Annotated in this window: 417 protein-coding genes, 4 tRNA genes, 6 pseudogenes and 3 riboswitches (1 of these 430 only partly in view); of the genes and pseudogenes, 202 read left to right on the forward strand and 225 right to left on the reverse strand. The window is 60.0% G+C overall.

The features are described from left to right. Positions 1-54: 54 nt before the first annotated feature. Positions 55-1,959, forward strand: coding sequence for a molecular chaperone HtpG (gene htpG / locus HU727_RS01645; RefSeq protein ID WP_186534259.1), 1,905 nt, complete (start codon positions 55-57; stop codon positions 1,957-1,959). A 69-nt stretch (positions 1,960-2,028) separates the two neighbouring features. Then, positions 2,029-2,757 carry a dienelactone hydrolase family protein gene (locus HU727_RS01650; RefSeq protein ID WP_186534260.1) on the forward strand — a complete coding sequence of 243 codons (729 nt, stop codon included), beginning with the start codon at positions 2,029-2,031 and terminating at the stop codon, positions 2,755-2,757. A gap of 137 nt (positions 2,758-2,894) precedes the next feature. Here HU727_RS01650 and HU727_RS01655 read toward each other — a convergent pair whose 3' ends face one another. Beyond that, positions 2,895-3,758 (reverse strand): pirin family protein, encoded by an 864-nt coding sequence (locus tag HU727_RS01655; RefSeq protein WP_186534261.1) that lies wholly within the window; start codon positions 3,756-3,758, stop codon positions 2,895-2,897. 61 nt (positions 3,759-3,819) lie between these two features. Continuing rightward, positions 3,820-4,236, reverse strand: a complete 417-nt coding sequence (locus tag HU727_RS01660) for an OsmC family protein (RefSeq protein ID WP_186534262.1) — start codon at positions 4,234-4,236, stop codon at positions 3,820-3,822. Between the two features lie 128 nt (positions 4,237-4,364). On the opposite strand from HU727_RS01660, the gene HU727_RS01665 reads away from it, so the two are divergent. After that, on the forward strand, positions 4,365-5,411 hold the full coding sequence (locus HU727_RS01665; protein ID WP_189673923.1) for an amidohydrolase family protein: 1,047 nt from the start codon (positions 4,365-4,367) through the stop codon (positions 5,409-5,411). Positions 5,412-5,473: 62 nt separating this feature from the next. On the opposite strand, the gene HU727_RS01670 is transcribed toward HU727_RS01665, so the two are convergent. Genes HU727_RS01670 through purM form a run of 3 tightly spaced genes read right to left on the reverse strand, consistent with a single transcriptional unit; the run spans position 5,474 to position 7,904 of the window. Next, on the reverse strand, positions 5,474-6,187 hold the full coding sequence (locus HU727_RS01670) for a DUF3108 domain-containing protein (RefSeq protein ID WP_186534264.1): 714 nt from the start codon (positions 6,185-6,187) through the stop codon (positions 5,474-5,476). Between the two features lie 8 nt (positions 6,188-6,195). Then, entirely contained in the window at positions 6,196-6,846 is a 651-nt protein-coding gene (purN, locus tag HU727_RS01675) for a phosphoribosylglycinamide formyltransferase (protein WP_186534265.1), read from the reverse strand. Then, positions 6,846-7,904, reverse strand: coding sequence for a phosphoribosylformylglycinamidine cyclo-ligase (gene purM, locus HU727_RS01680; RefSeq protein WP_186534266.1), 1,059 nt, complete (start codon positions 7,902-7,904; stop codon positions 6,846-6,848). Before purM ends, purN begins: the two co-directional genes overlap by 1 nt. Before the next feature lie 373 nt (positions 7,905-8,277). Between purM and HU727_RS01685 the strand changes: the two genes are divergently transcribed. The 5 genes from HU727_RS01685 (at position 8,278) to HU727_RS01705 (ending at position 12,930) form a co-directional block, all read left to right on the forward strand. Then, complete coding sequence (locus HU727_RS01685) at positions 8,278-9,336, forward strand: DUF2066 domain-containing protein (RefSeq protein WP_186534267.1); 1,059 nt, start codon at positions 8,278-8,280, stop codon at positions 9,334-9,336. Between the two features lie 34 nt (positions 9,337-9,370). After that, entirely contained in the window at positions 9,371-10,444 is a 1,074-nt protein-coding gene (locus tag HU727_RS01690; protein ID WP_041479548.1) for an AI-2E family transporter, read from the forward strand. A gap of 206 nt (positions 10,445-10,650) precedes the next feature. After that, positions 10,651-11,355: a DnaA regulatory inactivator Hda gene (hda, locus tag HU727_RS01695; RefSeq protein ID WP_186534268.1), complete on the forward strand. Its 705-nt coding sequence runs from the start codon at positions 10,651-10,653 to the stop codon at positions 11,353-11,355. A 203-nt stretch (positions 11,356-11,558) separates the two neighbouring features. Continuing rightward, positions 11,559-12,176 carry a C40 family peptidase gene (locus HU727_RS01700; RefSeq protein ID WP_186534269.1) on the forward strand — a complete coding sequence of 206 codons (618 nt, stop codon included), beginning with the start codon at positions 11,559-11,561 and terminating at the stop codon, positions 12,174-12,176. Positions 12,177-12,393: 217 nt separating this feature from the next. Beyond that, positions 12,394-12,930, forward strand: a complete 537-nt coding sequence (locus HU727_RS01705) for a C40 family peptidase (RefSeq protein ID WP_186534270.1) — start codon at positions 12,394-12,396, stop codon at positions 12,928-12,930. 129 nt (positions 12,931-13,059) lie between these two features. Here HU727_RS01705 and HU727_RS01710 read toward each other — a convergent pair whose 3' ends face one another. After that, on the reverse strand, positions 13,060-14,373 hold the full coding sequence (locus HU727_RS01710; protein ID WP_186534271.1) for a PQQ-dependent sugar dehydrogenase: 1,314 nt from the start codon (positions 14,371-14,373) through the stop codon (positions 13,060-13,062). Positions 14,374-14,439: 66 nt separating this feature from the next. Continuing rightward, on the reverse strand, positions 14,440-15,024 hold the full coding sequence (locus HU727_RS01715; protein WP_186534272.1) for a hypothetical protein: 585 nt from the start codon (positions 15,022-15,024) through the stop codon (positions 14,440-14,442). Between the two features lie 153 nt (positions 15,025-15,177). Further along, a riboswitch (cobalamin riboswitch) is annotated at positions 15,178-15,401 on the forward strand. An 81-nt stretch (positions 15,402-15,482) separates the two neighbouring features. On the opposite strand from HU727_RS01715, the gene cobO reads away from it, so the two are divergent. The 14 genes from cobO to HU727_RS01780 all read left to right on the forward strand — a co-directional run bounded on the left by cobO (position 15,483) and on the right by HU727_RS01780 (position 27,051). Next, a complete protein-coding gene (gene cobO, locus HU727_RS01720) occupies positions 15,483-16,094 on the forward strand; it encodes a cob(I)yrinic acid a,c-diamide adenosyltransferase (RefSeq protein WP_186534273.1) in 612 nt (203 codons plus the stop codon). Next, positions 16,091-17,491 carry a cobyrinic acid a,c-diamide synthase CobB gene (locus HU727_RS01725; protein ID WP_186534274.1) on the forward strand — a complete coding sequence of 467 codons (1,401 nt, stop codon included), beginning with the start codon at positions 16,091-16,093 and terminating at the stop codon, positions 17,489-17,491. The genes cobO and HU727_RS01725 overlap by 4 nt, the downstream gene beginning before the upstream one ends. Beyond that, positions 17,488-18,138 (forward strand): 5,6-dimethylbenzimidazole synthase, encoded by a 651-nt coding sequence (gene bluB / locus HU727_RS01730; RefSeq protein ID WP_186534275.1) that lies wholly within the window; start codon positions 17,488-17,490, stop codon positions 18,136-18,138. Before HU727_RS01725 ends, bluB begins: the two co-directional genes overlap by 4 nt. After that, complete coding sequence (cbiB, locus tag HU727_RS01735; RefSeq protein ID WP_186534276.1) at positions 18,135-19,043, forward strand: adenosylcobinamide-phosphate synthase CbiB; 909 nt, start codon at positions 18,135-18,137, stop codon at positions 19,041-19,043. The genes bluB and cbiB overlap by 4 nt, the downstream gene beginning before the upstream one ends. Beyond that, positions 19,036-20,028, forward strand: a complete 993-nt coding sequence (cobD, locus tag HU727_RS01740) for a threonine-phosphate decarboxylase CobD (protein ID WP_186534277.1) — start codon at positions 19,036-19,038, stop codon at positions 20,026-20,028. The genes cbiB and cobD overlap by 8 nt, the downstream gene beginning before the upstream one ends. Continuing rightward, on the forward strand, positions 20,025-21,476 hold the full coding sequence (locus tag HU727_RS01745) for a cobyric acid synthase (RefSeq protein ID WP_186534278.1): 1,452 nt from the start codon (positions 20,025-20,027) through the stop codon (positions 21,474-21,476). Before cobD ends, HU727_RS01745 begins: the two co-directional genes overlap by 4 nt. 121 nt (positions 21,477-21,597) lie before the next feature. Then, a complete protein-coding gene (cobU, locus tag HU727_RS01750) occupies positions 21,598-22,119 on the forward strand; it encodes a bifunctional adenosylcobinamide kinase/adenosylcobinamide-phosphate guanylyltransferase (RefSeq protein ID WP_186534279.1) in 522 nt (173 codons plus the stop codon). Beyond that, positions 22,116-23,171: a nicotinate-nucleotide--dimethylbenzimidazole phosphoribosyltransferase gene (cobT, locus tag HU727_RS01755; protein ID WP_186534280.1), complete on the forward strand. Its 1,056-nt coding sequence runs from the start codon at positions 22,116-22,118 to the stop codon at positions 23,169-23,171. The genes cobU and cobT overlap by 4 nt, the downstream gene beginning before the upstream one ends. Beyond that, on the forward strand, positions 23,168-23,743 hold the full coding sequence (cobC, locus tag HU727_RS01760) for an alpha-ribazole phosphatase family protein (RefSeq protein WP_186534281.1): 576 nt from the start codon (positions 23,168-23,170) through the stop codon (positions 23,741-23,743). Before cobT ends, cobC begins: the two co-directional genes overlap by 4 nt. A 1-nt stretch (position 23,744) precedes the next feature. Beyond that, positions 23,745-24,476: an adenosylcobinamide-GDP ribazoletransferase gene (locus HU727_RS01765; protein ID WP_186534282.1), complete on the forward strand. Its 732-nt coding sequence runs from the start codon at positions 23,745-23,747 to the stop codon at positions 24,474-24,476. Between the two features lie 175 nt (positions 24,477-24,651). After that, positions 24,652-25,056: a MarR family winged helix-turn-helix transcriptional regulator gene (locus tag HU727_RS01770; protein WP_186534283.1), complete on the forward strand. Its 405-nt coding sequence runs from the start codon at positions 24,652-24,654 to the stop codon at positions 25,054-25,056. A gap of 52 nt (positions 25,057-25,108) precedes the next feature. After that, on the forward strand, positions 25,109-26,317 hold the full coding sequence (locus HU727_RS01775) for an MFS transporter (protein ID WP_186534284.1): 1,209 nt from the start codon (positions 25,109-25,111) through the stop codon (positions 26,315-26,317). Continuing rightward, complete coding sequence (locus HU727_RS25840; protein WP_264081966.1) at positions 26,314-26,436, forward strand: hypothetical protein; 123 nt, start codon at positions 26,314-26,316, stop codon at positions 26,434-26,436. The genes HU727_RS01775 and HU727_RS25840 overlap by 4 nt, the downstream gene beginning before the upstream one ends. A 54-nt stretch (positions 26,437-26,490) precedes the next feature. Next, positions 26,491-27,051: a glutathione peroxidase gene (locus tag HU727_RS01780; protein WP_186534285.1), complete on the forward strand. Its 561-nt coding sequence runs from the start codon at positions 26,491-26,493 to the stop codon at positions 27,049-27,051. A 209-nt stretch (positions 27,052-27,260) separates the two neighbouring features. Here the strand turns inward: HU727_RS01780 and HU727_RS01785 are convergent, their stop codons facing one another. The 3 genes from HU727_RS01785 to HU727_RS01795 all read right to left on the reverse strand — a co-directional run bounded on the left by HU727_RS01785 (position 27,261) and on the right by HU727_RS01795 (position 29,656). Next, positions 27,261-28,532 carry an OmpP1/FadL family transporter gene (locus HU727_RS01785; RefSeq protein ID WP_186534286.1) on the reverse strand — a complete coding sequence of 424 codons (1,272 nt, stop codon included), beginning with the start codon at positions 28,530-28,532 and terminating at the stop codon, positions 27,261-27,263. Positions 28,533-28,677: 145 nt separating this feature from the next. Then, positions 28,678-29,160, reverse strand: a complete 483-nt coding sequence (locus HU727_RS01790; protein WP_186534287.1) for a hypothetical protein — start codon at positions 29,158-29,160, stop codon at positions 28,678-28,680. A gap of 271 nt (positions 29,161-29,431) precedes the next feature. Beyond that, the gene (locus HU727_RS01795; protein WP_016773719.1) at positions 29,432-29,656 is read right to left on the reverse strand and encodes a hypothetical protein; all 225 of its coding nucleotides are present in this window, start codon (positions 29,654-29,656) and stop codon (positions 29,432-29,434) included. Positions 29,657-30,563: 907 nt separating this feature from the next. On the opposite strand from HU727_RS01795, the gene HU727_RS01800 reads away from it, so the two are divergent. After that, positions 30,564-30,887 carry an SEL1-like repeat protein gene (locus HU727_RS01800; protein WP_186534288.1) on the forward strand — a complete coding sequence of 108 codons (324 nt, stop codon included), beginning with the start codon at positions 30,564-30,566 and terminating at the stop codon, positions 30,885-30,887. Between the two features lie 175 nt (positions 30,888-31,062). Continuing rightward, complete coding sequence (locus HU727_RS01805; RefSeq protein WP_186534290.1) at positions 31,063-32,427, forward strand: DNA recombination protein RmuC; 1,365 nt, start codon at positions 31,063-31,065, stop codon at positions 32,425-32,427. Between the two features lie 93 nt (positions 32,428-32,520). On the opposite strand, the gene HU727_RS01810 is transcribed toward HU727_RS01805, so the two are convergent. Then, positions 32,521-35,991: a hybrid sensor histidine kinase/response regulator gene (locus HU727_RS01810; RefSeq protein WP_217847123.1), complete on the reverse strand. Its 3,471-nt coding sequence runs from the start codon at positions 35,989-35,991 to the stop codon at positions 32,521-32,523. A gap of 220 nt (positions 35,992-36,211) precedes the next feature. Next, on the reverse strand, positions 36,212-36,754 hold the full coding sequence (locus tag HU727_RS01815; RefSeq protein WP_186534412.1) for a TetR/AcrR family transcriptional regulator: 543 nt from the start codon (positions 36,752-36,754) through the stop codon (positions 36,212-36,214). A gap of 91 nt (positions 36,755-36,845) precedes the next feature. On the opposite strand from HU727_RS01815, the gene HU727_RS01820 reads away from it, so the two are divergent. From HU727_RS01820 to HU727_RS01835, 4 genes are all read left to right on the forward strand, one after another. Beyond that, the gene (locus tag HU727_RS01820; protein ID WP_186534413.1) at positions 36,846-38,033 is read left to right on the forward strand and encodes an MFS transporter; all 1,188 of its coding nucleotides are present in this window, start codon (positions 36,846-36,848) and stop codon (positions 38,031-38,033) included. 49 nt (positions 38,034-38,082) lie between these two features. After that, complete coding sequence (locus HU727_RS01825; protein WP_186534414.1) at positions 38,083-38,394, forward strand: cupin domain-containing protein; 312 nt, start codon at positions 38,083-38,085, stop codon at positions 38,392-38,394. 103 nt (positions 38,395-38,497) lie between these two features. Beyond that, the gene (locus HU727_RS01830) at positions 38,498-39,649 is read left to right on the forward strand and encodes a TDT family transporter (protein WP_186534415.1); all 1,152 of its coding nucleotides are present in this window, start codon (positions 38,498-38,500) and stop codon (positions 39,647-39,649) included. Between the two features lie 96 nt (positions 39,650-39,745). Continuing rightward, a complete protein-coding gene (locus tag HU727_RS01835; RefSeq protein WP_186534416.1) occupies positions 39,746-41,617 on the forward strand; it encodes an MFS transporter in 1,872 nt (623 codons plus the stop codon). A 122-nt stretch (positions 41,618-41,739) separates the two neighbouring features. On the opposite strand, the gene sugE is transcribed toward HU727_RS01835, so the two are convergent. From sugE to rdgC, 3 genes are all read right to left on the reverse strand, one after another. Continuing rightward, on the reverse strand, positions 41,740-42,054 hold the full coding sequence (gene sugE / locus HU727_RS01840) for a quaternary ammonium compound efflux SMR transporter SugE (protein WP_186534417.1): 315 nt from the start codon (positions 42,052-42,054) through the stop codon (positions 41,740-41,742). A 119-nt stretch (positions 42,055-42,173) separates the two neighbouring features. Beyond that, positions 42,174-43,139: a bile acid:sodium symporter family protein gene (locus tag HU727_RS01845; protein WP_186534418.1), complete on the reverse strand. Its 966-nt coding sequence runs from the start codon at positions 43,137-43,139 to the stop codon at positions 42,174-42,176. 152 nt (positions 43,140-43,291) lie between these two features. After that, the gene (gene rdgC / locus HU727_RS01850; protein ID WP_007919763.1) at positions 43,292-44,212 is read right to left on the reverse strand and encodes a recombination-associated protein RdgC; all 921 of its coding nucleotides are present in this window, start codon (positions 44,210-44,212) and stop codon (positions 43,292-43,294) included. A gap of 159 nt (positions 44,213-44,371) precedes the next feature. Here rdgC and HU727_RS01855 point away from each other — a divergent pair. The 4 genes from HU727_RS01855 (at position 44,372) to HU727_RS01870 (ending at position 44,905) form a co-directional block, all read left to right on the forward strand. After that, positions 44,372-44,447: transfer RNA gene (locus tag HU727_RS01855), tRNA-Val, on the forward strand. A gap of 19 nt (positions 44,448-44,466) precedes the next feature. Continuing rightward, positions 44,467-44,543 (forward strand) — tRNA-Asp (locus tag HU727_RS01860). A gap of 190 nt (positions 44,544-44,733) precedes the next feature. Then, positions 44,734-44,809 (forward strand) — tRNA-Val (locus HU727_RS01865). Positions 44,810-44,828: 19 nt separating this feature from the next. Beyond that, positions 44,829-44,905: transfer RNA gene (locus HU727_RS01870), tRNA-Asp, on the forward strand. Between the two features lie 94 nt (positions 44,906-44,999). Here the strand turns inward: HU727_RS01870 and HU727_RS01875 are convergent. Then, positions 45,000-46,169 (reverse strand): catalase family protein, encoded by a 1,170-nt coding sequence (locus HU727_RS01875; protein WP_186534427.1) that lies wholly within the window; start codon positions 46,167-46,169, stop codon positions 45,000-45,002. Then, positions 46,166-47,974, reverse strand: a complete 1,809-nt coding sequence (locus tag HU727_RS01880) for a di-heme-cytochrome C peroxidase (protein ID WP_186534428.1) — start codon at positions 47,972-47,974, stop codon at positions 46,166-46,168. Before HU727_RS01880 ends, HU727_RS01875 begins: the two co-directional genes overlap by 4 nt. Positions 47,975-48,243: 269 nt before the next feature. Between HU727_RS01880 and bamJ the strand changes: the two genes are divergently transcribed. From bamJ to HU727_RS01915, 7 genes are all read left to right on the forward strand, one after another. Next, positions 48,244-48,960, forward strand: a complete 717-nt coding sequence (gene bamJ / locus HU727_RS01885; protein ID WP_186534429.1) for a BamJ family beta-barrel-assembly machinery protein — start codon at positions 48,244-48,246, stop codon at positions 48,958-48,960. Between the two features lie 293 nt (positions 48,961-49,253). Then, a complete protein-coding gene (locus HU727_RS01890) occupies positions 49,254-49,709 on the forward strand; it encodes a YkvA family protein (RefSeq protein ID WP_016773733.1) in 456 nt (151 codons plus the stop codon). Positions 49,710-49,833: 124 nt separating this feature from the next. Further along, positions 49,834-50,172: a helix-turn-helix domain-containing protein gene (locus HU727_RS01895; protein ID WP_186534430.1), complete on the forward strand. Its 339-nt coding sequence runs from the start codon at positions 49,834-49,836 to the stop codon at positions 50,170-50,172. Next, positions 50,169-50,540, forward strand: a complete 372-nt coding sequence (locus HU727_RS01900) for a hypothetical protein (RefSeq protein ID WP_003223109.1) — start codon at positions 50,169-50,171, stop codon at positions 50,538-50,540. Before HU727_RS01895 ends, HU727_RS01900 begins: the two co-directional genes overlap by 4 nt. Continuing rightward, positions 50,541-50,948 (forward strand): SEL1-like repeat protein, encoded by a 408-nt coding sequence (locus tag HU727_RS01905; RefSeq protein ID WP_186534431.1) that lies wholly within the window; start codon positions 50,541-50,543, stop codon positions 50,946-50,948. It abuts the gene before it with no gap. 240 nt (positions 50,949-51,188) lie between these two features. Beyond that, on the forward strand, positions 51,189-55,961 hold the full coding sequence (locus tag HU727_RS01910) for an RHS repeat-associated core domain-containing protein (RefSeq protein ID WP_217847124.1): 4,773 nt from the start codon (positions 51,189-51,191) through the stop codon (positions 55,959-55,961). Further along, positions 55,958-56,326 (forward strand): hypothetical protein, encoded by a 369-nt coding sequence (locus tag HU727_RS01915; RefSeq protein WP_186534207.1) that lies wholly within the window; start codon positions 55,958-55,960, stop codon positions 56,324-56,326. Before HU727_RS01910 ends, HU727_RS01915 begins: the two co-directional genes overlap by 4 nt. Positions 56,327-56,895: 569 nt before the next feature. On the opposite strand, the gene HU727_RS01920 is transcribed toward HU727_RS01915, so the two are convergent. Together HU727_RS01920 and HU727_RS01925 are read right to left on the reverse strand one after the other, a co-directional pair. Then, positions 56,896-58,689 (reverse strand): bifunctional diguanylate cyclase/phosphodiesterase, encoded by a 1,794-nt coding sequence (locus tag HU727_RS01920; RefSeq protein WP_186534206.1) that lies wholly within the window; start codon positions 58,687-58,689, stop codon positions 56,896-56,898. Positions 58,690-58,808: 119 nt separating this feature from the next. Next, positions 58,809-60,893 carry a carboxy terminal-processing peptidase gene (locus HU727_RS01925; RefSeq protein WP_186534205.1) on the reverse strand — a complete coding sequence of 695 codons (2,085 nt, stop codon included), beginning with the start codon at positions 60,891-60,893 and terminating at the stop codon, positions 58,809-58,811. 138 nt (positions 60,894-61,031) lie between these two features. Here HU727_RS01925 and HU727_RS01930 point away from each other — a divergent pair, with 138 nt between their 5' ends. Further along, entirely contained in the window at positions 61,032-61,994 is a 963-nt protein-coding gene (locus HU727_RS01930) for a zinc-binding dehydrogenase (protein WP_186534204.1), read from the forward strand. A 139-nt stretch (positions 61,995-62,133) separates the two neighbouring features. Here HU727_RS01930 and HU727_RS01935 read toward each other — a convergent pair whose 3' ends face one another. The 6 genes from HU727_RS01935 to HU727_RS01960 form a co-directional block, all read right to left on the reverse strand. Further along, positions 62,134-62,787: an HAD family hydrolase gene (locus HU727_RS01935; RefSeq protein ID WP_186534203.1), complete on the reverse strand. Its 654-nt coding sequence runs from the start codon at positions 62,785-62,787 to the stop codon at positions 62,134-62,136. 111 nt (positions 62,788-62,898) lie between these two features. After that, complete coding sequence (locus HU727_RS01940; RefSeq protein WP_186534202.1) at positions 62,899-63,888, reverse strand: ABC transporter ATP-binding protein; 990 nt, start codon at positions 63,886-63,888, stop codon at positions 62,899-62,901. Beyond that, positions 63,885-64,685, reverse strand: coding sequence for an ABC transporter permease (locus tag HU727_RS01945; RefSeq protein WP_186534201.1), 801 nt, complete (start codon positions 64,683-64,685; stop codon positions 63,885-63,887). Before HU727_RS01945 ends, HU727_RS01940 begins: the two co-directional genes overlap by 4 nt. Further along, positions 64,672-65,508, reverse strand: coding sequence for an ABC transporter permease (locus HU727_RS01950; protein ID WP_186534209.1), 837 nt, complete (start codon positions 65,506-65,508; stop codon positions 64,672-64,674). Before HU727_RS01950 ends, HU727_RS01945 begins: the two co-directional genes overlap by 14 nt. Before the next feature lie 5 nt (positions 65,509-65,513). Then, a complete protein-coding gene (locus HU727_RS01955; RefSeq protein WP_186534200.1) occupies positions 65,514-66,320 on the reverse strand; it encodes an alkaline phosphatase family protein in 807 nt (268 codons plus the stop codon). An 89-nt stretch (positions 66,321-66,409) separates the two neighbouring features. Next, positions 66,410-67,477, reverse strand: coding sequence for an ABC transporter substrate-binding protein (locus HU727_RS01960; protein ID WP_186534199.1), 1,068 nt, complete (start codon positions 67,475-67,477; stop codon positions 66,410-66,412). A gap of 350 nt (positions 67,478-67,827) precedes the next feature. On the opposite strand from HU727_RS01960, the gene HU727_RS01965 reads away from it, so the two are divergent. Then, a complete protein-coding gene (locus tag HU727_RS01965; RefSeq protein WP_186534198.1) occupies positions 67,828-68,541 on the forward strand; it encodes a UTRA domain-containing protein in 714 nt (237 codons plus the stop codon). Positions 68,542-69,034: 493 nt separating this feature from the next. On the opposite strand, the gene HU727_RS01970 is transcribed toward HU727_RS01965, so the two are convergent. From HU727_RS01970 to minC, 8 genes are all read right to left on the reverse strand, one after another. Beyond that, positions 69,035-70,360 (reverse strand): amidohydrolase, encoded by a 1,326-nt coding sequence (locus tag HU727_RS01970; RefSeq protein WP_186534197.1) that lies wholly within the window; start codon positions 70,358-70,360, stop codon positions 69,035-69,037. Between the two features lie 63 nt (positions 70,361-70,423). Continuing rightward, complete coding sequence (locus HU727_RS01975; protein ID WP_186534196.1) at positions 70,424-72,577, reverse strand: mechanosensitive ion channel family protein; 2,154 nt, start codon at positions 72,575-72,577, stop codon at positions 70,424-70,426. Between the two features lie 74 nt (positions 72,578-72,651). Continuing rightward, positions 72,652-72,828, reverse strand: a complete 177-nt coding sequence (locus HU727_RS01980) for a hypothetical protein (RefSeq protein WP_186534195.1) — start codon at positions 72,826-72,828, stop codon at positions 72,652-72,654. Between the two features lie 233 nt (positions 72,829-73,061). Next, positions 73,062-74,351: a M18 family aminopeptidase gene (locus HU727_RS01985; protein ID WP_186534194.1), complete on the reverse strand. Its 1,290-nt coding sequence runs from the start codon at positions 74,349-74,351 to the stop codon at positions 73,062-73,064. Between the two features lie 179 nt (positions 74,352-74,530). Next, positions 74,531-75,166, reverse strand: a complete 636-nt coding sequence (locus HU727_RS01990) for an RluA family pseudouridine synthase (RefSeq protein ID WP_007960625.1) — start codon at positions 75,164-75,166, stop codon at positions 74,531-74,533. Positions 75,167-75,257: 91 nt separating this feature from the next. Next, positions 75,258-75,512, reverse strand: a complete 255-nt coding sequence (minE, locus tag HU727_RS01995; protein ID WP_003223146.1) for a cell division topological specificity factor MinE — start codon at positions 75,510-75,512, stop codon at positions 75,258-75,260. After that, positions 75,512-76,324, reverse strand: coding sequence for a septum site-determining protein MinD (gene minD / locus HU727_RS02000; protein WP_042558418.1), 813 nt, complete (start codon positions 76,322-76,324; stop codon positions 75,512-75,514). The genes minE and minD overlap by 1 nt, the downstream gene beginning before the upstream one ends. Before the next feature lie 169 nt (positions 76,325-76,493). After that, the gene (gene minC / locus HU727_RS02005) at positions 76,494-77,231 is read right to left on the reverse strand and encodes a septum site-determining protein MinC (protein WP_186534193.1); all 738 of its coding nucleotides are present in this window, start codon (positions 77,229-77,231) and stop codon (positions 76,494-76,496) included. A gap of 117 nt (positions 77,232-77,348) precedes the next feature. On the opposite strand from minC, the gene HU727_RS02010 reads away from it, so the two are divergent. After that, positions 77,349-78,281, forward strand: coding sequence for a lipid A biosynthesis lauroyl acyltransferase (locus HU727_RS02010; RefSeq protein ID WP_186534192.1), 933 nt, complete (start codon positions 77,349-77,351; stop codon positions 78,279-78,281). Between the two features lie 36 nt (positions 78,282-78,317). Beyond that, complete coding sequence (locus HU727_RS02015) at positions 78,318-79,490, forward strand: patatin-like phospholipase family protein (RefSeq protein ID WP_186534191.1); 1,173 nt, start codon at positions 78,318-78,320, stop codon at positions 79,488-79,490. A gap of 90 nt (positions 79,491-79,580) precedes the next feature. Here HU727_RS02015 and HU727_RS02020 read toward each other — a convergent pair whose 3' ends face one another. From HU727_RS02020 to puuE, 8 genes are all read right to left on the reverse strand, one after another. Continuing rightward, the gene (locus HU727_RS02020; protein WP_186534190.1) at positions 79,581-80,366 is read right to left on the reverse strand and encodes an outer membrane protein OmpK; all 786 of its coding nucleotides are present in this window, start codon (positions 80,364-80,366) and stop codon (positions 79,581-79,583) included. A gap of 372 nt (positions 80,367-80,738) precedes the next feature. Further along, positions 80,739-81,524 (reverse strand): outer membrane protein OmpK, encoded by a 786-nt coding sequence (locus HU727_RS02025; protein WP_186534189.1) that lies wholly within the window; start codon positions 81,522-81,524, stop codon positions 80,739-80,741. 162 nt (positions 81,525-81,686) lie between these two features. Beyond that, complete coding sequence (locus HU727_RS02030) at positions 81,687-83,039, reverse strand: nucleobase:cation symporter-2 family protein (protein ID WP_186534188.1); 1,353 nt, start codon at positions 83,037-83,039, stop codon at positions 81,687-81,689. Between the two features lie 168 nt (positions 83,040-83,207). Then, on the reverse strand, positions 83,208-84,512 hold the full coding sequence (locus HU727_RS02035) for a urate hydroxylase PuuD (RefSeq protein ID WP_186534187.1): 1,305 nt from the start codon (positions 84,510-84,512) through the stop codon (positions 83,208-83,210). 51 nt (positions 84,513-84,563) lie between these two features. Then, positions 84,564-85,067: an ureidoglycolate lyase gene (locus tag HU727_RS02040; protein ID WP_016982872.1), complete on the reverse strand. Its 504-nt coding sequence runs from the start codon at positions 85,065-85,067 to the stop codon at positions 84,564-84,566. Between the two features lie 126 nt (positions 85,068-85,193). Continuing rightward, positions 85,194-86,189 (reverse strand): allantoicase, encoded by a 996-nt coding sequence (gene alc, locus HU727_RS02045; RefSeq protein ID WP_186534186.1) that lies wholly within the window; start codon positions 86,187-86,189, stop codon positions 85,194-85,196. An 88-nt stretch (positions 86,190-86,277) separates the two neighbouring features. Further along, positions 86,278-86,793 (reverse strand): 2-oxo-4-hydroxy-4-carboxy-5-ureidoimidazoline decarboxylase, encoded by a 516-nt coding sequence (uraD, locus tag HU727_RS02050; protein WP_016773760.1) that lies wholly within the window; start codon positions 86,791-86,793, stop codon positions 86,278-86,280. Continuing rightward, positions 86,790-87,716 carry an allantoinase PuuE gene (gene puuE / locus HU727_RS02055; protein ID WP_186534185.1) on the reverse strand — a complete coding sequence of 309 codons (927 nt, stop codon included), beginning with the start codon at positions 87,714-87,716 and terminating at the stop codon, positions 86,790-86,792. Before puuE ends, uraD begins: the two co-directional genes overlap by 4 nt. Positions 87,717-88,136: 420 nt before the next feature. Between puuE and uraH the strand changes: the two genes are divergently transcribed. Next, a complete protein-coding gene (uraH, locus tag HU727_RS02060; protein ID WP_007913983.1) occupies positions 88,137-88,490 on the forward strand; it encodes a hydroxyisourate hydrolase in 354 nt (117 codons plus the stop codon). A 191-nt stretch (positions 88,491-88,681) separates the two neighbouring features. Here the strand turns inward: uraH and HU727_RS02065 are convergent, their stop codons facing one another. The 3 genes from HU727_RS02065 to HU727_RS02075 all read right to left on the reverse strand — a co-directional run bounded on the left by HU727_RS02065 (position 88,682) and on the right by HU727_RS02075 (position 91,479). Then, positions 88,682-89,308: a LysE family translocator gene (locus HU727_RS02065; protein ID WP_186534184.1), complete on the reverse strand. Its 627-nt coding sequence runs from the start codon at positions 89,306-89,308 to the stop codon at positions 88,682-88,684. A gap of 85 nt (positions 89,309-89,393) precedes the next feature. Next, the gene (locus HU727_RS02070) at positions 89,394-90,743 is read right to left on the reverse strand and encodes an NCS2 family permease (protein ID WP_186534183.1); all 1,350 of its coding nucleotides are present in this window, start codon (positions 90,741-90,743) and stop codon (positions 89,394-89,396) included. Between the two features lie 289 nt (positions 90,744-91,032). Then, the gene (locus HU727_RS02075; RefSeq protein WP_186534182.1) at positions 91,033-91,479 is read right to left on the reverse strand and encodes a MarR family winged helix-turn-helix transcriptional regulator; all 447 of its coding nucleotides are present in this window, start codon (positions 91,477-91,479) and stop codon (positions 91,033-91,035) included. An 81-nt stretch (positions 91,480-91,560) separates the two neighbouring features. Here HU727_RS02075 and HU727_RS02080 point away from each other — a divergent pair, with 81 nt between their 5' ends. Continuing rightward, positions 91,561-92,727, forward strand: a complete 1,167-nt coding sequence (locus tag HU727_RS02080; protein WP_186534181.1) for an aminotransferase-like domain-containing protein — start codon at positions 91,561-91,563, stop codon at positions 92,725-92,727. 90 nt (positions 92,728-92,817) lie between these two features. On the opposite strand, the gene HU727_RS02085 is transcribed toward HU727_RS02080, so the two are convergent. From HU727_RS02085 to HU727_RS02125, 10 genes are all read right to left on the reverse strand, one after another. Beyond that, complete coding sequence (locus tag HU727_RS02085; protein WP_186534180.1) at positions 92,818-93,189, reverse strand: glutathione S-transferase N-terminal domain-containing protein; 372 nt, start codon at positions 93,187-93,189, stop codon at positions 92,818-92,820. Between the two features lie 102 nt (positions 93,190-93,291). Then, positions 93,292-93,837, reverse strand: coding sequence for a GTP cyclohydrolase I FolE (gene folE, locus HU727_RS02090; protein ID WP_205970537.1), 546 nt, complete (start codon positions 93,835-93,837; stop codon positions 93,292-93,294). A 22-nt stretch (positions 93,838-93,859) separates the two neighbouring features. Then, positions 93,860-95,008: a tyrosine-type recombinase/integrase gene (locus tag HU727_RS02095; protein ID WP_367616975.1), complete on the reverse strand. Its 1,149-nt coding sequence runs from the start codon at positions 95,006-95,008 to the stop codon at positions 93,860-93,862. Then, positions 94,909-95,550, reverse strand: a complete 642-nt coding sequence (locus HU727_RS25930; protein WP_367616963.1) for a hypothetical protein — start codon at positions 95,548-95,550, stop codon at positions 94,909-94,911. Before HU727_RS25930 ends, HU727_RS02095 begins: the two co-directional genes overlap by 100 nt. After that, positions 95,547-95,969, reverse strand: a complete 423-nt coding sequence (locus tag HU727_RS02100; protein WP_186534178.1) for a hypothetical protein — start codon at positions 95,967-95,969, stop codon at positions 95,547-95,549. Before HU727_RS02100 ends, HU727_RS25930 begins: the two co-directional genes overlap by 4 nt. 19 nt (positions 95,970-95,988) lie before the next feature. Beyond that, on the reverse strand, positions 95,989-96,345 hold the full coding sequence (locus HU727_RS02105; RefSeq protein ID WP_075948748.1) for a pyocin activator PrtN family protein: 357 nt from the start codon (positions 96,343-96,345) through the stop codon (positions 95,989-95,991). Continuing rightward, positions 96,338-96,517 (reverse strand): hypothetical protein, encoded by a 180-nt coding sequence (locus tag HU727_RS02110; RefSeq protein ID WP_139315800.1) that lies wholly within the window; start codon positions 96,515-96,517, stop codon positions 96,338-96,340. The genes HU727_RS02105 and HU727_RS02110 overlap by 8 nt, the downstream gene beginning before the upstream one ends. Further along, positions 96,504-96,785 (reverse strand): phage antirepressor KilAC domain-containing protein, encoded by a 282-nt coding sequence (locus HU727_RS02115; RefSeq protein WP_186534177.1) that lies wholly within the window; start codon positions 96,783-96,785, stop codon positions 96,504-96,506. The genes HU727_RS02110 and HU727_RS02115 overlap by 14 nt, the downstream gene beginning before the upstream one ends. A 9-nt stretch (positions 96,786-96,794) precedes the next feature. Next, a complete protein-coding gene (locus HU727_RS02120; RefSeq protein ID WP_186534176.1) occupies positions 96,795-97,385 on the reverse strand; it encodes a hypothetical protein in 591 nt (196 codons plus the stop codon). Between the two features lie 253 nt (positions 97,386-97,638). After that, positions 97,639-98,388: an XRE family transcriptional regulator gene (locus HU727_RS02125; protein ID WP_186534175.1), complete on the reverse strand. Its 750-nt coding sequence runs from the start codon at positions 98,386-98,388 to the stop codon at positions 97,639-97,641. A 100-nt stretch (positions 98,389-98,488) separates the two neighbouring features. Between HU727_RS02125 and HU727_RS02130 the strand changes: the two genes are divergently transcribed. From HU727_RS02130 to HU727_RS02165, 8 genes are all read left to right on the forward strand, one after another. Beyond that, positions 98,489-98,713, forward strand: a complete 225-nt coding sequence (locus HU727_RS02130; RefSeq protein ID WP_045123078.1) for a helix-turn-helix transcriptional regulator — start codon at positions 98,489-98,491, stop codon at positions 98,711-98,713. A gap of 319 nt (positions 98,714-99,032) precedes the next feature. After that, positions 99,033-99,551, forward strand: a complete 519-nt coding sequence (locus tag HU727_RS02135; protein WP_019649393.1) for a phage regulatory CII family protein — start codon at positions 99,033-99,035, stop codon at positions 99,549-99,551. Continuing rightward, complete coding sequence (locus tag HU727_RS02140) at positions 99,544-99,768, forward strand: TraR/DksA family transcriptional regulator (protein WP_008080171.1); 225 nt, start codon at positions 99,544-99,546, stop codon at positions 99,766-99,768. Before HU727_RS02135 ends, HU727_RS02140 begins: the two co-directional genes overlap by 8 nt. Beyond that, positions 99,758-101,977, forward strand: coding sequence for a VapE domain-containing protein (locus HU727_RS02145; protein ID WP_186534174.1), 2,220 nt, complete (start codon positions 99,758-99,760; stop codon positions 101,975-101,977). Before HU727_RS02140 ends, HU727_RS02145 begins: the two co-directional genes overlap by 11 nt. Then, positions 101,970-102,329: a PA0613 family protein gene (locus HU727_RS02150; RefSeq protein ID WP_186534173.1), complete on the forward strand. Its 360-nt coding sequence runs from the start codon at positions 101,970-101,972 to the stop codon at positions 102,327-102,329. Before HU727_RS02145 ends, HU727_RS02150 begins: the two co-directional genes overlap by 8 nt. 528 nt (positions 102,330-102,857) lie before the next feature. Then, positions 102,858-103,190 (forward strand): phage holin family protein, encoded by a 333-nt coding sequence (locus HU727_RS02155; RefSeq protein WP_098963871.1) that lies wholly within the window; start codon positions 102,858-102,860, stop codon positions 103,188-103,190. 328 nt (positions 103,191-103,518) lie between these two features. Beyond that, positions 103,519-104,121: a terminase small subunit gene (locus HU727_RS02160; RefSeq protein WP_186534172.1), complete on the forward strand. Its 603-nt coding sequence runs from the start codon at positions 103,519-103,521 to the stop codon at positions 104,119-104,121. Between the two features lie 288 nt (positions 104,122-104,409). Continuing rightward, positions 104,410-105,618 carry a hypothetical protein gene (locus HU727_RS02165; protein WP_186534171.1) on the forward strand — a complete coding sequence of 403 codons (1,209 nt, stop codon included), beginning with the start codon at positions 104,410-104,412 and terminating at the stop codon, positions 105,616-105,618. Between the two features lie 227 nt (positions 105,619-105,845). Here HU727_RS02165 and HU727_RS02170 read toward each other — a convergent pair whose 3' ends face one another. The 11 genes from HU727_RS02170 to HU727_RS02220 form a co-directional block, all read right to left on the reverse strand. Then, complete coding sequence (locus HU727_RS02170) at positions 105,846-106,067, reverse strand: hypothetical protein (RefSeq protein WP_186534170.1); 222 nt, start codon at positions 106,065-106,067, stop codon at positions 105,846-105,848. A 2-nt stretch (positions 106,068-106,069) separates the two neighbouring features. Next, positions 106,070-110,944 carry an RHS repeat-associated core domain-containing protein gene (locus tag HU727_RS02175; RefSeq protein ID WP_225919759.1) on the reverse strand — a complete coding sequence of 1,625 codons (4,875 nt, stop codon included), beginning with the start codon at positions 110,942-110,944 and terminating at the stop codon, positions 106,070-106,072. After that, complete coding sequence (locus HU727_RS02180; RefSeq protein WP_186534169.1) at positions 110,944-111,681, reverse strand: DUF4123 domain-containing protein; 738 nt, start codon at positions 111,679-111,681, stop codon at positions 110,944-110,946. The genes HU727_RS02175 and HU727_RS02180 overlap by 1 nt, the downstream gene beginning before the upstream one ends. Then, positions 111,671-113,713 carry a type VI secretion system Vgr family protein gene (locus tag HU727_RS02185; RefSeq protein WP_217847125.1) on the reverse strand — a complete coding sequence of 681 codons (2,043 nt, stop codon included), beginning with the start codon at positions 113,711-113,713 and terminating at the stop codon, positions 111,671-111,673. The genes HU727_RS02180 and HU727_RS02185 overlap by 11 nt, the downstream gene beginning before the upstream one ends. Before the next feature lie 132 nt (positions 113,714-113,845). After that, entirely contained in the window at positions 113,846-114,361 is a 516-nt protein-coding gene (locus tag HU727_RS02190; protein WP_100848256.1) for an Hcp family type VI secretion system effector, read from the reverse strand. A 424-nt stretch (positions 114,362-114,785) separates the two neighbouring features. Beyond that, positions 114,786-116,174 carry a 2-oxoadipate dioxygenase/decarboxylase HglS gene (gene hglS / locus HU727_RS02195; protein ID WP_186528062.1) on the reverse strand — a complete coding sequence of 463 codons (1,389 nt, stop codon included), beginning with the start codon at positions 116,172-116,174 and terminating at the stop codon, positions 114,786-114,788. 88 nt (positions 116,175-116,262) lie between these two features. Beyond that, complete coding sequence (gene glcF / locus HU727_RS02200) at positions 116,263-117,483, reverse strand: glycolate oxidase subunit GlcF (RefSeq protein ID WP_186528063.1); 1,221 nt, start codon at positions 117,481-117,483, stop codon at positions 116,263-116,265. A gap of 2 nt (positions 117,484-117,485) precedes the next feature. Further along, positions 117,486-118,535 carry a glycolate oxidase subunit GlcE gene (glcE, locus tag HU727_RS02205; RefSeq protein ID WP_186528064.1) on the reverse strand — a complete coding sequence of 350 codons (1,050 nt, stop codon included), beginning with the start codon at positions 118,533-118,535 and terminating at the stop codon, positions 117,486-117,488. Beyond that, positions 118,535-120,034 carry a glycolate oxidase subunit GlcD gene (gene glcD, locus HU727_RS02210; protein WP_186528065.1) on the reverse strand — a complete coding sequence of 500 codons (1,500 nt, stop codon included), beginning with the start codon at positions 120,032-120,034 and terminating at the stop codon, positions 118,535-118,537. Before glcD ends, glcE begins: the two co-directional genes overlap by 1 nt. 160 nt (positions 120,035-120,194) lie before the next feature. Continuing rightward, a complete protein-coding gene (locus HU727_RS02215) occupies positions 120,195-121,121 on the reverse strand; it encodes an alpha/beta fold hydrolase (protein ID WP_186528066.1) in 927 nt (308 codons plus the stop codon). A 21-nt stretch (positions 121,122-121,142) separates the two neighbouring features. After that, positions 121,143-122,597, reverse strand: coding sequence for a flavin-containing monooxygenase (locus HU727_RS02220; RefSeq protein WP_186528067.1), 1,455 nt, complete (start codon positions 122,595-122,597; stop codon positions 121,143-121,145). A 189-nt stretch (positions 122,598-122,786) separates the two neighbouring features. On the opposite strand from HU727_RS02220, the gene HU727_RS02225 reads away from it, so the two are divergent. The 7 genes from HU727_RS02225 (at position 122,787) to HU727_RS02255 (ending at position 129,702) form a co-directional block, all read left to right on the forward strand. After that, positions 122,787-123,860, forward strand: coding sequence for a diguanylate cyclase (locus tag HU727_RS02225; RefSeq protein WP_186528068.1), 1,074 nt, complete (start codon positions 122,787-122,789; stop codon positions 123,858-123,860). A gap of 234 nt (positions 123,861-124,094) precedes the next feature. Further along, positions 124,095-125,333 (forward strand): M20/M25/M40 family metallo-hydrolase, encoded by a 1,239-nt coding sequence (locus HU727_RS02230; protein ID WP_186528069.1) that lies wholly within the window; start codon positions 124,095-124,097, stop codon positions 125,331-125,333. A gap of 301 nt (positions 125,334-125,634) precedes the next feature. Beyond that, entirely contained in the window at positions 125,635-126,810 is a 1,176-nt protein-coding gene (locus tag HU727_RS02235; protein WP_186528070.1) for a hypothetical protein, read from the forward strand. Continuing rightward, complete coding sequence (locus HU727_RS02240) at positions 126,807-127,532, forward strand: DUF892 family protein (RefSeq protein WP_186528071.1); 726 nt, start codon at positions 126,807-126,809, stop codon at positions 127,530-127,532. Before HU727_RS02235 ends, HU727_RS02240 begins: the two co-directional genes overlap by 4 nt. Positions 127,533-127,600: 68 nt before the next feature. Beyond that, on the forward strand, positions 127,601-128,053 hold the full coding sequence (locus tag HU727_RS02245) for a hypothetical protein (RefSeq protein WP_186529313.1): 453 nt from the start codon (positions 127,601-127,603) through the stop codon (positions 128,051-128,053). Positions 128,054-128,089: 36 nt separating this feature from the next. Then, entirely contained in the window at positions 128,090-128,515 is a 426-nt protein-coding gene (locus tag HU727_RS02250; RefSeq protein WP_186528072.1) for an HPF/RaiA family ribosome-associated protein, read from the forward strand. A gap of 11 nt (positions 128,516-128,526) precedes the next feature. Next, complete coding sequence (locus HU727_RS02255; RefSeq protein WP_186528073.1) at positions 128,527-129,702, forward strand: baeRF3 domain-containing protein; 1,176 nt, start codon at positions 128,527-128,529, stop codon at positions 129,700-129,702. Positions 129,703-129,877: 175 nt separating this feature from the next. Here HU727_RS02255 and HU727_RS02260 read toward each other — a convergent pair whose 3' ends face one another. The 8 genes from HU727_RS02260 to HU727_RS02295 form a co-directional block, all read right to left on the reverse strand. Then, positions 129,878-130,747 carry an isocitrate lyase/PEP mutase family protein gene (locus HU727_RS02260; protein ID WP_186528074.1) on the reverse strand — a complete coding sequence of 290 codons (870 nt, stop codon included), beginning with the start codon at positions 130,745-130,747 and terminating at the stop codon, positions 129,878-129,880. A gap of 153 nt (positions 130,748-130,900) precedes the next feature. After that, the gene (astA, locus tag HU727_RS02265) at positions 130,901-131,935 is read right to left on the reverse strand and encodes an arginine N-succinyltransferase (protein WP_186528075.1); all 1,035 of its coding nucleotides are present in this window, start codon (positions 131,933-131,935) and stop codon (positions 130,901-130,903) included. 49 nt (positions 131,936-131,984) lie between these two features. Beyond that, on the reverse strand, positions 131,985-133,001 hold the full coding sequence (locus HU727_RS02270) for an arginine N-succinyltransferase (protein WP_186528076.1): 1,017 nt from the start codon (positions 132,999-133,001) through the stop codon (positions 131,985-131,987). A gap of 118 nt (positions 133,002-133,119) precedes the next feature. Further along, on the reverse strand, positions 133,120-134,469 hold the full coding sequence (locus HU727_RS02275; RefSeq protein ID WP_186528077.1) for an APC family permease: 1,350 nt from the start codon (positions 134,467-134,469) through the stop codon (positions 133,120-133,122). A gap of 68 nt (positions 134,470-134,537) precedes the next feature. Beyond that, positions 134,538-135,290, reverse strand: a complete 753-nt coding sequence (locus HU727_RS02280) for an N-formylglutamate amidohydrolase (protein WP_186528078.1) — start codon at positions 135,288-135,290, stop codon at positions 134,538-134,540. Continuing rightward, on the reverse strand, positions 135,274-136,605 hold the full coding sequence (locus HU727_RS02285) for a type I glutamate--ammonia ligase (protein ID WP_186528079.1): 1,332 nt from the start codon (positions 136,603-136,605) through the stop codon (positions 135,274-135,276). Before HU727_RS02285 ends, HU727_RS02280 begins: the two co-directional genes overlap by 17 nt. Beyond that, entirely contained in the window at positions 136,602-137,246 is a 645-nt protein-coding gene (locus HU727_RS02290) for a cysteine hydrolase family protein (protein ID WP_186528080.1), read from the reverse strand. The genes HU727_RS02285 and HU727_RS02290 overlap by 4 nt, the downstream gene beginning before the upstream one ends. 2 nt (positions 137,247-137,248) lie before the next feature. Continuing rightward, positions 137,249-138,103, reverse strand: coding sequence for a MurR/RpiR family transcriptional regulator (locus tag HU727_RS02295; protein ID WP_186528081.1), 855 nt, complete (start codon positions 138,101-138,103; stop codon positions 137,249-137,251). 318 nt (positions 138,104-138,421) lie between these two features. On the opposite strand from HU727_RS02295, the gene HU727_RS02300 reads away from it, so the two are divergent. Then, positions 138,422-138,991: a histidine phosphatase family protein gene (locus HU727_RS02300; RefSeq protein ID WP_186528082.1), complete on the forward strand. Its 570-nt coding sequence runs from the start codon at positions 138,422-138,424 to the stop codon at positions 138,989-138,991. Continuing rightward, the gene (cobF, locus tag HU727_RS02305) at positions 138,991-139,746 is read left to right on the forward strand and encodes a precorrin-6A synthase (deacetylating) (RefSeq protein ID WP_186528083.1); all 756 of its coding nucleotides are present in this window, start codon (positions 138,991-138,993) and stop codon (positions 139,744-139,746) included. Before HU727_RS02300 ends, cobF begins: the two co-directional genes overlap by 1 nt. Before the next feature lie 216 nt (positions 139,747-139,962). Here cobF and HU727_RS02310 read toward each other — a convergent pair whose 3' ends face one another. The 3 genes from HU727_RS02310 to HU727_RS02320 are packed head-to-tail and all read right to left on the reverse strand — an operon-like array spanning position 139,963 to position 142,544. Then, on the reverse strand, positions 139,963-141,144 hold the full coding sequence (locus HU727_RS02310) for an acetyl-CoA C-acetyltransferase (protein WP_186528084.1): 1,182 nt from the start codon (positions 141,142-141,144) through the stop codon (positions 139,963-139,965). A gap of 11 nt (positions 141,145-141,155) precedes the next feature. Further along, positions 141,156-141,821 carry a CoA transferase subunit B gene (locus HU727_RS02315; RefSeq protein ID WP_186528085.1) on the reverse strand — a complete coding sequence of 222 codons (666 nt, stop codon included), beginning with the start codon at positions 141,819-141,821 and terminating at the stop codon, positions 141,156-141,158. Between the two features lie 24 nt (positions 141,822-141,845). After that, positions 141,846-142,544, reverse strand: coding sequence for a CoA transferase subunit A (locus tag HU727_RS02320; RefSeq protein WP_186528086.1), 699 nt, complete (start codon positions 142,542-142,544; stop codon positions 141,846-141,848). A 301-nt stretch (positions 142,545-142,845) separates the two neighbouring features. Here HU727_RS02320 and HU727_RS02325 point away from each other — a divergent pair, with 301 nt between their 5' ends. Beyond that, complete coding sequence (locus tag HU727_RS02325; protein WP_186528087.1) at positions 142,846-143,781, forward strand: LysR family transcriptional regulator; 936 nt, start codon at positions 142,846-142,848, stop codon at positions 143,779-143,781. 44 nt (positions 143,782-143,825) lie between these two features. Here HU727_RS02325 and HU727_RS02330 read toward each other — a convergent pair whose 3' ends face one another. After that, positions 143,826-144,443, reverse strand: coding sequence for a DNA-3-methyladenine glycosylase family protein (locus HU727_RS02330; protein WP_186528088.1), 618 nt, complete (start codon positions 144,441-144,443; stop codon positions 143,826-143,828). A gap of 75 nt (positions 144,444-144,518) precedes the next feature. Beyond that, positions 144,519-145,601: a bifunctional transcriptional activator/DNA repair enzyme AdaA gene (locus HU727_RS02335; RefSeq protein ID WP_186528089.1), complete on the reverse strand. Its 1,083-nt coding sequence runs from the start codon at positions 145,599-145,601 to the stop codon at positions 144,519-144,521. A 108-nt stretch (positions 145,602-145,709) separates the two neighbouring features. Between HU727_RS02335 and HU727_RS02340 the strand changes: the two genes are divergently transcribed. Continuing rightward, positions 145,710-146,144 (forward strand): VOC family protein, encoded by a 435-nt coding sequence (locus HU727_RS02340; protein WP_186528090.1) that lies wholly within the window; start codon positions 145,710-145,712, stop codon positions 146,142-146,144. Here the strand turns inward: HU727_RS02340 and HU727_RS02345 are convergent. Next, a complete protein-coding gene (locus tag HU727_RS02345; RefSeq protein WP_186528091.1) occupies positions 146,123-147,244 on the reverse strand; it encodes a carboxylate-amine ligase in 1,122 nt (373 codons plus the stop codon). The genes HU727_RS02340 and HU727_RS02345 overlap by 22 nt on opposite strands. Before the next feature lie 159 nt (positions 147,245-147,403). Between HU727_RS02345 and HU727_RS02350 the strand changes: the two genes are divergently transcribed. The 5 genes from HU727_RS02350 (at position 147,404) to HU727_RS02370 (ending at position 153,164) form a co-directional block, all read left to right on the forward strand. After that, positions 147,404-147,679 carry a hypothetical protein gene (locus HU727_RS02350; RefSeq protein ID WP_186529315.1) on the forward strand — a complete coding sequence of 92 codons (276 nt, stop codon included), beginning with the start codon at positions 147,404-147,406 and terminating at the stop codon, positions 147,677-147,679. Positions 147,680-147,724: 45 nt separating this feature from the next. Continuing rightward, on the forward strand, positions 147,725-149,362 hold the full coding sequence (gene mqo / locus HU727_RS02355; protein WP_437180371.1) for a malate dehydrogenase (quinone): 1,638 nt from the start codon (positions 147,725-147,727) through the stop codon (positions 149,360-149,362). Positions 149,363-149,543: 181 nt separating this feature from the next. Further along, positions 149,544-150,149 (forward strand): biliverdin-producing heme oxygenase, encoded by a 606-nt coding sequence (locus HU727_RS02360; RefSeq protein WP_186528093.1) that lies wholly within the window; start codon positions 149,544-149,546, stop codon positions 150,147-150,149. Then, positions 150,146-152,383, forward strand: a complete 2,238-nt coding sequence (locus HU727_RS02365; RefSeq protein ID WP_186528094.1) for an ATP-binding protein — start codon at positions 150,146-150,148, stop codon at positions 152,381-152,383. Before HU727_RS02360 ends, HU727_RS02365 begins: the two co-directional genes overlap by 4 nt. Before the next feature lie 193 nt (positions 152,384-152,576). Further along, a complete protein-coding gene (locus HU727_RS02370) occupies positions 152,577-153,164 on the forward strand; it encodes a LysE family translocator (protein ID WP_186528095.1) in 588 nt (195 codons plus the stop codon). Positions 153,165-153,235: 71 nt separating this feature from the next. Here the strand turns inward: HU727_RS02370 and HU727_RS02375 are convergent, their stop codons facing one another. Together HU727_RS02375 and HU727_RS02380 are read right to left on the reverse strand one after the other, a co-directional pair. Next, the gene (locus HU727_RS02375; RefSeq protein WP_186528096.1) at positions 153,236-154,069 is read right to left on the reverse strand and encodes an AraC family transcriptional regulator; all 834 of its coding nucleotides are present in this window, start codon (positions 154,067-154,069) and stop codon (positions 153,236-153,238) included. Positions 154,070-154,176: 107 nt separating this feature from the next. Beyond that, positions 154,177-154,530 carry a DUF6124 family protein gene (locus HU727_RS02380; RefSeq protein WP_186528097.1) on the reverse strand — a complete coding sequence of 118 codons (354 nt, stop codon included), beginning with the start codon at positions 154,528-154,530 and terminating at the stop codon, positions 154,177-154,179. 390 nt (positions 154,531-154,920) lie between these two features. Here HU727_RS02380 and HU727_RS02385 point away from each other — a divergent pair, with 390 nt between their 5' ends. After that, positions 154,921-155,313 (forward strand): GFA family protein, encoded by a 393-nt coding sequence (locus HU727_RS02385; RefSeq protein ID WP_186528098.1) that lies wholly within the window; start codon positions 154,921-154,923, stop codon positions 155,311-155,313. A gap of 94 nt (positions 155,314-155,407) precedes the next feature. Further along, positions 155,408-156,373 (forward strand): sensor domain-containing diguanylate cyclase, encoded by a 966-nt coding sequence (locus HU727_RS02390; RefSeq protein ID WP_186528099.1) that lies wholly within the window; start codon positions 155,408-155,410, stop codon positions 156,371-156,373. 106 nt (positions 156,374-156,479) lie between these two features. Here HU727_RS02390 and fabI read toward each other — a convergent pair whose 3' ends face one another. From fabI to gloB, 8 genes are all read right to left on the reverse strand, one after another. Continuing rightward, a complete protein-coding gene (gene fabI / locus HU727_RS02395; protein WP_007906751.1) occupies positions 156,480-157,274 on the reverse strand; it encodes an enoyl-ACP reductase FabI in 795 nt (264 codons plus the stop codon). A gap of 19 nt (positions 157,275-157,293) precedes the next feature. Next, positions 157,294-158,904, reverse strand: coding sequence for an ABC transporter ATP-binding protein (locus HU727_RS02400; protein ID WP_186528100.1), 1,611 nt, complete (start codon positions 158,902-158,904; stop codon positions 157,294-157,296). Between the two features lies 1 nt (position 158,905). Further along, a complete protein-coding gene (locus HU727_RS02405) occupies positions 158,906-159,925 on the reverse strand; it encodes an ABC transporter permease (protein ID WP_186528101.1) in 1,020 nt (339 codons plus the stop codon). Position 159,926: 1 nt separating this feature from the next. Then, entirely contained in the window at positions 159,927-161,000 is a 1,074-nt protein-coding gene (locus HU727_RS02410; protein WP_186528102.1) for a microcin C ABC transporter permease YejB, read from the reverse strand. A 4-nt stretch (positions 161,001-161,004) separates the two neighbouring features. Beyond that, positions 161,005-162,846 carry an extracellular solute-binding protein gene (locus HU727_RS02415; RefSeq protein WP_186528103.1) on the reverse strand — a complete coding sequence of 614 codons (1,842 nt, stop codon included), beginning with the start codon at positions 162,844-162,846 and terminating at the stop codon, positions 161,005-161,007. Beyond that, positions 162,843-164,675 (reverse strand): extracellular solute-binding protein, encoded by a 1,833-nt coding sequence (locus HU727_RS02420; RefSeq protein ID WP_186528104.1) that lies wholly within the window; start codon positions 164,673-164,675, stop codon positions 162,843-162,845. Before HU727_RS02420 ends, HU727_RS02415 begins: the two co-directional genes overlap by 4 nt. A 310-nt stretch (positions 164,676-164,985) precedes the next feature. Continuing rightward, a complete protein-coding gene (locus HU727_RS02425) occupies positions 164,986-166,449 on the reverse strand; it encodes a transglycosylase SLT domain-containing protein (protein WP_186528105.1) in 1,464 nt (487 codons plus the stop codon). A 99-nt stretch (positions 166,450-166,548) separates the two neighbouring features. Continuing rightward, complete coding sequence (gloB, locus tag HU727_RS02430; protein ID WP_186528106.1) at positions 166,549-167,316, reverse strand: hydroxyacylglutathione hydrolase; 768 nt, start codon at positions 167,314-167,316, stop codon at positions 166,549-166,551. 66 nt (positions 167,317-167,382) lie between these two features. On the opposite strand from gloB, the gene HU727_RS02435 reads away from it, so the two are divergent. The 5 genes from HU727_RS02435 (at position 167,383) to HU727_RS02455 (ending at position 172,582) form a co-directional block, all read left to right on the forward strand. Further along, the gene (locus tag HU727_RS02435) at positions 167,383-168,141 is read left to right on the forward strand and encodes a class I SAM-dependent methyltransferase (protein WP_186528107.1); all 759 of its coding nucleotides are present in this window, start codon (positions 167,383-167,385) and stop codon (positions 168,139-168,141) included. A gap of 90 nt (positions 168,142-168,231) precedes the next feature. Continuing rightward, entirely contained in the window at positions 168,232-168,693 is a 462-nt protein-coding gene (gene rnhA, locus HU727_RS02440; protein ID WP_186528108.1) for a ribonuclease HI, read from the forward strand. A 108-nt stretch (positions 168,694-168,801) separates the two neighbouring features. Then, positions 168,802-169,560: a DNA polymerase III subunit epsilon gene (dnaQ, locus tag HU727_RS02445; protein WP_186528109.1), complete on the forward strand. Its 759-nt coding sequence runs from the start codon at positions 168,802-168,804 to the stop codon at positions 169,558-169,560. Between the two features lie 137 nt (positions 169,561-169,697). Continuing rightward, positions 169,698-171,953 (forward strand): Orn/Lys/Arg family decarboxylase, encoded by a 2,256-nt coding sequence (locus tag HU727_RS02450; protein WP_186528110.1) that lies wholly within the window; start codon positions 169,698-169,700, stop codon positions 171,951-171,953. Between the two features lie 14 nt (positions 171,954-171,967). Beyond that, the gene (locus tag HU727_RS02455; RefSeq protein WP_186529205.1) at positions 171,968-172,582 is read left to right on the forward strand and encodes a GNAT family N-acetyltransferase; all 615 of its coding nucleotides are present in this window, start codon (positions 171,968-171,970) and stop codon (positions 172,580-172,582) included. Here the strand turns inward: HU727_RS02455 and HU727_RS02460 are convergent. Together HU727_RS02460 and HU727_RS02465 are read right to left on the reverse strand one after the other, a co-directional pair. Beyond that, positions 172,548-173,441, reverse strand: coding sequence for a LysR family transcriptional regulator (locus HU727_RS02460; protein ID WP_186528111.1), 894 nt, complete (start codon positions 173,439-173,441; stop codon positions 172,548-172,550). The genes HU727_RS02455 and HU727_RS02460 overlap by 35 nt on opposite strands. 84 nt (positions 173,442-173,525) lie before the next feature. Continuing rightward, positions 173,526-173,762 carry a hypothetical protein gene (locus tag HU727_RS02465; protein ID WP_186528112.1) on the reverse strand — a complete coding sequence of 79 codons (237 nt, stop codon included), beginning with the start codon at positions 173,760-173,762 and terminating at the stop codon, positions 173,526-173,528. 183 nt (positions 173,763-173,945) lie between these two features. Here HU727_RS02465 and HU727_RS02470 point away from each other — a divergent pair, with 183 nt between their 5' ends. Next, on the forward strand, positions 173,946-174,503 hold the full coding sequence (locus HU727_RS02470) for an NADPH-dependent FMN reductase (RefSeq protein WP_186528113.1): 558 nt from the start codon (positions 173,946-173,948) through the stop codon (positions 174,501-174,503). 184 nt (positions 174,504-174,687) lie between these two features. Further along, positions 174,688-175,971 (forward strand): arsenic transporter, encoded by a 1,284-nt coding sequence (locus tag HU727_RS02475; RefSeq protein WP_186528114.1) that lies wholly within the window; start codon positions 174,688-174,690, stop codon positions 175,969-175,971. A gap of 115 nt (positions 175,972-176,086) precedes the next feature. Here the strand turns inward: HU727_RS02475 and HU727_RS02480 are convergent, their stop codons facing one another. Then, entirely contained in the window at positions 176,087-177,037 is a 951-nt protein-coding gene (locus tag HU727_RS02480) for a DUF1853 family protein (RefSeq protein WP_186528115.1), read from the reverse strand. Positions 177,038-177,152: 115 nt separating this feature from the next. On the opposite strand from HU727_RS02480, the gene HU727_RS02485 reads away from it, so the two are divergent. Genes HU727_RS02485 through pepN form a run of 6 tightly spaced genes read left to right on the forward strand, consistent with a single transcriptional unit; the run spans position 177,153 to position 183,671 of the window. After that, positions 177,153-178,043, forward strand: a complete 891-nt coding sequence (locus HU727_RS02485) for an NAD(+) kinase (RefSeq protein WP_008079605.1) — start codon at positions 177,153-177,155, stop codon at positions 178,041-178,043. Next, on the forward strand, positions 178,043-179,014 hold the full coding sequence (locus tag HU727_RS02490; RefSeq protein ID WP_186528116.1) for a metallophosphoesterase: 972 nt from the start codon (positions 178,043-178,045) through the stop codon (positions 179,012-179,014). Before HU727_RS02485 ends, HU727_RS02490 begins: the two co-directional genes overlap by 1 nt. Further along, entirely contained in the window at positions 179,011-179,880 is an 870-nt protein-coding gene (locus HU727_RS02495) for a rhomboid family intramembrane serine protease (RefSeq protein WP_186528117.1), read from the forward strand. The genes HU727_RS02490 and HU727_RS02495 overlap by 4 nt, the downstream gene beginning before the upstream one ends. Before the next feature lie 35 nt (positions 179,881-179,915). Beyond that, positions 179,916-180,176: a YeaC family protein gene (locus HU727_RS02500; RefSeq protein ID WP_042609561.1), complete on the forward strand. Its 261-nt coding sequence runs from the start codon at positions 179,916-179,918 to the stop codon at positions 180,174-180,176. Beyond that, complete coding sequence (locus HU727_RS02505; protein ID WP_186528118.1) at positions 180,173-181,003, forward strand: DUF2797 domain-containing protein; 831 nt, start codon at positions 180,173-180,175, stop codon at positions 181,001-181,003. Before HU727_RS02500 ends, HU727_RS02505 begins: the two co-directional genes overlap by 4 nt. 10 nt (positions 181,004-181,013) lie before the next feature. Then, positions 181,014-183,671 (forward strand): aminopeptidase N, encoded by a 2,658-nt coding sequence (pepN, locus tag HU727_RS02510; protein WP_186528119.1) that lies wholly within the window; start codon positions 181,014-181,016, stop codon positions 183,669-183,671. 277 nt (positions 183,672-183,948) lie between these two features. Here pepN and katG read toward each other — a convergent pair whose 3' ends face one another. Together katG and HU727_RS02520 are read right to left on the reverse strand one after the other, a co-directional pair. Continuing rightward, positions 183,949-186,225: a catalase/peroxidase HPI gene (gene katG, locus HU727_RS02515; RefSeq protein ID WP_186528120.1), complete on the reverse strand. Its 2,277-nt coding sequence runs from the start codon at positions 186,223-186,225 to the stop codon at positions 183,949-183,951. Between the two features lie 169 nt (positions 186,226-186,394). Continuing rightward, entirely contained in the window at positions 186,395-188,605 is a 2,211-nt protein-coding gene (locus HU727_RS02520; RefSeq protein ID WP_186528121.1) for an LTA synthase family protein, read from the reverse strand. Positions 188,606-188,931: 326 nt separating this feature from the next. Between HU727_RS02520 and HU727_RS02525 the strand changes: the two genes are divergently transcribed. After that, positions 188,932-189,948 carry an ABC transporter substrate-binding protein gene (locus HU727_RS02525; RefSeq protein ID WP_186528122.1) on the forward strand — a complete coding sequence of 339 codons (1,017 nt, stop codon included), beginning with the start codon at positions 188,932-188,934 and terminating at the stop codon, positions 189,946-189,948. 234 nt (positions 189,949-190,182) lie between these two features. Here the strand turns inward: HU727_RS02525 and HU727_RS02530 are convergent, their stop codons facing one another. Then, positions 190,183-190,662, reverse strand: coding sequence for a copper chaperone PCu(A)C (locus HU727_RS02530; protein WP_186528123.1), 480 nt, complete (start codon positions 190,660-190,662; stop codon positions 190,183-190,185). After that, the gene (locus tag HU727_RS02535) at positions 190,662-191,267 is read right to left on the reverse strand and encodes an SCO family protein (protein ID WP_016774221.1); all 606 of its coding nucleotides are present in this window, start codon (positions 191,265-191,267) and stop codon (positions 190,662-190,664) included. Before HU727_RS02535 ends, HU727_RS02530 begins: the two co-directional genes overlap by 1 nt. Positions 191,268-191,541: 274 nt before the next feature. Here HU727_RS02535 and HU727_RS02540 point away from each other — a divergent pair, with 274 nt between their 5' ends. Then, on the forward strand, positions 191,542-192,468 hold the full coding sequence (locus tag HU727_RS02540) for a Gfo/Idh/MocA family protein (RefSeq protein ID WP_186528124.1): 927 nt from the start codon (positions 191,542-191,544) through the stop codon (positions 192,466-192,468). A gap of 130 nt (positions 192,469-192,598) precedes the next feature. Next, positions 192,599-193,228: an isochorismate family cysteine hydrolase YcaC gene (gene ycaC, locus HU727_RS02545; protein WP_186528125.1), complete on the forward strand. Its 630-nt coding sequence runs from the start codon at positions 192,599-192,601 to the stop codon at positions 193,226-193,228. Positions 193,229-193,294: 66 nt separating this feature from the next. Here the strand turns inward: ycaC and HU727_RS02550 are convergent, their stop codons facing one another. Continuing rightward, on the reverse strand, positions 193,295-194,596 hold the full coding sequence (locus tag HU727_RS02550; RefSeq protein ID WP_186528126.1) for an erythromycin esterase family protein: 1,302 nt from the start codon (positions 194,594-194,596) through the stop codon (positions 193,295-193,297). Positions 194,597-194,762: 166 nt separating this feature from the next. On the opposite strand from HU727_RS02550, the gene HU727_RS02555 reads away from it, so the two are divergent. After that, positions 194,763-194,963, forward strand: a complete 201-nt coding sequence (locus tag HU727_RS02555; protein ID WP_186528127.1) for a hypothetical protein — start codon at positions 194,763-194,765, stop codon at positions 194,961-194,963. A 65-nt stretch (positions 194,964-195,028) separates the two neighbouring features. Here the strand turns inward: HU727_RS02555 and HU727_RS02560 are convergent, their stop codons facing one another. Then, the gene (locus HU727_RS02560; RefSeq protein ID WP_186528128.1) at positions 195,029-195,664 is read right to left on the reverse strand and encodes a helix-turn-helix domain-containing protein; all 636 of its coding nucleotides are present in this window, start codon (positions 195,662-195,664) and stop codon (positions 195,029-195,031) included. Positions 195,665-195,710: 46 nt separating this feature from the next. On the opposite strand from HU727_RS02560, the gene HU727_RS02565 reads away from it, so the two are divergent. Then, a complete protein-coding gene (locus tag HU727_RS02565) occupies positions 195,711-196,406 on the forward strand; it encodes a B3/B4 domain-containing protein (protein ID WP_186528129.1) in 696 nt (231 codons plus the stop codon). 152 nt (positions 196,407-196,558) lie between these two features. Here the strand turns inward: HU727_RS02565 and HU727_RS02570 are convergent, their stop codons facing one another. Continuing rightward, a complete protein-coding gene (locus HU727_RS02570; RefSeq protein WP_186529207.1) occupies positions 196,559-197,296 on the reverse strand; it encodes an SDR family oxidoreductase in 738 nt (245 codons plus the stop codon). A gap of 305 nt (positions 197,297-197,601) precedes the next feature. Between HU727_RS02570 and HU727_RS02575 the strand changes: the two genes are divergently transcribed. Beyond that, positions 197,602-198,519 carry an AraC family transcriptional regulator gene (locus HU727_RS02575; RefSeq protein ID WP_186528130.1) on the forward strand — a complete coding sequence of 306 codons (918 nt, stop codon included), beginning with the start codon at positions 197,602-197,604 and terminating at the stop codon, positions 198,517-198,519. Between the two features lie 46 nt (positions 198,520-198,565). Here HU727_RS02575 and HU727_RS02580 read toward each other — a convergent pair whose 3' ends face one another. The 4 genes from HU727_RS02580 to HU727_RS02595 all read right to left on the reverse strand — a co-directional run bounded on the left by HU727_RS02580 (position 198,566) and on the right by HU727_RS02595 (position 201,439). Next, positions 198,566-199,495, reverse strand: a complete 930-nt coding sequence (locus HU727_RS02580; RefSeq protein WP_186528131.1) for a LysR family transcriptional regulator — start codon at positions 199,493-199,495, stop codon at positions 198,566-198,568. Between the two features lie 94 nt (positions 199,496-199,589). Next, the gene (locus HU727_RS02585) at positions 199,590-200,300 is read right to left on the reverse strand and encodes an SDR family NAD(P)-dependent oxidoreductase (RefSeq protein ID WP_186528132.1); all 711 of its coding nucleotides are present in this window, start codon (positions 200,298-200,300) and stop codon (positions 199,590-199,592) included. Positions 200,301-200,324: 24 nt separating this feature from the next. Continuing rightward, a complete protein-coding gene (locus HU727_RS02590; protein WP_186528133.1) occupies positions 200,325-200,534 on the reverse strand; it encodes a tautomerase family protein in 210 nt (69 codons plus the stop codon). Between the two features lie 206 nt (positions 200,535-200,740). Then, positions 200,741-201,439: a tRNA (adenine(22)-N(1))-methyltransferase gene (locus HU727_RS02595; protein ID WP_302471920.1), complete on the reverse strand. Its 699-nt coding sequence runs from the start codon at positions 201,437-201,439 to the stop codon at positions 200,741-200,743. A 194-nt stretch (positions 201,440-201,633) separates the two neighbouring features. On the opposite strand from HU727_RS02595, the gene HU727_RS02600 reads away from it, so the two are divergent. Then, positions 201,634-201,843 carry a hypervirulence associated TUDOR domain-containing protein gene (locus HU727_RS02600; protein ID WP_186528134.1) on the forward strand — a complete coding sequence of 70 codons (210 nt, stop codon included), beginning with the start codon at positions 201,634-201,636 and terminating at the stop codon, positions 201,841-201,843. Here the strand turns inward: HU727_RS02600 and HU727_RS02605 are convergent. The 4 genes from HU727_RS02605 to HU727_RS02620 all read right to left on the reverse strand — a co-directional run bounded on the left by HU727_RS02605 (position 201,840) and on the right by HU727_RS02620 (position 206,898). Beyond that, complete coding sequence (locus HU727_RS02605; RefSeq protein ID WP_186529217.1) at positions 201,840-203,093, reverse strand: NAD(P)/FAD-dependent oxidoreductase; 1,254 nt, start codon at positions 203,091-203,093, stop codon at positions 201,840-201,842. The genes HU727_RS02600 and HU727_RS02605 overlap by 4 nt on opposite strands. Before the next feature lie 228 nt (positions 203,094-203,321). Further along, the gene (locus tag HU727_RS02610; RefSeq protein WP_186528135.1) at positions 203,322-204,269 is read right to left on the reverse strand and encodes a dihydrodipicolinate synthase family protein; all 948 of its coding nucleotides are present in this window, start codon (positions 204,267-204,269) and stop codon (positions 203,322-203,324) included. A 55-nt stretch (positions 204,270-204,324) separates the two neighbouring features. Continuing rightward, the gene (locus HU727_RS02615) at positions 204,325-205,251 is read right to left on the reverse strand and encodes a 4-hydroxyproline epimerase (RefSeq protein ID WP_186528136.1); all 927 of its coding nucleotides are present in this window, start codon (positions 205,249-205,251) and stop codon (positions 204,325-204,327) included. A 21-nt stretch (positions 205,252-205,272) separates the two neighbouring features. After that, entirely contained in the window at positions 205,273-206,898 is a 1,626-nt protein-coding gene (locus HU727_RS02620) for an APC family permease (protein ID WP_186528137.1), read from the reverse strand. Between the two features lie 220 nt (positions 206,899-207,118). On the opposite strand from HU727_RS02620, the gene HU727_RS02625 reads away from it, so the two are divergent. Beyond that, entirely contained in the window at positions 207,119-207,889 is a 771-nt protein-coding gene (locus HU727_RS02625; protein WP_186528138.1) for an AraC family transcriptional regulator, read from the forward strand. On the opposite strand, the gene HU727_RS02630 is transcribed toward HU727_RS02625, so the two are convergent. Next, positions 207,886-208,482, reverse strand: coding sequence for a LysE family translocator (locus tag HU727_RS02630; RefSeq protein WP_186528139.1), 597 nt, complete (start codon positions 208,480-208,482; stop codon positions 207,886-207,888). The two genes, HU727_RS02625 and HU727_RS02630, sit on opposite strands and share 4 nt — an antisense overlap. A 55-nt stretch (positions 208,483-208,537) precedes the next feature. Beyond that, entirely contained in the window at positions 208,538-209,374 is an 837-nt protein-coding gene (locus HU727_RS02635; protein WP_186528140.1) for an AraC family transcriptional regulator, read from the reverse strand. A gap of 1,042 nt (positions 209,375-210,416) precedes the next feature. Here HU727_RS02635 and HU727_RS02640 point away from each other — a divergent pair. Further along, positions 210,417-210,752, forward strand: a complete 336-nt coding sequence (locus HU727_RS02640; protein WP_186528141.1) for a hypothetical protein — start codon at positions 210,417-210,419, stop codon at positions 210,750-210,752. Positions 210,753-210,831: 79 nt separating this feature from the next. Here the strand turns inward: HU727_RS02640 and HU727_RS02645 are convergent, their stop codons facing one another. The 3 genes from HU727_RS02645 to HU727_RS02655 are packed head-to-tail and all read right to left on the reverse strand — an operon-like array spanning position 210,832 to position 214,375. Continuing rightward, positions 210,832-212,070 carry a nucleoside permease gene (locus HU727_RS02645; RefSeq protein ID WP_186528142.1) on the reverse strand — a complete coding sequence of 413 codons (1,239 nt, stop codon included), beginning with the start codon at positions 212,068-212,070 and terminating at the stop codon, positions 210,832-210,834. A 42-nt stretch (positions 212,071-212,112) separates the two neighbouring features. Beyond that, positions 212,113-213,195: a sugar phosphate isomerase/epimerase family protein gene (locus tag HU727_RS02650; RefSeq protein WP_186528143.1), complete on the reverse strand. Its 1,083-nt coding sequence runs from the start codon at positions 213,193-213,195 to the stop codon at positions 212,113-212,115. Continuing rightward, on the reverse strand, positions 213,185-214,375 hold the full coding sequence (locus tag HU727_RS02655; RefSeq protein ID WP_186528144.1) for a Gfo/Idh/MocA family protein: 1,191 nt from the start codon (positions 214,373-214,375) through the stop codon (positions 213,185-213,187). Before HU727_RS02655 ends, HU727_RS02650 begins: the two co-directional genes overlap by 11 nt. Positions 214,376-214,552: 177 nt before the next feature. Here HU727_RS02655 and HU727_RS02660 point away from each other — a divergent pair, with 177 nt between their 5' ends. Further along, positions 214,553-215,566, forward strand: coding sequence for a LacI family DNA-binding transcriptional regulator (locus HU727_RS02660; RefSeq protein ID WP_186528145.1), 1,014 nt, complete (start codon positions 214,553-214,555; stop codon positions 215,564-215,566). A 5-nt stretch (positions 215,567-215,571) separates the two neighbouring features. Here the strand turns inward: HU727_RS02660 and HU727_RS02665 are convergent, their stop codons facing one another. Then, positions 215,572-217,953 carry a DUF3772 domain-containing protein gene (locus HU727_RS02665; RefSeq protein ID WP_186528146.1) on the reverse strand — a complete coding sequence of 794 codons (2,382 nt, stop codon included), beginning with the start codon at positions 217,951-217,953 and terminating at the stop codon, positions 215,572-215,574. Positions 217,954-218,127: 174 nt separating this feature from the next. Here HU727_RS02665 and HU727_RS02670 point away from each other — a divergent pair, with 174 nt between their 5' ends. The 5 genes from HU727_RS02670 to HU727_RS02690 all read left to right on the forward strand — a co-directional run bounded on the left by HU727_RS02670 (position 218,128) and on the right by HU727_RS02690 (position 220,174). After that, entirely contained in the window at positions 218,128-218,637 is a 510-nt protein-coding gene (locus HU727_RS02670) for a CinA family protein (RefSeq protein WP_186528147.1), read from the forward strand. After that, complete coding sequence (locus HU727_RS02675; protein WP_186528148.1) at positions 218,634-219,152, forward strand: hypothetical protein; 519 nt, start codon at positions 218,634-218,636, stop codon at positions 219,150-219,152. Before HU727_RS02670 ends, HU727_RS02675 begins: the two co-directional genes overlap by 4 nt. Positions 219,153-219,159: 7 nt before the next feature. Next, the gene (locus tag HU727_RS02680; RefSeq protein ID WP_186528149.1) at positions 219,160-219,615 is read left to right on the forward strand and encodes a DUF421 domain-containing protein; all 456 of its coding nucleotides are present in this window, start codon (positions 219,160-219,162) and stop codon (positions 219,613-219,615) included. An 88-nt stretch (positions 219,616-219,703) separates the two neighbouring features. Beyond that, positions 219,704-219,931, forward strand: a complete 228-nt coding sequence (locus HU727_RS02685; protein WP_024012535.1) for a PLD nuclease N-terminal domain-containing protein — start codon at positions 219,704-219,706, stop codon at positions 219,929-219,931. 96 nt (positions 219,932-220,027) lie between these two features. After that, the gene (locus tag HU727_RS02690) at positions 220,028-220,174 is read left to right on the forward strand and encodes a hypothetical protein (protein ID WP_186528150.1); all 147 of its coding nucleotides are present in this window, start codon (positions 220,028-220,030) and stop codon (positions 220,172-220,174) included. Positions 220,175-220,295: 121 nt separating this feature from the next. Here the strand turns inward: HU727_RS02690 and HU727_RS02695 are convergent, their stop codons facing one another. Continuing rightward, on the reverse strand, positions 220,296-221,465 hold the full coding sequence (locus HU727_RS02695) for an MFS transporter (RefSeq protein WP_225919786.1): 1,170 nt from the start codon (positions 221,463-221,465) through the stop codon (positions 220,296-220,298). A 166-nt stretch (positions 221,466-221,631) separates the two neighbouring features. Here HU727_RS02695 and HU727_RS02700 point away from each other — a divergent pair, with 166 nt between their 5' ends. Then, complete coding sequence (locus HU727_RS02700) at positions 221,632-222,096, forward strand: winged helix-turn-helix transcriptional regulator (RefSeq protein WP_186528152.1); 465 nt, start codon at positions 221,632-221,634, stop codon at positions 222,094-222,096. On the opposite strand, the gene HU727_RS02705 is transcribed toward HU727_RS02700, so the two are convergent. Next, positions 222,071-222,943 carry a LysR family transcriptional regulator gene (locus tag HU727_RS02705; protein WP_186528153.1) on the reverse strand — a complete coding sequence of 291 codons (873 nt, stop codon included), beginning with the start codon at positions 222,941-222,943 and terminating at the stop codon, positions 222,071-222,073. The genes HU727_RS02700 and HU727_RS02705 overlap by 26 nt on opposite strands. A gap of 138 nt (positions 222,944-223,081) precedes the next feature. Between HU727_RS02705 and HU727_RS02710 the strand changes: the two genes are divergently transcribed. Beyond that, positions 223,082-223,507 carry a VOC family protein gene (locus HU727_RS02710; protein WP_186528154.1) on the forward strand — a complete coding sequence of 142 codons (426 nt, stop codon included), beginning with the start codon at positions 223,082-223,084 and terminating at the stop codon, positions 223,505-223,507. Here HU727_RS02710 and HU727_RS02715 read toward each other — a convergent pair whose 3' ends face one another. Further along, positions 223,508-224,422 (reverse strand): LysR family transcriptional regulator, encoded by a 915-nt coding sequence (locus HU727_RS02715; RefSeq protein WP_186528155.1) that lies wholly within the window; start codon positions 224,420-224,422, stop codon positions 223,508-223,510. A 221-nt stretch (positions 224,423-224,643) separates the two neighbouring features. Here HU727_RS02715 and HU727_RS02720 point away from each other — a divergent pair, with 221 nt between their 5' ends. The 3 genes from HU727_RS02720 (at position 224,644) to HU727_RS02730 (ending at position 227,416) form a co-directional block, all read left to right on the forward strand. Next, a complete protein-coding gene (locus tag HU727_RS02720; RefSeq protein WP_186528156.1) occupies positions 224,644-225,984 on the forward strand; it encodes a nucleobase:cation symporter-2 family protein in 1,341 nt (446 codons plus the stop codon). A 33-nt stretch (positions 225,985-226,017) separates the two neighbouring features. After that, on the forward strand, positions 226,018-226,527 hold the full coding sequence (locus tag HU727_RS02725; RefSeq protein WP_186528157.1) for a nucleoside deaminase: 510 nt from the start codon (positions 226,018-226,020) through the stop codon (positions 226,525-226,527). 154 nt (positions 226,528-226,681) lie between these two features. After that, a complete protein-coding gene (locus HU727_RS02730) occupies positions 226,682-227,416 on the forward strand; it encodes a class I SAM-dependent methyltransferase (protein ID WP_186528158.1) in 735 nt (244 codons plus the stop codon). Here the strand turns inward: HU727_RS02730 and HU727_RS02735 are convergent. The 4 genes from HU727_RS02735 to HU727_RS02750 form a co-directional block, all read right to left on the reverse strand. Beyond that, a complete protein-coding gene (locus tag HU727_RS02735) occupies positions 227,413-227,661 on the reverse strand; it encodes a DUF6555 family protein (protein WP_186528159.1) in 249 nt (82 codons plus the stop codon). The genes HU727_RS02730 and HU727_RS02735 overlap by 4 nt on opposite strands. 83 nt (positions 227,662-227,744) lie before the next feature. Then, positions 227,745-227,984 (reverse strand): hypothetical protein, encoded by a 240-nt coding sequence (locus HU727_RS02740; protein WP_186528160.1) that lies wholly within the window; start codon positions 227,982-227,984, stop codon positions 227,745-227,747. 144 nt (positions 227,985-228,128) lie between these two features. Continuing rightward, positions 228,129-229,061, reverse strand: coding sequence for an MBL fold metallo-hydrolase (locus HU727_RS02745; protein ID WP_186528161.1), 933 nt, complete (start codon positions 229,059-229,061; stop codon positions 228,129-228,131). 41 nt (positions 229,062-229,102) lie between these two features. Then, the gene (locus HU727_RS02750) at positions 229,103-230,305 is read right to left on the reverse strand and encodes an NAD(P)/FAD-dependent oxidoreductase (RefSeq protein WP_186528162.1); all 1,203 of its coding nucleotides are present in this window, start codon (positions 230,303-230,305) and stop codon (positions 229,103-229,105) included. A 476-nt stretch (positions 230,306-230,781) separates the two neighbouring features. Between HU727_RS02750 and HU727_RS02755 the strand changes: the two genes are divergently transcribed. Next, positions 230,782-231,318: a UDP-N-acetylglucosamine acyltransferase gene (locus tag HU727_RS02755; RefSeq protein WP_186528163.1), complete on the forward strand. Its 537-nt coding sequence runs from the start codon at positions 230,782-230,784 to the stop codon at positions 231,316-231,318. Between the two features lie 49 nt (positions 231,319-231,367). On the opposite strand, the gene HU727_RS02760 is transcribed toward HU727_RS02755, so the two are convergent. From HU727_RS02760 to HU727_RS02790, 7 genes are all read right to left on the reverse strand, one after another. Continuing rightward, positions 231,368-231,724, reverse strand: coding sequence for a DUF6124 family protein (locus HU727_RS02760; RefSeq protein ID WP_186528164.1), 357 nt, complete (start codon positions 231,722-231,724; stop codon positions 231,368-231,370). 112 nt (positions 231,725-231,836) lie between these two features. Next, complete coding sequence (locus HU727_RS02765) at positions 231,837-232,202, reverse strand: DUF6124 family protein (protein ID WP_186528165.1); 366 nt, start codon at positions 232,200-232,202, stop codon at positions 231,837-231,839. A gap of 647 nt (positions 232,203-232,849) precedes the next feature. Continuing rightward, positions 232,850-233,203, reverse strand: a complete 354-nt coding sequence (locus tag HU727_RS02770) for a DUF6572 domain-containing protein (protein ID WP_186528166.1) — start codon at positions 233,201-233,203, stop codon at positions 232,850-232,852. Positions 233,204-233,279: 76 nt separating this feature from the next. Beyond that, complete coding sequence (locus HU727_RS02775; RefSeq protein ID WP_186528167.1) at positions 233,280-233,618, reverse strand: DUF6572 domain-containing protein; 339 nt, start codon at positions 233,616-233,618, stop codon at positions 233,280-233,282. 18 nt (positions 233,619-233,636) lie between these two features. Beyond that, a complete protein-coding gene (locus HU727_RS02780) occupies positions 233,637-234,833 on the reverse strand; it encodes an S-type pyocin domain-containing protein (RefSeq protein ID WP_186528168.1) in 1,197 nt (398 codons plus the stop codon). A 173-nt stretch (positions 234,834-235,006) separates the two neighbouring features. Continuing rightward, a complete protein-coding gene (locus HU727_RS02785) occupies positions 235,007-235,387 on the reverse strand; it encodes a response regulator transcription factor (protein ID WP_186528169.1) in 381 nt (126 codons plus the stop codon). Positions 235,388-235,499: 112 nt separating this feature from the next. After that, the gene (locus tag HU727_RS02790; protein WP_437180369.1) at positions 235,500-236,504 is read right to left on the reverse strand and encodes a GlxA family transcriptional regulator; all 1,005 of its coding nucleotides are present in this window, start codon (positions 236,502-236,504) and stop codon (positions 235,500-235,502) included. 199 nt (positions 236,505-236,703) lie between these two features. On the opposite strand from HU727_RS02790, the gene HU727_RS02795 reads away from it, so the two are divergent. Both HU727_RS02795 and HU727_RS02800 read left to right on the forward strand, forming a co-directional pair. Then, positions 236,704-237,372: a response regulator transcription factor gene (locus HU727_RS02795; RefSeq protein WP_186528171.1), complete on the forward strand. Its 669-nt coding sequence runs from the start codon at positions 236,704-236,706 to the stop codon at positions 237,370-237,372. 76 nt (positions 237,373-237,448) lie between these two features. Next, entirely contained in the window at positions 237,449-242,911 is a 5,463-nt protein-coding gene (locus HU727_RS02800; protein WP_186528172.1) for a trifunctional serine/threonine-protein kinase/ATP-binding protein/sensor histidine kinase, read from the forward strand. A 34-nt stretch (positions 242,912-242,945) separates the two neighbouring features. On the opposite strand, the gene HU727_RS02805 is transcribed toward HU727_RS02800, so the two are convergent. After that, positions 242,946-243,713, reverse strand: a complete 768-nt coding sequence (locus tag HU727_RS02805) for a sulfite exporter TauE/SafE family protein (protein WP_186528173.1) — start codon at positions 243,711-243,713, stop codon at positions 242,946-242,948. Positions 243,714-243,868: 155 nt separating this feature from the next. On the opposite strand from HU727_RS02805, the gene HU727_RS02810 reads away from it, so the two are divergent. Then, positions 243,869-244,735, forward strand: coding sequence for a LysR family transcriptional regulator (locus tag HU727_RS02810; RefSeq protein ID WP_186528174.1), 867 nt, complete (start codon positions 243,869-243,871; stop codon positions 244,733-244,735). 45 nt (positions 244,736-244,780) lie between these two features. Here HU727_RS02810 and HU727_RS02815 read toward each other — a convergent pair whose 3' ends face one another. Further along, positions 244,781-245,665, reverse strand: a complete 885-nt coding sequence (locus HU727_RS02815; protein ID WP_186528175.1) for a LysR family transcriptional regulator — start codon at positions 245,663-245,665, stop codon at positions 244,781-244,783. 120 nt (positions 245,666-245,785) lie between these two features. Between HU727_RS02815 and HU727_RS02820 the strand changes: the two genes are divergently transcribed. Beyond that, positions 245,786-246,655, forward strand: a complete 870-nt coding sequence (locus tag HU727_RS02820; RefSeq protein ID WP_186528176.1) for an NmrA/HSCARG family protein — start codon at positions 245,786-245,788, stop codon at positions 246,653-246,655. 73 nt (positions 246,656-246,728) lie between these two features. On the opposite strand, the gene HU727_RS02825 is transcribed toward HU727_RS02820, so the two are convergent. Then, on the reverse strand, positions 246,729-247,688 hold the full coding sequence (locus HU727_RS02825; protein WP_186528177.1) for an EamA family transporter: 960 nt from the start codon (positions 247,686-247,688) through the stop codon (positions 246,729-246,731). 234 nt (positions 247,689-247,922) lie between these two features. Here HU727_RS02825 and HU727_RS02830 point away from each other — a divergent pair, with 234 nt between their 5' ends. From HU727_RS02830 to HU727_RS02845, 4 genes are all read left to right on the forward strand, one after another. Then, the gene (locus HU727_RS02830) at positions 247,923-248,225 is read left to right on the forward strand and encodes an ArsR/SmtB family transcription factor (RefSeq protein WP_186528178.1); all 303 of its coding nucleotides are present in this window, start codon (positions 247,923-247,925) and stop codon (positions 248,223-248,225) included. Positions 248,226-248,289: 64 nt separating this feature from the next. Further along, on the forward strand, positions 248,290-249,264 hold the full coding sequence (locus HU727_RS02835; RefSeq protein ID WP_186528179.1) for a zinc-dependent alcohol dehydrogenase family protein: 975 nt from the start codon (positions 248,290-248,292) through the stop codon (positions 249,262-249,264). Positions 249,265-249,293: 29 nt separating this feature from the next. Then, the gene (locus HU727_RS02840; RefSeq protein ID WP_186528180.1) at positions 249,294-249,635 is read left to right on the forward strand and encodes an antibiotic biosynthesis monooxygenase family protein; all 342 of its coding nucleotides are present in this window, start codon (positions 249,294-249,296) and stop codon (positions 249,633-249,635) included. Positions 249,636-249,834: 199 nt separating this feature from the next. Continuing rightward, positions 249,835-250,971 (forward strand): sensor histidine kinase, encoded by a 1,137-nt coding sequence (locus HU727_RS02845; RefSeq protein WP_186528181.1) that lies wholly within the window; start codon positions 249,835-249,837, stop codon positions 250,969-250,971. 48 nt (positions 250,972-251,019) lie between these two features. Here the strand turns inward: HU727_RS02845 and HU727_RS02850 are convergent, their stop codons facing one another. Further along, complete coding sequence (locus tag HU727_RS02850) at positions 251,020-252,876, reverse strand: ABC transporter ATP-binding protein (protein WP_186528182.1); 1,857 nt, start codon at positions 252,874-252,876, stop codon at positions 251,020-251,022. A gap of 329 nt (positions 252,877-253,205) precedes the next feature. Between HU727_RS02850 and HU727_RS02855 the strand changes: the two genes are divergently transcribed. The 3 genes from HU727_RS02855 to HU727_RS02865 are packed head-to-tail and all read left to right on the forward strand — an operon-like array spanning position 253,206 to position 255,090. Next, a complete protein-coding gene (locus HU727_RS02855) occupies positions 253,206-253,853 on the forward strand; it encodes a hypothetical protein (RefSeq protein WP_186528183.1) in 648 nt (215 codons plus the stop codon). Next, on the forward strand, positions 253,853-254,281 hold the full coding sequence (locus tag HU727_RS02860; RefSeq protein WP_186528184.1) for a phage holin family protein: 429 nt from the start codon (positions 253,853-253,855) through the stop codon (positions 254,279-254,281). The genes HU727_RS02855 and HU727_RS02860 overlap by 1 nt, the downstream gene beginning before the upstream one ends. Then, positions 254,278-255,090: a DUF3618 domain-containing protein gene (locus HU727_RS02865; RefSeq protein WP_186528185.1), complete on the forward strand. Its 813-nt coding sequence runs from the start codon at positions 254,278-254,280 to the stop codon at positions 255,088-255,090. The genes HU727_RS02860 and HU727_RS02865 overlap by 4 nt, the downstream gene beginning before the upstream one ends. A 52-nt stretch (positions 255,091-255,142) precedes the next feature. On the opposite strand, the gene HU727_RS02870 is transcribed toward HU727_RS02865, so the two are convergent. Continuing rightward, positions 255,143-256,249, reverse strand: a complete 1,107-nt coding sequence (locus HU727_RS02870; RefSeq protein WP_186528186.1) for a M20/M25/M40 family metallo-hydrolase — start codon at positions 256,247-256,249, stop codon at positions 255,143-255,145. A 94-nt stretch (positions 256,250-256,343) separates the two neighbouring features. Continuing rightward, positions 256,344-257,237 (reverse strand): LysR family transcriptional regulator, encoded by an 894-nt coding sequence (locus HU727_RS02875; RefSeq protein WP_186528187.1) that lies wholly within the window; start codon positions 257,235-257,237, stop codon positions 256,344-256,346. Positions 257,238-257,368: 131 nt separating this feature from the next. On the opposite strand from HU727_RS02875, the gene HU727_RS02880 reads away from it, so the two are divergent. Then, a complete protein-coding gene (locus tag HU727_RS02880) occupies positions 257,369-258,580 on the forward strand; it encodes an MFS transporter (RefSeq protein WP_186528188.1) in 1,212 nt (403 codons plus the stop codon). 1 nt (position 258,581) lies between these two features. On the opposite strand, the gene HU727_RS02885 is transcribed toward HU727_RS02880, so the two are convergent. After that, positions 258,582-258,740: a DUF2986 domain-containing protein gene (locus HU727_RS02885; protein ID WP_186528189.1), complete on the reverse strand. Its 159-nt coding sequence runs from the start codon at positions 258,738-258,740 to the stop codon at positions 258,582-258,584. A 128-nt stretch (positions 258,741-258,868) separates the two neighbouring features. On the opposite strand from HU727_RS02885, the gene HU727_RS02890 reads away from it, so the two are divergent. The 3 genes from HU727_RS02890 to HU727_RS02900 all read left to right on the forward strand — a co-directional run bounded on the left by HU727_RS02890 (position 258,869) and on the right by HU727_RS02900 (position 261,417). After that, positions 258,869-259,369 (forward strand): anti-virulence regulator CigR family protein, encoded by a 501-nt coding sequence (locus tag HU727_RS02890; RefSeq protein ID WP_186528190.1) that lies wholly within the window; start codon positions 258,869-258,871, stop codon positions 259,367-259,369. A gap of 150 nt (positions 259,370-259,519) precedes the next feature. Continuing rightward, the gene (locus HU727_RS02895) at positions 259,520-260,494 is read left to right on the forward strand and encodes a quinone oxidoreductase family protein (RefSeq protein ID WP_186528191.1); all 975 of its coding nucleotides are present in this window, start codon (positions 259,520-259,522) and stop codon (positions 260,492-260,494) included. Beyond that, complete coding sequence (locus HU727_RS02900) at positions 260,491-261,417, forward strand: LysR family transcriptional regulator (RefSeq protein ID WP_186528192.1); 927 nt, start codon at positions 260,491-260,493, stop codon at positions 261,415-261,417. Before HU727_RS02895 ends, HU727_RS02900 begins: the two co-directional genes overlap by 4 nt. An 88-nt stretch (positions 261,418-261,505) precedes the next feature. On the opposite strand, the gene HU727_RS02905 is transcribed toward HU727_RS02900, so the two are convergent. From HU727_RS02905 to HU727_RS02925, 5 genes are all read right to left on the reverse strand, one after another. After that, positions 261,506-261,982, reverse strand: coding sequence for a PA2171 family ribosome-binding persister protein (locus HU727_RS02905; RefSeq protein ID WP_186528193.1), 477 nt, complete (start codon positions 261,980-261,982; stop codon positions 261,506-261,508). 256 nt (positions 261,983-262,238) lie between these two features. Continuing rightward, positions 262,239-262,454, reverse strand: a complete 216-nt coding sequence (locus HU727_RS02910) for a PLD nuclease N-terminal domain-containing protein (RefSeq protein WP_186528194.1) — start codon at positions 262,452-262,454, stop codon at positions 262,239-262,241. 135 nt (positions 262,455-262,589) lie between these two features. Then, a complete protein-coding gene (locus HU727_RS02915) occupies positions 262,590-263,042 on the reverse strand; it encodes a thiol-disulfide oxidoreductase DCC family protein (RefSeq protein ID WP_186528195.1) in 453 nt (150 codons plus the stop codon). A gap of 56 nt (positions 263,043-263,098) precedes the next feature. Beyond that, the gene (locus tag HU727_RS02920) at positions 263,099-263,263 is read right to left on the reverse strand and encodes a helix-turn-helix domain-containing protein (protein ID WP_367616965.1); all 165 of its coding nucleotides are present in this window, start codon (positions 263,261-263,263) and stop codon (positions 263,099-263,101) included. Next, positions 263,260-264,243 carry a GlxA family transcriptional regulator gene (locus HU727_RS02925; RefSeq protein WP_186528196.1) on the reverse strand — a complete coding sequence of 328 codons (984 nt, stop codon included), beginning with the start codon at positions 264,241-264,243 and terminating at the stop codon, positions 263,260-263,262. The genes HU727_RS02920 and HU727_RS02925 overlap by 4 nt, the downstream gene beginning before the upstream one ends. 128 nt (positions 264,244-264,371) lie before the next feature. On the opposite strand from HU727_RS02925, the gene HU727_RS02930 reads away from it, so the two are divergent. Next, positions 264,372-265,262, forward strand: coding sequence for an MBL fold metallo-hydrolase (locus HU727_RS02930; protein ID WP_186528197.1), 891 nt, complete (start codon positions 264,372-264,374; stop codon positions 265,260-265,262). An 82-nt stretch (positions 265,263-265,344) separates the two neighbouring features. On the opposite strand, the gene HU727_RS02935 is transcribed toward HU727_RS02930, so the two are convergent. Further along, on the reverse strand, positions 265,345-266,295 hold the full coding sequence (locus HU727_RS02935) for a LysR family transcriptional regulator (RefSeq protein ID WP_186528198.1): 951 nt from the start codon (positions 266,293-266,295) through the stop codon (positions 265,345-265,347). A gap of 101 nt (positions 266,296-266,396) precedes the next feature. Between HU727_RS02935 and HU727_RS02940 the strand changes: the two genes are divergently transcribed. Next, on the forward strand, positions 266,397-267,137 hold the full coding sequence (locus HU727_RS02940; protein WP_186528199.1) for an SDR family oxidoreductase: 741 nt from the start codon (positions 266,397-266,399) through the stop codon (positions 267,135-267,137). A 28-nt stretch (positions 267,138-267,165) separates the two neighbouring features. Then, positions 267,166-268,248 carry an alkene reductase gene (locus tag HU727_RS02945; RefSeq protein ID WP_186529219.1) on the forward strand — a complete coding sequence of 361 codons (1,083 nt, stop codon included), beginning with the start codon at positions 267,166-267,168 and terminating at the stop codon, positions 268,246-268,248. A gap of 35 nt (positions 268,249-268,283) precedes the next feature. Here HU727_RS02945 and HU727_RS02950 read toward each other — a convergent pair whose 3' ends face one another. The 6 genes from HU727_RS02950 to xylA form a co-directional block, all read right to left on the reverse strand. Then, positions 268,284-268,955: an SOS response-associated peptidase family protein gene (locus HU727_RS02950; protein ID WP_186528200.1), complete on the reverse strand. Its 672-nt coding sequence runs from the start codon at positions 268,953-268,955 to the stop codon at positions 268,284-268,286. Positions 268,956-269,054: 99 nt separating this feature from the next. After that, complete coding sequence (locus tag HU727_RS02955; protein ID WP_186528201.1) at positions 269,055-269,312, reverse strand: DUF6555 family protein; 258 nt, start codon at positions 269,310-269,312, stop codon at positions 269,055-269,057. An 812-nt stretch (positions 269,313-270,124) separates the two neighbouring features. Next, positions 270,125-271,261 (reverse strand): sugar ABC transporter permease, encoded by a 1,137-nt coding sequence (locus tag HU727_RS02960; protein ID WP_186528202.1) that lies wholly within the window; start codon positions 271,259-271,261, stop codon positions 270,125-270,127. Beyond that, positions 271,262-272,818, reverse strand: a complete 1,557-nt coding sequence (gene xylG, locus HU727_RS02965) for a D-xylose ABC transporter ATP-binding protein (protein ID WP_186528203.1) — start codon at positions 272,816-272,818, stop codon at positions 271,262-271,264. Positions 272,819-272,983: 165 nt separating this feature from the next. Further along, positions 272,984-273,985: a D-xylose ABC transporter substrate-binding protein gene (gene xylF, locus HU727_RS02970; protein ID WP_186528204.1), complete on the reverse strand. Its 1,002-nt coding sequence runs from the start codon at positions 273,983-273,985 to the stop codon at positions 272,984-272,986. Between the two features lie 149 nt (positions 273,986-274,134). Then, positions 274,135-275,451: a xylose isomerase gene (gene xylA / locus HU727_RS02975; protein ID WP_186528205.1), complete on the reverse strand. Its 1,317-nt coding sequence runs from the start codon at positions 275,449-275,451 to the stop codon at positions 274,135-274,137. Between the two features lie 176 nt (positions 275,452-275,627). Here xylA and HU727_RS02980 point away from each other — a divergent pair, with 176 nt between their 5' ends. Continuing rightward, positions 275,628-276,803, forward strand: a complete 1,176-nt coding sequence (locus tag HU727_RS02980) for a XylR family transcriptional regulator (protein WP_186528206.1) — start codon at positions 275,628-275,630, stop codon at positions 276,801-276,803. A 13-nt stretch (positions 276,804-276,816) separates the two neighbouring features. On the opposite strand, the gene HU727_RS02985 is transcribed toward HU727_RS02980, so the two are convergent. After that, complete coding sequence (locus HU727_RS02985; RefSeq protein WP_186528207.1) at positions 276,817-277,983, reverse strand: MFS transporter; 1,167 nt, start codon at positions 277,981-277,983, stop codon at positions 276,817-276,819. Between the two features lie 94 nt (positions 277,984-278,077). On the opposite strand from HU727_RS02985, the gene HU727_RS02990 reads away from it, so the two are divergent. From HU727_RS02990 to HU727_RS03000, 3 genes are all read left to right on the forward strand, one after another. Further along, positions 278,078-278,971, forward strand: coding sequence for a LysR family transcriptional regulator (locus tag HU727_RS02990; RefSeq protein ID WP_186528208.1), 894 nt, complete (start codon positions 278,078-278,080; stop codon positions 278,969-278,971). A 222-nt stretch (positions 278,972-279,193) separates the two neighbouring features. Beyond that, entirely contained in the window at positions 279,194-280,228 is a 1,035-nt protein-coding gene (locus tag HU727_RS02995; RefSeq protein ID WP_186528209.1) for an aldo/keto reductase, read from the forward strand. Positions 280,229-280,437: 209 nt separating this feature from the next. Next, positions 280,438-280,893, forward strand: a complete 456-nt coding sequence (locus HU727_RS03000) for a GNAT family N-acetyltransferase (protein WP_186528210.1) — start codon at positions 280,438-280,440, stop codon at positions 280,891-280,893. Positions 280,894-281,116: 223 nt separating this feature from the next. On the opposite strand, the gene HU727_RS03005 is transcribed toward HU727_RS03000, so the two are convergent. Beyond that, on the reverse strand, positions 281,117-282,031 hold the full coding sequence (locus tag HU727_RS03005; RefSeq protein ID WP_186528211.1) for a LysR family transcriptional regulator: 915 nt from the start codon (positions 282,029-282,031) through the stop codon (positions 281,117-281,119). A 160-nt stretch (positions 282,032-282,191) separates the two neighbouring features. Here HU727_RS03005 and HU727_RS03010 point away from each other — a divergent pair, with 160 nt between their 5' ends. Both HU727_RS03010 and HU727_RS25650 read left to right on the forward strand, forming a co-directional pair. Then, a complete protein-coding gene (locus HU727_RS03010) occupies positions 282,192-283,202 on the forward strand; it encodes a zinc-dependent alcohol dehydrogenase family protein (RefSeq protein ID WP_186528212.1) in 1,011 nt (336 codons plus the stop codon). Positions 283,203-283,316: 114 nt separating this feature from the next. Further along, positions 283,317-283,451: pseudogene (locus tag HU727_RS25650) on the forward strand (TetR/AcrR family transcriptional regulator); the annotation flags it as partial. Here HU727_RS25650 and HU727_RS03015 read toward each other — a convergent pair. Both HU727_RS03015 and tspO read right to left on the reverse strand, forming a co-directional pair. Next, positions 283,409-284,392, reverse strand: a complete 984-nt coding sequence (locus HU727_RS03015) for an alpha/beta hydrolase fold domain-containing protein (RefSeq protein WP_186528213.1) — start codon at positions 284,390-284,392, stop codon at positions 283,409-283,411. The pseudogene HU727_RS25650 and the gene HU727_RS03015 overlap by 43 nt on opposite strands. Continuing rightward, complete coding sequence (tspO, locus tag HU727_RS03020) at positions 284,389-284,832, reverse strand: tryptophan-rich sensory protein TspO (RefSeq protein WP_186528214.1); 444 nt, start codon at positions 284,830-284,832, stop codon at positions 284,389-284,391. Before tspO ends, HU727_RS03015 begins: the two co-directional genes overlap by 4 nt. 270 nt (positions 284,833-285,102) lie before the next feature. Here tspO and HU727_RS03025 point away from each other — a divergent pair, with 270 nt between their 5' ends. Next, complete coding sequence (locus HU727_RS03025) at positions 285,103-286,113, forward strand: chemotaxis protein CheB (protein ID WP_186528215.1); 1,011 nt, start codon at positions 285,103-285,105, stop codon at positions 286,111-286,113. Between the two features lie 195 nt (positions 286,114-286,308). On the opposite strand, the gene HU727_RS03030 is transcribed toward HU727_RS03025, so the two are convergent. The 13 genes from HU727_RS03030 to HU727_RS03090 all read right to left on the reverse strand — a co-directional run bounded on the left by HU727_RS03030 (position 286,309) and on the right by HU727_RS03090 (position 298,263). Continuing rightward, positions 286,309-286,617, reverse strand: coding sequence for a hypothetical protein (locus HU727_RS03030; RefSeq protein ID WP_186528216.1), 309 nt, complete (start codon positions 286,615-286,617; stop codon positions 286,309-286,311). Positions 286,618-286,895: 278 nt separating this feature from the next. After that, positions 286,896-287,714 (reverse strand): HpcH/HpaI aldolase/citrate lyase family protein, encoded by an 819-nt coding sequence (locus tag HU727_RS03035; protein WP_186528217.1) that lies wholly within the window; start codon positions 287,712-287,714, stop codon positions 286,896-286,898. Further along, a complete protein-coding gene (locus HU727_RS03040; RefSeq protein ID WP_186528218.1) occupies positions 287,704-288,552 on the reverse strand; it encodes an HTD2 family dehydratase in 849 nt (282 codons plus the stop codon). Before HU727_RS03040 ends, HU727_RS03035 begins: the two co-directional genes overlap by 11 nt. 72 nt (positions 288,553-288,624) lie before the next feature. Continuing rightward, positions 288,625-289,827 carry a CaiB/BaiF CoA transferase family protein gene (locus tag HU727_RS03045; protein WP_186528219.1) on the reverse strand — a complete coding sequence of 401 codons (1,203 nt, stop codon included), beginning with the start codon at positions 289,825-289,827 and terminating at the stop codon, positions 288,625-288,627. A gap of 72 nt (positions 289,828-289,899) precedes the next feature. Then, positions 289,900-291,063, reverse strand: a complete 1,164-nt coding sequence (locus HU727_RS03050) for an acyl-CoA dehydrogenase family protein (RefSeq protein ID WP_186528220.1) — start codon at positions 291,061-291,063, stop codon at positions 289,900-289,902. 64 nt (positions 291,064-291,127) lie between these two features. Next, entirely contained in the window at positions 291,128-291,724 is a 597-nt protein-coding gene (locus HU727_RS03055) for a thiamine pyrophosphate-dependent enzyme (protein WP_186528221.1), read from the reverse strand. Further along, positions 291,712-292,251, reverse strand: coding sequence for a thiamine pyrophosphate-binding protein (locus tag HU727_RS03060; RefSeq protein ID WP_186528222.1), 540 nt, complete (start codon positions 292,249-292,251; stop codon positions 291,712-291,714). The genes HU727_RS03055 and HU727_RS03060 overlap by 13 nt, the downstream gene beginning before the upstream one ends. Positions 292,252-292,463: 212 nt before the next feature. After that, the gene (locus tag HU727_RS03065; RefSeq protein ID WP_186528223.1) at positions 292,464-293,126 is read right to left on the reverse strand and encodes an RraA family protein; all 663 of its coding nucleotides are present in this window, start codon (positions 293,124-293,126) and stop codon (positions 292,464-292,466) included. 80 nt (positions 293,127-293,206) lie between these two features. Then, positions 293,207-294,553 carry an MFS transporter gene (locus HU727_RS03070; RefSeq protein WP_225919762.1) on the reverse strand — a complete coding sequence of 449 codons (1,347 nt, stop codon included), beginning with the start codon at positions 294,551-294,553 and terminating at the stop codon, positions 293,207-293,209. A gap of 38 nt (positions 294,554-294,591) precedes the next feature. Next, positions 294,592-295,257, reverse strand: coding sequence for an RraA family protein (locus tag HU727_RS03075; protein ID WP_186528224.1), 666 nt, complete (start codon positions 295,255-295,257; stop codon positions 294,592-294,594). 124 nt (positions 295,258-295,381) lie between these two features. Next, positions 295,382-296,278, reverse strand: coding sequence for a LysR family transcriptional regulator (locus HU727_RS03080; protein ID WP_186528225.1), 897 nt, complete (start codon positions 296,276-296,278; stop codon positions 295,382-295,384). Between the two features lie 108 nt (positions 296,279-296,386). Next, positions 296,387-297,601: a pyridoxal phosphate-dependent aminotransferase gene (locus HU727_RS03085; RefSeq protein ID WP_186528226.1), complete on the reverse strand. Its 1,215-nt coding sequence runs from the start codon at positions 297,599-297,601 to the stop codon at positions 296,387-296,389. Beyond that, positions 297,598-298,263: an RraA family protein gene (locus HU727_RS03090; RefSeq protein ID WP_186528227.1), complete on the reverse strand. Its 666-nt coding sequence runs from the start codon at positions 298,261-298,263 to the stop codon at positions 297,598-297,600. Before HU727_RS03090 ends, HU727_RS03085 begins: the two co-directional genes overlap by 4 nt. Before the next feature lie 105 nt (positions 298,264-298,368). On the opposite strand from HU727_RS03090, the gene HU727_RS03095 reads away from it, so the two are divergent. Next, a complete protein-coding gene (locus HU727_RS03095; protein WP_186528228.1) occupies positions 298,369-299,262 on the forward strand; it encodes a LysR family transcriptional regulator in 894 nt (297 codons plus the stop codon). 166 nt (positions 299,263-299,428) lie between these two features. Continuing rightward, positions 299,429-300,205, forward strand: a complete 777-nt coding sequence (locus HU727_RS03100) for an alpha/beta fold hydrolase (protein ID WP_186529223.1) — start codon at positions 299,429-299,431, stop codon at positions 300,203-300,205. 73 nt (positions 300,206-300,278) lie between these two features. On the opposite strand, the gene HU727_RS03105 is transcribed toward HU727_RS03100, so the two are convergent. Next, positions 300,279-301,655 carry an MFS family transporter gene (locus HU727_RS03105; protein WP_186528229.1) on the reverse strand — a complete coding sequence of 459 codons (1,377 nt, stop codon included), beginning with the start codon at positions 301,653-301,655 and terminating at the stop codon, positions 300,279-300,281. Positions 301,656-302,127: 472 nt separating this feature from the next. On the opposite strand from HU727_RS03105, the gene HU727_RS03110 reads away from it, so the two are divergent. Together HU727_RS03110 and HU727_RS03115 are read left to right on the forward strand one after the other, a co-directional pair. Next, positions 302,128-303,051 (forward strand): LysR family transcriptional regulator, encoded by a 924-nt coding sequence (locus tag HU727_RS03110; RefSeq protein WP_186528230.1) that lies wholly within the window; start codon positions 302,128-302,130, stop codon positions 303,049-303,051. A gap of 74 nt (positions 303,052-303,125) precedes the next feature. Next, entirely contained in the window at positions 303,126-304,301 is a 1,176-nt protein-coding gene (locus HU727_RS03115) for an MFS transporter (protein WP_186528231.1), read from the forward strand. 69 nt (positions 304,302-304,370) lie between these two features. Here HU727_RS03115 and HU727_RS03120 read toward each other — a convergent pair whose 3' ends face one another. Then, entirely contained in the window at positions 304,371-305,912 is a 1,542-nt protein-coding gene (locus HU727_RS03120) for a class I SAM-dependent methyltransferase (protein WP_186528232.1), read from the reverse strand. Between the two features lie 345 nt (positions 305,913-306,257). On the opposite strand from HU727_RS03120, the gene HU727_RS03125 reads away from it, so the two are divergent. Then, a complete protein-coding gene (locus tag HU727_RS03125; protein WP_186528233.1) occupies positions 306,258-308,177 on the forward strand; it encodes a tyrosine-protein phosphatase in 1,920 nt (639 codons plus the stop codon). Between the two features lie 36 nt (positions 308,178-308,213). Here HU727_RS03125 and HU727_RS03130 read toward each other — a convergent pair whose 3' ends face one another. The 4 genes from HU727_RS03130 to HU727_RS03145 form a co-directional block, all read right to left on the reverse strand. Beyond that, positions 308,214-309,341 (reverse strand): mechanosensitive ion channel family protein, encoded by a 1,128-nt coding sequence (locus HU727_RS03130; protein ID WP_186528234.1) that lies wholly within the window; start codon positions 309,339-309,341, stop codon positions 308,214-308,216. Between the two features lie 168 nt (positions 309,342-309,509). Then, positions 309,510-310,493: a helix-turn-helix transcriptional regulator gene (locus tag HU727_RS03135; protein ID WP_186528235.1), complete on the reverse strand. Its 984-nt coding sequence runs from the start codon at positions 310,491-310,493 to the stop codon at positions 309,510-309,512. A 183-nt stretch (positions 310,494-310,676) separates the two neighbouring features. Next, positions 310,677-311,657 carry a prolyl aminopeptidase gene (pip, locus tag HU727_RS03140; protein WP_186528236.1) on the reverse strand — a complete coding sequence of 327 codons (981 nt, stop codon included), beginning with the start codon at positions 311,655-311,657 and terminating at the stop codon, positions 310,677-310,679. 128 nt (positions 311,658-311,785) lie between these two features. Then, complete coding sequence (locus HU727_RS03145; protein ID WP_186528237.1) at positions 311,786-312,625, reverse strand: SOS response-associated peptidase family protein; 840 nt, start codon at positions 312,623-312,625, stop codon at positions 311,786-311,788. Between the two features lie 106 nt (positions 312,626-312,731). Between HU727_RS03145 and HU727_RS03150 the strand changes: the two genes are divergently transcribed. Together HU727_RS03150 and HU727_RS25935 are read left to right on the forward strand one after the other, a co-directional pair. Next, positions 312,732-313,736, forward strand: coding sequence for an NAD(P)/FAD-dependent oxidoreductase (locus tag HU727_RS03150; protein WP_186528238.1), 1,005 nt, complete (start codon positions 312,732-312,734; stop codon positions 313,734-313,736). Between the two features lie 78 nt (positions 313,737-313,814). Continuing rightward, positions 313,815-313,964, forward strand: a pseudogene (locus HU727_RS25935) (short-chain dehydrogenase); the annotation flags it as partial. A gap of 148 nt (positions 313,965-314,112) precedes the next feature. Here the strand turns inward: HU727_RS25935 and HU727_RS03155 are convergent. From HU727_RS03155 to HU727_RS03175, 5 genes are all read right to left on the reverse strand, one after another. Continuing rightward, positions 314,113-314,688, reverse strand: a complete 576-nt coding sequence (locus tag HU727_RS03155; protein WP_186528239.1) for an HD domain-containing protein — start codon at positions 314,686-314,688, stop codon at positions 314,113-314,115. A gap of 107 nt (positions 314,689-314,795) precedes the next feature. Further along, positions 314,796-315,353 carry a helix-turn-helix domain-containing protein gene (locus tag HU727_RS03160; RefSeq protein WP_186528240.1) on the reverse strand — a complete coding sequence of 186 codons (558 nt, stop codon included), beginning with the start codon at positions 315,351-315,353 and terminating at the stop codon, positions 314,796-314,798. Between the two features lie 167 nt (positions 315,354-315,520). After that, complete coding sequence (locus HU727_RS03165; protein ID WP_186528241.1) at positions 315,521-316,132, reverse strand: LbetaH domain-containing protein; 612 nt, start codon at positions 316,130-316,132, stop codon at positions 315,521-315,523. Between the two features lie 69 nt (positions 316,133-316,201). Then, positions 316,202-317,104 (reverse strand): bestrophin family protein, encoded by a 903-nt coding sequence (locus HU727_RS03170; protein WP_186528242.1) that lies wholly within the window; start codon positions 317,102-317,104, stop codon positions 316,202-316,204. Between the two features lie 35 nt (positions 317,105-317,139). Then, positions 317,140-317,958 carry a class I SAM-dependent methyltransferase gene (locus HU727_RS03175; protein WP_186529225.1) on the reverse strand — a complete coding sequence of 273 codons (819 nt, stop codon included), beginning with the start codon at positions 317,956-317,958 and terminating at the stop codon, positions 317,140-317,142. Between the two features lie 83 nt (positions 317,959-318,041). On the opposite strand from HU727_RS03175, the gene HU727_RS03180 reads away from it, so the two are divergent. From HU727_RS03180 to HU727_RS03190, 3 genes and pseudogenes are all read left to right on the forward strand, one after another. Next, positions 318,042-318,488 (forward strand): Rrf2 family transcriptional regulator, encoded by a 447-nt coding sequence (locus HU727_RS03180; protein ID WP_186528243.1) that lies wholly within the window; start codon positions 318,042-318,044, stop codon positions 318,486-318,488. A 500-nt stretch (positions 318,489-318,988) separates the two neighbouring features. Beyond that, complete coding sequence (locus HU727_RS03185; RefSeq protein ID WP_080943288.1) at positions 318,989-319,549, forward strand: ATP phosphoribosyltransferase regulatory subunit; 561 nt, start codon at positions 318,989-318,991, stop codon at positions 319,547-319,549. A gap of 101 nt (positions 319,550-319,650) precedes the next feature. Beyond that, a pseudogene (locus HU727_RS03190) lies at positions 319,651-321,072 on the forward strand (IS1182 family transposase); the annotation flags it as partial. A gap of 296 nt (positions 321,073-321,368) precedes the next feature. Here HU727_RS03190 and HU727_RS03195 read toward each other — a convergent pair. Further along, complete coding sequence (locus tag HU727_RS03195) at positions 321,369-322,199, reverse strand: alpha/beta fold hydrolase (RefSeq protein ID WP_109756468.1); 831 nt, start codon at positions 322,197-322,199, stop codon at positions 321,369-321,371. Between the two features lie 226 nt (positions 322,200-322,425). On the opposite strand from HU727_RS03195, the gene HU727_RS03200 reads away from it, so the two are divergent. Continuing rightward, positions 322,426-322,905 carry a MerR family transcriptional regulator gene (locus tag HU727_RS03200; protein ID WP_186528244.1) on the forward strand — a complete coding sequence of 160 codons (480 nt, stop codon included), beginning with the start codon at positions 322,426-322,428 and terminating at the stop codon, positions 322,903-322,905. A 15-nt stretch (positions 322,906-322,920) separates the two neighbouring features. Here the strand turns inward: HU727_RS03200 and HU727_RS03205 are convergent, their stop codons facing one another. Together HU727_RS03205 and HU727_RS03210 are read right to left on the reverse strand one after the other, a co-directional pair. Next, complete coding sequence (locus tag HU727_RS03205; protein WP_186529227.1) at positions 322,921-323,847, reverse strand: acetoacetate decarboxylase (ADC); 927 nt, start codon at positions 323,845-323,847, stop codon at positions 322,921-322,923. Between the two features lie 115 nt (positions 323,848-323,962). After that, positions 323,963-324,766: a type 1 glutamine amidotransferase domain-containing protein gene (locus HU727_RS03210; protein WP_186528245.1), complete on the reverse strand. Its 804-nt coding sequence runs from the start codon at positions 324,764-324,766 to the stop codon at positions 323,963-323,965. Positions 324,767-325,105: 339 nt separating this feature from the next. Here HU727_RS03210 and HU727_RS03215 point away from each other — a divergent pair, with 339 nt between their 5' ends. From HU727_RS03215 to HU727_RS03225, 3 genes are all read left to right on the forward strand, one after another. Beyond that, on the forward strand, positions 325,106-325,729 hold the full coding sequence (locus HU727_RS03215; protein WP_264081967.1) for a saccharopine dehydrogenase family protein: 624 nt from the start codon (positions 325,106-325,108) through the stop codon (positions 325,727-325,729). 74 nt (positions 325,730-325,803) lie between these two features. Then, positions 325,804-327,030, forward strand: a complete 1,227-nt coding sequence (locus HU727_RS03220; protein ID WP_186528246.1) for an NADH:flavin oxidoreductase/NADH oxidase family protein — start codon at positions 325,804-325,806, stop codon at positions 327,028-327,030. A 276-nt stretch (positions 327,031-327,306) separates the two neighbouring features. Continuing rightward, positions 327,307-327,780 (forward strand): hypothetical protein, encoded by a 474-nt coding sequence (locus tag HU727_RS03225; protein WP_186528247.1) that lies wholly within the window; start codon positions 327,307-327,309, stop codon positions 327,778-327,780. 83 nt (positions 327,781-327,863) lie between these two features. On the opposite strand, the gene HU727_RS03230 is transcribed toward HU727_RS03225, so the two are convergent. Beyond that, a complete protein-coding gene (locus HU727_RS03230; protein ID WP_225919763.1) occupies positions 327,864-328,301 on the reverse strand; it encodes a hypothetical protein in 438 nt (145 codons plus the stop codon). Between the two features lie 245 nt (positions 328,302-328,546). On the opposite strand from HU727_RS03230, the gene HU727_RS03235 reads away from it, so the two are divergent. Both HU727_RS03235 and HU727_RS03245 read left to right on the forward strand, forming a co-directional pair. Further along, positions 328,547-328,957 (forward strand): hypothetical protein, encoded by a 411-nt coding sequence (locus HU727_RS03235; protein WP_058542473.1) that lies wholly within the window; start codon positions 328,547-328,549, stop codon positions 328,955-328,957. Between the two features lie 255 nt (positions 328,958-329,212). Continuing rightward, a pseudogene (locus HU727_RS03245) lies at positions 329,213-329,521 on the forward strand (integrase core domain-containing protein); the annotation flags it as partial. Here HU727_RS03245 and HU727_RS03250 read toward each other — a convergent pair. Both HU727_RS03250 and HU727_RS25655 read right to left on the reverse strand, forming a co-directional pair. Then, positions 329,514-329,909 carry an endonuclease NucS domain-containing protein gene (locus HU727_RS03250; RefSeq protein ID WP_367616976.1) on the reverse strand — a complete coding sequence of 132 codons (396 nt, stop codon included), beginning with the start codon at positions 329,907-329,909 and terminating at the stop codon, positions 329,514-329,516. The pseudogene HU727_RS03245 and the gene HU727_RS03250 sit on opposite strands and share 8 nt — an antisense overlap. A gap of 288 nt (positions 329,910-330,197) precedes the next feature. Beyond that, positions 330,198-330,413, reverse strand: a pseudogene (locus tag HU727_RS25655) (serine hydrolase); the annotation flags it as partial. A gap of 44 nt (positions 330,414-330,457) precedes the next feature. Between HU727_RS25655 and HU727_RS03255 the strand changes: the two are divergent. Next, entirely contained in the window at positions 330,458-330,943 is a 486-nt protein-coding gene (locus HU727_RS03255) for a DUF6130 family protein (RefSeq protein WP_186528249.1), read from the forward strand. Between the two features lie 132 nt (positions 330,944-331,075). Here the strand turns inward: HU727_RS03255 and HU727_RS03260 are convergent. Continuing rightward, positions 331,076-331,243 (reverse strand): annotated as a pseudogene (locus tag HU727_RS03260) (DUF6124 family protein); the annotation flags it as partial. A gap of 223 nt (positions 331,244-331,466) precedes the next feature. Between HU727_RS03260 and HU727_RS03265 the strand changes: the two are divergent. The 4 genes from HU727_RS03265 to HU727_RS03280 all read left to right on the forward strand — a co-directional run bounded on the left by HU727_RS03265 (position 331,467) and on the right by HU727_RS03280 (position 338,055). After that, the gene (locus HU727_RS03265; protein ID WP_186528250.1) at positions 331,467-332,789 is read left to right on the forward strand and encodes an APC family permease; all 1,323 of its coding nucleotides are present in this window, start codon (positions 331,467-331,469) and stop codon (positions 332,787-332,789) included. A 161-nt stretch (positions 332,790-332,950) separates the two neighbouring features. Further along, positions 332,951-333,577, forward strand: a complete 627-nt coding sequence (locus HU727_RS03270; protein ID WP_186528251.1) for a TetR/AcrR family transcriptional regulator — start codon at positions 332,951-332,953, stop codon at positions 333,575-333,577. Positions 333,578-333,859: 282 nt separating this feature from the next. Continuing rightward, the gene (locus HU727_RS03275; RefSeq protein WP_186528252.1) at positions 333,860-334,969 is read left to right on the forward strand and encodes an efflux RND transporter periplasmic adaptor subunit; all 1,110 of its coding nucleotides are present in this window, start codon (positions 333,860-333,862) and stop codon (positions 334,967-334,969) included. After that, positions 334,966-338,055 (forward strand): efflux RND transporter permease subunit, encoded by a 3,090-nt coding sequence (locus HU727_RS03280; protein ID WP_186528253.1) that lies wholly within the window; start codon positions 334,966-334,968, stop codon positions 338,053-338,055. The genes HU727_RS03275 and HU727_RS03280 overlap by 4 nt, the downstream gene beginning before the upstream one ends. 146 nt (positions 338,056-338,201) lie before the next feature. On the opposite strand, the gene HU727_RS03285 is transcribed toward HU727_RS03280, so the two are convergent. Then, complete coding sequence (locus HU727_RS03285; protein ID WP_186528254.1) at positions 338,202-339,206, reverse strand: NAD(P)-dependent oxidoreductase; 1,005 nt, start codon at positions 339,204-339,206, stop codon at positions 338,202-338,204. A 351-nt stretch (positions 339,207-339,557) separates the two neighbouring features. Between HU727_RS03285 and HU727_RS03290 the strand changes: the two genes are divergently transcribed. Beyond that, on the forward strand, positions 339,558-340,154 hold the full coding sequence (locus tag HU727_RS03290; protein WP_186528255.1) for a trypsin-like peptidase domain-containing protein: 597 nt from the start codon (positions 339,558-339,560) through the stop codon (positions 340,152-340,154). Here the strand turns inward: HU727_RS03290 and HU727_RS03295 are convergent, their stop codons facing one another. The 9 genes from HU727_RS03295 to HU727_RS03335 all read right to left on the reverse strand — a co-directional run bounded on the left by HU727_RS03295 (position 340,155) and on the right by HU727_RS03335 (position 362,174). After that, entirely contained in the window at positions 340,155-341,351 is a 1,197-nt protein-coding gene (locus HU727_RS03295; protein ID WP_437180370.1) for an HlyD family type I secretion periplasmic adaptor subunit, read from the reverse strand. Next, on the reverse strand, positions 341,348-343,510 hold the full coding sequence (locus HU727_RS03300) for a type I secretion system permease/ATPase (protein WP_186528256.1): 2,163 nt from the start codon (positions 343,508-343,510) through the stop codon (positions 341,348-341,350). The genes HU727_RS03295 and HU727_RS03300 overlap by 4 nt, the downstream gene beginning before the upstream one ends. Continuing rightward, on the reverse strand, positions 343,507-344,943 hold the full coding sequence (locus tag HU727_RS03305; RefSeq protein WP_186528257.1) for a TolC family outer membrane protein: 1,437 nt from the start codon (positions 344,941-344,943) through the stop codon (positions 343,507-343,509). Before HU727_RS03305 ends, HU727_RS03300 begins: the two co-directional genes overlap by 4 nt. A 45-nt stretch (positions 344,944-344,988) precedes the next feature. Next, the gene (locus tag HU727_RS03310) at positions 344,989-356,703 is read right to left on the reverse strand and encodes a BapA/Bap/LapF family large adhesin (protein ID WP_186528258.1); all 11,715 of its coding nucleotides are present in this window, start codon (positions 356,701-356,703) and stop codon (positions 344,989-344,991) included. Between the two features lie 341 nt (positions 356,704-357,044). Continuing rightward, positions 357,045-358,079 (reverse strand): alpha/beta hydrolase, encoded by a 1,035-nt coding sequence (locus tag HU727_RS03315; RefSeq protein WP_186528259.1) that lies wholly within the window; start codon positions 358,077-358,079, stop codon positions 357,045-357,047. Between the two features lie 62 nt (positions 358,080-358,141). Then, positions 358,142-359,164 (reverse strand): transketolase family protein, encoded by a 1,023-nt coding sequence (locus HU727_RS03320; RefSeq protein WP_186528260.1) that lies wholly within the window; start codon positions 359,162-359,164, stop codon positions 358,142-358,144. Continuing rightward, positions 359,161-360,009, reverse strand: a complete 849-nt coding sequence (locus tag HU727_RS03325; RefSeq protein WP_186528261.1) for a transketolase — start codon at positions 360,007-360,009, stop codon at positions 359,161-359,163. Before HU727_RS03325 ends, HU727_RS03320 begins: the two co-directional genes overlap by 4 nt. 17 nt (positions 360,010-360,026) lie before the next feature. Further along, positions 360,027-361,325 (reverse strand): MFS transporter, encoded by a 1,299-nt coding sequence (locus tag HU727_RS03330; RefSeq protein WP_186528262.1) that lies wholly within the window; start codon positions 361,323-361,325, stop codon positions 360,027-360,029. Positions 361,326-361,424: 99 nt separating this feature from the next. Then, a complete protein-coding gene (locus HU727_RS03335) occupies positions 361,425-362,174 on the reverse strand; it encodes an SDR family NAD(P)-dependent oxidoreductase (RefSeq protein ID WP_186528263.1) in 750 nt (249 codons plus the stop codon). A gap of 193 nt (positions 362,175-362,367) precedes the next feature. Between HU727_RS03335 and HU727_RS03340 the strand changes: the two genes are divergently transcribed. The 4 genes from HU727_RS03340 to HU727_RS03355 all read left to right on the forward strand — a co-directional run bounded on the left by HU727_RS03340 (position 362,368) and on the right by HU727_RS03355 (position 364,418). Beyond that, positions 362,368-363,285, forward strand: coding sequence for a LysR substrate-binding domain-containing protein (locus HU727_RS03340; protein ID WP_186529232.1), 918 nt, complete (start codon positions 362,368-362,370; stop codon positions 363,283-363,285). Positions 363,286-363,404: 119 nt separating this feature from the next. Beyond that, positions 363,405-363,629 (forward strand): DUF2188 domain-containing protein, encoded by a 225-nt coding sequence (locus HU727_RS03345; RefSeq protein ID WP_186528264.1) that lies wholly within the window; start codon positions 363,405-363,407, stop codon positions 363,627-363,629. Positions 363,630-363,792: 163 nt separating this feature from the next. Continuing rightward, a complete protein-coding gene (locus HU727_RS03350; RefSeq protein WP_225919764.1) occupies positions 363,793-364,176 on the forward strand; it encodes a hypothetical protein in 384 nt (127 codons plus the stop codon). Next, positions 364,173-364,418 (forward strand): hypothetical protein, encoded by a 246-nt coding sequence (locus tag HU727_RS03355; protein WP_217847126.1) that lies wholly within the window; start codon positions 364,173-364,175, stop codon positions 364,416-364,418. Before HU727_RS03350 ends, HU727_RS03355 begins: the two co-directional genes overlap by 4 nt. Positions 364,419-364,575: 157 nt before the next feature. Here HU727_RS03355 and HU727_RS03360 read toward each other — a convergent pair whose 3' ends face one another. Beyond that, positions 364,576-365,493: a LysR family transcriptional regulator gene (locus HU727_RS03360; protein WP_186528267.1), complete on the reverse strand. Its 918-nt coding sequence runs from the start codon at positions 365,491-365,493 to the stop codon at positions 364,576-364,578. 152 nt (positions 365,494-365,645) lie between these two features. Here HU727_RS03360 and HU727_RS03365 point away from each other — a divergent pair, with 152 nt between their 5' ends. Beyond that, on the forward strand, positions 365,646-366,674 hold the full coding sequence (locus HU727_RS03365; RefSeq protein WP_186528268.1) for an alpha/beta hydrolase: 1,029 nt from the start codon (positions 365,646-365,648) through the stop codon (positions 366,672-366,674). A gap of 59 nt (positions 366,675-366,733) precedes the next feature. Then, positions 366,734-367,495, forward strand: a complete 762-nt coding sequence (locus tag HU727_RS03370; protein ID WP_186528269.1) for a carboxymuconolactone decarboxylase family protein — start codon at positions 366,734-366,736, stop codon at positions 367,493-367,495. Between the two features lie 42 nt (positions 367,496-367,537). On the opposite strand, the gene HU727_RS03375 is transcribed toward HU727_RS03370, so the two are convergent. After that, the gene (locus HU727_RS03375; protein ID WP_225919765.1) at positions 367,538-368,497 is read right to left on the reverse strand and encodes an AraC family transcriptional regulator; all 960 of its coding nucleotides are present in this window, start codon (positions 368,495-368,497) and stop codon (positions 367,538-367,540) included. Positions 368,498-368,596: 99 nt separating this feature from the next. Here HU727_RS03375 and HU727_RS03380 point away from each other — a divergent pair, with 99 nt between their 5' ends. Continuing rightward, on the forward strand, positions 368,597-369,841 hold the full coding sequence (locus tag HU727_RS03380; RefSeq protein ID WP_186528271.1) for an MFS transporter: 1,245 nt from the start codon (positions 368,597-368,599) through the stop codon (positions 369,839-369,841). Positions 369,842-369,903: 62 nt separating this feature from the next. Here the strand turns inward: HU727_RS03380 and msrA are convergent, their stop codons facing one another. Both msrA and HU727_RS03390 read right to left on the reverse strand, forming a co-directional pair. After that, positions 369,904-370,410 carry a peptide-methionine (S)-S-oxide reductase MsrA gene (gene msrA, locus HU727_RS03385; protein ID WP_186528272.1) on the reverse strand — a complete coding sequence of 169 codons (507 nt, stop codon included), beginning with the start codon at positions 370,408-370,410 and terminating at the stop codon, positions 369,904-369,906. A 296-nt stretch (positions 370,411-370,706) separates the two neighbouring features. Next, entirely contained in the window at positions 370,707-372,833 is a 2,127-nt protein-coding gene (locus tag HU727_RS03390) for a TonB-dependent receptor family protein (protein WP_186528273.1), read from the reverse strand. Positions 372,834-373,162: 329 nt separating this feature from the next. Here HU727_RS03390 and HU727_RS03395 point away from each other — a divergent pair, with 329 nt between their 5' ends. After that, entirely contained in the window at positions 373,163-373,378 is a 216-nt protein-coding gene (locus HU727_RS03395) for a hypothetical protein (RefSeq protein WP_186528274.1), read from the forward strand. Between the two features lie 23 nt (positions 373,379-373,401). Then, positions 373,402-373,791, forward strand: coding sequence for a VOC family protein (locus HU727_RS03400; protein WP_186528275.1), 390 nt, complete (start codon positions 373,402-373,404; stop codon positions 373,789-373,791). Between the two features lie 29 nt (positions 373,792-373,820). Here HU727_RS03400 and HU727_RS03405 read toward each other — a convergent pair whose 3' ends face one another. Next, positions 373,821-376,430, reverse strand: a complete 2,610-nt coding sequence (locus HU727_RS03405; protein ID WP_186528276.1) for a bifunctional diguanylate cyclase/phosphodiesterase — start codon at positions 376,428-376,430, stop codon at positions 373,821-373,823. 223 nt (positions 376,431-376,653) lie between these two features. Here HU727_RS03405 and HU727_RS03410 point away from each other — a divergent pair, with 223 nt between their 5' ends. Then, on the forward strand, positions 376,654-378,858 hold the full coding sequence (locus tag HU727_RS03410) for an OsmC domain/YcaO domain-containing protein (protein ID WP_186528277.1): 2,205 nt from the start codon (positions 376,654-376,656) through the stop codon (positions 378,856-378,858). 207 nt (positions 378,859-379,065) lie between these two features. On the opposite strand, the gene HU727_RS03415 is transcribed toward HU727_RS03410, so the two are convergent. Together HU727_RS03415 and HU727_RS03420 are read right to left on the reverse strand one after the other, a co-directional pair. Further along, on the reverse strand, positions 379,066-379,581 hold the full coding sequence (locus HU727_RS03415; protein ID WP_186528278.1) for a PaaI family thioesterase: 516 nt from the start codon (positions 379,579-379,581) through the stop codon (positions 379,066-379,068). Beyond that, positions 379,574-379,861, reverse strand: coding sequence for a hypothetical protein (locus HU727_RS03420; RefSeq protein WP_186528279.1), 288 nt, complete (start codon positions 379,859-379,861; stop codon positions 379,574-379,576). The genes HU727_RS03415 and HU727_RS03420 overlap by 8 nt, the downstream gene beginning before the upstream one ends. Before the next feature lie 166 nt (positions 379,862-380,027). On the opposite strand from HU727_RS03420, the gene HU727_RS03425 reads away from it, so the two are divergent. After that, positions 380,028-380,672, forward strand: coding sequence for a class II glutamine amidotransferase domain-containing protein (locus tag HU727_RS03425; protein WP_186528280.1), 645 nt, complete (start codon positions 380,028-380,030; stop codon positions 380,670-380,672). Positions 380,673-380,757: 85 nt separating this feature from the next. Continuing rightward, on the forward strand, positions 380,758-381,099 hold the full coding sequence (locus HU727_RS03430) for a YajG family lipoprotein (RefSeq protein ID WP_186528281.1): 342 nt from the start codon (positions 380,758-380,760) through the stop codon (positions 381,097-381,099). Positions 381,100-381,226: 127 nt separating this feature from the next. Here the strand turns inward: HU727_RS03430 and HU727_RS03435 are convergent, their stop codons facing one another. The 3 genes from HU727_RS03435 to yghU all read right to left on the reverse strand — a co-directional run bounded on the left by HU727_RS03435 (position 381,227) and on the right by yghU (position 385,870). Further along, positions 381,227-382,420 carry a GAF domain-containing sensor histidine kinase gene (locus tag HU727_RS03435; protein WP_225919766.1) on the reverse strand — a complete coding sequence of 398 codons (1,194 nt, stop codon included), beginning with the start codon at positions 382,418-382,420 and terminating at the stop codon, positions 381,227-381,229. Positions 382,421-382,563: 143 nt separating this feature from the next. Next, positions 382,564-384,732, reverse strand: coding sequence for a TonB-dependent siderophore receptor (locus HU727_RS03440; protein WP_186528282.1), 2,169 nt, complete (start codon positions 384,730-384,732; stop codon positions 382,564-382,566). A gap of 298 nt (positions 384,733-385,030) precedes the next feature. Then, complete coding sequence (yghU, locus tag HU727_RS03445; RefSeq protein ID WP_186528283.1) at positions 385,031-385,870, reverse strand: glutathione-dependent disulfide-bond oxidoreductase; 840 nt, start codon at positions 385,868-385,870, stop codon at positions 385,031-385,033. 200 nt (positions 385,871-386,070) lie between these two features. Here yghU and HU727_RS03450 point away from each other — a divergent pair, with 200 nt between their 5' ends. From HU727_RS03450 to HU727_RS03525, 16 genes are all read left to right on the forward strand, one after another. Beyond that, entirely contained in the window at positions 386,071-387,858 is a 1,788-nt protein-coding gene (locus tag HU727_RS03450) for a thiamine pyrophosphate-requiring protein (RefSeq protein WP_186528284.1), read from the forward strand. Between the two features lie 10 nt (positions 387,859-387,868). After that, the gene (locus tag HU727_RS03455; RefSeq protein ID WP_186528285.1) at positions 387,869-388,606 is read left to right on the forward strand and encodes a DUF72 domain-containing protein; all 738 of its coding nucleotides are present in this window, start codon (positions 387,869-387,871) and stop codon (positions 388,604-388,606) included. Between the two features lie 83 nt (positions 388,607-388,689). Next, positions 388,690-389,577 carry a Dyp-type peroxidase gene (locus HU727_RS03460; RefSeq protein ID WP_186528286.1) on the forward strand — a complete coding sequence of 296 codons (888 nt, stop codon included), beginning with the start codon at positions 388,690-388,692 and terminating at the stop codon, positions 389,575-389,577. Positions 389,578-389,586: 9 nt separating this feature from the next. Further along, positions 389,587-390,552: a Gfo/Idh/MocA family protein gene (locus tag HU727_RS03465; protein ID WP_186528287.1), complete on the forward strand. Its 966-nt coding sequence runs from the start codon at positions 389,587-389,589 to the stop codon at positions 390,550-390,552. Positions 390,553-390,756: 204 nt separating this feature from the next. Continuing rightward, on the forward strand, positions 390,757-391,509 hold the full coding sequence (locus HU727_RS03470) for a GntR family transcriptional regulator (protein WP_186528288.1): 753 nt from the start codon (positions 390,757-390,759) through the stop codon (positions 391,507-391,509). Next, entirely contained in the window at positions 391,506-393,236 is a 1,731-nt protein-coding gene (locus tag HU727_RS03475) for a fumarate reductase/succinate dehydrogenase flavoprotein subunit (RefSeq protein ID WP_186528289.1), read from the forward strand. The genes HU727_RS03470 and HU727_RS03475 overlap by 4 nt, the downstream gene beginning before the upstream one ends. Before the next feature lie 25 nt (positions 393,237-393,261). Continuing rightward, complete coding sequence (locus HU727_RS03480; RefSeq protein ID WP_007959413.1) at positions 393,262-393,507, forward strand: 4Fe-4S dicluster domain-containing protein; 246 nt, start codon at positions 393,262-393,264, stop codon at positions 393,505-393,507. 230 nt (positions 393,508-393,737) lie between these two features. After that, complete coding sequence (locus HU727_RS03485; RefSeq protein ID WP_186528290.1) at positions 393,738-395,141, forward strand: ABC transporter substrate-binding protein; 1,404 nt, start codon at positions 393,738-393,740, stop codon at positions 395,139-395,141. Positions 395,142-395,356: 215 nt separating this feature from the next. Beyond that, positions 395,357-396,133 carry an ABC transporter permease gene (locus HU727_RS03490; protein WP_186528291.1) on the forward strand — a complete coding sequence of 259 codons (777 nt, stop codon included), beginning with the start codon at positions 395,357-395,359 and terminating at the stop codon, positions 396,131-396,133. Next, positions 396,133-396,981 carry an ABC transporter ATP-binding protein gene (locus HU727_RS03495; RefSeq protein WP_186528292.1) on the forward strand — a complete coding sequence of 283 codons (849 nt, stop codon included), beginning with the start codon at positions 396,133-396,135 and terminating at the stop codon, positions 396,979-396,981. The genes HU727_RS03490 and HU727_RS03495 overlap by 1 nt, the downstream gene beginning before the upstream one ends. After that, positions 396,978-397,940, forward strand: a complete 963-nt coding sequence (locus HU727_RS03500) for a HEAT repeat domain-containing protein (RefSeq protein WP_186528293.1) — start codon at positions 396,978-396,980, stop codon at positions 397,938-397,940. Before HU727_RS03495 ends, HU727_RS03500 begins: the two co-directional genes overlap by 4 nt. Then, positions 397,937-398,242 carry a DUF971 domain-containing protein gene (locus HU727_RS03505; protein ID WP_186528294.1) on the forward strand — a complete coding sequence of 102 codons (306 nt, stop codon included), beginning with the start codon at positions 397,937-397,939 and terminating at the stop codon, positions 398,240-398,242. Before HU727_RS03500 ends, HU727_RS03505 begins: the two co-directional genes overlap by 4 nt. Positions 398,243-398,399: 157 nt before the next feature. Further along, positions 398,400-399,017, forward strand: a complete 618-nt coding sequence (gene lexA / locus HU727_RS03510; RefSeq protein WP_186528295.1) for a transcriptional repressor LexA — start codon at positions 398,400-398,402, stop codon at positions 399,015-399,017. Further along, positions 399,017-399,634 carry a translesion DNA synthesis-associated protein ImuA gene (gene imuA / locus HU727_RS03515; protein WP_186528296.1) on the forward strand — a complete coding sequence of 206 codons (618 nt, stop codon included), beginning with the start codon at positions 399,017-399,019 and terminating at the stop codon, positions 399,632-399,634. Before lexA ends, imuA begins: the two co-directional genes overlap by 1 nt. A gap of 7 nt (positions 399,635-399,641) precedes the next feature. Next, complete coding sequence (locus HU727_RS03520; RefSeq protein ID WP_186528297.1) at positions 399,642-401,057, forward strand: Y-family DNA polymerase; 1,416 nt, start codon at positions 399,642-399,644, stop codon at positions 401,055-401,057. Further along, complete coding sequence (locus HU727_RS03525) at positions 401,054-404,131, forward strand: error-prone DNA polymerase (protein ID WP_186528298.1); 3,078 nt, start codon at positions 401,054-401,056, stop codon at positions 404,129-404,131. Before HU727_RS03520 ends, HU727_RS03525 begins: the two co-directional genes overlap by 4 nt. Positions 404,132-404,261: 130 nt before the next feature. Here the strand turns inward: HU727_RS03525 and HU727_RS03530 are convergent, their stop codons facing one another. The 7 genes from HU727_RS03530 to HU727_RS03560 form a co-directional block, all read right to left on the reverse strand. Next, positions 404,262-404,921 carry a flavin reductase family protein gene (locus HU727_RS03530; RefSeq protein WP_186528299.1) on the reverse strand — a complete coding sequence of 220 codons (660 nt, stop codon included), beginning with the start codon at positions 404,919-404,921 and terminating at the stop codon, positions 404,262-404,264. A gap of 34 nt (positions 404,922-404,955) precedes the next feature. Then, a complete protein-coding gene (locus HU727_RS03535) occupies positions 404,956-406,440 on the reverse strand; it encodes an amidohydrolase family protein (RefSeq protein ID WP_186528300.1) in 1,485 nt (494 codons plus the stop codon). Continuing rightward, complete coding sequence (locus HU727_RS03540; RefSeq protein WP_186528301.1) at positions 406,437-407,633, reverse strand: amidohydrolase family protein; 1,197 nt, start codon at positions 407,631-407,633, stop codon at positions 406,437-406,439. Before HU727_RS03540 ends, HU727_RS03535 begins: the two co-directional genes overlap by 4 nt. Positions 407,634-407,694: 61 nt before the next feature. Then, the gene (locus HU727_RS03545; protein WP_186528302.1) at positions 407,695-408,747 is read right to left on the reverse strand and encodes an extracellular solute-binding protein; all 1,053 of its coding nucleotides are present in this window, start codon (positions 408,745-408,747) and stop codon (positions 407,695-407,697) included. An 18-nt stretch (positions 408,748-408,765) separates the two neighbouring features. Beyond that, positions 408,766-409,554, reverse strand: coding sequence for an ABC transporter permease (locus HU727_RS03550; RefSeq protein WP_186528303.1), 789 nt, complete (start codon positions 409,552-409,554; stop codon positions 408,766-408,768). Beyond that, positions 409,551-410,468 (reverse strand): ABC transporter permease, encoded by a 918-nt coding sequence (locus HU727_RS03555; protein WP_186528304.1) that lies wholly within the window; start codon positions 410,466-410,468, stop codon positions 409,551-409,553. The genes HU727_RS03550 and HU727_RS03555 overlap by 4 nt, the downstream gene beginning before the upstream one ends. A 2-nt stretch (positions 410,469-410,470) precedes the next feature. Next, positions 410,471-411,556, reverse strand: a complete 1,086-nt coding sequence (locus HU727_RS03560; protein ID WP_186528305.1) for an ABC transporter ATP-binding protein — start codon at positions 411,554-411,556, stop codon at positions 410,471-410,473. Between the two features lie 140 nt (positions 411,557-411,696). Here HU727_RS03560 and HU727_RS03565 point away from each other — a divergent pair, with 140 nt between their 5' ends. From HU727_RS03565 to HU727_RS03580, 4 genes are all read left to right on the forward strand, one after another. After that, entirely contained in the window at positions 411,697-412,386 is a 690-nt protein-coding gene (locus tag HU727_RS03565) for a GntR family transcriptional regulator (protein WP_186528306.1), read from the forward strand. Positions 412,387-412,518: 132 nt separating this feature from the next. Next, on the forward strand, positions 412,519-414,630 hold the full coding sequence (locus HU727_RS03570; protein ID WP_186528307.1) for a hybrid sensor histidine kinase/response regulator: 2,112 nt from the start codon (positions 412,519-412,521) through the stop codon (positions 414,628-414,630). A gap of 43 nt (positions 414,631-414,673) precedes the next feature. Beyond that, positions 414,674-417,307 carry an excinuclease ABC subunit UvrA gene (locus tag HU727_RS03575; RefSeq protein WP_186528308.1) on the forward strand — a complete coding sequence of 878 codons (2,634 nt, stop codon included), beginning with the start codon at positions 414,674-414,676 and terminating at the stop codon, positions 417,305-417,307. A gap of 180 nt (positions 417,308-417,487) precedes the next feature. Continuing rightward, on the forward strand, positions 417,488-417,751 hold the full coding sequence (locus HU727_RS03580) for a hypothetical protein (protein ID WP_186529236.1): 264 nt from the start codon (positions 417,488-417,490) through the stop codon (positions 417,749-417,751). Positions 417,752-417,807: 56 nt separating this feature from the next. On the opposite strand, the gene HU727_RS03585 is transcribed toward HU727_RS03580, so the two are convergent. After that, the gene (locus HU727_RS03585) at positions 417,808-418,329 is read right to left on the reverse strand and encodes a DUF4142 domain-containing protein (protein WP_186528309.1); all 522 of its coding nucleotides are present in this window, start codon (positions 418,327-418,329) and stop codon (positions 417,808-417,810) included. A gap of 200 nt (positions 418,330-418,529) precedes the next feature. Between HU727_RS03585 and HU727_RS03590 the strand changes: the two genes are divergently transcribed. Further along, entirely contained in the window at positions 418,530-418,763 is a 234-nt protein-coding gene (locus HU727_RS03590) for a DUF465 domain-containing protein (RefSeq protein ID WP_186528310.1), read from the forward strand. Between the two features lie 95 nt (positions 418,764-418,858). Here the strand turns inward: HU727_RS03590 and HU727_RS03595 are convergent, their stop codons facing one another. The 5 genes from HU727_RS03595 to HU727_RS03615 form a co-directional block, all read right to left on the reverse strand. Continuing rightward, a complete protein-coding gene (locus HU727_RS03595) occupies positions 418,859-419,878 on the reverse strand; it encodes an SMP-30/gluconolactonase/LRE family protein (protein ID WP_189673643.1) in 1,020 nt (339 codons plus the stop codon). A gap of 53 nt (positions 419,879-419,931) precedes the next feature. After that, complete coding sequence (locus HU727_RS03600) at positions 419,932-421,077, reverse strand: sterol desaturase/SRPBCC family protein (protein WP_186528312.1); 1,146 nt, start codon at positions 421,075-421,077, stop codon at positions 419,932-419,934. A gap of 110 nt (positions 421,078-421,187) precedes the next feature. After that, positions 421,188-422,051 (reverse strand): LysR family transcriptional regulator, encoded by an 864-nt coding sequence (locus HU727_RS03605; protein ID WP_186528313.1) that lies wholly within the window; start codon positions 422,049-422,051, stop codon positions 421,188-421,190. 189 nt (positions 422,052-422,240) lie between these two features. Then, a complete protein-coding gene (locus tag HU727_RS03610; RefSeq protein WP_186528314.1) occupies positions 422,241-422,558 on the reverse strand; it encodes an SCP2 sterol-binding domain-containing protein in 318 nt (105 codons plus the stop codon). A 62-nt stretch (positions 422,559-422,620) separates the two neighbouring features. After that, positions 422,621-423,331, reverse strand: coding sequence for a histidine phosphatase family protein (locus HU727_RS03615; protein WP_186528315.1), 711 nt, complete (start codon positions 423,329-423,331; stop codon positions 422,621-422,623). A 204-nt stretch (positions 423,332-423,535) separates the two neighbouring features. On the opposite strand from HU727_RS03615, the gene sohB reads away from it, so the two are divergent. Then, positions 423,536-424,567 (forward strand): protease SohB, encoded by a 1,032-nt coding sequence (sohB, locus tag HU727_RS03620; RefSeq protein ID WP_186528316.1) that lies wholly within the window; start codon positions 423,536-423,538, stop codon positions 424,565-424,567. 61 nt (positions 424,568-424,628) lie between these two features. Here sohB and HU727_RS03625 read toward each other — a convergent pair whose 3' ends face one another. From HU727_RS03625 to metH, 4 genes are all read right to left on the reverse strand, one after another. Continuing rightward, the gene (locus HU727_RS03625; RefSeq protein ID WP_186528317.1) at positions 424,629-425,123 is read right to left on the reverse strand and encodes a DUF934 domain-containing protein; all 495 of its coding nucleotides are present in this window, start codon (positions 425,121-425,123) and stop codon (positions 424,629-424,631) included. Further along, positions 425,107-426,765, reverse strand: a complete 1,659-nt coding sequence (locus HU727_RS03630) for a nitrite/sulfite reductase (protein ID WP_186528318.1) — start codon at positions 426,763-426,765, stop codon at positions 425,107-425,109. The genes HU727_RS03625 and HU727_RS03630 overlap by 17 nt, the downstream gene beginning before the upstream one ends. A 448-nt stretch (positions 426,766-427,213) precedes the next feature. After that, on the reverse strand, positions 427,214-427,432 hold the full coding sequence (locus tag HU727_RS03635) for a DUF2970 domain-containing protein (RefSeq protein ID WP_186528319.1): 219 nt from the start codon (positions 427,430-427,432) through the stop codon (positions 427,214-427,216). A 125-nt stretch (positions 427,433-427,557) separates the two neighbouring features. After that, on the reverse strand, positions 427,558-431,268 hold the full coding sequence (gene metH, locus HU727_RS03640) for a methionine synthase (protein WP_186528320.1): 3,711 nt from the start codon (positions 431,266-431,268) through the stop codon (positions 427,558-427,560). 155 nt (positions 431,269-431,423) lie between these two features. Here metH and HU727_RS03645 point away from each other — a divergent pair, with 155 nt between their 5' ends. Then, positions 431,424-433,718, forward strand: a complete 2,295-nt coding sequence (locus HU727_RS03645) for a fatty acid cis/trans isomerase (RefSeq protein ID WP_186528321.1) — start codon at positions 431,424-431,426, stop codon at positions 433,716-433,718. A 133-nt stretch (positions 433,719-433,851) separates the two neighbouring features. Next, a complete protein-coding gene (gene nfuA, locus HU727_RS03650) occupies positions 433,852-434,436 on the forward strand; it encodes a Fe-S biogenesis protein NfuA (protein WP_003225494.1) in 585 nt (194 codons plus the stop codon). Positions 434,437-434,579: 143 nt separating this feature from the next. On the opposite strand, the gene cobM is transcribed toward nfuA, so the two are convergent. From cobM to HU727_RS03670, 4 genes are all read right to left on the reverse strand, one after another. Further along, complete coding sequence (gene cobM, locus HU727_RS03655) at positions 434,580-435,326, reverse strand: precorrin-4 C(11)-methyltransferase (protein WP_186528322.1); 747 nt, start codon at positions 435,324-435,326, stop codon at positions 434,580-434,582. Positions 435,327-435,404: 78 nt separating this feature from the next. Further along, the gene (locus tag HU727_RS03660) at positions 435,405-435,818 is read right to left on the reverse strand and encodes a cobalamin biosynthesis protein (RefSeq protein WP_186528323.1); all 414 of its coding nucleotides are present in this window, start codon (positions 435,816-435,818) and stop codon (positions 435,405-435,407) included. Continuing rightward, positions 435,815-436,516, reverse strand: coding sequence for a CbtA family protein (locus HU727_RS03665; protein WP_186528324.1), 702 nt, complete (start codon positions 436,514-436,516; stop codon positions 435,815-435,817). Before HU727_RS03665 ends, HU727_RS03660 begins: the two co-directional genes overlap by 4 nt. 10 nt (positions 436,517-436,526) lie before the next feature. Next, a complete protein-coding gene (locus HU727_RS03670) occupies positions 436,527-436,724 on the reverse strand; it encodes a CbtB domain-containing protein (protein ID WP_186528325.1) in 198 nt (65 codons plus the stop codon). A gap of 121 nt (positions 436,725-436,845) precedes the next feature. Beyond that, a riboswitch (cobalamin riboswitch) is annotated at positions 436,846-437,064 on the reverse strand. Positions 437,065-437,978: 914 nt separating this feature from the next. Continuing rightward, positions 437,979-438,189: riboswitch (cobalamin riboswitch) on the forward strand. 99 nt (positions 438,190-438,288) lie between these two features. Here HU727_RS03670 and cobW point away from each other — a divergent pair. From cobW to HU727_RS03695, 5 genes are all read left to right on the forward strand, one after another. Further along, positions 438,289-439,368 (forward strand): cobalamin biosynthesis protein CobW, encoded by a 1,080-nt coding sequence (gene cobW / locus HU727_RS03675; protein ID WP_225919767.1) that lies wholly within the window; start codon positions 438,289-438,291, stop codon positions 439,366-439,368. Positions 439,369-439,371: 3 nt separating this feature from the next. Beyond that, entirely contained in the window at positions 439,372-443,220 is a 3,849-nt protein-coding gene (gene cobN, locus HU727_RS03680; protein ID WP_186528326.1) for a cobaltochelatase subunit CobN, read from the forward strand. Between the two features lie 67 nt (positions 443,221-443,287). Next, positions 443,288-444,289, forward strand: a complete 1,002-nt coding sequence (locus HU727_RS03685) for a magnesium chelatase ATPase subunit I (RefSeq protein ID WP_186529247.1) — start codon at positions 443,288-443,290, stop codon at positions 444,287-444,289. Beyond that, positions 444,271-444,954, forward strand: coding sequence for a vWA domain-containing protein (locus HU727_RS03690; protein ID WP_186529250.1), 684 nt, complete (start codon positions 444,271-444,273; stop codon positions 444,952-444,954). The genes HU727_RS03685 and HU727_RS03690 overlap by 19 nt, the downstream gene beginning before the upstream one ends. 389 nt (positions 444,955-445,343) lie before the next feature. Beyond that, positions 445,344-446,903 (forward strand): TerC family protein, encoded by a 1,560-nt coding sequence (locus tag HU727_RS03695; RefSeq protein ID WP_186528327.1) that lies wholly within the window; start codon positions 445,344-445,346, stop codon positions 446,901-446,903. Between the two features lie 148 nt (positions 446,904-447,051). On the opposite strand, the gene HU727_RS03700 is transcribed toward HU727_RS03695, so the two are convergent. Continuing rightward, positions 447,052-447,483, reverse strand: coding sequence for a thioredoxin family protein (locus HU727_RS03700; RefSeq protein ID WP_186528328.1), 432 nt, complete (start codon positions 447,481-447,483; stop codon positions 447,052-447,054). Between the two features lie 346 nt (positions 447,484-447,829). Here HU727_RS03700 and HU727_RS03705 point away from each other — a divergent pair, with 346 nt between their 5' ends. From HU727_RS03705 to kdgK, 8 genes are all read left to right on the forward strand, one after another. After that, the gene (locus HU727_RS03705) at positions 447,830-448,678 is read left to right on the forward strand and encodes a transporter substrate-binding protein (protein ID WP_186528329.1); all 849 of its coding nucleotides are present in this window, start codon (positions 447,830-447,832) and stop codon (positions 448,676-448,678) included. A 49-nt stretch (positions 448,679-448,727) separates the two neighbouring features. Further along, positions 448,728-449,390 carry an amino acid ABC transporter permease gene (locus HU727_RS03710; RefSeq protein WP_024012746.1) on the forward strand — a complete coding sequence of 221 codons (663 nt, stop codon included), beginning with the start codon at positions 448,728-448,730 and terminating at the stop codon, positions 449,388-449,390. A 9-nt stretch (positions 449,391-449,399) separates the two neighbouring features. Continuing rightward, positions 449,400-450,062 (forward strand): amino acid ABC transporter permease, encoded by a 663-nt coding sequence (locus tag HU727_RS03715; protein ID WP_186528330.1) that lies wholly within the window; start codon positions 449,400-449,402, stop codon positions 450,060-450,062. Beyond that, positions 450,059-450,856 (forward strand): amino acid ABC transporter ATP-binding protein, encoded by a 798-nt coding sequence (locus HU727_RS03720; RefSeq protein ID WP_186528331.1) that lies wholly within the window; start codon positions 450,059-450,061, stop codon positions 450,854-450,856. Before HU727_RS03715 ends, HU727_RS03720 begins: the two co-directional genes overlap by 4 nt. Before the next feature lie 31 nt (positions 450,857-450,887). After that, positions 450,888-451,277, forward strand: a complete 390-nt coding sequence (locus HU727_RS03725; protein ID WP_186528332.1) for a RidA family protein — start codon at positions 450,888-450,890, stop codon at positions 451,275-451,277. Between the two features lie 126 nt (positions 451,278-451,403). After that, positions 451,404-452,168, forward strand: a complete 765-nt coding sequence (locus tag HU727_RS03730; RefSeq protein WP_186528333.1) for an IclR family transcriptional regulator — start codon at positions 451,404-451,406, stop codon at positions 452,166-452,168. Between the two features lie 40 nt (positions 452,169-452,208). Further along, positions 452,209-453,423, forward strand: a complete 1,215-nt coding sequence (locus HU727_RS03735; protein WP_186528334.1) for an amino acid deaminase — start codon at positions 452,209-452,211, stop codon at positions 453,421-453,423. Between the two features lie 86 nt (positions 453,424-453,509). After that, positions 453,510-454,445, forward strand: a complete 936-nt coding sequence (kdgK, locus tag HU727_RS03740) for a 2-dehydro-3-deoxygluconokinase (protein WP_186528335.1) — start codon at positions 453,510-453,512, stop codon at positions 454,443-454,445. 149 nt (positions 454,446-454,594) lie between these two features. Here the strand turns inward: kdgK and HU727_RS03745 are convergent, their stop codons facing one another. Both HU727_RS03745 and HU727_RS03750 read right to left on the reverse strand, forming a co-directional pair. After that, positions 454,595-454,870, reverse strand: a complete 276-nt coding sequence (locus tag HU727_RS03745) for a peptidylprolyl isomerase (RefSeq protein WP_007912322.1) — start codon at positions 454,868-454,870, stop codon at positions 454,595-454,597. Positions 454,871-454,916: 46 nt separating this feature from the next. Next, positions 454,917-457,457: a PAS domain-containing hybrid sensor histidine kinase/response regulator gene (locus HU727_RS03750; protein ID WP_186528336.1), complete on the reverse strand. Its 2,541-nt coding sequence runs from the start codon at positions 457,455-457,457 to the stop codon at positions 454,917-454,919. A 109-nt stretch (positions 457,458-457,566) separates the two neighbouring features. Between HU727_RS03750 and HU727_RS03755 the strand changes: the two genes are divergently transcribed. Continuing rightward, on the forward strand, positions 457,567-458,046 hold the start of the coding sequence (locus HU727_RS03755) for a PilT/PilU family type 4a pilus ATPase (protein WP_186528337.1). Its footprint extends 630 nt past the window's final position; 480 of the gene's 1,110 nt are visible here — the first part of the coding sequence; the start codon lies at positions 457,567-457,569; the stop codon falls past the right edge of the window.

The following is a 458,046-nucleotide window of genomic DNA, read 5'->3' on the forward strand; positions in this document are numbered from 1 at the left end:
CGCCGCAGACCATTCGGGTCGCGGCTTATGCCATCTGATTGGAGTTTGATGACCATGAGTGTGGAAACTCAAAAGGAAACCCTGGGCTTCCAGACCGAGGTAAAGCAGCTGCTGCACCTCATGATCCATTCGCTGTATTCCAACAAGGAAATCTTCCTTCGCGAATTGATCTCGAACGCCTCTGACGCTGTCGACAAGCTGCGCTTCGAAGCCCTGGCCAAGCCTGAGTTGCTCGAAGGTGGCGCTGACCTGAAAATCCGGGTGAGCTTCGACAAGGACGCCAAGACCGTCACCCTCGAAGACAACGGCATCGGCATGAACCGTGACGATGTGATCACCCACTTGGGGACCATCGCCAAATCCGGCACTGCCGACTTCATGAAGAATCTCTCCGGCGATCAGAAGAAGGATTCGCACCTGATCGGCCAGTTCGGTGTGGGCTTCTACTCGGCCTTCATCGTTGCCGACAAGGTTGATGTTTACAGCCGTCGTGCCGGCACCGCCGCGAGCGAAGGCGTGCACTGGTCGTCGAAAGGCGAGGGCGAGTTCGAAGTCGCCAACATCGACAAGCCAGAACGCGGCACCCGCATCGTTCTGCACCTGAAATCCGGTGAAGACGAATTCGCTGATGGCTGGCGTCTGCGCAATATCATCAAAAAGTATTCCGACCACATTGCTTTGCCAATCGAACTGCCGAAGGAAGTCACTCCGGCCGAAGGCGAAGAGGCTCAGGCCGTTGAATGGGAAACCGTCAACCGCGCCAGCGCCCTGTGGACCCGTCCGCGCACTGAAGTGAAGGACGAGGAATACCAGGAGTTCTACAAGCACATCGCTCACGACTTCGAGAATCCGCTGTCGTGGAGCCACAACAAGGTTGAAGGCAAGCTCGAGTACAGCTCGCTGCTGTACGTGCCGGCCCGCGCACCGTTCGACCTGTACCAGCGTGAAGCGCCGAAAGGCCTGAAGCTGTACGTGCAACGCGTGTTCGTCATGGATCAGGCCGAGTCGTTCCTGCCGCTGTACCTGCGCTTCATCAAAGGCGTGGTCGACTCCAACGACCTGTCGCTGAACGTATCGCGCGAAATCCTGCAGAAAGATCCGATCATCGACTCGATGAAAACCGCGCTGACCAAGCGTGTGCTGGACATGCTGGAAAAATTGGCGAAGAACGAGCCTGAGCAATACAAAGGCTTCTGGAAAAACTTCGGTCAGGTCATGAAAGAAGGCCCGGCAGAAGACTTCGCCAACAAAGAAAAAATTGCCGGCCTGCTGCGTTTCGCCTCGACTCAGGGCGACGATGGCGAGCAGGTTGTCGGTCTGGCTGACTACCTTGCCCGCGCCAAGGAAGGTCAGGACAAGATCTACTACCTCACCGGCGAAACCTACGCGCAGGTCAAGAACAGCCCGCACCTGGAAGTCTTCCGCAAGAAAGGCATCGAAGTGCTGCTGTTGACCGACCGCATCGATGAGTGGTTGATGAGCTACCTCAGCGAGTTCGACGGCAAGACCTTTGTTGACGTGGCGCGTGGTGATTTGGATCTGGGCAACCTGGACTCGGAAGAGGACAAGAAAGCTGCGGAAGAAGTCGCCAAGTCCAAAGAGGGTCTGGTTGAGCGTCTGAAAACCGCGTTGGGCGATTCCGTGGCTGAAGTTCGGGTTTCCCATCGTCTGACCGATTCGCCGGCCATTCTGGCCATCGGCGAACAGGATCTGGGCCTGCAAATGCGGCAGATCCTCGAGGCCAGCGGTCAGAAGGTGCCGGATTCGAAGCCGATCTTCGAATTCAACCCAAGCCATCCGCTGATCGAGAAGCTCGATAACGAGACCAGCGAAGAGCGTTTCGGCGACCTGTCGCACATCCTCTTCGATCAGGCAGCGTTGGCTGCCGGGGAAAGCTTGAAAGACCCGGCCGCGTATGTGACCCGTCTGAACAAGCTGCTGGTTGAACTGTCGGTTTGATCACGTTGTAGGAAAAACCCGCTTCGGCGGGTTTTTTCATTCTGGTGTTTAACCAATCAGGAGTCAGAAATGAGCCAAATCACTGTTCGTTCCGTGGTCTATCAGATTGACGGCCAGCCTTATGAAGGTCGACTGGCCTTCGACGCCGAGCATAAAGACGCGCGCCCGGGTTTGCTGCTGGCACCGAACTGGATGGGCGTCAGCGCCGGCGCCGAAGACATCGCCAGGTCGGTGGCAGCCAGGGGCTACGTGGTGTTGATCGCGGATGTCTATGGTCAGGCCGTACGCCCGCAAGATGCCGATCAGGCGCTTGCGGCGATGATGCCGCTCAAGGATGACCGCGCGCTGCTGCGCAAGCGCCTGCAGGTAGCGTTCGAGCAGCTGCAGAAGCAGGGCGAAGCGGCGGTGGACACGTCGAAACTGGCGGTATTCGGTTTCTGCTTCGGCGGTTGCTGCGCACTCGATCTGGCGCGGACGGGCGCGCCGGTGAAGGCCGCTGTGTCGTTCCACGGGACACTCGATTCGCCAAATCCTGCGGACGCGAAAAACATCAAGGGTTCGGTGCTGGTGTTGCACGGTGCGTCCGATCCGCTGGTGCCAAAAGAACAGCTGCCCGCGTTTGAAGATGAAATGAATGCGGCGGGCGTTGATTGGCAGTTGCTCAGCTACGGCGGTGCGGTGCACTCGTTTACCGATCCGCATGCCAATGTGCCAGGCAAGATGATGTATGACGAGAAGACTGCCACGCGGGCGTTCAAGTCCATGCACGACTTGCTGGATGAAGTGTTCAAGGACTGAGTCAGTTTTCAGGCACTGACTTGATCGACGTCTGATCTGGCCTCTTCGCGAGCAGGCTCGCTCCCACATGGAATGCATTACTAATCCCTGTGGGAGCGAGCCTGCTCGCGAAGACTGACTGAGGCCCTCTACAAATCTTAGGGTAGTTCTATCCGCTCGAGTTCCCCCGGCACCGTCGGCCAATCCCCGGCCGCCCACTTGCGCCGTGCCTCATCAATCGCCGCCGGATCACTGGCAACAAAATTCCAGTTGATCCGCCTCGGACCGTCCAGCGCCGCGCCGCCGAACACCACCGCGTGCACATCGCTTTCGGCAAACAGGCTCATCTCTTCGCCGGCTGGCAACACCACCAGCGCATGCGGCTCGATCGCCTCGCCATTCAACTGCGTATCGCCGCTCAACACATACACTGCCCGCTCTTCATGCTCGTTGGGTATCAGCAAAGTAGTCGCGGTCTGCATCTTCACTTCGGCATACAACGTAGGAGAAAGCACCGGCACCGGCGATTCTAGGCAAAAGCCCGACCCGGCAATCATGCGGATCTGCACGCCAAGGTTATCGCTGACCGGCAGGGTCGTTGCCGGATGATGGCTGTAATGGCCGGGGCCCTGTTCGTGCTCTTTGGGCGAGGCCAGCCAGACTTGCATGCCGTGCAGCGAAAAGGTCTCGGCGAGCAGCGGTTCGGGTGTGCGCTCGACATGGGCAATGGCGCTGCCAGCGGTCATCCAGCTGACGTCCCCCGCGCTGACCACCTGATCGGAACCCAGGCTGTCCTTGTGCTGGAGCTGGCCTTCAAACAGGTAGGTAAGGGTCGACAGACCAATGTGCGGGTGCTGTCGGATGTCCATACCTTTGCCCGTCGGATAAACCGTTTCGAGCATGTGGTCGAAAAACACGAAAGGCCCGACGTTGCGGCATTTGGCTGACGGCAGCGGGCGCAGGATCGGCTGGCCTTCGACGTCTTCGGCGCGTGGGCGGATGATCAGGAGTGGCGTGTCCATGGTGCATTCCAGGCTGAGCGGGTGATGCCAGAAGCATAACCCGCCGCTGCCATCAGGAGGATTATTGGCTGTCGAAGCCTTGTGGCGCGTGGGTCTCGATGGTCACTTCGCTGGTGGTCATCAGCTTGTGGATCGGGCAGCGGTCGGCGACGCGCAGCAGCTCCTCGCGCTGGGCATCGGTGAGCACGCCTTTGAGCGTGAGGGTCACGTGCAGGGCATATTTGCCTTTCTGCTCTTCACTGTTGTCGCGTTTGACTTCAACGCCGACGCCGGTCAGTGGAATGTCTTTCTTCTTCGCGTACATCTTCAGGGTCAGGGCCTTGCAGGCACCTAGCGCAGCGTCGAAATAGTCGTGTGGCTCGGGTGCCGAGCCTTCGCCACCGGCCGAGGCGGGTACGTCGGTAAACAATTCGTGGTCGTCGATCTGTACGGTATGACGATAACCTTCGGCGGAGACAGTATTGACGGTAACAGTCATGGGAACCTCACTGGCAGTAGGAAAAGTCGTTCAATCGAAAATGACTGTGCAGTTATAGAACATTCCCAAGGGTGTGCACTGCGTTTTCCTGTGCGATGAACCCTTGTGGACAGCGTGCGGTCTAGGCTATGCCTGTTATCCGGAGATTACTTGTGCCCCTGTATCGTCTGAGTCTCGCCTGCCTGCTGGCGTTTGCCGGCAGCGCCAGCGCCCGTGAATACACCTACAGCGATGCGCACCTGCATTACGTGGATTTCTTCCAGGAAACCGCCGGCATGGAGAAATTGCTGAAGGCCATGAAGGACAATTCCATTGAGCACGTGATGATCTCCGGTATTCCCGTGGCGAAGAAATGGCACGAAGACGAGCCCAAGCGTCCGCGCTACTACGCGGGCGATGACGCCGACGCCTATTGGTACAGCGCCACCGATGTGATCGTTGCCGATGCGGTGCAAAAACTCTCGCCCGAGCAGCGTCAGTACTTTCATCCGTTTCTGTCGGGCTTTAATCCCAACGACAAGAATTCAGCTGCGCACATTCAGCGCATGCTCGATTTGTATCCAGGGCTGTGGCAGGGCATTGGCGAGGTGTTTACCCGGCACGACGATTTGACGGCGCTGACCTCCGGCGATACGCCTCGGGCGAACAACGAGGCGATGACCAGGATCTATCACCTGGCCGCTGAAAACGATCTGCCGGTGATGCTGCATTCCAATATCACTTCCAAGCGTGAGAAAAATCCGCTGTACCTGAAGGAAGTCGAGGAACCGCTGCGCAATCATCCGCACACGCGGTTCATCTGGGCGCACGCAGGCACCAGCGCCGAGATCCATCGTCATCAGACTCAGTTGCCGTTCCTGTTGCCAACCCTGACGCGCATGCTTGAAGCCTATCCCAATCTGTTCATCGACTTGTCGTGGAGCATGCTGACACCGTATTTGCTGGATGAGCATGGCAAGCCGCGCGCGGAATGGCTGGCGCTGGTAGAGAAATACCCTGACCGCTTCATGCTCGGCTCTGACGTAGTGGGACGGTTCAACAAGCTCGGTCAGGAAATGCACAGCTACAAGCCGTTTCTGGATGCGCTGCCGGAAGCCGTGGCGCGCAACGTCGCGCGGGATAATTTCCTGGCGATATTGCCGCGTAATCCAGGAAAAGCCGCTGATCAGCGCTGAGGCGCGGTGGAGCAGGCGACGAAAAAAAGCCCCGCATTGCGGGGCTTTTCACTTCAGTCAAATTAGCTGCCTTTGACAGCCTTGCCGTTGACCTTGCCTTCCTGGAGCATGATGTTGTACTCCTTTCCGTCGGTCTCGACCTGTTGCAGGCGCACCAGCAAGTAATCCCAATCCTTGGCGAACCAGAGGACGGTGATGCGCTTGCTTTGTGTCGGGTCGCGGACGCGCTCGACCTTGATGGCGTCGATCTGACCGGCCTTGGTGTCGACCTTTTCCGAGCCCAGCACGCGGAAGTCGTAAGTGTCGACTTCGCCATCATCAACGACCTGATAGCTCATGCTTTTCTTGCCGGCGGCGACGTCATGCTGCAGCGCCAGTTGATAGGTCGACTTGTCGACCATGCCACGGTTAAGCGGGATTTTTACCGCGTCGCCACGGTCGGTGCCGGTGACCAGCTTGTTGGCCCAGTCGAAGTCCAGATCAGCTTTTTTCGCTTTGCCCAGACCACCACGTTCGAAGTGGTAGGACTGCGGCAACAAGGTGTCCTTGTCCAGGGTCAGGGTGCTTTCTTCGGTCAGGCTGGCGATCATCATCGACGCCTTGAAGCTGAGTTTCCAGACGCCGTTGGCTTCCTTGGTCAGGCTGCGTTCGGCGGTGCCGCTCATGGGCAGCTGCTTCCAGTCGGCGGTGTAGCTGGCGGAGAACGGTTGAAGGTCCGCTGCCTGCGCAAAGGGCAGGGCGAGCAGAGCGCAAGCGAAGAGCAGGGCGCGACGCATAATATCTCCTAGTTTCGAATCAAGTGGCCGCTGGCGGCGAGTAGCTGGCCGTCGAGTAAAGCACCGTGTTCCCCGAGTGTCAGCCTGCCTTCGGCAAACCAGCGTACCGCCATCGGGTAGATCAAGTGTTCCTGAACGTGGACTCGCTGCGCCAGACTCTGCGGCGTGTCGTGCAACTCTACCGGTAATACTGCTTGTACGACCAGTGGTCCGCCGTCGAGTTCCTCGGTGACGAAGTGCACGGAGCAGCCGTGTTCCGTGTCGCCGGCCTCCAAGGCGCGCTGGTGAGTGTGTAACCCTTTGTATTTGGGCAACAGCGACGGATGGATGTTGAGCAGGCGGCCGTGATAGTGCCGAACGAAATCAGCGCTGAGGATGCGCATGAATCCGGCCAGTACCACAAGTTTGGGGTTGAATTCGTCGATCAGTCTGACCAAGGCTGCATCGAAGGCCTCGCGACCTTCGAATGCCTTGTGATCCAGCGAGCGGGTGGCGATACCCGCGTCACGGGCGCGTTGCAGGCCGTAGGCGTCGGCGCGGTTGGAAATCACCGCAGCGACGCGAACCGGGCTGTCGCCGGTCCGTGTGCTGTCGATCAAAGCCTGCAAGTTACTGCCGGTGCCGGACAACAGCACCACGACATCACAGGGGTTTGGCATCAGTGAGCCTTGAGGTTCTTCAGTTCGACCTGCGCAGCGCCTTCGGCGGCAACGGCGATCTGACCGATGACCCACGGTTGCTCACCGGCTTCACGCAGGGTGTTCAGCGCAGTTTCCACGTGCTCCTGAGCCACGCAGATGACCATGCCCACGCCGCAGTTCAGCACGCGGTGCATCTCGTTTTCATCAACGTTGCCTTTCTCTTGCAGCCAGTCGAAAACGGCCGGGCGAGTCCAGCTGGCCACGTCAACCACTGCCTGAGCGCCTTTTGGCAGCACGCGTGGAATATTGTCGAGCAGGCCGCCACCGGTGATGTGGGCCATGGCTTTGACCGCGCCGGTGTCTTTGATCAGCTTGAGCAGCGGCTTGACGTAGATGCGGGTCGGCGCCATCAAAAGGTCGGTCAACGGCTTGCCGTCGAGTTGGGTGTTTTCGATGTCGGCGCCGGAGACTTCGATGATCTTGCGGATCAGCGAGTAGCCGTTGGAGTGCGGGCCGGACGATGGCAGAGCGATCAGTGCATCACCGGTGGCGACTTTCGAGCCGTCGATGATTTCCGATTTTTCCACGACGCCGACGCAGAAGCCGGCCAGGTCGTAGTCTTCGCCTTCGTACATGCCTGGCATTTCAGCGGTTTCGCCGCCGACCAGCGAGCAACCCGACAACTCGCAGCCAGCGCCGATGCCGGTCACGACCTGGGTCGCGGTTTCGACGTTGAGCTTGCCGGTAGCGTAGTAATCGAGGAAGAACAGCGGCTCGGCGCCGCACACCACCAGGTCGTTGACGCACATGGCGACCAGGTCGATGCCGATGCTGTCGTGCTTGTTCAGGTTCAGCGCCAGACGCAGCTTGGTGCCGACGCCGTCGGTGCCGGACACCAGCACAGGCTGCTTGTAGCCGGCCGGGATTTCGCAGAGGGCGCCGAAACCGCCCAGGCCGCCCATGACTTCCGGGCGCGCAGTGCGCTTGGCGACGCTCTTGATGCGTTCGACCAATGCTTCACCGGCGTCGATGTCTACACCGGCGTCCTTGTAGCTCAGGGAGGGTTGCTTGCTCATGATCCAGGCCTTTAGGGGAGGGGATTCAGGGGGTAACGACCGAGTTCAGCGGGAACGTCGAAATCGATGGGCGATGGCCTCACGCACGTTTCGAGGTGCCCGGTTGTTGCCGGTCTGCGAAGGCGCGCGATTTTATCAGGCTTGAAGGGCAGCGGCCATCCTCGCACCGACGGGCAGGGGCATATCGGCGCAAATTTTTTGCAATCGCGGCATGTGACTGCCTGTATAAGGTGTGGCCATTAACCGTCTATCGTTACCACTGTGCAAAAACTTACCGCCGCCGTGTGAATGTTTTGCAACGGGTGAGGGTCACAGCCTTGCTCAAACGGTTCACGCGGCGTGTTCCAGCCGCACCTGTCGACGGGAATTTTCCATGCGTTTTTGTAAATCATTGTTTGTAGGCTGCCTGGCACTGGTCAGTCTGGCGAGCCATGCCGAAAACCTGAAAGGTCTGTACCAGGTCCGTCAGCCGGTCAACGGACAGGCACCTGAAGAGCGCGACCGCGCCACGCAGGGGGCGCTCGATACGCTGGTGCTGCGTCTGACCGGTGACCCGAAAGCCGTGCAGAACCCCGGGCTGGCGCCAATCCGCAAGGACCCGCAGCAGATCATCAGCCAATTCGGTTTTGATGGCGGGCCACCGGAAGTACTTAAAGTCGATTTCGACCCGGCGACCACCGAGCAGGCCTTGCGCCGGGCCGGATTGCCAGTGTGGGGCGCCAGTCGGCCGTCGGTCCTGAGCTGGTGGCTGAACGACTCAACCGAAGGTTCGAGTCTGGTCGGTGATGGTCAGGCGGCGGCCTCGCCGTTGCGCACCGCCGCTCAACATCGCGGCTTGCCAGTGCGCTTGCCACTGGCCGATCTGAGTGAGCAACTGGTGGCGACGGCTCCGGTGCTGGAAAGCGCCGACCCCGCACCTCTGCGCAGTGCTTCCGAACGCTACAACGCCGACGCCTTGCTGGCGGTGCATGCCCGTGAAGAAGGTGGGCAATGGCAGGCGAAATGGCGGTTGTGGCTCGGTGATCAAAAAGAGGCCGGTAGCGTGCAGGGCGCCGATCAGGCAGCAGTGGCCGATGCGGTCATGCTGGCGGTGGCCGAGCGCCTGGCGCCGCGATTTGTCGCCAAGCCTGGTGCGTCGGGTCAGCAGACTCTGGAAGTGCAAGGCATGAATCTGGAACATTACGCGGCGTTGTTGCGGTTACTCGAGCCGTTTGGCGTGCGTCTGCAAAGCGTGCAGGGAGATCGCATCGTCTACCGGGTCAACGGCAGTGCGGATCAATTGCGCGCGCAATTGTCGCTGGCGAAGTTGCAGGAGCTGCCGGCTGACGCGCCGGCCCCGGTGGCGCCAGCACAGCCTGCCGTTGCGGGCGCCCCGGCGGTGGCGGCGCCAACCCCGACACCGGTGGCGCCGTCCTTGCGGTTTCGCTGGTAAGTCTTTCCTTATATAGAAGCATCAGGAGTGGTAAATGGCCGATACACGGCGTTGGTTCTGGCTCGGTGGGGTAGTCCTGCTTTGCGCGTTTGTATGGTTGCTGCACCCGATCCTCACACCGTTTCTGGTCGCGCTGTTGCTGGCTTATCTGTTCGATCCGCTGGTGGATCGCCTGGAGCGGCTCGGCCTGTCGCGGACCTGGGGCGTGATCGCCGTGTTTGCCTTGTTCACCTTGATCGTCACCGCATTGATGCTGGTGTTGGTGCCGATGCTCGCCAAGCAGTTGCTGCGCCTTTATGAGCTGGCACCGCAGATGCTCGACTGGTTGCAGCACACCGCTGTGCCATGGGCGCAGGCGAAGCTGGGGTTGTCGGACGGTTTCTGGAAGTTCGACAAGGTCAAGGCCGCGATCAGCGAGCACATGGGGCAGACCACGGACATTGTCGGGGTGGTGCTGAGTCAGGCGACCGCGTCCAGCCTGGCGCTGATCGGCTGGCTGGCGAATCTGGTGCTGATCCCGGTCGTCAGTTTCTATCTCCTGCGCGACTGGGACGTGATGATGGGCAAGATCCGCAGCCTGCTGCCGCGTGATCGTGAAGAGCGCGTGGTCTCGCTTGCCGGGGAGTGCCACGAAGTGCTTGGCGCGTTCGTACGCGGGCAGTTGCTGGTGATGGTTGCGCTGGGGGTGATTTACGCCGCCGGCCTGATGATTGTCGGCCTGGAACTGGGGCTGTTGATTGGCCTTATTGCCGGTCTGGCGGCGATCGTGCCCTACATGGGTTTCGTGATCGGTATTGGCGCGGCGTTGATTGCCGGACTGTTCCAGTTTGGTGGCGATCTGTATCCGATGGTCGGGATTGTCGCGGTGTTCATGGTCGGTCAGGCGCTGGAAGGCATGGTGCTGACGCCGTTGCTGGTCGGTGATCGCATCGGTCTGCACCCGGTGGCTGTGATTTTCGCGATCCTGGCCGGCGGCGAGTTGTTTGGCTTTACGGGGGTGCTGCTGGCGCTGCCAGTGGCTGCGGTGATCATGGTGCTGGTGCGGCATGTCCACGATCTCTACAAGGATTCCGGCATCTATAGCGGAGTCGACGAACCCGAGCTGTAACGCAGCGGCCAGCCCGGCGGTTGGCCGGGCTGGTCGGGGCCGTGCAGCTGCGGGCGCCAGAGAATCTGTCACTAAACCAGTACCTTGTCGCAAACCTTTGATTTTGCTTGGAGTCTGCCGCATTGTGCGCTCAGCCTCACGGGTATAAACTTCGCAAACTTTACACAGAGGCCACTAACGGTTCCTTTGAGAACTGTTCAGTCAGCATGAAACCGATTCAGCTGCCCCTAGGTGTGCGTCTGCGTGACGACGCCACCTTCGTCAATTACTACCCAGGCGCCAATGCCGCTGCACTCGGCTATGTCGAGCGTCTCTGCGAAGCCGACGCCGGGTGGACGGAAAGCCTGATCTATCTCTGGGGCAAGCACGGCGTGGGGCGTACGCATCTGTTGCAGGCGGCTTGCCTGCGTTTCGAGCAGATGGGCGAACCGGCGGTTTATCTACCGCTGGCCGAGTTGATGGACCGTGGCATCGAGATCCTCGACAACCTTGAACAGTACGAGCTGGTGTGCCTGGACGACTTGCAGGTCATCGCCGGCAAGGCTGACTGGGAAGAGGCAATGTTTCATCTGTTCAACCGCCTGCGTGACAGCGGTCGGCGCCTGCTGATCGCCGCGTCCACATCTCCACGAGAACTGCCGGTCAAACTGGCTGACCTGAAATCGCGCCTGACCCTGGCGCTGATTTTCCAGATGCGACCGCTTTCTGACGAAGACAAATTGCGCGCGCTGCAATTGCGCGCTTCGCGTCGGGGTCTGCACCTGACCGATGAAGTCGGGCATTTCATCCTCACTCGCGGCACCCGCAGCATGAGCGCGCTGTTTGATCTGCTTGAGCAGCTCGATCAGGCCTCTCTGCAGGCCCAACGCAAGCTGACCATTCCCTTCCTGAAAGAGACGCTGGGCTGGTAGCAGCAGGGCTTTCGGCAGCTTTCAGGCGTCAGAAAATCCGCTTTCCGGCACATCTGCAGGGATTTTCAATGGCGAAACGGGATTACGCGCTTAGATGTAAACACGAAACCGGGAAGTCACATAAAGTTCGATTGAATTTGCAAATGAGGACGATAGCGGGCATAGTCTCGGCTTCTTTACAACTACCAGCCACGGTCGTGCCCATGCTAAAGCGCTTCGCACCCCTCGTGCCTCTCGCACTCGTTACCCTGTTATTCGGTTGTGCTGCTCATTCTCCAGTTCAAGAGCCGCCGCAACAGGTCAAGAATTCCGCTACTGCCCAGTCTTCCGTTATCTACCAGGAAGAGCTGGACACCGAAAAAGAACTCAACCAGTTCAACGGCAGCAAGCCTTATCAGCTTCCTGTGCTGGCTGACAGCATCCTCGAACGCGGCATGTCCCTGATCGGTACCCGTTACCGTTTCGGCGGCACCTCGGAAGCCGGCTTCGATTGCAGTGGTTTCATCGGTTACCTGTTCCGCGAAGAGGCTGGCATGAACCTGCCACGCTCCACTCGCGAAATGATCAACGTCGATGCGCCGCTGGTTTCGCGCAGCAACCTTGAGCCGGGCGATCTGCTGTTCTTCGCCACCAATGGTCGTCGCGGTCGTGTGAGTCATGCCGGGATCTACCTGGGCGACAATCAGTTCATTCACTCCAGCAGTCGTCGTAGCGGCGGTGTCCGCATCGACAACCTGGGTGACAGCTACTGGAGCAAGACCTTCATCGAAGCCAAGCGTGCACTCGCCATGGCGCCGACCGTGGTCACGGCTCGCAAGTAATCTCCCGATGTCGCTGCGTTCGCGGCGACAAAGCGGTGCGGCAACGGAGTAGACGCAAACTTTACAAGGTGAAGTTAAAGTCTTACTTGAAGTTTGCCGCGTAGCCGCTAGAATTCTGAATCTATATTGATGGCAAACCGCCTGCGTGATGACGCAGGCGGTTTTGTTTCTGTCCAATCGGCAGAAAAAGCCGCAGCCAGATCAGGATGTTCTGCTTATGACGATGTCGGCCCGCCTCACCTTGATCCTTTGCGCCGCGCTGCTCAGCGCCTGCGCCAGCCGCACGCCGCCGCCCGCCCCGGTGGTTCGCACGCCGATTGTGTTCGGCCCTTCCCAAGCTTTTTCGCCTGTTGCTGAAGACGTGCTGTTCCGCGCGCTCGGCCTCGTCGGCACGCCTTATCGTTGGGGCGGCAATACACCGGATTCAGGCTTTGATTGCAGTGGCCTGATCGGCTTCGTCTACCGCGATGCCGCGGGGATTTCACTGCCACGCTCCACGCGGGAAATGATCGTCATGCAGGCACCGAACGTGGGTAAGGAAGGGTTGCAGACCGGCGACCTGATTTTCTTCGCCACCAATGGCGGTTCGCAGGTCAGTCACGCGGGAATCTACGTCGGGGAAGGGCGCTTCGTGCATGCGCCGGCGACGGGCGGCACGGTCAAGCTCGACAGCCTGTCCAAGGCGTATTGGCAGAAGGCTTATCTGAGCGCCAAGCGGGTATTGCAGCCGGGACAGTTGGCGCATAACCCCTAGCTTGAACGCACAAGACAATGTGGGAGCGAGCCTGCTCGCGAAGGCGGAGTTTCAGTCGACAATGATGTGACTGATGTACCGCTTTCGCGAGCAGGCTCGCTCCCACATTTTTTTTGCGTCGGGTTTACATTATCTTGCCGCCGAAACGCGCCACACCTTGTTCCCCACATCATCCGCGACCAGCAAGCCACCCTGCGGATCGACCACGACACCTACCGGGCGACCCAGCGCGTTTTCATCCTTGTCGAGGAACCCGGTCAGGACATCGACCGGTTGGCCGGTCGGTTTGCCGCCGCTGAATGGCACGAAAATCACTTTATAACCACTGTGCGGTTTACGGTTCCAGGAGCCGTGCTGGCCGATGAAGGCGCCTTCTTTGAATTGCGCCGGCAAAGTGTTGCCCTCAGCGAAAGTCAGGCCGAGCGATGCGGTATGTGGCCCGACGGCATAGTCCGGCACGATGGCTTTTGCCACCAGCTCAAGGTTCTGTGGCTCGACGCGTACATCGACGTGCTGCCCGTAATAGCTGAACGGCCAACCGTAGAAACCCCCGTCCTTGACCGACGTAATGTAATCCGGCACCAGATCGCTGCCGATTTCGTCACGCTCGTTGACCGCGGTCCACAGAGCGCCGCTGGTGGGCTCCCAGGCCAGGCCGTTGGGATTACGGATGCCCGAGGCGAAGATTCGATGGTTGCCGGTCGCCCGGTCAACTTCCCAGATCGCCGCGCGGCCTTCTTCCTGATCCAGACCGTTTTCACCCACGTTGCTGTTGGAACCGACCGTGACGTACAGCTTGCTGCCGTCCTTGCTGGCGATGACGTTCTTGGTCCAGTGATGGTTCAGTGTTCCGCCCGGCAGGTCGACCACCTTGATCGGCTGTGTCTTGATTTCGGTCGCGCCGGGCTCGTAGTTGAAGCGCAGCAGGCGATCGGTGTCGGCCACGTACAGATCGTTGCCGACCAGGGTCATGCCGAATGGCGAATTAAGGTTTTGCAGAAATACCGTGCGGGTTTCGGCGACGCCATCGTGGTCAGCGTCACGCAGCAGGGTGATGCGATTCGGGCTTGGCACACCAGCGCCGGCTTTGCCCATGACCTTTTTCATTACCCAGCCGCGAATGCCTTTGCTGTCATCGGGTTTTGGCGGAGCGTTGGTTTCCGCCACCAGCACATCGCCATTGGGCAGCACATACAGCCAGCGCGGGTGATCCAGACCTTCGGCAAATGCCGCCACTTGCGTGCCGGCAGCCGCCGTCGGTTTCGCGCCGTCCGGCCAGCCAACCGCTGGAGCGATATTCACTGTCGGGATCAGCGTTTTGTTGGGTTCGGGCAGTTTCGGTGAGGGGCCGGTGCCGTCGGAGACTTGCAGGCTGGAGGTTTCGCCGCAGGCGGCGAGGCCTCCGGCGAGGGCGATGACGAAAACGAGCTGGGGGTTGCGCATTGCTGATCTTCCCTATGAATGCATTCCTAGACATAGAGAACCGCGCAAGCCCGATGGTTCAACTGCTCAGCCGCGAGCTTCCTTGAACAGCACCGCGATGCCGGGGTGATAGTTGCCCGCTTCGCTGTGTAACTTGCGGTAGGCGTAAGGGAAATACCAGGCCACCGCGCAGGTGTGTTCCTTTTGCAGGTCGTCAATCATGTCCTGCAGTTCTTCGGGGCTTGCGCTGTGCTGAGCCTTCTGCGGCGCGACAAACAGGCAGCCAAGCTTGAGGTCGCTGGCGTAACTGATGCGTTTGGCATCAAAGGTGATATCCAGCAGCGCTTGGGTGAGGTTGAGGTTGTTGACCTTGGGCCAGCGTTGCGTGGCCTGAATAAACGCGCGGTCTTCAGCGCCTGCGAGGAACAGATCGGCATGGGCATTGCGCTCGCCTTCCTCGTTTTGCTTGCGGGTGGGCGTCTGCTGCAGCGTCACCATTTCGGCCATCCAGGCGGCTGCCGAGAGCACGCCGAGATTGGCTTTCTCGTCGTGCCAGTAGGGCGTGTCGCTGTCACCGCGCACCGCGTTATAGCGATCGATACAGTCAAACCAGCGTTCAAGCACCGGGCGCAGGAATTCCAGCCGCGGGTTGCTGATGATCATGCCTTGCATGTGGCTCACCTTATTCTTGTGTGATGTGAGATTGTGGCTCTTTGATATCACTGTTACGAGTGTGGCACAAGATTGGCGCCCGTTAATTGATTGGCGGCGGTAATTCGCTCGTATCGTCCCTCTTCAATTGACGCTCCACCCCCAACCCTCTAACCTTCGCCGCTTGTTTCAGGTGCTCTGTGACGTGCGTCGACAGAGTGAAACAGGGAAGCCGGTGAGGGTTGTCTTCTAGCGAAGCACCACGATCCCGGCGCTGCCCCCGCAACGGTAAATGAGTGAAAACTGCGCCTTGTGCCACTGCTGAAAAAGCGGGAAGGCGCGCAGTCCGGCAAACGCCGCTCATGAGCCCGGAGACCGGCCTGATCCATCCAGCGGCATCACGGTGGGCGATGCCAGGCTTTTTGCCGTCTATTCTTGTGCCTGCCCGCCGTTATCCAGCCTCAACGGAGAGCTTCCCCATGACCGATTCCCCCGAGCGCGACGAGCGCCATCTGGCGCGTATGCTGCGCAAAAAAGCCGTGATCGACGAACGCATCGCCAACTCCCCCGACGAATGCGGCCTGGTGTTGGTGCTGACCGGCAACGGCAAAGGTAAAAGCAGCTCGGCCTTCGGCATGCTGGCCCGTGCGATGGGCCATGGCATGCAGTGCGGCGTGGTGCAGTTCATCAAGGGCCGCAACAGCACCGGCGAAGAATTGTTTTTCCGCCGCTTCCCCGAGCAGGTGCGTTTCCATGTCATGGGCGAGGGCTTCACTTGGGAAACCCAGGATCGGCAGCGTGATATCGCCGCCGCCACAGCCGCCTGGGAAGTCTCCCGCGAGCTGCTGCGCGACCCGTCGATCGGCCTGGTGGTGCTGGATGAATTGAACATCGCCCTCAAGCACGGTTATCTCGACCTCGATCAGGTACTCAGCGATTTGCAGGCGCGCCCGCCCATGCAGCATGTGGTCGTCACCGGTCGCGGGGCGCAGCCTGCAATGATCGAAATGGGCGACACGGTCACCGAAATGGGCATGCTCAAACACGCCTTCCAGGCCGGCATCAAAGCGCAGAAAGGCGTCGAACTTTGAATCATCCACGTCACTGCCCGGCGGTCTTGATTGCTGCGCCGGCTTCCGGTCAGGGCAAGACCACCGTCACCGCCGCACTGGCCCGTTTGCATCGCAATCAGGGGCGCAAGGTGCGGGTGTTCAAATGCGGCCCGGACTTTCTCGACCCGATGATCCTCGAGCGCGCCAGCGGTGCGCCGGTGTATCAATTGGACATGTGGATGGTCGGCGAGCAGGAAAGCCGTCGCCTGTTGTGGGAAGCCGCTGCCGAGGCGGATCTGATTTTGATCGAAGGCGTGATGGGCCTGTTCGACGGCACGCCGTCCAGCGCCGATCTGGCGCGGCATTTTGGCGTACCGGTGCTCGGCGTGATCGATGGCACCGCCATGGCGCAGACCTTTGGTGCGTTGGCATTGGGCCTGGCGAAGTACCAGCCGGATCTGCCGTTCGCTGGCGTGCTGGCCAATCGCGTTGGCACCTTGCGCCACGCGCAATTACTCGAAGGCAGCCTCACCGAAGGCCTGCGCTGGTACGGCGCGTTGTCCCGCGAGACGGGCATCGAACTGCCGAGTCGTCATCTGGGGCTGGTGCAGGCCAGTGAGTTGAATGATCTGGATCTGCGTCTCGATGCGGCCGCCGACGCGCTCGCCAGCAGTTGCGAAGTCGCGCTGCCACCCGCCGTTGAGTTCGCCGCGCCTGACTTAATTGTTGCCGAGCCGTTGCTGAACGGAGTGCGCATCGCTGTCGCCCGCGATGAAGCGTTCGCCTTCACCTATGGCGCCAGCCTGGATTTGTTACGAGCGATGGGCGCCGAATTGAGTTTCTTCTCGCCGATCCGCGATACGCAGTTGCCCGAGGCGGATAGCCTTTATCTACCCGGCGGCTACCCGGAACTGCATCACGTTGCGCTCTCGCAAAACACGGCGATGCTCACGGCGATCCGCGCGCACCATGCAGCGGGCAAACCGTTGCTCGCCGAGTGTGGCGGCATGTTGTACCTGCTCGACTCCCTGACTGACGTTGACGGCACGCGCGCTGAGTTGGTCGGGCTGCTGAAGGGCGATGCGGTGATGCAGAAACGTCTGGCGGCGCTGGCGCTGCAAGCGGTCGAGTTACCGGAAGGCGCGTTGCGCGGGCACACCTATCACCACTCCCTGACCACAACTGAGCTGACGCCGATTGCCCGGGGCTTGAGCCCCAATGGCGGGCGTGGCGCCGAGGCGGTTTATCGGGAAGGGCGGATGACGGCTTCGTATGTGCATTTTTATTTTCCGTCGAATCCTGTCGCGGTGGCCGCGCTATTTGCACCGAACCCTGCGGCCGCCATCGCTGGCAGGCCAGCTCTCAAAGTAAACGGTGCAATGGCCGAACAAACGCAATCCCCTGTGGGAGCTGGCTTGCCAGCGATGGGGCCATGACCGACAACGCATTCACCGAAGCCGAGCGCCAGGCGGTCTACAAAGCCATCGCCGAACGCCGCGATATGCGCCACTTCACTGGCGGCAGCGTCGAGCCCGAGCTGTTGCGTCGTTTATTGGAGGCTGCACATCAGGCGCCAAGTGTCGGCCTGATGCAGCCCTGGCGTTTCATCCGCATCAGCGACCGAGGCCTGCGCGGGCAGATCCGCGACCTCGTTGAAGAGGAACGTGTGCGCACCGCCGAAGCCCTCGGCGAGCGCAGCGATGAGTTCATGAAACTCAAGGTTGAAGGCATCAACGACTGCGCCGAAGTGCTGGTCGCCGCGCTGATGGATGATCGCGAAAAACACATTTTTGGCCGCCGCACGCTGCCGGAAATGGACATGGCCTCGTTGTCCTGCGCGATCCAGAATCTCTGGCTGGCCGCCCGTGCCGAAGGATTGGGCATGGGTTGGGTTTCGTTGTTCGAACCGCAAGCACTGGCCGATTTGCTGAAGTTGCCGGCAGGTGCCAAGCCGCTGGCGGTTTTATGCCTGGGGCCGGTCAAGGCATTCTATCCGGCGCCGATGCTGGTACTCGAAGGGTGGGCGCAGGCGCGTCCGCTCACTGAGTTGCTGTATGAAAATTATTGGGGAGTGAGTCAATGAGTGTGGCGTTGCTGAGTGTCGCCGCGGTTGCGCTGGACGCGCTGCTGGGTGAACCGAAACGCTGGCATCCGCTGGTGGCGTTCGGCAACTTTGCCGGGCGCATCGAGCAACGTTTCAATGCAGGTGGCCGTGGCTGGCGCAGTCATGGCGTCACCGCGTGGGTGATTGCAGTATTGCCGCTGACCTTGCTCGCCACCGCATTCTCCTGGGCGCCGTATGTGGGCTGGATCGTCGAGATTCTCGCGTTGTACTGCGCGCTTGGCATGCGCAGCCTGGGTGAACATGTCGCCCCGGTCGCTGCTGCGTTGCGCGCCGATGATCTGGACGAAGCGCGCAAGCGTGTCGGCTATCTGGTCAGCCGCCAGACCGATGAGCTCGACAGCAACGCGGTCGCCCGCGCTGCCACCGAATCGGTGCTGGAGAACGGCAGCGATGCGGTGTTCGCCGCGCTGTTCTGGTTTGTCGTGGCCGGCGCGCCCGGCGTGATGCTCTACCGTTTGAGCAACACGCTGGACGCGATGTGGGGCTATCGCAACGAACGCTTCGAACGATTCGGTTGGGCGGCGGCAAAAATCGACGACGCGCTGAACTACATTCCCGCAAGACTGGTGGCGCTGACCTACGCGCTGCTCGGCAAAACCCGACTCGCCCTGCGTTGCTGGCGTACCCAGGCGCCGAAATGGGACAGCCCCAACGCCGGCCCGGTGATGGCGGCTGGCGCCGGTGCGCTGGGCGTTGAGTTGGGCGGGCCGGCGATCTATCACGGCGAACTGCACGAGCGCCCGCAGCTTGGTGAGGGTGCGCCGGCCGACGCCGATTCCATCGACCGCGGCTGGCAATTGGTCCAGCGCGGCGTATGGTTATGGCTGCTGATTCTCTGCGCGGGGGCGCAATTTTATGCTTGAGCACGGTGGCCGGCTGCGCAAGGCGGCACTCGATTACGGGATTGCCGAGGCCGACTGGCTCGACTTGTCCAGCGGGCTTGCGCCCTGGCCCTTTGCGATTCCGCAGATTCCATTGCGCGCCTGGGCTCGGCTGCCCGAGACCGACGACGGTCTGGAGCAGGCGGCGTGCGATTACTACGGCGCCTCGCAAGTGCTGCCGGTAGCCGGTTCGCAAATGGCGATTCAATTGCTGCCGCGATTGCGTCGGGCCGGCAAGGTGGGCGTGTTGTCACCCTGTTATGCCGAACATGCAGAAGCCTGGCGCCGCAGCGGTTACATCGTGCGCGAAGTGCTGGAGCAGGAAGTCGAATTCTTTCTCGACAGCCTCGATGTACTGGTGGTGGTCAATCCGAACAACCCGACGGGCCTGAGCCTGACCCCGGAGCGACTGCTCGACTGGCATGCGCGGCTGGCGCAACGCGGCGGCTGGCTGGTGGTTGATGAAGCCTTCATGGACAACACGCCCCAGCTGAGCCTGGCGCCCCACACGCATCAGGTCGGATTGATCGTGTTGCGCTCGTTCGGCAAGTTTTTCGGCCTGGCCGGGGTGCGCCTTGGATTTGTCCTGGCCGAGCGAAGATTACTGAAATTGCTCGCCGAGCAAGTCGGGCCGTGGGCGGTCAGCGGGCCGACACGGGTGCTCGGCACGGCGTGCCTGCAAGACATCGCCGGCCACGCGCAACAACGGGTTCGCAGCGATGAGGCAAGCGAGCGCCTGGCGCTGCTGCTTGAGCGATACGGTCTGAAACCGCAAGGCGGTTGCGCGCTGTTTCAGTGGCTGATCACCGAACAAGCCGAGGCGCTGCACGAATTCATGGCCCGACGCGGCATCCTTCTGCGTCTCTTCACCCACAACAGCAGCGTGCGCTTTGGTCTGCCTGCCAATGCCGCTGAAGAAGCGCGTCTCGAACAGGCCCTTCAAGCCTTTTCCAAGGAATCGAAATGACCACCCTGATGGTGCAGGGCACCACCTCCGATGCCGGTAAAAGCACGCTGGTGACGGCGCTGTGCCGCTGGGCGACGCGCCAGGGCGTGGCGGTTGTACCGTTCAAACCGCAAAACATGGCGCTCAACAGCGCGGTGACCGCCGACGGTGGCGAGATCGGCCGCGCCCAAGCGGTACAGGCGCAGGCGGCGAACCTCGAGCCGCACACCGACATGAACCCGGTGCTGCTCAAACCCAATAGCGACACCGGCGCGCAAGTGATTATTCATGGTCGCGCCGTCACCACGATGAATGCCGTCGCCTATCACGACTACAAAGCTATCGCGATGCAAGCGGTGCTGGCTTCGCATGAGCGCCTCAGCGCTGCTTATCCGCTGGTGATGGTCGAGGGCGCAGGCTCGCCGGCCGAGATCAATCTACGTGCCGGCGATATCGCCAACATGGGGTTCGCCGAAGCGGTGGATTGCCCGGTGCTGCTGATCGCCGACATCAATCGCGGCGGGGTTTTCGCCCACCTGGTCGGCACGCTGGAGCTGCTGTCGGCAAGCGAACAGGCACGCGTGAAGGGCTTCATCATCAATCGCTTTCGCGGCGACATCGCCTTGCTGCAACCGGGCCTCGACTGGCTCGAGCAGCGCACCGGCAAACCGGTGGTCGGCGTGTTGCCCTACGTGATGGATCTGCATCTGGAAGCCGAAGACGGCATCGATCAACGCCAGACCGACAAGGCTGATCAGGTGTTGAAAGTCGTGGTGCCGGTGCTGCCACGCATCAGCAACCACACCGATTTCGATCCGTTGCGGTTGCACCCGCAAGTGGACCTGCAATTCGTCGGCCCGGGGCAGGCGATTCCGCCGGCCGATCTGATCATCCTGCCCGGCTCGAAAAGCGTGCGCAGCGATCTTGCGTACTTGCGCGCCAATGGCTGGGACGCAGCGATCAATCGCCACTTGCGTTACGGCGGCAAGGTGCTGGGAATCTGCGGGGGCCTGCAAATGCTCGGCGAGCATGTGCATGATCCGCTGGGCCTGGAAGGCGCGCCGGGTTCCAGCGCCGGCCTGGGTTTGCTGGCGTTTGAGACGCAGCTCGAAGCCGATAAGCAATTGCGCAATGTGCGCGGGCGCCTGGCGCTGGAAAATGCCCAGGTCAGCGGTTATGAAATTCATGCCGGCGTGACCACCGGCCCAGCGCTGGAGAACGCGGCGGTGTATCTGGATGATGGTCGTTGCGACGGTGCGCATAGCGCGGACGGCCAGGTGTTCGGCACCTATTTGCATGGCTTGTTTGAATCGCCCCAGGCGAGTGCGGCGTTGTTGCGCTGGGCCGGGTTGAGCGATGTGCAAGAGGTCGATTACCACGGCTTGCGCGAGCGCGATATCGAGCGGCTGGCGGATCTCGTGGAAAAGCATCTGGATACTGATCTGTTGCGTCGGCTGTGTGGGATTTGAGTTGTCTGGACTGGCCTCTTCGCGAGCAGGCTCGCTCCCACAGGGAACTGCGATCAACGGTGGGAGCGAGCCTGCTCGCGAAGGGGCCGGTAGTCTCACCACACATTTTTTGGGAAAGCTCATGCTCCAACTGATCCTCGGCGGCGCCCGCTCCGGCAAAAGCCGCCTGGCTGAAAAACTGGCCAGCGAGAGCAATCTCGCCGTGACCTACATCGCCACCAGCCAACCGCTGGACGGCGAAATGAGCGAACGTGTCGCCCATCACCGCGCGCGTCGTCCCGTCGAATGGGCGTTGATCGAAGAACCGCTGGAGCTGGCCCGCGTGCTGCGTGAGTCAGCGAGCGCCGAACGCTGCCTGCTGGTCGATTGCCTGACCCTTTGGCTGACCAATCTGCTAATGCTGAATAACCCCGAACACCTCGCCGCCGAGCGCGATGCCCTGCTTGAATGCCTGGCGTCGCTGCCGGGTGAAATCATTTTTGTCAGCAACGAAACCGGTATGGGTGTCGTGCCGCTGGGCGAATTGACTCGCCGCTACGTCGATGAAGCCGGCTGGCTGCATCAAGCGCTGGCCGAGCGCTGTCAGCGTGTTGTCCTGACCGTCGCCGGCCTGCCCCTGACTTTGAAAGGACCTGCGTTATGAGCCCGACCTGGTGGCTTGACCCGTGCAAAACCGTGAATGCCGATATCGTTGCGCAAGCGACCGAGCGTCAGCAGCAATTGACCAAACCGGCTGGCTCGCTGGGGCGCCTTGAGACGGTGGCGGTGCAACTGGCCGGTCTGCAAGGCCAGGTCAAACCGACGCTGAGGCAGATCTGGATCGCGATTTTCGCGGGCGATCATGGTGTGGTGGCGGAGGGCGTTTCGGCTTATCCGCAGGAAGTCACCGGGCAGATGCTGCTCAATTTCGTCAGTGGCGGCGCGGCGATCAGCGTGCTGGCGCGTCAGCTCGGTGCGCAACTGGAAGTGGTCGATCTGGGCACCGTGAATCCGGCGCTGAGCCTGGCGGGCGTGCGCCATTTGAACCTTGGCGCGGGCACGGCGAATTTTGTGCACGGTGCGGCCATGACACAGGCTCAGGGCGAACTCGCCTTGCAGGCCGGTCGCGACAGCGTGTTTCGCGCGAAAGCCGCCGGCATGCAATTGTTCATCGGCGGTGAGATGGGTATCGGCAACACCACGGCGGCCAGCGCGCTGGCGTGTGCGTTGCTCGATTGTCCGGTGGCGCACCTGACCGGCCCCGGCACTGGTCTGAATGCTGCTGGCGTCAGCCACAAAGCGCAGGTGATCGAGCGCGCGCTGGCGCGGCATGCCGCGCAGCGTGGCGATGCCTTGCAGACGCTGTTCAACCTTGGCGGTTTCGAGATTGCTGCGTTGGTCGGCGCTTATCTGGCCTGCGCGCAGGAAGGCGTCGCGGTGCTGGTCGACGGTTTTATCTGTACCGTCGCTGCGCTGGTCGCGGTGCGTTTGAATCCCGCCTGTCGCGCGTGGCTGCTGTTCGGCCACCGTGGCGCCGAGCCGGGTCATCGCCATGTGCTGGAGACCTTGAATGCCGAGCCGCTGCTGGAACTCGACCTGCGTTTGGGCGAGGGCAGTGGGGCGGCATTGGCGGTGCCACTGTTGCGTCTGGCCTGTGACCTGCACGGGCAGATGGCGACGTTTGCCGAAGCGGCCGTGGCGGATCGTCAGGCATGACCTTGCAGGTGGATCTGCTGCGCCACGGTGAGACCGAATTCGGTGGTGGTTTACGCGGAAGCATTGACGACGCACTGACCGAAAAGGGTTGGGCGCAGATGCGCGCAGCCGTGATTGAGGGCGGGCCCTGGGACCGTATCGTCAGCTCGCCACTGCAGCGTTGCGCGCGGTTTGCCGCTGAACTGGGTGAGGGGCTGAACCTCTCTGTGCATCTGGACAAGGATCTGCAGGAACTGCATTTCGGCGCATGGGAGGGGCAGAGCGCGGCGGCATTGATGGAGACGGATGCTGAAGCGCTGGGGCTGTTCTGGGCTGATCCGTATTCGTATACGCCTGCGCAGGGTGAGCCGGTCAGCGAGTTTTCCGCGCGTGTGTTGGCGGCGGTGGCGCGGCTGCACGCAGCGTATGCCGGCGAGCGGATTCTGTTGGTGAGCCATGGCGGCGTGATGCGCTTGTTGCTGGCGCGAGCGCGTGGCTTGCCCCGTGAACAACTGCTCAATGTCGAAGTCGGCCACGGCGCGCTGTTTGCGCTGACCGTCGAGGCTGACGGCGCGCTCAAGGAAGGTCACTGATATGTTGCCGCTGTGGATCGCCTTGCAGTTTCTCAGCAGCCTGCCGATTCGCCTGCCGGGCATGCCCGAGCCGGAACAGCTTGGCCGTTCGCTGCTGTTCTATCCCTTGGTGGGGCTGCTGTTCGGACTGATCCTCTGGGCGTTGAACATCCTGTTGGCCGGCGCGCCGTTGTTGCTGCATGCAGCGCTGTTGCTGAGCGTGTGGGTGTTGCTCAGCGGCGCGCTGCACCTGGATGGCCTGGCCGACAGCGCCGATGCCTGGCTCGGCGGTTTCGGTGATCGCGAGCGTACGCTGACGATCATGAAGGATCCGCGCAGCGGGCCGATCGCAGTGGTTACATTAGTGCTGGTGCTGCTGCTGAAATTCGCCGCGCTGCTGGCGCTGATCGAGCAAGGGCAGGGGCTGGTGTTGATCATCGTTCCGCTGCTCGGGCGAGCGGCGCTGTTGGGGTTGTTTCTGACCACGCCGTATGTGCGAGCAGGTGGGTTGGGGCAGGCGCTGGCCGATCATCTGCCGCGCAAGGCTGGGTGGTGGGTCCTTGCAGCGAGTGCGCTGGCCTGCTGGCTGATAGCCGGTTCGAACGCCGTTATTGCGACGGCGATTTCGCTTGCGGTGTTTGTCTGGCTGCGGCGGGTGATAATGCGGCGGTTGGGTGGTAGTACCGGGGATACGGCGGGGGCGTTGCTGGAATTGCTGGAGATGGGAGTGTTGGTTGGCCTCGCTTTGGTCTGAAAGATTTGCGTTGATGCTGCTGGCCCCTTCGCGAGCAGGCTCGCTCCCACGGTTGAAATGCGATCCCCCGTGGGAGCGAGCCTGCTCGCGAAGGCGGCGTCACCGGCGCTACAAATGTTATGGGTAAATTCATCTGTAACTTGATTTAACACAGTCGCGGGTATATACACGCATCATGCTTCCTTCTCAGTGTTTGTGCACTAACCTGCGTCGCGCCGCGCGTGGCGTCAGCAGGCATTACGACGGCGCCCTCGACGGCTTCGGGATCAACGTTGCCCAGTATTCTCTACTGTGCAATCTGCAGCGGCTTGTGCAACCGAGCATTTCCGAACTGGCCGAGGCCATGGGCCTGGATCGCAGTACCCTGGGGCGCAATCTGCGCGTGCTGGAAGGCGAAGGCCTGGTGGCGTTGGCCGAGGGCGAAGACATGCGCAATCGTATTGTTCGGCTCACTGAGACCGGCGTACAGCGCCTGGCAGCGGCGCTGCCCGCATGGGAGGCGGCGCAGCAGCGGCTGATCGACCGTCTCGGTGCCGAGAAGCGCGAAACCTTGCTCAAATTGCTGGACGAACTGGCCTGACGCCGGTTTTTCCGGGCTCAAGCGGGTATATACCCGCGACTGGAGAATAATAATGACATCGATGTGGCGTACGTGCGGTTGGGTGTTGCTCGGGAGTGCGCTGATCCTGGCGTTGTCACTGGGCGTGCGCCATGGTTTCGGTTTGTTCCTGTCGCCGATGAGCGCGCAGTTCGGCTGGGGCCGTGAGGTGTTTGCCTTCGCGATCGCCTTGCAGAACCTGATCTGGGGCTTGGCGCAACCCTTTACCGGCGCGCTGGCGGACCGTTTTGGTGCGGCGAAAGTGGTGCTGGTCGGAGGCGTGCTCTACGCGTTGGGCCTGGTGTTCATGGGCTTGTCCGATTCGGCGGTGACCCTGTCGCTGAGTGCTGGCCTGCTGATCGGCATCGGGCTGTCCGGCACCTCGTTCTCGGTGATCCTCGGCGTAGTCGGCCGCGCCGTGCCGGCAGAGAAACGCAGCATGGGCATGGGTATCGCCAGCGCCGCCGGTTCGTTCGGCCAGTTCGCCATGCTGCCGGGCACGCTGGGTTTGATCGGCTGGCTCGGCTGGTCGGCAGCGCTGTTGGTGCTTGGCCTGCTGGTGGCGATGATCGTGCCGCTGGTGGGCATGCTCAAGGACAAGCCGCTGCCGGTGCTCGGCCATGATCAAACCCTTGCCGAAGCGCTGCGCGAGGCCTGTTCGCATTCCGGATTCTGGCTGCTGGCGTTCGGTTTTTTCGTCTGCGGTTTTCAGGTGGTGTTTATCGGCGTGCACCTGCCGGCCTATCTCGTGGATCAGCATTTGCCCGCGACCGTCGGCACCACGGTGCTGGCGTTGATCGGGCTGTTCAACATTTTCGGCACTTACACCGCCGGTTGGCTCGGCGGGCGGATGTCCAAACCGCGCTTGCTGACGGGGTTATATCTGCTGCGCGCGGTGGTGATTGCGCTGTTCCTGTGGCTGCCGGTGACGACCACCACGGCGTATCTGTTCGGCATGGCCATGGGTTTCCTGTGGCTGTCGACGGTGCCGTTGACCAACGGTACGGTGGCGACCTTGTTCGGTGTGCGAAATCTGTCCATGCTCGGTGGCATCGTCTTTCTGTTCCATCAGCTTGGCTCGTTCCTCGGCGGCTGGCTGGGCGGGGTGGTGTATGACCGAACCGGGAGTTATGACTTGATCTGGCAAGTGGCGATTCTCTTGAGCCTGCTGGCGGCGGCGCTGAACTGGCCAGTGCGCGAGCGTCCGGTGGCGCGCCTGCAAGCCAGTGCGAGCGCGGCATGAGCCGGCATTGGGCGCGACTCGCCATCACCGCACTGGCCGCCGCGCTGCTGGCGCTGGTGTGGTGGGGCTGGCAGCAGGGCGGCCTCGCATTGATGCAATTGGGCATGAGTATTTGCTAGAGCGCAGCGTGACGAGTAACGTCGAAAGCTGACCACTGCCCAAGGATGTTCAACATGTTGATGCGCTGGTGTGCTGTTCCCGCTTTGCTGATGGCGTTGACTGGCCTGGCCCAGGCCGCCGACTGTCCGGACCTGCTGCAAGGCTCGCTGCCGAAGTTGCGTGCCAAGGAATCCATCGATCTGTGCAAGCAATACGCCGACAAGCCGCTGGTGGTGGTCAATACCGCCAGTTTCTGCGGTTTCGCCCCGCAGTTCGAAGGTCTTGAGGCGCTGAACAAGCGCTACAAGGTCCAAGGCCTGGAAATGCTCGGTGTACCGTCGGACGACTTCAAGCAGGAGTCCAAGGACAGCGCCGAGACCGCCAAAGTCTGCTACGCCAATTACGGCGTGACGTTCGCCATGACTGAGCCGCAAAAGGTTCGCGGCGATGACGCTACGCATCTGTTCAAGGTTCTGGCCGAACAGAGCAATGCGCCCAAGTGGAACTTCTACAAGTACGTGGTGGACCGTCAGGGCAAGGTTGTTGCCAGTTTTTCCAGTCTGACCAAGCCGGATGATCCTGAGTTTATTGCGGCGATCGAGAAGGCCATCGCCTCCAAACCCCTGACTCACTGACCCATGTTTTTCCCTGTGGGAGCGAGCCTGCTCGCGAAGCGGTGCGTCAGTCAGCACATCATCATCTGACATACCGCCTTCGCGAGCAGGCTCGCTCCCACAATGGTAATTTTGTCGTTCCAGTGAAAAGTTGCAGGCATTAAAAAGCCCCGCCTCAGCAAAGAGAGCGGGGTTTTTTGTGGGCGAGGGATCAGCCTCGCCGCCGATCATCAGAAGCGGTAAGTCGCGCCGACACCGAAACCGTTTGCCGAGTTTTCATACTTGGACTCGTAGCTTTGGCCACGATTGTTTTCGTTGCGGATGTTGACCGACTCTTCCTTCAGGTACGAATAAGCGACGTCGATGGTCAGGTCTTCGGTCGGGCTCCAGCCGGCACCGATACTGAAGATCGTGCGGTCGCCAGTCGGGATTCGTGGCGAGCGGTCTTCGTTATTGGTTGGCGACTGGTCGAAGGTCAGACCAGTACGCAGGACCCATTCCTTGTTCAACTGATACGACGTACCCACGGCGTAGGCCCAGGTGTCATGCCAGTTCTGGTCTTCGTTGATCGAGCCAAACTGACCGGCCAATGCAGGCTGCACGCCGGAGTTCTTGACGGTGATCTTTTCCAGCTGGCTCCAACGAGTCCAGGTGGTACCGGCGTAGACGTTCCAGCGATCGTTGATGGCCTGGGTGACCGACAGGTCAACGGATTCAGGCGTGGTGATCTTCAACGACGCATCGTACTTCTGGCTGGCGCCCAAGCCTGCCAGCGCCAAGGCGCCGTACTTGACCTTGGTGTCGCCTTCCAGTTTGTAGTCAACCTTGGAGTGGTAGGTCAGGCCGACACGGGTGGTGTCGGTGGCTTGCACCAGAACGCCGATGTTGTAACCCAGCGCGGTGTCGTCACCCTTGATCTTGACCTTGCCGTCCGGCAGCGCCTGAGTGATCGACAGGTTCGACTCCAGCGAGCCGTCGATACGGTTGATCGTCGGACCGAAACCGATCGACACCTTGTCGTTGAAGGCGTAGCTGACGGTTGGCTGGAAAGTGATGACTTGTACTTCAGACTTGCTGCCGAAATAACGGCCGGCAAAGCCGCTTTCGTAATCGGTGATCAGGCCGAATGGCACGTAGACGCCGAGGCCAAACGCCCAGTGATCGTCGATCGGCTTGACGTAGAAGCCCATCGGTACGGCAGTCAGAGGCACCATGTCGCCTTTGTTGCTGCCGCCGTTCGGGCTGGAGCTGCCGTTGCTGATGTCGGTATGCGCATCGACAAAGGCTACGCCACCGGTGACTTGTTCACGCTTGATGCGAGCCATGCCGGCAGGGTTGCCATAAACGGTGCTTGCGTCGTCGGCAGAAGAAGATCGCCCGGCAAAACCAGTCCCCATCCCACTGATGCTTTGTTCGTTGAGGGCAAAACCTGCCGCGAAAATTTGGCTAGATGCGAGGGTAACGGCGAGGCTAAGGGTGGTTTTGAGCATGACTTTTTTCATTATTAGAACTCCTGGTGATCACCGGGGCGAAAATTACCAACATTTTCGCCCCAGCGCTATAGCCTGTATGCCTTGAGTTAGAGCGGTTTTGTAGGACAATCCGACCAAATGGCGACTAGATACGAGAACTTCCGAAACCATGTGGTCAGCAAGCGACCTGATTCAGCGGTGAAACACACGTTTGCCAAGCGTAAGTGAAGTCACGCAAGCGACCTTGAGGCTGAAAGGTCTGACGCCAGATGCGCGCCATGCCCAGCAGGTCGGTCGGGGCGGGCAGGGTGGGGTTCTGTTCTTCGACCAGCAGCCAGGCGATGGCGGTGGCGTAACGCAGGTTGACGGTCAGCTCCAGGTGCGGACCGCTGAGAAATGCATGCTGGCTGGCGAGGCCGCGCACCAGGCTCGCACGCTCCGGATCAAGCGCCAGGTATTCGTCCCAGAGTGCCTGATGCCGATGCTCGGCAATCCGGTAGAGGCCATGGCCACGGCGGTCATGCAGGGCAGACCCGAGGGCGGACTGGCTGGCGGCGATGCCCAACAGCAGGGATTCGGCGGTGGCGCAATGACGTCCCAGATAGATCAAGGTCGGACGGATCACATAGCGGCACAGTTCGCTGGCGGCGATACCCATAACACCCTCGGTTTCTTGTTATAGAGGGCGAGTCCTGAAGAGGCTTTGGCAGCAGTGGATCGACTCAGGCTCGCCGCAAGCGGGTCACGCCGCTTGAGTTGAAGTGTAGTGTGATATTCAGCGTGTAAAGGCCTGTTTTTAAAATATTTCCCGCATCGGATCCCAAGCGTTAGATCCGAATATGCTTAAAAGCGAAGCGCTAAAAGTGAAATATCAGGCAATAAAAAGCCCCGCTTGTTAGCAGGGCTTTGCTTTTGCAGCCTGTTCGGCTTCAGGCAACCAGTGCCTGGCGCGTACGCTCGATCACGGCCTGCAGCGGTTCTGCGCTGGAGTATTGATCGGGGTACAAGCGCTCGCTGTGGCGAGCGATTCCGTGTTCATTGACCACGGTGAAGCTGAAGCAGCCTTTGCGAGCGGCCATGATCAGGCAGTTCATTGGGGCAAAAGCGTTGGTTAGGGTGCGAATGGCATCCTGAGTCTGGATTTGAGTAGACATAGTTATTGGGTGTTCCTACAAATGACACGGATAAGAACCGTGCAACGTTAAAACGTTCCAGTAACGTCGATCACCATTGATCGAACGAAGAACCCGACTGGAACAAAGCAGCCAGTTTGAAGCGCTGATAAGTGAGCGCGCTTGGGCTGGCAGGTAGGTACTTAGGAGGACAGGCAGCACATCAAGGGCAAAGGTTCTGGGCCCGGGGTGAAGATCCTGATCAATTTGCAGGTTGGTTCGGTCAGAGTAAGTGGCCTTCGCAACGCCCTTTGCTTTCGTTCAAAGGCAGCGTCGTCGCAAGATTTACCTGGAAACCATCGAGGGGTCGTTCCCGCTTTTTTCGGCAAGGGCTTCTTGAGAGAAGGTTCACCGTGGGGGATGTTCGACCGGAATTGACTTTCAGCTTGGTACTAACGCCGCGGATAGTAACGGATCCTCTCGGGCAAAGCAAACCTGTCTGCAGATAAAAATGATGTCGTCTGCGGCACCTGACCATTCGTCGCCGTAGGTCCTTTGCATCAGCCCGGTTGATCGTGGTTTGTGACCAAAAATGACCCGAAAAAGCGCACGCATATAACGGAGTCACAGGTACTTGTGCACATTAGTTGCACAGAGCGTAACCGAACTGTCACATTGATCCTGACTCCGGTCGCTGCCTGTATCAAAAGTTTAAGTCAATGAAAAATATCGCCTTTTTTTGCTGGTGAAAAAATCGTCAGTTTGACTGCGAGCCCCATTCCATAAGGCTTTGCGGCGATCGCAAGGCGGTTGTCCACTGACTTATCCACAGCTTCTGTGGATTGTCCCTAGCGCTTGCTCTAGGACGGGCGTGCCGGGTTCTTTTCGACTTTACCTGTAAGAAAAAGAGAGTAAAGTGTCGCGCCTTCGATCTGTCCCGCAGTGCTTTATGAAGTTTCGCTCAGTATCAGACTCTGTTACCTCCAACCCGACCTCTGTTACCGCTCCCAAGCGCTTTTCCGTGCGCGTGGCTGAATGGTTGCTCGATGCTCCGCGCTTGAGCGAAAGCCACAGTGTCAAACACCTCGCCGGCCGCCTGCTCAAGCAACCGGCACGCGAAGGCGTTGTTGTCGCACAGAGCCGCCTTGGCCAGCTGATGTGCCGTGAGTGCGGCAACGCGCGTGACCGTCGCATCGGGCAGGAGCTTCTACGTCAGGCCGCCCGTGCCGGCGACCGCCGCGCGCAGCAGGAACTCGGTCTGATCGAAGACTGAGCTGTCCAAGCCCTGACACCTTGGTTAACCTTCAGGCTTTATCGGATCGGCAGGAGTCGCTATGGCTATGGACTTGACCAGCATGTTGCTCGGTCTTGCGGCAGCAGGGGTGCCACTGCTGGCGCTGGCCTGGCAACTGCAACGTCGGGCCAGCAGCGCCGATGCTGATCTGGCTTTGCTTGAAGAGCGCCTGACCATGGCACAACTGGCTCAGGACGGGCTCAATGCGCAGCTTGAAGCCAGCCGCGATGAAGTCGCCGATCTCGGTCAGGCCAACGCCGCCAAGCAGGCCGACCTTGCCGCCCTGCGCCGCGAAGTCGAGTTGCTGCAGATCGAGCGCGATGACGCCCGCGACGCTTCCCACGCCTGGAACCTTGAGCGCGCGAACAAGGACGCCGAGTTGCGCCGCCTCGACGCCCACGCCGCCTCGCTGAGCGCCGAGCTGCGCGAACAACAGGAAAGCCATCAACAGCGCCTCAATGATCTGCAAGGCTCGCGCGATGAGTTGCGCGCCCAATTCGCCGAACTGGCGGGCAAGATCTTCGACGAGCGCGAGCAGCGTTTTGCCGAAACCAGCCAGCAACGGCTCGGGCAGTTGCTGGATCCGTTGAAAGAACGCATCCAGTCTTTCGAAAAACGCGTGGAAGAAAGTTACCAGGCCGAAGCCCGCGAGCGCTTCTCGCTGGCCAAGGAACTGGAGCGTTTGCAGGCGCTGAATTTGCGCTTGAGCGACGAAGCGACCAATCTGACCCGCGCCCTCAAGGGCCAGAAAACCCAAGGCAACTGGGGCGAGCTGATCCTTGAGCGGGTTCTGGAACACGCAGGGTTGGAGAAAGGCCGCGAGTACCAGACCCAGGTCAATTTGAAGGGCCCGGATGGCGAGCGCTTCCAGCCCGATGTGATCATTTACCTGCCCGGCGACAAGCAGGTGGTGGTCGATTCCAAGGTCAGTCTTACGGCCTATCAACAATATGTCGCGGCCGAAGACGACACGCTGGGGCAAATCGCGATCAAGCAGCACGTGCTGTCGCTGCGCAATCACGTCAAAGGCCTGGCCGGCAAGGATTACAAACGCCTTGAAGGCTTGCACAGCCTCGATTTCGTTTTGCTCTTCGTACCGATCGAAGCCGCGTTTTCCGCCGCCTTGCAGGCTGAGCCGGCACTCTTTCAGGAAGCCTTCGACCGCAATATCGTCATCGTCAGTCCGACCACACTATTGGCTACTTTGCGCGTGATCGACAGTCTGTGGAAACAGGAACGCCAGAGCCAGAACGCTCGGGAAATCGCTGAGCGCGCCGGTTGGCTTTACGACAAGTTCGTGTTGTTTATCCAGGATCTGGACGAGGTCGGCAATCGCCTGCAGCAACTGGACAAGGCCTACAGCTCAGCGCGCAACAAGCTGACAGAAGGGCGCGGCAATCTGGTCAGCCGCAGTGAGCAATTGAAATTGCTGGGTGCACGGGCGAGCAAGAGCTTGCCGGCGGACCTGCTGGAGCGCGCAATGACGGATGTTGATGGACTGGTCGAACTGCCGGAATAAATCAGAAGCTTCGCGAGCAGGCTCGCTCCCACAGGAAACGCATTCCAATGTGGGAGCGAGCCTGCTCGCGATGGCGCCAGTAAAATCGCCCACCTACAGCGGCAAATACCGACTCAACAGCGCCCGCAACGCCGCCGGTTTCACCGGTTTGGCCAGATAATCCAGCCCCGCCGCATGCACCTGCGCGACCATCTCAGGGCGGCCATCGGCACTGATCACCACTCCCGGCACCGGCTCGCCCAGGCGCGTGCGTAACCACGCCATGAGTTCTGTGCCGGTGTCGCCGTGATCCAGGTGATAATCCACCAACGCCAGTTGCGGCCGCACGCCTTGACTCAACAGCGCCTCGCACTCGTCGCGATTACGCGCTGTCCACACCTGGCAGCCCCAGCGGCTCAACAGACTGTTCATGCCGATCAGAATGCTGTCTTCATTGTCGATACACAGCACTTGCGCGCCGCTCAACAGCTTGCCGTTCGATTCCACCGTGGCGTTCGCGGGAGGTATTTGAGTGCGAGCCAATGGCACGGTCACGCTGAACACGCTGCCACGCCCCGGCCATGAGCGAACGCGCAGGGTGTGCCCCAGCACGCGACATAAGCCATCAGCAATCGCCAAGCCTAAACCCAAGCCCTTTTCGGCTCGGGTCTGATGGCTGTCCAGGCGTTTGAACTCTTCGAAAATCACCTGCTGCTTGTCTTCCGCAATACCCGGCCCGCGATCCCAGACTTCCAGGCACAGTTCGCCGGCGCGCCGACGTACGCCCAGCAGCACCGGTCCCTTGGCGTAGCGGAAAGCGTTGGTGAGGAAATTCTGCAAAATCCGCCGCAGCAATTTGATGTCGCTGTCGATGCGCAACTGACTGCCGCGCACACGGAATTTCAACCCTTGCTCCTGCGCCAGCGCCTTGAATTCCGCGCCGAGGATGTCGAACAGTTCGTTGAGGGCGAACGCTTTGCGATCGGGGTTGATCTTGCCGTTTTCCAGGCGCGAGATGTCCAGCAGGTCGCTTATCAGGTCCTCGGCTGAGCGCAACGAGCTGTCGAGATGCCGGACCAGTTGCTGCGCCTCGCTGCCCAAGCCTTCGTTCTGATGGGAGAGGGCGGCGGAGAACAGTCGCGCGGCGTTCAGCGGCTGCATCAAGTCATGGCTGACGGCGGCGAGAAAGCGGGTCTTGGACTGGTTAGCCAACTCGGCGTTGCCCTTGGCTTCAGTGAGCGCGACGTTGAGTTGCGACAGCTCTTGCGTGCGTTCGCCGACCCGTCGCTCCAGGCCTTCGTTGGCCTCGGTCAGCGCCTGTTCGGCTTCGCGGAACGCGGTAATGTCGGTGAAGCTCATGACAAAACCGCCGCCGGGCATCGGATTGCCGATCAGTTCGATTACCCGGCCATTGGGAAACAGGCGCTCGGAGGTGTGGGCGCGGCCCTGGCGCATCCAGTGCAGGCGCCGGGCAACATGCACTTCCGCTTCGCCTGGGCCGCACAGACCGCGTTCAGCGTTGTAGCGGATGATGTCAGCAATCGGGCGGCCCACGCTGATCAGCCCGTCGGGATAGTTGAACAGCTCCAGGTAACGACGGTTCCAGGCCACCAGTTTCAGCGACTGGTCGACCACGCTGATGCCTTGCGTGATGTTTTCGATCGCGCCTTGCAGCAGGGCGCGGTTGAACTGCAGCACTTCCGAGGCTTCGTCGGCGATTCGGACGACGTCCTCCAACTGCATTTCCCGACCTTCAATGGCCGCTTTGACGACGGCGCGGGTCGACGAGGCGCCGAGCACACCGGCCAGCAGGCGTTCGGTGTGAGCAATCCATTCGCTGTCAGCGTTCTGATTCGGGTTGAAGCCCTTGCCCTGACGGTAGGCAAAACGGATGAAGCTCTGGCGCGCGCGTTCTTCGCCGACAAAGCGTGCCGCCAGTTGCAGCAGATCATCAATCTGCACCGCCAGCATCGAGCGCCCGTTCGGCCGCGCGCTGATTTCCTGACCGATGAAGCGCCCAGCCTGCCAGTGCTCGGAAACCCGCGTACGCGACAGTACCGACACCCAGGCGAACAGCGTGAAGTTACCGGCCAGCGATAACACTACGCCTTGGGTCAACGGCGTGATCGGCAGGTTCAGGGGGTTGCTGTGCAGCCATGCCAACCCCGGGAAACTGGCCAGCGACCAGCCGAGGCTGTGCGCTGCAATCGGCAGAACCAGTGTGTAGAACCAGAGAAAAGTCCCGGTGGCGAGCCCCGCGAATACGCCACGGCGGTTCGCCTGTTTCCAGTACAGCGCGCCGAGCATCGCGGGTGCGAGTTGCGTCACTGCAGCGAACGCGATCTGGCCGATGGTGGCCAGGCTTGCGGTCGAGCCGAGCAAGCGATAGCTGACGTAGGCCAGCAGAAGAATCACCACGATGCTGACGCGGCGTACCGACAGCATCCACTGACGAAACACTTCGAACGGCCGCTCGGCGTTGTTGCGTCGCAGCAGCCACGGCAACAGCATGTCGTTGGACACCATGGTCGACAGCGCGACACTGGCGACGATCACCATGCCTGTCGCCGCCGAGGCACCGCCGATAAACGCCAGCATCGCCAACGCCGGATGACCCTGGGCCAGCGGCAGGCTGATCACGAACGAGTCGGGCAGAACATGGCTGGGCAGCATCATCTGACCGGCCAGCGCGATCGGGACTACAAACAACGCGGCCAGGGCGAGATAAGCCGGGAATACCCATTTGGCCAGACGCAGATCCTGCGGGTCGATGTTTTCCACCACGGTCACGTGAAATTGCCGAGGCAGGCAAATAATCGCCATCATCGCTACGCCGGTCTGCACCACCATCGAGGGCCAATTGATGGTTTCTTTCCAGTACGCTTCGAGGCGCGGGGCGAGCATCGCCTGATCAAAGAGGTCATCGAAACCGTCATAGAGACCGTAGGTGACGAAAGCGCCGACGGCGAGAAAGGCGAACAGCTTGACCAGCGATTCGAAGGCAATTGCCAGCACCATGCCGCGGTGGTGTTCAGTCGCGTCGAGGTTGCGTGTGCCAAACACGATGGTGAAGAGAGCCAGTACCAGCGACACGATCAGCGCGGTGTCTTGAGCGCGCGTGCCCATCGCATCGGCGCCCGCACCGATCAACAGGTTCACGCCCAGAACGATGCCTTTGAGCTGCAGGGCAATATAGGGCAGCACGCCGACCAGACAAATCAGCGCAACAACCACCGCCAGCGATTGCGACTTGCCGTAGCGTGCGGCGATAAAGTCGGCAATGGAGGTGATGTTCTCCTGTTTGCTGATCATCACCATTTTTTGCAGGACCCACGGCGCGCCCAGCAGCAACAGAATCGGCCCGAGGTAGATCGGCAGGAATGACCACAGCTGTTCCGCCGCTTGGCCGACCGCGCCGAAAAACGTCCAGCTGGTGCAGTAAACCGCCAGCGACAGGCTATACACCCAGGCACGCACACGCGGCGGCAACGGCGTGCGGCGGCGGTCGCCGTAAAAGGCGATAGCGAACATGATGGCCATATAGGCCAGGGCAACGACGGCGATCAGGCCGGTGGACAACGGCATGCAACACTCCCGACAAAAGACTCCCCGGCACTCCAACCCGGGCGGACAGTCTCGCATGCGCGCGACGGTTCGTCAGTGTCGACCAAGGTCGTGGCGCGGCGGGGTGTCGCAGGGTGGAGTCGAGTGGTTTTTTGATGATCGGCAGGGCCTCTTCGCGAGCAGGCTCGCTCCCACAATTGAAATGCGTTCTCCTGTGGGAGCGAGCCTGCTCGCGAAGGCGTCAGCCTTGCTGCAATGCGATATCGATCAGGCGATGCAACTCATCCATCTCCAATGCTGCCGCCGAAAAAAGAAGCCGATACACCACCGGCGCCACGACCAGATTTATCAGTCGGTCAACACTCGGCGCCGTTTCATCAGGATAGCGGTCAACAATCGTCTGCAACTGCGCACCAACGATCGCCACGCAATACCCCGGCGTAGCGCTCGCTTGCACATCGCGCATCATGTTGCGCCCCGGTTCCGAGCTCATTTCGTCGAGATACTGCTCGGCCCAGGCGCGGATGTCGCCGCGCAGGCTGCCGGTATCCGCCGGCTCGCTGTCAGGGCGCATACGGGCGAGGGCGACATCAGCCAGCAGCGCCGTCAGATCGCCCCAGCGCCGATAAATGGTCGACGGCGTAACGCCTGCGCGCGCTGCGATTTGCGGGACCGTCACCGTGGAACGCTCCTGTTCTTGCAGAAGCGCGCGGACAGCCGAATGAATCGACTCCTGCACCCGGGCGCTTCGGCCTCCGGGGCGTAAACCTTCTTTAATAGCCATGCGGCAGACCTTAACACAAAGAATTTGCTTTTAGCGTGAGGCGGTAGCACACTCCGCAAAAGCAAAAAATTAGCTTTTGCGGAGTGTGCCCATGACCAGCCTTGCTTCCCATCGATCCAGCCTGTGGTTTCTGGCGATTACCCTACTGAGTTTCCTCGCCGCTTCAACTGCGCCGACGCCGTTGTACCACTTGTATCAGGAACAGTTGCACTTCTCGCCAGCGGTATTGACGCTGATCTTCGGGGTTTATGCCCTCAGCCTTTTGGCGGCGCTGTTAACCGTTGGTTCGCTCTCCGATCACTTGGGGCGTAAACCGGTGATCTTTGCTGCCGTGTTGCTCAATGCGCTGGCGATGTTGCTGTTCATCTACGCCGACAGCGTGGCATGGCTGATCGGCGCGCGCGTTTTGCAAGGTTTCGCCACTGGCATGGCCACGGCTGTCTTGAGTGCGACGCTGCTCGATACCGATCGCCAGAACGGCCCGCTGGTCAACAGTGTCGCGCCGTTGCTCGGCATGGCGTTGGGCGGCATGGGTTGCGGCTTGCTGGCAGAATTCGCCCCCGCACCGTTGCAACTGACCTATTGGTTGCTGCTGGCGCTGTTTGTGTTGCAGGGCTTGTATGTCTGGCGCCTGCCGGAAAGTGTCTCGCGACAAGCCGGGGCATGGGCGTCGTTGCGGCCTACCTTGCATGTGCCGCTGCAAGCGCGTTCGACATTGTGGCGAGTATTGCCGCTGAACACAGCGACCTGGGCGTTAGGTGGTTTTTACGCGTCACTGGCGCCGTCATTGGTGCGCACGGCCACCGGCTCGACATCCAATCTGATCGGCGGCGCGACGGTCGCGGCATTGACCGTGACCGGGGCGCTGATGATCGTCACGATGCGCAATCGTCCGGCCACCCAGGCCCTGCGTCTGGGTGCAAGCCTGCTGCCCCTCGGTCTGATCCTGATTCTGCTTGGCGTACATGGCGCCAGTCTGTCGGTGTTCTTCCTCGGCACGCTGGTCGCCGGGTGCGGGTTCGGTTCGGGCTTCCTTGGCACCGTTCGCAGTCTAGTACCGCTGGCCTTGCCACATGAGCGGGCCGGGTTGATGTCGGCGTATTACGTGCTCAGTTACCTGGCGTTCTGTTTGCCTGCTTTGCTGGCCGGGCACCTGGCTCGCAGTTTCGGCTTACTGGCGACCACTGATGGTTACGGTGCGGTTCTGATTGTGCTGGCGGTCGCTGCGCTGCTGCTCAGTCTGCGTCCACAAGCGGCCAAAGTTTGCAGCGCTCCTTGAACGCCGCTGTTTCAGTTAGCCTTGGCCTACTTCTTTCACGGATCGACTCATGAAGATTATCCGCAGCAAATCGTTCACCGCCGAGCGCGCCTGGGGTGCACTGGACATCGCCAACATGAACGGCATCACCACGCGCCTGCACTGGACCGATCAGCCTTATAAGTGGCACGTCAATGATGGCGAAGAAGTGTTCGTGGTGCTCGATGGTCAGGTGCAGATGCGCTATCGCGAAAACGGTGAGGAGAAACAAGCGCTGCTGGAAGTCGGCGATATTTTCTACGCCTCGGTCGGCACCGAGCATGTAGCGCATCCCCAGGGCGCGGCGCGGATTCTGGTAGTCGAATCCGAAGGCAGCGTCTGAGCTTATCTGCAAAACAGATAACAGTTAGAGATATTACCCGTTATATCGATATTCGATTCGGATCTACCATGATCTCAACCTCACGAGAGGACAGGAGTTCATGATGATTTGCCCTAACAGTGTCACCCCCGGCTACAAGCCTTTCAGCCAGCTGCAGCACCCACGCGAAGTGATCCGCCAGTTCACGCCGAACTGGTTCGCCGCAACCATGGGCACCGGCGTACTGGCGTTGGCGCTGGCGCAGTTGCCAGTTGCGATCCCCGGGTTGCATGCCGTGGCGGAAGGACTGTGGCTGTTCAATATCCTGTTGTTCGCTTTGTTTACTGCAGCCTACGCCGCGCGCTGGATTCTGTTTTTCGACGAGGCACGGCGGATTTTCGGTCATTCCACTGTGTCGATGTTCTTCGGCACCATTCCCATGGGCCTTGCAACGATCATTAACGGTTTTCTGCTGTTTGGGCTGCCGCGCTGGGGCGAGGGCGTTATTCAGCTTGTCGAAGTCCTGTGGTGGCTGGACGTGGCGATGTCGCTGGCCTGCGGTGTGTTGATTCCGTACATGATGTTTACCCGTCAGGAGCACAGCATCGATCAGATGACCGCTGTCTGGCTGTTGCCGGTCGTGGCGGCCGAAGTCGCGGCGGCCAGCGGCGGTTTAGTGGCCCCGCACTTGACCGACGCCCACGCGCAACTGGTGGTGCTGACGACTAGCTATGTGCTCTGGGCTTTTTCCCTGCCGGTGGCATTCAGCATCCTGACGATTCTGTTGTTACGCATGGCCTTGCACAAGCTGCCCCACGAAAACATGGCCGCGTCGAGCTGGCTGGCGCTCGGCCCGATCGGTACCGGTGCCTTGGGCATGTTGCTGCTGGGCGGTGAGGCGCCGGCGATTTTTGCCGCGAACGGCTTGCCCGGTGTCGGTGAAATCGCTTCGGGCCTGGGGCTGGTGGCGGGGATCACGCTGTGGGGGTTTGGTCTGTGGTGGATGCTGATGGCGCTGCTGATCACCGTGCGCTATCTGCGCGACGGCATCCCGTTCAACCTCGGCTGGTGGGGGTTCACGTTCCCGTTGGGCGTGTATTCGCTGGCGACGTTGAAACTGGCGAGCATTCTCAACCTGCCGTTTTTCAGTGTGTTCGGCACGGCGCTGGTGATGCTGTTGACGGCGATGTGGCTGATCGTTGGCAAACGCACCCTGCAAGGCGCGTGGCGGGGCGAGCTGTTTGTCTCGCCGTGCATTGCAGGTTTGAAGAAATAATCCGGAAAGATTAGGTAAGGTGTGGCCTGGATCGTGGTTCGAGATTCCAATAACAAGCACCCAGGCCTCTCTACCTAACATCAGGAAACACGGAAGATGAGTCACCCCTCACAGTTCAACCTGTTGCGCACCCGGCGTTTTTTGCCCTTCTTTATTACTCAGTCTCTCGGCGCGTTTAACGACAACGTGTTTAAACAGTCGCTGATCCTCGCCATTCTCTATCGGCTGGCCATCGAGGGTGACCGCTCGATCTGGGTCAACCTTTGTGCCTTGCTGTTTATCCTGCCTTTTTTCCTGTTCTCGGCGCTGGCCGGGCAGTTTGGGGAAAAGTTCGCCAAGGACGCGCTGATACGTCTGATCAAACTCGCGGAAATTGCCATCATGGCGGTGGGGGCGATCGGCTTTCTCTTCGACCATCTTTCGCTGATGCTGGTGGCGCTGTTCGCCATGGGCACGCATTCGGCACTGTTCGGTCCGGTGAAGTACTCGATCCTGCCGCAGGCCTTGCGTGACGACGAACTGGTCGGGGGCAACGGGCTGGTGGAGATGGGCACCTTTCTGGCGATTCTCGCCGGGACCATCGGCGCCGGGATCATGATGTCGTCGGAGCACTACGCGCCGGTAGTTTCCGCAGCGATCATCGGCATTGCCGTTCTCGGTTATCTGGCCAGCCGCAGTATTCCCCGCGCGGCGGCGTCGTCGCCTGAAATGCGCCTGGACTGGAATATTTTCAGTCAATCGTGGGCGACGCTGAAACTCGGTTTGGGCCAGACGCCCGCAGTATCACGCTCGATTGTCGGTAACTCGTGGTTCTGGTTTGTCGGGGCGATTTACCTGACGCAAATTCCGGCCTACGCCAAGGAGTGGATGCACGGCGACGAAACCGTTGTCACCCTGATTCTCACCGTGTTCTCGGTGGGAATCGCGCTGGGCTCGATGCTCTGCGAGAAACTGTCCGGGCGCAAAGTCGAAATCGGGCTGGTGCCGTTCGGTTCGTTCGGCCTGACGGTGTTTGGCCTGTTGCTGTGGTGGCATTCAGGTGGGATTCCGGACAGCGTCACCGGCCATAGCTGGATTGCCGTGTTGGGCTTCGTTCATACCTGGGCGGTGTTGATCGACATCCTCGGTCTCGGCATTTTCGGCGGCTTCTACATTGTGCCGTTGTACGCGTTGATTCAGTCGCGCACGGCTGAAAAAGAACGGGCGCGAGTGATTGCCGCCAACAACATTCTCAACGCGCTGTTTATGGTGGTTTCGGCCATCGTTTCGATCGTTTTGTTGAGTGTCGCCAAGCTGTCGATACCGCAACTGTTCCTTGTCGTCTCGCTGTTGAACATCGGCGTCAACGCTTACATCTTCAAGATCGTTCCCGAATTCAGCATGCGCTTCATGATTTGGCTGCTCAGCCATTCCATGTACCGCGTCGAACATCGCAATCTGGAAGCGATTCCCGATGAAGGCGCCGCGCTGCTGGTGTGCAATCACGTGTCATTCGTCGATGCCCTGCTGATCGGTGGCGCGGTGCGTCGGCCGATTCGCTTTGTCATGTACTACAAAATCTACAACCTGCCGGTGCTGAACTTTATCTTCCGCACGGCGGGCGCGATTCCTATCGCGGGGCGTCAGGAAGATATCCAGATCTATGAGAAAGCCTTCACCCGCATCGCCCATTATCTGAAGGACGGTGAGCTGGTGTGCATCTTCCCCGAAGGAAAATTGACCGCCGACGGCGAGATCAACGAGTTTCGGGGCGGCGTGACGCGGATTCTGGAAGAGACGCCGGTGCCGGTGATTCCGCTGGCGTTGCAGGGGTTGTGGGGGAGTTTCTTCAGCCGCGATCCAAACAAAGGCTTGTTCCATCGGTTGTGGTCGCGGGTGACGCTGGTGGCGGGGCCGGCGGTGACCGAAGGGGCGGAGCCGGCGAAGTTGCAGGCGTTGGTGGGGGAGTTGCGGGGCACCGTTAGATAGAGGGTGTCTGGACTGACCTCATCGCTGGCAAGCCAGCTCCCACAGGTTCGGTGATGTCCATCAATCGGGCGTACACCGGAAGTCCTTGTGGGAGCTGGCTTGCCAGCGATAGGGTCGGTGGGTTAAGCGCTAACCTTGAGCCCGATCAGGCCGGTCACGATCAACGCCACACTGGCCATGCGAATCAATGCCATCGACTCGCCAAACAAGATGATCCCGGCAATCACCGTGCCCACGGCTCCGACGCCCGTCCAGATGGCATAAGCCGTACCCAGCGGTAATTCCTTCATCGCCAACCCGAGCAGACCGAGGCTGATGGCCATGGCCGCGACGGTCAGGGCGGTGGGGAGCGGGCGGGTGAAACCGTCGGTGTATTTCAGGCCAACGGCCCAGCCGACTTCGAACAGGCCGGCGCAAAACAGAATGATCCAGGACATGCAAGACCTCCATCGATTGACGGGGTCGTCCCCAGAGTAATGACTCGATCGAGCCGCAGGGTCGTCCCCGCGTTGCGCAATATAGTGACGAGCATTCACCCGGGGATCAAGTTCCCGGCTCAGTCGGCAGCCTGTTGCGCGAGATTGTCGCGGTCTTCCTTTTCGCTCATGCGGCGGAAATAAGTCGACAGCAGTGCCCCCGAGATATTGTGCCAGACGCTGAACAGCGCGCTCGGCACCGCCGCCAGCGGCGAAAAATGCGCACTGGCCAGCGCAGCGCCCAGCCCCGAGTTCTGCATGCCGACCTCTAGCGCCAAGGACTTGCGCTGAGCCAAGGGCAAACCGAACAGCCGCCCGGTGAAATAACCGAGCAGATAGCCGAAGCTGTTGTGCAGCATCACCACCGCCATGATCAACAGACCGGACTCGGCGATTTTCCCCTGACTCGCCGCAACAACGGCGGTCACGATAATCACGATGCTGACCACCGACACCAGCGGCAACACATCCACCGCATGCCTAACCTTGTCGCCGAGCAGACGCTGCGCAACCACGCCGAGGATAATCGGCAGCAGCACCACTTGCAGGATCGACCAGAACAACTCCATGAACGACACCGGCAACCAGGCCGAGGCCAGCAGCCAGATCAAGGCCGGGGTCAGCAGCGGGGCGAGGAGGGTGGTGACCGCGGCAATCGCCACCGACAACGCCAGATCGCCGCGAGCCAGCCAGGTCATCACATTGGACGAGGTACCGCTCGGGCAGCAGCCGACCAGAATCACCCCGACGGCGATTTCCGGCGGCAGGTGAAAGACCTGGCAGAGCAACCACGCCACGCCGGGCATGATCACGAAATGTGCAACCACGCCCAGTGCCACTCGCCATGGATGGCGAGCGACGGCAGCGAAGTCGTCAAGTTTGAGGGTCAGGCCCATGCCGAACATCACCAGCCCGAGCAAGGGCACGATGGCGCTTTTCAGACCGATGAACCACGACGGTTGCAGGAATGCTACGACGGCAAAAATCAGAACCCAGTAAGCGAAGGTATTGCCGACAAAGCGGCTGAGTGCAGCCAGTGCGCGCATGGCTTGATCCTTGTTATATGAAAGCGTTAGGAAGCTAAGCATACGTCGCCAGCAAAAAGATCGCAGCCTTCGTCAGCTCTTACAGGAAAACTCGTTTTCATGCAGGGGCTGCCGAAGGCTGCGATCTTTTAATCTTTCATATAAAAAACGGATCAGATGCCCTGCGGCGTCTCTTCCCCACCCAACGCTTCAACCAGCGCCGGCAGGAAGTCACCGAAGGTCAGCATCATCAGCGTGAAGCTTGCGTCCAGTTGGCCCAGCGCTTCATCGCCACCGTCCTGTTCCGCTTGATCCTGCAACAGGTCTTCGAATTTCAGTCGCTTGACGGTCATTTTGTCGTCGAGCATGAACGACAGCTTGTCCTGCCAGGCCAGCGACAGCTGAGTCACCACTTTGCCGGTGCTCAGATGCAGCTGGATTTCTTCGCTGGTCAGGTCCTGACGCTTGCAGCGCACGATGCCGCCATCTTCATGGGTGTCGCGCAGTTCGCACTCGTCCAGCACGTAGAAATCGTCGGCGGCTTTTTGCGTGGTGACCCATTCGGTCATGGTCGCGGTTGGCGACATTTTCACCGTCAGCGGGCGGACGGGCAGGGTGCCGATCACTTCGCGCAGGGTCGACAGCAGGTCTTCAGCGCGTTTCGGGCTGGCCGAGTTGACCAGGATCAGACCTTGTTTCGGGGCGATCGCAGCAAAGGTCGACGAACGACGGATGAACGCGCGCGGCAGGAATGCCTGGATGATTTCATCCTTGATCTGATCGCGCTCTTTCTTATAGACCTTGCGCATCTGCTCGGCTTCGATCTCTTCGACCTTTTCCTTGACCGCGTCACGTACGACGCTGCCCGGCAAAATGCGTTCTTCCTTGCGCGCGGAGATCAGCAGGAAATCACCGCTGACGTGCACCAGCGGCGCGTCTTCGCCCTTGCCGAACGGCGCGACGAAACCGTAAGTGGTCAACTCCTGGCTTGCACATGGACGCGCCAGTTTGGTGGCCAGTGCAGTTTCCAGCGCCTCGGCATCGACAGGCAGGTCTTGGGTCAGGCGATAGATCAGCAGGTTCTTGAACCACATGGGGTGAGTCACTCCTTTATACAAAGGGGGGCATTATTGTCTTCGCCGGGGCATAGGCCAACCCTTCTCTAAGCCTTTGGAAGGCCTGAGAAAATTATTTAAAAAAGTGCTTGCCAGAGGTGGGGGTGCTCCGTAGAATGCGCGCCACACCGAAGCGAAGGGTGATTAGCTCAGCTGGGAGAGCGTCTGCCTTACAAGCAGAATGTCGGCGGTTCGATCCCGTCATCACCCACCATTCGTTTCATGTGTTACGCGCAGCGGTAGTTCAGTCGGTTAGAATACCGGCCTGTCACGCCGGGGGTCGCGGGTTCGAGTCCCGTCCGCTGCGCCATATTCGGTAACCTGGAACACTGAACGCCAGGTCACCACGGAAAAACCCGCTGAGGCGGGTTTTTTTCTGCCTCAAGGTTGTACCTGCGGGTTGTGTCGTTTCACCGGTTTTCTGATTTTTTTGAAAAATATTCAATTAAATCAACACTTTAAGAAAACTTGTGACATAATGCGCCCCGTAACGAAGCGAAGGGTGATTAGCTCAGCTGGGAGAGCGTCTGCCTTACAAGCAGAATGTCGGCGGTTCGATCCCGTCATCACCCACCATTCGTTTCAAGCGTTTCGCGCAGCGGTAGTTCAGTCGGTTAGAATACCGGCCTGTCACGCCGGGGGTCGCGGGTTCGAGTCCCGTCCGCTGCGCCATATTCGGTATCTGGAACTGAACGCCAGATACCACGGAAAGCCCGCCTTGTGCGGGCTTTTTGTTGTCCGGGATTCAGCAATCTCAGGGACGCCGCTACTGCGTGGCATTTCGGCTGTGCCGATAATCACTCACCGCTTCATACACCGCCTTGCGCAAGCGATTGATGCCGCCAATCGGCCGATGTGCCTCGATCCCGAACCACGGATTGAACGACAGGTTGTCGCATTGCAGATTCAGGGCGGGTGTATCGAAATCCTGTGGTGGCAAAGTTATCCGCGCCACGGTTTCGAACGGTGCATCCTGCTCACGCCATTCCACGCTGGTGTCTTCGATCGGCATGTACTTGTTTGCATCCTGGCGCTGGATCTGCAAAGCGAAACAGGCCGGCACCCGATCCGTCGACAGCTGCTGAGTCAGAGCGCTGCGCAAAAAGTTTGGCAGGTCGTGATTCTGCCTGGGCAATGCATAAGCCGGACAACTGTCCGGATCCGGCATGACACGGAATTTGGCATTGGCCTCTCCAAACTTGTACGGCGATACCGAAAAGTACGTCGTCCCGGTCAGGCTGTCTGGCGGCGGTGACAGAGTGGCCAGCGCAATAAACAGATGGCGGACCTGCCAGGTGCGCGGATCCCATGCCGGAAAAAACGCCATGATCTTCTTCCCGTCAGCCTGCGCCGCCACATTCTGACGGTATTCGGCGACATCGCTGACAAAGAAATTCGGGTGGCTGAACATGACAAAGTCCTGTTCATGCTGGTCCTGGCGGTTGCCGAGCAATTGTTTTCCGGGAACGTCGAGCAGTTTGATCGCCATGCCCCGGGCATCGCGGATGCTATCGAATTGCGGATAGGCGTTGCCATTGGACAGCCGGATCATCGCGTCCCACGTTTTGCCCGGCTCGCTGAACACACCTTGTCGCAGCGACTGTGCCAGGTCAGGCAATACTTGCACCTGAGCCCTCACACAACCATGCGCCTTGGCATGGGCGTCACGCAGATAACGGGTGCCCTCACGGTGTTGATCGACGATGCGGACCGCCGTCTGAATTATTCCCTGAGTCATCGCCGCCTCGCCCGGCGGAATCTGCTCCAGTGCCGACACCGGCCCGCGATGCTGCCAGGCAAACCACGCGCTAGCGATTGCCCAGCAAAGGACGCCGATGACGAGCAGGATCAGCAGCGTTTTGCCGAGCAAACGTCCCAGCCACCACCAGCAACGGGCGAGCAGTGGCGGTTCCTTTTTGAACGTCGGCATGATCATGGCAGTTGCGCCTCCAGAGGGCCGCCCAGCACTTTCAGGTATTCGAGCAGCGCCCAGCGCTCCTCGGGCTGGAGGAGTCGGCCGATCACCCCGTTACCGCGTTCGCCGGCGCGGAATTCGTGGCCGCTGTTGTGATTGCCGCTGATGCGCGTGTCGAACAGGAAGCCATTGGTGAAAGCCTCCGTTCGGTACCCGAGGTGACGCGGATCGTATTCGACCGTGCCCTTATAGAAGGTTATCGCCCGTTCATCTTGCGGTGAGAGCAACTGATAAAGGCTGGGCACCGAACCGTTGTGCAGAAACGGCGCGGTCGCCCACACGCCCGCCAGCGGTCTGGCCTTGTAAGCAACCTTCTCGCGCACCCCGATTGGCAGGCCGAAACCGTCCAGTCCAGGTTTTTCCGCCGGCGTGACGCTGGCTTCGCGATAAGCGCGGTTTCCCACGAACGCGGTGACGTAAGCCAAGCCCTTGGCCGCCGACAATTGGCTCAGATCGAGCGGTTCTTTTGGGGCGGGGTCCAGCCTCACATCCATCTTTTCCAACTCTTTTACATCCCATTGCAGCGCTGTCAGGTCGAACCGGTGGCTGGCGATGTTGTTGGCCGCGTTCGGGTCAGTGCCGATGACGTCCACGGGCAGCATGCTCAAATGCTGAACCCAGCGATCGCCCTCTCGGGATTGGCGCGGAACGTGGCAGCCTGCGCAGTTTTCGGCAAATAGCGTGCGGCCGGTGGCGGCGAGCGGTTTGTCGATAGCGCCGAAAAGATCCTCGGGCCACGCTGGCGGCTTCAGTTGCTGCAAGGTTTCCTCGATGGTGTGCAAATCGCGAACCCGCACGCTGGAAGGGTAGCGATCGTCGCCTTGCAGCAGTTGGCGGTTGGCGTCGAAGAAATTCAGGGTGGCGCCAACGCCCAGCGCTTCGCCGATATTGCGCGCCATCGGCTGCTGGGCCGAGCCGTTCCATTGCACCCAATCGAAAGTCCACATGTCCCACAGCTGTGGGTAATCCACCGGGGCATCGGCCACACGGTAGTTGTCAGGGGAAATGGCATCGCCAAACGTCGCGTTGGCAATCCGTCCGAATGCATCGGTGCGCCCCGGGCCTTCCTCGGTCGGGTAGAGCCCGCGATGGGTGTCGTTCCAGGCCACTTGGAGGAAGGTGTTCAGCGAAGTTCTGAAATCTTTGCGCAATTGCGCGTGGCGAGCGTCGTAATCGTTGCCGAGCACCTGGCGGGCAAAGCGCTCGAATTTCCACGGGTTGTAGTAAGTCGAGGCGAGACTGGCGACCAAGGCCTGTCCGAAACTGCCGCCGCGCAACGTAGGAACGCTTGAAGGCAATACATGTTGCGCGGTACCGCCATCAATCCGCACGGCTTGACCTTTGAAGCGCAGTTCGCCGGTGTGGCAAGCGGCGCAGGTGATGTCCAGATAGTGCTCTGAACTGCCAGGGTTCTGATGTCGGGCAAAGCCAACAGGCAGATTACCGGGGTTGGTTGCCGTCGCTTTTTGCTGCGGGTCGACCAGAAAACCGAAACGGGCGAGATACTCCGGTGAGGCGAATCGTTGCTCGGAGAAGGGCAGTTCCAGCGCCTGGAACCACTCGTAACGCAGGCCTTTGACTTGCGTGCCCTGTGGCGTGAAATAGTAGGTCTGCCGTTGCTCCTCGCTCCATTGATCCAGGTAACGTACCTGTTGGGGCGGGGTGTAGAAAGGGAGTTTCGGGTTGGCGACGTAGTACAGAATCACCGCAACGGCGAGTCCCAGTAGTACGGCCATCAAAACGAGAACGCGGAAAAAGAGGCGCAAGATAAACATCCTTGTCGAATTGTTGCGCTGTTATGCCTGAGCTACGACTGCTGGGCAAGTGGCCATTACGCCAGATGCAGAGCCGGGAGCCAGCGATCCATGTCGGCTACGGATGACAGAAGCTTCATCAAGCCTTTGCCAAAATGCGTTTTAATCCCTGAACTTATCAGAAGATTCCTGCTCTCATGCCGGTAGCCATTGGTCGTGGCGGCCTGATAAGCTCGCGGCTTTACTCGATTGCCCATTCGGCGCATGAACAAGGAAATAGCATGAAACAGCATCGGTTGGCGGCGGCGGTAGCCCTGGTTAGCCTGGTACTTGCGGGTTGTGATTCGCAGACCAGCGTAGAGCTGAAAACCCCGGCGCAGAAAGCTTCCTACGGCATCGGCCTGAACATGGGCAAAAGCCTTGCTCAGGAAGGCATGGATGATCTGGACTCCAAAGCGGTAGCCCAGGGCATCGAAGATGCCGTTGGCAAGAAAGAACAGAAGCTGAAAGATGACGAACTGGTCGAAGCTTTCGCCGCGCTGCAAAAGCGTGCCGAAGAGCGTATGGCCAAAATGAGCGAAGAGTCGGCAGCCGCCGGCAAGAAGTTCCTCGAAGAAAACGGCAAGAAAGCAGGTGTAACCACTACCGCTTCCGGCCTGCAGTACGAAGTAGTGAAGAAAGCCGATGGCGCGCAGCCTAAGCCGACCGACGTCGTGACTGTTCATTACACCGGCAAGCTCACCAACGGCACCGTATTCGACAGCTCGGTCGAGCGCGGCAGCCCGATTGACCTGCCGGTCAGCGGCGTGATCCCGGGCTGGGTTGAAGGTCTGCAACTGATGCACGTTGGCGAGAAGTACAAACTGTACATCCCTAGCGATCTGGCTTATGGCGCTCAGTCGCCAAGCCCGGCAATCCCGGCCAACTCGGTTCTGGTTTTCGACCTGGAACTGCTGGCCATCAAGGATCCAGCCAAAGAAGACGCCGCTGCCAAGTAACACGCAACGGCTTCGACAACAGCGCCTCGCTTATGCGGGGCGTTGTTGCGTCTGGATGGCGGTGAAGGTAAACAGAGCGAACTGACGTTGATCAGCACAGTCATAGCATTGAGGCTGCCCGCGCTAGACGCCCTGAGCCGCCAAGTCAATGAAATGTTGGGCTTTTTTATGTGAGTAAAAAACGCCCGATCTGAGCGCAGCCCTTATGAAACGGGGCTCTCAGCGCTGAAATGCAGCTCTGTTCACAAGGTTATCCACAATTTGTGTGGATAACATTTCAACGGGAAGAATAGATGAAAGCTCCGTGGAATTTCGCTCGATTCCTGCCCTTGGCCGGTCGCCTGCTGGCGCGTGGACGTCTGCCGACCCTGCTGTTTGCCGTTGCCAGCAAAGGTGCCGCGCAAGGCAATCGTCTTGGCAAGCTGAAAGATGACCTGCGCTTGCTGCAATCGCTCTGCTTGGCCTACTGGCGCGGGGAGTACCGCGCGATCAGTGCCAAGTCGCTGATCTCGGTCGTGGCGGGTCTGATGTATTTCCTCAGCCCCGTTGATGCCATTCCGGACTTCATCCCCATGTTCGGCATGCTCGATGACATTGCCGTCCTCGCCTGGCTGATGAAAACGCTTGATGACGAACTCAATGCCTTCCGCCTGTGGCGCAAGCGCCAGCAACCGGAGAAGCTGGCGGTCGTCGAGCGCCTGCCTGACACGCCCGAACAATTGCAGCTCCAAGGCCCGAAAAAGCCCTGACTGACAAAGACTGCCTGTAGATAGCTTTGTAGATAGATACCCCCCGCGACCTTGGCCGCTGTTAGGATTACACTTCTAGGGAAAAGTGCCGACTCGCTAAGTGTTGTTGTCCTACGGGGTAGTCATGGATATTCAGATAATTGCACGCGATGGCGAACCCGAATACGCGGTTCTGCCGTGGGCTCAATATCAGGCTCTACTGAAAGCAGCAGGTATCAACGAAACACCGGCGCAGCGGCCAGCAGCGCCGCTCACCGCCTCAACAGAACCTCTTCCGGGTCTGGATCAATTACGCAGTTTGCGCGAAGGTAAGGGCATCGCCATCGAGGCGCTGGCCCGCACGGTAGGCATCAGCCCGTCTTATCTGGCCATGATCGAAAGTGGTGAGCGTCAACCCGACGCTGCGATTCGCCGCAGCCTGGCCTGGGAACTGACGGTGCCAGGGTGGAGGGATGAATCGTGAGCGTACGCATCAGTCGTCAACATTGGGACGGATTGCTGGGGGAACTGGACCAGGCGCGCCGTCAGCGCCATCTTCTGACGTATCGAGCGCTGCTGGAGCGTTTGCAGCTGCCGACACCGGCAATGCAAACCCTGACGGCGGCGCTTGAGCATCTGGCCGCACTGGATGCAAAAGCCGAGCAGCCGTTGCGCAGTTCTCTGGTGATCAGCCAAGGCGCCAGTCGTTTGCCACGTACCGGTTTTTTTGAATGTGTCGAGCGTCTGGGCCGGTTTTCCGGGCCTTCGGACGGCGTGGCTGCGGCGTCCTGGCACGCGTCTGAAGTCGTCCGCGTCTTCGAATACGAGTACCCGGAATCGGCGGAGGCCTGAGTGTTCCTGCGCCTGAAGGCGCGAGCCGGTTACTGGTTGGCTCGCAGGCTGTTTCATTGGTCGTGGTTTGTTCGCCAGCCGCGCGGCTGGCGCTGGCTTGAGGGACAGTTTGCGCGCATGGCCAATCTTGGCGATGTCGGTGCACAAAGCTTCTATGGGCATATCCTGACCTTTCGCGGCGTCGGTCTGGGCGCGCGCGAAGAAGGCGTGCGTTTGCTGCGTCTGGCGGCGCTGGCCGGGGATGGCAAAGCGGCTTATCAATTGGGTGTCATCAGCCTTGCTGGCACGCCGAGCAAAGCGCCGGATCCCGTTGAAGCCGCCCGTTGGTGGCGGATGGCCGCCAAGGCCGGCCATCCTTTGGCGGAGCTGAAACTGCAACAGCTGAAGGCTGGAGATTCAACGCAGTAAATCCAGTTATGTCTGTCCCGATAAACGCGGCGTGAGGTTTTCCTCACGCCGCGTTTGCGTTTTAGCCTGGGCGTTAATCGCTTGATCTTCGATTGCAGATTTGTCCTACGCCCTTTGCCTACTCGCCTGACTTCTTTCCTTTTTGATCCCCCGCACAGTTCCCGCGACTAATTTTCTGCGCGAGGGACCGCTCATGCTCCAGCCCGTTATCCGACCCCACCTGTCTTTGCGCGTGTGTTGATGGAAGTCATCGCTCGCATCGAGCAGGAACTCGACAGCTTTCCCGACACCCTCAGCCTCTACCGCAAACAGCTCGATCACTGGATCAGTCGCGGGGCAGACCGGTTCAGCGAAGCGGCGGACCTGCCGTCGCTGGTGGGCATGGAACGCATCATTCGCTTCGGCGAACACAGCACGGCGGTCAGCAGCAGCGATAACGAATTCTCCTCCAGCGTCGTCCAGTGCCCGCAAGGCGGGTTGATGCAGATAGAGAGCAAGTTTGAATCGGTCTATGACATCCCGCTGGGCAACATCGTCGTCGATGTGGTGGCGGTGGACGGGGGCGAGACCACCAAAGTCACCCTTGATCAGCACGGCAAGGGCGAATTCGAAGGAAAGCCCGGCAAGTTTTACCGCGTGCAGGTGCATGGCGCTGTCACGTCCGATCAGGTTGCCGAGCTGTTCGACTCTTACGACGGTTTGACCGGCGAACTGGACGGCTGGCTGCGCAGGGAGTGGCAGGGCTTCAAGCCCCAGTGGTCGCAGTCGGTGGCGACAGCGGCCAGCAACGGCATGCTCGCCGGCAGTTGGGCGGCAATCGAAGGGGTTTGGGACAGCATCGGTCTGCTGTCGGACATTCTCCAGGACCCCGGCAAGTTTGCCGGGCGACTGGGCAGTGGTGCGGATGACCTGATCGAGCTGGCGAAAACCGCGCCTGATCTCATGGAAAAACTGCAGTTGCTGGTCAGTGACGAAGCGGCGCTGTGTTTGCTGCTACGGTCGGCGAGCCTGTGGCTGGACATGCTTCCGCCCGGCGAGATTGCCGGCAAGACCGCCGAAGTGGCGTCGATGATGATCGTGCAACTGATCATCGATGTGCTGATAGGCGTGGTTCTGACGTTTGTCGGGGCGGGCGCGGGGATCGCTTATCTGACGCTGCGTCTGGCTGATCGTGCAGCCCAGCTGTTCAAAGTGGCCAAGCGTCTGGTCAAGGCGATGTTCACCATCGTCAGCGTGTTCATTGAATACGTCGACCGCTACAAAGCTGTTGCAGCGCGGGGCATTGCCGCCGGGGTGAAAAAAGGCCGGATGCAATTGCGCTGGGATGCCAAGCGTAACGCCTCGTTGAAGAAAGACGAGCCCCACGACGACGCCCCCGACCAGGCGAAAAACCCCAACGGCGATGCCGCCGACTGCGTCCCCAATACCTGTAAAAACGGCTGCCCGGTGTCGATGGTCACCGGCGAAGAGCTGCTGACCCTGACCGACGCGGTGCTCGACGGCGTGCTGCCGTTCGAATTCACCCGTTTGTACCGCAGCAGCGCGGTCGAAATCGACAGTGGCCTCGGGTTCGGCTGGAGCCATACGCTGGCCCATCGCCTGGCTTTCGACGGCGATGGCGTGATCTGGATCGACCACGAAAACCGCCGCACCCGTTTCCCTTTACCCGACGCAGCGCGCCCGGCCATCCACAACAGCCTGTCGCGGGCGGCGATTTTTCTTGGCGACGAACCCGAAGAACTGATCCTCGCCCTGGCCGGCGACAGCGCGCGGTTTTATCACTTTCGCGCGGGACGGCTGACGGCGATCAGCGACGCCCATGGCAATCGTCTGACGCTGCAACGCGATCGGTCCGACCGTGTTCAGCGCCTGCACAACGGCGCCGGGCGCGCGTTGTTGCTGCGCTATGACCGCGCGCAACTGGTGGCGATCGATTACCAGGTCTTTGCACAGGGTGAATGGGCGACCGAGCAAAACCTCGCCACTTATCACTACGACGCGCGGCAGCGCCTGCTGGCTGCAACCAACGCCGTCGGCGACAGCGAGCATTACGACTACGACGACCACCACGTCATCCTGCAGCGGCAGTTGACCGGCGGGGCGAGCTTCTTCTGGGAATGGGAACGCGCGGGCAAAGCGGCGCGCTGCGTGCGGCACTGGGCCTCGTTCTCGCAGATGAACACCCGCTACGTCTGGAATGACGACGACGCCAGCGTGACGGTGCATTACGTCGACGGCACCGAAGAAGTCTACGTCCACGACGAGCGGGCGCGGCTGGTGCGCCAGGTCGCGGCCGATGGTGGCGAACAGCTCAAGGCCTATGACGAGCAGGGCCGGTTGATCGCCGAACAGGATGCGCTCGGCGCCGTCACCGAATACCACTACGACGACGTCGGACGGCTGATCGCGCTGATTCCACCGGACGATGCACCGACGTCCTACGAGTACCGCAACGGTTTTCTCTACAAGCGTTGCCGTGGCGACGCGGTGTGGATCTATCGGCGCAACGCCGAAGGCGCCGTCACTGAAGCGGTCGATCCCGACGGCCAGGTCACCCATTACTACTACAGCCTTCGCGGTCAGTTGCTGTCGCTGCGCTACCCGGACAGCAGCCGGCACCGCTGGGTGTGGAACGAACTCGGTCAGCTCGTCGAGGAAACCTTGCCCGACGGCGGCGTGCGGCGGTTTTCCTACGACGCGCTCGGGCGGCGGACCACAACCGAGGACGAGTTTGGCGCCATCACCCGTCAGCAATGGGATGGGGCGGGCCGACTGATCCTGACGACTTCTCCTACGGGAAGCACCCGCGCCTACAGCTACGGCGCCTACGGCCAGATCACCGCCGAACGCGACGAGCTCGGTCGCATCACCCGCTATGAATATGACGATGACCTGCACCTCGTCTCGCGGCGAATCAACCCCGACGGCACCCGCGTGCAGTACCGCTACGACCACGCGCGGCTGCTGCTCACCGAGATCGAAAACGAGTCAGGCGAAAAATACCGCCTGGACTACACGCCCACCGGCCTGATCCGACAGGAAACCGGCTTCGATGGCCGGCGCACTGCCTACGTTTACGACCTCAACGGTCATCTGCTGGAAAAGACCGAGTTCGGCGAACATGGCCTCAGTCTGGTCACCCAGTACAAGCGCGATGCCGCCGGAAGACTGCAGGTCAAAACCCTGCCCGACGGGGTCAAGGTCAGTTATCACTACGACCGCCTCGGCCGCCTGACTGGCGTTGATGACGGCCACAACCACCCGCTGGCTTTCGAGTACGACCGCCAGGATCGGCTGATCACCGAGCATCAGGGCTGGGGCACGTTGCGCTATGCCTACGATGCTTGCGGCCAACTCAAACGCCTGCGCCTGCCGGACAACAGCAAGCTCGACTATCACTACGCCAAGGGCGGTGCGCTGACGGCCATCGACCTCAACGGCACGCCGCTGACCCGCCATGTGTATCAGTCCGGCCGCGAGCAGCAACGCCAGCAAGGCCTGCTGCTCAGCGAATATGCCTACGACGATCAGGGCCGTTTACTCGCCCATGCCGTAGGCCATCGCCACGCCGCGCTGTACCGCCGCGATTATGCCTACAGCGCCAACGGCAATCTGGAACACATCGCCGACAGCCGCCACGGCCAGCGCACCTACGGCTACGACGCCCTCGACCGCTTGATCCGCGTGCGCCATTCGCGCGATGAACTTCCCGAGTCCTTCGCCCACGACCCGGCCGGCAACCTGCTGATGCAGGACCGCCCCGCCCCTGCGCAGATCAAGGGTAACCGCCTGCTGATGCAGGGCGATCGCCATTACGACTACGACGCCTTCGGCAACCTGATCCGCGAACGCCGTGGCCACGGCCAGACCCTCGTCACCGAATACCGCTACGACTGCCAGCACCGCCTGATCGGCCTGACCCGCCCGGACGGCCAGACCGCCAGCTACCAATACGACGCCTTCGGCCGGCGCATCCGCAAAGCCGTCGATGGCGCCACCACCGAGTTCTTCTGGCAAGGCGACCACCTCGTCGCCGAAAGCAGCGACAGTCAATATCGCAGCTTCGTCTACGAACCCGGCACCTTCCGCCCGCTGGCCCTGCTCGACGGCAAAGGCCCGAAAAAAGCCTGCCCGTTCTACTACCAACTCGACCACCTCGGCACCCCGCAGGAACTGACCGACTACAGCGGCGAAATCGTCTGGTCGGCGCAATACGACGCCTACGGCAAAGTCGCCGCCGTGACCCTGGCCGGCAACGACTACCTGGACCAACCGCTGCGCTTTCAAGGGCAGTACTTCGACGTTGAAAGCGGCCTGCACTACAACCGGCATCGGTATTACGACCCGAGGCTGGGGCGGTATTTGACCCCAGACCCGGTGAAGCTGGCGGGTGGGTTGAACCAGTACCAGTACGTGCCGAACCCGACGGGGTGGGTGGATCCGTTGGGGTTGACGTCCAATTGCCCGCCGCCGAATAGGCCTGGGTGTGCGGTGCCGGGGGCGAGTGATGGGGCTAAGGTTGATGAGGGTGAACCTGCGCTGCCGAAGATGACGGCGCAGGAGCGTCGGGCGAGGATTGATGAGCTAGCGGAGGAAAACGCTTATAGGCGTTTGGATGAAATGGAGAAGTCCACACGAGGCGCGCACTTTGTAGAGAAGCATGGCAAGCAGACGACACTAGCTTCTCAGCAGGAGCGTTCATTAACGGGACGAAACCCAACCACTGGAGTCATTGAGGTTTATACCAACGGAAGGCGAGCGGGCCAGCCCAAAATACCTAGTGCAGCGACTCATTTTTTTAGCTATCGAGATCAACTGAACGCCATACATCGCGCTCAGCTAATTTTTAGTCGAAATGGGCAAATCGCGTCGACTGAACCGATGAACATGGGGAAGATCGTGGGGGAGGGTTACAGAAGAGGCGGAGTAGTTTATGGGCAGCAGACTCATGCAATAGTGATTCTCAACAGCGTGGGAAAACCAATAACGTCTTACACGGAATTTATGGAATGAAACGTAAACCCGAATATTTTGTTCTACGTGGTCTGTTGTTTTTATTTGATATAGAAAACACGCACGACGATGAACGCGAAAAAATCATTGTATCGAAAAATGTTAATGATAAAGAGGAGCTTGCTTCGCTTTTTGATGTTCTTATGAGGCCTGAGTTTCTTTCGTATAGTAAGCCTGAACGTCAGTGGTGTATTGATACGTTGAAATATTATTTGGGTGTTGGTGATAGTTTTGATGCGGTTTTTGCAAAGATTACAACATACTTCGATGAGGATGTAGAAGATCAACGCCAGTTCATGCAGGTTTTGCTTGAGTGCTTAGTAAGATATCAGCAGGAGAATTTTAAAGATGACAGTGCCAAATGATCGACGTGTTGATGGGAGGTGGTCGTTTGAGGATTTTAAAAGTTGGACTTACGGAGATTCAAATGCTGAGTTGTTTGATGACCAATACTTTGAGGATCCCGATGCACTGGATCTAAACGTCCTAAGCGAATGTGGGGACGCTGGCATACTGGTGTTGATCTCCAATCAAAACTGCAGGGAGCGGCTGTATTTTGCTGATCTACTGGTACTCAGCCTCTGTAGCGTTTTTCGATCGGACAGTGGCCTTCCGTTCCACTTTTCGAGGTTCCTCGGTATTGAAAGTCGTGAGGCATATTTCGATAGCGTTCTGAGTGTGGCGGAGCGAGTGTATAAGAAGTGTGAGGTGATTAACTCAATGAGTGGCTCGACCGATCCAGCAAGTCGTTATATAAACAGATTATGGACTTTCGTCATGACAAAGTAAGTTTTATTAGTGACTTTTATGATAACTGTAAGGTGCGAATCGATTTGAGTTTATTTGAGGGTCCTCAACAGCGGATGGGGATGGTAAAACAATGATTTTCCGCCTGTTCGACTTTCTCTTCGAAAGCAGGTTTGTCCCACGGAACCTAAGAAGTTGACGACGCGCGATCAGCGGCGCATATAGGTCGGGGGGATGCAGCATCGAGCAAATGCACGCTACACCCCACAACATCCTTCGCATGATGCTTAGCCTGCGACGCCATTTCCGCAAGCTGGCTGGCATCAAGCGCTGCGCAAGCTTCAGGTCGCAAATGCACCACGCCAATCGATAGCGACAAAAGAGGAAACTCCTGCCTCACGCCCTGGCGATTCGGTGCAACGAAGCAGCCGGCTTCAAGATGCTCGGGGCGGTAGAAGCGGCGGCATTGGCTTTGGAAGTCGTCGAGCAATTGGTTGAGGCGTCTGCGCCAGTCTTCGGGGCCGAGGACGAGGAGGAAGTCGTCGCCGCCGATGTGGCCGACGAAGTCGCGGGTGGGGTCGACGCGGTCGTTGAGGCATTGGGCGAGGCACAGCAGGACTTCGTCGCCGCGGCCGTAGCCGTAGATGTCGTTGAAGGGTTTGAAACTGTCGATGTCGACGTAGCAGATGAACGATTCGCGGCCTTGCTGCAGCAACCGCGTGAGGCATTGCTGGATCGGTACGTTGCCCGGCAACAACGTGAGTGGGTTGGCGTAGCGGGCCTGCTGGATTTTCAGTTCGGTGATCAGTTTGAGTACGTCGATGACCCGGCCGAGGCCGAGGTAGCTGCCGTTGAAGGTGATGATGAAGTCTTCTTCGATGCGTTGGCGGGCGCGGCTGGTGATCAGGCGGCTGACTTGTTGCAGCGACTGGCTCATTTCCACGGCAAGAAAATCATCGTTCATGAGGCGGCTGATCGGTTTGCGGGCGAACAGATCGGTGGCGAACGGTTTGAGCAGGGCGTCCGACAGTGAGTGTCGATGGACGATGCCGCAAGGCTGGCCTAGTTCGTCGAGTACCGCGAGTGAGTTGAGGTTGGCCTGGCGGCGGAAGGCCTCCAGCACGGTGGCGGTTGGCGTATCGCGCTGGACGGCCGGCTGGTCGTTGAGCAGGGCGCTGAGGTCGCTGCCTTCGTCGTTCAGCGCGACCGCGCTGCTGTCGTGTTTGGGCATCAAGGCGCGGGCGTCGCGAGGCGGATGTTCCTGAGGGCGGCCAAGCAGGTAACCCTGCACCAGATCGACGCCCATTTCAGTCAGCACCGCGAGTTCTTCCGGCAGTTCGATACCTTCGGCAATCACTCGCGCGCGGGACGCCTTGGCGATTTGCAGGATGGAACCGACGAACTCACGCTTCAATGCATCCTGATGAATGCCATCGATAAAGTGTCGATCGATCTTCACGTAATCCGGACGCAGCTCCGACCACAAACGCAGGCTTGAATAGCCCGCGCCCAGATCGTCCAGCGCAATGGAAAATCCCATCGCGCGGTAGTGATGGAGGGCGGTCTGCAACAGCTGAAAGTCATCGATCGGCGTTTGCTCGGTGAGCTCAATCACCACCTGGCTCGGCGGGATACCGAAGTCCTGCAGCAGTTGCAATGTGCGCCCTGGTTGATGCGCGGCTTCGAGTAAGGATTCCGGCGAGACATTGAGGAACAGTTTTCCCGGCAACTGCTGCTCATTGAAGCGGCGGCAGGCGCTTTGGCGACAGGCGATTTCCAGCTCGCTTAATCGGCCGGCCTGACGGGCGACGGCGAACAGCGCGATAGGCGAGTGCAGTGGGCTGTTGGACGGGCCGCGAGTGAGGGCTTCGTAGCCGAGAATGCGTCGTTCGGAAAGACAGATGATCGGCTGAAACAGGCTGTGTAAACCGCTTTGAGTCAGGATCGAGCTCAAGGCGCTCAGCTGTTCGGTCGTGGTCATGGCAATCTCTGGCGATAAAAAAAGGACCGGGAGCGCTCGCTCCCAGTCCCTTTATTGCACGACAGAATGATGACTGTTTGATGACGATCCGGGGATCGTCACCACTAAATTGCCATCACTTACTTCTTGGCCACCTGATTGCTCAGCTTCAGGTAATCGAGCAGCACACGCCCGGTTTCGCTCAGATAAGCATCGTCTTCCGGTTTGACCTTGTCCGGCTCGGCAGCGGCCAGCGCGTCTTCGTCTTCTTTCTTCAGCTCTTTGAGCGGTTCTTCGCCTTTGGCCTTGCGACGGATGTTCTCCATCGCCAGTTGCTTGGCGTCGATATCGGCGTGCTGGGCACGGCGATCGGCTTCATTGAGGCTGACGGTTTTTTCTTCCATCAGTTTCTGCGCCAGGGCCAGCTTGTCACGGATGAACACGAACTCGGCATCCTTGTTGGTGCGTGAGTCATGTTCGGACTTCAACTGGGCCAGGAACGGCTTGAACGGATCGGCCGCCGGTTTGATTGCCGCGCGGATGGTGTCCCACGGCATCGCTTCCGGCAGGGCACTCTCGCCAATTTCCTTGGTGTCGATCAGCGACGGGTAGTCGATGTCCGGCAACACGCCCTGATGCTGGGTGCTCTGCCCGGAAACCCGGTAGAACTTGGCCAGGGTCAGTTTCAGTTCGCCGTGGTTCAGCGGCTGAATGGTCTGCACGGTGCCTTTGCCGAAGGTCTGGCCGCCGATGATCAACGCGCGGTGGTAGTCCTGCATGGCGCCGGCGAAGATCTCCGAAGCCGAGGCGGACAGGCGGTTGACCAGCAACGCCATCGGGCCTTTGTAGAAGGCGCCCGGGTTTTCGTCTTCGAGCACGTCAACGCGGCCATCGGCATTACGCACCAGCACGGTCGGGCCCTTGTCGATGAACAGGCTGGTCAGCTCGGTGGCTTCCTGCAGGGAACCGCCGCCGTTGTTGCGCAGATCGATGACCACGCCGTCGACTTTTTCTTTCTGCAACTCGGTCAGCAGTTTCTTGACGTCGCGAGTGGTGCTCTTGTAATCGGGATCGCCGGCGCGGAACGCCTTGAAGTCAAGATAGAAGGCCGGGATCTCGATCACGCCGAGCTTGTAATCCTTGCCGTCCTGTTTCAGGTTCAGCACGGATTTTTTCACGGCCTGATCTTCAAGCTTCACCGCTTCACGGGTGATCGGCACGATCTTGGTGGTCTGGTCATTCGGCGCATTGCTCGCCGGAATCACTTCAAGGCGCACCACGGTGCCTTTCGGGCCACGAATCAGCTTGACCACTTCATCCAGACGCCAGCCGACCACGTCGACCATCTCTTTGTTGCCTTGGGCAACGCCGATGATCTTGTCGGCCGGAGCGACTTGTTTGGTCTTGTCAGCCGGGCCTGCCGGTACGAGACGCACGACTTTTACTTGATCGTTGTCGCTCTGCAACACAGCACCGATGCCCTCAAGGGACAGGCTCATGTTGATGTCGAAGTTTTCCGCGTTATCCGGCGACAGATAATTGGTGTGCGGGTCGTAGGACATGGCGAACGTGTTGATGTAGGCCTGGAAGATGTCTTCGGCACGGGTCTGGTCCAGGCGCGCCAGCTGGTTCTTGTAACGCTTGGTCAGGGTTTCCTGGATCTGCTTCGGCTCTTTGCCGGCGATCTTCTGGCGCAGGACCTCGTCCTTGACGCGTTTGCGCCAGAGGTCGTCGAGGTCTGCGGTGGATTTCAACCACGGCGCGTCCTTGCGATCGATCAGCAAGGTCTCCCTGGTGGTGAAATCCATTTTGTCGACACCTTTGTTCAGCTCGGCAAGGGCGAAGTCCAGACGCGCCTTGACGCGGTCCAGATAGCGCTTGTAGATGGTGAACCCGGCGTTGAGGTCGCCGCTTTTGAGGAAGTCGTCGAACTGGGTCTTCCACTTGTCGAATTCAGCGATGTCGCTGGCCATGAAGTAGCTGCGCGACGGGTCGAGCAGCTTGATGTAGCTGTCGTAGATAATCACGGAGCGCGCATCGTCGAGCGGCGGCTTGCTGTAGTGGTGACGCTTGAGCAACTCGACGACGTTGAGACTGGCGATCACTTCGTCGCGATCAGGCTGCAACTTGTCCCAGCTGTTGGCTGCGAATGTAGTGCCCGACACCGGCAACAGACCGATACCGATGAAAAGAGCGAGGGCGGTGCTGGGGAGCAGATGCTTCATGCTGATTCGACGCGGGGACAATTGATAACGCATATTAGGCCGTCTTTGAAGTCGCCGGTTCTTTGAGATCCGGTCGCATAATGCAAAAAGCCCGGCGCTACAGCTTCGGGCTCAGTCCAGACTCACTATGGAGGCACTGTGAAGGCATTGCAAGGCGTTGAAGGTCAAGTGGCATGGGTTGAAGAGCCGAGTCCTACATGTGATGTAGGACAAGTTCGCATTCGTGTGGCAGCAGCCGGCCTCAATCGCGCCGATTTATTACAGAAGGCAGGACTTTATCCACCACCGCCGGGCGCCAGCCAGGTGCTCGGTCTTGAGTGTTCCGGGGTCATCAGCGAGGTCGGCGCGGGCTCGTCGTGGCAAGTTGGTGATCGGGTTTGCGCCTTGCTGGCCGGGGGCGGCATGGCTGAAGAAGTGGTCGTCGACGGACGGCATGTGCTGCCGGTCCCCGAAGGCGTTTCGCTGATCGAGGCGGCAGCATTGCCCGAGGTGTACGCCACCGTCTGGCTGAATGTGTTTCAACTTGCAGCACTGAAACCGGGTGAGAAAATTCTCCTGCACGCGGGCGCGAGTGGAATCGGTTCAGCTGCCATTCAGCTGTGCAAGGCGTTTGGCAATCCGTGCTGGGTCAGCGTCGGTTCCGCCGAACGCCTGGCTTACTGCGAAGCGCTGGGCGCGCAGGGCGGCGTGGTGCGCACAGATGGCATTGAGAGCCTGAGCGACTTCGGACCGTTCGATGTCATTCTCGATCCGGTGGGCGGCAATTATTCTGCGCTCAACCTCAAGCTGATGGCGCTCGACGGGCGTTGGGTGTTGATCGGTTTGATGGGCGGGCGAGAGGCGAAGCTGGACCTGGCGCAGGTGTTGGGCAAGCGCGTGCAGTTGCTCGGTTCGACATTGCGCAGCCGTGACGATCAGTTCAAGGCGGATCTGCTGAGCGATCTGGGTCAGCATGTGTGGCCACTGTTTGCCGAGGGTCGCTTGCGTCCGCAGTTGGCCAGGGCGTTCCCGGTGAAGGATGCCGAGGCGGCATTTGCCGAACTGGCGAGTAATACGGTGGCGGGCAAGTTGGTGTTGGTGATTGACGATAGCTTGAGCTGAGAACCACGGCATAAATCAAGCGCCCCTCACCCAAACCCTCTCCCAAAGGGAGAGGGGACCGACCGTGTTGTTTTATCGAGTTACGCCGACCTGAAGCATGGAGTTGAATTCAGGTGATGCCCACCGGATTAAATCTTCGTCATTTCCAGTGATGGATCGGCCACCCGGCTTTCTCGGCGTGCTCAAGCAGCACCGGATCCGGGTTGACCACATGGGGGAAATCCACTTTCAGCAACAACGGCAGATCATTGCGTGAGTCGGAATAGAAACTCGCGCCTTCCAGATTTTCCTCTTCGGCGTCCAGCCATTCCAGCAAACGGTTGATCTTGCCTTCGCGGTAGGTCAGGGTGCCAACGGTGTTGCCGCTGTACACGCCGTGGGCGACCTCCAATTCAATCCCCAGAATCTCGTCAATGCCCAGTCGATCGGCAATCGGTCTGACCAGGTGCGTGCCCGAGGCCGATATCACCAGAATCCGGTCGCCCGCCTTGCGATGGGCGGCGATGGTTTTGGTCGCGTCACTGAAGATGATCGGTTCGATGAAGTCCTCGACCCATGGACCGACCAGGTGATCGATTTCTTCCGGCGTCCGGCCAATCAGCGGCTCGAGGCTGAAGTCCATGTACTCTTCCATGCGCAATTCGCCACGGCTGTAGGCGTCCATCAGTTCATTGTTCCGGCGCATGAACGACTCGGGATCAACCCAGCCCAGGCGCCCCATCTGCTCGCTCCAGAGGGTGGCGCAGTCGCCGTGGATCAGGGTTTCGTCCAGATCAAAAATTGCCAGGGCCATCGGTTCTCTCCGAGAACAGCTTCAAGCCATGAGCTTCAAGCTGCAAGAATTGGAATCAAGTACGCCGCAGTCTACAACTTGAAGCTTGTAGCTCGAAGCTTGCAGCTGCTTTTAAGCTACCTCACACAGGGCCGTCGGATCGATGGACAGTGCCAGGCGTTGTCCATCGGGATGCAGGTCAGCGGCCGAGCGATTGAGCACATCGACCACCAGCTCGACTCCGCGCGCTTCGACCCGATAGCGAATCACGTTACCGAGCAGGCTGTGGCTGCGGATCTGCGCATCAAGTTCGCCGTTGAGGCTCAGTTCGATGGCCTCCGGACGGATAGCAATGCGGTGATTGATCGGCCGCTGCAACAGCTTTGAGGCAGCTTCGGCGTCGAGCAGGTTGTAGTTGCCAATGAAACCGGCGGCGAACACATCGACCGGCGCGGTGTAGAGGGTTTCGGCGTCGCCGCTTTGTACGATTTTTCCCTGATTCATCAGGAAAATCCGGTCTGACATCGTCAGTGCTTCTTCCTGATCGTGGGTGACAAAGATCGTGGTCAGGCCGAGTTCGCGCTGGATCTGGCGGATCTGCTCACGCAGGTGTTTACGGATTCGTGCATCGAGCGCCGACAGCGGTTCATCAAGCAGCAACAGGCGTGGGCGGGTCACCAGTGAACGGGCGAGGGCGACGCGCTGGCATTGACCGCCAGACAATTGATGCGGATAGCGGCCGGCGAAGTCGTTGAGTTCCACCAGCTTCAACACTTCGGACACGCGTTTCTGGGTGTCATCGGCGTTGACCTTTTGCATGCGCAGGCCGAAGGCGACGTTCTTTTCGACCGTCATGTTGGGAAACAGCGCATAGCTCTGAAACACCATGCCGATGCCGCGCTTCTGCGGGCTCAACGGCACGATATCGACACCGTCGAGAAGGATCTGGCCACCATCCACTGGCGTCAGCCCGGCGATGCAACGCAACAGAGTCGACTTGCCGCACCCGGATGGACCGAGCAGCGTGACGAATTCGCCCTTGTTGATTTCGCAATCGATGTCACTGAACACCGGGGTGCCCGCATAACTTTTTTGAAGATGCCGGACGCTGACGTAGCTCATTCGCTCTTGTCCTTGTTCAAGATGTTGGCGATCCAGGTCAGGACCAGCACGAAAAAGAAGTACGAAATGACCAGTGCACTGGTGAAGTGGCCGCTGGTGTTGCGCATGTTGTTCAGATAAACCTGCAAGGTTTCATAGCGGGTGCCGACGAGGATGTTGGCGAACACGAATTCACCGAACAGGAACGAGAACGACAGCAGCAGCGCCACCATCAGGCCTTTGCGCAGGTTCGGCAGCACCACCAGAAACGCCGCTTGAAAAGTACTGGCGCCGAGCAGTTGCGCGGCGTCCATCAGGTCACGCAGATTGATCGCTTGCAGGTTATTGGTGATCGCCCGGTACATGAAGGGCAGGGCCACGGTGAAGTAGCAGCCGATCAGAATCCACGGCGTGCCGACCATCGCCATCGGCCCTGAACCGTAGAGCTGCAACAGCCCCACCGAGGACACCACCGGCGGCACTGCGAAGGGCAGCAGGATGAGGATGTTCATCAGCGCATCGAGTTTGGGGAAGTAGTAATGGACGACAAACAGCAACGGCAGGATCAGCACCACTGACAGCACCAGGGCACCGACACAGACGATCAGCGACTGGCCGAATGCATGCAAAAAGCGCGGGTCGCTCCACAGCTGGATGTACCACTTGAAGGTAAAGCCGCTGGGCAGAATGGTCGCCGACCAACTACTGGCGATCGAATAAACCAGCGTGCCCACGAGTGGCAACAGGAGGATCGCGAACAGCAGATAAACCACGACGCGGTGGTAGACGCCGGCCGGGCCGGATTCAGCGCGAGACATGGTAGCTCCTCTTCAACAGCAGTTGATGCACGACGGTGACGATGGTCATCAGCGCCACGAGCACCACGGCCAGTGCGCTGGCGAGGTTCGGATCAAGCGAAATATCGCCCGATACCATCGCCGCGATGCGAATTGGCAGCACGTTGAAATTGCCGGTGGTCAGCGCATAAACCGTGGCGTAGGCGCCAAGAGCGTTGGCCAGCAGGATGACGAAGGTGCCGAGCAAAGCCGGAGTCAGCACGGGCAGACCGATGTGCCGCCAGAACTGCCAGCCGTTGGCGCCGAGCAGCGCGGCGGACTCGCGCCAGTCTTCACGCAAGGCGTCAAAGGCCGGGTAAAGCAGCAGCACACCGAGGGGAATCTGGAAGTAGGTGTAGAGGATGATCAATCCGGTTTTGGAGTACAGGTTGAAGTCCTGAATGATCCCCGTCTGCTTCAGCATGATGGTGATGCTGCCGTTGAAACCGAGCAGGATGATGAATGCGAACGCCAGTGGCACGCCGGCGAAGTTGCTGGTCATGTTGGCGAAGGCATTCACAAAATTGCGCAGTTTCGAATCGACCCGACGCAGCGAGTAAGCCCCGAGCACCGCGATGATGATGCCGAATACGCTCGACCAGAAACTGATCTCCAGGCTGTACTGGATTGCCTGCCGATAGAACTTCGAACTAAACACCTTGCTGAAGTTGGCGAAGCCCCAGCCGGACTCTTCCGATTGCAGGCTGTTGATCATCACCCAGACCAGCGGGGCGATTTCGAACACGATAAAGAAAAGTGCGAAGGGCACGAGGCACAGGGCGGCGAGCCACTTGGCGCGAGTCATGGCATTCACTTGAGCAGCTCCCGGCACACAGGTTTGTCGTGGGGCACGCCGAGCAATTCGCAAATCGTGCCGCAGAGCTCGGTCTGCTTCGGTGTGGCGTCAGGGTTCAGACTGAAGGCATCGCCAAGGACGAACAGCGGAACCTGGCGTTCTTCCGGCAGCAGGCCGTTGTGTGAGCGGTCGTTGTTCATGCCGTGATCGGCGGTCACCAGTACCTGATATCCAGCGTCGAGCCACGTATGCAGATAATCGGCGAGGATGATGTCTGCCGAGCGCGCGCTGTTGCGGTATTGCGACGAGTCGAGGCCGTGTTTGTGGCCGGCGTCGTCGATGTTCATCGGATGGATCAGTAGAAAATCCGGCGCGTGGCGAAGACGCAGGTTTTCTGCGTCGGCGAACAGGTGCGAATCGGGGTAATGATCGTGCCAGTAGAAATGGCCGTGCTGGATCGGCAGCGAGGGATCGTCGGTGTGTCGGTCGCGGGCGGCCACGAACGGCGAACGGTTGTAGAGCTCGCTGACCCAGTGATAGGCCGCGGCGGCAGTCGTCAGGCCGGCGTCGCGGGCGTAGTGATAGATGCTGCGCTGACTGGACAAGCGCGAGACGCTGTTGTGGACAATGCCGCTGTCGATGGGCGGCACGCCGGTGAGGATGCATTCGTAAAGCGGTCGGGACAGGGCGGGCAGTTCGCATTCCAGCTGATAGAGCGCTGCGCGTCCCGCGCCGACGTAAGCCTGCAGATGCCCCATGGCGTGACGCGCGACCTCGTAATTGAGGCCGTCGAGCACGACAAGGATGACGTTGTGCTTCATAGGGGCAAGAACTCCGAAAACAAATCTGGAACCAACCTGTGTAGGAGCCGCCGCGGCCCGAGCCTTCGGCAGCTCCTACAGATGAATAATTACTTCATCTCGACGATGACTTCTTCGTTCCACTGCTGTGGCAGAGCTTTGGAGGTCTTTTCCCACGCATCAGCATCCTTGATCGGGGTGACCTTCTTGTATTGCTCGTTTGGCAGCAACTTGGCTTTCACGTCTTCGGGCAGTTGCAGGTGTTCGGCGCGGATCGGCCGGGCGTTGCCACGGGCGAGGTTGGTCTGGCCGGCGTCGCTGAAGATGTATTCGCGGGTCAGCTTGGCGGCGTTCGGGTTTTTTGCATACTTGTTGATGATGGTGGTGTAGCCGGAAATCACCGAGCCGTCGGACGGGATCAGCACGACATAATCATCCGGATTGGCCATCTTCGCCTTGTAGCTCAGGCCGTTGAAGTCCCAGACCACACCGACTTCGATCTCGCCTTTTTCCATGGTGGCGATGGTCGGGTTGGCCATCGACAAGCGACCCTGTTTGGCGATGTCGGCGAACAACAGCAGGGCAGGTTTGATGTTCTTCTCGTCACCACCGTTGGCCAGTGCAGCGGCGAGGACGCCATTGGCGGCCTGGGCGGCGGTGCTCACGTCACCGATGGAGACCTTGTATTTACCGCTTTTCAGGTCAGCCCACTTGGTCGGTACTTCCGAACCATGCAGCAGCTTCTTGTTGACGATGAAAGCGATAGTGCCGGTGTAGGCCAGCGCCCAGTTGCCGTCCTTGTCCTTGGCCCAGTCCGGGACCTGGTCCCAGGTGCTTGGCTTGTAGGGTTGCACCACGCCTTGCTTGACCGCGATCGGGCCGAAGGCGGCACCGACATCGCCGATGTCGGCCGTGGCGTTGTCTTTTTCGGCGGCAAACTTGGCGATTTCCTGGGCCGAACTCATGTCGGTGTCGATGTGCTTCAGGCCGTATTTTTTGGCCAGGTCTTCCCAGGTGCCTTTCCAGTTGGCCCAGTCATCGGGCATGCCGACGCTGTTCACAGCGCCTTCCGCCTTCGCAGCGGCTTCGAGGGTTTTCAGATCGGTGTCTGCCGCCATGGCGGTGGTGCACATGGCAATGGTCGAGCCTAACAGTGTTGCCAGGAAAAGCTGTTTCATTCTTAAGCTCCTTGGTCGTGTTCAACGCTGCGATTGCGGATTGTGTTGGTCTAGGTCAGCAATACCTGAGCCAATTTAGGCGGGTTGGATGACACTTTGATGTCGATGGCCTCGTCTTGGGTCTTCTCCATGCCCGGGATCGGCGATTGCCAGCTAAGCGTAGACCATGGCGGAGCCCCGGCAGGCAGGGGACTTGGCCGATGTATTGCAAGCCGTGAGAGCGACCGTTCGGTAGTTTTGTCATCTGTCGGTCATCTGCACTGCCTAGGCTTGCAACACAAGGCGTCGGTAGATATCTCGGTCGGTTTTGCCCCGAAACAGTGCTGGTCTAGTCCAGATAGGTAACGTTGATGCGTGATGAGGCAACCAAAGCGGTGACAGCGATTGGCCAGGTACTGCAGGAGCAGCTCGATCACGGGTTGCTGGCGGCGGGCAGCAAATTGCCGGCTGAACGCAAGCTTAGTGAGTTGTTTGGAACAACGCGGATCACGGTGCGTGAGGCATTGTTGCAGTTGGAGGCGCAGGGGCAGATTTATCGCGAGGAGCGGCGCGGCTGGTTCGTGTCGCCGCCGCGTCTGGCTTATAACCTGATGCAGCGCAGTCACTTTCACGCGATGGTCAGTGCACAAGGGCGCGAACCTTCGACCGAGGTGATTTCGGCGCGGTTGCAGCCGGCTTCGGCGGCCGTGTGTGCGTGGTTGCAGTTGCCGGCGTTGTCGAGCGTGATTCAGATTTGCCGGTCGCGGCGCATTGACGGGCGCCTGGTGCTGTATGTGGAGCACTATTTGAATCCGCAATTTTTTCCCGGGATTCTGGAGTTTGATTTGAATCAGTCGATTACCGAGCTGTATGCGCGGCATTACGATTTGCACTATGGGCGGGTGCGTTTCGAGATTGTGCCGACGGCGTTGTCGGTGGATGCGGCGGCCGCCTTGAGGGTGTCAGTGGGGAGTCCGGGGTTGCGGATTGCTCGGGTCAATTATGATCAGCATGAGCGGTTGATTGATTGTGATCTGGAGTTTTGGCGGCATGATGCGATTCACGTAGGCGTTGATGTGGTTTGAGCTTGTTTGACCTTGGCGGCCTATGGGCCGACCAGGTTCTTTGGGTTTTGGGTGAATATCCGTTTCTGCGGGTGTTGCGGCTGGCGGTTCCGCTCTTACAGCGGGTCACTTTTTCAAACGCCGGAATGCCGGCCCAGCAAAAAGTAACCAAAAGGCTGTGCCCTGACGTTCGGCCCGCTCGCTGGGGCTCGGGGTTCCTTCGCTGCGGGATCGATCCTGGCGCAGCGGCTCCGGTTTGCTTCGCTGCACCTACACTCGCTGTGTACGACTGCGTCGTACGGTCGCTTCGCTCCCACGCCCGGATCAATCCCTCCACTCAGCCTGCCGACGGGCTTTAAGATCAAGAGCGGTACTCGAGCTTGCGCTCATTGTGTTGAGTGGGGCGGCTTTGCCGCTGGGGTGCTTTGCTTTTCTGTGGGAGCGAGCTTGCTCGCGATGCATGGCGACGCAGTTTCCCTGGAGCAGCCTCGTTGCACTCGACAGCTCCTACAGGTTATTTGGTATTGGTATAGAGGTAGTCGGTCGCCAACGACGCCAGTGTCCTCACCCCAACCACCAGCGCCGACTCATCCACGAAGAATCCCGGATTGTGATTCGGCGCGGCCTTGCTCATGTCCTGATCCCTCGGCGTCACGCCCAGGAATACAAACAGTCCCGGCGCTTCTTTGGCAAAGAAGGAAAAATCTTCTGCACCCCCCACCAGTGGCCCTTGCACCACATCGTCCTTGGCGGCCCATTTCAGCGTCGGCAGCATTTTCTCCGTCAGCGTCGGGTTGTTGATGGTCGGGTCGTATTTTTCGATGATGGTGACGTCGGCTTTCGCGCCGCCGCTTTCGGCGATTTTCTCGATGGTCTGGCGGACGTCGGTGTGCAGTTTCTGGCGGATGCCGTAGTCGTAGGAGCGGATGGTGCCGGTCATGTCGACTGACTCGGGAATGATGTTGTAGCGGGTGCCGCCGTTGATGGTGCCGATGCTGACCACCGACGGGTATGAGGAGATATCGGTGCGGCGGCTGACCACGGTTTGCAGGCCGACGATGGTTTGGGCGCCGACGGTGATCGGGTCGATGCCGTCCCAGGGGCGGCCGGCGTGGGTTTGTTTGCCGTGGATTTTGATGCGCAGGTCGTCGGAGCTGGCAAGTGTCGGGCCGGGGCGGTAGGCGATCTGGCCGGCGGGAACGCCCGCCCAGACGTGCAGGCCGAAGACTGCGTCGGGTTTCGGCGATTTCATCACGCCTTCTTCGACCATCATCTTCGCGCCCCAGGTGTTTTTGCCATCGGGGATGAAGTCGCTCGGGCCTTCTTCGGCGGGCTGGAAGTAGAACACCACGGTGCCGGGAAGGGTGTCGCGCATGCCGCTCAGAATTTTCGCGGCGCTGAGCAGGATCGCCGTGTGTGCGTCGTGGCCGCAGGCGTGCATGACGTCGACTTCTTTATTGAGGTAGGTGCCTTTGGCTTTCGAAGCGAACGGCAGGTCGGAGACTTCCTTGACCGGCAGCGCATCCATGTCGGCGCGCAGGGCCACGGTCGGGCCGGGCAGGGCGCCTTTGAGAATCGCGACCACGCCGGTGCGGGCGACACCGGTTTTCACCTCAAGGCCCATGGCGTTCAGCTGCTTGGCAACCAGATCGGCGGTGCGTTTTTCCGTGTTGCCCAGTTCCGGGTGGGCGTGGAGGTCGCGGCGGGTTTCCAGCAGTTCGGGCTCAAGCTTTTGCGCCTGCTCGGCGATCTGTGTGCGGGCGCTGTCCAGGGTTGCGGCGCCGGCATGGCTGGCGGCCAGGGTGAGTAAAACAGTCTGGGCGATACGTGTCAGTCGCATGGGCTTGTCCTTGATTATTGTTGTCGGCTTCCTTGCCTGTGACTGCAACTGCGCGCTCGAGTGCTATTCCTTCGGCTGACCGCCACCGGCTGTGATCACCTGCACACTCATGCGCGGCGTCGCCAGGTCCAGCCCGGCTTCGTCCAGATGTCGCTTCAGCGACAGGTTGAACGCCCGGGAAACTTCCCACTGTTTGATCGGCGCGGTCTTGAACCTTGCGCGCAGAATGGCGCTGCCGGACTCGAAACTCTCGACACCCTGAATTTCCAGCGGCGACCAGATGTTGCGGCGTTGCAGCGGATCGGTGCGCATCTTCTGGCCGACGTCGCGCATCAGTTTGATGGCGTCGTCGATTTCCATGTTGTACGGCACCGCGACGCGGAAGATCGCGTAGCCGAATTCACGCGAGTAGTTCTTGATGCTTTTGATTTCGCTGAACGGAATGGTGTGGACGATGCCGTCGATGTCGCGCAGGCGCACGGTGCGGATAGTCAGGCCTTCGACGGTGCCGAGGTGACCGCCGACATCGACGTAGTCGTCGATGGCCAGCGAGTCTTCGATGATGATGAACAGACCGGTGATCAAGTCGGCGACCAGTGACTGAGCACCGAAACCGATGGCCAGCCCGATCACACCGGCACCTGCCAGCAATGGCGTGACGTTCATGCCCATATTCGCCAGGGCAACGATCAGGGCGATGATGAAGATTGTCACGAACAGCACGTTGCGGATCAGCGGCATCATCGTTTGCGCGCGCGCGTTGGCCAGGCCTTTGCGCGAGCGGGTGAGGGCGTGGTGCACGGCGGTGTCGGCGAGGATCCACACCAGCCAGGAAAATATCAGCGTGCCGATCAGGCTGAACAGTTTGACGCTGACGTCGTGGCCTTCGCCATCGGCAAAGGCAATCAGCGACTGGCCCCAGACGCGCAGCCCGAGCTCGATGAAGATCAGCCACACCAGCAAATGCGCGAGGGTATAGAAGAAGCTTTTCAGGCGCTCGGAGTAGAGTGCGTGGCGCTTGGCGCCGCGTTGCGGTCTGAGCGAATGACGGCGCACGAGGCCATTGATGACCATGCACAGCACGAGCAGTACGGTGCAGATCAATGACTGGCGCAGTGCGGTGCTGGTGTCGCCGGCGGAGACGAACGTGGCGAACAGCGAGATGCCGACCAGCACCAGTGCCGGCACGTACCAGAACGTGCCGAGGATTTCGATCGTGTCACTGAGTGCGCGGCGGGTCAGGCGTCGCGACAGCGGCTGATTGCGGATCAAGTGCGCGATCGGCCGACGGAATCGCAGAATGAACAGGCCGGTCGACAGCGCGGCGAGCACATTGGCGGTGGTTGCGGCGGTGTGCGCCAGATGCACGCCCAGGCTTTCTACCAGACGCGGATCGCTCAGCGCTTCACCGAACGCGGCGAAGCTGCCGATCAGCCACAGCGGCCGAAATGCCTGATGGCGCAGGATGTACAACGCGCGATGGCGGTGCGGGCCATCAAGCAGGGAGAAGGCAATCACGCAGATGGCCGAGAAGCAGGTGCCCACCACCAAGGCATAGGCCAGCACCATCGCCAGGCTTTTGCCCAGCGAAGACGGCAGCACGTAGCTCATGTAAACGGTCATCACCAGCGCGATCAGCCATGGCCCGAGCTTGCGCAACGCGAAACGGAGCATGTCAAGGGCCTTGGGGTGCTGCGGCAATTCTTCGGTGAGGCCGAAACGCAAGCGCACGCGGTGGCCAAGCCAGATCAGCGCGGCGGCAAGCAGGCTCCAGACCATCAGGATGACGGCGAAACCGAAAATGATCGGCAGCCATTCGTTGGCTGGCAACAGCATGCTGGTGAGTTCGTCCTTGGCCAGATCGAACTCGTTGGACCAGCGTCTGATCGGGCTATCGGCGCCGGAAAACTGTTTTTCGAAGTTGGCGAGGGTGCCGCCGATCAGGCCCAGCACGCCTTCTTCCGGTGTGGCTTGGGCTTGCTTTGTGGCGTCGCGCAGCTTCTTTAAATCGGTCAGCAATTGCGCGCGTTGCTTGTCGTTCTCCAGCGACTTGATGACTTCATCCAGTGACTGGCCGAGCGGTTCCTGGGCTTCAGGTTGCGGCTTGGAGGTATTGAGCATGCCGGGCAAGCCGACCGCTTGTGCGGGCGCCAGCGGCAGCAGCGTCATCAGGCAGACAAGGAACAGACCGGGCAAAGCAGAAAGACGAGCGAACACCAGAGGACAACCTCGCGAGGGGCGGATGCGCTGGAGTGTACGAGGCCCAATGGCTCAATGCGAGCCGGGCCCGGTTATTCGTTCAGTTTGGCGAGGATCTTGTAGATCACGGTGGCGAGGATCGTCAGCATGCCGACCCACATGGCGAACACACCGACGTTCTTGTCGCGGAAGTTGAAACCGACGGCCAGCAGGATCATCCCGGTCAGGATCGGGACAAGCATGGCGTGGAAGGAAGACATCGAGATCATGGTGACTGCCTTGTCGAGAGATATGGTCTGAGTCTAGGCGGCTTTTGGAATCCGGGGCGTGAGGTGGCTCCGGGACCCGATCAAGCCAGTGGCAACTTTGCTGTCTGAACTGGCGCTTTTCGCGAGCAGGCTCGCTCCCACAGTTTGAATTGCATTTCAAATGTGGGAGCAAAGCCTCCCCTGCAACTCATCTCAACGGTGGGAGCGAGCCTGCTCGCGAAGCTTTTCAGCTTTTAAGGCAGTTCGCGACTGGCATAGAACGCGCTGAGCACTTTGACCAGATGCGCCAGGTCATGACTGCCGCACAGTTCGCGGATCGAGTGCATGGCGAACGTCGGCAGGCCGATGTCCACCGTGCGCACACCCAGATGGCTGGCGGTGATCGGGCCGATGGTCGAGCCGCAGCCCATGTCGCTGCGCACCACGAAGCTTTGCACCGGCACTTCTTCGGCCATGCACAGATGGCGGAAAAAGCCTGCAGTTTCGCTGTTGGTGGCGTAGCGCTGGTTGCTGTTGACCTTGATCACCGGGCCCGCATTGAGTTTCGGGCCGTGGTTGGCGTCGTGCTTGTCTGCGTAGTTGGGATGCACGCCGTGTGCGTTGTCGGCCGATACCAGCAGGGATTTCTGGATGGTGCGGACGAATTCGTCACCTTCCGGCAGCAGACGGCGCAAGGTCTGTTCGAGCATCGGGCCGTCGGCACCGCAGGCCGAGCAGGAACCGACTTCTTCGTGGTCGTTGCACACCAGCACGCAGGTTTCGTCGGTTTCGGCGGTGAGCAAGGCTTGCAGGCCGGCGTAGCAGGACAGCAGGTTGTCGAGGCGCGCCCCGGCAATGAAATCACCGTTCAACCCGATGACCGCAGCGCTTTGGGTGTCGTAGAAACTCAGTTCGTAATCCAGCACCACATCGGCATTCAAACCGTGTTCGCGGGCGAGTTGATCGGTGAGCACGGCGCGAAAATCGACCCGCTCATCGCCGGCAAACTGCGCGAGGATCGGCGGCAGCTCCGTCTGTGCATTGATCGCCCAGCCTTGATTGGCCTCGCGATTGAGGTGAATGGCCAGGTTGGGAATGATCGCGATCGGTGCCTTGAAGTCGATCAACTGGCTCTCGACCTTGCCGTCACGGCGGAAGGTCACGCGGCCGGCCAGCGACAGATCGCGGTCGAACCACGGCGCCAGCAATGCGCCGCCGTACACTTCCACGCCCAGTTGCCAGAAGCCCTGGCGCTGCAGTTCCGGCTGCGGCTTGACCCGCAGGCAGGGGCTGTCGGTGTGGGCGCCAACCAGACGGATACCGCCGTGCAGCGGTGAGTTGCGGCCCATTTTGATTGCGACGATGGAAGAGTCGTTACGGGTGACGTAGTAGCGGCCGTTGGCCTCGGTGGCCCATGGCTCGCGCTCGTCGAGGCGCACGTAACCGGCGGCCTCCAGGCGTTGAACGAGACTGGCGGTGGCATGAAACGGGGTAGGGGAGGCCTTGAGAAAGTCGATCAGGCCCTGGTTCAACTCTGCGCGCATAAGAAACTCCAGACAGCAATGGGCGGGAGTTTAACGTATTGGCCGGACAATTGAATCTGCGCTGGATCCCCTGTGGGAGCGAGCCTGCTCGCGAAAGCGATTGATCAGTCAGCATCAATGTTGAATGTAATACCGCTTTCGCGAGCAGGCTCGCTCCCACATGGGCTTGGTGATGCCTGTCAAAACGGTGCCGGGCACTCGAAGCGCAGGCGTTCGCCGGTCTGCGGATGAGTGAAGCTGAGCATGCTCGCGTGCAGGCACAAACGCGGCCAGGCGGCCAGCGCCTGCTCGTGGGCGTAGAGCCCGTCGCCGAGCAACGGATGACCGATGGACAACATGTGCACGCGCAGTTGGTGCGAGCGGCCGGTGATCGGCGTCAGCTCGACGCGGCACCAATCGCCGCAGCGCTCCAGCACACGCCAGAAGGTCAGCGCATGCTTGCCGAATTCGTGATCGACGACGTGGCGTGGCTTGGTCGGCGGATCGTATCGCAGGGGCAGATCGATGCTGCCGCTGTCCAGCTCCGGCTGACCCCAGGCCAGCGCGGTGTAGGCTTTTTCGGTTTCGCGGTCATGAAACTGGCGCGACAGTTCGCGGTGAGTGTCAGCATCACGGGCCAGCAGGATGATGCCGGAGGTTTCCCAATCCAGCCGATGGACGATGCGCGCTTCCGGGTAGCCGTTTTCCTGCAGGCGGGTAATCAGGCAATCCTTGTTGTCATCGGCGCGACCGGGCACCGAGAGCAGCAACGTCGGTTTGTCGACCACCAGCACGGCGGCGTCCTGATGAATGATGCGGATGTTGGACAGCGGCATTAAAACAGCCTCGTAACAAATGCGAACGGCGGCTCAAGGCCATTCCGCGAGGGGAATGACCTTGAGCCACCGCCGTTCCTGCCAGATCGACTCAGCGATCGGGCAGGGTGATGTTGAGTTCCAGAATCGAGCAACTGCCCTGGCTTTCCAGTGCAACGTGTACGTCATCGTTGCCGATGTTGACGTACTTGCGGATCACGTCGACCAGTTCCTTTTGCAAGGCTGGCAAGTAATCCGGTGTGCTGCGCTGGCCACGCTCATGCGCCACGATGATCTGCAGACGCTCTTTCGCTACCGAGGCGGTACTTGGCTTTTTGTTGGCACGAAAGAAGTCAAAAAGGTTCATTACCTACCTCCAAACAGGCGCTCGAAGAATCCCTTCTTCGTAACATCGAGGAAACGATGTTCTTTTTCTTTGCCCAGCAGACGATCAACGGCATCGCTGTAGGCCTGACCGGCGTCGCTCTGGTCGTCGAGAATGACCGGGACACCCGAGTTGGAAGCCTTCAGGACAGCCTGGGATTCCGGGATGACACCCAGCAGGGTCACTGCCAGAATTTCCTTCACGTCTTCGACGCCCAGCATTTCGCCATCGCTGACGCGCTGCGGGTTGTATCGGGTCAGCAGCAGGTGTTCCTTGATCGGCTCTTCGCCTTGTTCGGCACGACGCGACTTGCTGGCCAGGAGGCCGAGCATGCGGTCGGAGTCTCGTACCGAGGACACTTCCGGGTTGGTCACGATGATCGCTTCGTCGGCGAAATACATGGCCAGGTGCGCACCTTTCTCGATGCCCGCAGGGGAGTCGCATACCACGAAGTCAAAGTCTGCCTTGAGTTGCATCAGGACTTTTTCCACGCCTTCGACGGTCAGCGCGTCTTTGTCGCGGGTCTGGCTGGCCGCCAGTACGTAGAGGTTTTCCAGGCGCTTGTCTTTGATCAGTGCCTGTTGCAGGTTGGCTTCGCCGTTGACGACGTTGACGAAGTCATACACCACGCGGCGCTCGCAACCCATGATCAGGTCAAGGTTACGCAAGCCCACGTCGAAGTCGACGATTACTGTTTTGTGGCCGCGCAGAGCGAGACCGGTACCGATAGCGGCGCTGGTGGTGGTCTTACCCACACCACCCTTGCCGGATGTAACCACGAGAATCTTGGCCAAGGTGTTTCACCCCTAAGGAAGAAGGACTTTCTAGCCCCTGAAAAACATCTCTTGAAAACTACTGCAGTCGGACAGCCTTGGCTGGAATTTGGCTTTTGGCCTTTTTCCTACTTCGTTTGAGCCGTTTTCGCTACGTTTTAGAGATGCTTGGAAAATGCGGCAGTATCCGTTAAAGCCGAATGATGTTCAACACGTCGCCCGATAGGCTGATCTGAACGCCCGAGCCCCACATTGGATCGCGGCGCAAGTCTTCGGAGACCTTGTAATGACCGGCGATGGAGATCAGTTCAGCGCTCAATTGCTGACAGAAAATCCGTGCCTTGGTGTCACCTTTGACGCCGGCCAGCGCGCGGCCGCGCATCGGGCCGTATACATGGATGTTGCCATCGGCAAGAAGTTCCGCCCCCGGACTGACCGAAGACACCACCACCAGATCGCCACCCTGGGCATAAATTTGCTGGCCACCACGTACTGGCGTGGTGATTACGCGGGTCGGTTTGACCGTGGGCTCGGGCGGTTTTTCCGGTTTCTTTTTGACTTCGGCTTCCGGGGTTTCCAGCGGCCGCTCACGCGCACCGGACGGCGGTAGCACGGGGATGTCGATGGCGATGGCGGCGGCGATGTCTTCGATGCGACTGGCACGAATGGCCAGCGTGCGCAGGCCGTGCTGACGGCAGACGCGCATCAGCCCCGGCAAATCGATCGCGCCCTGGCTCGGCGGCAGTTTGTCGAGCGCCAGAACCAGCGGTGCATTGCTGAAAAAATTCGGCGCCTGGGCGACTTTGGCGGCCAACTGCCGATCGAGGCTTTCGAGGTCGTTACGGGCCAGTTCCAGCACAGTAATGGCCAGCATGCTGCCCTTGAGCTGGAATACGGGATCTTGGTCTAACGGGTCGGTTTGGCTCATGTCGGCATACAACGGCTTGTCACTAAAAGTGCCGAGACTTATAACGAGAACGCCCGCGAGCCGCAAGCCGGGTCGAACGATGTAGAATGCGCGGCCACTGTATTTACGGAAGCTTTAATGGATCGCCCGCGTTTTCGAAAAGCATATCTTGCTCCGCGCTTCTGGCCGCTCTGGTGCGGTCTGGGGCTTTTGTGGCTGATCGTGCAGTTGCCGTATCCGGCGCTGTTGACCATCGGTCGAGTTTTAGGCGCGTTGATGTATCGCGTGGCCGGCGACCGGCGGGCCATCGCCCGGCGCAATCTGGAATTGTGCTTCCCGGAAAAAACCGCCGCCGAGCGCAAACGCTTGCTCAAGGAAAACTTTGCGTCCACCGGCATCGCCTTTTTCGAGATGGCGATGAGTTGGTGGTGGTCGCGCGAACGTCTGGCGAAGCTGGCCCATGTCGAAGGCCTCGAGCATCTGCAGAACGCTCAGCGAGAAGGCAAAGGCGTGATCCTGATGGCGGTGCATTTCACCACGCTGGAAATCGGCGCGGCCTTGCTCGGCCAGCAGCACACCATCGACGGCATGTACCGCGAGCACAAAAATCCGTTGTTCGATTTTGTGCAGCGCCGTGGCCGCGAGCGTCACAACCTCGATTCGCTGGCAGTGGAACGTGACGACGTGCGCGGGATGCTCAAGCTGCTGCGCTCGGGTCGGGCGATCTGGTACGCGCCGGATCAGGACTATGGCGCCAAGCAAAGCATCTTCGTCCCGCTGTTCGGTATTCAGGCCGCGACAGTGACGGCGACCACCAAGTTTGCCCGCTTGGGCAAAGCGCTCGTGGTGCCGTTCACTCAGGAGCGCCTTGCCGACGGCAGCGGGTATCGCCTGATGATTCATCCGCCGCTGGAGGATTTCCCGGGCGAGAGCGAAGAGGCCGATTGCATCCGCATCAACCAGTGGGTCGAGAGCGCCTTGCGCGCTTGCCCCGAGCAGTACCTTTGGGCACATCGCCGCTTCAAGAGCCGCCCGCCGGGCGAGCCGAAGCTTTACCCCAAGCGCCGCTGATTCACCCCGTCCTGATAAGCACTCTGGAGTGTTGCGATGAGCCCTGCTGAACCGGTCACAGGTTTGATTCTTTCCGGCGGCGGGGCTAGGGCGGCGTATCAGGTCGGGGTGCTGGCGGCGATTGCCGAATTGCTGCCGCCGGGTGCCGACAATCCTTTTCCAGTGATTGTTGGCACCTCGGCCGGGGCGATCAATGCGGTCAGCCTCGCCAGCGGCGCCACGGACTTTCGCGCCGCCATCGAACGGCTGACGCTGTTCTGGCAGGGCCTTCGCAGCCCTCGCGTTTTGCGCAGCGACTGGCCCGGTGTGATTCATCAGGCCAGCCGTTTTGTCAGCCACAGCCTGCTCGGCATCGGCCGGCAAATGCCGGTAGCGCTGCTCAACAGTTCGCCGCTGCGCGAGCTGCTCAATGAAAAACTGCACCTGCCCGGCATTGCCGAATCCATCGCGCGCAAGCAATTGCACGCGGTGGCGGTGACCGCGTTCGGCTACGAGTCGGGGCAGGCGGTGACGTTCTATCAGGGTGGCGGAACCATCGACGCCTGGCTGCGGCATCGACGCATCGGCGTGCCGACGCAACTCTCGGTTGATCACCTGTTGGCCAGTTCAGCGATTCCGCTGTTGTTCGAACCCGTGAAAATCGGCGAGGAATATTTCGGCGATGGTGCGGTGCGGCAATCAGCGCCGATCAGTCCGGCGCTGCATTTGGGCGCCAGCCGCGTGCTGGTGGTGGGCGTCAGCGGTAATCCGCGCGGACTCGATCCGCAGCAGCCGCTGGAGCGCGCCTACAGTGGCCAACAACCGACGCTGGCGCAAATTGGCGGGCACATGCTCAACAGCACGTTCATCGACAGCCTCGAGAGCGACATCGAGTTGTTGCAGCGTCTGAATCAGTTCAGCCATTTACTGCCCGCCGGTACGCCGACGCGAGCGCTGGGCGTAGCCCCGGTGGAGGTGCTGGTGATTGCACCGAGTCAGCCGATCGATGAAATCGCGGCGCGGCATCGTCAGGAACTGCCGGCGGCGTTGCGCTTGTTTTTGCGCGGGCCGGGAGCGACGAAGACGAGCGGGGCGGGGGTGCTGAGTTATCTGCTGTTCGAGGCGGGGTATTGCAGCGAACTGATCGATCTTGGGCGGCGTGATGCGCTGGCGAAGCGCGAGGAGTTGTGCCGGTTTTTGCGGATATCCGAAGCAGTAGCTCCCGCCTGAAATCTGCGCTGAGGCCTTCGCGAGCAGGCTCGCTCCCACATTGGAACCCGGTCTAAATGTGGGAGCGAGCCTGCTCGCGAAGCTTTAGGGTCAGAAGTGGTACTTCACCAGGAAGTTGGTCACGCTCTGATTGGTCTTGAACGCACCAGTGTCGTCGATGCCGTATTTGTCTTTCCAGTAATCGTATTCCACACCGACATACAACTGCTTGTCGCCGAAATGCAGCGCCTTGCCCAGGTCGTATTTGACCTGCGGGTTGAAGTGCAGGTTGGCGTGATAATCGCCCTTGGCGTTGGAGTCGTTGTCGGTGACCCAGTCCATGTAGCCGTCGATCAGGATGTCCGAGTCGCCGACCGGGATGGTGTAGGACCAGACCGGGGTGATCTGCCAGACGTTGTCACCGGCGCGCGAGCCTTCGGTGTGGCGCTGATAGAAGTTCAACTGGAAGTAATCGAAACCCGGGATGGCGAGGTCGAAACCCGGACCGATCAGGTAGGACTCGGTGTCACCTTCGCCGAACTCGTAGGTCATCGCCAGCAGGACGTCTTTGATCGGGCCGAACTCGATCTTCTGGTCGAGCACCTTGCCCAGTGAAATGCGTGGCTGGAACTCGCCGTAATAAGTATTCGGGCCGTTGTTGAAGTCCTTGTTGCCGTTGTAGAAGATCTTGTCGAGGAAGAAGAAGTTATCCCCATACTTCCAGGCATCGGCATGCTCGAAGGTCACGGTCTGCTGAATGCGCGGGTTGACCTGGAAATCCTTGCCATAGAGGTAAGTCAGGCTGTTGTTTTGCCACTGCAGCAGGCCTTCGGCCATGGCCTGGCTGCCGGCGAACATCGATCCGGCCAGCATCAGGCTGGTGCACATACGTTTCATTCGGTCGCTCCCAAAGTAGGTGTTCCACATTATTTTTTTAAGATCGGCGCTCTGATGTGGCGCCTTTTTTCGTGCTGCAAAATTCATCCGATCGGTCAGCTTTGAATGCGGGTAGCAAAAGCTGCGCCAAGGCTTTCGAAAAGCACAAAAACGCCCGTTCGGCTGCTGAAAAACAGTCGATCGAGCGTGTTTTCGGGATGCCTCAGTACTGACCGGGGCCGGGATAAGTTGGCTTTCAGGTCAGGAAATGAATCCGGGCTTTTTTTTAGACCGAATTCGGAAGGCCGCGGAGAATACTGACTCCTTGGCCAGCGCTCAAGTGCCCCGCAACAGAGCACCGACGACAGGTATGGAGCACGGTTGCGGGCCATCTTAGAAGTGCACCTTCAGCAGCAGGCTGGCGGTGTTCTGGTTGGTGTCGAACGAGTGGGTGTTTTCGATACCGTATTTGTTTTTCCAGTAGCTGTACTCGGTGCCGACGTACAGCTGTTTCTGGCTCCAGCCCAGCGCTTTGCCCAGGTCGTATTTGATCTGCGGGTTGATGTGCAGGTTGGCGTGGTACGTGCCGCGCGAGTTTTCATCGTTATCGACGACCCAGTCGAGGTAGCCGTCGATGAGCACGTCGGAATTGCCCAGCGGGAAGCTGTAGGACCAGGCGGGGGTGATTTGCCAGACGCCATCGCCGGGGCGTGGGCCTTCGGTCTGGCGGCGCAAGATGTTCAGGGTGACGTAGTTGAAGCCGGGCACTTTCAGGTCGAAGCCGGGGCCGATCAGGTAGGCCTCGCTTTCGCCTTCGCCGTACTCGTAGGTCATGGCCAGCAGCACGTCCTTGATCGGGCCGAACTCGAGCTTGCGGTCGAAGATATTGCCGAAAGAAAAGCGCGGGGTGAATTCGCCGTAGAAGGTGTGCGGGCCTTTGTTCTGATCTTCCTTGCCGTTGTAGAAGATCTTGTCGACGAACAGGAAGTTGTCGCCGTACTTCCACCGGTCAGCGTGCTCGAACGTGACCGTCTGCTGATAGGACGGGTTGATCGCGAAATTCTTGCCGTACAGGTAGCTCAGGCTGTTGGTCTGCCAGAGCAGCAGGTCGCCGGCCATGGCTTGACTGGCGGCCAGCAGGCCACCAGCCAACAGAACGTTGGTTTGCGTGCGAATCATCTGTTGCTCCCTCTTGTTTTTATTGTTTGAGGCACAAGCAGTTGCGTGGTCCCTGTGGGAGCGAGCCTGCTCGCGAAGAAGGTGTGTCAGTTGCCATCCAGGTTGAATGACACACCGCTTTCGCGAGCAGGCTCGCTCCCACAGGTTCTCAGGGGTTTTTAATCAATGAGCATGGCAATCGTTGATCGCCGCACGCTCCTTGCCGCCGAGGATGTTGAACAGTAGGTTCAGCGTCAGCGCGCTGAGCGTGGCCATGGCGATGCCGCTGTGAGTGATCGGGCTCATCCACATCGGCAAGTGCGCGAAGAATTCCGGGCGCACCACCGGGATCAAGCCCATGCCGATGCTGACCGCCACGAGTAACTGATTGCGGCGGTCACCGATGTCGGCCTCTTGCAGAATCTTGATGCCGGTGGCGGCGACCATGCCGAACATCGCAATCGCCGCGCCACCGAGCACGGCCGGTGGGATCGATGCCACCAGAAAGGCAGCTTTCGGCAACAGGCTCAGGACGATGAGCAAGCCGCCGGCAACGATGGTCACCGAGCGGCAGCGCACGCCGGTCATCTGCACCAGGCCGATGTTCTGCGCGAAGGAGGAGTGGGTGAAGGTGTTGAAGAAACCGGCGAAAAACGATGCGCCCGCATCACACAACAAGCCGCGCCGCAGCATGCGCGGGCAGACTTCCTGGCCGGTGATCTTGCCCAGCGCCAGGAACATCCCGGTGGACTCGACGAAGATGATCACCACCACCAGACACATCGACAGAATCGGCGCCAGTTCAAACTTCGGCATGCCGAAATGCAGCGGGGTGACGAACTGAATCCAGGGCGCGGCGGCCATGCCGCTCAGATCGACCATGCCGGTCACGCCGCACAGAACGTAGCCAAGACACATGCCGATCAGCACGGAAATGTTCACCCAGAAACCGCGCATGAAGCGGTGAACCAGCAAGATGGTGGCCAGCACCAGCGCGGCGATGGCCAGATAAATCGGTGAGCCGAACTGCGCTGCGTCGGCACCGCCGCCGGCCCAGTTCACGGCCACGGGGAACAGCGATAAACCGATCGAGGTGATGACCGTACCGGTCACCAGAGGCGGGAAGAAGCGCACGACTTTGGACATGAACGGGGCGATGATCATGCCGAAGAAACCGGCGGCGATCGTTGCACCGAAGATGCCTTGCAGGCCGATGCCAGGCATGCCGGCCATGGCGACCATACTGCCGACCGCAGCGAAACTGGCCCCCATCATCACCGGCATGCGAATGCCCATCGGGCCGATGCCAAGCGACTGCACGATGGTAGCGATGCCGGCAACCAACAGGTCGGCGTTGATCAGGAAGGCGATTTCTTCACGACTCAGGCCAGCGGCCTGTCCGATGATCAACGGCACCGCGATGGCACCGCCGTACATCAGCAGAACATGTTGCAAACCGACCAGGATCAGTTGCAAAAGGGGCAAACGCTGAATGGCGGGTGCGTCGGGGATGCGCGCTTTGGATAGCTCGGACATGCAACACCTCGGATCTTTTTTATTCTTGTGATTGAACAGCTGCCGGGTTGCTCACAGCTGTTGCTTTGCATCGGTTGACCGCGTCGCGGCCAATCGCTGGCAAGCCAGCTCCCACACAGGCACTGCAAAACCCTGTGGGAGCTGGCTTGCCAGCGATGCTTTCAACAATTAATTGGTCTGCGCTCCCTGGGCAATCCATGCACCGATCAGGTCACGTTCCTGCTGGGTCATCTGTGTGATGTTGCCCAGTGGCATGATCTGCGTGGTGATGGCTTGTGCCTGGATCCGCGCCGCGTTCTGACGGATCTGCTCAGGTGTATCGAGCATCACTCCGCCAGGTGCCGCGCTGAACAACGGGCTGGTCGGCTTGGCCGAGTGGCAGACCGTGCACCGCTCCTGAATCACGTTGTGCACCTTGTCAAAACCGGGACCGGCATTGGAGGCTTGCGCCGGTGCTTGTGCGGGGGCTGCCGGTTGCGCCGCTTCAGCCGGTTTCGCGCCACCGCCCAGTGCCGTTTCCGGCAGCGGCTGGTACTCGATTTTCGCAGGCGCCTTGGCCACGTCAGGTGCCGTCGACATTGGCGCCGGGCCAGTGACGTACGCCAGACTGATCATGCCCACTGCCGCTACCGGCAGGGTCCAGGCGAACTTGTGGCTGTCGTGACGGGTGTTGAAGTAGTGACGCACCAACACCGCCAACACCGCGATCCCGGCCAGGATCAACCAGTTGTACTGGCTGCCATAAGTGCTCGGGAAGTGGTTGCTGATCATGATGAACAGCACTGGCAGAGTGAAGTAGTTGTTGTGACGCGAACGCAGCAGGCCTTTGGCGGGCAGTGCCGGATCGGGCGTGCGGTTCTCGGCAATCGCCGCGACCAGTGCGCGCTGCGCCGGCATGATGATGCGGAACACGTTGCCGACCATGATGGTGCCGATGATCGCGCCCACATGCAGGTACGCGCCACGACCGCTGAACACTTTGCTGAAGCCATACGCGGCGGCAATGATCAGCACGAACAGGATGAAGCCGAGCAGAGCAGGGCGTTTGCCCAGCGCCGAGTCGCACAGAAAGGAGTAGACGAACCAGCCGACGAACAGCGAGCCGATACCGATGGCCACGCCTTCCGGCCCGGTCAGGCCGCTTCCCGGCGCCAGCAGGTAAAGCGTCGGGTTGGAGTAGAACACCACGCACAGCAGCGCGATCCCCGACAACCAGGTGAAATAGGCTTCCCACTTGAACCAGTGCAGGTTGTCCGGCATGGAGGGTGGAGCCAGTTTGTATTTTTCCAGGTGGTAGATACCGCCGCCGTGGATCGCCCACAGATCACCGGCCAGACCGGTTTTGGGGTTGACGCGGTTGAGGTTGTTCTCCAGCCAGACGAAGTAGAACGACGCGCCGATCCAGGCCACGCCAGTGATCATGTGAACCCAGCGCACGCTCAGGTTCAGCCATTCCAACAGATGTGCTTCCACAGTCTTTACCTCTCGCCTGTCACCCTTGTTGTCGGGTGCTCAGACCTTCTCTTATTGGTGGGGGGCGAGGATCAAACGCTCATCCTCTTTGAAAAAATGCTCATCGCAGTTATTGCCTGTGCCACTGCGATCAACCACCAGGAAGTCATCCCGCTTTTCGATCGTCAGCACCGGGTGGTGCCAGACGCCGCGATGGTAATTAATGCCCTGCCTGCCGTTGGTGACGAAGGCGCGGACCAAGCCTGATACAGGTTCATCGCCAAGTGGCGCGACCACGATCAGAAAGGGGTTGCCGAGCAGCGGGATGAAAGCCTGGCTGCCCAGCGGATGGCGTTCCAGCATGCAAACGGTCAGCGGCATGTCCTGCGCGTCGGCGCGGAAAATACTGATGATCGCGTTGTCCTCAGGCTGCGCGGTTTCGACCGTCGCCAGTTTGTGGAAGCGCATGGTCGAACCGTTGTTGATCATGAAGTGATCGCTGCCGTCGGTTTCGATCACGTCACCGAAAGGGGCGAAGGCTTCTTTGGTCAGCGGTTCAATCGTCAGTGTGCGCATGCTGTTCTTCTTATCCGGATTCAGTGTTGTCTGTTCTATTGTCATCGCTGGCAAGCCAGCTCCCACAGGTCTTGTGTACACCTCAGATCCCTGTGGGAGCGGGCTTGCCCGCGATTGGGACCAACCTTATTTAGCAACCTTGCCGAGAACGCGCAGGCGACTCACACCACCGTCCGGGAACACGTTCAGGCGGATGTGGGTGATCGGGCCCAGCGCCTTGATCTGCTCGACGAAGGTGTGTTCGGCGTGCATTTCCAGCTTCTGGCTTGGCAGCAATTCGCGCCAGAACAGCGACTGGGTTTCGATCTGGCTGTCAGTGCCACCCTTGACGAATGCGCCCTGGATCGAGCAGGTGTCCGGGTAGTTGCCTTTGAAGTGCAGGGTGTCGACGACGATTTTCTCGATCTCGCCCGGGTGGCCCAGCGCAACGATGACCCAGTCATTGCCCGGGGTACGACGACGTGCGGTTTCCCAGCCGTCGCCCATGTTGATGCCACGGCCCGGGTTGAGGATGTTGCTCATGCGACCGAAATGTTCGTCGGAGCAGGCGAGGGCGCGGCCACCGTTCAGGGCGGCGGCCAGGTCTACTTGCTCGTTGTCGCCGACAGCGGACCAGTCACGGAATGGAATACCGTAAACGCGCAGACGGGCAACACCGCCGTCCGGGTAGATGTTGAAGCGCAGGTGGCTGAACGCCTGGTCGTTGCTGATTTCGTGGTAGTGGTGGCTGTTGCCCTGCAGCTCGACGGCCGACAGCACTTCAGTCCACTGGGTGTTTTCATCCGGCTCGCCGGAGGCCAGGGAGCACGCTTCCAGCGACGCCGATGGCGGGTAGTTGCCGGTGAAGAATGAAGTGTCGATGTCCACGCCTTTGATCGAGCCCGGTACGCCCAGACGGATCACCGCGCTGTCGAAACCTTCGAAGCGCTTGCGGCGCGATTCCCAGCCGTCCATCCACTTGCCGTTGTCATCGAACACGCCCTCCTTCCACACGGCCGGGGTCGGTTGGAACAGACGATTGGCGTCTGCGAACCAGTCATCGGTGACCGAGATGATTTTGGTGCCCAGACGGGCATCGGCCAGGTTGACGAATTTTTCGAAAGGTACGGCGTAAGCTTTCATTCTTCTTGTCTGCCTTTGATAAGTTGGCTGGGGATGCTTGCCGGGCGCTGGGCGACGTTTGCGTTCAGTATCGCCCCGTCCAGGCTCGCTATAGGGTCAGTAAACGGAACAGGGCAATCTTGTTGATCTCCGCCAGCGCGCACTTGAATTCGGCTTCTACCGAATTGTTGATGCGCGTTTCGAACGCCGCGAGGATCTGATGCCGGTTGCTGCCTTTTACCGCCATGATGAAGGGAAACTTGAACTTGGCCTTGTAGGCGTCGTTCAGCTCGGTGAAGCGCTGGAACTCTTCGGCCGTGCATTGGTGAATACCGGCGCCAGCCTGTTCGTTGGTGCTGGCTTCGGTGAGTTGCCCCTGGACGGCGGCTTTGCCGGCCAGGTCCGGGTGAGCGTTGATCAGTGCCAGCTGACTGGCGTGATCGGCGCTCAACAAGATGTCGCTCATGCGCTGGTGCAGAGTTTCGATCTCGTCGATCGAGGCGTCTGCGCCCAGGTCGTAGGCCTTCTCAGCCACCCATGGCGAATGTTCATAGATGTCAGCGAAGGCTTTGACGAAAGCGTCGCGGCTCAGGGTCGACGGTTGCAGGGTTTGAAAGCGGCTCATTTTGCGGCCTCTTGGTACGGGTGGGTTTCATGCCAGTGGCGTGCGATGTCGACGCGACGGCTGAACCAGACCTGTTCATGACTTTTGGCGTATTCGATGAAGCGTTTGAGCGAAGCGAGGCGACCCGGACGGCCGATCAGGCGGCAGTGCAGACCGATCGACAGCATTTTCGGCGCTTCGGCGCCTTCGGCGTAGAGCACGTCGAACGCGTCTTTGAGGTATTCGAAGAAGTCGTCACCCTTGTTGAAACCCTGCACTTGCGTGAAGCGCATGTCGTTGGTGTCGAGGGTGTACGGGATCACCAGGTGCGGCTTGCCGGTCGGGTTGTTGGGTTCCCAGTAGGGCAGGTCGTCGTCGTAAGTGTCGCAGTCGTAGAGGAAACCGCCTTCCTCCATCACCAGGCGGCGGGTATTTGGACCGGTGCGGCCGGTGTACCAGCCCAGCGGGCGTTCGCCGGTGAGTTCGGTGAGGATGCGGATCGCTTCGAGCATGTGCTCGCGTTCCTGTGCTTCGTCCATGTACTGGTAGTCGATCCAGCGGTAGCCGTGGCTGCAGATTTCATGGCCGGCCTCGACCATCGCGCGGATCACATCCGGGTGGCGCTGAGCGGCCATGGCGACGGCGAAGATGGTCAACGGAATGTCGAATTCCTTGAACAGTTTGAGGATCCGCCAGACGCCGGCACGGCTGCCATACTCGTAAAGCGATTCCATGCTCATGTTGCGCGCGCCTTGCAAAGGCTGAGCGGCCACCATCTCGGACAGGAAGGCTTCGGATTCCTTGTCGCCGTGCAGAATGTTGCGCTCGCCGCCTTCTTCGTAATTGAGCACGAACGACAGGGCGATGCGGGCATTACCCGGCCAGTGTGGGTGAGGAGGGTTACTGCCGTAACCGATCAGGTCGCGTGGGTAGTCAGCGCTCACTGCAGTCTTCCTTCTTGTTCGTTGACAGATGTATGTGGCGGCCTGGCAGGCTGGCGTCACAGCGATGGGCTGATTGTATACAACTTTATTCGTATTTTGTAAGCCTGAATTTTCGCATTTTTCACCGGCTGTCATCTTTTACTGTTAAGGAGCGAAGCCTGCAAGAAACCTGCCTGACCAGTCAGCTAATGAACAGAAGGTTCAATGTTCAGGCGCCTTGCCCGTCAATCGACGGTGAAAGCCCGGATGGCGGGGGTGAGGTGAAAAATGTCGTTTTTATTGTGTACAATTTTTTTGAAAAGTGTCTTAATCAGTCGCTCGCCGCAGCTTTTTCGTGCATCGAAACAGTGCGGTCTCCTTTCAACTGACTTCGGGAGGCGCGAAGTCTGACTGCTCCACGCAGGCAGGCGCGCAGAATCAATGGGACGTTTGACTACACACGTTTTGGACGCTGCACACGGTTGCCCGGGCAGTTCGATCAAGGTCGAGCTGTACCGCGTTGAAGGTTCGCATCTGGAATTGGTCGCCAGTGCGGTCACCAACAGCGACGGCCGGGTCGATGCGCCGCTGCTGCAAGGCGATGACTACCGTACCGGGGTCTATCAGGTTCAGTTTCACGCCGGCGATTACTACCGCGCCCGTGGTGTTCAGTTACCGGAGCCGGCTTTTCTGGACGTGGTTGTGTTGCGCTTCGGCATTTCTGCCGAACAGGACCATTACCACGTACCGCTGTTGATTTCGCCGTACAGCTATTCCACGTACCGGGGCAGCTGACCCCAAGCAGCTGCCCCCACCGGGAAGCGACTGCGCATATAGCTTCTTTGGTCTTTCGCCCGCTCACACTGCGGGCTTTTTTTCGTCCATGAAAAAGTCGATTCCAGGATAAAGCCATCGCGAGCAGGCTCACCCCTGCGTCTGGAAAATCAGCCTGTAGGGCGTGAGCCTGCTCGCGATGCTTTTTGCTGTTAGCGGCTCAACAGGGACGCAGCACCCGCGCCGCTGAACAACCCGGCACTGATCCGGTTAAACCAGCTCTGGCCCTTGCCACTGCGCAGGTAGCGCGCTGCGCCATGTGCGCCTAGCCCGTAGGCCAGTTTGCAGCCAAGATCGAGCACCACCCACGTTGCAATCATGATCAGCAACTGCGGCAGGAACGGCTGTTGCGCGCTGAGAAACTGCGGCAGAAACGCGGCGAAGAACAGAATGTCTTTCGGGTTGCTCGCGCCCAGCACAAAGGCTCGCCCGAACAGCGTGCGAAAGCGTGGCACCGGCGCAGCCTGAGGCACTTCGGCGCCCACCGAGGGCTGACGCGATTGCTGCCAGCTCTGCCAGGCGAGATAGAACAGGTACAACGCGCCGACGACTTTCAGCGCGCCGAACAACTGTTCCGACGCCAGCAGCAAAGCGCCCAGCCCCAGGGCCGAAGCGCTGAGCAGACAGATCGAGGCAATCACGCCACCCAGAAACGCCGGATAGGACCGGCGCAATCCATAATTCAGACTGTTGCTGATCATCAGCAACGACAGCGGCCCTGGAATCAGGATCACCACCAATGCAGCGCCACTGAACAGCAGCCAGGTTTCCAGACTCATCGCTTTGCTCCTTTGTTGTTATCAAGATGTACAAAAGCCCCACCCGCAAGGGTGAGGCTGGTTTGAAGCTTGATCCGCGCAGCGCTTACAGGAAGATGAACTTGGCGATGAAGATCGCGCAAAGCACCCAAAGGCTGACGGAGATTTCCTTGAACTTGCCCGTGCCGGCCTTCAGCGCGACGTAGGTGATGAAGCCCAGTGCAATGCCGTCCGCCACCGAAAAGGTCAGCGGCATCATGATCGCCGTGACAATCGCCGGAATGGCGTCAGTCGCTTCGTCCCATTCAATGTGGGCCATGCCGCCCATCATCAGCATCGCCACGTAAATCAGCGCACCGGCTGTAGCGTAAGCAGGGATCATGCCGGCCAGCGGGGCGAAAAACATCGCCGCTATAAATAGCACACCCACGGTGACTGCGGTAAGACCAGTCCGACCACCAGCGGCCACGCCGGCAGCACTTTCCACGTAGCTTGTCACCGGAGGTACGCCGACCACAGCGCCGAATACGCTGGAAGCGCTGTCGGCTTTCAGGGCGCGAGAAAGGTTTTCGATACGACCGTCAGCACCGACCAGATTGGCGCGCTGGGCAACGCCCATCAACGTGCCGGCGGTGTCGAACATATGCACGAAGAGGAAAGCCAGCACGACGCTGATCATGCTGATGTTGAACACACCGGCGACGTCCATTGCCATCCACGTCGGCGCCAGGCTCGGCGGGGCGGACATGATGCCTTGATACTGCACCAAGCCCAGGCCCCAACCGGCGAGGGTGACGGTGATGATGCTGATCAGGATCGCGCCAAACACTTTGTGATAACTGAGGATGGCGATCATCAGAAAGCAGATGGCCGCAAGCAGCGGGCCTGGTTCACGCAACGAGCCGAGTTTGATCAGCGTCGCCGGGCTGTCGACGACGATGCCAGCCGTCTTCAGTCCGATCAGGCCTAGAAACAAGCCGACACCGGCGCCCATCGCAAAGCGCAGGCTGACCGGAATGCTGTTGAGCAGCCATTCCCGAATCCGCGAAAAAGTCAGGAACATGAACAGCACACCCGAGATAAACACCGCGCCGAGGGCGGTTTCCCAGTTGTAGCCCATGGTGCCGACCACGGTGTAGGTGAAGAACGCGTTAAGGCCCATGCCCGGCGCCAGGCCGACCGGCCAGTTGGCGTACAGGCCCATCAACAGGCAGCCCAGCGCGGCGGCGATACAGGTGGCGACGAAGGCTGCACCGTGATCGATCCCGGCATCGGCCATGATGTTCGGGTTGACGAAGATGATGTAAGCCATGGTGATGAAGGTTGTCAGACCGGCAATCAGCTCGGTCTTCACCGTGGTGCCATGCAAGCTGAGTTTGAACAGGCGCTCCAGCAGGCCATTACGTAATGGCGGCGTGAGCTCGAGCGGCGGTGCTTCGGATTTGCGGCTTTCCACAGCGAGTACTCCTCAAGAGTTTTATTGTTATTTCCAGGGCCGGACCCATGAGGGGCGGCAGCGGCCCTTTGAGGCATACGCGAATTTGTTGACCGTGTAGTCAGGAACTCGCACGCAGTGGATTATGCTTTTGTGTACAAATAAAGCAAATATTGTTTTTTGTTTTGTCTGCAGTTTTTTTGCTGATAGGGATATATGGCTATCAAGTTCGATTCGCGGGCGGGCTCGCTCCCACAGGAGAATGCGGTTCCAATGTGGGAGCGAGCCTACTCGCGAGGCGCCGGTTGATTCATTCAAACGCGCTATGCCCGCCCCCCAGCGCCAGATTCACCGCCAACCATCCATTCACCGCCGCTTCTCCAGCCTCGGCAAACACCCGCTCAAGCAACTTCACCTGCTCGCGTCGCAACGCCTGCTCAAACTTCGCACCTTCCGCCGTCAGCGCCAGCAGCCGCTTACGCTTGTCCGTGTCGCTGGCCACGCTGTCGACCAGATGCATCTCCTGCAGCTGGCGCAGGGGTATGTTCAACGCCTGTTTACTCACGCCGAGCAAGGCCAGCAACTCCTTGACGCTCAAGTTCGGATAGCGCGCGATGAAAAAAACAATGCGCTGATGCACGCGCGAGAGGCCGCGCCGCTCCAGCATTTCGTCAGCCTTGGCGGTGAATGCCTGGTAGCCGAAGAAAAACGCTTCCATGGCCTGTTGCTGACTGGACGGATTTTTAAGGTCAATCATATTGACGCACTCGCTCAAGCTGTCGTAGTTTCAGTCAACCAGTTTGACTCATTTTTGTTACGCCTCGCTACGGTGACTCCCATGGCTTTTTCCGAACGTGTCTCGCGCCTGAAAAGTTCTTTGATCCGAGAAATCCTCGCCGCCGCCCAGCGTCCCGAGGTGATGTCATTCGCCGGTGGCTTGCCGGCCGAAGCGATGTTGCCGAAGGTCGAATGGGCTGACATGCCACTGTCGCTCGGCCAATACGGCATGAGCGAAGGCGAGCCGGCGTTGCGCGAAGCGCTGGCGCAAGAGGCTAGAGCGCTGGGGCTGGACTGCAAGGCGAGTCAGGTGTTGGTGGTCAGCGGCTCCCAGCAAACCCTTGATCTGGCGGCCAAGCTGTACATCGACAGGGGCACTGAAATCTTGCTGGAAGCACCGACTTATCTGGCTGCGCTGCAAATTTTCCAGTTGTTCGGCGCTGAGTGCCTGACCGTGCCCCAGGAAGCCGACGGTCCGAACCTGGCGCAATTGCGCCGTCGTCTGGAACAGCATCAGCCTGCGTTTATCTACCTGATCCCGACCTTTCAGAATCCGTCTGCGGTGCGTTACAGCGAGGCCAGGCGCGCAGCGGTCGCCGCCCTGCTTGATGAATTCGGCGTCACCCTGATCGAGGATGAGCCTTACCGCGAATTGACGTTTGACGGTGGCAGCGCCAAACCGATTGCTGCGCGACTGGAAAAAGCCAGCTGGGTCTACACCGGTACCGTGTCGAAAACCCTGTTGCCAGGTTTGCGCGTCGGTTACCTGATCGCCAGTCCGGACTTGTTTCCCCACCTGCTCAAGCTCAAACAATCGGCCGATCTGCACACCAATCGGATCGGCCAATGGCAGGCGTTGCAATGGATAGGCACGCAGAAGTATCAGCAGCACTTAAGCGAGCTGCGCGATTTCTATCGACAGCGGCGCGATACTTTTCAGACTGCTCTGCAAACGCATTTCTCAGATCTGGCTGACTGGAACATGCCGCAGGGCGGGCTGTTTTTCTGGCTGACGCTCAAGCAGCCGCTGGATACGCGAACGTTGCTCAACGAGGCATTGGCCAATGATGTGGCGTTTATGCCGGGTGAGCCGTTTTTTCCCGACCCGGATAACCATCATGGGCACTTGCGCCTGAATTTCAGCCACATCGATCCAGCGCGACTGGATGAAGGGCTCAAGCGGTTGGCGGCGGTGGTGCGGCAGGCACAGTTGGAGAGGGCGGCCTGAAACAAATAAACCGGCTTGAGGGCCGGTTTATTTGTCTGAAAGGTGCGGTGTCGGTGGGGGCTCATCGCGAGCAGGCATCGCTCACAACCATCAGACTGCAGCAAAGCGCTTGTCCAGATAATCAATGATCGCCTTGGATTCGTACATCCAGGTGGTCTGTCCATTCTCTTCAATGCGCAGGCAAGGCACTTTGATCCTTCCGCCCTGTTCCAGCAGTGTCTGCCGATCCTGCTCATTGTTCTTCGCGTCCTTGAGCGCCACCGGTACGTTCAGACGATGCAAGGCGCGGCGGGTTTTCACGCAGAACGGGCAGGCGTGGAACTGATACAGCGTCAGGTCTTTTGCCGCGGCATCCACTTGAGCCTGAGCAGCGGCCGGGCGTTTTTTCTTGCCGGGACGGGTGATGAAATCGATGAAGATAACCAGTTGGCCGAGGCCGACACGAAGGGCTTTGACGAACACGGGACAAGCCTCACAAGGGACATGAAAGAAGGCGCGCAGCTTACCCGATTTTTCACGGGCGAAAAAAAACCGGCGATCAACGCCGGCTCTTTTTGTCGCGAATTACTTGATGAGGCTGAGGAATTCGCTGCGGGTTGCCGCGTTTTCGCGGAACTCACCGAGCATCACCGAAGTGATCATCGACGAATTCTGCTTCTCGACACCGCGCATCATCATGCACATGTGCTTGGCTTCGATCACGACGGCCACGCCCAGCGCGCCGGTGACTTGCTGCACCGCATCGGCGATCTGGCGGCTGAGGTTTTCCTGAATCTGCAGGCGGCGCGCATACATGTCGACGATCCGCGCGACCTTCGAGAGGCCCAGCACTTTGCCGCTCGGGATGTAGGCAACGTGCGCTTTACCGATGAACGGCAGCAGGTGGTGTTCGCACAACGAATACAGCTCGATGTCCTTGACCAGCACCATTTCGCTGTTGTCGGAGCTGAACAGGGCACCATTGGTGACCTCTTCGAGCGTCTGTGCATAACCGCGGCAGAGGTACTGCATGGCTTTGGCGGCACGCTTCGGCGTGTCGAGCAGGCCCTCGCGGGACACGTCCTCGCCCAATTGGCCGAGAATCGCGGTGTAGTTCTGTTCCAGTGTCACAGGGGCTGATTCCATAAGGGTTTCAGAGGGGTACTGTTTCTGCCTGTACCAATTTTGTACCAATCAAGCTGTTTTCGAGCTTACCGATTTCACCCCAGTCAGTGCTGGAATTGATCCATCGGGCGTAAGTCGATAGCAACATCTGAACGCTATGACCGAGCTGAGTGGCAATAAACGCAGGGTTCATACCCGCCATGAGGCACATGGTAGCGTATGTGTGTCGGCAGTTGTATTGCCGGCGGGCGCGAATCCCCAATTCAGTCAGTGCAGCCTGGAAGTGTTTGTCGGTCACGCTCGATTGCTGGATGAACTCGAAGTTCTTGGTGGGCGGGAACACATAGATCGATTCGGTGCGTTTGCGCCGGCTTGGCAAAGCACGTTGCTTCGCCAACAGTTCGGCCTGCTCGATGGCATGCAGTGCTCGGCTGTTGAGCATGACCTGGCGTCCGTTGCGGGTTTTGGTTCGCTCCTCGATCTTGTAATCCGCGACAATCCGACACACGTTGACCAGTCGCTTCTCCTTGTCGACCTCCTCCCAGCGCAGCGCCGCGATCTCACTGGGGCGCATGCCAGTGTAGAAGGCGAACTCGAAGTAGGCCGCATAGATCCGCATTGAGTGGGTCAGCGTCTTATATAGGTGATCGATGATCTGGTTGGCCTCTGCCACCGTGAACGGATCAATGGGTTTCTTGGCCTTCACCGGCAGCTCGATGGATTCCACCGGGTTACGGTTGATCAGGCCGTCTTTCACCGCGGTACCGAACACCGTGGTTAGACGCTGGATCGCCGCGCGCTTCACGCCCGGCGTCGGCCATTCAGTGCTCGCTACCACTTTGCGCAGCATCACCGACGTGATGCTGTCCATGGGTAACGTCGCCAGATAGGGCATCCAGTACAGATTGAGCGAGCCTAGGTAGTTCTTTCGAGTCCCGGCCACGATCTCGCGACTGTTGAGCCACTCCTGGGCGTACTCCCCGAAACGTGGAGTCGCTGAGTAGCTGGCATATGTAGAATTGGGGAACAGCTCGGCGTAGCGCTGATCATCCAGCACGCCATGCTTAATTAGGCTGGTTACGTTAGCGCGTAAGTCGGCGGCAGCCTTAATCCCCTTCGGCGTTTGGGGATAGGGGAGGGTTTCGCAACGGCGTTGCCCGTTCCAGGTGAAGCGAATGCGGACGGACTGTCCAGCAAATTCAACTCCGGTGGGCAATCCCATTGGCTCTCGAGCCATGCTTCGTATCTCCTTAGACTGTAATAAATGCGGCTATCGATGCTGTTCCAAACCCCCTTGGGAATGACGCCTCGGGCGCGCTTGCCTTGCAATGCCCGGCGCGTGGTACCGACCAGTTCGGCCATCTTGTCTTCTGGAATCTTGTCGAGGTGATAGGTCGGCAGCGATGGTGCTGCCGCCTCATCACACTGCGTATACCCCTCGGCAAGCTGTGCGGGCGAGCGTTTCTGAGCGTTCAGCGTTGCATTGGGAGGCGCTGCCCGGCGCAGCTTTTGGTGTGGGGTAGATGCCTCGGTAGCGGCTTGAGGAAAAGCATTAATGCCTGCTGCTGCGCAGCAGAGGCTTTTAATTTCGTGGGTATCGACTCGCGTGTCGTCGAAGAGCAAAGCGGTCGACATTCGTGCTCGCAGGCGAGATTGTTCGCCGCATTGCTCTGAGATCCGATAATGAGTTGGTCCGAAGTAGGAGAGCGTGCCGTTCATGCTGCTTCTCCTTCACTTGCTGCGTGCAGAGAGCAGGCCATGGCGAGAGCTAGCTGGCGCAAGGCTCTGGTTTCGCGTTCCAGTTTTTTTTTCCTGGTACGGAGTGCGGCGAATGTCTCGGCTGCGATCCTGAGCTTCTCGGCGATATCCAGCAGTGTTGGACGCTCTAATTCGCCGAGGCGCGGATCCTTATCCTGTTGCTTGCATCGCTGTACCAGGCGCTGATGGTCTGGCTGGAAGAAGTCGAGCTTTGCTTGTAGTTCACGAATGGGCTTGACGCTTTCGGCGCGCTGAATTTCGTCTCTTTCTTTTAGTCCCGCAGATTTTCCGTCGATGTGGCCCATCTTGTAACCAGCCCAAATGAGTAGTCCGGCGAAAGCGATCAGGGTGATGAGTGCGCAAATTTGAATTGCTGTCATGTTATGTGCTCCTCGTAAGTCATTGGCTGGTGGTGACAACCGTCAATGGTGTGGGTGCCGTTTGGCGTTGGCCGTCCTGCTGCCGCTGCATATCTTCATCAGCCTTGTAGGCGCGGATGTCGATCAGCGAGGCAACGTGGCGGATGTGCGCGTACTTCAGCGCCTTGCGGCTGGTGTCCAGCGTGGTGATCGGGAGCTGGATCCGGCCGCTGTTGATTTCTGTCACGAACGACTGCTCGTTGAGATTGCGAAAGTACTGCTCGCGGATTTTTTCCAGCGGGATCAGGACGTCACCGAAGATTCGATACAGCAGTTCGACGGTGGCCGATTCGGGCGCCGGATGCAGGCGAAGCGGATTCTGTGCGGCGTTACTCATGGGCTTGTCGAGCCTCCTTGCGTTGTTGTCGTGCCGGGTGGTTCCAGGCGTTCAGGCAGTGGCGTCTGGTCAGCTCGCGCAGATGTTCGGGCACTTCGAGGAGCGCGGCGTTGCGCTCCTCGCGTGTGCGCATGGCAACGATCTGGCGGGCGTACTCCCTAGGCCACGTCACGGCGATCTGCCGGGATGGCAGGAAGATCGATGTCCAACTGCTCGGCCAACCAGCGGATACCGGCCTGCTTCACCCGAGTCGACTGGCTGTACTGCATTCCGTGTTTCTCGTCATACCAGGGACTGTCCTTGACCCGCAGGTACGCTTTGTCGCGCTTCGGGTCCGCCGGCAAGTTTCCCTTGAGCAAACCTTTTTCCCGCATGAGAGTGATCAGTTTGGGGCGAGTGAGGCCGAGTTGAGCGGCTGCTTGGGCGAGGGTGCGTTCCATGGCGTCCTCCTATGCAGCGTGCGCAGCTGGAGTGGCTGCTGCAGCAAGATGGTTGATGGACTCAGTGAGCTTTGCGTAGATCTCGGCATCGGAGTCGTACAAGGTGAAGCAGCGCGTATGCGGGCTCTTGTTGCCGATGCTCAAGATGGCGGTGACGCCGCGGCGCGAATGGGTGCGATGCAGCGCCACATGCAGGGGAAGTTCAAAACCCATGTCGAGGCTCAGCACGCCCCCGGTGTGCACCAGTTCGAACACACGCTGCTTGTCCTGGACATCAAAATGGCCGTATTGACGATCGGCATGCGGGAGATGCACCAGGTCGCTGGAGTTGCTCGCGTCGAGCGGACCGTTGGCAATCTCTTCAATAAAGCCGGCCAGTTTGAGGTGCATCGTCTTGTCGTTCTGCAGGGTCAGCGTGTGGCGTTCGCTGCCCAGCTCCACGACAAAAGTGCTTTCCACTACGCCGCGCTCAACCTTGAGACGGAATGCCAGGCATTCACGCTTCTGTGCTGTGCGCAGGACGTGGTTGAAGGTCTCGGTCAGGTTGACCTGGGCGTTTAGCAACTGCAGGGTGCGGTTGTCGATTTTGTACTTGGTCATGCCGCGTGCCCTCCACCGTTTGGATCGATAGGAGAGGGCTGACAGGACTTGGCAACAAGCTTGGGTTTGCTGTTATGAATGACGACCATACAGCCCGTGGCGAGCTGCAGCTGTTCGATCAGTTTGCGATTGCTGACGCATGCCGGATGGACATGCAAGGTTGCGGTGGTAAGCATTGGTATTGCCTCGCTCTGTGGTAAAGAGTGAGGCAAATATCACGTAATGTGCTTGCTTGTGTCAACACATAATGTGATTAAATTGGTGCGGCACTGTGTAGAAATCGTGATGACTTCAATATTCCGCCTACGAGATGGATTTCCTCCACCTCTTGTTCTGCAATGTGAAGAGTTTCGTAATCGGTATTGACGCTATCCAACCGGTACATTCCGTCTCGGAGATAAATAAACTCTTTGATCATCGCTTTGCCGGAGGACGTTCGGACTATGACCTCGTCACCGCTACTGAAGCGTTTGTTCGGCTCTATAAGAACGAACTCGCCATTTTTTATGCGGGGCATCAGGCTATCGCCCATGACTCTTATGCCATAGGCATCTGGGTCATCGCTATGAATGTTTAGGTAACCTTCACCTTGCCCTGGTGGCGGTTCTACCGTGTCGAAGAAGCCCTGACTCCCAAGCTGCGCGTTTGATAGCACAGGCACCTTTCCATCCTTAGCCCAGCCTACAAGGCTGCTAACAGGTTGGTCTTTGTCTTTCGATCTTCCGTAGTCCCTCACAAGACGGTCTTCAGACCGAATCCGACCTTGAATGGCGTCTGAGTACGACTCAACGTCGGAACGATTTTTTCCTGCTACCAAGTCTGGAAAAGATACTCCCAGTGCTGTCGCTATCTTTTGCAAGTCGTGGAGATTGGGCTGACGAGCCCCTTTCTCGTAATTGCCTATCCGAGACTGTGATTCCCAACCGCAAGCGAAAGCAAGGGCTTGTTGGCTCATGCCCTTGGCTTTGCGGTATTGCTTAATACGTTCGCCGAGTGTGTTCATGTGCTTTTTTTACCACGCTTTGAAATTATTTATCATCACTTTGCGTGTTGAAATATCTGCGATTCGTGATTAAGATGGCTCCGGCTAATTGGAGGGCATCATGAATCTGATCGCTGAACACCGAGAGAAAGCTGGAATCAAGCAAAAGGAACTCGTTGTAGCTCTTGGATGGACTCAGGCACGTATAAGCAATTACGAAGCAGGACGTCGAATCGCAGGGCTTACGGAGTGCAGAGCTATAGTCAGAGCGCTCAATAAGCTAGGAGCGCCGTGCAGTCTTGATGACGTATTTCCTCCAGAAATGGAAGAGTCCCAAGCCGCATAGAAAAAAGGCGACCCAAGGGTCGCCCAGTTTCTCCCGATAGCATCACCACAATGCGGTCGGGTTGCGATGTCGGAAGGCGAGCACACCACATGCCGCCGACCTTCACCGCGTTTCCAAGGCTCGGAAGCCTTGGTGTTGCTGCCGTTCTTACCACAGAGCTGGCAGCTGTTGCGCCAGGGGTGAACAACGGATTGTTCGCCCCGGCACGGTGCCGGTGTTGGTCTTACGAGCCTAGCCGGCTTTGGGCCTCTCCAGACCACGCGGCAAATGTATCACCAACTTCTGTCGCGCGGCACTGGCAACTTTTAGGATTAATGCCATGAGCCGAATTGCTCTGAGTTCTCTGGAACGGGCGCAGCGGGAAATCCTGCCGCTCGATTTAGCGCTATACCACGCCGCTCGCGATTACCCGGGCGGCGCTGCTGCCATCGCTGCCACGACCGGTCGTAACCCGACCACGCTGCAGCACAAACTGTCGCCGACCCACCCGAGCCACTCCATTAACATTCAGGAGTTCGGCGAGATCCTCGAACTGACCAAGGACCGCCGCATTCTCGATGCGGTGCATGCGCTGGTCGGCGACACGATTTGGCAGGAACTGGCCGACACCTATACCCACGACATGCCCGAAACGCTCACGACGGGCATCGCCGAATACTTCCGCCAGGTTGCTGATCTGGCCGAGACCTGGGCCAAGAGCATCGGCGACGGTGTGGTCACCGATCAGGAACTCGCGGCGATTCGCCTGCAGGTGTTCCGGGGCATTCAAGGGCTGCTCGGGTTGTTCAACCGCGCCACCTACGTCAACCAGACGACGCGAGGTGCTGACCGTGGCTGACATCGCCGATTTCGCCAACGATCTGGTGCAGGAACGTATCGATCAAGCCATGGCCGCGCGCAGCGCTGCCAAAGCAGAGAGCGCTGCTCATTCTTTGCTGTTCTGTGAAGCCTGTGACGACCCGATTCCAGAAGCCCGGCGCTTGGCCCAACCGGGCTGCTCGCAGTGCATCAGCTGCCAATCCCTCTCTGAGCGGGGGATTCAGCATGCTCGATGAGGTATTGGGCCAATTCGCCGATTACGGTCTGGAGCCGGCGCAGCCGCTGGTGTTCGGCAAACTGACCCGCTGCAAGACTTCGCAGGACAAGGGCAAGGAAAAGAACGGCTGGTACGTGGTTCACGAGCAGCGCACGGAGAAGGGCGATACGCTGATCTTTGGCGCTTTCGGTGACTGGCGTTCGGGCGAGACGCAGAAGATCAAGGTCAAGGCCGGTCGCATGTCCCCCGAAGAGCGTGAAGTGATGCGCGCTCGCCAAGAAGAAGCCAAGCGCCGCGCCGCCGAAATCGCGAGTAACGCTGCGCGGCGGGCCGCGAAAAGGGCGCAGGGTTTATTCGAGCGCATGCCGACCACAGGCCGCAGCGACTACCTGGACCGCAAGCAGATCGTTGGCATCAATGTGCGATACGCGCCACGAACTGGTGCGGTACTGGTCCCAATGAAGAATGCCCGTGATCAGATTATGGGCCTGCAGGTGATCTTCCCGAACAAGCAGGAAGACACCGGCCGCGACAAATCCTACTGGCCTTACGGCATGGCGAAGGAGGGCACCTTTCACTTGCTCGGTCCGCACCCAGAGCCGGGTGAGCCGGTGCTGGTTTGTGAGGGTTACGCCACCGGCGCCAGCCTGCACATGGCGACCTCGCTCGCTGTGGCCGTGGCATTCGATGCGGGCAACCTGCTCGCCGTGTGTAAGGCCATGCGCGAGCGTTTTGCCGGCTGCCCGCTGATCATCTGCCGCGATGACGACTGGAAGACTGCCAAGCCTAATGGCGATGCCTGGAATCCTGGTGAGGAGAAAGCGAGTAATGCGGCCTTGATCGTCGGCGCCCAGGTGGTCGCGCCGATCTTCTCTGTCGAGCGTCACGACAAATGGACCGACTTCAACGACCTGCACGTCGCCGAAGGCCTCGACGCGGTGCGTCGACAAGTCCTCGCGGTGGTCCGTCCGCCCGCTGCCGGTGGATGGAAAGATCAACTCGCCCGCAGTGAAAGCGGCGCCTTGATCGCGCACATGCAGAACGTGGAACTGATCCTCGCTCACGACGAGCGCTGGGCCGGCGTGATCAGCTACTGCGCCTTCAGTTCGAAGATCGTCAAGCTGCGGGCTGCTCCTTATGGCGGTTGTACCGGCGAGTGGGCTGACATCGACGACGTGCGCGTGATGAAGTGGCTCGCTCAGCAGTACAACCTGCGCGTGAAGTCCTCGCACGTGATCGAGGCCGTCAGCGTCGTGGCCCACGACCATGCCTTTCACCCGGTGCGTGAGTACTTGAAGAAACTCGAATGGGATCGTGTGCCGCGCCTGGAGCGGTGGCTGACCGATGTCATGGGCGTGAAGACAACGGACTACACGTCCAAGGTCGGCAAGCGCTGGATGATCTCGGCCGTGGCGCGGGTGATGAAGCCCGGCTGCAAGGCGGACTCGGTGATGATCCTCGAAGGCGTACAAGGCGCCGGTAAATCGACCGCCATGAGCGTGCTCGGCGGTGAGTGGTTCATGGATACGCCGTTTGCCCTCGGTGACAAGGACGGCTTCCAAGCGATCCGCGGTAAGTGGATCGTCGAGCTGGGCGAACTGGACAGTTTCAACAAGGCCGAGAGCACCAAGGCCAAGCAGTTCTTCTCGGCCTCGACCGACACCTATCGCGAAAGCTATGGCCGCAGAACGTTGGACGTGCCACGCCAGTGTGTTTTCGTCGGTACCACCAACCAGGACGAGTACCTCAAGGACGCCACCGGCAACCGCCGTTATTGGCCGGTGGCTTGTACCAAGGTCGACGTGGCACTGCTGCGCGAGATCCGCGACCAGCTCTGGGCCGAAGCGATGTTCTGCTTTGAGGCCGGCGACCTCTGGTGGGTAACGCGAGAGGAAGCGCCGATGTTCAGCGAGGAGCAGGACGAACGCTTTGTGGTGGACGAATGGGAAACGCCCATCCTGACCTGGCTTGAAGAGTCGCAGATCGGCGAGACCACTACCGGCAGTGAGGTGATGAGTCAGGCGCTCAAGCTCGATCCCGGTCATTGGGGTAAACCGGAGCAGATGCGTGTGGGAGCGATCCTGCATCGATTGGGGTGGCGACGGTTCCGTTTGGGTGCCTTGAGCAAGAGCGGCCAGCGGCCTTGGGCGTACAAGAAACCTGAGGGTTGGGGCAGGGCGCCGGCGCTGGAACAACCTGCGTTTGAGGAGCCTTGCTTCGATGATTAAAACGATCGATATGGCCCTTAAGCAATGGGCGCAGGAGCTGCACAGCGATGAGGTCGCCGCCGGTTACTCGGGCGGCAACATGGTCGCGATGATGATGGAAAGCGGTGGCCAGCTTGTGCGCGGAAGGCGCGGGAGCAGGGTGCCGCTGGAAGCCTCACTGGACATCGAGCGGATCGTCAAGAAACGCCTTGATCCCGAGCTGATGACGGTGGTCAAGGTGCACTACTTCCAGCCTGATGCGCCCTTGACTGCGCGTCTGGCTCAGAGTGGCTGCACACGCAACCTCTACTACCAACGCCTGCATGACGCTCACATCGTGGTCGAGCACTTCCTGCTGGGGGAAGCGGCTTGATCGTGGGCATTACTCTGGCTCACGCCGTCCCACTGGCCTGCCTCCGTCCCACTGCTTTTTGCGGTGGTGGGACGGGCGCAGGCCCCGTCGTTGTTGGGCTGTCCCACCGTCCCACCTTTTTCATGCCTCCCGCCCGTGTATGCGTAGCGGGCATCAATGCGCGTGTTCACGCGCACGCGTGTTTTTAAATATTCTTTCTATACACGAGAAAAGAGAGATAAAAGTAGGACGGTGGGGCAAAGCCCCGATCTACGGGGCTTTCAGACGTCCCACCTAGTTTTAGAGAGGTGGGACGCATGGGACGCCGTAAAAGCAAAAGACAGCCGGGATAGATATTCACCGACATTCGCCAGCCGTTCACCGGGCGTAACCCACACATTCACCGGATGGCATTAAAACGGTCTTGCTGCCACCAGAATCGACCTGTAAAAAGGGGCCATCTTCGATGGGTGCGACCGCAAAGCGCGGCAGGCCATCCACCACCTGACCCGGCCATTGCGCCGGTTTTTTTGTTTAAGGGGCAGGGCAATGACGAACGAGCAACAGGCACTGGCAGAGATGCCGATCTGGTTGGTGATTGTCCTGTCATTGGTGGGCGGTGTGTCCGGCGAGATGTGGCGCGCCGACAAAGACGGGGCGAGAGGCTGGGCATTATTGCGCCGCCTCGCACTTCGGTCCGGTGCCTGCATCGTGTGCGGCGTGTCAGCGATGATGTTGCTGTTCGGTGCAGGCCTGTCGATCTGGACAGCCGGCGCCCTCGGTTGCCTGACTGCGATGGCCGGCGCCGATGTCGCCATCGGCTTGTACGAGCGCTGGGTGGCCAAGCGGCTGGACCTGAGCGAGGCCGAGCCGAAGGCATGAGCCGGGCAGGCCCGGGAGGGCGCCGATTTTTACGGGTCCTCCCTGAGGGCCGCCCCCTACACGGGTTATCGAACTCGCGGATTCTCTCTAGCTGAAACCTTCGCAGGGATGTCCGTCTTTCCAAACGGATGGGGCAGGGCATGGCACTCGGATGCAGGCTCGACCGACCGGACCGGCAGAAAACTGCCGGGGACCCTGGGGACTTTCAAAGGACACGGGGTCGGAAACCCGCGGGATCGTGTTAGTGGGAGGCCCGCCAGCTTACTGAAATTTCAATCCATTGAAATCTTGAAAGGATTCATTGAAAAGCCGCTGAAAAGGAGGGCTTATGAGCACAGCTACGTACCTGTCAAAGAGCGCCTTTGCTGCGCACATCGGACGGTCGCCGAGTTACATCACCTGGCTGAAGGAAAACGGTCGACTGGTCCTGTCCCCCAATGGAAAGCAAGTCGATGTTCAGGCCACTGAAGCGTTGATCCGTGATACCGCGGACCCGAGCAAGGCTGCCGTCGCTGCTCGCCACCAACAGGATCGGCTTCAGCGTGATGTGTACGGTCACGTCGCAGCCCAATCCGAGCCGACCAACATGGCTGCGCCGCCGCCCGTTGATCCTGCGCAGGGGCAGACTCCAGACTTCCAGAAAGCACGAGCGCATCGCGAGCATTACTTGGCGCGGATGGCGGAGATGGAGTTTCGTAAGGCACAGGGCGAATTGGTGGAAATCAGCTTCGTACAGAAGGCTGCGTATGAGACGGCACGCTTGCTCAATCAATCATTGATGAGCATGTCGCCTCAATTAGCACCGCAGCTCGCTGCGATGTCCGATCCGTGGGAGGTGGAGAGGCAGCTAATGGCTGCGCTGCGCCAGCGGCTTAACGAAGCGGCTCAGGTGTCTAGTGACGATTTTGGCTTCACATTGGGTGAGTGTTGAAAGCACCTGCTGGCAAGCATTACTCGGCTCGCAGCGAGAACGAGTGAGACCCTGCTCTTAATCAAGCGCGGTTACCAAAAGCTGTCGAAATCCGGGGGGACTCTCAAGCATGGCTTCATCTTGCAAATTGAGAAAGTTTTGAGCTACCGTCTCTACTGCGCTGGTGCGGCGCATTGAAACCTGAGAAGGACGCACTGTTGTACTGATGGCCCTGAATGAAATTCCCATTTCTATGCGGGCCGATTTTTCTGACCGTAGGGTGCCCAAGTAGGCATCAAAGGCTAAAAAATGGCGTTTTCTCTAATTCGCAGTCTTACTGCGTCCGTTGTTCGTAACGTCTCGGCGTTGAAGCGTGATGCCAAACGTCTCCAAAAAAACTCCCAGCTTGTTTTTGGTACCGAGTATCCACTAAAGGTATGTCAGCACGCCGTGGCCGTGTCTCGCGGCTTCCGCTCTCTAGCCGATGTTGAAAATATATCTCGTCGGTTGGGACTGGATAAGAACACCCCGTTCTGGACGATTCTTGGGCGGAGCGATAACCATCAAGCAGCATTGACTGCCCTGTACCAGCTTAATCTTGAGTTCTCAGAGAACGGCCCTGTGGTGTTCACTGGCAATCAACGCCACTCTATTGTCCCTGCTCTTACACTGCTGTTTGAGGAAATGAGTACAAGAAAGTTACCCGGCCTGATCCTATTAGAAACCCAGGCAGAATCAATCCAAGAAACTTTGGTTTACGACGGGATAAGGGCGCTAGGGCTTGACGAGATTTTTGAAGGTTTCCGTTCACTGGATTTGCGAGAAAAAAATCTCCCGGTATCGCTGTGCACAGGGCCCAGATGCTGGGTTTCGGCAATTCTCAATACTTTTGACCTAGAGATTCAATCAAAGCTGCAACGAACTGACTGGGCAATAGCTCTAGAAACGAGCGCCTTTGAAAATGCCAAGTCTAGAAGACAGGTATCCCAATCAAGGAACTTTGATGCCATTCCTTTCTACTCGGTAAAAGAGGCGGCATGTCAAATGGTCCATGGTTACGGGTGGCCTTCATGGATCGACGACAATGCCAGAGTTGGTTCCTACCCAGACAAGCTGGATGAGGACGCAGCCAAAGCCGTACTCGATCTGATTGGCGAGCTAGCGGAGCGTAACTTCTCACTTGGTGTGTCTTGTGAGCATGAGAGCAGTTGGCGTCCGTACGTCGTCGTCTTCTCGAGAAGCGACCCAGCTAGTGAGGTACTAGCTGGCGTTGTGCACTCCTATTACTCTTGGTGCCAACCTCGCGAAAATCCAACTTCTACACTTTACGTATCAGACGGGACATCTCCGTATGCCCCCCGATTCTTGTCGTTCGGTGGCAACACGGCTGTAATAAATGGTCTTGACGCGATTCCTGATGGAAAGCAGCCAGGCCAGTTCTATGGCTACAAAAATGCACTCAAAGTTGTTGGCTCGCCAGAAGGTCTGACGTACATGGGGAAGCGCGTTTCTTTGTAGGGTTTCTGAGAACCAAGTGGGTCCGTTTGGGGACAGTAGCGGACGCTCGTGAGCGTCCGCTACTACTCGACAGCTGCGCGTCGTCCGTTGATGCTATCGAGTAATACCAGATATCAAAAATGATGTGCAGAATGAGCCAAACGACTTGCGCTGCTTCTGCCGAGCTTTAAGAACGCTCATCAAAGGCGCCCATATTCCAATCATCCGCCCGTACCGAGTGATTTGTCTCACCCATACATGTACAAAAGGTCGTCGATCAGCTCAAGCTCCTGCTTCGTGTACTGGACCTTGTTGTATCGTCGAATGTCCTCAAGTACACCCCTGATCGGAACTTGACGCGAAGGGTCCTGAACGATTTCGATCAGGCGGTCGAAATCCGGATCTCTTCCCTTAAGATATTTTTCAATCAGTTCTTTGAGCGCTACGCGCGCTTCTAGATCGGTTAGCACTATTACTTCTCCGGCAAAATCGTGACTTCATCTGCTTTGATGATAGTGGTAGTACCTGGTTTGGGGATGAGTTGCTGCGCGCCGCCGGTACCGTACTCAGGGTACGCCTTGGTGAACGGTTCCAGGTTAGGACCTTTCCCACCGAGCTCGTACGGCACTGTAGCGTTGGGTATCCCATCTTTATAGAGTTGCAGCGTGTCAAATTTCAAGCGGAGACGCCCATCACTCCACGCCGGATCCGGGTCAGCCGCCGTAACGTGCTTTGGCGCTCGCACCTGAAAAGCTTCCGTTGCAGCGTCTCCCGTCTCAAATCTTTCGAATCCGAAATACGATAGTCGAGCGTCCCCCGTATTGATCGTATTTTGTGCGTGAGTGTTCACCGTTCCGTCAGCATTTTTGTAGCCCATATACCGGTAACCTGTCGCAGGCAAAGTCGAGTCCGGCCCGGATGGACCCACATAGAAGTCTGGTTTCGACTCGATGACGGCCGGTGGAGTGACGTCTCCCGTCTTTACGCTGGAGTCTGCAAGGGTAGGGGTGTTGCTCGGAGATGAGGCTCCTCCGGGCTTGGGGCAGTTTGCAGCGGGCTTAAGTGGTGCCTTTTTAGCGACACCGGTCGCCGCCCTGGTAATCGCCCTAAACATCAGACCAAGCGGATCTACCCAGCCGGTAGGATTCGGTGCGTACTGGTAATTGTTGAGTCCACCTGCAAGCTTAACCGGGTCCGGAGTCAGAAACCGTCCTGAGCTCGGGTTGTAGTACCGGTGGCGGTTGTAATGAAGTCCACTCTCTGCGTCGAAATATTGGCCTTGAAACCGCAGCGGGTTGTCGATCTCCGAGACATCCAGTGCAGCCAGGTTGCCGTAGGCTCGATACTTGGCTGACCACATAATCGCACCGCTGTAATCGGTAAGCTCCTGCGGCGTGCCCAGGTGATCGAGCTGGTAATAGAAAGGCGCGGCCTTGAGCGGGCCCTCACCGTCGAGCATCGCCAAGGGGCGGAAACTGTCCGGCTCATAGACATAGGTGCGATATCGATTTTCACCACTCTCTACAATAAGCCGTTCGCCTTGCCAGAGGAATTCGGTGGCGTGGCCATCGACTGTTTTCTCGATACGTCGACCGAAGGCGTCGTACTTGTAGGTCGCGATACTGCCGCTAGGTAGGCTGACACCGATCAAGCGATGCTGGCAGTCATAGCGGTATTCAGTGACGAGCTTATGTCCGGTACCTCGGCGCTCGCGAGTCAGATTTCCGTAGGCGTCGTAGTCGTAGTGACGGTCACCCTGCATCAGCAGGCGGTTGCTTTTGACGTTGGCAAGGTTGGCGGTGCCTTCGTTGTTCTGGCCCAGCAGATTGCCGGCTGGATCGTGCGCGAAGCTCTCCGGTGTTGCACCGCGAACACTGATAAGGCGATCAAGCGGATCGTAGTGAAAGTTACGGGTACCTTTAAGGCTGTCATTGATGCCTGCAAGGTTACCTGCCGCGTCGTAGTCATATCGGCGCTGCAGCACGATGCTGTCGCGTTGGCTGACGCTGTGAGCCTGCAAGCGCCCCTGATCGTCGTATTGATACTGACTCAACAACAAGCCTTGTTGACGTTGCTGTTCACGACCAGTCTTGAACTGGTGAGATGTGAGGCGAGAACCGTTCAGATCAATGCTGCTGAGATTACCCCCGGACAATCGGCGATAGTCGAGCTTGCTACCGTCCGGTAGACGGCAATGTTTGAGTTGGCCGACGCTGTCGTACTCGTAGCGCAGGGTCCCCCAACCCTGATGCTCGGTGATCAGCCGATCTTGGGAGTCGTATTCATAAGCCAGTGGCCAGTGACCGTCATCGACATTGACCAGGCGACCGAGCGCGTCATAGCTGTAGTGAATTTCCTCACCATCAGCCAGTGTTTTCACGAGCAGGCGGCCTGCGGAGTCACGCTGATATTCGGTGACCAGTTCGCTACCGTCGTCGCCGTACTCAGTTTTCTTCAGCAGGTTGCCATTCAGATCGTATTCGTAGGCAGTACGGCGACCATCAAATCCAGTTTCCTGCTGTATGAGCCCGTTTGAGTAATAGTCGAGCTGATAATGTTCGCCGCGCTCGTTTTCGATCTCAGTCAGCAGCAGGCGTGAGTTGTCGTAGCGATAGCGCAGCTCACTGCCGTCCGGGTTGATGCGGCGGCTGACAAGTTGCAGATTGTCGGCGTATTCGTAGCGTGTGATACGACCTAGTTCATCGCGCTCGGCTGTGACCTTGCCGTAGGCGTTATAGGTATAAGTGCGGGTCGCACCGCCAGGCTGTGTGGTCTGCGTCAAGCGGCCAGCCGCATCCCATTGGTAATGGGTGATCGAGCCGTGTTCGTCCTGGCGGGTGATTTGTCGACCCAGTGCGTCGTAGCGGTATTTACGACGACCACCATCGGGCAATGCTTCTTCGAGCAATTGACCCAGACCATTCCAGGCAAGCTGATGCCGTCCGCCGTCTGAATGAACGATCTCTAGCACACGACCTTGGGCATCGTAGCTGTAGTGTGTTTCGTTGCCGTCAGGATCTGTCTGGCGGGTGATATCGCCTTGGCTATTTCGCTGGTATTTCCAGCTCGCTTTACCTCGGTGAATCTCACTCACAAAGCCATGTCGATATTCGTAGAACGTCGGCGCATCTTCAGGAGGAATAACAACGGCAAGCAGGCCTGCGTCGTTGTAACGGTATTCGGTAATTGCGCCGAGAGGATCCTTCTCTGCAATCAGCCGACCTTTGTCGTCATAAGCCTTCTGAGTCTCAGCGCCGTCCGCAGCGATCTCGCTGATGAGTCGAGCATTTTCGTCATGCACATAAACCTGCTCGCTCCCATCCGCGTTTGTAACGGTAACCTTGCCGGCATCGTCCCAAGCGTACAGCGAGTCCATCTGCGAAAAACTGGCCCAGTGACGGATGCTGCGTGACGATTTGCCTTCGTTTTCCCACTCCCAGAAAAAGCTCGCACCACCGGCCAGTTGTCGTTCCAAAATGACGTGTTGGTCGTTGTAACTGTAGTGTTCAGTTTCACCAGCAGCATTGGTGGCGCTGATGAGCTGGCCTTGCGCGTTGTACCTATAGGTCACCAGCGTTTGAACGGTGATCCAGGGCTCCTGTCGTTGTCCCTGATCCGTGTACTCAGCACGGCGCTGCTGATAATCCACGGCAACGATATGACGGTCTTCGTGGCGGACTAACAGGGAGCGTCCGGCGTTGTTGTCGATGCGTTGGATTCGGTCAGCGAAGTCGTAACTCAGCTGTAACTGGTTGTTGTACGCGTCACTGATGGTGATCAAGCGGCCCGCACGGAAATGATAAAAGCGCGGATTCTGCCCGGCCTGCGTCAGAATGAGTTCGCCTGGAGTCGATCCCAGGTAGATGGCCGCTTTCGACAGGCTGTTGATGATGGCGGGGCGTTGCTGCGTCGGCATGGGAAAACGAGTGGTTCGGTTTTCGTTATCCGTCCACAGGACACCCTCATCATCCAGATCCAGTCGGTGAGAAAGAGCGTGACTCCAACCAAACCCAAGGCGACTGTCGATCTCGACCGCACTGGTGCGATAGAGGCGCGTCCACTCAAACGGAAGCAGACCATCGAGTTGACCATCGGTAAGAGTCAGTAATTCTTCGCCCGTGACCATCGAGACCGGGCAGCCGTTGGTGCATGTGTCTTGCGCCGGCGCCGCACTTTTGTCGTCAGGATTCTTCGATTGTTTCGAGGCGTCATCAGGGCGCTTGCCGTGTTCAACGGTCGCATTACGTTTGCCATCAAAACGTAGCTGCGCGACTCCTTTTTCTACTTGCGTCGCCACTCCACGAGCGGCGACCGCGACGTATTTACCGACGTAACCCATGAAGCCTTTGATGATGCTGAATAACGACTTCACGAATCCTGTAACAGCCTTGATGATGATCTGGCTGTACTTAGCGAGGCGCGCGGCGAGGTAAAACAACCCGGCACCTTCGGCCGCAACGGTCAGCACGACTGAAATTACAATGTCGATGAGGATCCCGATAACGGCAGCGGATGTCATCTTCGCCGTTTGCCCGGCCATCTGTGTCGGCGGTAATCCCGCGACCCAGATAGACGCGCAATGAACCATCAGAAACAGTGCAGCTTCGTCACTTGCAAGCAGCATTGCTTGCTTCATGACGTCCGGCGCGTCTTCGGCAAGCTTTATTAGCTCCTCTGCTCCTGCACCCAGATCAGCTGCGAAGTCTTTTGGGTTCTGAAGAATGTCGAGGGCCTTCGAGATGCCATCCCAAACTCCCTTGATGGCCTCCCATCCGCCCTCAAGAATGCCACTCCCAATTGCCATCGCTTTGGCTGATGCACTCTGGTTCGACCACTGCGGTTTGAAGCCTGCCCATTCTTTGCGCAGGAATCCTTCTAGATCGGCAGCTAAGCCATCGTAGGATTTGAACAGCGTATCGATCTGCGCGGGTGTCACCTGATCGTGGACGTGGATCTTGTAGGATTTTCCAGGCTGTCCCTGAAAACTGCCTTTACCCTGTTTATCCAAGGTAATCGTCGACTTGGCGCCTCCATCCACGGCAATGATATCAACTTTGATATCGCCGATAGGAATGTCGAAAACCGATTCGAATTTGCTCTCAATCAGCAGTGGCCCTACAAGCGGGCACTTCGCGACGTATGAAAAATCACCATCAGTCATGCTGACAGACTTGCTGGAGTCGCCGGCCTTTATCACACGCTCCATACCAAGTAGGGAGGGCATGTCTGCGGCTCGGCTGGCTTTGTCAGCAAGCTGTGCGTACCAGCTCTTGGTTTCCTCGCGGTACAGCTTCAGGCTGTTTTTGAAGGAGTCCAATTGTGTTTCGATAGTGGCAACGCGATCCATCAGCCTTGCTCCAGAATCAGGTGGTTTAACAGTGCTTCTTTAAGGTTTTTTGGTGCGTCCGGACGGCGCACGAAACGGCTGATTTTCAGCTTCAGGTTGCTTTCGGGCCAAGCGGTGTAAATGTCCGGACGGTCTTCTTCCAGCCACTGCATCAGGTTGCTGATCAGCGTCGTCGGATTTTCCTTGGCCAAGCCATCCAGTAACGGCTTCGGCACCTCCCACCACGGCCAATCCTTCACCTTCGGCAAAACCCGCGTCCCAACCTCCAGCGACTGCCCGTTAATCAGATACCGCTCGAACACTGGTAGCACCTCTCCAGCCTTCTCCCCAAGCCCATGCAAAATCGGATAAATATGCCGCCCATCCCAAAATCGGAAAAACACCTCGGTGCCATCCGGCATTTTCACCTGCGTCAGGCTGCGCAGATGCTCGAACACTTCGTTCGGCTCTGAACGCGACACCGCCAGCCAGCCCCAGTCGAGGGCGTCTGTCTCGGCGATCCATTGCAGGAAGGCGGAGTTGGCTTTGAGCTCGGTGACGTAGGGCATTACCGGTTGCCAGGTGGAGTAGGGCGTGCCGCCCCAGATCGGCAGGAGCTGGGCGGTGGGTTCGGTGAGGTACAGGGTTTTCAGGGCGTCGGCATCGCTCGCCGCACTGATCACCAAATACAAACGCTCGCCACTCTGCAACGGCTGTTGCGCCAGCCAGTCCTTGGGGGTAATTCGATCAGATGGCACAGGCACCTGCCTTGCATTTCTCGCATTCTTCGCAGAACGGCGCGTTGCGTTTGAGGGTGTTGATCTGCGCTGGGGTCAGAACCTGGCCGGCCTTGTCGGCATCCGCCTGTTTCAATACGCCGGGCATCAACGGCGCGGCGCCCGTACCAACGCCGGGGCTGCCGCCGGAGTTCATGTTGATCACCGGGCCGCTCATGGTCACGCCGCCGGCGTCGATCTTGATGAAGCTGCCGCCGCCGACCAGGGTCAGTTCGGCGCCGGCTTCCATGACCACTTTCATGCCACTGCTGAGGTGGATTTCCTGGCCGGCGTCGATGAACTGGCCAGTGCCGATCTTGATGTGCTGATTCACACCGACGGTGAGGTGGTCGTTGGCGCGGGTTTCGACTTTGCGGTCGGCGTAGACGGTGTGGTGTTCTTCGGCCTTGAATTCCGTGTAGCTGTTTTTTTCGACGGTGTCGTGGCGTTCGTTGCCGACGCGGATTTTCTGGTCGTGCTCGATGTTCTCGTCCCAGTCGCGCTGGGCGTGCAGATAAATCTGTTCCTGACCTTTCTTGTCTTCGATACGCAGTTCGTTGTAACCGCCGCCACCCATGGAGCTGAGGGTCTTGAAGGTGCTGCGGGTCTTGTTCGCCGGCAGTGCGTAGGGGACGGTGTTTTCCTTGTGGTACAGGCAGCCGCTGATCAGCGGTTGATCGGGGTCGCCTTCAAGGAAGGTGACCAGCACTTCCATACCAATGCGCGGTATGGCGATGCCGCCGTACTGGGCGCCGGCCCAGGCGCTCGAGACGCGCAGCCAGCAGCTGGTCTTGTCGTCGGCCTGGCCTTCGCGGTCCCAGTGAAACTGGACTTTGACGCGGCCGTATTCGTCGCAGTGGATTTCTTCGCCTTTGGGGCCGGTGACCACGGCGCTCTGGCTGCCGAGGATGCGCGGTTTCGGGTGCTTGAGGGGCGGGCGATTCGGTACATCCCACGGCGTGGCCTGAAAGCGGTTGCGGTAGCCCTGATGGAAATCGTCTTTCAGCGCGGTGGTGTCGCTGGTCACCGACTCTTCGAGCACTTGCGGCTGCTTGCCTTCGTGCAGGACTTCGGTGAGCAGCCAGAGGTCATTCCACTTGGCTTTGGGGTGTTCGGTCAGGGCGAGAAAATGGCCGCTGACCAGCAATGGCTGATCGCTCTTGCCTTCGGCCAGTTGAAAGTCGCTGCGATGGCGTTCGAGGGCGCGTTTGGCCAGATGTTTGCCGCGCTCGCGGTCGATGAAGCGGCCCGGGTAGTCGTAGTCTTCGAGGTCGGGCAGGGCGTCGCCACGGTTTTCGCTTTCCAGGGTCAGGCGTGGTTTTTCGAAGTCGTAGTCGCGGCGCGTCGTGCGGCTGGTGCGGGTTTCCAGACGCAGGTCGAAACGCTTGATCACCGGGTTGTTGGCGACCATGCCGGAGTCTTGCTGATAGGCCACGGGTGCGAGTTTCGGGAACACCGTCTGGTCATCGCCGAAGACGAGTTTGTGCGCCGTCACCGTGTGCTGGAAGTGGTAATGAATGCCTTCTTCTTCGCACAGGCGCTGGATGAAATGCAGGTCCGACTCGTCGTATTGCACGCAGTAGAGGCGCTCGGGGTAGATCGAGCCGGTCTTGAATTCGTAGGCGTTGCTTTGAATGCCGTGCTCTTCGAGGACCATGCCGATGATTTTCGGCACCGTGAGGTTCTGGAAGATGCGCTGGTTGATGCGGTGTGCAAGATAAGACAGTTGCGGGCGCAACGTCACCGAATAACGGGTCAGGCGCTTGCCCGAATCGCCTTGCGCGGCGCGGTAGATCTGGCCGTGAATGCCGCTGCCGTCGGGCGACAGTTGCAGAAAGGCCGGTTTGTGCAGCAGGGTTTCGAGGTCCAGCGACGGCTGCTCACTGACCAGCTCCACCTCGAAGACAAAAGGCTGGCTGATGGCTTCCCGGCCTTGCAGGGTGAATACCTGAAAGTCGACGGAGAGCCCTTCGATGGTCAGGGCAAAATGGGTTTCATTGGCCGGCGCGAACATCCCTTGTTCCTCGTGCTGTACAGCGGCGCTCGTCGACGGCCGCAAAAGCGGCTCAACGTACGCGAAATTCTGGAGGGGCGTAAACAACATCGACCAGCAGAGCTGGCCGATGCTTGTAACGATCAGCCGTAATTAAACGACTGGAGCACGCCAGTCATCGGAACCCGAAGTACCGGATACTTCGTGGGTCCAGGTGATTTTGCGGTAGGTGAACTGCACTTCTTCCAGGTGGGTGAAGTGCGCGTTGCCTGGATCCTGGCAGTTGTGCATTTTGTTGTTGATGGCGACGATGATCGCGTCTTCCAGTTTGGTGGTGTAGTAGTGCTCTTGAGTACCTTGAGCCGAAGTACGGAACCACTGGATAACGATTTCGCTCATGCGCTCGCCGGAGGTCAGAGCGGCTTGCAGCAGAGGCGAAGCCTTGTCGTAGACCTTGGTGATCACAACTGGCTTGTGAACGCGCTGACCGGTTGGCTGACCGGATTGCGGGTCACGCGGGATGATCACGTCGTGGCTGAAAGCCTGAACCATGACCTGGTCTTCGTGGCCTTCCTGGTAGGTGTTGCCAACGGAGTCGGCGGTGAAGGCGCCGGCAGTGATCAGGCCTTGTTTTTCGCCGGTAACCGACATGTACGCTGGTGTTGCCATGGGATGCTCTCCTTGCGGATAAATTGAGGGTGCCCGGGAGGCGAAATCGCCCGGTGGGTGACCCAGTGTTATCAAGGAGCGTGCCAGGTTTTGTGAGGTGCCCGGATGGCGGGGGTGCAGCGGCAGTCGATCATCATTCGGCGCGATTTTCAGGGTGGAAAACGGGAGAAAGTGCGCAAGAAGTTGCGCAGTACTGCGCAACTTCTTGCGCACTTGGCTACAGGCCTTTATCGGCGTGGGCTGTAGAGCATTTACCCCCTGAAATATTACGACCTACTGCGCAACTTCTTGCGCAGTTGGGCATTTGCCGGGACCGGGGTGTTTGCTTCGCGAGCAGGCTCGCTCCCACAGGGATTTGTGGTTTGCCTTGAATCCGAATTCACCCGCGAAACCTGTGGGAGCAGTGGTGTTTGTTGGCAAAGACTCAGGTCAGATTAATACCTAGCGCTTCAGCACATTCCTTGATCGAACGCTGCTGCGTTTCGGCATACAAGGCCAGTTCATCGATGGTGGCGCGTCCCAGTGCTTGTTCGAATGCCTGGCGGTTGGAGTGTTCGCCGTAATGCGTCTGCGCGGCATCGCCGAGGTTTGACTGAAAAATCCCCGCCGCACTCACCGGCAGGAAATCTTCGTACACCAGTGGCTCCGCTTTCAGGTAACCAACTCGCAGCAAGTCCTCCAGTGACGATTCGCCACGCCCACGCGCAGCCAAGCCCTTTTCCGTAGCGAAATAGCGAAAGTACGCCAGCCCTTGCTCACGCATGCCGTCAATGTTGTCAGGAAATTCGGCAAAGTGCTGAGTCATCAGCGCGTTGTAGCGTGCGGCGTTGGCTTCATTGGGGAAGTCTCCCAGTTCATCGCGAGCGGCGTTCAGCAAACGGTCATATAGCGCGCGACCCTTGCGTGTCAGCGCAGCGCCGCGCTGTTCGATTTCGCCGAAACGCGCGCTATGACTGCCGCGCGATTCGTACTGATCGGTGAAGGTGATTGGCTCGTCCAGCGCCTTGAAACTGGTTTGGCGCAGCAGGATCGGGCAGTTGCGGCGCGGCGGGCCTTCGATCACCGCTTTGGGCGTGATGCCGTGGGCGGGCATCTGTTCCTGCACCGCGTCGATGTCCAGCGTGCGTGGTGTCAGGTGGTTGATGTGCGGGCCCTTGAACGCCACCACGTCAGCGATCAAACGGTGCTGAGCGCTCAGTCGCTGGTACTGCGCGGCGGTGACGGTGGCGCTGTGGTGCCAACGAAAAGTTTCCAGCGCCTGTAAGACAAACTCTGCGGCATCAGCTTCATTCAGACCACCTGCCGTTTCAGCCTGGGCTATCAACCGCAATGCAGCGTCGGTAAAAATCGAACGCTGGGCCAGCACTGATTCGGCGAATTCACGCAGTTCAGAATCTTCAATCAACTCCAGACGCAGCAACGAGGTGAAGACCCGGAACGGGCTGATCTGTAACGCCTCTTCGTGCACTGCGCGAAATGCTGTGGAGTGCACCGGAACGCCCGCCGGGGTCAGGTCGTAATAACCCACGGGTTGCATGCCCATCACCGCAAACAGGCGGGCGAGGGTAGCCAGTTCGGCTGCGGTGCCGACGCGGATGGCGCCGTGGCGCTCCATGTCCAGCCGTTCGGTTTCGCCTGTGCGCTTGAGTTGCTCCGCGACGTCTGGCTGATGTGTCAACACGTTGCGGTTGGTTTTTTCCACCAGATCCATCAGCGCACCATACAGCGGCACTTCTTCGCGGTACATGTCGGACATCGCTTTGGAAAAGCGTTGGCGGATCAGGTCGGGGCTGACAAACGGCTGCACGGTCATGAAAAAATTTCCTGCCAGGGTCACGAAATGAATGTTCGAAAAGATCGCAGCCTTCGCCCACGCGGGCAAACGAAGAATCCTACGAACTTCATTCTGCCAACGACTGATCCACCAGCTCGATCCAGTGTCTGACCGGTGTGCGGCCGGCGCTGGCGAGATGGCTCTGACAGCCAACGTTGGAGGTGACGATTACCTCAGGTTGCCCGCTTTCCAGGGCGTTGAGTCGCTGGTCGCGCAGTTGCCGCGCCAGCACCGGTTGCGTCAGCGAATAAGTGCCGGCCGAACCGCAGCACAAATGGCCGTCCGGCACCGGAGTGAGGTTGAAACCGAGCCGGGCCAACACCGCTTCTACCGCGCCGCCAAGGTTCAGTGCGTGCTGCAGGGTGCACGGGCAATGCACGGCGATGCGCCGCTCGCTGGCGGCGCACACCTGCTCCAGCGGTTCCTCAGCGAGGATCTGCACCAGGTCCCGGGTCATTTCGCTGACTCGGCGTGCCTTCGATGCGTACGCCGGATCGCCTGCAAGCAGATGCCCGTAATCCTTGATGAACGCGCCGCAGCCACTGGCCGTCTGCACGATGGCTTCAGCGCCGTTTTGCAGGTGCGGCCACCAGGCGTCGATGTTCTGTCTGGCGCGGTCGAGCCCTTTGGGCTGGGCGTCGAGGTGATAATCGAGCGCGCCGCAGCAACCGGCCTCGGCCACCGGCGTGACGCTGATGCCCAGGCGATCAAGCACCCGTGCGGTCGCGTCATTGGTGTTCGGCGACAAGCCCGGTTGCACGCAGCCTTCGAGCAATAACACCCGGCGCGGATGCCGTGGAGCGGGGCGCCATCGCGCAGCGGCCGCGTGCTGCGGGAGTTTGCTTTCCAGCAGGCGCGGCAGCAGCGGCCGGAACGTCGCGCCCATTCGCAGCAAGCCCCTGAACAAACCCGGATTCGGCGCCACCGCGCGCAAACCCTCGCGCAGCAAACGTTGCGCAGCCGGGCGCGGTACCGCCTGATCGACCACCGCACGGCCAATGTCGAGCAGGTTGTGGTAGTCGACGCCGGACGGGCAGGTGGTTTCGCAGTTGCGACACGACAGGCAGCGATCCAGATGCAGTTGCGTTTTTGCCGTGGCTGGCGCGCCTTCCAGCACTTGTTTGATCAGGTAGATACGCCCGCGCGGGCCGTCGAGTTCATCGCCGAGTAATTGATAGGTCGGGCACGTCGCGTTGCAGAACCCGCAATGCACGCAGGTGCGCAGGATCTTTTCCGCTTCGGCGGCGCGGGGCAATTGACGGGATTGCTCGCTCAGAATGGTTTGCATGGCTAAACCTGCGCGTACATTCGTCCGGGGTTGAACAGCCCTTGCGGGTCGAGTTGGGTCTTGAGTTGGCGGTGGTAGCGCAGCAAGGTCGGCGCCAGTGGCTGGAACGGCGAGTCGGTGGCGCCATGGGTGAAGCAGGTGGCATGCCCGCCGAAGGACTCGGCGAGGGCATGGATGTCGTTGCTGTCGGATTTCAGCCAGCGCAGCGCACCGGCCCAGTCGATCAATTGCTCGCCGGGCAGGTCGAGCGGGCCAAGATTGTTCGGCAATGACAGGCGCCAGAGCGGCAAACCTTCGTCGAAAAAGCTTAAGCGCTGCTCGTTCAAATCCCGCCAGAATGTCAAGTCCAGTGGCTCGCCACCGAGGCGTTGATGCGCGGCGGTCACTGACCCTTCTCCGCCCTCCAGACGCAGATAAAGACTCTGCCCGTCGTGACACGCGGCGCTGATCGGCAGCGGTTGCTGGCCCCATTCGGCAAGTCTGCTCAAGGCGCGGGTGCAATCGATATCGAGGCGGATGCTCAAGCATTGGCGCGGTTTTGGCAGAACCTTGAGCGACACTTCGGTCAACACGCCGAGGCAACCATAACTGCCGGCCATCAGCCGCGACAGGTCATAACCGGCGACGTTTTTCATCACTTCTCCACCGAAGCGCAAATGCCGGCCGAGGCCGGTGATCACCCGCGTACCGAGGACGAAATCGCGCACAGAGCCCGCCCACGGCCGCCGTGGCCCGGACAATCCCGTGGCGATCATGCCACCTACCGTGGCGCTTTCAGCGAAGGATGGCGGTTCGCAGGGCAGCATTTGACCCGCGTCATCCAGCGCTGCAAGCAGCTCGGACAATGGCGTGCCGGCGCGCGCTGTAATCACCAGTTCAGTCGGCTCATAGCGCACGATGCCGCGATGGGTGCGGGTGTCGAGCACTTCGCCGGCCACCTCGCGGCCGAGAAAAGCCTTGCTGTTGCCGCCCTGAATTTTCAGCGGCGTGGTATTGGCTCGCGCGGCGTTGACCTGATCGAGCAGAACCTCGGCGGCATCGACGTCGGCCATCAGAAACGCTCCAGCTCGGGGAAGGGCAGTTGCCCGGCGTGAATGTGCATCGCGCCGAATTCGGCACACCGATGCAGGGTCGGAATGTTCTTGCCGGGGTTGAGCAGGCCTTGCGGATCGAATGCGGCTTTGACCGCGTGAAACAGCAGCAACTCGTCGCTGTTGAATTGCGCGCACATCTGATTGATTTTCTCTCGGCCGACGCCGTGCTCGCCGGTGATGCTGCCGCCGACTTTCACGCACAGTTCAAGGATTTTGCCGCCCAACGCCTCGGCGCGATGCAGTTCGCCCGGCTGGTTGGCGTCGAACAGGATCAGGGGGTGCATGTTGCCGTCGCCGGCATGGAACACGTTGGCGACGCGCAAGCCATATTCCTCGCCAAGACGGGCGATGCCCTGCAGGACAGCGGGCAATTCGCGGCGAGGGATGGTGCCGTCCATGCAGTAATAATCCGGCGACAAGCGGCCGATGGCCGGAAAAGCATTCTTGCGCCCGGCCCAGAAGCGCACGCGCTCGGCCTCGTCCTGCGCCTGTCGCACTTCGGTGGCGCCGGCCCGGTTCATGACTTCGCGCACCCGATGGCAATCGTCATGCACGTCGGCTTCGACGCCATCAAGTTCGCACAGCAGAATCGCCTCGGCATCGACCGGGTAGCCGGCGTGGATAAAGTCTTCGGCGGCGCGAATGGCGAGGTTGTCCATCATTTCAAGGCCGCCCGGAATGATCCCGGCGGCGATGATTTCGGCAACGGCGTGGCCGGCCTTTTCCACCGAATCGAAACTGCCGAGCAAGACTTTGGCCACCTGGGGTTTGGGCAGCAGTTTGACCGTGACTTCGGTGATGATGCCCAGCAGGCCTTCTGACCCGGTGAACAGTGCGAGCAGGTCGAAACCGGCTGAATCCAGTGCGTCGGAGCCGAGCGTCAAGCGCTCGCCCTCGATAGTCAGTACTTCGATCTTGAGCACGTTGTGCACGGTCAGGCCGTATTTGAGGCAATGCACGCCGCCTGCGTTTTCTGCGACGTTGCCCCCAATCGAACAGGCAATTTGTGATGACGGATCGGGCGCGTAATACAACCCGAACGGGGCCGCCGCTTGAGAGATGGCAAGATTGCGCACGCCGGGCTGAACCCGTGCGGTGCGAGCGGCGGGGTCGATGTGCAGGATGTTGTTGAACCGCGCCATGACCAGCAGCAAGCCTTTTTCCAGGGGCAGGGCGCCGCCGGACAAACCGGTGCCGGCACCACGGGCGACCACGGGCACATTGTTCCGGTGGCAGAGTTTGAGCAGGGTTTGCACTTGCTCCAGGCGCCGGGGCAGGGCGACCAGCATCGGCGTGGTGCGATAGGCCGAGAGCCCGTCGCATTCGTAGGGTTTCAGTTCCTCCTCGCGCCAGAGGATGTCCAGCTCCGGCAGCGCTTGTTGCAACGCCTTGAGCAAGTCGGCCTTGTTAACGTCGGGCAACGCACCGTCGAGACGTTCATCGTAAAGAATGTTCATGGCGGCTCACCCATTTCCAGAGCGCTGATCGTACCTACGCTCTGCGTGGGAATGCAGCCCGTGACGCTCCGCGTCACTGGACGCGGAGCGTCCCTTGAGGCGTTCCCATGCGGAGCATGGGAACGATCAGTCGCGCAGTCAGTGGCAGCGGCTTCGATGTTCATCGCAGCTGTTCCAGAAATTCCTGGTACAGCCGCGCCGTATTCCCCGGTTGTTCAACCATCGGCATGTGCCCGACGTGATCCCAGACGTCCACGCGCAGATTGGCGATGCCCTTGCTCCACACCGGTACGCTGCTGACATCGATCAGGCGATCCTTGCGCCCCCACAGCAGCAGCGCCGGGCATTTGATGTCGGCCAGTTTCGGCTCCATTGGCGGGCTGGCGCGGAAGTCGCGGAAGATTTCTTCGAGTTCATCACGCTGTCGCTCGTAACGCTGAGCGACAGCATCCAGGACAAGCTTCGGCACCCACGGTGGCGATTCCATGGTCATGGCGTAAAAGCGCTGGAATTCCTCCCGGGAATTGATCAGGAACGGATTGTGGCCTCGCGCCAAATGGCGCTCCATGTCGCTGGGCTCTGGCGCGGTGACGCCGGCCGGATCGATCAATGCAACCGAAGCGATACGCTCCGGATAGGTCGCCGCCAGCCACGCGGCGATGTAGCCACCCATCGAGTTGCCGATGACATGGACCTTTTCCACGCCGCAGACGTCGAGTAACTGGATCATTCGCTTGGCCTGCAGGGCGATGTCGTAGCCGCCTCCGGCCTTGAAGCCGGTTTCACCGTGGCCGGCGAGGTCGGGAATGATCACCCGGTATTGCCGGACAAAATGCCGGGCGCAGCGCAGCCACAGGTTTTTATCAGCGCTGAAGCCGTGCAGCATCAGGATCGCGCTGGACGCCTCATACGGCCCGCCTTGCCAGGTCGATACGCTCATCTCGGCGATCGGCACTTCGATCTTGTGCAATTTGTACAACTTGGCCTCGATGGCCATGTTCAGGTTGTACAGCCAATGGCCGACCGCCGGGTAACTCAACCAGCTCCAGGCTGCAAAAACTGCGAGTGCGACAAACAGCAAAAGCATCGACGTCTTCCTTTTACGTGTTCAGGACAAAATGTGGTCGGCCGGTTTCAGCGCCCGGGTGAGCAGGTGATAGCTGAAACTGAAGCCGGGAAACATTGCGATCACATGACCGCTCTTGCTCTGGTACCAACTGTGGCAGCCACCGGATTTCCACACCGTGCGCTGCATTTCCCGGTGGATCATTGCAGTGTAGGTACGTTCCGCGTCATGGCGCACTTCGATGCTGCGCAAGCCTTTGGCCTGCACGGTGCGGATGCAGTCGAGGATGTAGTTCATCTGCGATTCGATGATGAACAGCGCCGAGGTGTGGCCAATGCCGGTGTTCGGGCCGGTGACGATAAACAGGTTGGGGAAGTCCGGCAGGCTGGTGCCAAGGTAGGCGCGAGGGTATTCGGCCCAGACATCTCTGAGTTGCACCGCGTTTTTGCCGCTGACCGGGTAGGAAATGACCCCGTCAGTGGCGTCGTAACCCGTCGACCAGACGATCAGATCAACATCGATGTGCTCGCCATCCGCAGTATTGATCCCGGTTTCGTCAATCGAGGCGATGCCGTGCTCGCGACTGTGCAACGTCACGTTGGCGCGGGTCAGCGCCGGGTAATAGGTGCTGGAAACCAGCACCCGTTTGCAGCCGATGGTGAACTCCGGGGTGAGTTTCTGTCGCAGCACCGGGTCCGGGACCTGACGCTTGAGAAAACGCAGCGCCTGTTGCTGCACCAGATGGATCGCCGGTTTCGAATATTTGAAGGCTATGACGCGGGTTTCGAATTGCCAGTAGATCAGCCAGCGCAGCAGTTTATAGGCCGGTTTCAAACCGAGCAGCCAGCGCTGAAACCGACCGAATTTTCGATCGGCACGGGGCAGAACCCAGTGCGGCGTACGCTGGAATACATGCAGCCTTTCGACCTGCGGCGCAATGGCTGGAACCACCTGCGCCGCGCTGGCTCCACTGCCGACAATCGCCACGCGTTTACCGCGATAGTCGTAGCTGTGATCCCAATGGTTCGTATGAAAAGTCTTTCCTTGAAAGCGATCCTGTCCAGGAAAGTGTGGGATGACCGGCTGACTCAACGGCCCGGAGGCATTGATCAGGAACCGCGTATGAAAAGTGCCCTTGGCGCGGGTATGCACCGCCCATTGTCTCTGCGCCTCGTCCCATTCGACGCGTTCCACATCTGCTTGCAGATCGACTCGTTCGCGCAGGCCAAATTGCTCGATCACCTGTTCGGTGTAACGCTGCAGTTCCGCCTGTTCGGCGAACATCTGCGACCAGCGGTAGGGCGCGAATGACAGCGAGTACAGCGGCGACGGCACGTCCACCGCGGCGCCAGGGTAGGTGTTCTGGCACCAGGTGCCGCCGAAGAAGTCCCGTCGTTCCAGGATTCGAAAGTCATCGATCCCGGCCTTGAGCAGGTTGACCGCCGCGCACTGGCCGCCGAAACCGCTGCCGATGATCAATACGAGGTAGGTATGCATTGGCCCCCTTCTTATAGTTGTTTTTCCATTTCCCCTCTTTCATTTATAGCCAACTCTGGGCCGGGCGTGGGGCGCTGATAGCGCTCTATTCAGGCCGCTGGCCGGTGATGGCTATTTAACGGCGCCCTGATAGACTCCGATCACACCTGTGTCGGGGTGTAACCATTGCATCGCGCGGTCGAGGCCCTTATGGGAAATACGCGAGGAAAGGGACTTTCACTGGCCAGGAGGCTGTATAAATCGCGGGTGTTCGGGCTGGTGCTTGGGCTCATGTGTGTCAGCGTGGCGATGTACCCGCTCGATCCGCCGCTGTGGGTGTGGGGCCTGATGCTGTTCAACGGCCTGGTGTGGCCACATCTGGCTTTTCAGTGGGCGCGCCGCTCAAGCATTCCGTACCGTGCCGAACACCGTAATTTGCTGATAGATGCGTTCATGGGCGGCTTCTGGGTCGTCGCCATGCAGTTCAATCCACTGCCCAGCGCCACCACCGTGTCGATGATGGCGATGAACAATGTCGCGATTGGCGGATTGCGGTTTCTGCTGGCGGGGACGGCGGCACAACTTCTCGGTCTGGCCGTGGGGCTGGTAGTGTTTGCGCCGACTTTCATCCCGCAAACTTCGCCGTTGCAGCTTTACGCCTGTTTGCCCTTGTTGTTGCTGTATCCCCTGGCGCTGGGCTGGATTTGCTTCCGTCAGGCCTCGACCCTCGGTCGGCACAAGCGCGAGCTGTTGGCCCTGAGTCGCACCGACAGCCTGACCGGTCTGCTCAACCACGGTGCGTGGAAGGATCAACTGAACCTCGCGTTTCAGCGCTGTAAACGACAGCAGCAGGGTGCGGCAATTGCCTTGATCGACATCGACCATTTCAAAGCGATCAACGATACCTACGGGCATGTCGCTGGCGACATCGTGCTGCGCCAGTTGAGCAAGCTGCTCAAGCAAAACCTGCGAGCCACCGATGTGGCGGGGCGTTACGGCGGGGATGAGTTCTGCGTGATCCTGCCGGAGCTGCCGTTATTCAACGCGGCTCAGGCCATGGAAGCCTTGCGCGAGCGTTTCGCGATTCTGGGTTATGAGCAGAACCCGGCGTTGAAAGTCAGCTTGAGCATTGGCCTGGCCGCGTACGACCCGACCCATGCCGACGCCACGCGTTGGCTGGATGAGGCCGATCAGGCGTTGTACGAAGCCAAGGCGAGCGGGCGCAACCGGGTGATCTGCAACAGCGAAGACAAGCCGAGGCAGGCGGTGCTGGATTCACTCTGAAAGGTGTTTGATGATCCCGTGCAGAAGCTGCCGAAGGCTGCGATCTTTTGATTTTGGACGCAGAGCGTCCCTGGCTGCATTCCCACGCAGAGCGTGGGAACGATCAAGATCGTAGCCTTCGGCAGCTCCTACCGTTTTGTTCGGTGTTGGTCTGGAGAGTGTCGTATCCGTTATAGAGCCGAGCGCCAATGTCGGGTACGGTTAAATCCCCCGACACGAAACAAGGACTGCTTCATGACGTTCTCATTTCCCCGTTCTCTGCTGGCCGCCGGCCTCGGCCTGTCCCTCGCTTTCTCGGCTGCCAACGCCATCGCCGAACCGCACAAACAAGTGCTTGCCGATGCCGAGCAATACCAGCCAGAAGCCCTGAAACTGCTGGAACGGCTGGTCAATATCGACTCCGGTTCCGGCTATGAGCCGGGCCTCAAGCAGGTCAGCGACATCGCTATCGATGAGCTGAAAAAGCTCGGCGCTACCATCGAGCTGGTGCCCAACACTCCGGAAAAATCCAACCACGTGCTGGCCACGCTCAAAGGCACCGGCAAGGCGAAGATCCTGCTGATGGCGCACATGGATACGGTCTTCAAGGAAGGCTCTGCCGCCGAGCGTCCCTTCCACATCAAGGACGGTCGCGCCTACGGCCCGGGTGTGATGGATGACAAGGGCGGCATCGTTGCCGGCATCTACGCGCTGAAAGTGCTGAAGAACCTCGATTTCAAAGACTACGCGCAGATCACCTTCCTGCTCGACGCCAGCGAAGAAACCGGCTCGGACGTCGCCACCGACCTGATCAAGAAAACCGCCAAACAGCACGACGTGACCCTCAACCTTGAACCCGGTCGCCCGGCCGATGGCCTGGTGGTGTGGCGCAAGGGCAGTGCGACGGCACTGGTCGAGGTCAAGGGCAAAGCCGCGCACGCCGGTGTCGCACCCGAGCTGGGGCGCAATGATGCGATGGAAGCGGCGCACCAGATTCTACAACTGGGCAAGCTCGGTGATGAGGCGAAGAAAACCACCATCAACTTCACGGTGCTCAAGGCTGGCGATCGCACCAACGTGATTCCCGATCAAGCCACCGCCAAGGCTGACGTGCGCGCGGCGGTGCCGGAGGAGTTTGACCGGATCGAGAGAGATCTGGCGCGGGTGTCGCAGGACAAACTGATTGCCGAGACTGAAGTGAAAACCTCTTTGCAGCGCGGTCTGCCGCCAATGCCCCAGACCGCTGATTCGGATCGTCTGATGGCCATGGCCCAAGGCATTTATGGCGAGATTGGCCGCAAGTTGACGGAAGAGGGCAGCGGTGGTGCGGCGGATGCCAGTTTATCCGCCGGGGTGGGGACGCCGACGCTGGATGGCTTCGGGATTGTCGGCGGCAACATCCACACGCCGGAGGAATATGCCGAGGTGGCGAGTGTGGCGCCGCGGATTTATCTGTTGTCGCGGATGATCATGGAGTTGTCCAAGCCGCGCTGAGGCAGCTTGCAAGCACATCGATCCCACGCACCGCGTGGGATTTCAGCCCGGGGCGCTCTGCGCCCTTTCTTTATCTGCACGCGTAGCGGCCGAACCGCTCATCGGTTTTCAGCACAATAAAACCGATGTTTTCTCCTCGTTTCTTTGTCATCTCCATGAGACCGCAGCCCTTTCAATACGGCCGTTTCGCTGTGAAACACCATCCGTCGACACAGAGGAATGGGCGGATGACTGGCGCAGTCGACTTTGAACAGTGGGCCTCCACAGGCGTTGCGTGTTGACTGATGAAGGAGAGCGACAGATGACGAAAATTGACAATCTGCTGGATAACAAAGGCACTCCGCTGGACAAGCAGAGTTTTACCTGGCGCGAGCTGGCCGGCAAACCGATCAGCAAGCTCGATGATGATGCGTTCACCCGTGTGCGGGTGATCCTGATGAATGGCGTGGAATCCGACGCCCTGCGACTCAAGCATTTCGGATCACGGTTTCACAAGGAACTGCAATTGCCGCTCGCGCAGATTCGCCGCGTCGAGCAGCATCAGATGACCTCCATCAACTGGCTGCTCTCGGCAGACCATTCGCCGCTGGAAACCACGGTTGCCTATGAGCAAGTGGCGATCGAGGTCACGGCTGCCGTTGCGCAAAACGAGCCCGACCCGTATCAGGCGCAAACCTACCGGTTTGGCCTGCTGGAAGACTTCGATCATCTTTATCGCTATGCGGCCATGCTCGATCGGCTCGAAGGCAAGGACGCCAACAACATCTTGCAGGGCTACACCGATCTGGTGCCCGGCCGGCCGACCAGCGAGCACCACCGCGCACCCGGCGACGACCTGCGCGACAACTATGAAAAAGACAACGCCGCGCTGATCACCAAGATCCATGCGGCGTTGATTACCGGCGCCGAATACCAGACCCACGATTACTACATGAACATCGGCCCGCTGTTTGCCGATCCGGTAGCCCGCGCGCTCTACGCCGAGATCGCCTCTGTCGAAGAGCAACACGTCACCCAGTACGGGTCGTTGCAAGACCCCGCCGAGACGTTCATGGAGAAGTGGCTCGTCCACGAAGCGATGGAGGTCTACACCTACGCCAGCTGCGCCGAGCAAGAAGAAAACCCTCGGCTGAAAGCAATGTGGGAACGCTTTGTCGACTACGAACTGGGCCATCTCAATCTGGCGTGTGAGCTGTTCAAAAAATACGAACGGCGCGATCCCGCCGAAGTGCTCGCCGGGCCGTTGCCGCGCATGATCGAATTCAAGAGCCAGCGTGATTTCGTGCGCGAAACCTTGTCGCGCGAGGTTGACCTGCGTGCGCATGGCATCGACTACGTCCCCAAGGAAAAAGAAGCGCGACCTTCCCTCGATTACCGCGCTCAGCTCAACAGTGAAGGCGTGCCCGCCAACGTCGTGTCGGCCGGTTACACCTTCAAGCCCGGTACGGAACTCAACGAAGTGGGAGAACAGCAATGAGCGAACCTCAAGTAATCCTCGGCACCAATCGCACCGGCGTACAAACCTCGCCAGAAGGCACGGCTCGTCAACTGGAGGCGACCCGGATGTTTCCGGCCGACGTGCCGGGCGACATGAGCGTCTACACCGCTGAACGCGAGCGCGCGATTCGCGAGGCTGACCTGATCGGTTCGGTGCCGCCGCCGGCGACCACCAAAGGCATGGTCAAGACTGCGCTGGACAAAACCATCGGTAAGGCCCCGGAGGTGCTGATCGACAAACTGGGCGAGCGTCTGGCCTTCGAACGCACCGGCGTGCGGCTGTATGAAGCGATGGTGGCCAAGGCGACTTCGGCACCGGGTGCCGATCCGGCGCTGGTTGAAACGTTGCGCAGTATTCAAGCCGATGAGTTGGAGCACATGAACATCGTGCGCGAAGCCATCGAAACCCTCGGCGGCGATCCAACGGCCATGACGCCTTGCGCGGATGTGGCCGGCGTCAAGGCGATGGGCGTCCTGCAAGTGTTGACCGACCCACGCACGACGGTGTCGCAGTCGATGAGTGCGATTCTGACTATCGAGCTGGAAGACAACGCGGCCTGGGAATTGCTGATCGAGCTGGCACAGAAGGGCGGTCATCCGTTGATCGCCAAACGCTTCAAGCACGCGCTTGAGCAAGAAGAAACACACCTGGCCACGGTTCGGCAGTTCATCCGTACCGACCTGCTTGAGCAAGTGAGCTGAGCCGTGAGCAACGCGTGGTTTCAGGTCGAATATCGGCCTGGAACCACCGACTCGAGAAGGACACCGCCGTGAGTGAAACCGATCTTGAAATGGAACTGAAAGCGTGGCGTCTGTTGCTGGAGGACGACGTCTATCGGCTGGATTTTCCCGACGATTATCACCACACACTGATCCAGCGTGCCGACGAATTGCTCCTGCACGAATGGATCACACAGAACGACTGGCAACTGCTCAAAAACGCTGCGGACGACGCGTATGAATTCACCCTCGAAAGTCTCGCGCGCGAGCAGCGCGACTGCCTGAAAACTTCGTCGCTGGAACTGCCGACAGGTCATGAAGACGGCAATCGAGAGCAATCGCCAAGCGCCGCATCCACCAAGGGGAGCGTCATGATGACTGATGAAAAGAAAGACCAACCCAACGACCCATCGCAAGACACCGTGCCTGCGCATTCCACCGAGCAGGAGCGCGAGCGCTTGAAAGACTTCAACAAGGACGGCATCCCGCCGGGAAATTGCTGATCGCACCCAAGCCCAGAGCACGCGGAGTATTTCAACATGCAAGTACAAGTAGACAGCAACCATATCGAAGGCAGCGCCGAACTGCAGGAGTGGGTGGGCAGCACCGTGGTCGATGAGCTGGAACGTTTTTCATCTTTTTTGACCCGGGTCGAAATTCACGTCGGCGACGTCAATGCGCAGAAAGCCGGAGCGCAAGACAAGCGCTGCCAGATCGAAGCCCATCCCAAGGGTCACACCTCGCTTTCGGCCACCCACTACGCGGAGAGTCTGGAGCTGGCTGTCGCCGGTGCGGCGAAGAAAATTGCCCATGGCCTTGAACATCTGGTGGGGCGCTTGTCGCCGCGCGTCGAATCGACCGGACGCCTGACGGCACCGCCGGTTCGGGAAGATTCACCAGCGGAAATCGACGCCATGCTCGAAGACGAGTTTCTGGCCAAACAAGCTGACCTGGAGAAAGAGTAAGGAGTGTCGACATGGCCCGAATTCAGCCGTTTACCCACGAGACGCTGAGCACCCTGCTGGCGCTGAGTGATCGTCTCAACCTCAGCCTGTATATGCCAGCTCATCGAACCTTCCCGGAACGTTCGCAAGACCCGATCCGGTTCAAGAATCTGGTCAGGCAACTGGAGGGTTTGCTCGAACAACACGCGCCAGAGGCGCCCAGGGAAACCGTGCTCGCGCCGTTTCATGAACTGCTGGACGATCAGTCGTTCTGGAACATCTGCCCGGAGTCCATTGCAGTCTTCGCCGGCGCCGAACATTTCATCGTTCTGGGGCTGCATCAACCGGTCCGAGAGCTCGTGTTCGTCAACAGCCACCCGTACCTCAAACCGTTGCTGCGCCTGGCGCCGGTGGCTGATCGTTGCCAGGTGCTCTGTCTGTCGCGCGACAGCGTGCGAATGTACGAAGGGACGGCGCAGCAAATGCAGGAAGTCGAGCTGCCTGCTGCGGTGCCCACCCGTCTGACAGACGCGCTGGGTGAGGAACTCACGCCGCGCAATCAGCAGGGCCACCCCGATGGATTCAGCGGTGGCGGCGAGCGCGGTGATCCGATGATGCACGAGTCGGGCGGCGGCGGTAAGCAGGACGAAATCAACCTCGACCGCGAACGGTTTTTCCGCGCGGTCGACAAAGCCATTACCGAACACTGCTCGCGCCAAAGCAACCTGCCGTTGGTGCTCGTCGCGCTTGCGGAAAATCAGGCGGTTTTCCGGGCGCTGAGCCATAACCCTTTCCTGTTGCCTGACGGGATCGAGCAGGACCCGGCGACGTTGCAGCCAGCGCAACTCGGGGCGGCCTGCGCGAGTGTGTTGCGCAAGCGTCATGACGTTGCGCTGGACAAAGCGTTTGACCGTTTTGGCGTGGCGCTCGGTCAGGGTACGGTGGGGCGGCAGTTGCCGGAGATTGCCGAAGCAGCTGCAGAGGGCAGGGTGGCGTTGCTGCTTGTCGAGGCCGAACGGGAAATTGCCGGCACCATTGCATCCAGTGCGTTGAGTCGCGAGGCTGAAGATACCGGCAAAATTCATTCGGACGACGTACTCGACGAGCTGATTCTGGCGGTGATTCGTCAGGGCGGCGAGGTGGTGGTTGTACCGCCGGAACGCTCGATGCCGACCGAGACCGGGGCGGCAGCGGTCTATCGTTATTGATCGATTAACCCGAGCGCTGGGCAGCTGCTTATGTCGGCCCATTGATATGACGGCAGCCGGTATCGCGAGCGGGCTCGCTCCCACAGTGGGTTTTTGCTGAACACAACATTAGTGTTCAACACGGATCAAATGTGGGAGCGAGCCTGCTCGCGAAGAGGCCTGTGCAACTTTCGCATCACTCCTTCACGCTCATATATTCCTTGGCCCAGAGAATGTATTCCTCCGGCTGGGTATAGGTGTGCGTCAACTCGGTGGCGTTCAGGTCGGCCGCCTGGGTAAAGATTTGTCGCTGTTCGCGAAGGCTGTCGTAGGTTGCCTTGATCGCGGCGAAGTAGGCGCCATGACCATCGATGGTTACGCGCACGCCGAGTTCGGCCAGGCGCTTGTCGTCGCGCAATGCCGGGTTGCCGTAGGTGACCAGCATCAACGGCACGCTCAGGTGCTCGGCGATTTGCTCCAGTTGATCGAAGTCCTGCACGCCGACCATGCAGATACCGTCAGCGCCCGCCGCCTGATATTGGCGGGTACGGCTGATGATTTCCTGGATTGGCAGGATGCCGGCGTTGGTGCGGGCGACGATCGCCATTTCCGTGTCGACCCGGGCTTCCAGTGCCGCGCGGATCTTGCCGACGCCTTCGGCCACGGTGATCAGGTCGGTGGATTTACGGCCGAATTGCGCGGGCAACAAAGTGTCTTCGATGGTCAGTGCCGCGACGCCTGCGCGTTCCAGTTCGACAATGGTGCGCATCACGTTAAGGGCGTTGCCATAGCCGTGATCGGCGTCGGCGATCACTGGCAATTGGGCGACGCGGCCAATGCGCGTGGCCTGTTCAGCGAATTCGCTGAGCGTGATCAGGGCGAAGTCCGGCGCGCCAAGCACCTGCAACGAGGCCACGGAACCGCCGAGAATACCGACTTCAAAACCCAGGTCAGCGGCGATGCGGGCGGACATCGGATCGAACACCGAGGCCGTGTGGTAGCAGGTCTCGGAGGCCAGCAGCTCACGGAAACTACGGCGCAAATCTTGATGGGAAAGCCTGGTCATACGAGTTCCACCAATACAAGGGAATGGAAAGGCTTGAGCAAAGGTGTCAACGCCGAAGAATGAAAAGGCTATCACGCGGATGGGTCAGGAATCATGACGAATTTGCGCGGCAAGACTGGCGGCTGAAAGGGTTAACCTGTGGCGGGCCGAATATCAGGCCGCCACGGCGTGTCGCTGTTGATGGGGAAGCATGACCGCGCGCACCGAATTGCCCGGTTGCAACTGCAAGCGTTTGGCCGTGAGGCGGTCGATCAACAGGCTATTGCCCACCAGGCGGCCGGGCGCCACGGTGATGCGGCAGTTCTCGAGACGGCGATTGTGGATCAGCCACAGCGGCGCTTGCTCATCTGGCGGGCCGAGGCTCAGGATCAGTTCGAGGCTGTCACGCACCGTGCGGATGCTTCGGATCGGCGCTTCGATGACCGGACCACCGTCAAAAATGTCGATGTAGCCCTGATGGGTAAAGCCTTCGGCCTGGAGGATTTTCAATGCCGGTTCGGTGTTCGGGTGCGTCTGGCCGATGGCTGCCTGTGCCTGTTCAGTCAGCAGGCAGGTGTACAAGGGCTGACGCGGCATCAGTTCGGCGATAAAGGCTTTGCTGCCCAGGCCCGACAGGTGGTCGGCATGGGTGAAGTCCATCTGGAAAAAGTGCCGGCCGAGGCTGTCCCAGAAGGGCGAACAGCCGTTTTCGTCGGCGCTGCCGCGCAGTTCGGCAATCATCCGCTCGCCAAACAGGTGGGGGAATTCGGCAACAAACAGCAAGCGCCCCAGCGACAACAATCGGCCGTTGCTGCCGATGCGCTGATCGTGACGCAGGAACAGCGAGCACAGCTCCGATTGACCGGTCAATTCGTTGTTGAGAAACAGCGTCGGGATCTGCCGCTCAATGCCCAGGTCGGGCGCCGAGCTGACGGTCACGCCAAGCCGATAGTTGTAGCAAGGCTCGCGCAGACCCACGGCACCGGCCATCGCGCTGACACCGACCACACGCAGGTCATCGTCTTCGAGCACGAACAGGTAATCGGCGTCGGCACGTTCGACCTGTTCGGCGAACGCCCGTTGCGCCCAGCGCACCCGGTGAGCCAGACGTTCCTCGTTGGCCGGAAGGGTGGTGAACCCGGGTCCTGCCTGCTCAACGAGTGTCATCAGGGCCGGCAGGTCGCTGACTTTTACCGGACGGACAATCATGCTCTTACTCCTTCTGCGTACCGATTCAGGCCCGAACGGCAAACGCGGCTCACAGGGCAACCAGCCTTATCGGATTGCCGTCGCTCACCTTCAGCGCCGCACACATGGCCGGGGTAAGGGGCAGCGGTTGACCCGCCTGATAATCAAGTTCAGTGAACATGGCACGGTAGTCATGCAGGGCGTCGTTGCTCAGCAAATAGCGGCCACTCGCGCCCGTCGAAGCCTGTTGCCGGACAATGGCGGTCTGGCTCTCTGCGATCGAGCGAATGCTGGCGGTGCGTGCATAAAGCGTCGGACCCGCATCGAACAGATCGATGTAGCTGTTGGTTTCGAAGCCTTCGCGCTCAAGGATGTCGAAGGCTTCCTGGCCGTCCGGGTGGACGCGGCCGATGCAGTCCTGGGCCGCTTGCGGCAGCATCGGAACGTAGATCGGGTATTGCGGCATCAGCTCGGCCAGAAAGCGGCGGCTTTGCAGCCCGCACAGGCGCTCGGCTTCAGCGTAGGGCAGGTCAAAAAAATGCTTGCCCAGCGCGTCCCAGAATGGTGAATGGCCGTGCTCGTCGCTGTAGCCGACGATTTCGGTGATCACCGCGTCAGAAAATCGCTCGGCATGCGCGGCGATAAACAGCAGGCGCGCCCTCGATAGCAACTCGGAGAACGGCGTGCGCACCAGCGCCGCATCGATGTGAAAACCGCGCAGCAAGGTGTGATCGTTCAGGTCGTGGCATAGCGACAACGCCGGCACGCCGTGCTCGATGTTGAGTTCGCGCGACATGCTGGTGAACTGGCGGTTGCGCAGGCTGTAGAACGGTTCGTCGAAGCCGGCGGTGGCAAGGATCTCCGAGCAACCGACCAGCCGCCGATCATCGAGGTCTTCCAGCACGAAGAAATAGTTCTCCGGCCCCTGCGCTGTGGCGGCGCTGTCGAACGACGCGCACGATGCGGCGATTTTTTCGCGCAGGCGCTCGCTATCATCGGGCAGCGATGTCACGCCAATCAGGCTCTCGTGGGCCAGGCGCTGTAGTTGGGGCAGGTCATTCTGCTCGACTGGACGTAAGACCAGCATGGATGTACTCCTGTATCAAAAGGTTCGGCTCGTTCGCCGAACCTGACTATCACTGTCGGTTTCCACGCGTTAAATCGGCGGTCGCCTGATTTGTTGTCAGACGCCGCTCTTTTTCTTGTCAGCCTTTGCTCGGATCGGGCAGCACCGTGCTGGCGCCAAGTTTGTTGAGGAAGAACAGGTAAACCAGGCCCAGGGCAATCCAGATCAGGCCGAGCTTCTGCGCATCGACGCCCATGTTGTACATGATGGCTGCGACGATGATGAAGCCGATCACCGGGCAGATCAGATGGCGTACAACCTGACCCGACTTCTGCCGACGCCAGTAGTGGTTGATCACGGTCAGGTGCAGCAGCATGAAACCGCTGAGGGCGCCGAAGTTGATCAGTGAGGTGAGGATGTCCACCGCATTGATGAACAGGTAGCAGATGAGCAGCGACAATACCGCCACCAGATAGATGCTCAAGTACGGCGTGTTGTGTTTCGGGTGAACCCTGGCGAGCACCTTCGGCAACTTGCCGTCGCGCGCCATGCCGAACAGCAGGCGAGACACAGCGGCCTGCGAGGTAATCGCCACGGCCACGCCCCAGGCCAGCGCCGTCGCCACGGCCGTCAGGGTTGCCAGCCAGCTACCGGCAGCGATTTCAGCAATTTCATAGAACGCAGTGTCGGCGGATTTGAAGCCCATGCCCGCCGCCAGGTCGGTGGCGATCCACGTCTGTACGACGAAAATCGTGCCCATGACGGCCAGAGTGATCAGGGCCGCCTTGCCAACGCTGCGGCCCGGGTCTTCCTTGATTTCTTCGGCGAGTGTCGAGATCGCGTCGAAGCCGAGGAACGACAGCACGGCGATCGACACCGCTTGCATCAGCAGGGCGAAGTTGAAGGTTTGCGGGTGATACAGCGGCGCCAGCGTCAACTCGCCGTTACCGCCTCCGTTGTGCAGCGCATTCCAGGCGTAGAACAGGAAAATCCCCAGCACCACCAGTTGCGCCAGCAGGAAGACGATGTTCATCCGCGCCGTGAAAGTGATGCCACGCAGGTTGACGAAAGTCGCGCTGACCAGGAAGGCCAGAATGAAACCGACCTTGGGGATGTCCGGGTACAAGTGGTTGAGGGCCATCGCCGCGTACAGATACAGCAGCGGCGGAATCAGCAGATAGTCGAGCAACATCAGCCAGCCGGCAATGAAACCGACGTGTTGATTAAGGCCGCGCTGGGCGTAGGAATAGACCGAGCCGGCGATCGGAAACGCCTTGGCCATACTGCCGTAGCTGAGGGCGGTAAACAGCATTGCCACCATGCCGATGATGTACGCCAGCGGCACCATTCCTGGCGCCTCGGCGTTCACGTAGCCATACACACCGAACGGGGCGATGGGGATCATGAAGACCATCCCGTATACCACCAGATCGGTCAGCGTCAGGCTACGTTTCAACTCTTGCTTGTAGCCGAAATCTTCAATTTCCATGAAGCGCAACTCCTTGTCAGCCTTCGGTCGTTTTAGTTGTTCTTTCGGTCCATCGTTTACCGCGGTTCTTACAGCAAAGGTGCGAGGTAGCCGGCCCAGCGCGAGACCGCTTCGGGGCTGTGCAGCAGATCATTGCGCACTTCGATCAACACCGCGTCCAGACCTCGGGCATCGCCGTGCACCGGCACGGTCATGTCGCCCAGCGGATCGATTTTGTACGGCTGGTTGCCGGCGACTTTCAGCGGATGCGCCGCCAGTCCGTCAAGCAAACGCTGCGCATAGGCTTCGGCCTGGCCAAACAATACGCCGATTTCCAGTGGTCGCGGCTGGCCGTAATACACCGGCGTGAAGCTGTGAATGCCCACCACGCGCACCGCCTGGCCTCGTGCAACGCGCGCGTCGATCAAGGTTTGCAAGCGCGCATGGAACGGTTTGAACAGGGTCTGGCGGCGGTACTCGCGGGTGGCTTCGTCCAGCTCGCGGTTGCCGGGAATCGGATAGATCTCGCTTTGCAGCGGGATGCTGTCGTGTGCATGGCGCGGGCGATTGAGATCAATCAGCAGTCGAGAATAATTGGCGCTCAACAGCGTGGCGCCCAGTTGCTCAGACAACTGTTCGGCCAGTTGCAGCGCGCCGATGTCCCAGGCGATGTGTTCGCGCGCAGCCGCTTCGTCCAGGCCCAGACTGTTCAGGGCATCGGGGATGTAACGGCTGGCGTGTTCGCACACGAGGATCAACGGGTTCGTCGAGTCCTCGCGGTTCAGGTTGTAGACCGGCCGGGTGTACAAGCCCAGCTCGGCGGATTCAGTACAGGCGTGCATAGTGCTCACACAGGTCAGCGGGCGAGAGCTGTTCCGTCAGCGCCAGTTCCTCGGTTTTAAGGGCGTGGTAGGTATCGAGCAACGGCTTGGGCAACCACTCGTTGAAGGCTGCACTGTCACGCAGGCAATCCAGCGCCTGGGCCAGCGAGGCGGGCAGGGCAACGATGCCCCGGGCCTTGCGTTGCTCGTCGTTGAGTGAATCGGGAGTTTCATCGGTGATTGCGTTCAGCGCCAGACGCTGTTCGATGCCCAGCCGCCCGGCGATCAGCAGCGCGGCCATGGCCAGGTGCGGCGAGGCGGTGGCGTCCATGGCGCGGAACTCAAGGTTGAACTGGTCAGCGGCAGATTTGCCGCCCAGGGTTACGGTCGGGCAGATGCGCAGCGCCGCTTCACGGTTCTGTTGCCCCAGGCAGGCGTAGGACGCGCTCCAGTGGTGCGGCTGCAAGCGCTCGTACGACACCGGCGTCGGCGCCGTGAACGCACACAAGGCTGGCAGATAGTGCAGAACCCCGGCGGCCCAGTGCTGCCCGAGGCTCGACAGGCCGTTGCTGGTGCCGGCGTCGTAGAACATCGGTTGGCCGGCAAGATCAAGCAGGCTGACGTGCAGATGCACGCCGTTGCACACCGCCTCGGCGGACGTCTTCGGTGCGAAGCTCAGCCCCAGGCCCATCTGCCGGGCGATTTCCCGAGTGATCTCGCGCACATTGACCGCGCGGTCCGCTGCCGCCACGCCAAGGGCCGGGCGACAGGTGATTTCGTATTGATGCTTGCCGTATTCGGGCAGGAACATTTCCGGCTCGACCCCGCCGGCGCGCAAGGCGCTGAGCAGCCAGCCACCGAATTCGGCGCCCTGACGCTGGGCTTCGAGGGAAAACGCCGCGTGTTCGGCGGATCCGGCATGCAGGTTGAATTCGTGCTCGAACGCGGCGTTCACCTGCAAGCCCAAGCCATCGCGATAACGCTCGATTTCATCGCGCAGCAGTGTGCGCGGGCAGGCACCCCAATGGCGCCCGTCGGTTTCGCGGATGTCGGCATGGATGAAGTCCAGCGCCGGCGCCTCGGCATTCGGGCCACCGACGACAGTGACGCGGCTGCTCAGGTCAGGGATCAGACGCAAGTCGCCATACGCGCCCCATGGATTGCTCGAGGCGATGATGTCTTGCGGCGTCAATGCGCTGTTTGCCGGGACCCAGCCACAACCGGCCGCTTGGTAATGCTCAAGCTCATCGGTGGGAAACGAGCGACCACGGGTGATGCCGATCAGGTCAGTGGTGACCAGAGTCGTCATCGGCAGCGGCGTCAGGCGGGCGCTCATCGCTGCATCTCCTGCAAACGACCGAGGACGGTGGCGGTGTCGGTGATCCAGCAATAACCCTTGATCGCATTCAGGCAGGCGTCATGGCGTTCGGCGCTATAGGTGGCGCAGGCGTCTTCGACCAGTGTCACCAGATAGCCACGGTCGGCGGCATCGCGCACGGCCATGTCGACGCACTGATCGGTGACGATGCCGGCGATAACCAGATGACGGGTTTGCAGGTTGCGCAGCACGTAGTCGATGTTGGTCGAGTTGAACACCCCGGACGAGGTCTTCGGTAGCACGATCTCATTCTCGGCCGGCGTCAATTCATCAATGATCCGGGCTTGCACGCTGCCTTTGGGCAGGTGCATGTCTGACAGCTTGTGATCCAGCGAGCGGTCGCGGCCGTCGGCGGTCAGGCTTTCGATAATCGTGTGCAGGACGTTCTGTCGCGCCCGGCGAAAGGCGTTGAGCAGACGTTGTTGATTGGGCACCACCTGCGCGTGCGCACGCTGGAGGAAATACTCGGCGTCCGGCCCACTCAGGTGCGGGTCGAATTGCTGTTCGAGCCAGGCACGCTGCATGTCCACCAGCAATAAAGCGGTGTGATCCAGTGCAAACGGCAGGTCCCGTGGCGAGCGGTGGGGAAGACTGAACATCCTTATTTTTCCTCCAGCAGGTGAGTCCCGAAATCATTGCGCAGGGCGTCGATGCCTTCCAGGCGATCGGCCGGGTCCGGGCCGCGCAGGGTCAGGCAGGCAATCAGCGCCTCGACCTGAGCCAGTGCCGGCACCATGGTGTCGAACGGGGACGCCGATTCCACCGGCGCACTGATGATCAGGTCGGCCATTTCGCGCAACGGCGAGGCGTAGACATCGGTGAACAGGACCACGCGCGCATTGTTGTTCTTCGCCGCCCGGGCGACGCGCAGGGCTTGCGTCTGATAACGACGGTAGTCGAACACCAGCACCACGTCCTGGCGTTGCAGGTCGAACAAGCGGTCAGGCAGCAGCGTGTTGTCTTCCAGGGCGAAGCAGCCGGGGCGCAGCAGGCGCAGGTGATTGAGCAGATACGAGGCCATCAGAATGCTGAAGCGGCCGCCGAAGCAGTAGACCTGATGGCGGGTGTCGAGCAGCCACTCCACCAATATGCGCACGTCTTCGGGTTGGGTCAGGGCCTGGGTGTCGATCAGCAAACGGTGGCTGTCGGCCAGATAATGACCCCAGGCGTCGTCCTTGTTCTGGTGCGAGCGCGGCTGTAAAAGAGTACGTGGCGAACGCAATCGGTGGTCCATGTCGCTGAGCAGCGCTTCCTGGAACTCGGCATAACTGCCAAAACCCAGCTTTTTCACCAGCCGCACGATGGTCGGGTCACTGACACCAGCGTGCTCAGCCAGACGCGCCATGGGCCCGAGGCCGTTGCGCGGATACTGATCAAGCAAGGCACGGACGACTTTGCGCTCTGAGGGCGTAAGGTCCAGACCGGGGTCGGTGATCAGGTCTCTGAGAGGGGGCATCCGGGCTCCTGCTGGATGGGGTGTCGAATTCGTTTCACAATTCGGTAAAAGAGTATTTATGTAATGGGCGTTACATGTCTAGCGAATTTTTTGTTGCGTTTAAACAGCACCAAAATCGTGCGAGAACCCCGTGTTACAAGGGCTACGCCGAGGTCACCGCGGGTTGTAGTCCTTTGCCTAAAGTGGTGTCAGACATTGCCTGCTCGCTGTGGGGCTGCTTTGGATCAGGCGACGCTGAACGCCCGGGTTTTACGGCACAATGACCACGATTCGGCTTCGAGCCGCTGATTTTCATGATCTTCGATCGAGTAACTGCTTGTGCTGAGTAGCCGTTTGACACTGATCTGCCATGCGCGAACCGTCGCACAAAAACTGGCGCGTTTTCCTACGAATGAACCTGTTGAAGATTCGGCTGCAGCGTCTGACGCGTTCAGGGCGCGATTCGCCGGAACTCGGCGCCTGATCTGCGGGCCGGAGCTGCGAACCCGGCAAACGGCGGCGTGGTTCGGTGTCGATGTGCAGGTTGATGAAGCTCTGCGTGATTGCGACTGGGGGCGCTGGCACGGACAGTCGATCAAGGACTTGCAAGCCAATGAAGCGGCTGCCTTGCACGCCTGGCTGACCGATCCTGAAGCGACACCCCATGGAGGCGAATCCCTCAGGCAGTTGGCAGAGCGTGTCGCGACATGGCTGGAAACGGTCGCGGCGACGCCCGGGCATGTGGTGGCCGTCACCCATCCGCATTTTGTGCGAACGGCGTTAATGCAGGTGCTTGAGGGCGCGGCGCTCACTGCGATTGATGTCGAGCCGTTGTCGATCATCGAGTTGCGCTTCAACGGAACCTGGCGGCTACGCTTGCCGGGTATGGACCAACAAGGGGCAACCTGATGAAACATCTGCTGGTCATCGGCATCGGCGCAGGCAATCCCGACTACATCACGATGCAGGCGGTGAAAGCGCTGAATCGGGTCGATGTGTTCTTCCTGATGGATAAAGGCAAGAGCAAGCAGGCGCTGATCGATCTGCGCCGCGAGATTTGCGAGCGCTACATCACGGATCACACCTACCGTTTCGTCGAAGCCGTCAGTCCGGAACGCGAAAGGGGCGAGGGCGACTACACGGCGAGCGTCGATGCGTTGAATCGCGCCAGGCAACAGACCTTCGAGCGGCTGATCAATGAGCAATTATATGACGGCCAGTGCGGCGGTTTCCTGGTGTGGGGCGACCCGGCGTTGTACGACAGCACGCTGCGGATCCTTCAGGCAATCCAGGCGGCGGGTCGCTGTGAGTTCGATTACGAAGTGATTCCCGGCATCTCCAGTGTCCAGGCGTTGGCGGCCCAGCACAAAATACCCTTGAACACGATCGGCCGTTCTGTGGAAATCACCACGGGCCGGCGGCTGGCAGCGGGGCAGTCGGGTGAGGCGGACAGCATCGTGGTGATGCTCGACGCCGAGGATTCATATCAGCAGGTGGCGGATCGGGACACGGAGATTTATTGGGGCGCGTACCTGGGCACGCCGGACGAAATTCTCATCAGCGGCAGGCTGGCGGATGTGGCGGAGGAGATTGAGCACGTGCGCAAAGCTGCGCGGGCGGAGCATGGGTGGATCATGGATATCTATCTGTTGCGCAAGCCCTAAGTGTTCGCCGCCCGGTCTGTCCTCTTCGCGAGCAGGCTCGCTCCCACAGGGGAAATGTGCTTCAAATGTGGGAGCGAGCCCGCTCGCGAAGGGGGCAGCCCCTTCACCTCGGATTCTGGACTTACAACAAAAACCCGGTGCAACACAAGTCGCACCGGGTTTTTGTTGTCAGCCAATGGCGGATGTCGTGGATTCGCCGTTGGCCTTTACTCTTTTTTAAACGCGTTCCAGCGCCAGCGCCACACCCTGGCCACCGCCGATGCACAAGGTCGCCAGACCTTTTTTCGCATCGCGCTTGATCATTTCATGCAGCAGCGTCACCAGCACGCGGCAGCCCGACGCACCGATCGGGTGACCGAGAGCGATGGCGCCGCCGTTGACGTTGACCTTGTCCAGATCCCATTGCAGATCCTTGGCGACGGCCAGCGATTGCGCGGCGAACGCTTCGTTGGCTTCGATCAGGTCGAGCTGGCCGATGTTCCAACCCGCCTTGTCCAGGCAACGGCGGGTGGCCGATACCGGGCCGATGCCCATGATCGCCGGGTCGACCCCGGCGTTGGCGTAGGCGGCGATTCTGGCCAGTACCGGCAGCCCGAGCGCTTTGGCTTTTTCGGCGCTCATCAGAATGACGGCAGCAGCACCGTCGTTCAGCGAAGAAGCGTTGCCCGCGGTGACGCTGCCGTCCTTTTTGAAGGCCGGACGCAGTTTGGCCAGCGACTCGGCGGTGGTGTCGCCGCGTGGCTGCTCATCCGTCCTGAACGCGACCGGGTCGCCCTTGCGCTGCGGAATCAGGATCGGGGTGATCTCATCGACGAAGCGACCGGCCTCAATCGCGGCGGCAGCTTTTTGCTGCGACGAGGCGGCAAAGGCGTCTTGTTGCTCGCGGCTGATCTCGTATTTTTCGACCAGATTCTCGGCGGTGATGCCCATGTGGTAATCGTTGAACGCATCCCACAGGCCATCGCTGATCATGGTGTCGACGATTTGCGCATGACCCATGCGCAAGCCAGTGCGTGCACCCGGCATCACGTAATTGGCCAGGCTCATGTTTTCCTGACCGCCAGCGATGATCACCTCGGCGTCACCGCAACGGATCGCTTGAGCGCCCAGGTGCAGCGCCTTGAGGCCCGAACCGCAGACCTTGTTCAACGTCATGGCCGGCACGGCATGGGGCAGGCCTGCCTTGATTGCCGCCTGACGCGCCGGGTTCTGGCCGGCACCGGCCGTCAGGACCTGGCCCATGATTACTTCATCAACCTGCGCACCGTCCAGCCCGGTCTGTGCGAGCAATTGGCGAATCACCGCCGCGCCCAGGTCAACGGCGGATACAGTGGCCAGAGAGCCCTGAAAACCGCCGATCGCGGTACGCGTGGCGGCAACAATGACGACGTCTTGCATGTGCGAATTCCTCACTGAGCAGCGAACTGCATTTCCGGGACATGATCAGGCACGATCAGTTTACCGGCGGTTTTGGCGACGATCTCTTCGACGCTGACGCCCGGCGCGCGCTCTTTGAGAATGAACGCGCCGTTCTCGATTTCCAGATAGGCGAGGTCCGTCAGCACGCGCTTGATGCAGCCGGCGCCCGTCAGCGGCAGGCTGCATCTTGATAGCAGCTTGGACTCACCGTCCTTGGACGCGTGGGTCATGATGACAATGATGTTGTCGGCACCGGCCACCAGATCCATGGCGCCACCCATGCCCTTGACCAGTTTGCCGGGAATCATCCATGAGGCGATGTTGCCTTCGACGTCTACTTCGAACGCGCCCAGCACGGTCAGATCGACATGGCCGCCACGGATCATCGCAAAGGACTCGGCCGAATTGAAGATCGACGCGCCGATGCGCGCGGTCACCGTTTGTTTGCCGGCGTTGATCATGTCGGCATCGATGGTCTCTTCAGTCGGAAAAGGCCCCATGCCGAGCAGGCCGTTTTCCGATTGCAGCATCACTTCCATGCCTTCGGGGATGTAGTTGGCGACCAGGGTCGGAATGCCGATGCCGAGGTTCACGTAGTAGCCGTCCTGCATTTCGCGGGCGACGCGCTGAGCCATTTGTTCGCGGGAAAGTGCCATGTTGTTATTCTCCGTAGCCCAGAATTATTTGCGGACGGTGCGCTGTTCGATGCGTTTTTCGAACGTGCTGCAAATGACCCGATCGACATAGATGCCCGGCGTATGAATCTGGCTGGGGTCCAGTTCGCCAGGCTCGACGATTTCTTCGACTTCGACCACGGTGATCTTGCCGGCGGTAGCAGCCAGCGGATTGAAATTCTGCGCGGTGTGACGGTAAACAACGTTGCCGAAGTGGTCGGCTTTCCAGCCTTTGACGATGGCGAAGTCGCCAGTGATGGATTCTTCCATCAGGTATTTGCGACCCTTGAATTCACGCACCTCTTTGCCTTCGGCGACTGGAGTGCCGACGCCGGTGGCGGTGAAGAAGGCCGGAATGCCGGCGCCGCCTGCGCGCATTTTTTCGGCGAGAGTGCCTTGCGGGGTCAGAATGACTTCGATGTCGCCTTTGAGCAGTTGCTCTTCGAAGAGCTTGTTTTCGCCCACGTAAGAGGCGATGACTTTGCTGATCTGACGGTCGGTGAGCAGCACGCCCAGGCCGAAACCGTCGACGCCGCAGTTGTTGGAGACGACGGTGAGGTCGCGGGTGCCTTTGCGCTTGATCTCGGCGATCAGGTTTTCCGGAATGCCACACAGGCCAAAGCCGCCGGCGATGACGGTCATGCCGTCCTCGAGCCCGGCGAGGGCTTCCTCGTAGGAACTCACGCGCTTGTCGAAACCTGCCATATGCACCTCTTTTCTTATTTGCGGGCGGCTGGCTAGCCGAATGACTGGAGTGTCTCTCTGTGGAATATATTTGTTAAGTTGATTTTTACGGTGGATTGATTGATAAAACTCACTATTGGGGGCCTGATCGTCCCCTCCGCGTGGGAACGCCTCTAGGGACGCTCTGCGTCCAGTGACGCGGAGCGTCACGGCTGCATTCCCACGCGGGAGCGTGGGAACGACCATCGCTGTAACGATCACCGTGTTGCGGCCTGCGGCTTGCAGCTCATAACTTGCAGCTTACAACTGAAGCGAAGCGCCCATGACCATAAAACAGATTCGCGCCTTTCTCGCCGTGGCCCACAGCTTGAGTTTTGCCGTGGCCTGCGAGCGTCTGCACCTGTCGCAGTCAGCGTTGAGCCTGACGATCAAAGCGCTGGAGGAGGGGCTGGGCGGGCGGCTGTTCAGCCGAAATACGCGCAACGTCGCCCTGACGCCGGAAGGCGAATCCCTGCTGCCGCTGGCCCGCCGGTTGATTGCCGACTGGGACAACGCCGAAGACGAGATGCGCCAGCGTTTCAGTCTGCAACGCGGGCGCGTGACGCTGGCGGCGATGCCGTCGTTTGCCGGCAATCTGCTTCCACCGATCCTCAAGAGTTTTCGCGCGCGTTATCCGAACGTCAATGTCACGGTCAACGACGTGATCAATGAGCAGGTGCTGGAAATGGTTCGCGATCGCCAGGTTGAACTCGGTGTGGCGTTCGCGCCGATGCAAAGCACTTCGATGACGTTCACGCCTTTGTATGTGGATCGCTTTGTCGCGGTGGTGCCAGCGGATTCAGCGTTGGCCGATCGCGCCGACATCGATTGGCAGACCTTGCTGCAGGAGCCGTTCATCACGCTGCAGCGGCCATCGACGGTGCGCGTCATGCTCGAAGAACATCTGCAGGCGCGAAATATGAAGCTGCCGGTGGAGTTCGAGAGCCATCAATTGGCGACAGTCGGCCGGATGGTTGCCAGCGGGCTTGGGGTCAGCGCGGTGCCGGCGTTGTGCGCGGGCCAGATGCAGGAGCTTGGCGCGCACTGCCTGACGCTGAACGATTCGGTCGAGCGGGCGATTGGTGTGTTGACCGAGCCGGGCAATGAATTGTCGGCGGCGGCGCAAGCGCTGTTCGACATCCTCAAGGCTGAAGACCTGCAGCGCCAGTTTGATTTTCCCATCAACTCAGCCCGAGAACGCAAGGCAGTCGACCGTTGATTCAGTGTGGGAGCGAGCCTGCTCGCGAAAAACGATAACGCGGTCTAGACCTTGGCCACGCGCCATAGATACCAGGCCGCGACTGTCCGGTAAGGGCTCCATGCCTGGCCAATCTCGATCATCTGCCGGCGCGTCGGTTGTACGTCCAGTCCTTTCAGGCGCCGATAACCTTCGCGCACGCCGAAGTCATCGGCGGGCAGGATGTCCATGCGTTCGAGGCTGTAGATCAGCAGCATTTCCACCGTCCAGCGACCGACGCCACGCAGGCTGGTGAGGCGTTCGATCAGGGTTTCATCGTCCAACGCCCGCGCAGTCGGGTAGTCCGGGACAACGCCATCCAGCGTCGCTTGCGCGATGCCCTGAATCGTCGCGATCTTGCTCGCTGAAAATCCGCAACGGCGCAGTTGCTCGACCTCGGTAGCCAGCACCTGTTCTGGACGAGGAAATGCCTGACCCGGAAACAACCCCACCAACCGCCCGAGAATCGCATCGCCGGCCTTGGCATGCAGCTGCTGATAGGCAATCGCCCGCACCAGCGATTCATACGGATCGCGTGCCGGATGCGGCTGATGCAGGCAAGGGCCGACAGCTTCGATGTGGCGTTGCCAGTCGGCATCCACCGCAGCCAGAAAAGTGCTGGCCGCGTCATAAACGTCAGCCATGCTGTTTCAGGTGCAACGGGTGAAACCGCGCGTCGAACGTACTCATCGACATTCCTTCTCGTTGGATTGAATGCTTCAAAAAGCCAGTTGTTGGGTCATTTGCAGCGCGGCGTTTTCCAGTCTGAGCAGAAACGCCTTGCGCGGCTGTCCTCCACCATAGCCGGTCAGCGCGCCGTCCGCGCCGATGACCCGGTGACATGGGACCACAATCGACAGCCGATTGTGCCCGTTGGCCAGACCCACGGCACGGCTGGCGCCGGGTTTGCCGAGTCCCGCCGCGATGGCGCCGTAGGTGCTGGTGTGGCCGTAGGGAATTTGCAGCAAAGCTGCCCAGACCTCACGGGCGAACGCGCTCCCGGGCAAATGCAGCTGTACGCTGAACTGAGTGAGCTTGCCGGCGAAATAATCTGCCAACTGCCCTTCGATCTGCTGCAAATGCGCGTTGTGCCCCGGCGCGACCGCGTAGCCATAACGGTTCTGCAAAACTTCGACTTCGCGGGTCAGCGCCGGCCGGTCGAGAAATTCCAGCAGCACCAGTCCACGGCGTTCGGCCATGGCAATCATTGGCCCCAACGGGGTGGTCAGGCGGGTGAACAGCAACGGCTCACTATTGGCCGCGCGGCCCGGAGTGATGTGGAAAGACTTTTGAAACGCGTCGCGAAAACCGCTGAGTGATTCATAGCCGGAATCGAACGCGGCGTGATCGATTGACGTGCCCTGCTTGATGCCGCCCAGCGCCATGCCCAGCCGACGGGTGCGCAGCCACGCATGGAAGGTCATGCCGAAGTGCTGTTTGAACCAGCGCCGCAGCTTCAGCGGCTCGATGCCTTCGGCGAGCAATTGCGCATCGCTCCAGCGTCGTTCGGGATCGGCGTCCACGGCGTTGAGCAGACGCTGCACCCAATCCGGGGCGATGGCGGCAGCGTCCAGCGGTTTGCAACGCAGGCAGGCGCGATAACCGGCGCACAGGCACTCATCGGCATGGGCGAAGAATTCGACGTTTTCCGGTTTCGGTTTGCGCGCCGTGCAACTGGGGCGGCAGAAGATCCCGGTGGTTTTCACGGCCGTGAAGAACACGCCTTCGTAGGCAGTGTCGCGTTCAAGCATGGCGCGAACCATTTCGGCGTGGGGCGGCAGGACAGCGCTGGGTATGTTCATAACGTGAGGTTAAAACCGCTTTGTCGATGACTCCACCGAAAAATCGACAGTGAATTTTTTCGATTGTGCACCACAATGACCGGGTCGCCGCTTTTGAGGAAGCAAACCATGCATCCCTTTTCCATTGAACGCATCGATCACATTGTGCTGCGCGTCGCCGATCTGCAACGCAGCATCGAATTCTACGGCAAGGTGTTTGGTGCCGAAGTGGTCCGGCATAACGAACCGCTGGGGCTGGTACACCTGCGTGCCGGCACCTCGATGATCGATCTTGTTGATCTGCTGGGCGAACTGGGGCGCAAGGGCGGGGGCGCGGCGCAAGCGCAGAAGCGCAACGTCGACCACTTCTGCCTGCGCATCGAGCCGTTTGACGAAGCCGCGTTGGCTGCTCACTTGCAGTCCTGCGGTCTGACCGTGGAAAAAGCAGCCAGGCGCTTCGGCGCCGAGGGCTACGGTCTGTCTCTGTATTGCTTTGATCCGGACGGCAACCAGGTCGAACTCAAGGGCCGGTCTGAGAGCGATCAGCCGGCGACCGTTTCCTGAAGCAACAGATCGGTCACTTGCGCCAGAACCGAAAGGCCAACGTGTGGTTGCGCCATGGCCTGATCAAACAGCGCCAATTGCCGATCAGCACTGGTGCCGCCATCAATGATTGCGCGAGCACGCTCAAATAGCTGCGGCGTGCCCAGTCCCTGCGCGGTGTCTGCGAAGCGCTGCTCGGCCAGTGCGAGCCATTGCCCAATCGAACAGTCTCCGTCGATGCCCTCGACAATGAAGCGGCCATGGATGCCGAAGCGCTTGGCGCGCCAGCGATTCTCGCCCAGCATCGAACGGGCTGTTTGGTCGTACAACAAGCCGGGCCGTCGTTGTGCGCTGGCGTGAGCAACCAGAACGCGGAAAAACGCCGCGAGGGTCAGCGCATCGTCCACCCGAGGGCACGCGTCGGTCATGCGCAATTCGAGGGTCGGATAGCGCACCGCCGGGCGAATTCCCCACCAGCATTCGCCGGGCTGGCTGATGGCGCCGACGCGCGACAGAAACGCGAGGTGTTCGTCGTAATGGCGCTGATCGACAAACAGCGGCGGGATGCCCATGCGGGGCCACTCATCACACGCGGTCTGGCGATAACTCATGAAACCGCTGCTGGCGCCGTCCCACAATGGCGACGAACAGCTCAGCGCGAGCAGTAGCGGCGTCCACGGCAACACTTCGTTCATCACCGCGATGCGATCAAGGGGCTGCGCCACTTCGACATGCACATGCAGCCCCGACAAGACGCTGCGCCGCGCCACATGGCCGTAACGTTCGAACAGCTGATGGAAGTGCTCCTCGTCGGTGGCGACCTGCTCGCGCCAGTCGGCCAGCGGATGACTGCCAGCGCAGACCACGCCCAGACCAAAAGGCTCAAGGGCTTCGCGCAAGGCCTGGCGGCTGCCGCGCAAAAAATCACTGGCCTGAGCGAATTCGCTGAATATCGGCGAGGCGACTTCAATCTGCCCTTGAAACATTTCCGTGGCAAACCATGCGCCCATGACCTCACGACAGGCCTCAATCGCCTGAAACGGTGGGCTGCCGACCATTTTCAGGGTCTTGAGGTCTGTGACGAAATACTCTTCCTCAATGCCAAAGCGCGGATCGGTCATGGGCGTGCTCAAGCGGCTATTTCCCATGGGAACCGCGCGCGGCAGCGGTGGTTCAAGCCAGACGACCATTGAAGTGCGCGAACCGTTGGTCTTTTCCATCGCACTTGAAAGTCCGGTGCCGTTCCAAACAAGTCCGAACCACGTTTTCTGGAGGCAGACATGAACAACCCATCCAGCAACGACAAAGCGCTCAATGAAACCATCAATCCCAACGACGACGGCTTCGTGATCAGTACGGCCGGGCGCGACGAAGATCCCAACGCCACGACAGACTGGGACCATGCCCCCGATTCCGGAGAGGCCATGACGCCGGAAGATACCCGGGGCCTGCCCGGTTATCCCGGTGCCGAAAAAGCCGACGCTTCCAAACCCTTGCCTGACGCCGGCGTACCGGCCAATGGTGATCCATCCGTGCAAAACGACATCGCCGACTAAACTGGTCTTGCCGACAGAGCCCAAGGAGGCCCCATGAATAACCCGATGCGCAAATGTGCACTGGTCGCCTTGACCCTCTCGGTCAGCATTGGCCAGGCGTATGCCGAACAAACCAAACGCGTTGACGTGATGCTGGTGGGTGGCGGCATCATGAGTTCGACGCTGGCGGTCTGGCTCAGTGAACTGGAGCCGGGCTGGTCGATGGAAATGGTCGAGCGCCTGGACAAGGTCGCGGAGGAAAGCTCCAACGGCTGGAACAATGCGGGCACCGGCCACTCGGCGCTTGCGGAGCTGAACTACACGCCGGAAAAGGACGGCAAGGTGGATATCACCAAGGCTGTCGAAATCAACGAGGCGTTCCAGATCACCCGGCAGTTTCTCGCATGGCAGGTCAAAAACGGCGTGTTGAAAAATCCGCGTTCGTTCATCAATTCCACTCCGCACATGAGTTTTGTCTGGGGCGATGACAACATCCGATTCCTGAAGAAACGCTACGAGGCTTTACAGGCCAGCCCGCTGTTCCGCCCCATGCAGTACTCCGAAGACCCGGCGCAGATCAAGCAATGGGTGCCGTTGATGATGGAAGGGCGCGACCCGTCACAGAAGATCGCCGCCACCTGGACGCCGATCGGCACCGACGTCAATTTCGGCGAGATCACCCGCCAGTTCGTCAGCCATCTGCAAAGCCGCGACAACTTCGACCTCAAACTGTCCACCGAAGTACGCGACATCACCCGCAACGACGACGGCTCATGGCACGTTGAATACAAGAACCTCAAGGACGGCACCACAGCCGCAACCGACGCCAAATTTCTCTTCATCGGCGCGGGCGGCGCAGCGTTGCCGCTGTTGCAGAAGGCCGGTATTGATGAAGCGAAAGAATACGCCGGGTTCCCGGTGGGCGGCTCGTTTCTGGTCACGGACAACCCCGAGGTCGCCAAGCGGCACATGGCCAAGGCCTATGGCATCGCCTCGACCGGCGCGCCGCCGATGTCGGTGCCGCACCTCGACACGCGGGTGCTCGATGGCAAACGGGTGATTCTGTTTGGCCCGTTTGCGACGTTCTCCACCAAGTTCCTCAAGGAGGGTTCGTATTTCGATCTGCCGGCAAGCACGACCCTGCATAACCTCTGGCCGATGGTGCGGGTCGGCGTGCGTGAGTTCGATCTGGTGCAGTATCTGGCCGGTCAGTTGATGCAGTCGGACGATGACCGTTTCGAAGCCTTGAGAACTTATTTCCCCCACGCGAAAAAAGAGGAATGGCGGTTGTGGCAAGCCGGCCAGCGCGTGCAGATCATCAAGAGGGACGAGCAGCAGGGCGGGGTGCTCAAGCTGGGTACCGAAGTGGTGGCGTCGAAGGATGGCAGCATCGCCGCGCTTCTCGGCGCCTCGCCCGGGGCCTCGACCGCGGCGCCAATCATGCTCGATCTGATGGGCAAGGTATTCAAAGACAAACTGGCCTCCGCGCCCTGGCAGCAAAAGGTGCGTGAGATCGTGCCCAGCTATGGCACGCACCTGAACGAGCATCCGGACAAGGTCATGGAGGAGTGGCGCTACACCAGCGAAGTACTGCAACTCACGCCGCCACCGGGGATCGATCAGGCGCCACCGCAGAACCCGCCGGGCAACGTCGACGCGATCCAGCAGAAGAGTCTCGACAGCGATCCCGAGCTCAAGCCCTGAGAACGGCAAGCGTGGCGGCGGCCGAACTTTTCGGCACCGTCGCCACTCAGAAGCAGTCACAGGGCCGTGGTCCGGCAGAAAAAACTGGTTTGGCAGTCAGGATTACTGCCTGGCGTGATAAATTCCCTCGTCGTGCCTACCCCAGAATGGCCCCCGCCGGGTCCCACCAAGAGCGATCTACATGCAAGCAAAGGCCCGTGAGGTTTATGTGCCACCGGTGCTGCAAGATCTGCGGGCCGGCACCGCCGAACTGCACATCGCACTGGAAAAACGCCTTCCTTTTTTTTCCGACACCCTTGATACCCAGGCTTTTGTGCAGTTGATGCAGGCCTATTACGGTTTTTATCAGCCACTGGAACAGGCGTTGCTCGACAGCGGCGCGATCCCCGACGATTTCGATCTGATGCCTCGTTTGAAGGCTGCAACCCTGCGCGCCGATCTGCAGGCACTGGGCGCAAGCGCAACCACGCCGCCGCTGTGCCAGGAACTGCCACTGATCGATTCCAGCGCCGCCAGCCTCGGCGTGTTGTACGTGCTCGAAGGCGCCACCCTGGGCGGGCAGATCCTGCGCCGCGAAATCGCCGCTCGCTTGAACCTGGATGCCGACAACGGCGCCGCGTTCCTCGATATTTACGGCGCGGCCACCGGGCGGCGCTGGCGCGATTTCATCGAATACCTGGGCAGCCGGCCTTTCGATGCCACCGAACGCGCGGCCGTCGTGAGCGCAGCACAAACTACATTCGCCTGTTTCGAGCAGTGGCTCGAGCGCCAGGAGGTACTGGCATGAACCCGCAAGACCCTCAAGCCTTTGAAGAATTGCTCGCCAACTGTGCCGACGAGCCGATCCGTTTTCCCGGCGCGATCCAGCCCCACGGTTTGCTGCTGACCCTGAGCGAGCCTGCGCTGCAGATCATTCAGGTCAGCGCCAACGTCGAAACAATGCTGGATCGCTCGCCGCAGCCGTTGATCGGTCAACCGCTGGCCAGCCTGATCGGCGTCGAGCACACCGCGCAAGTGGTTGAGGCCTTGCAGCAATCGGCGTTTTCCGCGGCGCAGCCGCTGCATTTCGAACTCAACGGCACGGCATTCGAGGGCCTGTTGCATCGGCACCAGGGCGTGCTGATTCTTGAGCTGGAAGTCCACGAGAACAATTTCCAGCCACGCAACGTCGCCGGGGTCAAAACCCACCTGGGCCGCCTGCTTCAGCGCCTGCAAGCGGCGACCACGCTGCAGGCCTTGTACGACATCAGCGTCAAGGAAATCCAGGCCATGACCGGTTACGACCGGGTGCTGATCTACCGTTTCGAGGAGGAGGGCCACGGTCAGGTCATCGCCGAAGCGTCCGATCCTTCGATGGAAGTGTTCAATGGCCTGTTCTTCCCGGCCTCGGACATTCCCGAGCAGGCGCGCGAGCTGTATCGCACCAACTGGCTGCGCATCATCCCCAACGCCGATTACCAGCCGGTGCCGCTGGTGCCGAAGCTGCGCCCCGACACCGGGAAGCCGCTGGACCTGAGTTTTGCCACCCTGCGCAGCGTGTCGCCGATTCACTGTCAGTACATGAAGAACATGGGCGTGTTGTCGTCGATGAGCATTTCTTTGCTCAAGGGTGACAAGCTCTGGGGCCTGATCAGCTGCGGCAATCGCCAGCCGCTGCACGTGCCGCATGAATTGCGCATGGCCTGCCAGACCATCGGCCAGGTCTTGTCGCTGCAGATCAGCGCGATGGAAACCCTTGAGCTCACTCGCCAGCGCGAAGAAAAGGTCGAGGCGCTGGCGCGGCTTAATCAGGCCATGATCGATTCGCCGCAAAATGTCTTCGACGGCCTCGCTCGGCAGCCCGCGACGCTGATGGCGCTGGCCAGTGCCGGCGGCATCGCGATTATCGAAGACAAGCAGTTGCACCGTTACGGCAACTGTCCAGAGCCGGAAGAAATTCGCGCGTTGCACAAATGGCTGCAAGAGCGCGGTGAACCGGTGTTTGCCAGCCATCACCTGTCCAGCGTTTATCCGCCAGCGGCGCAGTATCAGCAGGTTGCCAGCGGGGTGCTCGCCATGAGTCTGCCCAAACCGGTGGACAACGGCGTGCTGTGGTTCCGTCCCGAGGTGAAGGAAAACATCAACTGGAGTGGCGATCCGCGCAAACCGCTGGACCTGGAAAACTCCGACGCCGGTTTGCGCCTGCGTCCGCGCACTTCGTTCGAAATCTGGAAAGTCGAAATGGCGGGGATCTCCGTCAAGTGGAGCCACGGTGACTTGTTTGCGGCCAATGATCTGCGTCGCTCGGCACTGGAAAACGATCTGGCCCGGCAGGTGCGCCGCGAGCAGGAAGCGGTGCGCGCCCGTGATGAGCTGGTGGCCGTTGTTTCTCATGATCTGCGCAACCCGATGACGGTCATCTCGATGCTCTGCGGCATGATGCAAAAAGCCTTCAGCTCGGATGGCGCGCACACCTCGCGGCGCATCTCCACGGCCATCGACACCATGCAGCAGGCCACGGCGCGGATGAACACGTTGCTGGAAGATCTGCTCGACACGTCAAAAATCGACGCCGGGCGCTACACAATCACCCCGCAGCTGCTGGACGTCGGACACATCTTCGAAGAAGCCCAGGCGTTGCTCTTGCCGCTGGCGCAGGTCAAGGACATCAGCATTTCCTTTCAGGCCGATCCTGATCTGCGCATCCACGCCGACCCCGAGCGGTTGTTCCAGGTGCTGTCGAACCTGGTCGGCAATGCGATCAAATTCACCCCGCGCCGAGGTACGGTGGGTGTGCATGCCAAATCGGTCGGCGATGAAATCGTCTTCACCGTGCGTGACAGCGGCGAAGGCATTCCCAAGGAGCACTTGCCTCACGTATTCGATCGTTACTGGACGATAAAGGAAGGCAACCCGACCGGCACCGGCCTCGGCTTGTACATTACCCAAGGCATCGTCGAAGCCCACGGCGGCCAGATATCCGCCGAGAGTGAGCCGGGGCAGGGCAGCGAATTCCGCTTCACCGTGCCGCGCCTGGCCTGATCTGCGCACATATGCCTCAGCAGGAGCTGCGGTAGTTCGGGACGCGGAGCGTCCCGGGCTGCATTCCCACGCAGAGCGTGGGAACGATCGGATGGCCCACCGCTTTGATGAGTCAGGGGCATTTTCTTCAATACCGGGAAGACGCCACTGGCTACCGTAGCCACCTCGTTCCTCGTTTTGAAGCAGGTGTGCGATGAGTCTTGTTGTTTCTATGGCCGCTTTTGCGCTGGCCGCCTCCATTACCCCCGGGCCGGTCAATATCGTGGCGCTGAGTTCCGGTGCGAAGTTCGGCTTTCGCGCCAGTCAGCGGCATGTGGCCGGGGCGACGCTGGGGTTTGTGCTGTTGCTGGTGCTGATGGGCCTGGGCCTGCACGAAGTCCTCGAGCTTTGGCCATTCATGACCCGCGTGGTGCAACTGGCCGGCGTGGCGTTTTTGCTGTTCATGGCCTGGAAGCTCGCCACCGACGACGGCCAGTTGAACACCCGCGACTCCGGTCGGGCACCGTCGATGCTTTACGGCGCGGTCATGCAATGGCTCAACCCCAAGGCCTGGCTGGCGTGCGTGGCGGGTATGGGCGCGTTTGTCGCCGATGGCGAGACCCGGCTGGTCTGGCAGTTTGCGGCGATCTATCTGGTGATCTGCTATGTCTCGGTGGGTTGCTGGGCGTATGCCGGGACGTTCCTGCGCGGGTATCTGGGCAACGCGGCAGGCATGCGCTGGTTCAATCGGTTGATGGCTTTGTTGCTGGCGGTTAGCGCGATGTATCTGCTGCTCACCTGATTCCCTGACCATGCACTCCCTTGTACTCGTCAGCTCCTACAGGGGGATCGATGTTTGTCCGTAGATCGGGTTCAGCCGCGATACTGCCCCGGTGTCGCCGCCAGATGCTGCTTGAACGCTCGCTGAAAATGCGCCTGATCGGCAAATCCCGCCTCCAGCGCCACATCGGCAATCAACCGTCCGCTGCGCAACTGTTCACGGGCGAACTGGATGCGTTGGTTGACCAAAAAAGCATGGGGCGTCATCCCGTAACGCTGTTTGAACGCACGAATCAGGTAGGACGGCGACAGCTGTGCCGCCGCGCAAATAGCGTCAAGGCTCAACACTTCGGTGCAATGTTCGCGGATGAAGTCCGCAGCGCGTTCCAGTTTGAAGTTGGGCTCACGCGTGGGCTGATCGGCCGGATTAAGGCGTGATTGCAGATCACTGAAAAATTCCACGGCCGCGCTCTGTTTGGCCAGCGCCTCCGGCTGGTCGTCGACCAACACGTCATACAAAGCCATCAACTTGCCAAACAACTCTGCATCCGCCAAATGCGTCTCTGCAAACCGGCGAAACTCAAGATCGACCGCAAACCCCAACTGATGCTGCAAATCCGTCAGCCACGGCGTCTCGACATACAACATCACATACGACCATGGCTCATCATCAATCGGGTTGCACGCATGCACATCGCCAGGATTCATCAGCACCACGGTGCCGGCCACCACTTCAGTCTGCGCTTGCTCATGCACATAGGTGCTGCGCCCGGCGGTGATTGCGCCGATGGAAAAGTGCGCATGGGAATGCCGGGCATAGCAGACTTCACGTCCATCGGCGATAGCGCGCGCCTCGATGAAGGGCAGAGCGTCGTCACGCCAGAAGCGCGGGGCTTTTTCAGGGTTTTTCGCGGCGGCGTGTCTCATCGTGATCCTTCCCGGCAGGTCTGCGCTCGAGTGTATTAGCTCTGGCCGTCGAACGCGCGTTGCAGTTCAGGCTTGAAACGCGTGCACGGGGTCGGGATGTCTGATGCCTAATGCGGCAAGCGCAGATTGTCGAGCAATCGATTGACCAGCAGTTCGTTCATCATGATCAGCTGTTGCAGCGCCAGGATCGGCCTGCGCTCCGGGCCGCCGATAGAGTTGGCGATGTTGCCGGCCATGGCATTGGCTGACGACAGCGATTCGCAGGCTTCGACGAGCAGGGTTTCGTCATCCAGCGTGGGGTCGACTATATAAACGGGGCTGGCCTTGGGCGGAGGCGGCGGGACGGCGAGGTGTTCTGGCTTGAGGTAGTAGTCGAGGGCGCGGTCGGCGGCTTCTTTGACTTTCTGCGGATCGAGCGCGGGGTCGTGGGGGATTGGCGGGTTGGGGGTTACTTTGAACATGAATGAAGCTCCAATTTGATAAATGGGAGCGATCACCCTCGCTACCAAACGGCGGGTGGCGGCCATGCGCAGGTTGGTAGACCGGTCAAATCGGGAAACCCGGCGCTCACAGAGGAGCCCCACGCATGCCCACCATACAAAGCCATACCTCAAAAAAGAGGCAGCATTGAGGTGTCGCAACAACGACAATTTGAAGCGGGCTACCAAACCCGATCACTGTTTTAGTGACGGACAAACGATATAGCCAGCCTCATAGCCGCGTAAGCCGGCGGATTCTGGCGTACGCGTAGGTAACGACGCAAGGTGTTGTAGGTCGGATGGTGTAACGCATAGGTTCTTTTAAACACCATCTAACAATTGTGTTTATCAAGGACGCAAAGGAGAGAAACCATGAATCCCTTCACCGGCGGATGCCTGTGCGGCGAGGTCCGTTTTCAAGCGACTGGCCAGCCTTACCGGGTCGGGCTCTGCCATTGCCTCGATTGTCGCAAAGTCCACGGCGCACTGTTCCATGCTTCGGCGATTTTTCCTGAAGAGGCGGTGACCACCAGTGGCGAAACCCATGAGTACAAAGGGCGGCATTTCTGCCCGCGCTGTGGCTCGTCGGTGTTCAACCGCAGTGGCGATGAAATAGAGCTGAATCTCGGTGCACTCGATGCGCCCGATCAACTGAAACCGACCTACGAGAGCTGGACCGTGCGCCGCGAGTCATGGCTGCCTGCATTTCCACTGGCCAGACATTACAGCGGTGATCGTGAAGGCAAGGGGCGGGCAGAGGGGTAATGCATTCAGTGAGATCGTGAGCGCACCGACGATCGATGTAATCTTCGGCGATTTCGCGCTACGCTCACAGCATGACTGTTTACGGAGTGTGCAGATGCAGGTGCCCGGAAAACCCGACAATGAAACCGTAAGAATCCAGACGCTGGAAAATCTCAACCTGCTCGACTCTGCCCCTGAAGAGCGTTTCGATCGGCTGACGCGCCTGGCCAAGCGCTTGTTCAACGTGCCGATCGCACTGGTCACGCTGGTGGACAAGGATCGCCAGTGGTTCAAGTCCTGCGTGGGTCTGGACGCCACCGAAACGTCGCGCGATGTGTCGTTCTGCGGCCATGCGATCTTGCGCGATGAAATGTTGCTGGTGCCCGATGCGCTGGAGGATGTGCGTTTTCATGACAATCCATTGGTGACGGGCGCGCCGAATATCCGCTTTTACGCCGGCTATCCGCTGACGGTGCCTCAGGGCAACAAGTTGGGCACTTTGTGTCTGATCGACACCAAACCCCGCGACCTCGATGAAGAAGAGCGCGCCTTGTTGCGTGACCTGGCAGAGATGGCCGAGCAAGAGCTGACCGCGGTGCAGATGGCGAGCATGGATGAGCTGACGCTGCTGTCCAATCGCCGTGGTTTCAAGCAATTGGCCCAGCATGCGCTGGATGCCTGCGCGCGGTTGAACCGGCCGGCGACGCTATTGTTTTTCGACCTGAACGACTTCAAGCAGATCAACGACCTGTACGGCCATGCCGAGGGCGACGGTGCGTTGAAGACCTTCGCCGATGTGTTGCGCATTGCCTTTCGCGAGAGCGATGTGGTCGGGCGCCTGGGGGGTGATGAGTTTGTCGCGCTGCTGACCGGTTCCAGCCACGTCGAAACCACGCAGATCATGACGCGGCTCAAGGAAATCCTCGAAGAACGCAACGCCACGCTGCACCGCGGGTACGCGATTCGCTTCAGCGTCGGCCAGATCGAATACGACCCCAAACGCCACGAAACGGTGGATCGGCTGCTGGCGGACGCGGACGGCGCGATGTATGCGCACAAGCAGGCGTTGAAGCGCTGCTGATTCAGGCCTCGTCGCTGGCAAACCAGCTGCGCAGGGATCGGGCTTGAAATCAGGGGCATAAAAAAACCCGCCACAAGAGGCGGGTTTTTTATCGGCTACAGGAAGATCACTCTTCGATGTTGCCCATCGCGGTGGTGTTGAAGCCGCCGTCGACGTACATGATTTCACCGCTGATGCCCGACGCCAGGTCGGAGCACAGGAAGGCGCCGGCGTTGCCGACTTCGTCGATGGTGACGTTGCGACGCAGCGGGGTTTGCGCTTCGTTGGCGGCCAGCATCTTGCGGAAGTTCTTGATGCCGGAAGCGGCCAGAGTGCGGATTGGGCCGGCCGATACGCAGTTGACGCGGGTACCGTCCGGGCCCAGGGAGCCGGCCAGGTAACGCACGCCGGCTTCCAGCGAAGCCTTGGCCATGCCCATCACGTTGTAGTTCGGCATGGTGCGCTCGGCCCCCAGGTACGACAGGGTCAGCAGGCTGCCGTTGCGGCCTTTCATCATTTCGCGGCCGGCTTTGGCCAGCGCCACGAAGCTGTAGGCACTGATGTCGTGAGCGATGCGGAAACCTTCGCGGGTGGTGGCTTCGGTGAAGTCGCCGTCCAGCTGGTCGCCCGGAGCGAAGCCAACGGAGTGAACGATGCAGTCCAGGCCGTCCCACTTCTTGCTCAGTGCTTCGAAGACCTTGGCGATTTCTTCATCGCTGGCCACGTCGCACGGAAAGCACAGCTCAGGGCTCGAACCCCAGCCCTGTGCGAACTCTTCGACGCGACCCTTGAGTTTGTCGTTCTGATAAGTGAAGGCAAGCTCAGCGCCCTCGCGATGCATGGCGGCAGCGATGCCGGATGCGATGGACAGCTTGCTGGCGACACCGACGATCAGTACGCGCTTACCGGCGAGAAAACCCATGTGTTGCTCCTCTTTCAGGTTATTGCGCAGTGGCTGGTGCCAGAAAAGCGGCTTCCAGCAACTGCTGTGTATACGGATGTTGGGGGGCGGCAAAAATACTTTGCGCGTCTCCCTGTTCGACCACTTGGCCATGCTTGACCACCATCAACTGGTGGCTCAGCGCTTTGACGACAGCCAGGTCATGGCTGATGAACAAATACGTCAGGTTGTACTTGGCTTGCAGTGAACGCAACAGCTCCACCACTTGCCGCTGCACCGTCCGGTCGAGGGCCGAAGTCGGCTCGTCCAGCAGGATCAGCGCCGGTTTGAGCACCAGGGCCCGGGCAATGGCGATGCGCTGCCGTTGCCCACCGGAAAATTCGTGGGGGTAGCGGTGCCGGGTTTCCGGATCCAGACCTACCTCCTTCAATGCCGCAATAACCGCCGCTTCCTGCTCGGCGGCGGTACCCATCTTGTGTATCCGCAGGCCTTCGCCAACGATGTCGTTGACGCACATGCGCGGGCTCAGGCTGCCAAACGGGTCCTGAAACACCACCTGCATCTCCCGACGCAACGGGCGAACCTCGTTCTGCGTCAGGCAGTCTAGCTGCTTGCCTTCAAAGCGGATGGCGCCTTTGCTGCCGATCAGCCGCAAAATCGCCAGACCCAGCGTGGATTTGCCGGAACCGCTTTCCCCCACGATCCCCAGGGTCTGACCCTGAGGCAGGCTGAAATTGATGCCGTCCACTGCCTTGACGTAATCCACCGTGCGCTTGAGCAGGCCTTTCTTGATCGGGAACCAGACTTTCAGGTCCTCGACTTCGAGCAGCGGCGCCCCGATTTCATTGCTCGCCGGACCGCCGCTGGGCTCTGCGCCAAGCAGTTCCCGAGTGTACGGATGCTGCGGCGAACGGAACAGCTCTGCGCACGATGCCTGTTCGACGATGCAACCGCGCTGCATGACACATACGCGATGCGCAATTCTTCGCACCAGGTTCAAATCGTGACTGATCAGTAGCAACGACATGCCCAATCGGGCCTGAAGTTCCTTGAGCAAATCGAGGATTTTCAGCTGAACGGTCACGTCCAGCGCGGTGGTCGGTTCGTCGGCAATCAGCAGTTCCGGCTCGTTCGCCAGGGCCATGGCGATCATCACCCGCTGGCGTTGACCACCGGAGAGTTCGTGGGGCAGGGCCTTGAGGCGCTTGTGCGGCTCGGGAATGCCGACCATTTCCAGCAGTTCCAGCGTGCGTCTGGTCGCGACTTTGCCGCTCAAACCCTTGTGGATGCCGAGGATTTCGTTGATTTGCTTTTCGATCGAGTGCAGTGGATTGAGCGAGGTCATCGGCTCCTGAAAGATCATCGCGATGCGGTTGCCACGAATGTGGCGCAGGGTCTTTTCGCTCAAGCCCAGCAGATTCTGCCCGGCGTAATTGATGCTGCCGGCCGGATGGCGCGCCATGGGGTAGGGCAGCAGGCGCAGGATCGAGTGCGCCGTCACCGATTTGCCCGAGCCGGATTCGCCAACCAGCGCCAGGGTTTCGCCACGCTTGATGTCGAAACTCACGCCCTCGACCACACGGTGTATGCGCTCGCCGAAACCGAACTCGACGGCGAGGTCACGCACTTCAATCAGATTGTCCTGATTCATTTCACTTCCTCGGGTCGAAGGCATCGCGAGCGGACTCGCCGATGAACACCAGCAAACTCAGCATCAGCGCCAGCACGGCAAACGCACTCATGCCCAGCCACGGCGCCTGCAGGTTGGATTTGCCCTGCGCGACCAATTCACCCAGCGACGGGCTGCCGGCCGGCAAGCCGAAGCCGAGGAAGTCCAGCGCGGTGAGCGTGCCGATGGCGCCGGTGAGGATGAACGGCATGAATGTCATGGTCGACACCATGGCATTGGGCAGAATGTGGCGGAACATGATCGCGCCGTTTTGCATGCCCAAGGCCCGCGCCGCGCGCACGTATTCCAGATTGCGCCCGCGCAGGAACTCGGCACGCACCACATCGACCAGGCTCATCCAGGAAAACAGCAACATGATCCCCAGCAGCCACCAGAAATTCGGCTGGACGAAACTGGCGAGGATGATCAGCAGGTACAGCACCGGCAACCCTGACCAGATCTCCAGAAAACGCTGCCCGGCCAGATCGACCCAGCCGCCGTAAAAACCCTGCAGCGCACCGGCAATTACGCCGATGATCGAGCTCAGTACTGTCAACGTCAGGGCAAACAGCACCGAAATCCGGAAACCATAAATCACCCGCGCCAGCACGTCGCGGCCCTGGTCGTCGGTGCCCAGCAAATTATCCGCCGAGGGCGGCGCTGGCGCGGGGACTTTCAGGTCGTAGTTGATGCTCTGGTAGCTGTAGGGAATCGGCGCCCACAGCACCCAGGCATCCTTGGCCTTGAGCAGTTCGCGGATGTACGGGCTCTTGTAATTGGCTTCCAGCGGGAACTCGCCGCCGAAGGCGGTTTCCGGGTAGCGCTTGATCGCCGGGAAGTACCAGTTGTTGTCGTAATGCACCACCAGCGGTTTGTCGTTGGCGATCAGCTCGGCGCCCAGGCTCAGCCCCATCAGAATCAGAAACAGCCACAGCGACCACCAGCCACGCTTGTTGGCCTTGAACAGTTCGAAGCGGCGGCGGTTGAGAGGGGACAGATTCATCTCAATGCTCCCGGCTTTCGAAGTCGATTCGCGGATCGACAAAGGTGTAGGTGAGGTCACCGATCAGTTTCACCACCAGCCCGAGCAGGGTGAAGATGAACAGCGTGCCGAACACCACCGGGTAATCACGGTTGATCGCCGCTTCGAAACTCATCAGGCCCAGGCCGTCGAGGGAGAAAATGACTTCCACCAGCAACGACCCGGTGAAGAAGATGCCGATGAATGCCGACGGGAAACCGGCGATCACCAACAGCATGGCGTTGCGGAACACGTGACCGTAGAGCACGCGATGGCGCGTCAGGCCCTTGGCCTTGGCGGTGACCACGTACTGTTTGTTGATTTCATCGAGGAAGCTGTTTTTGGTCAGCAAGGTCATGGTCGCAAAGTTGCCGATCACCAGCGCCGTGACGGGCAACGCCAGGTGCCAGAAGTAATCGAGGATCTTGCCGCCCATGCTCAATTCGTCAAAGTTGTTCGAGGTCAGGCCTCGCAGCGGAAACCAGTCCAGATAGCTGCCGCCGGCAAACACCACGATCAGCAGGATTGCGAACAGAAACGCCGGGATCGCATAGCCGACGATGATCGCCGAACTGGTCCAGACGTCGAAATGGCTGCCGTGTCGCGTGGCCTTGGCGATCCCCAGCGGGATCGACACCAGGTACATGATCAGCGTGCTCCACAGGCCCAGCGAAATCGATACCGGCATCTTTTCCTTGATCAGGTCGATGACCTTGGCGTCGCGGAAGAAGCTGTCGCCAAAGTCCAGCTGCGCGTAGTTCTTGACCATGATCCACAGGCGTTCCGGGGCCGATTTGTCGAACCCGTACATGTGCTCGATTTCCTTGATCAGCGCCGGATCCAGTCCCTGCGCGCCGCGATAGGACGAGCCGGCCACCGCCACCTCGGCGCCGCCGCCGGCGATGCGGCTGGTGGCGCCTTCGAAACCTTCGAGCTTGGCGATCATCTGCTCGACCGGCCCGCCGGGCGCGGCCTGGATGATCACGAAATTGATCAGCAAAATGCCGAACAGGGTGGGGATGATCAGCAGCAGTCGCCGAAAAATATACGCCAGCATCTGATTACTCCGTGCCCGCAGGGTCGGCTTGCAGTTGGGTTTCGACTTCTACGGCAGGTTTGGCGTCAGGCTTGACCCACCAGGTATTGATGCCGATGTCGTACTTGGGCGAGATTTTCGGGTGGCCGATGTGGTTCCAATAAGCCACGCGCCAGCTTTTGATGTGCCAGTTGGGCACGACGTAATAACCCCATTGCAATACGCGGTCCAATGCGCGGGCATGGGCCACCAGACTTTTGCGCGAATCGGCGTTGATCAGGTTTTCCACCAGTTGATCGACGATCGGATCTTTCAAACCCATGCTGTTGCGACTGCTCGGTTTATCGGCGGCGGCGCTCATCCAGTATTCGCGCTGCTCGTTACCCGGCGAGTTGGACTGCGGAAAGCTGCCGACCATCATGTCGAAGTCCCGCGAACGCACGCGGTTGATGTATTGCGAGACGTCGACGCGACGGATCACCAGCTCGATACCCAGGTCGCTGAGGTTGCGCTTGAACGGCAGCAGTACGCGTTCGAATTCGGTCTGGGCGAGGAGGAACTCAATCACCACCGGTTTGCCCGTGGCGTCGACCATTTTGTCGTCGACAATCTTCCAGCCGGCCTCCTGCAGCAGTTGGTAAGCCTCGCGTTGCTGGGTGCGAATCATGCCGCTGGCATCGGTTTTCGGGTTCTCAAAGGCTTCGCTGAACACTTGGGCCGGCAGTTTGCTGCGGTACGGCTCGAGGATCGCCCGTTGCTCGGCGTCTGGCAGGCCGGTGGCGGCCATTTCCGAGTTCTCGAAATAGCTGCGTGTGCGCACGTAGGCACCGTTGAACAATTGTTTGTTGGTCCATTCGAAATCGAACAGCAGACCAAGCGCCTGGCGCACGCGCACGTCCTGAAACACCGGGCGCCGCAGATTGAAGACGAAACCCTGCATGCCGGTCGGGTTGCTGTTGGGGATCAGTTCCTTGATCAAACGGCCCTCGGTGACAGCGGGAACGTTGTAAGCGCTGGCCCAGTTCTTCGCCGTCATCTCCAGCCAGTAATCAAACTGCCCGGCCTTCAGCGCTTCGAGGGCGACGGTGTTGTCGCGGTAGTAATCGGTGGTCATCGTGTCGAAGTTGTAGAACCCACGGTTGACCGGCAGGTCCTTGCCCCAGTAATCCTTGACCCGCTGGTAACGCACCGAGCGACCGGCCTTCACCTCGGTGACCTGGTAGGGGCCGCTGCCCAACGGAATTTCCAGGTTGCCTTTGTTGAAGTCGCGACTGGCCCACCAGTGTTTCGGCAGGACCGGCAACTGGCCGAGGATCAGCGGTAATTCACGGTTGTTGCTGTGCTTGAACTTGAACAGCACTTTGAGCGGGTCTTCGGCAATGGCTTCGGCGACGTCGTTGTAGTAGCCGCGAAACATCGGCGAGCCTTCTTTGGTCAGCGTTTGGAAACTGAATACCACGTCCTCGGCGCGTACCGGGTGGCCGTCGTGGAAGCGTGCTTCGGGGCGCAGGTAAAAACGCACCCAGCTGTCGTCGTCGGCTTTCTCTATCTTGCTGGCGATCAGGCCGTATTCGGTAAACGGTTCATCGAGACTGTGGCGGGTCAGGGTGTCGTAGATCAGGCCAATGTCATCGGCGGGCACGCCTTTGTTGATGAACGGGTTGAGGCTGTCAAAGCCGCCGAAACCGGCCTGACGGAACACGCCGCCCTTGGGCGCATCGGGGTTCACGTAATCGAAATGCTTGAAGTCGGCCGGGTATTTCGGTGGCTCGTTGTACAGGGTCACGGCGTGTTGCGGGGCGGCGCAGGCCAGCCCGGCGAACAGCAGGCCGCCGGCCTGCACGAGCAGGGCGCGAACAGGATTCATCGATCTTTCTCCGAAGACTTCAGCCACCATGCACTCAGGCCCAGGGTATAGGGCGGCGTGGTGACAAAGGCCAACCGGTTGCGGTAGGCCAGACGGTGATAATTGAGGTACCAGTTGGGAATCATGTAGTGCTGCCAGAGCAGCACGCGGTCGAGCGCCTTGCCGGCGGCGACCTGCTCATCGCGGGTGCGCGCGGCGAGCAATTGTTCGAGCAGGTGATCGACCACCGGGCTGTCGATGCCCGCATAGTTCTTGCTGCCCTTGACCCCGACCTGGCTGGAGTGGAAGTACTGCCATTGTTCCAGGCCCGGGCTGAGCGTCTGGCCGAGGGTCATCGAGACCATATCGAAATCGAATTGATCGAGGCGCTGTTTGTACTGCGCCCGATCAACCGTGCGCAGACGCGCCTCAATGCCGATGCTCTTCAGGTTCTCGATGTACGGCTGGTAGAGGCGCTCCAGGTTCGGATTGACCAACAGCAGCTCAAAGCGCAGCGTTTGCCCGTCAGCATTTTGCAGGCGCTGACCGTTGAGCTTCCAGCCAGCTTCTGCGAGCAGGGCGAGGGCTTTGCGCATGGTTTCGCGCGGGATGCCGCGACCGTCGGTGTGCGGCAGTGTGAACGGCTCGGTAAACAGTTTCGCCGGAAGTTGATCCTTGTACGGCTTGAGCATCAGCCATTCATGCCCGACCGGCAGGCCGGTAGCGCTGAATTCACTGTTGGGGTAGTAGCTGGTCGTGCGTTTGTAGGCATTACTGAACAACGCGTGGTTGGTCCATTCGAAGTCAAACATCAGGCCCAGCGCTTCTCGGGTCTTGACGTCGGCGAAGGTCGCGCGGCGGGTGTTCATGAACAGGCCCTGACTCTGGGTCGGGATCTGATGCGCGACCTGTGCCTTGATCACGTCGCCACGACGTATCGCCGGGAAGTTGTAGCCATTGGCCCAATTCTTCGCCTGATGCTCGATGTAGATGTCGAACTCACCGGCCTTGAACGCCTCGAACGCTACGTCGCTGTCGCGGTAGAACTCGACGGCCATGCGATCGAAGTTGTATTTGCCACGGTTGACCGGCAGGTCCTTGCCCCAGTAGTCCTTGACCCGTTCGAAAATCAACTGGCGCCCCGGCGTCACCGACGTGATGCGATACGGCCCGCTGCCCAGCGGGGGGTCGAAGGTGGTGGCCTTGAAATCGCGGTCTTTCCAATAATGCTGCGGCAGCACCGGCAACTCACCCAGGCGCAGAATCAGCAGCGGATTGCCCGAGCGCTTTAGCACAAAACGGATGCGCTGCTTGTTGAGAATGTCGACCCGCAGCACTTCCTGCAGGGCGGTGCGGTACAGCGGATGGCCATCCTTGAGCAGCAGGCGATAGGAAAATGCCACGTCATAGGTGGTGATCGGCGTGCCGTCATGGAAACGCGCCTCGGGACGCAGATTGAACACCACCCAGCTGCGATCTTCGCTGTACTCCACCGATTGTGCGATCAAGCCGTAACTGGACGCAGGCTCGTCGCCGGACGGGGAATATTGCCCAGTGCCGACCATCAGCGGCTCGTTCAGCTCGTTGATACCGTACTGGAGAAAATTGGCGGTAGTGACCGGGCTGGTGCCCTTGAAGGTATACGGATTGACCGTATCGAAGGTGCCGAACGCCATCACCCGCAACGTTCCGCCCTTGGGCGCTTGCGGGTTGACCCAGTCGAAGTGGGTAAATCTGGCCGGGTACTTGAGCGTGCCGAACTGCGCATAACCATGACTTTCGGTAATCGTCGCGCTTGCGGTTGAGCTAAAGGCCAGGCTGATCAGGAGCAGGAGGAGGGCACGCTTCAAGTCAGATCCGATCCAGGCGGCTTGGGCTTTTGTGGGCCGTACAGTAACAGCTTGTCTGGGCAGGAAAAAGATAGCGGGTTAATGCGCGGTTAATTGCGCGGGTGATGCGCTGGGCGATGCCTTGACTGTGGCGAGGGAGCTTGCTCCCGCTCGGCTGCGAAGCCGCCGCAAAACCGGCGTGTCGGGTCTGTCTGGAAAAATGGAGAGGGCCGCTTCGCGCCCCAGCGGGAGCAAGCTCCCTCGCCACAAGGATTCATCGGTACGAGGGATTTCGGCAATAAAAAGCCCCTGAATTCAGGGGCTCTTTCGATCAGTGCGGCGAATAAACCGTGAGCATCTGCCCCGGTTTCAGCGCCTTGCCCGCACCCGGGTTCCAGCGCTTGAGATGTTGCATCTCGACGTTGAAACGCTTGGCAACCACATACAGCGTGTCGCCTCGCTTGACCTTGTACTGCGTCTGCTGCTTGCTCTCGGCCTTGCCTTTGGTCTTGCTGTTGGCCGCCACCACGGTGTTGACCCGGCCGGATTTGCGTGCCGGCGTGCGCTTGGTGTTGTCCTGCATGACCAGGGTCTGGCCGACCTTGAGGTTCTTGCCGGTCAGCTTGTTCCAGCGCTGCAGGTCCTTGACTTCGACCTTGTTGGCCTTGGCGATGGAGCCGAGGTTGTCGCCACGCTTGACCCGATAGGCACGCTTGAGCTGCGCCACTTCGGACGGGTCGGCGCCATCGAACACGGGTTTGAGCGAGCGCGGGCTGATCAGCTCGTCAGGGCGCATGGTCTGCAGACTGGCGGTCAGCAGCTGCGCCTTGGAGGTCGGCACCAGCAAATGCTGCGGGCCATCGATGGTGGTGCGTTGTTTGAACGCCGGGTTGAGCTGGAACAGCTCATCTTCGTCGATGTTGGCCACGGCAGCGACCTTGGACAGGTCCATGCGCTGGTTGATTTCGACGACCTGGAAGTACGGTTCGTTGGCGATCGGGTTCAGGTTCACACCGTAAGCTTCCGGTGCAAGAACCACTTGCGACAGCGCCAGCAGTTTTGGCACGTACGCCTGGGTTTCCGATGGCAGCGGCAGGTTCCAGTAGTCGGTGGGCAAACCGAGCTTTTCATTACGCTCGATCGCACGGCTTACGGTGCCTTCGCCAGCGTTGTAGGCCGCGAGGGCCAGCAGCCAGTCACCGTTGAACATGTCATGCAGGCGGGTCAGGTAATCCATGGCCGCGGTGGTCGAGGCGGTGATGTCGCGACGGCCATCATAGAAGCGGGTCTGACGCAGATTGAAATAACGTCCGGTCGAGGGGATGAACTGCCACAGGCCCACCGCATCGGCCCGGGAATAGGCCATCGGGTTGTAGGCGCTTTCAATTACTGGCAGCAGGGCCAGTTCCAGCGGCATGTTGCGTTCTTCGAGGCGCTCGACGATGTAATGAATGTAGAGGCTGCCGCGTTCACCGGCATTTTCCAGAAAAGAGGGATTGCTGGCGAACCACAGGCGCTGTTGCTCGATGCGCGGGTTCACGCCAAGGCCTTCCTGCAGCTGGAAGCCCTGACGCATGCGTTCCCAGATGTCCTGAGGAACCTGCGGAGTGGGCTTCTCGGTCAGCCAGATGGGCTTCTGCTTGGCTCGCGCAGCAATGTTCGGCGTATGCGTCGCTTCAGTCTGCGGAGCATGGCTGGAACAGCCCACCAGCGTGGCGGACACAGCCACCGCGATGGCTTGCGCCAGGCGGGTCAATGCGTCTGAATTGACGGACTTACGTATGGATGACGACATTGGCTGGAAGTAAGTTCCGGGCGAAAATGTCGGGCGATTCTAGAAAGCGCACCCCCTGCGGTCAACCATTGAGAATTTTTGCCCCAACCGGCACGGTCATCAGAACGTGTCTTTCCATGCTCGCAATGCCGCAAATACCTCATTCGGCGCCCGGTTTTGAGCGCCGTCCCGTTCGTCCACTTTTTGTGTAACCAATGTTTCAGAGGTGCGCAAAAACGGATTGGTGAGCTTTTCCAGGGCGAGGGTCGACGGCAGGGTCATGACGCCGTTCTGTCGCTGCTGGGTGACTTTTGCCAGACGAGCGGCAATGTCCGGGTTGTGCGGTTCGACGGCGGCGGCGAACTTGAGATTGCTCAAGGTGTATTCATGGGTGCAGTACACCAGCGTATCTTCAGGCAGGGCCGCGAGCCGGCTCAGCGAGTGATGCATCTGCTGCGGCGTGCCTTCGAACAGCCGGCCGCAACCGGCGGCAAACAGGGTGTCGCCACAGAACAGCAAGCCGTGGTGGTAATAGGCAATGTGTCCCAAAGTGTGACCAGGCACCGCATGGACGTCGAAGTCCCAGCCGAGCACGCTGACGGTATCGTTGTCTTTCAAAGCGACATCCCGCCCGGGGATTTTTTCGCTGGCCGGCCCGTAGACAGTGGCGCCGCTGGCCGCTTTCAGGCGCTCGACGCCTCCGACGTGGTCATGGTGATGGTGGGTGATCAGGATATCGCTCAACACCCAGCCGGGATGAGCCTCGAGCCACGCCTGTACCGGGGCGGCGTCGCCCGGATCGACCACCGCGCAGCGCTGGGTCTGGTGATCCTGTAACAACCAGATGTAGTTGTCGGTGAACGCGGGCAGGGCACTGATCTGTATCATCGTCGGAATTCGCCAAGCGGAAAACATTGGCGCATCTTAGTGGTTCCTGGCGCGTTGGAGAATGACATGACCGATAAAGCGTTTGCTCAGGCCGACCCCGACTGGCTGGCGTTGATCAGCGCCGCCCGGGATTGGCTATCAGGCCCGCTCGGGCAATTCTTGCTCGATGAAGAGCGGCGCATGCTCGACGACGAGCTCGGCCGGTTCTTTGGCGGCTATCTGGTGCATTACGGCCCGTCCGCCGAAACGCCCCCGGCCGCGCCGCAAGTCCAGCGCAATGTGCGTCTCGGCGCGCCGTTGCCCGGGGTCGAGATTGTCTGCGAAGAGCAAGCCTGGCCGTTGAGCGAGCACGCCGCCGATGTCGTGGTGATGCAGCACGGTCTGGATTTCTGCCTGTCACCCCACGGTTTGCTGCGCGAAGCGGCGAGCAGCGTGCGCCCTGGCGGGCATCTGCTGATCATCGGCATCAATCCCTGGAGCACCTGGGGTCTGCGACATTTTTTTGCCCATGACGCCTTGCGCAAGGCGCGCTGTATCTCACCGTCGCGGGTCGGCGACTGGCTCAACCTGCTGGGCTTCGCGCTGGAGAAACGCCGCTTCGGGTGCTATCGTCCGCCGCTCGCGTCGCCCAAGTGGCAGAATCGCCTGGCCGGCTGGGAACGCAAGGCCGGTGACTGGCAATTGTCCGGTGGCGGCTTCTATTTATTGGTAGCGCGCAAGATCGTGGTAGGCCTCAGGCCTTTGCGCCAGGAGCGCCGCGAGCCGATGGGCAAGCTGATTCCGCTGCCGATGGCCAAGGTCAACCGCCGTCGCATCGAACCGTAACTTACTTTTTTATTGATGGCCGGACCCGCTCCGGCCATGGCTGTCGTCGATCGCGGATCGGCGAGGCTGCATTTTTCTGGATGAGTTGGCATGAGCGAAAGCGTCGATACCGTAGAACTGTTCACTGATGGCGCCTGCAAGGGCAACCCTGGCCCCGGCGGTTGGGGCGCTCTGCTGGTGTGCAAGGGCGTCGAGAAGGAACTGTGGGGCGGCGAAGCCAATACCACCAACAATCGCATGGAACTGCTCGGCGCAATCCGCGGCCTCGAAGCGCTCAAGCGCCCGTGCGAAGTGCTGCTGGTGACCGACTCGCAATACGTGATGAAAGGCATCAACGAGTGGATGGCCAACTGGAAGAAGCGCGGCTGGAAAACCGCCGCGAAGGAGCCGGTGAAAAACGCTGATCTGTGGAAAGAGCTGGATGAACAGGTCAACCGCCACACAGTCACCTGGAAATGGGTGCGCGGGCACATTGGTCATCACGGTAATGAGCGGGCTGACCAATTGGCTAATCGTGGGGTGGATGAGGTTCGCGGTTACAAACAGACATGACATCCCGGGCATGCCCGATCGCGAGCAGGCTCACTCCTACAGGGTTAAGGTCTGGCGTGTTAACATCCGCGCTTTTGCACGATTGACCCGTTGAGAGCTGAGCACCTGATGGCAACCAGATCCGTTGTACTCGATACCGAAACCACCGGCATGCCGGTGACCGATGGTCACCGGATCATTGAAATCGGTTGCGTCGAACTGATCGGTCGGCGCCTCACGGGCCGGCACTTCCACGTATACCTGCAACCGGATCGCGAGAGTGACGAGGGCGCCATCGGCGTGCACGGCATCACCAACGAATTTCTGGTCGGCAAGCCGCGTTTTGCCGAAGTCGCCGATGAATTCTTCGAGTTCATCAAGGGCGCGCAACTGATCATCCATAACGCGGCGTTCGACGTTGGTTTCATCAACAACGAATTCGCGTTGATGGGCCAGCACGATCGTGCCGACATCACCCAGCACTGCACCATCCTCGACACCTTGTTGATGGCCCGGGAGCGCCACCCCGGGCAGCGCAACAGCCTCGATGCGTTGTGCAAGCGCTACGGCGTTGACAACTCCGGCCGTGAATTGCACGGCGCCTTGCTCGACTCCGAGATCCTCGCCGACGTCTACCTGACCATGACCGGTGGTCAGACCAGCCTGTCGCTGGCCGGCAACGCCTCCGATGGTAATGGCACGGGCGAGGGCGCCGACAATTCGGCCACCGAGATCCGTCGTCTGCCTGCCGATCGCCAGCCGGCGCGCATCATTCGGGCGACCGAGGATGAACTGGCGGCGCATCTGGTGCGGCTGGACATCATCGCCAAATCGGCAGGTGCGCCAGCATTGTGGACGCAGATCGCGGAAGCTGACGCTCACGCCTGACAGATCAAAAAATCGCAGGCTGCGATCTTTGCTGTTGGTGGCGTGAAGCCAAGTTGCCACCCTCGCCACTTCTGCTGCAACCCTCTACGCTGAGTGCATTGGCAGTTGCAAACCTGCCGCCTCAGGACACTGAGCTCATGTATAAGGATTTGAAGTTTCCGGTGTTGATCGTGCACCGCGACATCAGGGCCGACACGGTTGCCGGTGAGCGTGTCCGCGGCATCGCCCGGGAGCTGGAGCAGGAAGGTTTCAATATCGTCTCGGCCACCGATTACGCCGAAGGGCGCCTGGTGGCAGCGACGCATCATGGTCTGGCGTGCATGCTGATTGCTGCCGAAGACGCCAGCGCCCATTCTCATCTTTTACACAACATGGCTGAACTGATCGGTCTGGCGCGGGTGCGTGCACCGGATTTGCCGATCTTCGCCCTGGGCGAGCAAGTCACCCTTGAGAATGCGCCGGCCGACGCCATGGCCGAGCTTAATCAATTGCGCGGCATCCTTTATCTGTTCGAAGACACCGTACCGTTTCTGGCCCGGCAAGTTGCCCGTGCGGCGCGCAAGTACCTGGACGGTTTGCTGCCGCCATTCTTCAAGGCGCTGGTGCAACACACCGCCGATTCCAACTATTCCTGGCACACGCCCGGGCATGGCGGCGGCGTGGCCTATCACAAGAGTCCGGTCGGGCAGGCGTTTCACCAGTTTTTTGGCGAGAACACGCTGCGTTCGGACCTGTCGGTTTCGGTACCTGAACTGGGTTCGCTGCTCGACCATACCGGGCCGCTGGCCGAAGCCGAAGCCCGTGCGGCGCGCAATTTCGGGGCCGATCACACTTTTTTCGTGATCAACGGCACCTCGACCGCGAACAAAATTGTCTGGCATTCGATGGTCGGTCGCGACGACCTGGTGTTGGTTGATCGCAACTGTCACAAGTCGGTGTTGCACGCGATCATCATGACCGGTGCAATTCCGTTGTACCTGTGCCCGGAGCGCAATGAGCTGGGAATCATCGGCCCGATTCCGCTGAGCGAATTCAGTCGCGATTCAATCCAGGCCAAGATCGATGCCAGCCCGTTGACCCAGGGCCGCGAACCGAAGGTCAAACTCGCGGTGGTGACCAATTCGACCTACGACGGCCTCTGTTACAACGCCGAGCTGATCAAGCAAAATCTGGGCTGTAGCGTCGAGGTGCTGCATTTCGACGAAGCCTGGTATGCCTACGCGGCGTTTCATGAGTTCTTCGCCGGGCGCTACGGCATGGCCACCTCGCGCAGCGAAGACAGCCCGCTGGTGTTCACCACTCACTCCACGCACAAAGTGCTCGCCGCGTTCAGTCAGGCTTCGATGATTCATGTGCAGGATGGCGGCGCACGCCAGCTGGATCGTGACCGTTTCAATGAAGCGTTCATGATGCACATCTCGACCTCGCCGCAGTACAGCATCATTGCCTCGCTCGATGTGGCGTCGGCGATGATGGAAGGCCCGGCCGGGCGTTCGCTGTTGCAGGAAACCTTCGACGAAGCGCTGAGTTTTCGTCGCGCGCTGGCCAATCTTCGTCAGCACATCGCTGCCGATGACTGGTGGTTCTCGATCTGGCAGCCGCCGGGAGTGGAGGGCATCGACCGCGTTAAGACCGAAGACTGGCTGCTCAAGCCGGGTGCCGACTGGCACGGCTTCGATGGGGTCACTGACGATTACGTGTTGCTCGATCCGATCAAGGTCACGCTGGTGATGCCCGGCCTGAATGCTGGCGGCGCGTTGACCGAGAACGGTATCCCGGCGGTGGTGGTCAGCAGGTTTCTCTGGGAGCGCGGGCTGGTTGTGGAAAAAACCGGCCTGTATTCATTTCTGGTGCTGTTTTCCATGGGCATCACCAAAGGCAAATGGAGCACGCTGCTCACCGAACTGCTGGAATTCAAGCGCAGCTACGACGCCAATGTTCGCCTGGAGGACTGTCTGCCCTGCGTGGCTCAGCAAGACAGCGCGCGTTATCGGGGCATGGGCCTGCGCGATCTGTGTGATCAGTTGCACGCCTGTTACCGCAGCAATACCACGGCCAAACACCTCAAGCGCATGTACACCGTGCTTCCGGAAATCGCCATGAAGCCTGCCCGGGCCTATGATCATCTGGTGCGCGGCGAGGTCGAGGCGGTGCCTATCGATGATCTCGAAGGTCGTATCGCCGCCGTGATGCTGGTGCCGTATCCTCCGGGCATTCCGTTGATCATGCCCGGCGAACGCTTCACCGAATCGACCCGCTCGATCATCGATTACCTGAAATTTGCTCGCACGTTCGATAGCAGCTTCCCCGGTTTTGTCGCGGATGTGCATGGATTGCAGCACGAAGATGAAGGCAATGGGCGGTTGTATACCGTCGATTGCGTTAAGGAGTGAGGATGTTTCCCAGTATGCAACCGGTCATGAATCCGAAGTACCCAGGGTTGTCGGTGCGTGTCGCCGACGAAGGCTTTGCGCCTTATATCTGGGGCAGCGACTTCAGTTTTGAGGTGACGGCCTATGGCGCCGCGGTGATCGGCAAACCGGTGGAGCAATGGGCGGTGACGCCGATCGTGCCGTACCGCAAGTGCTACGGCATCGATCCCGAGGAGTTCAGTGCTTTTCATAACGCGCCCGACAGTGCGATTTTCATGGCCTGGCTGGACGATGAGCCGGTCGGCCATCTGGTGATCAGCACCAACTGGAACGGCTTTGCCCACATTGATGAACTGGCGGTGCATGCTCCGGCGCGGCGCCACGGCGTGGCCAAGGCGCTTCTTGATGTTGCGCAGTTCTGGAGTCGCAAAAAGAAACTGCCCGGCATCATGCTCGAAACCCAGAACAACAACCTCGGCGCCTGTCGCCTGTACGAGCGCTGCGGTTATGTGGTCGGTGGCATCGATCAGTTGCGTTATCGCGGCATCGATCCGCACACCGCCGAAGTCGCGCTGTTCTGGTATCGCCTGTTCGATAACCCGCTGGAAAATCCGCTCAGCTCGACAACATCGCCTCGGCTTGTTCCGTGACGATTGCCAGCAACGTTTGAACTGCCCCTACGGGTGCGGCGTGTTTGAAGGTCAGGGCGTAGAGGCTGATCGGTACGGCCGGGGACAGCGGGCAGACGTCAAGGCCGGCGGCACGTGCGCCCAGGGCAGTGAACGGATCGACAATGGCCAGGCCTTCGCCCGCTTCGACCATGCTGCGCATCATTTGGTGGGTTTGCACACGGGTTTGAATGCTCGGTGCCGGGCGCAAGGCGAGGAGTTTGCTTTCCAGCGCCGGGCTCAGCGGCTCCTGACCTTCGAGGCCGACCATGGCCTGACCCGCCAGATCCTGCAGCGAAATGTATTTCTGTTTCGGCTGCAGCCAGCCGTGTGGTGCGAGCAACTGCAGTTTGCCCTGCGCCAGCGGTTGGCAGTGGATGTCGGGATGTTCGGGATCGTGCAGGCTCAAGCCCAGATCGCTTTCACGCAGTAACAGGCTGCGGACAATGTCGCGGGTTGGTGCGCTGAGCAGGCTGCAAGGTGCATCGGGCAAGCGTCGACGCAGGGTGGCGATGCTTTGCGGCAGTAATTGTTCGGCCAGCGGCGGGGTACCGATGATGCGCAAGGGCGGGGCGAGGTATTGCTTGAGGCTGCTGGCCAGGCGCTGCACCGGCTCCAGCGCCTCATAGACGTGCGCGATTTCCACCTGCAGGGCCCGCGCTTCCGGCGTCGATTGCAGGCGCCCGCGAACGCTGGCGAACAGCATGAACCCCAACTGGCTTTCGGCTTCGCGCAAGCGCTCTTCGATTTCGGCCACCGGCAATTGCAGCCATTCGGCGGCGGTGCCCAGGTGACCGGTCTGCAAGAGCGCCTGAATCACTTCGATATGGCGTAAACGCATGCGTGAAGTCCATGTTCAGCAGGTGGGGGCGGAGGCTGATCCTACCCCAAGTCTGCGCCTGTGACTTCTGCTCATGACGCCGGGTTACGGAGCGACGATTGTCTCGGGCTCGCGAATCAGCTCGACGCCGGACTGGACCAGCACGAATGTACCTTCATCAAGCTTATTGACCCGATCGCCGATGGCCAATTTGTAGGTGGTGACGGGCTCCGAGCCGGTGAAGCCGTCTGCAGACGGGTTCGATTCCTGGAATTCATGCACGGAATAAACGCGGCCTTCCGCATCTCTTGCATGAAACTGACCGACGAGTACTGCTGCCATCTGCTTAGAACCTCTGGAGATAAAACGCTTGATTTGCGGCTTTGTAGACCGTCACCAAGCTCGGTAAGTTTTCTTACAGGAAAAAAATATTCTTGCTGCAGGAAAAACCGATGACCACTGGTGAAAACGTCACCGGATCATCTATAACTAGCGACTCTTCCCACGGACCATCGAGAGTGTTCCATGAGCAATGTCTACAACGTCGCCGTAGTGGTTGGTAGCCTGCGCAAAGCATCGATCAATCGCAAAATCGCACTGGCCCTCGCCGAACTGGCGCCGGCCAATCTCAAACTGGAGATTGTCGAAATCGGTGAGCTGCCGCTGTACAACGAAGACATCGACGCAGACTCCCCGCCAGCAGCCTACAGCACTTTCCGTCAGAAAGTGGCGTCATCCGACGCGGTGCTGTTTGTCACCCCCGAGTACAACCGCTCGATCCCGGCACCGCTGAAGAACGCCATTGACGTCGGTTCGCGCCCCTACGGCCAGAGCGCCTGGAGCGGCAAGCCCGGCGCGGTGATCAGTGTTTCGCCGGGCGCCATCGGTGGTTTCGGCGCCAACCAGCACCTGCGCCAGACCTTCGTTTTTCTCGACATCCATTGCCTGCAACAGCCGGAAGCGTATCTGGGCGGTGCGGGCACTGCGTTTGACGAAGCGGGCAAGCTGAGCGAGTCGGTGAAGCCGTTCCTGCAGAAATTCATTAATGCGTACGGCCAGTTCGTAGAGCAACACAAGAAATAACCTCACCGAGATTTCAGCTACATATAGAACCTGTGGGAGCGAGCCTGCTCGCGAAGGCGTCGTCAGCCGTTGCAAAATTGCTGACTGGACCAGCGCTTTCGCGAGCAAGCTCGCTCCCACAGGGGTACTTATTCACCTTGGCATTTGTCATCGTTCCACATCATCTCTTTGAAGGCTCCTGCGAATGCTCGCTGCGTCACTGATTTTCCTGCTGACCATCACCCTTGTCATCTGGCAACCCAAAGGCCTCGGCGTCGGCTGGAGTGCAACCCTCGGCGCCGTACTGGCCTTGATCTTCGGTGTTGTGCACCTGAGCGATATCCCTTTGGTCTGGCAGATCATCTGGAACGCCACCGGCACCTTCGTGGCGCTGATCATCATCAGTCTGTTGCTTGACGAGGCCGGGTTTTTCGCCTGGGCCGCGCTGCACGTGGCACGTTGGGGGCGCGGTAGCGGGCGCAAGCTGTTTGCTTTCATGGTGCTGCTCGGCGCGCTGGTGTCAGCCTTGTTCGCCAATGACGGGGCGGCATTGATCCTTACGCCCATTGTGATTTCGATGTTGCTGGCGCTGCGTTTTTCTCCGGCGGCGACACTGGCCTTCGTTATGGGCGCCGGGTTTATTGCCGACACGGCGAGCCTGCCACTGGTGGTATCGAACCTGGTCAATATTGTCTCGGCGGACTTTTTCAATATTGGTTTTAACCGCTACGCAGCGGTGATGGTGCCCGTCAACTTCGTCAGCGTCGCGGCGACGCTGGGCATGTTGCTGTGGTTCTTTCGTCGCGACATTCCAGCGGCTTACGATCCTGAACAGCTGGAAAACCCGCAAACCGCGATCCACGACAAGGCCACCTTTTATGCCGGTTGGGCCGTATTGGCGATCCTGTTGATTGGCTGCTTTGCCCTCGAGCCGCTGGGCATTCCGATCAGCGCCATTTCGGCGGTGTGCGCCGCGTTGCTGCTGGGCATCGCCGCGCGCGGCCACAGGATTTCCACGCGCAAGGTCATGAAAGAAGCACCGTGGCAAATCGTGATTTTCTCGCTGGGCATGTACATGGTGGTCTACGGGCTGCGCAATGCCGGGCTGACCGGTTATCTGGCGGGCTGGCTGGATGTGTTTGCCGGCCACGGTGTGTGGGGCGCGGCAATGGGCACCGGAGTGCTGACGGCGCTGTTGTCGTCAATCATGAACAACTTGCCAACGGTGCTGATCGGTTTGCTGTCGATCGATGCCAGTCAGGCGAGCGGGGTGATCAAGGAAGCGATGATCTATGCCAACGTGATCGGCAGCGATCTTGGGCCGAAGATCACGCCGATCGGCAGTCTTGCGACGTTGTTGTGGCTGCATGTGCTTGAGCGCAAGGGCATCCATATTGGCTGGGGTTATTACTTCCGGGTCGGGATTGTGCTGACGGTACCGGTGCTGTTGTTGACGTTGGCGGCGCTGGCGGTGCGGTTATCCCTATAGACCGAGTTGCTCTTTTCGCGAGCAGGCTCGCTCCCACAGAGAATGCATTTCAAATCTGGAATGCGGTCCCTGTGGGAGCGAGCCTGCTCGCGAATTGGGTCAGACACCACAAATCTCAGGTTTGGCCGGGCACATTCGGCCAAAGATCCGAGACCAGAAACAATCGCTCCGCCTCTTCCCATTCCCCCTGCGCGTTTTCACTCAGGCGCACCATCAACTGCGCCGGGGCCAGTGGCGGCAGGTCCTCCAGCCACAGGCGCAAGTGCCCGCTGGCCCAGACCTGATCCGCCGGATAATGCGCCGGCGCCAGCCAGGCATGGCGGGGCAGGGGTTGCCAGCGTCCGGGCGGGCGTTGCGCGACAAACGCCGGCCAGTCCTTCTGATGCAACCAACTGCCACGCAGATGCTGCGGGTGCGCGCCGTGTGGTGATGCTGACGTGCCGGGCCACGGGTACAGCAGATAGCCGCCCAGCCACAACTGCGCGCTGAACGACTCGATGTCCAGAGCCGCCAGCACTTCACGGCTTTCCGGGCGCGCCGAAATCGGCAATTGATGCTCGGCCAGATGAGCGAGTTTGCGGTCGAGTCGATCATGGCAACCCGGCCCCAGCCACTGCGCAGGATCTCGCCCGTCGCCCTCCTGCGGGCCGAGGTAAAGCTTGATCGCCAGTTCCAGGTGATGCACGCCATCGCGGTCGCGCAGCAGCATGTCCAGCTCGCCGAGGGTATGGCCCGCGCGGCGAATCGGCAGGTTGGCGGCGATGAGCTCGACGCCCGGCGCGTGCTGTACGGCAAACTGCCACAAGCGTTCGTAATACAAACCCAGACGCCGCGTCCGGGCCTGGGACAACCAATGCAGTAAACCGTAACTGTCACGGTCGAGCTGGCGCAGCCAATGTTCGAGGCGCCGAGGGTCTTGCACCCAGTCACTGCCGGCCAGCGGATGACGCTGTGGCCACGGCGTAGCGGCAAGCATCGGCGGGGCGAGGATCACCCACGCCAGGTCCCGCACTTCGGGATGGCGTAATTGATGGGGTAACTGCAACAAGTCGGGAAACAGGATCATCCTGCGAGCATAGCTTTAAACCTGAGCCCATCCTTGAGGCTGAAAGGATTTTGTCTATCTGGCGCTTTCGCCCATAATCGGGTTTTTCGCGTTTTCGATTGTCCGCAGAGGTCCCATGGAGCAATTTCGTAATATCGGCATCATCGGTCGCCTGGGCAGCTCCCAGGTGCTGGATACCGTCCGCCGACTGAAACGCTTTCTGCTCGACCGTCACCTGCATGTGATCCTCGAAGACACCATTGCCGAAGTCCTGCCGGGCCATGGCCTGCAGACCTCGTCGCGCAAGATGCTCGGCGAAGTCTGTGACATGGTCATCGTCGTTGGCGGTGACGGCAGCCTGCTCGGCGCCGCGCGGGCGCTGGCCAGACACAATATTCCGGTACTGGGCATCAACCGTGGCAGCCTCGGGTTTCTCACCGACATTCGTCCGGACGAGCTCGAAGTCAAGGTCGCCGAGGTGCTCGACGGCCACTACCTGGTGGAAAACCGCTTCCTGCTGCAGGCAGAAGTCCGTCGCCACGGCGAGGCCATCGGTCAGGGCGATGCGCTCAACGACGTGGTGCTGCACCCGGGCAAATCGACGCGGATGATCGAGTTCGAGCTGTACATCGACGGCCAGTTCGTCTGCAGCCAGAAGGCCGACGGCCTGATCGTCGCCACGCCGACCGGCTCCACGGCCTACGCGTTGTCCGCCGGGGGGCCGATCATGCATCCCAAGCTCGACGCTATTGTGATTGTGCCGATGTACCCCCATACCTTGTCGGGACGGCCGATCGTGGTCGATGGCAACAGTGAGCTGAAAATCGTCGTGTCCAAAGATATGCAGATCTATCCGCAAGTTTCCTGCGATGGCCAGAACCATTTCACCTGCGCGCCGGGCGACACCATCACCGTGAGCAAGAAAGCGCAGAAACTGCGCCTGATCCATCCGCTCGACCACAACTACTACGAGGTGTGCCGCACCAAGCTCGGCTGGGGCAGCAAGTTGGGGGGTGGAGGCGACTGATGCTCGATCCCGCGCGCAGTTATGACCTGATCGGTGACGTGCACGGATGCGCCTTGACCCTCGAACACTTGCTTGACCGCCTCGGTTACCACAAGCAGGCCGGGGTCTGGCGGCATCCCTCGCGCATGGCCGTGTTTGTCGGCGACATCATCGACCGTGGCCCGCGAATCCGCGAGGCGCTGCACATCGTCCACGACATGGTCGAGGCGGGGCAGGCGCTGTGCATCATGGGCAACCACGAATTCAACGCCCTCGGCTGGGGCACTCCGGCGCCACCGGGCAGCGGCAAGCAATTCGTGCGCGAACATACCAAGCGCCATGCGCGTCTGCTGCAGGAAACCCTGACCCAATTCGAAGACCATCCCGGCGACTGGCATGATTTTCAGCAATGGTTCTATGAGCTGCCGCTGTTCGTCGATGCCGGACGCTTCCGTGTCGTGCACGCGTGCTGGGACGCCGGCCTGATCGAGCCGCTGCGCGCGTTGTTCCCTAATGGCTGCGTCGATGAGCATTTTCTCCAGGCTTCGGCCGTGCCCGGCAGCTTCGCCTGTACCGTGTTCGACCGTTTGCTGCGCGGCACGGACATGCGTTTGCCGGGCGGCCTGACCATGACCAGCGGCGACGGCCTGGTGCGTTCGTTCTTTCGCACCAAATTCTGGGAAGACGACCCGAAAACCTACGGTGACATCGTCTTCCAGCCCGACGCACTGCCGGAACCGGTGGCGCAGACGCCGCTGAGCTCAACGGAAAAGAATTCCCTGTTGCGCTATGGCGTCGACGAGCCGTTGCTGTTCGTCGGCCATTACTGGCGCAGCGGCAAACCGGCGCCGATCCGGCCGAACCTCGCGTGCCTGGATTACAGCGCGGTGTTGTACGGCAAACTGGTCGCCTATCGTCTGGATCAGGAAACCCACCTGGATCCGCATAAATTTGTCTGGGTCGATGTCGAGCGGCCGGAGGTGCTGCAATGAGTGCTGTGGCGGTATTGCGCCTGCCGTTGGCGGTGGACTTGAGCGGTTTTGTCAAACTGCTTCAACGCATGCAGGTGCCCCATCGCGTCAGCGAAGAGGCGGGCGAGCAGGTGTTGTGGGCACCGGCCGAAATCAGTGAGGACGTGCGCTCGTTGTACGAGCGCTTCCCGGCCGGCGATCCGGATCAGCAACTGGACATTCCAGCAGGCCAGACCTTCAAGCGGCCGGGCTTTGCCGAACAACTGAAACACGCCAGGGCCACCGGGTTCATTCTGCTGCTGAGTTTGATCGTCGCTGGTCTGACTTTTCTCGGGGAAAACCTTGAGACGCTGCGTTGGCTGACCTTTCTCGATTTCCGCGTGATCGGCGAATACATCCATTTCACCCCGCTGGCCGACAGTTTCGCGGCAGGGCAGTGGTGGCGGCTGGTCACGCCGATGCTGATTCACTTCGGCATCCTTCACCTGGCGATGAACAGCATGTGGTACTGGGAGCTGGGCCGGCGCATCGAATCGCGCCAGGGCAGTATCAACCTGATCGGCCTGACGCTGCTGTTCAGCGTGGTGTCCAATTACGCGCAGTTTGTCTGGAGCGGTCCGACCCTGTTTGGCGGCCTGTCCGGTGTGCTTTATGGCCTGCTCGGGCATTGCTGGATCTTCCAGTTGCTGGCGCCGAACCCGGCCTATCGCCTGCCGCGTGGCGTGCTGGTGATGATGCTCGTGTGGTTGCTGGTGTGCATGTCCGGCGTGATCTCGCTGATCGGTTTTGGCCAGATCGCCAACGCGGCGCACCTCAGCGGGTTACTCATCGGATGCTTCACCGGGCTGTTGGGCGGTTTGTATAACCGCCGTAAACTGGCCGTCTAAAATTTTTGTTTCAGTAAAGAGCGCGGAGAACCCTGATGTCCTCTTTCAACGACATGATCAGCAACATCACACCGGACATCTACGAAAGCCTGAAACTGGCCGTGGAAATCGGCAAGTGGTCCGACGGAAACAAGCTCACCGCCGAGCAGCGCGAGCTGTCGTTGCAGGCGATGATCGCCTGGGAAATCCAGAACCTGCCGGAAGACCAGCGCACCGGTTACATGGGCCCGCAAGAGTGTGCGTCGAAGTCGATCGAAGTGCCGAACATCCTGTTCAAGTCGGATGCCATCCATTGATCGAGATTGGCCGCGGTGCAATCAGCAAAATGTCGGCGCGCCTGGACGGGCCGAACGTGCAGTACGCGTTTCGTCTTGATGACGTCGAGGTGCCGGTCAATCCGTTGATCGGCAAGACGCTGCGCCTGGAGTTTCTGGGGGCGATCCACTGCACCCATTGCGGGCGCAAGACCAAAACCAGTTTCAGCCAGGGTTATTGCTACCCCTGCATGACCAAACTGGCGCAGTGCGACCTGTGCATCATGAGCCCGGAGCGCTGCCACTTTGACGCCGGCACCTGCCGGGATCCGGTGTGGGGCCAGCAGTTCTGCATGACCGATCACGTGGTTTATCTGGCCAACTCGTCGGGCATCAAGGTCGGCATCACCCGCGCCACGCAGTTGCCGACGCGCTGGCTCGATCAGGGCGCGAGCCAGGCCTTGCCGATCATGCGCGTGTCCACGCGTCAGCAATCGGGGTTTGTCGAAGACCTGTTTCGCAGCCAGGTGGCGGACAAGACCAACTGGCGCGCACTGCTCAAGGGCGACGCGGCGGCGGTGGACCTCGCGCGAGTACGCGATCAGTTGTTCGAAAGCTGCGCCGAGGGCCTGCAAGGTTTGCAGGAGCGATTCGGCCTGCAAGCCATCCAGACGATTGCCGATGTCGAGCCGCTTGAAATTCGCTATCCCGTCGAGCAATACCCGGCGAAAATCGTCAGCTTCAACCTGGACAAGAACCCGATTGCCGAAGGCACGCTGCTGGGGATCAAGGGCCAGTACCTGATCTTCGATACGGGCGTGATCAACATTCGTAAATACACGGCTTATCAGCTCGCCGTGCATCAATAAGGATTCCAGCATGCGCACCGACCAACCGAAGATGATTTACCTCAAGGACTATCAGGCGCCCGAATACCTGATCGACGAAACGCACCTGACCTTCGAGTTGTTCGAGGACCACAGCCTGGTTCACGCGCAACTGGTGATGCGGCGCAATCCTGAGCGCGGCGCGGGCCTGCCACCGCTGGTGCTCGATGGCCAGCAACTGGAGCTGCTGTCGGTGACGCTGGCGGACAAGGAGCTGAGCGCTGCGGACTATCAAGTGTCCGACAGCCACCTGACCCTGCAGCCGACCAGCGAAACCTTCACCGTCGACACCAGCGTCAAAATCCACCCGGAAACCAACACCGCGCTTGAAGGCCTGTACAAGTCCGGCACGATGTTCTGCACCCAGTGCGAGGCCGAAGGCTTTCGCAAGATCACCTATTACCTCGACCGCCCGGACGTGATGAGCAAGTTCACCACCACGGTCGTGGCCGAACAGCACAGCTACCCGGTGCTGCTCTCCAACGGCAACCCGATTGCTTCCGGCCCTGGCGAAGACGGTCGGCACTGGGCGACCTGGGAAGACCCGTTCAAGAAACCGGCTTACCTGTTTGCGCTGGTGGCCGGTGACCTGTGGTGCGTCGAAGACACCTTCACCACCATGAGTGAGCGCAATGTCGCGCTGCGCATCTATGTCGAGCCGGAAAACATCGACAAGTGCCAGCACGCCATGAACAGCCTGAAGAAGTCGATGCGCTGGGACGAAGAGGTTTACGGTCGCGAGTACGACCTGGACATCTTCATGATCGTCGCGGTCAACGATTTCAACATGGGCGCGATGGAGAACAAGGGCCTCAACATTTTCAACTCCAGCGCCGTGCTGGCTCGCGCCGAAACCGCCACTGATGCCGCGCACCAGCGGGTCGAGGCGATCGTCGCCCACGAGTACTTCCATAACTGGTCGGGCAACCGCGTGACCTGCCGCGACTGGTTCCAGTTGTCGCTCAAGGAAGGTTTCACGGTGTTCCGCGACGCCGGTTTCTCCTCGGACATGAACTCGGCCACGGTCAAGCGCATTCAGGACGTGGCTTACTTGCGCACGCATCAGTTCGCCGAAGATGCCGGCCCGATGGCCCACGCGGTGCGGCCGGACAGCTTTATCGAGATTTCGAACTTCTACACCCTCACCGTGTACGAAAAGGGTTCGGAAGTGGTTGGCATGATTCACACCCTGCTGGGCGCTGAAGGCTTCCGCAAGGGCAGCGATCTGTACTTCGAACGTCACGACGGCCAGGCCGTGACCTGCGATGACTTCATCAAGGCGATGGAAGATGCCAATAGCGTCGATCTGACCCAGTTCAAACGCTGGTACAGCCAGGCGGGTACGCCGCGTCTGGCGGTGAGCGAGTCGTACGATGCTGCGGCCAAAACCTACAGCCTGACCTTCCGCCAGAGCTGCCCACCGACCCCGGACAAGGTGGAAAAACTGCCGTTCGTGATTCCGGTCGAACTCGGCCTGCTCGACAGCCAGGGCAACGAAATCGCTCTGCGTCTGAGCGGCGAAGCGTCGCCGCAAGGCACCACCCGCGTCATTTCGGTCACCGAAGCCGAACAGACGTTCACCTTCGTCGATGTCGCCGAGCAACCGCTGCCATCGTTGCTGCGCGGCTTCTCCGCACCGGTGAAACTGAGCTTCCCTTACAACCGCGATCAACTGATGTTCCTGATGCAGCACGACAGCGACGGTTTCAACCGCTGGGATGCCGGTCAACAACTGTCGGTGCAAGTGCTGCAGGAGTTGATTGCGCAGCATCAGAAAGGCGAAACCCTGACGCTTGACCCGCGTCTGGTGTCGGCGTTGCGCACGGTGCTGTCCGATGAGTCGCTGGATCAGGCGATGGTTGCGGAAATGCTTTCGTTGCCGGGTGAGGCGTATCTCACCGAAATCAGCGAAGTAGCGGACGTCGAGGCGATCCATGTCGCTCGCGAATTTGCCCGCAAGCAACTCGCCGAGGGTCTGTTCGAAGCGCTGTGGCTGCGTTATCAGGCCAACCGCGACCTGTCGAAGAAAACCCCATACGTGGCCGAAGCCGAGCACTTTGCCCGCCGCGCGTTGCAGAATATTGCCTTGTCGTACCTGATGCTCAGCGGCAAACCGGAAGTATTGGCGGCGGCGCTGGAGCAATTTGAAACGGCCGACAACATGACCGAGCGCCTGACTGCGCTGGCAGTACTGGTCAACTCGCCATTCGAAGAGCAGAAAGCGTTGGCGCTGGCGAGTTTTGCCGAGCACTTCAAGGACAACCCGCTGGTGATGGATCAGTGGTTCAGCGTACAGGCCGGCAGCACCTTGCCGGGCGGACTGGAGCGAGTGAAGGCGTTGATGCAGCACCCGGCGTTCAACATCAAGAACCCGAACAAGGTGCGCGCGCTGATCGGCGCGTTTGCCGGACAGAACCTGATCAACTTCCACGCGGCGGACGGTTCCGGTTATCGCTTCCTCGCGGATCTGGTGATCGAGCTGAACGGCTTCAACCCACAGATCGCCTCGCGCCAACTGGCGCCGCTGACCCGCTGGCGCAAGTACGACAGCGCCCGGCAGGCCTTGATGAAGGCCCAGCTTGAGCGGATTCTGGCGTCGGGGGCGTTGTCGAGCGACGTGTACGAGGTGGTGAGCAAAAGCCTGGCTTGATGGCTTAACGGAGTCGGTATTCCAGCCTCAGACCGGCCCTCACCCTAACCCTCTCCCAAAGGGAGAGGGGACTGACCGAGGTGAGTGATCGAGCTGCGCCGACCTTAAAGTCTCGAGACGAACTCAGGCCTTCAAGTAAACGAAGATCGGCTCCCTTTCCCCCTCTCCCATTGGGAGAGGGCTGGGGTGAGGGGCTGGTTATTTGCGACACCCTATGATTTGAAGAAAACAAAAATGCCGCTCAACGAGCGGCATTTTTTATTGGCACAACGAGAAGCTATTTGCGCAGGTCAAACCGATCGAGATTCATCACCTTCGTCCACGCCTTGACGAAGTCATTAACGAACTGCGCTTTCGCATCCGCACTGGCGTAGACCTCGGCCAATGCCCTTAACTGCGCATTGGATCCAAACACCAGATCAACCCGCGTCGCCGTCCATTTTGCTGCACCTGTCTTACGATCGCGTCCCTCGAACTCATCGGCATCTCTAGAGGTCGGCTTCCACTCCACGCCCATGTCCAGCAGGTGGGTGAAGAAGTCATTGGTCAGCGCTTCGGTTTTTTCAGTGAAGACACCATGGCGAGTTTGCCCGACGTTCGCTCCCAATACCCGCAACCCTCCGACCAGTACGGTCATTTCAGGTGCGGTCAGGGTCAGTAATTGTGCCTTGTCGATCAACAACGTTTCCGCCGCAACGGTGTATTTGCCCTTGCTGTAATTACGGAAACCATCGGCAATCGGCTCGAGGAAGCCGAACGACTCAACGTCGGTCTGCTCCTGAGAGGCATCTGCGCGGCCCGGTGAGAAGGGTACCGAGACCGAATGCCCGGCATTCTGCGCGGCTCGCTCAATCCCGGCGTTGCCGGCCAGTACGATCAGGTCTGCAAGGGATATTTGCTTGCCACCGACCGCATGGCTATTGAACTCGCTTTGAATGCCCTCGAGAGTTGTCAGTACCTTGTCCAGTTGCTCCGGCTGGTTGGCCTGCCAGAACTTCTGCGGGGCCAGACGCAAACGCCCGCCGTTGGCGCCGCCGCGTTTGTCCGAACCCCGGAAGGTCGAAGCTGACGCCCAGGCGGTCGACACCAGTTGCGACACCGATAGCCCCGATGCCAGCACCTTGTCTTTCAGCGCAGTGGCGTCGCTGTCTTCGATCAGCGGATGCGTCACGTCTGGAATCGGGTCTTGCCAGAGCAATTCTTCCTGCGGCAACTCCGGGCCGAGGTACCGGGACAGCGGGCCCATGTCGCGGTGGATCAGCTTGTACCAGGCGCGGGCGAATGCGTCGGCGAGCTGATCGGGGTTGGCCAGGAAACGTCTGGAAATCTGCTCATAAGCCGGATCAAAACGCAGCGCCAGATCGGACGTGAGCATGGTCGGGCTCAGGCGTTTGTCCGGATCGTGAGCGTGGGGCACGGTGCCCGCGCCGGCGTTGTTTTTCGGTTTCCACTGATGGGCTCCGGCCGGACTCTTGGTCAGCTCCCACTCAAAACCGAAGAGGTTTTCCAGGTAGTTGTTGCTCCATTGCGTCGGGGTGGTGGTCCATGTCACTTCCAGCCCGCTGGTGATGGTGTCGGCGCCCTTACCGGTGCCGAAGGCGTTTTTCCAGCCTAGGCCTTGCAGTTCCAGACCTGCCGCTTCCGGCTCGGGGCCGACGTTGTCGGCAGGGCCGGCGCCGTGGGTTTTGCCGAACGCGTGACCGCCGGCAATCAGCGCCACGGTTTCTTCGTCGTTCATGGCCATGCGGCCGAAGGTTTCGCGAATGTCCCTGGCCGAAGCCACCGGGTCCGGATTACCTTCAGGGCCTTCGGGGTTTACATAGATCAGGCCCATTTGCACGGCGGCGAGGGGATTTTCAAGATTGCGTTCGCCCTGATCAGTGCGGCTTTCTTCGCGGCCATGCAGATCCGGCTCGGCCACCAGCGTGCCGTCGCCGGGCTCCTGCACAGGGCCGTTGCTTTTGCCGTAGCGGTTGTCGCCACCCAGCCACTCGGTTTCCGAGCCCCAGTACACGTCTTCGTCCGGTTCCCAGACATCGGCGCGGCCGCCGGAGAAACCGAAGGTTTTGAAGCCCATGGATTCCAGCGCGACGTTGCCCGTGAGAACGATCAAGTCAGCCCAGGAAATGTTGCGGCCGTATTTCTGCTTGACCGGCCACAGCAGGCGCCGGGCCTTGTCGAGGCTGACGTTGTCCGGCCAGCTGTTGAGCGGGGCAAACCGCTGCTGGCCGGAGCCGGCGCCGCCACGGCCATCAGCAGTGCGATAGGTGCCGGCGCTGTGCCAGGCCATCCGTACGAACAGCGGGCCGTAATGACCGAAGTCGGCCGGCCACCAGTCCTGAGAATCAGTCATCAGTGCTTTGATGTCTTGTTTCAGGGCCTGGAAGTCGAGGCTTTTGAATGCTCTGGCGTAGTCGAAGTCCTGGCCCAGCGGATCGGACTTGGGTGAATGCTGGCTGAGAATTTTCAGGTTAAGTTGGTTTGGCCACCAGTCACGGTTCGTCGTTCCGCCGCCGGCGGCATGGTTGAACGGGCATTTCGATTCGTTTGCCATGTTCGGATCCCTATCAGGTCGTCTCGGCCGGCTCGTGCCGGCTTCGGACTCGTAAGGCTAGACCCGAGTTGGCGAGTCGGCTAATAGCCCGACTATTGGATACCGATAGGCAAACTCTTTCATCGCACGTGTAGGCCCGAGCCTTCGGCAGCTCTAGGGGAATGTTGTGCTAGCTGGACTGAGCGGTGTCGTCCTCGGGCACGTCATCAAGAATGTCGTCCTGGCCCGGTAGTTCGGTAATCACGCTGAAGTCCGTCACTTCAACCGCACCGTTGCCATAGCCCAGCAAATGGAACGAAAACGCCTTGCGAGGCTGCGGGTTGTCGAAGCTGAAATCCATCTCCAGCGGCTGATCTGCCGTGGCGACCATTTCCGCCGGCAGGCCCAGTTGCACGTCCTGTTCGAACTCTTTGGCCTTGAGCTGAATGTACGCCGCCTGCTGCGGATCGACCGAGCGAACGGTCAGGCGCACGCGCGTATGCGAGCCTTTGGGCATTTCCAGGTACTGGGCGCCGATCAGGTTGTCGGCCCAGTCATCCTTGATCTGCGCTTGCAGCGGGATGATGTTGGTGCTGCCGAACTGATAGCGGTGATTGAGCGACGTGCGCAGCAACGAGAGGTCCAGCGCATCGGCCCGTGCGGCAATCTGCCGGGCCGGATGACCGCTGTATTTGCCTTTGTAGTGGGCGCTTTCGGCGATGAAACCGGCGCTTTCGTAATAGCGGCAGCGGCGCGGCATATCGCACTCGGAGAAGATGCCCTGACCGTTGTGGTAGCGCAGCTTGCCGTTGGTGAATGACATGATCTCGCGCCCGGAATCGTAGTCACGGAACAGCGAACGACCGCTCAGTGCAGTCGGGACCGGCAGGTCGAAGTAGTCGAGAATCGAGGTGCTCAGATCGACATGACCATAGACCCCGGCATTGAGCCGTGGCAATTGCGCCTGCTCCGGCGCCAGGGTCAGGTTGAAACCCCAGGAAGAAGCCAGGCGTACGCCGTCGATGCCATGGGACTCATCCGAAGTGATCACCACCAGGGTGTCCTTCAGGACGCCCTGACGTTCAAGCCCTGACAGAAACTGGTCCAGCGCATCGTCGAGGTAGCCGACGGCGGCCTGCTTGGGCGTTTCATAACGTTCCAGATAGTCGTCCGGCGCGGAGTAGGGCTGGTGGGTGCCGACGGTCAGCAGGGTCAACATCCACGGCTGCTTTTGCTTTTTCAGTTGGCCGACATAATCCAGCGCACCTTCGAAAAAGGCCTTGTCATCCTTGCCCCACGGAAATTCCAGATAGTTGACGTTGCTGAACCATTCCAGGCCATGGGTCGCATCGAAACCGATGTGCGGCATGATCTTGTCTTTGGCCATGAAGCGCAGGCCGGCGCCCTGCAGATAGTGGGTGCTGAAGCCGTGCTCGCGCAGTTGTGCCGGCAGGCAGGCCTGATTGCGCTCTGTCAGGGTGAGCATTTCCACGCCTTTGGGGGTGCCGTTGTTGAGCTTGTCGTAATCACCGCAGAGCATGGCGTACAAACCACGAATGGTCTGGTGGGTGTGCAGCACGTAATCCGGGGTGTTCATGCCGCGCTCGGCCCAGCGACTGAGGTTGGGCATCAGGTCTTCCTGATAGTGACTGCCGATCGCCTCCCGGTTGGCGCGGATGTAGGCGCCGGGAATGCCTTCCAGCGCGATGATCAACACATTGCGCGCCTGACCCGGCGCGGCCAGCAGTTTCTGGCCATTGAGATCGACATCGGTGAGTCCGGCCATGGCCGGCGTCGGTTCTTCGGTATCACCGTCCAGCCATTCCTCGGCCTGGATGTGCAGATCGGCGACTTCGCTGGCGAGCAGTTGATGCGGCAGGTTGTACAGGCGCCAGGCGTCGCCGTCGTTCGGCCAGAGGTTCTGCGCGCCCCAATGCGCTGCGAACAGCACTATCGGCGCGGCCCAGACAGCGCGCGGCAGAGCCTGGCGAGACAGGCGCCGACCCATGAACTGGGTCAGCAGCCAGAAAACTACTGCCGTCAATAACGCGATGGCCAGGGCAGGGTGCGCAAGTCCGCCCCCCGTGGAGTTCTCCACAAACTGCGGATCGATCAGATAATGGATGTCGGATGGCGTCGGCAGGCGGCCGACGGCGCTGACCAATTCTACTGTCGCGATCGCCAGCAGCGCCCAGAACAACAGCACCGGCAAGGCCAGCCACCACGCGCGGCGATGCAGCACGGCTACCAGCAGACTGCCGACGGCCAGATCCGACAGGAAGCCCAGCGGTGTCGACCAACCCAGGGCCGCGCGCACGCACACCGGCACGATCAATGTCAGGAAGATCAGGGAAAGCAGGCGGGCGTTCGGCCGCCGCAGCCAGTTGAAAAGAGCGCTCACAAAAAAGGCCTGCATGTCATGAAAGGGTCAAAAAAGTGTGGGTGATGATACCAAGGGTAGGAGGGCTGATCGGCTTTTTAAACCTGCGGCTGGCGATCACTGAAATTTCGCGCGCCCATAGCGGACGGGGTTTCGAGCCTTAAAGCCGTTTTCCAGAAGGGGCAGTTTTTTGTTTCAGACTGTTGTAGGTATCTCCACCGCTCAAAAATTTACTCAGCAGACATCAAATCGCTCAGTGCTATCGATATGCGATAAAGATATTTAATTTATGTTTTTTATAGCTCTAAAGTCAGGCCTTTAAGCCCATCCCATGCTGCGAGGTTGTCATGGTCACTCCGTTCAAACGTTCTGCGCTGACTCTGTTGGCCGCCACCCTGGCAGCGGGCGCACTGTTCAGCAGCGCTGCCCAGGCTGAAGGCAAGATCAGCATCGCCCAGCAATTTGGTATCGGTTACTTGATCCTCGATGTGGTGCGCGACCAACAACTCATCGAGAAACACGGCAAGGCGCAGGGCCTGGACATCCAGGTCGACTGGAACAGCATTTCCGGCGCCACCGCGATGAATGAAGCACTGCTGACCGGCGCGCTGGATGTCGTTTCGGCGGGCGTGCCGCCGATGCTCACCGTGTGGGATCGCACCAAGGGCAAGCAGAATGTCAAAGCCATCGCCGCGCTGGGTTCGATGCCCAATTATCTGCTGACCAACAACCCGAACATCAAAGCCCTCAAGGACTTCAGTGAAAAGGACCGCATCGCCGTGCCGGCCGCCGGTGTAGGTTTCCAGTCGCGCACCTTGCAGATCGAAACCGCGAAGGAATTCGGCGACGACCAGTTCAAGAAATTCGATAACATCTCGGTCAGCCTGCCACACCCGGACGCGACCGCTGCGCTGATCGCCGGTGGCTCGGAAATCAATTCACATTTCTCCAGCCCGCCATTCCAGTACCAGGCCCTGCAAAACCCGAACGTGCACAAAGTGCTGAGCTCCTACGACATTCTCGGCGGCCCAGCCACGTTCAACGTGCTGTACACCACGGAAAAATTCCACGACGAAAACCCGAAAACCTACAAAGCTTTCTATGACGCACTGGCGGAAGCGGAGAACATCATCAAAGCCGACAAACCCGCCGCCGCCCAAGCCTACATCCGTGTAGAGCAATCGAAACTGCCGCTGGCCCTGGTCGAGCAAATCGTCAAAGACCCGGAAATCGACTTCACCGTCGTACCGCAACGCACGTTCATCTACGCCGAGAAATTGCAGGAACTGGGTGTGTTGAAAAACAAGGCGGCGAGCTGGAAAGATTATTTCTTTGAAGAGGCGCATGGTGGTTCGGGGAGTTGAGGAGACTATCGGCAGGAGACTGAAATCGACTGACCCGATGCCTTCGCTGGCCAGCCAGCTCCCACAGGTTTCGCGATTGCGAATTACAAAACTACTCCAGTCACGGCGGTTCAATCCCCAGCAATGACAGGCTTGATCAGGTTGTGGTCTTTCCTGCGCCCAGTAAAAAACGGGGCGGCCCGATCATCGATCAAGCCGCCCCGTTTTTCGGGCAGAGGGTGTTTCAGTCAGCGATCAATGCATCTTGCTGTGATCGTGACCGCCCATGTTGGTCAGCGAGCGAACCGGCGCCTTGACCTCGATGGTTTCTTTCTCGCCCTTGGCGTTTTCCACGGTCAGGGTCAGCGGCACGCTGTCGCCTTCCTTCAACTGGCCGGTCAGGCCCATCAGCATGACGTGGTAGCCGTTCGGGTCGAAGCTCACGGTTTTACCGGCAGGCAGGTCAACCGATTTCACCGGGCCCATGCTCATGACGTCGTTTTTCATGGTCATTTCATGGATCTGTACGTCTTTGGCCATTGGCGAGGCGACGCTGAGCAGCTTGCTGTCTGTATCGGCGGTGACCGTCATGAAAGCGCCGCTGGCGGACTGGGTCGGCACGGTTGCGCGCACCCAGGCGTCGTCGACTTTGGTCTGCGCCGAAACCTGAAAGGCCAGGCCGAGCAGCGACAGGGCACACACGGTGCGTTTGATGTGATTCAGAACGGGATGCATCAGCAGACCTCCATAACAGTAAGCAAATCTTCCGTGCACTCTTGGGCTGTCAGCGAAGTGGACAGGCCCAGGCGCAACTCACCACGCGAGTCGTAGACATAGCTGGTGGATGTATGGGAGATGGTGTAGGTGTCGCCGGCCGGGACTTTCTCATAGAACACGTCGAATTCCTTGGCGGTGGCCTTGGTCTCTTCGAGCGTGCCATACAGCGCGACGAAGCTCGGGTCGAAGGCTTTGACGTACGCGTCGAGGATCTGCGGCGTGTCGCGTTCCGGGTCAAGGGTGATGAACACCACTTGCAAACGGTCGCCATCACGGCCCATCAGTTTCTTGATCTGAGCGGCGCGGGCCAGGGTTGTGGGGCAGACTGCCGGGCATTGGGTGAAGCCAAAGAAAATCATCGGCATCATGCCGCGAAAGCTCGACAGCGACATGGTTTCGCCTTCGGGATTCTTCAGCTTGAAGGTGCGTCCGAGGATCTTGTCGCTTAGATCCTTGCCGTACTTGTACGACAGTTGGCCACGTGTGTCGCAACCGGCGAGCAGGCCGAGCCCGAGCACGCCCATTCCCGCAAGTACCTTGCGGCGAGTCAACAAAGCCGTCATCTAATACCGCCTTTTGCAGCCCGCCAGTCGGCAGGACTGGCGAGGGGTTAACCGTAAAAGCGCCGCATGATAGCAAACTGAGGCTGATCGCCGGCTGCCGATCGCCGCGCGGTGCGGGATTGGACGACAAAAGGTGTAAGAAGAAATGACGAATAAGCCATGCGTTCGCCGCGACCAAACTTTGATTTAAATAGTATGACGATTGGAGGCGAGCGCAGAAACACGTACTCTTGCCGCTGCGCTGCAAAGACCAAAACAACAACAGGAGTCTGTAATGCAACCGATTCGTCTCGGCCTGGTGGGCTACGGCAAGATCGCCCAGGATCAACACGTTCCCGCCATCCTCGCCAACCCGGCGTTCCAGTTGGTGGCGGTCGCAACCCAGGGCAAACCTTGCGCCGGGGTGGAGAACTTCCAGTCGCTGGGCGAACTGCTCGAAAACGGCCCGACTGTCGACGCAATTGCGTTCTGCACGCCGCCACAAGGGCGCTTCGCGCTGGTGCAACAGGCGTTGGCGGCCGGCAAGCACGTGCTGGTGGAAAAGCCGCCCTGTGCGACATTGGGCGAAGCCATGGCCCTGGTCGATCAAGTCGCCGAACAAGGCGTCAGCGCTTTGTTCGCCTGGCACTCGCGTTACGCACCGGGCATTGCCGCCGCCCGTGACTGGCTGGCGAGCCGCACCCTGCAAAGCGTGCAGATCGACTGGAAGGAAGACGTGCGCAAGTGGCATCCCGGTCAGGCCTGGATCTGGCAACCGGGCGGCCTGGGCGTTTTCGACCCAGGCATCAACGCCTTGTCGATTGTGACGCATCTGCTGGCGCTGCCGCTGTTTGTCGAAGCCGCCGAACTGCGCGTGCCGAGCAACTGCCAGTCGCCGATCGCCGCGTCGATCAAAATGTCTGACGCACGTCAGCTGGACGTTCGTGCGGAGTTCGATTTTGATCACGGCCACGATGAACTCTGGAGCATCGAGATTCGCTGTGCCGAAGGCGTCCTGCGTCTGGACAACGGCGGTGCGTTGTTGAGCATCGACGGCGTGCGCCAATCGGTGTCGGAGGAGGGCGAGTACGCAGCGGTGTATCGCCACTTCCAGCAATTGATCGGCGACAAAACCAGCGATCTTGACCTGCAGCCGCTGCGCCTGGTGGCTGACAGTTTCTTCGTTGGCAGCCGGGCGCTGGTCGAGCCGTTTTATGACTGAGGCGGATTGTCCCGTTCAAGTGGACAGTGAAACGCTTTTCAGGCGATTTATCCTTTTGGTGTGCGTCAGTAATCTGTACCCAACTTGAACGCAACAACAACTTTCAGACAATTGAAAAGGGACGCACACCATGACCACTCCAACTTACAACCGCCTGAACAAAGACGACGCCATCGTGCTGCTGGTTGATCACCAGACCGGTCTGATCTCGCTGGTTCAGGACTTCTCGCCGAACGAGTTCAAGAACAACGTGCTGGCCCTGGCTGACCTGGCCAAGTTCTTCAACCTGCCGACGATCCTCACCACCAGCTTCGAACAAGGCCCGAATGGCCCGCTGGTGCCGGAATTGAAAGAAATGTTCCCGGACGCGCCTTACATTGCTCGCCCTGGCCAGATCAATGCCTGGGACAACGAAGACTTCGTCAAGGCGATCAAAGCCACCGGCCGCAAGCAGATCATCATCGCCGGGGTGGTCACCGATGTGTGCGTAGCGTTCCCGACGCTGTCAGCACTGGCGGAAGGTTTTGATGTGTTCGTGGTGACCGACGCCTCCGGCACCTTCAACACCACCGTGCAGCAAGCCGCGTGGAGTCGCATGACCCAGGCCGGCGCACAAATGATGAACTGGTTCTCGGTGGCCTGCGAGTTGCACCGCGACTGGCGCAACGACATCGAAGGCCTGGGCAATCTGCTGTCGCAGCGGATCCCGAACTACCGCAACTTGATGAACAGCTACTCGGCGCTGACGCAGCAAAAATAAGTCCACCCACCGCCAGCAAAAAGCCTGCTTTCAACAGCAGGCTTTTTGCGTTCCGAACAAACAGCATCAAAGCCCGAACGGGAAGGTATCTTCCTCGTGGCTCGTTGGTTGTTCGGTGGGCAGCGGGGTAATGGCGGTGGTCTCGGCGAACCACAGCCAGGCGTCGAATTGCTCGCTGAGTGTGGCGTCGAAGTAATGGCTTTGCCGTTCAGTCTGTGGTCGGTAAATCACCCCGATGGCGCGTTCCAGTTGCCGACCGGCCAGCGTTTCGCGCAGCTCGATATTGTCCGCGTCGCGCCAGTCGTAAAGCGCTTGCGGACACTCGGCCTCGGCAAAGGCGCGTTCCCAGCTGCGCGGCAACGCCGGTACGACCTTCTTGATACGCATGGGCGCGTCCCAATCGTCGGCGGCGGCAACGGTGCCGCGGTCAGTGCCCATACCGATCAGCACGGCCTGTTCAGCAAACTCCTCGCGGCACAGCTGACCGAGCGTCAGTTGGCCGCTGTTGCCCATTTGTGTCGCCCGTGCATCGCCGATGTGGGAGTTGTGCGCCCAGACAATCACTTTGGCATCGGATGCCTGGCGTGTGCGCAAGGTTTGAAGCGTCTCGAACATATGCCGGTCGCGCAGATTCCACGATTCCCGGCTGCCGCGATACATCGCTCGGTAATACTGCTCGGCAGCATGCACCACGCGGGCATTCTGGGTGGCGTTGAATAGCGCCTCGCCATCGTTTTCGATCAGGCTCAAGCGCTGGCTCAACAGCGCTTGCAACTGTTCGAGCACGGCGCTTTCACAGGTGTCCATGCCACCGACTTCGGTGAAGTGGCCGTACAGGGCGGGGTCATCGTGCCAAGGCGTCAGGCAGGCGTAACGCTGTTGTGCTTCACGGGCCATTGCCGGGTCGGCTTCCTGCAAATAGCCGAGCACTTCACGGATCGAACTGCGCAGGCTGTAGACGTCCAGCCCGCGAAATTCCACGCGCTGGGTCGGCGCCTGGGTGCGGTTGTGTTCGTGCAGCCAACGGGTGAACGCCTGCACGTCGGTGTTGCGCCACATCCAGGTCGGGAAGCGCGAGAACGCCGTGTCGTGCCGGCTCGCCTTGCGCCTGTCACGCACATGGCGATCAATCTGATCGGCGTCTGGCCAGTCAGCCTCAACCGCAACGATGGTAAAGCCGTGATGGGCGATCAAATGTCGGGTGATTGCCGCGCGTGCCGCATAAAACTCATGCGTGCCGTGGCTGGCTTCGCCGATCAGCACCACCTGGGCGTCAGCGTAGCGGTCGAACAGCTCGGCAAACGCTTCGCTGTCGATGTCCGGGAGCGGTTCGGCAAAGGTCTTCAGGCGAGTGGCCAAGGTGTCCATGGTCGGATTCTCCGCAGTAAGTTCTGCTGTAGAGAACTGGGCCAAATCACAGTTCCATCGGGCCGGGCGAAGGGTAGCGCTCACCGTTCGTCCCTTGCCGGGCACTTGTCACACCTGGGCATTTTCACATTTGGACAGCCATCGCAGCATCACATCGGAGACCGACATGGACATTGATGAAAACGCACCGGGCAACCCGTCGCACCAGGCCGTGACGAGCAATAACGACAACGAAACGGGGAACGATCCCAAACGTGAAAATCCCGAGGTGCCTTTGCCGCCTGACGATGAGGCGCCTGTTGAAGAGGACATGTCAGATGTGGACGCGGCGAACTCGGTATCGACCGAGCATCCGCCATCACACTGAGTGAAGCCCCACTGCGGATACGCAGGACTGCTGACAACGGAAGTTCCTGATTTGCCGGTGGTGAATCAGGGCGGGCCGATATCAATCATTCGCGGGGTCGCCTGATGCAGTTCGGTCACCGACATGGTGAACACCAGTTTCGACCGGCCAAGGTTGGCGTACCCATGCGCCACATCTGTTCGCGCCACTGCCGAACACCCGGGTCCTACAATCAGCTCGGCCTCACCGACCTTCAAATGCAAGGTGCCTTTCTCTACGTGAAACAACTCGGTAGTGCCCTGCGGATGCCCCGGCGACGAAAAGGACTCACCGGGGGACAACTCCCAGCGCCACAGTTCGAGCATGTTCGGGCCGCGAGTGCCGGCGAGCAGTCGCGCCGATCCGCCCAGCTCGCCCTTCCACAACGTGGGGATGTCCTGACTGTCGATCAGATGCGCCGACGGGGTATCGGCCACATTGACGAAGTCCGCCACGGACAACCCCAGCGCCGCCGCAATCTTGCACAGGATCGCAATACTGGGGTTGGCCGAGCCTTTCTCGATTTCCACCACCATGCCTTTGCTCACGCCCGAGCGCCGGGACAGTTCATCGAGGGTCATGTTCTGCTGATTGCGTGCCTGTTTGAGCGTGCGGGAAACCGCGGCGCTCACGGTCTGGACGTCGGCGCCGGCCTCGGTCGATATATTGACTTTATTGGTCATTGATCGCTAGCATCGTTGGAAATTCAGGTATGAGGGGGATTCTGGGATGCTGTCTGTCGTGCCGTCAATCGATCCGTCTGTTGCGCAATTGGCGCCAGGGTTCAGGGCGCTGAGTATTGTCGTGCAAGCCGCGCCCATCACTGACGCTCATGTGGCCAGTGAAGCACTGGCCAGAGCCTGCCAGGCCGTCGCCGCCGGCGGGCCCGACTGGGCGCCCGCGCACTTGCAGGCCTGGGCCGATGTGTTCCGCCAGTTCGGTGCCAAGCCGCAGCGTACGCCCTGTTCGGCTGAAGCGCTGCGCAAGCGTGTGTTGCGCGACAGCCATTTGCCGAGCATCGACCCGGTGGTTGATCTGTACAACGCCATCAGTCTTGAGTATGCGATTCCTGTCGGTGGCGAGAATGCCGAAGCTTACGTCGGCTCGCCACGTCTGGTCGTGGCCGATGGCAGCGAACCGTTCGATACGATGAAAGAAGGCATGCCGGCGCACGAGTTTCCGGACGCCGGCGAAGTGGTCTGGCGCGACGATCAGGGCGTGACTTGCCGGCGCTGGAACTGGCGCCAGGGGGTGCGAACCCGCCTCGATGCCCAGGCGCAGCACATGTGGTTCATCCTCGAAAGCCTGCCGGCCATGCCACTGGAAGCGCTGACCGAGGCCGGGGACAAACTCATTGAGGGCTTACAGCAGATGATGCCCGGCGCCGAGATTGAAAGCATGTTGATCGGGCCGGGCGCGCGTTAGGTTAGATATGAGTGCCAGCCCGTTTCGTCAACAGCACCGCGATTCCCTGTGGGAGCGAGCCTGCTCGCGAAGACGGCGGCACATTCAACATCATAGTCGCCTGACCCACCGCTTTCGCGAGCAGGCTCGCTCCCACAGATTGACTACAGGTCTCAGTAAGGGCTTGCCGTCGGGCGCACGATCAGTTCGCTGACGTCGACATCAGCCGGTTGTTCGACGGCATAGGCGATCGCGCGGGCAATCGCTTCGGCGGGGATGGCGATCTTGCGGAATGACTTCATCTCGGCGCGGCCACCTTCGTCGGAGATGCTGTCGGCCAGTTCCGATTCAGTCACTCCCGGTGCGATGACCGTGACGCGGATATCGCCACCGACCTCTTGGCGCAAGCCTTCGGAAATCGCCCGCACGGCGTATTTGGTCGCGCAGTAGACGGCGGCGGTGGGGCTGACGGCGTAGGCGCCGATCGAGGCGATGTTGATAATTTGCCCGGCGCGCTGACGCTGCATCAAAGGAAGGCTGGCGGCAATGCCGTGGAGCACACCACGGATGTTGACGTCGATCATGCGGTTCCACTCATCGACTTTCAGTGCGTCGAGCCGCGACAGGGGCATCACGCCGGCGTTGTTGACCAGCACATCGACCCGTCCGTAATGCTTGACGGCGAAATCAATGAAGCGCTGCACATCCTGCTGATCGGTAACGTCGAGCGCCCGGAATTGCACGTCTCCGCCGGCGCCATTGATCTCATCGGCAATCACCGCCAGACGCTCGGTACGCCGGGCACCCAGCACGACTTTGGCGCCACGGTTGGCGAGCAGGCGTGCGGTGGCTTCGCCGATGCCGCTGCTGGCGCCGGTAATCACGATCACTTTGTCTTGAATGTTCAGCATGACATCGTCCTCTTCAGTGTGCCCGGAGTGGGCCTGGAAGAAGATTAAGCGCGCGGGTCCACGGGTCATTAATCGATTCCTCCACGGGGTTTGCCCAATCCTGCTGCGTGACGGCGGGCTGACTGGGGTCGGAAAGCCAAGGGTGTGTGGCCCAAACACTCCCTTGGTTTTTCCACGATCTGGCTGTCGCAGAATCAGGCAAATGTGCAGCATCTTTGATCTAACCGAAGAGTCTGGAAACTGGCTAATCTTCATCCGCAGTCGTCGGCTGTGTTTAACCTTTGTCTGCTTTCGAGGCCCTTTGCATGGATAACCATGACGCTTCCATTCTCCAGGACACGGCGGTGTACCGCGCCGAGCTGGTGCGCTTGCTGGCCCAGCGTTTCGACACACCGGGTACGTACGAGACGGCGATTGCGCCGCTGCACGTAATCCGTCTCGATGGCCCGTCCGAGTTGATGCATGTCGTGCACCGTCCGGCGCTGTGCCTGATCGTCCAGGGCCGCAAGGAAGTGGGGCTGGGCGAGGAGCGTTTTCTGTACGACCCGCTCAATTATCTGGTGGTATCGGTCACGCTGCCCGTCTCGGGTCGAGTGATCGCAGCATCGGCTGACGAACCTTACTTCTGCATCCGCCTGGATTTCGACCCGGCGCAATTGACGCAACTGGTTGCCGAGTCGCCGCCAACCGGTGTTCCGCATGAATCCGGACGCGGCCTGTTCCTCGACAAGATCGACGTGACCCTGCTCGACACCATGCTGCGTCTGGTACGCCTGCTCGACAACCCGCGCGACATCGGCATGCTCGCGCCGATGGCGTTGCGCGAGCTGTATTACCGGCTGCTGCGCGGCAAGCACGGCCATTTGCTGTATGAAATCGCCGTCAGCGATTCGCAGACGCACCGGGTCACGCGAGCCATCGACTGGCTGAACAAACACTTCACTGAACCGTTGCGCATCGACGCGCTGGCGCAGGTGGCCAACCTGAGCAATTCGGCGCTGCACCATCGCTTCAAGGCAGTGACCGCCATGAGCCCGTTGCAGTACCAAAAGCAGTTGCGCCTGCAGGAAGCGCGCCGGCTGATCATCAATGAAGGGCTGGACGTGTCGAGCGCCTGTTATCGCGTCGGCTATGAAAGCGCCTCGCAGTTCAGCCGCGAATACAACCGCCAGTTCGGCTGCCCGCCGTCCAAGGAACTCAGCCGCCTGCGTCAGACCGGTTGAACGATGGCGTCACGCCTGACGCAACTGCCCGAACCCGGCGTGTTGCCTATCCTCGAGAGCCCGCCCATTCCTCGCGAAACCCCAGCAGGAAATCCAAAAACGCCCGCACCCGCTGCGGCACATGACGGCCGTGCGGGTAGAGCAAGGTGTATGGCCGCGAACGCCCGGCGTACGGCTGCAGTACCTCTATCAGCCGGCCATCCGCCAGTTCCTGCTCGACGATAAACCGGTAAGTCTGAAACAGTCCGGCCCCGTGTTTTGCCAGGGTGACGCCGCCGAGCACATCGTCGGAACAGGAATAACCACCGTCCGAGACCACTTCCCGGTCTTGACCGTTTTCCTGAAACAGCCAGGAAATCCTCCGGCCACTGCTGGGCAGTTCGAACTGAATGCACTCATGTTCAACCAAGTCTTCGAGGGTCTGCGGGGTGCCGGCCTTGTGCAGATATTCGGGGGAAGCGACCACCACCAGGCTCGCGTCCTCCAGCAGCCGGGCGATCAGGGTCGAGTCCGGTTGTGCACGGACGCGGATCGCCAGGTCGTAGCCTTCTTCCACAAAATCGATGTTGCGATTGCCCAAGTGAACGTCGACCGTGACCTCGGGGTACAACGCGCGAAACTTCGGCAGCAGCGGCAGGATGCGGTGATGCCCATAGGTGGTCGGCAGGCTGATGCGCAGTCGGCCTGACGGTGAGGTCTGCGCGCCCATCACTTGCTGCTGGGCTTCGACCAGTTGGGTCAGGGCCTGGCTGCATTGTTCGAAAAAGGCACGACCGGCTTCGGTGAGGCGAATGCTGCGCGTGGTTCGCGCAAACAGTCGCGAACCCAGCCGCTGTTCAAGACGCAGAATCGACCGGCTCACCGCCGCAGGCGTGACCCCGGCCAATTGCGCGGCAGCGGTGAAGCTGCCGGCTTCGGCGGCCAGGCAAAACAGTTCGATACTGCCTAACTGCAAATCTTCGAAATGACGTTTCATTGTGGCTCGCACCGAGGATCGACTGACGTTCATCCTCTGTTTACCACAACGAACGACACCGCCGGTACACACCGGCGGTGCAGCAGGGCCTGGATCAATGGCCGGCGCTCTGACCGCCATCGACATGGAGAATCTCGCCGGTGACGAAATTAGCGCTGTCCAGGTAGAGAATCGCCTGAACGACATCGTCGATTTCACCCATGTGGCCCATCGGATGCAGGTTGCCCAGCGCTTGATGGGTTTCTTCGGCGTGCATCGGCGTTTTGATGATCCCCGGCGACACCGCGTTAACCCGAATGCCGCGCTTGGCGTACTCGATGGCCAGGGATCTGGTCGCGGCATTGATGCCGCCCTTGGTCAGCGAAGCCAGTACCGACGGCACGCCATCAATCGCGTGATCGACGAGGCTGGTGGTCACACTGACAACGTGGCCGCTGCCGTGCTTTTCCATTTCGCCGATCGCCAGTTGCGAGATGTGGAAGAAGCCGCTCATGTTGGTCGCCACGACCTGGGCGTAGTCTGCCTGGCTGTAACCGGTGAACGGCTTGGCCAGAAAGATACCGGCATTGTTGATCAGCGTATCGACGCGACCGAACCGGGCTACGGCGGCGCTAATCACCCGCTCGGCGGTGTGCGGATCGGCGATGTCACCGGCGACTGTCAGGATGTCCGGGTCGCTGGATTCCTTGATCGAGCGCGAGGTGGCGACCACTTGATGGCCGAGGGCGCGAAAGGCTTCAACCAGGCATGCACCAATGCCTTGCGAGGCGCCGGTGATAACAACTACTTTTTTCGATGTGCTCATGATGGTTTCCTCAGAAATTGGCATTCAAACGTCGGACAGATCTTTGCGGTATTGCGTGGTGGTCATGCCGGCATAACCCCAGTTATCGGTGTCCACTTCATCGATGACGATGTGCGTGAGCTTCGGATCCTTGTTGAGCACGCGCTCCATGGTCTCGGTGATTTCCTTGATCACCTGGGCTTTCTGCGCGCCGGTAACACCGTCGCGGGTGATGCGTACGTTGATGAAAGGCATGGGATGTCTCCAATGGCTGGCCCGTCGGGATGGCGGGTGGCTGTTGGAGTGGACTTTAGGCAGTTGTGGCAGGTTGATAAACGGGGGCTGAGGTACTTCATTTGTTCTGCGGTGTATCTAATCGAGCGGGAACTCAGCAAAAGCCGAAATCAACGATTCAGTACGAGCCAAGGTGAGAGAGCCTGCTCGCGGAGAGGGCGGCACGGTCAGGCGAGCAGTTCGCGGATCCAATGTACTTCTTGATTGAGCGCCTGCACTTTCTCCCGCGGCAACGCCTGTTGCGCCCGCGCAAGATGGTGCAACGTCTTCTGTCGCTGACGCAGTTTGCGTTGCCATTTCTGCAAAAACGCCGGGCTGCGTAACTGCAGGTGCAGAGGGCCGAAAAAAAGTTCCTTGGCGCTGTAGGTCAGCGGTTCGGCGGCGCGCTCGGCGACAATAATTTCGTAGTCGAAGCGGTTCTCGTGCAGCACTTCTTCGCAGACGATGCCGTAGCCGTTGTCCATCAGCCATTGGCGCAGAGGTTGTTCGCCGCCGTTGGGTTGCAGGATCAACCGTTCGTGGCCGCTGAGGTGAGATTTACCGCTTTCAAAAATGTCGCGGATGGTTTCGCCGCCCATGCCGCAGAGGGTGATGGCGGTGATTGCGTCCTGAGATTTGATCGCCGCCAGGCCATCGGCCAGGCGCACGCTGATGCGGGTTTGCAGGTCGTTCTCAGTCACGGTGCGTTGCGCCGCATGGAACGGTGTAAGCGCAACCTCGCCGGCCACTGCCGCGCAAATCTGGCCACGGCGCATCAATGCCACCGGCAAGTAAGCGTGGTCCGAGCCGATATCAGCCAATCTTGCGCCGGCCGGCACGTGGGCAGCGACGCGCTCCAGACGCATGGACAATGTCTGTTCGTTCAACGGCAACCCCTGTGCGCCCGCGATGGAAAAAGGGGTGCGACTCTGGCGAGCAATACCGACGCTGTCAAATCGCGCCGATGAACCTCGGCACCGGCGCTGAGTTGCGGCGCAGATTGCGGTCGCCCGGCAATGGTAGGAATTTCTTCGCCACCCTCGGTTCAATAACACAACAGCATTGATGCGAGGAAACGAAGATGGGCCACCCATTCAAGGTCGGTGATGCCGTGCGCTGGAACTCCGAGGCCGGTGAGATTCACGGCAAGGTCGTCAAGGTACACACCCGCGATACCGAATTCATGGGTCGACATCGGCCCGCTTCGAAAGACGCGCCGCAGTATGAGGTCAAGAGCGACAAGACCGGTCACCTGGCCCTGCATCACGGCAACGCGCTGAAGCACGTTTAGAAGCGCGCCAGCCTGAAGGGATCCGCACTCGGCAACGCAATGGTCGCACCTGAGACCATTTGCCCGATCATCTCGGCTGTCACGGCTGCCTGGGTCAGTCCGAGGTGCTGATGACCGAAGGCTAGCAACACCTTGCCGTCGCAGACCTGATCGATCACCGGCAGCGAATCCGGCAGCGACGGTCGGAAGCCCATCCACGGTGTGGCGCCGTCGGCGTTCAGGTCCTTGCGGAACAGGCCTTGACTCAAGCGATGCAACTGCCGGGCGCGCGCCATGTTCGCTGGCCGCTCCAGTCCTGCGAACTCGACTGTGCCGGCCAGGCGCAGGCCTTCAGTCATCGGCGTCATGATGAACTTGCGCTCCAGCGAAGTGACCGGGAAGGGCAGGCGATCATGCTCATGAGGCAGCATCAAGTGGTAGCCCCGCTCGGTGTCCAGCGGCACGTGCTTGCCGGTGAGAGCGGCGGTGAGTTTCGCCGAATGCGCACCGCAAGCGAGCAACACCCGATGCGCCGAAACGCCCCCGCTGCCGGTCACCAGTAAAACACCGTTTTCCTGGACGTAGCCGCCCTGAACCTGTTGTTTGAGAAAACTCACGCCACAGGCGCGGGCCGCTTCGACCAGTGCACACACCACACGATACGGATCGAGGAAATGCCCGGTGCGCGGAAAGAACAATCCGCCCTGAATCTGTTCGCTTAGTTGGGACGCGGTCTCGCGGATCGCCCCGGCCTGCCAGTAATCGACCGGTACCTGCTGCTGATCAAGGCGCGCCTGCAGTGCTTCGATGGCCTGACGCGATTCTGTTTTTTCAAAGACCAGTAACGAGCCGTCGATCCTGAGTAGATCCGGTCGCTGAATGTCGGCGAGCAAACGCTGCCACGCCTCGAGGCTGCTTTCGTTCAGCGCGCGCAAACCTGCAACGGTTTTTCCAAAGGGTTCAGGCCGCAGATTGAGCAACAATCGCGCAAACCACGGCAAGGCGCGCGGCATGTATTTCCAGTCCAGTCGCAGCGGTCCCATCGGGTCCATGAGCATGGCAGGCAAGCGCTTGAGGATGGAGACATCGGCAATCGGGAATACCTGCTCGGTTGCCAGATGCCCGGCGTTGCCGAAGGAGGCGCCATGGCCGGGTTCCTGTTGATCAATGACAACCACCCGCAAGCCCTGGCGCGCCAGACGCAGTGCACAGGCCACCCCGATGATTCCGGCACCGACCACCGCGATGTCGTGCGAGGGATTATTCGCCATGGCTTGGCGCTTCCCGCTGGCTATCAAGCAGGCGCCGTCATCCATTTGCAAGGTCGCGGTCAGTTGGCCTTCGAGGCGTTCGCTGACCGGGTTGATGCCGAGAATAGCCTGGCGATTGCCTGCTACGGATTGCTGGCCGATCAGCATGTTGCCCGTCAGAGTCATTATGTCTTCCTGTGAAAAGAGGGAAACCTGCCGTGAACCAGGACGGACCACGGCAGGTCGCTGTCAGGCGAAGTTCTGCTCGGCCGACCAGTTTTTGTACCAGTGACGGAACAGCGAATACTGTTTCTCGGCATAACGTCGCTGCGAGTCGCTCAGCGCGTCGGTTTCGTTGAAGTGCAGGGTGTATTCCCTGTCGCCGTTGAGCACCATCAAATGCTTGTAATACAGCACCAGATCACAGCCTTCATCGAACGATGACAGCACCGCCAGCGCCGATTCCAGCTCCCGCGCCTGGCGCCGGGCCTTGGCATCGCCTTGCGCCGCTTGCTTGCTCAGGGCCACCAGTTGCAGCACTTCACGCGGCAGGGCGTTGCCGATGCCAGTGATGGCGCCGGTGGCGTTGCAGTTGACGAAACCGTGCACCACTTGCGTGTCGACGCCGACCATCAGCGTCACGTCGTCATCCTTGGAGGTGATGTTTTCTGCCGCGTAGCGCAAGTCCGCACCACCGCCGAACTCCTTGAAACCGATCAGGTTCGGGTACTCGCGGCGCAGTTCGAAGAACAGGTCGGCGCGGGTGGCGAAGCCGTAGTAAGGGCTGTTGTAGATCACCGCTGGCAAGTTCGGTGCTGCTTGCAGAATCGCCGCGAAGTGCGCCTTTTGCGCAGTGGCCGAGGCACCCCGGGACAGGACACGCGGGATGACCATCAAGCCTTGTGCGCCGACTTTTGCGGCGTGGGTCGCATGGGACACCGCTTCGCGGGTGTTCACCGCACCGGTGCCAACGATAGTTGGAACCCCGGCGGCCACCAATCGCGCCACGCCCTCCTGGCGTTCGGCTTCGGTGAGCAGCGGCCAGTCACCCATGGAGCCGCAATAGACCACGGCGCTCATGCCGATATCGATCAGCTCGCGCCCCTTGGCCACCAGCGCATCGAAGTCGGGTTTGCGCTGGGCAGTGCACGGGGTCATCAGGGCCGGCATGCAACCGGTGAAAATGTTGTCGCTCATGGTGTTGGCTCCTTGGTACGTCATTCAAGTCGAAGTTGAAAATCAGCGCGGCGGCTCAGATGCCCCACGCGAACGGGTCGGTTTCGTCGATCAACAAGGTGCTGTCGGCGGTCATGTAGGCGCGGCCGGTGATGAAAGGGCGAATGCGTTCACCTTCCCATTCGAAGCGGCCTTCGAACTGGCTGCCGGTGATGCTCGCCTGTATCCAGGGCGCACCGGGTTGCAGCTTGTCGTCGGCGGCCAGGCAGGCGAGTTTGGCGCTGGTGCCGGTACCGCACGGCGAGCGGTCGTAGGCTTTGCCGGGGCACATGACGAAGTTGCGGCTGTCGGCGGTGGCGTCGTCGGCGAACAGTTCGATGTGGTCGATGATCGCGCCGTCTTCACCGTGAATGCCTTGCTCTGCCAGGGCCTTGAGCATTGCCCAGGTGTACGCCGTCAAGTGCTCGACGTTGTCCATGCTCAGCGTCTGGCCGTGCTCGGAAACAAGGAAAAACCAGTTGCCGCCATAGGCGATATCGCCGACCACGGGGCCAAAACCGGGCACCTCTACCGGCACCTGTTTGCGATGGCGCCAGGCGGGCACATTGCCCAGCGTCACTGAGCCGTCGTCATGCAGGGTCGCGCTGACTTGGCCGACGGGTGTGTCGATCTTGTGCAACCCCGGTGCAATGCGCTGCAGATAGTGCAGCGAGTTGATCAAACCGATGGTGCCGTGGCCGCACATGCCCAGGTAACCGGCGTTGTTGAAGAAAATCACGCCGCACGTGGCATCCGCCGACACCGGCTCGCAATACAGCGCGCCGACCAGCACATCGTTGCCGCGCGGCTCCAGCAGACAGGCGCGGCGCCACTGATCGTGCTGGCTGCGCAGGGCATCGCGCTTTGCGGCCATGCTGTCGCCGGGTAGCTCGGGGAAGCCACTCATCACCAGGCGCGTCGGTTCGCCGCCGGTGTGGGAATCAATGACGTGTACTCGTTTCATGAGAATGTCCCGTTGGAGGAATCAATAGGCGCCGGCAGGGCGGTTGTTAACGGAGGGCGAGGGCGCAACGCTTTCGCTTTCGTCGTTGTCTTCGTCCAGATGCAGCAGATGCGCAGGCACACCCGTCGCCGCGCCCCAGTAGTAAATGCCAGTGGCGCAAGCGGCGACGACGATCGTGTCGAACGGGTGAGCGAGGATGCCCAGGCCACCGAAAGTGCCGAGTTTGGACAGCACAATGGTCACCGCGTAGAAGGCGATCAGCCACGCGGATGAGCGCACCTGACTGGCCAGACTCAGGTGCGCGGTGGGCACGAAGCGACCACAGAACAGGTAGATGACAAACATCAGGATTTGCAGGCCGAGCAGCCATGACACGGTGTTCCAGCCCGACCAGTAAACAATCAGCGCCGCAATGATGAACGACACCGGTCCGAGCAGGCCCATGCTCTTGACCCGAAACGGTCGAGGCATATCCGGCGCATTGCGACGCAACGCTGCAACCGACACCGGCGCCACTGCATAGCTCAGCACCAGCGCGGCGGAGACCACATTGATCAGCGCTTCCCAGGACGGAAACGGCAGCGTCCAGAACACCGACAAGGCAAAAGTCAGCCAGAGCGCCGGACGCGGGATGCCGGATTTCTCGTCGATATGCGTGAAGACCTTGAAGAACGTGCCGGTCTGGGCCCAGCCGTAGATCACTCGCGGGGTGGCGTTCATGTAGATGTTGCCGCAGCCGCTCGGTGAGATCACCGCGTCAGCGACCACCAGGTATGCCAGCCAGCCCACGCCCAGCGCCAGTGCGATGTCGCGATAAGGCAGGGCGAATTCCTTGCTGATGCCGGCCCAGCCATTGGCGAGCATTTCAGTCGGGACGCTGCCGAGAAACGCCATTTGCAACAGCACATAAATCAGGGTCGACAGCAGCACCGAAAGGATCAGGGCGACAGGGATGGTGCGCTGCGGGTTTTTCACTTCGCTGGCCACCGAGATGATCGGCGTCAGACCCAGATAGGCAAAAATGATCCCGCCGGCCGAGACCGCCATTTCGACGCCCGACAGACCGAAAGGCGCAAAGTCCTGAACCTGAAAGTTTTCCGGTTTGAAGAACGTGAACAGCACGCCGATCACCAGCAGCGGCACGATGAATTTGAAGATGCTTACCAGGTTATTGGCCTTGGCGAAGGTCTTCACGCTGCGGTAGTTGAGGAGGAAAAACACGCAGAGCAGGCCGAACTGCACCAGCCAGCCGAGGATTGTCGGATCGTTACTGCCCGCCTTGGTCAGGCCGGGAAACCACGCCGCTGCGTACTGTCGCGAAGCAACCACCTCAATCGCCACCAGACTGGAAAACGCTATCAGGGTGATGAAGCCCATCAAGTAGCCGAGCAGCGGCCCGTGGGAGTAAACCGGGTAGCGCACCACGCCGCCGGCACGGGGCAACGCCGCGCCCAACTCGCAATACACGATACCCAACAGCAACACGGCAAAACCGCCCAGTAACCAGGAGAAAATCCCGGCCGGTCCGGCGATGGCGGAGACATGGCTGGCCGCGAACAACCAGCCGGAACCGAAGATCGCTCCGAGTCCGATAAAGGTGAGGTCGATCAATGAAAGCTGTTTTTTGAACTTGCCTTGGCCTGACATGGCATCGCCTTCTTGTGAGTTCTTGGATAGGCAGTTGTGTCACGTGGACGGCCAGACTTTGAACCGATCGGCGGGGCGGCGATTGATGTTTTGCACAGGGATCGATGACGAATTCAGCACAATGCCGCCGACGATTGCAGGGCCTCGACAGGGCCGCGACGTTGCTGCAATCTGCGTGCTAGCGGCTTTTCTGGCGGTTCATCACGAGGGGAATTTATTGATGCAGCCTGCGCTTTCGATCCTGTGCCGGGGCAATGACCGCCTGGGTCCGCAGACCCTTGAAGAGATGGTCGCCAGTGCCTGGCAACTTTTACCGATACTCGATGTGATCCCCAATGCGGCGATCTTCATCAAGGACGTTCAAGCCCGGTATGTGCTGGCCAACCGCACGCTGGTGCAGCGCTGTGGCTTGAAGGACCTGCGACCGTTGTTGGGGAAGACCAGTGCGCAGGTGTTCCCGGCGCAGTTGGGCCCGGGTTACACCGAGCAGGATCGCAAAGTGCTGGAGGAAGGTTTTGTGCTGGAGGACCAGCTTGAGCTGCATCTGTACGGCAGTCGCGAGCCGGGTTGGTGCCTGACCCACAAACGGCCTGTCTACAACCGTGATGGAGCAATCATTGGTCTGGCGGGGATCTCGGTGGACCTGCAATCGGCGAGCGAAACCCATCCGGCGTTCGAGCGGCTCGCTGCCGTTGACGAGCACATTCGCGCCCATTTCAATCGACGCGTCACGCTGGGCGAGCTGACACGAATAGCCGGTATTTCGGTCGCGCAACTGGAGCGCTATTGCAAGCGCGTATTCCACCTGACGCCCCGGCAGATGATCCAGAAAGTGCGCCTGGAACATGCGCATCGTTTGTTGCACAGCGACTTGCCGATCACCGACGTTGCACTGCAATGTGGCTATACCGATCACAGCGCTTTCACCCGTCAGTTCAAAGCATCGACCGGGTTCACTCCGCGCGAATATCGTCAGGCGACGGGTCATTAAACCAGCACGGTGAGCCAGGCCGAGAGCAGCAGTAAAAAGGCCAGTCCCGCATTCATCCGCTTGAACGCCTGCGGTGAGCTGATCAGCCGCGCACTGCCCACGCCAAGCAATGCCCAGAGCGTCATGCACGGCAGCGATACCAACAGAAACGCCAGCGACAGCACCAGCAGTCGCAGCGTTTTGTCGCCGCCACCGACAAATACGCTGACCACCGCCACGGCCATCATCCACACTTTGGGATTAACCAGTTGCAGCATCGCCGCGCCGAATACGCTGAAGCCTTGTTCTTGCGGTGTTGCCGGGTCCAGCGAGGGCGGTGCACTGCGAAAGATCTGCCACGCCAGCCAGCTCAACCAGAGCACGCCGCCCCAGGCCATCGCTTGTTGCACGCGCGGAAAGCGCAACAGGGTTTCGCCAGCGCCCAGCCCGACCACGAGCACAATCAGCGCCGCCGCCACGCAAGCGCCGAAAATGATCGGCAGCGTGGCGATCAGACCACGGCGTGAACTGTGGCTCAGCACCAGGATATTGGTCGGGCCCGGGGTGATCGAGGCGACGAAAGCGAACAGCAGAAAGGGCAGTAAGGAGGTCATGGTGCAGGTTTCCTGTAAGTCGAAACAGGACACCATGATCGTCAGAGGGCGGGCGTCAGTCTGGAAGATTTGAGCAGCGTTTGCGGTAGTCCGCCGGTGTCAGTTGATAGGCACGGCGGAACCAGCGCCCCAGGTGGCTCTGGTCGGCAAAGCCAAGGACGCTCGCCACCTGAGCCGGCGCCTCACCGCGCGCCAGCAATTGCCGCGCCTTGGCCAGACGCAACTGGATCAGGTAGGCGTGCGGCGCCAGGCCGAAGGCCGCTTTGAACGCGCGAGTCAGACGAAAGCGATCCACGCCACACACTCGCGCAAGGTCGTCGAGGCCGATGTCTTCGTAAGCATGTGCATGCAGATAATCGCGCGCGATCTGCGCAACCAATGGCAGGCGCGGATCGAAGCCCTGACGTTTGCGCCAGTCGAGGTGGCGGGTGAGAGACGCCAGCAGGCCATCGATGGCGGTCTGGCGAACGATGCGCAAGTCACCGCCGTGCAATGCGTAAAAGGCTCGCACGATCGCAGTCGAAAGACGCGGGTCGTGGCTCAGCGTGTCGGTAAAACCGGGCTGGCTGTCGGCGGGAGCATCCTCGAACAGTGCGTGCAATTCGCGCTCCAGCCAGTGCGGATCGAGGTACAGCATCGAATAAGTGAAACCTTCCTCGGTCGGCGCATGGCCATCATGAATTTCCCCCGGCTCCAGCAGGAACACATGGCCTGGCGTGCTGCGATGCCGCACACGGCGGCAATTGAACTGCTGCACGCCTTGCTCAGTCACGCCGACGAGAAAACTGTCGTGCCAGTGCGGATCGTAGGCATGGCCACGGAAATGCGCACGAATGGACTCGATCCCGGTATCGACATCCTGGGACAGTGAAATCCAGTTGCGTTTATCCATGGGCACTCCGTGGGGCGGTTTGAGCAGAGGCGCCCTTAAAATACCGCGTGGGGGAGGTGGGTGTTTAGAAGATTTGTGCTGCGGAGTTGGGAATTGAGTCGGGTGAGGCGATGGAAAAAAGGCTTCTCAAGAAAACGCAGACGAAAAAAAACCGCCTTCGCGGGGCGGTTTTTTCGTTAGCCTCGATTTGCAATCGAAGCCATGTGCTTCACTAGCCACTCTAACCAAGGTTGCGATGGTATTGAGTTTTACCGATCCTTGCAACGGTTGAATAGCCTTTCGAAACGCGTGCGCCTTCAGCCTTTCGAAGAATTTAATGTTTATGTTCGTTGAAAATTTCCTGGCAGAAATAACATTTAACAAAGACGTGGCGGTGTTTGATGGATAACGATGTGAGCGGCGCTTTTGTATTGGAGATTTCAGGTTAATATGCCCGCGCTCAACTGATGGAGCGGCGGAGAGGTTTGGCTGGGGGCGCAAAAGATTTTACGCCCTTCGACGCGGATTCGCACCCGTGCCGGAATGACGTCTCGGAGGGATTTCAACCGGCCGCCTCACTAGCCACTCTAACCAGTCGGCCGAAGGCACGCACGGTCCGGTAAGTTTGCTGGAGGTTTGGCCACCAGCCCTGGAGGCCAAAACGTATGAAGCTTTTGCTGCGTACGCTGAGCCTTGTATGGAGATTGTTTAAAGCTTTGCGCTTTTACGAGTTCCTGCGAGACCACTTTGACGACTTGAAGTAAAGGTCGTTTCAGTGGGGAGGACCCGTTTCGGTTTCGACTGAAACGGGTCTTTTTTTGCCTTGGTGAAGCTGTCAAAAATGCGATATGTCCGATTTGTGCTTTCGATGTTGTAGGGCGTTTCTCTCAAGCCTGTAAGCATGAGCGTGACGGTAATCACATGGATGCTGTTATGGGCATTCCGATTCGATTCGATCATTGATTGCGTCAATAACAACCATTAAGTCAATGAAGTTCTCATATCCAGAGCGCGGCGTAAGATCGGCTCCATACCCAACCGCTGCACCTCGGAGCACACCCTCATGAAACGCCAGACTATCCTCGGTATCGCTTTCTCGGTTTTTGCACTGAATGCCTTCGCTGCCACCGAAACCGACCCATTGTTCAGCGACGCTGTTGCCGCCACTGAAACTGACCGCTTGTTCAGCGACGCAGTAGCGGCCACCGAGACCGACCGTTTGTTCAGCGATGCGATAGCCGCGACCGAAACTGATCCACTGTTCAGCGACGCCGTAGCGGCGACCGAAACCGATCCCTTGTTCAGCGATGCCGTGGCTTCTGACGGTTCCGATCATCTGCAAGGCAATCGAGTCGCCGAAGGTGGTTCCGACCGCCTGATCGAACGTCGCTCAGTTTGAAGGTAACCGTGAGCATCGATAGCGAATGCCGCCAAACGCAGCGGCGGCATTCGTTTCACCCAAGCCACACAAGCCTCGTTCAGACCGCCGTCGGCAGCGCAGCCTTGCCCTGATCCCGACTTTTGAATGTTGCCCAGAAACACAGCAACACTGCCACGGAAAAGCCGGCCGGAAACAGCCAGATGCTCTTCCAGTCATGCCCCGCGCTGGACGTGAAGTGGTCAGTAATCTCGCCTGCGATCCAGAAACCAATCAACATCCCCAAACCGTAAGTCGCCAAGGTAATCAAACCTTGCGCCGAACTGCGGAAGCGTTCGGGTGCCTTCGCATCGGTGTAGATCTGCCCGGAAACGAAGAAGAAGTCATAACAGACGCCGTGCAGGGCGATGCCGATCAGCAGCATGAACGCCTGGTCATCGTTGTTCCCGAAAGCAAACAGCACGTAACGCAACGCCCAGGCAGCCATGCCGACCAGCAGGGCGATCTTGATCCCGAAGCGATGGATGAACAGCGGCAACAGAAGCATGAACAACACTTCTGACACCTGACCGATGGCCATCTTCGCCGTTGGGTTGGTTACGCCGATTTCGGCGAGGAACGGGTTGGCATTCTGGTAATAGAACGCCAGCGGAATGCAGATCAGGATCGACGCGAGGAAAAACACCAGGTAGCTGCGATCCTTGAGCAAACCCAACGCATCGACGCCAAGCATTTGTTTCAGGCTTGACGTGCCTGCTGCGGTTTTCAGCGGCGCAGTGTCGGGCAGGCTGAAGCTGTACAGTCCCAACAGCAGCGACGCGACGGCGGACATCAGAAAGGTGTTGCGCAAGCCTCCCGCCGCGATGGCTTGCTGCGAATCCCAGGCGAACACGAAACTGATCACCACGCCGGCGACGATCCAGCCGACCGTGCCCCACACGCGGATACGGGAAAACTCCAGCGCCGGGTTCTTGATCTGGCGGAACGCTACGGCATTGACCAGCGCCAGCGTCGGCATGTAGACCATCATGTAAGCGAGGACGTAGGGATAAAACGCGGCGAAATCCGCTGCGCGATAGAGCTGAAAGAGCAACACCGCGCCCAGCAGATGCAGCACCGCCAGAATGCGTTCGGCATTGAAAAACCGGTCGGCAATCAGGCCAATGACAAACGGCGCCAGGATAGCGCCCCATGATTGCGTGGCGAACGCCATGCCGACCTCACCACCGCTGGCGGCGAGCGTGGTGGCCAGAAACGTGCCGAGGGTGACGAACCAGCCACCCCAGATGAAAAACTGCAAAAACATCATGACGCTGAGTCGCGCATTCATTACGTTCATTTCAAATCACCGTATTGTTTTTATGTCGGTAACGCGGATGAATCAGTCGTCGTCCAGCCCGAGCAAGCGGCGGTTGGAGGACGTGTCAGCGCTGACCCCGGCGAAGTCGTCGAAGGCCTTGGTGGTCTTGCGGATCATGTGCCGCTCAATAAACGCCGCGCCTTCGGCCGCACCTTGCGCGGCCTCTTTGAGGCAGCATTCCCATTCCAGCACTGCCCAGCCGCTGAAGTTGTATTGGCACAATTTGCTGAAGATCGATTTGAAATCGATCTGGCCATCACCCAGCGAACGAAAGCGGCCGGGCCGTTCGACCCAGCCCTGGTAGCCGCCGTAAACGCCGGAACGCGCGTCGGGGCGAAACTCGGCATCCTTGACGTGAAACATGCGGATGCGCGCGTGGTAGCGGTCGATGAAGCCCAGGTAATCCATTTGCTGCAGCAACAAATGGCTCGGGTCGTAGAGGATTGCAGCGCGGGGGTGATGATTCACTGCATCGAGAAACTGTTCGAAAGACGCGCCGTCATGCAGGTCCTCGCCGGGATGGATTTCGTAGCACAGATCAACCCCGGCCTCTTCGAAGCAATCGAGAATCGGCAGCCAGCGCTTGGCGAGTTCGGCGAAACCTTGTTCGACCAGGCCGGCAGGTCGCTGCGGCCAAGGGTAGACGTAGGGCCAGAGCAGGGCGCCGGAGAAGGTGGCGTGGGCTTTGAGTCCAAGACGCTGACTCGCGCGGGCGGCCAGTTTCAATTGTTCGATGGCCCATTCGGTGCGCTCCCGGGGCTTGCCGCGCAGTGCTGGCGGGGCGAAGTCATCGAAGAGGCTGTCGAACGCCGGATGCACGGCCACCAGTTGCCCTTGCAGGTGGGTCGACAACTCACTCATCACCACCCCCGCGCGGGCGCACACGGCGATGAGTTCGTCGCAGTAATCCTGACTTTCAGCGGCGCGCTGCAAGTCGATGAAACGTGTGCCGAGTGTCGGTAACTGAATGGCCTTGTAGCCTTGCGACGCCGCCCACTCGGCAATGTTGGCAAGCGAGTCGAAGGGGGCCTCGTCAGCGATGAATTGCGCGAGGAAAATCCCTGGGCCTTTCAAACCCGCAGCGTTTTGCTGATCACTGTTCATGGTTCGCAGCTCCTGTCAGTTGGGCGGGGATTTCGCTCCACTTGGCGTTGCCACGGTGATTGGCAATCGCCGTTTCAATGAAGGCCATGCCGCGCAGGCCGGTTTCGATGCCTGGGACGCCCGGAGCCTGGTGATCATCGGCACCTTGCAGAATTGCCTCAGCGAGGCCGCCGTACAGATTGGCCATGGCTTCGAGATAACCTTCCGGGTGCCCGGCGGGCAGGCGCATGCGCTGACTGGCAGCGGCGCACAGCCATGGCTGACCGACGCCCGAACGCAGAATACGCATGGGTTCATTCAAGGGCCGGTGGATCAGGCTGGCCGGTTCTTCCTGATGCCATTCGAGGCCGCCCTTGTCACCATAGACGCGGATTTTCAGAGGGTTTTCCTCACCCGCACACACCTGACTGGCCAGCAACACGCCGCTGGCGCCCTCCGTCATTTTGAACAGCATCGCCACATCGTCATCGAGTTGCCGCCCCTCGACGTGCGAACCGAGCATCGCGCTGATGAACTGAATCGACTGACCGGCAACGAATTCAGCCAGCGAAAACGCATGGGTGCCGATATCACCGATGCAACCGCCGATCCCGGATTGTGTCGGGTCGTCGCGCCAGCCAGCCTGCTTGTTGCCTTGCCCGGCGACGTCGGTGCTGAGCCAGCCTTGCGGATACTCGACGATCACTTTGCGCACGCGCCCGAGCACGCCACTGGCGACCATGTCCCGTGCCTGCCAGACCATCGCGTAGCCGAGGTAGGTATGCGCCAGGCCGTAGATGCGCTGGCTGCTGATAACCACCGAGTGCAGTGCTTGCACCTCGGCCAGGTTCAACGCGGCAGGTTTCTCGCTGAACACATGGAAACCGGCGCTCAACGCCTGACGCGCAATCGGTGCGTGCAGATGATTGGGGGTGACGATGATCAGCAACTGCATGCGCTGTTCGGCTGGCAGCCTGGCCTCGCTTTCAAGCAGGGTTTGCCAGTCGTCGTAACAACGCTCGGCGGCAAGGCCCAAGGCTGCGCCGGTGCGCTGATTGTTTTGCGGGTCGCGGCTAAAGGCGCCGCAGACCAGCTCAAAGCGTCCGTCAATGCCGGCAGCTTGCCGGTGAGCGCGGGCGATGAACGAACCTTCACCGCCTCCAACAAAACCCATTCTTATTTTTTTCGCGGCAGCGTGCATGGCAGTCGTCTCGGTAGCAGGGCCAGTCTATTGAGTGATGTAACCGGTTACATCGTGGGCGAAATCTAGGCTTGAAATTGCCGGCTGTCAAATGGCAACGGATGATCGACAGCGTTCCGATCGCTCCTCGCCTGCGGTAAGCTCCGCGCCTGATCGGCAGGAAAGAACGAGGTGGTTTTGTCCAATATCCGCGAAGTGGCTCGGCTGGCAGGCGTCTCGGTGGCGACGGTGTCCAGGACATTAAAATCGCCCGAGCGCGTCCTCGCGCCAACCCGTGAACGCGTCATGGCCGCCGTTGAGCAGGCCGGCTACCGGCCGAACCTGATGGCGGTGCAGTTTCGCTCGCGGCGCACCGGCAATCTGGTGATCCTGGTGCCAACCATCGCCAACACCTTTTTCGCGCGGGTCATCAGCGGTGCGCAGCAAGCGGCGCAAGCGGCTGGCTATCGATTACTGCTCTGCGACACCCAGGGTCGCGAAGAGCTGGAACGACAATTCGCCGAGCTGGTGTATGCCTATCAAGCCGACGGCGTGATCCAGTTGCGCGCTTATGATCCGTTCGAAAACACCCCGGCCGACGCCGATCTGCCACCGATCGTCAACGCCTGCGAAGTCATCAAGGCCGGGCGCTATCCAACCATCAGCCTGGACAACGTCGCCGCTGCCAAAGCCATGACCGAACACCTGATTGCGCTGGGACACCGACGCATCGGCCTGATCAAGGGCTCGAAAAACAGCCCGCTGACCCGTGATCGTCTCGCGGGCTATGAAGCGGCATTGCGCGAGGCCGATATCGTCTTCGACGAGGCGCTGATCTGCCACGGCAATTTCAGTCTCGAGGCCGGGTTTGCCGGGGCAAACAAGATGCTGGCATTGGCCGAGCGGCCCAGCGCGCTGTTCTGCGAAAACGACGAAATGGCCATCGGTGCACTCAAGTGCATCAGGCAGGCGGGGCTGCGTGTGCCTGAGGACATTTCACTGGTCGGCTTCGACGATATTCCAATGGCCGCGTACTGCGATCCACCGTTGACCACCATTGCCCAACCGGCCGAAACCTTTGGCGAGAAAGCCGTCGAGATGCTGATCGCCCTGATCGAGAAAAAGCCACTGGCGGCACGGCATGTGACCCTGCCGTTCGAGCTGACGTTGCGCAACAGCACGGCCATAATCGGCACGGTGGGCGAGCGCTAACCCGATCACGCCGCCGGCGCCTTCGCCAGCACGATCCCCGCCGCGCCCAGGCGCTTGAGCACTTCAAACAGCAGGTCACTTTTGGTCAGCCCGACGATTCTCGGGCTGCTGACATACCCGGTCACCGTCAACGTTATCCCGTCCTGGGACAATTTGCTGAAGCGCACGAACGGCGCCGGTTTATCAAGGATGGTTTCGTTTTCCTGATAAGCGTCCAGCAACAGTTGTTTGACTTCTTCAGGGTCGATATCCAGCGCAAACACCAACTCCAGCGACGCCACGCCCTGAGCGCTGCCACCGAGGGTAACGTTGCGCAGGTTTTGCGAAATCAGTTGGGAATTGGGCACGATCACGATCGAGCGGTCACTGAGCTGGATTTCCGTGGCGCGCACGTTGATACGGCGGATGTCGCCTTCGACGCCACTGATGCTGATCAAGTCGCCGACCTTGACCGGGCGCTCTGTCAGCAGGATCAGCCCGGAGACGAAGTTCTTCACGATCTCCTGCAGGCCGAAGCCAATGCCCACCGACAGCGCACTGACGATCCACGCCAGGTTGGTCCATTGCACGCCCAGTGATGACAGTGTGAGCAGAATCACAAAGGCGTAACCGATGTTGGAGAACAGCGTGCTGAGCGACGCACACATGCCCGGGTCCATATCGGTTTTGGGCAAAAATTCATTATCGAGCCAGCGGCTCAACGCGCGGATCAGGTAGATGCCGATCATCAGCGCCAGCAGCGCATTGAGCAGATGGCCGGGAACGATATTGAGCTTGCGCAAACCGGCGCCGCCCAGGATCGACATGATATTGGTCATCAACTGGCCGAGCGTGGTGCCGATGCCGCCGACAAACAACGCAATCAATGCCATCAGCAGCAGTCCTGCGCGGCTGACCCCGGAGAGCAGGGTCGACATTTGATCCAGTCGTCGGTCGCTGACCCCGAGCAATTGCTTGAGCGCCTTGCCGCTTGCGTGTTTGGGCGAGAACGCATGTTCGCAGGCATCTTTCACCAACTGAATCAGCAAGTAGAATCCCGACAGCACAATGTAGGCCCATACCAGCTCATAACTGATGAACCGCGCCAGCGACACGTAGCCCGCCAGCAGGGCAATGGCCGAGACGAACATGGAGAGACTGACGACGGTATAAATCACCCCGGCGAAGGTGTTGTTGGCCGGCGACAGATCATTGGATGCCAGCAACGCCTTGCGCACCTTGCCGACGCGCAACAGCAGCGTCACGACAATCGCCATCACCACCAGCGAAATCACCCCACGCCCGGCAATCACGATCTGGCTGCTCATGCCCGTGGCATTGCTGACCTGCACCAGCGTCACCAGCACCAGCAAGGTGCAGGAGATCAATCTCGGGTAGGGCTTGAGCGCCAGCGCCACCGGGTCGGCGATCGCTGGCAGCCGCCATGACGGATGCTCGGTCGATAACAATGCGCGGCTCAGAGCAGTGATCAGCACGCAGGCGTACACGACCTTCTCGAACTCCTCGGAAAACGTTTCCAGCACGGGGGGCAAGGCTTCGTTTCGGGTGCAGGCGTAAAAGAGCAGATGCAGGGCAATGGCGGTGGTGATGAGGGTTGCGATGGCCGAGGCAAATGCCAGGGCGCTGCGGCGCAGACGCCCCTCTGGTACCCGATGAATACAAAACCAGGTCAGACCGCGATCAGCCAGCCGGCGGCCGAACGTCCAGATGAGCAGCGCCAGCAGCATCAACATGGCGGTGTAAAAACGCTCGCCCGGTGCCCAGACCCTGGCCCAAACATCGCGCACCTGTTCAACGAAAAGCCTCAGCCGATGCCGGTCGTCCTGGCTTGGATTGACCAGCGGCGCCCAGAAATGCGGGCTCAGCACGCTGCGGGTGCTCAGCGTCAGCTCGCTCTCAAGTAACGTGCGACGAATGCCTGCAATCTGGGTAATCAACTCCGCCGCGTTCTGTTTCAGTGCGGCCAGACTCTTGAGTGTTCCATCAACCTTGCTTTTTTGCTCCGCGAGCGCCGCGCGTTGCGCCACGATGTCATCTTGCTCAGCCGCAAGCTCGGTGTCCGGTGCCGCCCCGAGCACACCCAGTTGCACCGCCAGTTGCGCTTGTTGCGGCAATAGCGCTGCCGACAACCGGTCAACGTCGAGTATGAACGCCTGTACCCGGTCTTGCGGGCCTTCGAGCTGGTTGTAATTGTTCGCGGCGGAAATCTGCTGCTTGAGCCCATCGAGCCGTTGTTGCAGGGCTTGCAGGCCACTTGGCGCAATCACCGGCAGCGGCGGCGCGCTGGTCCCGCCCTGCGCGGGGAGGTCCGTCGCCCACAGCGGCGAGCTGCACGCGGTCAGCAGCAACAACACAACCAAAAACAATGACTTGAATAGACGGCGCATGGGGCGGCGGGCTCGAGTGGATCACACAGTCTATGAGCCTAGGTGATCGCGCCGGATGACGAGGGAAACTTTCAGCGGCGCGACCGGCGCAGCGCGGAATATTTCCCGCAAAATTCGGTGGAATGATCAGCGCGACGAGGGGTCAACCGGCAATAAAAGCTCTGGGAACCCGCCATGACCATCGCCAACGATACGATCGAATACCTGCGCGAACACTCGCTGATCATCACCACCGCTGAATCCTGCACGGCGGGGGAAATCGTCATGCTGCTGTCGGAGGTACCCGGCAGCGGCCAGTTGATCGAATGCGGTTACGTGGTTTATTCACCGCAGGCCAAGCAGCGCCTGCTGCACGTCAGCTCGGCCACGCTGCAGAACTTCAACCTGACCAGCGTTGAGGTCGCCAGTGAAATGGCAATCGGCGCGCTGCGCGACAGCACGGCCAACGTCGCGGTCGCCACCACGGGGATTCTCGGCCCCGATGATATGGACGGCATCAAGGCGGGAACGGTGTGTTTCGCCTGGGCTTTTCAGCTTGATGACCGGGCGTACCTGTTCGCCGCGCGGGAATGGTTTCCCGGATCGCGCAGTGAAGTGCAGACCCGGGCCTCGGAATTTGCTTTGCAGCAGCTGCCGACTGTTCATCGTCGTGCCCTGCGCGGTGAAGGAGGGTGGAGTCGATGAAGGATGAAGGTGACTCGACGGACCTGCACAGCCGGCAGTTTCCGATACGCGAGGACATGGCCTATCAACTGAAGGTCTGGCGCTTTGAGCGGGTTGGCTGGTACCTCCTGGTGTTGTGCATGTTGCTGGGATTGCTGGGCCTGTTTTCCCGTGGCGTCATCAGTTCACAGGATGCCCGCAGCGACGACGGCAAGGTCCGGGTCGAGTACGAGATGTTCCACCGCAACGGCTCCACCAATCCGATGAAAATCAGCGTGCGCGCGACGCCTGAAAGCACTGTCGAGCTGGAAATCGACGGTGAGCTGCTCGATGGGTTCAGCATCGAAACAATGCAGCCCATGCCCCAGCGAATGCGCAGTTCGGGGCAGGGCATGCGCCTGCGGTTACAGGCTGATGCGCAGGGCCAGGCGACCGTTTACCTGACGTTGCGCGGCGACGGTCTTGGTTTGTTTCGCAGCCACCTCAACGCGGCAGGCTCGAACGACGTGAAACTCACTCAATTCATATTTCCGTAGGTGACCCATGGACTCGGTCTTGCGTGCACTCGCGATGTATCTGGCACTGATGGTGCTGTTCAAGATTGCCGGCCGCCGTTCGCTGGCCGAGCTGACAACGTTCGATTTCGTCCTGCTGATGATCATCGGCGAAGCCACCCAGCAGGCTTTGCTGGGCGATGACTTTTCCTTGACCAATTCGTTTCTGGTGATCATCACCCTGATCGCCATCGACGTCGGTTTCTCCCTGCTCAAACAGCGCTCCGGCTGGGTCTCGCGGCTGATCGACGGGGAGCCGACGATCATTGTAGAGAACGGCAAGTTATTGCACCGACGTCTGCGCCATGCGCGGCTGGTGGAGGCCGATGTCATGGAGGCGGCGCGTTCAAGCCAGGGCATCGAAACCCTGGAGCAGATCAAGTTTGCGATCATCGAGCGCAACGGCAAGATTTCGGTGATACCGCAGGACCCGCACAGCGGCTGAGCCATCGGCAGCTCGCGGCAGCGCATTTTTTTTGAACGCTGACATTCGGCCGCAGCCCAATGCTTACACGTCTTTTGAGGATTGGGCGATGAACGAGGCAGCGAGTTATTTTTCCATAGCCGTGGCAGTCATCATTCTGCTGGTTGATTTGTGGGCGATTGTCAGTGTATTTCGCAGCAACAAAAGCGTCGGCGTGAAAGCCGCCTGGGCGATCGGGTTGATCGTATTCCCGGTGCTTGGCTTGATCGTGTGGGGCATTGCCGGCCCGCGCGGCGTCAAGGAAGGGCCTTCGTCACCCGAGCACAGCAAGGGTTGAGAATTTGATGCAGGTCCATATAGGTGTGAGCCCACTTGCGACAGCGGTGTGCTGTTCAATAACCGGTAGCGACACCACTTCCGAAAGGAGATCGTCATGAAAAAAATCTGTGTATGTCTGGGGTTCTGCTCAATGTTTCTGTTGCAGGGCTGCTTTGACTCCAACGATGCGCCCAACAAGGACAGCGACAAGAGCAAGCCTTCGCTGCAGATCCAGACGGAAAAGCCCGAAGAGGGCAAATAGCCGGTTCTTGATATTCACATCAGCGACGGGCCACCGCTTTCGCGAGCAAGCCTACTCCCCACGCACTCCGGTGGGAGCGAGCCTGCTCGCGAAGGCGTCATGTGGGACACACAGTCACGGGTCAGGATTGGACCCGCTTGAGCAATAACCAATACACCAACGCAACGGCACTGATGCCGGCACCCAAAATGCACACGGCGACCCAGCCAAAATGCGCATAGGTATATGTCGCCGCGATGGCGCCCAAGCCGCTGCCCATCGAGTAGAAACACATGTAAGCGCCGACCAGTCGGCTCTGCGCATCGGGCCGTGCTGCAAAGATGAGACTCTGATTGGTGACATGCACCGCTTGCACGGCGAAGTCGAGCAGGATCACCCCGATGAGCATCGCCAGCAGCGAACTGTGGACGAATGCGATGGGCAGCCAGGACAGCGTCAACACTGTGAGCGCGATGCCGGTGGTGCGATTGCCCATTCCTCGATCCGCCAGAACGCCGGCCCGCGAAGCCGCGAGTGCACCCGCCACCCCGGCCAGACCAAACAGGCCGATCTGCGTGTGTGACAGCGACAGTGGCGGCGCGCTGAGAGGCAGCACCATTGACGTCCACAGCACACTGAACGCGGCGAAAATCAGCAGCGCGAAGGTGCCTCGGATTCGCAATGTCCGCTCAGTCATAAACAAGCGAAAAACCGAGCGCAGCAATTGCCAGTAGCTGCCTTGCGCAGTGGGCTTTACCGAGGCGGGCAGGGCGCGCGCGAGCACCAGTGCCATGCCGACCATCAACACCGCCGAGACGAAATAAACGCCGCGCCAGCCCGCCATGTCGGCGACAGCGCCGGAAACGAAACGCGCCAGCAAAATCCCCAGCACCACGCCACTGGTGACAGTGCCCACCGCTGCGCCGCGCTGATGCGGGCTCGCCAGGCTGGCCGTACAGGCGACCACCACTTGCACCACTACCGCCAGCAACCCCACCAGCACCATGGCGCCGAGCAGCATGCCCCAGCTCTCGGCCAGGCCCACTGTACACAGCGCAACCGCTGACAAAAGCAGTTGGCTGACGATGAGTTTCTTGCGATCGAGCAGATCACCCAGCGGCACGATGAACAACAAGCCGACGGCATAACCGGCCTGAGTGACCGTCACCACGACGCCGATCGCGCCGGACGAAACGCCCAGACTGGCGGCCATGGATTCCAGCAATGGCTGGGCAAAGTAAACGTTCGCGACGGCCATGGCGCAGGTGATTGCGAAAAGAAAAGTCTGCGCACGACTCAGGCCTGCGCCCATCGATGTGTCGTGAATTTTGCCTTGCGCATTGGTCAGGGTGTGCGTCGAACAGGGCATCCTTGCATCCTCCAATTGTGGTTTCAAAATGAAACTGATGCGTTGATCTTTATCCATTCGAGTTGTTAAATGCAACCACATTCAGCAACCCAAGCAACCCTGGAGCAACATGGCTCGACAGCAATTACTGGCCCAGAGCGAATGCCCGGTGGCCCGCACCCTTGAGGCTATCGGTGATCGCTGGGCCTTGATGATCATTCGCGATGCATTCGATGACGTGCGCCGTTTCAGTGAATTCCAGAAGCGCCTGGGCCTGGCCAGGAACATCTTGACGGTCAAATTGAAAAGGCTCGTTGAGTTGGGGTTGCTGCAGATTCAGCCCGCCTCCGACGGCAGCGCCTACAAGGAATACGTGCTGACCGAGATGGGCCGCGCGGTATTCCCCATCGTTGTCAGCCTGCGCCAGTGGGGCGAGCGTTTCCTGTTTTCAGACGGTGAGGAGCGCTCGGTGTTGCTCGACAATGAGCGCGCCGAGCCCGTCGAAACCATCGCCGTGCGCTCAAAAGCCGGGGCGGTGCTGACCCCGGCCGATTGCCACCGAAAAGTGGTTACGCGAACGCCACCTGCGCGCTGATCAGCTCGGCCAGCGTGCGCACCGGCTCGCTCAAGGATTGACGAGACCGATGCACGAGCCCGATGTCTCGGTGAAACGTATGATCGCCGAGATCCAGGGCACGGACGCCCTCCGGCCAGTGCGGCTCGCGCGCGGTTTGCGGTACCAGCGCGACGCCGACGCCTTTTTCCACCAGTTTGGTGATCGCTTCCAGTTCATCCAGCTCGCACACCTCGCGCGGGATGAAATGCATCTGCCGCAGAAAGCGATCGACCTGGCGGCCGCCGAACGAGGAGCGATCATAGCGGATAAACGGCTGACTGGAGAGTAATTCGGCCCAGTCGTCCCCTTCGACCTCGCGCGGCACAATCAACCGATAAGGCTCGAGCGCCAGTGTGGTCCAGCGCAGATCGCTTTGTAGCGCGAAGGGCGGGCGGATGATCACGGCAAGATCGATCTCGCCAGCATCCACAAGATTGACCATTTCCATCGACAGGCCGGGAATCACCCGCGTCCTGCAGTGCGGGCATTGCTGGTGAAATATCGCCAGAGCATCGGGCAGGTAGGAGCGCTGCACCGAGGCGATGGCGCCGATGGTTACCCGCACATTCACCGGCGCGCCCGTGGTGGTCGAGCCCAGATTGTCATAAAGCCGCAACAGATCCTGCGCCTGCAACAGGATCTGCCGGCCCATTCTGTTCAGATGCGCCGTACGACCCTTGCGGTCGAACAGTTCAAATCCCAACTCCGCCTCCAGACGCTGCATCTGTGCGCTAACGGCGGCCTGAGTTAGACCGATCCTGTTTCCCGCAGCGGCAAAAGTGCCTTCACGGGCCACGGCGATAAGGGTCTTCAGTTCTTTGATCATTCACAAAGATTAGTTGTGTTTCTAAGAAATATATATTGATTTTTCTGTTGGATTATTCCGCCTAGGATGGCTGCATTCCCCGGTTGGCCGCCTTGCGTTGCAGCCGGTCTCCCTGAAAACGAACCCATGGAGTTGCTGATGAGTCTTTCGCCTTTCCACCTCGCCATCCCTGTTTACGACCTCGCGGCCTGCCGCAGTTTTTACGGCGAAGTGTTCGGCCTGGAGGAGGGACGATCCAGCGCGCAATGGGTCGACTTCAACTTCTACGGCCACCAGTTGGTCATTCACGAACAGCCGAAGACAGCGTCTCAGGAAAGCGTGCACAGCAACCCGGTCGACGGTCACGACGTGCCGGTCCCGCACTTTGGGATTGTTTTGCAGTGGGAGCAATGGGAAGCACTGGCCGAGCGCCTGAGGTCATTTGGCACGCAGTTCGTGATCGAACCTTACATTCGATTCAAAGGCGAAGTGGGCGAACAAGCGACGATGTTTCTGTTCGATCCCTGCGGCAATGCGCTTGAATTCAAGGCGTTCAAGGACATGAGCCTGTTGTTTGCCAAATGATCAAAGCGTCGTGCTCTGCCCATTGCGATCCCTTTCGTACACCTTGTTCCCTTGCAGCTTTTCCTTCAGCCACCGCTCGGCCGTGCCCAAGGGCCTTTGCCGTGCCCACAACAGATCGACGCCAACTTGCCAGTCGGTGTGCGGGTACGCCGACAACTGCAACTCGACCAGTTCCCCGTTGCCCAGTTCGCGCTGAATCAGCTGACGTGGCAGGGTTGCCCAGCCGAGGCCGGCACGGACCATCTCCAGCAGCGCCAGGTAGCTTTCCGCTTGCCACAGTTGCGTCGAGCGCAAGTATTCGCTGCTTGGCAGCTTGCTGGCGTGAGCGCTGAAAGCCAAGCGCCGGTGCACATGCAAATCGTCGAACGTGACGTTGTCGAGTTGAGCCAACGGATGGTCGGGATGGCAAACGTGCAACATGATCAGTTTGCCCAATTGCTGGAACGCCAGTTCCCTGGCATAGCCTGGCTGTGAAAACGCCACGCCCAGCACCGCCTCGCCGCTGCTCACCAGTTCGCTGACGTCACCGTAAACCGGATGCCGAATGATCAGGTCGACATACGGGAACGCCTGCTCGAATGCTTGCAGCACCGGCATGATCGGGCCGTACGGTGTCTCAATCGCCAGTGTCAGGGTCGGTTCGACGTTATCTGAAAGGCAATCGGCGTGCGCCTCGAAGGTCATGCAGCGCTCCAGCACCGCTTCGGCCTGAACCAGCAACTTGTGGCCGCTGGCTGTAAGGGCGGGGCTTCGGTTGCGTCGGTCGAACAACTCGACACCCAGATCGGTTTCCAGATTGGCAATCGCCGCGCTGATGGTCGATTGCGTCTTGCCCAACTTGCGCCCGGCAGCGGAAAACGAGCCGCTTTTCACCACTTGGACGAACATCAGCAATTGGTCGAGTGAGAAGCGCAAGCGGTGTACTCCCGGTTCGAAAGTGAGGGCAATCCTCATGACTGATCGCGATTGTGCCGCCTGTTCGCCATCGAAAAAAGCGATGGTTGCTAATTTGTTTCATCGTTAAAAACATTCAAGGATGACCGGGCGTCATCGAACGCCGGGGCCGATCCTCTCGGTTCATTTGCCCTGAGCACCCGCGATTACAACAAACGCTGCCCCTTTCAGGAGCTTGTGCCATGACTACACAACCCATTCATCCGGTCGATGAGGTGTTGCCCCTGCGACAGCTGTTCACTTTTGGCCTGCAGCATGTTCTGGTGATGTACGCGGGAGCGGTGGCGGTGCCGCTGATTCTCGGCAGCGCGATGGGGCTAACGTCGGCCCAGGTGGTTCTACTGATCAACGCGAATCTGTTGACGTCCGGCGTGGCGACCTTGATTCAGACCCTCGGTTTCTGGAAATTCGGCGCGCGTTTGCCGCTGATTCAAGGCTGCTCGTTCATTGCGCTGGCGCCGATGATCATGATCGGCAAGGAGTTCGGTCTCAGCCAGATCTTTGGTGCTGTGATCGCCGCCGGTTTCCTCACCATCGTGCTGGCGCCAGTGTTCAGCCGTTTGCTGCGATTCTTTCCGCCGGTGGTGATCGGCAGCCTGATCACCATCATCGGCATTTCACTGATGCCGGCGGCGGCGATCTGGCTGGGTGGAGGTAACCCCGATTCGCCTGACTTCGGCCGTCCCGCCAACCTGCTGCTGGGTCTTGCCACAGTCAGCGTAACGCTGGTGATCTACGCCAAATTCAGCGGTTTTATCGGCAACCTGAGCGTGCTCATCGGTTTGTTTGTCGGCAGCCTGATCGCCGCCGCGTGTGGCATGACGCAGTTCAGTCGGGTCAGCGAAGCGGCTTGGTTTGAGCTGAGCGCGCCGATGGCGTTCGGTGCGCCTCAATTCTCTCTGGTGCCGATTCTGATCATGACCTTGGCGATGCTGGTGATCATGGCCGAGACCACAGGCAACTGCCTGGCCATCGGCAAGCTGGTGGGCAAACCGACTACGCAACAAACCCTCGGCAACGCCTTCCGTGCCGATGGCTTGTCGACCATGCTCGGCGGTTTGTTCAACAGTTTTCCGTACAACGCCTTTACGCAAAACACGGGGCTGATTGCCTTGTCCAGCATCAAGAGCCGCTTCGTCGTTGCCAGCGCCGGAGCAATCATGGTGCTGATGGGGTTGTTCCCCAAACTCGGGGCGCTGATCGCGGCGGTGCCAACGCCAGTGCTGGGTGGCTGCGCGGTTGTGATGTTTGGCATGACCACGGTGGCAGGCATTCAGGAGCTGTCACGCGTGCAGTTCGAAGGCACCCGCAACGCGATCATCGTCGCGGTGTCGGTCAGTGTCGGAGTGCTGCCGATGTCCTTTCCGGCGCTGTTCGAACACGTAGGCCCAACCCTGAAACTGGTGCTGGACAGCGGGATTTTTCTCGGTGCGATCACTGCCATCGTGCTCAACGTGTTGCTCAACAAACAACAACCATCGACCGACCCCGTCGGCACATCAGCGGCTGAACTGGCCGACTGACCCTTGTCGTTTTTCACTGCCCAGGAGTTACCCATGAATCAATTCACTCAATGTGTTCCGGCCGGCATCAGCGATCTTGATCTGGAGTTGCTGCGACAGACCATTGCCTTGTCTCAAGCATCGAAGCAACGTGGTCGCCATCCGTTTGCGGCATTGGTGGCGGACCGCGACGGCAAGGTCATCGCCGAGGCCGGCAACAACTCGATGCCGCCAGAAGGCGACCCCACCCAGCACGCCGAACTGGTCGCGGTGGCTGCTGCGGCCAGGCTGTTGTCGCCTCAAGAGCTGGAACTGTGCACGCTCTACACTAGCGCCGAACCCTGCTGCATGTGCGCGGGCGCGGTGTATTGGACCGGTGTCGGGCGAGTGGTTTATGCCTTGTCAGAGCACGCGTTGCTGGGATTGACCGGGGACCACCCGGAGAACCCGACGTTCTCGCTGCCGTGTCGCGAAGTGTTTTCCAGGGGGCAGCGCCCTGTCAGTGTTTTTGGGCCGATGCTGGAGGCCGAGGCGGCCGAGCCGCATCAAGGCTTCTGGTCGTAAACCGTGGATTTGATCGTTCCCACGCTGTGGGAACGATCAGTAGAGAAAGCCCTTACACCCTCCTTATTCCTCAGCGGAATGCCCCCCATAAAATCATTGGATTTTTCTTCTTCGCGGTCAGGGCGTAGCGTGCCGCAAAGCCAAGGAGAATGCCATGACCCAGCCTGCCACCGACCCCGCCGCCAAATTCGACACCTCCCGCGCCAGCGAATACGCCCGACAAAGCCGCATTGCCCTGGCTGGCTACGATGCCTGTCACGATCTCGCGGCCTGCATGTTGGCCGCCAGCCTCGGTCCGTCGAGTTCGGCAAAAGTGTTGGTGGTGGGCGCGGGCGGTACGGCTCAGGAAATCATCACCATGGCCGCGCTGGAGCCGGACTGGGATTTTGTTGCAGTCGATCCTTCCGAGCCGATGCTGGCGGCTGCGACCGGGCATCTGCGCGCCAATGATCTATTGCACAGAACCCAAGTGCACCTCGGGCATGTCGAAGACTTGCCGGCAGATGCATCCTTCGATGCCGCCACGCTGATCGGTGTGCTCCATCATCTGGGCGGTGACGAAGCCAAGCAGCAAATCCTTCGATCCATTCAGGCCCGGCTGAAACCCGGCGCACCGTTGATCGTCGCTGGCAATCATTACGCCTACGCCAGTCAGCCGTTGCTATTGCAAGCCTGGAGCCAGCGCTGGCGACAGCAGGGCGCAACCGCCGATGAGGTGCAGGCTAAACTCGGGAAGATATTGCAGGGCGCTGATCCGCCGCACTCCGAGGCGGCGGTTCAGACGTTGTTGCATGACGCGGGATTTGGCCAGGCGACGCGGTTTTTCAGCAGCCTGTTTTGGGGCGCATGGCTCGCGTGCAAGATCGGTCGAAGGACTTGGGTCGACTAAGCCTCCGTCCAGTCAACCGCCGCCGTCTCGCGCCATTTCACGTCGGTGATTCCATAGCGCTCAGCCTGCGGTTTGGAGACGACTTTCAATGGCGGTTTACCCGGTTTCGGAATGGGCGCAATACCGGCATCGCAGCTCGCCCAATGCCAGGCATCAGCGTTGCGCATGCTCTTGGCGCGGATAACGAAAGACTTCGGCTGCTCGTGATGTTTGTATTCGATGACAAAAAGATCGGTGCTACGCATGAGTTCCTCCTTTGCTCATACGAAACGGAGTTTGTCCGACAAAAAAAATTCCAAGGATTTGCCGGGCGGCTGATCAGCGCCACTTACTGCTTGCAAACGCGGTTTTTCATGAAGCCGCGCAGGTTCATCAGGAACAGGCAGATCTGCAGGACGATCAACGCAAAAGCGCCGGCATGAAGGCCCCAGATCACCCACAACAGATTGCTAAGACTGAAACACACGAAGCCGCTCATGCGCCGTTGCGGTCGCTGCGAACCGATCAGCCAGGCGGCCATTACGGTGACCAGCATGGCCGGCCATTGCACCCAATCCAGATAACCCAACGTTCTGTCCTCCGCACAGATTTGCTTGCTGCAGCAGTGTTACACAGCAGGCGGTTGTGGGTCACCGCTCGGACAGCTCTGCGTGGCGCTGGTGCTAAATGCCTTCGCCCGGCAGGGGCCGGGCGAAGGTTTTCCAGCGGGCAATCAGTAATCCCATATGGCCGGAATCCAGCGGAAGGCATCACCGTTGACCGCGACGCGACCGACCGAAGGGAAGGCCAGATGCGTGGCGACGAACAGCTCGCCGCTGGCGGCGGCTTCGTTAAGCAGACGCACACGAACCTCTACAGATTTCGCCGGATCGTGTTCGAAACCGTTGTGCCAGTCGGGGTGGTCGAAGGCCACAGGGAACAACGCGTCACCCGCAAAGGTGAGGCGCTCGCCGCCCGAGTTTACGTAGACCACGCAGTGGCCTGGCGTATGACCACCAGTAAGCCTGGCGACCACGCCGGGGGCGACCTGGCATTCATCTTCGAAGCTCCGCAGCTTGCTTTCGTAGTGGTCGATGAAGGCGTTGGCCGTGCTGCGCAGGACGTCAGGCACCGGCGCGGGCATGTTCGTATACGTGAAGTCCGGCGTGGTCCAGAAATTCACTTCAGCGGCGGTGACGTGGATGCGCACGTCGTCGCGTAGACGGCTTTTCACAGAGTCGACCAGCAGGCCACCGATGTGGTCCATGTGCATGTGCGTGATGACGATATCGGTGATGTCGGCGAGGTCGACGCCGGCAGCGGCCAGGCGCTTGGGAAATTGCCCGGCGCGGGGGAAACCGGGAAACTGGCCACCGAGGCCGGCGTCGACGAGGATGACCTGATCGCCGCTGCGCACCACCAGCACGTTGAGTGCCCAGTCGAACGCATCCGGTCCCAGGTACATTTCCTTGAACCAGGCGGCGCGGTCGGCGGGATCGGCATTGGTCGACATGGTCTGGGTCGGCAACGGCAGCACGCCGTCGCTGATCACCATCACATCAATGTCGCCCAGACGCAGGGCGTAGCGCGACGGGACCAGTTCTTCGCTCGGGGTTTGCAGGGTCACGGCACGGTCGGCGGTGAAGGAATCCAGATGCAGGGTCATGGTGTTCTCCTTGTTTTCAGGGCAAAAAGTGCAGGGTGAAATCAGGCCACCGGGATCAGTGGGTCAGCGGCCGCGAGCGCAGTGCGACGGTCGGCTGCCGGCGGGTAGATCCACACGGTGTTGATTTGTGTCTTCAGCTCTTTGGCTTCGGCCTTCACCAGTTTCAGTTGACGATCCCAACCCTCGGTGTACACCGCACCCCACGCACCGAGATCCAGGCACGTCACGTATTTCGGCTGACGGTAGGTGATTGGGGCCACACCGAGCAGATCGGCCGCGGCGTTGTTACCGGCATAACGACCGAGGCTGATCGCGTGTTGGCAAGACATCGCCGCATAGTTTCCGAGGTCGTCGGTGGCGGCGCGGGCGACATCGCCGGCCGCAAATACGTGATCGATGCCTTCCACCTTGAGGTTGCCGTCGACATGCAGACGCCCCTGGCCATCGCGTTTGGCTTCAAGCTGTTCGGTGAGCGGGCTGGCGCGGAAGCCCACGGTCCAGATCACCGTGTGACTTTCGATGTGGCGGCCATCGGCGAGGGTGACACCCTTGGCATCCACGGCTGCGACGGTGGCGTCGACGATCCATTCGATACCCAACGCATCGGACGCCTCGATGATTGATGGGCGAATGCCGTCGCCCATGGTCGCGGCGATGTCTTTGCTGCGATCGATGACGATCACCCGCACATTCTGATCCTCGCCCAGAATGGCGCGCAGACGCGCCGGCATCTCGGTCGCGGTTTCGATCCCCGTGAAACCGCCACCGGCGACCACCACGGTGTTGCGCGCAACGCTGGCCGGTTGGTTGGCGAGGGCGATGAGATGACGTTCCAGGCGGGCGGAGGATTCGATCTGATCAACGTCGAACGCATGCTCTTTGAGTCCGGGAACCGGTGGCCGCGCGAGCTGGCTGCCGCTGGCGAGAATCAACCGATCGTAGGTGAGATGTCCCGGACGCCCGGTCTCGTCGCGGTAACCGACGCGGCGCGTAAGGCCATCAATGCTTTCAGCGGTGCCTTTGACGAAACGCACGCCAACGGCATCGAACAAAGCGTCCAGCGGCGCGAACATGCTGTGCACGTCAGGTTCGTAGAAACGCGGGCGAATACGCAGTTCGGCTTGCGGGGCGAGCAGTGTGATCTCGACATCCTGACGACCATGTATGTCCAGCAACCGGGCGGCGCCCAACGCACTCCACAGCCCGCCGAACCCTGCACCGATCACCAATAATTGCTGTTTCATAATGTGCTCCCTGACGCTGATGGATGGATAAATCCGAGCCCGGCCCGGGCTCTGGCGTGACGATCACTGGCCGCCGCAACGGCTTGCCTTACTGCCTGGCGCTCAATCGCCCGTTGTCGAAAACAATGCTAGGGCGCAGCGCCTGCGGGCACAGTTGTCCATCGGTGTGTGAGGGGTACGCATGGGTGGAAGGGGGGTATACGAAGGTATGGGCGAGGGGCGGTTTGCGCGGCGCTGATGTCTTTGCGCTTGAGGCGTTTGATGGGCAGCGATGACAGCAACTCGCCGCTGGTGCTGGTGAAGGGGAACTTGAGCGTGAAGGTGTGAGTGGTTTTTTCATTGTGGTCGCTCCTGATGGGCTCATTGAGGTAGAACCCAATCTTGACGGCGCGGGCCAACACTGGCTTTTATTCAGATTTAACGACAGGATTACGAATCCTTCACGTGCCACACACCTTTAGACATGGATGCCCAGCATGATTCGTAACGCCTTTGTTGCTGCAAGTGTGCTTTTGGTTTTGACCGGCTGCGTCTCGGCGCCACCGTTGAATTTTTCCGTCGACGGCGTGCAAGCCAGCACACAAAAGCTTGATGCCGATCTACGTGCTACGTCGGTGTCCTACGCCAGCCCTTCGGAAAAGACCGGTGACTTGCCTTCCTATGGCGAAGCCGTGCCGCAACTATGGCAAAGCGCGCTGCAGGAAAGCTTGAACCGTGCCACGGTGTTTGATGACGACTCGAGCAACAAGGTGAACCTACTGGTTAAAATCCTGGAACTGGACGTGCCCGCCGGCGGCATCACCATGACCACCACGTCGATGGCGCGTTACCAACTGGTGAGCCGCAAGACGGGCAAGGTGTTGTTCGAAAAGGACGTCGCAGCGATCGGCGAAGTCCCGCCGGGTTATGCGTTTTCGGGTCTGGTAAGAATCAAAGAATCAATCAACCGCGCGGTGCAAAACAACATCCGCAGTTTTCTAACCAGCCTGAACAGCGCCAGCCTCGCGCGCTGAATTCGAAACGCCGTGTAGGTGCAAGACCCAGCACGGCGAGTACTGGTGATCAATCAGTGGGCTCAACGTTATCCAACGCTTTGTTCACCGCCAGTTCCCCCAGCATGACCACCTGCGCAATACCCAACAGGGTATTGCGCCGTGAGCCTTCCAGCATCCCAGCAAAATCACCTAGCATCACCGTGGCGGAGGCCAGGGATTCACATGCGTTAACCAGCAGCGATTCGGTGTCGGACTGCGGATTGACCATAAACAGAGTGTTGGGTCTATAGGGCGTGGCGTTGATCGCTGGCGCGAGGTAATGATCGAGTGCGCGCTCGGCCGCGTCGTGAAGCTTTCTTGAACCGAAGGACTCATAAGGCGATGCCGGGTCAGTGACCGGTGGGTGTGATGGTGTCGTTGACATCAGCTGAAACTCCGATGAGAGCCGCTTGAGCGTCTGGGTATGAGAATGCCGCGCCACGGCCGTGGCGCGTGCGCTGGTAATGAGGGAGCACGCCCCCTCATGCCTCGGTTCGCTAGTTCGACACGCGTCGGCTGTCGAGCACGCGATTGACGATCAGCTCACTCAACATGATCACCTGCTGCAACATCAGCAACGAACGACGCTGTGGGAGGTCAATCACGCCACCGAGCTCGCGGGCCATGTCGTTGGCGGCTGCCAGTGATTCACAGGCTTCGACGAGCAACGTCTCCTCGTCCACCGTGGGATCGATGAGAAAGATCCTGCCTGGCTGGCGCTTGGGAATCGTCGTCTTGAGCGTCTGAGGGTCGAGATAGAAGTTGATGGCACGAGCGGCCGCATCTTTTATTCGCTGAGGTTCCAGAGCGGGGTCGTACGGAATCGAATCGGCTTCTGGCGGGTTTGGCGTTACTTTGAACATTGATGACTCTCTACCTTGAAGGAATGAAGAGCCGTCACCATCGCTACCAAACGATGGGTGGCGGCCACACGCGGGTTGGTAGACCGGTCAAGATAGTTAACCCCGGCGCTCACGAATGAGCCCCACGCATGGCCACCATATAGAGCTGAGCCTCAAAAAAGAGGCCGCATAAAGGGGCGCCATATAACTATCAAGAAACGGGCTACCAAACCCGATCACTGTTTTGCAGTGACAGGGAAACGATATAGCCCGACCGATAGCCGTGTAAGCCGGCGGATTCTGAAGTACCCGTAGGCAGCGGCGCAAGGCGTTGTAGGCTTTTTGGAGTAACAGTTGGTGTAATTTAAACGCGATTGCCCAGTCGTGTTTATTCGCTGGTCAACTTGTATGGCAATGTTAACGCCGCCGCTGGGCGGGCCTGTTAACAGCGGTCAGTTCTGACTGACGCGAGACGTTCGTGTGCTCGATTTTGCGGTACTCGATGAAGCGTACGAGCCGAGGTACACCAGTCTGCTGGATCCTGATTATCGTTTGAAGCGAGACCGCAAGAGATTTTTGCGCACACTTCACCAGAAGATCACTAGGCCCGGTACTACCGAGAGAGGAACGCGAATACCCTTTGGTTTTAGCTCGACTCAATCTCACGCTTAGTGTCGAATGGCGAAGTCGTCCTTGAGCACAAATTCCATTCCAATGCCCACGCCTCTGAGCACTTCGGTCACGCGGTCGATAAAGATTTCACCTTGCTCGGGCAGTTCATAAAGGCCGTTGATACGGATCTTTGGTTTTTTGCCCTTGGCTGGCGCGTAGCTTTCCAGCAGTTCGCCGCTCTCGATGAAGGCGATGTAGGTGTTGATCTTCTCCTGTAGCAACAACAGGTGTTCACCCTGTTGAGCTTTGTCGCCCCATTCCAGATGATCAGTGATGACGAGTACGACATTGTCGGGTTCCCACTCGAGCACTGCGGTGATGTCGACTACTTTGGTTTCGATGATGGACATATTGTCCCTCAGGCAGATGCAGTTATTCAGGTGTGGCCTGCTGGAACGGCCGGATTGTTCATGATCACGATGCCAGTTACTCCGCTTTGAGCACAAATTCGAATCCAATCCCCACTTCCTTCAAGGTCTCGGCCACGCTATCTACGAACAACTCGCCTTGCTCGGACAACTCGTATTTGCCTTGAACACGAATGACGGGGGATTTGCCGAGTGCACCGGGGATCTCGGTGTAGATTTCACCGCTTTCGATGAAGGCGATGTAATTGTTGATCTTCTCCTGCAGCACAAGCAGGTGCTCTCCTTGTTGGGTTTTGTCACCCCACTCGAGATGATCAGCAATGCCCAGGATGATTTTGTTGTCGTCCCACTTTGGGATGCCCCACATGTCGATGGTTTTAGCGTCTATTACGGACATTTAAGATCCTTGGTTCTCTTATTTTTGCGGAGGCCGCAAGATTTCTACTCGGGTGGGCGGGATTTGGGTGCCACCGGGAAAGCCAGGTTTGCCCTTGCCCATGATTCGGCCACCGCTCTGTTCGATTTCCGGAAACGCGCGCTTTTGATTACGGGTCAGCGGTGCCGTTTCAGAGGCTTTGCACTCGATGCATGCGATGTCGCCATTTGCATCTCGGCCTATCATATCGAGACGGGTTCGGGTGCCGCTCTGTGTTTTTATCGTGACTTGCTGACCGGACTCTTCCATCTCTTCGGAAAAGCCGCTGTAAGCTTCATCCTCGAAGGCGGCGCCCGCCGCCTTGTTCTTCTCTAGCTGCGTGCTGAGCACGATGTAGATCGGCTCAAGCCCCGCATCCTCCGGGAACCAGATGATCGCATCCTGGAACTCAGGTGGGTGCGCGGGGTTGGCCAGCAGCGTGTCCGACTGTGGTGTCGGCGGATAAACCCATACGGGAGGTAGCTGAGGGGCGCCTGCCAAGGCTGGAATTCCCAGCACTCCATCCGGACTGGCAGCGGGCGTCCACGTTAGTCCTATGCCGTTGCCAATGTTGGCTATGAATTTTTCGCCGTTTTTCTGAGCTTTGATGACCGGGACATTCTCCCAGTCCTTTTTGCCGCCCGTATAAAAGCCGTAGGCGTTGACGGAGCCGTCCGGCAACGTTTTTACGTTGACACGCACGCGCGTTCGGCCGGTTTCAAGCGTGGCGTATTGCTCGTCCTTATAGAAGGCACTGTCCGGGGCAATGCTGGTGTTGGGCATCAATAGCGCAACGGTGCCCACGGCAGCGCCTGCTGCCATGGCGCCTGCGCCGTCGAGTAGGCCTAGCGCGAGTGAGCCACCTAGCCGTTGGGCAATGGCACTGCCGGTTGCGGAGCCGCCAACAAACTGGAGGGACGTGCCTTCGGCAGTAATGGCTGCGCCAGTGGCCAAAACGGCCCATAGCCCGTAGTCGGTCAGCTTTTCAACGGGGACGAACCCTGTCGGGTTGCTGTGGTTGATTTCGCCGTCGGGCAGGTTGCAGCTTTTGGCGAAGACGCAGCCCTTTAGGTCGGGTTTGGTGTCCGGCGCTGGCGGGAGGTCTTTGTATTGCGCCCAGTGTTGGGCGTTTAGGTCGACGGGTTCGACGCCGGTGTTGCGATAGCCCTTAGGTGGGTTGGGGACGTAGCCGCTCAATCCTTGGTTCCTTGTTCTGGTCCTGTTTGAACGGGGAGAAGGGTGACAGCCAGTGTTTGTAGTGGCAATTAGTGGCGCTTTGACTTCAGATCTTTGGGCCTTAATCTCTCTGGCTGATTTGCTCAGCAATGTATGAACATCGGCATGAGTGACCGTCTATCGAGTCAGACATATCAGGAAATTCCAGCTTCGCGCATTGCAACGGCAACGCAGTCAAGCAACTCATCCGCCGCAAAGGGTTTGTGCAGGCAAGCAATGACACCGGCTGCGTGGGACTTGGCGCAGGGCAGATCCCTTTGATGCGCCGACACAAAAATCACCGGTCTGCACCATCCCGACGCCCGTAGCTGCGCATGCATCTGCAGGCCGCTCATTCCAGGCATTTGAATGTCGGAGATCAAACAATGGGTCTGTGCGGGGCCCTCTGATTCGAGGTATTGCGCAGGTCCTGCATAACTGAGCACCTCATAACCGCAGGCGCGCAGCAAGCTGCTCAGCGACGCGCGAATTGCCTCGTCGTCGTCCACCACCGCGATCACATACGTCTCGTGCATAACGCTCCCGGGCCGGGCGGCCGAGCTGGGTGACTCCTGTCGTTCTTGCACCATACGCCGATGGCAATCGGGCAAAACTATACGTAGGTATAGCGGCGAGTGCGGGGGCGGGTCAGCCTTCGCGGCTGAAGCGGCTGCGGTAGTCGCGCGGTGAGATCGACAGGTGACGCTGGAAGCAGACGCGCAGGTGTTCTTCGTCACTGAAGCCGCAGAGGCGGGCGATTCGTTCGATTTTATGCGGGGAGTTTTCCAGCAGGCGCTTGGCGGCTTCGAGGCGGAACAGCTCAAGCGCTTTCGACGGTGTGCGCCCGGTGCGCAACTTATAGACACGGGTGAAATTACGCAGGCTCATCGCGGCTTGCTCGGCGAGGCGTTCAACGGACAGTTGGGGGTCGCCGAGGCGGTCCATCACCCACAGGTGCAGATCATCGAACAGTGAACCGTCCCGCGTCTGCGATTGCAGCAGTGTGCTGTATTGCGCCTGTCCGCCGGGACGCTTGATGTAGACCACCAGCTCGCGCGCCACTTGCAAGGTCACTTCGTGGCCGGCATCGGCCTCGACCAGCGCCAAAGCCAGATCGATGCCGGCAGTCACTCCGGCCGAGGTCCACACGTTGCCTTGCTGAATGAAAATCGCATCGGCGTCTACCTCGATCGCCGGAAAACGTTCGCGCAGGGCGTCGCACATGGCCCAGTGAGTAGCGGCGCGGTAGCCGTCGAGCAAACCGGCCTGAGCCAGCAGAAACGCGCCGCTGCACACCGAGACCACGCGGCGGGCGAGTTGGGCGTGGGCGTGCAGCCAGTCGGTCAGTTCGCCGTGTTCGTCGAGGGTCTGGCAGATGTCGGGAGCGCCAGGCACGACCAAAGTATCCTGCGCGGCCATGTCGAGCGTGCCCAACGACCGTGTGTCGATGGCCAGGCCTTCGACGGTATGGATCAAACCGCCCGACAGACTGGCGGTGTGCAGTTGATAACCGCGCTGACCGCGCTCGGCCAAGGCTTTGCTCGCGGCCCAGAACACGGTCTGTGCGCCGCTGAGGTCAAGCAGGCTCATGCGTGGGTAGGCGATGAACACGACGTCGCGCGTAGCTGGGGTTGAAGCGGGAAGGGTGGACATTGCCGGCATGCCTGTTTGAAGCGCTGAATGCGGAACTGCATCTGTCTGGCCGATTTTCAGGGGTTTCTGGCCAGTCGGCAATGGCGGCGCCTGATAGCCTGATCGCTGACCGTCTGGCCGGTGTCTGGCTGCGGTTGCCATCCCGAACTAGATTTATTGACCAGCCCATTGCGCGCTGCGATTTCGCCGAGGAGACACAATGACCTGGCCGCATCCCAATCCTGCGCAAAGCCCCCACGCGCCGAAGGAACCGGTGGTGTACGTGGTCGATGACGATGTCTCGATGCGCCAGGCGCTCGACGGCCTGCTGCGCTCCGTCGGCTTGCAGGTGCAGACCTTCGACACGGCCCGGGACTTCCTGGCTTCGGCCCAGCGTGACGTGCCTGGTTGCCTGGTGCTCGATGTGCGCTTGCGCGGCGAAAGCGGCCTGACATTCCAGGAACAGATGGAAAAGAACGGCCTGCGCATTCCCGTCGTGTTCATGACCGGCCACGGCGATATCGCCATGAGCGTGAAGGCCATGAAGGCCGGTGCGGTGGACTTTCTGGCCAAGCCGTTCCGTGATCAGGACATGCTCGACGCGGTGGCCAGTGCGCTGACCCGCGACAGCGCACGGCTGGCCGCCGAACACGCTGGCGCCGTCCTGCGCCGGGCCTACGACACCTTGACCGGGCGTGAGCGCGAGGTGCTCGGCTTCGTCATTGCCGGCCTGATGAACAAGCAGATTGCCGGGCAACTCAATCTCAGCGAGGTGACCGTCAAGGTCCATCGAGGCCAGGTCATGCGCAAGCTGGCCGCACGCTCGGTCGCGGACCTTGTGCGTATCGCTGAAGCGCTGGGCATCGAGCCTGTGCATCGAAGCCACTGAACAGCGTTCCCTTCGTTGAGCAACCGCAGGTCATGCCACCGTGCGGCAGAACAAATCTTTAGCGGTGTCGACAGAGATGGCCAGCAAAAAACAGATTTTGTGGGACGACGGCGAGCGGGTACTGTCCCGTGAACGCGGGCAGGGCGAGAGCACCGTGCTGGCGATGCGTCCGGCTCTCGGTCAGCCATTGCCGGCCACCGTTGACCGCCTGGCGCACGAGTACAGTCTCAAGGACGCCCTCGACCCAGCCTGGGCGTTACGACCGATAGCGCTCGAGCGTGCAGGCACCCGGATTCGCCTGCTGTTCGACGATCCTGGTGGCGAGCCGCTGTCACGGTTGCTGGTCGCACCGCTGGACATTGAAACCTGTCTGGTCATGGCTTCAAGCGTTGCCAGAGCGCTTGGGCAGATGCACCAGTGTGGCCTCGTGCACAAGGATCTGAAACCGCAGCACATCTTTGTTCATTGCCACGATGGGCTGGCGCGGCTGACGGGCTTTGGCCTGGCCTCGCGTTTACCTCGCGAGCGGCAAGCCCCGGCGCCGCCGGAAGCCATTGCCGGCACCCTGGCGTATATGGCGCCTGAACAGACCGGGCGAATGAATCGCTCGATTGATTCGCGTAGCGACCTGTATGCCTTTGGCGTGACGCTTTACCAGATGCTCACCGGCTCGCTGCCGTTCAGCGCCCACGACCCGATGGAGTGGGTGCATTGCCATATCGCGCGCCTGCCGATGCCGGCCTGCGAGCGGGTCGCGACGGTGCCAGCGATGCTCTCGCGTGTGGTCATGAAACTGTTGGCCAAAACCGCCGAGGAGCGCTATCAAACGGCTGCTGGCGTCGAGCATGATTTGCGGCGCTGCCTCGACGACTGGCGTCGCGCCCGGCACGTCGATTCGTTCACGTTGAACGAGCAGGGCGCCCTCGAGCGATTGCTGATTCCGGAAAAACTCTACGGCCGTGAACGCGAAGTACAGACGCTGACCGAGGCGTTCACCAAGGTGGTGCATACCGGGGCGCCGGCATTGGTGCTGGTCTCGGGGTATTCCGGCATCGGCAAATCGTCGGTGGTCAGTGAGTTGCACAAAGTGCTGGTGCCTTCGCGTGGCTTGTTCGCCGCCGGCAAGTTCGACCAGTACCAGCGCGACGTGCCGTATTCGACACTGGTCCAGGCCTTTCAAGGGCTGGTGCGCACGTTGTTGGGCAAGCGCAGCGAAGTGCTCGCCGGCTGGCGCTCGGCACTGTTGCAGGCGCTGGAGCCGAACGCGCGGTTGATCACCGATCTGATCCCCGAGCTCAAGCTGATCATTGGCGAGACTGCGCCAGTACCGGAGCTTGAGCCGCAACAGGCGCAGCAACGTTTCATGTTGGTCTTGCAGCGTTTCATCGGCGTATTCGCTCAGCCCGAACATCCCCTGGCGCTGTTCCTCGATGACCTGCAATGGCTCGACGCGGCCACCCTCGATCTGCTGGAGGACCTGCTGACACGCGCCGATATTCCGCATCTGTTGCTGGTCGGCGCCTATCGCGACAACGAGGTCGATAGCGATCATCCACTCAGTCGCACCCTAAAAGCCCTTCGCCACGCCGGCGTGCACATCGACGAGATTCGCCTCGCGCCACTGGCCGGCGCGCATATCGAGCAATTGATCAGCGAGTCCCTGCGTTGCCCCCCGGCGAGCATCGTCGCGCTGGCCGGCCTGGTGCTGGAAAAGACTGCCGGCAATCCATTTTTCGTCATCCAGTTTGTTCATGCACTGGCCGAGGAAAAATTGTTGAGCTATGACCCAGCGCGCAACCGCTGGCATTGGGATGTGCACCTGATAAACGCCAAAGGCTACACCGACAATGTCGTTGACCTGATGGTCGGCAAACTGGCGCGGCTGCCGCTGGAGACACGGCTGGCCCTGCAACAATTGGCATGCCTGGGCAACGTTACGCGAGTCGATACGCTCGCCACTGTGCTGGATATGCCGGTTGCCCGCGTTCACACGACGCTGTGGCCGGCCGTGCATCTGGAGTTGGTCCAGCGCGTGGAGGGCGCCTTTGCGTTCGTGCATGACCGTATCCATGAGGCGGCATATTCGCTGATCGCCGAAACCGAGCGCGCGCAAATGCACTTGCGCATCGGCCGACTGCTCGCCTTGCAGACAACCGGTGATCGGCGTGAAGAGGCTATCTTCGAAATCGTCGGCCAGCTCAATCGTGGCGCCCATTTGATCAGCGTGCGAGCCGAGCGCGAGCAACTGGCCGAATTCAACCTGCTGGCCGGCCAGCGCGCCAAGGCCTCGACTGCCTACACCTCGGCGCTGACCTACTTGGGCGCTGGCGCAGAATTGCTCGGTGAGCAGGGCTACGACAGTCGTCATGAGTTGGGTTTCGCCCTGGAACTGAACCGCGCCGAATGCGAATTCCTAACCGGCCAGTTGACGCTGGCCGACACGCGGCTCGCGACATTGGCCGAGCGAGCCGTCACTACGGTTGAGCGCGCGGCGGTAGCCTGCCTGCAAATGGACGTCTACTTGCTGCTTGATCGCAGTGATCGCGCCGTTGCGGTCTGTCTGGCTTATCTGCGCCAGGTCGGTATCGACTGGTCGGCGCATCCGGACGATGCACAGGTGAACGACGAGTATCAGCAGGTGTGGACGAGCCTGGGCCAGCGCAATATTGAACAACTCATCGACTTGCCACTGATGGAGGAACCCGCCGCGCTGGTGACCCTCGACGCGCTTGGCAAACTCTTCGCGCCGGCAGTGCAATCGGATCTGAACCTCGCCAGCCTGACCATCTGCAAAGCGGTCAGCCTGAGCCTGCAATACGGCAACTGTGATGCCTCGTGCTTGCTGTACGCCAACTTCGGGCGGGTGGCCGGCCCGCGTTTCGGCGATTATGTGGCCGGGTACCGTTTTGGCCAGTTGGCCTGCGACCTGGTCGATCGTCGTGGCTTCACGCGTTACGAAGCGAGCACCTATCTGTGCTTCTCGATTTTCGTGGTGCGCTGGATGCGGCCAGTGCGCGAATGTCGCGAGCTGCTGCGTCGGGCGCTGCATGCGGCCAATCGCATCGGCGATTTGCCTTACGCGGCGTTCGCGGGTAACAGCCTGATTTCCGACCTGCTGTTCATCGGCGAGCCGTTGGCCGAAGTGCAGGCACAGGCAGAGTCAGGTCTGGCCTATGCGCAGAAAATCCGTTTCGGCCTGGTGGCGGATTTCATGCGTTGTCAGTTGGCGCTGATCCGCATGCTGCGCGGACAGACGCCGACGTTTGGCTGTCTCGACGCTGACGGATTCGATGAGGCGGGTTCCGAGGCCCATCTGGCTGAGTCGTCAGACCTGGCGCTGGCGCGCTGCAAGTATTGGGTGCGCAAGTTGCAAGCGCGTTACCTGGCAGGGGATTACGTGGCGGCCGCCGACTGCGCCGCGCAGGCCAAAGCGCTGCTGTGGGCGGTGTCGGCGTTTTTCGAGGAGGCCGAATACCATTTCTATGCGGCGTTAACGCTGGCCGCTCACCCCGAAACCGAGACCGATCAGCTGCAACAGCTGAGCGAGCATCATCGGCAGTTGCAGGTCTGGGCGCAATTGTGCGCGGAGACTTTCGCCAGTCAGGTAGCGCTGGTCGGTGCAGAAATGGCCCGCGTCGCCGGGCAAGTCATCGAAGCCGAATTGATGTACGAACAGGCGATCCAACTGGCTCAGGACAACGGCTTCGTCCATATCGAAGCCTTGGCCAACGAACTCGCCTCGCGGTTCTACAACGCTCGCGGCCTGGCGAAAATCGCCCGCGTTTACCTTCGCGACGCGCGCTACGGATATTTGCGCTGGGGTGCAGATGGCAAGGTACGAGAGCTGGAACGACGTCACCGTTTTCTGCGCGCAGAAGAAGCGCAACCCAACCCGGTCGCTACGCTGATGACCCCCGTCGAGCATCTGGACCTGGCCACGGTGCTGAAGGTGTCCCAAGTCGTGGCCGGAGAAATTGTGCTCGACCGCTTGATTGAAATGGTCATGCGCACCGCGATCGAACAGGCCGGGGCCGAGCATGGCTTGCTCATCCTGCTGGATGCGGAAACACCGTACGTCGCGGCGCAAACCCGCATCGGCGATGGTGAGACCCAGCTGTGCAACGAGCCGCTGCACGCGGTGGCACTGGCCGAATCGGTGTTCTACCAGACGCTGCGCACCGGCGACAACGTCTGCCTGGATGACGCTGCTGCTGACCCTGTGTTCGCTGCCGATCCGTACATTCAGCAGCGTGGCGCGCGCTCGATCCTTTGCATGCCGTTGATGAATCAGGCCCGGGTTGTCGGTGCGTTGTATCTGGAAAATAACCTGTCGGCCGCAGTGTTCAGCCCGGCGCGCATCGCCGTGCTGCGGCTGGTGGCATCACAGGCGGCGGTCTCGCTGGACAACGCGCGCCTGTATCGCGACATCGCCGAGCGCGAGGCGAAGATCCGCCGGCTGGTCGATGCCAATATCATCGGCATCATCGTCTGGAGCGTCGAAGGGGAAATTATCGAGGCCAACGACGCGTTTCTGCGCATGGTTGGTTATGCGCGGGACGAGTTGCTATCAGGCGGTGTGCATTGGCGAGACATGACGCCGCCCTCAATGCACGCCACCAGCGACGCCGCGCTGGCGACGGCAATCCGCACTGGCCGCGCCCAACCGTTCGAAAAGGAATACATTCGCAAGGATGGCAGCCGTTTGCCGGTGATCGTCGGTCTGGCCGCGTTCGAGGCCAGTCAGCAGCAGGGGCTGGCCTTTGTCCTCGATATCAGCGAACGCAAGCAGGCCGAGGAGCAAGTGCGCGAAGGCGAGCGCCGGTACCGGCAGGTGCAAACGGAACTGGCCCACGCCAATCGCGTGGCAACCATGGGCCAGTTGGCCGCCTCCATCGCCCACGAAGTCAATCAGCCGATCGCCGCCACGGTCACCAATGCCAACGCCGCGCTGCGCTGGCTCCGGGCACAGCCGCCGAATGTCGACGAGGTCGAGCAGGGCCTCAGGCATATCATCCTGGACGGCAACCGGGCGGCGGATGTACTCGGGCGCATTCGTGCACTGATCCACAAAACGCCACCGCAACGCCAACCGGTCAACCTCAATGTGCTGGTGGAAGAAATGGTCGGCTTCACACGTGCTGAAGCGCTCAGACACGGCGCGATCGTTCAGATGCACACGGCTATCGAGCTACCGGCGGTATTGGCCGACCGGGTCGAATTGCAACAGGTGTTGCTCAACCTGATCATCAACAGCCTGGAAGCCATGACGGCTGTGCCAGAGGGACAACGGCGGTTGTTGATTTGCAGTGAGTCGGTGGGTGCTGACGTACAAATCACACTGAGCGACTCGGGGCCGGGCTTTGACTGCGATCAGGCAGAGCAAGTCTTCACGGCGTTTTACACCACCAAATCCACCGGGTTGGGGATGGGCCTGTCTATCTGCCGCACGATCATCGAAGGGCATGGCGGGAGGCTATGGGCTGAACGCAATGTACCGAGCGGGGCGCGGGTGGTGTTTGTGCTGCCGCGTTGTGAGTGAAGGACGGTGCCCAAAAGCCGTCGGCCAACGCTGCCTAAGCGAGAATGTTCATCCCCATTCTGCCTATCGAAAACACAAGCAGTACCAGAAAGAAAACTCTGATAAAGCCGCTCCCATAGCGTAAGGCCAAAAAAACACCGGTCAGTGAGCCGGCCATATTGCATAAGGCAACCACGCCGCCCACTGCCCATAAAACGTTGCCTGAGGGAACAAAGAATATAAGCGCAGCGCTGAACGTGCCCAGGTTGACCAGTTTTGCAGAGGCTGATGCATTCAGGAAATCAAAGCCAAAGACCTTCACAAAGATGAAAAGCAGAAGGCTGCCACTGCCCGGGCCGAAGACGCCGTCGTAAAAGCCGATAAGGCCGCCAAAGAAAACCCCAAGGACGATGTCCTTTTTCCTGAACTGTCTGTTTTCCCCCGAGAGGCCCAGGTTCTTTTCCATAAAAGTGTAGATAGCCATGGCTATCAATATGAAGAAAACCACAATCTCCATCAGTCTTTTCGGGACGACGGATACTGAGAGAGCTCCCAGGAAAGAAAATAAAAAGGCGGCGAACATGGTCGGAAGCATCAATCTCCAATGTATTTTTATCCGCTTCAAATAACCTGATATCGAGGAAAGGTTGCCCGCCAGAACGGCCAGTTTATTGGTGCCGAAAACGGTGGCGAGGCTGTGCTGAGGTAGAGCGTGTAAAAGCGCTGGTACTTGCACAAGACCTCCACCGCCGACCGCGGCATCTATCAGGCCGCCGCAAAAGGCGAAGAAAGCCAATGCGATGACAACGTTATCAGCGTTCATTTGACGGGGCTCTTGTGGCTGAAACGTGTTGAATTCAGAGATTGTTCTTTTCGTCTCGCGTGAGGATGAGGCGCAAGCTGAAACTAACCGGCGTGGATGGCATGCGACAAGTGACTTATGCTGAGTGAATCATTCACTTTTAGTGAGCAGTGACAATGGAGTTGTCCCAACTGGTAATGTTCAAGACGGTGGCCGATCAAGGGAGCATTGTCCGCGCCTCTGAGCTGTTGCACTGCGTGCCCTCTAATATCACCAATCGAATTAAACTGTTGGAACAGGAACTCGGGGTCTCTTTATTTATAAGGAAAGGCAGGGGACTGGTGATCAGCCCGTGCGGGAGACTCTTTCTTGGCTATGCGAACAAGATCACGTCGTTGTGCGAAGAATCAAAGAGAGCGCTTGATCCCTTGGCTGCGCCGTCGGGTGTTTTGAGAATCGGCGCGATAGAGTCTTCCGCCACAGGCAGATTGCCAAAGCTGTTATCCGAGTACCATCAACGCTTTCCGTCTGTACAAATGCAATTCAGTACCGGGGACTGGTCGCAGCTATCCAATGACGTCGTCAGTCATAAGCTGGATGGGGCGATTATTGCCGTCAGGCCGGAGCACTCGGATATTCAAAGTATGGAGATTTACACAGAGGAGCTGGTGCTGATTGCCTCGCCCTCCGCAGGGCCGATAAACCAGCCAGAGGATCTGCAAGGCGTGGATTTATTCATGTGGCCCGAGGGATGCCCCTACAGAAAGGCTTTGGTGAACTGGCTGGAGCGGCACACAGTATCCAGCCCTATCACGAGCATAGCCAGTTACGGCACCATCCTTGGGTGCGTAAGTTCAGGCGCGGGGGTGTCGCTTGTGCCGAGAGGCATCTTTGAGCAGTTCAGGCAGGTCGGCGCTGTCCAGGGATATTTTTTTAAAGACCTCGCACCCGTGCAGAATTATTTTATCTGGAACAAGCACGTAGAGTTTCATCGCGCAAAAGACAAGTTTGCCGATTTGCTCAAGGAAAAGTTCGGGTGTTAATGGTGTTGCTGAAACAGAGAGCCTGAGTTGACTGCCGGTTGAACATCAACTGGGCGAGGCATTCAGCATGAGATCCTTGTCCGGGTAGCGTGCGCAAATGAAATCGACAAACGCACGCACCTTGGGTGCGGCAAGCCGACGGGACGTATGTAAAACCCAAAGCTCCGGCTCCACGCCCGAGACCGTGCCCCACTGCACCAATTCACCGCGAGCCAACGAGTTTCGGGCGATGGAACGGGGCAGCAGCGCAGCACCGGCGCCGGCGATGGCCGCGTCACGAATCATCAGGAACGAAGAGAAGCGCAGCGTGGGGATCGGCTCCAGAACCAGTTGCCCGTCATCAAGCCGCCACTGGGTCGGTTCGAAGCTCGGCATGACGATGGCGGCCACCGGGCTGACCGCCCCCGATGCCGGTTTAGGCCGGTCCGGCGCCGCCACGACAACCAGCCGATCCTTGGCGAAGCAGCGGCCCACCAGACTGCTGTCCGGGCTCGGGTTAACACGAATGGCGACGTCGAATTGTTCCTCGACCAGGTCAACGCGGCGATCCTCGGCCACGACCTCGAGTTCGATCTGCGGGTAGGCTGCGCAAAACTCGGCGCCAATCTGCCCCATCGCCAGTTGTGAAAACAATACAGGGGCGGCGATGCGCAGACGGCCGCGCGGCGTCGACAAACCCTCGCGTGCCGCCGTCAGCGCTTCGGCTACTTCGCTCAACGGCGTCTCGGTTCGCGACATCAGCAACTCGCCTGCTTCAGTCAACTTCAACCCGCGCGCACTGCGCTCTATCAGCCGCACGCCCAGTTGCTCCTCAAGATCGGTAATGCGCCGCGACAGCGTGGCCTTGGAAATACCACTTGCCCGGCTGGCCTTGCCCAGCCCTTCGTTCGTCGCGACCAACATGAAATCGATCAGGGCATTGAGGTTCATAACTGTTCCGTATTTGAAACAAAGTGTCTGCATTCTGGCGTCTCTGCTTTGTCCCTGCAACAGCCTATCTTCGCCTCATCGGGCCTCGATGCGAGGCTCCACGACTGCAGGAGATTCACCATGAGCATTCTCGTTATCGGCGCCACCGGCACCATCGGTTCACTCGTTACTCAAGGCCTTGCCAACGCGGGCGCCGAGGTCAAAGCCCTCGTGCGCCAGGCCGGCAAACGCGAATTTGCGGCGGGTGTCAGCGAAGTCGTCGCCGACCTTACCGACGTAGCGTCGATGCGCCAGGCTCTGGCGTCGGTACGCACGCTGTTTCTGCTCAACGCCGTCACGCCCGACGAAGTCACGCAAGCGCTGATCACCCTCAACCTCGCGCAAGAGGCCGGCATCGAACGCATCGTTTACCTGTCGGTGATCCACGCGGACAAATTCACCAACGTCCCGCACTTCACCGGCAAATACACCGTAGAGCGCATGATCGAAAGCCTCGACCTGCCCGCCACCATCCTGCGTCCCGCGTATTTCATGCAGAACGAACTGATGGTCCGGCAGACGATCCAGGATTACGGCGTCTACCCAATGCCGATCGGCTCGGCGGGCGTCGCGATGATCGACGCGCGCGACATCGCGGACGTGGCGGTGGCGCAATTGCTGCAGCGTGATCGGGCTCCTGCTGCGCAGGAACGTGTCACGCTGGAACTGGTTGGCCCGCAAGTCCTTACCGGGGAATCGGTGGCGAAAATCTGGAGTGCCGTGCTGGGGCGTGAAGTTGTCTATGGCGGCGATGATGTCGCCGCGTTTGAAGGGCAGTTGGCGGCGTATGGTCCAGCGTGGCTGGCGTATGACATGCGCCTGATGATGGCAGGGATTCAGCGGTACGGCATGCAAGCGGGGGCAGGGTCGGTCGAGCGGATCGAGGCGTTGATCGGGCATCCGTTGCGTCGGTATGAAGATTTTGTGAGAGAGGTTGTTGGGAAAAACTGAATCCCAAAAGGGGCGGGCAGAGCGGCGGTCGCTGCTCTGCGCGAACCTCTATTAAGAGCCCCCTGTCGCGTCCTCACCCCTCAGCTTTCGCCTCAACCTTCACCGCCGTTTTCCGATACGTGAGCAAGACAATCCCGCTCACGACAATCACCCCGCCGACGATCTGCCCTTTGCTGAGCATCTGGTCCAGCACAATCCAGCCCATCAGCAATGTCGCCAACGGCTCGATGTTCATCACCGGCGCATTGCGTGGCATGTCCAGTCGTGGCACGGAAATGAACAGCACGATAAAACCGGTGCCGTACAACACCACCAGCGTGGCGAGGGCAAGCCAGCCGGTTGAGGTGGCGGGCAGATCGAGTCCGCCGGGGAGGGCGCCGGTCAGTCCCGCCAGATTGACGCTGCTGAAGACAATGAAAATGGTCAACAGGCTGCGCACCGAGCCGCGTACCTGGGACAACTTGTGATCGGTGATCCACAGCGCGCAGGCGAATACGCTGGCGGCGCAGAAGGCGAGCGCGATGCCCAGCAGCCATTCCGGACCAACGCTGGCCGTGTCCGACAGGCGCCCGGGAACGTCCAGCACGAAGACCAACCCGATCAGAATCAAACCCATCAGCATGGCGGTGCGTGCGGTCGGTCTCGGACCGCCCAGCGCCCAGGTGAGCAAGGCGAGCAGGATGGGAAATACGTTCGCCACCAAGAGCGCAATCGCCACCGGGACACGTGCGACGGCGGAGTACAGACACAGGCTCTGCGCGGTGATCAGCAGGCCCAGCAACAATTGCCACCGCCACGCACCCGGTGGCAGACGCAGACTTTGCCTTTGCCACAGTACGAGAACGGCGAGCACCAGCAAGGTGCCGCCGGAACGCATCAAAATCGCCAGTAACACGCCCGCGCCGTCATCGAAAGCGACCCGCGCCGCCACATGGTTACCGGCGAAGGCACAACCCATGCACAACAGGATGATCACGGCGAGGTAGCGGGGGAAGGGCGGCGGAACGGTGGGTGCAAATTCAGGACGTGACATGGCAGATCTCAATAAGGGTAGCCACTCAGGATGGCTCAGGTTTTTATTATGTTGTCGTACAACTAGAGGATTTGTACCGTATTCCTCGGGACCGGGCAAGGTCGTCGGGCAGCTGGAGGCGTTTGTTTGGGGCTTTGTGACAGCTTCACCATCCCGTATAACGCGCAAGAGATCGTATGACTTAATAAATTAATTACGCATTGACATATCGCAAAATCTCGATATCCTGAGCGCATGGAACTGATCGAAATCTTCAAAGCCCTCTCGAACCCGACGCGCCTCAAGATCCTTGAAGGCCTGAAGGATCCCGTCAAGAACTTCCCCCCGCAGGACGAGGGTGACGTTTTCACGGAGGGCGTCTGCGTCAGCAGTATCCAGGAAGGTATCGGCCTGTCGCAGTCGACAGTGTCGGGCTATCTCGCCACGTTGCAGCGGGTGGGACTGGTTGAAGTGAGGCGCATCGGTCAATGGACCTACTACAAACGCAATGAAGCAGCGATCCGCGCGCTTGCCGAGGTCATAGGGAAAGAGCTGTAAATTTTTTTACCGCACAATATCTGGAATTCTCGATATCCCATTTTATCGATGCGAGGTTTTTACCATGAAAGCGATGATCCTGAAATCATTCGGCGGTCCTGATTCGTTCGAACTCAGCGACGTTCCCAAGCCCGTGCCGCAAGCGGGGCAAGTCCTTGTCCGGGTGCACGCCACTTCCGTCAATCCGTTGGATTACCAGGTCCGGCGCGGTGACTATCCCGACCTCGTGCCGCTTCCAGCCATTACCGGCCATGATGTCTCAGGCGTTGTCGAAGCCATCGGGCCGGGCGTCACAGCCTTCGCTCCCGGAGATGAGGTCTGGTACACCCCGCAGATATTCGACGGGCAGGGCAGTTACGCCGAATACCACGTGGCTGCCGAAAGCATCATCGCCAGGAAACCTGCCTCGCTGAGCCATCTAGAGGCAGCCAGTCTGAGCCTGGTGGGCGGGACGGTGTGGGAAGCACTGATCGTGCGAGCGGCGCTCAGAGTGGGGGAAAGCATTCTGATCCACGGTGGCGCAGGCGGTGTCGGCCATGTGGCGATCCAGTTGGCAAAAGCCATGGGTGCCAGAGTGTTCACGACCGTGCGCGAGGCCAACGCTGAGTTCGCCCGGAGCATGGGCGCCGACGTGGTCATCGATTACACCCAGGAGGATTACGTCGAAGCTGTTCTGCGGGAAACCGCTGGCCACGGCGTCGATGTCGTGTTCGACACCATCGGCGGCGATACCCTGGCACGCAGCCCCGACGCGCTCGCTCAGCTTGGTCGCGTGGTTTCCATCGTAGACATCGCGCAGCCCCAAAACCTCGTTCAAGCCTGGGGCAAGAACGCGAGTTATCACTTCGTCTTCACCCGCCAGAATCGCGGCAAGCTCGATGAGTTGAGCGCATTGGTGGAGCGCGGTCAGTTGCGCCCGCACGTTGGCGCCGTCTATTCCCTCGCTGACATCTCGCTCGCCCACGCCCGGCTGGAAAGTGCGAACAACGGCCTGACAGGAAAAATTGCCATCGCGGTCGAGCCTTCGCTCATTGCCTGAACGCGTTCACATCATTTGGGAGAAACGTCATGGTTTACGAGATTGCAGTACTGCCCGTTCACCCGGAACACACTGAGGCCTTCAAACGCGCCTTTGCCGAAGTCGAACCGTTGCTGACCCGCGCCAAGGGGTACGGCGGCCATTTGCTTTCGCAGGGCATCGAAACCCCCGAGCGATTCAACCTGATTGTACGATGGCGGTCACTTGAGGATCACTCGCCGGGGTTTGAGGAGAGCGAAGATCACCAGCGCTTCATGCTGGGGCTGGAGGATTATTTTTCGGCAGAACCGAGCGTCTACCACATTGAGGGTGGCGCTTTTCCGGGGGGCGATTTGGGTGTTCCGGATAGCAGCGCAAGCGTAGGTATCTAAGGGCTTTGTGGCTTTTCGTCACAAGCGGCCGTTTTCTGGCCGGGCAGTGCTTGTGACGAATCGCCATCCAGCGTAAGCGTTGCGCTTTGATGTTACGCTGCACCCCGTCAGCCGTACCCTCTGTACCCTGAATTTCCCTATTCCTGTCCGCGCGGGTTCGCCTGCCTGCGTTTATAGACTTCCCTCCTGGATTACAGACATGCGCCTGTCAGATTTCATTCTTGAGAACCTTGAGCCGATTCTGCAGGCCTGGGAAGATTTTGCCCGAACCATCGAAACACCGGGCGCGGAGCTCGACAGCACTGCATTGCGAGATCATGCCGAGCAAATGCTGCAAGCGATCGTCCTTGACCTGCGAACCCGGCAGACGAGCCGCGAGCAAGTGGCCAAGGCCCAGGGCCAGGCACCGCGCGACGACGAGGAGACCGCCGCAGAAACCCATGCCGTGACGCGGCTGATGGCGGGTTTCACCATTGATCAGATGGTATCCGAGTATCGGGCGCTGCGAACCAGTGTGCTGAGCCAGTGGATGCGGCAAATCAAGGATGGCAAGTCAGTGAACGTCGATGACATGACGCGGTTTCATGAGGCCATCGATCAGGCGCTGGCGGAGTCGATTGCCAGCTATTCGCGCGCGGTTGAGGCTTCACGAAACGTGTTTCTGGGGATTCTTGGCCACGACCTGCGCACGCCGCTGGGGGCGATCATGCTCGGTGCCGACAGGTTGCGCCGCACGGAGACCGCCGACGCCCGCACGAGCAAAGTGGCCCAGCAGATCTACAGCAGCGTTCAGCGAGCCAGCCAGATTGTTGGCGACTTGCTTGATCTGACCCGTTGCCAGATGGGACCGGGCATACCGGTGAGAAAAGCCCGGATTGATCTCTCCCCTTTGTGCGAGCGGGTTGTCGAGGAACTTCGCGCCTTTCATCCGCAGGCCAACGTTCTGTTCGACGCGAAAGATCCTGTCATGGGCGCGTTCGATGGCGCCAGGATGGAACAGGTTTTCTCCAACATCATCAGCAACGCGGTGACTCATGGGGACAACCAGTTTCCGGTCACGGTCGAGTTGGAGGTTTCGCAAGATTGCGCAGTCTTCTCGGTGCACAACGGCGGGGAGCCGATCCCGGAAGACGTACTGCCGTTCATTTTCAACCCGATGGGGCGTTTCTCTCAGCGCTCGGTGATTGATCACGGGCCTGTGGCGGGGCTGGGGCTGGGCCTTTTCATCGCCTCGGAAATCGTCGCCTCGCATGCAGGCTCGATCGATGTCAGCTCTGATCCGCAAGGCGGAACCGTGTTTCGCGTCACGCTGCCGGTTGGGCCTGCCAGCCATTAGCCGAATCCATGAAGGGTCGAGGCGCCCGCTCTCGACCCTTCATTCGCGTTACTCCTCCATCACCTCGACCAATCCCCGATCTTCACCCAGGAACCCGCCGCTCTGGTGCTGCCACAGCCGCGCATAAGTGCCGTTTTTTTCCAGCAGTTGCGCGTGGGTGCCTTGCTCGATGATGCGTCCTTCGTCCATGACGATCAGCCGATCCATCGCTGCAATCGTCGACAAGCGATGGGCGATGGCGATCACCGTCTTGCCTTGCATCATCTCATCGAGACTTTCCTGGATCGCCACTTCGACTTCGGAGTCCAGCGCACTGGTGGCCTCGTCGAGCAGCAGAATCGGCGCGTTCTTGAGCATCACTCGGGCGATGGCGATGCGTTGGCGCTGGCCACCCGAGAGTTTGATGCCGCGCTCGCCGACCAATGTGTCGTAGCCGTTGTGGCCTTGCTTGTCGCTTAACTGGCTGATGAAGCCGTCGGCCTGAGCGTTCACCGCTGCGCGGCGGATTTCTTCGTCCGTGGCGTCGGGGCGACCGTAGGCAATGTTGTCGCGGATGGAACGGTGCAGCAGCGAGGTGTCTTGCGTGACCATGCCGATCGCGCTGCGCAGGCTGTCTTGCGTTACCTGCGCAATGTTTTGCCCATCGATGCGAATCTCGCCGCGATCGACATCGTAGAAGCGCAGCAGCAAGTTGATCAGCGTCGATTTGCCTGCACCGGAACGGCCGACCAGGCCGATTTTTTCGCCCGGGCGAATGTGCAGGCTCAAGGCGTCGAGCACTTGCCGTTCACCGTTGTAGTTGAAGCTGACATTGTCGAAGACCACTTCACCGCCGGCAGGCTGCAGCACCTTGGCATCCGGCGCGTCCTGCACTTTCGGGCCGCTGGTGAGCGTGGCCATGCCGTCCTGCACGGTACCGATGTTCTCGAACAGCGAGGTCATTTGCCACATGATCCAGTGCGACATGCCATTGATGCGCAACGCCATGGCGGTGATCGCCGCGACAGCGCCGGTGCCGACCTCGCCCTGGTGCCACAACCATAGCGCGTAGCCGCCGGCACCCATGATCAACGCGACCACCAGCGCCTGATTGACGATCTCGAACTGGCTGACCAGCCGCATCTGGCGGAACCCGGTGAGCTTGAAATCTTCCATCGCCGCACGGGCAAAGTGTGCTTCACGCTTGGAGTGCGAAAACAGTTTGACCGTGGTGATGTTGGTATAGGCGTCAGCAATTCGCCCCGTCATCGATGAGCGCGCGTCAGCCTGTTCCTGGCCGACCTTGCCCAGGCGCGGCACGAAATACACCATCGCAAGGCCAAACAGCACGATCCAGGCGAGGAACGGCAGCATCAGCTTCAGAGCGAAGCCGCCGGCCAGTGCAATGATCGCAATGAAGTAAACGCCGATGCCGGGCAGGATCTCGATGAGTGTGAACAGCACCTCGCGCACCGACAATGCGGTCTGCATGACTTTGGTCGTGACGCGGCCCGAGAACTCGTCGGAAAAAAACGACAGGCTTTGCCGCAGCATCAGCCGGTGGAAGTCCCAACGCAGGCGCAACGGCAGATTGATTGCCAGAATCTGGTGCTGGACCATCGTGCGCAGTGCGATCAGGCCGATGCTGACCACCAGCACGATGCCGATTCCCCATAGCACGCGGGTTTCCTCACCACTGGCGGCGCCTCCGGATTGCCAGGTCGAGAGCAAATCGACGACTTGCCCGAGGAAGGAAAACAGCCAGGCTTCGTAGATCGACACGCTGGCGCTGAGCAGGGCGAAGGCGAGGATGTAACCGCGAGCTCCCCGGGTGCAGGCCCACAGAAAACGCATCAGGCCGACGGGCGGTGGCGGCGCTTCGTCGGGCGGGAAGGGGTCGAGCCTTTCTTCAAACAGGCGAAGCATTGCGGTCTCCGAAATGATCAAGTGAGAGGATTCTGCCATTTAACGGCGGTGTTTAGGGTTTAGCCGCCATCTTGACCAACAAACTTTGTGTCTTGTCTTGACCTCAGGCAGGCGCAGAAGCTCCAGAAAAAATCCTGCAAGCGCAGTGGCTGATGGGTTTGGGCGGCGGATTGTCGGGCAGTCTTTTGTCGATGATCCTTCCCTGTCATCGCTCGCTCATCAACCTCTTTGAACTCTCGCGCAAGCTGCCCCGTCACTTTCTATGTGGGGGCTCTTGGCATTGTTGCCGTGTAGTCCTTTTTCCGTTTTCACTGAAGGCGAGGGGCCACATGAATACTTCAGACAGCAGGACAGGCTTTGAATCAGGCGATCCGAACAGCAAGCCTGGGCAGGGTTTTGAACATTTAAAGGATGACGTCAACGAAGCGCTCGGCGGTGCACGGCAACATGCCGATGCGCAATTCGGTCAGTATCGGGACACCGCCGCCGAACAGATCGAAGCACTGGCGCAAGGCGCGAAAAGCTTTGTTTCGGAACTGCAGGACAAGGACTCCCTGGGCATGTCCGACTACCTCACCGACATGGCTGATTCCATGACCGGGCTGGCGGGCAACCTGCGCGGCAAGAGTGCCGAACAGCTGCTGCACGACGCAGCGGATCTGGCGCGCAACAACCCGGGTTTATTCATTGCCGGCAGTATTGCCATCGGTTTCGGTCTGTCGCGGTTTCTCAAATCGGGCACGGCTGCGGCAGCGACCGTCAGCGCCGAAGACGATCCGGCGACCGGAACTTCGACGCCACCGCCAGGCGGTTATGGCGCCCAGCGGCCTTATGAATCGTCGACGGCCTCTGCAACTGATCCCAATCCGGGACTTGCCACGGGAGTCACCCCGACGTCGCCCAGCGAGCAGGATCATCCCGCCGATTTCGCGGCAGCTTCCGTACCCCATGCACCCGACGCCAAAGGAGAACTGTGATGAACAGAGACGAATCTGACCTGAGCGGGGCAACGCCCCACAGCCAACCGGATGACGCATCGGTGGTCGGCCTGTTACGGCAACTGTCCCGGGAAGTGCCAGCGTTATTCACCAAAGAGCTGGCGTTGGTCAAAGCCGAATTGCAGAACAGCCTCAACACGCTCAAGGCCGGTATCGCCGCCGTCGCCGGGGGTGCGATTGTCTTGCTTGCAGGCTTCATCATCTTGCTGATGTCGGCAGTCTACGGTTTGAGCCTGTTCATGGCGCCATGGCTGGCGGCATTGATCGTCGGTGTGGTGGTGATGATCATTGGTTTCGCCATGCTGCAGTCCGGGAAGAAACAATTCGAGCCGTCTCACTTCAAACCTGATCGCACCCTCGACGCCTTGAACAAGGATCAGGAAGCGCTGCGGAGGAAAGTCTCATGAAAAGCGAACTGGATATCGAAGCTCAGAAAAACCCGGAGCAGATCGAACGCGAAATCGATGCGCAGCGCGCCAGCATCGGCAACATCGTCGATCAACTGGAAAGCAAATTCACCCCCGGCCAGATGATCGATCAGGCCTGGGGCATGATGCAGAACAACGGCTCGGCGTTCTTCACCAACCTGGGCACCAGCGTGCGCAATAATCCGGTGCCTGCGGTGCTGACGTCAGTGGGCCTGCTCTGGCTGATGATGAGCCAGAACCGTCCGCCGGTTCCGCAACCGACGTATCGCAGTGGGCCGGATCAGGACAAGGCTGGTGAGTGGGCTGATGGTTTGGCCGACGGCCTAGACAGTGCGCGCGCGCACTTGCACACGACCACTGACACGCTGAAGGGCGGCTATCAATCGATCAAGGGCAAGGCCAGCCACCTCGGTGAAAACGTCGGCGCGGCTAAGGAAAACTTTACCCACGCGATGCATGGCGCCGGTGACCGGCTGTCACGCAATTCTCAGGCGCTGGGGCAGCAATTCAGCCACCTGCTCAAGGAGCAACCGCTAATGGTGGCTGCTGCCGGCGTCGCGCTGGGCGCCTTGCTTGGCGCGGCGTTCCCGACGACGTCTACCGAGCAACGCTACATGGGGCGAACCAGCGCCGGCATGGTCGACAAAGCCAAACAGAAAGCCCAGCAAGGTTACGAAACGGTGCGCGATACGGTGACCAGAACCACCGAGCAAACCGAAGTGGAGACCAAGCCGGATGCGGCGCGACCATCGTCTTCGGATCTCTCCCAGGGTCTGGGCACTTCCTGACGGTGAACGGAAGGGGAGGCCTGCAACGGGCCTCCCCTGATGTTTGCGGTGACTAGGTCGCTGCCTCGGTTCGCAAGCCTTTCAGATACTCCACCAACGTCGCGGCGCACGCTTCAATCGCGCCATCGACCACCAGCTCATAACCATGGGTGTTTTCCGTCGGGATCGCCACGCACCCTGCCTGTGCGCTGATGCCTGAACTCATCACAGCGCTGGCATCAGACGCGAAATCCACCAGCAGGGCGAACTGCGGATTGAAACCGCAACGTTTGGCGGCATCGGCAAGGGCCGCCACCACGCCGCGCGAGTAATAACCTTTTTGGTCGCCGGTATCGATGATTGGATCGACGCTCAGTCGAGTGGCGTATTCGCTCATAACCGGCCCGACTTCCACGGCGATCGTGGTGTCGCCGGGCAAATGCGCAGCGGCGTACATTGCGCCGGCGTTGCTTTCTTCTTCGAGCGTGGTGAAGACGAAGTAGGTGTCATGCTTCAATTGGATCTGGCTGTGCTTCAACTGCTCGGCGGCCTGGAGCATGGCGACTACCGGTGCGCGGTCATCGAGAAAATGCGCGGCGATGGCATCGCCCACCCGGAACGGCGTACGCCAGTGCTGGCTGAGCACAACGCGAGTGCCGGGACGCACGCCCATGTTTTGCAACGTTTGCTGATCCTGGCGAGTGATGACGTGCACGTCTTTCCACTCCAGTGCGCCGCTCATCACATCCTTGCCCTGCGGCGAGCCTGTCGTTGCGTGCATCGACCCGAACGAGAGCACGCCGGGCAGGGTTTGCGTGTCGCCGAGAATATCCACCGGGCAGACGCCGAAATTCACCGGGTTTGCGCCGCCGAGGGCAACCACGCGCAGTGTCCCGTCCGGCTCGACGCGTTTGACCACCATCGCGATTTCATCCATGTGGCCCATGATGCGCACGGCATGCTTGCCATCCGGGTCCGTTTGCCGGCCCTTGAGCAGGCCGATGACGTTGCCGGCCGGATCGGTCCAGACTTCATCGCAATGGCGCTGCAGTTCTTCCAGGCAGATCGCCCGAACCTCGTCCTCCTGTCCACCGGGGCCGCGCGCCATGAGCAAACGGCTCAACAGCGTTTGGGTGGATTCCTGTGAGTTGCGCTGCGAAGGCGCCTGATTATCCGACATGCGTGCTGACCTCCCTTGCCTCGGCGGACGTGTATCGACCGCTCAGGATTTTAGGGGGCAGATCGGCAGGAAAATTCAGAACGGATTCGTGAAGTCAGCCTCTGTACTTCAACGCCTCGACAAACGCCGCAAACGCCGCCGAGCCCTGACGCCTGTTGGGGTAATACAAGTGATAACCCTGAAACGTCGGGCACCAGTCAGCCAGCACTTCCACCAATTGCCCGTCCGCCAGATACGGCGCGACCAGTTGCTCGGGCACATAAGCCAGACCGATGCCATCCACGGCGGCGTTGAGCACATGCATGATGCTGTTGAACACCAGTTGCCCTTCGACCTTGACGGTGAAGTCTTGACCCTGGTGGGCAAACTCCCAGGCGTAAATCGCGCCGGCGGGTTTGTGGCGGATATTGATGCAGGTGTGCTCCATCAACTGATGAGGCGTGGCGGGCGCCGGGTGGCGGTCGAAGTAGTCGGGCGAGCCGACCACGGCCAGACGCCAGTCCGGGCCGATGCGCACGGCGATCATGTCTTTGCTGATCGATTCGCCCAGACGAATGCCGGCGTCGAAGCGCTCCTTGACCACGTTGGTGAATCCATAGTCGACGTAGAACTCCAGAGTGATGTCCGGATAGTCCTTCAAGAAACTTGTGAGCATCGGGCGAATGCACAGCTCGATCTGATCGTCTGTGCAGGAAATCCGGATCGTGCCGCTGGGCTTGTCGCGCAGCTCGCCGAGGGCTTCAAGCTCGGCAGTGATCTGCTCGAACAGCGGCGCAATCGAATGTATCAAGCGCTCGCCTGCTTCGGTTGGCGAGACGTTGCGCGTGGTGCGGGCGAGCAGACGAATGCCCAGACGCTGCTCCAACGCACGCACCGTATGGCTCAGCGCAGAAGGCGTGACGCCCAGGCGGGCGGCGGCCTTGGTGAAGCTCTGATCCTGCGCCACGGCCAGAAAGGCCTGGAGATCGTTGACTTTGGCGTTGCTCATTGCTGAATTTTTCTCAAAAGCACATGAAGATTACCGCTACTAATCAAGTTAAGCGCAATCCGTCAAGCTTTGCAGCCTGAGTAGCGAGGCATAAATGCCTCGACCCATTCTTCTCCAAAACAGGTTTTTGCATGACGGCCCAAGTAATCGACAATCCGACAACCCGGTCTCCGGGCGTTGCCGCAGCCGGCGACCAACCCGCGTGCTGGAGCGGCGTGTTCGCGATGACCTTGTGTGTCTTCGCGCTGATCGCTTCGGAATTCATGCCCGTCAGTCTGCTCACGCCGATGGCGACGGACCTGCACATCAGCGAAGGCCTTGCGGGTTACGGCATCGCCATTTCCGGTGCCTTCGCGGTGCTGACCAGCCTGACGATGGCAAGACTCGCTGGGTCAATGGATCGCAAAAAGCTGTTGCTGTTGTTGACCGCAATGATGTGCGCGTCCGGTCTGGTGGTCGGCCTCGCACCCAACTACACCGTGTACATGATCGGCCGCGCGTTGATCGGCGTGGTGATCGGCGGTTTCTGGTCGATGTCGGCTGCGCTGGCCATGCGTCTGGTGCCGTCGGCGAGCGTGCCCAAGGCCTTGGCCATCTTCAATGGCGGTAACGCGTTGGCCACCGTAGTGGCGGCGCCGTTGGGCAGTTATCTGGGCAGTGTCATCGGTTGGCGCGGAGCGTTTTTCTGCCTGATCCCGGTGGCGCTCATTGCGCTGGTCTGGCAGTGGATCAGCTTGCCCGCGTTGCCCGCCGCGCCGCGCAAGGCCAGCGCCGGCAATGTCTTTGCGTTGTTCAAAAGCCGCCGCGTGGCGCTCGGCATGTTCAGCGCCGGCCTGTTCTTCATGGGCCAGTTTGTCCTGTTCACCTACCTGCGGCCGTATCTGGAAAACGTAACCCGGGTCGATGTTTCCGTGTTGTCGATGATTTTGCTGACCATTGGCGTGGCCGGATTTATCGGCACCGTAATCATCGGCTCTGTGCTTGAGAAAGGCCTGTACCGCGTGGTGATCGCAATCCCGCTGTTGATGGCGGTGATCGCGGTGGCGCTGATCGGGCTGGGCAGCTCCGTGATCGCAGCGTTCGTGTTGCTGGGCCTGTGGGGCCTGATCGCGACGGCGGCGCCGGTGGGCTGGTGGTCGTGGCTGGCGCGCACGCTGCCTGACGATGCAGAAGCGGGCGGCGGGCTGATGGTGGCGGTGGTGCAGTTGTCGATTGCCTCGGGATCTACCGTTGGCGGCCTGCTGTTCGACGGCAGCGGCTATCGACTGACCTTTTTCGCCAGCGCGGCGTTGCTGGTGCTGGCGGCGCTGATGACCTGGCTGACGTCGCGGCAAAAAGCCTGATTCAGCTTTCAGCGTTCTCAAGGGATGTCTGTGCGGCTTCGGCTTCCAGCTTCAGGCGATCGGCTTTGCAAATGTATTTGGGCTTTTTCGGCGCGAGTTTGGCGTTGGCCTTTTTGGCTTTTTCCTTGAACAGCTGCTGCAATTTCTTTTGACGATTCATGGTTTTTTCGATCGGGGTGGAGAGGGTGGGAATCCTGACGCAAGGCCGAGTGGTCAGCAAGAAGAAATCCACTAAGCTGAGCACAATGCTCCAGACTCTGGAGCACCGCCGAACCGAAGGAACCGCATATGAAAAAAGCTCGCACATTGATTGCCGCAGTGTCCTGCCTCGCGCTGGTGATAGGCAGCACGACGGCGCTGGCCGACCCGGGCAATGGCAAGGGCCAGGGAGGTCAAGGAGGCCAAGGCAACGGCAAAGGCAAACCGCAGAATATGCAGGATCACGGCAAGCAAGGCGGCGGCGGCCAAGGGAATGGCACCAAAGGCCAGCAATCCTCCGGTCAACGCGGCGGAGGTCCAAGCGTCGACCGCAGCAACATCCTGGGCATTATCGGCGGCTATCGAGGGGAATACTGGAACCCGGGGCCGCCGCTGCCGCCGGGCATCCAAAAGAACCTCGCGCGCGGCAAACCGCTGCCGCCCGGCATTGCCAAGAAGCTGGACGGGCGACTGCTCGGCCACTTGCCTCGCTATGACGGCTACGAATGGCAGCAGGTGGGTACCGACCTGATCCTCGTCGCCCTGGCGACCGGGCTGATTTACGAAGTGCTCAACGGCGCGTTTGATTAGCGTCTATGGAGGAGCGGCGAGGGTGCCGCTCCTTTTTTATGCGATATAACTGCACAACGTGCAGCAATGAACTGCATTCAGCCTGGCTTGTTCGTCGCAACCTCAGCTTTCACACTCAGCTCAACGGTTAACGACTGAACGGAGATGAGCATGGTCAACGCAATTCGCTTCACCGAAACGGGCGGCCCTGACGTCCTGCAACTGCACGCTGTAAGCGAGCAAACGCCAGGGCCTGGCGAGGTCTGGCTGGAACAACAGGCGGTGGGCGTGAATTACCTCGACGTCACTCAGCGCAAAGGCGCCGTGCCGGTGGCATTGCCGTCGGGCCTTGGCCTGGAAGGCGCCGGCCGGGTCGCCGCGGTCGGCGCCGGTGTGAGTAATGTGCGCGTGGGCGATCGAGTCGCTTATGCCGCTGGCCCCTTGGGCGGCTACGCGTCGGCGCGGCTGTTTCCAGCGGAGCGCCTGGTGAAGATACCCGAGACGCTGTCGTTCGAAGACGCGGCGGCCGTGTTGTTCAAGGGCATTACGGCGCAGTATCTGTTGAAAGCCACGTACCCAGTCGGACCGGCCACAACGATGCTGCTGTATGGCGTTGCGGGCGGTCTGGGTGAAATCATGGTGCCGTGGGCCAAACACCTTGGCGCGACGGTAATCGGTGTGGTGTCCCGGCAAGCGAGCGTCGAAAAGGCCCGGGCTTCGGGTTGTGATGAGGTGTTGGTGTTCGATGCCCAAACCCTTGCCGCCGACGTGATCCGCATCACCGACGGCCGCAAGGTCGACGTGGTGTATGACCCGATCGGCCGCGTGTCTTTTCAGGCGTCGCTGGACAGCTTGCGCCCACGGGGATTGATGGTTTCGTTCGGCGCTCAGACCGGCGCGCCGGCAGCGGTTGAGCTGGCAACGCTGAATGCCAAGGGCTCGCTGTTTCTGACCCGCCCGTCGTTGGCCGCACATACCGCCACCACCGCTGAATACCAGGAACGTGCGCACGATGTGTTGGCCGCCGTTGCAGCCGGTATCATCACCCCGCAGATCCGGGCACGCTATCCACTGGCCGATGCGGCGCGTGCGCACGCCGATCTGGAGACGGGTCGATCATCAGGGGCAATCATTTTAAAGCCATGAATCTGGATGTTTTGAGCAATTCCCATAGCGATGAGATCGCTGCCTTTCTGGCCGTCGCGGCGCAAGGCTCGTTTGTCGCGGCGGGCCGAATGCTGCAGCGTCACCCGACCATCGTTTCCAAGCGCCTCGCCGCGATGGAGAAGCGTCTTGGCGTGCGCCTGGTCGAGCGGTCGACCCGGCACGTGCGCATCACCGAAGTCGGCGTCAAGCTCGAACAACGCCTGCGCGCTGCCGTCGAACTGATGAACGAGGCACAGCAACAAGCGCTGCAAGGTGCGAGCGAAGTGCGCGGCACCTTGCGCCTGGCTCTGCCGGCAGCGATGGGGCGGTTGTGGCTGGGGCCGATGTTGCCGGAATTTCTCAAGGCGTATCCGCACGTCTCGGTGATTGCCGATTACAGCGAAGGCCTGGTTGACATCATCGAGCAGGGTTTCGACGCCGCCATCCGTATCGGTGAGCTGAACGACAATCGGCTGATCGCCAAAAAGCTCAGCGACCATCAACGAATTCTCTGCGCGTCGCCGGCATACATCGAGGCGCACGGCATGCCGCAAACACCGCAGGATCTGCTGCAGCACAACTGCCTGCGCTTCAGCGGGCTGGCGTCTTTCCCGCTGTGGCGGCTGCATTGCGGCAATGAGCTGCAGACCATTACGCCGCAAGGCAACCTGACCGCCAGCGACAGTGAATCCCTGCTGGCAGCGGCCCGTGCCGACGCCGGTATTCTCGGCGCCGGCGACTGGCTGATGAGCCGCGACCTGGCGGCGGGAACGCTGGTGCGAGTGTTGCCTGACTGGCATCTGGATACCGCAGGCGGCGTCTACCTGGTCAGGCCGTCATCGCGGTTTCCGGCGGCGGCTGTGGTGGCGTTCAAGCAGTGGATCGAAGCGAAATTCAATCCGCTACCACCGTGGGCTATCTGATCACAACCAGTATTCAGCGCCGCCCTGTAGGAGTGCCGGCCATAAAAAAACCCGGCATCGCTGCCGGGCCTTTGGCGTCATCCGTTCTTTACGCGGCGATGTTGTTGGCCGCCATTTCCTTTTTGTGGCTCGCCTTCATGGCCTCCATCTGCGCGCCCAGTTCCTCTAGCCTGGCCTTGCCCAGTAGCTTTTTCGCTTTGGGGAACATTTCCTGTTCCTCCTCTTCGATGTGATGCTCGAGCAGCTCCTTGACCACTTTGACCCGACCGGCGAATTCTGGTGTGCCCGGATCCGTCTCTTTCAAATCAGGCAGTACCAACGAATCCACGGTGCGGTGTTCTTCCTTGGCTTCGTAGTACATGACGTCCTCTTCCTTGCTACCGGCTTCCTTGAAAGCGGGGTAGAGGATCTCTTCTTCGAGGCGGGTATGAAGGGTGATTTCCATTTCCAGTTTGCCCAGCAACTCGACGCGCTTTTTCAGCGCGCGGTCGGTGGATTCGCTCAGTTGGCTGAGGATGGCTTTTACTTTTTCATGGTCGGCTTTGAGAAGGTCGATGGCATTCATTTTTTGAGGCCTCTGCTTTTCACGGATTGAACACAGCGTTCTTTTATCTGCGCTGCTGTGTATTCAAGGAGAGGCTATCGCATGACTCATGCCAACTCGCTGGGCGTCCGCACGCCCCGTCATTCAAGGGCTGGCGTAGAAGCAGGCATAACGCCTTCGTGCATCCTGCATGAAATCCGCTCGACCGGCATTGCATATAACAAGCCCGGCAAATGCCGGGCTGTGGGTGATGCTTGAGAAGGCCTGCGACTGAAAGCTATCGGTTCGCCTGGGAGGCCGAACCGTGGCCGACATGCTTGGGCCCCGCCAACGCCCAGGCGATCAGGCCGAACAGCGGCACGAAGACGATCAGCACGATCCACACGCCTTTATTGCTCGATTTCCCTTCGCTTTTACGCACCCGGTTGATGGCCCAAAGCTCGATCAGTACAAGAATGACCGCCAATACGATCCACACGGTTTCGATTTGCATAGGCTTACCTCCTGATGGTCTGTGCGTTAGGTGGCAAGCGAGGCGTCGGGTTCATTCTTTTTCGGCGGACTAATCGCAGCGGGGAGACTGAACGCCGGCATCGGTTTAAAACTTTGCTGGCGGAATCAGATCGGGTTAACGGTGGGCGTTTAGAAAGCGGCTTTCGTGATCTGCAGTCGGCAACAGGCACGTGTCGTACTTGCCGAACAGCCGATAGCGATTCATCGCGATGCGATCGTAAGCCCAATCGCGCAGGGCGCGCGGGATGATGCGCAGCAGCTTCAGCGGTTGCCAGCGGCCCGGCAATTGCCCGATGACCTGAAGAAACGCATCCGAACGCTCCCAGTAGCTACGGTCGCGAATCACCGCCATGGTATCGAATTCGTCCAATGGCAAGCCGGCCCACGCCAGCAATGCCTGGCCCTCGGGCGATTGCACCGCTGCCAGACGCACACGGCGGTGGCGATCATGCCGGATCAGAAAACGCGCCCAACCGTTGCACAGTTTGCACACGCCATCGAACAGCACCACGGTTTCGCCGGGCTGCAGCAGCGGCGCGGGGGTTGGGCGGGTTTTCGTGGCGGGCATCGGCATACGTCCTTGGCAGGTTGTCGCGATAATACCCCCGATCAACAGGCGGGGGGCTACAGCAGTGGATCGCGCCGGTATTGCCCCGGCGATATCCCGTGCACGCGACGGAATGCGGCGCCAAAGGCTGCGTCGGACAGGTAACCCAGTGACGCGGCGACGGTCGCTACGTTGTCACCCCCGTTGCGCAAGCGGAACGCGGCTACGGGTTCGCTGGTCACGTTTTTGCACTGCCATCGCGCGTCACGCCCCGACAAAACATCTTCCGATAATCCGACGGTGACGTCCCCAAGTGAGCCGCGAACTGTTGCCGCAACGACAGCGGCGTGCCAAAGCCGGCTTCCCCGGCAATGCATTCAATCGGTAAATCCGTGGTTTCCAATAACGCCTGCGCTCTGATCACTCGCTCGGCGTTGAGCCATTTGAATACCGTTGTACCGGTCGTTTCTTTGAATCGCCGGGTAAAGGTGCGCCTGCTCATCCGGGCTTTTTCGGCCAACAGGTCCAGCGACAGGTTTTCGCTCAGGTTCATGCGGGCCCAGGCCAAAACGTTGGCCAGGTGCGTTTCGCTTGGGAGCTGTGGCACCGGGTGCTCGACATACTGTGCCTGGCCCCCTTGGCGGTGCGGTGGCGTGACCAGCATTTTCGCCGTGTGATTGGCCACGTCAGCGCCGAAGCGCTGGCGCACCAGGTGCAGGCAACAATCGATGGCCGCTACGGTGCCCGCCGAGGTCATCAAGTTATCGTCGGTGACATACAGCACCTCGGGGCGAAACCGAACCTTGGGGAAGCGTTGCGCAAATTCGTCGCGAGCGGCCCAGTGGGTCGTCGCCTCCTTGCCGTCCAGCAACCCGGCGTCACCGAGCACGAAGGCACCCAGGCACAAACCGACGATCAATTTGCCTTCGGCGTGGGCCCGTTGCAGCGCCTGCACAAGCGCCGCCGAAGCGGTGATCGATTGATCGCCCCACGCCGGAATAATGATGACGTCGCACGTTTCCATCAATTCCAGACCGTTGGCGATCGCCAGCCCAATGCCTTGGTCACTGCTGACCATGCCCGGCTCTTGCGCGCAGTAGCTGATCTCGTAACGGGGCTCGTTGGCGCCCGGATTCGCGGTCGCCAGGACGATACCGGGCACCGACAGGTGGAACAGGCTTACGCCGTCGAATGCAAGGACGGCAACACGGATGGAAGGCATAAAAAGAGGTCTCGGTTCGACGGAGTCGTTTTGGCCCGATTATATCGATATATGTCATTCAGGCCACTGTTGGCGGCGGCAAGCTTCAGCAAGAATGGACGTCTTGATAAACCAACAGGATGATTCCCATGACACTTAAAACGCTTCCTTTTGCCTTGAGCATTGCCTGTGCGGCCGCTGCTGCACCCGCGTTCGCAGAGACAGGTACCGGGGCAAACCCTGAGGCCGCGCACAAACTGAATCTGCAGCAAGTACGTAACGCCACGGTGAAAATCACCTACGGCGACACGACTTTTCTGATCGATCCGATGCTGGCCAAAAAGGGCGCCTACCCAGGGTTCGAAAACACCTACCGGAGCAATTTGCGTAACCCGCTGGTTGATCTGACCGAGTCCCCGGAGCAAGTGATTGCCGGCGTCGATGCCGTCATCGTCACGCATACGCACCTGGATCACTGGGACGATGCCGCGCAGAAAGCCCTGCCTAAAGACATCCCTCTGTTCGCCCAGCATGAAGAAGATGCTCAGCTGATTCGCTCGCAAGGCTTCAAAAACGTGCGAGTGCTGAAGGATCAGGCCGAGTTCGGCGGCGTCAAAATAACCAAAACGGGCGGCCAGCACGGCACCGACGAAATGTATGCCGTGCCTGCCCTGGCCAAACCGCTGGGCGAAGCCATGGGCGTTGTCTTCCAGGCGCCCGGTTACAAGACCCTCTACCTTGCCGGCGATACCATCTGGCGCAAGGAAGTGGATCAGGCGATCGAAAAGTTCCAGCCTGAAGTGATCGTGCTCAACGCCGGCAAGGCGAAAATGAGCGGCTACGAAGGCTCGATCATCATGGGCGAGGAAGATGTCCTGCGCGCGGCGCAGGTCGCGAAAAACGCGAAAATCGTTGCCGTGCACATGGACGCGATCAACCACATGTCCCTGACGCGTGACGAGTTGCGCAGCTACGTAAAAAAACACGGCATCGAAAACCGTGTGGACATTCCGGCGGACGGTGCTTCGCTGGCGTTTTGATTGATCCTCACCTGCCTGGGCGTGTTGTCGACACGCCCAAGTCGGCAAAGCGTTGTTATTCGTAACGTCGAGCCTGACCCCTTCAATCCCTCAAAGCCTTATCGATGACCTGATCCCAGAGGGGCGTTGAAGGGAACAGCTCAACCAGGAATGCCGTAAACGCCTTCACATTCGGGCTTCCCCGACGGCTCTCCGGCCACAACGCCGTGATGGTGAAACGTTCCACGGTGAACTGCCGCAAGATCGGAATCAGTTCGCCCCGACGAACATACGCCGCAGCCACATAATGCGGTGAAATGCCGATGCCGCCCCCGGCAGCCAGCACCGCCGCGACTGCATCACTGGCGTCAACGGTGAAGGCTGCATCAGGCGTCAGCTCCAGCTGCTTGTCGCCGGCCAGATAAGGCCAGCGCAGACTCTGTCCCGTGCTTTGATAACGAAAATTCACGCATTCATGATGCGCAAGATCCTCAGCCGTGAGTGGCACGCCCTTGCGTTTCAGATAGTCCGGTGACGCAAACGCACCGATCCGATGTGGCCCGAGCGGTCGGGAAATCAGACGGGAGTCGGCAAGGTTGCCGACGCGGACCGCGACGTCGATGCCTTGCTCAATGATGTCGGAATATTGATCGCCAAGCCTCAGATCGATGGTGAGATTGGGGAATTGCTCACGAAACCTCGGCAGGGCAGGCGCGATGATATTCAAGCCGATGGGCAGCGGCGCTGTTACTTTCAGCACACCCGCAGGCTCGGCGCGGGATGCAACGGCGGCCTGATCGATGTCTTCGACTTCGCGCAGTATCCGCAGGGCGCGCTCATACAGGTCACGGCCCTCCGGGGTGAGCACCAGTGAGCGCGTGGTGCGGGTGAAGAGCATCAATCCGAAATGTTCTTCCAGCCGTTGCACGCTTTTGCTGATGGCAGACGGCGACACCGACAGTGCGCGCGCCGCCGCCGTGTAGCTGCCCAGCGACGCCGCACGTGCGAAGGCGATAAGCCCGGTTAAACGATCCAATCCAATTTGTGCCTTCATGGCATTAGTAAAGCGACTTTCGCCCCAATTATCAATGTCTCTTCATCACAGTAGTCTTTCTCCATCGAACGCCATTCAGGTGTTCCAGACGGAGACTCATCATGGATATCGCCCAAACACTGCCATCCTCACTCATCAACAAAACCGTGGTCATTTTCGGCGGCACCTCCGGCATCGGCCTGGCGGCTGCGGTGCAAGCAAAAGCCGTCGGCGCCAAGGTCATCGTGATCGGCTCAAATGCCGCGCGTGCCGAGCAGGCCGCAATCGAGCATGGCCTTCACGGTTGGCGCGCAGCAGACGTGACCGACAGCAAGGCGATCGAAGCCGCGCTGGCGAATATTCCCCAGGTTGATCACCTCGTTCTGCTCGCCGGCACGTTCGTCGCAGGCACCGTACTCGAAGCTGACATCGATTACCTGCAACGCGCGTTCCATGAACGCATCTGGGCGTCAATCCATGCGATTCGTGTTCTGGGCGACAGGCTTGCAAAAGACGGGTCGATCACTTTCATTTCTGGCTCCCTGGCTGATCGCCCAAATGCTTACGGCACGGCCGTGCTCGGGGCTGCCTCGGCAGCAATGGAAGCACTGGCTCGCGGTCTGGCCCTTGAATTGGCCCCGGTGCGTGTCAACACGCTGTCTCCAGGCCCGATCAATACACCGATTCTCGGCAAGGCACTCGGCGAGGGGCGTGATGCCTTCGTCGCCTCTCTGGAGCAGGTTCTGCCGCTGCATCGCCTCGGCACAGCAGAGGAAGCCGGCGCGGCAGCAGTGTTCCTGATGAGCAACACCTTCATGAACGGCGCCGTACTCAACATCGATGGCGGCGCTCGCCTGGTTTGATCCTGCCAACCTACTGGAGAGCTTAATGATGACCACATTGTTTGATTCGCTGCGCCTCGGTGCGCTTGATCTTCCCAACCGTATCCTGATGGCGCCGATGACACGGGCTCGGGGCACTCGCGACCACATTCCGACCGACATGATGGTCGAGTATTACCGGCAGCGGGCCAGTGCCGGCCTGATCATTTCCGAAGCGATCGGCATCAGCCAGCAAGGGCTGGGCTGGCCCTACGCGACAGGCATCTGGTCTGTCGAACAAGTCGTCGGCTGGCGCAAGGTAACCGAAGCAGTGCATGCCGCTGGCGGCCGTATCATCGCCCAGCTTTGGCATATGGGGCGCGTGGTTCACCCAAGTTATCTCGGCGGCGGCCAGCCGGTTTCCGCATCGGTCACCACCGCGCCGGGGCAGGCACACACTTACGCCGGCAAGCAGCCATATACCCCAGCGCGTGCGTTGCCGCTGGAAGAAATCCCCGCACTGCTGGAAGACTTCCGGCAGGCCACACGCAATGCGATGGAAGCGGGTTTCGATGGTGTACAGATCCATGCTGCCAACGGCTATCTGATTGATCAGTTTCTGCGTGACAGCGATAATTTTCGCACCGACGCTTATGGCGGCTCGATCGATAACCGGACCCGTTTGTTGAAAGAGGTCACCGAGGCTGTGGCCGGAATCATCGGCGCCGACCGCACCGGTGTGCGCTTGACTCCAAGCAGCTATGAGCAGGGCATACGTGACAGTGATCCTGAAGCCCTATTCATACGCGCAGCCGAGGTGCTGTCGGCTATAGGGATCGCACATCTGGAAGTGCGCGAACCTCCATTGGACGGCACCTTCGGCAAGTCCGAACGGCCGCCGCTTGCCGGGGTCATTCGTGAGGTGTTCAAAGGGGTGCTGATCCTGAACTCCGATTACGGGTTTGCGAGAGCACAGGCGCAAATCGAGGCGGGGCTTGCCGACGCCATTGCGTTTGGACGGCCGTTTATTGCGAATCCGGATTTCCCAGCCAGATTCGCCCGACAGTTGCCGCTGGCCGAGAGCGAGATGAGTACCTGGTTCAGCCAGGGCAGAGAAGGGTATCTGGACTATCCGGCGTTGAGTGGCGTCTGAGTATGCTCGGCATCAGTCGATGCCACCGCTAGCCATCACCGCAAGCGCGATATCCGTTGGGATGTCAGGACATGCTCAAGCTGAGGCTCGACGATCGCTCTGTGCGTTGCCAATACGTGCGCCTGGGCCCACTCGAGTTCGGGGCGTAACCATTCCAGCGCATCCTCCGCCGCGAAGGCTAAAAGGCGCTGACGTTTCATTTCCGTATCTTCGTGTGTGACGAGTGCCAGCCCGTCACACCCGTTGTAGGTTTTGCTGACCTGGGCGAGCGCCGCCAGGAAGATAGGTGAAGGCTCGCGTGCTGTCGTGTAGGCCAGGTTTCGCGAATGGATTGCCATCCCGGTGTCCAGGGATTCGTACCAACCTTCGACGGCAACCAGCATGCGCCCGTTACGCTTGACCCGATCGAACACCCTTGAACGCATAACCAGATGCAGCGGCAGATGTGTGAGCGGTGGCATGGTTCCCATCGACCAGTTGGGCGACCAGCCCCAGCGCACCGGCAAGCATTCGAGCGTTTCGTCGCGCCGACAGATGCCATTGACCCGCATACCCGGTTTGATGAGATTGCGCGCTTCAGGCTGTGCTCTGCCTGAGGCCTTCTTTTCTGCCGATCCGGCCTGTGCATTTACGACTGCCAGCTGACCGGTGACCAGAAGAGAAGCCAATTGCTGAGGGGCGGCGTGTTGAACGATGTACTCACACATTACGAACTCCTGGCAGTGGATTTGAAAACCTTCCTCCGGCACGTTGCATGTCTGGCGTTATTCCACTGCTTGCAGGATTGGGGCACGGGGTTGTTTTTTTCACATCGCGAGATCCTCGTCCCAACACACCGAACCGGACTGGCACCATTGCACCTCGGTCAAGCCGAACCGCTCCGCCATGGGTTTTGAAAAACGCTTCAGAGGTGGCCGGCCGGGTTTGGGGATGGGTGCCAATCCGGCATCACAACTGGCCCATTGCCAGGCTTCGGCGTTGTTCATCAACTTCGTTCTGATAATGAAAGACTTGGGTTTTCCGTGAAGTCGGTATCTGATCGTGTACAAATCTGCTTGGCTCATGAGGCTCTCCTGTTGCTCATAAAAAAGGGATGTCCCCCGCGCCAGGAAATTCACAGATTTTTTCAGGATGTCGATGTGCGTACTTTTGATCCAGAGATTTCTTATACGCATGTAAGTCTGCGTATAAGTAATTTCATTCGTTAGATATCTGGCTCCGCTTATATCAACTAAGCGAGACGGCTGAAGTATTCCGGGCTACTGCGCTGTAGCTGGATTGATATGCTTTGGATTGGGTAACAAGCGATAGCCCCTCGTTAACACGGGGGAGCAACTGATGACGGCGAATGTAGCGAAAAACTGGAACGTTAGTGCAATAAAAAACTGTCGCACATATCAGTCGGAACAGCGCGCAAACGAAACGTCAGTCGTCTTTTTTTTGCACACTTGGAGCGAAGCCTGTGTAAAGGTTTAGGCAGCGATAAAGCGGCAACAGGAAACAGGGTCATGGATAACGACGATCTGCGTCGCACTTGTACAAAATGCAAGGGGCTGTATAGGAGTTCGCCACAAGTAGAGCGTTACCGAGCAAGCGCAGGCCATGCCGGGTTGTGTGAGGCGTGTACCAGGATTGAACAAGAGCACGCGGTTGATGAGGGACTCGCCTTGTGCGCGGCGAAGATGTTGCTGATTGACCACCGATTCAAACCGCCGCCAAAACCCTGATATCAAATAGGCAGAAAAGCCCGGCGGCGACTACTGGCTGTTTCATTAGTTTAACGATGCAAGCGAGACGGTATCGACCGGAACAACTTCAAGTTCCACGTCTCGCTTACCTGTAAGACTCTGATCAGTACGACCTGAGCCACCGCAGTTCAACGCCGGCCGGTCCGCGTACTGACATCCACCCACACAGCCAATACCAGAATGCTGCCTTTGACGATCATCTGCCAATAACTGTCGACGTCGAGCATGGACATGCCGTTGTCCAGGCTGGTGATCACGAGTGCGCCGAGCAGGGCGCCGTAGACCGTGCCGGAACCGCCGCGCATGGAAGTACCGCCAATGAAACAGGCGGCGATGGCGTCGAGTTCGCCCATGCTGCCCGCCGAGGGCGAACCGGCGGCCAGACGGGCCGTGTTGACCACGCCTGCGAGGGCACACATCACGCCCATGATGCCGAAAATCCAGAGCTTCACGGCCTGCACATTGATGCCCGACAGGCGCGTCGCTTCCATGTTGCTGCCGACCGAGTAGACGCGGCGGCCAAACACGGTCTGACTGGTCACGTAGCTGAACACGCCCAGCAGAATCAGTAGAAGCAAGACCGGCACGGGAATGCCGTCGTAGCTGTTGAGCGTCAGGACGAAGCCTGCCAGCACCGCGCCGATCACTAGCACCCGTACGACGTCACGCACCAGTGAATGCGCCGCCAAACCATGAAGGGCGCGATTGCGCCGTTGTTTCCAGGTCAGGTACACCGCAAGCGCAAACAGCAGCACGCCCAGGCCTGCGCCGATCGCGTGGGGCAGATAACCCTGGCCGATGTAAACGAGCTCGGGCGATACCGGCGCGATGGTCGTGCCGCCGGTGATGCCCAGCAGGATGCCTCGGAACGCCAGCATGCCCCCCAGCCCGACGATGAAAGACGGGATGCGCAGGTAGGCGGCCATGTAACCGTTGGCGAGGCCGATGATCAGGCCGCACAGGGCGACGAGGCTGAGGTTCGCCAGTAGCGGGATGTGGTAGATCACATCGAGAATGGCCGCGAGCCCACCGAGCAGGCCGAGCAATGAGCCGACCGACAAATCGATTTCGCCGCTGATGATCACCAGCACCATGCCGCAGGCGAGAATGCCGGTAATCGACATCTGCCGCAGCAGGTTGGAAAGGTTGCGGGGTGTGAGGAAGCCGCCCTCGGTCTGCCAGCTGAAGAACAGCCAGATCAACACCACGGCAAACACCAGCGCGAGCATCTTGTAGCGGGTGAACAGTTGTTTGACCTGATTCATTTACGCGGATTTCCGATCATTATTGTTATGGCTGCCAGGCTGGCTGAGCGCGGCGGCGAGCACCTGTTCCTGGGTGAGTTCATGGTTGATGAAATCACCCCGCAACTGGCCTTCGCCGATCACCAGTACGCGGTCGGAAACGCCGAGCACTTCGGCCAGTTCCGACGACACCATGATGATCGACACGCCGGTGGCCGCCAGCGCGCCCATCAACTTATAGATTTCGTACTTGGCGCCGACGTCTACCCCACGGGTGGGCTCGTCGAGGATCAGCACCCGGGGTTTGGCCAGCAGCATCTTCGCCAGCACCGCTTTTTGTTGATTGCCCCCCGACAGGCTGGTGATTGGCAGGAACGGGCTCGCGGTCTTCAAGTGCAGGCGCGAGATTTCCCGATCGATGCAGCCCAGTTCAGCCTCGGCATCGATGCGGGTCAGTTTCGAATAGTTCTCCAGCACGGCGAGGGTGATGTTCTGGCCGACGCCAAGGTCGGGAATGATGCCCTGACGTTTTCGGTCTTCTGGCACCAGGCACAGCCCGGCGCGGATCGCCTTGAGCGGTGTGCGCGTGTCGATCGGTTGGCCGTCCAGCCAGACTTCGCCTTCGTGGCGACCGGGGTAAGCGCCGAACAGCGCCGTCACCAGTTCAGTGCGCCCCGCACCGACGAGCCCGGCAATGCCGAGGATTTCGCCGCGTTTGAGGCTGAATGAAATATCGTCTACGCGTTTGCGCCCCGGGTTATCGACGTCGTAGCAGGTGATGTGGCGGGCCTCGAAAATCACCTCGCCGACATCGTGTGGCTCGGTGGGGTAGAGGTTGCTCATTTCCCGCCCGACCATCTGGGTGATGATCTGTGCGATGTCCATGTCCGCCATGGCAGTGGTGGCGATGTGTTTGCCGTCACGGATCACCGAAATGGTGTCGCACACGGCGGCCACTTCATCGAGCTTGTGGGAGATGTAGACGCAGGCCACGCCCTTGGCTTTAAGGTCACGGATGATGTCCAGCAGCACCTCGATTTCCGAGCGGCTGAGGGCGGATGAAGGTTCGTCGAGGATCAACAGGCGCGCCTGCTTGTTGAGGGCTTTGGCGATTTCGACCAGTTGCTGATAACCGCCGCCGTACTGTGAGACGGGCAGCGAAACGTTCATGTCCGGTACTTTCAGTTCGCGCATCAACGCTTCGGCGCGGTGGATCATCGCTGGGTAATTCATCCGCCCGCCGGGCAGCGTCAGCTCATGGCCCATGAAAATGTTTTCGGCCACTGACAAGTCGGGAACCAGTGTCAGTTCCTGGTGAATGATGACGATCCCGGCCGCTTCCGTTTCGCTGATCGATTGCGCCTTGAGCGGTTGTCCGTCCCAAAGGATCTCACCGTCCCAGGTTCCAAAAGGATAAACGGCCGAAAGGATCTTCATCAGCGTGGACTTGCCGGCGCCATTCTCGCCACACAGCCCCACGCACTCACCGGGCCTGACCTTGATGTCGATGCCGTTGAGCGCTTTGACGCCGCCGAAGGTTTTGACGATGCCGTTCATTTGCAGCAGATAGTCGGACATGGAAAAGGCTCGTATACCAAGGATTCAGACACCACTGAACCCTTGTGGGAGCGAGCTTGCTCGCGAAAGCGCCCAGTCAGACACTGTTGAGCTGACTGATACGCCGCCTTCGCGAGCAAGCTCGCTCCCACAGGGGTTTCGCATAACCAGAGATTTACGATCCGGTTATTGTCCGGCGATTTGCGCCTTGGTGTAGAAGCCGTCCTTTTCGAGCAAGTCGATGTTGTCCCTGGTTAACGGCGTGGGCGTGAGCAGGATGGTGTCGACTTTTTTGCTGCCGTTGTCCGACTGCGAGCTGTAGGCGGGTTTCTCGTTACGTGCCAGTTGCACCGAGAGCTTGGCCGCTTCTGTCGCGATGAGTTTCAGCGGCTTGTACACGGTCATGGTTTGCGTGCCGCCGATCACGCGTTTGACGGCGGCGAGGTCGGCGTCCTGTCCGGAAATCGGCACCTTGCCGGCCAATTGCTGAGCAGCCAGTGCCTGAATGGCGCCGCCGGCCGTGGCGTCGTTTGAGGCGACGATGCCATCGATCTTGTTGTCGTTACGGGTCAGGGCGTTTTCAACAATGCTCAGCGCTTCGGTCGGGTTCCATTCCTTCACCCACTGCTGGCCGACGATTTTGATATCGCCCTTGTCGATGGCCGGCTGCAGCACTTTCATCTGGCCTTCGCGCAGGACTTTGGCGTTGTTGTCGGTGGGCGCGCCACCGAGCAGGAAGTAGTTGCCCTTGGGTGCAGCTTTCAGCACGCCGCTGGCCTGCATCTCGCCGACCTTTTCGTTATCGAAGGAAATGTAGGCGTCGATGTCCGCGTTGAGGATCAGGCGATCATAGGACACGACCTTGATCCCGGCTTTCTTCGCCTCGGCCACCGCGTTGGTCAGGACCGTGGCGTTGAACGGCACAATGACGATGACATCGACGCCACGGGAGATCAGGTTTTCGATCTGCGAAATCTGCTTCTGCTCGTTGGCGTCGGCTGATTGCACGAACACTTTGGCGTCCATTTTTTCCGCTGCCGCCACGAAGTAATCGCGGTCACGCGACCAGCGCTCCAGGCGCAGGTCGTCAATGGAGAAACCGATTTTGGGGTGTGTCGCGTCCGCCATCACTGGCAGTGACAACAGCGCCAAAGCACTGGCCAACAGCGTACGTTTCAAGTTCTTCATGGTGGTGCGTCCTTTTATTTTTGTTTGACAGACACGGCCTGACGACGAGTTCGGGCTGGTAGAACTGTAGAGAATCTGCAGACGCAGCAAGCACAGAATTGTCGTGCAATTGTCACCGCGTCGTTGCGCCGGCAGAGTCCCGTTGGCGATCAGCGATAGATAAACCGGTTGACGATGTTTTCGAGCATTTCCTGCCGGCCGCTGACGGCCTGCGGGTTCAGGTCGTTCACGAAGGCATGCTCCGCCAATGACTGAAGCGTGAAATCACCCGCCGCCACTGCCTGCCCGAACGGCTGCTGCCATCCGGCGTAACGTTGATCCTTGAGCGCTTGAAGTTGATCGTTTTCAACCATCGCGGCGGCCCGTTCCAGCGACAGGGCGAGAACGTCCATGGCGCCGACATGACCATGGAACAGATCGATCTCGTCGAGGCTCTGGCGGCGCACCTTGGAATCAAAGTTGAAGCCGCCATTCTTGAAGCCACCCGCCTTGAGGATTTCATAGGTCGCCAGGGTCATTTCTTCGACGCTGTTGGGGAACTGATCGGTGTCCCAGCCGTTTTGCGGGTCGCCACGGTTGGCGTCGATGCTGCCGAAAATTCCCAGCGAGGCGGCTGTGGCGATTTCGTGGTGAAAGCTGTGGCCGGCCAGCGTCGCGTGGTTGGCCTCGATGTTGACCTTGATTTCGCGCTCCAGGCCGTACTGCTGAAGAAAGCCGAACACCGTGGCGCTGTCGTAATCGTATTGATGTTTGGTCGGCTCCTGCGGCTTGGGCTCGATCAGCAGGTCGCCGGTGAAACCGATCTTGTGCTTGTGCTCGACCACCATGCGCATGAAGCGGCCGAGTTGTTCGCGTTCACGTTTCAAATCGGTGTTGAGCAGGGTTTCGTAACCTTCGCGACCGCCCCACAACACGTAGTTGGCGCCTTTGAGGCGATGAGTCGCGTTCATGGCGCTGAAGACCTGAGCGGCGGCGCAGGCGAACACTTCGGGATCAGGGTTGCTGGCGGCACCGGCGGCAAAGCGCGGGTTGCTGAAGCAATTCGCGGTGCCCCACAGCAGCTTGATGCCGCTCTGTTCCTGATGGTGCTCAAGGCGATCGACCATTTGCGCGAAATGGTTGCGGTACTCCTTCAGCGAGTTGCCTTCCGGGGCCACGTCCGTGTCGTGAAAACAGTAGTAGTCGATGCCCAGTTTGCTGAAGAACTCGAACGCAGCCTCAGCCTTGCCGATGGCGACTTCCATTGGGTCGCCAGCGCGTTGCCATGGGCGCTTGAACGTGCCGGCCCCGAACACATCGGAACCGGGCCAGACGAAGGTGTGCCAATAGCACGCGGCCATGCGCAGGTGTTCGCGCATGGGTTTGCCGAGGATCAGTTTGTCGGCGTCGTAGTGGCGGAAGGCGAGGGGAGAATCACTGTTCGGACCTTCGTAGCGAATCGGCTCGATGTCGGGGAAGTACTGCATTGACCTTGTCCTTGTTGTTCTTGGCGGTGTCTCGATACTAGCAACGGCCCCGCGCCTGCTGATTATGAAAAGCATCAACACGGCGTGCGATTTTGCGTATTGAGCTTCGACGCCGGCGGGCCTAGTCTGTGCTCATCGCTGCCGTGAACAGGCGGCCCGGAACCCGAATAAAAACAATGAAAACCGTACCGCCCGTGCACCGCATCGCCCTGTTGTTCAACGGCAGCAAGATTTATGACCGTGGGATCATCAGCGGCATCGGTAACTACCTGAGCAGCACCCGCGCTTCCTGGGACCTGTTTCTGGAAGAGGATTTTCTCTGCCGCCTGAAGGGCATCGAGCGCTGGCAGGGCGACGGGATCATTGCCGATTTCGACGATCCGCTGATCGGCGAGGCGCTGGCCGATATCCATTTGCCCGTGGTGGCGGTGGGGGGATCCTACGAGGATGAACGTGCTTATCCGAAAGCGATTCCCTACGTCGCCACGGATAACAACGCGTTGATCACCCTGGCTTACGCGCACCTGGTCGAGGCCGGGCTGCAACGGTTTGCCTGCTTCAGCCTGCCGGAGTCGCAAGCCAATCGCTGGGCTCAGGAGCGGGAAAAAGCCTTTCGCAAACTGATGCAACGCGATGGCCTGCATGCCGAGATCTATCGCGGGATGGGCACCAGCGCGCCGCTGTGGGACAGCGCCGTCGAGCAACTGATCGCCTGGCTGCAAAGTTTGCCCAAGCCCATCGGCATCATCGCCGTCAGCGATGCCCGCGCCCGCCAGTTGCTGCAAGCCTGCCTTACCGCCGGGATCGCCGTGCCGGAGCAAGTTGCGCTGATCGGCATCGACAACGACCCGCTGACCCGCAGCCTGACCCGCGTGCCCCTGAGTTCGGTGATCCAGGGCACCGAAACCATGGGCCGCACCGCCGCGCAATTACTGCACCAGATGCTGCACGGCATGCCGTCTACGGGCACGCAGATTCTGATTCCTCCCGACGCCGTCAACGTACAGGTGTCGAGTTTGCACCAACCGTTGGGCAACCCTTACGTCATGCAAGCGCTGCTGTTCATCCGCCAATATGCCTGTCAGGGCATCAAGACTGCGCAAGTGGCGGCGTATGTCGGCGTATCGCGCTCATCGCTGGAGGCCCATTTTCGCGCTGAGCGAGGATGCAGCGTGCATGACGAAATTCTGCGTTTCAAACTGACGGCGGCAACCAGCGGCCTGAAGAACACTGACGCGCCGATTGCCGACATTGCCCAGGCGTGCGGTTTTAAATCTGCGCAGTATCTGCACACGGTTTTTCGTCGCGAGTTTGGCTGCACGCCGCGTGAGTATCAGCAGGGTGGTGCCTAGCACCGTCGATGGCTCACGCCACCGCAGCGGCACTGGCTCTGGACCGCCAGGCAAACCCCAACACCATCAGCAAGCCCAGACCGGCCATCGCCGCGCCCGCCAGGGAAATCGCCGGATAACCCAGCCCGGCGTTGATCACCGCGCCGCCCAGTGCCGCACCGATCGCGTTGCCGAAATTGAACGCACCGATGTTCACCGCCGAGGCCAGGTTGGGCGCGTCCTTGGCCGCCTCCATCACGCGCATCTGCAGCGGCGGTACGATGGCGAAGCTGGCGATACCCCAGATCAGGATGGCGACAGCCGCCGGCAGCGGCCAGCGCATCAGGACGGTGAACGCCAGCAAGACCAGAATCAATGCGCTGAGCGACACGATCAGGGTGCGATCGATCGAGCGGTCGGCAGCCTTGCCGCCCCACATGTTGCCCAGCGTCAAGCCGACTCCGAACAGCACCAGCATGGCGGTGATGTAGGCGGCGGAGGCGTGGGTCTCGCTGCTGAGAATCGGCGCGATGTAAGTGAAAACGGTGAACATCGCACTTGAGCCGACGACTGTCAGGGCCAGCGCTGCCAGCACCGGACCTCGGCCCAATACGCGAATTTCCGCCAATGCCCCCGCGCCTTGCGGTGCTTTCAGGTCGGGCAGGGCGAACCACAACGCGATCATGGTCAGCACGCCGAGACCGGTGATTCCCCAGAATGCGGTGCGCCAGCCGAACAGCTCACCAAACCAGGCAGCCAGCGGCACACCACCGATGGTTGCCAGGGTCAGGCCCATGAACATCGCGGCCACGGCGCCGGCACGTTTTTCCGGTGCGACCACGCTGGCGGCGACGACGGAGCCAACGCCAAAAAACGCACCGTGGTTGAGCGAGGTAATCACCCTGGCGACCATCAGGCTGTAGTAATCGGTGGCCAAAGCGGACATCAGATTACCCAGGGTAAAAATCGCCATCAGGCCGATCAACAGATAGCGCCGGGGAATCTTTCCGGTGGTCAGCGTCATCAGCGGCGCGCCGAGCAGTACGCCCAAGGCGTAGGCACTGACCAACAGCCCCGCAGCGGGAATGGAAACGCCGAGATCGGCAGCAATGCCGGGCAACATGCCCATGGGCGCGAACTCGGTGACGCCAATGCCGAAGGCACCGATGGCGAGTGCAACAAGGGGTGGATTGATACGCATGGAAATCTCCTCATCTATGCCGCCAATGCTACGATCCATCGTTTTCAGGCGGTAGATAGCGATTTTGGCAATCACCTTTGCGTAAGAGGCACGAATGGATTTCAACGGCAGGTCGGGAGAAATGAGCGTGTTCGTCACCGTGGCGCAGGAGGGCAGCCTGTCGGCCGCCGCTCGCGCATTGGGCCTGACGCCCTCGGCGGTCAGTCGGATCATCGCGCGCGCCGAACAACGACTCGGCACACGCCTGCTGCTGCGCACTACGCGCGCGCTCACTTTCACTGCCGAGGGCGAGGCGTTCCTGCGCGGCGCCCGACGGATTCTGGCGGACATGGACGAGGTCGAAGAGGCCATTGCCGACCAGGGTGTACCGAAGGGCCGATTGCGCGTCAGCGCCGCGCTCGGCCATGGGCGGCTGGCCATCGTGCCTTTGGTTGCAGCCTTCAGCGCCCGTTACCCGAACATCGTCGTCGACCTCAGCCTCGGCGACGAAGTGGTCGACATCCTCGCCGGCCAGGCAGATGTCGCGGTGCGCTTTGGCCATCTGCCCGACAGCCCCCTGACCGCACGCCGGATCGGCCACACCGGCCAGGTGGTGGTGGCCTCACCCGAATATCTGCGGCGCCACGGCACACCCCAGCAACCGGAAGACTTGCTGAGGCACAACTGCCTGCGCTTCAACTTCCGGCGTGCCGAACCCAACTGGCCATTTATCCGCGACGGCAAGGAGTTCTCCCTGAAGGTCAGCGGCAACATCGAATGCAGCAGCGGTGAAGCACTGGCACAGTTCGCCAGAGTCGGTGCCGGCATTGCGCGTATCGGCGAGTTCAGCGTCAGGGAGGACATGCAGCGCGGCGACCTGATACCGCTGCTGCAGCCCTGGAACCCCGGCGACGAAGAACCGATTCATGCGGTATTCGTTGGAGGCTCGGCCATGCCGGTGCGGGTGCGGTTGTTTGTGGATTTTTTGCTGGAGCAGCATCGGATTTAGTCCGGCTGCGTGATTGATACCGGGTTGCTGCCCGCGAGCAGGGATGGTGTTTCAAGTCGAGTACTTCTTTGCGACTACGGGTCCGCCAACTGCCGTCCTGCACGACCGCCGGCCTGACAGCGGCGCTGCGTTTCCAATTTGCCGTCTAAGCTCCTTGCTCAGATATTTCAATCTCAGCCCAGCGCAGGTCGTCCAAACCTCCTGCCCTTGAAGGAGCACGCCATGCGCTATCGCATCTTCGGCAACACCGGTCTGCGGGTTTCTTCCCTTGCACTGGGCACCGGCAACTTCGGCAAGGGCTGGGGCTACGGCTCCGATGCCGATGAGGCACGCAAAATCTACGACGGCTACCGTGCGGCGGGTGGCAACTTCATCGATACCGCCGATCAATATCAATTCGGCCAGTCGGAATCTTTTCTAGGCGATTTCATGGCGACCGAACGTAATGAAATCGTGCTGGCAACCAAGTTCTCGCTTGGCGACTCACCGGGTGCTGGCATCCTGCGTTCCGGCAATAGCCGCAAAGCCATGCTCAGTTCGGTGGAAGCCAGCCTCAAGCGCCTGAACACCGATCGGATCGATCTTTTGTGGGTGCACATGCCCGATGGCGTCACGCCGATCGACGAAATTGCGCGGGGGCTGGACGACCTGATCCGCTCTGGCAAAGTGCTCTACAGCGGGCTGTCCGATTTCCCGGCCTGGCGGGTGGCAACAGCAGCGACACTGGCCGAGCTGCGTGGCTGGTCGGCGATATCGGCAGTGCAACTGGAATACAGCCTGGTGGAGCGCACGGCCGAGCGCGAACTTCTGCCGATGGCGGCTGCTTTCAATCTGGGCACGGTCGGCTGGTCACCGCTCGGCGGTGGTTTGCTGACCGGCAAATACCGCAAAGGCGAGACCGGCCGAGCGCAGGGGTTGGGGGCGGTGATCCACGACGAAAGCAGCGAACGCAAAACCTCGACAGTCGACTCGGTCCTAGCGATCGCTGGCGAGACCGGCCACACGCCGGGCCAAGTCGCCATCGCCTGGGTGCTTGCCAAGGGCACGTTGCCGATCATCGGTCCACGCACGCCTGAGCAACTGGCCGATAACCTGGGCGCAACTGACGTTCAGTTGACGGCAGAGCATCTGCAACGTCTGGATGACGCCAGCGCCTTCACCCTGGGTTTTCCGCACGACGTGGTGGCGGCGTCAGCACCCTCGCTGGCCGGAGGCAAGGCTGAACTCATTGATGCTCCGAACCGGGTGGTTCGATAAGTCGAGCATCCATCGGCACCGCGAACACTGCGCTGGCGCGTGCAACCGTTCGCTCCCCGACGTGCAGGCTGACGGCGGCAAACGCCAGTTGACGTCCCTTTTTCGAATGCTCGAGACGGACTTCGAGCCATTCGTTCAACTATAGGTATGCGGAATTTGCTGCGATAAACCGTGTGACGCATTGGACCGACAAGCAAGGAGCAATCCTGATGGAGATTAAAATTCGAAATGCAACGACTGCGGACGCGCCGGCTATCAGTGGAACGATCATCAAAACGCTGCGCGAGAGCAACGCTCGGGACTACCCAACCGAAGTCATCGACCAAGTAGTTGAAAACTTTTCGCCCTCGGCGGTGCTTCCATTGTTGACGGTGCGCCTGGTGCTTGTCGCTACGATCGACAGTCAAGTCGTTGCGACGGCAAGTCTCGATAAGGATGTTGTTCGGAGCGTATTTGTCGAACCGGACTATCAAGGGAAGGGCGTCGGAAGACAGCTAATGGAAAGTATTCAATCCATAGCCGTCGACGCAGGTTTCAACCTGCTACGCGTTCCTTCTTCTATCACTGCAGAAGGCTTCTATGCCTCGCTTGGTTTCAGCAAGGTCCGGGATGAGTACCTTCAATCGGAGCGTACGGTCATCATGGTGAAGGCGGTGAAAACGTAGGACCAATTGAGCCCTTCAAACTGGCGTCGGTTTCGTCGAGCTGCGAGTCGTAAAGGATTCAGCTCAGATTAGAGGGCGAGCAGTGCCGACGTCACGCAAATACTGCTCGCGATTTGCCCGATTCTGCCGGGTAGAAAATAGCAGTTGACTTAGAGTGCACTCGAACATTTACGGTGGTTACATGAGTCGTTGGACGTTTTGGATAACAAGTGCAAAGCCAGATCTAACCCTCCACCCACGCCGCATGCAACTGCACAAACCGCATCTGCAGCCATTCGATAAACACCTGCACCTGCGCCGGCAAATGCGTTCGGCTGGGGTACAACAGCGATACCGGCCGAGGCGCCGGCCGCAACGGTTGCAGAATCTCGACCAGAGCACCGCTGGCCAGATGTTCAGCGACCGTAATTCCCGGTGCCTGAATGATGCCGAAACCGGACACGCCGCACTGAACGTAGGCATTGGACTCGGTGACAGTAATCCCGGTGTGGCTGACGTACGTTTGCTGCTTTCCATCAACCGAGAACTGCCAGGGCAATGTGCGATTGTTCTGGCCCGATAAAAAGTTAACGCCGCGGTGATCGGCCAGCTCGTCCAGTGTTGCCGGCGTGCCGTGTTCGCGCAGATATTGGGGGGCGGCGCAGGTCACCATGGTCGCCAAGGCGATGGGGCGGGCGATCAGGGTTGAGTCCGGCAGCTCGCCGATTCGCAACGCACAATCGATCCCTTCGCCGACCAGATCCACCGCCCGATCTGTCACGCCCAGGATCATGTTGATGCCCGGGTAGGTGTCGGTGAATTCCCGCAAGCTTCTGATGAAATCCATCTGCGCGAACGCCGTGGGAATATCGACGCGCAGGCGACCGGAAAGTGTTGCGCCGGTGCGATCGAACATGGTGGTTGCGGCGGTAATCTCGGCGAGAATTTCCTGCACCCGTTGGTAGAAGCGTTCGCCCTCTGGCGTGAGCGCTACTTTCCTCGTGGTGCGCTGGAACAGGCGTACGCCCAGCGAGCTTTCGAGTTCCTGAATGTAGCGAGTGACTTGAGGTCGGCCGATGTCCAGCGACTCGGCGGCTTTGGTGAAACTGCCCAGTTCCGCCAGCCGGGCGAACAGGCGCATCGATTGCAGTAATTCCATGACATCTTTTCCGGTGAGTTCAATGGACGGCTTTGTTGCTTGAGGATAGAACAATCCTGTCTTTTTCCGAGCATTTATTGCGCGCCCCTAAAGGCCAACTATGTGTCCAAGGCAAACCCGCTGCGGTTTGCAGTCATTGACATGCATTTGGAGACTCACCATGAAAGCGTGGTTATTGAAAGATTTCGGGCTCGACAATCTGCAGTTGGGCGAGACAGAAACCCCGCAACCCAAGGCGGGCGAGCTGCTGGTCAAGGTTGGCGCCGTCTCGCTGAACTTCCGCGACAAGGCCATCGTTGACGGTATCTACGAGCCGCACATGGTGCCAAAACCGCTGATACCGGTAAGCGATGCCGCCGGCACGGTGGTTGCGGTAGGCGATGGCGTTACGCGTTTTCAGGTCGGCGACCGGGTCAACTCGCATCTTTATTCACGCTGGCTGGACGGCGAACCTGGGCCAAATGAGCCGGATTACTGCTTCGGCTCGCCACTGCCTGGCGGCCTGGCCGAGTACATGATCATTCACGAGGACAGCGCGGTGGGCGCGCCGGCCAACATGAGCGATGAAGAGGCGGCCACGCTGCCCATCGCCGCGCTTACTGCGTGGTATTCACTGGTCGATTTCGGCGCGATTCAACCGGGCCAGACCGTGCTGGTTCAGGGCACCGGCGGCGTTTCGATATTTGCCGCGCAAATCGCTACGGCACTGGGCGCCAAGGTCATCGCTACGTCGAGCAGTGATGACAACCTGCACGCGGTAAAGCATCTGGGTGCGGTCGCCGGGATCAACTACAAAACCACGCCGAACTGGTCGGATGAAGTGCTTAAACTTACCGAAGGCAAGGGTGTGGATCTGCTGCTCGATGTCGCCGGTGGCAATGGCATCAATCAATCCGTCGCCGCGACCAAGGCTTCTGGACGCATCGCGCAGATTGGTTTCCTGGCCGGGCAGACCGTCGAACTCAACCTCATGCCGCTGATTTTCCGCCAGACCACAATTCGCGGCATCGCCGTCGCACCGCGCTCATCGTTCGACCGCATGAACGTATTCCTCGCGGAACACGACATCCGTCCCGTCATTGAGCACGTGTATCCGTTTGAGCAGGCCCGTGAGGCCTACGAGCATTTGGCGAAAGGAGCGTTTGGCAAGGTTGTGATCAAGGTGGGCTGACGCCCAGCCCCAAAAAAAGGCGCCGATGAAGGCGCCTTTTTTCTGCCTCGGCTTTACGGCTCGCCGCGTTCCACCATGGCTCGCCATTGTTGCACGCTTGGGCGTTCCTGCATGCGGGCCAGGGCGATTTATGCTGCCGTGGCCGGTGCGCAGCTGATTGCACGGAGCCGGGGCGCTATTGCGTTGTTTGATGAGTTGATTGGCAGTTACGAAAGCGCTGGACTGATGTCGGCAGACTTGACCGAGTAACTCCTCATCTGGGCAGAAATCCACTCCCGACTGTACGCCAGCACCCCTTCGGCAACCGCCGTGGGGAAATGGATAAACCCGTGCGGGCATTCCGGCAGTACGAGCATTTCCACCGGCGCTGCTTGTCGCCAACGCTCGGCAAGCAGCAGCGTGTCGTCGCGCAGCGGATCGAGTTCACCAGCAAACATCAGCGCCGGCGGGAATCCGGTGAAATCGCCGTACAGCGGCGAGAGCGGAGGCTGGCGTCGCTGCTCGTCGGTCAGCCCCGGCGTCAGCAGGCGCAACGCCTCAACCATGCCGGGGCCGTCGAGCACCAGCGTGTCGGCTGGCGCACTGCGCACGCTTGGTGTTCCGGTCAGGTCGTAAACGCCGTAATACAGCAGCGCGCCGCGGATCCGTTGCAGCAATCGTGGCGATGACTTGAGGGCGAGCAGGGTGGCGGCGGCGAGGTGCGCTCCCGCCGATTCGCCGACCACCACCACGGGCAAATCCGCAAACTCGGCATCCTGCAAAAGGCCGCGAGCGGCGCGCACGCAATCCTCCAGCAACCCCTCGATCGGCGTCGACACGGCCAGTCGATAATCGACTGACACTACTGCCACGCGGCAGGTATTGACGATGGCGACGTTGAAGTTGTCATTCATCTGAGCATTGCCGATCACCCAGCCGCCGCCGTGGAAATCCAGCACCACGCCTTCAGGTTTACCTTTGGGACGAATGATTCGGACCGGCACGCTGTCGATGACGCGCCGTTCAGCCGTCAGCCCCTGCTCGCGCAACTTGCCCGCGCCACCGATCTGACCCATGCGCAACAGCGCCTGGATCAGCCGAGGGGTCAGTCGATTGCGAACCTTGAAGCGCGGCAGCCAGGCGAGTTTTCTGTTGAACGCGCGCACTTGTGCCAGCTCGCGCTCGCCCTGAGGCCATGGGAAATCGCTCACGTGCGATTCTTCATCAGGATCGAGAAGTTCAGCGCCGCCGCGACGCACAGCCACACCAGATACGGGAACAGAATCAGTCCGGTGACCACATCCAGTTGCAGCGCCATGACCACCATTGCCGCGACTACCAGCCACAGCACCACCAGAATCACCATCGCCGCCAGCACCTGATGCGCGCCGAAGAATACCGGCGTCCACAAGGTGTTCAGGGCAATCTGCGCGGCCCACAACGCCAACACGATTTGACTGCCGGGGATCAGGCTCAAGCGATAACCGGCCCACGCCAGCAGCAGGTAAATAATCGTCCATGCCACGGGGAACGCCCAGTTGGGCGGGGTGAAGGAGGGCTTGTTCAGCGATTCGTACCACGGGCCGGGTTTGAACATCACGCCGGTGGTGGCCGCTGCTGCGCAGGCCAAAAGGAAAATGAAGAAGGTCATTGCCAGTCCTTAGCTGTGATCAGCTTTTATGGAGAGTTAAGAAGAGGACGCCTGGGTACGCAAAAAGTTTGGCCGGGAAAACGAAATGGCAAACGGCGATCTCGGTTACCGCAGCATTGCATGGGCAGACCCAGGTGAATTTTTCCGAACCTTCATTGGCGCAGCACTATCAGAACTAGCAAGGCAGTCAACAAATAGCGCTCGCTCCAAAGGTTGATCGCAACGCTGCTGACTTGAAATACGCGATCAATCGCCAGCCAGGACCCTTGTATGCAACGAGACAGTTTTTCCGGCCAAATCATCGTCATCGGCGCCTCCTTCGGCGGGCTTGCGGCGTTACTCGAGCTGCTCGGCCAGTTTCCGGATGACTTTGAGGCCGCAGTGCTCATCACCATGCACATCGGCGACCAGCCAAGCCAGATGCCCCGTATTCTGGCAGCCGCCACGGCGTTGAACATCAGCTTTGCCGAGTCCGGAGAGCCGATCCAGGCAGGGCGCGTCTATGTGGCGCCACCTGACCGGCATCTGCTGGTCAAAGGGGGAACGATACACCTGACCCGCAGTGCCAAAGAAAACCACGCCCGTCCCGCGATCGATCCCATGTTTCGATCCGCCGCAGCCAGCAACCAGAACAAGGTGATAGGCGTCATCCTGACGGGTGAGCTGGATGACGGTGTCGTAGGGCTTCAGGCGATCAAGGCATACGGAGGGCTGGCATTTGTCCAGGACCCCGCCACGGCGCAAGCGTCTTCGATGCCGGAAAGTGCGCTTCGAAACGTTGAGGTGGATGGTTGCCTTCCACTGGCTGAACTGGGCGAGGTGCTGGTGCAAACAGTCCGGCAGCGCGCAACCGAAGCTGCATCATTTGAAAGCGGCAAACGAGTCGAGCCCTTTGCGACAGAAAACGATCTCACTGAAGACTGGAGCTCAGGGGGAGCGTATGCGCTGGATCCGATAGGCAAGGTTTCAGGTTTGTGTTGCCCCGAATGCGGCGGCGCGTTGTGGGAGCTGGGTGATAAGCCGATACGCTTCCGTTGCCATACCGGCCATGCCTATTCGTGGGCTGCGTTGTTTGAATCGCAGAACGAAACGGTAGAGGAAGCCTTGTGGGTCGCCGTTCGGGCCTTGCATGAAAAACAATTGCTGCTGGGTCGGTTGATTCAAAGCAGTGAGGTGGCCGGGCGCGGCGGTGCAGTCAAAGAATATGAGCTGGCGAGTGCGGGACTTGAGAGCCATAAGGGCACGATTCGAGCGCTGCTGGCCTCGTTGCGCCCTGCTTGATGGCCAGGTTCAAAGGGACAGCACCTGGTGGCTGCTGACCCTTTGAACCTAAATGTACCCTGCGACAGCATCGCTCACCAAAATCAGTGCTCCTGCTACAAATATCGCGCAGCCCATCAGAAACGAAGGGCTCGGCGCGTCGATCAGCCTCGATGGAAAGCTCAGGTTTTTTTGCGATCTCATGACGAACTCCTTTTAGTGCAGAGGATATTCAGACGCACCGATTGCGCTGCCATGTGCCGCGCTGGCGGAGTCGGCAAACAAGGTCATGGCGGGCCGATATGAGGCGTCGCCGCGCTGCGATTGCGCGCTCGCGTCGTGGTCCGGGTATTCATCAGCGAGGTTGTTCGGAATCAATGTGCCCACACCGAAAACATTCAACGCGATGTGCACCCTGAGCCGGCGACAGGCCTGTTGACAGTCGCGCTCAAAAGCAGCGGAGGCTTTTTCCAGGAGCTGTTGCGAAGGATCAGCGGTCGGCTGAGAGTCTTTGACGTTTTTCATGTTGATCACCTTGAGCAGGGAACAGACCCGGTGCCGAGGCCGCCTTGTGGCGTTCAGGCTTCGCCCATACGTCTCGGACCAGGCTATCTCGCAGTCACCACGGCGGGCGTCAGCGTATGTATTTGAGAGGCGTGGCTGACACAGAAATTTCTTTTTTGCGTGCCTGTCTGGACGGACGGCGCAGCGCTGGAAGTTCAAAAAAGTCAGGCGAGTTCTTCGCGTATATGACTCTTTTGCCGGGGGGGCGAACAAACACTTTCGTCCGCCCGCCTGCTCAATCATCCCTTGGCGCGCATGAGAATCGCGTTGGCGCGCTCAATGACGGGCGCGTCGATCATCATGTCGTCCAGCACAAATACGCCTTCACCAGAGCGGGCGACGTTCGCCACCCGCCGGGCCCAATCGAGTTCCTGCGCGTCGGGTTTCATTGCCTGGTGGATGACCGCAACCTGAGCCGGGTGAATACACAGCGCGCCACCAAACCCCATGTCACGCGCGAACTGCACGCTGGCGTGCAAACCTTCGGTGTCCTGTATGGACGGGTAGACGCCATCCAGAGCTGGCGCCAGACCTGCGCTCCGGGTGGCGAGCAGTACCGCGTAACGGGCGTGGCTGAGGACTTGTTCGGCGGCCGGGCTGCCCGTTTTCAGATTCAGATCCAGACCGAGGTCAAGGCTGCCGAATGACAGACGCTCGACGCCCTCGGCCTCGGCAATCTCAGGCAACCGGGCCAGGCCTCTGGCACTTTCGATGATCGGCCAGACCGGTTTGCCTGTACGGGCGGCGATAGCAATCTGGGCAGCCTCTTCGGCTTTGGGAAAGAGAATGCCGACGACCCCGGCATGCCGGCGACACACGTCCAGATCGGCGGCATGCGCCGGGTGACGGGGAGCATTGATCCGAACCAGCACTCGGGCGCCCGGGTTTTCGCTCAGGTAGCGATTCAGGTTATCGCGCGCCTGATCCTTCAGCGCTTGCGACACCGCGTCTTCCAGATCGACAATGACCCGATCGGCGCCGGTGGCGACGGCCTTGGGAATGCGCTCCGGGCGAGTCGCCGGCACAAACAGCGCGCTGCGAACGTTTTCACTGATCATGGTGTGTGCCTTCGCTGAAGTGGATCTCGCCCAATTGCGCAACGCCCGCTGCATTGCCAGCCCAGACCTGCGCCACGCCGTTTTGCGTGACTCGGCCGCCCACTGAAAACGCCTGCGCAGAGATCAAGGGGCGGACGCCACGAAAGCTGAATCGATGCAGACGTGCATCGGGGTGCGCCCGGGTGAAGGCGCGCAAGTTGAGCGTGGCGATCAGGGGACCATGCACCACCAGCCCGGGGTAGCCCTCGGTTTCAGTGACATAAGGCCAGTCATAGTGAATGCGATGGCCGTTGAACGTGACCGCTGAATAGCGAAACAGCAAGGTCGCAGACGGCTCGACCTGTTCCTGCCATTGGCCTTGCGCAAGCGTGTCAGCAGTGCTCAGTTTCGGTGGCGTCGGCTCGCGATAGACGATGTCCTGGTCATCCTGAAGTGCGCGCTGGCCGTCCTGGAAATACTCATGGCGGACGGTGACAAACAGCAACGATCCGGTGCGACCGTGTTTCTCCTCGACGTTGAGAATGGTCGATACACAGGTCACCTCCGCCTCAACCCTCAATGGCTGGAAGAACTCGATGCGGCTGCCGGCCCACATGCGATTGCGGTTGTGTGCCGGAGGCAAAAAATCACCGAGCGCCGGATGGCCGTCCGGCCCCAACTGCTCGGCCATGACCGGTTCCTGAAAAAACGCCCAGTGCCACAACGGCGGCAGCGGTTCGTCCGGTTTCGGCGCCGGCTCGCTCAACGTTGCGGCGATGCGCTTGACCAGGGTGAAACTGATCCTGTCGTGGCATTCCTGACGCCGGCCGATCCAGGCGGAAAAATCAAAGGCAGTCATCTTCATCACTCCTGCATGTTTGGTCAGGGGGCGAACCCTGGAGTCAAGGTTCGCAACACGTTTGTCGGTCGGTCAGATTGCTCCGTCCAGGCGCATCTGCTCGATGCGTTCGGCACCCCATCCCAATTCGGCCAGAATCTGCGTCGTATGCTCACCGAGTGCCGGCACGGCGCCCATGCACGGAGCAAACGCGCTGTTGCCGGCGGGCGGGAGCAGGCTGGGAATAACGCCAACCGACGTGTCCACCTCCCGCCAGCGATGGCGAGCCTTGAGCTGCGGGTGATCCCATACGCCTTGCATGTCGTTGACTCGCGCGTTGGCGATCTGAGCGTGGTCGAGTCGATCAATCACTGCATCAAAATTGAGCCCTGCAAATGATTCGATGATCAACTCGCGCAGCGCTTCACGGTTCTCGACGCGTTTGAAATTGGCACAGAAACGCGGGTCTCCAGCCAGCTCCGGCTGCTGCAAAACCCGGGTGCAGAACAGCTGCCATTCCCGTTCATTCTGCAAGCCAAGCATGACCGTGCTGCCGTCGCCGATGGGGAAGGGGCCGTAGGGATAGATCGTTGCATGGGCGGCGCCGGCACGGGGCGGCGGTGCGGCGCCATCGAAGGCGTAATACATCGGATAGTTCATCCACTCGACGAGGCTTTCGAGCATCGACACATCAATGTGGCTGCCTTCACCGGTGCGACCGCGCAGCAGCAATGCCGAGAGAATGCCGCTGTAGGCGTACATACCCGCAGCGATATCGGCAATCGAGCAACCGGCCTTGGCCGTTTCCTGCGCGCCCGGGCCTCCGGTCACCGACAGGAATCCACCCTCGCTCTGGATGAGCAGGTCGTAGGCCTTCCTGTTTTCATATGGCCCGCCAACGCCATAACCGGAAATGTCACAGACGATCAATTGCGGAAAACGCTCACGCAACGCTTCGAAGGACAATCCCATCCGCGCCGCCGCGCCCGGCGCCAGGTTTTGCACCAGCACATCGGCGCCGGCCAGCAGCTTGTCGAGAACGTCGCTGGCGGCGTCCTGTTTCAAGTCCAGCGTCAGACTCTCCTTGGAGCGATTGGTCCAGACAAAATGCGAGGCCAGACCGTTGACGCGCTGGTCGTAGCCACGGGCGAAGTCGCCGACGCCGGGACGTTCAACCTTGATCACCCGGGCGCCGAGATCGGCCAGTTGTCGGGTACAGAAAGGCGCGGCGATCGCATGTTCCAGGCTGACGACGGTTATGCCATCGAGGGGGCGGACGTCTTTGGGCTGACTCATGCTTTTATCTCTCTTGTCATGATGGGCCGGTGCACGCGTTGACCACGCCGCACCGGACCTTGCGCCGAAAAATCAGAACGAACGCGGCAGCTCCAACAGGTGTTCCGCGACGTAGGACAGGATCAGGTTGGTGGAAATGGGGGCGACCTGATACAGACGGGTTTCGCGGAATTTGCGCTCCACGTCGTACTCGCAGGCAAAGCCGAAGCCGCCGTGGGTTTGCAGGCAGGCATTGGCCGCTTCCCAGGAGGCTTTGGCCGCGAGGTACTTGGCCATGTTGGCGCTCGCACCGGCATTGAGCCCGCTGTCATATTCTTCGCACGCGCGCCAGCGCATCAGGTCTGCCGCCTCGATTTCGATGTGCGCCTGCGCAATCGGGAACTGAACGCCCTGGTTTTGCCCGATCGGGCGGCCGAATACCACGCGATCGCGGGCATAGGCGGCGGATTTTTCGATGAACCAGCGCCCGTCGCCGATGCACTCGGCTGCGATCAGCGTGCGCTCGGCGTTGAGGCCATCGAGGATGTAGCGAAAGCCCAGGCCTTCTTCGCCGATCAGGCTGTCGGCGGGAATCTCCAGATTGTCGAAGAACAGTTCGTTGGTTTCGTGGTTGACCATGTTGGCGATCGGTTGCACGGTCAGGCCATTGCCGATGGCTTCGCGCAGGTCGACGAGGAAAATCGACATGCCTTCGGATTTTTTCTTCACCTCGGCCAAGGGTGTCGTGCGCGCAAGCAGGATCATCAGGTCGGAATGCTGGACGCGCGATATCCAGACTTTCTGTCCGTTGATCACGTATTTGTCGCCGCGTTTGATGGCAGTGGTCTTGATCTTCGTGGTGTCGGTACCGGTGGTGGGTTCGGTAACCGCCATCGATTGCAGGCGCAGTTCACCGCTGGCGAGTTTGGGCAAGTAGTAACTTTTCTGCGCCTCGCTGCCATTTCGAAGCAGGGTGAACATGTTGTACATCTGCCCGTGAACCGTTCCGGAGTTGCCGCCACAGCGGTTCACTTCTTCCAGGATGACGCAAGCTTCGGCCAGGCCCAGCCCGGAGCCGCCGTACTCGACCGGAATCATCGCGGCCAGCCAGCCGGCGTCGGTCAGGGCTTTGACGAAAGTTTCTGGAAAGCCTTTTTCTTCGTCGATCCTGCGCCAGTAAGCGGCATCGAATTCAGCGCAAAGGGCGCGCACACCTTCGCGGATGGCATTGAGTTCTTCAGCGTTTCGGTCAGTCATTATTGTTCTCCTCGACGCTCACGCCCGGTCGTTGCCCGGCGTGAGAAAGTCCGGTTTACGGCAATCAGATCGGGTTGAAACCCAGTGCAGCGCGAAAGCGATTCTTGATGTAGTGACCATCGCGTGGCGGCAGCACCCGTGGTGGGTTTTGCGCCTTGATTTTGAGGGTCGCCAGTTTGACCCCATCGCGCGTGGCGAACCGCTCGCGCAAATCGTGCACGCCTTGCATGTCGCGAATTTCATCGGTCCAGCTGAAGCCGCAGGCCTTCGCGACCTGGTCCAGATTGACACCAAAACCGGCGTGGCTGACCTGCATGCCGGTTTCGCCGAAATGGCCGTTGTCCAGCACAGCGATGGTCAGGTTCGCCGGTTTCTGCAGGGCGACCGTAGCGAGCGCACCAAGCCCCATCAGCAGCTCGCCGTCACCGGTGACGACAACAACCGATTTGTCCGGTTGCGCATTGGCCAGGCCCAGGCCGACGGTGATGGCACTGCCCATGGCGGCCCAGAGGTAGTAATTGTGATCATGGTCGCCGGCCGCCATGACGTCGTAGGACGCTGATCCCAGGCCTGTTACGACCAGTACGTCTTTGCGATCAGCCAGCAAGGCCTTGACCACTTCGCGACGGCACAAGGTGTGGTTTGCGCTTACTTCACCCATTTCTTTTCTCCGATCAGACGCTGCCCGAGCAGCAGGGCAGTGGCGCGGTCGCCGTTGAACGCCATGGTCGCAGCACCGTGCAGCAAGGGCGCGACATCGGCGGGAACGTCGGCGCGCCAGGTCATCACGTTCATCAGCTTCAGCGAAGCCTCGGTCGCCTGGCCCATCGGGTTTTGCCACGCGTTGAATTCGGCCCAGTCACCGCGCATGGTCACTACCATCAAGAGGGGAAAACCTGCGCAGTTCTGCAGCGCCAGTGTGTTGATGCAGTTGCCGACGCCGCTCGACTGCATCAGCAATGCGCCGCGCTCACCGCCAAGCCAGGCGCCGGCAAGGTAGCCGATGCCTTCTTCTTCAGTGGTCAGCACGACGGCTTTGATGTCCGGATCGGCATAGGACATGCGGATCGCAGCGCAGTGACCTGCGTCCGGGACGAAGACCACGTGTTTGACGTCATGCGACTTGAGCACGCGAAACACGTCCTCCTGCCAATCCCGCTCGACGGTGTTTTGAGCTTCTGAAGTCATGTCACTCTCCGGCAGTGCTGCTTTTGTTTTCACCGATTCTGGGTGCGCTGGCGGAGAACGACGACTACCGTTTTTGTCTTTGAGATATGCCGGTTTTGTATAGCTGGGCGCTGTCTGCCTCGGGTTGACTGCGCACCGGCAAAAAAATGCCCTCACCGGGCGCTGTCGTGGGCAGGCCGTGAGGGCAAAAGGGAAGACGGTGTAAGCGCGGATCAGGATTTGCGTTGCAAGGTGTGGTAACCCAGCGCAGTGCGCGCGTCCCTGAGGGATTTGCCTTCAGCGATCAAGGCGCGAATGCGCGATTCGACTTCCTCGATCGAGCGTGCACAGGCGGCCACTTCACGGGCTCGATCCCGTGGCACGATGACCACGCCGTTGGCATCGGCGACGACGATGTCCCTGGCGCAAACCCGAGCCTGGCCGATGGACACGGGCCGGTTGACCGACTCGACTTCCACCCGGTCCTTTCCGGTCCGCATGAAGCGCCCCTTGCTGAACAGCGGATAACCGTCACCCAGCGCCTTGCTGACATCCCGGCAGACGCCATCGATGACCGTTGCGGCAATCCGTTTGGTGCCGGCGTACTGGGTCATGATGTCGCCCCAGACGGTGCAGTCGGTGCGCCCGTCGTTGTCGATAACCACCACGTCGCCTTCCGCCACGTCATCAATGAAATCGCCAACCGTGCCGGGTGGGCAACTGGCGGTGACGTAGCGCACGGTGTAAGCCGGCCCGACTACGACCTGCCGGTAGTTATCCAGGGGCATGACACCCAGGCATTGGCCGGGCAGGCCCAGTTTGTCCAGGGCATCGGACACTCCGGGTGTATCCAGGCCTTCAAACAGCGCAACCAGTTCCTGGTCTTGGGGGGACATGTGGCACCTCACAGTGATAACAGTTTTGTTCAGACTAAGGCCGGTCCAATGAGCGGCCCGTATTTATGCACCGGACCGTTTCAACCCGGCATGCTCAATTGCGCCCGTGGTTCGGAAATGGTCAGCAACAGGATGAAGCTTGCGAATGATCCGATCGCCAGCCACGCAAACACATAGTTCCAGCCATAGTTATCCAGCAGTAGTCCGGTGATGAACGGCGTGGCTGCCGCCCCGAGCTGGCCGACCATGTTCACCACGGCGTTGGAGATGGGGAACGTTTTTTTGCTGGTCAGCCCCATCGGATAAACCATGTATGAGGAAAAGCCCAGGCTGAGCACCGCACCCGTCGCCAACAGCAGCAAGCCGTAGGGAATGGGTTCTGCCGGCGAGTTGATCAGCAGGTACATCATCAACGACGTCCCCAGCGCGGAGAGCAGCATGCCCGGTTTGCGTCGCCCGCCCATCAGGCGATCCGAGCAGAAACCACCGAGCAGGTTGCCAAGTACCGCTCCCACCCACGGCGCAGCCGAGACCAGGCCCATGTTCATGATCGAGAATTGTTTGACCGTCATCAGGTACGTCGGAATCCAGGCCAACAGGACGCTCGATACGCCAAGCTGGAAGCAATAGCTGGTGGCGCAGCCCCAGATGTTCCAGGACTTGAACACCTGCCGGTTGGTCTCAAGGCGCGCTTCATCGCGCACCCGTATGACGCGGTCGAGTTTGCTGACCCAGGCCGGGGTCTGCCGCGGACGCGATTGTTGAGTCGCCTCGGTGGTGTCGGTCTCTTCGGTGATGTAGCTCAGTTCTGCTGCGTTGACGAACCGGCTGCGCGAAGGGTGATCAGTCACCATGAAATACCAGACGATGGCCAACACGATGCCGGGCACGGCGAAGAAGTAAAAGATCTCGCGCCAGCCCCATACCGAAATGATCACGGCGCACAGAGGTGGCACGATCACCGGGCCGAATTTCACGGCGGACAGAAAGATCCCGGACGCAGTGCCCTTTTCCCGCGCGGGAAACCAGTTATTGATCGTCGTCGTCATGCTGATCGGCAATGGACCCTCGGCCACGCCGAGCCCCAGGCGATACAGCTTGAGGGCCAGCAGTGAGCCGGCTGTACCCACCAATCCAGTCAGAACGGATGTCATTACCATGGCGCCGGGCAGGATGCGGCTGACGCCGAAACGGCCAAACGCGAAGCCGGAGGGAATCTGTGCCAGCGCGTAGGCCAGGAGAAACAGGCTCATCAAACCGCCGGCCTCGGCGTTACTCATCGTGAATTCTTTACGAATGAACGGCAGCGCGACGCCGAGATTGGCGCGGTCGGCGGCTGCGATCGTGTAGATCAGAAAAATCAGCGTCGCGACCACCCAGCGGTAACGGCTGCGCACGGCAGGTTTTAGCACTTCAGGCATAGACATTGGGGCAGACCTTATTGTTGTGGTGGTGAAAGCGTGCTTCAGTTGGCCAGCCCGGCCTTTTCCAGCACTTTGTCCAGCCATGACTGGTCAATCGCGCCCGTCGCAATTTCGGCTTTGACCTGCTGTTCGTGCGCATCATGCTCACGCGCCTTGAACAACACCTCTTCAGCGTCTTGCGGAGCAAAGGCAACCAGACCGTCTTCATCACCGACCACGATGTCGCCAGGGTTGATGATCATCCCGCCGATGGACACCGGGACATTGATTTCACCCGGCCCGCTTTTATAAGGACCGCAATGCACCACGCTGCGCGCATAACAAGGCGTGTCTTGAAAACAGGCCACATCGCGGATGGCGCCATCGACGACGAAGCCCACACAGCCGCGCTGTTGTGCATAGAGCTTGATCAACTCACCGATGACCGCATTGGTGGCGTCACCTTGCGCATCGATGACCAGCACGTGCCCCGGCTCAATCAGGGTCAGGGCTTTGTAGATGTAGAGGTTGTCGCCGGGACGAGTCTTCACGGTCAGAGCAGTACCAACCAGTTTGCCCGTGTGGTTGTAACGCGTCAGTCCACGGGCACCGATGTGGCGCCCCAGGTTGTCGCTGATATGGGGCGTGACGACACTATGAAACGCCTCCAGCAACGCGCGTGACGGCTGCGGCGGAGAAGGGTGGATACGTGAACCGGGCAATGACATGGCGACCTCCGTGAACGACTGAACCCATGTGGGCTAGGCGTTCATAGTAAGAAACGTCGCTCGTTACCATTAGCGATATTTATCTATGCAAAAGCATCGCTTTTTTTCTCGTTCGCTTTGCGCCTCACCACACCATGCGGCTGAAATCACAGCAGTGCGCGGCCAGACGTGCGACCTCCACGCTGAGGCCCTGAAGTCGATCGGCACGGTGCACGGCAATGTAATGAATAGGCGGCAGCGGCGGGTCGGTTTCGATCACCAGCAGCCGACCCTGATCCACCAAAGGCGCGAGACACTGGCGAGGCAGGTAACTGATCCCGACACCGGACAAAGTCAGGCCCAACTGGGCAATCAGGTAGTTGCTTTTTATCGTGCGGTTGACGCGCACATCGTTCTGCGTGAACCAGCGCTCATAGATCAATCCGGTGCCCGAGCCGCCGCCCTGGGTCAGCACGGTGTAAGTGGATAGGGCTTGCATGTTCATGGTCGCGTCGCCTTGGTGCAGCGATGGTGCGCACATCCAGGCATTCTCCACGGAACTCAGCGGCGTGCTGACGAAACGCGAGTCGGCGAAGATATCGGGAACGATGATCAGATCAAGTTGATCGTTCTCCAGCTTGGCCACCAGTTCGGTGCTCAGCTCGATCGAGGGTTCCAGTGCGACTTTGGGGTAGGCGCTGCGAATGCCCTCGACCAGTGCCGGTAGCCAGGTCATGGCGGTCAGCTCCGTGACGCCAATGCGAAAGCGCCTGACCAGCACTTCCCTGGAGCTGATTCGCTCGAGCAGATAATCGCGCTGGCGAAGGATTTCCGTGGCCTGCTCGAATAGCTCGGTACCTTTCTCCGTCAGGCGCGCGCTGCGTCTGGAGCGATCGAAAATCGGCATGTCGAAGGCGTCTTCCAGCTCCTGAATGCGCTTGGAGATAGCCGACTGAGACATGTTGAGCTTCATGGCGGCGGATTCGAAGCTGCCCAGCTCGACAATCCAGTAGATGGCTTCCAGTTGCTTGAACGTGATCATGGCCCAGGCCCGGTTGAAAAAAAGTGTTCCATTATTTACCAGAAGCATCGAGTGAGCGCCGCAATAAACACGCAAACCCGGCCAGGGCCGGGTTTGTTTTCAAAGACATCAACGCAGGCGGGAACAGAACTCGCCGATGGCTTCGCAGGCCTTGCGCAGCGAAGCGTCATCCAGCGCATAGGCGATACGGATGTAAGGGCCAAGGCCGAAGGCGCTGCCGGGCACCACCGCGACATTGGCTTCGTCGAGCAATGCGTGGGCAACGTCTTCATCGCTGAGCAACACCCGACCGCCCAGTGAAGTGCGACCGATCAGCCCGGCACAGCAAGCGAATACATAGAACGCCCCTGCCGGGCTGGCGCACTCGATACCGGGAATGGCGTTCAAAAGTTTGACCATCAGATCGCGACGTTTCTGGAAGACCGCGCGGCTCTCGTGAATGAAATCCTTGGGCCCGTCCAGAGCGGCCAGTGCCGCCTGTTGCGAAATCGAACTCGCCCCTGAGGTCTGCTGGCTTTGCAGCTTCTCCATGGCTTGCAGCAGCCAGCGAGGGCCGGTGGCAAAACCGATGCGCCAACCGGTCATGGCGTAGGCCTTGGAAACGCCGTTCATGGTCAGGGTTCGCACGGCCAGACGAGGTTCGACCTGGGCCAGGGTATGGAAGGTCTGCTCGTCAAATATCAGATGTTCGTAAATGTCATCCGCCAGGATCAACACGTGTGGGTGCGCCAGCAGCACTTGCGCCAGGGCGTGAAGCTCATCGCGGCTGTAAACGGCTCCCGTCGGATTGGACGGAGAGTTCAGAATCAGCCAGCGGGTCTGCGGGGAGATCGCTGCGGCCAGCGCCGCCGGTGTCAGCTTGAAACCGGTGTCGGGGGTGCAGGTCACCCGCAGGGTTTTACCGGAACACAGCTCCACCATCTCCGGGTAACTGACCCAGTACGGCGCCGGCACGATGACTTCGTCGCCCTCGTTGAGCGTGGCGGCCAACGCGTTGTAGATGACCTGTTTGCCGCCGCTGCCTACAAGGGTCTCTTGCCACGTGACGTCGAGGCCGTTCTCGCGGCGGAACTTGGCAGCGACGGCTTCACGCAGTGAACGTGCGCCGGCGACTTGGGTGTAGCGGGTGTGGCCCTGTTTGATGGCCTGAATGGCGGCCTGGCGGATATGGCTTGGCGTGTCGAAATCAGGCTCGCCGGCGCACAGCGAAATGATCGGTGCACCTTGTGCCCGTCGCTCGGCAACGCGATCGATGATGCGATAGGTCGCCGATGGCTGCGTGGCGGCGAGGCGCTGGTTCAGTCGTTGGATATCGTTCATCAAACGTGCTCCGCCTGTATCGCTTCAAATTGACTGTCGTGCATGACTTCAGCCACAGATCGGTCGCTTCGCACCGCCTCGACCATACCGTTCTGGCGATGGGCAATACGTTCAGCAAGGTCGATGATCGCGTCGATGTGTGCCTGGGCAATGAACACCGTTCCGCAGTTGTCGGCAATGACGTAATCGTCTTCGCTGACCTTGATCCCGGCGACATCGATGGTCACAGCGGCATCGATCTGCACGACCCGATTACGTGCGCTGACCATGGTTACCCCGCGCCCATAAACGGGGTAGCCGATCTCGGCGCTGCCATCGATGTCACGGCTACAACCGTCAATCACGGTGCCTCGTACCTGTTTGGCGGTGGCAGCGTTGGCGAGGATGTCGCCCCAGCAGGAAACCCCTTCGATGCCGCCGCTGATCACCAGAACACGGTCGTCGCTTCGAATCTGTTCGATGACGGGCGTGATCAGATGGACAGTGGGTGCGCGATCGGTTTTGGCCGCCAGTAACACCGTACTGGCGCGCCCGACGATTTTCGGGCAACTCCACAGAGGTCGCAGCCCCACGGTTGCGCCGGGCAGGCCGAGGAAATCCAGCGCGTCCGAGACCGTATTGGTGTCCAGCAGCGCCAGGCGTTCGAGCAAACAGGATTGAGTCATTGGGGGAGCACCTTGGTGGCGGAGGCAGCCAGTGTCAGGCAGAGGGTTTGATAGGTATATTACGAATCACAGATCCATTACATACGTTGAACCTATGGAATCGCCATGATCAATTTTCGCCTGATTCGTCATCTCTGGTTGTTTCTGGCAGTGGCCGAGGAACAGAATTTCGGCCGCGCCGCCAAACGTCTCGGCATGTCGCAGCCGCCGTTGAGCGAGCAGATCCAGGTCCTCGAGCAGGCGCTCAAGGTCACGCTGTTCGAGCGTTCGCGACGGGGTGCCAGGTTGACGCCGGTCGGCGCAGCGATTCTGCCAGCCGTACGTAAATTCGCCGAACAGCTCGAGCGTCTGGAGCTCGCGGTAGAGGAGGCCGTGGCAGGGCAGTCGGGAATGCTGACCATCGGCGCTATTTCCACCGCCATGTTCGACGTGCTGCCGGGGTTGATCGAGCAACTGAAAAACCAGTATCCGCACCTCACTGTATCAGTGCGTGAAATCGACAGCGTCGAGGCGATTCCAGCGCTGGAAGCGGGAGACATCGACCTGGCCTTCGCTCGCCTTGACGGCGATTTGGGCGCATCGATCCGTTCGTTGCCGCTGACCGAAGATCGTCTGATGGTCGCGCTGCCCGCTGACCATCCATTGGCAGCGCGAAAGCGCATCAGCCTGTCCAGCCTTGCCACCGAGCCGTTGGTGATGTTTTCGCGCAAGGTCAGCCCGGTGTATTTCGATAACCTGATTGCGACTTGCCGGGCCAGCGGCTTTTCTCCCCGCGTGCTGCACGAGGTCCGCTCGGTGGCGTCGCAAATCGCATTCGTCAGTTGCGGCCAAGGCATTGCATTGGTGCCGGCGTCACTGAAGAAACTGGCACCCGACAACGTCGTACTGCGCCCGCTGAGCCAGAAACTCAACGTCGTCACGACGGCCGTGGCCTGGAATACGCTGCGCCCCAATCCGCTGGTGGATGCGCTGGTCAATCAGCTGAAAACCAGGGCTTGATACGTTTGGCCTATGAATACTTTCCGCAATCAGTCATTTACAGCGGGCTGCAAACCCCTTGAAATGCGCGCCTTGCCAGCAGCTTTACCTGCTTTCTTCGTCAGCTTTTCGTTCAAGGAGCCTCAACGTGTCCCCATCCGACGCCTTCATTCACCTGCGATTGCCCATGACAGTGGATGGCGTCGAACTCGACATTGCGGCGCTTCATCGATCGGGCTCGCTGGCTCCGATCGTCTTCCTCCACGGCTTCGGCTCGACCAAGGAAGACTATGCCGACATCGTTCGGCATGCAGCTTTTGCCGGGCATCCTTTTCTGGCATATGACGCACCGGGTTGCGGCGAAAGCGAATGCGATGACTTGTCAAAGATCTCCATCCCGTTTCTGATGCAAACCGCTGTGCAAGTCCTGGCACAGACCGGCATTGACCGCTTTCATCTGGTGGGGCACTCGATGGGCGGGTTGACTGCATTGATGCTGGCGCATCATTTTCCGGATCGAGTGCTCAGCTTTGTCGATATCGAAGGCAACATTGCGCCTGAGGACTGCTTCCTGAGTCGGCAGATTGTCGACTTCCCGGCGGAGGATCCTGACGCTTTCTTTAGCGCGTTCATTGAACGCACGCGCCAGGCGCCGGCGTATGCGAGCGCGCTCTATTCGGCCAGTTTGCGGCACAAGGTCCGCGCAGGCGCGGTACGCGGGATTTTTCAATCGATGGTCGACTTGTCGGATAACGCCAGCCTGATGGACAAGTTTCTCGGGCTGCAATGTCCGCGCATGTTCATGTACGGCGAGCAGAACGCCGCGCTGTCCTATCTGCCGCACATTCAGGCTCACGGCGTGCGTTTGGCGCCGATTGCCAACTGCGGGCACTTCCCTATGTACTCCAACCCGGTCGCCATGTGGCAGCAGATCGCCGATTTTTACCGTAGCCATTTCGGCTGAATGCACGGGGCGAAGTTGGCTGTGGATGCGCCATAAAAAAGGGCCCGTACAGGGCCCTTGTCATGTTGGCGATTCAGATTCTCGCCGCCTGCGTCTTCGCGTAACACTTCAAGCCGGTACGCTCCTCGACTTCGCCTGACCCGCTGATGTAGCCGTATCGCGAGAGGTTCGGCATCAGCATGGCGGCAATGAAGGTGATGGTCACGACGGCGGCGACGTAGAAGAAGAAATATTCCTCGACCCCTTGGGCGCGTAGCGACAGGGCCACGTATTCAGCCGTACCGCCAAACGCCGCATTACCCACCGCATACGGAAAGCCGACGCCCAAAGCACGAACGGCGGGAGGGAACAGCTCTGCTTTAACGATGCCGGCAATCGGCGTGTACAGCGAAGCGATTGCCAGACCGCCAAACACCAAAAGAAACGCAGTGAACGGACTGCTGACCGTTTGCAAGGCGTACAGCAGCGGAATGACAAGCAGCAGGGCGAGCCCGGAGAACATCAGCATGTGCGCCTTGATGCCTACACGGTCGGCGAGCAAACCGAACAGCGGCTGGCAGAACATGAAACCGACCAGCGCCGCCGTCATGATGAAACTCACCGTCTCTGGACTGAAGCCTGCGGAGATCACCAGGAATTTCTGCATGTACGTGGTGAACGTGTAGAAATACAGCGATCCGCCGATCGTGAACGCGACGACCAGGGCGACCGCGCGCTTGTGCTTGAACATGCCCCGCAGCGAGCCGGCGTCCTTGCGCTTCATGTCTTTTTGACTGGCGGTTTCATGCATGGCGCGCCGCAGGTAGACGACCACGATCGAGCTCAGCGCACCGATGAAAAACGGGATCCGCCAGCCCCAATCGCGCAACTCCTCGCTGGTAAGGGTTTGCTGAAGAATAACCACGGTCATCAAGGCCAGCAGTTGCCCGGCAATGATGGTGAAGTATTGAAAAGAGCCATAAAAACAGCGGCGGCCCGGTGTCGCAATCTCGCTGATGTAAGTGGCGCCAGTGCCATATTCGGCGCCGACGGAAAGGCCCTGGATCAATCTGGCGATCACAAGCATGACCGGAGCGGCCACGCCGATGGTTTCGTAGGTCGGCATGATCGCAATCAGCAAGGAGCCCGCGCACATCATGAACACCGAGATGATCATCGACACCTTGCGTCCCCGGGTGTCGGCGATCCAGCCAAAGATCCAGCCGCCGAGCGGCCGCATGAAAAAGCCCACCGCGAAGACGCCCGCCGTCGCGAGCAACTGGCTGGTGGTGTCGCCTTTGGGGAAAAACGAAGCGGCGAAGTAAATAGCGGTGTAGGCGTAAATGAAAAAATCGTACCACTCCACCAGATTGCCCGAGCATGCGCCCATGATCGCTCTGACACGATTCGGCGCCTTGGCCTGATCGGTGGAAGGGGCTTGTCGGGTGGGCTGTGAATGTGTTGCAGACATGGTGTTCACCCTTTCTTCAAGGCGAGACGTGACCGGGCACACTCAGAGGCGTGTCCGACGTTTTCGGCTGTGGGGCGATTCTTCAGGGCAGCAGAGGCGAACCGGTAGCGTTGCAATCAGCCACGGGGAAGGGGCGGGCGAAGGTTGCGGTTGAGGTAACACAGATGAAGTTGATCATGGCGCGAATCCTCGAATCTTATTCTTGTAGTGGGTCGGTCACGCTGGGCGGCCGACGTTGCTTGCACGCTACCGCAGCGTCAGGATTCGAATAAGCACCGAGCCAGCCTAACTGATATACCGAAATTCTATAGCTGGCTGCGCAGCCCCTACGGCGCGGGCCATACAGCGCGTCTCTCGGGCCGTAAACCGGATGTGGCCGGGTCAGCGGCGCATGCCTGTGAGTGTCATTGCGATTACACTTGTTCAACCTTCGGCGCACTTCGCTCCGAGTCTCACGCCTGCGGATCTGGCAATGGATGTCGTTCAACTCAAAACATTGATTCACGTTGCCGAACTGGGAAGTCTGAGCAAGGCTTCCGACCGTCTTCACATTGCTCAACCGGCCCTCAGCCGACAAATTCGGATGCTGGAAAAAGAGCTCGGCGCATATCTCTTCGACCGCCACGGTCGCGGGATGGAAATCACCGACGCCGGTCGCGAGGTGCTGGCTCATGCCACCCGAATCATGGAAGAGATGGAGTCCATTCGCAGTTCGGTCGTGGGCGGCAAGACGTCGTTTCGTGGCACCGTGGTGATCGGCACTACGCCCACCGTCGCAGAAATCATCACCGTTCCGTTGGTGCGCAAAATCAAACACGCTCACCCCAACCTGGCCATCCGTTTTTCTTCGGCGTTCAGCGGCTACTTGCTGGACTGGATTCAGCGTGGTGAATTGGAGCTGGCTATTTCCTACGACCCACAACCGTTGCACACGCTGCGCATCGTCCCGGTGATGATGGAAAACCTGCTGTTGGTGGGCCCTGCCAGCGCTGGATTGCGTCTTGATGCACCGGTCGCGTTTGCTGCGCTGGCGGAGCAACAATTGGTGCTGCCGAGTGCGCGTCACAGTCTGCGGGTGATTCTCGACAATTGTGCCCGCGACGTCGGGGTCAAGCTCAAGACCAGCGTTGAAGCCGATTCCTTTGGCGCAATGATCGACCTGGTGCGCAACGGCTTCGGTTTGACGGCTTTGCCTCTGGCGTCGATTTACGCGCAAATCGAAGCGGGTGTGCTCAGTGCGGCGCCCTTGATCGACCCGACACCGATGCGAAAACTGGTGCAAGTGTTTCCTGCTGATCGGCGGGTCAGTCCCGCCGCCAAATTTGTCGGTGAGGCGTTCATCGAGATTGCCGCCGACCTGGTTCAGCGCAAGATCTGGGCAGGCCACATGCTCTGATCGACCTGCACGCCTTTACACGCTGCAGGCCTTGAGTGCGTGCGGTGGTCTTTTGCCTTTTTGATGACAGTGCCTTGAACGAACATCCGCAATTACCCGGTGTATTTGGTATCGCCCTGCTGGGCGTCCTGCAAGTGTTGGTCTGGGGAGGCTCATTCTTCCTGATGGCAGTGATGGCCGATCCGATCATCAAAGATACCGGTTGGGCCAGCCAATGGGTTTACGGCGCTTTATCGCTGAGCATTCTGGTCTCGGCGCTACTCGCGCCGGCGGTCAGTCGGCTCATCGCGCGACAGGGCGGACGCGCGGTATTGGCCAGTAGCGGCGCAGGCGTGGCCATCGGGTTGTTCCTGATGGCCGGTGCCACCTCGCTGCCATTGTTCCTGTTGGCCTGGGCCGTTATCGGCGTGGGCATGGCGCTTGGTTTGTATGAAGCGTTGTTCGCCTGTCTGGGTGCTGTCTATGGTGAACGGGCGAGCAGGGCGATTACCGGTATCACGCTGATTTCCGGATTCGCCACGACGATTTGCTGGCCCGTCGTCGCGTTGATCATCGAACACATCGGCTGGCGTTCGACCTGCATGGCGTATGGCCTGATGCTGCTTGTTGTGGTCGCACCGCTGTACTTGCGGCTGCTGCCCCGTGGCGCGGTGTCAAGTGTCAGAGGGAAGTCGGCCACAGCCGTAGACGTCGAACTGGATACCAGGGTTTATTGGCTCTTGACGCTGATATTTGCGCTGGGGGCGGTGATCATGACGGCCATGTCCGTTCAGTTGATCTCTCTGCTGCAAGGGCAGGGCTACTCACTGGCTGCCGCTATCGGGCTGAGCGCTCTGTTAGGTCCCAGCCAGGTCGGTTCGCGGGTTCTGCAGGTTTTTTCGGGTAAACGCCACCCGATCTGGACGACCTTGATTTCTGTCGGGCTGGTGGCAATCGGCTTGTTTGTCGTCACGCTCGCGCCGGTCCTGACAGCGCTTGGCTTGCTGCTCTACGGAGCGGGAAACGGCCTGCGAGCCATCGTGAGAGGATTGTTGCCGTTGGCGCTGATGTCTCCCACCCAATACGTTTTGTTGATGGGACGCATGGCAAGACCATCGCTGATCGGGCAAGCCGCGACGCCCTTGGTTGGCGGTTATCTGCTGCACACGGTCGGAGCGGTGGGGGTGCTGGCGGGGTTGAGTGCGCTGGCTTTGTTGAACGTGCTGTTGGTGGGGACTCTGCTGGTGCTCATCAAGAAAACCTCAGATTGAGGCTCGCCGCGCCGCCTATACGCAAGCGCGGGCACGTCAGGGTATCTGACGTGCCCGCGCAACCTGGGATCAAGCGATTTTCAGCGCCTTGAGGAGCACCAGCGATTGTTCGGCGAACGCCTGGGCCTGTTCCGTCAGTTCGGCAATGTTTGCCTCGGCGGTGAGCAGCGGCTGGCCGTCCTTGACGAGCACTTCGCCTTGTTCGCTGATAACGCCCCACGCCAGTTGTGCCCACTCTGCCGGGAGCTTTTTGCCTTGCTTGATCGAAATCAGGAACAGTTGCTGGAAGCGGCTGACGGTCACGCCACCGCCCGTGACCGGGCTGGCCAGGGTCTGGATGCTGGCGGCATACAGTGAGCGCTTGCACAGTTGCAGATTGAGTGCAGCGCAACGTCCGCTGACCTGCAGCTCGGCGGCCTCGCTCTGGCACGGCGCCACAGCGCCCATGCCGATCAGCACGGCGAGTGCTTGCTCAAGGTCGTCGTAAGCCAGCGGAGCTGCCTGCGCGAGCAATTGGCGCATCGATTTCGCGGTGTAGTCCTGGGCTGCCAGTGCATCGAGTACCGGGCCATAGATCTCCGGTTGCAGCGTCGCTTCGCCAGCAGGCCCGGTGACCGAACCCGATACCGTTTCCCAGGGCTGCAGCAGCACAAAACGGGTGTGGAGCATCTTCGCGCGGCGTTCCGCTGAAGACAGTCGGGTCGCGCCGCGTACATACAGATCGCGGCGGAAGTGTTGGTTGACGAAGTAGTCACGCGCCTGCTCACGCATGATCGGGTGCTGGATGGTTTCCAGAAAGTCCATGCCTTCCGCGCTCAGGTTCAGCGGGTCGACCGAGTCCAGCGGCACCGCCGTGGTGGCGTAGTCGAGCTTGGCCGGCGCCAGCGCGTCGACCACGTCGGCGAAATACATGCAGTTCCAGTCGCGATTGAAATATTCGTGGGAGACGTAGTGGCGATCCTGGCCTTTGATGCTTTGCAGCCGCGCGCCCATGCTCGGCGCAGCCGCAGCGTATTTGGGGTTGGCCGCGAGCAGCGCTTCGGAAAACTGCAGTGCAGCGTCGATACGCTGATCAGAGTGTGTCGAGGCGTTGGCGAAACGGTCGTGCAGGCTGAACAGGTTGCGCAGCGGCGCCGAGGGCGACCAGCCGGGGAAGCAGTTGTAACTGACGTACAGCATGCCGCCCGGCTTGAGGTGGCGCCGGGCGAATTCGACAATCAGTTTCTGGTTTTCGCGACTGACCCACGTCCAGATGCCGTGCAGACTGATGCTGTCGAATTGCGGCAGATCGTTGCGCGCCAATAACTGTTCGAAGCTGTCGTCATACAGCCGGGCGCCATTGTTGGCGGCAGCCGCGAGATCGATCGCATGCGCGGCCATGCCCGGGTGGAAGTCCGTGCCGACAAACGAACCCGGGTTGGCCGCAGCATGGATGTTGACGGAGACGCCCTGACCAAAGCCCAGTTCGCAGTGAACGCCATCGATGTTTTCCAGACTGTTGAAACCGCGCAACAACAGGCAGTAACGCTGGAATACCGGATTGATCTCCCGGCTATAGCTGTAGGTGTAGCCTTCGTCGGTGAAATATCCTTCGTTCCAGGCGTTGCTCATAGGTACAGTCTCTTGTTCTCGGGAGTGATGGCAGTCTTATAAAGGGTTGGCATTGCGCGCGACAAGTAGAAAAAACCGCAGGGAGTTCCGAATACGCCTTAAACCCCGGTGGGAGCGAGCCTGCTCGCGAAAACGGTGTGTCAGCCAACTTGATCCAACTGAAAAAACGCTTTCGCGAGCAGGCTCGCTCCCACAGGGGACCTTCAATAATTCAAAACCTGGGACCGATCACGCACACCACGGCCCATTCACGCAGCCATTTTCTTTCAATCCGAAACTGTCATATTTCGTTTCACTCGCCTGCCCATAGTGACCAGCCCAACGTCGATTTCATGAGGCTGCACTGTGTTCCAACGTCTTCTGTGTTCGCTGTCCGTTCTGAGTCTTTCCATCACCGCTGCCCACGCGGCCGAGCCTGTGCCGCTGGACACGCCGCGCTTGACCGGCATCGACAATTTCCGCGATGTCGCCGGCACCGACACGGCCTATACCACCACCCACAACGGCACGATGCGCAGCGGCGTGTTCTACCGCTCCAACGCGCTGACCCCGTCGGCGGCGGATCTGGTGACGCTCAACGGCCTCGGCATCAAAACCATTTACGACTTGCGCACCCCCAGCGAAATCGCCGCCACGCCCGACACGATGATCACGGGCGCGGCCTACCGCAACATCGACATCATCGGCAGCACCACGTCCGGGTCGAACATCACCGACATCTCGTTCAACAGCGCCGCCCAGGCCGTGGCGATGATGGAGGAGACCAACCGCGCCTTCGTCAGCGATGCCGGCATGCGCGGGCAGTTCGGTCAGTTGTTCAACGAACTGGCGAGTGTCGATGCCGCGCAGTTGTTTCACTGCACCGCCGGCAAGGACCGCACCGGCTGGACCGCCGCTGTGTTGCAGAGCATCGCCGGCGTCGATGATGCGACCATCATGGCCAACTATCTGGCGACCAACGACTACACCGCCGCCCGCGTCGCCGCGACCTTGAAAGCCCTGCCACCAGCAATGGCCGCCATCTACGAGCCGCTGCTCGGGGTGCAGGCCAGTTACCTGCAGGCCGGCCTCGATCAAGTCGCCGCCGAGTACGGCAGCATGGACAACTACCTCAAGCAGGGCCTCGGTCTGTCGCAGGAAACCCTGTACGTCTTGCGCGGCAAACTGGTCGAGTACAACAGCTTGCCTGGTCAGGCGGGGCTGATCGGCAACGCTGCTGCCGGCGCCGAGATGCTGCGCCAATTGCAGAACACCGAACTGTCCGGCACCTACAGCGCCTACAATTATTATCTGCAATCGGCCATCGACGCCGGCACGTTGGGCGGCGTGGAATCTCAGGTCGGCGGTCAGGTTCATGCTGACGCGGCCAGCTACCTGCTGCGCCAGAATGCGATGATCGAACAAGCCGCCGCACCGTTCGCCAGCGGCACAGACTTGAAAGTCGGCCAATACCGACTCTGGAGCACCGCGCTCGCCAGCTACCTCGGCACTGATGGCTCGGCCCATGCCGAGAGCAGCAACGAACACAGCCAGGGCCTGATGGTCGGAATCACCCAGCGCTTCAGCGAACAACTCAGCGCGCGCGGCGGCTTCGGCTACAGCAAGGGCAGCGTGGGCGGGGCGGGTGGCGAAGCCGACACCGACTTCACCTTCCTCAACCTCGGTGCGCGTTACGGCTTCACCAGCCTTGAGCGCGGCCTGTTTGTCGACGCCAATGCCAGCGCCGGATACGTCGACTACGACAGCCAGCGCGACCTCGGCGGCGGGCTCGGCACGGCGAAGGGCGATACCCACGGCAACCTCACCGGCGCGACCCTGGCGCTGGGTTATCGCATGCCGCTCAACGGCGTGATTCTCGAGCCGAGCCTGGGTTTTCGTGTCAGCCATCTCGATCTGAAGGGCTTCCAGGAAGAGGGCAGCGAACTGGCGCTGGACGTGGACAGCCTGCAGCAAACGCGGCGCAGTGCGGTGGCCAACCTCGACGTGTCATTCGCACCGGTGACGATGGGCGCGTGGCAGTTGGTACCGGGTGTCCGCGTGGGTTACGAGCGTGCGCTGGGCGATCAGCAAGTCGACAGCGAAGGTCGCCTGCTGGGGCTGGATATCGAACAGCGCGCGGCGTTCGACAACCGCGATCAGTTCAGCGGCGGCGTCAACCTCATGGCCAACCTCGGTTCCCTGAGCGTGGGCGCCGAAGTCGGGGCCAGCGGTGGCGGCGACAGCCATGGCTTCAACGGCGGGCTCAAGGCCAGTTACGCCTTTTAAGCGAAGAGAGCCCGGCACGTCGCCGGGCTCTTCAGTTCAAGCGTGTTGAGCACGGGAGGACTGTTGCGTACGTGCCGGCAGCACGGCGGACTCGGGCAACGAGGCGATATGCACCGTGCGTGACGGGAAGGCAAACGTCGCATCCAGCTCCGCAACCGCTTCCATGATTGCCAGATTGATGCGTTGCTGCACGTCCATGTAGACGTTGTAGCTGGCGTCCAGAACGATATACACCGTCTCGAATTCCAGCGCGCTTTCACCAAAACTTCGGAAATGGCAGCGATCGAATCGGGCCTGTTTTTCACCCGTGATGATGCTTTCAACGCGGCGAGTGATCTGGCGAATCTGCTCGGTCGTGCATTCGTAAGTCAGGCGAAACTCGAACACCACCCGACGCTCCTGCAGCCGTTTGTAGTTCTGAATGGTGCTGCCGATCATGTCGGCGTTGGCCATCACGATTTGCTCACCGCCCAGGCTGCGGATGCGCGTGGTCTTCAGGCCGACGTGCTCAACCGTACCGGCAAGCGTGCCTACGACGATGAAATCGCCCACTTCAAAAGGTTTGTCGACAGCAATCGACAGCGAGGCGAACACGTCGCCCAAGATGTTCTGCACCGCCAGTGCCACCGCGATACCGCCCACGCCGAGGCTGGCGACAAACGCGGTGATATTGACGCCCAGGTTCGACAGCATCGCCAGCAGGATCACCGCCCACAACAGCACCTTGACGCCCCACAGGCTAAGCGTCGCCAAGGCACTCGCCTGAAAGGTTCCGGTCGCGTTATGCCGAGAGAAATAGCGGTGGAGCCCAAGCGCCAGTGCCCGGTTCGTCCACAGGCCCACCTGCAACGCCGCGACCACGAACCACAGGCTGCTGACGCGCCCGAGCCAGCGCTCCGGCAAATCCAGCAAACCGATCCCGACCAGAATCGACGCCAACAACAGCAACGTGGTGCTGGTTGCCGCCAGCACTTCGCTGGCCATGTACGTCAGATGACCATTGCCAGCGCTGGCTCGGGCCTGCACCTTGCGGAAAGCAAAACGGATCGCCGTCGTGGTCAGCAGGTAACTGAGCGTCGCGGCCAGGAACGCCACGACCCAGTTAGCCAACGAGATGCCTAAAATCGTGTGCGTTGTGAAAAAACCTATGAAATCCTCAGTCATCGAAACCTCCTTTCGAAGCCTGCGACGGCGCCAGCACCGAAGCGCAACGCCCGCCGCAGCCAGGTAAACGCCGCTTGAACCGGCTGCGCCGTCAAGTGGCCTGTCTGGGGTTAGTTGCCTTGAGGTTCCTGCTGTTCAATCCAATGCGGATTTTGCCGGATGGAATGGTCAACGCCTGGCTTTCAACTCCGCCGGGCTCACGCCATAAGCGCTCTGAAAATACTGACAAAACCGCCCGACATTGCTAAAGCCAAAACGCAACGCCACTTGCGTCACCGACCCCTCGTATCCCTGCGCCAACGCCTCATACGCCAGCTGCAAACGCACCTGCCGCTGATACGCCACAATCGGCATCCCGACAAAGCGCCGAAATCCTTCCTGCAACGCGCGCTGGCTGACATGACCCAACCGCGCCAGATCCACGCCACTCACCAGTTGTTCCGGATGCGCCTGAATAAACTCCATCGCCAACTTCACATGCCGCGGCGCCACGCACGGCGCGGGTCGGCGCAGCGCTTCAGTGAAATTGTGCGGCCACGCCTCCAGCACCGCATCGATCAACATCTCGCGCAACCGCGACGGCATCAATGTCCCGCTATTGATCAGCGCATCGAACTCGGTGCCCGTCGCCAGATCGATCAACGCCTTGAGGCCCTGAAACGCCGGCACATTGAGATCCACGCTGGGCTCAAAGACGATCTTCTGCACGACCGGTTTTTCCAGCAGCGCAGACAAGCGCTCGGTGAGCTGATGGCGATTGATCGAAATGCCGTGATGCGCATGATCATCGACGAAATGCATCGAACGGATATCAGCCTTGTCGATCGCAAGTCCAACGTGCGACATGCCGATTGACTCGGTGGCGTGGTTGAAGATGATCTTGCCGGCGGTGGGAATGACGAAGGTGATTTCGTTTTGCAGGTCGGGGAGGGTGACGGTGAAATCGCCGTGGTAATGCATCCGCCGGAAACTGACCCCGTCATGCCGCCCGTAGACACCGCCAATGATGATGTTGGAGGGCGGAGGCGGGGTTTCGGCGTAGCGATTGCCAAAAATTCTGGAGAAGAGGGCGCCGAAGTCGGAGGAGGTCAGGTTATCGGAGCGGAGGATGATTCTCGGGTGGCTTGGGGATGCAGTTGCGTTAGGCGGCATTTTGGAATGCGGGCTCGTGGGTTAACGGTAAAGACCGGTAGAGCGTAGGCGATGGGCGTGACGGTCTGGTGACAGGGCCTGGGGCATCGTTTACTTCGGACCCATAGCTGCGGTTCGTGGCGAGCAGCTATTGCCTGCTTATCTCATGGTTCAGTCACCGCATAGACGGGTCACGCCTTCGCGTCAACAGAACTTCCCCGATTCCTTGAACTGCTCGGTCGCCTCAATCAGCGCGCTGATAATCCCCGGCTCCGAGGGCGAGTGCCCGGCATCGTTGATGATCTTTAGTACCGAGTCAGGCCAGGCCTTGTGCAAGCGGAAAGCGGAGTTGGGCGTGGCGATCATGTCGTGCCCACCCTGGATGATTTTGCACGGGAGGTGTTTGATGGCCTCGATGTTATTGATCAGTTGGTCTTCCTCAAGAAACAGACGGTTTTTGAAGTACCAGACATCGAGGCGTCCCATGCCGGTACTGGTTTGTTCGTCAGCGGCTTGCTCTTCGACGCCGTCGGGGTCGTGGCGCAACAATGAGCAACTGGCCGAGTAGCGGACCCAGCCGCGAATGGCTTCGCCGCTCAATTTTTCGTCGTCGCCGGTCATCCGATCGAGATAAGCCTGCAGCAGATCCTCGCGCTCCTCTTCGGGGATAAAGTTGACGAAATCCTCATGGGCACGCGGGAAAAACCGGCGCATGCCGTGGATGAACCAGTCGATTTCATCTTCGGTGCCAAGAAATATGCCGCGCAGGATGAAGCCCAGGCAGCGCTGCGGATGAGCATCGCCGTAGGCAAGAGCAAGCGTGGTGCCCCATGAGCCGCCGGTGATCAGCCAGCTTTCGATGTTCAGGTGCTCGCGCAGTTTTTCCAGGTCGTCGACCAGCGCCTGCGTCGTGTTGTTGCGCAGTTCTCCCAAGGGCGTCGAGCGAAGGGCGCCGCGTTGATCGAACAGCACGATGCGGTAGTAATCCGGATCCCAAAACTGACGCTTGCCGGGCGGAGCGCCTTCGCCGGGGCCGCCGTGCAAATACACGACCGGAACGCCGTCAGGGTTGCCGCTTTCTTCCCAATAAAGAGTGTGGATTTCATCCACCTCCAGCATACCGCTGCGTCGTGGTTCTTCGATGGCAGGGAACAGGTTGTAGGTGACTTCACGGGGGGCTTCCATTGTTCATCCTCACGAGTTAGCTAATGCGGGTGCCTGAAAGTTTCGACCTCGGCACGCGGATTGATGGAGGGCCGCACGGTGTAGACGTGTGAGGTCTCGAGCGGCCCTGGATAAAGGCATGTTCGTGTTCATCGGCCTCGCAGGCCACGCGGGGAGGTCAGGACATGCTCCAGCTGCGGTTCTGCCAGCGCCATGTGCATCGCCAGATCCTGTGCCTGCTCCCATTGCAGATCGGGGCGTAACCAGACCCGCGCATCCTCGGCAGTAAACGCCAGCAAGCGTTGCTGTCTGGTGGAGCTGTCGTCGTGCGTGACCAAGGCGAGCCCGTCACAGCCATTGAAGTTTTCACTGGCCTGCGCCAGCGCCGCGAGATAAATCGGCCCGCTCTGGCGTGACGTGGTGTAGCTGAGGCGGTGGTTGTTTTTTGATTGCTCGGGTTCGCAGGCTTCATACCAGCCGTCAACGGCGATGAGCATGCGACCATCGCGCTTGACCCGGTCGAACACCCTCGAACGCATCACCAGATGCAGCGGCAGATGAGTCATCGGCGGCATCGTTCCCATCGACCAGAAAGGTTTCCACCCCCAACGAACCTTGATGCATTCCAGGACTCCGTCGCGGCTGCGTATGGCGTTGACCTGCATGTTTGGCTTGATCACGTTTCGGCTGTCCTGCGGTTCGTAGGTTCGGTGCAGGCTGCTGTCCCCCACGTCAATTGCATCCCCAATATTCTGGCTCTGCGCTCCGGCAAGCAACGCTTCGAAACCCTCGGCTACATCATGTTGAACAATGTACTCACACATCGCGAAAACTCCTGGCAGTAGCACTTCAAAGAATCCGCCGCGTCGTGTCTTATCAATTTTTACGGATTGAATTCGGCGGATCATGTAAATGCGAGCCGAGGTGTCGCAACGTGGTTCGAAACTCCTTCGCGTGAGCAGACGAGCGGAAAAAAAGCTGAATTTCATCCACTTACGTGACCGCTCATCGGACGGTGCCGTTTGAGAATTGAGGTGAACGCGCGATCTGTTTGTCGTCAGTCAGGCAGGTCACGAGCATTTCAGGAGGGCAGCCATGTCAGCTAATCCAGACGAATACAGGGAGGTTTCTGATCGCCCCGAATCAGCCTCCACCGAGGCCGGTCAAGTCGACGTCGATTGCCTGATTGTCGGCGCCGGCCCGGCAGGCCTGACGACGGCGGTTTATCTCAGCCGCTTCCACCGGCGAGTCGTGGTCGCCGACGGCGGGCAAAGTCGTGCGAGCCTGATTCCGCTTTCGCACAATTACCCCGGCTTCCCGCCAGGCATATCGGGTAAAGACTTGCTCGACCGATTGCGCGAACAGGCGCAGTCATACGGGGCGGCAATTGAAGCCGGGCGCGTGGAAAGACTGCTCAAGAACAGCACCGGTTTCGTAGCGCAACTCAACGGACGAACGCTGAGCGCGCGCCGCGTGGTGCTGGCAACGGGAATCGTCGACACGTTGCCGCAGATGGATCGACCCTACGATGGCATTGCACAGTCGATCATTCGGCTATGCGCCATCTGCGATGGTTACGAAGTCAACGGCGACAACGTCGCGGTGTATGGCGAAGCACAGTGCGCCATTGATCACGGGCTGTTTTTGCGCAACTTCACCGACCGCGTGACGGTGCTGGCCGAGGGTGACAGCGAAGCGTGTGAGGAAGCGATTGCGGCAGCGCGGCGTGCCGGGATACGTCTGATCAACGACCGGGTCGAGAACATCGAAGTGAGCGAGGGCAAAGTCCTGGTGAAGGTGTGCAACGGCGAAGCGTTTTGCTTCGATATCGTCTACCCGTCGCTGGGCTCGCAATACCGATCGGAGCTGGCGGTGCAACTGGGCGCAGAGGTAGGCGAGGAGGGCGCTTTGCGCGTTGACGACCACCAATGCACATCGATAGACGGGCTCTACGCGGTCGGGGACGTTGTGGATTCGCTCAAGCAGATCAGCGTCGCTACAGGCCAGGCGGCAGTCTGCGCGACTGCAGTGCATAACAGTCTGAAGGTGCGTTTGTGGGATCGGGCACGGGATGAAAGAACGGCTCGGGAGACTGCTTGAGTGACCCAAAACCGGTAATCAAGCGACATTCAAAGCCTGAGCCCCCGAAACTCTGCGACCCAATCAGACGCGTCTTACAGGCGAAGGCCCGCAGAAGTGGCGGCTGTAGCCCTGTTATTGGCCTGCGATGAGGCTACATACATTCCCGGCAGTGAGTTCAACATTGATGGAGGTTTGCTGGCGGGGTCGGCAGCGACGCCAGTGGTATTGGATGACAGCGAAACCTGAAAGCTGCCCGTACGAATGGCTGCAGTTGGCCGGATGCGGACGGCCGTTAGCGCCGCTATCGGCCGATGGCAACCGTGCACGTTCGTCTACACAGGAACACCTGATCGTCGCTTCGCCTGGACAGACCATGCCGAGGTTGTGCGCTGGTTCACTTCGGGTTTGCAAGCATGTGTTGTTTGGTGTCGTGGTCGATGATATCGCGAAGCGCCTCGAATAGAGGCGCAGCATCTGTGTATTTTTTCCCATAGGCAAGATTGAATTCGTAATCGAAGTCAGGTGGGTTCTTGCCTTGGTTGTGCTGAAGCATTGTTTCTAACTTGTCTAGCGCCTTGACAGCTACTGCTTCTGCAGATGACGCATTTTCGTAGTCATCCCAAAGCATCAATATCTCGGTTCTTAGTGTTTCATCCAGGGCTTTGGTCAAAAGCAAGAGATCGCTTCTCTCTTGCTCGCTCTTGTTGGGAAACGAACCTTTATTGACAGCGGGAATGTCGCCACTAATGGCCTCTCCCAAATCATGGATGACGCACATCTTGAGCATTTTCAGTCTATCGAGACCGGTCAGATAATCCCCGAACACAATAGCCATCAGGCACAGGCGCCAGCTATGCTCTGCCGTGCTTTCGGTGCGCCCGGAAGAGGTGTGCGCGCTTCGAAGTACATCTTTCAGCTTTTCTGCCTCGCGTAGAAAATCGAGACGCCCTTTGATTTCGTCGATGTCCATCAACACCTCTTGCTCAGTTGGCGAACAGGGTGCTGTCCACCTTGCTTACGCCAGACTAAATCTCAAGTTACCTAGCGTCCACGCATAAAATATGCAGGGCGATGCGGTCAGAGCGACTCAACCAAACGCGCTGTTGTTCCGTCAGAAAGAGGCATACGTGTCCAGCGACATAGGCTTTGACTGATCGGAACGGTGGGCGAATCATTGTTGCCCGTTAGAAACTCCAGCGCTGGTGATGCGAAGGCTTCCCGCCACCCCGACTTATCCAGTTCAGCTTCCTTGCAAATAATATTTGGCGTAGCGAAGCGCCATAACGAGCTACCCAGTAGCTCACTGACAGGCGTCGCGAACTGGGCTGCGCGCGAAGCTGAACAAGCAAGCAAACGGTGCGTCAAATCGCAAATGAGATGAACTGGGCGTGAGCTTTCACGAACCAATCTGCCGAGCGCTTGGTCAGCAGCCGCAGTGAGACGAGCGGCCAACAATTTCTCAAGCTTTTTCTGTGCGAGGGGATCCAAAGCCAGTACGCCACTCTCCCACCGTGAGATAGTCGATTGGGTGACGCTGAACAACTCCGCTGCATAGGACTGTTTGACCCGGTGTAACAGGCGCCATTGCCTTAGCATGAAGCCGGGCAGGGCAGGATTTGGCAAGATGTCAGACATTTCGTATTTGGGGCAAGGGGAAGGGCTGACAAGTCTGATCCATGCCGCACACGCCTGCAAATAGACGCGGAGTTCATTCGGTCGTACCTGTCCGAAACCTCAACGTAAGTTTTGTCGAGCTGGGCACGACGCAAAGCGCAGAGGTTATGCACCCCGGTTGATGGCTCTTAATCGTAAGCGAACTGGTCGATCAATCCGAGACGCGGAACATGTGTTTTTGGCCACAATACAGCGCCCGGCGCGATCACTGCGTTTGCGCCAATTTTACAGCCGTCACCCACTAGCGCTCCGAATTTGGTAGCGCCTGTTTCAATCACATGATCTTCGTGGCGGATTTTTATGGAAGCCCCGTCCAGTTCGTTACGATAATTGGCGATGATCGCACCGGCTTCAATATTGACCGCCTCGCCAATCAATGAATCGCCAACGAAATTGAAGTGTGCAAGCTTGCTGCCATCCAGCATGAAGGTACTTTTCAGCTCACAGCTGGGGCCAACAATGCAGTTTTTCCCCAGATACACACCGCCACGAAGGTAAGCGCCCGCCGCTACGAAACAGCCCTCGCCAATGATAATTGCGCCCTTCAGAACGGCTCCTTGCTCAACGACGGCGGTTTCATGTACGGCACAGTCGCCTTGACGCCGATAACCCGCGCCGAGCGTTTCAAGCAATGCCATGATCCGGGTCTCGCATTCCTGAGTCACCGTCCAGGCGGCAGTCGAATCCACGCCCAGCAATGGCCATTTAGCGATGTAATCATTGATGTTGGGTAACTTCATGAAAATATTCCGTTTGAGTGCGGTGTTCGGGAGTCGTTAAAAGTACTGCCGGTTCCCGATTGTTGTACCTCAGGCATTCTCCTCAATCCTGCGCACATCGCCCAAGGAATCACGCTGCATCGACTGCAAATTCTTTTCGATGGTTTCGCAGAGCGCTTCCATCTGAATCTGGTGTTCGCTGTGGCGAAACGGGCTTTGGAGATCGGTGCCGATGCGCTCGATGGCCAGCAACATAAACCCCACCACGGTCGAAGCCAGTGGTGTGAACCAGCCCAAGGATTCCACCAGCCCCACTGGCACAATCAGACAGAACAGCGAAATAAACAGGCGCGGAAAATACACATAAGGGTAGGGCAGCGGCGTATTCGCGATCCGCTCCATGCCGCCCTGACTGTTGGACAGGTCCACCAGCGTCGACTCAAGCCGCGCCAGGCGGATACTGTCCAGGCGTCCGGCCTTGTATTCCCGAGCGAGCAAGGTCGCCGAGCCTGTGAGGATATCGTTGGCAAAGTTATTGGTCGTGCCGCTGCGGGCAAATTCGTCGGCGGGAATAAACGCCCGTACCTCGTCGGGGCAAGGGTGGCCTTGCAGATGCGCGGCGAGGCAATTCACATAGGCGACGTGGCGGCGCAACAGGGTTGACTTGACCGGATTCACCTCGCTGTCGCCATCGTCCAGCAACGTCAGCACCTGACGGGCGAAGCTGCGTGAATTGTTGATCATCGACCCCCACAGCGTCCGCGCTTCCCACCAACGGTTGTAGGCGCTGCTGTTGCGAAAACTGATCAACACCACCAGCGCCGAGCCGAGCAAGGTCAGCGGCATCAGCGGCAGGTTCAGCTTGGCGTTGAGAAACAGCATGAAGTCCACGGTGACGGCGATGTCCCAGAGCAACAACCAGAACAAAGCCCAGCCCACGTAGCCCATGGTCTTGATGATCAGACGGTACTTTCTGACGATGGCAGCTTTCAAACGGAAACCTCGTATCGAGCGGTTAGCTTAAACGCTTAAGCTCGGACGATACTTGGGGAGAAAGGTTCGGTTGGCGATCGCTGCGCAACCGCGATCAATGCGGTAGATGGAATGGGCAAGACAGCATTATTGCCTGCCATTTCCCTGACGTGAGCAATTACTGCTGCCTGTTCCGTATCGGTCAGGCTCGTCCAGTCGGGCGACATTCCAAACAGTGTGTCCGGGTTGTCGAGCAACTTCACATCCAGCTGATAGGCATGTGTCACGCTCTCGATGACAGGATCCCGGAATCCGGCGGCAATCAGTTCGCGGGAGAAGTCCAATGGGTTGCTCAGCGCTTTTATTGCCGCGGGCATCGGCATGTTTTCGCGGTCCGGGAAAAGCTTTCGCCTGACATTCCCCAATAAAAGAAACGTCGCCGCCCCCATCTCTTGCCACGTTGCGACAATGCCATAGCCCCCGATAGCAGTGACGCGGTGCATTTCGGCCAGGCCCTTGCGCCAGTCAGGAAACATGATTACACCGAAGATCGAGAACGTCGCGTCGAAGCTTGCATCTGGCAGATCCAGCGATTGGCCGTCCATGACCCGGGCCTCCACATTGGGTAGTCCTGCGTTCTGCACACAAGCCACCATGGCGGGGGAAAAGTCCGTTGCCAGCACCTGTGCGCCGGTTCGTGCGGCTGCCAATGCAAGGGCTCCAGTGCCAGTGGCGACATCCAGCACGCGGCTTTCCGGCGTTAGCGAGATCCGTGCGAGCGCCGCCTCTGCGAAATAGGCAGTGAAGGGGTGCGCCGTTTTCTGATAGTGCTTTGCTGCAGCGTCCCAGTGATCAGGATTCTCAAATTCGCGCATCGCGCTGTCCTCAAAATTCATGTAACTTTACAAGTATCATGAGTCGGTGCTTTCTGCCAAGCATCAGAACAAAGGGGCAAACGATGCGTCACGACAACCGTCTTTCGCGAATGCTACATATCCTCGTGCACATGGCGCGGCACGGTGGGCCAGTAACATCGGAACGGATAGCCGCGATGCTTGGAACGAACCCGGTCGTTGTTCGTAGAACATTGTCTGGCTTGCGGGATGCGGGCTACGTTCGTTCGGAGAAAGGGCATGGTGGAGGCTGGGTGATCACCTGTGATCTTGAGCAAGTGACGCTACTGGACATCTATAAAGCGGTGGGTCAGCCCTCGCTGTTCGCCATCGGCAATGAGCATTCCAACCCCGACTGTATGATCGAGCAGGTGGTCAATCTTGCGGTTGACGACGCACTACGAGAAGCAGCGTCGGTGCTGGTGGAGCGGTTTCGCACGATTAGCCTGGGTGAACTCAATCGCTTGTTCGATGAGCGTCGTGCTGCCGGCCACGACGGTTCCATTTCATAATGAGGCGCCTGAAGAGCCGCCGCGCAGGCTGAGTTGAGAGGGACAGTCGTCCCAAGCCTTGCTGAAATCGCGACGGCTTGTCTCAATCAGCGCCTGCCAGGCTAGCCAGCCAATTGTGTCGTTCATTTCAGTGACCGCTTTCGGCCCAGGCTGTGTGAAAACGGCTTCGGTGGGACGCGTCGCCGGTTTATCAAAAAATGCGGTGGCTTGTAGGCGCTCCCGCTTTTGTGCAAGGATTCGCTATGACTCAATTTATTCCAAGCAATCGCCATCATCATCACGGATCTCGCTCAGGGTGCCGCGGTTGCGTACGCTCATCGATTAATCAGAGTTCGAAACATCGATTCTGACCACTCAGTGAACCAAACCAAGGCGCCAATGGCGCCTTTTTTATTGCCTGTAATTGGAGATTATGAAAATGACTATGCTTCGTGGAACTCGAATAGTGACTGGGAAAGAAGCTGCAATCATGCGTGAGATAGAAGGCCGTTTTCGGAGCTATCTTCATCAATGCTGGGGCTGAAGAGGCCATAGTTCCTGCGCTATGGGGCCAGGACACTTTTATTGAGAAAACCGGCGGGAGTGAAATTATCGGACAAATGTGGGCCTTCAATGACAAGGCCGGACGTCCTTGTTGCCTCATCCCAGAAGCAACCGCGCTGTTTCAGGAGCGCAACGATGTGCTTCTCGGGTCACGAGAAGAAGCGATGTTTTTCTATGTGGCGCGATGTTACCGGTATGAACGACCCCAAGCCGGTCGTTATCGCGAATTCACTCAACTGGGACTCGAAATTCTTAGTCCCACACCAGCACAGGCTTTGGCGCGTAGCCAAACAATTTGCACTGGCTTTCTTGATTCGCTGGGACTGGAATATGAACTCAGTCTCGCAGTGAAGCGTGGACTAAGTTATTACCTTGAGGGGAATGGCTTCGAGGTGCGTTGTCCCGTATTGGGCGCACAACAACAAGTTGTCGGCGGCGGTGCCTATCGAGAAGGAGCTGGGTTCGGCATCGGACTTGAACGGTTGGTGCTGGCCTCAGGAATGACTCGGAGTCTGTGATCTTTAAGGCGCCTCCACCAGGAGGCGCTTTCAAACCAGACAGGGTGAAATGGTCTTGGCTTGTCTAAACTTCTTTCGTCGAGATCGTAGCGGGGGCGATCATGAAGCGATTCATTGAAGGCGAGGCCCGGACGCAAGTGACTCTGCTGCCGGAGTGCCTGGACGATTAGGTAACCGAAGAAAGTCCAGTCCGAGTGGTCGACGTTTTCGTCGATGAACTCGACCTGGGCGCACTTGGGTTTGAGGGCGTCGATCCTGCTGCAACGGGTCGTCCGGCCTATCATCCAGCGGTCTTGCTAAAGATCTATATCTACGGCTATCTCAATCGGATTCAGTCCAGCCGCCGGCTTGAGCGTGAGGCCGAGCGCAACGTCGAGTTGATGTGGCTAACGGGGCGTTTGGCCCCGGACTTCAAAACCATTGCCGACTTTCCCAAAGACAACGACAAAGCCATTCGCAGCGTATGCCGCCAGTTCGTAGTTCTTTGTCGCAACCTCAATCTCTTCTCCCAATCGATCATCGCCATCGACGGCAGCAAATTCAAAGCCGTCAATAATCGCGACCGCAACTTCACTCAGGGCAAGGTGAAGGCACGCATGCAGCAGATCGAGCAGAGCATTGATCGATATCTGGCGGCGATGGATTCGGCGGATCGGGCAACGCCCGAAGTGGCCGAGGCCAAAGCAGAGCGGCTTAAAGAAAAGATAGAAACACTGAAAAAGCAGATGCAGATACTCAAGGACATCGAGGCGCAGCTCCACGAAAGTCCAGACCAGCAGATCTCCCTCACAGACCCAGATGCACGCTCAATGGCTACGAGCGGCCGAGGCACCGGAACGGTTGGCTACAACGTACAAACAGCTGTCGACGACAAACACCATCTGATCGTTGCCCATGAGGTGACCAACGTTGGTAATGATCGTGGGCAACTGAGCAATATGGCGAACCAAGCGCGTGAAGAAATCGAGGCTGAATCGCTAACGGTGGTGGCCGACCGAGGCTATTACAAAGGTCTGGAAATCCTTGCTTGCGAGCAAGCCGGCATCACTACCTTCGTATCGAAACCCCTCACATCTGGCAGCAAAGCCGAAGGCCGATTTGGTAAGCAGGACTTCATCTATCGTGCGGCGTCGGACGAGTATCGATGCCCTGCGGGACAGTTACTAACCAGGCGGCATTCGTCGATGGAAGACGGCATGTTATTGCATTGTTACTACTTTTCGGGCTGCCAGTCCTGCTCAATGCAAAAGCAATGTACGACGGGTAAGGAGCGCCGTGTGAAGCGCTGGGAACATGAGGCTGTAGTCGACGCGATGCAGGTTCGGCTAGAACATGACCCGGGGAAGATGAAGGTTCGCCGCCAGACTGTTGAACATCCTTTCGGAACCCTCAAGTACTGGATGGGGAGTACCCACTTCCTGACCAAAAACCTGCCGAGGGTGAGCACTGAGATGAGCCTTCATGTGCTCGCCTACAACCTCAAACGAATGATGAGCATCTTCGGCATCCCAGGACTGCTTAGGCGATCAGGGCGTGAACCAAGCCGCTTGGCCGTTCGTGAGCGACTGTTTGGGTCGCTGACGCGGCCCAAACGGCAATACGAACGCCTATGCAACTGATCAAGGAAATTCGCGCTTCCGTCCGCTGATTCCAATGGCATCGTCGCGACTTTCAGTTTGCGACGTATTTAGTGCGTTTTCACACAGCCTGGGCCGGAAGCGGACAGTCACTTAACGCATTTCTTATGCATGTTGCGAAATTCAAAATCCGATTTGGGAGTCGCAAGGGGAAAAAGGGCGGGATTAACCCGCCCCATTTTTTAGCTCCGCACGAACGCCAGCAGATCCGCGTTAATCGTCTCGGCGTTGGTTGTCGGCATTCCATGAGGGAAGCCCGGGTAGATTTTCAACGTACTGTTTTGCAGAAGTTTGGCCGACAAAACCCCTGCATTTTCATAAGGCACGATCTGGTCATCATCACCATGCATTACCAGGACGGGGATCTTGATGCTCTTCAAGTCTTCGGTGAAGTCGGTCTGAGAAAACGCCACTATCCCGTCATAGTGTGCCTGTGCACATCCCATCATGCCTTGTCGCCACCAGTTCAACACAATGCCCTCGGAGGTCTTTGCACCCGGGCGGTTATAGCCGTAGAAAGGCCCTGCAGGAACGTCGTGGTAAAACTGTGCCCGGTTGGCTTTCAGTTGTGCCTGCAAGTCGTCGAACACTGACTTCGGCAGGCCGCCAGGATTGTTCGGTGTCTGGACCATCAGCGGTGGCACGGCACTGATGATGGCCGCTTTCGAGACTCGGTCTTCGCCATGGCGAGCGATATAGTGAACGACTTCGCCTCCGCCGGTGGAGTGCCCGACGTGAACTGCGCCTTGTACACCCAGGTGATCAACTACAGCCGCGACGTCGTCGGCGTAGTGGTCCATGTCGTGTCCATCCCAGACCTGGCTGGATCGCCCGTGACCGCGCCGATCGTGTGCTACCACCCGGTAACCGGCACCCAGGAAAAAGAGCATTTGCGCGTCCCAATCATCCGCACTCAGTGGCCATCCGTGGTGAAAAAAGATGACCTGGGCATCGCGTGGCCCCCAGTCCTTGTAGAAGATTTCAACACCATCTCTTGTAGTGACATACCCCATGTTCGTATCTCCTGAATGAAGTGGAGGCCTTCATCGAATCGCGTCGATCATGGCCTTGAGTTAACAGAATGCAGCCCTCCGGTAGGCAGTTCAGAGTGCGTTGTGCTGGATTAGGCGCCGCTTACTCACGAACGCCATGACGACCAAGTCACACGTTGCGCTTGGCCGCCCGATGACTTTAGGTTTAAAGTCAACTTTAAGGTCAATAGATTTTTCAGGATGAGGTATGAGAATAGGCGAACTGGCGAAAATCAGCGGACTGGCACCGTCACGCATCCGTTTCTATGAGGCCAGTGGCTTGATTAGCTCCGTTGAGCGCAAGGCCAATGGCTATCGGGACTACGCGCCAGATACCGAATGGGTATTGGAACTCATCACCGGCGCACAAGCGGCAGGTTTCTCATTGGAGGAGATTCGGCAACTGATGCCGATGAGTGCCAGTGGCTGGCGGCACGACGAGTTACTCACTGGACTCAAGCAAAAGGTGGAAGAAATCAGCGTTCTGCAGGAGCGGCTAGCGCAAAACAAAGCTCAACTTCTGCTCGTCATCAAGGGCATCGAAGATAAACCCGAGGGCATGGCGTGTGGGGATAATGCTCAAATGCTGATAAATCGTCTGCGTGAAGAGGGGGTTGGCAAAGCTTCAGATAGGCCCGCGGTAACGTCTTCTACAAAAAAACACACCCGTCAGGCTTCCGGAGCCTGACAGGCGCAAAAGGTCTCAGCGCTCGCCAATCAGGCTGGCGAGTGGCTTGGGCGCATAAAGCGCACTCTGGAACTCTGGCACGTATTCGTACTTCATCATTTTCCCCAGCTTTAGGGCACGGAGGTAATTCGACAAACTGCCGTCGCCCAGCGTGAGGGTGGCCGAATCAGCGTCGCGGCTGGAGCCGTGACTGAGTTGGCGGGAAACCGCATACCCGTATGCCAGTTGGCCCTGATGATCGAGATTGGTGAAGCTGCTGGTGACGACATCGACATCGCGAGAGAGGTTGTCGAGTTTCTTCGCTTTGAAGGACACGTCGACTTTTCCGGTCTGGCTGTCGGTGATGTCATAGACCACAGATTGGGCATCTTCTTTGCGGTCAATACCGGTCAGCCATTTAGGCAGGTTGTAACCGACGACACCGCGCACCCGTGCAAGCTCGGTATTGACCGGCAGCTTGAGCACATAGCCCCAGAAGTCGCCAGACATCGACTGGCCAATCAGTGTGAACGGACCCAGATTGGCTTTGCCTGGCTTGTTGGTAATGATCGACACGGCCACTTCGTTATAGGCGTCGTTATCACAATGCTCATAGGTGTACGCGGTAAACGCAATCAAGCCGCGACCCGGCCAGATTTGCAGGGGGTGTACGGTTGCCAATACTTCCGGCGGCATCAATGCCCGAAGTGCGTCCAGGTCGGCCGTGTAGACAGCCGTTACCCGACTGTTCTGGTAATAAAAGTTCGGAGAGTATGACTCGAAGCCAATGTCTACCTTGTGCTTTTCCAGTCCTTTGAACCAGCTCAAATCAACACCCGGCAGTTCTGCTGCAATCACCGACAAGGGAGGATTCGAGCGATAACGGTCGTACAAGCCGCCCTTGACGACCGGCACTGTGTGGCTTGCGATATCGATTGTGTTGGTTTCAGTCGGGCTGAGCATTTCAGGCGTCCCCGCCAACGCATGGTTGGCAATTGAGCTGAACAGCAATCCTGTTAATACGGCGCTTGCGAGTTTCAATCGGTCTTTCTCCGGGTGGTGGGAACTACTTGAGGGTTCAGCGAGCTACGTTGTCGCCCGAGAGCACCGCCATCACGGCTTCAGCTACGGCTTTGGGCGATTGAGGGTTTTGGCCGGTGACAAGCCTTCCATCAGTGATGGCGAATGACGTGAATGGCAGCCAGCCCTTGCGGTACCGCGCACCTTGGCTCACCAACTTGTCCTCAAGGAAGAAGGGCACCTGGCTTTTCATGCCGGAGAACAGCTCTTCGCGATCAGAGAAGCCGGTGATGTTCTTCCCTTTGATGATCAACTGGCCTTGTTCATCCTTCAGATCCAACAGACCCGCAACGCCATGGCAGACGGCCGAGACGATGCCACCCTGGTTGTAGATAGTTTCGGCGACACGCCGCAGGTCGGGATTATTGGGGAAGTCCCACATCACCCCATGGCCCCCGGTGAAGTAGATGACGCTGAACTGGGACGGATCGACATCGGCGATCGGCAGTGTGCTTTGCAGGCGAGCGCGAAAGGCAGGGGACTGCAAATGCTCTCGGGCGGCCTTGTCCATGTACAGCCAACCGAGGCTGCGCTCATCTAGAGGCACCGCACCGCCTTTGGGACTGGCAAAAACTGTGCTGTAGCCAGCTGCCTCCACTACGTCGGTGAAATGCGTCAGCTCAGTCAGCCACAACCCCGTCGTATCGGTTCGTGAGGGATAGCTGGAGTGGTTGGTCAGAATCACCAGAATTTGGCGATTCTTGGCAGTCATTGTGGAAGGGGCGGTGTCAGCATTTGCAAATGTCATGAAAGCGCTACCTATCAGTACCAACGCATAAGAAACAAAGGTCTTGAACATCATCCGGGCTCCATCAATCAAGCAGGTCGGCGCATGCTCACCTTAAACCTCGCTTTAAGGTCAACCCCGCCGCTGCAAATAATTTCCACTGGTAGCTGCTCACTTCAACTTGACCCTCAACCTGACTTTAACGCTAGCGTCTGATGCTGCATGAGCAAGGCAATAACGCTCGTCACTAATCCACTCGGGAGCCATGCATGAGTCAGCAAGACAACCTTGATACGCAGATGAAATGGATGATTTACGAATGAACGTGCGCGGGCGGCGGGCGTGGTCATTTGCCCAGGCGTCGGTTTCGATGTGGTCCCTACGGACTGTGTAGCCGCTGCATTGAAAAATGCGATGCCGGATGCCACGCATCTGGCATTGGATTTTGATTCACGCTCAAGTTTTTCGCCCGGTACTGCTAAGACTTCAATTGAGGGTATGGCGCAGGGTGGCAAGGTTCGCCGTGACGGCAAAATCACCTCGGTGCCGCTGGCCTACCGGGTGCGTCGCATCGACTTTGGTGACGGAGAAAAGCTGGCAATGACTATTCCATGGGGCGACGTTTCCACTGCTTGGCACACCACCGGCATTGCCAACATCGAAGTTTTCATCCCTGGCTCCGCAGGCATGATCCGCGGCGCCCGGTTTGCTAATTGGATTCGTCCGTTGCTGGGTTTGTCGTTCGTGCAGCGACTGCTCAAAGCACGAATTGGACAAACGGTGGTCGGCCCAGATCAGGAAAAACGCGCACATCAAGGCACTTATGTTTGGGGCGAGGCTCGCAACACCCGTGGTGAATGCAAAACCGCGCGCCTGCATACCGCGAACGTATACAGCCTGACGATCAGCGCTGCATTGGCGGTGGTTGATTACCTGTTGCAAATGCGACCGACTGGCGGGGCTTACACGCCCGCATTGTTGTTAGGTGCTGATCTGGTGACGCAATTGCCAGGATCTGGCGCGATGAACATCGACTGATTCGGAAAAAAGATGTTGACCTTAAAGTTGACTTCAATCTTAAGGTAGCCTCATATCCAATTGAGGACTGCCCCATGAATGTGTTCGACACCCTGATGCTTCCAAACGGTTCGTCCATCAAGAACCGAATCGCCAAAGCCGCCATGGAAGAGAACATGGCGGACGCCGATCAGGCACCCTCCGAAGAACTGATGCGTCTTTACCAAGCGTGGGCCGATGGTGGTGCAGGCCTGATCATCACCGGCAACGTGATGGTCGACGGCCGCGCCATGACCGGACCGGGTGGCGTAGTTTTGCAGGACGATCAGCAACTGGCCAAGTTCAAGCGTTGGGCGTGTATTGGTCGATCCGGCGGTGCGCAGTTCTGGTTGCAGATCAATCACCCAGGGCGGCAGATGCAGTCCAATCTTGGGCAAAAAACATGGGCACCGTCGGCCGTGCCGCTGGACTTGGGCAACCTGTCCAAGCGTTTCGCTACGCCCCACGCGATGACCTCCAGCGTGATTAAGGAAGTTATCCAACGCTTTGCGAACACAGCACGCTTCGGCGAACAAGCCGGGTTCACCGGCGTGGAGGTCCACGCCGCGCATGGCTATTTGTTGAGCCAGTTCCTTTCGCCGTTGACCAACCAAAGGACAGACGAATGGGGCGGCTCCCTAGAAAATCGGGCGCGCCTGTTACTCGAAATCGTCAAGGCGGTCAGGGCTGTGGTTTCTGCGGATTTCGCAGTGGCAGTCAAGCTCAACTCCGCCGATTTCCAGCGGGGAGGGTTTACCGCCGATGATGCGAAGAAGGTCGTTGAGCTGCTCAATGGCCTTGGCGTGGATTTGGTGGAGTTATCCGGAGGCAGTTATGAAGCGCCCGCTATGCAGGGTGAGGCGCGCGATGGTCGCACGCTGGCTCGCGAAGCCTACTTCGTCGAGTTCGCCCGTGATATCCAAACAGTTGCCAGAATGCCGGTGATGGTCACCGGTGGTATACGTCGCCGCGCGGTGGCGGAAAGCGTCGTGCAGAGCGGCATTCACATGGTTGGGATCGGAACAGCGTTAGCCATCGATCCCAACTTGCCTAGGGACTGGCTGCTGGGCAAAGACAATGCTCCGCAATTGCCGCCGATTACCTGGAAAAATAAAGCCATCGCATCCTTGGCAAACATGGCGGTAGTAAAGTTTCAGTTGCGCAAGCTGAGTCGCGCGAAAAAGCCCGATCCGAACGTTTCACCGCTGCGTGCGCTTATCCTGCAACAGCTCGGTATGGCACTTCGCACTCGTCAATATCGACGGTGGGTGGAAACCGTTTGATGTGCGCCGGTAAGTTTTTTATTTGAAGAGCTAAGTTTTGTTGTATCGGTCATTTATTAGCAGGAGCGTCCGCTATTGGCCGAAAGCGGCCTCTCATGAGCGGCTGCGTTCGGCCAAAAGCGGCCGGTCGTGACGTAAGCTGCCCGCCGCGAAGGGCGTGTATGGGTCGAAAGCGATCAGTGCGAAGTTCCAATATCCAGTACGGCATGAGAATCGAAGCCGGCAGCTTTTGATAGGCTGGTACCCTCACCATGGAAATCCAAAGTTGGGCCCTGCATGAACAGTATTAGCGCAACCATGTTCCGTTCGAAATACACAAAAGCCCCGCACCCGGTGCTCACGCTTGACTCCATCCCGCTTGGTAGCTGGATCAAAGGGGTCGTCTATGACGGCGCGGGCCTCGACACCACTGAAGGTCTCGTCCCTGCACAAGGCTGGTTGACCGATGACGATCACTCACGCTATGCATGGCAGATTCTTGAGCCTGCCATGGAAGACTGCTCGACAATTGTTCCGCTACTGGTCTTTGCGGATGACATGGACTTGAGCTGTACGGTAGCAGTGGTCGAGCAAGTGATATGCCGTGACATTGTCATCTGGGAACGCTTTGGTCGAGCCGTCAATACCGTTTCCGGCGTAGTCACTGCGGTTGCCTGGAATGAAATGAATCCGCGAGCGTCATTCCATCGGGGCCAGTTTGAAGAAGCATTGTCAGAATTCAAACGGCTGACCGAGCATGAGTGGGTCTGAGCGCCTGCTATCGGCCAATAGAAGTCAGTCACCAGGACATGTGGCTAAGTACGCCCAACACCATCATTTGATTGCAGAAATGCTCAACGCTTTATTCCGCGAGAAAGGTTTCTGCAATCCAATAGCAAATCATCCAGGAATGGATTAATTTCCAGTGATTCCATTAGATCCAGCAGCTCTGCGGAGGCAGTCCTTATCGGCCGCCACTCGTCATGATCAAATATCAGTCGATCATGACAGTGGAATGCAGCATCGGTAAGGCTATTGCATCGCTCCCAAATATCTTGCAGCCGTGTATTGATCTGCGCTGGCAACGCGCTGCCACAGATTGAAAGAGCCTCGTTCAATGGAAGGATCATCTCTGACCAGGCTTCACATGCAGGGCAATCCGGGATGGTTTTCTGCTGCATATCCGAGGTCAGTGCTAGGAACTCAAGAGCCGGGATTGCCTCGCACACCGCAAGAACTCGCTTGTATTCATCTTGGCCGTACCACTCCCACAACGTTGTGGAGAAACCCATCATCAAGCTCCAAAAACAATCCAGTCGACCTATTACCATCAGTGGGTGGATTCAACTCTATCAGTTCATTCTTGCCTAAGTCGAACGGCTACTTTGGGTCGAAAGACGTCTTTCGGTAAAGACATCGGAACGTCGCGACGCCCCACGCGGACCGGGTAGCAGCGTGGAGATGGGAATCGCCTGAGTCGTTGCGCGTTTGATAGGTCATCGTCATTCTGGAAGCGACGATTTTTGAGGAGATTGAAGTGGACATTGACCGTCTGTTAAAAAAGCGGCAACTGAACGTGCAAGAGCAAAATGCTCTTGTGGCCCACAGACTCATGGTAACCGCCAAAGCTTGGTTGGCCAGCGGGATTCCCCTCGCCTTAAAAAACTATGGGGAGTCGAAAGGCATTAGATGGTCAGAAACCGTCGTACTAGATCTTGAAGTCGACTTTCCCGGTATGCCCAGCCTTTATGGTCTTTTACTCACTCACGCAGAGCGGTTCATAGAGTTTGAAATTGATACCGATAACACTCATAGGTACGTGGAATCGGTGAGTCAATGGGAGGATGTTTCTGCTAATCAGGACTACGCGCCCCGCAAGCGCGGCACTGGAAAGGGCTTCGCAGCAATTGCTCTTCAGGTGAGGCGCGAACTCCTATGCGGCTTGTAGGTGTGAATCACAGAAGCTGAGATTCGATTGTTTATCGGAAGCTGCTTTTGCGCCGATTTCTTCCGGCAACTCGTATCCCCTTTGGGCCGGATAGCGACGGTCTGGTATTGACCGTCGCAGTGGATAGTCAGACTTCTGTCTGCTCTGCCATTTCCAAGGCATCATCGACCTCGATGCCCAAGTACCTGACGGTGCTTTCAAGCTTCGTATGCCCCAGCAAGAGTTGAACCGCTCTCAGATTCTTTGTCCTGCGAATTCCACTCGGACCAGGGATCGCAATATGCAAGCCGACTCTTTCGCCAGCGGTTGCAGCGATACCGCATGCGCCAGAGTATGAGTCGACGAGGAAACTGCTGGGATAACGCACCGATGGAGCGCGTATTTCGCAGCTTGAAAACAGAATGGATACCGACCGTGGGCTATCGAACTGCGCAGGAAGCACAGCGCGATATCAGCCATTTTTTGATGCATCGGTACAACTGGATTCGGCCTCATCAATTCAACGATGGGTTGGCACCAGCGCGGGCCGAGGAAAAACTTAACGTCGTGTCCGGGATTAGTTGACCACTACAGACCTTGGACCCTCTGCCTCAAAAATTTGGTTCAGGCTGAACGCTACTTCATACTCAAAAAGTGAGACATTAGGCACTGCCACGATAGCGTGGCGTAGGTTTAAGCTGATGGATTTCGCAACGATGACGCCCTTCACCATCCTCCCGTGCGCAAGGTTCTTCTTGATCCAGCACATGTAGCGGCTGATCTGACCAATGGCACGATCTGCCACACGTCCACGTTTCAGTTCAAAGATCACGAACGCGTCATCTGAATCAAGTGCGAGTATGTCAATTGGCCCAACGTCGCTTGGGTATTCAACTCCATCACGGCCTAGAGGGTCGACATAGAGGCGAAGGGTTTTATCTTCCAGTTTTAGTGATTCGATGTTGTGAGATATGAAGTCGCGTTAGCCACCTGTTTTGCCTGCGCAATGCCATGGAACCTCTTCGAACATTCCGCTAGCGGTCAGCATTGCGCCGAGTTCAAAAATTAGCTGCCTATTGAGAGTGGGATGGTCGGCATCTCCGAAAGCGCTCCAAGAGTCGCTGTCAATTCGGCAAGTTCCAAACTTACTTTCTAGACGGGAGTGAGATGCCCATATGCCATGTTCAGTGGTGTTGACTAAGAATCCCAATGGTACCAATACCGTGCGAAGCGCCTCCTGAAACCCAATGTCCGATGGCTGTGCGCAACAAGCCGATACATCGCCGTCGCAAACCCAATAGCAAGCAAAGACACTGGCTGGCCCGCAGCCTGTATGCCCGCTTAGGGAATATCCACCATCAACCGTCCCTTCCATCAAACCAAGTCCATAGCTCGGCGCGATCCACGGTCGCCCGGGAATCGGTCCGCCCAATGTGCGTCCTGTCCGCATTTCCCTGAGTAAGCGTACTGAGAGCAAGAGTTTGATCTAGGCTTGAATGACGTCACGCGGAGGAACACACCATGTCGCTCGCTCCCGGAAACCTTCTGGCCCTGGCTTTGGGTGCCTTCTTTTGCACAGCCGTGTGTGCACAAGGCGTAGCAGGCACTGATTCCCCACCGGCAATACTTCCGTTGGAATCGGAGAGTGCGCCAAAACTCATTGCCTACCCGCCGCTTGCCGAGCCGCTCGCCCGGGGGGTAGTCATCATCCAGTTTCGAACAGAGCACGCCAGGATCATGCCGGTATTTGGCAAAGCGGCTGTTGAGGTATCACCACGGGTCGGTCACCTTCACGTCACCGTCGATGACTGGAAAGGTACATGGGCGCACACCAGTGAAGACCCCATTATCCTGGTCGGACTGACGCCGGGTAATCACAAGGTTCTTCTTGAAGTGGCCGACCCGACTCACAAGATCATCACCAGTACGACAGTGAGTTTTGCAGTTCCGGAGAAGAAACCAACGGGCGCTCCCCACACTGACGATGATCACGCAGTGAAACCCTGACTTGTCATCTTTGCTGTGGAGTAAAAGCCTCCATTCTTGAGGTTTACGGCGTTTTGTTCAGGACCTGGAGATTGGCGTAACGAACGGCGGCGAGTCAGTAGGAAATGACCGCCGCCAGATTGGGGCGAATGCTTACTCCACGGGCACGACGTTATCCAGCGCTTGATTAACTGCCAGCTCGCCGAGCATCACCACCTGCGCAATACCCTGCAGCGTCTTCCGGGCAGACCCTTCGACCAGCCCAATCACATCGCCCAGCATCACCGATGCCGAGCCCAGCGATTCGCTGGCGTTGACCAAGTGTCTGTGGCTCTGGTTTAAACGAGGCGTTTAGCAGGTCGGGTTTTACTGAGGTTTGGTGTTGCCTGGGCTGGCGTCTTCGCGAGCAGGCTCGCTCCCACAAGCGGCGCGGGCGTTGCGTGTCAGTTCGTCCTGTCACACATATTGAACTTTGCTTTAGCCACCATTTCCATTGCTTGAGGTGACTAACATTCAGCGCCGCGCACACCACCTGAACCAAGGAATGAACGTGACTGTTCCCACTCAAAAGACTTCTCTTCGCCGGGCAATCACTTTCCCGATGCTTTTTCTTTTTATCCTCGGCGATGTTCTGGGCGCGGGCGTTTATGCTCTTGCCGGAACGATTGCCGGAGAGGTGGGAGGCGCAATCTGGGTGCCGCTGCTGATTGCACTCTTTTTCGCCATGTTGACTGCCGGCTCTTACGCAGAGCTCGTCACAAAATACCCCCACGCTGGCGCTGCCTCGGTTTTCGCTGAAAAAGCCTTCAACTCACCGCTCATTTCCTTCCTGGTCGGTTTTTGCATGTTGTCTGCTGCGGTCACCAGCGCCGCGGGTTTATCGCTTGCGTTTGCGGGTGATTACCTCAACGCCTTCGTTGACGTATCGCCACAGATTGCAGCCCTGGTTTTCCTTTTGGCTATCGGCCTGCTCAACGCGCGGGGCATCAAGGAGTCGCTTGGGGCAAACCTGGTGATGACCGTCATCGAACTGTCCGGGCTGCTTCTGGTGATCGTGGCCGCTGTCTGGTATTTCCGCACAGGCGAGGCGGATTTGAGCCGAACACTCACGTTCAAGCCTGGAATCAGTCCCACGCTTGCCGTGCTGGGTGCAGCATTGCTTGCCTTTTACTCCTTCGTAGGATTCGAGACGTCTGCAAATCTGGCAGAGGAAATCAAAGACGTTCGCAAGGTTTATCCCCGCGCCCTGTTCGCGGCTTTGCTGACCGCTGGCGTCGTTTACATGGCAGTGGGTGTGGCTGCCTCTTCGGTTTTGCCTACCGAGAAGCTGGTCGCCACGTCGGCGCCGTTACTGGAGGTTGTGCGAGCGTCAACACTCGACATCCCGCCGACGCTGTTCTCCTTCATCGCACTGATAGCGGTTGCCAACGGTGCGTTGTTGACCATGATCATGGCCAGTCGATTGACTTACGGAATGGCGAACCTGGGGCTGTTGCCCGGCGTTCTGGGCGCGGTTCTGCCTAAACGGAAAACCCCGTGGGCTGCAATCGTCGCTACCACGCTGGTGGCCATTGCCCTGACGCTTACGGGTACGCTGGCAACGCTGGCGCAAACTGTCGTCTTGCTTTTGCTGTTCGTTTTTCTGAGTACGAATGTGGCCGTGCTCGTCCTTCGTCGCGACAGGGTTGAGGAGGATCATTTTCGCGTCCCGACCTTTGTTCCTGTGCTCGCGATCGTGTCGTGTCTGGTGTTGCTCAGTCAGCAGGGTTGGGAGACGTGGTTGCGGGCAGGGGCGTTGATCATCGTGGGGATGTTGTTGCATGCCTGTTCCCGCATCAAGGTGTCCGCGATCAGTAAGGCCGGTTAATGCAGCGAGCCCACTGGTCCTTGGCAGACTGGCGGGCTGGAAGATGTGTGTTGTTTGGGCCGGCGTATTCGTGAGCAGGCTCGCTCCTGCAGTGCTGGGTTGGCGATACTCTCAATGCGCAACACGTTGTCAGCTTGCAGTCGGGTGAGTAAGCTGCCGACATGAATCAGACCTCAGTTTCCCCATCCTTTCCCGGCCCGCGTGGTCCAGTCGATCACGACATTCGTGATCAGATTGTCGCGGCGGCCAACGAGCATTTCAGTCAGTATGGTTACGCCAAAACCACGGTCTCCGATCTGGCCAAGGCTATCGGGTTTTCCAAGGCTTACATCTACAAGTTTTTCGACTCCAAGCAGGCGATAGGCGAAGCCATTTGTTCCAACTGCCTAGGGCAAATCGTTGCAGCGGTCGAGCTGGCAATCAACGAAGACAACCTGACGCCCACCGAACGTTTCCGCCGACTGGTAAAAACCGTGATCGCCACGGGTGTGAACCTCTTCTTCAATGACCGAAAGCTCTACGACATCGCGGCTTTCGCGGCGGGTGAGAATTGGCCCAGTGCTCAGCGCTACGATGCGCAGATCAAGCGCTTCATCACTGACATTGTGCGTGAAGGGCGCGAGGCCGGTGAGTTCGAGCGCAAGACGCCACTGGACGAGACGGTGGAATCGATTCATCTGGCGCTGCGGCCCTTCGTCAATCCGCTGATGCTTCAACACAACCTGGATTTCATCGAAGTGGCGTCTACGCTGACCTTGAATCTGATCCTGCGCAGCCTGATGCCCTGACCCTTCGCTGATCCGGATTCCCGGATCAGCCAATTCAAGATCTCTCCTATCCCTTGGATTTGCGTCAGTGTCGCAGTTCTTCGCCGCACAAGTGCTGTGACTAAATGCCTATATGGTCACATAACAAATAGTGAGCTGGTGCAGTTCTTGCTGTTTAGCCACACCTTTCAAGGTTTGATCTTCATGCGAACGAAGAAAAAGCTCAAATTGGAGGTGACTGTTGACGATATCGGTCACAAGACAGAGAATATGATGATCATCCTATTTTAGTGAAGGACATCCATGCGCCGTCTCCGACCTTTCCCCCTCGCGGTCTGTTTACTGCCCTTGACCCTGGCGGCGTGCGGCGATTCGTCCACCGTGCAAGATCCGCGTACGCAGGCGCCCTTTGTGAGGTCGGCTGCCGTGCAGCCTGCGGAGCAAGGTTCACGCTCTTTCACCGGTGTCGTGGCGGCGCGCGTTCAGGGCGACCTGGGCTTTCGCGTATCGGGCAAGGTGCTTGAGCGTCTGGTGGATACCGGTCAAACGGTCAAACGCGGCCAGCCGTTGATGCGTCTCGACCCGATCGACCTCGGGCTTCAGGCGCGAGCGCAACAAGAAGCCGTCACCGCGGCGCGCGCCCGAGCCAAACAGACAGCCAATGACGAAGCGCGAAACCGCGTCCTCGTCGCCGCCGGCGCTATCTCGGCATCGGCGTACGATCAGTTCAAGGCCGCCGACGACGCCGCCAAGGCACAACTGAGCGCCGCTGTCGCGCAAGCGGACGTTGCGCGCAACGCTTCTGGTTACGCGGTACTGGCGGCGGATGCCGACGGTGTGGTGGTGGAAACACTGGTCGAGCCGGGGCAAGTCGTCAGCCCGGGACAACCCGTTGTTCGGCTGGCGCGGGCCGGCCAGCGTGAAGCCATCGTCCATCTGCCGGAGACCTTGCGCCCCGCAGCAGGCTCCACTGCTCAGGCAAAACTGTATGGCGATACGTCCGGTGCCGTTACCGCAAAACTGCGGCTGCTTTCAGACTCGGCCGACCGCACGACGCGCACCTTCGAGGCGCGCTATGTGCTCGAAGGCAAGTTAGCCAATGCACCGATCGGCTCGACCGTCACCGTAGATATCGCCCACGGTTCTGCGCCACAACAGGCCTTGAAGGTGCCCATCGCTGCGGTCTACGACTCCGGCAGAGGCCCTGGCGTGTGGGCCATCGCCGGAACGCCCGCCAAAGTGACCTGGCGCCCCGTCGAGATCCTGGGGTTGAGCGATGATTCGGCCCGCGTCGTCGGCGAACTCAGTATCGGCGAGCAGATTATTGCTTTGGGCGCGCATCTGCTGCGCGACGGTGAGGAAGTCCGATTGCTTGCGCGCGATGCCGCCCAGGTTGCCGGGAGCCGTCCATGAGCGAGGGCCGGTTCAACCTTTCCGCCATCGCCGTTCGCCAACGGGCGATCACGGTGTTTCTGATTTTTCTGATCGCCGTTGCAGGCGTCCTGTCGTTCTTCAAATTGGGGCGGGCCGAGGATCCGCCGTTTACGGTGAAGCAGCTGACAGTCATTACTGCATGGCCGGGTGCGACCGCGCGGGAGATGCAGGACCAGGTCGCCGAACCTCTCGAAAAGCGTTTGCAGGAACTGAAGTGGTACGACCGCTCGGAAACCTACACGCGCCCCGGGCTCGCGTTCACTGTTGTCTCTTTGCTCGACAGGACACCGCCATCGCAGGTGCAGGAAGAGTTCTATCAGGCGCGCAAGAAGCTCGACGATGAGGCGATCAAGCTGCCGGCGGGTGTCATTGGGCCGATGATCAACGACGAGTTTTCCGACGTGACGTTCGCGCTGTTCGCCTTGAAAGCCAAGGGCGAACCGCAGCGATTGCTGGTACGGGACGCGGAAACATTACGCCAACGCCTGTTGCATGTGCCGGGCGTCAAGAAGGTCAACATCATCGGTGAACAGGCCGAACGGATATTCGTATCGTTTTCTCATGACCGGTTGGCGACCCTGGGCCTGTCACCGCAAGACATCTTCGCCGCACTGAATAATCAGAACGTGCTGACGCCCGCCGGGTCGGTCGAAACCAAAGGGCCGGAGGTTTTTCTGCGTGTTGATGGTGCGTTGGACACGTTGCAGAAAATTCGCGACACGCCTGTTGTCGCGCAAGAGCGAACACTCACGCTCTCTGACGTGGCCACGGTCGAGCGTGGCTACGAAGACCCGGCGACCTTTCTGGTGCGCAACAACGCAGAGGAGGCCTTGTTGCTCGGCGTGGTGATGCGAGAGGGCTGGAACGGTCTCGATCTGGGTAAGGCGCTTGATGCAGAAACAGTCCGGATCAACGAGGAAATGCCTCTTGGCATGACCCTTTCGAAAGTGACCGATCAGGCCGTGAATATCGACTCGGCCGTCGGCGAATTCATGGTCAAGTTTTTTGTCGCGCTGCTGGTGGTCATGCTCGTGTGCTTTCTCAGCATGGGCTGGCGTGTCGGCGTTGTGGTCGCAGCGGCGGTGCCGTTGACCTTGGCGATCGTGTTTGTAGTGATGGCAGCCACCGGCAAGAATTTTGACCGCATTACCCTCGGGTCGCTGATTCTGGCGCTTGGATTGCTGGTCGATGACGCCATCATCGCCATCGAAATGATGGTCGTGAAAATGGAGGAGGGCTACGACCGTATCAAGGCTTCGGCCTATGCATGGAGCCACACGGCGGCACCGATGCTGGCCGGTACGCTGGTGACGGCGATAGGTTTTTTGCCCAACGGTTTCGCCCAGTCCACGGCGGGTGAGTACACCAGCAACATGTTCTGGATTGTCGGCATCGCGCTGATCGCTTCATGGGTTGTCGCCGTGGCATTCACGCCGTACCTGGGCGTGAAGCTGCTACCGGACATCAAGAAGGTTGAAGGCGGGCATGCGGCTATCTACGACACGCCGCGCTACAACCGTTTCCGCCGGATTCTGGCCTGGGTCATCACGCGCAAATGGCTGGTGGCGGGCATGGTTGTCGCACTGTTTGTCGTAGCCATTCCAGGCATGGGGCTGGTCAAGAAGCAGTTTTTCCCAACCTCCGACCGTCCCGAAGTGATGATCGAGGTACAGATGCCTTACGGGACTTCGATCGAGCAGACCAGTGCTGCTTCAGCCAAGGTCGAGGCCTGGCTGCAACAGCAGGAGGAGGCGCAAATCGTTACGGCCTATATCGGGCAGGGGGCACCACGGTTTTTCCTGGCAATGGCGCCGGAGCTGCCGGATCCATCGTTCGCCAAGATCGTCGTGCTGACGGAGAGCCAGCAAGCGCGCGACACCCTCAAGTTGCGTTTGCGCGAGGCGGTGGCCGAAGGGCTTGCCCCGGAGGCCCGTGTACGAGCGACGCAGATTGTGTTCGGTCCTTACTCGCCATTCCCGGTGGCCTATCGAGTGATGGGGCCTGATCCAGTGAAATTGCGCGACATCGCAGAACAGGTCAGGGCTGTGATGCAAGACAGTCCGATGATGAGAACCGTCAACACGGACTGGGGGCCGCTGACACCGACGTTGCATTTCGATCTGAATCAGGATCGCCTGCAGGCGGTGGGGCTTACTTCGAATGCCGTGGCGCAGCAACTGCAGTTTTTGCTGTCGGGCGTCCCCATTACAGCGGTTCGTGAGGACATCCGCTCAGTGCTGGTGGTTGGCCGTGCAGCGGGCAACATCCGCCTGGACCCGGCACAAATCGAAGGCTTCACCTTGGTCGGTGCGGCGGGGCAGCGAATCCCGTTGTCGCAGATCGGGCAGGTCGAAGTGCGCATGGAAGACCCGATCCTGCGGCGCCGTGATCGCACGCCAACCATCACGGTGCGCGGCGACATTGCCGAAGGCTTGCAGCCGCCGGATGTGTCAGGCGTGATCATCCAGCAGTTGCAGCCGATCATCGAGAAACTCCCTTCCGGTTACCGGATTGAACAGGCGGGCGCGATCGAGGAATCCGGCAAGGCGGGCAAAGCGATTTTGCCGCTGCTGCCGATCATGATTGCCATGACGCTGCTCATCATCATTGTGCAGGTGCGCTCGATCTCGGCCATGATCATGGTCTTCCTCACGTCGCCATTGGGCCTGATCGGTGTTGTGCCAACGCTGCTGCTCTTCAATCAGCCGTTCGGCATCAATGCGCTGGTCGGGTTGATTGCGCTGTCGGGGATTCTGATGCGTAACACGCTGATCCTGATCGGGCAGATTCACCACAACGAGCAGGAAGGGCTGGCGCCGTTTCACGCCGTGGTCGAGGCCACGGTGCAACGCGCCCGACCGGTGTTGCTGACCGCGCTGGCGGCGATTCTGGCGTTCATTCCGCTGACGCACTCGGTGTTCTGGGGGACGCTGGCCTACACGCTTATTGGCGGCACGTTTGTGGGCACTGCCATCACGCTGGTGTTTCTGCCGGCGATGTATGCGATCTGGTTCAGGATTCGGCCCGAGAGCAAAGCGCGGGCTGTGACGCCAGCGTCGGCGTAGGAAGATATTTTCCAAGAAGGCTCGTCCCTGACAAGCCTTTTCTTCTCACGCGAAAAGGCCCCGGAAGTCATGCATGTTCACTGCCTGCTCAGGCTTTGGTACTTTCTCGGACGATCAGTTGATGTGCCGAGTGGCCGCTGCGAGGTTCAGACATCCAGCTCAATCAACTCGCCGCCGTCCTTTTTCAAACGTTGGAGAAACACCTGTGCATCCAGCAATTGATACGGAAAATAAAGCCCGGGCCGAGCAGGGGGCTGACCTTCCAGCCCGGTCAGTCGCTCCAGCAGCATGGCAACACTGAGCCCGGTCAACGCCGCCGCACCTGCGCGGTGGACGACGGCGTGTCGTGTACCCAACGGATTCCCCTCGCGATCCGCTCCTTCGATTTCGATCAGTATTTCTGTCGACATCGGCTGCCCCTGACGCCGGGTTGAGCTGACGCCGCTGGCGAGGTTGAACTCAACGTTCGGCGCGTCGGTGGCGGCGGCCAGGCCCGTCACGTCAATGGAAGAGAAACCGGCGCCGTGCAGGATCGTACCGTCCACGGCGCGGAAGCTGACCTTGGCGTCGTCGCCTTCACGCCATATATATTCGCTGTCGCGACGGGTCAGCGCGGCGGGCAGCATCTTGTTCAGGTGTTCGAAATCGACGGCCACAGTCGGGCCACCGCCATCCTGTTCATCGACCAGCGCATGGATGCGGATGTCGTGCACGCGCGCAAATGCCTTGGCGATGTGCAGCGTCGCCACGGTGGTCGCGCCGACCATCCATTCGTAGCCAAGCACAATGGGCGCCGCGTCAGGCGCGTGAATGAAGCGGGCAATTTGCGGCGCGATCTCGAACACGCCCGAAGAAATGCTCAGGTGCGGCACTTTGCGCTTTTGTGCGAAACGCAGCCCGGCGAGGGCGTGGTCCATGTAGAAAAGCGCGAGGGCGCTGACGGGGCGATCACCCAAACCCAGATCCTCTGCGCGAGCATCAATGGCGACGCCTTCGGCATTGCCGATGTGCTCCGCAGCTTGCTGAGCCTTGGCGAGGTCGCGCCCGCCGATCAGCAGCGGAACGTCGGGATGGGCCGCGCGCAAGGCGCGGGCCGTCTGGTGGCCGATGGCGCCGGAACCGCCCATGAACAGAATGGGATGAAGTGGCATGAATCCTCCTCATTTTTTCCTGGATTGAAACGTGGTTGGCTAAACACCCTAGCACGCAATTTCACGTCGTCCGGTCGGTCGCCACGCTCACCCGACCCACGGCGCACGTGATGGCGGTGACGCAAATCTGACCTGCGAAAGGTGCAATGCGGGTCATCGCGTCACTCAGACCCTTGGATCCAATTATTAATTCAGTATATCGTTAGTAGACAGGCGGTAGGTTTAGCCTATTGCCAGAAGTGATGGCGCAATGACATATTGCGGCTCCTTTTCACTCATTCAGATGTGCCAAAAATGCGCCCCCTCAAGTCACTTGTTGCAGCGTCGATGCTGCTCAGCGGGTGCAATGGAATGCCAGTCGCTTTTGTTCAGGATCCTGTTTTAGACCAAGCCTTTATCGTTCACTCCGGCGCGCCTTTGCCTTACGTGCTGATGGGTTCGGCTGTGCAATGGAATGAGGATTACGCTGTCACGGTGAAGCACATTCCGTATCTGTCGGGCACGGTTTTCAAGGGCCAGGCAGACGTGCAGTTCTTCCGCCACAAGGCCAATAGCGTGCCGACGTGGCGCGGTTACACGCCGGGTGAAGAACTGACGTCGGTGGGGTTCAATTCGCTGTACATGTCGGTCAAGGGCACCGGCCAGGCGTTGCCGGCCATGGTTCGACTGGACGTCAAAGAGGGCAACGTGCTTTACGGCACTCACAATGGCGCCCTCGCCAAAGGCATGTCCGGCGGCCCGGTGTTTTCCGCCGACGGCAAAGTGGTCGGGATCAACGTGGCGTTCCTGACCGGCGATGATCTGAGCCGCCTCAAGCGCCGCGACTTGCAGGACCAACCGCGCGTGAGCATTTTCCTGCCCTACGCCGAGATCAATCGCGAATGGTCACGCTACCAGGCCAGCATCGCCCCGATCGTGCCACCGGCGACCAAGCTCGCCAGTCGTTGATCAACGCTCGCGCAGCGCTTCGCGAGCGCGGTTGAGCGGTTTGATCAGGTAGTCCAGCACGGTTTTTTCGCCGGTGCGGATGTCGACCGTGGCGATCATCCCGGGCACGATGGCGAAGCGTTTGCCGGCCTTGTTGCGCAGTTCATCCGAGTACGTGCGGATGAACACGCGGTAGTAGAAGATTTCCGGCTTGGCTTCATCCTGGAGGGTGTCGGGAGAGATCGTCACCACTTCACCGTCCAGGCTGCCGTAGACCGAATAGTCGTAGGCGGTGATTTTGACCTTCGCCGCCTGGCCCGGATGGATGAAGGCGATGTCTCGCGGCGAAATGCGCGTTTCGATCAACAGTTGTTCATCGAGCGGTACGATCTGCATCACCTGACCATTGGGCGCGATCACGCCGCCAATCGTGTTGACCTCGATGTCCTTGACGATCCCGCGCACCGGCGAGCGCAGGGTCAGGCGCGACAGCGAGTCAGTGCGGCCACGGATCACCGCTTCAAGCATCTGCGCCTCGGCGTTGGCTTTGGCCAGATCTTCACGGGCGCGCACCATGTAATCGGAGCGCGCTTCGGTGGCCTTCAATTCCAGCTCGGAGCGTTGGCGGGTCAGGCGCAGCACTTCGACGCGGCTTGAGGCGCCGATCTTGGCCAGGTTCTCGGTGATCGCCAGTTCGCTGCGCACCAGTTTCAACGAACTCTGAATGCCATCGAGCGTTTGCGACAGGCCTTTGCGGCGGGTCTGGTAAAGCTCGGTTTCCTCGCGGATCAGCTCGGGGAAGGGCTGCAGGGACGGGTCGAATGCCAGCGGCTTTTCGCTGACTTCGGCCTGCAGTCGATTGACGCTCGCCAGCGCCGCGCGGTACTTGGCGGCGCTTTCGCCGACATTGGACTGATTTTTCACCGGATCGAGTTGCGCGAGGATCTGGCCGCGCTCGACCAAGGCGCCTTCGGTGACGTTGAGCTGCTCGATAATGCCGCCCTCCATCGACTGAATCACCTGTTCGCGAGAACTGGGCACCACTTTGCCGGTGCCGGTCGAGACCTCGACGATTTCAAACCACGCCGCCCACGCGATGAAACAGGCGAGCATGAGCGCGCAACCCCAGATCACCCGCGCGCCACCGGCGATGGCACGCTCGTCGCGTCCGTCGAGGTAGGACATTGGGTCCGGCACGTCTGTCATCGTCGATTTCATACCACCACTCCCTTGCCCGGTGTCCGCAGTCGCGCGAGCGCCGCATCGCGATGGTCGTCAATGACGATGCGCCCGTTATCCAGCACGATGATTCGCTCCACCAGTTGCAGCACGCTGACCCGGTGCGTTGCGACCACCAAAGTCCGGCCTTGGGTCCAGGTGGCGAGTTTTTCCAACAGCAGCCGCTCGGTGACGTCATCGAGCGCGGCGGTCGGTTCATCCAGCAGCAACACTTGCGGCTGACGGATCAACAACCGCGACAGCAACAGGCTCTGACGCTGACCGCCAGACAAGCCAAGGCCGCCTTCAAGCACCAGATGATCCATGCCTTTGGGCAACTGACGGACAAAGTCGAGGGCGCCGGTGACGGTCAGCGCCGCGATGATTTCCTGATCGCTGGCCTGACCGGCACCCAGGGTGATGTTGTCGCGCAACGTGCCGTGAAACAGTCGCGCCTGTTGCGACAACAGGCCGACGTCGCGGCGCAGGTCGGCCGGGTCGAGGTGCGCAAGCGCGATGCCGTCCAGGGTGGTTTCACCGCTGCTCAAATCCATCGCACCGCCCAGTGCCTGGAGCAAGGTGGACTTGCCGGCGCCGTTGCGGCCGAGCAGGGCGATGCGCTCGCCGGGGCGAATGGTCAGGTCGATGCCGCTAAGCGCCGGGGCCGATTCTTCGCTGTAGCGAAAACTGGCCTGGCGCATCCGGTAGTCGCCACGAATCGCCGGCAGGTGCACACGCTGGCTGCCTTCGGGATGATCCACCGGCATCTGCATGATCCGGTTCAAACCTTCAAGCGCGACCTTGGCCTGCTGCCAACGGGTGAGCACGTGAGTCAGCTGCGCCATCGGCCCCATCATCCGCGACGAAAGGATCGATGCCGCGACCAGGCTGCCGGTGGTCAGGTCGCCGGCGATGACCATCGGCGCACCGAACACAATAACCACCGCGAAAACCCCGCCTTGCACGTTTTGCGTCCAGGCCACCAGGCTGTTGGTCAAGGTGCGCAAGCGCAGGCTGCTGTCAGCCGAGGCGGCGTTGTATTGATTCCATTGTTGCTGGAACCGTTGCTCGGCCTGCAGCGCCTTGATGTCGTCGAGGCCTTGAATGCTTTCGACGAGCATGGCATTGCGCAGGGCGGCTTCGCGCATCGAGGCATTGGCAAGTTTTGCCAGGCGCGGTTGCGCGATGATCCCCGGCAGCAACATCAACACCAGAGCCACCAGCGGGATCAGCACCAGTGGCCCGCCGATCAAATAGAACACCAGCAGAAACAGCAGGAAAAACGGCATGTCAGCCAGCGCCGTCGCGGTGCTGGAGGTGATCAGGTCGCGGATCTGTTCCAGCTCGCGCAGCTGCGAAATGAACGAGCCGGTGGATTTCGGCCGGGCGGAATTGCACAGGCGCAGGGCATGCCCGAACACCAGGTCGGAGACACGCAGGTCAGCGCGTTTGCCCAGCACATCGGTGATGCGCAGGCGCAGGATACGCATGACGAAATCGAACAGCAGCGCCAGCATGACGCCGCCGAACAAGACATACAGCGTCGGCAGCGACTCGGCCGGGATTACCCGGTCGTACACCTGCATGGAAAACAGCACCCCGGCCATGCCGAGCAGGTTCGCTACCAGCGAGGCGAGCATCACCTGGCTGTAAGGCCGTAGATCGGTCAGGACGATGCGCCGAAACCAGTGTTCGTCGTACGGCTTGATGTAGTCGTTGGTGCGCACGTCTGACACCGGTTGCGTGGGGCGCAGAATCACCGTGCGCAGTGCCTGCTCGGCGAGAACGGCGGCGTCCATGCGGCTTTGCAAACCCTGGTCGCCGCTGAAGCAAATGCCCAGTTCGCCTGTTTCGCCCATGCTTTCAAGTACGCCGACCTGACCGTCGCGCAATTGCACCACCAGCGGCGTGCGCCAGCGGCTCAGGCTCTTGTTGTCGAACACCGCAAACTTGACGCTGAGCCCGGCCTGGCGAGCCATGTGCCGGACCACTTCTTCGACGCGGCCCTCGCTGTGCACCGAGGCCAGGCGCACGCTTTCCGGGGACACGTCGAGGCGATAGTGACGCGCGACCTTGAGCACGGCTTCCAGCCACGGCGAAAAATCTTCCCGGGTTTCGACGACGGCGGGCTCGGGGACAGTGATGCTGGCGTCGGTCATGGCAGTATCTCGACATTCTGGATGGCGCTGTGGTCGATGCCGAAGACCCGGCGAATCGCACCGCTGTTGTAGAAGCAGTCAATCTGCAGGCGCTGCAGATCGGCCTCGGTGTTGACCAGATCGAAGCGCGACTGGTGGATTTCCTGCTCGGCGTTGAGCAAGTCCAGCAGCGGACGCGTGCCCAGCTCCAGGTATTGCCGGCCATACAACATGCGCGCTTCGGTGATGCTGGTCTGGCGGAATTCCAGCGAGCGCAGCCGACGGTTCAGCCCCGATGTCTGGGCCTGGGCTTCGCTCAGACCCTGACGTGCCTGCAGGCGCGCGAAGTGTTCGGCTGAATCCGCTGCGGTGAGTGCATGCCCGGCGGCGCGGCTGCGTGCGCTGATGGCACCGCCCTGGTAGATCGGCACTTCGAGGTTGAGAAAGATCCCGACCTGGGTGCGATCGGCCCGCGAGTTCTGGTCGTCGTAGTTGTTGTCCAGGTATTGATTGACCGAGGGTTGCAGCGACAGGGTCGGATAGGCTTCAGCCTTGGCCTGCGCCAGTTCGGCCTGGGCCTGGGTGCGTTGTGCGGCGGCTTGCAACACGGCGGGCAGGGCATCGGAAATCTGCGACGCGTCGCAGGCCTGACTCAGCGTTGGCGCGGCGGCCTCACTGACGGCCGGCGGTGTGCGCCGCCCGAGCAGGCTGGTCAACGTGGCCTGCCAGCGCGCGTACTGCGCCTTGAATTCCTGCAATGTGGCCGTCGCGCCTTCGGCACGGGACTGCGCCTGAACCACATCGGAGCGGGTGCTGGCGCCCATGTCGTTGCGCTGTTTCGCCAGATCGACGATGCCCCCGATGCCCTGAATCTGCTCGCGCGCAACGTCGAGCAGGCGCTGATAGCGCTGCACTTCGATGTAGGCCCTGGCGGTGTCGCGGGCGATGTCGTCGATCGCCAGCAGAATCCCGGCCTGACTGCGCGCCACGCGGGCGCGGGCAGCGTCCACGGAGCTGGACACCTTGCCGAAGTCATACAGCATCTGCTTGAGCGAAATGTTCACCGACTGGCTGCCGGCATCGCTGCCATAGCCGCTGGTGTAACCGCCTTTTATGCCGCCGGTGACCTGCGGGTAATAACCGGATTCGGCGACATTGACGCCTTCGCCTTGCTGGAACAGGGTGCCGATGGCTTCACCAATACGCGGGTGCCAGTCCACGGCCAGCCTGACGGCTTGTTCCAGTCCCAGCGCGTCCGCATCGGCGGATGTTTTGGGTGCCGCGCCAATGCGCGTTTCGCCGCCGTTGCCGGCCGGTTGTTGCAGTTGCGACGGGCTGATGCTGCGCAAGCTGCGGTCGAGGTTGTCGTCAGCGCGAACGCCGACGGTGAAAGCGGGGTAGAGGCCGATGGTCAACAAGACCACCGGCCATTGCTTGCGAAAAACTGACTCCACAGACTTCCCTTACTGTTGAGAGACGGACGTGACCGATGTCGCGTTTCAGACGACTTGAATGCCGTTCTGCACCCATAAGTGGTGGCTCGGATCCTCCTGTGCCGTGTATTGAACATAGTCGATGCCATCGGCCTGTAGCGTACCGTCTGCCGTCCAGCCATCGGTCATGTGCACGCTGTCCTTGCTGTCCCCCTTGATCAGCAAGGTGTTGTTGTCAGCGGAGGTAATGGCCACCAGATCGCTCAGGTTCAACGTCAGCGAAACTGCACTGGAATGGCTTAAGTCGAGCACCTCGACGTTGTGGATTCGGCTCTGCAGATCGCCGAGATTGATCGCCACATCGCCGCCGGCCCAAAGCAGGCTGTCGGTGCCGCTGCCGCCATCGACCGAAGTGAACTGCTGGTCGGCGATGATCAGCGTGTCGTCGCCGGCCCCGCCTTGCAGCGAAACAGCGCCGCCCTGCGAGCCGTCCAGCGTGTCGTTGCCGTCAGTGCCCTGGATCAGCTCACTGCCAGCGGCGTTCGCCAGACCCACGTCATCGCTGGCCAGTGCCGAGAACGCGGCGGTGGCGAACGCCCCGGCCTTGTTCAGGTCGATGGTCAGCGTGGCGGTATCGACGGTGCCGTTCGGGTGCGTCAGTTGGTAGGTGAACGTGTCTTCCTGGCCAATGACCGCATCGGTCAGCCCGGGCTTGAGTGTGTAGGTGTAGTTACCGTTGGCCTGGACCAGCAGCGAGCCGTAATTGCCGACCAGCGTGACGCCGTTGTAGCCCGGCGCGACATAGCTGCCCGCGACCAACACGCTGAGCAAGGTGTAGACCGAGCCCAGTACATCGGCGCCGCCGCCTGCGGTGTCGGTGAGCAGGTTGCCCGACACCGGTGTGTAGCTGCCGACGACAAACTGGTTGGTGTAAGTCGCCACGTTGATCAGGCTGGTGTTGACGCTGGTGAGCAGGCCGAGGCCGCCCACGGCCACCCTGACCTGGTAACTGCCGGCCGTCTGGTCGTCAAACTTGATGCCGTAGTTGCCGCCGCCCAGATTCAGCAACGCGTTGCCGCCGTAACTCTTGACCAGCACGTACTGGTTGGTGGCGGTGTTGAGCTTGTACAGGCCCACCGTCATCGAACCCAGGAGGGCCAGCAGGTTGCTCGAGTTGACCACCACGGTGAGGTCGCTGACGGTATCCGCCGCGACAACCGTGTTGTAGTTCCCGCTGCCACCGCCCAGCAACACGTTGAAGGTGCCGAGATTAGAGTTGCTGGTGACTTCACGGTTGACCAGCGTGACGTCTGTCGAGGCGATGTCCGGCGTGGCGTCAACCACCAGCGCGGGACTGCCGAGGTTGGCGTCATTCCACACTTCGGTGGCCTGCGGACTGTCGATGCGCACGTAGAGGTTGGCCGTGTCGCTCAAACCGTTCGGGTGCACCAGTTGGTAGTTGAAGACATCGACCTTGCCGACGCTGCCGACACTGCCGTTTGGCGTGTAACTGTAGTTGCCGCTGGCATCGATGGTCAGCGTGCCGTACAGCCCTTGCACGGTGGTGCCGGCGCCAGCACTGACAAATGCGCCGTTCTTGAAGATCTGCAATTGGGCGCCGTTATCCGGGCCGGTCTGGTCAGCCGTGCCATCGACGCCGACGTTGGTGATGACGTTGCCCGTCACCGCCGGCCCGGCGACACCGTTGAACTGGGTCAGGCTGCTGACGTCCAGTTGCAGCTGCGTGTTGACCGTGGTCAGCACGCCGATACCGGTGCTCGACACCGTCAGTCGATAGTCGCCCGACAGCAGATTGCCGATGTCCACCCGCACGCCCTGGCCGGTCAAAGCAATCAGGTCGAGCAGACCGCCGCTGCCGTTGACATCCAGGGTGACCCAGGTGCCGCTGGCATTCTTCACTTGCAGCGTATAGACCACGCCGTCGAGCAGCGAAATCAGGCTGCTGGTGGTCAGCGTCAACGTTGGATCGAGACGTGAACCACTGGCCACGCTGAACGTGAAGGTCTTCGAGAACCCGGACAGCAGCGTAGTGAACGAGTCGTTGAACGTCTGCGACGCGGTCGCCGGGGTCAGGGTGACAGTGCCGACGGCCAGATTGTCGCTGGCGACCACCGGCGCGTTGACATCGATATCCGGCGCGGTGACGTTGGCCGCCACCGAGACGTTGCCGCGAGCGTCGCTCAGGCTGACGGTGAGTTTTTCACCGTTGATCTGCGCGCTGTTCAGGACGATGGTGAACACGCCGAGATTGTTGACCGTACCGGTTCCCAGCACGGTGCCGGTGGCCGACTTGATGGTCACCGTTGCGCCGGCCTCACCAGTACCCGTGACGCTCAGACCATCAACCCCGACCAGTAGAGCCCCGGCGGCGGCCGGAGGAGTCAGGTCTGGCGCCGTCGCGGTCGCCGCCGCCGAAACATTGCCGCTCGGATCCGCCTGGGTAACGCTGAGCACCTGGCTGTTGATCTGTGCCGAGGCCAGCACCACAGAGAAGCTGCCGTTGGCGGCGACGGTCGCGGTGCCGAGCACCACGCCGCCAGCGCCCCGCACACTGATGGTCGAACCGGGTACGCCGACACCGGTCAGCAACGTGCCGCTGCCATTGACGGTGACGCCAGTCGGGGCGCCGGGTGCGGTGACGTCCGGTGCTGTCAGGCTCGCATTCGGCGACAGGTTGCCGGTCGGGTCTGCGAGTCGGACGGTTAACAACTGCCCGTCCAGTTGCGCCGTGTTGAGGTTGAAGCTGAACGTGCCGCCAGCGCCCACGGTTCCGGTGCCTAGCAGAGCACCGCCCGCGCCATAGACGTTGACTGTCGCACCCGGTTCGCCGACGCCGCTGAGGGTCAGGCCATTGGCAGCGAGGACCAGGCCGCTGGCCGCGACCGGCGCCTGCACATCGGTCGCCGTGAGGTTGAATACCGGCGACAGATTGCCCGCCGGGTCTGCCTGTTGAACGATCAACTGTTGACCGTTGAGCTGGGCGCTGGACAGTTGAACCGTGAAGGCGCCCCCGGCATTGACCACGGCGGTGCCCAGCACGGTACCGGCCGCGTTGGTGACGCTGACCGTGGCGCCGGCTTCGCCCGTGCCACTGACCGCCAGCCCGGTACCGTTCAAGGTCACATTGCTCAGCGGTGCCGGCGCGGTCGTGTCGGTAACACTAAGGTTGACGGATGGCGAAACATTGCCCGCCGCATCACTCTGACTGACGCTCAGCTGTTGCCCGTTGAGTTGTGCGGACGACAATGTCACCGAGAACGTGCCGTTGCCCGCGACCGTCGCAGTGCCCAACACCGTTCCACCGGCACCGCGCACCGTCACGGTGGCGCCGGCTTCACCGAGCCCTTCGAGCAACAGTCCCGCGCCGTTCAGCACAAGAGCCGTCGGTGCGGTGGGGGCGGTGATGTCTGGTGCGGTGACGGCCAGACCGGGCGAGGTGTTCGTTGCCGCGTCGGTTTGCACCGCATTGAGCACCTGGCCGTTCACCTGCGGCGTATTGAGTTGCGCGCTGAAGGTGCCATTGGCGCCGACCACTGCATTGCCGAGCACCACGCCGCCGGCGCCAGTGATGGTGACCGTTGCGCCGACTTCGCCGCGACCGGTGACCAGTGTGCCGCTGGCATTGACCGCCAGATCACTGAGTGGCGCGGGCGCCGAGGTGTCACCAGCGGTGATTTCACTCGGCAGCGAGGCGCCGCCCAACGGCGTGTTTGCGGTGACTTCGAGGCTTTCACCATTGGTTTGCGCTGGCGTCAGAACGACGCTGAACGTGCCATCAGGCCCCGTGACGCCGGTGCCGATCAGGCTGGCATCAGGACCGTAAACGTTGATGGTGGTGCCGACTGCCGCCGTGCCGGACAGCGTGAGGCCATCACCGGTGAGAGCAAGATTGTCCGGCGCATCTGGCGCCGGGACTGCCGGTACCGTCAGGTTGGCATCCGCGGACACGTTGGTAGCGACGTCCGTCTGGTTTACGGTCAGCACCTGGCCGGCGGTGATGCCCGGATCCAGGTCGATCAGGAAAGTGCCGTTGGCCGCGACCGTACCGCTGCCGACCACGTTGCCGAGCGCATCGGTCACCTCGACACTGGCGCCCGCTTCGCCACGACCGGCCAGTTGAGTCAGGTCAGCGCTGATCACAAGACCGGTGACGGCATCGGGTGCGGTGTTGTCAGCCGCAGGGTAGAGCAGGGTCGGCGATGCGTTGTCGAACGCATCCGTCGCGATCACCGACAGCAACTGACCGTTGGCCTGGGCGGGATTGAGCGTGACGGTGAAGGTGCCATCGCCCAGCGTCACCGCAGTGCCCAGCAACGTGCCGTTGGCCGACAAAACCGTCACTGTGCTGCCCGCTTCGGCAGTCCCCGCGAGCAAAGTGCCGGCGCCCGTCAGCGAGGTGACGATTGGCTCCAGCGGCGCGGTGATGTCCGGCGTTACAACAAGTACCGGCTCGGACAGATTATTGGCGGCGTCGGCCTGAACCACGGACAACGTCCTGCCGTCCAGTTGCGCAGCGGCCAGCGTGACGCTGAAAGTGCCGTCTGCGGCCACCGTCCCGGTGCCAAGCACAACCGCGCCATCACGCACCGTGACGGTCGCACCGGCTTCACCGGTACCGGTCACGGTCACGCCGTTCTGGCTGACTATCAGGTCGGTGACTTGCAGCGGATCGGTTTCATCCGGTGCTTGCAACGTCTGCGTAGGCGACGTGTTGGACGCGAGGTCGGTCTGATTGACGCTTAACACCTGACCGTTCAGTTGCGCTGCGTCCAGCGTCACGCTGAAGGTGCCGTTGGCGGCAACCGTTGCGCTGCCGAGCAAGGTGCCGGCCGCATTGGTCACGCGCACAGTCGCCCCGGCTTCACCGGTACCCGTTACCGTCAGCCCGTCGGAGCTGAGCACGCTCACAGGTTGCGCGGGCGGCGTGACGTCCGGTGCGGTGACGGGGGCAGCGGGGGAAGGATTGCCAGCCGCGTCGCGCTGGATGACCGACAAGGCTTCACCGTTGAGCTGCGGCTGATCCAGGGTCACGCTGAAATTGCCATCGGCCCCGACGGTGCCGGTGCCGATGATGGTGCCAGCTGCATTGGTCACCACTACTTGGGAGCCGGCCGCGCCGGAACCGGTGACGAGGCTGCCGCCAGCGTCGATATCAACGTTGGTCAACGCAGCCGGCGGGGTGCTGTCAGGCGCCGCCAGCGTGCCGGCCACGGACGAATTGCCGGCTGCATCTTCAAGCACCACGAAAACCGGTTCGCCGTTGGTCAAAGCCGGCACCAGGGATACCTGGAAGAGGCCGTCGCTGCCGACTGTGGCGGTGCCGACAACCGTACCATCGGCCAGCGTGACGCTGACACTGGCGCCGACTTCGCCGCTGCCGGTGAGCACGTCTCCATCACCGTTGAATTGCAGACTGACCGGTGTAGCGGGCGGCGTCAGATCCGGTGCGGTGACTGTCACCGGCGCGCTGACGTTGCCGGGCGGATCGGCCTGCTGCACGTTGAGGATTTGTTCGTTGATCTGCGGCGGCGTCAGGGTCACGCTGAACGAGCCGTCCGCGAGCACCACGCTGGTACCGAGCAAGGTGCCGTTGGCATCCTGCACCGTCACGGTCGCGCCCGGTTCGCCGGTGCCTGTGACGAGCGCACCCGAAGCATTGATCTCGACGTTGGCCAACGGGTCAGGCGGGGTGAAGTCCGGCGTTGTCAGGCTGACGGCAGGGGAGTCGTTGCCCACGGAATCGGCCTGCACGACGGTGATCACTTCAGCGTTGGTCAGCGCGGGGTTCAGCGTCAGCGTGAACGTACCGGTCGGGCTCACGGTGGCGGTGCCGAGCACATTGCCGTCACTGTCGATGACCCTGACTTGCGCGCCCGCTTCGCCGCGTCCGGTCAATGTCGCGCCGTCACCGCCGATGCTCAGTTGCGACACAGCCGCTGGCGGTGTGCTGTCAACCGAGGTGAACGGCGTCGCCGCCGAGGTGTTGCCTGCCGCATCCGTGAGCGACACCGTCAAGGCCTGGCCGTTGGCTTGCGGCGTGGTCAGCGTGATCGCAAAAGTGCCGTCGATGCTCACGGTGCCGGTGCCGACCAGCGTTCCCGCCGCGTTGAATACGTTGACGGTGGTGCCGGCCTCACCGGTACCCGACAACACGCTGCCGTCATTGGTAACTGCCAACGCCGCCGGCGCGTTGGGTGCAATAAGATCCGGCGCGGTCAGGTTGACGCTGTTGGATTCGTTGCCGGCGGCATCGGCCTGGCTCAGGCTCAGCGTCTGGCCTGAGGTTTGCGCCGGGCTGAGCGTGACGCTGAAGGTGCCGTTGGCCGCCACCACGGCGCTGCCGAGCACAACGCCGCCGCTGCCGAGCACGGTCACGGTGGCGCCCGCTTCACCACGTCCGGTCAGCGCTGTGCCGTTGGGTGCCAGGCTCAGTTCGCTGAGTGGCGTTGGCGCGGCGATGTCGGCGGCGGTGTAACTGGTGGGCGATGAGTTGATGCCCGTGCCCGATGTTGCCACGGCCGACAGCTGCTCGCCGTTCACTTGCGCGGCGTTGAGCGTGACACTGAACGTCCCGTTGGCGGCAACCAGCGCACTGCCCAGCAACACGCCGGAGGCATTGCGAATGCTCACGGTGCTGCCAGCCGTCGCGGTCCCGGTCAGGGTCAAGCCGTCAGCGCTGAGCGCCAGAGCGGTCGGCGCGCTTTCAGCCAGATTGCCCGGCGCGGTGACGGGCGTCGCCGGTCCGGTGTTGCCGGCGGCATCGATCTGCACGACCGAGAGGGTGGACCCGGCCGCAGCGGCCGGAGACAGCGAGAGGCTGAAGCTGCCGTTGCCGCCGACCGTTGCGGTACCCAGCAGGTTGCCGCCGCCGTCGCGCACTTCAACGCTGGCGCCGGCTTCACCTGTACCCGTCAGTGTGGCGCCATTGGCGCTGACCGCCAGATTGCCGGCCGCCACGGGAGCCGTGGTATCGGCGGCATTGACGATTGCCGGGGCGGACGGATTGCCCGCCGCGTCACTCGCCGTCACGTTCAGCGCCTGGCCGTTGGTCTGCGCACTGTTGAGCGTGAGTTGGAAGGTGCCATTGGCGGCCGCCGTGGTGGTGCCAAGTACATTGCCCTGGCTGTCGCGCACGGTCACGGTGCTGCCTGCCTCGGCGTTGCCGGCCAGTTGCAGGCCAGCGGCGTTCAAGGTCAATGCGCTCGGCGTGGCCGGTGCGGTCAAGTCTACCGAGATCACTTCAACGGCCGTCGACACATTGCCCGGTGGGTCTTCCTGCGTGACCGTCAACACCTCGGCATTCAGTTGTGGCGTGTTCAGTGTGACGCTGAACGCGCCGCCGCTGCCTACCTGCGCCGTGCCGAGCAAGGTGCCGTCGGCGCTGCGCACGGATACGGTGGCGCCGGGCTCGCCGCGACCGGTCACGGTCACGCCGTCGGCATTTACCGCGACTTGAGTCAGCGCGGCCGGCGGGCTGATGTCGGGCGCGTTGACACTCGTTGCAGGCGAGACGTTGCCGGCAGGGTCGGTCTGGCTGATCGCCAACGCTTCGCCATTGGTGGGCGCGGGCGCCAGCGTCACGCTGAACGAACCGTCCGCACCCACCACGGCGCTGCCGAGCACGGTGCCGCTGGCGTTGGTGACGTTGACTGTCGCACCGGCCTCACCGGTGCCGCTCAGTGTGCTGCCATCGGCGCTAATCAGTGGGCTCTGCACGGCGGCTGGCGGAGTGCCGTCCACGGTAACCACGCCTGTGGAGGGCGACGTATTGCTGTTCGCGTCGGTCAGAGTGACCTGCAAGGTTTCGCCGGTGTTTTGCGCGTTGGGCAGGGTGACCTGGAAGTTGCCGCTCTGATCGACCAGACCGGTCGCCAGCACGTTGCCGGCTGCATCGCGCACGGTCACGGTGCTGCCCGCTTCACCCTGGCCTTTGACGACGGTGCCGACGTTATTGATGGTGACACCGGTGGCGGCGGCTGGCGGCTGCAGGTCGGTGGCGATGATGCCGGCCGGCTGCGAAAGATTGCCGGCGGCATCGCTCTGAATCGCGGTGAGTGCCTGGCCATTGAGCTGCGCCGGCGTCAGTGTCAGGCTGAACGTGCCGTTGCTGGCCACCAAAGCGGTACCCAGGACGGTGCCATTGCTGTCGGTTACGGTCACTGTGGCGCCGGCTTCACCTCGGCCGGTCAGCACACTGCCGTTGGCATTGAGCGCGAGATTGGTCAAGGCGTCCGGAGAGGTGCCATCGGCAGCCGTGATGGTGCCAGGCACCGATACGTCACCGTCTGGACTGGTGGCGGTCACTTGCAGCACTTGCGCATTGATCTGCTTGGCATTGAGCAACAAGGTAAAACGCCCGGAGTCATTGATCAGTCCCGAGCCGAGTACAACGCCATTGCTGCCGGTCACGGTCACCGTGCAACCGGGCGTTCCGGCGCCGGTCAGGGTGAAACCGTCGGCGCTCAATGACAGATCGGTTGGTGTTGCAACCTGTGTGTTGTCGGGACCTGCCAGAGGCACCGCCGGCGAATTGTTGCCGCCGGCGTCAGTGCTGATCACCTCGAGGTTACTGCCAGTGCCCGCAGCGGGAGCGAGTGTGATGACGAAGCGGCCATCCGCCCCTGCGGTGCCGGAGCCCAACACGCTGCCGCCGGCAATACTGACGGTGACCGTCGTTCCGGCCTCCGCAAGCCCCGACACCTGGTCACCCGACGGGTTGATCGCCAGATCGCTGACAGCCGTCGGTGGGGTGCTGTCCGGTGCGTTGACCGTGCCTGGCAGCGAAGAGTTGGCGCCGTCCGACACCACGACCTGCAACACTTCGCCATTGGTCTGCGCGGTCCCGAGATTGACCGTGAAGGCGCCATTGCCATCGGCCGTCGCGCTGCCGATGACGTTGCCGTCGTCGCCGATGACCTGAACCGTGTTATTGGGCTGCGTCGTGCCGGTGACCGTGGCGCCCGCCGGATCGATGATCAGTCCGGTCGGTGCTGGCGGGGCAGTGATGTCCGGTGCGGTGACCGGGGTAACCGGCGAGGGCAGGGCACTCGCGTCGGTCTGGATAACGCTCAACACTTGGCCATCGAGCTGAGCCGGGCTCAGGTTGACGGTGAAACTGCCGTCATTGGCAACCACCGTTGTGCCGAGAACCGTGCCATCCGGTGCACTGACCGTGACCGTGCTACCGGCTTGCCCGGTCCCGGTCAACGTCACGCCGTTGCTGCCGAGCACGACATTGTCAGGCGCAAGCGGCGCGGTACTGTCCGCCGCCGTCAGCGGCGCATTCGGGGACACGTTCACGCCATCCGATTGGCTCACTTGCAGTTGTTGGCCGTTGACCTGTGGGCTGTTCAACGTGACGGAAAACGCGCCGGTGCCGTCGACGGTCGCGGTGCCGAGTGTATTGCCGGCCAGATCCTTGACCGAAACCGTTGCGCCAGGCTCGCCGGTACCGGTGAGTGTTGTGCCCGTTGCATCCAGCGCCAGATTCGACGGGGCGGCAGGGGCCTGAATATCGGGTGCCTCAACCGGCACCGCTGGAGAGGCCGAGGTCGAGCCATCGGTCTGCACGACGCTGAGGTTCTGGCCGTTGGTTTGCGGGGAGGACAAGCTGATTTCGAAACGGCCGTTGCTGCCAACTACGGCAGTGCCCAACACCACGCCACCTGCGTCGGTAACGGTAACGGTCGCGCCTGGCTGACCCGCACCAGTGACCACTGCACCATTCGCGGAAATGGTCACATCGGACACCGCAACTGGCGTGGTCAAGTCGGGTGCGGTCACGTTGACAGGCGCCGACGGGTTGCCGTCAGCGTCGGTCTGAATCACTTGCAGCTGTTGCGCGTCGGTCTGGGCAGTGGTGAGGTTGACGGTGAAGTTGCCGTCGGTACCGACCGTGCCGGTGCCAATGATATTGCCTGCCGGATCACGCACGGTGATCGAGGCGCCCACTTCACCCTTGCCGGTCAACGTCTGCCCTTGTGCATCGAGCGTGACGTCGGAAACCGCCGCCGGGCCTTGAGTATCTGGTGTCACGTAGGGCAGCGGGGCGGACGTATTGCCAGCGGCGTCGCTGGCAGTGATCTGCAACGTTTCGCCGTTGTTCTGGGGGGGGCTCAATTGCACGGTGAACGTGCCGTCCGCTGCGACCACCGCCGAGCCGAGAATATTGCCGTTGGCATCGCGGATCGTGACGGTCGACCCGACCTGGCCGCGTCCTTTCATCTGCGTGCCATCCACGCTCAAGACAATATTGCTCGGCTGAGTCAGGCCGTCCAGATCAACAGCGATGATGGTCACCGCCGGCGAAGGGTTGGCAGCTGCGTCGGTTAGCTGCACGCTCAATGCTTGTCCATCGATTTGCGCTGTGCCGAGCTGCACTGTAAACGAGCCATCGGCTGCGACCAGCGCCGTGCCAAGCACCGTCCCTTGGGCGTTGGTGACGCTCACAGTACTGCCAGGCTCACCACGGCCAGTGAGCGACAGGCCGTCGCTGCTGACGGCCAGATCCGTCGCGGCGCCGGGGCCCGTGATGTCAGGCGCATTGAAGGGCACGGCCGGCGATTGCACACCCAGGCTGTTGAGCGCAACGACGCTGATGACCTCGCCGTTGGCCTGCGCCGGGCTCAGCGTCACGGTAAAGGCGCCGTCGGCACCCACCGTGGCGCGCCCGAGCACGTCACCGTTCGCCGCACGAACTTCGATGGTGGTACCGGCCCTGGCGGTACCGGTCAGTTGGCTGCCGTCACCGCTCAAGCCCAGATTGGCAGGTGCCTGCGGTTCAACAATGTCCGGCGCACTTACGGTTGCGACCGGCGATGCATTCCCCGCCGCATCGGTGGCGCTGACGGTCAGCGGCTGGCCGCCCGTTTGTGCCGGACTGAGCGTGACACTGAAGGTGCCGTCCGCCGCCACAATGGCACTGCCCAGCAGGGCTCCGTCGGCAGCGCGCACCTCAATGGTTGCACCGGCTTCACCGGTCCCGCCAAGTTGTGTGCCATCGGGGCTTACAGCGAGATTGGCCGGCGCTGTCGGCGCGGTCGTGTCCGGCGCGGTGACCGAACCCGGTGTGGACACGTTCCCGGCAGGGTCGGTGAGCGTGACGTCGAGCGGTTGGCCATTGGTTTGCGGAGTGCCCAGTTCAACCTGGAAACTACCGTCAGCACCGACGGTTCCGGAGCCCAGAAGGTTGCCCGCCGCATCGCGTATGGACACGACGCTGCCAGGTTCACCGAAACCACTCAACACCCGACCATCGGCCGACAAGGTCAGCCCGGTCGCAGGCGCGGGGGGCGTCGCATCGCCGTTGCCACCGCCGCCGCCACCACCTCCGCCGCCTCCCGCTGCGGCGGCTGCACCGCCCGCACCCAACAGGCCGAGCCCGGCGATCGCCCACGCAGGCGTCGCTCCATCAACCACACCGACACCGGCGATCAGTTCGTCAAGCGATTCGATTTCGTCGAAGGTGAAACCATTGAACGGTTCGGCGTTGTAGCGCGCCTGCCATAACGTGGCATCGTCGCCCTGAAACACAATGTCGTTAGGGACACCGTCAGGGCTGGTGACGAAGAAATTGGTGATTTTGATCTGCTCGCCATTCTTCAGATTGACGATCAGATCCTGACCGCTACGGCTGGTTGAAGCCAGCTGCTCGGGGCTCACCGGCATTTGTACAACTGAAGGCTGATTGAGCTGAACATTGCCCCAGTTTTGGGCAGTGAGCTGAGAACTGGATTTGTCGGCGATGACGATGTTGTCCATTACTACTCCCTGTAAAGGTATCTGTGGACGTCCACGGCGGGTTTTAAAACCATAGATAGGGAGCGCTTGACGGGGTTGCCTGATATCTGGCGATTGAGCAGATGAACGATCACAGTGTTGTTATTACGTTGAATTAAAAGGGAATAATAATTTTTACCGTTTGTCGGAACGCTGGATCCAACCCATTCTGAATGAAACAAAATGTGTCATTTATGACATTTGCCTAAAGGCCGGAGCATGAGTCTGCACAGCTGATGGTTGGGGTGATGGCGAAGCAATATCGAAACCTGCCACGCCTGCGAGATGCGTGGGGTTAATCACTCGCCAAAAGGTATTAATGACTAAGAGCAAGAGTCGAGACGGGCGTTGTATAAGAATCTGATCTGGCGTGATTCTCTACTTTGAGGAGCATCTTTTGGGCAGCAATCAGTTAATGCGCTGCCTATTGATCGCCGAAGTGATCGAACGATATCCATGGCGCATTGATCAGTGATGCTACCGGGATGCTGATCAAACATGTGCGGTGCCCCGGGATAGACATGAAATTCCACGGCTACACCCGAACGAGACAAACGCGTGGCGAAGGCAATGTCCTCTTCAAGGAACAAATCCAGCGCCCCGACCGAAAGAAATGTGGGTGGCAGATCGCTCAGGTCTGTCTGCAGCGCGGGTGAAAACCAGCCGATGCGCTCGTCATCAAGTGCGTAGGTTCCGCGCAGGGATTGCCAGCAGAATTGGTTGGCCTGGGGCGACCAGCCAATGACTCCCGTCGTGCTGTTTTCGTGGGGCGAGTGTGCGCTGCCCGAACGGTAATCCAGCATCGGATAAATCAGCACCTGACGGGCGATGGGATATTCGCCTCGGTCGCGCGCCACAATCGCCAGCGCTGCCGCCAGGCCTCCACCGGCGCTGTGGCCCATGACGACCAATTTGCCGATGTTGATATCGAGCGCCTGTTGATTCGCGAAAATCCAGCCGAGCGCCGCATAACAATCTTCCAGTGGAACCGGGAAGGGGTGTTCTGGCGCAAGGCGATAATCGACGGCGACGATAATCGTGCCTAGTTCTTCGGCTAGACCGGCCAGATATTCGTCGGCCATTTCAGGTCGGCCCAGGACAAAACCTCCGCCGTGGATATAAAGGATCACTGGGCAGGTTTTACCCTGTTTCGCGACCTCGGGCTGGTAGAGGCAGAGTCGCAAATCCTCGCCGTCGTGACTTTTTGCCCAGGCGCTTTGGCAACGCGCTTGTTCGGCGGATTTGAAACCTGCGTGGACCCGTTTGCGGATGCCCGGCAGTGTCAGCAGCGACCAGGCTTCGGCGTCGCAGGTCAAGAAACTATGGAACGCAGGATCAAGCAGTTCATGAGGTTTCAACGTTTTGCTCCTTTTGCAGAGTGACGAGGCGCCCCCGAATCGAAGCGCCTTTCACGATGGCGCTACAACCAGGCCTTGATCTGGGCGCACACGGCGGTTGTCGAGATGCCGTATCGGTCGTGCAGCGTCGGCAATGCGCCCGCGTCCAGGAAGGCGTCGGGCAAAGCGATTTGCCGGAACGTCGGCGTCACGCCGTTGCGCAGGAGCAACCCGGCGACAGCTTCGCCGAGGCCGCCAATGATCGAGCTGTTCTCGGCCGTAACCACCAGTCGCCCGGACTTGCGCGCTTCGGCCAGAAGGGTCTGTTCATCCAGTGGCTTGATGGTCGGTACGTGCAGGACGGCAACGTCAATGCCGTCTGCCTGCAGTTGCCTGGCCGCTTCCAGTGAGCGCATGGTCATCAACCCGGTGGAGATGATCAGGACATCATTGCCGGTGCGCAGGGTCTTGGCTTTGCCGATTTCGAACTGGTAGCCGTACTCGTCCAGCACCAATGGAACGTTGCCCCGCAGCAAACGCATGTAGACCGGTCCCTGGTGCGCGGCGATGGCCGGCACAGCCTGTTCGATTTCCAGCGCATCGCAGGGATCGACGATCATCAGGTTGGGCATGGCGCGGAAGATCGCCAGGTCATCGGTGGCCTGATGGCTAGGGCCGTAACCGGTCGTGAGGCCGGGAAGACCACAGACAATCTTCACGTTGAGATTTTCTTCGGCGATGGCCATGCAGATGAAGTCATAAGCGCGACGCGACGCGAACACGGCGTAAGTCGTGGCGAACGGCACAAAGCCTTCGCGGGCCATACCGGCGGCGGCGCTCATCAGCAACTGCTCGGCCATGCCCATTTGATAGAAACGATCCGGGTGCGCCTTCGCAAAGATGTGCAGGTCGGTGTACTTGGACAGGTCGGCGGAAAGACCGACGATGTCCGCGCGCTGATCCGCCAGGGCCGCCAGTGCGTGGCCGAACGGCGCCGATCGGGTCGCCTGGCCTTCGGAGGCAATGGACGCGATCATCGCCGAAGTGGTCAAGCGCTTTTTGATCGGTTCGCCCGTCGAAGTCGGAGTGTTTGCGGCGTTGCTCATTGGTTCTTTCCTTCTTCAAGGTTGCTCAGTGCCAGATCCCATTCGTGCTCTTCCACGCGAATGAAGTGGGTTTTCTCCCGGGTTTCCAGAAACGGCACACCTTTGCCCATTTTGGTATCGCAAATGATCACGCGCGGCTGGCTGCCCGAGTGATTGCGCGCGGCATCGAACGCGGCGACCAGCGCGTCGAGGTCATTGCCATCGACGCGCTGGGTGAACCAGCCGAACGCTTGCCAGCGATCGACGATGGGCTCGAACGAGAGGATTTCGCTGGAGTAACCATCGGCTTGCTGGTTATTGACGTCGACAATGGCGATCAGGTTGTCGAGCTTCCAGTGCGAAGCCGACATGACCGCTTCCCATGTCGAGCCTTCGTTCAGCTCGCCATCCGACAGCAGGTTGTAGACGAAGGAGGGCGAGCCCTTGCGCTTCAGCCCCAGGCAGGCACCGACCGCGATGCCCAATCCCTGACCCAGCGAGCCGCCGGTGATTTCCATGCCCGGGGTGTAGGTGGCCATGCCTGACATCGGCAGGCGGCTGTCGTCCGATCCGTAGGTTTCCAGTTCATCAAGCGGGATGATTTCGGCTTCGATCAGGGCCGCGTACAGCGCAATGGCGTAATGGCCGATGGAGAGGTAGAAGCGATCGCGCTGCTCCCATTCAGGGTCTGCCGGGCGATGGTTCATCGCATGAAAGTAAGAAACCGCGAGCAGGTCGGCAGCGCCGAGGGCCTGGCCCACATAACCCTGGCCCTGAACCTGGCCCATGCGCAACGCGTGGCGGCGAATGTTGTGCGCGCGCTCCGCCAGGCTAGTGGGTGCAGCGTGTGAAAGATTAGTCGTCATGATGAAACTCCGTTAAATCAACGATTGACCAGGGCGGCGGGAATACGCAGGACCAGGCTGGCGCCGAGGAACAGCACACCCGTGATCAGGTACATGCCGATGGCGCTGGAACCGGTCACTGTGGTGATCCAGCCAATCAGATAAGGCGAGCAGAACCCGGCGAGGTTGGCGAAGCTGTTGACCGCGGCAATGCCGGCAGCGGCAGACACCCCTCCAAGCAACGTGGTGGGCAGCATCCAGAACAGCGACGTGGCGGACAAAATCCCGGACGCGGCGAGGCAGAGACTGAGGATGGACAGTGTCGAGTTGCCGCCCATCATTGCAGCCAGGCTTAAACCGACAGCGCCGGCAATCATCGGCACGATCAGGTGCCAGCGGCGCTCGCGGTGTTTGTCACCACTGCGGCCGACCAGCAGCATGGCGACGATGGCACACAGATAGGGCAGGCTGGTCAGAAAGCCGATGTGCAGCGGGTCGGAAACCCCGGCATTACGCACCAGCGTCGGCAGCCAGAAAGTTATCGCGTACTGCCCCATCACGACGCAGAAGTAGATAGCCGCCAGCAGCCACAAACGACGGTCACGGATGAACTCGCCGACCGATGCGTGGGTGACTTTGTGCTGGTCGTCTTCGGCCAGTTCGCGGGTGATCAGGGCTTTTTCTTCGTCGTTCAGCCAGGTGGCCTGATGCACGCCGTCTTTCAGGTAGCTCAACACCAGCAGCCCGACGACGACGGTGGGCACCGCCTCAAGGACAAACATCCATTGCCAGCCTGCCCAGCCATGCACACCGGCAAAATGGTTCATGATCCAGCCGGAAAGAGGGCCGCCGACCATGCCCGAGAGCGGAATGGCGATGAACCACAGCACCGTCATGCGGGCCCGGCGGTAGGACGGAAACCAGTATGTCAGGTACAACAACAGGCCCGGTGCCAGACCGGCTTCGGCGATGCCGAGCAAGAACCGCAGGGCATAGAACTGCCACGCGGTTTCGACGAAGGCGAACATGGCCGAGACGATGCCCCAGGTGATCATGATCCGCGCGATCCACACGCGCGCACCGACCTTGTGGAGGATGATGTTGCTGGGCACTTCGCAAAGGAAATAGCCGATGAAGAACACGCCGGCGCCCAGTCCGTAGACCGTTTCGCTGAGGGCCAGATCGTTCATCATTTGCAGCTTGGCGAAGCCGACGTTGACCCGATCCAGATAGGCGCACAGGTAGCACAGCATCAGGAAGGGCATGAGGCGCCACGCCGTCTTGCGATAGGCGGAAGAGCGCACGGTCGAAACCGCTTCGAGCGACAGGGTAGTCATGATGGTCTGATCTCTTGTTTTTATTGACCGCCAGGCCTCAGGCCCGGCTGCGTCATCGATCCAGAACCGCACGGGCCGCGCAGGCCCGCCCAGAGGTACTCAGTGAATCAGCATGCCGCCGTTCACATCGAGGGTGATACCGGTCAGATAAGAGGATAGGTCGCTGGCCAGGAACAGCGCGGCGTTGGCGACGTCCTGCGCCTCGCCCAGGCGACCGAGGGGAATGCCTTCGATGATCGCGTGACGACGCTCATCCTGCATCAGGCCGCCGGTGATGTCGGTGTGAATCAAACCGGGCGCGATGGAGTTGACGCGAATATTGTCCGGCCCCAACTCCCGCGCCATGGCTTTGCCCAGGCCCAGCACACCGGCCTTGGCCGCGCTGTAATGAGGGCCACCGAAAATGCCGCCACCTCGTTGGGCAGACACGGACGACATGCACACGATGCTGCCGCAAGACTGCTGACGCATGAGCGGAATCACCGCTTGCGACATCAAAAGGGTGCCGCGCAGGCTGACGTCGAGCACCTTGTCGTAGTCCGAGGGGCGAATGTCGAGTGTCTTCAATGGCTGGGTGATGCCGGCATTGTTGACGAGGATGTCGATGCGGCCGAAGTGTTCGATGATGGCGGCAACGGCCTGCTGAACCTGCGACTCGTCGGCGACATTGGCGGCCAGTCCGAGATGACCTTCGCCCAGTGAGGCGGCGGCATCACGCGCAGCAGATGCATCCAGATCGAGGATGACGACATGCGCGCCGTGCTGCGCGAATGTGGTCGCCGTAGCGCGACCGATGCCACGGGCAGATGCGGCACCGGTGATGATTGCGACTTTGCCTTGGAGAAGCATGGAGGGTTCCCTCAGATTGTTTTTATCAGGTCGATCCGTGAAGAACCGATGACTCAGCTTGTCCTCCGAGGGGGTGTTGAGCAATAACGCGAAAGTCACTCAATGCTGAAAAAAATTCAGCACTCGTCAAGCCACCTCGCAGATGATTGAATCAAACCCAGCCAATCATTATAAAAAACGCAGCGGAGTTCCCATGCGCGCTGATACAGATGCACCAATGATCCTGCCACCGCTGAGAGCAATTCAGGCCTTCGAGCAAACGGCTCGCTTCGGTAACGTTGCCCGGGCAGCTGAAGTGCTTGATTTGACGCCTTCGGCGGTCAGTCACCAATTGGCCAAACTCGAGGGGATGATCGGCCGACAATTATTTGTCCGAGCGGCGCGCGGCGTGTCCCTCACCCCGGTGGGCGAGCAGTACCTCAAAGAAGTCTCGGGCATTCTTCATAGCCTCGCCGTCGCCACCGAGCGGGCGGCCAGCGATGTCAGCCTTGACTGTCTTCGCCTGCACTCATCCCCCAGCTTCGGCCTGCTCTGGCTGATGCCGCGCCTGGAGGCCTTTCGTGCAAGTCACCCGGACATTCAGATCAACCTGTCATGTTCCTATGAATCGCTGCATTTCAGTCGCGACAAGATCGACGTCGATATCCGCCACGGGCTGCCCAACTGGCCGAGCTATGAAGTTCGCACGGTCAGGAATGAAAAATTCGCGGTGCTGACTTCACCCAAGCTGCTCGCGCAACGCCCTGTCAGGGGGGCGCCGGATCTGCTTGATTGTGATTTGATTCTGTCGGAAGCCACGCTGCTGAAATGGCCGCAATGGTTTGCCCAACATGGTTTGGCGCGACCGGAGCGGCCCTATGCGCTGAGCTTCGACCGCTCCTACATGTCGTTGGAAGCTGCCAGCCATGGACTGGGATTCGCTTTGGAGAGCACGTTGCTCGCGCAAAAATATCTGGCCGCTGGCACTTTGGTTGAGGTCGCCCCTCAATCACTGAGCGCGTCGGTGGCCGCGCATCACCTGGTGTTTCCAAAAGCGCATTCCGGCTTCCCGCGTGTCAGACGATTTCTGGCATGGATGGAAAGTGAACTGGGGCACGAGTTCGCGTATTGAGCGGTGGCGTCTTCACCCGGCCAGGCGCTGATTGGCTTGCCCGTTAATTCTTTCAAACTCTGCGAACGGCTCAAGGTCAACCCATTACCAGATCGTTCGTAATTGCCAGAGGTGAAGGAATGGATAACTACCACATCAAGAAAAACCAGCAACGTTGGGAGCTTGTCAAAGAGGGCGCGCAACGCGCCTCTAAAGCTGCTGCTACCAAAGCTGAAATCACTCAGATCGCCAGTGAGTTTCTGCAGGGCAAAACCGCGTCTTTGAAAATCCACAAAGAGGACGGGACGATCCAGGAGGAACGCACATTCCCGCGCGCCGCCGATCCCCGAAAGACCAAAGGCTGATCAAAAGGACCTGATTATGGTTATTGCATGCTTGGGATGGGGATCGCTGATCTGGAAGCCCGACGGCTTGCCGCTTGCGAGCGAATGGTTTTCGGATGGGCCACACGTGCCCGTCGAGTTTGCGCGAGTCAGTGACAGCGGCGAGCTCACCACTGCGATATGCGTGAATGGGCCTCCCTGCAAAGTGCTTTGGGCGGTACTGGACGTCGATAACCTCGACGAGGCCCGTGAGGCCCTGCGTCTGCGCGAAGGAATTCCTCAGGACTGGCCCCATGGCATCGGCAGTTTTACCCCTGGCACCTCCGCTGTGGGGGTAATGGCCGAATGGGCGATCCCCCGCGAGTTGGACGCAGTGATCTGGACCGCGCTGCCGCCCAGATTCAAAGATGTTGAAGGTCTGGTTCCCACTGCCAATGACGCGGTATCCCATCTGGCCGGTTTGAGCGCAGAAGCCTATGAGCAGGCCCGTAACTACGTCGAACAGGTGCCTGCGCAAATCGATACACCCTATCGACGCGAGATCATTTCAAGGCTTGGGTGGAAATGATGAGCGCCGAAAGCCAGGCCCGAATCGCCGCTATCTTTGAGCAGTTGCTGGCGCTCAGAGAGAGCGTCAATAGCCTCCAGCAGATGGAAACCGAAACAGTCGGCGCACTTCGTGGCCATCAAACCGTGGATCCCTGCGAGGCGATGAACCTGGTGTTTCGAAAGCTCAACGACGACATCGCCAGCATGGAGGAAGCGTTGGCCACGCTTGCTGAAGCGACGGGCGATGTACCGAAGTTATAGGGCCGTTCTCAAAGCCGCGGCAACCCACAGATCCAATGTGGGAGCGAGCCTGCTCGCGAAAGCGGAGTGCCAGTTGCAGATGAATCGCCGGCAAACTCGCTTCCAAGGTTTATGGCTGTACACAATCCAACGGGGCGAAACCATCTGTCCGTTTGCGTTAGCCGGAGCCATCGCCCGGCGGCGATCGATCCACCCGCAGCGCATCCACTACCAGCGAAAAAGCCGGCGACGGTTGTCGGCGGCTGGGGTAGTAGAGGTGGAAACCACTGAACGGTTCACACCAATCTTCCAGCACTCGGACTAGCCGACCTTCGGCCAGATGCGGGCTGAATTCGTCTTCCGGCAGGTAAGCAATGCCCAGCCCGTTCACGGCGGCGTCGGCGATGTGAACGGTGGAGTTGAACACCAGTTGGCCCTCCACGCGCACCTTCAGTTTTTTGCCCTGACGTTCGAATTCCCAGGCATCGACGCCATCGTAGGTCGGGAAACGGATGTCAATGCAACGGTGCGCGGCCAGATCGCGCGGATGTTGCGGGGCAGGGTGGCGGGCGAAGTAGTCGGGGGCGGCGACCACGGCCATGCGCACAGGCGGGCCGATGGGGACGGCGATCATGTCCTGGGCGACAGTGCCGCTGAAGCGCACGCCGGCATCGAAGCGGTCGGCGACGATGTCGCGAAAGCCGTAATTGATGTCGAACTCGAGTTTGATGTCCGGATACTGCAGCAGCAACGGCGTGAGTCTGGGCAGCAGGGTGGTCTTGATAATGCTGTCGCCGCACGTGATCCGCACGGTGCCGGCGGGTTTGTCGCGCAGCTCCGTCAAGGCGTCCAGTTCGGCTTCTATCTCATCAAAACGATGACCCACGGTGTGCAGCAATCGTTCGCCGGCCGCTGTCAGCGAAACGCTGCGCGTGGTGCGGGTCAGCAGGCGAATCTTCAAGCGGGTTTCCAGTGACGAGACGATCTGGCTCACCGCCGATTGGGTCACGCCTAGCTGCACCGCCGCGCGGGTAAAGCTGCCGCTACGGGCGACCGTGACGAAGGCCAACAGGTCGTTGAAATTGGGTTTGGCCATGACAAACGCTCAATGGATTCATTAGCAGAGTTTATAACCGCATTAAGCACTCATTAGCTAATCAAAGCCTCATGCCTGCGCAACAATACGTCCATCCGGCCTCATGGCGTGCGCTTGCGCCTGCCTGGCTCTTCTTTGCTGAAGGACGCCCCATGAAAAGACTCTTCGTACTGCTCGGGTTTCTCCTGAGTTCATTCACTGCCCTGGGAGCCGATATGTCCCACGGTGCCGACAATTTTTTCAAGAGCGACAAAGTGACCGTGCAGAAGGTCAGCTTCAAAAATCAGTATCAGCTTAATGTGGTGGGCAACCTGTTCATCCCCAAGGGGCTGGACCCGGCGGCGCGCAGCGCGGCGATTATTGTCGGCCACCCGATGGGCGCGGTGAAGGAGCAAAGCTCCAATCTCTACGCGCAGAAGCTGGCGGAGCAGGGCTTCGTTACCCTGTCGCTCGACCTGTCGTTCTGGGGTGAAAGTGAAGGCGCACCCCGCAACGCAGTGCTGCCGGACATGTACGCGGAGGATTTCAGCGCCGCCGTCGATTACCTTGGCACAAGGCCGTTTATCGACCGTCAGCGCATCGGCGTGCTGGGCATCTGCGGCAGCGGCAGCTTCGTGATCAGTGCGGCGAAAATCGACCCGCGCATGAAAGCCATCGCCACGGTCAGCATGTACGACATGGGCGCGGCAAACCGTGACGGCCTCAAACATTCGCAAAGCCTTGAGCAGCGCAAGCAGATCATTGCGCAAGCGGCGGAGCAACGTTACGCCGAGTTCACGGGGGGCAAGATCGAGTACACCGGCGGCACCGTGCTGGAGCTCAAGGACGACACTCACCCGATCCAGCGCGAGTTCTTCGACTTCTACCGCACCCCGCGTGGCGAGTTCACTCCGGCCAGCTCAACGCCGCAACAGACCACGCGCCCGACGCTGAGCAGCAACACCAAGTTCATTAACTTCTACCCGTTCGTCGATATCGAGAGCATTTCACCGCGGCCGATGTTGTTTATCGCCGGTGCCGACGCCCACTCCCGCGAGTTCAGCGAAGAAGCGTTTCGCCTGGCGGGTCAACCGAAGGAACTGGTGATCGTGCAGAACGCCGGCCACGTCGATCTGTACGACCGGGTTGAGCTGATCCCCTTCGCCAAGCTGACTGAGTTCTTCAAGAGCCACTTGAAGTAATCCTCACTGCGACGGAGCACAGCCATGCACGTTCTCGCAAGAAAACAGGAGAGCCATTGATGTTCCAGACATCGCTGCATCAGCATCGCCTGCTTCGAGCCGTGGCCCTCGGCTGCGCCATCCTCGCCGGTGCAGTCTGCGTGCATCCCCTCTGCGCCAATCCCTCCCTCTCACCGGAGAAACCGACCATGAACGAACAACCCCTGACCCTTAAACAACTGGCAATAGCGCCGATCGCTGCCAACATGGCGATCGGCGACATGCCGCGCTTGCACGACGCGCTGAATCACGGTCTCGACGCCGGGCTGACCCTCAGCGAGGTCAAGGAAGTCCTCGTGCAGCTGTACGCCTACGCCGGTTTTCCGCGCAGCCTCAATGCCTTGTCATTGTTGATGAAGGTCGTTCAGGAACGTGCCGAACGGGGCATCGAAGACGCGCCGGGGCGTGAGCCCGGTCCGGTTCCATCGGGGCACGCGCTGACCGAACTGGGCACCGACAATCAAACACGCCTGGTCGGCGCGAGGGTATCCGGCCCGCTGTTCGAGTTCGCGCCGGCGATTGATCAGTTTTTGAAGGTGCACTTGTTCGGCGACATCTTCGCCCGGGACAACCTGCAATGGACTGATCGCGAACTGGCCACGGTTGGTGCGCTCGCTGCGATGGCTGGGGTGGAATCGCAACTGGAGGCGCATTTGAAAATAAGCCTGAATGTGGGACTGACGGCCGAGCAGTTGCGGCAGGTGGCCGCTGAGTTGCAGGCGTGTGGGGATGTGCAGGCTGCGGAGCGGGTGGTGGCGGGGCTGGACAAGATCCAGCGGTGAGGGCGGCACAGGTTGATTACAACCCTGTTACGGCCATTCGTATTATGAGCGCTGCCGCCGACTCGCTCCCGGCGAGTCTCCCGTCATGCGCTTGAACGCACGACTGAAAGCCGCTTGGGAGGTATAGCCCAGGCGCTGCGCCACTTCTTCGATCGGCATCCTTTCCAGCGTCAGCCACTGGCTGGCCAGGCGCATGCGTAGTTCGGTGGTGTAGCGCAGCGGCGGGGTGCCGAGTGTGGTCTGGAAGCGTTCGGCGAAGACCGAGCGTGAGGTGTTGCAGAGCGCTGCGAGTTCGGCGACGGTCCAGTCGCGGCCCGGTTGTTGGTGCAAGGCCAGCAAGGCCTTCGCCAGACGTGGGTCGCGCAGGGCGGCCACGAGACCGGAGGCATTGCCGCAAGCGCATTCGACCCAGCCGCGAACAATCATTGCAGCCACTACGTCGGCGAGGCGAGCGAGTATGCCGGCGAAGCCGATGCGCGCTGCGCTGACTTCGCGTTCCATGGAGGCGAGGATCGGCATAAGTCCTGGATAGCGCTGGCCGCCTGCGTCGATCAGCATAACTCCCGGCATCAGCCGACCGAGGCCTTGCAGGGTGCCGAGTTCGAACTCCATACAGCCACTGAAGAGCAGGGCGCTATCGCCGGGATCGGTGCTTTGCCCGACCTGCACCGCGCACACCGTGTCGCCGAGTGGCGCGGCGACGGCGCTGTCAATGTCCTGCACTTCGGCGCCTGCCTGGGATAGCAACTGGTGCGCGGCGCCATGGGCAATAAATACCGCATTGCCCGCTGACAATTCGTACATGCTGCCGTCTTCAAACCGCAACACCGCCGATCCAGCGGCCACGAAGTGAAAATACGCATGGCCGGATTTGTCGCTGAAACCGAGGCCATACGGCGCAGCGGCGTGGATCCGTCGATACTGCACGCCACGCAGACGCATGCTGCGCAGCAACTCAGTGATGAGGTCCGAGGACATCGAGAAGGGATCGGTGCTGCTCATATTCGGGGTTTCGATCAAAAGTTCAAGACTGTGCATCATAGATCATCCGGTTTGCCATCCATAGACTGGCGTCTCGACAATGTCTGAGGAAGTCTTGCGATGAATGATTGTGTCTGTAACGGACAGCCCGGTAAGGGCATCCGCGCGGGTGAGGAGCCGACGACACCTGCGTGGATGGCGGTGTTTTCGCTGGCGATGGGGGTGTTCGGTTTGCTCACGGCGGAATATTTACCGGCCAGCCTGCTGACACCGATGGCGCTGGATCTCGGCGTCAGCGAGGCGTTGGCCGGTCAAGCCGTGACGGTGACCGCAGTGGTGGCGTTGTTTGCCGGATTGCTGGTGCCAGGGTTGACGCGCAGCCTTGATCGGCGGCTGGTGTTGCTCGGTTTTTCGGGTCTGATGATTGCATCGAACCTGCTGGTCGCGTTCTCGTCCAGCCTTACGGTGTTGCTGGTGATGCGAATCCTTTTGGGCATAGCCCTGGGTGGTTTCTGGAGCATGGCGGCGGCCGTTGCGATGCGACTCGTGCCGGCGGCGCTGCTGCCGCGCGCGCTGTCGATCATCTTCAGCGGGATCGCGGTCGGTACCGTGGTGGCGGTGCCGCTGGGCAGTTATCTCGGCGGGCAATTTGGCTGGCGCAGTGCGTTTTTCGCAGCGGCAGCGGTTGGCGTGGTAACGCTGGTTTTTCAAATGTTCACGTTACCGAGTCTGGCGCCCCATCGTCCGTCACGCCTGCGCACTGTACTGGAGGTTTTGCGGCGACCGGGCATTGCCGTCGGCATGTTCGGATGCGTATTGGTGCACACCGGGCACTTTGCGTTGTTCACCTACATCAGGCCATTTCTGGAAAGCACCACGGGCGTCGGTCCGCAGGCTTTGGCACTGATGCTACTGGGTTTCGGCGTGGCGAACTTTGCCGGCACGCTGTTCGCCGGTTGGCTGTTGCAGCGCAGTCCACGCGCAACGTTGGTGCTGATGCCGGTGCTGGTGGGCGTTGCCGCTCTGGCGCTGGTCGGATTACCGGCGTCTGTCACCGGGCAGGTGTTGCTTCTGGCGCTGTGGGGGATGGCTTTCGGTGGTGTGCCGGTCGCATGGTCGAACTGGGTGGCGCGCTCGATACCGGATCAGGCGGAAAGCGCGGGCGGCATGGTCGTGGCGTCGGTGCAATCAGCCATTGCCGCAGGCGCCGCCGCCGGCGGTTCGGTGTTCAGTTTCAGCGGCATCAATGGTGTGTTTGTCGCGGCCGGAATACTGATGTTGCTGGCCGCGTTGCTGATTGCGCTGAAGGTCAACGTCGATCTGCCGGAACCGGGTTCGGCGGCAGCGGCGCCGCTGCACGTGTGATTCGTCAGGGCGCTCCCCAAGTGGCGTTGGCGGGGCACTGAACCCCGCCAACCGCACTGTCCTTAGCTGCGTTTTGGCAGTTTCCAGTTCGGCCGGATGAAGTGGCAGGTGTACCCGTTCGGAATACGCTCCAGATAATCCTGATGCTCGGGTTCCGCTTCCCAGAACGGTCCGGCCGGTTCGATCTCTGTGACCACTCGTCCGGGCCACAACCCCGAAGCATCGACATCGGCAGCGGTATCCTCAGCGACCGCGCGTTGCTCCTCGTTCAGGTAATAGATCGCGGAACGATAGCTGGGGCCAAGGTCGTTGCCTTGGCGGTTGGGTGTGCTTGGGTCGTGGATCTGGAAGAAGAACTCGAGGATCTGCCGGTAACTGATCACGGTCGGGTCAAACACGATTTCGATCGCTTCGGCGTGATTACCGTGGTTTCGGTAGGTCGCATTCGGCACATTGCCGCCGGTATAACCGACACGTGTGTTCAGCACGCCCGGGTAACGGCGCAACAAATCCTGCATGCCCCAGAAGCAGCCGCCGGCGAGAATGGCAGTTTCGGTTTGGGTGGTCATGGTATGTCCTTCCTCTCGGGGATGGTGGGATACGCTCTGTTATGAGGGCGGGTTGGCCGATTCCAAGGGCCTGGACGAACTCAATCTGCTAAGGAAGTCAGCGAAAGTGTCGAATGTCAGGCCGAACAAAACCAGGGCGGACAAGCTATCGGGCGACGTCCGATCGATGCGGCAAAGGATTATGCCCGTTCGCACCGTTTGAGTTTCGTAACGCTTACGACATTCAAAAACGTACCTTGGAACGCACCGCTTTATTCGCGCCTGGGATTCGTAACGCCGCATTGCGCCAGTCGGCCTTACAACAAACTCCACGATACCCCGACATACACGCCCATGCCTTCGCCCGGCGTCGAGCGTGCCGCATCCAGCCCCCTGTCGTCATACCCCGGCGTGACTGTCGCCGCGTAACGCTTGCCGGTCAGGTTGCGCATGTCCACCCAGCCCTGCCAGTCACCCTTCGGCGCGTTGTAGCCCAGCGTGGCGCCGAACAGGGCGTACGGGTCGGCGTAATAGCTGTTCGCGTAATCCACGGCAACTTTGGACACCAGTTGTGTATTCACGGCGGCAAAGAACCCTTGCGGCCAGTCGTAACGTAGCTCGCCCTGGTAAAAATGCATCGGCAAGCCCGGCAGGCGGTTGTCGCCGAAGCGCTCGTCGTCGCGGTAGTGGAAGTCGCTGAAACTGTAAGCCTGACGCAAGCTCAGCTGGCGCCCATCGGCGGCAGTCCAGAGCTTGCTGTTGAGACTGGCCTCGATCCCCTGATGCACGGTTGGGCTGGCGTTGAGTTCATAGGGCGTGACGGCGCTGGCATCCGGCAACACCGAGAGCAGTTCGTGGCGCACTTGCGCGTAGTACCACGCCAGGCTCCATTCACCGACAGCGCTGTCGCCACGACCGCCGAGTTCCAGCGTAGTCGCGGTCTGGTTTTGCAGTTCGATCGGGTCGCGTTGGGTGCCGGTTGCGGCGCCATTGCCGACCGGGAAGCGCACGTTGGAGCTGTAGATCAGCGACCACGGGTGCGGCGCTTCGACGGAGCGGCTGAGATTGCCGAACACCTGCACATCCGGGGTGATCTGGTAACGCAGGCCGATACGCGGTGCGTAGTCCCAGTCGTTGAGGCTGGTTTTGCCGCCACCTTGGGGGTAGGTCACGGCGCTTTCGCGGCGGGTGTAGATGGCGGCAAGGCCTGTGGTCAGCCAGAAATCGTCGGTCAGTTCCAGGTCGTTGCCAAAATGCAAAACGGTGTCCGAGCCCTGATAGGTGAAATTGCGCATGCGCGTCCCCGGCGCATAATTGGCGGTGTTGCCCGTTGGGATGCGCACGAACTCGCTGGCGCCATCGTTGGGCAGGTGCTTGGTCACGCGCAGGCCGACAGTGCTGCGGCTTTCCATGCCGAAAAGGGTGTCGCGGCGTTTGTAGTCGAAGGTGCCACTGACGTCGGTGTAGGCGACCTTCAAACGGTTCGGGCCCTCGCGCAAGTCCATCGGATAGTCGTGGTAGACGAGGCCTGTCTGGAGGCTCGAATCGTCGTCGATGTAGAACGTGGTCTTGTTGCCAATGAATGTGCTGCCCGGCTGTTTGCGGCTGTCGTCGCGCGCGACATACGCCGGGTTGGCCGCCCGTGGACTGTGTTCGATGGAGTGTTTGGTCACGCGCCCGGCCAGGTCGTTGTCGGTTTCGCGATAGCGGAAATAGAAGCGTGTTTCCAGATTCGGGTTGAAGCGATAACCGACGTTGGCGATCAGGCCTGTGCTCTCGCTGGCGGTGTGATCCTGATAGCCGTCAGCGTCGGCATCGGTCAGCGACACGTAATAATCGAAATCACCCAAGACCTGGCCAGAGCTGATCTGGCGCTGCTGATAACCGTGACTGCCGGTGGCGTAGCGCACTTGCAGCTTCGGCGCGGTGTAACCGGTGTGGCTGACGTAATCGATGGCGCCGCCCAGCGCGAGCGAGCCGCGATCAAATCCGTTGGCGCCGCGCAGCACTTCCACATGATCAACCCACAGCGGCTCAAGCAATTCGTACGGCGTGCCGCCCGGGCCGGTCAGTGGCAGGCCGTCGAGCATTGTGTACAGCCCCGACGCGTGTGCGCCGGGGGCGCGGTTGATACCCGAGCCGCGGATGGAGATCTTCACGCCTTCGTTGCCCGCCGACTGCGCGTACACGCCCGGCTGATAGGCCAGCACATCCTGATTACTGGCGACGCGGCCCTGCAATGGCTGGCGCATATCGACCACGTTGGTCCCGCCCGGCACCTGTTCGAGGCGTGCCCTGGCCTCGTCGACCGTTGCATCCGTGCCGCCGCGCTCATCGGCCGAAATCAGCACTTGCCCCAGTTCCAGACCTTGGGTCTCGCCCACCGCCGGGCAGGCCAGGGCCAGGCCGAGCAGGGCGGCGGGCAGGGATTTGGGCGACGGCATCGAGAAAACTCCAGGCAAACTAGGGCGGGCAATGAACAGTGCGACGCAAGAATGAACGAACGAAACACATGGCGATCTGGCTTTTTTACCCGGCGATGGCACACAGCCGGACGTGGATAAACTCATGGATCAGGCGTTTCGGGTCAATAAACAATTCCAGTGGGCTGTTGAAGTGCGAGGACAGGTTCATGGCAAAGGACAGAAAAACTGCACATCCTCTTGTATGGGCTCGCACCTTCAACGGTTTGTATAAACCGTCCATCCGTCGTCTGGCCTGAACCTCTGTCGCGCTGATTTTTCTACCGGGTAAGTCCTTCAGGAGATACCCCATGTTCGATCAGCAAAAAAAGGCATCACTGGCGGCCTGGCGCCAACTGGCGAAGCAGGCGGAGGCTGATCTGGATCCGGAGCAGCAATATGACGAACTGCTCAAGGCTGCCGATGAGATGGAGGAGCTAGGCCTGATCACCAGTGCCGAATGGCGTCAGTTGGTGCGCGATGCCGGCAACGTCTTTACCCTCAACGACGAACAGCCACAGGGCTGAAAGCTGCGAATGGAGGACATCCCATGCTCAGTTATCTGTTTATCGGCGCCAACGATGTGGAGCGTTCGGCTACCTTCTACAAAGCGATTCTGACGCCGCTTGGCTACCGCCATGATCGTGAAGAGCATTATTGTTTTTATCTACCCGACTGCGCCGACAAGTCCAACGGTCCCGGCAGCGTGCATATCTCGCGACCGTTCAATGGCGAGCCGGCGACACCGGGCAACGGTATGATGCCGGCGTTTCGCGCCGACTCGCGGCAGACGGTCGATCAGGTGCACAGAGCGGGGCTGGACCATGGCGGCACCGACGAAGGCCCGCCCGGAACCCGCGAGGCCTACACGCCTGATTTCTATGTCGCCTATTTGCGCGATCCCGACGGCAACAAGCTTGCGGTGTTTTTCAGCGGCTGAATGCCTGCACTGAGCCTGTTGAATCCGCCTCAGGTCACACGGCCCTTTTTACTCACCGGCGACAGCCTGGAAGCACGCAGCAATTGCGCGAAAGCCAACTTGTCGATCGGTCGGCTCATGAAGAAACCCTGCACTTCGTTGCATTGGTCCTTGCCGAGAATCGCCAGTTGCTCCTCGGTCTCCACGCCCTCGGCGGTGACAGTCAGGCCCATGGCCTTGCCCAGCCCAATGATTGCCTGCACCACGGCGCGGTCATTGGTGCCGCTGGTGATCGAGGCGATAAAGCGCTTGTCGATCTTGATGCCGTCGAAGGGATAGGCACGCAGGTAGCCGAGTGACGAGTAACCGGTGCCGAAGTCGTCCATGTTCAGGCGCACACCGAGTTGTTTGAGCGAATTCATGGTAGCCAGCGCACCGTCGGTATCGTTGAGCATCACGTTCTCGGTGATTTCCAGTTCCAGGCGACTGGCCGGGAAGCGCGTTTCGATCAGCACGTCCCTGACGTCCTCGACCACATCGCTCAGGGAAAATTGCGCGGGCGAGAGGTTGACCGACAGCAGGATTTCTTGCGGCCACTCCAGCGCGGTTTCACAGGCTTCGCGCAACACCCAGCGGCCCAGCGGCACGATCAAGTCGGTCTGCTCGGCCAGTGGGATAAACACGTCCGGCCCCAGCAGGCCTTGGGTTGGATGCTGCCAGCGCACCAGCGCCTCGACCGAAACAATGTGCTTGCCATCGACCTTGTAGCGCGGCTGATAGTGCAGGACGAACTCGTTGTGCTTGAGCGCATGACGCAGGTCATCTTCCATTTGCCGGCGCGTCTGAATCTGGTCGCTCATGTGCGCTTCGAAATAGCACCAAGTGTTTTTGCCATCGGACTTGGCCTGATATAGCGCGATGTCTGCGTAGCGGATCAGGTCACTGGCGACGAAGCCGTGACGGCGGCTGAGGGCGATGCCGACACTGGCACCGATGTGCAGAGGGTGCTGTTCGTAGAGGACAGGTTCATGCAGGCTGCCGATCAGGCGCGTGCAGAATTTGTCGATTTCGTTATGACTGTCCATGCCGTTGAGCACCACGACGAATTCATCGCCACCAAGGCGGGCGACGATGTCGTGCTCGCGAGTGCATTCGCGCAGGCGCACGGCGACTTCCTGCAGCACCGCATCGCCGGCCGGGTGGCCCAGCGAATCATTGATCGGCTTGAAATTGTCGAGGTCGATCATCAGCAATGACAGCGGCGGCGCGTGTTCCTTGAGCAGCAGGACTTCGTCCAGATAGCGCGCCAGTTTGTTGCGGTTGGGCAAACCGGTCAGGGCGTCGTGCATCGACAGGTGCTGGATCTGCGCATGGGCGGCGACTTCATCGGTGATGTCGCTGGCGGTGCCGCGATAGCCGACGACGCGGTCCTTGTCAAAAATCGGTCGTGCGGAGAGCCGGCAGTGGCGCGGCTGGCCTGATTGATCTCGGTAAGTACAGCGCAAATCGCCGGCGCTGGTTTCTTCGCTCAGTTTTCGCAGCCAGAGCTCCAGCGGGGTGGTGTCGCACGACAGCAGCTCACCAATATCACGCCCTAGCCACAAGGCCTGCGGGTAGCCCGTGACTTCGCTGAAACGAGCCGACAGATAGGTCAGCGACAGACCGGCATCGACTTCCCAAATCCAGTCCGAAGCGGCTTCGGCAACCGCGCGAAAGCGTTCTTCACTGGCTTCCAGTGCATGATTGGCCGTCTCCAGTGCCAAGTTCGCCGATTGCATCGCATGGATGCTGTTATCGACGTATTGCGAGGAGCGCAACGCGTGGCGGAAGAAATAAGCAGTGAGCAGCATCAACACCAAAAAAGTCGCGCCGAGCGGTGGCACCAACGACCACAACATTTGCTGGCCGGGTCGCTGCAGATCGGCCACCAAGCTGTAGCCGGTGCTGTCGAGCGGCACGCTTGGATGGCCTTTTTCGATGGTGTCATCCGGGGCCAGGGTCAGGTTTGTCAGGCCATAACCGCTGCCGATCTTGCGCAGTTTGGTCGGGGTCAGTTTGTCCACGAACACCAGCACCGAAGTATTTTTCAATTCATCCAGCGGTCGTTCATCGTTGGGAATAATCGCAGCGGCGGTAATCAGCGCCGGCCAGCCTTCAAACAGCGAGTAGCTGCTGACGGGTTTGGTCAGGTCGGGTTGACTCAGGACTTGCTCGACGAGCGCCGAGGCGGGCGCTTGCAGCACCGTGGACACGTCGGTTTCGACCATCTGCCCGCGAATGACCGCGTATTTGGTGCGATTGCGATCAAGCACGAACACGCCGTCATAGCCGTCAGTGGTGAACATGGTTTTGCCCATGTTCTGCTCGGTATACGCCCAATTGATGTCGATTGGTCCGCTCAACGCCTCATAGGCCCTGGTCCAGTAGGCGTAGCTGGTGATGTAGTTTTTCGAGGTGGTGATACGGTTTTCCACGGCACGCCCGGAATAGAACTGTGTTTGCTCCAGATCCTTGGTGTCGAGGGAATTGGCGATGCCGAGCAAGGTGCTGATGGCGGCGATGACGCCAGCGACGAACAGCGCGCCAACGGCAATCGCCAGGCGCCGGGTCACGGCGCGTTGTGGGGCGGGGATTGACGGCGCAGCGAGAGTAACGGCCATGGGCTCGTCCTTGATCCGGTGTCTTGTAAATCTAGAACAATGGCGAGTGCACAATGTTCAGATTGTTGTTCTGGATGGCATCCGGTGGATTTGTTCAAAGTGTAGCGAATTTGCCGGAATTACCAGCACGGCCGGCCAGCGGCGAATCCCGAAAGCACAAGACTTCCAGCGTAAAAACCGGATAATGGCCGCCATTCGTTTAGCCGTATTCTGGTAATCCCGCATGGAAATCAAGGTCAACTTTCTCGACAACCTTCGACTTGAGGCCAAGTTCGACGACTTCACGGTGATCGCCGATCAGCCCATCCGCTACAAGGGCGACGGTTCGGCACCGGGGCCGTTCGACTACTTTCTGGCGTCGTCGGCCTTGTGCGCGGCTTACTTCGTCAAGCTGTATTGCGACACACGTAACATCCCGACGGAGAATATTCGTCTGTCGCAAAACAACATCGTCGACCCGGAAAACCGCTACAACCAGATCTTCAAGATTCAGGTCGAATTGCCGGCTGATATCTCCGACAAGGACCGCCAGGGAATCCTGCGTTCGATTGACCGCTGTACCGTGAAGAAGGTGGTACAGACCGGCCCCGAATTCATCATCGAAGAAGTCGACAACCTCGACGCCGATGCCCAGGCGCTGTTGATGCCGCATTCAGGCGCAGAGGCCGGCACTTACATTGCCGGCAAGGACCTGCCGCTTGAGCAGACCATCGCCAACATGTCGGGCATCCTCGCCGACCTCGGGATGAAGATCGAAATCGCCTCGTGGCGCAACATCGTGCCGAACGTCTGGTCGCTGCATATCCGCGATGCCCATTCGCCGATGTGCTTCACCAACGGCAAGGGCGCCACCAAGGAAGGCGCGCTGGCTTCTGCGCTGGGCGAGTTCATCGAACGCCTGAACTGCAACTTCTTCTATAACGACCAGTTCTGGGGCGAGGAGATTGCCAATGCCGAATTCGTCCATTATCCGGACGAAAAATGGTTCAAGCCGGGTCCGAAGGACGAATTGCCGAGCGAGATTCTCGACGAATACACCCTCGGCATTTACAACCGTGACGGCGAGCTGCGCGGCTCGCACCTGTACGACACCAACTCAGGCAACACCCAGCGCGGCATTTGCTCGTTGCCGTTCGTGCGCCAGTCGGACAACGAGGTGGTGTACTTCCCGTCCAACCTGATCGAAAACCTTTACCTGAGCAACGGCATGAGCGCCGGCAACACCCTGGCCGAAGCGCAGGTGCAGTGCCTGTCGGAAATCTTCGAGCGCGCGGTCAAGCGTGAAATCCTCGAAGGCGAAATGGCGTTGCCGGACGTACCGCAAGCTGTGCTGGAGAAATACCCGAGCATCGTCGCCGGCATCAAAGGCCTGGAAGAGCAGGGCTTTCCGGTGCTGGTCAAGGACGCCTCGCTGGGCGGTGAATTCCCGGTGATGTGCGTGACCCTGATGAACCCGCGCACTGGCGGCGTCTTCGCCTCGTTTGGCGCGCACCCAAGCCTTGAAATTGCACTGGAACGCAGCCTGACCGAGTTGTTGCAGGGCCGCAGCTTCGAAGGCTTGAACGACTTGCCGCAGCCGACGTTCTCCGGTCAGGCGGTCACCGAACCGAACAACTTCGTCGAACACTTCATCGACTCCAGCGGTGTGGTGTCGTGGCGTTTCTTCAGCGCCAAACCGGACTTCGAGTTTGTCGAGTGGGACTTCTCCGGCCAGGGCGAAAACTCCAACGCCGAGGAAGCCACCACCCTGTTCGGCATTCTCGAAGACATGGGCAAAGAAGTGTACATGGCGGTCTACGAGCACATCGGTGCCAAGGCGTGCCGCATCCTCGTACCGGATTACTCCGAGATCTACCCGGTCGAAGACCTGATCTGGGACAACACCAACAAAGCCCTGCAATTTCGGGCTGACATTCTCAACCTGCACAACCTCAGCAAAGTCGGCCTGCGCAACCTGGTCAAAGGCCTGGAAAGTGCCGAGCTGGACGACTACACCGACATCACAACGCTGATCGGCATCGAGTTCGATGACAACACGCCGTGGGGCAAACTGACCATCCTCGAACTGCGCCTGCTGATTTACCTCGCCTTGCAGAAATACGACGACGCCAAAGACTTGGTCGAAGCCTTCCTGCAATACAACGACAACACCGTCGAGCGCGGCTTGTTCTACCAGGCCGTCAACGTGGTGCTGGAGATGGAACTGGATGACGACCTCGAGCTGGCAGACTACGAAGCCAACTTCCGCCGCATGTTCGGCAACGAGCGCATGGACGCGGCGATTGGTTCGGTCAATGGCAGCGTACGCTTCTACGGCCTGACCCCGACCAGCCTGAAGCTGGAAGGACTGGATCGGCATCTGCGCTTGATCGAGAGCTATAAAAAGCTGCATACGGCGCGGGCGAATGTGACGGCTTCGGGGAGCTGAAGCGCTGCCGAAAAGCAGGCCTCGGATGTCTGGCGTTTGGCGCGAATGGGGTTGCGCACCGTAAATCGCGCCCCCTCACCCCAGCCCTCTCCCAAGGGAGAGGGAGCCGATATTTGGGCTTTTAAAGATTTGAGTTCGACTCGGTTTTTCACGTTGCCGCGATTCGCCCGATCGCCTCGGTCAGTTCCCTCTCGCTCCGGGAGAGGGTTAGGGTGAGGGGCTTTTGCTTTTCCGGTTGTGCGCCGCAGCCGCCAATTGCCCCGTATCCACCCGCACAAATACCGAATCACCCACTGCCGTCAGCACTTCCCCCGCATACACCTCGCAAATCACCCGCGTTTTGCGCCCGACATCGCCTTCGACTCTCGCCCGCAAGATCAGTGGCACGCCCATGGGCGTTGGCTTGATGAACTTGATCCCGAGGTTGCCGGTGACGCAATCGATGCGCGGCAGGCTGCCGGCTTCGCGGTTTTCGGCGCGGTAGTGCCAGGCCATCGCTGTCCAGTTGGAGTGGCAGTCGACGAGCATGGCGATCAGTCCGCCGTAGACCAGGTCTGGCCAGCCGCAGTAGTGGGCGTCGGGCAGGTGTTCGGCGATGACGTGGACGCCATCATCGTCCCAGCGGCTTTTGACGTGCAGGCCGTGCGGATTGCGGCCGCCGCAGCCGTAGCAAATGCCTTCGGGGGCGGCGAGGTCTTGCAGTGGAATGTCGTGGCTAGACATGGCGTTGATCGTCCTGAGGTGACGAGGCGGGAAAGGCGTTCGGTGTCAGCCAGGTGTCGACGACACGGCGATCCAGCTCTTCCCAATAGGCCATGCCCAGCACGCGAGTGGTGTTGAGCCCGCGCAGATAACCTCGCAGTTGATGCGCGGTGTCGCGGATCAGCTGCGGATCGCGGGTGCTTTTGTCCAGCAAGACGGTTTCGTACTGGACCAGGTATTCAGCCACTCGCTCGCGGTACTCGGACAGCACGGCGTCACGGATCAGATCAAACGTTCTCAAGGCGAGACCCTCATCATTTTCTTGGATTTGTGGAGTGTGCATCAGCCTGCTCGGCACGCAACTATTGCTAGAAGTAATAGTGACCATCAAGAAACGCAAGTTCTGCTTTGTCGGCAATCGGCGGAAAATCGCCTCCATCGAAGACGCAGCTCAAGGAAATTGCGCGATGAACACTCTGACACGACTGGCACTGATCGCCCTGCTGATGGGCGGGGTGGTTGCCACTGCACCGGCTTACGCAGACGACGCCAAGTCGTGTCACCTGCAACCCATCGCCGCCAGTGCATCGACTTTGCAGCACACGCAGACCGTGGGTGTGCTGTTGAGCGAGAACACGTTGCAGAACCTGCAATACCTGGAGCGTTACCACGACATGGCGCTGAACGGTGCGAAAGACGCACTGGATTCTCGAATCCGCGACGCCTTTGTCGGCAGCTCCGATCCGGAACTGGCCCTCGACTGGCTGATGAGTTCGCTGCAACAACAGTTCGTTTCGGTGACCGTGTACGACAACCTCGATGCGCTGGTTCAGGCCCACCCGGACATCGTGGTCAAGCTCGACACGTTTAACCGCTTGCTGACGCAGCGCAACAGTCTGGTCGAAGCGCGGTTTTCCGCCAGGTTCTACGACGCCGACCTGCAATACATCGGCAAGGCTGAAGGGGCGATCGAGCAAGAGTTGCCTTCGGTCTGGGTGCATGACCAGGCGGCGCCGCAAATTGCCGCGCAGATCAATCAGCAGCGTGATCTGCAACTCAGCGCGCTGAAGCAATTTGATGTGTCGCTCAAGGCGCTGGTGGCGTCGAGCTGATTCTTAAAACGTAAATGGCAACGGCGGCGCCGTGAAGTCGAACCGTTGCCGGTTGAACCGAACCTTTATTTTCAGGATTACACCGATGCGTCCTTTATTCGTGCCTGCCATGGCGTTTGCTTCCTTGTTGCTCGCTGGTTGCGCTTCTGCGCCGAACGACCCGACCTTGACCTTGCAGACCAGCAAGACGCCCGAACAATACGCCGATTGCGTGGTTCCGAAGTTGCAGGGCAGCGCGTTGAACCCGACGGTTTCGCAGAATCAGCGCAGTTATCGGATTGTGGTTCCCAGCAGAGTCGCCGCGGATAACGTGCTGGAGGCTTACAAGGCCGGGAAGGGCGGCAAGGTGTTTATTTATGAGCGGCACCTGCTGGCGTCTAATTTGCTGCCTTCGAGTTTCGAGCGGGCGGCCCAGGATTGCATTTGATCCGGCCCCGGATGGTTTTTTGACAGAGCTCCTTTGGTTGGCCGCAACCAACCAATTTTTGGCCCCACACCGCTAGTTGGTTGTGGGGTTTTTTTTGGCCTTGGCGGCCTTAGACCGTCAGCGGCGTTCAGACCCACTTGAAGCGGGCAGGGAAGCGGGCCACGAAACAGGTGCCCGCATCACTGTCGGAGGTCACGCTCAAGGTGCCGTTGTGTGCACTCGCAATTTGCGCGGCGATATACAGGCCCAATCCCAACCCCTCATGACGCGGGCCCGCTTCGGAACGGGAAAACGGTTCGAACAGCAGTGGCATCAGAGCGGGTGGGATCGGCTCGCCCTGGTTGGTCAGCGAAATGACGATCTCGTTGCCCTCGGCGAACGCCTTGAGCACGATCGGCTCGGCGATGGAGCCGTGGGTCACCGCGTTGCCGAGTAGATTCGATAACAGCTGGCTGATGCGCAGCGGATCGCAATAGATGCCTGTCGGCAACTCCAGGGAATGCGCAAACCTTGCTTGCGGATGCGTAATTTGAATCTCTTCAAGCGTCTGCCGTAGCGTTTGCTGCAGGTCATCGACCAGTTTGCGCTGCACTGGAATCCCGCTGCCAAGCCGACCCCGGGCAAAGTCGAGGATGTTTTCGATCAACACGCCCATACGCACGGAGCTGGTGCGGATCGCCGAGAGCAGCGTTCGCGAGCGCTTGTCCTCGGTTCTACTTTCCAGCAGGTCGGTGCTCATGCGGATGGCGTTGAGCGGCGTGCGCAAGTCGTGGCCAAGTACCGCGATGAACTGCTCGCGCAGGCGCCCCAGTTCATTGGCGTCCGCCAAAGCGGACTGGGTGGCGTGCAGATGCCCCTGGGTGTCCAGGTTCATCGCAATCAACTGGGCAAACAGGGTGAGGGTTTTCTCGATGGCCGGCTCGTCGAGATTCGCCGGGACCGAATCGATGGCGCACAGCGTGCCGAAAAACTCGCCGTTGGCCTTGATGATCGGGATGGAGATGTAGCTTTCCAGGCCGTAGATTTTCGGCGTGTGATGTGCCGAGAAAACCGGGTGGGCGCTGGCGTGGCCGAAGATCACCGGCTGACAATGCTGGCGAATCTCGTGACAAATGGTCGATTCGAGCACCAGTTCGCCGCCGGGCAATAACCCGAAATCGATCGAGTCATCGACGGCGCAGGCGATCCATTTGCTCTCGGTCACCCGGGCTACCGCTGCGAAGCGCATGCCGGTCAGGTGCTTGACCATGCTTAGAATCACTGGCACAGCGTCGATGCTGCCGATGGCTTGGAGGTCGGATGAAAAGTCGGTTTGGGGCATGGCGCTGCTTCGCGAGGGTGTTGCCAGAGACTATCGGTAATTGCCGGCGATGCAAAACGCACTTGCAAAAAAGGGCGCCGGGCAATGTCTCGGCGCCCTTTTTTATGCTCGCTGGTTTGTTATGGCAGCGAATCCCTGTCGACTCAGAACTTGTACTTCGCCGTCAGCATGTAGTTGCGCGGCGTGCCGTAGTTCTCGGTCGACCCCCAGGTTACGTCGGTGCCGATGGACGAGTAATACTCACGATCAAAGATGTTGTTGGCGTTGACCTGCAGGTCGAGGTGCTTGTTGACCTCGTAACCGGCCATCAAATCGGTGACTGCGTAGCCGCCCTGTTCCAGGCGATAACTGCTGCCACTGGCCAGAGCAATGTCGTTGTACATGCGGCTCTGCCAGTAGACGTTGCCGCCCACGCGCAGTTTTTCCAGCGGGCCCTTGAAGCGATACACCGTGGACACCTTGAACAGGTGCTCCGGCATGTCGGTATCGAACTTCTGATTGTTGTTGGCCGGATTTTCATCCTTGATGTAATGCGCGCGGGTGTAGGTGTAGCCGGCGCCGACTTGCCATTGCTCGGTCAGCGCGCCCTGCAATTCCATGTCCACGCCCTGGGCGCGGACCTTGCCGGAGGTTTCGTAGCAGGTCAGTTCCGGGCAGCCTAGCTGAGTCGCAGCCTGGGTGGCGCGGTTGGTCTGGTCCATCTGGAACACGGCCAGACTGCCATTCAGGGCGCCGTTGAAGTATTCGCCCTTGATGCCGATTTCGTAGTTTTCACCGACGATCGGCTCCAGCACTTTACCGCCGAGATCCTTCTGGGTCTGCGGGGTGAAGATGTCGGTGTAGCTGGCGTAGACCGAGTGATGGTCGTCGAGCTTGTAGATCAGGCCGGCGTAGCGCGTGAGGTTACGGGTGACCTTGTAATCGCCGTCGGCGGTGCGGTCATCGTAGTCATACCAGTCCAGGCGGCCGCCGAGAATCAGCGTCAACGGATCGGCCAGGCTCAAGCGAGTGGTCAGATAAACCGCATCCTGAGTGGTGACGTTGCGAGTCTTGCCGTCACGGACGAAGTCAGGCTTTGGCGCGCCGATTGGCCAGGCGGTGGTGTAGGGCGAATATTCCTTCGTGGTTGCGTCATACACCCGATTGCTGGCGCCGACGACCAGTTCGTGGGTACGGCCGAAGGCTTCGAACGGGCCGCTCGCAAAGCCATCGAATGCGCGCTGCTTGTCGGTGTGGTGGGATTGATACGCCGTGGTTTCCAGCGGGCCGGCGTAGCGCGACAGGTAGGTGCCGGAGAACTCTCCATCGACCGTCGAGGTCGAGCCGCCGAGGTGCAGTTTCCAGTCGTTGTCGAAGCGGTGTTCGACTTCACCGAACACGGTATCGACCTGCAACTTGCGGTTTTCCCAGTCGGTGCCGGGGTAGGTGGAGCGGGGCAGGTCGAGGTGATGACCGTTTTCGCCGATCGGCAGGCCGCCCCAGAAATAGTTGGTCTGATCGTTCTGCCGGGAGAAACCCAACGTCGCGGTGGTGCTGTCACTCAGGTCCGCCTCGCCGATGGCATAGAACAGACCGTGGTCGTTTTCTTCCTTGTCGCGGAAGCTGTCGGCGCCCTGATACGAACTCACAACGCGGCCGCGCAAGGTGCCGCTTTCGTTCAACGGGCTGGAGGCATCGATTTCGCCTCGGTAGTCATCCCAACTGCCGGCAGCGCCGGTGAGCGTGACTCGCTGATCGGCGGTCGGGCGTTTGCGCACCATGTTGATCGCGGCTGACGGGTTGCCGGCACCAGTGACGAGGCCGGTCGCGCCACGGACGATTTCCACCCGGTCGAACATCGCCAGATTCGGTTGCACCGCCAGGGTGAATGGCGAATACGAGCTTGGCAGGCCGTCGTACATGATGTTGTCGATGTCGAAACCGCGCGCCTTGTACGTTTGTCGCCCCGGGCCGCTGGCCTCGCTGAGGAACAGGCCCGGCGTGCCGCGCACCACGTCATTGACGCTGGTCATGTTCTGGTCGTCCATGCGCTGACGGGTGATCACCGTCACCGCCTGCGGGGTTTCGCGCATGGTCAGCGACAGCTTGGTCGCGGTCTGCATTGGGCCGGTGGTGTAGGACTGCGTGTCTTCGGTGGTGCTGCTCATCTGCGTGGCGCCGATCTCGGTCGCCTGCAGTTCGAGTGGGCCGTTCGCTGGCGCAGCGGAAGCAGTCTCATCGGCCAGGGCCGGTGCGATGCTGGCCATGCCAATGGCGATTGCGAGGAGGTTAGGTGAAAGGTTCGAGCGGCGGTGCATGGTCTGAAACGACATCTATCTGCTTCCCCAGGATTTCCAAACGAAACGAATGCGAGTGCATGTAAGAATTATTCGCATTAGTATGTCGGAAGAATCTCGGGGGATAAACCCGTACGGCTCAGTTAGTTAATGATTTTTTCACAATTGGCGTTGGCGTCCCCTGAAGCGAATGTGGGAGCGAGCCTGCTCGCGAATGCGGTTTGTCATTCAACAGATGCGTTGTCTGATACACCGCTTTCGCGAGCAGGCTCGCTCCCACGTTTTTTTGTGCCCTTGGGTCAGTAAGTCGTTCGCCAGAAGGGCTGCGTTTATCTCAGTTCAAATCCTCGGCCCCATGCCGCTCCGGCACCTGACTGTCTTCATCACCCCAGGTGCGATTCACCCGTTGCCCGCGCATGACCGCCGGCCGTTTGGCGATCTCTTCCGCCCAGCGCTGCACGTGGGTGTATTCGTGAGCCGCGAGGAACTCCGCTGCCGAATACACGTTGTTGCGCACCAACTGACCGTACCAGGGCCAGACCGCGATATCAGCGATGGTGTAGTCGTCGCCGGCCAGATACGCGTTATCGGCCAGACGGCGATTCAGCACATCCAGCTGACGTTTGGCTTCCATGGTGAAGCGGTTGATCGGGTATTCAAGCTTCTCGGGTGCGTAGGCATAAAAGTGCCCGAAGCCACCGCCCAGATACGGCGCCGAGCCCATTTGCCAAAACAGCCAGTTGAGGGTTTCGGTACGACCGGCCGGATCTTTTGGCAGGAAAGCGCCAAACTTTTCCGCCAGATAAAGCAGGATCGAACCGGACTCGAACACGCGGACCGGCGGCTCGACGCTGCGATCCAGCAGTGCCGGAATTTTCGAATTCGGGTTGATCTCGACAAAACCGCTGGAGAACTGATCGCCTTCGCCAATACGGATCAGCCACGCGTCGTATTCGGCCCCGGTGTGACCGAGCGCGAGCAATTCTTCGAGCAGGATGGTGACTTTGACGCCATTGGGCGTCGCCAGCGAATACAGCTGCAACGGATGCTTGCCGACCGGCAGCTCCTTGTCATGGGTCGGCCCGGCTACCGGGCGGTTGATGCTGGCGAAGTGGCCGCCGGAAGGGGCTTCTTGTTTCCAGACCTTGGGCGGAACGTAAGACGCTTTGCTCATGAAACGGACCTCGTCGATGCTGGGAGGGAACAGGTAGACACCGTAGGGAAAATTTCCGCCGCGTGCCAGCGCTCAGAGATTTATCTGTCAAATCCACAAATCCCCGCAGGAGCGAGCAGCACAATCCATCGAAACTTCGTCGCGCACCCCACTGTCCAGACCCTTACACATCCATGCAGCGGTGAAAGGCGAGGATCGAGATGACGATGACAGTAGGTGACTTTCTGATCGAGCGGCTCAGCAAATGGGGCGTCACGCGGATTTTTGGTTATCCGGGCGATGGTATCAATGGCGTCTTCGGTGCCATGAGCCGGGCGAAAGGGAAGATTGAATTCGTACAGGCACGGCATGAGGAAATGGCCGCATTCATGGCCTCGGCTCACGCCAAGTTCACCGGTGAGCTGGGCGTGTGCATCGCCACTTCCGGGCCCGGCGCTTCGCACCTGATCACCGGTCTCTACGATGCGCGGATGGATCACATGCCGGTGCTGGCCATCGTCGGCCAACAGGCGCGGACGGCGTTGGGTAGTCATTACCAGCAGGAGCTCGATCTGGTGTCGATGTTCAAGGACGTCGCCGGCGCCTTCGTGCAGCAGGCCTCGGCGCCGTCGCAAGTGCGCCATCTGCTGGATCGCGCGGTGCGCACAGCCGTTGGTGAGCGCCGCGTTACCGCACTTATTTTGCCTAATGATTTGCAGGATCTGCCTTACGAGCAACCGGCGCGCGCCCACGGCACCGCCCATTCCGGTGTCGGTTACAGCAAGCCGAAAGTGCTGCCCTACGAAGCTGATCTGCAGCGTGCCGCCGAGGTTCTGAACAGCGGCGAGAAAGTCGCGATTCTGGTGGGTGCCGGGGCATTGGGGGCGACGGATCAAGTGATCGCTGTGGCCGAGAAACTTGGCGCAGGCGTCGCCAAGGCCCTGTTGGGCAAAGCGGTATTGCCGGACGAACTGCCGTGGGTCACCGGCAGCATCGGTTTGCTCGGCACCGAGCCCAGCTACAAGTTGATGAGCGAGTGCGACACCTTGCTGATGATTGGCTCGGGATTCCCGTATTCCGAGTTTCTGCCCAAGGAAGGCCAGGCTCGCGGCGTGCAGATTGATTTGCAGCCGGACATGCTCAGCCTGCGTTACCCGATGGAGGTCAACCTGGTCGGTGACTCAGCGGAGACCCTCGCCGCGTTGCTGCCGTTGCTTGAACAAAAAACCTCAAACACGTGGCGCAAGAAAATCGAAGGCTGGCGCAGCAACTGGGAGAAAACCCTGGAAAAACGCGCGATGGCCAAGGCCGATCCGGTCAATCCGCAACGTGTGGTTTACGAGCTTTCACCGCGCTTGCCCGACCAGGCGATCATCACCAGCGACTCCGGCTCTTGCGCCAACTGGTTTGCCCGCGATCTGAAAATCCGCCGTGGCATGAAATGCTCGTTGTCCGGCGGCCTGGCCTCGATGGGCGCTGCGGTGCCATACGCGATTGCCGCCAAATTCGCGTTTCCGGAGCGCCCGGTCATTGCCCTCGTCGGCGACGGCGCGATGCAGATGAACAACATGGCCGAGCTGATCACAGTCGCGAAATACTGGCGGCAATGGGCGAGCCCGAAATGGATTTGCGCAGTGTTCAACAACGAAGACCTCAACCAGGTCACTTGGGAGCAGCGGGTGATGGAGGGCGATCCGAAGTTCGAAGCGTCGCAAAGCATCCCCGATGTGCCTTACCACCTGTTCGCCATTTCCATTGGCCTGAAAGGTATTTTCGTCGATCGCGAAGAAGACGTCGCGGCGGCGTGGGAACAGGCGCTGGCCTCGGACGTCCCGGTGCTCATCGAGTTCAAGACCGACCCGAACGTGCCGCCGCTGCCACCGCACATCAAACTGGAGCAGGCGAAGAAGTTCGCCACGACCTTGCTCAAGGGCGATCCGGACGAGGCCGGCGTGATCGTGCAAACGGCCAAGCAGGTGCTCGGCGCCGTGATGCCGCGCAAGAAATGACGGCGCGCGATTGAACGGGCCAACCCTTTATATCGGGTGTGCTGGCTGGAGCCTCGGCCGCGAGCACTGGCCGGCATTCCCGGCCGAGGGCACGCATCTGCAGCGCTATGCCGCCCGGTTCAATTGTGTGGAAATCAACAGCGCGTTCTATCGCCCGCATCGCCGTCAGACTTACCAGCGCTGGGCCGATTCGGTTCCGCCAGGGTTTCGCTTTGCTGTAAAAATGCCAAAGCTCATCACCCATGAACACCGCTTGGCGGACATCGAGGCCGCGCTTGATGAGTTCTTGGGGCAGTGCGGCGGATTGGGTGAGCGCTTGGGCTGTCTGCTGGTGCAGTTACCTCCGAAACTGGCGTTCGAAGCGTCGGTCGCCGAAGCGTTTTTTCGCTCCTTGCGTGAGCGTTTTCAAGGCGCCGTGGTGCTGGAACCGCGACACGAATCGTGGATCGGCGCCGAGGCGATGTTGGTCGACTTCAAGATTGCCCAGGCCGTGGTGGACCCCTCGCGCATCAGCACGGACACCGCGCCGGCTGGCTGGCAAGGCCTGCAGTATTGGCGCCTGCACGGCTCGCCACGCATCTATCACAGCGCCTACGACGTGCCTTATCTGGAAGGCCTTTCCCAAACGCTGTTGCGCGCGGGCGCAGAGGACAAAGACATCTGGTGCATCTTCGACAACACGGCCAGCGGCGCCGCAACCGCAAATGCGCTCACGTTGAGCGCGCTCGTCAGGGCTGGCGAGCGCTGAAACAAAGGCTTTGAGCGCGCTATCGCAACCCACACAAACCGTCCGGCTACAGGTAAACTCCGCGCTCTTTTTTAGGAGTTCACATGAGTTATTACCAGCCGGGCATTCTCGCCACCCCTGTTCCTGCGCAAGCACGTCATCTGTTCTTCGCCCTGGCGTCGGTTGAAGCCTTGCCGCAAGCGATCGACAACCTGCTGATGCTGGTGGATGGCAAGTCGGCGGTGGTGGGTATTGGTGAGTCTCTGTCCAAGGCGCTGAACGTGGAGATCGCCGGCTTGCGCAGCTTCCCGGCTCTTACTGGCGTCGGCGTTGAAAACCCGTCGACCCAGCACGCGCTGTGGGTCTGGTTGCACGGCGTCGACCGGGGTGAGTTGCTCAACCGTAGTCATGCCCTCGAAGCCGCGCTGGCCCCGGCCTTTCGCCTGGTGCAGATGCAGGAAACCTTCCGCCATATGGACGGCCACGACCTGACCGGCTACGAAGACGGTACTGAGAACCCGCACGATGACGCCGCTGTCGCCGCCGCGCTGCAAAGCACGGGCGCTGACGGTCTGGTGGGTGGCAGCTTCGCCGCGATCCAGCAATGGCAGCACGACCTCAAGGGTTTTCACCGGTTATCTGCCGGTGCCAAGGACGACATCATGGGGCGCCGCCTGAGTGATAACGAAGAAATCGACGACGCGCCGATCTCTGCCCACGTCAAACGTACCGCCCAGGAAAGCTTCGCGCCGCAAGCGTTTGTCGTGCGCCGCTCGATGCCGTGGATCGAAGGTGAACGCGCCGGTTTGATGTTCCTGGCATTCGGTTTTTCGCTGGACGCGTTTGAAGCACAATTGCGACGCATGAGCGGTCTGGAAGACGGCATTGCCGATGGCTTGTACAAGATCAGCCGGCCACTCACCGGTGGCTATTACTGGTGCCCGCCGATCAAGGCCGGACACCTCGATCTGCGCGCCTTGCGCATTGGCTGAGGAATGAATATGAACGTGGTGCGCTGGGGCATGATCGGTTGCGGCAGTGTCGCGGAACGCAAGAGCGGGCCAGCCTTCTACAAGGCGCCCGGTTCGGCGCTGGTCGCGGTAATGGGCCGACGTCTCGAAGCTGTCACCGACTACGCCGCGCGCCACGGCATCAGCCGCATCTACACCGATGTCGATGCGCTGATCAACGATCCGGAAGTCGACGCGGTGTACATCGCCACGCCGCCCGACAGCCACCATGCCTACAGCCTGAAAGTCGCCGCCGCCGGCAAGCATTGCTGCGTGGAAAAACCCATGGCGCTCAATGCCGGGCAAAGCCGCGACATGCAGCAGGTGTTTGCCGAGGCCGGATTGCATTTGTTCGTTTCATACTACCGCCGCTCGCTGCCACGCTTCGCACAAGTGCAGCAATGGCTTGAGCAGGAGCGTATCGGAGAGGTCCGGCACTTGAGCTGGACGCTGACCAAAGCGCCGTCAGCGGCGGATCTGGATGGCCGCGACAATTGGCGCACCGACCCTGCGGTCGCCGGCGGCGGTTACTTCGCCGACCTGGCCAGCCATGGTTTTGATCTGTTCCAGTATCTGCTCGGCGATATTGTCGAAGTCGCCGGTTTCACGACGCGTCAGGCCAGTTTGTATGCGGCGGAAGATGCGGTCAGCGCCAGTTGGCGATTCGCCTCCGGGGCGCTGGGCATGGGTTGCTGGAACTTTGTCGCGGACCGGCGCGAGGACCGGGTCGAGATCATCGGCAGCGCAGGGCGGATCAGTTTTTCGGTGTTTGATGAGCATCCGGTTCAGCTGTTTGCCGATGAGCAAGTCAGCCTCGAGATTGCCCATCATGAGCATATTCAGTGGCACCACGTGCTCGGGATGAACGCACACATTCGCGGCGAATCGAAACACCCCGCAGTTGCCGAACAAGCCGTCAAGACTGACTGGGTCATGGATCAGATCCTCAAACGTTGAATGGACCACGACCCCCTGTGGGAGCGAGCCTGATCGCGAAAGCATTCCGTCAGTCAATACTTCGGTGACTGACACGCCGCTTTCGCGCTCCCACAGGGTATTTTGCGCGTCACGTATCTAAGGTTATGTCCAAACAATATTTCTCAACCTTGTCATAACAACCCTAAGATCACGTCATAACTCGTTATGACAAGTGATCCCTTGATGACCGATAACGTTCTTTCCCTCGGCAGCGTCCCGCTGCACACCCAGCTGCGCGACGTGTTGCGTGCCCGCATTCTTGATGGCGAATACCCGCAAGACAGCCAGATGCCGTCTGAAAGCGAGCTCGGTGCGCTGTTCAAAGTCAGCCGCATCACCGTGCGCCAAGCGTTGGGTGACCTGCAAAAGGAAGGGCTGATCTTCAAAATCCACGGCAAGGGTACTTTCGTTGCCAAGCCGAAAACCTTTCAGAACGTCAGCAGCCTGCAAGGCCTCGCCGAGTCCATGACCGGGCGCGGCTATGAGGTGATCAATCGCCTGCGCAGCTTCAAATTCATCCCGGCGGACAAGCGCGTTGCCGAACGTTTGCAGGTTGCCGAAGGCGAGATCGTCGCGCAGATCAAACGGGTGCGCCTGATCAACCGTGAGCCGATCTCGCTGGAAATCACCTACCTGCCCAAGGCCATCGGCGAGCGGTTGGAGAAGGCTGATCTAGTGACCCGGGACATCTTCCTGATTCTGGAAAACGACTGCGGCATCGCCCTCGGCCATGCCGATCTGGCCATCGATGCGGTGCTGGCCGACAGCGATCTGACCCAGGCGCTCAACGTCGAGGCGGGCTCGCCGATCATGCGCATCGAGCGCCTGACCCACGATGCGCAAGGCCAGCCGCTGGACTTCGAACACCTTTATTACCGTGGCGATGCGTTCCAGTACCGCCTGCGGATCGACCGGCAAAAAGGGGAGCGCGCATGAGTCGCAGCACGTTGGAACAGGAATACGACATCGTCGTCATTGGCGGTGGTACTGCCGGGCCAATGGCGGCCATCAAGGCCAAAGAGAAAAACCGTGATTTGCGCGTGCTGCTGGTGGATAAGGCCAACGTCAAACGCAGCGGCGCGATCAGCATGGGCATGGACGGCCTGAACAACGCAATCATCCCCGGCCACTCGACGCCGGAGCAGTACACCAAGGAAATCACCATCGCCAACGACGGCATCGTCAATCAGGCAGCGGTGTACGCCTACGCAACGCACAGCTTCGAAACCCTCTCACAGCTTGACCGCTGGGGCGTGAAATTCGAAAAGGACGAGACCGGCGATTACGCGGTGAAAAAGGTCCACCACATGGGCGCCTACGTGCTGCCGATGCCGGAAGGGCACGACATCAAAAAGGTCCTCTATCGCCAGTTGAAACGCGCACGGGTGAACATCACCAACCGCCTGGTCTGCACGCGTTTGCTGACTGACGGGGAGGGCGCGGTCAACGGGGTGATGGGGTTCGATTGCCGCACCGCGGATTTTCACGTGATCAAGGCCAAAGCGGTGATCCTCGCGTGCGGTGCCGCCGGGCGCCTCGGCTTGCCATCGTCCGGTTACCTGATGGGCACCTACGAAAACCCGACCAATGCAGGCGACGGCTACGCCATGGCCTATCACGCCGGCGCAGAACTGGCGAACCTCGAATGCTACCAGATCAACCCGCTGATCAAGGATTACAACGGCCCGGCCTGCGCTTACGTGACCGGCCCGTTGGGCGGCTACACCGCCAACAACAAGGGCGAACGCTTCATCGAATGCGACTACTGGAGCGGGCAAATGATGTGGGAGTTCCACCAGGAACTGGAAAGCGGCAACGGCCCGGTGTTCCTCAAGCTTGATCACCTTGCGGAAGAAACCATCCAGAACATCGAGCAAATCCTGCACAGCAACGAACGCCCGAGCCGTGGCCAGTTTCACGCCAATCGGGGGACCGACTACCGCACGCAAATGGTCGAGATGCACATCTCGGAAATCGGCTTTTGCAGCGGTCACTCGGCGTCCGGCGTGTGGGTCAACGAGCGTGCAGAGACCTCGGTGAAAGGTTTGTATTCGGCGGGAGACATGGCTGCCGTGCCGCACAACTACATGCTCGGTGCGTTCACTTATGGCTGGTTCGCCGGGCATAACGCGGCGGATTTTGTCGCGGGGCGTGAGTTTTCTGCGCTGGATGCCGGGCAAATCGAAAAGGAAAAAGCCCGGGTCTACGCGCCGCTGGATCGCGAGCACGGCCTGCCGCCCGCTCAGGTCGAGTACAAGCTGCGGCGCTTCGTCAACGACTACCTGCAGCCGCCGAAAGTGACGAAAAAAATGCAGATCGGCCTGCAGCGCTTCAGCGACATCGAACACGATCTCGAGCAGATGAAGGCCAACAACGCCCATGAGTTGATGCGTGCGATGGAAACCAGCGTGATCCGCGACTGCGCCGAAATGGCCGCCCGCGCCTCGCTGTTCCGCGCCGAAAGCCGCTGGGGGCTGTACCACTATAGGGTCGACCATCCGCAGCGCAACGACGCTGAATGGTTTTGCCATTGCCATTTGAAGAAGGGCGAGGACGGTCGGATGACCAGCTTCAAGAAAGCCGTCGAGCCTTACATCATTGCGCTCGATGCCGAAGAAATGCAGGCCTACGACCGCTTGCGCGTTGGCGCCTTTGCCGCTTGAGACATCACTTTGGAGGGCCCGGATCATGGCTTATCAAGCCCAGGAAATCTTTTTTCGCTCCAACGCCCCGGTCACCGTGGACGAGGACAAATGCATCGCTGAAAAGGGCTGCACGGTGTGCGTAGACGTCTGCCCGATGGATTTGCTGGCGATCAACCCGGCCACGCAAAAGGCCTACATGGCGTTCGACGAATGCTGGTACTGCATGCCGTGCGAGAAGGATTGCCCAACGGGTGCGGTGAAAGTCGAAATCCCTTATCTGTTGCGTTGAATAAAACCCCTGTGGGAGCGAGCCTGCTCGCGAAAACGGTGGTTCACACAGCAACGATGGCGACTGGCGCACCGCCTTCGCGAGCAAGCTCGCTCCTACATTGAAATGTGAAACTCCAAAGCCATCCGGCGAACCCCGGACGCTGATTTTGAATAACACCCCTCGTTTCCCACCGCGCCCTGATCGCGGCGGAGACGAACTTCCAATCAAAGATTCGAGGGGAAACACTCATGTTGCGTGCAGCACTTGCCGGTCTGGTACTGGCTTCGTTCACATTATCGGCCTCGGCCGAAACCATCCGCATCGCCATCGGCACCCAGGACACCACCATCAACTGCGCCGCTGGCGGTCTGCTGATCCGCGAGCTCGGTTTGCTCGAAAAATATTTGCCCCACGACGGCGTCTATAAAGAGGCGAAGTACGACGTGCAGTGGAAGAACTTCACCAGTGGCGCGCCGCTGACCAATGAAATGGTCGCCGGCAAACTCGACTTTGGCGCGATGGCCGATTTTCCCGGTGCGTTCAACGGCGTGGCGTTCGAAACCGCCGGCAAGCACAGCCTGTTTATCAGCGTGCTGTCGGGCAGTATCAAGGGCAGTGGCAACGGCATTGTCGTGCCGAGCGCATCGGCCGTGCAGGGTCTGAGTGAACTCAAGGGCAAAACCATCTCGGTGCCGTTCGCTTCGACGGCCCACGGTATGTTGCTGCGCGCCGTGGCAGAGCAGGGCTGGGACCCGCTCAAGGATGTGAACATCATCGCCCAGCCACCGGAAGTCGCCGGTTCGGCATTGCAGGCCGGCAAGATCGACGCCCACGCCGACTTCGTGCCGTTCGCCGAGCTGTTCCCGAGCCGCGGTTTCGCTCGCAAGATCTACGATGGCGCCCAGGCCAACGCGCCGACCTTCCACGGTGCGCTGGTGGATCAGGCGTATGCGAAAAAGTACCCGGAAATCGTCGTCGCTTATCTGCGCGCCAGCATCGAAGCCAATCAACTGCTCGCCGCCGAACCCGAGAAGTACAGCGAACTGATCGCCAGCGTCACCGGGGTCGATGCCGAGGTCAATTACCTGTTCCACGGCCCGCTTGGCGTGCAGACCCGAGACCTGAGCTGGAAGCCGGAATATCGTCAGGCTGTCGGCACCGCCATCGATACGTTGAAACTGCTGAAGAAGGCTGATCGCGGTCTCGATCTGAACACCTTCATCGACGACCAGTATATCCGCGCGGCCTTCAAGGCTTCGAACCTCGATTACACGGCGCAACTGGTCAACTACGCGCAGACGCCATTGCCGGGTGTGGATGCGGCGACGGGCAAGGCCATCACGGATTTCAGCCATGTCGCGGAAGTCTGGGTGCGCGGCGAGGAAAAAGTACGCCGTTATGGGTCGGCTGAATCAGCCTTTACTGCGTTGGCAGCGTTGAAGCAGGAGGGCAAAAACATTCGCGCGGTGTACGCGCAGGCCAGTGACAGCGGGATCAAGTTGTTGGCGCAACAGGCCTGGTTTGCCAGCGACGGCAAGGGACGCCTGAGTGCATTTCTACTCAAGGGCCAGGCCCAGCAATACGCCACGGCACAGGGCGGAAAAGTTTTCGACTTCAACGATGCCACGGCCCAGGTGGTTGCCGCGCGCTGAAGATCAAAAGCCCCTCACCCTAGCCCTCTCCCAGAGGGAGAGGGAACTGACCGAGGTGTCTGGTAGAGATACGCCGACATGCAATACCGAGCCGAACGAAGGGATTTGATGACCATGAAAATCGGCTCCCTTTCCCCCTCGCCCCCTTGGGGAGAGGGTTGGGGTGAGGGGGTAAATGTCAGTCACGCACAGATCCAGAACCGGAAACACGATCGATGAAAACACTCCGCTGGACATCAAAAAGTCTTTCACTGCTGCTCTGCCTGCTCTTCTGGCAACTCGCCGCCAGTCATCACTGGAACCTCGGCCTGGTCACGTTCGCCAACGTGCCAACGCCATTGGCCGTGATTGATGCCGCGTTGGGCTTGGGCGATTCGGGCAAACTCTGGCAGCACCTGAGCAGCAGCCTGGGCCGTGTCTTCGCCGGTTATTTCGCCGCACTGGTGATCGGCATCGCTCTGGGGCTGGCCATCGGTCGTTCGAAATGGGCCGAAGACCTGCTGTTGCCGCCGCTGGAAGTCCTGCGCCCGATCCCCGCCGTGGCATGGATTCCATTGGCCATCCTGATGTTTCCATCCTCTGAACTGTCGATGGTTTTCATTACCTTCACCGGCGCGCTGTTCCCGATTCTGCTCAGCACCGTGCACGGTGTAGAAGGCGTTGACCCACGCCTGATCGCTTCGGCGAGAAGTCTCGGGGCAGGGCGCCGCGCGATTCTGCTGGAGATCATCCTGCCGGGCGCCGCGCCGAGCATCATCACGGGGCTGGCGATCGGTATGGGCACTTCGTGGTTCTGCCTGGTGACGGCGGAAATGATCTCTGGTCAGTTCGGCATCGGTTATTACACCTGGGAGTCCTACACGATTCAGAACTACGCCGATATCGTCGTTGGCATGCTCCTGATCGGCGTATTGGGCATGAGCAGCAGCCTGCTGATCAAACGTCTGGGCGGTTTGTTCACGCCCTGGCATCGACCGCGAGGAAAGGCCTGATGAGCGTGATGCAAACCCCCGAAGGGCGGATCGATATTCGCCAGTTGTCCATTGTTCTCGGCCAGGGGCGCGAAGCCTTCGAAGCGGTGCAGGGCCTCGACTGCCAAATCGAAGCCGGCCAGTTCGTCTGCATTCTTGGCCCGTCCGGTTGCGGAAAATCGACGTTGCTCGGCGCCTTGGCCGGCCACTTGAGTGCGAACACCGGCAGCCTGAAAGTCGACGGCCATACCGTGTCTGGCCCGTCACCGCAACGCGGTATGGTGTTCCAGCATCACACGCTGTTCCCGTGGCGAACGGTGCGGGACAACGTTGCCTTCGGCCTGAAAATGCGCGGCATCGGCAAGGCTGAACGGCATCGCGCCGCCGATGACATTCTCGCACTGGTCGGCCTCGACGGTTTCGCCGAACGCTGGCCCGATCAACTGTCCGGCGGCATGCAGCAGCGTGTGGAGATTGCCCGGGTGCTGATCAATCGGCCGCGTCTGTTGCTGATGGACGAACCGTTCGGCGCGCTGGATGCGCTGACCCGGTTGAGCATGCAGGAACTGTTGTTGGACATCTGGACGCGCATCCGCACCACTGTGGTGTTCGTCACCCATGATATTGACGAGGCGCTGTTTCTCGCCGACCGCGTGCTGGTGATGAGCGCGCGACCGGGGCGAATCATTGAAGACTTGCACCTGGATTTCCATCGTCCGCGCACCAGCGAACTGGTCACCAGCACCGAGTTCGTCCGACTCAAACGCCATTGCCTCGACCTGCTGCGCCATGACAACGACCGGCCGCTGCCACGCCTTAATCCGCTCGGCCTGCCTCCTGAAAACCCTCTGCCGCGATTTGCCCTATGACCTCGATTTTTGCTGTGACCGACAACCCTGAAATCCTCGCCCTGCAACCGCGCCTGACCGCCGAAGATGCCGGTGTCCGGCGCATTGCGCTGATTGATCTGGCGGATCTGGAAGAGCCTGATGGTTTGCTCTGGCTGGTCGATCGTCTCAAGCAGGATCCCGCCGAGGACGTCCGTGCTGAAGCGGCGCGTTTGCTTGAGGCCTGGGAAGATGAGCCGGTCGTTCAAGCCTTGTGCGAAGCGTTGACCGACGCCTCGCCAGCCGTGCAATCGGCAGCCGCGCAAAGTCTGAGTCTGCTCAAGAGTGAAGCAGCGGGGCGGGTGATTTTGCCGTGGACTGAGCATACCGACGTCAGCGTGCGCGTTGCTGCGTTCCGCGCCTTGCGTGAATTGCGTTTCGTCGAGGCCGCACCGGCAGCCGTTGTCGCGTTGGCCGATGCCGATGCCAATGTTCGTCGCGAAGCGGTTGGCGTGCTGGGCTGGCTCAAGCAACTCGATGCATTGCCAGACCTGGCGCGACTGGTCAGTGATGATCCCGACACTGAAGTACGCCGGGCGGCTACCGGTGCTCTCGGTCTGGCCAACGGTGCCGACGTGCTGCCGGCGCTGTTCCAGGCGTTGCGGGACAACGCCTGGCAAGTGCGCGAAGAAGCCGCGACCACGTTGGGCAAAGTGTGCCACGCCGACGCCGGCCCGGCCCTGGTCGAAGCCTTGAGTGACGACTATTGGCAAGTGCGCCTGCGCGCCACGCGCAGCCTCGGCCGCCTGCGTTTCGTCCCGGCGCTGGATGCGCTGATCGACACCCTCGGCCACCGCATCAGCAACCTGCGCAAGGAAGCCGCGCTGGCCTTGGGTGAACTCAATGATCGTGGCGCGGTGGCAGCGTTGCAGGCCGCGCAGGACGACGGCGATCCGGAAGTGCGAAAAGCTGTGCGCATTGCCTTGAGCCAATTGCAATGAACCCGCTGGCGGTCGGCAACTCACAAAGCGAACGAACACTGCGGCTGAGCTGGCCTGATGGAAGCGAATCATTGCTCAGCCATGCCGAACTGCGCAGGCAATGCCCGTGCTCGCAATGCCGCGCGTTTAGCCTGCGCGGCCTGACGCCGCTGGTTGATGATCGGGTTCGCCTGATCGAACTCAACCCACAGGGTTATGGTGTTCAACTGGTGTTCAGCGACGGCCACCAGCGCGGCATATACCCGTGGGAGTATCTGGCGAAACTGGGTTCTTCGCCTCTGCGCATTCTTGCAGAGACATGAGGATTCTGTAGGAGCTGACGAGTGAAACGAGGCTGCGATCTTTTGACGTTGATTCGATTGTTCAAGAGCAAGATCAAAAGATCACAGCCCTCAGCACCTCTTGCGTCGGCCTGGGCCGACTGACGGCGCTTGTCAGAAAAATCCCACAGGAGTACAAATGTACTCCATGACAAACCTGACTCCCCGCCGTACCGCCATCCTGACGTTTATCCGCGAACGCATCGCCGAACACGGTCAGCCCCCAAGCCTCGCTGAAATCAGCGAGGCTTTTGGTTTTGCCTCCCGCAGCGTTGCGCGCAAGCATGTGCTGGCGCTCACCGAAGCCGGTTTTATCGAGGTCAACCCGCATCAGGCCCGTGGCATTCGCCTGCTCGGGCAACCGCCGCGCCCGGAGCTGCTCGAGATCCCGGTGCTCGGTCGCGTGGCCGCCGGTGCGCCGATTGGCGCCGATGCGGATATCCACGACCGCTTGATGCTCGACCCGGCAGTGTTCTCCAAAACTCCGGATTACATGCTGCGGGTGCAGGGCGACTCCATGATTGAAGATGGCATCCTCGACGGCGATCTGGTCGGTGTGCGGCGCAACCGCGAAGCGCTCAACGGCCAGATCGTGGTCGCGCGTCTGGACGGTGAAGTCACCATCAAACGCTTCGAACGGGTTGGCGACCAGGTGCGTCTGCTGCCGCGCAACCCGGCGTATCAGCCGATCGTCGTGCGTGATGATCAGGATCTGGCCATCGAAGGCGTGTTCTGTGGTCTGGTGAGGCAAGGCTGATGGGCGCCGTTGTTGCGTTGGATACGCTGTTCAATGCCGGCCAGGTCTGGCGGGGCCGGTCTGCGCCACCGGCGGCCAGTCCACAGCCGACCGGGCATGCGGCGCTGGACGCGGCACTGCCCGGCGGCGGCTGGCCTGAAGCAGCGTTGAGTGAAATCCTCTTGGCGGGTCCCGGTGTCGGTGAGCTGCAACTGGTCTGGCCGACCCTGGCGCGATTGACGGCGGCGGGCGAGCGCATCGTGTTGGTGGCGCCTCCCTTCGTGCCGTACCCGCAGGCCTGGGCCCATGCCGGGGTTGATCTGCGCCAATTGTCGGTGATTCAGGCCAGCGAACGCGATGCTCTATGGGCCGCGGAGCAGTGCCTGCGTTCGGGCAGTTGCGGCGCGGTGCTGTGCTGGCCAAACAAGGCGGATGACCGTGCGTTACGGCGTTTGCAGGTGGCGGCGGAAACCGGCCAGACCCTCGCGTTTGCGTGGCGACCGTTGAGCGAAGCAGTCAACCCGTCGCCGGCGGCGTTGCGGATCGCCATCGACGCCAAACCTGCCCAGTTGCGCGTGCTTAAATGCCGTGGCGGCCTGGCGCGCGCGGCCCCGATTGCCCTCACCGTGGGGCATTGAGGTCTGTATGCGCTGGGTGTGCATCCTGTTTCCGCAATTGGCCCTCGACGCCGTGCTGCGTCAGCGTCCCGACCCTGAAGAGCCGTTGGTGCTGCTCAGCGGCCCGGCTCAGCGTCGCGTACTGCAAGCGGTCAATCCGGCGGCGCGCAAACTGGGCCTGCGTCCCGGGATGTCGATGACCGCCGCGCAGGCCATGAGCAAAGGCTTTGCCACGGCGGATTACGAGGTGGCCGAGGTCGGGCACTGGCAGCAATTCCTGGCCGCATGGGCTTATCGTTTCAGTGCCCAGGTCAGCGTGCATTACCCGCGTACCGTGGTCTTCGAGATCGAGTCGAGCCTCGGTCTGTTCGGTACCTGGCCGCAATTCGAAGCGCGTCTGCGCCAGGAACTGACGGACCTGGGGTTTCGTCACCGCATTGTCGCCGCCCCGAATCCTGTGGCGGCACGGGTGTTGGCCAATGCCTACGATGGTCTGGTGGTGCCGGACGGCGAAGCCTTGCAGCATCACCTCGGGCAATTGCCAGTCGACCGTGTCGGGCTGGAGCCGAGTGTGGCCACGGCGTTGTCGCGCATGGGCCTGCGCAATCTCAGCCAGGTGCAAAGCCTGCCGCGTCAGGCGCTGGCGCGGCGTTTCGAAGCGCAGATGCTCAAGCATCTCGACACACTGTTCGGCGCGCGACCTTTGGCGCTGGCGTTCTACCTGCCGCCGGACCGTTTCGATACCCGCATCGAACTCAATTTCGACGTGCAGTCCCATCAAGCCTTGCTGTTTCCGTTACGGCGTCTGACCGGCGATCTGTCGGCGTTTCTCTGCGGCCGCGACAGTGGCGTGCAGCGCTTCGATCTACATCTGGAACACGCCGGCCTGCCGGACACGGTGATCAAGGTCGGCCTGCTCAGTGCCGAGCGTGATGCGGCGATGCTCTTTGAACTGGCGCGGGGTCGGCTGGAGCAGGTGCAAGTCGAGGCGCCGGTGCGCGGTTTTCGCCTGCGCGCCGAAGATCTGCCGAGCTTCGTGCCGCAGTTTCAGGAACTGTTCGACGAGCGCCCGCAGCAAACCTTGCCCTGGGAGCAATTGCGCGAACGCCTGCGCGCACGGTTGGGCGATGAGGCGGTGCAAGGGCTGCGTTTTCAGGCCGATCATCGTCCCGAGTGCGCCTGGCAGAACACCGTCGATAAATTGCCCTGTACCGGTTTGCCCAACGTCCAGCGTCCGGGCTGGTTGCTCAACGAACCGCAAAGCGTGCCGGAGGGTTCGGCGCGAATTCTCATGGGGCCGGAGCGCATCGAATCCGGGTGGTGGGACGGTGGGGATGTGCGTCGTGACTATTACCTGATCCAGAATCGCGCCGGTCAGCAGGGATGGGCCTGGCGGGCGGTGGGCGAGGGCGGTCCGCTGTGGCTGCAGGGCTGGTTCGCATGAGCGCCGGTTACGCCGAACTGCATTGCCTGTCGAACTTCAGTTTCCAGCACGGAGCCTCCAGCGCACTCGAACTGTTTCAGCGGGCGAAACAACACGGCTATCAGGCGCTGGCGATTACTGATGAATGCACATTGGCCGGGATCGTTCGCGCCTGGCAAGCGGCCAAGTCCGTCGAGTTGCCGCTGATCATCGGCAGCGAAATTCGCATCGACAACGGCCCGAAACTGGTCCTGTTGGTAGAGAACATTGGCGGTTATCACGCCCTGTGCGGCTTGATCACCCGGGCCCGGCGGCGCACTCGGAAAGGCCAGTATCAGGTGCTGCGCGAAGACTTCGACGAAGCGCTGCCGGGGCTGTTGGTATTGTGGGTGCCGGACTCACTGGATGACAGGGAAGAAGGCGCCTGGCTGAAACAGACGTTCGGCGAGCGTCTATGGCTGGCGGTACAACTGCATCGCGGGCAGGACGATCAACAGCGGCTGGCGGCGTTGTCGAGCCTGGCGGCCGAACTGCAGATTCCGGCGGTCGCCAGTGGCGATGTGCACATGCATGCCCGGGGTCGCCGCGCCTTGCAGGACACCATGACCGCGATCCGTCATCACGTCCCGGTGGCCGAGGCAGGTTTGCGCCTGCACCCCAATGGCGAACGGCATCTGCGCAGTGTCGAGGTGCTGCGTGAGTTATATCCGCCGGCCTTGTTGGAGGCGTCAGTAGAACTGGCCCGGCGCTGCACGTTCGAGCTGGGCGAGTTGCGTTATCAGTACCCCAGGGAACTGGTGCCCGAGGGCCATAGCGCCAGTTCATGGTTGCGTCGTCTGACCAAGCAGGGCATCGCCTGGCGCTGGGCAAAAGGCGCGCCTTTCAAAGTGCTGAGGCAGATCAATAAAGAATTGAAGCTGATCGCCGAACTCGGCTACGAAAGTTACTTCCTGACCGTACACGACGTGGTCAGATTTGCCCGCAAACAACACATCCTCTGCCAGGGGCGCGGTTCGGCGGCGAACTCGGCGGTGTGTTTTGCCTTGGGCATCACCGAAATTGACCCGGACCGCACCACGTTGCTGTTCGAGCGTTTCATGTCCAGAGAGCGCAACGAGCCGCCGGACATCGACGTCGATTTTGAGCACGAACGCCGCGAAGAAGTCCTGCAATACGTGTTCAACCGTTATGGTCGCCGGCGCGCGGCGCTGACGGCGGTGGTCAGCACTTATCACGCCACCGGCGCCGTGCGTGACGTGGCCAAGGCGCTGGGCCTGCCGCCGGATCAGATCAACGCGCTGGCCGATTGCTGTGGTCGCTGGAGCGATGAAACGCCGCCGCTGGAACGCCTGCGCGAGGGCGGTTTCGACCCCGACAGTCCGGTGTTGCGCCGGGTGCTGAGCCTGACCGGGCAACTGATCGGTTTCCCCCGGCATCTGTCGCAGCATCCCGGCGGCTTTGTGATTTCCGAACAACCACTGGACACCCTGGTGCCGGTCGAAAACGCGGCGATGGCCGATCGTACGATCATTCAGTGGGACAAGGACGACCTCGATGCGGTCGGTCTGCTCAAGGTGGATATCCTTGCACTGGGCATGCTCAGTGCGATCCGCCGCTGCTTCGATCTGCTGCGTCGCCATCGCGATCAGAATTTGAGCCTGGCGACGATCCCCGCCGAAGACAAACCCACCTACGAGATGATCAGCCGCGCCGATACCGTCGGCGTGTTTCAGATCGAGTCGCGGGCGCAGATGTCGATGCTGCCGCGCCTCAAGCCTGCGACGTTTTACGATCTGGTGATCGAAGTCGCGATCGTGCGGCCCGGGCCGATTCAAGGCGGCATGGTCCATCCGTACCTGCGTCGGCGGAACAAGGAGGAAGAAGAAACCTATCCTTCGCCAGCACTCAAGGTCGTGCTGGAAAGGACCCTTGGCGTGCCGCTGTTCCAGGAACAGGTCATGCAGATCGCCATCGTGGCGGCCGATTACAGCCCCGGCGAGGCCGATCAGTTACGCCGTTCCATGGCCGCCTGGAAACGCCATGGCGGCCTGGAGCCGCACAAGGAGCGGCTCGCCGCCGGCATGAAGAAAAACGGTTATACGCCCGAGTTCGCCGCGCAGATTTTCGAGCAGATCAAAGGGTTCGGCAGTTACGGTTTCCCCGAGTCCCACGCCGCCAGTTTCGCCTTGCTGACCTACGCCAGTTGCTGGCTCAAATGCCACGAACCGGCGGCGTTCGCCTGTGCGCTGATCAACAGCTGGCCGATGGGTTTTTACAGTCCGGACCAGATTCTTCAGGATGCACGCCGGCATCAATTGCAGATCCGCCCGGTGGATGTGCGGGCCAGCGACTGGGATTGCAGCCTGGAACCGCTGAGCGCCGGGCAACCGGCGATTCGCATGGGCCTGCGCATGATCAAGGGGTTTCGCGAAGAAGACGCCCGGCGCATCGAAACGGCGCGTGAGCGCGGGGCATTTGCCGATGTCGCCGATCTGAGCGAACGCGCAGCTCTGGACAGTCGCGCGCAGGCGCTGCTGGCGGACTCCGGTGCCTTGCGCGGTCTGGCCGGGCACCGCCACCGCGCGCGTTGGGAAGTGGCGGGGGTGCAGAAGCAACTCGGCCTGTTTGCCGGCCTGCCCAATGAGGAGGAGTCCCAGGTCGTGCTGCCCAAACCCAGCGTTGGCGAAGATTTGCACGCTGATTACGCCACGGTGGGCACCACGCTGGGGCCGCATCCGCTGGCCTTGCTGCGCGGCGAATTGCAGGCGCGGCGTTGCCGCAGTTCACGGGAATTGCAGGATATTGAGCACGGCAGGCCAGTGAGCGTGGCCGGGCTGGTCACCGGACGGCAACGCCCCGGTACGGCCAGCGGCGTGACGTTCGTGACCCTGGAAGATGAGTTCGGCAACGTCAACGTCGTGGTCTGGCGTGATCTGGCCGAACGCCAGCGGCAGGTGCTGGTCGGTTCGCAGTTGCTCAGGGTCGATGGTCGCTGGGAACGCGAAGGCGACGTGCGACACCTGATCGCCGGCCGCCTGAGCGACCTCAGCCCGCTGCTCAACGGGATCCGGGTGCAGAGCCGGGATTTCCATTAAGGCGCCTGATCGTTCCCTCATCTCGCGTGGTCGCGTGACAACACCTCCTGTGACGCTCTGCATCACAGCGGACGCGGGCGTCCATGGCTGCATTCCCACGCAGAGCGTGGGCACGATCAACAATCAACCATCAACGCTGCGGCCAGCACCGTTCGCCGCCGCCAGGCGCTTGTGTCCAGGCTTGCAGGGAGCGGGTCGGCAAGTCGAAGTATTCGCGGGTGCGCGCATACCCATGGCCACCCATTCGGCCGATCGCGTCCAGCCCCAGTTGATCGATGTACAGCGTTTTCGGATCGATCAGCTCATCGCGCACGTGCGCCATCAGCACTTCGCCAAAAATGATCTCGCGTGATTGACCGATGTTCAGCGCCATCATCCGTCGGCATTCCAGTGCCACCGGGGCCTCGCCAATGCGTGGGCATTTCACGGCGGTACCGGGAATGGCAGTCAGGCCGGCGGCAGTCAATTCATCGAAGCCCGGAGCAAACGGCACGGCGCAGACATTCATCGCTTCCACCAGCGCATCGCTGACGATGTTCACGGTGAATTCCTGATTCAGCTGAATATTGCGCGTAGTGTCTTTGGGGCTTTGATCGCCATAATTCTCGACGCCCAGGGCCAGAATCGGTGGATCGGCCGACAGCGCATTGAAGAAACTGAACGGCGCGGCATTGACCCGGCCCTCGCCATCAATGGTGGTGACCAGCGCAATGGGCCGAGGCACGACGCTGCCGATGAGGATCTTGTATTTTTCCCGTGGGCTGAGCTGGCTGAAATCGAAGCTGTGCATGGCAGATATCTCTAGGCAAGTGGATCAATCGCGCTCAATCGCGCTCAATCGCGCTCAATGGCGCGTCGGCGCTGTAATCGTCGGCAAACGGGATGGCCGGCTGGAACAGGGTTTTCCAGTCCGGTCGGGCAAACGCCCGGTCGCTGTGGCTGCGCATCAGTTTTTCGTATTGGCGTTGGGCCTGGCGTTGCAGGGCGCAGTAATCGACGCCGCTGACCTGGCCGTCCTGCATCACACAGCGACCATCGATGTAACTGGCGATGCAATCATCACCGCGCCCGGCCAGCAGCAGGTTTTTAAGCGGGTCGAATAACGGCCCCAGGTGCAGGCCGCGCAGGCTGAACACGTGGATGTCGGCTTTGGCGCCGGGAGCCAGACGGCCGAGATCATCGCGCCCCAAAGCCCGGGCACCGCCGAGCGTCGCCGCGTTGTATAAATCGAGGCTGCCGGTCAGCGACGCGCCGCCTTCCATCAGCCGTGCGATGTTCAAGCCGTGGCGCATGTTTTCCAGCAGATCCGCCGGCCAGGTATCGGTGCCGAGGGCGAAGTTGATGCCCTTGGCGCGGTAGCGGCCGAACGAGTTCAGCGCCTCGCCGTCGCGGGCGAACACGAGCGGGCAGTGCACCAGACTCGCGCCGCCATCGATGACTCGCTGCAGGTCGTCATCGCCATCGGTGTAAATGCCATGGGGCAGCAGACTGCGTGGCGTCAGCAGGTCCAGTGCCTGCAACCAGCCCAACGGCGACTTGCCACGCAATCGCTTGACCATCGCCACTTCGCCAGGCGCCTGGCAGCAATGCAGACGCATCGGTGCATGCAGTTCACGGCTCAACGCCGAGGTGCGTTGCAGCAAGGCCGGCGTGCAGGTCTGAATGCGATCGGGTAATAACGCACCACGAATCAGCCCGTCATGCGCGCCGTCGAACGCCTTGAAAAAGCGTTCAGCCGCCGCCAGTCCTGCGAGCCCACGCTCCTCGTCCCAGTGATGGGCGAGGCTGCCGTCGGCACGCCAGTAGCTCATGCCGCTCATGTAGCAGGGGCCAAGGTACGTGCGTAAACCGAGCTCGCCAGCCACTTCGGCGACGCCGGCAAATTCGTCGAAGGTTTCCGCCCACTCGCGGTAATACATCGAGGTGATCGGCATCGCCGTGGTGATGCCGTTGCGGATCAACTGAGTGAACGCGTAGCGGTATTTGAATACCTCTTCTTCGGGACTGTAGGTCTCGCGCGGGCCTGCAGCGAGATACTCCGCCGACCACATCCGGCCCATCGCGCGCTCGTCGCCGTTATCGAGGGTCAATACCGTGGAGTCGAGATCGCCAAGTGCATCCAGATCAATGAACCCCGGGCCGATCAGCGCATTGCCGTAGTCGATCCATTGGTCCACCGGGCCTGGATAACCACGGCCGACAAACTCGATGCGCGACCCTGCAAACACCACCTCACCGTCACGCCACAGCACATGCCCCGTGCCGTCAAAGCCGACCACGCAACTGGCCTTCAGGCCGATACGTTTCACAAACGGCTGCTCAGCAAGCGACCGCCGCTGGCGATCAGTTCACCGCCGCGATAAACCTGACGCAGCGGGCGCGAAACAACAGCCTCGCCAAGGGTCTCCACGGGCATCAACAGAAAGTCCGCGCGCCGGCCCATGGCGAAACCATAATCCTCAAGCCCCAGCGCTTGCGCGCCATTCACCGTGGCCGCGTCAAACGCCGCTGCCAGCTCCTCGTCCTTGCCCAGATCAAAACGAAAGGCCAGCAACATCGCCCGCTCAAGCATGTCGCCATTGCCCATCGGCGACCACGCATCGCGAATGCCGTCGGAGCCCAGACAGACATTCACGCCGGTTTCACGCAGGGCCAGAAACGGCGGCACCGCGCAATCGGCCGGGGCCGAACTCATCAACGAAATCCCCAGTGCCGCCAAGCGTTGCGCAACGGGCTTGACCTGAGCCCATGGCAGCATGCCGAGGCAATAGGCATGGCTGATCATGACCCGGTTCTGCAGGCCGAAACGCTCGGTGTAGTCAGCTATCAGTGCCACTTGCCATACGCCCAACTCACCTTTGTCGTGCAGATGAATATCGACGCCACGACCAAATTCAGCGGCGAGCCTGAACACAATATCCAGCTGTGCAACCGGGTCATTGTCGATGCCGCATGGGTCGAGACCACCGACGTTTTCCACGCCCAGTAACATGGCTTCGCGCATCAGTTCGGCGGTACCGGGGCGGCTGATCAGCCCGGTTTGCGGAAACACCACCAGTTGCAGGTCAATCAAGTCCCGGTAGCGTTCACGCAGTTGTTGCATGGCCTCGACATGGCGCAGGCCGAATTCCGGATCGATGTCGACGTGACAGCGCATCGTCAGTGAACCGCGAGCGATGCAGTTTTCCAGCAGCGCTCCGGCGCGCTCGGCGATGGGCGCTTGTACTTCCCGCAGGACGCGGCGTTCGTTGCTGATGTAATCCTTGAGTGTCGGGCCGGCGCTATTCGGGCGCCACGGCTGGCCGTAAAGGGTTTTGTCGAGGTGGACGTGGCTTTCCACCAGCGCGCAGGTCAGCATCTGGTTGTGGCCATCGACATCGCTGGCCGCCAAGGGTGTATCGCACGCCGGGCGGCGTTGGCTGAGCACGCCGTTTTCGATCAGCAGGTCCTCGGCGGGCGCGCCGTAGGGGCGCACATTGCGTAGCCAGTGTCGCTGGGTCATACAAACCTCGTTCAGGTCTTCAAGATTTTTCCCTCACCCTAGGGTGAGGGCAGCGGTCTGATCAGCCCTTGAGCTTCGACCAGATGCGGTCCTGCAGCTCGCGTGCCTTGTTGCTGCACTCCTTCTCGGGGCGCAGGCGCGAAGCGTATTCATCCGGCATGTTGATCGCGTCCATGACTTTCCATTTCGGATCGAGCAACGCATCGCTCTGAACCCCGTTGGCGTAGGCTATGGCGTTGGAGACCGCTGCCGCGTTCTCCGGCTTCATCATCCAGTCGATGAAGATCCTTGCGTTGCCCGGGTGCGGCGCGCTTTTCGGAACGGCGAAGTTGTCCTGGAACATCGCCAGGCCCTCACGCGGGTAGACGTACTTGATCGTGCTCTTCTGCAAGGTGGCCCGCGCAGTCGAGCCGTTCCAGTTCTGCATCATGATCACTTCGCCCGAGGCCATGCGATCCACGGTGTTGTCGGAGCTGTACATCTTCAAAAACGGTTTTTGCTTCTGCAGCAGTTCGAGGATGCGTTTGGCGTCCTGTGGGTTTTCGCTGCATTCATCAACGTTCAGGTAATGGCTGGCGGCGTTGATCACGCTGCTTGAGGTGTCGAGGGCGGCGAGCTGGCCATGCAGCTCTTTGCGCGGCTCGAAGAATTCTTTCCACGAATCATCCAGTTTGCCCCCCGGCACGCGCGCGCTGTCATAGGAAAACCCGGTAGTGCCCCACAGGTACGGTGCCGAAAATTTACGACCCGGGTCGAAGACCGGATCACGAAAAGGTTCTTTGACGTACTGGAAATTGCTCAGGCTCGGCGCGTCGATTTCCATCAGCAGGTTCTGTTTGATCAGCGTCTGCATGATTGATTGTGACGGCACGATCACGTCATACGCGGCACCGCCGGCCTGCAACTTGGCGAGCAAGGTTTCGTTGCTGTCGTAGCCGTCCATGGTGACCTTGATGTCGGTCTCTTTTTCGAATTTGCTCAGCAGCTCGACCGGGTAGTAATCGGTCCAGTTGTAGAAAAACAATACCTTCGGTTCGGCGGCGTGAGCGCTCATTGCGGTGAAACAACTCAAGGCCAGACCGGACATTGCCAAACGCATGCTTTTGATTTTCATGAACAGAGCGCTCCAGGTTTATTGTTGTTTACCGCGTTGGCCCAGCCAAAAGGCCAGCACCACCAGCACAATCGAAATCACCAGCATCAGCGTCGAGATCGCGTTGATCTCCGGTGTCACGCCGGCCTTGATCGCCGAGAAGATGTACACCGGCAACGTGGTCGATCCCGGGCCGGCAACGAAGAACGTCATGATGAAATCGTCGAGGCTGACCACGAACGCCAACACCGCACCGGACAGCACCGCCGGCCATAGCAACGGCAATGTCACACGACGAAAAACCTGCCACGGATTGGCATACAGATCGTTCGCCGCTTCCAGCAGGCTCTTGTCGAGGTCGTTGAGCCGCGCGCGGATCGGCAGATAAGCGAAGGGAATGCAGAAGCCGATGTGCGCAACGATGACCGTCAGCAGGCCGAGCTTGATCCCCAGGGCCATGAACAGCAGCAGGGTGGCCACGGCGGTGACGATCTCGGGCAGGATCAGCGGCAGGTTGATGCCGCCTTCGACCATTTTCTGCCCATAGAACGGCCGGTAGGTCGCCAGCGCCGCGAGCAGGGCGATGGCCGTGGCGCACACTGTGGCGATGCTGGCGACGATGATCGAGTTCAACGCTGCCGTCTGGATCGACGGGTTGGCCAGAATCCGCCCGTACCAGGCGAACGAAAACTCGGTCCACACCGTTGCCGAGCGATTGGCGTTGAAGCTGTAGCCGATCAGCACAAGGATAGGCAGGTACAGATACGCGAGCATCAGCACGCTGATTTCGCGGGTCGCCGGAATTTTTTTCAGGTGCAGAGAAATCATGCTTTGGCTCCCCGGTTGAGATTCTTCGCCGCATGACGGCTGTAGAGCGCATAGAGCACCAGCGACACCAACAGAATCGCCAGCAGCAGGAACGACAGCGAACTGCCCAGCGGCCAGTTGCGCGCGGTGCCGAACTGTTGCTGGATCAGGTTGCCGATCATCAGGGTCTTGCCGCCGCCGAGAATCGCCGGGGTGATAAACGCGCCGAGGCTCGGCACGAACACCAGCAGCGCGCCGGCAATCACGCCGGGCATCGACAGCGGCAGGATGATCCGTCGCAGCGCGTGCCAGCGATTGGCGCCGAGGTCATACGCGGCCTCCACCAGGCGCCAGTCGAGTTTTTCCAGGGTCGAGTAGATCGGCAGGATCATGAACGGCAAAAAGCTGTAGACCAGACCGACACTCACGGCGAAGTCGTTGTAGAGCAGGGTGATGCCGCCGGCGCTCGGGAACAGTGCGTTAAGGCTCTGCGCGACCCAGCCCTGTTCACGGAGGATGATCAGCCAGGCGTAGTTGCGGATCAGCAGGTTGGTCCAGAACGGGATGGTGATCAGCAGCACCATCAGGTTGCGTCGGCGCGGGGTCAGGCTGGACATCCACAAAGCCACCGGAAAGCCGAACAAAAAGCACAGCAGCGTGGTGCCGCCCGCCTGGAACACCGAGCGCAACAATGCCTGGGCGTAGACCCAGTTCAGTTCGAGTTCACCGTCAAAACCTTCCTGATAAAAAAGCTGCACGTAACTGTGCAGCTGCCATTGGGCCTGCCAATCGACACCACCGTAAGTGTTGCGCGGCAACAGGCTGATGTAGCCCATGATGCCCAACGGAATGGCAATCAGGGCGAGCAGGGTTAGCACTACCGGGCTGAGCAACAGCGCTCGGTTGAGGGCGGGGGATGTGCTGCTGACGCTCATTGTCAGGCCTCCATCAACAGGCAGGCATGAGGCGGAAGATGCACGGCGACGCGCTCGCCAACGGCGCGGCCACGGTTCAGGCCTTCATTGTTTTCACGCAGCATGACTTTGATGTCGTTGTTCAGCCGGCATTGGTAGAGCGTCGCGGTGCCGACGTACAACACCGCTTCGATCACCCCGCGCAGGTGATGCGGTTCGCTGGCCTCGACCAGTTGCGAACGCTCCGGGCGAAACGCCAGTTGCGCGGTGCTGCCATTGAAGCTTTGCGCCTGGCAGGGAATCTCGACCGGCATGCCGTTGGGCACGAACAGTTTTTCGTTGTGCGGGCCCCGCTTGAGCTGGCCGGGCAGGAAATTGATATCGCCGATGAACTGCGCGACAAAACGGTGCTGCGGGTGCTCGTAGATGTCGGTCGGGCTGCCGATCTGCAGAATCTTGCCGGCGGACATCACGGCAATTCGGTCAGATAACGTCAGCGCTTCTTCCTGATCATGGGTGACGAAAATAAAGGTGATGCCGGCTTCTTTCTGCACGCGTTTGAGTTCGACCTGCATTTCCTTGCGCAGCTTAAGGTCCAGCGCCGATAGCGGTTCGTCGAGCAACAACACTTTGGGTTTCGGCGCCAGCGCCCGGGCCAGTGCCACGCGCTGCTGCTGGCCACCGGACAATTCGGCCGGTTTGCGAGCGGCCAGAGGTTCCATTTGCACCAGCTCGAGCATCTCGTTGACGCGATCAGGGATTAACTTGCGATCAAGACCCTGCATCTCAAGGCCGAAGGCGATATTCTGCGCAACGTTCATGTGCGGAAACAGCGCGTAGCTTTGAAACACCGTATTGACCCGACGCTTGAACGGAGGCAGGTCGTTGACTGTTTCGCCGGCGAGGCGGATTTCGCCTTCGCTGACATGTTCGAAACCGGCGATGGTGCGCAGGAGGGTGGTTTTGCCGCAGCCGGACGGGCCGAGCAAGGTGAAGAATTCGTTGTCGGCGATGTCCACCGATACGTTATCCAGGGCCGGGGCGAGGCCGGGGTCATCGGAGTACCGTTTTGAGACATTACGCACTTCAATTGCTATTGGTTGACCCATAACGGTGCAATCCTCTAATTATTGTATGCAATATATGAATGCAATTTAGAAATACCCGGATTAACCTGCGTGTGCAACCCCCTTTTTCCATGGCCAGGCATCGCCAGGGGAAGGTTGCCCGACGCTAAAGGAGTGTTCGAATGACCGAAAAGAAACTGGAAACCACGGTCGACCGCGTCTACCAAGGGGTTTACGAGGCGATCAGCAAACGTTCGTTGCGTCCCGGAATGAAACTGGGCGAGGCCTCGTTGGCGGAATTATTTAATGTCAGCCGTACGTCGGTGCGAGCCGCGCTCAAGCAATTGGAGGCCGACGGACTGGTCACCACCGAGCCCAATAAAGGTGCATCGGTTTCGCTGCCCAGTGATGAGGAAATCCGTTCGCTGTTTGAAACCCGGCGGCTGATCGAGATCGGCATCGTCACCGAACTGTGCCGGCGCAAGGACACGGCTGCGATGCAAGATCTGCGCGAGCATCTGTTGCTGGAAGACGAGGCCCACGCCGCAGGCGACCACGAGCGGCTGATCCATCTGCTCGGCGAGTTCCACATCAAACTCGCTCGCAGCCTGAACAACCCGGTTCTGCTCGACTGGTTTCAAAAACTGATCTCCCGTGCCTCGCTGTATGCCGCCGCGCTCGACGATGACAGCCACGAAGCCTGCCGCGACGATGAGCACCTGCGGTTACTCGAGTACATCGAAGCCGGCAATCAGAGCGCCGCCATCGAGCTGACCTGCATGCACCTCAACGGTATCGAGAAAGCCATCCTGGATGTCGCCGCGAAAATGAAAACCGGTTACCACCCGCTCAAGCACCTGATTGGCGTCTGAATCGGCACGCGTTGCAAATCGGCTAACCTGGAATGAAACCAAAGCCGTTTCGGGGCCTCGAATCACACGGGCGTCGCGTCGTTGAAGCGTTGCGATAGATCGGAAAACCTCAAAAGGACACCGAGTCAGGCGATGCAGTTTTTATCTGAAAGCCATGGCTGTGACGGCTGGAAAGGCGAAATGGCCGGTCGAATTCGTGCGTTCGACTGGAGCCATACCGAATTGGGGCCGCTGGCCGACTGGCCCGCCAGCCTGTGCAGTACCGTGCAACTGATGCTGGCTTCACCGTTGCCGATGGTCATGCTCTGGGGCCATGCCGGTTACATGATCTACAACGATGCCTATTCCGAATTCGCCGGGGGCAGGCATCCTTATCTGCTCGGCGTCCCTGTGGAACTGGGTTGGCCAGAGGTCGCCGACTTCAATCGGCATGTGGTCGATACGTGCCTGGCTGGCGGCACATTGTCCTTTCGCAATAAAGAGCTGGTGTTGCTGCGTAACGGCGTGCCTGAAGACGTCTGGATGGATTTGTATTACAGCCCGGTCGCCAACGATGAAGGCAAGCCAGGCGGTGTCATGGCGATGGTGGTGGATACCACTGAGTTCGTGCATTCCGAACGGATGCGCCAGGCAGCGGAAAATGCCTATCGCGCCGACAACGAACGCGTGCGCCTGGCGCTGAATGCCGGCGCGTTGCTCGGCTCGTTCGTCTGGGATATCAAAAACGACCGATTGTCCGCAGACGAGCGTTTTGCCCGCACGTTCTCCTATCCGCCGGATCAGGACTTGAGCGATCTGGCGCAGGACATCGCCGATTCGCGCATCCATCCCGACGATCTGCCGTGGGTCCGGGAGCGGGTCGCCCGGTGCATGCAGACCGGCGAGCCGTACAACGCCGAATACCGTGTCCTGCGCAGCGATGGCAGTTACTTGTGGGTCCTCGCCAGTGGCGCATGTGAATTCGACGAACAGGGCGAGCCGTTTCGCTTCCCCGGTGTGCTGGTCGACATTCACGAACGCAAGAATGCCGAAGAATCCCTGCTCAAATTCACCCGCAACCTCGAACAGCGTGTAGCCGCTGAAGTCGAGGCGCGGCTGGCCGCCGAAGAGCAACTGCGCCAGTCGCAGAAGCTCGAAGCCATCGGTGGCCTGACCGGCGGAGTCGCCCACGACTTCAATAACCTGCTGCAAGTGATCGCCGGCAATCTGCACTTGTTGGCTCGGCATGAACCGAACAACGCCAACGTGCAACGGCGGGTCGGGGCTTCGCTGGCCGCAGTCGAGCGCGGCGCCAAGCTGTCGTCGCAATTGCTCGCGTTTGCCCGTCGCCAACCCTTGTCACCGGCGGTGTGCAACCCGCAGCAGATTTTCGAAGGCGTCGGCGAATTGCTGCAACGGGCGCTGGGCGAAACCATTCAGATCGACGTGCAATTACCGCCGCAGCCCTGGCACGTCAACGTCGATCGTAACCAACTGGAAAACGCCATCCTCAATCTGGCCATCAATGCCCGCGACGCCATGAAAGGCGAAGGCGTTATTGGCCTCAGCGCCGCCAATGTGCACCTGGACAGCGGATTCTGCGCCGGCAAGGGGATCGCGGCGGGTGATTATGTCCGCGTGGCGGTGAGCGATACCGGCGTGGGCATTGCGCCGCAAATGCTCGAGCAAGTGTTCGAACCGTTCTTCACCACCAAGGCCGATGGTCATGGCACCGGGCTGGGGTTGAGCATGGTCTTCGGTTTTGTCAAACAGAGCGGCGGGCATGTCGAGATCGACAGTCACGTTGGCGAAGGCACTCGGGTGCAGTTGTATTTCCCGCGAAGTCTGCGCCCGGTTCGCGAAGAATCGGCGAGTGTCGGCGAACGCAAGGGCGGCGGCCACGAGAGCATTCTGGTGGTGGAAGACAACGACGCCGTGCGCGCCTCGGCGGTGGAATTGCTGCGTGAAGAAGGCTACCGGGTGATGACCGCCTGCAATGGCGACGTCGCCATGCAGATGCTGCTGGAAGGCATCGAGATCGACATGATTTTCACCGACGTGGTCATGCCCGGCCTGATCAAGAGTTCGGATCTCGCCGCCTGGGCCAAGGTGCAGACGCCGCCGGTGCCGGTGCTGTTCACGTCCGGCCACACACGCGACATCATTTCTCGCGACCACCAGCTCAGTCCCGATACGCATTTGCTCGGCAAACCGTACAGTCCGCATTCGTTGCTGCAGATGATTTGTGAGGTGCTCGACACCTGAGGCCGAGCGCTGCCCCCGCTTCAGTTTTTCAAAAGGCGAGTCGATGACTTCCAAGCGCAATAGCAAAGCACCCGCCGGCATGGTTCGCGTGCGTGGTGCCCGCGAACACAACCTGAAGAACGTTGACGTCGATATTCCGCGCGATGCGCTGGTGGTGTTCACCGGTGTCTCGGGTTCGGGTAAATCTTCGCTGGCATTTTCCACGCTGTATGCCGAGGCACAGCGCCGTTATTTCGAATCCGTGGCGCCGTACGCGCGGCGGCTGATCGATCAGGTCGGCGTGCCGGATGTCGATTCCATCGAAGGCTTGCCACCCGCCGTAGCGCTGCAACAACAGCGTGGCACGCCGAGCGCGCGCTCGTCGGTGGGCAGCGTGACAACGTTGTCGAGCCTGACCCGCATGCTGTATTCCCGTGCCGGCAGTTATCCTGCGGGGCAGCCCATGCTGTACGCCGAGGACTTTTCACCGAACACGCCGCAGGGCGCCTGCCCGGAATGTCATGGGCTAGGCCGCGTGTATGAAGTCACCGAAGCGCTGATGGTGCCGGACCCGAACCTGACGATCCGCCAGCGCGCCGTGGCGTCCTGGCCACTGGCCTGGCAGGGGCAGAATCTGCGCGACATCCTCGTGACCCTGGGCATCGACGTCGATATTCCCTGGAAGAAACTGCCGAAAAAGCAACGCGACTGGATTCTCTTCACCGAAGAAACACCCACCGTGCCGGTGTACGCCGGGCTGACGCCGGAAGACACCCGCGTCGCACTCAAACGCAAGATGGAGCCCAGTTACCAGGGCACCTTTACTGGCGCCCGGCGCTACATCCTGCACACGTTTACGCATTCGCAAAGTGCGCTGATGAAAAAGCGTGTTTCACAGTTCATGCGCGGCAGCCCGTGCCCGCTGTGCGATGGCAAACGCTTGAAGCGCGAGGCGCTCTCGGTGACCTTTGCCGGCTACGACATCGGCGAGCTGTCGCAGATGCCATTGCTGCAAGTGGCCGAGGTCCTGAAGCCTGTAGCGGCGGCCAGTTACCTTGAGCAGACCGAGGCCAGCGGCGAAACCCTCAGCCATGCGCAAACCCGTGAGGCGCGTCAGCAGCGGGTCGCCCATGGCGCCAGCGGCCATGCCAGCGCGCCCGACGTGCGGCACACGCCAAACCTGTCAGTGGAGAAACGCCTGGCGGCGCAGCGTATCGCTGAGGATCTGCTGGAGCGGGTCAGCACCTTGACCGATCTCGGCCTGGGTTATCTGGCGCTGGAACGCAGTACGCCGACACTGTCGTCCGGCGAACTGCAGCGGTTGCGCCTCGCGACGCAATTGGGCTCGCAGCTGTTTGGGGTGATCTACGTGCTGGATGAGCCGTCTGCCGGTTTGCATCCGGCCGATGGCGAGGCGCTGTTCGAGGCGCTGCAACGGTTGAAGGCTGACGGCAACACGTTGTTTGTGGTCGAGCATGATGTGGAAACGATGCGCCGTGCCGACTGGCTGATTGATGTCGGACCGGCAGCCGGCGAGAAGGGCGGGCGGGTGTTGTACAGCGGCCCGCCTGAGGGATTGGCAGCGGTGGAGGAATCGCAGACCCGCGCGTATCTGTTCGCTGGAAAGCAGCGCCTTGCCCGCACCGCACGTCAACCGAGCGGGTGGCTGAAGCTGGACGGCATTACGCGCAATAATCTGAATAATCTCAGCGCCGAGTTTCCCTTGGGCTGCTTTACCTCGGTGACCGGTGTCTCCGGTTCCGGTAAGTCGAGTCTGGTCAGTCAGGCGTTACTGGAGCTGGTCGGCGCAGAGTTGGGGCGTCCGGCGGCCGAGGCTGAACCGGAAGAAATCAGCCTCGAAGATGACGCCCCGCCGCCCGGCTCTGGCCGAATCACGGTCGGGCTTGAGTCGATCAAGCGGCTGGTGCAGGTCGATCAGAAACCGATCGGCCGTACGCCACGTTCCAATCTGGCGACCTACACCGGGCTGTTCGATCACGTGCGCAAGCTGTTCGCCGCAACACCCCAAGCACAGGCCGCAGGCTATGACGCCGGGCAATTCTCCTTCAACGTCGCCAAGGGACGTTGCGCCACCTGTGAGGGCGAAGGCTTTGTCAGCGTCGAGTTGCTGTTCATGCCCAGCGTGTATGCACCGTGCCCGACCTGCCATGGGGCGCGTTATAACCCGCAGACATTGGCGATTCTTTGGCAAGGATTGAGCATCGCTCAGGTGTTGCAACTGACGGTGGGTGAGGCGGTGCAGGTGTTTGCCGGGCAAGCGGGGATTCGTCGCTCGCTGGAGGTGTTGCGTGACATTGGCCTGGGCTATCTGCGGTTGGGCCAACCGGCCACGGAACTCTCCGGTGGCGAGGCGCAACGCATCAAACTGGCGACCGAGCTGCAACGCAGTCAGCGTGGCGCCACGTTGTATGTGCTGGACGAGCCGACGACGGGGTTGCACCCAAGAGATGTCGATCGGCTGCTGGAACAGCTCGACACCCTAGTGGCAGCAGGGCATACGGTGATCGTCGTCGAGCATGAAATGCGCGTGGTCGCGCAAAGTGACTGGGTGATCGATATAGGTCCGGGCGCGGGCGATCAGGGCGGCAGGATCGTCGCGGCGGGCTCGCCGCAGAAAGTCGCTGCAAGCAGGAAAAGCAAGACTGCGCCGTTTCTGGCGCGGGTCTTAAACCCATGATGACGGCGCATCTGCAGGCGATTTTTTTGTTGGTCGTATTGAACGGCCGGTAATTCCGGTCAGCGTGGCAACAGGCGACGATCTTTTGAACGAAACAGTGGCGTGCGGCTTCGAATCTGCATGCCCGACGTTTTCCCGGTCGTGCTGGAAGAAGGATGCCGGACCATGAATGAGGTGGATATGAACGAGCAAGCGCCGCAACAGCGGAATCAGTCCTCTGAATCGATCAATCGCAACGACCCTGCCATCGACGCGCAAACACCGGGGCAAAATTCCCCTGCGCCGGCTGAGGCAGGGCAGGCAGACAGCGCTGCTGCCGAGGTCGATCAGAAGCAGCATCACAGCGATAACAGCAACGACTTCAGCCCAGGTTTCAAACCTGACCCGGACCGCCCCGCGCCGGGCGAAAGCACCGACGCCGATATCGACACTGACGGCGGTTAATCGCCGAAACGCAAAAAGGCCGCATCAATGGATGCGGCCTCTTTATTGCCCGGCGACTATTTGCTTGGGTGCTTGGCTTGCAGCTCTTTGGCATGGGCCAGGTGTTTTTTCAGGTCTGGCAGCATTTTCTGCGCAAATGCTTTCAGTTCAGGGGTGCCTTTGGCCTTGTCATCGGTCTTGGCGTCGACCTGTTTTTCAAACAGTGCGATGGTTTCCTCGTGCGCCATGACCTGGTTGTTGGCGTAGGCGGCATCAAAAGACTCATCACGCATTTCAAGGAGCTTGGCCTTGGCCTGCTTGGTCAAAGTGGTGGCATCCGGCACTTCGAGATCATTGGCCTGAGCAATTTTCGCCAGCTCATCGTTGGCCTTGCTGTGATCGGTGATCATCTGGTTGGCGAAGGCTTTGATGTCGGCAGACTGGCTTTTCTCCAGAGCCAGGCGACTGGTCTCGATCTCGGCGATGCCATTGGCAGCGGCGTTTTCGACGAAATCGTTGGAAGTGGCAGCAAAGGCCGAGCCCATGCCAGCACTCAGTGCTACAGCCAGAGCGAGATGACGCAAGTTGAATCCGTCCATTGGGTATCTCCACGCAGGTTTTTGTGAGCGGTAACCAATGGAGCAAACGCACGCGGAAAAGGTTTTATCGTGATTGCGACAGGGCGACGAACGGCAACCGCTGGTCTGACAGCGTCTCGACAGACGCCCGCCCGCAAGGCCATGCTGCTCACGCCAGCGCAACGGTCGCGCTGGCTGTCATCAACTGATGGAGGTGTTTCATGCCGGTTTCACACGACTTGTATCAGGACCTGAAGGTTACAAAAGAAGAGATCCAGCAAAAACGCTCCCAGGATGTGAAGCTCAATTCGTTGCTCGACAAGTACGCGGAAGCAGACAAAGAAGTGGTCAAGGCAGAAAACAACCAATCCGATGATGACTATGTCAGGACGCTCAAGGAGAAGCGCCTGTTGGTCAAGGATGAAATCGTCCGGCAACTCGAACAACGCGCCTGATCGGCCGACGTTTTCGCGAGCAGGCTCGCTCCACCTTTACAAATGCGCCCCCTGCTCGCGATGGCGTCGCTCCATTCAATACACATTCTGCTGGCTTACTTCAGCGCCTCCTCCAACCCCATCCGCCCCATGTGAGTCGCCTTCAACGAGCCGAAATACAGCCACTGCCCATACTCTCGCACTGTGGTAATCGGCGAATAACCGCCGCTGCTCGCGTCCTGCAAGTTGGCAATGACCTTGCCGTCCAGATCCAGCCCCAGCACGAATCCACGCTTCTCCACAGGCTTTGGTAAAACCGTCAACGCTCGCACGATCATCTTGCGCAGGAACGGATGTTCTGCGGTGCCATCGAGCAACACATTTCGCGGCGAATACAATGCTACCCAAAAACGGTTGCTGCCATTGAACGCCAGGTTGTCGGGCAGCCCCGGCAAGTTGTCGATGAACACGTCATGGGTGCCAGCCTTGGAACCCTTCAGCCAATAACGGCTGATGCGATAGGCGCCGGTTTCATTGACCAGCACATAGGCCTCGTCCGGGCCGAGGGTGACGCCGTTGGCGAACTGCAACTTGTCGAGCAGCACGCTGGTTTTGCCGCTCTGAAAGTCGTAACGGAGCAAACGGCCATCGGCGCCGTGCTCAATGATCGCCTCGCCATCATGGCCGTAACCCCAGCGGCTGGAGGCATCACTGAAGTAGGCGTAGTGCCCGGACTTGTCGATCGCTACGTCATCGGTGAAACCGAATGCCAGACCGTTGGCCTCGGTGGTCAACGGAATCACCCGACCCTGGGCATCAAGCGAAAGCAGGCCTTTGACCGCGTCGGCAATGACCAGCATGCCATTCGGATGACGGGCCAGCCCCAAAGGGCGGCCGCCAGTGTCGGCGAGTACCTTGCGCTGCGTGCCGTCGAGACTGCTGCGAATCAGCCGTCCGTCATGCAGGCCGGTGATGAGGAAATCGTCCTCCAGAAGCAACGCCTCCGGTCCTTCGATGTCGCTCGGCCCGACCTTTACCACGCCTTTGAGGCGCTGGTTCTCGGTATACACGCCTTCGGTCAGCGATGGGGCCGGCGCAGGTGTCCAGGCCACGGGTTCGACTTTGGTCGGCATCATCAAAAGGAAGGCGATGACGGGAACGATCAGCAGGCACAGTCCGTGTCGTGGCTTCACGCATCAGCCCTCGTCACGTCGATGGCCTGTGCAGCCGTATCGCGCAGCGCCAGCATGGAGGCGGCTGACTCCCGTTCGATGCGCCGTTTGAGCAGCAGCCAATTGGCGATGCGCATGAGCACGCCGTCGAAGCGATACTCCAGCGTGCGCACGAAGCGTGTGCCGCCATCTTCAGCCGAGCACTCGTAAGTCAGCCGCAGGGACAAACCCTTGTCGCCTTGCGCCCGAGCGCACCAGCGCCGTCCCGGCAGATATTCAGTGACCGCCCAGCGCAAATGGCCGGCGCGTCCGCCGGCATGAATGTCTTCTTCAAATTGCGCACCGGCATGCAGCGGACCTTGCGGGCCGTCAATCTTCAGCGATGAAGGATGCCACGCCGGCCAGTGGCTGACGCTGGCGGCATAGGCCAGCACCGCAACAGGTTCGCCGGGGATACCGATCTCGTGCTGCATGTACGTCATGGTCATTGGCGAATCACTCAAAGGGGCGGGTTCCGGCTCTCTGTAAAGTGTGCCGAACAGGTAGTCCATCAAGGGCAGAACGATGTTGAAGTTGCTTTCCTGCATGCGCTCGCGGCGGTGATGCAGTTCATGCAGACGGCGCATCTGGCGGATCCACGGCAACCGGGTCAACGGATTATGGGGCGGCAGGTGTTCACAGGCGTGGAACACCTCGTAGACCAAATAGCCGAGCACCATGCAGCCTGCGAACAAACCGGCAACGTTGGCGTTGAGCCAAGCGAGCAGCCACCAGAGGGGCAGGGTGATCACCAGCGTATGAATCACGATCAGCCAGGCTGGAAACAGAATCACCCGCCAGTCGCGAGCGCTGTCAAAAGTCATATGGCCGGGCGTGAAAAAGCTGTGATGGTCACCGGCGTGCCGGGCATAAAACATCCTGGCGAAGGTCTTTTTATGATGACCGAGATGGCGATGAACCATGTACACGCCAAAATTGAAGAACAGCAGCGTAAGGGGCACGGTCAGCCATTGCAGCCAGCTGACTGAATGCACGGTGCTGAAGAAGGCAGCGACGGCCACAAGGCCGAACAGCAACACAAACGTGCCGTGCAGCCACGGGTTATACAACGGATGAATGGCCGCACGGTAGCGACTGCGAAATGCCTCGGTGGTCTGCCTCAACGGTTTCACCTGCGGGTATTGTTGTTATACCCGGCAGATTAGCCGATCCACTGGTGTGTGCAGGGCGAACCTTGAGGCCACAAGCGCCATGCTCGGGACTGAAGGCGCCGTCAGCTCAACGGGTTCCAGCGCTGCGACCAGTCGTCATCGGTTCGGATCACTTCGCGCAACAGATCGAAGGCCTGCTGCAGCACCGCCGAGTCGCGATCACGCGAGTAAACCAGATAGGTCGGATAGCCAAATTCCGGCGCCTTGGTGACGGCCTCCAGAGCGCCGGTTTCCAGGTACGTGCGCACGACACGGGTCCGGAAATAGCCGCTGCCGCCGTTTTCGAGAATGTATTGCAGGGCCAAAGGGCCAAGGTTGAAGCTCAGCGCGGCTTTGGCTTTTTCCGGCAGGGCGGCATCGTGCTGACGACGGAAATCCGGGCCCCAGTCGATGTAGACGTAGGGATCGGGGCGTTCCGGCGCGCGCACCAGAATCAGCTTTTCCTCAAGCACCTGCTCGACCTGCAGCCCCGGCCAGTATTCCGGTTGGTAGACGAGTGCGGCATCGAGCACGCCCAGTTCGAGCTGGCGCAACAGGTTCTCGCCGTCGCGGATTTCCATGCGCAATGCGTGTCCGGGGATTTTATCGCGCAGTTCGGCCGCCCAACTGAGCATCAGCGGATTGCACAGGCTGACCTCGCCACCAATGTGCAGAACGTTGTGATAGCCCTCGGGCAGCGGCAGATCGCGGCGCGCGGCTTCCCAGGTTTGCACCAGTTGATTGGCATAGATGACGAAAGCTTCGCCGTTGGCCGTCAACTTCGCCCCGGCGCGATTGCGCACGAACAGCGTGCTGCCTAACTGACTTTCAAGTTTTTGCACCCGGGCAGTAATCGCCGTTTGCGTAACGAACAGCTTCTGCGCAGCGGCGGCAAGGCTGCCGTGACGGACGATTTCGAGGAAGGTACGGGCGAGGTCGATGTCCATGGGGCGGGGCCGGTGTTTTTGAGGTTGGGCATTGTAAGGCAAAAGCCCCTGCACCTGGCTCTCTCACAGGAAGAGCGCCAGGCACCAATCCACCCTCTCTGAATGCAATTACCCCCCGTGCTGAATTGTGAACCCATGAAACGACAAATCCCGCCAAAGGGGCGGGATCTGTTTTTACCGGGCAGCTTCTTACGAAGGGAACAGCTCGGACAGTTTCATCGACAGCATCATATCGCCTTCAACGCGCAGTTTGCCGCCCATGAATGCCTGCATGCCGTCGGTCTCGCCGCTGACGATGCCTTTCAGGGTTTCACTGTCGAGCACCAGCGTGCAGTTGGCGTCCGGGTTTTCACCTTCCTGGATTTCGCAGGTGCCGTCTTTGACGATCAGTGCGTATTGCTTGTCTTCGTCGGTGATGTTGAAACCGAAGACCAGATCCAGACCGGCAGCGGCGGCTGGGTTGAACTTGGCTTGCATTGCTTTTACGGCATCAGCTACGGAGGTCATGGTTCGATCCTTTCTGGTAATAGGAGCTGTGTGGTTACAGCCAGGGTCACAGTAAGCCGGACTCAGCGAAAAGTGATGAGTTCCGGGGCCTTCAGCAGTTGCAGGTGTGCGTGACTGTTGAAGGAAGCCAGAGCCACCTCGCGACCGCGAAACTTCAATTGGTTGAGCGAGGTGTTGACGATTTGCCAATTCAATTCAAAGGCCTGCCTTGCAGGCATTTGCGTAATCAGGTGAAGCAGGGCGGTGATGGTGCCGCCGGAAGTGAACACGGCGATTTTCTGGTTTTTTTCCGCCAGATCGAGGATGCGATGCAGGCCGGCGTGGACCCGCTCGACAAAACCCAGCCAGCTTTCCAGTCCGGGTGGATCGTAGGTGCCGGCCAGCCAGCGTTCGACGATCAGGGCAAAGATGCGCTGGAATTCGCCACGGTTTTGCGCGGCGTTGCGCAGGATGTCGAGGGCTTCCGGCTCCCTGGACAGCAGGTCCGGGAGCAGGGCACGAATCACCGCATCGGCATCAAACTCGTTGAAGGCGGAATCGGTTTCGAGAACGGGAGTGGTCAGGCCTCTGGCGCTGAATTGTCCCAATGCGCTCGTGGCGGTGTGTTGCTGACGGCGTAGGTCGCCGGCAATGCAGCGATCAAAACTGACGCCGAGGTCGGCAAGGTGCTGACCGAGAATTTCTGCCTGACGAATGCCGATCGGAGAGAGGACGTCATAGTCGTCTGCACCAAAGGAGGCCTGGCCATGTCGTATCAAGTAGATGCTGCCCACGTCCGCGTCATCCCGGTACGTTGAAGGTCTGGCGAGGTTATGAGGATGACGGAGAGCTGTCAATGAAAAAACATACGCTTGTTTGAAATGCTCGTTCCAGCCATGTTGCCAGAGGTTTCACGGCTGGCCGACGAGCCGGCGCATGGGTATGCTTGAGCCATCCCGCGCGGGTTTTGCATCCGCGCATTGTTTTGAGGAGTCTCTGTGGAGTTTTTCACCGAATACGCCAGTTTCCTGGCCAAGACGGTCACGCTTGTGATCGCCATTCTGGTCGTGCTTGCCAGTTTTGCCGCGATGCGCAGCAAGGGTCGGCGCAAGTCAGCGGGCCAGTTGCAGGTCAGCAAACTCAATGATTTCTACAAAGGGTTGCGTGAGCGCCTGGAGCAGACGCTGCTCGACAAGGACCAGCTCAAGGCCTTGCGCAAGGGCGAAGCCAAGGCCGACAAAAGCGAGAAGAAACAGAAGAAAAAGCCTGATACCAAAGCTCGGGTGTTTGTGCTGGATTTCGACGGCGACATCAAGGCCTCGGCGACCGAAAGCTTGCGCCATGAAATCACCGCACTGCTGACCCTCGCTACGCCAAAAGACGAAGTGGTACTGCGTCTGGAAAGCGGTGGCGGCATGGTCCACAGCTATGGCCTGGCGTCTTCGCAACTGGCGCGCATCCGCGAAGCCGGCGTGCCGTTGACCGTGTGCATCGACAAAGTCGCCGCGAGCGGTGGTTACATGATGGCGTGCATTGGCCAGAAGATCATCAGCGCACCCTTCGCCATCCTGGGATCGATTGGTGTGGTGGCGCAGTTGCCCAACGTCAACCGCCTGCTGAAAAAGCATGACATTGATTTCGAAGTGCTGACGGCCGGTGAATACAAGCGCACCTTGACCGTGTTTGGCGAAAACACCGAAAAGGGCCGGGAGAAGTTTCAGGAAGACCTCGACATCACCCATCAGTTGTTCAAGAACTTCGTCTCGCGCTATCGCCCGCAACTGGCAATCGACGAAGTGGCCACTGGCGAAGTTTGGCTCGGCGTGGCCGCGCTGGACAAACAGCTGGTTGATGAGCTCAAGACCAGTGACGAATACCTGGCGCAGAAGGCCAAACAGGCCGATGTCTATCACCTGCACTACGCCGAGCGCAAAAGCCTGCAGGAGCGCATCGGCATGGCCGCGAGCGGTTCAGTGGATCGCGTACTGCTGAACTGGTGGAGCCGCCTGACGCAGCAGCGCTTCTGGTAAAAAAGCGATATCGCAGGCATAAAAAAACGCCGGTCAGATGACCGGCGTTTTTTTTGCAGACTTAACGACGACGGAACAGTGGCAGCGGTTCGTCGGCGGCCGCCTGGTACGTCACGGAGAAGTCTTTCAGACCTTCAAGTGCCTCGTACGGGTCTTTGTCCGCGCGGATAGCGAACGCATCAAACCCGCAACGGCGCATGTAGAACAGCTGATCCCGCAACACGTCGCCGATCGCCCGCAACTCACCCTTGAAACCATAGCGGTCACGCAGCAGACGGGCGTTGGAGTAGTTGCGGCCGTCAGTAAACGCAGGGAAGTTCAGCGCGATGACCTGAAACTGATCAACGTCTGCACCGATTTCCTCGGCTTCCTCATCAGCGTCCAGCCAGACGCCCAGGCCGCCATCGCGGGCCTGGAGCATGCGGCTGTGCTCGCGCCACAGTTGCAGAGGCACGATCAGGTCGTCGCAGTTGCTGATCTCGTCGATGTTGAAATCCTTCGGCAGCAAGTGCCAGGTTTCATCGACGACTTCGTTGTTTTTAATGATTCGCTGCATAGACGCGTTCCTTGAAGAGGTCGATGCCAATACGCTGATAGGTGTCGATGAAGCGCTCGTCTTCAGTACGTTGTTCGACGTACACGTCAATCAGCTTCGAGATGACATCCGGCATGGCTTCCTGAGCGAAGGACGGGCCGAGGATCTTGCCAAGGCTCGCGTCACGGCTGGCGCTGCCGCCCAGAGAGACCTGGTAGAACTCTTCGCCCTTCTTGTCCACCCCGAGAATACCGATGTGGCCGACATGGTGGTGACCGCAAGCGTTCATGCAACCGGAGATGTTCAGGTCAAGCTCGCCGATGTCGAACAGATAGTCCAGGTCGTCGAAACGGCGCTGGATCGACTCGGCAATCGGGATCGACTTGGCGTTGGCCAGCGAGCAGAAATCACCGCCCGGGCAGCAGATGATGTCGGTCAGCAGGCCAATGTTCGGCGTGGCGAAACCTTGCTCGCGCAGCTCGCCCCACAGGGTGAACAACTGGCTTTGCTCGACATCGGCAAGAATGATGTTCTGCTCGTGGGAAGTGCGCAGTTGGCCGAAGCTGTAGCGCTCGGCCAGATCCGCGACGGCGTCGAGCTGTTTATCGGTAATGTCGCCCGGCGCAACGCCGGTCGGCTTCAGCGACAGGGTCACGGCTACATAGCCCGGCTTCTTGTGCGCCAAGGTGTTGCGGGTACGCCAGCGGGCGAAGCCTGGGTGTTCCTTGTCCAGATCGGCCAACTGAGCCGTCTGGTTGTCGAGGACCTTGTAGTCCGGGTCGACGAAATGCTTGGCGACGCGATGCAGTTCGGCTTCGGTCAGCGTGGTCTGGCCACCGCGCAGGTGCTCCATTTCCGCATCGACTTTTTGTGCGAATACTTCTGGGGTCAGTGCTTTGACGAGGATCTTGATGCGCGCCTTGTACTTGTTGTCACGACGGCCGTAGCGGTTGTACACACGCAGAATGGCATCGAGGTAGCTCAACAGGTCCTGCCACGGCAGGAACTCGTTGATGAATGCGCCCACAACCGGCGTACGCCCGAGGCCTCCGCCGACCAGCACGCGGAAACCCAGCTCGCCAGCGGCGTTGTAGACCGGTTCCAGACCGATGTCATGGACTTCGATGGCGGCACGGTCAGCGGTCGAACCGTTGACGGCGATCTTGAACTTGCGCGGCAGGTAGGCAAATTCCGGGTGGAACGTCGTCCACTGGCGCACGATCTCGCACCAAGGCCGCGGATCGATCACTTCATCGGCGGCGACACCGGCGAACTGATCGGTGGTGACGTTGCGCAGGCAGTTGCCGCTGGTCTGGATCGCGTGCATCTGCACGGTTGCCAGCTCGGCAAGGATGTCCGGGATGTCTTCAACGGCCGGCCAGTTGAACTGCACGTTCTGCCGCGTACTGATATGGGCGTAGCCCTTGTCGTAGTCGCGGGCGATCTTGGCCATCATGCGCACCTGACGCGAAGTCAGCTGGCCGTAAGGCACCGCCACGCGCAACATCGGCGCGAAGCGCTGGATGTACAGGCCATTTTGCAGGCGCAGGGGGCGGAATTCTTCTTCGCTCAGCTCACCTGCCAGATAGCGTCGGGTCTGATCACGGAACTGCTTGACGCGGTCCTCGATGATCCGCTGATCGTACTCGTCGTATACGTACATATAAGTCCTGTTCTCAGGCTTTGGGCTACTCGGAAACGCTGCGTTTTCGCTTGCTGAAGTCCGATTATGCCTCTGCAATTCTGCGCGCACGGCCGCGCGCTCCCTAACGGAGCCGGGGCAATATACCCGTTTGCAGTTATGCGCAAAAGTGATGTTTGAGTATATGTAAAGAACCAAATCGCCTAACGAGAACAGTTATTAACTATTCCACATTTGTCGTGCGGGCAATCATCGTCTTAACTGTGGACGAGTCTTTCTGCAATCACCGACAAAACCGATAAGAGGCGATGCAATGAGCAACCCGACCAAGGCAAGGAAAAGCGACAGTAGCGTTGATGCGTGGGCCATTTTGTTTCTGATTATTCTGGTCGTGGGAACGGCCGTGTTCTGGGTCAGCCATCAATGAACCAAAGCTCCGGGAACGGCCATGGGCCGTTCCCGGGCTGGCCTAAAGCCCCGCCAGATGCAGCACCAGCTTGACGATGCCGAACAGCGTCAGCGCGAATATCGCCGTGAACAGAATGCCCAGCATGACGAAATGGCTGGGTTTGCCGTGGGTAAAGTCCCTTTCCCGATTCTTGCCGCTCTGCACCCCGAACGCCGCCGCCAGCACGCTGTGCAGCATCTGCCAGAAGGTCGGCGGTTTGTTGTCGACTGGATCGTCCATAAATCCCTCGTCTGTGGTGTGTTCAGACAAGCATAGCCAACCCGCTGAAGAACACAGCAAAGCTAATCGCGAAGAGGCCGGCACAGACGCCTCATCCTCGCTCCTGCAGGGTCTGTGAGGCTGGATCAGTTGTCATAACCCAGATTCGGCGCCAGCCAGCGCTCGGTCACGCTCAGGTCCTGACCCTTGCGCGCGGTGTAGCTCTGGACCTGGTCCTTGTCGATTTTGCCCACGGCAAAGTATTGCGCCTGCGGATGAGCGAAGTACCAGCCACTGACCGCAGCGGCCGGGAACATTGCGTAGTGCTCGGTGAGGAACACGCCGCTGCGTCCGGCACGCATTTCGGCCGCCTCTGGATCAAGCAGGGTGAACAGCGCGGCTTTCTCGGTGTGATCCGGACAGGCCGGGTAGCCAGGCGCGGGACGGATGCCACGGTATTGCTCTTTGATCAGTGCATCGTTGTCGAGCACCTCGTCCCTCGCATAACCCCAGTGCTCTTTGCGCACTTGCTGGTGCAGCCATTCTGCGCACGCTTCGGCCAAGCGGTCGGCCAGGGCCTTGACCATGATCGAGTTGTAATCGTCGCCAGCGTCCTGATAAGCCTTGGCCACTTCCTCGGCGCCAATGCCGGCGGTGGTGATGAACCCACCGACATAGTCGGTGATTTCGCTGTCCTTTGGCGCAACGAAGTCGGCCAGGCAGAAATTGGGTTTGCCGTCGGTCTTGATGATCTGCTGACGCAGGTGATGAAGTTTGGCCAGCGGCTTGCCGTCATCGCCGTACAGCTCGATGTCGTCCTCATTTACCTGGTTGGCCGGCCAGAAACCGAACACTGCACGGGCACTGATCAGCTTCTCGTCGATCAGCTTGGCGAGCATCTCCCGGGCGTCCTTGTACAGCGCCGTGGCGGCTTCACCGACCACTTCGTCTTCAAGGATGCGTGGGAATTTGCCCGCCAGATCCCAGGAAATGAAGAACGGCGTCCAGTCGATGTATTCGGCCAGCACCTTGAGGTCGATGTTGTCCAGCACCTTGCTGCCGGTGAAGGTCGGTTTGACCGGCTGATAACCGGCCCAGTCAAATTGCGGCTTCTTGGCGATCGCGGCGGCGTAGCTGAGGCGCTCGGTGCGGGCGCTGCGATTGGACGTGCGCTCGCGGACGTCGATGTACTCCAGGCGGGTTTTTTCGACGAAACCGGCCTTGAGTTCCTTGGACAGCAGCTGCGTCGCCACGCCGACGGCGCGCGAGGCATCCGTCACGTAGACCACGGCGTCGTTGCTGTACTTCGGTTCGATTTTCACCGCCGTGTGTGCCTTGGACGTGGTCGCGCCACCGATCATCAGTGGCAGGTGGAAATCCTGACGCTGCATTTCACGGGCAACGTGAACCATTTCATCCAGCGACGGGGTGATCAGGCCGGAGAGGCCGATGATGTCGCACTTTTCTTCCTTGGCGACCTGCAGGATCTTCTCGGCCGGCACCATCACGCCGAGGTCAACGATGTCGTAACCGTTGCAACCGAGCACCACGCCGACAATGTTCTTGCCGATGTCGTGCACGTCGCCTTTCACCGTGGCCATGAGGATCTTGCCCTTGGCTTCCGGTTTGTCGCCTTTTTCCAGTTCGATGAATGGAATCAGGTGCGCCACAGCCTGTTTCATCACACGGGCGGATTTTACCACTTGCGGCAGGAACATTTTGCCGGCGCCGAACAGGTCGCCGACGATGTTCATGCCCGACATCAGCGGGCCTTCGATGACCTCGATCGGGCGGGCGAACGACTGGCGCGACTCTTCGGTGTCTTCGACGATGTGCGTGGTGATGCCCTTGACCAGCGCATGCTCCAGACGCTTGTTGACGTCCCAGTTGCGCCATTCTTCGGTCTCGGCTTCCTTGACACTGCCGTCGCCCTTGTACTTGTCGGCGATGGCGAGGAGGGCGTCGGTGCCTTCCGGAGTGCGGTTGAGGATCACGTCTTCGACGGCGTCGCGCAGCTCCTGCGGGATCTGGTCGTAGATCTCCAGTTGGCCGGCGTTGACGATGCCCATGGTCAGGCCGGCGCGGATCGCGTACAGCAGAAACACCGAGTGAATCGCCTCGCGCACCGGGTTGTTGCCGCGGAACGAGAACGACACGTTGGACACGCCGCCTGACGTCAGCGCGTACGGCAGCTCATCGCGGATGTAGGCGCAGGCATTGATGAAGTCCACGGCATAGTTGTTGTGCTCTTCGATGCCGGTGGCCACGGCGAAGATGTTCGGGTCGAAAATAATGTCTTCCGGCGGGAAGCCGACTTCGTTGACCAGAATGTCGTAGGAGCGTTTGCAGATTTCCTTCTTGCGCGCCTCGGTGTCGGCCTGGCCTGCTTCGTCGAAGGCCATTACCACCACCGCAGCGCCGTAGCGCTTGCACAGTTTGGCGTGATGAATGAACTGCTCGACGCCTTCTTTCATGCTGATCGAGTTGACGATGCCTTTGCCCTGAATGCATTTCAGGCCGGCCTCGATCACTTCCCATTTCGAGGAGTCGATCATGATCGGCACGCGCGAGATGTCCGGTTCGCCGGCGATCAGATTGAGGAAGGTCACCATGGCCTTCTTCGAATCGAGCATCCCTTCGTCCATGTTGATGTCGATCACTTGGGCGCCCGCCTCGACCTGCTGCAGGGCGACTTCAAGGGCTTCGGTGTAGTTGTCTTCACGGATCAGGCGGGCGAACTTGGCCGAGCCGGTGATGTTGGTCCGCTCGCCGACGTTGACGAACAGCGAGCTGCGATCAATGGTGAACGGCTCCAGGCCGGACAGGCGGCAGGCCTTGGGAATGTCCGGAATCTGTCGCGGTGCGTAACCGGCCACGGCTTTGGCGATGGCTTCGATGTGGCCCGGCGTGGTGCCGCAGCAGCCGCCGACAATGTTGAGGAAGCCGCTTTGGGCGAATTCTTCGATGACTTTTGCGGTTTGCGACGGCAACTCGTCGTACTCGCCGAACTCGTTGGGCAGGCCGGCGTTCGGGTGCGCGGAAACGTGGGTGCTGGCCTTGTTCGACAGTTCTTCCAGATACGGACGCAGTTCACTGGCACCCAGGGCGCAGTTCAAACCCACCGAAATCGGCTTGGCGTGGGCCACGGAGTTCCAGAACGCTTCGGTGGTCTGGCCCGACAGGGTGCGGCCGGACGCATCGGTGATGGTGCCGGAAATCATGATCGGCAGTTCGATGTGCAGCTCTTCGAATACACCTTGCACGGCGAAGATCGCCGCTTTGGCGTTGAGGGTGTCGAAGATGGTTTCGATCAGGATCAGGTCGGCGCCGCCCTCGATCAGGCCTTTGGTGGCTTCGGTGTAGTTCTCTACCAGTTCATCGAAGGTAACGTTGCGATAGCCGGGGTTGTTGACGTCCGGTGACAGCGAGCAGGTGCGGCTGGTCGGGCCGAGCACGCCGGCGACGAAGCGCGGCTTGGCCGGGTTTTCAGCGGTTTTCGCATCGGCGACCTTGCGGGCCAGGCGTGCGCCTTCTACGTTGAGTTCGTAGGCCAGTTCTTCCATGCCGTAATCGGCCATCGAAATGCGCGTGGCGTTGAAAGTGTTGGTTTCGAGAATGTCGGCACCGGCGTCCAGATAAGCCTTTTCGATGCCGCCGATCACGTCCGGACGAGTGATCACCAGCAGGTCATTGTTGCCCTTGACGTCACTGGGCCAGTCCGCGAAGCGTTTGCCGCGATAATCCTGCTCTTCGAGCTTGTAGCTCTGGATCATCGTGCCCATCCCGCCATCGAGAATCAGGATGCGCTCTTTGAGGGCTTGCTTGAGAGCTTGAAGGCGGACGCTGCGATCGGACATGTGGACTACTCGAAAAGACCATTACGAAGGAGCGGGATCATAGCAAACCTGTGCGCTTTTGGAGCATACAAGCCATTTGCATGAATATCGCTCATGTTGGTACGAGCGTCATAAAGGTAGAATCGCGGCCTTTTTTCATCATCGGGATCAGCAGCATGCCGTACCGCGTCATCAGTATCTTGTTGCTGTTCCTGAGCGGGGGCGCTGTGGCGCAAGATCCTGCGACCTCGTCTACTATCTCTTACAGCCGCGACATTCAACCGATCTTTACCGAGAAGTGCGTGGCCTGTCATGCCTGCTACGACTCTGCGTGCCAGTTGAATCTGGGCAGTGGCGAAGGCGCAGCCCGTGGCGCGAGCAAAATGCCGGTCTATGACGGCGAACGCACCCAGGCGGCGCCGACCACGCGGCTGTTCTACGACGCATTCGGCAAGCGCGCCTGGCAGCAGAAAGATTTCTATTCGGTGCTCGACGCTCAGGGCAGCCAGGCCGCACTGATGGCGCGCATGCTCGAACTTGGTCACAAGACGTCGCTGACGCCGAACGCCAAGCTCCCGCAAGAGATTGTGCTGGGGCTCAACCGTAACAATCTCTGCGCAATGCCCGCGGAGTTTGACGCTTACGCCGGTGTGCATCCTAAAGAAGGGATGCCGCTGGCCGTCACCGGGCTGACCGATCAGCAGTATCAGACCTTGCAGCGCTGGCTGGCCTCGGGTGCGCCAATAGATGAGCAAAATCTGGCGCCAAACGCCAAGGAGGCGATGCAGATATTGCAGTGGGAAAACCTGCTCAATGCCCCCGGCGCGCGGCAAAGCCTGGTGGGGCGCTGGCTGTTTGAACACTGGTACCTTGCGCACCTCTATTTCAAGGACGGCGAGCCGGGGCGCTATTTCCAGTGGGTCCGCTCACGCACGCCGAGCGGCCAGCCGATCGATCTGATCGCCACACGTCGCCCCAACGACGATCCGGGTACTCAGGTGTTTTACCGCTTGTGGCCGGTGCAAGGCGTGATCGTGCACAAGACGCACATCACTTACCCGCTCAGCGCTGCGAAAATGGCCCGGATCAAAAGCCTGTTTTACAGCGGCAACTGGCAGGTCAATGCCTTGCCGGGTTACGGCCCGCAGAGCCGGGCCAACCCATTTGCCACGTTCGAGGCGATCCCGGCACAGGCGCGCTATCAGTTCATGCTCGATAACGCCGAGTATTTCGTTCGCACGTTTATTCGCGGGCCGGTGTGCCGTGGGCAAATTGCAACCGACGTGATCCGCGACAACTTCTGGGCGCTGTTTCAAGCGCCCGAGCATGACCTGTATATCACCGACCCGAACTATCGCGGCCAGGCCACGCCATTGCTGGCGATGCCGGGGCAGAACGACGACGTTGGCAGCGTTTTGAGCCTGTGGCGCAACTATCGCGACAAGCGTAACGAATACGAAGCCCTGCGCCGCGACAGCTACGCCGACCTCCCGGCCCCGAGCTGGTCGACGCTATGGGCCGGCAATGACAACGCCTTGCTGAGCATTTTCCGTCATTTCGACAGCGCTTCGGTGACCAAGGGTCTTATTGGCGAAGTGCCGCAGACGATGTGGCTGTTCGATTATCCGCTGCTGGAACGCACGTATTACCAGCTCGCTGTCAACTTCGACGTGTTCGGCAACGTTTCCCATCAAGCGCAGACCCGGCTGTACTTCGACCTGATCCGCAACGGCGCCGAGCAGAACTTCCTGCGCCTGATGCCCGCCGATTCGCGCGAGGACTACCTCAACGATTGGTACCAGAACAGCGGACAGTTGAAGATGTGGCTCGACTATGAAGCCATCGATGACGATAAGCCGACCGCACTCAAACTTGACGAGAAAGACCCGAAGCGCGATTTCGCACTGCAGTTGCTGGCGCGTTATGGCGATTTGAACGCGCGACCGGACCCGATCAATCGCTGTGACGGCGCTTATTGCTCGCGGCCCAACATCGATCCGGCGTTACAGAATGCAGAACAGGCTTTGAGTCGCCTGGCATCGCGGCCAGCGGCCGGGCTGAAAGTCATCGATCAAATGCCCGAAGCGACCTTGCTGCGCGTCGAAACGGCGAGTGGCAAGCGCGAGGTCTACAGCCTGCTGCGCAACCGCGCCCACAGCAACGTGGCGTTTCTGCTCGGCGAATCGCTGCGTTATCAACCCGGGCTCGACACGCTGACGATTTATCCGGGCGTGCTGACCAGCTATCCGAATTTCATCTTCAACGTCCCGGCCGATCAAATCCCGGCGTTTGTCGATGCCATGGAAAATGCCAGGGATGCCAACCGGTTCGAGAAGGTCGTCGAGCGGTGGGGCATTCGCCGCAGTCACCCGCAGTTCTGGTTCTATTTCCATGATCTGAGCGCTTACATCCATGAGACCGATCCCGTGGAAGAGGGCGTGCTGGATATGAATCGGTACGAGAACCTGTGATTGATCGCTACGGCTGTCATTGCCACAGGGGATGTAGGGTGGAACTATCGAGATTCTTTCCCGACAAAAATACTAGGACTTTGTCAGGCGCCCTGATTGGCGTAAACTGCGCCCAAGCCTGCGAGGAGTTTCCATGACCGCTATTACCATTACCGACGCCGCCCATGATTACCTGGCCGATCTGCTCTCCAAGCAGAACACCCCGGGCATCGGCATCCGCGTCTTCATCACCCAGCCCGGCACCCAGTACGCCGAGACCTGCATTGCCTACTGCAAGCCGGGCGAAGAAAAACCTGAAGATACGGCGCTGGGGCTGAAAAGCTTCACCGCTTACATCGATTCGTTCAGCGAAGCGTTTCTCGATGACGCCGTGGTCGATTACGCCACCGACCGCATGGGCGGCCAGCTGACCATCAAGGCGCCTAACGCCAAGGTGCCGATGGTCAACGCCGACAGCCCGGTCAACGAGCGCATCAACTATTACCTGCAAACCGAAATCAACCCGGGGCTGGCCAGCCACGGCGGTCAGGTGAGCCTGATCGATGTGGTGGAAGACGGCATCGCCGTGTTGCAGTTTGGTGGCGGTTGCCAAGGCTGCGGCCAGGCTGACGTGACCTTGAAGGAAGGCATCGAGCGCACCTTGCTGGAGCGCATTCCGGAGCTCAAGGGCGTTCGCGACGTGACTGACCACACGCAGAAAGAAAACGCCTACTACTAAGGCGTTTGCTGCGAGCATGAAAAACGGCGCCCCGTGAGCGCCGTTTTTTATGGGCGATAGTTGCCAACCCTTTTCGCGAGCAGGCTCGCTCCCACAAGGTAATGCATTCCCCTGTGGGAGCGAGCCTGCTCGCGAAAGCGCTTTCAGGGGCGATAAAGATGCGCGTGCCCGGCGCGATACAGCGAAGATTCGCCGAACACCTCACTTCCCAGCACGCGCCCGACCAGAATCAGCGCCGTGCGCCGAAAGCCTTTGGCTTCAACCTTGCCGGCAATATCCGCCAGCGTTCCTGTTACCCAATCCTGATCCGGCCACGTCGCGCGGTGAATCACCGCGATTGGACAATCCGCGCCGTAATGCGGCAGCAGTTCGACCACTATCTTCGGAAGATGATTGACCCCCAGATGGATCGCCATGGTTGCACCGTGCTGCGCCAGATTGGCCAGCTCTTCGCCTGCCGGCATTGCAGTCTTGTCGGCATAGCGGGTCAGAATCACGCTTTGCGAAATGTCCGGCAGGGTCAGCTCGGCACCGAGCAAGGCTGCGCACGCCGCTGTGGCGGTCACGCCTGGAACAATCTCGAACGCGATGCCCAGCTCACGCAAATAGCGAATCTGCTCGCCAATCGCCCCGTACAGACTCGGGTCTCCCGAATGCACCCTGGCGACGTCCTGGCCTTTGGCATGAGCGGCCTTGAACAGCTCGATGATCTGTTCCAGGTGCAACTCAGCGCTGTTGACCACGCTTTCAGCCTGATGACCTTCCAGCACAGCCGCCGGCACCAGCGAACCGGCGTAGATAATCACCGGGCAGCTTCGAATCAGGCGCTGGCCTTTGACGGTGATGAGTTCCGGGTCGCCGGGGCCGGCGCCGATGAAGTAGACGGTCATCGTTGAATCCTTGATAAGAAGCGCAGCTGCACCCCGGATGAAGGGTGCTCATGATCGATGGCGGGGATTATCGGGATTTTACGCAGCGCCGGCCAATGCCAGCGTGGCCTGCGCATACTTTTGCCGGGAAATCAGCAGCTTCGCCGGCGCCTGAATCAGTTGCTCGGCGAGCGCCAGCGCGGCGCTTTCAGCCACACCGTAGCAACCGGTGCGCTCGAAGGCGATTTGCGATTGATGACTGAGGCGTGGCTGGTAACCGGCGAGTTCGTCACTGCTGAAATACTGCAACGGCAGATCCAGTTGCGTGGCGAGTTCCTGCAAGCCCGGTTCGTCGCGCTTCAGATCGATAGTGGCCAGCGCCTTGACGGCCCGAAGTTCGATGCGATGCGCCTGCAGCGCTTGATCGAGTAGTGCGCGCAACGTGCTGGCCGGGCAGCCGCGCTGGCAGCCAAGGCCGACCACGAAGGTCGACGCTGCACGGTCATCGGTCATGCCTGGTATTGCCCTGCGCTGTTGCGGCGGAACAACCAGGCGCTGATGAGGCCCAGGGCCAGCCAGAACGCCACGTTGGTCAACTGCGAAGCGATTTTGAATTGTGTTTCCAGCGCCTCGGGAGCGAGCATGGAATGCACCTGCGGTTGTGGCGCGCCGATCACGTGCGGTACGGCAAGAATCGCCACGCCGAGGATCTTCATCAGCCAGTGACGGCTGAACGCAATCAACGCGAGCCCGACAGCGGTTGATGCGGCGGTGCAGATCCACCACATCTGCCGGGATGCCAGGTCAGCGGCGGCGGTGCCCGGTAATTCAGGTGGCAGGCCCAGTGTCGGCGCGAGGACGAACGTGGCGTAACCGGCCAGCCCCCAGATCAGGCCTTGCGACGTTTTTGTCGGCGCGCGCAGGGTGTAGAGGCCGGCGAGCATCAAGGCGAAACCGACCGCCACGACCAGATTGCCGCCAGTGGTCGATGCCACGCGCTGCCAGCCATCTTCCGGCTCCCAGGCTTCGGCATCATGGCTGTGCGCAGCGGTGCCAGCGGTGTGTTCATGCACGTGGGCAACGGGTTCGGATTTCTCGAAGGCTTCAGCTTCAAGAATCAACGGTGATACCCAGAAACTTTGCAGCAACGTGAGCAGCAGGGCGGCCAGCAGACCGGTGAACCCGGCGGTTTGCGCGATACGCTTGATCATGTCGTCAGCCTCAGTGGCACGGGAACGCGGCGCTGTGGCGGGTATCGTGGGCGGCGTTGTGCACCGCTTCGATGTGTGAGAAGCCAGCGAACCAGACCAGGCTGGCACCGAGGATCGAGGCGAAGAGGGCGGCGGCCACACGTTGGCCCAGGGTGGTGGTTCTGGAGATGTGGTCAGTGTTGCTGACGGTATTGCTGATGATCGACATAGCGCTTCCCTCTGAAATGTCAGCGGGTGAATAGAGCGCATGAAAATCCCTGCGCGCCGGGCCCGCAAGGATTTCGAACAGCGCCCGCCCACCGCGGGTTTGTTTGTACTCGGCGCGCTGTGCGCGCCGGGTGTTGCGGGCCGGTCTCCGGGCTCGTGAGGGGTGGGCGTATGGCCGACCTGCAAACGTCACCTTCCCATGCCGGGGCACAGTGGATTCGACGCTTCGCTCACTTACCGTTGCGGGGGCAGCACCGGACTGACATGGCCTTGAGTAAAGCACATGATTCACCGGTTTCCCGTTTCACCCTGTGAGGGGCACCCGTAACAAGGTGTGCAGGAGAGCATGGGTTTGGGTTTTTAGTCAATTTTTGGGGGGTGGATCCGTTGCTGCGAGGGGGGCTTTTTTCAGGTGTGTTGTGTGTATATCCGATTTTGCGGTGCTGCGGCTGGCGGTTTCGCCCTTACGGCGAGTCACCTTTTTCAAACGCCAAAAAGGTAACCCAAAAGGCTTGCTCCTGCGTTCGGCCCTCGCGGGCTCGGGTTCCTTCGCTCCGGGACTGATCCGGGCGCAGCGGCTCCGGTTTGCTTCGCTGCACCTACACTCGCTGTGTACGACTGCGTCGTACGGTCGCTGCGCTCCCACGCCCGGATCAATCCCTCCACTCAGCCTTCCGACGTCGCCGGTGGATCAAAAGCACTCGAGCTAACGCTCATTGTTGAGTGGGGCGGCTTTGCCGCGGGCGGCTGCGCTGCTTTGCTTTTCTGTGGGAGCGAGCCTGCTCGTGAAGGCGGCCTGACAGCCGACCTGTTCTTGTGTGGTACGCGATCCAACTGTAGGAGCTGCCGAAGGCTGCGATCTTTTGATCTGGCTTTTGCTTCTGCTTCTGCTTCTGTTTCTGCTGTTGCTTTGGCTTTTGATCTTTTGCCCCTTCGGCAGGCTTCGTTACGGGATCGATCCGGGTGTGGGAGCGCAGCGACCGTACGACGCAGTCGTACACAGCGAGTGTAGGTGCAGCGAAGCCAACCGGAGCCGCTGCGCCCGGATCGATCCCGTAACGAAGGTACCCCGAGCCCCAGCGAGAGGGCCGTACGCTGGGGCAAAGCCTTTTGGGTTACCTTTCGCTGGGCCGGCATTCCGGCGTTTGGAAAAGGTGACTCGCTGTAAGAGCGAAACCATAAGAAGCCGTTACCGCAGCAACGGATATACCCCAGTTTCAGACTCACCGACCATTGACCCACGACGGACCCATGCGTAGCCTTGCGCCTTCGAGGTTCTTCGGCCTGGCCGAAGCTAAGAAGGGAACGCGGTCAAAGCCGCGGCTGCCCCCGCAACTGTGAACGGTGATGTTCGTTGCCACGCCACTGCCAGCTCAGCCGATGAGCCAGCGGGAAGGCGCAGCGAACGCCAGGCCCCGCGCCTGAACGCCGTCAGCCAGGAGACCTGCCTCGTCACAGATTCTCACTACAACCGGGCGGGGTGATCCGGTGGCGAATGCTTCCGGCGTGCACGCGCGCTGCCGGTTCTCGTCCCGTATGCCCGCCGCTTGCCAAAGGGCATACCGATGAAAACACTGGCCAAACTCCCCGTCACCATCGTCACCGGTTTCCTCGGTTCGGGCAAAACCACGTTGCTGCGGCACATGCTCGACAATGCTCAGGGCCGGCGGATCGCGGTGATCGTCAACGAGTTTGGCGAACTCGGTATCGACGGCGAAATCCTCAAGCAATGCACCATCGGCTGCACTGAAGAAGAAGCCAGCGGCCGCGTTTACGAACTGGCCAATGGTTGCCTGTGCTGCACCGTTCAGGAAGAGTTTTTCCCGGTGATGCGTGAACTGGTGGCGCGTCGCGGCGACCTCGATCACATCCTCATCGAAACGTCCGGCCTGGCCCTGCCAAAGCCCTTGGTACAAGCCTTTCAGTGGCCGGAAATCCGCAGCGCCTGCACCGTTGACGCAGTGATCACCGTGGTCGACAGCCCGGCCGTGGCGGCCGGTACTTTCGCCGCGTTCCCTGATCAGGTCGATGCGCAGCGCAAACTCGATCCGAACCTGGATCACGAGTCGCCGCTGCACGAGCTGTTCGCCGACCAACTGGCCAGCGCCGACCTGGTCATTCTCAACAAAGCCGACCAGACCAGCCCGGAAGATCTGGCGCGCGTGCGCCTGGAAGTTGCCGAAGAATTGCCGCCAGCCGTAAAAATCATCGAAGCCAGCAACGGTCGCCTGCCGCTCGACGTGCTGATCGGTCTGGGTGCAGGCTCCGAAGAACACATCGACAGCCGCCACAGCCATCACGACCATCACCATGACGGCGATGACGACCACGATGACCACGATGACCACGATCACGATGCCTTCGATTCGATCTCCATCGAACTGCCACAAAGCGACGAGAGCCTGTTGCTCGACGCGCTGACGCAATTGGTGGTCCAGCACGGCATCCTGCGGGTCAAGGGTTTTGCGGCGATTCCGAACAAGCCGATGCGCCTGCTGATTCAAGGCGTGGGCACGCGTTTCGACAAGCATTTCGACCGCAAATGGGGGGCCGAGGAAGCGCGAGTCACGCGTCTGGTCCTGATCGGCCAGGCGCTGGATGCGGCCCAACTCGAAGCGCAATTGCGCGCCGCGCTCAGCGTTTAAGCCATGCACCTGCTCAGGACCCAGCCCGGTGGTTTCGTCTCGGACGACAACATTGCCGACCTTGGACAAACGCCCGCCGAGCTGGTGATCCTGTGCAGCGGCGATTCGAGTCTGGCGCTCCTCGCCGAAGCCGCGCAGCAATTGCCCGATGACTATCCGAGCCTGCGCCTGGCCAATCCGATGCAAGTGCAGAATCATGCGTCGGTCGATCTGTATGTCGATGAAGTGCTGCGCCACGCCAAGGTCATTCTGATCTCGCTGCACGGCGGCATTGCGTATTGGCGCTACGGCGTCGAGCGGCTGGTCGAGTTGTCCGAGCGCGGCGTGCAACTGATTCTGGTGCCCGGCGACGACCGCCCCGATCCGGAGCTCAGCGACTTGAGCACGGTCAACGCCGAGGAGCGCGATCAGCTCTGGCAGTTCCTGCGTCAGGGCGGCAGGGGCAATGCGCTGAATTTTTTCCACTGCTTGGGGCAGCGATGGTTCGCCCGTGATTATGCGTGGGACGAGCCGCAAACCTTGCCGCGCACCGCGATCTACCATCCCCGTAAAAACAGCGCCGCGCTGAGTGACTGGCAAGCCGACTGGCAGCCTGGGCAACCGGTGGCGGCGCTGTTGTTTTATCGCTCGCATTTGCAGGCGGCCAACACCGCGTTCATCGATGTGTTCTGCGAACGCTTGCTGGCGGCGGGGCTTAATCCGCTGCCCATGGCGGTCGCCAGTTTGAAAGAGCCTGGCTGCCTTTCGGTGGTCGAGGACTGGCTGGACGAGGTCGAAGCGGGGGTGATTCTCAACACCACCGGCTTTGCCCAGTCCAGTCCCGAGGCGCCGCATTTGCGGCCGTTTCGCCGAAACATTCCGGTGATCCAGGCGATCTGCGCACAGGACAACGAACCCGGCTGGCGCGACAGCGAGCAGGGCCTCGGGCCTCGCGATCTGGCAATGCACATCGCGTTGCCGGAACTCGACGGACGTATCATCAGTCGCCCGATCAGCTTCAAGGATCTGGCCTGGCGCAGCGAGCGCAGTCAGTCCGATGTGGTCTGCTACCGCGCCCAGCCTGAGCGCATGGATTTTGTCGCCGAACTGGCGCGACGCTGGGTCGCTCTGGCGCAAGTGCCGAACGGCGAGAAACGCATCGCGCTGATCCTCGCCAATTACCCGACCCGCGATGGTCGCATCGGCAACGGCGTTGGTCTCGATACGCCGACGGCGGCACTGAACATCTTGCGTGCGATGCAGGTTGAGGGTTATCCGGTTGCTCGTGCGTTGCCCGATAGCGGCACCGAGTTGATTCAGCAGTTGCTTGGCAGTGTCAGCAACGACCTCGACAGCATTGACCTGCGCCCCTGCCAGCAAAGCCTCGCGATGGATGATTATCTGCTGATGTTCAACGCGCTGCCGGAGGCGAATCGCGCGGCGGTGACTGAGCGTTGGGGGCTCCCGCAAAACGATCCAATGTGCCGCGACGGCCGTCTGATGATCGCCGGTTTGCGTTTCGACCAGACTTTCGTCGGCATTCAACCGGCACGCGGTTATCAGGTCGATCCGAGCGCGGTGTATCACGACCCGGATCTGGTTCCGCCGCACGGTTATCTGGCGTTCTATTTCTGGTTGCGCAATACCTATGGTGCGCACGGCGTGATCCACGTAGGCAAACACGGCAACCTTGAATGGCTGCCGGGCAAGGGCGTCGGGCTTTCAGAACACTGCTGGCCGGACGCGCTATTCGGGCCGCTGCCAAACATCTACCCGTTTATCGTCAATGATCCGGGGGAGGGCGCCCAGGCCAAGCGGCGCACGCAGGCGGTGATCATCGACCACCTGATGCCCCCGCTGACCCGCGCCGAAACCTACGGGCCGTTGCGCAATCTGGAGTTGCTGGCCGACGAATATTACGAGGCGCAACTGCTCGATCCGCGCCGCGCCCGAGAGTTGCAGCGGGACATTTTGCAACTGGTGCGTGATACCCGGATCGATCGCGAACTGCAACTGGATGCTGCGCTGGACAGTGATGCCGATGCCGCCATCTGGCTACCGCGCCTGGACACCTATTTGTGTGACTTGAAGGAGTCGCAGATTCGCGATGGGTTGCACAGTTTCGGCGAGTCACCGACCGGGCGTTTACGCATCGACACCTTGCTGGCGTTGCTGCGCATCCCGCGCGGTGACGGCAAAGGCGCGCAGTCGAGTCTGCTGCGAGCACTGGCCAAAGCGTTTGAATTGGGTTTTGATCCGCTGGATTGCGCCTTGGCCGATCCGTGGAGGGGCCCGCGTCCGACCGAGTTACAGGCCATCAGCGAAGAAGTCTGGCGCACCGCCGGCGATACCCGTGAGCGCCTCGAATTGTTTGCCGCAGACCTGATCTCCCAAACACTGAATGTCCCCTGTGGGAGCGAGCCTGCTCGCGAAAGCGGTGTGTCAGTAAAAGACCAGTTGTCTGACCCGACGCCTTCGCGAGCAAGCTCGCTCCCACAGTTACCGGGCTGGGCTGAAGTCAGTGCAATCATCGACAACCTGCGCGAAGTCGTGGCCCCACGCCTCGACGCCTGCGGTCCCGCTGAAATGCGCGGCCTGCTCGATGCGTTGAGCGGTCGTTTCGTTCCTGCCGGCCCCAGCGGCGCGCCAAGCCGTGGCCGCCTCGACGTGCTGCCCACGGGCCGTAACTTTTATTCGGTCGACGTGCGCAACTTGCCGACCACCACCGCATGGCGCATCGGGTTTCAGTCCGCCACGCTGATTCTTGAGCGGCATCTGCAGGATCATGGCGACCATTTGCGTCAGCTCGGGTTGTCCGTCTGGGGCACCGCGACGATGCGTACCGGTGGCGATGATATCGCCCAGGCCATGGCGCTGATGGGCGTTCGGCCGGTCTGGGCCACGGGCAGTCAGCGCGTGGATGATTTCGAGATTCTGCCGCTGAGCCTGCTCGATCGGCCGCGTGTCGATGTGACGCTGCGCGTCTCCGGATTTTTTCGGGATGCGTTTGCCAATCTGATTCGTCTTTTCGACGCCGCTGTGCAAGCGGTGGCCGCGCTGGACGAACCGGACGATTTGAACCCGTTGGCGGCCAGGGTGCGCGCCGAGCGCGAAGCGCTGCTGCAATCGGGCATCGACGAGGACACTGCGCGGCGTCAGGCCGGCTGGCGAATTTTCGGCGCCAAACCGGGGGCTTATGGCGCCGGAGTGCAGGGCGCAATTGACGGGCGCTTGTGGCAAACCCGTGAAGATCTTGCCGAGGTTTACCTGAACTGGGGCGCGTACGCTTACGGCGGCGCTGACGAAGGCACCGCCGCCCGCGAGCAATTCAGCCAGCGGTTGAGCCAGGTGCAAGCGGTGCTGCAAAACCAGGACAATCGCGAACACGACTTGCTCGATTCCAATGACTATTACCAGTTTCAGGGCGGCATGCTCGCAGCGGTGGAAACTCTTCGCGGCGAAGCGGCAGCGAGTTACCACGGTGATCACAGCCAGCCGGATCTGCCAAAGATTCGCACGCTGAAAGAAGAACTGAACCGGGTGGTGCGCTCGCGGGCGGCGAATCCTAAGTGGATCGATGGCGTAAAACGTCACGGCTACAAAGGCGCGTTCGAACTCGCGGCAACCGTTGATAACCTGTTTGCCTTCGACGCGACCACGCAGTTGATCGATGATCATCAATACGCATTGCTGGCGGATGCGTATTTGCTGGATCCGGCCACTCGGGAGTTTGTTCGCGAACATAATCCGCACGCGCTGCGGGACATGACCGAACGGATGCTGGAGGCCCAGCAGCGTGGGATGTGGCAGGAACCGGGGGCGTATAAAGAGGCGCTGGAGAACTTGCTGCTGGATATCGAAGAAGATAACTAACGCGATCCCCTGCAGGCGAAGGCCTACAGTTGAAAAGCCGTTTATCGACCATGACTGAGTAATGACAATGACCGACATCCCGCATTTCCCGCTCTCCGCCGTGGTCGGCGCCGATGACTTGAAGCTCGCCCTGTGCCTGACCGCCATCGACCCGAAAATCGGCGGCGTGCTCATCGAAGGTCCGCGGGGCATGGCCAAGTCCACACTGGCTCGGGGCCTGGCGGATCTGCTCGCCAGCGGCCAGTTCGTCACCTTGCCATTGGGTGCGACAGAAGAGCGTCTGGTTGGCACCCTCGATCTGGACGCCGCGCTGAGCGACGGTCGCGCGCAGTTTTCCCCCGGCGTGCTGGCCAAGGCTGATGGCGGCGTGCTCTACGTCGATGAAGTCAATCTGCTGCCCGATCACCTGGTGGATTTGCTGCTCGATGTGGCCGCCAGCGGCACCAACGTGATCGAGCGTGACGGCATTTCTCACCGGCACTCGGCGAAATTCGTGCTGATTGGCACCATGAACCCGGAAGAAGGCGAGTTGCGTCCACAATTGCTCGACCGTTTCGGCCTCAATGTTGCGCTCAGCGGCAACACCGCGCCGACTGAGCGCGGGCAGATCATTCGCCGGCGGCTGGATTTCGACAGCGATCCGCAAGCGTTCTGCGCGCAATGGGAAACCGAGCAACATGCCTTGCGTTTGCGCTGCGAAACCGCGCGCAAGTCATTGGCAGACATTGCGCTGGACGATGCGGCATTGGCGCAAATCACCGAGCGTTGTTTCGCCGCCGGTGTCGACGGTTTGCGCGCTGATCTCGTCTGGTTGCGCGCCGCTCGTGCGCACGCTGCGTGGCGGGGGGCTGAAGCCATCGCTGAACAAGACATCGACGCCGTGGCCGAATTTGCCTTGCGCCATCGTCGCCGCGAACAGTCGCCTTCGAGCCATCAGCCGCCCGCGCAATCGCCGACGAATGCCGGCGCCCATTCGAGCGAAGGGCAAGGCCAGTGGGGCGACATGCCGGCACCGGCGCTCGCCACCGGGTCGCGTCGTGAAGTCCCGGGCTGGCCAAAAAAGCCTTAGGCATTCGCCCCCCATCCGACGCGGGGGCGGATGCCAGACCTCGCGCCGGGCAGTTGGACGATGGACGCCAGGGCAGGCGCCACGCTGCCCGAAGCGGTGTGGTGAATTGGCCGGGCACACTGCTCAACGGTCGGCCGCACAGTCGTGAAGATCTGCTGTTCCAGTTGCGCACCTGTTCGCCCCATGAACTGTGGCTGGTGATCGTCGACGCCTCAGCCTCGACGCGGCGCCATCATGCGTTGCGGGACGCCAAGGGTCTGCTCGCGCAACTGTTCGATGATGCCTACCGTCAGCGCGCGCGCCTGGCATTGCTGACCGTGAGCGGCTCGGCGCCGAAATGGCAAGTGCAGGGTTTGAAAGCCTCCAGTGGTCTGCGAGCCTGGCTTGAGCAGCTGGGGGCGGGCGGTGGCACGCCGCTGCTGCCTGCACTAACGCAAGCGCAGCAATGGCTGGAGGCACGGCGCAAACGCTTTCCGGCCGAGCAGCAGCGCTTGCTGCTGGTCACCGATGGGCGCTTGAAAGCATGGTCGGGATTGACGCTCGTCACATGTCCGGGTTTGTTGATTGATATCGAGCGCGGGCCGATTCGGCTGGGCAGGGCGAAGGATCTGGCGGGGGCGTTGGGCGCGGAATATCGGCATATCGACGAGCTGGGTTCGGTCTGAGATTTCGGATTCTGACGGGCTGATTTCGCGAGCAGGCTCGCTCCCACATTTGGAATATATTGACCTCAGGTGCGAGGTTTATTGTCAAGAGCGCCGAGCAACGCTGCCGTTTTCAAACCTGATACAGATTCTGAAACGATTTTCGGCTGTAGGAAAAGTCACTTGTGGCTGTACGCTCCAAGGCCATTTTCGATTCAGGATCTACATGAACACCCTCACGGAGCCTCCCAGTCATACCTTCCCATTGCGCCATCGCGCAGTCTTGACGCTCTCGCAGCATCCGGTTTTCCGACACTTGTCTATCGTTGCCAACGCGGCTCCAGAGCCTTCGCGTTGCACCTTGCCGTGTCCGGCATTGCGAATTCACTGAGCAGAGGTCGAGACTTTTTATGGAATGGTTAGCGGATCCCACAGCCTGGTTAGGCCTGTTGACTCTGATCGTGCTGGAACTGGTGCTGGGTATCGACAACCTGGTGTTCATCGCAATCCTGGCGGACAAACTGCCGCCACACCAGCGCGATCGCGCGCGCATCATTGGCCTGTCGCTGGCTCTGATCATGCGTCTGGGCCTGCTGGCGAGTATTTCCTGGCTGGTCACGCTGACGCAGCCGTTGTTCGAGGTATTCGACAAGAGCTTCTCCGGGCGTGATCTGATCATGCTGTTCGGTGGTGTGTTTCTGTTGTTCAAGGCCACGATGGAATTGCATGAGCGTCTCGAAGGCCATGTCGGCGAACGCTCGGCCAATACCGCTTATGCGCTGTTCTGGCCCATCGTGGCGCAGATTGTGGTGCTCGACGCGGTGTTCTCTCTCGACGCTGTGATTACCGCCGTCGGCATGGTCGATGAACTGGCGGTGATGATGATCGCCGTGATCATCTCCATCGGCCTGATGATCGTGGCCAGCAAACCGCTGACCCGTTTCGTCAACGCACACCCGACCGTGATCATGCTGTGTCTGGGCTTTTTAATGATGATCGGTTTTGCCCTCACGGCCGAAGGCCTGGGCTTCCATATCCCGAAAGGCTATCTGTACGCCGCCATCGGTTTCTCGATCCTCATTGAGGTGTTCAACCAGATCGCCCGGGCACGCCGCAAGCGCTCGATGCAGGGCTTGCGGCCGATGCGCGAGCGCACCGCCCATGCGGTGATGCGTTTGCTCGGCGGTCGCAAGCTGGCGGCTGAGGAGGTCGGCGAGGAAATCTCCGATCTGCTCGACAACGGTGAAGCGCCGACAACCGAGCTGTTCGACCGGCGTGAGCGGGTGATGATCAGCGGCGTGCTGCAACTGGCAGAACGCCCGATTCGCAACCTGATGACCGTGCGCGCCGATGTCGATTTGATCGACGTGGCTGATGATGCAGAAACCATTCGCACGAAATTGATGCATTCGTCCTACTCGCGCTTACCGTTGATTCGCAACGGCGCGGTGGACGAGCCGCTGGGCTTCGTGCACAAGAAAGAACTGCTCAAGGAATATCTGGCGGGCGCGGAACCGAGCCTTGAGCATCTGTCGCGCCAGACCATCAATTTGCTCGACAATTATTCGATCCTGAACGCCCTTGAGCAGATGCGCGCGGCATCGACGCACATCGCGTTCGTGGTCAACGAATTCGGTGACTTCGTCGGTGTGTTGACCATGACCGACATCCTCGAATCGATTGCGGGCGAGTTGCCCGACGCCAGTGAAATCGAAGGCCCGGACGTGGTCGAAGAGCGCGGCGGGTTTCTGGTCAGCGGCGCACTGCCCTTGGCGCGCGTGCGCCAGCGCACCGGGTTCGACGCCGAGCCGACCGAGGACTACCAGACCATGGCGGGCCTGGTGATGAGTTTGCTGGATCGGTTGCCGATGAAGGGAGATCGTCTGGAATATGCTGGCTGGCAGATGACCGTCAAAGCGGTCGAGGAGCGGCGGGTGACGCGGGTGCTACTGGAGCGCTCTGCCGCGTAAAACTCGATTTCCCTGCAGGCTGTGCCGGCCTCTTCGCGAGCAGGCTCGCTCCCACATTGGAAACGCGTTGCAAATGTGGGAGCGAGCCTGCTCGCGAATGCGATCCGGCAGGCGCTACAGATCTCTTGCTGAGGTGCCGGCCAGGCGCTCAGAACATACGCTGCGGGCGTGCACGTGAGACGGTACGCATAGTACGGAGTGTCCGACGCAACCAAGCCAGATCATGCGTTCGTTTGCGCGCGGCAACGGGCGCTTTGGTCTTGCCGATATGCACCGCGAAATCCCGTGTAAGGGTTTCTTCAGTGCCAATTCCTTTGAGCTTTTTTATCAGCCTGCCGTTCTTGTAGAACAGAACCGTAGGCGTGCCGGTCACGTTCGGATGCCTGGGCGACTGGGTGGTGTCGAGCATGTAGACGTTGGCACGCAATCGATAACGCTCGGCAATCTGCCGAAACACCGGCCCCGCCCATTTGCAGGCGGGGCAATGCTCGTTGGCGAAATACAGAATGACCGGACGCCAGGTTTTCAAGGCTTTGCGGTAAGTAGGCGCCAGGTCGGCGTGGGCGGGTGAGAGGCGCATGGATGAGCTCCTTGGTCCGGTCTGCGTCCCAGGCACGATAAGCATCTGTCGCCCGGCTATCTACTGTCAGAGTTGACAGGTAGACGCGGCGTGAAAAGTGCGTTGCGTGCTCTCGCTGCACGCAAATGAGGCCCTGATACCCGTCAGGTGTAGCCAACAGTAGCGCTACTGCTGAGGGAGTTCGGGCGGAGCTCACCTTTCGATTCAAGTAACCGCTTGATTGATAAACCCTTTCAGATCCCGAAAGACGCCGCGTCATTCCTGTGGCACACTTTCTGCTGTCTATTCCGTAGTAACAAACCGTGTTCCGGTATAGCGGAATAAACGTCATTCAGGAGTGCTCGCCATGCATCGCCGTCCTTCGTTGTTCAAAGCGTGTGTTTTTGTTCTTGCGGCTTCTTCTTCGGTCATGGGCATTGCCCAGGCTGCCGATGGCAAGCTCGACAGTGTTCTGGCCCGTGGCAAGTTGATCGTTGGCACTGGCAGTACCAATGCGCCATGGCACTTTCAGGGCGCGGACGGCAAGTTGCAGGGTTTTGATATCGACATCGCCAGGATGGTGGCCAAAGGGCTGTTCAATGACCCGGACAAAGTCGAGTTCGTGGTGCAGTCCTCCGATGCGCGGATTCCCAACCTGTTGACCGACAAGGTCGACATGAGCTGCCAGTTCATCACCGTTACCGCCAGCCGCGCCCAGCAAGTCGCGTTCACGCTGCCGTACTACCGCGAAGGCGTCGGTCTGCTGCTGCCGAACAACAGCAAGTACAAGGAAATCGAAGACCTGCAAGGGGCGGGCGACGACGTGACCGTTGCGGTGCTGCAGAACGTGTATGCCGAAGAGCTGGTGCATCAGGCACTGCCCAAAGCCAAGGTCGATCAGTACGACAGCGTCGACCTTATGTATCAGGCGGTGAACTCTGGCCGCGCCGATGCCGCCGCGACTGACCAGTCTTCGGTCAAATACCTGATGGTGCAGAACCCCGGCCGCTATCGCAGCCCGGCCTATGCATGGAGCCCGCAGACCTACGCGTGCGCCGTCAAACGCGGCGACCAGGACTGGCTGAACTTCGTCAATACCGCGCTGCATGAAGCGATGACCGGCGTTGAGTTCCCGACTTACGCGGCGTCCTTCAAGCAGTGGTTTGGCGTTGATCTGCCGTCCCCAGCCATCGGTTTCCCTATCGAATTCAAATGATCCCGTGAGAGCGGGGCGAGTCATTGCCCCGCTCAAGGTACTGCTGACCATGAACTATCAGTTGAACTTTGCCGCCGTCTGGCGCGATTTCGACACCTTGCTGGCGGGGCTCGGTCTGGGCCTGCAGCTGGCGCTGGTGTCGATCGCCATCGGTTGCGTGATCGGCCTGCTGATGGCGTTTGCCTTGCTGTCGAAGCATCGCGCCCTGCGGGTGCTGGCCTCGGTGTACGTCACGGTGGTGCGCAATACGCCGATTCTGGTGTTGATTCTGTTGATCTACTTTGCGCTGCCGAGTCTGGGGATTCGCCTGGACAAGATCCCGTCGTTCATCATCACGCTGTCGCTGTATGCCGGCGCTTACCTGACGGAGGTGTTCCGTGGCGGTTTGCTCAGCATTCCCAAAGGCCAACGCGAAGCGGGGCTGGCGATCGGGCTTGGTGAGTGGCAAGTGAAGGCTTACGTCACCGTGCCGGTGATGCTGCGCAACGTGTTGCCAGCACTGTCGAACAACTTCATTTCGCTGTTCAAGGACACCTCCCTGGCCGCCGCGATTGCGGTGCCGGAGCTGACCTATTACGCGCGCAAGATCAACGTCGAGAGCTACCGGGTCATCGAAACCTGGCTGGTGACCACGGCGTTGTATGTCGCGGCCTGTTACCTCATTGCCATGCTGCTGCGTTATCTCGAGCAGCGTCTGGCGATCCGCCGATAGGAGCCTGCGATGTACGAATCTCCCAGTTGGTTGCATGAATTGTGGGTGGCGCGTGAGCCGCTGTGGCAGGGGTTTCTGACCAGCGTGCAGGTCTCGGCGCTGGCCATTGTGCTGGGCACAATGCTCGGTGTGGTGGCCGGTCTGGTGCTGACTTACGGCAAATTCTGGATGCGTGCGCCGTTTCGTTTTTACGTTGATCTGATTCGTGGTACGCCAGTGTTTGTGCTGGTGCTGGCCTGCTTCTATATGGCGCCGGCGCTGGGCTGGCAGATCAGCGCGTTTCAGGCCGGAGCCCTCGGGCTGACGCTGTTCTGCGGCTCGCACGTCGCCGAGATCGTGCGCGGGGCGCTGCAAGCGCTACCGCGTGGGCAGATGGAAGCGGGCAAAGCCATTGGCCTGACGTTCTACCAATCCCTCGGCTACGTGCTGTTGCCCCAGGCGCTGCGGCAGATCCTGCCGACCTGGGTCAATTCCTCCACCGAAATCGTCAAGGCTTCGACCTTGCTTTCGGTGATCGGCGTGGCCGAATTGCTGCTCAGCACCCAACAGATCATCGCCCGGAACTTCATGACTCTGGAGTTTTACCTGTTCGCCGGTTTTCTGTTTTTCGTCATCAACTACGGCATCGAATTACTCGGCCGGCACATTGAAAAGCGGGTGGCCTTGCCATGACTGAAGCTCAAGTTTCCAACGTCCAGAACGCCCGGCCGCTGCTGGATATCCGTGGATTGCACAAACAGTACGGCGCGGTTGAAGTGCTCAAGGGTGTCGATCTGAGCATGCAGCGCGGCAACGTGGTGACACTGATCGGCTCGAGCGGTTCGGGCAAGACCACGCTGCTGCGCTGCGTGAACATGCTCGAAGAGTTCCAGGGCGGGCAGATTTTGCTCGACGGCGAGTCCATCGGCTACGACGAGATCGGCGGTAAACGTGTTCGTCACGCGGAAAAAGTCATCGCCCGCCACCGGGCCATGACCGGCATGGCCTTCCAGCAGTTCAATCTGTTCCCGCATTTGACCGCTCTGCAGAACGTCACCTTGGGCCTGCTCAAAGTGAAGAAAATGCACAAGGACGAAGCCGTCGCGCTTGCAGAGAAATGGCTGGAGCGCGTCGGCCTGCTCGAACGTCGCAATCACTTTCCGGGTCAGTTGTCCGGCGGCCAGCAACAGCGCGTGGCCATCGCCCGGGCAATCGCCATGAACCCGAGTCTGATGTTGTTTGACGAAGTCACGTCAGCCCTGGACCCGGAACTGGTCGGCGAAGTGCTCAGCGTGATCAAGGGCCTGGCCGAAGACGGCATGACCATGCTGCTGGTGACCCACGAAATGCGTTTCGCCTTTGAGGTCTCGGACAAAATCGTTTTCATGAATCAGGGGCGGATCGAAGAGCAGGGGCCACCCAAGGAGCTGTTCGAACGCCCGCAATCGCCGCGTCTGGCTGAATTTCTCAAGAGCACGCGGTTTTGAATCTTCACTTTTGCAATCAGGAGAAACACCCATGAGCATTACGCGTTACGGCACCGGCAGCACCGCCGCCGGCGGCCAGCCTCGTCCATTTGCCCGCGCCGTTGAAGCGGATGGCTGGCTGCACGTGTCCGGCCAGGTGCCGGCGGTGGAGGGCGAAATCATCGTTGGCGGCATCGTCGAGCAGACCCACCAGACGATGAAAAACCTGATCGCGATTCTCGAAGAAGCCGGTTATGGCCTGGAAGAGGTGGTGCGTGTTGGCGTGTGGCTGGACGATCCACGGGATTTCAGCAGCTTCAACAAGGTTTTCGCCGAGTACTTCAAACCCGAACACGCCCCGGCGCGGGCCTGTGTGCAGGCGAGCATGATGGTTGATTGCAAGGTTGAGATTGACTGCATTGCGTACAAGAAGAGGGCCTGAATGAAGGCTGCCCCTCACCCTAGCCCTCTCCCTCTGGGAGAGGGCGGGGGGTGAGGGCGGCAATGCCACTGACACAACACCAAGGGCCAGTTACCATCCGGCGACTCTGAATGGGAATCCACTGAAATGACCGAAGACACCATCAAGCGCCGGGCTCGCGGTCTGGACCGGGCGTTCGATATCCTCGATTTTCTCAAGGAAATTGGCCAGCCCTTGCGCCCCAATGACATTGCCAATGGCATCGGCAGCCCCAAATCCACGGTCTACGAACTGGTCGCATCCTTGCTGGAACGACGGATCCTGGAACCGGTGGGCAAGGACGGCCACGTCTACCTGGGTCGACAGTTGTACTTCCTGGGCCAGGCGCATCTGCGCCACTTCGATCTCAGCCGCGAGGCCGATCACGCGTTGCAGGAAATTGTCAGCCAGACCCATGAAACCGCGCAGATGTGCCTGCTCAACGGGCGCAAATACACGGTCGCATTGATGAAGGAGGGCGAACGGCATTTCCGCATCTCTTCCGATATCGGCGAAAACGCGCCGATCCCGTGGACCGCTTCCGGCCGCCTGCTGCTTGCCCATTTGAGCGATCAGCAAATCATCGACCTGATCGACGAAGACGATTACATCCTGCCCGACGGCGAACGCCTGCCGCTGGAACAGTTTCTGGCGGAAATCCGTCAGGCCGGCATCGATGGTTTTTTCTCCTTCGACAGCGTCGCCGACACCTTCACCCATTGCTTCGCCGCGCCGGTCAAGAACCCGCAAGGCGTGGCCATTTGTACCCTCTGCATCGTCGCTCCGCGCGCCGATGCGAAGAACAATTACAACGACTATCGCCGGGTGTTGATCGAGAGCGCCAACAGCCTAGCCCGGCGAATCAACGAATAAACGGCGGCTGCCTGCGGCCGCGATTGTGAGGAATTCGACCATGACGACTGCCATCAATACCGCTGTGGAAAAGGGCGACGCCGCGATCGGTGCGCACCTGACGCGCGACGTCAGCCTGCCGGCGCTGGTACTGCACCGTAAAGCGCTGGAGCACAACATCCGCTGGATGCAGAAGTTTGTCAGTGACAGCGGAGCGGAACTGGCGCCCCATGGCAAAACCAGCATGACGCCCGCGCTGTTCAAACGTCAGCTCGACGCGGGCGCTTGGGGCATCACCCTTGCCAGCGCCACCCAGACCCGCGCCGCTTACGCCCACGGTGTGCGGCGGGTGCTGATGGCCAACCAATTGGTTGGCACGCCGAACATGGCGCTGATTGCCGATTTACTCGCCGATCCGGCGTTTGATTTTCATTGCATGGTCGACCATCCGGACAACGTCGCCGACCTCGGCGCCTACTTCGCCTCGCGTGGGGTGACACTCAACGTGATGATTGAATACGGCGTGGTCGGCGGCCGCTGCGGTTGCCGCAGCGAGCAGGAAGTCATCGAGCTGGCGAGGGCGATCGATGCACAACCGGCGCTGGCCCTGACCGGTATCGAAGGTTACGAAGGCGTGATTCACGGCGACCACGCGGTCAGCGGTATTCGCGAGTTTGCCGCGTCGCTGGTCCGCCTGGCGGTGCAGTTGCAGGACAGCGGCGCCTTTGCCATCGCCAAACCGGTCATCACCGCGTCGGGCTCGGCGTGGTACGACCTGATTGCCGAATCCTTCGAAACGCAAAACGCCGCCGGGCGTTTCCTCAGCGTGTTGCGCCCGGGCAGTTACGTGGCGCACGACCATGGCATTTATAAAGAAGCGCAGTGCTGCGTGCTCGATCGGCGTAGCGATCTGCACGAAGGCCTGCGTCCGGCGCTGGAAGTCTGGGCGCATGTGCAGTCGTTGCCGGAGCCGGGCTTTGCGGTGATCGCCCTCGGCAAGCGCGACGTCGCCTTCGATGCCGGATTGCCGGTGCCGTTGTTGCGTTACAAGGCGGGTGTGGTGCCGGCGGCGGGTGATGATGTCGGCGCGTGCAAGGTGACTGCGGTGATGGATCAGCACGCGTTCATGACCGTGGCGCCGGGCGTTGAACTGCGCGTGGGCGACATCATTACCTTTGGTACTTCGCATCCGTGCCTGACGTTCGACAAGTGGCGGGTGGGGTTGCTGGTGGATGAGCAGTTGTCGGTGATCGAAACCATGAAAACCTGTTTCTAAGGCTTGAGACCGAGGCGCGGCCAATCGCTGGCTTGCCAGCGATGAGGCCTGAACAGCCACCACCGAACCACCAGAGGCCCAACCAGATGAACACCCTCAGCCCCTTGGGCCCCAACACCCCACGCATTGCCCTGATCGGCGAATGCATGATCGAACTGCAACAACGCGCTGATGGCAGCCTGCAACAAAGCTTCGGGGGCGATACCCTGAACACGGCTGTGTACTTGTCCCGGGCGATGGGTGACAAGGCGCAGGTCGATTACGTCACCGCGCTGGGCGATGACAGTTTCAGTGACGCCATGTGCCAGATCTGGCGCAGCGAAGGCATCGGCCTCGATCTCGTGCAGCGCTTGCCCGGTCGGCTGCCCGGTTTGTACTGCATCCAGACCGACGCCCACGGCGAGCGCCGCTTTCTGTACTGGCGCAACGAAGCAGCCGTACGCGATTGCTTCACCACGCCGGCGGCCGAGCCGGTTCTGGCGGCGTTGCCGGATTACGACGTGTTGTATTTCAGCGGCATTACCCTCGCGGTACTCGGCATGCAAGGGCGAGCCCGACTGATCCGGACCCTGGTAGAAGCCCGGCAGCGTGATGCGCGCATTGTCTTCGACAACAACTATCGACCGCGCCTGTGGGCTTCGGTGGAGGAGGCGCGCGGGGCGTATCGCAGCGTGTTGCCGTATGTCGATCTGGCGCTACTGACCGTGGATGACGAACAGGCGCTGTTCGGTTTCGCCGATTGCGAGTCGGTATTCGAGGCTTACGCGCAGTTCGGCACACCGGAAGTGGTCCTCAAGCGAGGTGCCGAGACATGCCTGATTCGCTGCGAAGGTGAGGCGTTTGAAGTGCCGGCACAGAAGGTCGACAAGGTGATAGACACGACCGCAGCGGGGGATTCGTTCAGTGCGGCGTATCTGGCGAAACGATTGCTCGGTGGCAGCCCGGCTGAGGCGGCTGAAGCTGGACACCGATTGGCAAGCCAGGTCATTCAATGCCCGGGGGCGCTGATCCCCAAAGCATAAAATGCGATCCGAGCTGCCGAAGCTGCGATGACTGATCGTTCCCACGCGCAGCAAAGGAATGCAGCAAGGGACGCTCTGCGTCCCAGAGCCGACGCAGAGCGTCGGAATAGGCATTACCACGCAGAGCGTGGGAACGATCAACGCGGTGATTAATCGCGGTAGAACACCTGCACCAGGTGATAGCCAAACTTGCTCTTGATCGGCCCGTGCACGGTTCGCAGCGGCTTCTTGAAAATCACCGCATCAATCGCGCCGACCATCTGCCCTGGCCGCACTTCACCCAGGTCGCCGCCGCGCTTGCCGGACGGGCATGTCGAAAATTTCTTCGCCAGCACATCAAACGCTTCACCTTTGGCGATACGTTGTTTGAGCTGTTCGGCCTCTTCAGCGGTTTTCACCAGAATGTGGCGGGCTTGGGCTTTCATCGTGCAATACCTGATAACGGGGTGACGGCGGGCGCGCGATTATGCCTCAAGTCGAGGCCGGGTTGGCCATCTTGCGAATCTTGCCCGCGAGCACTTCGAGTGCGAAGGGCTTGGCCACCATGTCCATGCCTTCCTCGAGAAAGCCCTGACGCTCGGCAGCAATCTGCGCATAGCCGGTCATGAACAGTACCTTGAGCCCCGGGCGATGCTGGCGGGCTATCTCCGCCAACTGGCGACCGTTCATGCCGGGCAAGCCGACATCGGTGACCAGCAAATCCACGCGCTGGGCGGATTCGAGCAGGGGCAGGGCAGTCTTGGCGTTTTCCGCTTCGAACGTTTTGTAACCCAGCTCCTTGAGCAGGTCGAGCACCAGCATGCGCACCGCCGGGTCATCCTCGACCACGATCGCTGTTTCGCCCGAAGATGAGGTCGCAATCGGCTCGGCCGTCTCGACAGACGAGGGTTCGGGCGCCAGCTCAAGCAAGCGCGGCAAATACAGGCGCACGCAAGTCCCTTGCCCCGGGACGCTGTCGAGGCTGACGTGCCCGCCGGACTGCTGGGCGAAACCGTAAATCATCGACAGCCCCAGCCCGGTGCCCTGGCCGATGGGTTTGGTGGTAAAAAACGGATCGAACGCCTTGGAGCGAATCGACGGGGTCATCCCGGTGCCGTTGTCGCTGACGGCGAGCATCACGTATTCCCCGGCTTTCACCGGTTCCAGCGTCGTGATATCGCTGCCGTCGAGGTAAACGTTGGCGGTCTGGATCAGTAACACGCCGCCCTGCGGCATTGCGTCCCGAGCGTTGATCACCAGGTTGAGCAGGGCATTTTCCAGCTGACTGACGTCGGTGCTCACGGGCCACAAGTCATCCGGCAGGCGTAGCTGCAGGTCAATCGGATCGCCTTTGGTGCGGCGGATCAGGTCTTCGAGCGAATGCACCAGTTCGTTGACGTTCAGTTGTTTGCGGTCCAGTGACTGGCGTCGGGAAAACGCCAGCAGACGATGGGTCAGCGCCGCCGCGCGATTGGCCGATGATACCGCCGCTTCGGTGAAACGCCCGATTTCATCTGCGCGGCCATTGGCGATATAGCGCTGCATCAGGTCGAGGCTGCCGATGATGCCGGTCAGCATATTGTTGAAGTCATGGGCAATGCCGCCCGTGAGCTGGCCGACGGCTTCCATTTTCTGCGCGTGGCGCAAGGCATCTTCAGCGCGCTCGCGTTCGAACATCTCGTTCTGCAAACGCTGGTTGGCCTGCGCCAATTGCTCCGTACGCGCGCTGACGCGCTCTTCAAGGGTTTCGTTGAGATTGCGCAGCGCTTCTTCGGTCTTCTTGCGCTCGGTTTCGTCGATCACAAAAATGTAGAAGCCGTTGACCGTGCCATCCGCGCCGTGGCGTGGCAGATAGTTCATCAGGGCGTGACGGGTGCTGCCGTCGCGGTGGGGCGTGTAGAAACTGAAGGAGCAGGGGCGTCCGGCCAGCGCTTCAGCGATATAAGGCGCGCGCAAGAAATACGCTTCTTCGCCAACGACTTCGCGAATCGTGCGCCCGTACAACTCCTGCGGAGTCAGGCCGTACCAGTCGAGATAGGCCGAATTGTTCAAGCGGAAACGTTCTTCGTGATCAACGTAACTGATCAGGATCGGCATGGCGTTGATGATCAGCTGAAGTTCGGTCTGGCTCTGGCGCAAGGCTTGCTCGGTGTGTTTGCGCTCGGTCAGGTCCAGCGCAGCACCGAGAAAGCGCACCGGACGCCCGTGGTGATCCTTGTAGCAACGACCCCGGGCGAACACCCAGCGCACTTCGCCGTCAGCTTGCAACAAACGGTATTCCTCGGCGTACTCGGTGCCGTGGGTGATGCAGTGTTTGATACTGCGCGCGACCATGGCACGGTCTTCCGGGTGTACGCCTTGCAGGTAATCGCTGATCGGCAATTGCCCGGCCTTGGCGGGATCGACGCCGTGCAGTTCGGCAAAATGCGCATCGGCGATAAAGCGGTCTTCGCCAATATCCCAATCCCAGGTACCGACCGCGTCAGTCGCGGCCAGCGCCAGTTGCAGGCGCTCCTCGGACTGGCGCTGGGCTTTGAGGCTTTCCTCGGAGCGGCGTTTCAGTTCCAGGGCGATGCGTCGGCGTTCGTTGGTTTCGATGGCCGTGACCAGAATCCCGGCCACTTGCCTCGTTTCATCGCGAATCGGGCTGTAGGTCAGATCGAGCCAGAAGTCGGAGTCCTTGCCCGCGTGTTGCAGTGTGAAGCGTCGTTCACTGTAGGTGCGTACCTGGCCGTCCAGCACCGCACGATAAATCGGTTCGGCAAAGTCGCGAAGTTCCGGCCAGACCTCGTGCGTCGGTTTCCCGAAAGCCTCGGGATGCTTGCTGCCGGCGAGCAGGGCAAAGCCATTGTTGTAAATCTGCGTGAGTGCCGGCCCCCATAACAACAGCATGGGCATTGGCGAGTGAACCACGATGTCCACTGCCGTGCGCAGGCTCTGCGGCCAGGTGCCGGCAGCGCCGAGCGGGCTGCGGCTCCAGTCGGTGCGGGCAATCAGGGCCTGGGCATCATCGGTAGTGGGTACAGCGTTCATACGTCAATCCTGAAGGTGGTTCGATGAGACGGGGTCTATGATTGTTGCAGGAGCCGCGCCAAGCGTAGGCCAGATTTGCTCATTCAATGCTTCGCGGGTGCTTTCAGCCATGGAAATCGATGCACTGTTGTCAATATTGTCGCAAAAAAACGGCTCGGATCTATTCCTCTCCACCGGCGCACCGCCGAGCGTGCGCATTGATGGCGCGCTGACAGCGTTGTCCGATCAACCTTTCAAGGCCGGCGAAATATCAGCCATCGCCAACTCCCTGATGGACGCCGAGCAGCGCCGGGAGTTCGACCGGGACCTGGAAATGAACCTGGCAATCTCCCGAACGGGCGTCGGGCGTTTTCGCGTGAACATTTTTAAACAACGCAACGATGTATCCATGGTCATTCGCAACGTCAAACTCGACATCCCGCAATTCAAGGACCTGAAGCTCCCGCCGGTACTGCTCGAGAGCATCATGCTCAAGCAGGGGCTGATTCTTTTCGCGGGGGCTACCGGTTCGGGCAAATCGACGTCTCTGGCCGCCCTGATCGACCACCGCAACCGCCATAGCGCAGGGCACATCATCACCATCGAAGAT

The organism is Pseudomonas khorasanensis, from assembly GCF_014268505.2.
In the GTDB taxonomy this organism is placed as follows: domain Bacteria; phylum Pseudomonadota; class Gammaproteobacteria; order Pseudomonadales; family Pseudomonadaceae; genus Aquipseudomonas; species Aquipseudomonas khorasanensis.

Excerpts from the sequence above, each read along its gene's own strand:
- HU727_RS03415 (WP_186528278.1), bottom strand. The coding sequence starts at position 379,581 with ATGTCTAGCCACGACATTCCACTGCAAGACCTCGCCGCCCCCGAAGGC.
- HU727_RS02410 (WP_186528102.1), bottom strand. The coding sequence starts at position 161,000 with ATGCTGGCGTATATTTTTCGGCGACTGCTGCTGATCATCCCCACCCTG.
- katG (WP_186528120.1), bottom strand. The coding sequence starts at position 186,225 with ATGGCAAACGAATCGAAATGCCCGTTCAACCATGCCGCCGGCGGCGGA.
- HU727_RS03700 (WP_186528328.1), bottom strand. The coding sequence starts at position 447,483 with ATGCGCCTCTCACCCGCCCACGCCGACCTGGCGCCTACTTACCGCAAA.
- HU727_RS02375 (WP_186528096.1), bottom strand. The coding sequence starts at position 154,069 with ATGAGACACGCCGCCGCGAAAAACCCTGAAAAAGCCCCGCGCTTCTGG.
- HU727_RS03665 (WP_186528324.1), bottom strand. The coding sequence starts at position 436,516 with ATGATCAAGCGTATCGCGCAAACCGCCGGGTTCACCGGTCTGCTGGCC.
- HU727_RS01800 (WP_186534288.1), top strand. The coding sequence starts at position 30,564 with ATGAAGTTTCGCTCAGTATCAGACTCTGTTACCTCCAACCCGACCTCT.
- HU727_RS03380 (WP_186528271.1), top strand. The coding sequence starts at position 368,597 with ATGAATGATTGTGTCTGTAACGGACAGCCCGGTAAGGGCATCCGCGCG.
- HU727_RS03425 (WP_186528280.1), top strand. The coding sequence starts at position 380,028 with ATGAACACTCTGACACGACTGGCACTGATCGCCCTGCTGATGGGCGGG.
- HU727_RS02695 (WP_225919786.1), bottom strand. The coding sequence starts at position 221,465 with ATGGGCGCAGGCCTGAGTCGTGCGCAGACTTTTCTTTTCGCAATCACC.
- HU727_RS03110 (WP_186528230.1), top strand. The coding sequence starts at position 302,128 with ATGGATGTCGTTCAACTCAAAACATTGATTCACGTTGCCGAACTGGGA.
- HU727_RS02725 (WP_186528157.1), top strand. The coding sequence starts at position 226,018 with ATGAATCAATTCACTCAATGTGTTCCGGCCGGCATCAGCGATCTTGAT.
- HU727_RS03470 (WP_186528288.1), top strand. The coding sequence starts at position 390,757 with ATGACCGATAACGTTCTTTCCCTCGGCAGCGTCCCGCTGCACACCCAG.
- HU727_RS03290 (WP_186528255.1), top strand. The coding sequence starts at position 339,558 with ATGCCAGTCGCTTTTGTTCAGGATCCTGTTTTAGACCAAGCCTTTATC.
- HU727_RS01785 (WP_186534286.1), bottom strand. The coding sequence starts at position 28,532 with ATGAAAAAAGTCATGCTCAAAACCACCCTTAGCCTCGCCGTTACCCTC.
- HU727_RS02915 (WP_186528195.1), bottom strand. The coding sequence starts at position 263,042 with ATGCCCGCCACGAAAACCCGCCCAACCCCCGCGCCGCTGCTGCAGCCC.
- HU727_RS01830 (WP_186534415.1), top strand. The coding sequence starts at position 38,498 with ATGATTTGCCCTAACAGTGTCACCCCCGGCTACAAGCCTTTCAGCCAG.
- lexA (WP_186528295.1), top strand. The coding sequence starts at position 398,400 with ATGTACTCCATGACAAACCTGACTCCCCGCCGTACCGCCATCCTGACG.
- HU727_RS03205 (WP_186529227.1), bottom strand. The coding sequence starts at position 323,847 with ATGCTCAGCCCGACTGAAACCAACACAATCGATATCGCAAGCCACACA.
- HU727_RS02225 (WP_186528068.1), top strand. The coding sequence starts at position 122,787 with ATGGGAAATACGCGAGGAAAGGGACTTTCACTGGCCAGGAGGCTGTAT.
- minC (WP_186534193.1), bottom strand. The coding sequence starts at position 77,231 with ATGAGCCAAACCGACCCGTTAGACCAAGATCCCGTATTCCAGCTCAAG.
- HU727_RS03355 (WP_217847126.1), top strand. The coding sequence starts at position 364,173 with ATGATGAGCGCCGAAAGCCAGGCCCGAATCGCCGCTATCTTTGAGCAG.
- HU727_RS03480 (WP_007959413.1), top strand. The coding sequence starts at position 393,262 with ATGGCTTATCAAGCCCAGGAAATCTTTTTTCGCTCCAACGCCCCGGTC.
- HU727_RS03465 (WP_186528287.1), top strand. The coding sequence starts at position 389,587 with ATGAACGTGGTGCGCTGGGGCATGATCGGTTGCGGCAGTGTCGCGGAA.
- HU727_RS02145 (WP_186534174.1), top strand. The coding sequence starts at position 99,758 with ATGCTCGATGAGGTATTGGGCCAATTCGCCGATTACGGTCTGGAGCCG.
- HU727_RS02605 (WP_186529217.1), bottom strand. The coding sequence starts at position 203,093 with ATGGCGAATAATCCCTCGCACGACATCGCGGTGGTCGGTGCCGGAATC.
- HU727_RS03130 (WP_186528234.1), bottom strand. The coding sequence starts at position 309,341 with ATGACTGAGGATTTCATAGGTTTTTTCACAACGCACACGATTTTAGGC.
- nfuA (WP_003225494.1), top strand. The coding sequence starts at position 433,852 with ATGACCGCTATTACCATTACCGACGCCGCCCATGATTACCTGGCCGAT.
- HU727_RS01780 (WP_186534285.1), top strand. The coding sequence starts at position 26,491 with ATGTTGATGCGCTGGTGTGCTGTTCCCGCTTTGCTGATGGCGTTGACT.
- HU727_RS02165 (WP_186534171.1), top strand. The coding sequence starts at position 104,410 with ATGGCGTTTTCTCTAATTCGCAGTCTTACTGCGTCCGTTGTTCGTAAC.
- HU727_RS02860 (WP_186528184.1), top strand. The coding sequence starts at position 253,853 with ATGAACAGAGACGAATCTGACCTGAGCGGGGCAACGCCCCACAGCCAA.
- HU727_RS03180 (WP_186528243.1), top strand. The coding sequence starts at position 318,042 with ATGCGTCACGACAACCGTCTTTCGCGAATGCTACATATCCTCGTGCAC.
- HU727_RS02330 (WP_186528088.1), bottom strand. The coding sequence starts at position 144,443 with ATGGCTGACGTTTATGACGCGGCCAGCACTTTTCTGGCTGCGGTGGAT.
- HU727_RS02500 (WP_042609561.1), top strand. The coding sequence starts at position 179,916 with ATGTCCTCTTTCAACGACATGATCAGCAACATCACACCGGACATCTAC.
- HU727_RS02365 (WP_186528094.1), top strand. The coding sequence starts at position 150,146 with ATGAACCCGCAAGACCCTCAAGCCTTTGAAGAATTGCTCGCCAACTGT.
- HU727_RS01775 (WP_186534284.1), top strand. The coding sequence starts at position 25,109 with ATGACATCGATGTGGCGTACGTGCGGTTGGGTGTTGCTCGGGAGTGCG.
- HU727_RS02260 (WP_186528074.1), bottom strand. The coding sequence starts at position 130,747 with ATGACCAGGCTTTCCCATCAAGATTTGCGCCGTAGTTTCCGTGAGCTG.
- HU727_RS03075 (WP_186528224.1), bottom strand. The coding sequence starts at position 295,257 with ATGTCATTGCCCGGTTCACGTATCCACCCTTCTCCGCCGCAGCCGTCA.
- HU727_RS03285 (WP_186528254.1), bottom strand. The coding sequence starts at position 339,206 with ATGCCACTTCATCCCATTCTGTTCATGGGCGGTTCCGGCGCCATCGGC.
- HU727_RS01940 (WP_186534202.1), bottom strand. The coding sequence starts at position 63,888 with ATGAGCTACGTCAGCGTCCGGCATCTTCAAAAAAGTTATGCGGGCACC.
- HU727_RS02765 (WP_186528165.1), bottom strand. The coding sequence starts at position 232,202 with ATGTTCAAAGTAACGCCAAACCCGCCAGAAGCCGATTCGATTCCGTAC.
- cobM (WP_186528322.1), bottom strand. The coding sequence starts at position 435,326 with ATGACCGTCTACTTCATCGGCGCCGGCCCCGGCGACCCGGAACTCATC.
- HU727_RS01795 (WP_016773719.1), bottom strand. The coding sequence starts at position 29,656 with ATGTCTACTCAAATCCAGACTCAGGATGCCATTCGCACCCTAACCAAC.
- HU727_RS03370 (WP_186528269.1), top strand. The coding sequence starts at position 366,734 with ATGTTCCAGACATCGCTGCATCAGCATCGCCTGCTTCGAGCCGTGGCC.
- HU727_RS01990 (WP_007960625.1), bottom strand. The coding sequence starts at position 75,166 with ATGCCGCTGTCCAACATCCGCATCATTCATCAGGACGCCGCCGTGCTG.
- sugE (WP_186534417.1), bottom strand. The coding sequence starts at position 42,054 with ATGTCCTGGATCATTCTGTTTTGCGCCGGCCTGTTCGAAGTCGGCTGG.
- HU727_RS03000 (WP_186528210.1), top strand. The coding sequence starts at position 280,438 with ATGGAGATTAAAATTCGAAATGCAACGACTGCGGACGCGCCGGCTATC.
- HU727_RS02360 (WP_186528093.1), top strand. The coding sequence starts at position 149,544 with ATGCAAGCAAAGGCCCGTGAGGTTTATGTGCCACCGGTGCTGCAAGAT.
- cobT (WP_186534280.1), top strand. The coding sequence starts at position 22,116 with ATGAGCCCGACCTGGTGGCTTGACCCGTGCAAAACCGTGAATGCCGAT.
- HU727_RS25840 (WP_264081966.1), top strand. The coding sequence starts at position 26,314 with ATGAGCCGGCATTGGGCGCGACTCGCCATCACCGCACTGGCCGCCGCG.
- HU727_RS01815 (WP_186534412.1), bottom strand. The coding sequence starts at position 36,754 with ATGGCTATTAAAGAAGGTTTACGCCCCGGAGGCCGAAGCGCCCGGGTG.
- HU727_RS02250 (WP_186528072.1), top strand. The coding sequence starts at position 128,090 with ATGCAAGTACAAGTAGACAGCAACCATATCGAAGGCAGCGCCGAACTG.
- HU727_RS03575 (WP_186528308.1), top strand. The coding sequence starts at position 414,674 with ATGACTTCCAAGCGCAATAGCAAAGCACCCGCCGGCATGGTTCGCGTG.
- HU727_RS03745 (WP_007912322.1), bottom strand. The coding sequence starts at position 454,870 with ATGAAAGCCCAAGCCCGCCACATTCTGGTGAAAACCGCTGAAGAGGCC.
- HU727_RS02910 (WP_186528194.1), bottom strand. The coding sequence starts at position 262,454 with ATGCAAATCGAAACCGTGTGGATCGTATTGGCGGTCATTCTTGTACTG.
- glcF (WP_186528063.1), bottom strand. The coding sequence starts at position 117,483 with ATGCAAACCATTCTGAGCGAGCAATCCCGTCAATTGCCCCGCGCCGCC.
- purM (WP_186534266.1), bottom strand. The coding sequence starts at position 7,904 with ATGAGCAAGCAACCCTCCCTGAGCTACAAGGACGCCGGTGTAGACATC.
- HU727_RS02690 (WP_186528150.1), top strand. The coding sequence starts at position 220,028 with ATGAAAAAAATCTGTGTATGTCTGGGGTTCTGCTCAATGTTTCTGTTG.
- HU727_RS01875 (WP_186534427.1), bottom strand. The coding sequence starts at position 46,169 with ATGATCATGCCGACGTTCAAAAAGGAACCGCCACTGCTCGCCCGTTGC.
- HU727_RS03460 (WP_186528286.1), top strand. The coding sequence starts at position 388,690 with ATGAGTTATTACCAGCCGGGCATTCTCGCCACCCCTGTTCCTGCGCAA.
- HU727_RS02825 (WP_186528177.1), bottom strand. The coding sequence starts at position 247,688 with ATGTCACGTCCTGAATTTGCACCCACCGTTCCGCCGCCCTTCCCCCGC.
- HU727_RS03375 (WP_225919765.1), bottom strand. The coding sequence starts at position 368,497 with ATGAGCAGCACCGATCCCTTCTCGATGTCCTCGGACCTCATCACTGAG.
- HU727_RS02100 (WP_186534178.1), bottom strand. The coding sequence starts at position 95,969 with ATGACAGCAATTCAAATTTGCGCACTCATCACCCTGATCGCTTTCGCC.
- HU727_RS02405 (WP_186528101.1), bottom strand. The coding sequence starts at position 159,925 with ATGAATCTGTCCCCTCTCAACCGCCGCCGCTTCGAACTGTTCAAGGCC.
- metH (WP_186528320.1), bottom strand. The coding sequence starts at position 431,268 with ATGTCCGATCGCAGCGTCCGCCTTCAAGCTCTCAAGCAAGCCCTCAAA.
- HU727_RS03485 (WP_186528290.1), top strand. The coding sequence starts at position 393,738 with ATGTTGCGTGCAGCACTTGCCGGTCTGGTACTGGCTTCGTTCACATTA.
- HU727_RS02350 (WP_186529315.1), top strand. The coding sequence starts at position 147,404 with ATGAACAACCCATCCAGCAACGACAAAGCGCTCAATGAAACCATCAAT.
- HU727_RS03160 (WP_186528240.1), bottom strand. The coding sequence starts at position 315,353 with ATGTCTGACATCTTGCCAAATCCTGCCCTGCCCGGCTTCATGCTAAGG.
- xylG (WP_186528203.1), bottom strand. The coding sequence starts at position 272,818 with ATGTCCGACTATCTGCTGCAAATGAACGGCATCGTCAAAACCTTCGGC.
- HU727_RS02555 (WP_186528127.1), top strand. The coding sequence starts at position 194,763 with ATGGACATTGATGAAAACGCACCGGGCAACCCGTCGCACCAGGCCGTG.
- HU727_RS02670 (WP_186528147.1), top strand. The coding sequence starts at position 218,128 with ATGACCATCGCCAACGATACGATCGAATACCTGCGCGAACACTCGCTG.
- HU727_RS02190 (WP_100848256.1), bottom strand. The coding sequence starts at position 114,361 with ATGGCAACACCAGCGTACATGTCGGTTACCGGCGAAAAACAAGGCCTG.
- HU727_RS01890 (WP_016773733.1), top strand. The coding sequence starts at position 49,254 with ATGAAAGCTCCGTGGAATTTCGCTCGATTCCTGCCCTTGGCCGGTCGC.
- HU727_RS02980 (WP_186528206.1), top strand. The coding sequence starts at position 275,628 with ATGAAAACCGTACCGCCCGTGCACCGCATCGCCCTGTTGTTCAACGGC.
- HU727_RS02625 (WP_186528138.1), top strand. The coding sequence starts at position 207,119 with ATGCAGCCTGCGCTTTCGATCCTGTGCCGGGGCAATGACCGCCTGGGT.
- HU727_RS02310 (WP_186528084.1), bottom strand. The coding sequence starts at position 141,144 with ATGCAAGACGTCGTCATTGTTGCCGCCACGCGTACCGCGATCGGCGGT.
- HU727_RS02130 (WP_045123078.1), top strand. The coding sequence starts at position 98,489 with ATGAATCTGATCGCTGAACACCGAGAGAAAGCTGGAATCAAGCAAAAG.
- HU727_RS03135 (WP_186528235.1), bottom strand. The coding sequence starts at position 310,493 with ATGCCGCCTAACGCAACTGCATCCCCAAGCCACCCGAGAATCATCCTC.
- HU727_RS03525 (WP_186528298.1), top strand. The coding sequence starts at position 401,054 with ATGAGCGCCGGTTACGCCGAACTGCATTGCCTGTCGAACTTCAGTTTC.
- HU727_RS01745 (WP_186534278.1), top strand. The coding sequence starts at position 20,025 with ATGACCACCCTGATGGTGCAGGGCACCACCTCCGATGCCGGTAAAAGC.
- HU727_RS02680 (WP_186528149.1), top strand. The coding sequence starts at position 219,160 with ATGGACTCGGTCTTGCGTGCACTCGCGATGTATCTGGCACTGATGGTG.
- HU727_RS02385 (WP_186528098.1), top strand. The coding sequence starts at position 154,921 with ATGAATCCCTTCACCGGCGGATGCCTGTGCGGCGAGGTCCGTTTTCAA.
- HU727_RS03280 (WP_186528253.1), top strand. The coding sequence starts at position 334,966 with ATGAGCGAGGGCCGGTTCAACCTTTCCGCCATCGCCGTTCGCCAACGG.
- HU727_RS03295 (WP_437180370.1), bottom strand. The coding sequence starts at position 341,351 with ATGAAATCGACGATGACAGACGTGCCGGACCCAATGTCCTACCTCGAC.
- HU727_RS03365 (WP_186528268.1), top strand. The coding sequence starts at position 365,646 with ATGAAAAGACTCTTCGTACTGCTCGGGTTTCTCCTGAGTTCATTCACT.
- HU727_RS02900 (WP_186528192.1), top strand. The coding sequence starts at position 260,491 with ATGAATCTGGATGTTTTGAGCAATTCCCATAGCGATGAGATCGCTGCC.
- HU727_RS03720 (WP_186528331.1), top strand. The coding sequence starts at position 450,059 with ATGACTGAAGCTCAAGTTTCCAACGTCCAGAACGCCCGGCCGCTGCTG.
- xylA (WP_186528205.1), bottom strand. The coding sequence starts at position 275,451 with ATGCAGTACTTCCCCGACATCGAGCCGATTCGCTACGAAGGTCCGAAC.
- HU727_RS02700 (WP_186528152.1), top strand. The coding sequence starts at position 221,632 with ATGGCTCGACAGCAATTACTGGCCCAGAGCGAATGCCCGGTGGCCCGC.
- HU727_RS01925 (WP_186534205.1), bottom strand. The coding sequence starts at position 60,893 with ATGAAGCATCTGCTCCCCAGCACCGCCCTCGCTCTTTTCATCGGTATC.
- HU727_RS03215 (WP_264081967.1), top strand. The coding sequence starts at position 325,106 with ATGCCGGATGCCACGCATCTGGCATTGGATTTTGATTCACGCTCAAGT.
- HU727_RS01710 (WP_186534271.1), bottom strand. The coding sequence starts at position 14,373 with ATGCGCAACCCCCAGCTCGTTTTCGTCATCGCCCTCGCCGGAGGCCTC.
- HU727_RS03625 (WP_186528317.1), bottom strand. The coding sequence starts at position 425,123 with ATGCAGCGAATCATTAAAAACAACGAAGTCGTCGATGAAACCTGGCAC.
- HU727_RS03165 (WP_186528241.1), bottom strand. The coding sequence starts at position 316,132 with ATGAAGTTACCCAACATCAATGATTACATCGCTAAATGGCCATTGCTG.
- tspO (WP_186528214.1), bottom strand. The coding sequence starts at position 284,832 with ATGACCTTCTTCATTTTCCTTTTGGCCTGCGCAGCAGCGGCCACCACC.
- HU727_RS02105 (WP_075948748.1), bottom strand. The coding sequence starts at position 96,345 with ATGAGTAACGCCGCACAGAATCCGCTTCGCCTGCATCCGGCGCCCGAA.
- HU727_RS03105 (WP_186528229.1), bottom strand. The coding sequence starts at position 301,655 with ATGTCTGCAACACATTCACAGCCCACCCGACAAGCCCCTTCCACCGAT.
- HU727_RS02720 (WP_186528156.1), top strand. The coding sequence starts at position 224,644 with ATGACTACACAACCCATTCATCCGGTCGATGAGGTGTTGCCCCTGCGA.
- HU727_RS03090 (WP_186528227.1), bottom strand. The coding sequence starts at position 298,263 with ATGACTCAATCCTGTTTGCTCGAACGCCTGGCGCTGCTGGACACCAAT.
- HU727_RS02945 (WP_186529219.1), top strand. The coding sequence starts at position 267,166 with ATGACCACATTGTTTGATTCGCTGCGCCTCGGTGCGCTTGATCTTCCC.
- HU727_RS03545 (WP_186528302.1), bottom strand. The coding sequence starts at position 408,747 with ATGAAAATCAAAAGCATGCGTTTGGCAATGTCCGGTCTGGCCTTGAGT.
- HU727_RS02230 (WP_186528069.1), top strand. The coding sequence starts at position 124,095 with ATGACGTTCTCATTTCCCCGTTCTCTGCTGGCCGCCGGCCTCGGCCTG.
- HU727_RS02890 (WP_186528190.1), top strand. The coding sequence starts at position 258,869 with ATGAAAAAAGCTCGCACATTGATTGCCGCAGTGTCCTGCCTCGCGCTG.
- HU727_RS03410 (WP_186528277.1), top strand. The coding sequence starts at position 376,654 with ATGGAAATCAAGGTCAACTTTCTCGACAACCTTCGACTTGAGGCCAAG.
- HU727_RS25930 (WP_367616963.1), bottom strand. The coding sequence starts at position 95,550 with ATGAACGGCACGCTCTCCTACTTCGGACCAACTCATTATCGGATCTCA.
- bluB (WP_186534275.1), top strand. The coding sequence starts at position 17,488 with ATGACCGACAACGCATTCACCGAAGCCGAGCGCCAGGCGGTCTACAAA.
- cobO (WP_186534273.1), top strand. The coding sequence starts at position 15,483 with ATGACCGATTCCCCCGAGCGCGACGAGCGCCATCTGGCGCGTATGCTG.
- HU727_RS03405 (WP_186528276.1), bottom strand. The coding sequence starts at position 376,430 with ATGGCCGTTACTCTCGCTGCGCCGTCAATCCCCGCCCCACAACGCGCC.
- HU727_RS03540 (WP_186528301.1), bottom strand. The coding sequence starts at position 407,633 with ATGACCCAGCGACACTGGCTACGCAATGTGCGCCCCTACGGCGCGCCC.
- HU727_RS01985 (WP_186534194.1), bottom strand. The coding sequence starts at position 74,351 with ATGCGCGCAGAGTTGAACCAGGGCCTGATCGACTTTCTCAAGGCCTCC.
- HU727_RS03715 (WP_186528330.1), top strand. The coding sequence starts at position 449,400 with ATGTACGAATCTCCCAGTTGGTTGCATGAATTGTGGGTGGCGCGTGAG.
- HU727_RS02010 (WP_186534192.1), top strand. The coding sequence starts at position 77,349 with ATGGATCGCCCGCGTTTTCGAAAAGCATATCTTGCTCCGCGCTTCTGG.
- HU727_RS02800 (WP_186528172.1), top strand. The coding sequence starts at position 237,449 with ATGGCCAGCAAAAAACAGATTTTGTGGGACGACGGCGAGCGGGTACTG.
- HU727_RS03095 (WP_186528228.1), top strand. The coding sequence starts at position 298,369 with ATGATCAATTTTCGCCTGATTCGTCATCTCTGGTTGTTTCTGGCAGTG.
- HU727_RS03300 (WP_186528256.1), bottom strand. The coding sequence starts at position 343,510 with ATGACCGACGCCAGCATCACTGTCCCCGAGCCCGCCGTCGTCGAAACC.
- HU727_RS03530 (WP_186528299.1), bottom strand. The coding sequence starts at position 404,921 with ATGCACAGCTTCGATTTCAGCCAGCTCAGCCCACGGGAAAAATACAAG.
- HU727_RS02255 (WP_186528073.1), top strand. The coding sequence starts at position 128,527 with ATGGCCCGAATTCAGCCGTTTACCCACGAGACGCTGAGCACCCTGCTG.
- HU727_RS03635 (WP_186528319.1), bottom strand. The coding sequence starts at position 427,432 with ATGGACGATCCAGTCGACAACAAACCGCCGACCTTCTGGCAGATGCTG.
- HU727_RS02175 (WP_225919759.1), bottom strand. The coding sequence starts at position 110,944 with ATGGATCGCGTTGCCACTATCGAAACACAATTGGACTCCTTCAAAAAC.
- HU727_RS02150 (WP_186534173.1), top strand. The coding sequence starts at position 101,970 with ATGATTAAAACGATCGATATGGCCCTTAAGCAATGGGCGCAGGAGCTG.
- HU727_RS03400 (WP_186528275.1), top strand. The coding sequence starts at position 373,402 with ATGCTCAGTTATCTGTTTATCGGCGCCAACGATGTGGAGCGTTCGGCT.
- HU727_RS02955 (WP_186528201.1), bottom strand. The coding sequence starts at position 269,312 with ATGAGCCAAGCAGATTTGTACACGATCAGATACCGACTTCACGGAAAA.
- htpG (WP_186534259.1), top strand. The coding sequence starts at position 55 with ATGAGTGTGGAAACTCAAAAGGAAACCCTGGGCTTCCAGACCGAGGTA.
- HU727_RS01965 (WP_186534198.1), top strand. The coding sequence starts at position 67,828 with ATGCGTGATGAGGCAACCAAAGCGGTGACAGCGATTGGCCAGGTACTG.
- HU727_RS03585 (WP_186528309.1), bottom strand. The coding sequence starts at position 418,329 with ATGGACGGATTCAACTTGCGTCATCTCGCTCTGGCTGTAGCACTGAGT.
- cobD (WP_186534277.1), top strand. The coding sequence starts at position 19,036 with ATGCTTGAGCACGGTGGCCGGCTGCGCAAGGCGGCACTCGATTACGGG.
- HU727_RS03335 (WP_186528263.1), bottom strand. The coding sequence starts at position 362,174 with ATGCTTCTCCAAGGCAAAGTCGCAATCATCACCGGTGCCGCATCTGCC.
- gloB (WP_186528106.1), bottom strand. The coding sequence starts at position 167,316 with ATGATACAGATCAGTGCCCTGCCCGCGTTCACCGACAACTACATCTGG.
- HU727_RS01920 (WP_186534206.1), bottom strand. The coding sequence starts at position 58,689 with ATGACCACGACCGAACAGCTGAGCGCCTTGAGCTCGATCCTGACTCAA.
- HU727_RS02855 (WP_186528183.1), top strand. The coding sequence starts at position 253,206 with ATGAATACTTCAGACAGCAGGACAGGCTTTGAATCAGGCGATCCGAAC.
- HU727_RS02380 (WP_186528097.1), bottom strand. The coding sequence starts at position 154,530 with ATGTTCAAAGTAACCCCCAACCCGCCAATCCCCCACGACCCCGCGCTC.
- HU727_RS03200 (WP_186528244.1), top strand. The coding sequence starts at position 322,426 with ATGAGAATAGGCGAACTGGCGAAAATCAGCGGACTGGCACCGTCACGC.
- HU727_RS02620 (WP_186528137.1), bottom strand. The coding sequence starts at position 206,898 with ATGTCAGGCCAAGGCAAGTTCAAAAAACAGCTTTCATTGATCGACCTC.
- HU727_RS02480 (WP_186528115.1), bottom strand. The coding sequence starts at position 177,037 with ATGATCCTGTTTCCCGACTTGTTGCAGTTACCCCATCAATTACGCCAT.
- ycaC (WP_186528125.1), top strand. The coding sequence starts at position 192,599 with ATGACCACTCCAACTTACAACCGCCTGAACAAAGACGACGCCATCGTG.
- HU727_RS02705 (WP_186528153.1), bottom strand. The coding sequence starts at position 222,943 with ATGATCAAAGAACTGAAGACCCTTATCGCCGTGGCCCGTGAAGGCACT.
- HU727_RS02160 (WP_186534172.1), top strand. The coding sequence starts at position 103,519 with ATGAGCACAGCTACGTACCTGTCAAAGAGCGCCTTTGCTGCGCACATC.
- HU727_RS03685 (WP_186529247.1), top strand. The coding sequence starts at position 443,288 with ATGACCGACATCCCGCATTTCCCGCTCTCCGCCGTGGTCGGCGCCGAT.
- cobN (WP_186528326.1), top strand. The coding sequence starts at position 439,372 with ATGCACCTGCTCAGGACCCAGCCCGGTGGTTTCGTCTCGGACGACAAC.
- HU727_RS01650 (WP_186534260.1), top strand. The coding sequence starts at position 2,029 with ATGAGCCAAATCACTGTTCGTTCCGTGGTCTATCAGATTGACGGCCAG.
- HU727_RS03320 (WP_186528260.1), bottom strand. The coding sequence starts at position 359,164 with ATGAGCAACGCCGCAAACACTCCGACTTCGACGGGCGAACCGATCAAA.
- HU727_RS02850 (WP_186528182.1), bottom strand. The coding sequence starts at position 252,876 with ATGCTTCGCCTGTTTGAAGAAAGGCTCGACCCCTTCCCGCCCGACGAA.
- HU727_RS03040 (WP_186528218.1), bottom strand. The coding sequence starts at position 288,552 with ATGACTGCCTTTGATTTTTCCGCCTGGATCGGCCGGCGTCAGGAATGC.
- HU727_RS01955 (WP_186534200.1), bottom strand. The coding sequence starts at position 66,320 with ATGAAGCACAACGTCATCCTTGTCGTGCTCGACGGCCTCAATTACGAG.
- HU727_RS02650 (WP_186528143.1), bottom strand. The coding sequence starts at position 213,195 with ATGAACAGTGATCAGCAAAACGCTGCGGGTTTGAAAGGCCCAGGGATT.
- HU727_RS03505 (WP_186528294.1), top strand. The coding sequence starts at position 397,937 with ATGAACCCGCTGGCGGTCGGCAACTCACAAAGCGAACGAACACTGCGG.
- HU727_RS01790 (WP_186534287.1), bottom strand. The coding sequence starts at position 29,160 with ATGGGTATCGCCGCCAGCGAACTGTGCCGCTATGTGATCCGTCCGACC.
- HU727_RS03175 (WP_186529225.1), bottom strand. The coding sequence starts at position 317,958 with ATGCGCGAATTTGAGAATCCTGATCACTGGGACGCTGCAGCAAAGCAC.
- HU727_RS02280 (WP_186528078.1), bottom strand. The coding sequence starts at position 135,290 with ATGCACGCCTGTACTGAATCCGCCGAGCTGGGCTTGTACACCCGGCCG.
- HU727_RS02285 (WP_186528079.1), bottom strand. The coding sequence starts at position 136,605 with ATGAGCGCCCGCCTGACGCCGCTGCCGATGACGACTCTGGTCACCACT.
- HU727_RS01845 (WP_186534418.1), bottom strand. The coding sequence starts at position 43,139 with ATGCGCGCACTGGCTGCACTCAGCCGCTTTGTCGGCAATACCTTCGCT.
- HU727_RS02270 (WP_186528076.1), bottom strand. The coding sequence starts at position 133,001 with ATGCTGGTCTTACGTCCAGTCGAGCAGAATGACCTGCCCCAACTACAG.
- HU727_RS03490 (WP_186528291.1), top strand. The coding sequence starts at position 395,357 with ATGAAAACACTCCGCTGGACATCAAAAAGTCTTTCACTGCTGCTCTGC.
- HU727_RS01980 (WP_186534195.1), bottom strand. The coding sequence starts at position 72,828 with ATGATCTCGATGTCTTCCTTCCACGCCATGCTTGTCCCGATCCTGACC.
- HU727_RS02570 (WP_186529207.1), bottom strand. The coding sequence starts at position 197,296 with ATGCTGAACATTCAAGACAAAGTGATCGTGATTACCGGCGCCAGCAGC.
- pepN (WP_186528119.1), top strand. The coding sequence starts at position 181,014 with ATGCGCACCGACCAACCGAAGATGATTTACCTCAAGGACTATCAGGCG.
- HU727_RS02655 (WP_186528144.1), bottom strand. The coding sequence starts at position 214,375 with ATGCACGCTGCCGCGAAAAAAATAAGAATGGGTTTTGTTGGAGGCGGT.
- HU727_RS02585 (WP_186528132.1), bottom strand. The coding sequence starts at position 200,300 with ATGAGCACATCGAAAAAAGTAGTTGTTATCACCGGCGCCTCGCAAGGC.
- HU727_RS02925 (WP_186528196.1), bottom strand. The coding sequence starts at position 264,243 with ATGCCTTCCATCCGTGTTGCCGTCCTTGCATTCGACGGCGTAAGCCTG.
- HU727_RS02460 (WP_186528111.1), bottom strand. The coding sequence starts at position 173,441 with ATGCGTTTACGCCATATCGAAGTGATTCAGGCGCTCTTGCAGACCGGT.
- HU727_RS03275 (WP_186528252.1), top strand. The coding sequence starts at position 333,860 with ATGCGCCGTCTCCGACCTTTCCCCCTCGCGGTCTGTTTACTGCCCTTG.
- HU727_RS03310 (WP_186528258.1), bottom strand. The coding sequence starts at position 356,703 with ATGGACAACATCGTCATCGCCGACAAATCCAGTTCTCAGCTCACTGCC.
- HU727_RS02400 (WP_186528100.1), bottom strand. The coding sequence starts at position 158,904 with ATGAATCAGGACAATCTGATTGAAGTGCGTGACCTCGCCGTCGAGTTC.
- HU727_RS02640 (WP_186528141.1), top strand. The coding sequence starts at position 210,417 with ATGAAACGCCAGACTATCCTCGGTATCGCTTTCTCGGTTTTTGCACTG.
- HU727_RS03430 (WP_186528281.1), top strand. The coding sequence starts at position 380,758 with ATGCGTCCTTTATTCGTGCCTGCCATGGCGTTTGCTTCCTTGTTGCTC.
- HU727_RS03695 (WP_186528327.1), top strand. The coding sequence starts at position 445,344 with ATGGAATGGTTAGCGGATCCCACAGCCTGGTTAGGCCTGTTGACTCTG.
- imuA (WP_186528296.1), top strand. The coding sequence starts at position 399,017 with ATGGGCGCCGTTGTTGCGTTGGATACGCTGTTCAATGCCGGCCAGGTC.
- HU727_RS03070 (WP_225919762.1), bottom strand. The coding sequence starts at position 294,553 with ATGTCTATGCCTGAAGTGCTAAAACCTGCCGTGCGCAGCCGTTACCGC.
- HU727_RS02815 (WP_186528175.1), bottom strand. The coding sequence starts at position 245,665 with ATGAACCTCAATGCCCTGATCGATTTCATGTTGGTCGCGACGAACGAA.
- HU727_RS02905 (WP_186528193.1), bottom strand. The coding sequence starts at position 261,982 with ATGAATGCCATCGACCTTCTCAAAGCCGACCATGAAAAAGTAAAAGCC.
- HU727_RS02135 (WP_019649393.1), top strand. The coding sequence starts at position 99,033 with ATGAGCCGAATTGCTCTGAGTTCTCTGGAACGGGCGCAGCGGGAAATC.
- HU727_RS01945 (WP_186534201.1), bottom strand. The coding sequence starts at position 64,685 with ATGTCTCGCGCTGAATCCGGCCCGGCCGGCGTCTACCACCGCGTCGTG.
- HU727_RS03065 (WP_186528223.1), bottom strand. The coding sequence starts at position 293,126 with ATGTCCCCCCAAGACCAGGAACTGGTTGCGCTGTTTGAAGGCCTGGAT.
- HU727_RS02615 (WP_186528136.1), bottom strand. The coding sequence starts at position 205,251 with ATGAAACGAGTACACGTCATTGATTCCCACACCGGCGGCGAACCGACG.
- HU727_RS02590 (WP_186528133.1), bottom strand. The coding sequence starts at position 200,534 with ATGCCTTTCATCAACGTACGCATCACCCGCGACGGTGTTACCGGCGCG.
- HU727_RS03265 (WP_186528250.1), top strand. The coding sequence starts at position 331,467 with ATGAACGTGACTGTTCCCACTCAAAAGACTTCTCTTCGCCGGGCAATC.
- HU727_RS01765 (WP_186534282.1), top strand. The coding sequence starts at position 23,745 with ATGTTGCCGCTGTGGATCGCCTTGCAGTTTCTCAGCAGCCTGCCGATT.
- HU727_RS03565 (WP_186528306.1), top strand. The coding sequence starts at position 411,697 with ATGACCGAAAAGAAACTGGAAACCACGGTCGACCGCGTCTACCAAGGG.
- HU727_RS01825 (WP_186534414.1), top strand. The coding sequence starts at position 38,083 with ATGAAGATTATCCGCAGCAAATCGTTCACCGCCGAGCGCGCCTGGGGT.
- HU727_RS02960 (WP_186528202.1), bottom strand. The coding sequence starts at position 271,261 with ATGAATCAGGTCAAACAACTGTTCACCCGCTACAAGATGCTCGCGCTG.
- rdgC (WP_007919763.1), bottom strand. The coding sequence starts at position 44,212 with ATGTGGTTCAAGAACCTGCTGATCTATCGCCTGACCCAAGACCTGCCT.
- HU727_RS01835 (WP_186534416.1), top strand. The coding sequence starts at position 39,746 with ATGAGTCACCCCTCACAGTTCAACCTGTTGCGCACCCGGCGTTTTTTG.
- HU727_RS03395 (WP_186528274.1), top strand. The coding sequence starts at position 373,163 with ATGTTCGATCAGCAAAAAAAGGCATCACTGGCGGCCTGGCGCCAACTG.
- HU727_RS02215 (WP_186528066.1), bottom strand. The coding sequence starts at position 121,121 with ATGCTTTTGCTGTTTGTCGCACTCGCAGTTTTTGCAGCCTGGAGCTGG.
- HU727_RS02985 (WP_186528207.1), bottom strand. The coding sequence starts at position 277,983 with ATGCGTATCAATCCACCCCTTGTTGCACTCGCCATCGGTGCCTTCGGC.
- HU727_RS02830 (WP_186528178.1), top strand. The coding sequence starts at position 247,923 with ATGGAACTGATCGAAATCTTCAAAGCCCTCTCGAACCCGACGCGCCTC.
- HU727_RS02990 (WP_186528208.1), top strand. The coding sequence starts at position 278,078 with ATGGATTTCAACGGCAGGTCGGGAGAAATGAGCGTGTTCGTCACCGTG.
- HU727_RS02550 (WP_186528126.1), bottom strand. The coding sequence starts at position 194,596 with ATGGACACCTTGGCCACTCGCCTGAAGACCTTTGCCGAACCGCTCCCG.
- HU727_RS03730 (WP_186528333.1), top strand. The coding sequence starts at position 451,404 with ATGACCGAAGACACCATCAAGCGCCGGGCTCGCGGTCTGGACCGGGCG.
- HU727_RS03155 (WP_186528239.1), bottom strand. The coding sequence starts at position 314,688 with ATGGACATCGACGAAATCAAAGGGCGTCTCGATTTTCTACGCGAGGCA.
- uraH (WP_007913983.1), top strand. The coding sequence starts at position 88,137 with ATGGGACGTTTGACTACACACGTTTTGGACGCTGCACACGGTTGCCCG.
- uraD (WP_016773760.1), bottom strand. The coding sequence starts at position 86,793 with ATGAGCCGCTTTCAAACCCTGCAACCGTCGACCCTGAGCCGCGACGCT.
- HU727_RS02610 (WP_186528135.1), bottom strand. The coding sequence starts at position 204,269 with ATGAGCGACAACATTTTCACCGGTTGCATGCCGGCCCTGATGACCCCG.
- HU727_RS03220 (WP_186528246.1), top strand. The coding sequence starts at position 325,804 with ATGAATGTGTTCGACACCCTGATGCTTCCAAACGGTTCGTCCATCAAG.
- HU727_RS02540 (WP_186528124.1), top strand. The coding sequence starts at position 191,542 with ATGCAACCGATTCGTCTCGGCCTGGTGGGCTACGGCAAGATCGCCCAG.
- HU727_RS02895 (WP_186528191.1), top strand. The coding sequence starts at position 259,520 with ATGGTCAACGCAATTCGCTTCACCGAAACGGGCGGCCCTGACGTCCTG.
- cbiB (WP_186534276.1), top strand. The coding sequence starts at position 18,135 with ATGAGTGTGGCGTTGCTGAGTGTCGCCGCGGTTGCGCTGGACGCGCTG.
- HU727_RS02295 (WP_186528081.1), bottom strand. The coding sequence starts at position 138,103 with ATGCCCCCTCTCAGAGACCTGATCACCGACCCCGGTCTGGACCTTACG.
- HU727_RS02185 (WP_217847125.1), bottom strand. The coding sequence starts at position 113,713 with ATGTTCGCGCCGGCCAATGAAACCCATTTTGCCCTGACCATCGAAGGG.
- pip (WP_186528236.1), bottom strand. The coding sequence starts at position 311,657 with ATGGAAGCCCCCCGTGAAGTCACCTACAACCTGTTCCCTGCCATCGAA.
- HU727_RS02220 (WP_186528067.1), bottom strand. The coding sequence starts at position 122,597 with ATGCATACCTACCTCGTATTGATCATCGGCAGCGGTTTCGGCGGCCAG.
- HU727_RS03045 (WP_186528219.1), bottom strand. The coding sequence starts at position 289,827 with ATGAGTCAGCCCAAAGACGTCCGCCCCCTCGATGGCATAACCGTCGTC.
- HU727_RS02750 (WP_186528162.1), bottom strand. The coding sequence starts at position 230,305 with ATGAAACAGCAATTATTGGTGATCGGTGCAGGGTTCGGCGGGCTGTGG.
- HU727_RS01660 (WP_186534262.1), bottom strand. The coding sequence starts at position 4,236 with ATGACTGTTACCGTCAATACTGTCTCCGCCGAAGGTTATCGTCATACC.
- HU727_RS02840 (WP_186528180.1), top strand. The coding sequence starts at position 249,294 with ATGGTTTACGAGATTGCAGTACTGCCCGTTCACCCGGAACACACTGAG.
- HU727_RS02020 (WP_186534190.1), bottom strand. The coding sequence starts at position 80,366 with ATGAAACGTATGTGCACCAGCCTGATGCTGGCCGGATCGATGTTCGCC.
- HU727_RS02935 (WP_186528198.1), bottom strand. The coding sequence starts at position 266,295 with ATGAAGGCACAAATTGGATTGGATCGTTTAACCGGGCTTATCGCCTTC.
- HU727_RS01810 (WP_217847123.1), bottom strand. The coding sequence starts at position 35,991 with ATGCCGTTGTCCACCGGCCTGATCGCCGTCGTTGCCCTGGCCTATATG.
- HU727_RS01685 (WP_186534267.1), top strand. The coding sequence starts at position 8,278 with ATGCGTTTTTGTAAATCATTGTTTGTAGGCTGCCTGGCACTGGTCAGT.
- HU727_RS01705 (WP_186534270.1), top strand. The coding sequence starts at position 12,394 with ATGACGATGTCGGCCCGCCTCACCTTGATCCTTTGCGCCGCGCTGCTC.
- HU727_RS02635 (WP_186528140.1), bottom strand. The coding sequence starts at position 209,374 with ATGGATAAACGCAACTGGATTTCACTGTCCCAGGATGTCGATACCGGG.
- HU727_RS02025 (WP_186534189.1), bottom strand. The coding sequence starts at position 81,524 with ATGATTCGCACGCAAACCAACGTTCTGTTGGCTGGTGGCCTGCTGGCC.
- HU727_RS03025 (WP_186528215.1), top strand. The coding sequence starts at position 285,103 with ATGCAACGAGACAGTTTTTCCGGCCAAATCATCGTCATCGGCGCCTCC.
- HU727_RS02795 (WP_186528171.1), top strand. The coding sequence starts at position 236,704 with ATGACCTGGCCGCATCCCAATCCTGCGCAAAGCCCCCACGCGCCGAAG.
- HU727_RS02415 (WP_186528103.1), bottom strand. The coding sequence starts at position 162,846 with ATGAATCCTGTTCGCGCCCTGCTCGTGCAGGCCGGCGGCCTGCTGTTC.
- HU727_RS02065 (WP_186534184.1), bottom strand. The coding sequence starts at position 89,308 with ATGAGTCTGGAAACCTGGCTGCTGTTCAGTGGCGCTGCATTGGTGGTG.
- kdgK (WP_186528335.1), top strand. The coding sequence starts at position 453,510 with ATGAACACCCTCAGCCCCTTGGGCCCCAACACCCCACGCATTGCCCTG.
- HU727_RS03450 (WP_186528284.1), top strand. The coding sequence starts at position 386,071 with ATGACGATGACAGTAGGTGACTTTCTGATCGAGCGGCTCAGCAAATGG.
- HU727_RS03550 (WP_186528303.1), bottom strand. The coding sequence starts at position 409,554 with ATGATTTCTCTGCACCTGAAAAAAATTCCGGCGACCCGCGAAATCAGC.
- HU727_RS02030 (WP_186534188.1), bottom strand. The coding sequence starts at position 83,039 with ATGTCCGAGCTATCCAAAGCGCGCATCCCCGACGCACCCGCCATTCAG.
- HU727_RS02040 (WP_016982872.1), bottom strand. The coding sequence starts at position 85,067 with ATGCGCACACTGACGATTGAACCGCTGACCAAAGAAGCCTTCGCCCCT.
- HU727_RS01895 (WP_186534430.1), top strand. The coding sequence starts at position 49,834 with ATGGATATTCAGATAATTGCACGCGATGGCGAACCCGAATACGCGGTT.
- astA (WP_186528075.1), bottom strand. The coding sequence starts at position 131,935 with ATGATTGTCCGTCCGGTAAAAGTCAGCGACCTGCCGGCCCTGATGACA.
- HU727_RS03150 (WP_186528238.1), top strand. The coding sequence starts at position 312,732 with ATGTCAGCTAATCCAGACGAATACAGGGAGGTTTCTGATCGCCCCGAA.
- HU727_RS02335 (WP_186528089.1), bottom strand. The coding sequence starts at position 145,601 with ATGAACATACCCAGCGCTGTCCTGCCGCCCCACGCCGAAATGGTTCGC.
- HU727_RS03630 (WP_186528318.1), bottom strand. The coding sequence starts at position 426,765 with ATGTACGTATACGACGAGTACGATCAGCGGATCATCGAGGACCGCGTC.
- HU727_RS03325 (WP_186528261.1), bottom strand. The coding sequence starts at position 360,009 with ATGACGACTAATCTTTCACACGCTGCACCCACTAGCCTGGCGGAGCGC.
- HU727_RS02770 (WP_186528166.1), bottom strand. The coding sequence starts at position 233,203 with ATGTCCATCATCGAAACCAAAGTAGTCGACATCACCGCAGTGCTCGAG.
- HU727_RS02930 (WP_186528197.1), top strand. The coding sequence starts at position 264,372 with ATGACACTTAAAACGCTTCCTTTTGCCTTGAGCATTGCCTGTGCGGCC.
- mqo (WP_437180371.1), top strand. The coding sequence starts at position 147,725 with ATGCGCAAATGTGCACTGGTCGCCTTGACCCTCTCGGTCAGCATTGGC.
- HU727_RS02320 (WP_186528086.1), bottom strand. The coding sequence starts at position 142,544 with ATGGCAGGTTTCGACAAGCGCGTGAGTTCCTACGAGGAAGCCCTCGCC.
- HU727_RS02495 (WP_186528117.1), top strand. The coding sequence starts at position 179,011 with ATGAGTGCTGTGGCGGTATTGCGCCTGCCGTTGGCGGTGGACTTGAGC.
- HU727_RS03060 (WP_186528222.1), bottom strand. The coding sequence starts at position 292,251 with ATGACTTCAGAAGCTCAAAACACCGTCGAGCGGGATTGGCAGGAGGAC.
- HU727_RS03100 (WP_186529223.1), top strand. The coding sequence starts at position 299,429 with ATGACAGTGGATGGCGTCGAACTCGACATTGCGGCGCTTCATCGATCG.
- HU727_RS02870 (WP_186528186.1), bottom strand. The coding sequence starts at position 256,249 with ATGTCGGATAATCAGGCGCCTTCGCAGCGCAACTCACAGGAATCCACC.
- HU727_RS03735 (WP_186528334.1), top strand. The coding sequence starts at position 452,209 with ATGACGACTGCCATCAATACCGCTGTGGAAAAGGGCGACGCCGCGATC.
- purN (WP_186534265.1), bottom strand. The coding sequence starts at position 6,846 with ATGCCAAACCCCTGTGATGTCGTGGTGCTGTTGTCCGGCACCGGCAGT.
- HU727_RS03555 (WP_186528304.1), bottom strand. The coding sequence starts at position 410,468 with ATGAGCGTCAGCAGCACATCCCCCGCCCTCAACCGAGCGCTGTTGCTC.
- HU727_RS01960 (WP_186534199.1), bottom strand. The coding sequence starts at position 67,477 with ATGAAACAGCTTTTCCTGGCAACACTGTTAGGCTCGACCATTGCCATG.
- HU727_RS03050 (WP_186528220.1), bottom strand. The coding sequence starts at position 291,063 with ATGACTGACCGAAACGCTGAAGAACTCAATGCCATCCGCGAAGGTGTG.
- HU727_RS01715 (WP_186534272.1), bottom strand. The coding sequence starts at position 15,024 with ATGCAAGGCATGATCATCAGCAACCCGCGGCTGGAATTCCTGCGCCCG.
- HU727_RS03590 (WP_186528310.1), top strand. The coding sequence starts at position 418,530 with ATGCCGGTTTCACACGACTTGTATCAGGACCTGAAGGTTACAAAAGAA.
- HU727_RS03005 (WP_186528211.1), bottom strand. The coding sequence starts at position 282,031 with ATGGAATTACTGCAATCGATGCGCCTGTTCGCCCGGCTGGCGGAACTG.
- HU727_RS01915 (WP_186534207.1), top strand. The coding sequence starts at position 55,958 with ATGAAACGTAAACCCGAATATTTTGTTCTACGTGGTCTGTTGTTTTTA.
- HU727_RS02465 (WP_186528112.1), bottom strand. The coding sequence starts at position 173,762 with ATGGCAGCAGTACTCGTCGGTCAGTTTCATGCAAGAGATGCGGAAGGC.
- HU727_RS02290 (WP_186528080.1), bottom strand. The coding sequence starts at position 137,246 with ATGTTCAGTCTTCCCCACCGCTCGCCACGGGACCTGCCGTTTGCACTG.
- HU727_RS03475 (WP_186528289.1), top strand. The coding sequence starts at position 391,506 with ATGAGTCGCAGCACGTTGGAACAGGAATACGACATCGTCGTCATTGGC.
- HU727_RS02885 (WP_186528189.1), bottom strand. The coding sequence starts at position 258,740 with ATGAATCGTCAAAAGAAATTGCAGCAGCTGTTCAAGGAAAAAGCCAAA.
- HU727_RS02560 (WP_186528128.1), bottom strand. The coding sequence starts at position 195,664 with ATGACCAATAAAGTCAATATATCGACCGAGGCCGGCGCCGACGTCCAG.
- HU727_RS03330 (WP_186528262.1), bottom strand. The coding sequence starts at position 361,325 with ATGACTACCCTGTCGCTCGAAGCGGTTTCGACCGTGCGCTCTTCCGCC.
- HU727_RS02490 (WP_186528116.1), top strand. The coding sequence starts at position 178,043 with ATGCTCGATCCCGCGCGCAGTTATGACCTGATCGGTGACGTGCACGGA.
- HU727_RS02370 (WP_186528095.1), top strand. The coding sequence starts at position 152,577 with ATGAGTCTTGTTGTTTCTATGGCCGCTTTTGCGCTGGCCGCCTCCATT.
- HU727_RS03595 (WP_189673643.1), bottom strand. The coding sequence starts at position 419,878 with ATGATGCCGACCAAAGTCGAACCCGTGGCCTGGACACCTGCGCCGGCC.
- HU727_RS02645 (WP_186528142.1), bottom strand. The coding sequence starts at position 212,070 with ATGAACGTAATGAATGCGCGACTCAGCGTCATGATGTTTTTGCAGTTT.
- HU727_RS02950 (WP_186528200.1), bottom strand. The coding sequence starts at position 268,955 with ATGTGTGAGTACATCGTTCAACACGCCGCCCCTCAGCAATTGGCTTCT.
- HU727_RS02730 (WP_186528158.1), top strand. The coding sequence starts at position 226,682 with ATGACCCAGCCTGCCACCGACCCCGCCGCCAAATTCGACACCTCCCGC.
- HU727_RS03610 (WP_186528314.1), bottom strand. The coding sequence starts at position 422,558 with ATGACCTCCGTAGCTGATGCCGTAAAAGCAATGCAAGCCAAGTTCAAC.
- HU727_RS02240 (WP_186528071.1), top strand. The coding sequence starts at position 126,807 with ATGAGCGAACCTCAAGTAATCCTCGGCACCAATCGCACCGGCGTACAA.
- HU727_RS02565 (WP_186528129.1), top strand. The coding sequence starts at position 195,711 with ATGCTGTCTGTCGTGCCGTCAATCGATCCGTCTGTTGCGCAATTGGCG.
- HU727_RS02015 (WP_186534191.1), top strand. The coding sequence starts at position 78,318 with ATGAGCCCTGCTGAACCGGTCACAGGTTTGATTCTTTCCGGCGGCGGG.
- HU727_RS02080 (WP_186534181.1), top strand. The coding sequence starts at position 91,561 with ATGGCTTTTTCCGAACGTGTCTCGCGCCTGAAAAGTTCTTTGATCCGA.
- HU727_RS02120 (WP_186534176.1), bottom strand. The coding sequence starts at position 97,385 with ATGACCAAGTACAAAATCGACAACCGCACCCTGCAGTTGCTAAACGCC.
- dnaQ (WP_186528109.1), top strand. The coding sequence starts at position 168,802 with ATGGCAACCAGATCCGTTGTACTCGATACCGAAACCACCGGCATGCCG.
- HU727_RS02630 (WP_186528139.1), bottom strand. The coding sequence starts at position 208,482 with ATGACCTCCTTACTGCCCTTTCTGCTGTTCGCTTTCGTCGCCTCGATC.
- HU727_RS02125 (WP_186534175.1), bottom strand. The coding sequence starts at position 98,388 with ATGAACACACTCGGCGAACGTATTAAGCAATACCGCAAAGCCAAGGGC.
- alc (WP_186534186.1), bottom strand. The coding sequence starts at position 86,189 with ATGAAAGCTTACGCCGTACCTTTCGAAAAATTCGTCAACCTGGCCGAT.
- HU727_RS03705 (WP_186528329.1), top strand. The coding sequence starts at position 447,830 with ATGCATCGCCGTCCTTCGTTGTTCAAAGCGTGTGTTTTTGTTCTTGCG.
- HU727_RS01655 (WP_186534261.1), bottom strand. The coding sequence starts at position 3,758 with ATGGACACGCCACTCCTGATCATCCGCCCACGCGCCGAAGACGTCGAA.
- HU727_RS02940 (WP_186528199.1), top strand. The coding sequence starts at position 266,397 with ATGGATATCGCCCAAACACTGCCATCCTCACTCATCAACAAAACCGTG.
- HU727_RS02735 (WP_186528159.1), bottom strand. The coding sequence starts at position 227,661 with ATGCGTAGCACCGATCTTTTTGTCATCGAATACAAACATCACGAGCAG.
- HU727_RS02535 (WP_016774221.1), bottom strand. The coding sequence starts at position 191,267 with ATGACGGCTTTGTTGACTCGCCGCAAGGTACTTGCGGGAATGGGCGTG.
- HU727_RS03560 (WP_186528305.1), bottom strand. The coding sequence starts at position 411,556 with ATGGGTCAACCAATAGCAATTGAAGTGCGTAATGTCTCAAAACGGTAC.
- HU727_RS02390 (WP_186528099.1), top strand. The coding sequence starts at position 155,408 with ATGCAGGTGCCCGGAAAACCCGACAATGAAACCGTAAGAATCCAGACG.
- HU727_RS02760 (WP_186528164.1), bottom strand. The coding sequence starts at position 231,724 with ATGTCAACGACACCATCACACCCACCGGTCACTGACCCGGCATCGCCT.
- HU727_RS03725 (WP_186528332.1), top strand. The coding sequence starts at position 450,888 with ATGAGCATTACGCGTTACGGCACCGGCAGCACCGCCGCCGGCGGCCAG.
- glcD (WP_186528065.1), bottom strand. The coding sequence starts at position 120,034 with ATGAACATTCTTTACGATGAACGTCTCGACGGTGCGTTGCCCGACGTT.
- HU727_RS01670 (WP_186534264.1), bottom strand. The coding sequence starts at position 6,187 with ATGCGTCGCGCCCTGCTCTTCGCTTGCGCTCTGCTCGCCCTGCCCTTT.
- HU727_RS02865 (WP_186528185.1), top strand. The coding sequence starts at position 254,278 with ATGAAAAGCGAACTGGATATCGAAGCTCAGAAAAACCCGGAGCAGATC.
- HU727_RS02875 (WP_186528187.1), bottom strand. The coding sequence starts at position 257,237 with ATGAGCAACGCCAAAGTCAACGATCTCCAGGCCTTTCTGGCCGTGGCG.
- HU727_RS02755 (WP_186528163.1), top strand. The coding sequence starts at position 230,782 with ATGATTCGTAACGCCTTTGTTGCTGCAAGTGTGCTTTTGGTTTTGACC.
- HU727_RS02470 (WP_186528113.1), top strand. The coding sequence starts at position 173,946 with ATGAGCAATGTCTACAACGTCGCCGTAGTGGTTGGTAGCCTGCGCAAA.
- minE (WP_003223146.1), bottom strand. The coding sequence starts at position 75,512 with ATGAACCTTTTTGACTTCTTTCGTGCCAACAAAAAGCCAAGTACCGCC.
- HU727_RS01665 (WP_189673923.1), top strand. The coding sequence starts at position 4,365 with ATGCCTGTTATCCGGAGATTACTTGTGCCCCTGTATCGTCTGAGTCTC.
- HU727_RS02235 (WP_186528070.1), top strand. The coding sequence starts at position 125,635 with ATGACGAAAATTGACAATCTGCTGGATAACAAAGGCACTCCGCTGGAC.
- HU727_RS01690 (WP_041479548.1), top strand. The coding sequence starts at position 9,371 with ATGGCCGATACACGGCGTTGGTTCTGGCTCGGTGGGGTAGTCCTGCTT.
- HU727_RS02675 (WP_186528148.1), top strand. The coding sequence starts at position 218,634 with ATGAAGGATGAAGGTGACTCGACGGACCTGCACAGCCGGCAGTTTCCG.
- HU727_RS03270 (WP_186528251.1), top strand. The coding sequence starts at position 332,951 with ATGAATCAGACCTCAGTTTCCCCATCCTTTCCCGGCCCGCGTGGTCCA.
- fabI (WP_007906751.1), bottom strand. The coding sequence starts at position 157,274 with ATGGGTTTTCTCGCCGGTAAGCGCGTACTGATCGTCGGTGTCGCCAGC.
- HU727_RS02685 (WP_024012535.1), top strand. The coding sequence starts at position 219,704 with ATGAACGAGGCAGCGAGTTATTTTTCCATAGCCGTGGCAGTCATCATT.
- HU727_RS03750 (WP_186528336.1), bottom strand. The coding sequence starts at position 457,457 with ATGAACGCTGTACCCACTACCGATGATGCCCAGGCCCTGATTGCCCGC.
- msrA (WP_186528272.1), bottom strand. The coding sequence starts at position 370,410 with ATGACCACCCAAACCGAAACTGCCATTCTCGCCGGCGGCTGCTTCTGG.
- HU727_RS02785 (WP_186528169.1), bottom strand. The coding sequence starts at position 235,387 with ATGCACGAGACGTATGTGATCGCGGTGGTGGACGACGACGAGGCAATT.
- HU727_RS03500 (WP_186528293.1), top strand. The coding sequence starts at position 396,978 with ATGACCTCGATTTTTGCTGTGACCGACAACCCTGAAATCCTCGCCCTG.
- cobU (WP_186534279.1), top strand. The coding sequence starts at position 21,598 with ATGCTCCAACTGATCCTCGGCGGCGCCCGCTCCGGCAAAAGCCGCCTG.
- HU727_RS02575 (WP_186528130.1), top strand. The coding sequence starts at position 197,602 with ATGGATAACCATGACGCTTCCATTCTCCAGGACACGGCGGTGTACCGC.
- HU727_RS03390 (WP_186528273.1), bottom strand. The coding sequence starts at position 372,833 with ATGCCGTCGCCCAAATCCCTGCCCGCCGCCCTGCTCGGCCTGGCCCTG.
- HU727_RS03120 (WP_186528232.1), bottom strand. The coding sequence starts at position 305,912 with ATGAGCAACGCCTGGAACGAAGGATATTTCACCGACGAAGGCTACACC.
- HU727_RS03605 (WP_186528313.1), bottom strand. The coding sequence starts at position 422,051 with ATGGACATCGACCTCGCCCGTACCTTCCTCGAAATCGTCCGTCACGGC.
- HU727_RS02315 (WP_186528085.1), bottom strand. The coding sequence starts at position 141,821 with ATGGCACTTTCCCGCGAACAAATGGCTCAGCGCGTCGCCCGCGAAATG.
- HU727_RS03145 (WP_186528237.1), bottom strand. The coding sequence starts at position 312,625 with ATGAAATTCAGCTTTTTTTCCGCTCGTCTGCTCACGCGAAGGAGTTTC.
- HU727_RS02710 (WP_186528154.1), top strand. The coding sequence starts at position 223,082 with ATGAGTCTTTCGCCTTTCCACCTCGCCATCCCTGTTTACGACCTCGCG.
- HU727_RS01935 (WP_186534203.1), bottom strand. The coding sequence starts at position 62,787 with ATGGCCCTGGCAATTTTTGATCTGGACGAAACCCTGATCCACGGCGAC.
- HU727_RS02425 (WP_186528105.1), bottom strand. The coding sequence starts at position 166,449 with ATGTCGTCATCCATACGTAAGTCCGTCAATTCAGACGCATTGACCCGC.
- HU727_RS03080 (WP_186528225.1), bottom strand. The coding sequence starts at position 296,278 with ATGATCACGTTCAAGCAACTGGAAGCCATCTACTGGATTGTCGAGCTG.
- HU727_RS02845 (WP_186528181.1), top strand. The coding sequence starts at position 249,835 with ATGCGCCTGTCAGATTTCATTCTTGAGAACCTTGAGCCGATTCTGCAG.
- HU727_RS02340 (WP_186528090.1), top strand. The coding sequence starts at position 145,710 with ATGCATCCCTTTTCCATTGAACGCATCGATCACATTGTGCTGCGCGTC.
- HU727_RS02435 (WP_186528107.1), top strand. The coding sequence starts at position 167,383 with ATGACCGATAAAGCGTTTGCTCAGGCCGACCCCGACTGGCTGGCGTTG.
- HU727_RS03225 (WP_186528247.1), top strand. The coding sequence starts at position 327,307 with ATGAACAGTATTAGCGCAACCATGTTCCGTTCGAAATACACAAAAGCC.
- HU727_RS03340 (WP_186529232.1), top strand. The coding sequence starts at position 362,368 with ATGCGCGCTGATACAGATGCACCAATGATCCTGCCACCGCTGAGAGCA.
- HU727_RS02475 (WP_186528114.1), top strand. The coding sequence starts at position 174,688 with ATGCTCGCTGCGTCACTGATTTTCCTGCTGACCATCACCCTTGTCATC.
- HU727_RS03345 (WP_186528264.1), top strand. The coding sequence starts at position 363,405 with ATGGATAACTACCACATCAAGAAAAACCAGCAACGTTGGGAGCTTGTC.
- HU727_RS03255 (WP_186528249.1), top strand. The coding sequence starts at position 330,458 with ATGTCGCTCGCTCCCGGAAACCTTCTGGCCCTGGCTTTGGGTGCCTTC.
- yghU (WP_186528283.1), bottom strand. The coding sequence starts at position 385,870 with ATGAGCAAAGCGTCTTACGTTCCGCCCAAGGTCTGGAAACAAGAAGCC.
- hglS (WP_186528062.1), bottom strand. The coding sequence starts at position 116,174 with ATGACCGTGCAGCCGTTTGTCAGCCCCGACCTGATCCGCCAACGCTTT.
- HU727_RS02530 (WP_186528123.1), bottom strand. The coding sequence starts at position 190,662 with ATGCATCCCGTTCTGAATCACATCAAACGCACCGTGTGTGCCCTGTCG.
- HU727_RS03210 (WP_186528245.1), bottom strand. The coding sequence starts at position 324,766 with ATGATGTTCAAGACCTTTGTTTCTTATGCGTTGGTACTGATAGGTAGC.
- HU727_RS02880 (WP_186528188.1), top strand. The coding sequence starts at position 257,369 with ATGACGGCCCAAGTAATCGACAATCCGACAACCCGGTCTCCGGGCGTT.
- HU727_RS02345 (WP_186528091.1), bottom strand. The coding sequence starts at position 147,244 with ATGACCGATCCGCGCTTTGGCATTGAGGAAGAGTATTTCGTCACAGAC.
- HU727_RS03030 (WP_186528216.1), bottom strand. The coding sequence starts at position 286,617 with ATGAAAAACGTCAAAGACTCTCAGCCGACCGCTGATCCTTCGCAACAG.
- HU727_RS02525 (WP_186528122.1), top strand. The coding sequence starts at position 188,932 with ATGGTCACTCCGTTCAAACGTTCTGCGCTGACTCTGTTGGCCGCCACC.
- HU727_RS02775 (WP_186528167.1), bottom strand. The coding sequence starts at position 233,618 with ATGTCCGTAATAGACGCTAAAACCATCGACATGTGGGGCATCCCAAAG.
- HU727_RS02810 (WP_186528174.1), top strand. The coding sequence starts at position 243,869 with ATGGAGTTGTCCCAACTGGTAATGTTCAAGACGGTGGCCGATCAAGGG.
- cobF (WP_186528083.1), top strand. The coding sequence starts at position 138,991 with ATGAAACATCTGCTGGTCATCGGCATCGGCGCAGGCAATCCCGACTAC.
- HU727_RS03230 (WP_225919763.1), bottom strand. The coding sequence starts at position 328,301 with ATGGGTTTCTCCACAACGTTGTGGGAGTGGTACGGCCAAGATGAATAC.
- HU727_RS02580 (WP_186528131.1), bottom strand. The coding sequence starts at position 199,495 with ATGAAACGTCATTTCGAAGATTTGCAGTTAGGCAGTATCGAACTGTTT.
- HU727_RS03055 (WP_186528221.1), bottom strand. The coding sequence starts at position 291,724 with ATGGGTGAAGTAAGCGCAAACCACACCTTGTGCCGTCGCGAAGTGGTC.
- HU727_RS03660 (WP_186528323.1), bottom strand. The coding sequence starts at position 435,818 with ATGACCGATGACCGTGCAGCGTCGACCTTCGTGGTCGGCCTTGGCTGC.
- HU727_RS03010 (WP_186528212.1), top strand. The coding sequence starts at position 282,192 with ATGAAAGCGTGGTTATTGAAAGATTTCGGGCTCGACAATCTGCAGTTG.
- HU727_RS03580 (WP_186529236.1), top strand. The coding sequence starts at position 417,488 with ATGAACGAGCAAGCGCCGCAACAGCGGAATCAGTCCTCTGAATCGATC.
- HU727_RS03360 (WP_186528267.1), bottom strand. The coding sequence starts at position 365,493 with ATGGCCAAACCCAATTTCAACGACCTGTTGGCCTTCGTCACGGTCGCC.
- xylF (WP_186528204.1), bottom strand. The coding sequence starts at position 273,985 with ATGAAGAACTTGAAACGTACGCTGTTGGCCAGTGCTTTGGCGCTGTTG.
- HU727_RS02790 (WP_437180369.1), bottom strand. The coding sequence starts at position 236,504 with ATGTCCACCCTTCCCGCTTCAACCCCAGCTACGCGCGACGTCGTGTTC.
- HU727_RS01820 (WP_186534413.1), top strand. The coding sequence starts at position 36,846 with ATGACCAGCCTTGCTTCCCATCGATCCAGCCTGTGGTTTCTGGCGATT.
- HU727_RS02600 (WP_186528134.1), top strand. The coding sequence starts at position 201,634 with ATGGGCCACCCATTCAAGGTCGGTGATGCCGTGCGCTGGAACTCCGAG.
- HU727_RS01950 (WP_186534209.1), bottom strand. The coding sequence starts at position 65,508 with ATGACTCGCGCCAAGTGGCTCGCCGCCCTGTGCCTCGTGCCCTTCGCA.
- HU727_RS02835 (WP_186528179.1), top strand. The coding sequence starts at position 248,290 with ATGAAAGCGATGATCCTGAAATCATTCGGCGGTCCTGATTCGTTCGAA.
- HU727_RS02995 (WP_186528209.1), top strand. The coding sequence starts at position 279,194 with ATGCGCTATCGCATCTTCGGCAACACCGGTCTGCGGGTTTCTTCCCTT.
- HU727_RS03645 (WP_186528321.1), top strand. The coding sequence starts at position 431,424 with ATGCCGTACCGCGTCATCAGTATCTTGTTGCTGTTCCTGAGCGGGGGC.
- HU727_RS02155 (WP_098963871.1), top strand. The coding sequence starts at position 102,858 with ATGACGAACGAGCAACAGGCACTGGCAGAGATGCCGATCTGGTTGGTG.
- HU727_RS03195 (WP_109756468.1), bottom strand. The coding sequence starts at position 322,199 with ATGGGGTATGTCACTACAAGAGATGGTGTTGAAATCTTCTACAAGGAC.
- hda (WP_186534268.1), top strand. The coding sequence starts at position 10,651 with ATGAAACCGATTCAGCTGCCCCTAGGTGTGCGTCTGCGTGACGACGCC.
- HU727_RS02325 (WP_186528087.1), top strand. The coding sequence starts at position 142,846 with ATGACCATAAAACAGATTCGCGCCTTTCTCGCCGTGGCCCACAGCTTG.
- HU727_RS03570 (WP_186528307.1), top strand. The coding sequence starts at position 412,519 with ATGCAGTTTTTATCTGAAAGCCATGGCTGTGACGGCTGGAAAGGCGAA.
- HU727_RS02115 (WP_186534177.1), bottom strand. The coding sequence starts at position 96,785 with ATGGAACGCACCCTCGCCCAAGCAGCCGCTCAACTCGGCCTCACTCGC.
- HU727_RS03440 (WP_186528282.1), bottom strand. The coding sequence starts at position 384,732 with ATGTCGTTTCAGACCATGCACCGCCGCTCGAACCTTTCACCTAACCTC.
- HU727_RS03435 (WP_225919766.1), bottom strand. The coding sequence starts at position 382,420 with ATGCCCCAAACCGACTTTTCATCCGACCTCCAAGCCATCGGCAGCATC.
- HU727_RS01910 (WP_217847124.1), top strand. The coding sequence starts at position 51,189 with ATGGAAGTCATCGCTCGCATCGAGCAGGAACTCGACAGCTTTCCCGAC.
- glcE (WP_186528064.1), bottom strand. The coding sequence starts at position 118,535 with ATGGCCGACGTCGATGCCGCCGAGGTTCTGCTCGATCAGGTCAACGCC.
- HU727_RS03495 (WP_186528292.1), top strand. The coding sequence starts at position 396,133 with ATGAGCGTGATGCAAACCCCCGAAGGGCGGATCGATATTCGCCAGTTG.
- HU727_RS02075 (WP_186534182.1), bottom strand. The coding sequence starts at position 91,479 with ATGATTGACCTTAAAAATCCGTCCAGTCAGCAACAGGCCATGGAAGCG.
- HU727_RS02820 (WP_186528176.1), top strand. The coding sequence starts at position 245,786 with ATGAGCATTCTCGTTATCGGCGCCACCGGCACCATCGGTTCACTCGTT.
- HU727_RS02745 (WP_186528161.1), bottom strand. The coding sequence starts at position 229,061 with ATGACCCTGCATCTGGATTCCTTCACCGCCGACCGTGCCGTGACCCTG.
- HU727_RS03670 (WP_186528325.1), bottom strand. The coding sequence starts at position 436,724 with ATGTCGATCATCAGCAATACCGTCAGCAACACTGACCACATCTCCAGA.
- HU727_RS01970 (WP_186534197.1), bottom strand. The coding sequence starts at position 70,360 with ATGCGACTGACACGTATCGCCCAGACTGTTTTACTCACCCTGGCCGCC.
- cobC (WP_186534281.1), top strand. The coding sequence starts at position 23,168 with ATGACCTTGCAGGTGGATCTGCTGCGCCACGGTGAGACCGAATTCGGT.
- HU727_RS02275 (WP_186528077.1), bottom strand. The coding sequence starts at position 134,469 with ATGGAAATTGAAGATTTCGGCTACAAGCAAGAGTTGAAACGTAGCCTG.
- bamJ (WP_186534429.1), top strand. The coding sequence starts at position 48,244 with ATGAAACAGCATCGGTTGGCGGCGGCGGTAGCCCTGGTTAGCCTGGTA.
- HU727_RS02665 (WP_186528146.1), bottom strand. The coding sequence starts at position 217,953 with ATGCGCCGTCTATTCAAGTCATTGTTTTTGGTTGTGTTGTTGCTGCTG.
- HU727_RS02455 (WP_186529205.1), top strand. The coding sequence starts at position 171,968 with ATGCAACCGGTCATGAATCCGAAGTACCCAGGGTTGTCGGTGCGTGTC.
- HU727_RS01700 (WP_186534269.1), top strand. The coding sequence starts at position 11,559 with ATGCTAAAGCGCTTCGCACCCCTCGTGCCTCTCGCACTCGTTACCCTG.
- HU727_RS01770 (WP_186534283.1), top strand. The coding sequence starts at position 24,652 with ATGCTTCCTTCTCAGTGTTTGTGCACTAACCTGCGTCGCGCCGCGCGT.
- HU727_RS02805 (WP_186528173.1), bottom strand. The coding sequence starts at position 243,713 with ATGAACGCTGATAACGTTGTCATCGCATTGGCTTTCTTCGCCTTTTGC.
- HU727_RS03710 (WP_024012746.1), top strand. The coding sequence starts at position 448,728 with ATGAACTATCAGTTGAACTTTGCCGCCGTCTGGCGCGATTTCGACACC.
- HU727_RS02485 (WP_008079605.1), top strand. The coding sequence starts at position 177,153 with ATGGAGCAATTTCGTAATATCGGCATCATCGGTCGCCTGGGCAGCTCC.
- HU727_RS03520 (WP_186528297.1), top strand. The coding sequence starts at position 399,642 with ATGCGCTGGGTGTGCATCCTGTTTCCGCAATTGGCCCTCGACGCCGTG.
- HU727_RS03035 (WP_186528217.1), bottom strand. The coding sequence starts at position 287,714 with ATGATCAGTGAAAACGTTCGCAGCGCGCTGTTTGTGCCGGCGACTCGC.
- cobW (WP_225919767.1), top strand. The coding sequence starts at position 438,289 with ATGAAAACACTGGCCAAACTCCCCGTCACCATCGTCACCGGTTTCCTC.
- HU727_RS02450 (WP_186528110.1), top strand. The coding sequence starts at position 169,698 with ATGTATAAGGATTTGAAGTTTCCGGTGTTGATCGTGCACCGCGACATC.
- rnhA (WP_186528108.1), top strand. The coding sequence starts at position 168,232 with ATGAGCGAAAGCGTCGATACCGTAGAACTGTTCACTGATGGCGCCTGC.